Origin of the sequence: Streptomyces sp. STR69 (assembly GCF_024519455.1) — a bacterium.
Lineage (GTDB): Bacteria > Actinomycetota > Actinomycetes > Streptomycetales > Streptomycetaceae > Streptomyces.
The window spans coordinates 408,172-790,075 of sequence record NZ_JALJRY010000001.1 but is presented as its reverse complement, the minus strand read 5'-3'; the positions used below and the strand labels follow the sequence as shown (position 1 = coordinate 790,075).

The following is a 381,904-nucleotide window of genomic DNA, read 5'->3' as shown; positions in this document are numbered from 1 at the left end:
GACTGAAGCCGGGGACGCCGGGGCTGCGGATGCCACGGATGAGGCGGCTTCTGCGACGGAGTCTGAGGGGGCGGGAACCAACTCGCAGTCGAAGTCTGGAACTTGCCCGACCCACAGTTTCACCGGTTCGACGCGGGTGTTGATGGCCAGCGGCTCTACGAAGGCGATCGACCAGGTGCGGGTGGGCGACACGATCGCCAACTCGGTACCGGGCGAGGCGGGTACGGAGGCCCACAAGGTCACCGCGGTGATTGTGACGCACACGGACCACGACTTCGTTGACCTGACGATCAAGGCGACGGGCGAGGCTGCTGCGAAGCAGGGCGTGAAGGTAGGGGCGAAGTCCCTGGCGAAGAAGGTCGCCCGCAAGGCGGCGTTCGGCCTGGCGGCGTCGGCAGCGGTACTGGGAGCACTGGGCGCGAGCCACGGCCACGGCGCTGATCAGGTGTCGGCGGCCAAGACGGTCGCAGCGGTCTCCTCGGCAACGCCTGGGGAGAGCGCCAAGACTGCCGAGGACGCGTCTGACGCGCAGGGCGCGCACCTGACGACGACCTTCCACCACCCCTTCTACGACGAGACCCAGTCGGCATTCGTCGAGGGCAAGGACCTGAAGGCCGGCGACGTCCTCCAGACTCCGACCGGGACGGCCGAGGTAACCGGCGTTCGGCTTTACCACGCGAACACCACGACTTACGACCTGACCATCGGCAGCCTCCACACCTACTATGTGGAGGCTGGGACCACGCCGGTCCTGGTGCACAACTGCGGCACGGAAAGTGTGGCAGCGGACCTTGCTGAGACGTCGTATGACGGCAAGACCGTGGGACAGGCCGTGCGGATCAATTCTGACGGCAGCGCTACCAAGTTGGGGAAGCCGCTTATTAGTGGGCGGAGTGCTCTTGCTGAGAAGGCCAACCGCGCTCTTGAAGAGGCTGGCGTCAAGATGCCTTCCAATGGAAGATTTCCAGCTGCAGAGCACCCGGATACCCAATTTGCTTGCTTGATGAGGGAGAGTAAGAGCGGAATCACTTCAGCAGACATTGTAATAACCAAGGTGGGCGGGGCATGTGAGGGTGACTACTCGTGCTCGGTAGCAATACCGAAACTTTTGCCCAAGGGATCGACGCTGAGAGTGCATTCTCCGCTTGAGGGAGGCGGAATGTGCGTGCAGGAGTTCGTCGGCCAGTGATTGGCAGTCGAGAATGAAGGAAGATTTTCCGTGGTATTGAATGTTCTATTCTCCAAGGAATGGCGTCACGCCGAGAGTGAAGTAGATCGCTCCCGCCTGGTCGCTGAGGTGATGGAGAACCTGAGGTTCGAAGACTCGTCGAGCAAGTGGGTGTCACCTGGCGAGGATGCATGGTTCTGTTTTTCGGATCATCGTTTCGAAAGTGTGACGGTCCAAAATAATCCGAATACATACCTGCGGGTTGCTGTAAACAGGCCGACGGGCTACGGGGCCTTGATGTGGTTTGCCACAGATCGGCGCACCGGAAGGTCTGAAATATTTGACTACACCTGGCTTTCAGACAACCCGGAGCCGCCAGATTTTGATCCGCGGGTGGTTGCAGATCCGGGTTATCCGCTGTTCCATCACCCTAGGAGCACTATCCCGCTCGACAGCGTTCGGCTGGTGTTGGAGGAGTTTTGCCGAACAAGCAGTGGAGAAAGGCCGCAGTGCATTCAATGGGTCCAGGGCGAATTGAACGGTCAGCGACTGGGGGAAGAGCCTGTCGTGGACTTCGTCGACACCTCTGATGTAACGGATCCGTGGGCGTGAGGTAGAGCCACGAACTGCGAGGAGGCTGAGAGATGCCAAGCCCACGCCGATTTCATCCGAGGCATGATGCGCGGAATCAAAGCAGTATTCAGGGATGAGCATGTCGAGAATGCTGCCCTCCTCGATAGCCCGGAGAATATTGACGTGTTGATTGATGCGCGACCAGAATGTAGGGTGACGATATATGGTTCCTCAGGTCGGTGACGAAATCATCGTGTCTTGTGAGTCGGCGAGGGCTCAAGTAGTCTCCGTGGGTGCAGGTCAGATCACCCTTGAATGGCCATGGGGGGTGATCGATAACTCCTCGAATTTCCGATGGGACGGAAAATTCTCTTTGCCGATTGACGATTCGCGTTCTGAATGGATGCCGTATCTAGTTGAACCAGCAGTTAGCGAGCTCCACCCAGGGGATATCTGTACTGTTTCTATCCCACCGGCACGGCTTTATGTTGAGCATTACGAGGAATATAATCCCCCGCGCGATCTCGGCTGGTCTCCCGCACCCACTGCGGGAATGTATGTGGTTCCGCCAGAAAAGATTGATCAAGAGGATGCGGGATTCTTTCTTTATCTGGGAGGTGCTGAACCTATTCACGTTGAGGCAATTGAGTAGGCGAGGTACATACCCAATCGTTCTTACGTACCACTGATCTGGTGTTTATGATGCCGCGTTGGTTCCTGTCCGGGGTGAACGGCCTGATCCGGTGCAGATCATCGCCAGGTCGGGCACGGGCTAGGCTGTTGAAGATCCGGAGTGAGCAGTCCAAGCGCGGATGTCCCTCGCCGTCAAGGCAAGGTGGGAATTCGGTCGTATCGAGGGCGTATCCTCATCGATGACATTGGTGAACAGGTGACAAGCCGAATGATCTTCGGCTTCGCCGCATGGGCCGAGCCCAGCTCTCTCCGGACATTGTTATTTCGTGGTAGTGATCTCAGGCCTCGATTTCTTGACGATAGCGGATGCCTGGCGAGTGGAGTGGTGGGTCAGTTGGACTGGCATGAGGATAATGCGCTGTCGGCTCAGCTCAGTGTCATGTCGCGAAGGCAGCGCAATCAGGCTGCCTATCTTGCTCTGCACAGACTGCAGGCACCGCTTCTCAGGATCGCTATGCCGGGGGAATGGGGAGTGGACCCTGCGGCTGTCGATTCTCTGATCCAAAATGGCCAGGCGCAGATGGATGGGGAGACTAATAGAGGACTGCAGCAGGCCGTCATCGAACTCTGCTCTGCACCATTGTTCGAGTCTGAGATTGAGCCGGAATTCGCTGAGAGCTTCCAGTTGGAGGCCATCAATGGTTGGCTCATGCTTGCGGAAGCGTTGGGAGAGCTGAGCGAGGCACAGACCGGTAGAATCATCCACCTTGCTCGCGAGCTGGCCGACTACCTCGACAAGTACATGAAGAGCTCACTCACTCTGGTGAAGGGAGAAGGAGATCGTGAGCGCTACCTTGACAGTGTTGGCGGGTATCTCCGTTCGTATGATTTGGGATATTTCGGCACGAGAAATCTAGAAATTGAAGGTGCCTGCCATGAAGCAATCCTGGCCGCTCTAGGGCACGATGAGCTGATCACCTCGAGGGTGGGCCATCAGTTGTTGGATCGCTGCGACGAATACAGTAATCAGCTGGCCTCGGCTCTCATGGCATTCTTGATGGACTAGTTGTGGAGCGTGCGGGATATTTTCCTGAGGCTTGTCCGGTGAATTCAGATGAAATATTTGAGCATGGGTCATTGTGGTAATCGACTTGCCCGGAAGGCTTGGACCAGGTCGAGCCCGAATGTCGTGGCCGAAGGGGCAGTTCGAGATGACCTGCCATGTATGGTCGGCCGCACCGAGGCAGGATGGGTCCCGGTGCGGGCCGGATCGGGATCTGCGTCAGGTTCGGGAGAGGGCCTTGGTGCCGGAGAGGAGGGGGATGAGGGTGAAGTTGCCGTCGCCGGTGCCGCAGGTCGGGGTGGTGTCGGCGGTGTTGGAGACCTTGGTCCCGGTGGCGAAACGGCCGTCGCGGGTTGTCGGCACCACCGTGGTGAAGTGGTCGTTGAACGGGCTTTGGCCGTAGTAGTAGACGCACTGCTGGAGGTTGACGTACTGCCCGGCGGTGAGGTCGAGGGCCTTGACGTCGGAGAGCAGGGGGACGAGGTGGTGCTGGACTTGTCCCGGGCCGCAGTTGGGGGCTGTGTCGGGGGTGTTGGAGACGTTCGAGTGTGCGGCGAACTCGGGGGCCCCGACGTTCGCGACCGTTGTGATGTGGTCGTGCTGGGCGTCGGAGTAGTAGACGCACTGGTGGAGATTCAGATAGCGGGCGGCGCTGAGGTCGAGCGACTGGACGCCTGCCCATGGGGACGACGGTTTGAAGTTTCCGTCACCCGCGCCGCAGGAGCGGCTCGTCTCGGCGGTGTTGGAGGTGTTCGTGCCGGTCGTGAAGCGGCCGTCGCGGCTCGGCACCGCGGTGGTGAAGTAGTCGACGACCTGGGCGGGCATGTACACGCACTGGTGCAGGTTCAGGTAGCGGCCGGCCTGCGGAGCCCGGGCGTCGGCGCTGGCCGTCGAAGTCGGTGACATGAACAGTGCGGTGGCAGCGGCTGCGGCGGCGAGCCATGTCCTGACCCGTCCCTTGTGGCGCACAGGTGTCCCCTTTCTGGGGTTCGAGCTGGAGGCTGCGTGATCTTGCGCGGGCTCAGCTCAGCACGTGTGCACGGGTATCGACCGTGTGTCCTGGCTCCAATCCACCTGAAGGTGTGGAGTGCTCTTTAGCTTCCTTCACGGCTGGACCTGTGGTCTTGTCGGGTATGGGGCGAGTCTTCGCTGGCCGTTGGCAAAGCGGGCGCGAGGGGATGTTCTGTCTCAGAGGGGCGGGGCGGGAAAGTGCGACACTCTGCGGGGGAGCGTCACACTTCTTTTGGGAGGGTCCCCTCCGAGGGGGATCAGCCAAGGGGGGGCGCGCAGAGAGCATCCGGCCTACCAGCAGATCATGGCGGTCTTCGCTGCGGCCAATGCCGCGCTGCGGGCGCGGGCTGTGTGTGAGGCGATGGGCGTGGAGATCACGACCGACAGCATCAACACCGTCGGCCTGCAGCTCAAGCGGCTCGCCGAGCAGGGAATCCTGGCCGAGACCGAGCAGGGGCTGTTCCCCTGACACCGCCAGCGCGGGCGTGTAGTTGCCGGGGGGTTCGGTGACCAGGGATGTCAGGCTTCTAAGGTCGGGTCCATGCCGAGGACTACGCCCCCACGCCCCCTCGACGTCGAGGCGCTCTTCCCGGAACTGGCTGCCTTTCGAGGGACGACAACACGGCTCCATCCGCGGCCGGGCCGTCCAGACCATTCGGCCAGTTCCGTGGGCGGTCCCATGTTGTGGTTGACGCACGAACCGTGGCCGGTGTGCGGTGAGGCCCACGGCCGTGGGCGTGGCCGACGACCGGCCGACATCCACTGCTATAGACAGGTTCTGGCTTCCGTGTGGACCCGCGAGCAGGTTCCCGGCCCGACGGACGAGGAACGGGAGCTCCTGGGCGAGCTGCACAGGGAGCACCGGGTCCCCAGGGCATCCGAGACCGACCCGCTGCCGATGATCGGCCTCGCGCAGATATACCGACGGGATGTGCCCGACCTGCCGGCGGGGCCGGGCGACTGCGATCTGCTTCAAGTGTTCTGGTGTCCCTTCAACGCGCACGGCCCGGGCCGCTATGACCTGGAGCTTCACCTGCGCTGGCGGCGGTCGTGGCAGGTCGGCGAGGTGCTGACCGCGCCGCCGCAGCCGCTGGTCGTCGGGTCCGACGGCTTCGTGCCCGAGCCCTGCGTGCTGCATCCGGAGCAGGTGGTCACCTACCCGTTTGCCGGCCTTCTGCCCGAGGAACTGTGCGCCCGGATCGACGCGTGGGAGGAAGCCCTCGAAGAGGAAGCCGAGCAGACGGCGGACGAAAGCAGGGCAGAGCCGCTCGGCTACCAGTACGACCTGTCCATCCCGCCCGGCTGGCGTGTGGGCGGCTTCGCCTCCTGGCACGCGACAGACCCGTATCCCATGGACTGTCTGACCTGCACGACACCGATGCACCTACTGCTGACCATCGACAGCTCGGAATGGGACGGCGGCAGCGGCAGCTGGAAACCACTGGAGGACCAGAGCCACCCCACTCACCGTTGCGCCACTCCCACGGAGGTCACTGTGGGCCGTTGGGGTGAGCTCAACGTGTTCGCCTGTCCCAACAAGCCCGAGCACCCGCATCGCTGGAGCATCCAGTAATTTGTCGTGCCCCACCGAGGAGAAGGATCCGGCAGAGCGTTGCCCGTCGTCACCGGCCGTGATGAGTGCGTGGACGAAGGAAACTACGCACAACTGACCGAGTTCGGCCGCGATTTCCGAGCACTCGTCTCGGTGATTCGCCTGGCGCGTGTGTGGGAAGCTCGCTTACGTCGCGGCGCGCAGGCGCCCAGCGTCCGTCTTGAGGGTTTCGACGAAGGCCTGGAACGATCCACCGGGGAAGGTGAGGATGGCCCTGGCCGGCGCCTTCGAGTCGCGTATGGATACGTGTGTGTACGTGGGGGAAGTCGCGATCTCCACGCACTCGTTGCCGTCGCCCGGACCCGAGTAGGACGACTTCCTCCAGTTGTCCATGGGGGTACCTCACAGCTCCTGAGCCAGTGCGCGGATGAAGTCACGTGATTGTTCGGGTTCGAGTGATGCGCTCTCTACCTTACGGAAGGCTGTTCGATAGGTGTTGAGCTGCGCCTCGGAGTTGATGAGGACCGAGCCGTGGGGTGCGTCGCGCACGACTGTGTCCAGTCTGGGTACGGAACCGCCCACGTACGTCATCGTGCTCGCCGCGCTGGCGAAGCCGTCCAGGTCGAAGGGGATGACGCGCAGGGTGATGTGGTCCGCTTCCGAGAATTCGAGGAGCTGGGCGAATTGAGCCTTAGAGGTGGCTCGGTCGCCGACCCTGATCCGAAGCGCCGCCTCATGGATCACCGCCTCATAGGGGACGGTGATGTCCTGGCGCGCCTTTCGGTGTCGGATGCGCAACTCAAGTTCCTCGTGGGTGAGTTCGGGCAGCCTGGAGGAGAAGACGGCGCGTGCATAGTCCTCGGTCTGTAGGAGGCCGGGTACGTACAGGATGGCCACGTGGCGCTGGAACCGGGCGTGGTGCTCCAGCTCCGACAGGTCCAGGAATGACGTGGGCAGCAGACCCCGGTACTCCTCCCACCACCCGCGCGTCCGATCGGTTGCCATCGCGACCAGGGCGTCGATGAACTCCTCGTCCGTGCAGGCGTAGTGGGATGCGAGGCGGCGTACTCGTTCTTCACTCACGCCCACGATTCCGGCTTCGATGTGACTGATCTGGACGCGACCGGCTCCGAGCAGCGCCGCAGCGTCGACGGCGGTGAGTCCCGCCGCCTCGCGGAGTCTGCGCAACTCGATGCCCAGGCGCATCTGTCGTGCCGTTGGTTCGCGCCTCAGGACCATCGATTGCTCCTCCTCGTTCGAGGGCAGATTACGCGATCTGCTTGCCTGGGATGACAGGTTATCCCTACCGTTGGTGATGCAACGCACACGCTGCGGAAGTGCACCACACCGTCATGCCGTGACGGCTGTGGCAGAGCCACCGCGCGAACTTCCCTTCACCTGAACGGAGTTGACCCATGCCCGAAACCGAGCCCGAGATCGAACCCATCGCCCCCGCCCCCTGGGAGTACTCCCTCTCCATCCCCAACGACCCCCGAGCCGTCACCGTAAGCCGCCGCACCCTCCGCCTGATCCTCACCATCCACGGACTCATCGGCCTGGTCGACACCGCCGAACTCCTCGCCGCCGAGCTGGTCTCCAACGCCGTACGGCATACGAAAGGACCCGCCGACCTGCGCGTCCGCTGGGAGGCAGGGGTATTGCGGATCGGCGCCTGGGATGCGGATCCCGAACCCTCGCCCCCATCAAGGCCGTTGGAGCTGATCGCGGACGCCGAAGGCGGCCGGGGCCTCGCGCTGGTCCGAGCCTGTGCCGATCTCTGGGGCTGGCAGCCCTCGGCCCGGCACGGCACGCGCGGCAAATACGTCTGGTGCGAACTGCTCGCCGTGTAGGGACTGGCCTCACCGCGTGACCGGCAACGCCCCCACGAACCGCGGCCCGTCCCCCCGATGCTGCACGGGAAACGTCACCTTCAACCCCTGCTCCTGCCCCGCCACCGACAGCCTCGTGGTGAACTGCAACCCCAGGAACGCCTTCTTCGAACCGCCCGCCGAGACGTACGGACGCGGCAGGTTCAGCATCAACTTGCCTGGTTTTCCACCCCTGTTGCCGTCGAAGAACAGGACTCTCTGGTCGGTCAGGACTATGTACAACGGGCGTGGAGTGACCGTGGCCATCACCGTCCCCGCGCTCAACACCCCCACCACAGCCGCCGTCAGGGCCTGCCTGCGGACGGATACCGAGCCGATCGCGGCCAGGGAAGTGAACTCGACGCGTTCGCCCTGGAGGAGCAACGGGGCTGCCGCTTCGAGGAGTTGGCGGTTTCGGCGGGCGTTCAGGGACATGGCAGGACTCCTGGGAGACGTAAGTACAGATGTGAGTACAGAAAGGTGCGGACGCTATGAGCCCCCGATGAACGGAAGTTGTACGGAAGGTTCGCCAAAGGTCAAGTCAAACCCACGCTCACCCCATGTCTGACCTGCGGATTCCCCGCCACCCGCGATGTCACAGGCCTCGCTTAGTATCCGCCGCATGTCATCCGCCCCCGGAGCCGATCCCGGCCCCGACTTCGAACTCGCCTCCGCCTTTCCGGAGGTCACCTGGTTGCGCCAGGCCGCCGCCGCGGCCGACTGGGCCGCCATCCGGCAGTACCACGACAGCCTGGCGCCCGGTACCGACCGGGCCTTCGTCGTCGGGGTGTTGGCCGAGGACGACGGTTTCGAGCACGCGCTGCGGCGGCAACTGGCCGCTGCACCGCACGACGTTCTCGCACTCACCGTGCTCGCGACCCGGCTCACCGAGGCCGGGTGGGAGATACGGACCGGTGCGCGGGCCAAGGACGTCAGTCGCGAGCAGTTCAAGGCGTTCCACGAACACCTGCGGGAGGCGGAGCAACTCCTCATCCGGGCAACGGCTTTCGACCCGTCCTACGACGCGGCCTGGGCCGCGCGCCTCACCACCGCCCTCGGCTTGTCGCTAGGGATGAACGAGAGCCGGCGCCGCTACAACCGCCTCGCCCGTTACCACCCCCACCACTTCACCGGGCAGGCCCGCCTCCTCCAGAAGCTCTGCCCCAAGTGGGGCGGCACCTGGGAGGAGGCCCACGCCTTCGCGCGCGAGTGTCTACTGACCGCCCCCGAAGGCGCGTTGAACGGCGGGCTCGTCGCCGAGGCGCACATCGAGCACTGGCTCGACCTCGGCGCCGCCGACAAGCGCACCGAATACCTCGCACAACCGCACGTGCACGCCGAACTCGTCGAGGCCGCCCAACGGTCCGTGTTCCACCCGCAGTTCGCGCGGCCGTACGGCTGGGTCACCGTGCAGGGCTGCTTCGCCGCGCTGTTCTCGATGATCGGCGACACCGCGCAGGCCGCCGCGCACTTCCAGGCCCTCGGCAACCTCGCCGCCGAATATCCGTGGAACTACCTCGGGAAGCCCGCCGAGGCGTACGTCCAGCACCGCGACACCGCCAACTCCGCCCTGAGAGGCCGAAGATGAACCCCCAGAACCACCAGGCCCCTCAGGACAGTCGGTTCGCCGCCGCTGACACCACCATGAACGCCATCCACCTCACCGAAGTCGACGGCATACCCACCCTCTTCGCCTACGCCCCCGGCCCCCTCCGCGCCGGACTCGTCTTCCGCGTAGGCACCGCCGACGAGACCCTCGCCCGCGCCGGTGTCACGCACCTCGTCGAACACCTCGCCCTGTACCGCCACGGCCTCGCCGACTACCACTACAACGGCGCGACCAAGGCCGCCTTCACCCACTTCCACGTGGAGGGCGCCGAACACGAGATCGTCGACTACCTCCACGGCGTCTGCGCCTCCCTCGCCGACCTCCCCATGGAACGCCTGGAGACGGAGAAGGAGATCCTGCGGACGGAGGAGTCCCGCCGCGAACCCGGCCAACTCCCCTTGTGGCGCTACGGCGCCCAGGGCTACGGCCTGGTCAGCTACCCGGAGTGGGGGGTCAGGAACCTGCGCCCGGAGGACGTACGACACTGGACGGAGACCTGGTTCACCGGCGGCAACGCCGTGCTGTGGATCGCCGGCGAGCGTTTCCCCGCCGGACTCACGCTCAAGCTGCCCCAGGGCGCCCGCCACCCGCTCCCCGCCGTCACCTCCGCGCTCCCCACCACACCCGCTCACTTCTCCGACGGCCAGGGCGGTGTCCTGCTCGACGCCGTCGTCACCGACACCACGGCCGCCCGCCTCTACGCCGGTGTCCTGGAACGCGAACTCTCCCGCGCCCTGCGCCAGGAGGACGGCAACTCCTACACCGCCGCCACCGACTACACCTCCCGCCGCGACGGCCACGCCCTCCTCACCGCCTTCGCGGACTCCCTGCCCGCCAAACAGGACGCGGTGCTCGGCGGTTTCGTCGACGTCCTCGCCGCGCTCCAGGCCGGCCGCATCGCGCAGGCCGACCTGGAGGCCGTGCGCACGCGTGCCGACGCGGGACTGACGGCGGCCGACGCGGCCGTACGACGGCTGCCCGGGGCGGCGGAGGACCTGCTCGCCGGACGGCCGCCGCGCGGGCTCGACGAACTGCGCCACGAGCTGTGGTCGGTGACGCCCGGTCATCTGCACGCGGTGGCCCTGGAGGCCGCCGGGACCGCGCTGCTGCAGGTGCCCTCGGGGCACAGCGCGGGCTGGGCGGGGTACGCGGAGGCGCCGGTCCGTTCGACCTACGCCGTCACCGGGCGGCGCTTCGACGCGGTGGCCAAGGACGGGTCCGCGCTGGTGGTCGGGGACGACGGGGTCAGCGTGACCGTGCGCGGGCGCGACGGGAGCGACCTCGCGGTGACCGTGCCGTACCGTTCCTGCGCCGCCGTGCTCAGCTGGCCCGACGGCGGCCGACGGCTCATCGGCACCGACGGCCTCGCCGTCACCGTAGAACCAGGGCTCTACGGCGTCGACGCGCACACGATGGCGACCCTCGACGCGGCCGTACCGCCGCACGCGCGCGTGGAGTTGCCGCCGCGGCAGAGCGCCCCGCGCGCGGAGGCACCCGCACCGGCACCGGCCGCCGAGAGCGGCGGCGCCGCGCCCGCCCGGCGCACCGGCGGACAGACCGCCGCGCTGGTCGTCCTCTTCCTGCTGGGCGGGCTGTTCGCCTTCATCGCGCTCGCGACGACGGTCTTCGGCCACGACCCCGACAGCAGCACCGGCGAATGGCTCGGCCTCTCGGGCTTCCTCTGGGCCGTCACCGGACTGATCGTCTGGCCCGCGGTACGGATCCTGCGGCGCACCCGGCGGGCGTGACCTACCGGAGGTACGGGATCTACCGGAGGTAGGGGAGCTACCGGAGGTACGGGATCTACCGGAGATAGGGGAGCTACCGGAGGTACGGGTTCCCCTGTTGCGGGGGCACCGGCATGCCGACGTACAGCTGCTGCCTCGGGGGCGGGGTGTCGAACATCCCGAACAGCAGCAGTCCGGCGGCCATCAGCATGGTCAGTACGACCGCCAGCCCCAGGAACGGGTCGCCGCTGGAGCTGCCGCCGGACGCCGCCCACGGCAGGGTGACGCACTCGTAGAGCGCGAAGGACGCGAACGCGCCCCAGTCCGAACCCCGCCCGCGGCGGATCGCCGCGTACAGGAAGGGCACCCACATCAGGAGGCCGCACGAGCCCCAGGCGAGGAACACCCAGGCGATCCGTTGTCCCCAGCCGGCTTCCAGCCGTTTTGCCATGTCAACCCCCCAAGGTCTGGCCAAGGTTATGGCACGGGCCGTCGCCCGGGGGACGAACGGCCATGTGAACCGTCCCGCAACCCGGCGGACGCCCGCCACGTCCGCGCACTGGTACGGCGTTTGTCCGGTCCGCGTTCCCCGGGACGGGAGTTTTTGCCGTGTCGTGAGGGAATCTTGTGGCGATCGAGAGAATCCGTTTTCCAGGCCGAAGGACACCGTCGATTATCGTGCGATTCGCTGGGGTCCCAAGTCCCGCGCGCGCACGGACAGTTCCGTACCAGGGCCGTACGACCGTAGTCCTACGGCGTCGCCGCGCCGGACCCGCGCAGCTTCCGGGGCCCTCAGGGGGCCGACAGTTTTCCGGCGGACGTCGTACACGTCCGCTTGTCATGAACAGGGGTGGGGTTTTTCGTGTCCGAGCACCGGCAGTCGAAGAAGCGCAGATACATCGCGTGGGGCGTCGCGGGTGCCGCCGTCGTCGCCGGGGGCGGTATCGCCGCGCAGACCTCGATGGCCGCCACGACCTGGCCCGCGCAGAAGACCTACACGGGCCGCGCCTTCGACACCTGCGCCGCGCCCTCCCTGGCCGCGATGAAGGCCTGGCACACGGACGGCTTCTACGGCGGCGCCGCCGTCTACATCGGCGGCAAGAACCGCGGCTGCAGCCAGCCCAACCTCACCGCCTCCTGGGTCAAGTCCCTCAGCACGGTCGGCTGGAAGTTCATCCCGCTCTACGTCGGCTCCCAGCCGTCCTGCGGCTCCGGAGGCTCGGTCAAGATCAGCGCCTCCACCGCCGCTTCCGTCGGCAAGAGCGAGGCGGACGACGCGGTGGCCAAGGCCTCGGCGCTCGGCATGAAGGCCGGCAGCCCGATCTACCTGGACATGGAGTCGTACGACATCACGAACACGTCCTGCAACAACGCCGTGCTGACCTACGTGCGCGCCTTTGACAAGGAACTGCACGCCAAGATCTACCGCACCGGCCTCTACGGCTTCTCCAGCTCCAGCGCCAAGGCCATCGCGACCGCGACCGACAAGACGGACCTGCCGGGCAACCTCTGGTACGCGCTGTGGGACAAGGTCAACACGACGACCTCGGACTGGCCGTGGGGCTCCACCCAGTTCACCAACCACAGCCGCGCCCACCAGTACATGGTCAACAGCAAGGAGACCCACGGCGGTTACACGATCACCGTGGACCGCGACGCGTGGGACGCGCCGGTGGCCATCACCGGCTGAGTGGACGCACGGAGAACCTGCTGAGGGCCGGGTGCTGAAGGCCTGATGGCCGACGGGCGAGGGGTGAGGGCGATGAGGATGTTGAGGGTGCTCAGGGCGTCTGCCGCGCCGGCGCTGCGGACACCGGCGGTGCGCGCCGGGTTCGCCGCGCTGCCGGTCGTCAGTCTGGGCCTGCTGTGTCCCGTCCCGTCCCTCGTCCTCGCCCTGCGCCGCCGCACCCGCGCCGACTGGCTGGCCTTCGCCGGGTTCACCGCGGTCCTCGCGGCCTGGATCACCGAACTCGCGCTGACGCCGGTCGACACGCACGGCGCGCTGTTCGGCGTGGACCTGCTGCTGGTCACGCTCTCGATGGCGGGCGCCTCGGCGCACGCGTGGCGGGTGTGGCCCCGGCGGGCGGGGGACCTGGCGGCAGAACAGGCACGTGGCCCGGTGGTCGAACGGGCCGAGGAGTAGCGGTACATGGGCAAGCAGGTCCGGCAGGTCACGCAGGCGCGTCCGGTCCCGGCGGGGAAAGAGCGACGACTCACGCGCGTGGGGCGTGCCACGGTGGCCGGGCTGCGTGCGCTCGGCGGTCGCAGCATCGCCATGATCGCGACAGCGCTCGCCGTCGTCCTCGCGGTGATCGTGACCGGAATCGTCCTCTCCAGGCACGACACCCGCCCGCCGATCCCCGCCACCCGGGCCCGGCACTACACCGACACCGACGCCTGCCTGCTCACCGACCACCAGGGCATCAACGGGAGCATCGCCGCCACGGTCTGGCGGGGCATGCAGGACGCCTCACTCAGGACGCACACGCGCGTGAGCTACTCCTCGGTGACCGGCGAACAGAGCACCGCGAACGCGCGCCCCTTCCTCAACGCCATGCTCCAGAGCTCCTGCGAGGTCGTCATCGCGGTGGGCGGCGTCGAGGTGAAGGCGGCGCAGGAGACGACGGCGCGCTACGCGAAGGTCGGCTTCGTGCTCGTGGGCAACGGCAGCGGCGGTAGTGGTGACAGCGGCAGCGCGGACAAGACCGTCACGAACGTGTCCTGGGTACCCACCGGCGACGGACTCCGCGAGGAAGTCGCCGCCGCCGTGGAACGAGTGGTGGACGCCCAGCGATAGCGCACGTGTGCGTGCCGGTGCGTGCCGGTGCCCGAAGTCCTGGTGAATCGTTGGTCGAATGGGTTGGCCCCAGGCGACCCACTGCCTAACATCGATCACCGCAAGACTTTGTGCACCGTCGCACAATCTCCAACGGGAGGTTCCCTTGCACCGCCGCCGTCGCACCGCGCTCGTCCTCACCGCCGTGATCGCCGCCGCGGCCCCCGCCCTGACCGCCTGTGGAAGCGAAGCGCATCCCGGCGCGGCTGCCGTCGTCGGCGGGCAGCGCATCACCGTCGCGCAGTTGCAGAGCCGGGTCAACGAGGTGCGCGTGGCGCAGCGGGCGGCCGTCCAGGACCAGGCGCAGTACACCCGGGCCATCGCCACCACCGGCGGCCTCACCCGCGAGACGCTCTACGGCATGGTCTTCGACCAGGTCGTGCACCGCGCCGCACAGGACGCCGACGTCACGGTCACCCGCAAGGACATCCAGGACATGCGGGCCGCCCTCGCCCAGCAGGCTGGCGGCTCCAAGGCCCTGGAGGCGACCTGGCTGGCCCAGTACGCCGTCCCCCCGAAGCGCCTCGACGAGAGCCTCCGCCTCCAGGTGGAGGGCAGCAAACTCGCCGCGAAGCTCGGCACCGACACCAGCCAGCCCGCCTTCTGGAAGGCCCTGTCGACCGCCTCCAAGGAACTCCACGTCGACCTCAACCCGCGCTACGGCACCTGGGACGTGGAGAAGAGCAGCCGCGTCGACGCCAAGACACCGTGGGTCCGCGAGGTCACGGCGGCGCAGACACAGCAGTCGGCGTAACGGTACGGCGCCTCCACGGAGGGGCCGGTCCGGATACGGCGGGCACGGCAGCCGGAGGGCCGTCCACCGGCCTGTGGACATCTCGTGGGGCTGTCGGCGGCGTGGGTTACGTTCGGAGGGTGAACGCAACCAGCCCCGGCCCCGAGAGCACCCCCGCTCCCGCCTCCACCCCCGCTCCCGGCCGCATCGTCCTCCTCACCACCAGCCACCGTGTCGCCCCCGGCCTGTTGTCCTGGCCCGCCTGGGAGGCGTTGCGCACCGCCGACCGTGTGCTGTGCGCGGACGGTACGCATCCGCAGCTGCCGTATCTGAGCGAGGCCGGCATAACCGTCGTCGAGTCGTCCCCGACCGCGGAGGAACTGGTCGCCGCCTGCGAGGGCGGCCACACGGTGGTGATCGTGGCCACGGGCGAGGGCGAACCGGAGCTGACCGACGGCCTGGCCCGCCTCGCCGGCTCCGGCCGCGTCCGGATGCCCGAGCTGGAACTCCTCCCCGCCTCCTACGACCTGCCCGGCGCCCGCCTCCTCGACCTCGTCCAGGTCATGGACCGCATCCGAGTCGAGTGCCCGTGGTCCTCCCAGCAGACGCACAAGGGCCTGGCGAAGTACGGCATCGAGGAGGCGTACGAACTCGTCGAGGCGATCGAGGAGGGCGACCGCGACGAACTGCGCGAGGAACTCGGCGATGTCCTCCTCCAAGTCGTCTTCCACGCCCGCATCGCGGAGGAGGACCCCGACACCCCCTTCTCGATCGACGACGTGGCCGGCGGCATCGTCACCAAACTGATCCACCGCCACCCGCACGTCTTCGGCGACGAGACGGCGTCAACTCCCGAGGAGGTGAAGGCACATTGGCTCCGCACCAAGGCCGAGGAGAAGCGCCGCACCTCCGTCACCGAGGGCGTTCCCATGGGCCAGCCCGGCCTGGCCCTCGCGGCGAAACTCGCATCACGCGTACGCACGGCGGGACTTGAGGTACCGCTCCCGCTTCCGACGGGGGGCGACGGCATCGGGTACGAGCTGCTGGCGCTGGCGGTGCGCGCGGAGGCCGAGGGCGTGGATCCGGAGGCTGCGCTGCGGGCGGCCGGGCGGGCTTATCGGGATGCGATCAAGGGGGTTGAGATCAAGGAGGGTTGAGACCAAGGGGGTGAGGGGAGGGGCAGGGCCAGGGCGTGATGCGGCGGGTTGCCCGGAGTCCTTGGCGGACAACCCGCCGCCCCGAAGGCCCTCGCGGAGCGTGCCCCCGCCCGGAAGGCCCTCGCGGAGCGTGTCCCCGCCCCCGGATACCGTCAAGGAGTGACAGACCAGCCAGCCCAGCCGCACCCCCACCCCTCCGCCGCCCCCGAACTCTTCACCTGGGAGTTCGCCACCAACCCCTACCCCGCCTACGCCTGGCTCCGTGAGCACGCCCCCGTGCACAAGACACGGCTCCCCAGCGGAGTGGAGGCCTGGTTGGTCACCCGGTACGCCGATGCCAAGCAGGCGCTCGCCGACCCGCGGCTGTCCAAGAACCCCGCTCATCACGACGAACCGGCGCACGCCAAGGGCAAGACCGGTATCCCGGGTGAGCGCAAGGCCGAGTTGATGACGCATCTGCTCAACATCGACCCGCCGGACCACACCCGGCTCCGACGGCTGGTCAGCAAGGCGTTCACACCCCGCCGGGTGGCCGAATTCGCGCCCCGGGTGCAGGAGTTGACGGACCATCTCATCGACCGGTTCGCGAGGAGCGGTTCCGCCGACCTCATCCACGACTTCGCCTTCCCGCTCCCCATCTACGCCATCTGCGACCTGCTCGGCGTCCCCCGCGAGGACCAGGACGACTTCCGGGACTGGGCGGGCATGATGATCCGGCACGGCGGCGGGCCGAGAGGCGGAGTCGCGCGGTCCGTGAAGAAGATGCGTGGCTATCTCGCCGACCTCATCCACCGCAAGCGTGCGGCCCTTCCCGACAGCCCGGACCCGCTGCCCGGCGAAGACCTCATCTCCGCCCTCATCCGCGCCTCCGACCAGGGCGAGCACCTCACCGAGAACGAGGCCGCGGCAATGGCCTTCATCCTGCTGTTCGCCGGTTTCGAGACGACCGTCAACCTCATCGGCAACGGCACCTACGCCCTCCTCACCCACCCCGATCAGCGCGCCCGCCTCGAAAAGTCCCTCGCCGCCGGCGAACGCGGCCTCCTCGAAACCGGCGTCGAGGAACTCCTGCGCTACGACGGCCCGGTGGAGCTGGCGACCTGGCGCTTCGCCACCCGCCCCGTCACCCTGGGCGGGCAGGACATCGCGGCCGGCGATCCCGTACTGGTCGTACTGGCCGCGGCGGACCGCGATCCGGAACGGTTCGCCGATCCCGATGTCCTCGACCTCGGACGGCGTGACAATCAACACCTCGGCTACGGCCACGGCATCCACTACTGCCTCGGCGCCCCGCTCGCCCGCCTGGAGGGGCAGACCGCGCTCGCCACCCTCCTCACCCGCCTCCCCGACCTCCAACTCGCGGCGGATCCGGCCGACTTGCGCTGGCGCGGCGGGCTCATCATGCGCGGACTGCGCACCCTGCCAGTGGAGTTCACCCCCGGAGCGACCACACCAAACCCGTAAACCCGGACCGAACGGGCCATCTCGCCCCGTAAACCCGAAGATGACAGTTCCTCAACTCTGTGATCTTCACGTGATCTGCGTGGCATTAACTTGTGACAAGTGATCGACAGCGGCTACGTTCACGTACCAGCGCGGCGCCCCGCAGCACCCGCCGCGCGCTCCCCCCGCCGTCACGCGAAAGGCCTCCGCATGCTCTCCGGGAACGGTCGTCACCGTCGCCCCCGTCAGGCTCCGGCAATCCTCGTCGCGGCCGGGGTGACCGGCTCCGCCATCGCCATCCCCCTCCTCGGCGCCGCCGCCGCGAACGCCGCCGACGGCACCACCTGGGACAAGGTGGCCGAGTGCGAGACGGGCGGCTCCTGGAGCGAGAACAGCGGCAACGGCCACTACGGCGGGCTGCAGCTGACCCAGGACGACTGGAACAAGTACGGCGGCGAGGACTACGCCCCGACGGCCGACCTCGCCAGCCGTTCCCAGCAGATAGCCGTCGCCGAGAAGATCCTCGACGCCAAGGGCACCTCCGCGTGGACCACCTGCGCGCTGGTCTCGGGCCTCACCACCACCTCGGGTGCGGCGGACGTCGACACCGGCGTCACGAGCGACTCGCCGTCGACCGGCGCGACGGACTCCTCGGGTTCTTCGGACTCCTCCGATTCCTCCGACTCTTCCGGTGCCTCCGGATCGTTCGGGTTGTCCAACTCCGGAAACACGGAACCGACCCCCTCCGATTCGTCCGATTCCTCCGGCGGCGACTCGCAGAGCCCCACACCCTCCGCGACGGACAACCCCGCCAAGTCCGACAAGTCCACCATCCCTTCGGCGGACGACGGCTCGGCCACCGCCTCCCCGAAACTCGACGAATCGGACAACTCGGAGCAGGCGGTGGGCAAGTGGAGCCTCGTCGACACCGGTGCGCTCGGTGACTCCGGCGACCAGGGGAGTGACCAGGGGGTCCAGCAGCAGAGCACCGGCAAGCATCGCGGAGCGAGCGCCGAGGAGAGTGGCGAAGAGAGCGCGGTGCCGCAGACGTACACCGTCCGCGCCGGCGACTCCCTCGCGTCCATCGCCGACTCCCTTGGCCTCGACGGCGGATGGCGCGCGCTGTACGCCGAGAACAAAAAGGTGATAGGCGCCGATCCGTCCGCTGTCGTCGCCGGTCAGACCCTGGACGTCAGTGCTGAAACGGGCGGAAAGTAGCAGCAAAACAGCGGGAGTTCGCGTCACGCTTCGCGCTGAATGTCCGCTTTGGTGAAAGTGTGGGATGAGTCTCAGAAGCCCTGATCGTCTTTGAAATTCCGTGGTTTCCCTGTCTACGGTCAAGGCCGCTCGTCACCACGAGCCCCGGCTGCCGCACACGCCGAGTCCTGCCAGCGGCTTCCGGGAACAGTCGTCGCGTCAAGCGCCGTAGGCAGGAGCGGGGGACCCAAGGTAAGTGCCGGGCCCGGGAGTTGAGAGACGACCGGAACCGGCTTGGGGTGAAGCCGCGCACCGAGAGGTGTGCGGCCGGGCAACTCACACGGCCCGAACCCGACAGCTCACCTCGTAGGCGTCGGTGAGGGGATTGGGATCTTCCATGCTGTTTTCCAGCAAGGGCAAGCACCGCCGTCCGTCCAAGGCCACCCGCGTCGCCACGCTCGCCGGCGTGACCGGTGTCGCCATCGCCGCCCCGCTCATGGCGGCCGGCAACGCCTCCGCCGCCACCGCCTCCGAGTGGGACACGGTCGCCAGCTGCGAGTCCGGCGGCAACTGGTCCATCAACACCGGCAACGGCTACTACGGCGGCCTGCAGTTCTCCGCCTCGACGTGGGCCGCGTACGGCGGCACCGCCTACGCCTCCACCGCGAACCAGGCCTCCAAGTCGCAGCAGATAGCCGTGGCCGAGAAGGTCCTCGCCTCCCAGGGCAAGGGCGCATGGCCCGTCTGCGGCACCGGCCTGTCGGGCGCCACCTACTCCGGCGGCAGCTCCTCCAGCTCGTCGAACAGCAACAGCTCGTCGAGCAGCGGCAGCACCAGCACCCGCTCGACCGACACGACGGCCTCCCGCTCCGCCGAGCGCCCGGCCGCCAAGAAGACCGTCTCCACCCCGACCGGCAAGAAGGTCAAGAAGGGTGACGGCGAGTACAAGGTCGTCAAGGGCGACACCCTCAGCTCGATCGCCGAGAAGCACAAGGTCAAGGGCGGCTGGCAGCAGCTGTTCAAGCTGAACAAGAGCATCATCGACGACGCCGACTTCATCTACCCGGGTCAGCAGCTCCACCTCAAGTAGGTCTCAGCTGAACCACAGCGCCCTCACATCCGTGGACTCCATCATGGAGACCTCGTGAGGGTCACCCCCGTCCCCCACGGGCTCCCCGCTCCGGTGCGTGTTCCCCCGTACGCACCGGGGCGGGGCTTTTTGTGTCCCCTTGTTCTTCCGCGGGACTCTTTGTTCCGTTCGGAAACAATTTACTCTCGGTTCTGTCCATCAGGCGGCCGACCGGATGGCCAATCGCCCCGAGCCGGTTAGGCTCGTCTCGCAGAGCCGCTGCGGTGTTGCCGTAGCCGCGTCAGACCCCAAGAAGGAGATGCTCGTGCCGTCCATCGACGTCGTCGTAGCCCGGGAAATCCTGGACTCCCGAGGCAACCCCACGGTCGAGGTCGAGGTCGGCCTCGACGACGGCAGCACGGGTCGTGCCGCCGTTCCGTCCGGCGCCTCCACGGGTGCCTTCGAAGCCATCGAGCTGCGTGACGGCGACCCCAACCGCTACGGCGGCAAGGGTGTCGAGAAGGCCGTACTCGCCGTCATCGAGCAGATCGGCCCGGAGCTCGTCGGCTACGACGCCACCGAGCAGCGCCTGATCGACCAGGCGATGTTCGACCTGGACGCCACCGACAACAAGGGCTCGCTCGGCGCCAACGCCATCCTCGGCGTCTCCCTCGCCGTCGCCCACGCCGCCTCCGAGGCCAGCGACCTCCCCCTCTTCCGCTACCTGGGCGGCCCGAACGCGCACCTGCTGCCCGTTCCGATGATGAACATCCTGAACGGCGGCTCGCACGCCGACTCGAACGTGGACATCCAGGAGTTCATGATCGCCCCGATCGGCGCGGAGTCCTTCTCCGAGGCGCTGCGCTGGGGCGCCGAGGTCTACCACACCCTCAAGAAGGTGCTGAAGACCAAGGGCCTGTCCACCGGCCTCGGCGACGAGGGCGGCTTCGCCCCGAACCTGGAGTCCAACCGCGCCGCCCTCGACCTCATCCTCGAGGCCATCAAGCAGGCCGGTTACATCCCCGGCGAGCAGATCGGGCTCGCGCTCGACGTCGCCGCGTCCGAGTTCTACAAGGACGGCAAGTACGAGTTCGAGGGCAAGTCCCGCTCGGCCGCCGAGATGACCGAGTACTACGAGGAGCTCGTGGCGGCCTACCCGCTCGTCTCCATCGAGGACCCGCTGTACGAGGACGACTGGGCCGGCTGGAAGGTCATCACCGACCGCCTCGGCGACAAGGTCCAGATCGTCGGCGACGACCTCTTCGTCACCAACCCCGAGCGCCTCGCCCGCGGCATCGAGGAGGGCACCGCCAACGCCCTGCTGGTCAAGGTGAACCAGATCGGCTCGCTGACCGAGACCCTGGACGCCGTCGAGATGGCCCAGCGCAACGGCTTCAAGTGCATGATGTCCCACCGCTCCGGCGAGACCGAGGACGTCACCATCGCCGACCTCGCCGTCGCGGTGAACTGCGGCCAGATCAAGACCGGCGCCCCGGCCCGCTCGGACCGCGTCGCCAAGTACAACCAGCTCCTGCGCATCGAGGAGATCCTCGACGACGCGGCGGAGTACGCGGGCCGCTCCGCTTTCCCGCGCTTCAAGGGCTGAGCCTTCCCGCTCGTCCGCTCTGCGGACCATGGGCACAGCAAGGGCTGACCCATACCGGGCTAAGCCTTAGCCAGTCGTACGTACGTCCCCGCACCCGGTCCCGTACCGTGTGCGGGGACGTACGCACGTGTGAAGGGGAGGCGGGACATGGCCGTGAAGGACCGGGACCGGTTCTCCACCGCGACCAGGCTGAAGCTGCTCGGCGAGCAGACGGCGGCCCGTGTCTACCGCTCCCAGACCAAACGGCAGGCCCGCCGCTCCCGGCTCACCGGCCGGGCGGCCCTTCTCGCCCTCGTGCTGTGCTCGCTGATCGTGGCGCTGGCGTACCCGATAAGGCAGTACGTCTCCCAGCGCGCCGAGATCTCCGAACTGGAGCGGCAGCAGGCACAGGCCCGGCAGCGCGTCGAGCAGCTGCGCGACCTCAAGGCGCGCTGGCAGGACGACTCCTACGCGGAGCAGCAGATCCGGCAGCGGCTGCACTACGTGATGCCCGGGGAGACGGGCTACATCGTGATCGACCCGGACGCGGCCAAGCAGTCGCGCGCCGAGCTGGGGGCGGCCGACCGCCCCTGGTACTCGAACGTCTGGGACGGCGTCGACAAGTCCGACGCCTCCGACCAGTGAACCGACAGACACTCCAGAGAGACTCTCGTACAGGCATGGATACGCCCCCGCCGTCCACTCCGCGCACCGAGCCCACCGACGCCGACGTCGAGGCCTTCAAGCAGCAACTCGGGCGCCCGCCGCGCGGGTTGCGCGCGATCGCACACCGTTGCCCGTGCGGACAGCCGGACGTGGTGGAGACGGCCCCCCGCCTCCCCGACGGCACCCCCTTCCCGACGACGTACTACCTGACGTGCCCGAAGGCCGCCTCGGCGATCGGCACGCTCGAGGCGAACGGCGTCATGAAGGAGATGACGGCCCGGCTGCAGACGGACCCCGAACTGGCCGCCGCGTACCGTGCCGCGCACGAGGACTACATCGCGCGCCGCGACGCCATCGAGGTCCTGGAGGGCTTCCCGAGCGCGGGCGGCATGCCGGACCGCGTGAAGTGCCTGCACGTCCTCGTGGGCCACTCCCTGGCCGCGGGCCCGGGCGTCAACCCGCTCGGCGACGAGGCGCTCGCGATGCTGCCGGAGTGGTGGGCCAAGGGTGCGTGCGTACAGCCGCTCGCGGCCCCCGACCCGGCCGACGAACTGCCCGCCGAGGCCGCCGAGGCTTCCGACCCCACCGCGATCCGCAGCACGTACTTCTCCTACGTCCCGCTGCTCGAAGACGGTTTCAGCCGTGTCGCGGCGGTCGACTGCGGTACGAACTCCATCCGGCTGCTCGTCGCGGACGTGAACCCGGCCACGGGTGAACTCCGGGAACTGGACCGGCGGATGACGATCGTGCGGCTCGGCCAAGGTGTGGACAAGACCGGCAAGCTGGCCCCCGAGGCGCTGGAGCGGACGTTCGCGGCCTGCCGTGAGTACGCGGAGGTGATCCGCGAGAAGGGCGCCGACAAGGTCCGCTTCGTGGCCACGTCGGCCTCCCGCGACGCCTCGAACCGCGAGGACTTCGTCCGGGGCGTCCTGGACATCCTGGGCGTCGAGCCGGAGGTGATCACCGGCGACGAGGAGGCGGAGCTCTCCTTCACCGGCGCGACCAAGGAACTGACGGGCCGAGACGACCTGGCCAAGCCGTATCTCGTCGTCGACATCGGCGGCGGCTCGACGGAGTTCGTGGTGGGCGACGACCAGGTCCGTGCCGCCCGCTCCGTGGACATCGGCTGCGTCCGCATGACCGAGCGCCACCTCGTCCGCGACGGCAAGGTCACGGACCCGCCGACCCCGGACCAGGTGGCGGCGATGCGCGCGGACATCGAGGAGGCCCTCGACCTCGCCGCGAAGACGGTTCCGCTGCGCGAGGCCCGCACCCTGGTCGGCCTGGCCGGCTCGGTCACCACGGTCTCGGCGATCGCCCAGAACCTCCCCGAGTACGACACGGAGGCCATCCACCACTCCCGGGTCTCCTACGACCGCGTCCGCGAGATCACGGACTCCTTGCTGACTTCCACCCACGCCGAACGCGCCGCGATCCCCTCCATGCACCCGGGCCGCGTCGACGTCATCGGCGCGGGCGCCCTCGTACTCCTCTCGATCATGGAGCGGACGGGCGCTACGGAGGTCGTGGTGAGCGAGCACGACATCTTGGACGGCATCGCGTTCGGGATCGCCGTCAGGGCGGCGGAAGAGGCTGGAGAGGCCTGAGAGGCTGAAGTCGGCTGCCGACCCGCGTCACGGGAGCCGCCTCGCGCCCCGCCCGGGACGCCTCGCGGCGCCGGCGGACACCCCGAATTATTACTGGCCGGTAGTAAACTCCTGAGCAGCCCATATAACGTATGAGCGGATGCAGGGGCGCTCGCCACCCCCCTCCGGAACGTGTCCGTAAGAAAGTTCGTGAAGTTCTTCACAAGGAATTCTGTCCAGTTGGACGACCCGACTGCCCCGGTTGGCCCGTCCGGGGCTCCGGCGGGCTCGGGAGCGTGCTCGGCGGGTCGGTACGGGAGTGATTCGGGGGCGTTTCGGGAGGGTGTCGCGGAGGTGTGGTCCAGGGTGTCCGGTGAGACAGAGAAGCAGCTCACGCGGCCTTGACAACGGGGCGAACCGAACCGTGGTTCACCACCCATGACGTGACCTGGATCATGTGAGTCGCGGAGGATAACACAGCCCCTGTGGAAGCTTGTGAAGGGGCGCACGAGCGACCCCCCAGGGGCAGGTGGATACTCGATGGCATGAGCACCACGGAGCGTCCCAGGATCCTCGTAGTAGGCGGTGGGTACGTAGGCCTGTACGCAGCTCGGCGCATTCTCAAGAAGATGCGCTACGGCGAGGCGATCGTCACGGTCGTCGACCCCCGGTCGTACATGACCTACCAGCCCTTCCTCCCCGAAGCCGCCGCCGGCAGCATCTCCCCTCGGCACGTCGTCGTCCCGTTGCGACGCGTACTGCCGAAGGCGGAGGTCCTCACCGGCCGGGTCACCACCATCGACCAGGACCGCAAGGTCGCCACGATCGCCCCCCTCGTGGGTGAGGCGTACGAGCTGCCTTTCGACTACCTCGTCATCGCGATGGGCGCGGTCTCCCGCACCTTCCCGATCCCCGGCCTCGCCGAACAGGGCATCGGCATGAAGGGCATCGAGGAGTCCATCGGCCTGCGCAACCACGTCCTTGAGCAGCTCGACAAGGCCGACTCCACCACCGACGAGGAGATCCGCCGCAAGGCGCTCACCTTCGTCTTCGTCGGCGGCGGTTTCGCCGGTGCGGAGACCATCGGTGAGGTCGAGGACATGGCCCGGGACGCGGCCAAGTACTACACCAACGTCTCCCGCGAGGACATGCGCTTCGTCCTCGTCGACGCCGCCGACAAGATCCTCCCGGAGGTCGGCCCCAAGCTCGGCCTCTACGGCAAGGAGCACCTGGAGAGCCGCGGGATCGAGATCTACCTCTCGACCTCGATGGACTCCTGCGTCGGCGGCCACGTCGTGCTGAAGAACGGCCTCGAGGTCGACTCCAACACGATCGTGTGGACGGCCGGCGTCAAGCCGAACCCCGTTCTCTCCCGCTTCGGCCTCCCGCTCGGCCCGCGCGGTCACGTCGACGCCCAGCCGACCCTCCAGGTCACCGGCACCGACTATGTCTGGGCCGCGGGCGACAACGCCCAGGTGCCCGACATCGCCGCCCGCAAGGCCGGCGTCGAGAACGCCTGGTGCCCGCCGAACGCCCAGCACGCGCTGCGCCAGGCGAAGGTCCTCGGCGACAACGTGATCTCCGGTATGCGGGGCTTCCCGCAGAAGGAGTACTCGCACGCCAACAAGGGTGCGGTGGCGGGCCTCGGCCTCCACAAGGGCGTCGCGATGATCGTCATGGGCAAGGTGAAGATCAAGGTCAAGGGCCGTCTCGCCTGGTACATGCACCGTGGCTACCACGGTCTGGCGATGCCGACCTGGAACCGCAAGATCCGCGTCTTCGCCGACTGGACGCTCGCGATGTTCCTCAAGCGCGAGGTCGTGTCGCTCGGCGCCATGGAGAACCCCCGTGAGGAGTTCTACGAGGCCGCCAAGCCGGCGCCGGCTCCGGCCGCCGCCGCGAAGTCCGAGGAGAAGGCCAAGGCCTCCTGACCTCCGGTCACGCCTGACCCGTGGTACCCGCAGTCGACGTACCCGTCATACCCGTAGTACGCCCGAGGGGGCCGTCCGCCATCCGTGGTGCGGACGGCCCCTTCGGCGTTCCCGGCGCCCCGCGTCTACATGTCCTCTACATCTGTTTTGCCTACTCGTAATGCTCAAGCAGGACTGCGATCGGGCCTGGCCGGTGTTTACGTAGTGATGGACAATTCCGGGATCCGCGTCACGGAGGTGTGCGCCATGGCTGATGCCGCGCTGCGGCTCAAATCCCTCTTCGAACAGCTGCTGGGAACCCCCGTCCCGGTGCGCATCCGCGCCTGGGACGGTTCCGAGGCAGGGCCGCCGGATGCGCCGACCTTGGTCGTACGCAATCGCCGCGCCCTGCGCCGACTCCTGTGGAAACCCGGCGAACTGGGCATGGCGCGTGCCTGGGTCGCCGGAGACCTGACCATCGAGGGCGACCTGTACGCGGGCCTCGACGCGATGTCCTCGCTGGTGTGGGAGCGAGGCGACGACGCCCGCACCCTCGCCCAGGCCCTGCGCGACCCCGAGGTGCGGTCCGCCGTACGCGGACTGGTGAAGCTCGCCGGACTCCCGCTGCCGCCCGCCCCGCCCCCGGAGGAGGTCCGCCGCAGCCGCGCCCACCTCCACACCAAGCGCACCGACAAACGCGCCATCAGCCACCACTACGACGTCGGCAACGACTTCTACGAGATCGTCCTCGGCCCCTCGATGGTCTACTCGTGCGCCTACTGGGAATCCCCGGACGGCACTCTGGAGGACGCGCAGCGCGACAAGCTCGAACTCATCTGCCGCAAGCTGGAGTTGACGCCTGGTCAGCGCCTGCTGGACGTCGGCTGCGGCTGGGGTTCGATGGCGATCCACGCGGCCCGCGAGTACGGCGTGAACGTGGTCGGCGTGACCCTCTCGCAGGAACAGGCGGCCTTCGCCCGTAAGCGCGTCGCCGAGGAGGGGCTCACCGACAAGGTCGAGATCCGCGTCCAGGACTACCGCGACGTCACCGACGGGCCCTACGACGCCATCTCCTCCGTGGGCATGGCCGAACACGTGGGCTCCGCACGGTACCTGGAGTACGCGAGGGTCCTCTTCGCACTGCTCAGACCGGGCGGGCGGCTGCTCAACCACCAGATCGCCCGCCGCCCGTGGCAGGACGAATCGGCGTACGACATCGACGAGTTCATCGACGCGTACGTCTTCCCCGACGGCGAACTGGCGCCCGTCGGCGCCACCGTGACCCAGCTGGAGAGCGCCGGGTTCGAGGTGCGGGACGTCGAGGCGATCCGCGAGCACTACGCGCTCACCCTGCGCCGCTGGGTCGCCAACCTGGAGGCCGAGTGGCGGCGCGCGGTCGGCCTCGTCGGCGCCGGGCGGGCCCGGGTGTGGCGGCTCTACATGGCGGCCTCCGCGCTCGGCTTCGAGCGCAACCGCATAGGAGTGAACCAGGTGTTGGCCGTCAGGACCCCCGAACCGGGCGGCTCCGGAATGCCGTTGCGCGCCCGCACCTGGAACTGAGCCCGCCTCCGGGGCAACAGGAAGGGCCCCGTTCCGGTCCGGAACGGGGCCCCAACCCATCTACGGCTACTCGGACTTGATGGCCGACAGCATGTTCAGCTTGGCCGCGCGCCGGGCCGGCCACAGGGCGGCCAGGACGCCGACCGTGCCCGCCAGGAGCAGGAAGAGCGTCATTCGGGCCCAGGGGATGACCAGTTCGTACGTCGACATCTTCGAGCCGATCAACTCACCGGCCGCCCAGCCGAAGAAGACTCCCAGGCCGATGCCGAGCACCCCGCCGAAGAGCGAGATGACGAGGGACTCAAGACGGACCATCCGCTTGATGCCCTTGCGGTCCAGGCCGATCGCGCGCAGCATCCCGATCTCCTGCGAGCGCTCGAAGACCGACATCGCAAGGGTGTTGATGACCCCGAGGACCGCGACGATCACCGCCATGGCGAGCAGGCCGTAGACCATGTTGAGGATCAGGGTGAAGACCTGCGCGATGCTGTTGGAGAGGTCCTTCTTGTCCTGGACCTTGACGGCCGGGTTGGAGCCGAGGGCCTTCTCCAGCTTGTCCTTCGTCGAACTCGACGCGCCGTCCGCCGTCTTGACCAGGATCTGCATGTCGGCCGGGTCGGTCTGGTGCGGGGCGAGCGTCGCGTTGTCGAGCATGATGCCGCGGATCAGCGCGTTGCCCTCGTAGACCGCGGAGACGGTCAGCTGCTGCGCCTTGCCGTCCTCGTAGTGCGTGGTGAAGGTCGAACCGGCCTTCCAGCCGTGGGACTTGGCGGTGTCGTCGTCCACGACGACCTGCGTGCCGGCGACCTTGAAGGTGCCGCTGTCCACCTTGAGATCGGTGAGCTTGCCGATGGCCGAGCCGTTGACGCCCGTCAGGAACTCGGTCTCGCCGTCGATGCGCGACGGGGCGTTGCGCAGCGGGCTGCTGGCGGTGACGCCGGAGGTGGTGGTGAGCGTCTTGTCGACGTCGGCGGAGAGTTCGTTGCCGTTCGCCATCGAGACGATGTAGTCGGCGCTGATCGCGGACGAGGCCATCTTGTCGATCGCCTGCTGGAGGCTGCCCGCCATCACCGTCATGCCGGTGATGAGGGTGAGGCCGATCATCAGCGCGGAGGCGGTGGCGGCCGTACGGCGCGGGTTGCGCACCGAGTTCTGGCGGGCCAGCTTGCCGGAGATCCCGAAGATCCGCAGCACCGGGGCCGCCGCCGCGATCAGCGGGCGGGACAGCAGCGGGGTCAGGATGAACACCCCGATGATCAGCAGGACGGCGCCGATCCCCATGGGTGCCTGGCCGTCCGAACCGTTCATCGACGTGGCCGCGATGACGACCGCGACGCCCGCGCCGGAGAACAGCGCGCCGAGCGTGTTGCGCAGCACCAGCGACTTGGTGGTGGCCGTCGCGTGCACGCTGCTCATCGCGGCGACCGGCGGGATCTTCGCGGCCCGGCGGCCGGGCAGCCAGGCGGCGAGCATGGTGATGAGGATGCCGACCGCGAGGGCGCTGAGCACCGTGCCCGAGGTGATGATCAGCGGGCCGTCCGGGACGGTCGCGCCGATCGTGCCCATCAGCGCGCGCAGCCCGGCGCCGATGCCGATACCGGCGACCAGACCGGCGACGGCGGCGACCGCGCCGACCACGAACGCCTCAAGGAGCACCGACCGCGTGACCTGCCGGCGGGAGGCGCCGACCGCGCGCAGCAGCGCCAGTTCCTTGGTGCGCTGGGCGACCAGCATGGTGAAGGTGTTGGCGATGATGAACGTGCCGACGAACAGCGCGATGCCCGCGAAGACCAGCAGCCCCGACTTCAGGCCGCTCATCGAGGAGGCGATCGTCCTGGCCTGGTCGTCGGCGAGCTTCTGGGCGGTGGTGGTCTCCGTCTGCCCCTTGGGGAGGGCCTGGTCCAGCGCGGACTTCAGCGCCGCCTGACTCGTCCCGGCCGCGGCCTTCACATCGATCTCGTCGTACGTCCCCGCCTTGCCGAACAGCTTCTGCGCGGTGGCCGTGTCGAAGAGGGCGAGGCTGCCGCCGGCGGCGACATTGCCGTCGTCGGTGGTGAAGATGCCGGTGATCTTCGGCGTCAGCACCGGGCCGTCGACCGAGATGCGCACGGTGTCGCCGACCTTGTACCCGGCGCGCTTCGCGGTCTCCGAGTCGATCGCGACCTCACCCGAACCGTGCGGTGCCGTACCGGACTTGAGGGGATAGCGGGCGTCCTTGTCCCCCCAGTAGTTGCCGCCCTCGGACTGGAAGCCGCCGCCGATGAGCTTGCCCTTCTTGTCGGCTATGGCGGTGAAGCCGTTGACGACCCCGGTCGCGGACGCGGCGCCCGGCACCTTCGCGCTGGTGTCCAGCATGGCCTGGGTCAGCTCGGGCGTCTTGCCGACCGTGTCGCCCCTGTCGTCCTGGGACTTGGCCTGCACGGCGACGTCGACCTGGTCGAAGCCCTTGGCCGAGCTGTTCTGGAAGGCGTTCGAGATGGTGTTGGTGAAGACCAGGGTCCCCGACACGAACGCGACGCCGAGCATCACGGCGAGCACGGTCATGAGGAGCCGGGCCTTGTGCGCGAGTACGTTGCGCAAGGCGGTTCGGAACATGGGTCTACTCAGTCCAGGTGTACGAGAGGTGAGCCGGGGCGGCGAAGTCGGTTGCCCGTGCGGTGAGTTGAGGAGCCGTCAGAAGACTCAGCTGGTACGGCCCTTGGCGTCGAAGCGCTTCATGCGGTCGAGCACCGAGTCCGCCGTCGGCTCGAAGACCTCGTCGACGATGCGGCCGTCGGCGAGGAACACCACCCGGTCCGCGTAGGCCGCGGCCACCGGGTCGTGGGTCACCATGACCACCGTCTGCCCCAGCTCCCGTACGGAGTTGCGCAGGAAGCCCAGCACCTCGGCGCCGGAGCGGGAGTCGAGGTTTCCGGTCGGCTCGTCGCCGAAGATGATGTCGGGGCGGGAGGCCAACGCCCGTGCCACGGCGACGCGTTGCTGCTGGCCGCCGGAGAGCTGGGAGGGCCGGTGCTTGAGCCGGTCGGAGAGACCGATCATCCGGATCACCGAGTCCAGCCACTCCTTGTCGGGCTTGCGGCCCGCGATGTCCATGGGGAGCGTGATGTTCTCCAGGGCCGTCAGCGTCGGCAGCAGGTTGAACGCCTGGAAGATGAAACCGATCTTGTCCCGGCGCAACTTCGTCAGCTGCTTGTCCTTCAGGGAGCCCAGTTCGGTGTCACCGATCCGGACGGAACCGGACGAGAACGAGTCCAGGCCGGCCACGCAGTGCATGAGGGTGGACTTGCCGGACCCCGAGGGGCCCATGATCGCCGTGAACTCGGCCTGCCGGAAGGAGATCGAGACCTGGTCGAGGGCGACCACCTGGGTCTCGCCCTGTCCGTAGATCTTGGAAAGATCCGTGGCGCGCGCGGCCACTGAGGTGGTCCGGTCGGCGATGGGGGTGGTGGTCACGGAAGGCGCTCCTGTCGGGACGACGGTGTTGCTGGGGACGTGTTCCATCCTTCCGGCCGTATCCCGCCGTGGAGTCACCCGCTGTTCCGGTTCCGGGGGCAGCCTTCAGTCGGACTGCACCTCGCGCTGTCATACCTGGGGATGAGAGCCGCCCCCGAGACGTGCCCCGAGACAAGCACCGCCGCGGCCCCCGAGTCGGGCCCGGGTCAAGAACCGGTGGAGCACCCTCGTTCGGGCGGTGAAATTCCGTCATTCCGCATACAGGCCCCCACACCGCACGCAAGGCTATTGGCAAGTGCTGATGGCTCTTTCCACGGTCTGATGAACCCTCAGACATCAATAAAATAAGACAACATCGGTACGCCCGCCCGCTGTTGGGGAGACGCGCCCCGATAGGCTCGGAACCTCGATGTGGAGCCCACGGCCTGCCCGGATGGTGGAATGCAGACACGGCGAGCTTAAACCTCGCTGCCCCTTCGCGGGCGTGCCGGTTCAAGTCCGGCTCCGGGCACTATCGTGGTCACTGACTGTGACCTGTGGGAACGGTGTGTTGCCGACGTAGGTGCGGCAACCCCTCACCGGACGGACGTTGTCCGAAGCGCGGGAAAACCGGTGGAGCGGTCCGAAGGCGTGTCCGTACCGTGCGCGGGGTGACCTATCTGAGCCCCCTGGGATACCTGCTGGGCGTCGAGGGCGCCGCTCTGCTCCGCGGTTTCCGGGAGGGGAGTGCCGACCGGGCGTTCGTCGAGGCCCGGATCGCCGAGATCCGTACCCTGCTGGACACACCCGTCCTCGCGCACGCCGACGGGGTCACGGCGGAGCCGGGCACGATCGATGCGGCCGAGGTCTACCGGTACTGGGCGCCGCACTACGACGCCCCCGGCAACGGGATGATCGACATCGAGCAGCCCGTCGTCCGGCGCATCCTGGACGGCCTGCCCGTCGGCACGGCACTGGACGCGGCCTGCGGCACCGGCCGCCACACCGCCTACCTGCATGAACTCGGCCACCAGGTGACCGGCGTCGACGCCTCGCCGGAGATGCTCGCCCGGGCCCGTGAGCGCCTGCCGGACGTCGCCTTCCACGAGGCCGACCTGCACCGGCTCCCGCTTCCGGACGACGCGGTCGACACCGTCGTGTGCGCGCTCGCCCTCACCCATGTCCCCGAACTGGCCCCGGTACTAAGGGAGTTCGCGCGCGTCCTGCGCCCTGGCGGACACCTCGTCATCTCGGATGCCCACCTGCTGGTGTCCTATCTCCGGCCGACCCTGCCCCGCCGTCCCGGCCCGGACGGCCGCCCCTCCCTCCTCGCCGAGTACCACCGCCCGCTCAGCGCCTACCTCGCCGCGGCCATCCCGCTGGGCCTCCAGGTCCTGCACTGCGAGGAACCCCGCCGCCCCCGCGGCTCCCTCACCCCCGACGCCGCCCCGGACCCGCTCCCGGCCCACCCGTCCTGGGACCTGCTGCACTGGTGCCCGGAGGCGTCGGCCGCGGCCCTGGACGAGTCCCCGGTCGTGGTCGTCTGGCACTTCCGGCTCGACGCCACCCGAAAGGGCCCGCCGTCCAACCGTTGACAGTCCGGCCCGCCCGGTCGGAAACTGAAGCGGTCAGTCAGGTGAAGGAAATTTCACTCCACGAACACAGGCGTCAGTGAACGGCCCGCACTCGAAGGGACCCCCGATGCGTACCACCGTCGGCATCATCGGAGCCGGCCCCGCCGGCCTCCTCCTCGCCCGGCTGCTGCACAACGCCGGTATCGACTCGGTCGTCCTGGAGAGCCGGGACCGGGAGTACGTCGAGCACCGTCAGCGGGCCGGGATCCTGGAGCAGGGGACCGTCGACGTGCTGCGGGCCGCCGGCGCCGGGGAGCGGATGGACCGGGAGGGGCTGCGGCACGACGGGATCGAGCTGCGGTTCGACCGGCGGCGGCACCGGGTGGACTTCCCGGCCCTCACCGGCGGCCGTAGCGTGATGGTCTACGCGCAGACCGAGGTGTGCAAGGACCTGATCGCGCTTCAACTCGCGGGCGGCGGACCGCTGTTGTTCGAGGCCGAGGCGCTCGCCGTGGAGGGCGCGGACACCGACGGCCCGCGCGTCCGCTTCCGGCACCAGGGCCGCGAGGACGTCCTCGACTGCGACTACGTCGTCGGCTGCGACGGGTTCTGGGGCATCGCCCGCAATGCGATCCCCGCCGAACTGACCCGCGTCTTCGAACGGTCGTACCCCTACGCCTGGCTCGGCATCCTCGCCGACGTCGCGCCCTCCCACGACGAGCTCGTCTACGCCCGCCACGACCGCGGTTTCGCCCTCCTCTCCATGCGCTCCCCCTCCGTCTCCCGTCTCTACCTCCAGGTGGAGGAGGACGCGGACGCCGAGAGCTGGAGCGACGACGCCATCTGGGACGAGCTGGAGCGTCGCTTCGAGACGCGCGACGACTGGGTGCTCGACCGCGGGCCCATCACCCAGAAGTCCGTCACCCCCATGCGCTCCTACGTCCACGAGCCCATGCGGCACGGCCGGCTCTTCCTCGCCGGCGACGCCGCGCACATCGTGCCGCCCACCGGAGCCAAGGGCCTCAACCTCGCCGTCGGCGACGTCGTCACCTTCGCGCGGGCACTGACGTACAAGAAGAAGACGGGGAGCGAGGAGCGGCTCGACGCGTACTCCGCGACCTGTCTGCGGCGGGTGTGGCAGGCCGAGCGGTTCTCCTACGACATGACGAGCCTCCTGCACCGCGCGCCCGGCGCGACGCCCTTCGAGGGGCGGCTCCAGCTGGCCCGTCTGGAGCGGATCGCGTCCTCCCGGGCGGCCGAGACGGACCTCGCGGAGGCGTACACCGGGTTCCCCCTGGATGAACCGGATGAACAGGGATAAGGGGCTGCCAAGGCGGGCGTCACGGGTTGGTACCAGTGTTCACAGGGGGTGCGGTCCACCGCGTACCTTGGCAGGACGAGGGGAAGATCCTCCCCAAGAGGTAGGGTCAAACTTTTGCCTACCTATTACTCTTGAGCCCAAGGCCGCGCGAGGCGGCCATGGAGGAGTGAAATGAGGAGCAGAAACCCGGTCTTCTCGCGACGGGGGTTCAGCCGCGACAACGGCTACGCGGGCTTCAACACCGCGCCGCAGGCCGGGGGCCCCGCCGTGGGCACGCAGGGCAACCCGTACGCCCAGGGCAACCCCTACGCGCAGAACCCCTACGCCCAGCAGGACCTGCAGCAGGGCGCACCGCCCCAGGCCCCGGCCACCACCGGCCGGATGACCATGGACGACGTCGTCCAGCGCACCGGCACCACCCTCGGCACGCTGATCGTCACGGCCGCGCTCGCCTGGGTGCTGCTCCCGGTCGACGACGCCAACATCAGCCGTTCCTACGGCATCGGGATCGGCGCCGCGCTGATCGCGATGGTGCTGGCGTTCGTCCAGTCCTTCAAGCGGAAGCCCGTCCCCGCGCTGATCCTGTCGTACGCCGCGCTGGAAGGCGTCTTCCTCGGCGTCGTCTCCAGCGTCGTCGACAACCGCATCGCGAGCGGTGCGGCCATGCAGGCCGTGATCGGCACGATGGCAGTCTTCGCCGGCGTGCTCATCGCGTACCGCGCGGGCTGGATCCGCGTCAACCGCCGCTTCTACGGCTTCGTGATGGCCGCCGCGCTCGGCTTCGTGCTGCTGATGGCGGTCAACCTGCTGTTCGCGGTGTTCGGCGGCGGTGACGGCCTCGGCTTCCGCAGCGGCCCGCTCGGCATCTTCTTCGGTGTCATCGGCATCATCCTCGGTGCCTGCTTCCTCGCCCTGGACTTCAAGCAGGTCGAGGACGGCATCGCGTACGGCGCCCCGAAGGAAGAGGCGTGGCTCGCGGCCTTCGGGCTCACGCTGACACTGGTGTGGATCTACATGGAGTTCCTGCGGATCATCGCGATCCTCAACAGCAACGACTAGCCGACACCAGGCTGATCGCGCGAAAGGGCCCCGGGTTCGCCCGGGGCCCTTCGTCATGTCCGTATGTCCGTGATGGGTCGGTCTGTGGTGCGCGCCTAGAGCAGTTTGCGCGCGGCCCTCCTCAGGTCGTACTCGTGAATGATCGCCTTGGCGTGGCCGTATGCGAGGTCGTGCTCGGCGCGGAGCCAGCTGACCTTCTCCTCGAAGCGGAAGAGGGCGGGGCCTTCGTCGACGGTGCGCAGCCAGTCGGATACTTCACGACCGGTGCAATGGGGGATGCGGGCGAGCATGTTGCGATGGGTCTCCTGGGAGAACACTTGGGACATCGGCGCCTCCGGACGCATGGGGTGTAAGCCGGTCCTTCAAGTCACCGTGCCTGAGCGTTCGCCCGTTGGCAACAGTCCGGGTGCGGCGCGTAGTCTCGCGGCGTGGTGGATACGACGCGGTTGACTCAAGCGGTGGATCACTTCGCGGACCGGCTCAGGGCTGCGACGCAGAGCCGTTTGCAACGGGGTGCTGCGGCGGAGGCGCTGGGGCTGGCCAGGGAGTTCGCCCTGTGGGCGCAGCGGGTTGAGGATCCCTCGGGGGAGCCTCGGGAGATGCCGGATGCGGGGATGTTCGCTGCGGCGGATCAAATCACCGTGGCTGTGCATGACTTGGCGGTTGTACTTGAGAACGACGCCGAGGTCGAGCAGGCGCTGGGGTTGGTGGCGGAGGCGCAGAAGAGGGCGGGCGTCTGAGGTGCGTGGGCGGCTGCGGGTGCGTTGTGGCTGGTCGCGCAGTTCCCCGCGCCCCTAAGAACGCAGGGCGCCGTGTCTCTTCAGGGGCGCGGGGAACTGCGCGACCAGCCCCCACCGACCCGCACCCGAAAGCGAAACGGCGCATCTCCGAAAAATCAGAGTGACGCTATGACCCTGTCCGCCAGGATGTACACGTTCTCCTCGCCGCACGCGAACGTCAGCGTGTACGCGCCGGAGATACCCGAGCCGCCCAGCAGGAACGGGGTTTCGCCGGCGCGGAGGGCCGCTGCGAGGCGTTCGGCGGTTTCGCGGTGGCCCGGGGTCATGCAGAGGGTCGTGCCGTCGACGAAGACGTAGACGTCGAGCGTGCCGAGCGGGCCGGGGCGGACGTCGGCCAGTTCCACGGCGGACTCGGCCAGTTCCTCCAGCGTGGCCACCGTGCGTTCGTGGTCGTTCGCGACGGGTGACTGGGCCGGGACGAAGTCCGGGTGGGACGGGTGGCGGCGGCGGGCGGCGGCCAGTTCGGGGGAGTCACCGGCGAACTCGTCGGGCTCCGTGAACGGCTCGGTCACCGGCTCCAGCGGTTCGAGGCCCACGAAGTCGCTCTGGCGGGGCATGAACAGCTCGCTGTCGGGCAGACCCAGCAGGGTCGGCACCTCGGTGTCGCGGGCTTCCTGGGCGGCCCAGAAGGCACGCGCCTCGGCCAGTTCCCGCTCCCGCTCCTCGGCCAGTGCCTCGGCCACGGCGGCGCGTATCTCATCCGCGTCGGCATGACTGCGGGCGGCGGGGACAAGGGCGCGCACGGCGGCGGCCCTGCCCTCGGCGAGCTCGGTGTGCAGGGCTGCTACCTGGCGACGGAGCACCAAGAGGGTGCGCAGGACGGCGACGCCCACGGCGCCTGTGGCGGCCGTGGTGAGCAGCAAAGCGATCGGCATGGCGCTCACTGACGTACTCCCGGTTCAAAGTCGACCCCCGACTTCCTACATCAGCTTGAAGGGCGGACTATCCAGCTGTCAGTGCGTAACGTCACGAATCGGGCAGGACTTTGGGCCCGATGTTTGGTGGTGAAACGGTCCTGACCTGGGAAAATCCCTCTCCGAAGGGAGATAGGTCACATCCTGGGGGAGATTGGATCACAAATCGGCCCAGAACCCAGGTGGTTGCTGGGTTCCGGGCCTGAGGGTGACGCAAAGTTCCCGTACGGCTACGGGGAGTTGGTCAGCTGAGGCGCTCGATGACCATCGCCATGCCCTGGCCGCCGCCGACGCACATCGTCTCCAGACCGAACTGCTTGTCGTGGAACTGGAGGGAGTTGATCAGCGTGCCGGTGATGCGGGCGCCGGTCATGCCGAAGGGGTGGCCGACCGCGATCGCGCCGCCGTTCACGTTCAGCTTCTCCAGCGGGATGTTCAGGTCGCGGTAGGACGGGATCACCTGGGCGGCGAACGCCTCGTTGATCTCGAACAGGTCGATGTCGTCGACGGTCAGACCGGCGCGGCCCAGCGCCTGCTTCGACGCCTCGACCGGGCCGAGGCCCATGATCTCGGGGGAGAGGCCGGAGACACCGGTCGACACGATCCGCGCCAGCGGGGTCAGGCCCAGCTCGCGGGCCTTCGTGTCGCTCATGATGACGACCGCGGCGGCGCCGTCGTTCAGCGGGCAGCAGTTGCCGGCCGTGACGAGGCCGTCGGGGCGGAATACCGGCTTCAGGCCGGAGACGCCCTCCAGGGTGACGCCGGCGCGCGGGCCGTCGTCCTTGCTGACGACCGTGCCGTCGGGCAGCGTCACCGGGGTGATCTCGCGCTCCCAGAAGCCGTTCTTGATGGCTTCCTCGGCGAGGTTCTGCGAGCGGACACCGAACTCGTCCATGTCCTGGCGGGTGACGCCCTTGATCCGGGCCAGGTTCTCCGCGGTCTGGCCCATCGCGATGTACGGGTCGGGGAGCAGGCCGTCCTCGCGCGGGTCGTGCCAGCTGGAGCCCTCGGACGCGGCGGTGGCGGCGGTGCGGGCCTGCGCCTCGTCGAACAGCGGGTTCGTGGTGCCGGGGAGGCCGTCCGAGCTGCCCTTGGCGTAACGGGAGACCATCTCGACACCGGCCGAGATGAAGACGTCGCCCTCGCCGGCCTTGATGGCGTGCAGGGCCATGCGGCTGGTCTGCAGGGACGAGGAACAGTAACGGGTGATCGTGCAGCCCGGCAGGTGGTCCATGCCCATCTGCACGGCGACGATCCGGCCGAGGTTGTAACCCTGCTCGCCGCCGGGGAGGCCGCAGCCGAGCATCAGGTCCTCGATGAGCGCGGGGTCCAGCTCGGGGATCTTCGCGAGGGCGGCCTGGATGATCGTGGCGGTGAGGTCGTCCGGGCGCAGGTCCTTGAGGGAGCCCTTGACGGCGCGGCCGATGGGGGAGCGGGCGGTCGAGACGATGACGGCTTCGGGCATCACGGCTCCATTGGCGTACGTACGGTGTGATGTGCAGGGCTTCTTGGGAAGTTACCCGTACGTATGGCACAGGTCACGGGGATCGCTGTGTGACCCTGGCCGCAGTTTTCTAAGCGCTTGCTTGGCTCGGCTGATCGTCCCAGGCGGCTCCGCCCCCTGGACCCCCGGACCTATGCCCACCCACCACCCGTCTCGGTAGGCCGAGAAGTCGCCGAAATGGGCGAAGGCACCGGCGAGACCTCCTGCACCCGCCTCCTCTTCCGCCGCTTCAGCAACGCCCACGGACCCCTCGGCCCGGTCGGCATCGCCGCCGTGACCTCCGTGCCCGGCTCCGATGCCGCCTCCGCAGCCGCTCGTGCCACCGGCAGGAAACCCTCGCGGCGGGACGCGTCCGGGCGGTCCTCCTCGGCCGGCCAGAGGCCCAGCGCGGCGCAGACGGTCGGCAGGACCGCCATCGCCGCCGTCGCGTAGCCCTCCGCCGAGGGGTGGAAGTTGTCCGGGCCGAACAGCTCGCGCGGGTTGGCCGCGAACTCGGGGCCCAGCAGGTCGCCCAGCGACACCGTGCGCCCGCCCTGTTCGACCGTGCCGATCGTCTGGGCCGCCGCCAGCTGCCGGGAGGCCCGGCGGGCCAGCCAGCGCAACGGCTGCTGGACCTGCTCCACCGTCCCCAGGTCGGGACAGGTGCCGACGACCACCTCGGCACCGGCCGTGCGCAGCCGCCGTACCGTCGCCGAGAGGTGGCGGACCGATCTGGTCGGGTGCATGCGGTGGGTGACGTCGTTCGCGCCGATCATGATCACGCAGACGTCGGGCACCCGGGAGGTGTCCGCGAGGGCGAGGGCCACCTGGCGGTCCAGGTCGTCCGACTGGGCGCCCGGGAGGGCCACGTTGCGCAGCTCGACCGGGCGTTCCGAGACCGCGGCCAGGCCCGAGGCCAGCAGGGCTCCCGGGGTCTGTGCCGCCCGGTGCACGCCCTGCCCGGCGGCCGTGGAGTCGCCGAGCATGGTCAGCCGCAGCGGGGGTTCACCCGGGGTGTCGTAGACATGTCCGTACCGGCCGTCGGCGCTCGGCACATGGTTGCTGCCCGCGCCATGGCCGTTGCCCACATGGCGTTTCACGAAGCGGACCTCGGCCAGCACCAGGCCGACGGCCGCAGCGCCCACCAGTCCGACCCCGCCACCGCCGTACGCCGCACCGGCCGCGATCCGCCGGGCCACCCGCGCCCTCGACATCCTCGTCATACGTCGCCGCCACCTCCTCGTAGCCGTCATCCACTCCTTGCCCCGAACAGCACGTGGCCCAATCTCAACAGGCGGTGAACGGCATTTACGGGCCTTAGGCTGGCAGGACCAATCACCACCACTTCTTTGCAGCAACCGGAGACAACGGTGCAATTCCACGACTCGATGATCAGCCTCGTCGGCAACACCCCGCTGCTGAGGCTCAACAGCGTGACCGCGGGCATCCAGGCGACCGTTCTCGCCAAGGTGGAGTACTTCAACCCTGGCGGCAGCGTGAAGGACCGCATCGCGCTGCGCATGATCGAGGCGGCGGAGAAGAGCGGGGAACTCCAGCCCGGCGGCACCATCGTCGAGCCGACCAGCGGCAACACCGGCGTCGGCCTGGCCATCGTGGCCCAGCAGAAGGGGTACCACTGCATCTTCGTGTGCCCCGACAAGGTGTCCACCGACAAGATCAACGTGCTGCGCGCGTACGGCGCCGAAGTCGTCGTCTGCCCCACCGCCGTGGACCCCGAGCACCCGGACTCGTACTACAACGTCTCCGACCGCCTGGTCCGCGAGACGCCGGGCGCCTGGAAGCCCGACCAGTACTCCAACCCCAACAACCCGCTCTCCCACTACCACTCGACCGGCCCCGAGCTCTGGGAGCAGACCGAGGGGAGGATCACCCACTTCGTGGCGGGCGTGGGGACCGGCGGCACGATCTCCGGCACCGGGCGCTACCTCAAGGACGCCAGCGACAACAAGGTCCAGGTCATCGGCGCCGACCCCGAGGGGTCCGTCTACTCCGGCGGCTCCGGGCGGCCGTATCTCGTCGAGGGCGTCGGTGAGGACTTCTGGCCGACCGCCTACGACCGGACCGTCGCGGACGAGATCGTCGCCGTGTCCGACAAGGACTCCTTCCAGATGACCCGCCGCCTCGCGAAGGAGGAGGGGCTGCTCGTGGGTGGCTCCTGCGGGATGGCCGTCGTCGCCGCGCTGCGAGTCGCCGAGCGGCTCGGACCGGACGACGTGGTCGTGGTCCTGCTCCCCGACAGCGGGCGCGGGTACCTGAGCAAGATCTTCAACGACGAGTGGATGGCGGACTACGGCTTTCTGGAGGACGAGGGTCCCAGCGCCCGCGTCGCCGACGTCCTCAACGACAAGGTGCACGGCGCCATCCCGTCCCTCGTGCACATGCACCCGGACGAGACGGTCGGCGAGGCCATCGAGGTGCTGCGCGAGTACGGCGTCTCGCAGATGCCGATCGTGAAGCCGGGCGCCGGTCACCCGGACGTCATGGCCGCCGAGGTCGTCGGCTCGGTCGTCGAACGCGAGCTGCTGGACGCCCTGTTCACCCAGCGGGCCTCCCTCTCCGACCCGCTGGAGAAGCACATGTCGGCCCCGCTGCCGCAGGTCGGTTCCGGTGAGCCGGTGGGCGACCTGATGACCGTGCTCGGCGCGGCCGACGCGGCGATCGTCCTGGTCGAGGGCAAGCCGACCGGTGTCATCAGCCGGCAGGACCTGTTGTCCTTCCTCGCCAAGGGCGGGAAGCAGTAGCAAACGTCCGGTGAACGGGCCGTGCCGGCGGCGACTTTGCGGTTGCCCACCGAATCGGTGGACTTCGCGGAAGTGGTACGAGCGCGTCACGTCCACGCAGCACCCGCTTAACACGGGTACGGCAGATTAGTGGGTGTCGGCAGGGCGGGAGCGGCTCCCCGCCTCGCCGACACAAAAACGGCGTCACGGACCTCCGGAGCGGCTCCCGGACCTCCACCGACGCCCTGGACGCGCCAGCCTGGCCCTGACCCGGCCCGCGTCCCTCGCGGGGACCGCCGTCGTCCCGCCCTCCCGGCAACGGGGGGTGCGGCGGTCCCCGCGCATAGCTTTTTTCCCGTTTCGGGCACCCGCTACTGGTGCCGCCGCTTGGGGGCTGCGCCCCCAACCCCCCCCGACAGAGCTGCTCAGTCCTCCCAGTCACTGTCCTGCGAGGACTTGTGGCGTCGGCCGCCGAAGAGCCCGGGGTTGATGCGGGCGGCCTGGACGGCGTTGACGCCGACGATGCCGACCCAGGCCACCAGCAGGCCGGGGAGGTGGGCGATGCCGCCGCCGATAGCGGACAGCGGGATCGCCAGCACCATCGAGACGATGCCGAAGCCGAAGCGCTCGCCCCAGGAATCGGTGGGCTTCGGCCCCCGCGTGCCCCGGGCGACCACCATCTGCTGCTCGGCCATCTGCCGGCGCACCCGGCGCTCCACCGCGCCGTCGATGCGCTGGTCGACCTTCTCCAGGAACGAGTCGACCAGCGCCGACTCGTACTCGTCGCCCAGCTCCCTGCGCGCCTGCAGGGTGGCGTTGAGTTCCTTCTTGAGTTCGGCGTCGTGCGAGTCCATTCCCGTCATGCGACTCAGATTAGGGAGCGGTCGCGCCCGCTGCACTGGGGATAGCCCCCCTGTTGGAAGTCGGGTTCACCGGGAGCACCCCCAGCGACTCCAGCACCCTGCGGTGACCGCCCTCCACACCCGTGATCTGCACCTCGATACCCCGGTCGCGGAGCTCGCCCACCGCCTCCTTCAGCGCCAGCGCGCCCGTCGCGTCGACCGCCGTGAGGCCGGACAGCCGTAGGTCCACGGCCGTCACGTCCCGCACGTCGGCCAGGCTGCGGCGGAAGCGGTGGGCGGCGGCGAAGAGGAGGGGGCCGTCGAAGTGGTACGTCACCGTGCCTGCGGCGCCCGGGAGTTGGGCCGGAGTCAGGCGGGTGCCGCGCATCGCCGCGCGCAGGGCCAGCAGGATCGAGACGGCGAGGCCGATCAGGACCGCGCGCACCAGGTCGAGGGCGAGGGTGCCGGCCGCCGTGAGGACGAGGACCAGGGCGTCGCCGCGCGTCGAGCGGGCCATCGCGCGGACCGCGTCCGTCTCCACCATGCGGACCGCCGTCGCCAGCAGCACTCCGGCCAGTGCGGCCAAGGGGATACGGCCCACCAGCGGGGCCGCGACCGCGACGATCCCGGCGAGGATCACGGCGTGCGCGAGCGCGGCGAGGCGGGAGGCGGCGCCGGTGCGGACGTTGACCGCCGTCCGGGCGATCGCGCCCGTCGCCGGGACGCCGCCGAAGAGCGGGGCCGCGAGGTTGGCGATGCCCTGGCCGAAGAGTTCCTTGCCGGGGTCGTGGCGCTCGCCGGGGCGCATCGCGTCCGCGACGGAGGCGGAGAGCAGGGATTCCAGGGCGGCCAGTGCCGCTACCGCTGCGGCGGGGAGGAGCAGGGTCGGGACTCGGGACACGTCCAGGAAGGCGAGGGAGGGGGCGGGGAGCGAGGACGGGAGGCTGCCGAGGCGGGTCACGTGCAGGTGCAGGGCCTCGGCCACGACGGTCGCCACGCCAACTGCCGCCAGGGAGAAGGGAACCGTCGGTTTCCAGCGCGCCCCGGCCAGCATCAGCGCGGCCGAGCCGAGGGCGAGGAGGAGGGCCGCCCAGTGCGGGGTCGCGTCGAACTCCTCGGCCGCGCGGGCCGCGACCACCGCCACCTGGTCACCGGCCGGCGTGGGCACACCAAGCGCCGACGGCACCTGCTGGAGGCCGATCACACACGCGATGCCGATGGTGAAACCGGCGATCACCGGTGCGGGGACGTACGCCATCGCCGTTCCGGCGCGGGCGAAGGCGAGCACGAGGAGCATGAAGCCGGAGATCAGCCCGACCGTGAGGACGCCGTTCGCGCCGTACTCGTGGACGATCGGGACGAGGACGACCGTCATCGCGCCGGTCGGCCCGCTGACCTGGCGCGCGGAGCCGCCGAAGAGCGCGGCGAGCGAACCGGCGACGATCGCGGTGATCAGTCCGGAGGCCGCCCCGAGACCGGACGTGACGCCGAAACCGAGGGCGAGCGGGAGCGCCACGACGGCGACCGTGAGGCCGCAGAGCAGGTCGCGGCGCGGGGCGCGGGTCATCGTGCGGAAGTCGGCGGGGGAGGGCAGGACGGAGAGCACGCCGTTCATGGGCATGGGCACAGGTTTCTCTGCGGTGGGGGGAACGTGCTTACGGAGGTGGGGAGTTGGGGTTACGGCAGCAGGGTCACAAGGCCCGTGTCGAGGTCGAAGCGCCCCGCCACGACATGCGCCGGAGCGAAGGCGGGGTCGGCGCGGATGGCGTCCCTGACCCAGGCCGTGTGGGCGGTCATCGTGTGCTCGGCCCAGTCGCCGGGCAGTGCCCGGGTGCGGCGGGCGGCCGGGGCGATCTCGTCGACGAGGAGCGCGAGGTGTCCGGGGACGGGGGCGCCGGTCTCCAGGTGCGCGAGGGTCGCCGCCACCGCCCCGCAGCGCTCGTGGCCGAGCACCAGCACCAGGGGGATGCGCAGTTCCTCGACGCCGTACTGGATGGACGCGAGCACCGCCTCGTCCAGGACCTCGCCCGCTGTCCTTATGCACAGCAGGTCGCCGAGGCCCTGGTCGAAGACCAGCTCGGGCGGCACCCGGGAGTCGACGCAGCCGACGATCACCGCGAACGGGTGCTGTGCGGTGGCCAGTTGATGGCGCAGCGGGCGGCTCTCGTCGGGGTGGCGGGAGTGGCCGCCGGCGTAACGGCGGTTGCCGTCGAGGAGTTCGGCGAGGGCTGCGGGGGCGGTGGTCGGGTGGGGGCGGGTGCCGATGGCGGCGGTGGCGGTCGTGGGGACGGTGGCCAGCGCGCCGACGGCGGTGGCCGTCAGAAAGGCCCTGCGGTTCGAGGCCATGCGGTTCCTCAGGTGGTGAGCGTGAACTCACCCTACGCATGCGATCAGTTACCGAGAGTACTGATTTAACGACACTTGACTGATCCCTCGTCAGATCATCAACGGGTCATTACTTCGTGATGCCGTGCTGCTTCGCGTACGCGTTCGCCACGTCCTCCGGGTCCTTCTTGTCCTTGTCCACCTGGCGGTTCAGCTCGGTGAGTTGGGCCGTGGTGAGCAGGTTGCCGAGGCTCGCGAGGGCCTTGCGGACCGTGGGGTCGGCCACCCGGTCGGCGATGAGCGGGACGATGTGCTGACTGGGGATCAGGGTCTTGGGATCGGTCAGCACGACCCAGTCGTTGGCCTTGATGTCGGTGTCGGTGGTGAACAGATTCGCCACGTCCACATCGCCCTTCTTCAGCGCGCCCTTCACCAACGGCCCGTCGGAATCAAGGGACTTGAACTCCTTGAACTCCACGCCGTACACGTCCTTCAGTCCTACGACGCCCACCTGACGGGTCTTCACCTCGGCGGAGGCGCCCAGGGTCAGCTTGCCGTTGTGCTTCGCCAGGTCGGCCAGCGTGACGAGGCCGTACTTCCTGGCGGTCTCGCGGGTGACGACGAAGCAGTCCGCGTCCTCGGCGATGCCGTAGGGCAGGACCTGGAGGCCGGAGGGAAGGGCGAGGGTGAGGGCGTTCTGCATCTCGCCCGCCTCCGCGACCTTGGACTTGGGCTGGAGGTAGGTGAGCAGGGAGCCCTGGTACTCGGGGAGGAGGTCGATGTCGCCGCTCTTGAGGGCGGGGAAGACGATCTCGCGGGTGCCGAGGTTGGGGCGGACCTTGACCTTCACGCCGGCCGCTTCGAGGGCGGCGGCGTAGAGGTAGCCGAGGACCTGGTTCTCGGTGAAGTTGGCGGTGCCGATGGTCACGCCGTTCTTGCTGGAGGCGCTGCCGCCGCCGGCGGAGCCCCCGCCGTCGAGCGAGGTGACACCGCTGGAGCACGCGGACAGGACGGGGACGGCGACGGCCGTTCCGGCGAGGGCGCCGAGGAGGGTGCGACGGTTCATGGCGTGGGTATCCCTAGGCGGTGCGGTGGCGGAAGAGGAAGCGCTGGAGGGTGGACAGGCCCAGGTCCAGGACGATGGCTACGACGGCGACGAGCACCGCACCACCGAGCACCTGCACGAGGTCGCGCTGGGCGAGTCCGTCGAAGACGAAGCGGCCCAGGCCGCCGAAGGAGACGTACGCGGCGACGGTGGCCGTGGAGACCACCTGGATGAGCGCGAGCCGCAGGCCCGTCATGATCAGGGGGAGCGCCAGCGGCAACTCGACCTGGAAGAGGACCTGGTGGCCGCGCATGCCCTGCCCGCGTGCCGCGTCCTTCACGTCCGGGTCCACGGCGGTCATGCCGGCGTAGGTGTTCGTGACGATCGACGGGACCGCGAGGGCGACCAGCGCGATGTACACCGGCCACATGGACAGGCCGCTGGCCAGGAAGACCAGGACGACCAGGCCCACGGTCGGCAGCGCGCGGCCGAAGGAGGCCAGGTTGATCGCGAGGAACGCGCCCTTGCCGGTGTGCCCGATCAGCAGGCCCAGCGGGAGGCCGATCGCGGCCGCGATGAGGGTCGCCAGCAGCGAGTACTGGAGGTGCTCGGCGAGGCGGTGCGCGATGCCGTCCGTGCCGGCCCACTGGGAGCCGCTGGTCAGCCACTTGGCGAGGTTCTTGAAGAGTTCGTACATCAGGCTCGCCGCCTCTTCCACGGGGTGAGTACGTACTGGAGGCCGACCAGGGCCGCGTCCGCGACCACCGCGAGCAGCAGGGTGAGGACCACGCCCACGATCACCGGCGTCGGGAAGTCGCGCTGGAAGCCGTCGGTGAAGAGCTGGCCGAGGCCGCCGTCACCGATGTAGGTCGCCACGGAGACGAGGGAGATCGACATGACCGTGGCGATGCGGACGCCCGCCATGATCACCGGGAGCGCGAGGGGGAGTTCGACGGTGAGGAGCGTGCGCAGGGGGCGCGTGCCCATCGCCTTCGCGGCCTCTTTCGTCTTCGCGGGGACGGAGTCCAGACCCTCGACCGTGTTCCGCAGCAGCACGACCAGCGTGTAGACCGTCAGGCCGATCACGGTGGTGGTGCGGGTGAGGCCGCTGATCGGGAGCAGGAGCACGAAGATCGCGATCGACGGGATCGTGAAGAGCACGTTCGAGAGGCCGAGCAGGAAGCCCCGGAGCGGGCGGACCCGGTGGGCGACCACGGCCAGCGGGAGCGAGATCAGCAGGCCGAAAAAGACGGCGGTCATCGCGGCCTGGAGATGCGAGAACGTGAGGCTGGTCAGGTCGTCGGTGTGGTCGCCGATCCACGACCAGTCGACGCTCATGCCGCCACCCGCGCTTCGGCGTGCGCCTGGCCCGCGTGCGTGTGGATGTCGTCGCGGGACGAGACGCCGGTGAGGACACCGGCCGCGTCGACGCGGGCGATCAGGCCGTTGGGGGAGGCTACGGACTCGTTGAGGGCCGCGAGCAGGGAGTCGCCGTCCTGGAGCGGTCGTACGGGGATCTCGGCGCCGTCCGTGGCTTTGGTCGCCCAGTGGAGCGGCTTGCGCGCCTCGTCGAGTACGAGCGTCCAGGTGCCGCCCTCGGGGGCCGGGCCCTGCGGGACGTCCGCGAGGGTCTTCAGCGAGAGCAGCTTGAGACCGCGCTCGGCGCCGAGGAAGTCGGCGACGAAGTCGTCGGCCGGGCGGGCGAGGAGTTCGGCGGGGGCCGCGCACTGGACGAGGTGGCCGCCGGTGCGGAAGATCGCGATGCGGTCGCCGAGCCGTACGGCCTCGTCGATGTCGTGCGTGACGAAGACGATGGTCTTGTTCAACTCCTTCTGCAGACGCAGGAGTTCGTCCTGGAGCTGGGTGCGGACCACCGGGTCGACGGCGCCGAAGGGCTCGTCCATCAGCAGCACCGGCGGGTCGGCGGCGAGCGCGCGGGCCACGCCGACGCGCTGCTGCTGGCCGCCGGAGAGCTGGTGCGGGTACCGCTTCCCGGCGTCGGCGGCGAGGCCGACGGTCTCCAGGAGTTCGGCCGCGCGGGCCCTGGCCTTCTTCCGGCCGTGGCCCAGCAGGAGCGGCACGGTGGCGATGTTGTCGAGGACCGTGCGGTGCGGGAAGAGCCCCGACTGCTGGATGACGTACCCGATGGAGCGGCGCAGCTCGGCGGCGTCCTGCTGGGTGACGTCCTTGCCGCCGACCTTGATGACGCCCGAGGTCGGGTCGATCATCCGGTTGATCATCCGAAGGGTGGTCGTCTTGCCGCAACCGGAGGAACCGACCAGTACGGTGACCCCGCCTTCCGGCATCTCCAGAGAGAGGTCGTGAACTGCTGTCGTGCCGTTGGGGAAGCGCTTGTGGACCGCGTCGAACTGGATCATGAGTTGTCCCTTGCCCGGCTGTATAACGTCATGCAGAGTTCTCGGTGTCTGAATAGTTTGTCAATGTCTCCGCGTTAATCCGAGGTAACGGATGCCCGGCAGGCAAGATCGAGTGTCCTGATTGAGGGGAGTTTGGACCATATGTCGTCTCAGATCGCGGACGCGGCGGATGCGATGGTGTCCGGGAGCTCCGACCTCGTCGTCCTCGACGGGGTCGGCTTCGGGGTCGCCGATGTCGTCCGGCTCGCCGACGGGGACGCCCGGCCGGTCCCCGGCACCGACGCGATGAAGCGCGCGGCCGAGTCCTGGGACGCGGCCCGCCAGATCGCCGCGACCGGTCGCGTCTACGGCCGCTCGACCGGCGTCGGCGCCAACCGGAACGAGGACGTGCCCACCGAGGCCGCCGCCGAGCACGGGCTGAGGCTGCTCCGCAGCCACGCCGGCGCGATCGGCGACGAGCTTCCGGCCCGGGAGGTGCGGGCCATGCTCGCCGTCCGCGCCAACCAGCTGCTCGCAGGCGGCGCGGGACTGCGGCCGACGGTCGTCACCGCGCTCTGCGAGGCGCTGGAGAGCGGGGTGTATCCGGCCGTCAACGAGTTCGGGTCGGTGGGGACCGGGGACATCGCCGCGCTGGCCCAGGTGGGGCTGGCTCTGGTGGGGGAGAGGTCCTGGCGCGGGACGGGCCGGGATTCGGTCGGCGTTCCCGAACCCCAACCCCTCGACAACAACGACGCGTTGGCGCTCATCAGCAGCAACGCCCTCACCCTCGGGCAGTCCGCCCTCGCGCTGCACGAGCTGCGCGGGCTCATCGGTGCCACCCAGGTCGTCGGCGCGCTCTCACTGCTCGCCGTGGACGGGTCGCACGAGCCGTTCGCCGCGCCCGTGCACGCGGCCCGTCCGCACCGGGGATCGGTCGAAGTCGCCCGCCGGATGCGGGAGTTGATCGGTGCCGCCGACCGGCCCACCCCTCCCCTCGGGCGGATCCAGGACCCGTACGGCTTCCGGTGTCTGCCGCAGATCCACGGGCCCGCGCACGACGCGGCGGACGCGCTGGAGGAGGTCCTCGCGATCGAGATCAACGCGGCTGCCGAGAACCCCTTCATCTCCGCCGAGGACATGACCGCCTACCATCACGGCGGCTTCTACCAGGCCCAACTCGCCCTCGCCCTGGACCACTTCAGGCTCGCGCTCACCCAGGTGGCCCGGCTCTCGACGTCCCGGCTCTCCTCCCTCAACGAGCCCTCGTTCACCCGCCTCAAGCCCTTCCTCGCCGACAACGAGCCCGCCTCCTCCGGCGTGATGATCCTGGAGTACGCCGCCGCAGCCGCCCTCGGCGACCTGCGCGCGTTCTCGGCTCCCGCCTCGCTCGGGCACGCTGTACTCTCCCGGGGCGTCGAGGAACAGGCCAGCTTCGCCTCGCTCGCCGCCCGTCAGACACTGCGCGCCTGCCGCGCGTACCGTCTCGTCGTGGGCTGCGAACTCGTCGCCGCCGTACGGGCGTTGCGCCAGCGCGACCTGCGGCCCGAGCCGGAACTGCCGGTCGGCCGCGCGCTGGAGCTGGCCGAATCGGTGCTCGACGACGAGACGGCGGACCGGCCGCTCACGGACGATGTGACGGCGGCGGCCGGACTGCTGGACCGGTTCACCGAGATCTGGAGGGGGAGCACGTCATGACCGTGGATGGGAGCCTGGAAGAGACGGTGGACGGAAGCCTGGAGGGGACCTTGGACAGGAGTACGGGTGTGACCGACAGCCCGGCCGCACGACTGCAGACGCTCTTCGAGGGGCACCGGCTCACGCCGACCCAGCGGCGTATCGCGCACAGCATGGTGCGGCGCGCCGCCGAGGTGCCGTTCCTGTCCAGCGTGGAACTCGCCGAACTCGCCGGTGTCAGCCAGCCCTCCGTGACCCGCTTCGCGGTCGCCCTCGGCTTCGACGGCTACCCGGCGCTGCGCAAACACCTCCGCGAGGTCGCGCCCGCCGAGTCCGTCACCGACACGGCGTCGTACAACGAGTACCAGCAGGCCGTAGAGGCCGAGATCGAGAACCTCAGGCACCTCGCCGAGATACTGGCCGACCCCCGCCCGGTCGCCAAGGCGGGCCGGCTGCTCGCCGCCTCCCGCCCGCTGCCCGTCCTCGGGCTGCGCGCGGCGGCCTCCCAGGCGTACGGCTTCGCGTACTTCGCCGCCAAGGTCCATCCGGACGTACGGCTGCTCAACGAGGGCGGCACGATGATCCACGACCGGATCGACGCGGCCGTGAGGGCCGGTGCCACCGCCCTGTTGTGCTTCGCGCTGCCCCGGCATCCGCGCGAGGTCGTGGACACGCTGGCGTATGCGCGCGAGGCGGGTCTGACCGTCGTCACCGTCGCGGACTCGGCGTTCGCGCCGGTCGCCAAGGTGTCCGACCTGCTGATCCCGGCGGCCGTCGGCACCGGCCTCGCTTTCGACACGGCGTGCGCGCCGATGCTGCTGGGCCGGGTGCTCCTTGAGGCGATGTGCGACGACCTGCCGGACGCGCAGGCCCGGTTGGAGGAGTTCGACGTGCGGGCGGCGGCGCGGGGGCTGTTCGTGGAGTGACGGGGTGTCCGGTCCCGCGTGTGCGGGTGTGGTTCCGCGTCGGGGCCGCCCGGGTCGTGGTTGCCGGGCGGCCCCTTCCCGTCAGCTGACGCGGCGCAGGATCTTCTGTGTCACCGGCAGCAGCGCCCAGCACAGGGACGCCCAGTGCGTGACCAGGGCGACGGGGATCGAGACGGCGAAGGTCACGATCGTCGCGTCCACCCAGGCCAGGGTCTCGGCGATCACCGCGCGCGGGGCGTCCGGGCGCAGCAGCCCGGACCTGCGCAGATCCGCGACGGCCAGCCGGAACGACAGGCTGGTCAGGGCCTGGCCGGCCGCGTACACGATGAACTGGATCCGGAACGCGTCCGCCTCGCTGGTCAGCAGTTTCGTCGTGAACGGCGTGACGACGATCAGCAGCAGTCACAGCAGGTTCCAGCGGATGGCCCCGCCGGACAGCCCGGTCACGTACCGGAAGAGACGCTGGTGCAGCATCCACTGCAGGGCGATGGCCGCGAAGCTGACGAGGAACGCGAAGTACTCCGTCAGGTGCTCGCGCAGGAAGTGCTGCACGCCCGAGTCGGCGTGCGCTTCCGCGCCCGGGACCGGCAGTTCCAGGGCCAGCAGTGTGATGGCGATGGCCGCCACCGCGTCCGAGAAGTAGATCAGCCGCTCCGGACTTGCCGGTTCGATCCGCTCGGCCGGTTCGACCGGTTCGGTCATTCCGTCGTGCGCGCTCGTGCCATCGCCTGTCCGGCCGCGGCCGCGGCCTTGGCTCGGGCGGCGTAGCGGCCGGAGAGGACGAACGGGACGACGAACGCCAGAACCTGGACGGTGACCAGCGGCGCGGTCGCGGAGTGGTCGTAGTGGACCACGAAGGCGCAGGCGAGCGCGCCGAGGGTGAACGCGGCTGCCCATATCGCCGTCAGGACCATGTTGACCCGGATGAACCGGGGCGCGTGCCAGAACTCCTGCGGCACCTCGGCCCGGGCGAAGGCCAGGGTGAAGGGGCGGCGCACGGCGAGCGAGGCCAGGGCCGTGGTCGCCAGGGTGGCGTTCGCCAGCGCGCAGATCCAGTTCCGCAGACCCGACGCCGGGTCCGCCAGCGCGACGACGGCCATGACCACGAAGAAGGCGCAGGTGGCGGCGCCCTGCTCCGCGTCTTCTTCCTGTGGACCCTCAACAGCGGCGAAGGCGCCGCGTATCTGGAGAAGTTCGCCGACCACAACCACGCGCGGCTCACGGCGCTGCAGGCCATCCACGACAACGCGCAGTGGGTGGGCGACCCCGTCCAGGTCTGCGGCTGGCTCATGCTCGAATACGGCCTGCGGGGTTCCGAGACCGCCGAGCAGTGGGCCCGCTGGGCCGCCGGAGAGCTCACCGAGCGCCTGGACACCCCCTCCTGACCCGGGGAGAGGGCCTCTCATGACCCGGGGACAGGGCGGAAAAGCCCGTTCTCAGACTCGTCTCACGTTCGCTCACTAGTGTCGCGGCCCGACGGAACTGTGCCGGGACGACCAGGAGGCAGGACGTGGCACGCGGAGATCGCAGAGTCCAGGGGCTGGCCCGAGTGGCCGTCGTCGTACGGGCCGGAGCCGCCCCGCTGTGGTGGTTCGGGGTGCTGGCGGCGGGTGTCGGCGTGCTGCTGCCCGGCATCACCGGGCGCCGGATCGGGGTGCTGGCCGGGGCCGCCCTGTTCGTCATCGCGGCGGCCGTGGTGACGTACTCGCGCCGTAGGCGCTACACCGCCCTCGCCCGTGGCGCCGCCCGGGCCGGCAAGCACGATGTGCTCCAGGACCGTGCGGTGTCCGTACGCAACTGGCGCCGTGCGCACCGCTGGTGGCTCGTCCTCGCCTTCGCGCTCGCGCTGGGCAGCGGGTTCGCCGTGCCGGCGGCGGGCGGCATGCTGCTCGCCGGGGCCGGCACGGGCCTGCGGCTGAAGGCCGCCTGGCTGGGGCGCCGGGAACGGGCCGACGACGCACTGCTGTGGATCCGCGTGGACTGGCTGGACAAGCGGGGCGGTGCCCCCGCCGGCAAGCCGGTCAAGGGCTACCGCTCCACCGGCATCGCCGCGGGCGACGCCACCCCGGGCGGGGCGCGCCGCCGCGGCGACGTGTACGCGTAGCCAGGCGCTACACCTCCAGGTCCAGCTCGATCTTCTTCAACTGGTGCCGGGCCATCGCCAGGTTGCTGCGGCTGGCGTCCAGCACCAGGTACAGGAACAGGCCGTTGCCGCCGCGGCCCTTGATCAGCCGGATCAGGTGGTACTGGCTCGACAGGGTGATCAGGATGTCCTCGATGTCGCCCTTCAGGCCGAGGTGCTCCATGGTGCGCATCTTGGCGCGCACCACGTCGGTGTTGCCGGCGGCGGCGACGCCGAGGTCGAAGGTCTTGCTGCCGCCCATCGTGCCGAGCGCCATACCGCTGGTGTAGTCGACGAGCGCGACTCCGGTCGCGCCCTCGATGGAGGTCAGCGCCTCTTTGAGCGAGGTTTCGGTGTTGGCCATGACAGTGCTCCCTTGGGTCCGTTCAACTTTCCGTGGTGGTGCGCGCGTTGGTCGTTGCGGTGGTGCGTGGTGCGCGCGCCGTTCTCGTTCGTGCGGTGGTGGCTTTGGTGGGCGCCTTGACGGGCGCCGCGTCGGCCCGCTCCTCGGCCTCGGCCGTCGCCGCCGCCTCGGCGTCGACCAGTTCCCCGATCCGGGCCCCCGCGCGGCGGCCCTCCAGCAGCAGCCGGCCGACGTTCACGCGGTCCTGGGCGAGCACGGTCAGCACGGCGCCCCGGCCCGCCGCGTAGGTCGCGACATAGCCGTAGACCCCGCGCACGAGCAGCTCGCGGAAGTCGCCCTGCCCGGTCGCGTCCGCCATCCGTACGGCCACGCCCAGCGCCGTCACGGTGAGCGCCGCGACCCGCTCCGGCTCGACGCCCGGGGTGTCCTGCGCCAGCACGAGACCGTCGACGCCCGCCGCGAGCGCCCCCGTCAGCTGCGGCACCCGGGCTCTCAACCGGCGCAGCTCGTCCAGGATTTCGGCCTCGGAGGCCATCGGCTCTCTCCTCTCGGCGCGTGCTCGCTGCCACTCAAAGGGCCTCCAGCGCATCCCTGAGCCTCTTCAGCAATGTGATGTCGGGGTCGGTGACGTCGGGCGGTGGCATGACGGCGGGCGGCGCGGGCGGCCGGGGCGAGACGAGCCCCGCCGACACCAGCCGCCGGACGTCCAGCAGCGTGGGGTACGCCCGCCGGCCCAGCAGCCGCGCGATCTCCGGCGCCGTCCGTACCCCGTCCACCTGCGCCAGTACGGCGGCCTGCCGGGCTGTGATCGGCGGGGGCGCGGCGGGGTCGGCCCGCATCAGCGGCGCGCCGTCCGTCGCCGCGTCCGGCCAGACGCGGTGCAGCAGTTCGCGGCGGCGCTGCGTCTCGCGTTCCAGTGCGGCCACCGGAACCGGCCGCACGGAGCCCAGCGGATGCGTGACCCCGTACCGGAAACGCCCCGGGGTGCTGCTCGGCGCGAGCACGAAGTACGCCGCGTCGTACAACGCCCCGAGCTGGCACAACTCCAGCGCGCCCGCGCCGATCAGGCCGCCGTCGAGCAGCAGCCGGGTGGTGGCGTGCCGGTCGTCGGTCGCGTTGGCGGCGGCCTCCCAGGCCTCGGTGCGCAGGGTGCCGTGCGCGGTGAGGAGCAGGTCGAGACCGGGGGCGGACGGGCTCTCGGCGTGCACCACATGGCCCGCGACGAGATGCAGACTGCCGCGCTCGCGGACGAGGACACCGGTGGCCTCCTCCGCCGCGAGCCGGGTCAGCATCGGCGACACCCCGCCCCAGGCCCGGTCGACGGCGGCGGCCTTGTCCCGCACCGGCAGCCGCGGCGGCGGGGTGGTCGGCGTGGTCCTGAGAGCGGTCATCCCAGCACCAGCCGTCCCGCCATCTCGCCGAGCCGGATCCGGGCCAGCGCGAGATTGCCCTCCGTGCGGGCCAGCCACAGATGCAGGAACACACTGCTGTCGAACGACGTCCGCACGAACCGCAGCACGTGATAGCTGTCCCGGTTGCTGACGATCAGATCCTCCAGCGGAGGATCGTCGGCCTCCTCCCCGTCCTCCGCGTCGGACGCGAACGCCCGGTGCTCGGCCGCCAGCCGCGCCAGCTCCGCGGCCTCGGCCGCACTGGCCTCCTGGTCACCCCCGGGCGACTCTCCTACGACGCCCAGGGCCAGCCCGCTGGTCCAGTCGACCAGCGCGGCGCCCCGGGCACCGGGCAGTCGCATGGCCTCCAGTAAGCACTCGTCGATTCCGGGCACCGTGGCTCCCCTCCCGCCTGCGGTTCGGCTGAGTGACGACGAAGCTACGCACCGTGCGGCCGAGGGGTGAGGGATCTGGCATTTTCCAGTGGGACATGCCTGGAGTGACTAAGGTGGGTCAACTGACCCCGTTTTCACACCAGTTGCGTGAGCCAGTTGAACCGCGCGCCGACCGGCGTGCGTCAACGGCGCCCGGGTGCGCGCAGGGTGGTGAGCGCCGCGGCGTGCGCCCCGCCGGATTCGGCCACGATCTCCGCCACCGTCTGCGGCTTCCGCACGGTCGCGAACGCCACACCCCCGGCACCGTCCTGAACGAACCCGTAAATGCCGGGCCGGGCAAGGGAGTTGTAGGCGTAGTGGGCCGCGAAGTAGTACGCCCCGGTGTCCAGCGCCGCCGCGTGGTCACCCTGCTCGAGCAACGGCAACGCCTGCCCCTCGGCCAGCAGATCCCCCGCGAAGCACGCGGGCCCGGCGACGTCCTGCACCACGACCGCCCCCGACTTGGGCCGCCCCTTCCCGTCGTAGGCGGCGATCCGCAGCGGCCACGACTGCGGCGCGTACACCGTCCGCGTCGCCACCTGCACCCCCGCGTGCGTGATCGCGATCGGCCGCCCGCCGGCGCTCTTGGTGTACTCGACCCGGGCCACCACCGTCCCCTGCTTGGCCAGCAGCGACCGCCCGAACTCGGTCACCAGCCCGTACCGCCCGTCGAACAGCCCCGGCACCGTCTCCTTGAGCAGCCGCGCGTACTCCGCGTACGTCGGACTCGTCGCGTCCGAGCCGAAGTTGACCCCGAGCCCACCGCCGATGTCGAGCGTGTCGATCTGCCACCGCCCGAGCCGCGCGTTGATCTCCTCCGCCAGTGCGTACGTCTCCCCGACGCCCCGCGCCAGCAGTTCCAGCGGGATGCCCTGCGACCCGGTGTGCGCGTGCAGCCGGGTCAGCCACGGCCGCTCGGCGAACGCCCGCACCACCCACTCGCGCGCCCCCTCGTCCCGCAGTGCCACCCCGAACTTCGAGGTCGCCGTAGCCGTGGAGAGCGCCGCGATCGACCCGCCGCCGATCTGCGGATTGACCCGGATCCCGAGCGGCGAACGACTGCTCGCCGACCGCATCAGCCCGTCGATCCGTTCCAACTCCTGCGGATTGTCGACGTTCACCGCGATCCCCAGCGCGAGCGCCTCCCGCAGCTCCGCCGGCGTCTTCGCGGGCGCGTCGAGCACGGTCCGCTCCGGCCGTACGCCCGCCGCCCGCGCCAGGGCCAGCTCGCCCGGGCTCGCCACCTCCGCCCCGATGCCCTCCTCGCGCAGCAGCCGCAGCACCGGCACGAGGGGACTCGCCTTGACGGCGAACGCGTGCAGCACCGGTGTCCCGGGCGCCGTCACCTCGTCGAACGCCGCCCGCAGTGCCGCCGCCGACTCCCGGATGCCGGTGACGTCCAGCAGCGCGGCGATGGGGGACTCCGGCCCCAGCAGCCCCTGTTCGACGGCGGCCCGCACCGCCTGGTCCCGGCGCGCGGTCCGCTCGGCGCCGTCCGTGTGACCCTGGTGTACGTCGTTCACTGCGTCCCCCGTCGTGTCGTTGCCCGTGGTCGTTACATCCAGCCAAACATCCAGAGCCTGCCCACATCGGCGCCGCCATGTATTGACTAGTTCTATTCAGGACGCCAGGATGTGAATAACCGCAGTAAAGATGCGTGGTACAGAAACGCAGATCCGCTGAGAGCAGTCCGCTAGGAGGCAGACCATGTCAGGACCCCGCCCCGTACGAGCACCGCGCGGTACGGAACTGAGCGCCCTGGGATGGCAGCAGGAAGCCGCCCTGCGGATGCTGCAGAACAACCTGGACCCCGAGGTCGCCGAACACCCCGACAAGCTCGTCGTCTACGGCGGCACCGGCAAGGCCGCCCGCGACTGGCGCTCCTTCGACGCCATGGTCCGCACCCTGCGCACCCTCAAGCAGGACGAGACGATGCTCGTCCAGTCCGGCCGCCCCGTCGGCGTCATGCAGACCCACGAGTGGGCGCCGCGCGTCCTCATCGCCAACTCCAACCTGGTCGGCGACTGGGCCAACTGGGAGGAGTTCCGGCGCCTTGAGGCCCTCGGCCTCACCATGTACGGCCAGATGACCGCCGGTTCCTGGATCTACATCGGCACCCAGGGCATCCTCCAGGGCACCTACGAGACCTTCGCCGCCGTCGCCGCGAAGAAGTTCAACGGCACCCTCGCCGGGACCATCACCCTCACCGCCGGCCTCGGCGGCATGGGCGGCGCCCAGCCCCTCGCCGTCACGATGAACGACGGTGTCGCGATCTGTATCGACGTCGACCCGCGCGCCATCGAGCGCCGCATCGAGCACCGGTATCTGGATGTGCGTGCGGACTCGCTGCAGCACGCCCTGCAACTCGCCGTCGAGGCCCGCGACGCCCGTCGCCCGCTCTCCATCGGCCTCCTCGGCAACGCGGCGGAGCTGCTCCCGCAGATGCTCGCCGAGGGCGCCCCCATCGACATCGTGACCGACCAGACCTCGGCCCACGACCCGCTGGCCTACCTGCCGATCGGCGTCGCCTTCGAGGACATGGCCGACGCCGCCGCGAAGGACCCGGCGGGCTTCACCGTCCGCGCCCGCGAGTCCATGGCCAAGCACGTCGAGGCGATGGTCGGCTTCATGGATGCCGGCGCCGAGGTCTTCGACTACGGCAACTCGATCCGCGGTGAGGCCCAACTCGCCGGATACGAGCGGGCGTTCGCCTTCCCCGGCTTCGTCCCCGCCTACATCCGCCCCCTGTTCTCCGAGGGCAAGGGCCCCTTCCGCTGGGCCGCCCTGTCCGGCGAGGCCTCCGACATCCACAAGACGGACAAGGCGATCCTCGACCTCTTCCCGGAGAACGAGTCCCTGCACCGCTGGATCAAGATGGCGGGTGAAAGGGTCCATTTCCAGGGACTCCCGGCCCGCATCTGCTGGCTCGGCTACGGCGAGCGCGACAAGGCCGGCGAACGCTTCAACGACATGGTGGCGAGCGGTGAGCTGGCCGCCCCTCTGGTCATCGGCCGCGATCACCTCGACTCCGGCTCCGTCGCCTCGCCCTACCGGGAGACCGAGGCCATGCTCGACGGCTCCGACGCGATCGCCGACTGGCCCCTGCTGAACGCGATGGTCAACGTGGCATCGGGTGCCTCCTGGGTCTCCATCCACCACGGCGGCGGCGTCGGCATGGGCCGCTCCATCCACGCGGGCCAGGTCTCGGTCGCCGACGGCACGAAGCTCGCGGGCGAGAAGCTCCGCCGGGTCCTCACGAACGACCCCGGCATGGGCGTCATCAGGCACGTCGACGCCGGCTACGACATCGCGGAGCGGGTCGCGGACGAGCGGGGCGTGCGGGTGCCGATGCGCGAGGGTGGAGAGGCGTGACCTTCCACAGCATGTGGGCGGAGTTGCTGCCGATCGGCCGTAACTCCGCCTCCGGCGGCTACCGCCGCTACGCCTGGACCGGTGCCGACGCCGAATGCCGGAACTGGTTCAAGGCACAGGCCGAGACCCGCGGCCTGACCTATGAACTCGACCGCAACGGCAACCAGTGGGCCTGGCTCGGTGACCCCGCTGCCGGGGACGCCGTCGTCACCGGGTCGCATCTCGACTCGGTGCCGGACGGTGGGGCCTTCGACGGGCCCCTCGGTGTCGTGTCGTCCTTCGCCGCGCTCGATGAACTGCGCGGCAGGGGAGTGCAGTTCACCAAGCCACTCGCCATCGTCAACTTCGGTGACGAGGAAGGTGCCCGCTTCGGGCTCGCCTGTGTCGGGTCGCGGCTGGCCGCCGGGCAGCTCACCGTCGAGCAGGCGCACCGGCTGACCGACGGCGACGGGGTCACGCTGCCGCAGGCCATGGCGGCGGCGGGCTACGACGCCGACGCCATCGGCCCCGACCCCGAACGGCTCGCCCGTATCGGCGCGTTCGTCGAACTCCACGTCGAACAGGGCCGCGCGCTGGACCTGTCCGGCGACCGGGTCGGCATCGCCGGCGCCATCTGGCCGCACGGGCGCTGGCGGTTCGACTTCCGGGGCGAGGCCAACCACGCCGGTACGACGAGGCTGGTGGACCGGCGGGACCCCATGCTGTCGTACGCCGAGACCGTGCTCGCCGCCCGCCGCGAGGCCCAACTCGCCGGTGCCGTCGCGACGTTCGGGAAGATCGCCGTCGAGCCGAACGGCGTCAACGCCATCCCCTCCCTGGTGCGCGGCTGGCTCGACTCCCGCGCCGCCGACCAGGACACCCTGGACACGGTGGTCACCGGCGTCGAGAAGGCGGCCCGCGAGTACGCGGAGGCGCACGGCGTCGACCTCGACGTCGTCCGTGAGTCCTTCACCCCCGTCGTCGAGTTCGACCACGCGCTGCGCGACGAACTCGCCCGCGTCCTGGGCAAGGACACCGACCTCAGGGTCCCCGTCCTGGGTACCGGTGCCGGACACGACGCCGGAATCCTCTCCGGGAGCATCCCGACCGCCATGCTGTTCGTGCGCAACCCCACGGGCGTCTCGCACTCCCCGGCCGAGTTCGCGGCCGAGGACGACTGCGTGGCCGGGGTGACCGCACTCGCCGACGTACTGGAAGGGCTGGCCTGCAGGTGACGCACCCCACCATGCGGACGTACTGGCTGGAACACGCCTGGCTCGACACCCACGTCGAGCCGGGCGTCGCCCTGGAGGTGACGGACGGCCGTATCACCGCCGTCCGTAGCGGGGTCGACACCCCGCCCCCCGGCGCCGAGATCCTGCGCGGACTCACCCTTCCCGGGCTCGCCAACGCCCACAGCCACGCCTTCCACCGGGCGCTGCGCGGCACCGTCCAGGTCGGCTCCGGCACCTTCTGGACCTGGCGGGAGGTCATGTACTCCTTCGCCGACCAGCTGACCCCGGACACCTATCACGCACTGGCCCGCGCGGTGTACGCCGAGATGGCGCTGGCCGGGATCACGGCGGTCGGCGAGTTCCACTATGTGCACCACACCCACGGCGGCACCCCGTACGCCGACCCCAACGCCATGGGCGAGGCGCTCATCGCCGCCGCCTCCGAAGCCGGTATCCGCATCACCCTCCTCGACACCGCCTACCTCTCCTCCGGCTTCGGACAGCCCCCCAACCGCCACCAGCTCCGCTTCTCCGACAAAAGCGCGGACGCCTGGGCGGAACGCTGTTCACTTCTCAAGGAACGGGATCACGCGCGGATCGGTGCCGCCATCCACTCCGTACGGGCCGTGCCCGCGCGGGAGTTGGCGACCGTGGCCCGCTGGGCCGAGGAGCGGCGGGCCCCGCTCCATGTGCATCTGTCCGAGCAGACCGCCGAGAACGACGCCTGCCGCGCCGCCCACGACTGCACGCCGACCCAACTCCTCGCCGATCACGGCGTGTTGGGCCCGCGCACCACGGGCGTCCACAACACGCACCTCACGGACGAGGACATCGCGCTGCTGGGGCGCTCGGGCACCGGCACCTGCATGTGCCCGACGACCGAGCGCGACCTCGCCGACGGCATCGGCCCCGCCGTGGCCCTCCAGCGGGCCGGCTCACCGCTCTCCCTCGGCTCCGACAGCCACGCCGTCATCGACCTCCTCGAAGAGGCCCGCGCGATGGAGCTGAACGAGCGCCTGCGCACCCGCACCCGGGGTCACTGGACCGCGGCGGCCCTGCTCCGGGCGGCCTCCGCCGACGGCCACGCGGCCCTCGGCTGGGACGAGGCGGGCAGCCTCACGGCAGGCGCCCTCGCCGACTTCACGACGATCGCGCTCGACTCGGTCAGGACAGCGGGGCCGGTGCCCAGGCTCGGCGCCGAGACGGCCGTATTCGCGGCGACGGCAGCGGACGTACGGCACACCGTCGTGGGCGGGCGGCACGTCGTACGCGACGGGGCGCACGCGCTCGTACCGGATGTGCCGCAAGCGCTCGCGCAGGCAGTCGAAGCCCTGCGAGCCTGACAACCACCCACGAGGACACGATGAGCAGCAGCACTGTCATCACCAACATCGCCACACTCGTCACCAACGACCCCTCCCTCGGTGATGGCTCGCCTCTCGGTCTGATCCAGGACGCGGCCGTGGTCATCGACGGCGACCGCATCGCGTGGACCGGTGAATCAAGCAAAGCACCGGCCACTGACAATCGGGTCGACGCCGGTGGGAGGGCGGTCCTGCCCGGCTTCGTGGACTCCCACTCGCACCTCGTCTTCGCCGGCGACCGCACCCAGGAGTTCAACGCCCGGATGTCCGGGCGGGCTTACAGCGCGGGCGGCATCCGGACGACGGTCGCGGCGACGCGGGCGGCGAGCGACGCGGAACTGGAGGCGAACCTCACCCGTTACCTGGACGAGGCCCTCCGCCAAGGCACCACCACCTTCGAGACGAAGTCCGGCTACGGCCTGACGGTCGCCGACGAGTCCCGCGCCCTGCGCATCGCCGCCGCGCACACCGACGAGGTGACGTACCTCGGCGCGCACATCGTCTCCCCGGACCACGCCGACGACCCCGCCGCGTACGTGGCACTCGTCACCGGCGAGATGCTCGACGCCTGTGCCCCGTACGCCCGTTGGATCGACGTCTTCTGCGAGAAGGGCGCCTTCGACGGCGACCAGGCGCGCGCCATCCTGAGCGCGGGCAGGGCGAAGGGCCTGCACCCGCGCATCCACGCCAACCAGCTCTCCTACGGCCCCGGCGTCCAGCTCGCCGTCGAACTGGACGCGGCCAGCGCGGACCACTGCACGCATCTGACGGACGCGGACGTGGACGCGCTGGCGAGCGGCCGTACCGTCGCGACCCTGCTGCCCGGCGCCGAGTTCTCGACGCGGGCCCAGTGGCCGGACGCGCGCCGTCTCCTGGACGCAGGGGTCACCGTCGCGCTGTCCACCGACTGCAACCCGGGCTCGTCCTTCACGTCCTCCGTGCCCTTCTGCGTCGCGCTGGCGGTACGGGACATGGGGATGACCCCGGACGAGGCGGTGTGGTCGGCCACGGCGGGCGGGGCGGCGGCCCTGCGACGGGACGACGTGGGGCGGCTCGCGCCGGGCGCCCGCGCCGACCTGATCCTGCTGGACGCGCCCAGCCATGTGCACCTGGCCTACCGGCCGGGCGTGCCGCTGGTCAGCGGGGTGTGGCGGCGGGGTACGAGGACGGTGTGACGGCGGCGGCGGGACTCACCGCCCCGTCACGTCGGCCCGGTCGAGACGGCGGTGCAGGAACCCGGTGACGACGCCCATGGTGGTGGCCGAGGTCCAGGGCAGTCCGGTGCCCGGGTGTCCGAGGAACCCGACGTCTCCGTGGTTGGCGCCCTTCAGGACGTAGCGGGTGCTGTCGGCCCCGGCGGCGCGCAGCGCCTGGTGCACATGCTGCGTCTGGGACGGGGAGACGAGCATGTCCTCGCTGCCGTGCAGGAACAGGAACGGCGGCGCCGAGGCGGTCGCGTAGGTTGCCGGGTCCGCGGCGCGCACCGTCTCGGGGATCTCCGGGAACGGTGCGCCCGGCCTGCCGAGGTACGCCGAGAAGTGCGTGGCCTCCTGCCGGTAGCGCAGTCGGGCAGCCTCGTCGAAGTCGTCGGCGATGGCGGAGAGTTCGGAGCTGCCGTAGGCGTCGATCACGGCCCGCACCCGTCCCGGCGCGGCCGGGTCCGAGGCGTCGGAGAACTCGGGCCGACCGTCCGTGACACCTGTCAGCGCGGCCACATGACCGCCGGCCGACTCGCCCCACAGGGCGACCGCGCCGGGGTCGATGCCGAAGTCGTCTGCGTGCGACCGCAGATGTGCGAGGGCGGCACGGACATCGCGGACGGAGTCGTAGAAGGTGGCGCCGTCGGAGGTGACGCGGTACTCGACACTGGCGACGACGAAACCGGACTCGGCGACATGCCGGCGCGCTTCGAACGCCATGGCCTTGTTGCAGCGGAGAAACGCGCCACCGGGAAGGAAGACGACCAGCGGAAGCCGTTCGTCGCCGGTGGGCCGCAGGACGTCGACCTTCAGCTCGCGCCGCGCCCCGCCGGGCAGTTCGACGGTCGCGTAGACGACATCGCTACGGCTGTCCACCTCGACGGCGCCGAGGGACATCTGCGCGTCCGGGTCGACGTCCAGCAGCGTGCTGTCGGTGAGGTCGGGCGGCGCGACGGTGGTGGCGACGGGGACGGGCAGGGCAAACGAAGGCGTGGCGGGTGTGGCGGGCATGTTCTCTCCGATCGTCATGGAACGTGCGGTGGGAGAAAAGTTCCAGCCCGCGCCGACAAGCGGCCGACAACGGACCGACACCCCCGACAGGCACCCGACACATCGCGGTCCACGGTCAAACGCCCTAGTTGCTGTTGTCGATGCTCCAGGCCCGGAACGCGCCCTTGGTGATCCGCCCCAGAAGGGTGTTGAAGTCGGCCTTGACGGCCTCCGGGGTCTTCTCCGGGGGGAACAGGGGCTTGATGGGCTGCCGTTCCTCCGACAGGTCGTCCGCGAGGCGGGCCTTGTAGGCGTTGTACACGGCCGCGATGTCCTGGCGGATCGACGGGCCCTCGCTGTTGCGCAGGACCGGCATGCCGCGCATACGGTTGTCGTTCGTCGCGGCGATCGACGCCACGTCCATGAGGAAGCAGTCGATGAGGTCGGTGACGTCCTGTTCCCGGGCGCCTTCCTCGTGGTTGCGCGCGTCCCGCAGCAGCAGGTCCGCCATCTCCAGGGTGACGTTGCGGTAGACGGTGTACCGCGGGCTCCTGGGGATGACGCCGAGCACATGGTCGGCCTGCTTGGCGGCGTCGGTGTTCATCGACGCGAATCCGTCGGGATGCGGCTTGTCCTCCAACCCCGGCACCGGGAAGGGCACACCCCTGAAGGCCTCTTCCTCGTCGCGCATGTTGGGGGCGGCGGCGGCCATCGGATGGATGCCGAACTCATGGCAGAGCATGCCCATGATGTAGCCGATGTCGTAGTTCTCCAGGTAGTAGGCGGCCATCGTGACGAAGACGCCGTCGGCCCCCTTGTCGACCACGTCCGCGGGTGTCTGTGTCGTCCGCTTCTCCAGCGTGATCCGGCAGGTCCGGCCGTTGAGGAAGGACGTGATCGCGGTGTTGGCGGACAGGAGTTCCAGCACCCTGGTGGCCTTGCCCTGCGATTCAGGGAACTTGAGGGACACGTTGGTGAACGCGATGTTCCCGCTCGACAGCTTGCTCCGCTGGACGACCGGCGCCCGCTGCACGGCCGGTCCGGGGCGACCCTCCTGGCCGAGCATCCGCGCGACGTTGGCGTTGCCCGCCGTCGACTGGAGCGAGAGCAACTCGTGCGCGGGCTGGGCGGCCGGTTGCCTGGCGGTGTCGGCTGCGGGGCCGCTCAGCGGGGCACGCCGGGGTACGGCGTCCTGCGTGCGGGCTTCGTCTCTGGCGTGCACGTTCTCATTCCCTGGCCGGGGTCGGGATCTTCGTTGTCTACCTGTCGGCCGGGTGTCGCCACGAGGTACTCGGGGGCAGCGACTTCGTGCCGGAGAACTGTGTCATCTGCCCATGAGGGCAAGGGGTGTTCAGGACCGGTGCCGCTCGACGACGGCCCGAAACCCCGCCCCTACGACCGGCCTCGAGCTGATGGGACGGTGCCGGGCGGCGTACGAGAGGCCGCCGGGAACGGGGGAGCCGGGGTGCGGGACTGGGCGGGGCGCCGGCCGTTGGTGGGGCGTGGGTTGGAGCTGGAGCATTTCGCCGCGGCCCTGGCGGACCGGGGGTGTCGCGGGTTCGTGGTGGGCAGGGCCGCCGGGGTCGGCAAGTCGCGGTGGGCCGAGGAGTGCCTGGAACCGGCCGCGGACCTGCTCGCCGCCGAGGCGGCCAACGCCGCCGCAGCCGCCTCGCGGGCAGCGGGCCACCCCCGCGTGCCGCCGCGGCCGACCGGCGGGCCACCGCGGCCCGGGCCCGCTGCGAGGGCGCCCGAACGCCCCTGTTGAGCACCGTCCGGGCGACCGCTCGACTCACCGCCCGCGAACGCGAGATCGCCCTGCTCGCCGCAGCCGGCGACGCCGGCAAGGACATCGCCGACACCCTGGCCCTGTCGGTGCGCACCGTCGACAACCACCTCCAGCGCACCTGTGCCAAGCTCGGCGTCACCACCCGGCACGAACTCGCCCGGGTTCTCAAGGCGGTTGAGTAACGGTTACTCATCCCCCGAAGCCCCGTTGCGGGCAGCCTTTCCGACGGCGGCACCCGTCGCCCGTGCATCCGGCTTCTCGTCAACGGGGGACGACCCAATGGGCAGAGCCAATTCAACTGTGCGACTTTCCGGCCGAGTTGCTGCCACGGCCACGCTCGGCATGAGCCTGGTCGGGCTCTCCGCAGCCGGAGCCGGCGCCGTCGCCGCACAGCCGCAGGCGGTGACCTACTTCACGCTGACCAACTACCAGAGCGGCAAGTGCCTGGACGTACCGGAATCCAGCACCGACGACGGACAGGGCCTTGAGCAGTACTCCTGCAACGGCGGCAGGAACCAGCAGTGGGCGCTGCAGGCCACCAACAGCGGCTACTACCTGCTCGTCAACCTCAACAGCGGCAAGTGCGCGGACGTCCGCGAGAACAGCCTCGACAACAACGCCGTGGTGAACCAGTTCGGCTGCACCGGCCAGAACAACCAGCAGTGGCTGCTGCGGGCCGCACCGACCGGCATCAACGGGTACCAGCTGGTGGCCCGCCACAGCGCCAAGTGCATGGCCGTCGCCGGATCGAGTCAGTCCGACAAGGCCGGGGTCGTCCAGTTCACCTGCGGTTCGGTGGCCGCGTACAACCAGTACTGGCAGTTCAACTGACGAGGTCGGCACGCAGAACCAGCTGCACGCCGTCATATGGTGCTCGGCATGAGCATCATCGGGGTTGGTATCGACGTGGCCGAGATCGCCCGGTTCGCGGCGTCCCTGGAACGTACGCCCGGCATGGCCCAACGTCTGTTCCTGGACAGTGAGTTGCTGCTGCCGAGCGGTGAACGCCGTGGGCCCGCCTCCCTCGCCGCCCGCTTCGCCGCGAAGGAAGCGCTGGCGAAAGCGCTGGGTGCCCCGGCCGGCCTGCACTGGACGGACGCCGAGGTGTATGTCGAGGACAGCGGGCAGCCCCGGCTGAAGGTGACGGGGACGGTCGCGGCACGGGCGGCCGAGCTGGGGGTGCGGTCGTGGCATGTCTCGTTGAGTCATGACGCGGGAGTGGCCTCCGCCGTGGTCGTCGCCGAGGGCTGACGGCCCGGGTGCGGTCCCGGGCGCTTCCGGGGCAGACTCGACCGCATGCGTACTGCGTACAGCGTGGAGACGGTAAGGGCAGCCGAGCAGAGGCTGATGGAGCGGCTTCCCGAGGGCGCGCTCATGCAGCGTGCCGCGGCTGGACTGGCCGTCGCCTGCGCCCAGTTGCTGGGGCGGGTCTACGGCGGCCGGGTCGTGCTGCTGGTGGGGAGCGGGGACAACGGCGGCGACGCGCTCTACGCCGGGGCGAGGCTGGCCCGGCGCGGGGCGGCCGTCACGGCGGTGCTGCTCGCGCCGGACCGCACCCACGCGGGCGGACTCGCGGCGCTGCTCCGCGCGGGCGGACGTACGGTGGCGCCGGACGCCGCCGAGGAACCGGTCCTGCACGCCGATCTCGTCCTCGACGGCATCGTCGGGATCGGCGGCCGGGGCGGGCTGCGGCCGGACGCCGCGCGGCTCACGACCCTTGCCGGGGACTCCCGGGGTGTCGTCGTCGCCGTAGACCTCCCGAGCGGTGTCGAGGCGGACACGGGCGAGGTGCGGGGCGCCGCGGTCCGGGCCGACCTCACCGTCACCTTCGGCACCCACAAGCCGGGGCTGCTGATCGACCCCGCGCGCGAGTACGCCGGTTCCGTACGGCTCGTCGACATCGGACTCGGCGCCGAACTGCCCGTCGAACCCGAACTGGAGGCCCTGCAGCACGCGGACGTGGCGGCGCTGCTGCCCGTGCCGGGCGCCGAGAGCGACAAGTACCGGCGTGGAGTCGTGGGCATCGCCGCCGGATCCGGGCGCTACCCGGGCGCGGCCGTGCTCGCCGTCGCCGGGGCGCTGCGGGGCGGCGCGGGGGCCGTACGGTACGTCGGCCCGGCCGCGGACGCGGTGATCGCGCGGTTCCCGGAGGCCCTGGTGTCGGACCGGGGGCCGGCCAAGGCGGGGCGGGTGCAGGCGTGGGTCGTCGGACCGGGGGCGGGCGACGACGCGGCGACCGTGGCGGAGGTGGTGACGGCCGACGTGCCGGTGCTCATCGACGCGGACGGGCTGCGACTGGCGGATCCGGAGGCCGTACGGGCGCGTACGGCGCCGACGCTGATGACCCCGCACGCGGGGGAGGCCGCCGCGCTGCTCGGGGTACCGCGCGCGGAGGTCGAGGCGGCCCGGCTCACGTCGGTGCGGGAGTTGGCGCGGCGCTACGGGGCGACCGTGCTCCTCAAGGGGTCGACGACGTTGGTCGCCGACTCCGGGGGCGGGGCGGTGCGGGTCAATCCGACGGGCACCGGCTGGCTGGCCACGGCGGGCAGCGGGGACGTGCTGTCGGGGCTCGCGGGCTCGTTGCTGGCGGCGGGGCTGCCGGCGTTCGACGCGGGCAGCGTGGGGGCGTATCTGCACGGTCTCGCGGGGCGGCTGGCGGCGGACGGGGCGCCGGTGGGGGCCCATGACGTGGCGGACGCGGTGCGGACGGCCTGGCGGGACGTACGGGATGCGGGACGTGTGTGACTGAGAACGCCGGACGGGCTGATACACCGAACGCTCGTCAATAAGGGTGATCCGTCCGCAATAAGGGTGACCCCTCCGCGCGGCACCCGTCCGCTGTCGTACCGTCGCGTTTCTCTGATCGCATGATCAGTACACGAATCGCGCACAGAAGCATCGCGGTGCTGCTCACCGCGGTGATCGCCCTCCCTGTCGGGACCGGGACCGCCTGGGCCGACGACCCGGTGCCGGCGACCGCGCCCGGCGAGACCGAACTCGTGCCGGGGGTGCCCCCGGGGCCGTATCAGCCCTGGCAGATCGACACGCCCGACCAGGCCCTCGCACCCAAGGTGTACACGCCGACCGCAGAGGAGGACCGGGTCGAGCCGAGGGACGCGGCGGCGGGGACGTACGCGCTCGTCGAGTACGTGCCGATCGGGGACGCCGTGGCGAAGGTCTCCTGCAGCAAGCAGACCGGGCCCTACCAGCGGGGCGTGGAGCGGTGGTTGAAACTGAAGGCGGACGGTCGGCAGTCGGCCGCCGACTGCAAGGCCATCAAGGCCTTCCAGAAGAAGCAGGGCATCAAGCCCGCGATCGGCTTCGCCGGACCGGTGACCTGGGCGCGCATGCAGCTTCTCGCCGCCAAGAAGAACCCGAACGCGGCCCGGAAGTGCCCCGTCCGCTCGTACCGCGTCGCCTGTGTCGATCTCGACCGGCAGCTCACCTGGGTGCAGAAGGGCAAGAAGGTCGTCTTCGGGCCGGTGCCCATGCGCAGCGGGCGAGGCGGACATGTCACGCGGGGCGGCTGGCACAAGATCTACTGGAAGCACAAGAACCACTGGTCGACCCTGTACAACAGCCCTATGCCGTATGCCCAGTTCTTCGACGGCGGCATCGCCTTCCACGCCGTCTACGGCAGCATCTACACCACCACCGGCTCCTGGGGCTGCGTCAACCTCCGACTGGCCGACGCCCGCAAACTGTGGAGCGTCCTCAAGAAGGGCGACCGCGTCTACGTCTGGGGCCACCGGCCCGGGAACTAGGCGGGCCTGCGGGCTTGTCAGTCCCCTCTGAGAGACTGGGGACGTCATGAACGAGACAGCAACTGCGCCGACCGCGCCCCTGCGTGCCCGCGCCGAGATCGACCTCGGTGCCCTGCGGGCCAATGTGCGGACCCTGCGCGCCCTCGCGCCGGGCGCCGCCCTCATGGCCGTCGTGAAGTCCGACGCGTACGGCCACGGCGCCCTGCCGTGCGCCCGCGCGGCCGTCGAGGCGGGCGCGACCTGGCTCGGTACGGCCACCCCCGAGGAGGCCCTCGACCTGCGGGCCCGCGCCGGGCTGCCCGACGGGGTGCGGATCATGTGCTGGCTCTGGACACCCGGCGGGCCGTGGCGCGAGGCCATCGAGGCCGACCTCGACATGTCGCTCAGCGGCATGTGGGCGCTGCGGGAGGTCGTGGCAGCCGCCCGCGCGGCCGGTCTCCCCGCGCGCGTGCAGCTCAAGGCCGACACCGGGCTCGGACGCAATGGCTGCCAGCCCGGCGACGACTGGGCCGAACTCGTCGGCGAGGCCCTGCGCGCGGAGGCCGAGGGGCTGCTCCACGTCACCGGCATCTGGTCGCACTTCGCCTGCGCCGACGAACCAGGACATCCCTCCGTCGACGCCCAACTCGCCCTCTTCCGCGAGATGGTCGCGTACGCGGAGGGCCAGGGCGTACGGCCCGAGGTCCGCCACATCGCCAACTCGCCCGCCACCCTCACCCGTCCCGACTCCCACTTCGACCTCGTCCGCACCGGCATCGCCGTCTACGGCGTCTCACCCATCCCCGGGCAGGGCTCCTCGGCCGACTTCGGACTGCGGCCGGTGATGACCCTGAAGGCGTCCGTCGCCCTGGTCAAGCAGGTACCGGGCGGGCACGGCGTCAGCTACGGGCATCACTACGTCACTCCGGGCACGACGACCCTCGGCCTCATCCCCGTCGGCTACGCGGACGGCATCCCCCGGCACGCCTCCGGCACCGGCCCGGTGCTGGTCGGCGGCAAGTGGCGCACGGTCGCCGGGCGGGTCGCCATGGACCAGTTCGTCGTAGACCTCGGAGGGGACGAGCCGGAGCCCGGGGCGGAGGCGATCCTCTTCGGCCCCGGCGACCGCGGCGAACCCACCGCCGAGGACTGGGCACAGGCCGCCGACACCATCGCCTACGAGATCGTGACCCGCATCGGAACACGCGTTCCCCGCGTCTACGTCAATGAGGATGTCCTCGTGGATGAGGTCGTCCCCGGTTATGAGGCGGACGACGCGGCGCAGGGCCGGGACGGGAAGAGGAGCGGCACGTGAGCGAGAGCAGCGCGGAGGCGGTCGCCGAACTCGCCTCCGCCGCCACGGGGGTGGCCGGCAACTGGCGCAAGGTGACCGGAATCGCGGGCGCCGCGATAGGTGTGATCGCCGCCGGTGCAGCGGCCGGTGTCGCCATAGAGCGGATGACGGTCGGGCGCAGTATGCGCGAGCGGGCGCGGCTGGCGCTCGACTCCACGGGACCGTACGGCTCGCTGCGCGGCATCCCCGGCACGGCCCCCGCGGACGACGGCACCGAGCTGTACTACGAGGTCGACGACATCGAGCCCGAGGTCGCCGTCACCCCGAAACGCCGCCGGCTCTTCGGACGCAAGGCACCGGCCCCGGTCACCGTCGTCTTCAGCCACGGCTACTGCCTCAACCAGGACTCCTGGCACTTCCAGCGGGCGGCCCTGCGCGGGGTCGTACGGACCGTGCACTGGGACCAGCGCAGCCACGGCCGTTCCGCGCGCGGGGTCGCGCAGCTGGAAGACGACATGCCGCTCACCATCGACCAGTTGGGCCGTGACCTGAAGGCCGTGCTCGACGCGGCCGTGCCCGAGGGGCCGATCGTGCTCGTCGGCCACTCCATGGGCGGCATGACGGTGATGGCACTCGCCGACCAGTACCCGGAGCTGATCCGCGACCGGGTCGTGGCCACCGCCTTCGTCGGTACGTCCGCCGGGCGGCTCGGCGAGGTCAACTTCGGCCTGCCCGTCGCCGGGGTCAACGCGGTACGGCGGGTGCTGCCCGGTGTGCTGAAGGCGCTCGGTCAGCAGGCCGCGCTGGTGGAGCGGGGGCGGCGGGCCACCGCCGATCTGTTCGCCGGGATCATCAAGCGGTACTCGTTCGCGTCACGGGACGTGGACCCGGCCGTCGCGCGGTTCGCCGAGCGGATGATCGAGGGCACGCCCATCGACGTGGTCGCCGAGTTCTACCCGGCGTTCACCGACCACGACAAGACGGCGGCCCTCACCCACTTCAAGGACATGCCGGTGCTCGTGCTGGCAGGGATCGGCGATCTCGTCACGCCCAGTGAGCACAGCGAGGCCATCGCCGACCAGCTGCCGGACGCCGAGCTGGTGCTCGTGCCGGACGCCGGGCACCTGGTCATGCTGGAGCACCCGGAGGTCGTCACGGACCGCCTCGCCGACCTGCTGACCCGCGCGGGTGCCGTGCCCGCAGGGGCTACCGTAAGTGGCTATGGAAGCACCAGCAGCACCGCACAACGCGGCTGAGCCCCTGTCCGTCTCGTTCACCGTCAACTCCCCCGAGCAGATGGGGGAGTTGGGTCGCCGCCTGGCCAAGCTGCTGCGCGCTGGCGACCTCGTGATGCTCACCGGGGAGCTCGGCGCCGGCAAGACGACGCTGACCCGGGGCCTCGGCGAAGGGCTCGGCGTGCGCGGCGCGGTCACCTCGCCGACGTTCGTCATCGCGCGCGTGCATCCCTCGCTGGGGGAGGGGCCGCCGCTCGTCCACGTCGACGCGTACCGGCTGGCCGGCGGGCTCGACGACATGGAGGACCTCGACCTCGACGTCTCGCTGCCGGAGTCGGTGATCGTCGTGGAGTGGGGCGAGGGCAAGGTCGAGGAGTTGACGGACGACCGGCTGTCGGTCGTCATCCACCGGGCTGTCGGAGACACGACCGACGAGGTACGGCACGTCACCGTCACGGGGCTCGGCGAGCGCTGGGCCGCGGTCGAACTGGGCGTGCTCGGCGCCTGACCGGGCGGTGCGGGGCGTGCGGGCCGTGTGGGTTCCGACAAGGTGTCGGCAAGATGTTGCATTCGGGGTCTCGCGCGTGGTCACATGGTATCCAGAACGTAGTTAGGTCTACCTAACTACGTCTGCCCCAGGCCCCAGGAGGCGTCCATGTCGGCTTCGTCGGCTTCAGAGAACCAGGACCGCCAGCAGCCGTACGTGTTCGCCGGGGTGACCATGCGCCAGCTGCTGGCGGCCGGTGAGGCGGCGAAGGCGATCTCGACGCCGCCGCGCGCCCCGGAACCGGTGGAAACGCGGACCGAGCAGCGCAAAGCCGCGTAGCGCACAACCGACTAGTGGATCACCACGATCGACTGCCCGATCGTCGCGAAGTCCCACATCGCCGCGCCGTCCTCGACCGACTCGCGGATGCCGCCGGACTTCACCGTGGCGTCGGGTTGCTGTGTCGCGCCGCTGACCGCCGCGCTGAAGCCGATCGCGATCCCGCCGGTGTTGGTGAAGCGGACGACGTGCTGGATGGGGGTGCCGTCGGTGCCGGTGACCGCGTTCGAGCGGGACGTGACCCAGTAGGAACCCGTGGCCGGATCCACCGTGCCGGGGGTGACCTTGAACGTGCGGTTGACCTTGTCGTTCTTGGCGACCAGCCACACCCGGTCGTCGTCCACCGAGTACACGACCCGCTCACCCCGGCCGGAGCCCGCGGGCAGCGCGGCTGGGTTCTTCTTGTCGCGGGGCGCCTTCGAGGTCGCCACCGCCGGCGGGGCGCTCGCGTGGGCCGTACCGCCCATCCCGGCCGGGACGCTCGCCGACGCCTGATAGGCGAGGAAACCGACCGTGGCGACGGCCGCCACGGTGAGCCCGGCCACGATTCCCGAGCTGCTGCCGGCCATCGGCGCCCACCTCCGTGTCTTGTATGTCCAGTAAGTGCGGTGACTGTAGGTGACGGTAGCAGTCGGGCCGGGCCGACCGGGGCGGCCGTGCCCGGGGCGCCGGAGCCGTAGGCTGTTTGCGTGCTCTTGCTCGCTCTGGATACCGCCACCCCCGCAGTCACCGTCGCCCTGCACGACGGCGAGGCCGTCATCGCCTCGTCGAGTCAGGTGGACGCGCGCCGCCACGGTGAGCTGCTGCTCCCGGCCGTCGACCGTGTCCTCGCCGACGCGGGGCTCAAGCTCGACGCCGTCACGGGAATCGTCGTGGGCATCGGCCCCGGCCCCTACACCGGGCTGCGCGTCGGTCTGATGACCGCCGACACGTTCGGGCTCGCGCTCGGCGTGCCCGTGCACGGTGTGTGCACGCTGGACGGCCTCGCCTACGCCGCCGACCTCGACGGCCCCTTCGTCGTGGCCACCGACGCGCGCCGCAAGGAGGTCTACTGGGCCCGCTACGTCGACTCCCGCACCCGGGTCACCGACCCGGCCGTGGACCGGCCCGCCGACATCGCCGACGAGGTGGCGGGACTGCCCGCCGTCGGCGCCGGCGCCCTGCTCTACCCGGACACCTTCCCGTCCGCCCACGAGCCGCAGCACGTGTCCGCCGCCGCACTCGCCTCCCTGGCCGCCGAGAGACTGGCGGCGGGCGTTGAACTCCCCGAGCCCCGGCCGCTCTACCTGCGCCGCCCCGACGCGCAGGTCCCCAAGAACTACAAGGTGGTCACCCCCAAGTGACCGAATCCCTGAGCCCTCGACTGCGTGAGATGCGCTGGTGGGACATCGATCCCGTGCTGGAACTGGAGAAGGACCTCTTCCCCGAGGACGCCTGGTCCCGGGGCATGTTCTGGTCCGAACTGGCACACGCGCGGGGCGCCGAGGCGACGCGCCGGTACCTGGTGGCCGAGGTGACCGGTGAACAGTACGAGGGCGGTGTCCGGGTCATCGGCTACGCGGGCCTCGCCACCACCGGCGACCAGGCCGACATCCAGACCATCGCCGTCGCCCGCGACCACTGGGGCACCGGCCTCGGTGGCACTCTGCTCACCGAACTCCTCAGCGCGGCAAGCGAGTTCGAGTGCGCTGAGGTCATGCTCGAATGCCGTGTCGACAACGTCCGCGCGCAGAAACTCTACGAGCGCTTCGGCTTCGCGCCCATCGGCTTCCGGCGCGGCTACTACCAGCCGGGCAACGTCGACGCCCTGGTGATGCGCCTGACCACAGACCCCGACAGCGGCTCCGCCGCGGGGTCGACTTCCGTACAAGGAACCGAGTTCAATGACTGACGAACCCCTCGTCCTCGGCATCGAGACCTCCTGCGACGAGACCGGCGTCGGCATCGTCCGCGGCCACACCCTGCTCGCCGACGCGGTCGCGTCCAGCGTCGACGAACACGCCCGCTTCGGCGGGGTCGTACCGGAGGTGGCCTCCCGCGCCCACCTGGAGGCGATGGTCCCCACGATCCAGCGCGCCCTGAAGGACGCGGGCGTCAGCGCGAGCGACCTCGACGGCATCGCGGTCACGGCGGGCCCGGGGCTCGCGGGTGCGCTGCTGGTCGGCGTCTCGGCGGCGAAGGCGTACGCCTACGCGCTGGGCAAGCCGCTCTACGGCGTGAACCACCTGGCCTCCCACATCTGCGTGGACCAGCTCGAACACGGCGCGCTGCCGGAACCGACGATGGCGCTGCTGGTGTCCGGCGGCCACTCCTCCCTCCTCCTCTCCTCGGACATCACCTCGGACGTACGACCGCTGGGCGCGACGATCGACGACGCGGCGGGCGAGGCCTTCGACAAGATCGCCCGCGTCCTGAACCTCGGCTTCCCCGGCGGCCCGGTCATCGACCGGTACGCGAAGGAGGGCGACCCCACGGCGATCACGTTCCCGCGCGGACTGACCGGGCCGCGCGACCCGGCGTACGACTTCTCCTTCTCCGGGCTGAAGACGTCCGTGGCCCGCTGGATCGAGGCGAAGCGGGCGGCCGGGGAGGACGTGCCGGTGCGCGATGTGTCGGCGTCCTTCCAGGAGGCGGTCGTCGACGTGCTCACCCGCAAGGCCGTCCGTGCCTGCAAGGACGAGGGCGTCGACCACCTGATGATCGGCGGCGGGGTGGCCGCGAACTCGCGGCTGCGGGCGCTGGCGGCGGAGCGCTGCGAGGCGGCGGGCATCCGCCTCCGCGTCCCGCGCCCCAAGCTGTGCACGGACAACGGCGCGATGGTCGCCGCGCTGGGCGCGGAAATGGTGGCCCGCAACCGCACCCCGTCGGACTGGGACCTCTCGGCGGACTCGTCCCTCCCGGTGACGGACCCGCACGTCCCCGGCCACTCCCACGACCACGTGCACGAGGTCGGCAAGGAGAACCTGTACTCGTGACGGTCGCCCTGATGTGGGAGGCGCGGGCGGCCGAGGGCCGGGGCGACGACCTCTTGAGCTGGGCACGGGCCCAGCAACTCCCGGCCGAGCCCCTGCGCCGGGAGTTCCTCCGTGCCCCCCAGGACCGCGTCCTCGTCATCACGTGGTGGGACGCGGACTACGACACCGAGCTGCCCGAACTCCCCGAGCCAGAGGGGGAGTTGGTCATGCGAGCGGTGCATCGGTGGCGGTTCGAGTCGGTGGGCGAATAATAAGAGTTTTGTTAAAATGGGGTCATGGCTGATTCTCCCCTGCCCGGTGAGGGCCCCGTCCGCCCGGTGTCGGTGTCGCTCCACGAGGGCACCATCGCCGCTCTCAAGGCACGCACCGGCAAGCGGGGCATGTCCGCCTACGTGGAAGCACTCATCCAGCGCCAGCTGGAGCGGGACCGGCTGCGTGAACTGATCGAGGACGCGGAAGCCGCGCACGGTCCGGTCGATCCGGCCGGGGTCGAGGCCAAGCGGGCCCTCCTGCGCGGTGGCTCGGCGGGTTCGGCCGACGCCGCGTGAGCGGCACGCTCGTCCTCGACTGCGAGGGCCTGTCCAAGCTCGTCCGCCGCACGCCGGAACTCACCGAGTGGCTCGTCGCGGCCGAGGCCGAGGACATCCGCGTGGTCGTCAGCTCCGTGACCCTCGTCGAGGCCCGCGACCCCAGGACCCAACAGGCCCGGTTCGACCACGCCGTCTCGCGTGTCAATGTCGTTCCGTCCAGCGAGGCGATCGCTCGCCGGGCGAGCAAGCTCCTCGCCTCGGCCGGTCTGCACGGTCACAAGTACGCGCTGGACGCGATCGTCGCCGCGACAGCGCTGGCGTCGCCCGCACCCGTCACCGTGCTGACCTCCGACCCCGAGGACCTCCGGGACCTGTACGGTGCCGAAGTTCAGGTGATCAAGGTCTGAACCGCACCGGGTCTCATACCCGGGCCCGTACCTCCGTCTCGCACAACAGCCGCCGATCCGTGCCCAGTACGCGTTCCGGCCCCCTGAGTGTCAGCCGTGCCGTATGCCGTACGTCTGCGCTGGAGGCGGCCAACCTCAGCTCCAGCGCCCCCGGTTCGACCACCCGGCGCCCCGACCGGTCGGTGAACGCCGACAGATCGGCATGGAAGCGGAAGGTCACGCGGGACGCCTCGCCCGGGGCCAACTCCAGTCGCTGGTAGGCGATCAGGCGGACGTCCGGGCGGGTCACCGAGGCCACCGGGTCGTGCAGGTACAGCTGGACGATCTCCGCGCCCGCCCGGTCGCCGGTGTTGCGGACGGTGACCGTCAGGTCGTGGGAGCCGTCCGTCCCGATCTCCAACTCCCCTGATTCCGCGGGCTCCCACGCGAACGTCGTGTACGAGCGGCCGTGGCCGAAGGCGTACAGCGGGGTCGGGTCGAGGCTGCTGACCTCGTCGGCCAGGCCCAAGGGGGGTTGCAGGTACGTCCACGGCTGGCCGCCCGGCATGTGCGGGACGCTCACCGGGAGGCGGCCGGACGGGTTGACGCGGCCCGACAGCACTCCTGTCACCGCGGGACCGCCCTCCTCGCCCGGGAAGAACGCCTGGACCACCGCACCCAGCCGGCCGTGCCAACGGCCCAGCGCGTAGGGGCGGCCGGTGAGCAGGACCAGCACCACCGGGACGCCCGTCGACACGAGCGCGTCCAGCAAGTCGGCCTGCACGCCCGGCAGTTGGAGATCCGCGACATCGCAGCCCTCGCCCGACGTGCCGCGTCCGAACAGACCGGCCCGGTCGCCGAGCACCGCCACGCACACATCCGCCTCGGACGCCCGCGCGACCGCCTCCTCGAAACCGGTCGTGTCCGGCCCCGACACGTCACAGCCCTCCGCGAACGTCACCTTGGCGTCCGGGAGTTCGGCCCGCAGCGACTCCAGCACGGTGGGGATCTCGATGCCCATCGGCACCTCGGGGTGGTGGACGCCCACGTGGGACGGGAAGGAGTAGCAGCCGAGCATCGCCAGCGCGTCTGCCGCCCTGGGGCCCACCACCGCGATCCGGGCGTCCGGCGGGAGGGGCAGTACGCCGTCCGGGTTGTCCAGCAACACCACTGATTCCTCGGCCAGTTGACGGGCCAGCGCACGGTTCGCCGCCGAGTCGAGGTCGATCCGGCCAGTCGGCTCCGGCGCCCAGTCCCCGTCCAGCAGCCCCAACTCGCACTTCTGCAGCAGCACTCGGCGCGCGGCCCGCTCGACCAGCGACTCCGGTACGTCCCCCGCCCGCACCGCCTCCACCAGCGGCTTCCCGTAGCACTTCAGCGTCGGCAGCTCCACGTCGATCCCCGCCGCCAGCGCCGCACGAGCCGCCTCCGCCGGGCTGCCCGCCACCCGGTGCAGCGTCTCCAGGAAGCCGATGCCGAAGTAGTCGGCGACCACCGTCCCCGTGAACTGCCAGTCCTCCCGCAGGAGTTGGGTCAGCAGCGCCGGGTCCGCCGACGCCGGTACGCCGTCCGTCTCGTTGTACGCCGCCATCACCGACCGCGCGCCGCCCTCCCGCAGCGCCATCTCGAACGGCGGCAGCGTCACATCCGCGAACTCCCGCACCCCGGCCCGCACCGGCGCCAGATTCCGTGCCCCCACCGAGGACGCGTACCCCGCGAAGTGCTTCAGCGTCGCGACCACCCCGGCCGACTCAAGCCCCCGCACATAGGCGGCCCCGATGGTCCCCACCAGGTACGGGTCCTCCCCGATCGTCTCCTCCACCCGCCCCCACCGCGGATCCCGTACGACGTCCAGGACCGGGGCGAGCCCCTGGTGGACGCCGGTCGCGCGCAGGTCGGCGCCGATGTGCCGGGCCATCTCCTCGACCAGCGCCGGGTCGAAGCTGGCGCCCCAGGCCAGCGGCACCGGGTACGCCGTCGCACCCCAGGCGGTGAACCCGGCCAGACACTCCTCGTGGGCGACGGCCGGGATGCCGAAACGGCCGGCCGCGACGATCCGGCGCTGTGCACGGGCCAACGCCTGCGCGCCCAGCTCCGGGTCCACCGGGGCCGTACCGAAGGAACGGGTGAGCTGCCCCAACCCCTGGGTGATCAACTCGTCCCAGTCGTATTCGGAGGTCATCTCCCGCTGCAGCGGGGCGACTCCGTCGCCGTCCGTGTCGGCGCCCACCCAAACTCCGTACAGCTGGGCGGTCTTCTCCTCCAGGGTCATCCGGGCGAGCAGGTCGTCGACGCGGGCGGCGGCGGGCAGGGCGGGGTCGCGCCAGGGGGCGGTGGTCATGAAACTCCTGTCGGAAAAGGTGAGTTGGGGAGATTCACTTGCCGCCCACGCCCATCAGGCCGCCGACCAGGGCGCGCCGGGCCACCAGGTAGACGGCGAAGATCGGGATGCCGGAGAGGACGACCGAGGCGAGCAGGGCCGGGATGTTCACGCCGAACTGGCTGACGTAGTTGAAGAGTCCGAGGGTGAGGACCCGAGGTCCGTCGGACTGGGTGAAGATCAGCGGGAAGATGAAGCCGTTCCAGGCCTGGAGCGCGGTGTAGATGACGACGGTGCTGATGCCGCCCTTGGTCAGCGGGATGACCAGCTGGAACAGCATCCGGGTCGTCGAGGCGCCGTCGAGTGCCATCGCCTCGTACAGGTCCTCCGAGATGTCCCGCAGAGTGCCGGTCAGGATCAGCACGGAGACCGGCATCGCGAAGGCCGCCGTCGGCAGGATGACGGCCAACAGGCTGTCGTAGAGGTTGAGTTTGGCGATCATCAGGTAGAGGGGGACCACGACCGCCTGGGCAGGGATCGCAACTCCCAGCAGGAACAGGCGGAAGGCCGCGCCCGACCAGACCGTGCGGGTGCGTACGGCGACGTAGGCGAGCGGTACGCACAGCACGAGCACGATGCCTACGACCGCTGCCGCGACCAGTGCCGTATTGGCGAGGAAGTGGCCGAAGCCGTTGTGCAGGACGGTGTTGTAGTTGGCGAAGGTCGGATCGGTGGGCGGCTTCAGGGCGTTGTTGCCGAGGGCCTGGTCCTGGCGGGTGAGGGAGGCCGAGATCATCGCGTAGATGGGGACGATGACGACGGCGAGCCAGATGATCGAGCCGAGGCCGGCCAGGGGGTTGGGGCGGCGGGTCCAGTGGCGGCGCCTTCGGGTGCGCGGGGGTTCCACGGGCTCCTCCGCCGTCTTCGCCGGACGCGGCAACGTGTCGTGTGACACTCCGTCACATCCCTTCGCGGGTACTGCGCATGGCGCCGAAACCGGTGAGCCTGACCAGGACGAGAGACAGCGCGGTGGCGGTCACGACCAGGAAGGTCGCGATCGCGCTCGCGTAGCCGAAGTCGTAGCTCTTGAAGCCGGCCTCGTACATCAGGTAGGGCAGGATCGCCGTGTCCGTGCCGGGGCCGCCCTGGGTGAGGATCAGGACGGTCTCGAAGTAGGTGAGCGAGCCGACGATCATCAGCACGCTGGAGGTCGTGGCCGTGTTGCGGAGCTGGGGCAGCGTGATCGAGAAGAACTGGCGGTAGCGGCCGGCGCCGTCGATCGCCGCCGCCTGGTAGAGGACTTCGGGTATCTGGCGGGCCCCGCCCTGGTAGATCAGCGTGTGGAAGGGGATGAACTGCCAGCCCCCGACGAACACGATCGCGAGGAACGCGCCGCTCGTCGAGCCCAGGGTGTCCTGGTGGATGATGCCGAAGTTCGGGTCGAGCAGCGCGTAGAAGAGCAGCGCGATGGCCGTCGAGGAGAGCAGGAACGGCACGAAGAAGATCGCGGAGAGTACGGCTCGGTTGCGCTGGTGCCCCGCCGCCCAGACCCCGAGAAGCAGCGACACGACCGTCTGGAACGCCCAGCTCGTCACCGTCAACAGGACGGTGACGGTGAGGGATTGGGTGAGCCGGTCGTCGTGCAGCAGCTTCTGCCAGTTGGCGAGGCCGACGGGCTTCGGGTCACCGAGCCCGTTCCAGGTGGTGAAGGAGAGATAGACGGCGAGGGCCATGGGGGCCACGGCGAAGAAGACGAAGAACAGAACTCCGGGGAGCGCCCACACGGCATGTGGGCGGCCGGCTTTCGCCGCCGCACTCTGGATCACTTGAGCCCCTTGAGCGCCGACACGAACTCCGCCGGCGAACTCTTCCCCACGAACAGCTTGTTGATCTCCGTCAGCATCGGCGTGGACACATCCGGATCCACCGCCTGGTCCCAGCTCAGCGTGAACGCCGGTGCCTGCTGGACCAGTTGGTACTGGAACTTGGCGAACTCGGGGTTGGGGGAGGAGTCGAGGAGCTTCTCCGCGTTGGAGGTGGTCGGGATGTCGCCGTTGGCGACGAGTGCCTTAGCGTACGCCTCCGACGCGCAGTCCCGCAGAAACGCGATCGCCGCGTCCTTGTTGCCCGTACGGGCGTTCACGGACCAGTAGTTGGTGGGGTTGCCGACGACGTTGCGGATGTCGCCCGCCCCGCCCTCGTACTTCGGGAACGCGGACCAGCCCAGGTTCGACTTGGCGAAGTCGGGGAACTTGCCGAGCTGCGTCGAGTACTCCCACGAGCCCATCAGATGCATCGCCGCCTTGCCCTTGGCGAAGACCGCGGGCGCGCCGCCGTTGACGTACGACACGGAGCTGAAGCCCTTGCCGAAGGCGCCGTCGTCGATGAGCTCCTTGACCGTCTCGGCGGCCTTGAGGACGGCGGGGTCGCCCCAGCCGGACGCGTCGCCGTTCTTGATGCGGTCGAAGACTTCGGGTCCGCCGATCCGGTCGACCAGATACTCCAGCCACATCAGCTCGGGCCAGATGTCGGCGCCGCCGAGCGCGAACGGCGTGATGTCCGCGGCCTTCAGCTTCTTGTTGATGTCGAGCAACTCGGCCCAGGTGGTGGGCGGTTGGAGTTTCTGCGCGGCGAAGACCGACTTGTTGTAGAAGAGGATCACCGGCTGCATGCCGCGCATCGGTATGCCGTAGTTCCTGCCCTTGAGCGCGCCCGCCGCGAGCACCGAGGGCAGGAAGCCGCCGCTGAGGACCGGGTCGGACTTGATGGTGTCGGTGAGGTCGACCAGCTGGTTGGCCTCCTGGTACGCCTTGATCGAGCCGCCGCCCCAGTTGAAGAAGACGTCCGGGGCGTTCGGCGAGCCCATTGCGGTGCGCAGCTTGGCCGGGTAGTCGGCGCCGGGCACCTTCTCCAGCTTGATCTTGCCCTTGGCCTTCTTGGCCGCCGCCGACGCGTTGAACCGGGTGACGGCCTTGACCTGGACCTTGGTCGCGTCGTCGCCGTAGACGAAGGCGGTGACGGTGCTGCTGCTGCCGGTGCTGTCACTGGAGCCGCAGGCCGTGAGTCCGGTGGTGAGCAGGGTGGTGGCACCGGCGCCGAGGAACCAGCGCCTGCTGTAGGACTCCATGGGACGGCCCTCTCGCGAATGTTTCGGTAAGTGCTACGAATGTTCCGGGAACGTATGGCGGGACAGAAGCTTCGTCAAGAGGTCGCGCAGGGATACGATCGCGGGCATGAAACCTTCGAAAGCCGTAGAAACGCAGACCGCGACGCTCGCTGAGATCGCCCGCGAGGCCGGAGTGTCGGCTCCGACTGTTTCGAAGGTCCTCAACGGCCGTGCCGATGTCGCCCCCGCGACCCGCACCCGCGTCGAGGACCTGCTTCGCGTCTACGGCTACCGGCGCCGCCGCGCCGAGGCGACCCGTTCCCCACTGATCGACCTGGTCTTCCACGAGCTGGAGAGCGCCTGGGCGCTGGAGGTCATCCGGGGCGTGGAGAACGTGGCGCGGGACGCCGGGCTGAGCGTGGTGCTGAGCGAGAGCGCGGGGCGGCTGACGCCCGGCCGCACCTGGGCCGACCAGGTCGCCGCCCGCCGCCCGCACGGCGTGATCCTCGTCCTGTCCGGGCTCGACGAGTCCCAGCGGGCGCTGCTGACCAGCCGTTCCATCCCGTTCGTGGTGATGGACCCGGCCGGCGACCCGGGCGCGGACGTCCCGTCGATCGGCGCCACGAACTGGCAGGGCGGGCTCGCCGCGACCCGGCACCTCGTCGAACTCGGCCACACCCGGATCGGCGCGATCAGCGGCCCCTCCCGCATGATGTGCAGCCGCGCCCGCGTGGACGGCTACCGGGCCGCGCTGGAGACGGCCGGACTGCCGGTCGACACCTCGCTGATCGTCACCGGCGACTTCCACCACGAGGCCGGCTACCGCCTCGGCCTCGATCTGCTGCGCCGCCCGGACCGGCCCACCGCCGTCTTCGCCGGCAACGACCTCCAGGCGCTCGGCCTGTACGAGGCCGCGCGCGAACTGGGGCTGCGCATCCCCGAGGACCTGAGCGTCGTCGGCTTCGACGACCTGCCGGTCGCGCGCTGGGTGGGCCCGCCGCTGACGACCGTACGACAGCCCCTCACCGAGATGGCCGAGGCGGCGGCGAAGCTGGTGCTCGACCTCGGGCGCGAGCCGGAGTCCTCGGCGGCGCGGCGGGTGGAACTGGCGACGAGCCTGGTGGTGCGCAGCAGTACGGCGCCTCCCGCCCCCTCGGAGCAGTGACCCGCGTGGCCGGAAGATGACGTATTGACGAGTGGGGTGAGCCGCCCCACACTCCTCCGAAGCCAATCGGTTGCACAACCGAAACTTTCGGAGGCACCCGCATGAGATCTCTGAGAACCGGCTTGTCCCTGGCGGCCCTGGTCACCGGCGCCGTCATGCTCTTCACCACACCTGCCGCACACGCGGCCGACACCCCGCTGCGCGACCTCGCCGCCGCGAAGGGCAAAGTCGTCGGCACCGCGGTCACCGGCTCCAAACTCACCGGCAGCTACGGCGACATCGCGGGCGCGCAGTTCAGCTCGCTCACCCCCGGCAACGCCATGAAGTGGGAGACCGTAGAGCCGACGCAGGGCACCTTCAACTGGTCGGAGGCGGACCAGATCGTCGCCTTCGCGCGGGCCCACAACCAGCAGGTGCGCGGCCACACCCTGGTCTGGCACAGCCAGAACCCGAGCTGGCTGACCAACGGGACATGGACGTCCGCCCAGTTGAGCAGCCTGCTCCAGAACCACATCAGCACCGAAGTCGGCCGCTACAAGGGCGAGATCACCGCCTGGGACGTGGTGAACGAGGCCTTCAACGAGGACGGCACCTACCGTTCCACGCTCTGGTACAACGGCCTCGGCGCCAACTACATCGCCCAGGCGCTGACTTGGGCGCACGCCGCCGACCCGGCCGCCAAGCTGTACATCAACGACTACAACGTCGAGGGCGTCAACGCGAAGTCCACCGCCCTCTACAACCTGGTCAAGTCCCTGAAAGCGGCGGGCGTTCCGATCGACGGCGTCGGCCTCCAGGCCCACCTGATCCTCGGTCAGGTCCCGGCCACCCTCCAGCAGAACATCCAGCGCTTCGCCGACCTGGGCGTGGACGTGGCCATCACCGAGCTGGACGTACGCATGGCGCTTCCCGCCGACAGCGGCAAACTCGCCCAGCAGAAGGCCGACTTCAAGAGCGTCGTCGCCGCCTGCGCGGCGGTGACACGCTGCGTGAACATCACCGTCTGGGGCTTCACCGACTCCGACTCCTGGGTGCCGGGCACCTTCCCGGGCTACGGGGCGGCGACGCCGTACGACGAGAACTACGCGCCGAAACCGGCGTACTACGGCATCGCGGAGGCACTCGGCGGTACGACCACGACCCCGCCGACCGGGGCGTGCTCGGCGACGTACGGCGTGACCAGTCAGTGGAACACCGGATTCACCGGGCAGGTGACGATCTCCTGCTCCGGGGCCTCGCTGTCGTCCTGGAAGGCGAACTGGACGTACGGCGCAGGCCAACAGATCACGCAGGCCTGGAACGCGACCTGCACCCAGTCGGGCGCGGCCGTGAGCTGTACGAACGCGAGCTACAACGGGACGGTCCCGGACGGCGGTTCGGTGACGTTCGGGTTCAACGCGTCCTGGAGCGGAAGCAACCCGGTGCCGGTGGTGACCCTGGGATGAGGGAGGCGGGGGCGTGAAGCGGGACTGAGAACCGTGAGATTTTCCGTAGAAAACCGTCCCGGGACGCCTCCCCTAACGTTCTCCTAATAATTCGGACTTATGTTCCTCCCCGTGACGGACAACGAGAACGCCGACGGGGACAGACGAGTGGGCCGGCGGTCGAGGGTGCTGAAGATCGCCGGCCTCACTCTGGCGGGCGCCCTCGTCCTGGGTGTCGCCACGGCGGGCTGGGCCTACTGGCACCTCAACAACAACATCAAGAGCGTCGACATCGACAGCGCGCTCGGCGCCAACCGCCCCGCGAAGGCGGTGACCACACCTACGGCGTCCGCCTCCGCGTCCGCCGCCCCCGTGCCGACCGGCTCGGTGAACATCCTGGTCCTCGGCTCGGACTCGCGCAGCGGCAAGGAGAACGAGGCGCTCGGCGGCGGCGACAGTTCCGGCGCCCGCTCCGACACGGCGATGGTCGTGCACATCGACGCGGGCCGTAAGAAGGCCACGATCGTCAGCATCCCGCGCGACACCCTCGTCACCCGCCCGTCCTGCCCGCTGAAGTCGGGGGGCTCGACCTCCGTGGCGTACAACGCGATGTTCAACAGCGCCTATTCGGTGGGCGGTCCGGTCTGTGCGGTCAAGACGGTCGAGTCGATCACGGACGTCCGCATGGACCACTACATAGAGATCGACTTCGCCGGTTTCGCGAAGCTGGTCAACGCGCTCGGCGGAGTCACGGTCACCACGACCCAGGACATCGACGACGACGACAGCCACCTGCACCTGAAGAAGGGCACCCATCACCTCACCGGCAAGCAGGCCCTCGCCCTCGCCCGCACCCGGCACGGCATAGGCGACGGCAGCGACCTCGGCCGAATAGGCCTCCAACAGATGCTGGTGAAGGCGCTGTTGACCCAGATCTCCTCGCACGACCTGCTCACCGACCCCACCAAGCTCTACGAGGTCACCGACGCGATCACCGACAGCCTCACCACCGACACGGGCCTCGACTCCCTGAGCGAACTCATCAGCCTCGGCCAGAGCCTGAAGGGCCTGTCGGCGGACGCGGTCAAGACGATCACGATGCCGGTCGTGACGGCACCCTCCGATCCGAACCGGGTGGTGGCGAAGGAGCCGGCGGCGAGCGAGTTGTGGGAGTCACTGAAGTGACCGGCGTCTGACCTGCGGAAACAGTAAGCCGGAAAAAATCTTTGGGGAATTCCGGCGAGTGTGTCGATCCGTCGTCTCCTCGTTCGACGCATGGTTGAAAGGCCGGGAAGGACCCGGTGATCAATCAGTCCCGAGGAGTCACCATGCCCCGTTATCTCTCCCTCGTGCAGATCGACGAGAAGACCGCCCCGGCCGAGGGCCCGAGTGCCGAACTGATGCAGCGGATGGGTGAGTTGATCGAGGAGATCACCAAGGCCGGGGTGATGCTCGACACCGCCGGTCTCACCCCGAGCGCGCAAGGCGCGCGGGTCCACTGGGAGGGCGGGAAGATCTCCGTCACCGACGGGCCGTTCACCGAGTCCAAGGAGGTCGTCGGCGGTTACGCCCTCATGCAGTGCAAGGACATGGCCGAGGCGCTGGAGTGGACGAAGCGGTTCCTGAAGGTGCACGAGGACTTCTGGACCGTGACGTGCGAGGTGCGGGAGATCGCGGAGGGCTGAGGAGTCCTGGGTCTTCCTTCGCCTGAGGTAGCACATGGTGGGGGTGTCGCATGGTGGGTTTTGAAACCTCCACCGCCTCAGGCGGGGGATTCCTGGCTCAGGCCGCCTCCTGGAGCAGCGCTCCAGGAGGTCTTACACCTTCGGCACCAGCCGGGTCGAGACCAGCCCGGACCAGCATCACGCGGGCGGAGTTCTTGTCCCTGGAGGACACGGCTGCGCACGCGGTGCAGGTGTAGGTACGTTCGGACAGCGGTAGTGCGTGCTTGGTTCTCGCTCCGCACTGCGCGCAGTCCATGGTGGTGTGGGCGGGGTGCACAAGACGGATGTCTCGTTCGTGCTTGCGGCCCATCTCCAGCAAGGCCGCCTTGGTGGCACCGATCGCCGCATCGGCGGCTTTGCGGGCCATGCTGGTTCTGGCGAGGAACTTCGGCCGGAAATCCTCGACCGCGATCACGTCGTGGTCGCACACGACCTTCTTGGCCCACTTTCGTGCGGTGTCCTGCCGCTGCCGAGCCACTTTCCTGTGTGTCTTCGCCCGCAAATTCTTCGCTTCGCGGTAACCCTTCGAGCTGGGCCGTCCGTTCTTGGGCTTCCTGCGGGCCATCATCCGGTCGTACCGCGACAACTTCGAGCGGGCCTTTCGGCCGTGCTGTACGTGGGGAAGGTCGTACGCGTCGGAGGTGGTGGTCGCGGTCTCCTTGACGCCCCAGTCGATGCCGATCACCGAGCCTGTCTCGGGTAGCGGTTCGGCCTGGGCAGGGACCACGAAGGAGGCGTACCAGTGGCCGAGGCTGTCCTGGTAGATCCGCACCGAGGACGGGTCGGCAGGCAGGTCCCGCGACCACACCACGCCAAGTGCGATCCCGCCCGCCAGGTGCAGGCGCCCGTCCTTCAACCGGAAACCGCGTTGGGTGTAGTTCAGGCCCGGGAGGGCCTCGTGCTTCTTCTTGTACTTCGGCATTCCGGCCCGCCTGGTTTGCGGCAGGCGGGCCTTGATGTCCTTCTGCGCCTTCGCGCGGGACTTGCCGAAGTCCCGGATGATCTGCTGTTGCGGCACCGAGCTGCCTGCTCGAAGCCACGGCATTGTCTTCCGGGCTGCGGTCAGCAGCTTGTCGAGCTGGGCCGGACCGCAGGTCGCCTTTCCACCCGTGGCTTTGTTTTGCGCGTGCACGGCCTTGGACTTGGCCACGCACTCATTCCAGACCCACCGGCACCGATCCCATTCCGCATACAGCTGCGCGCGGGCGGTCGGCGACACGCGCAGCCGGAAGGTCCACCGGGCGTGCCCGGCGTCTTTGGCTCCACGTAGTGCTGTCATGGCTACACGGTAGCTATATAATGGCTGCATGGTCAACTTCAACGTCCGATTCCCCGAAGACCTCCATGCCCGTGTGCGCACTCAGGCGGCTGCGGACCGGCGGTCCATCAACTCCGAGATCCTTTATCTGATCGAGGTCGGCCTCATCACCATCGCGGCAGACGCCGGATCGCCCGGCAGTGATCCGGTCAACCCTGCTCCGCGAGGCGGGAATCCGGATTCGTCCCCGGCCTGAAGGCGCAGAGGCGTCCTACGGTCTTCAGGTGAACTCCGAATCACAGCCCGCCACCGACCCGCACACCGCCATCGAGACCGTCTTCCGCATCGAGTCCCCGCGGATCATCGCCGCCGTCGCCCGCACCGTCCGCGACGTCGGCATCGCCGAGGAACTCGCGCAGGACGCCCTGGTCGCCGCCCTTGAGCAGTGGCCGCGGGACGGCGTGCCCGACAACCCGGGCGCCTGGCTCATGGCCACCGCCCGGCACCGCGCCGTCGACCTGGTCCGGCGCCGGGAGAACTACGCCCGCAAGCTCCAGGAGATCGGCCGCACCCTGGAGACCACGGCCCCGCCCGAGGAACCCGCCGCCCCCGACGACATCGACGACGACCTCCTCCGCCTGGTCTTCACCACCTGCCACCCGGTGTTGTCCCCCGAGGCCCGCACCGCCCTCACCCTGCGCCTCCTCGGCGGCCTGACCACCCCCGAGATCGCCCGCGCGTTCCTCGCCCCCGAGCCGACGATCGCCCAGCGCATCGTCCGCGCCAAACGCACCCTGGCCACCAGGAACGTCGCCTTCGAGGTCCCCTACGGCCCCGACCGCGAGGCCCGCCTCGGCTCCGTCCTCGACGTCATCTACCTCATCTTCAACGAGGGCTACGCGGCGACGGCGGGCGACGACTGGCTGCGCCCGAGCCTCTGCGAGGACGCCCTCCGCCTGGCCCGACTCCTCGCCGGCCTGATGCCGAAGGAACCCGAAGTCCACGCCCTGGCCGCCCTGTTGGAGTTCCAGGCCTCCCGCTCGGCCGCCCGCACCGCCCCGAACGGCGACCCCGTCCTCCTCAGGGACCAGAACCGCCGCCGCTGGAACCGCCTGCTCATCGCCCGCGGCATCACCGCCCTCGGCCGCGCCGACGCCGTGTCCACCGGCGCCCCCGGCCCCTACGCCCTCCAGGCCGCCATCGCCGCCTGCCACGCCCACGCGTACACCTACGACGAGACCGACTGGCCGACGATCGCGACCCTGTACGGCTTCCTCGCCGCCCGATCCCCGTCCCCCGTCGTGGAGTTGAACCGCGCGGTCGCCGTCTCGATGGCGCAGGGCCCGGCCCCCGCACTGGAGATCGTCGACACCCTGGCCGCCGAACCCGCCCTGCGCGACTACCACTTGCTGCCCAGCGTCCGCGGCGACCTGCTGCTGCGCCTCGGTCGTACGGTGGAGGCGAAGGCGGAGTTCGTAAGAGCGGCTTCGTTGGCACGCAACGAACGCGAACACCAACTCCTGCTGCGCAGGGCCGAAGAGGCGGACTAGGACCTAGGGCGCGTCAAGTGGAACGTCAGGTCCGGGAGGACTCGCCGGAGCCGGCCGCGACGTCTTGCCCGCGGCTCCCGACCGGGCGACGTCGTCGACCGCCACACAGATGCCGAAGACGCGGTCGTGGCCGGTCCAGCCGTTGACGCGGCCACGGTTGTTGCTGATCTGCACCCGCTTCCTGGCCAGGTCCACGGACGACACCAAGTGCAGGTAGACCGTCCCGGCGACACGGGCGAGGACGATGTCTCCGACCTCCACCTTCGACGGGTCGACCGGAGCGACGACCACCCGCTGCCGACTGCGTATCAGCGGGACCATCGAGGAGCCGCTGGGCCGGAACGTCACGGTGGCCCCGCCGGCGACCCTGCCTGCCACTGCATCCAATGCACCCATCCGATGAGCGTGGCAGATTCCCGCTGCGTCGCCCCACCGATTTACTGCTCTGCGCTCTCTGCTCCATCAGCGAGGTGAACGGTGCCCGATGCGTGCTGGACCGGCCGCCCGATCAACATCGCCGGCGCCCCCGCCACCCGAGTCAGGAACACCGTCGCCGAGTTGGACCCCTGAGGCTTCACCTTCCGGCGCAGTTCCTCCGGTTCGACGGCCGACCCCCGCTTCTTCACGGTGAGTACGCCCACCTCCCGCTCCCGGAGCAGCGCCTTCAACTTCTTGACGCCGAAGGGGAGTTGATCGGTGATCTCGTAGGCGGAGGCGTACGGGGTCGGTCGTAGGTCATCCGCCGTCACATACGCGATGGTCTCGTCGATGAGTCCGCCGCCGACCTCCTCCGCGACCTCGGCGACGAGATGGGCGCGGATGACGGCGCCGTCGGGCTCGTACAAGTACCGCCCCACGGAACGGACTTCGGGGTCGGGCAGTCCGCGCCCGTGCACAACTCGCGGGCCGGGGAGGAGTGTTGCGCGGACCGCTCCCGGCCGCACCCCGGTGCCGAACCACAGCACCGCCTCCTTCACGTCCCCGCCGTCCGAGATCCACTCCGCCTCGGCCGTCTCCGGGATCGCCTCGTGCGGCACGCCGGGCGCGATCTTCAGCGCGGCGAGCGGGGCCGTCGTAGCGGCGCCGATGGCCCAGGACAACGGGGGCGAGTACGCCTCGGGGTCGAAGATGCGACCCCGGCCGCCGCGTCGCGCGGGGTCGACGAACACGGCGTCGTACGCCGCCGTGTCCACGTCCGTGACATCCGCCTCCCGCACCTCGATCAGGTCGGCCAGGCCCAGCGCCTCCGCGTTCGCGCGCGCCACGGCGGCCGTCAGCGGATCGCGGTCCACGGCCAGCACGCGCACCCCCGCCCGCGCCAGCGCGATCGCGTCGCCGCCGATTCCGCAGCACAGGTCGGCGACGGAGGTCACGCCCAGCTCGCGCAGCCTCCCGGCGCGGTAGGCGGCGACCGTGGCCCGGGTGGACTGTTCGAAGCCGTTCGGGGTGAAGAACATCCGGTCGGCGTCCTCGGGCGTGAACTTCGCCACCGCCGCCCGCTGCCGCAGCCGGGCCTGGCCGAGGGCCGCCGAGACGAGATCGGCGGGGTGCTCGCGGCGCAGCCGGGTCGCGACGGCGAGTTCTTTGGCCGGGTCGGTGCCGCGGACCTCGTCGAGGAGGGCACGGCCCTCGGGGGTGAGCAGGGCGGCGAAGGCGAGTACGGGGTTGTACACCGGGGCATGGGGGTCGTTCACCGGGACATTGTGGGCCAGTCGGTGGACGGTGTGCCTCCGGTGGCGGTGTGTTGGCGGTGTCGGCACGGGATCGGGACCGGGGCCTGAAAAGATCCGACCCCATGCGAGTAGTCGTACAAAATGACATCAATCGGACGCGTGAGCGCATGGAGGGCCAGGAGAGCAGGGGCGTTCGAGGGTGGAAGCCGGGCGTCCGTGGCGCGCTGGCCGCCCTCGCGCTCGCCGCCCTCGCCTCCGGCTGCGGCCAGTCCGGCTCCGGAACGACCGCGCACCCGACGCACCCCCCGCACCCGGCCCACGGCGCGCAGCCCCTGCACGCGCCCCCGGCCCGCGCGCTCGACTCCTACGCCACCAGGCTGCGCGCCGCCTATGCCGCCCGGGTCGCCGCCGCGAAGCGCTGGGGACTGGCGAAGGTGCCGCTCCAGGCCCCGCCGGCCCCCGCGCACAAGCCGGAGATCACCGCGCGCAAGGGGTTCGAGGTGGACGACCAGGAGGAGCTGAACCTCCCGCCGGTCTTCACGACGATCCCCACCAAGCAGAAGATCGTCTTCCTCACGATCGACGACGGCGAGAACAAGGACCCCGCGTTCCTGCGGATGATGAACGACCTGAAGATCCCGTACACGGCCTTCCTCAGCAACTACCTGGTCAAGGACGACTACGGCTACTTCAGGAAGATGCAGGCCGAGGGCCACACGATCAACAACCACACCCTCACGCACCCCTACCTGCCGGGCCTGTCCTACGCCGAGCAGAAGCGTGAGATCTGCGGCATGCAGGACATCGTCAAGAAGCAGTTCGGCAAGGCCCCGACGGTCTTCCGGCCGCCGTACGGGAACTACAACCACGACACCCTCGTCGCCGCCAAGTCCTGCGGCATCAAGTACGCCCCGATCTGGGACGAGGAGGTCTTCGTCGACCACTGGGAGTACCGCGAGGACGACCAGCAACTCCACCCCGGCGACATCGTCCTGACCCACTTCCGGGGCCGTGCGGACTGGAAGGGCACGATGGTCGACGACATGCGCCGCTTCCTCGGCAAGGTCACGGCCGAGGGCTACGCGGTGGCCCGCCTGGAGGACTACCTGTGAGGGTCCGGGTACCGGTGGCCGTCGCCCTGGCGGCCACCCTCCTCACCGGCTGCGCCCAGTCCGTCGACCCCATCGAACGGCTCGGCAAGAAGGCCGCCCAGCGCGTGCACCCGCACGGCCCGGCCCGCGAACAGCCGTACCGCCACTGGGGTTTGACGGCCCCCCTGGCCCCCGCCCCGAAGCCGTCCCCCGGACCCCCCGCCCGCTCGGCGGGCCCGGGCCTCCCACCCGTCGTGGACCACGTCCGCACCCACGACAAGGTCGTCTTCCTGACCTACGACCACGACGCGGACGCGCGGCCTGACCCGGGCTTCGCCGACATGGTCCGCGAACTACGCCTGCCCGTCACCGAGTTCGGCGCGGCCCAGGACGGCCGCCCCGTCGCGGGCCTGCCCTACGACGCCCAGCGCACCGAGATCTGCGGCCGCCGGACCCGCCTGCTCCGGCCCCCCTACGGCACGTACGACCTGACGACCCGCCGAGCCGCCGCCGACTGCGGCATCTCCGCACTGGTCCTCTGGCGGGCCTCCACGACCACCGGAACGCTCACCTACGCCCGGGGCGCCCATCGCCTCAGCCCCGGCGACATCGTCCGCATCGCCCCGACCGACACGACGGCCCGACTGCTCCAGGGGATTCAGGAGCGGGGCCTGACGGTGGGCCGTCTGGAGGACTACCTCTGAGGACCACCTCTGACGCGCCGGGCGGGAGTGTCAGAGGCCCCGGCTAGCCTGCCGCGCACGACGAACAGCGGTGAGCGGAAAGGGGCTTGCGATGGGTGGCGACCAGTGGACCTCGACGGGGCCGTACCAGAAGGATCTTGAGTCGGCCTTCCGGCAGGCGCAGGAACAGGAACTGGCCAGGGACGACCACGGGTTCCCGGGGCGGGACATCGTCGATCTGTGGGAGGACGACGGCTGGCGGGAGTACATCCTGACGGGCGGCACCTCCTCCGTGCTCGACTTCTACGACCTCATCGACGCCGCGTCCGGAGACGACTTCGCCATGATGCGGCCACTGACCGAGGACGAGGTGCGCGACTGGGCACCGGAGGGCAGACCCACCCGTGAGCAGTGGGTCGCCGCCCTCCGCACCTGGGCCCTGTCCTTCCCGGGCCGTGGAACAGGCCGGTGCACGATCCTCTACCGCGACGACGAGCCGGCGGAGATCGGCTACTGGGGATGCACGGCGGACTAGGGCGGGAACCGTTCGGCGCATCCAGCCCGTCCGGCGTTTGAGGACGAGGCCGTTCAGGCCGAAGCGGGGGTCCGGGGGCGCGGCCCCCAGGGACGGCAACCACAGCCAACGGTCACCAAAATTCCGCCCAAGCGCCGCCGGCATTGGCACTCCGCTTGACCGAGTGCTAATCGCAGTCATAGTCTCAGACCTGGCACTCCCCCCTGGAGAGTGCCAATAGCGACGGGCAGGTCCGGCACCCGCGACGACGGATCCACCTGGTCGCCACCTCAGACAGTTAACCCCGTGAGATCTCCGAAGGGGGAGGTCGGATCGTGACGACCACCAGCTCCAAGGTTGCCATCAAGCCGCTTGAGGACCGCATTGTGGTCCAGCCGCTCGACGCCGAGCAGACCACGGCCTCTGGCCTGGTCATCCCGGACACGGCCAAGGAGAAGCCCCAGGAGGGCGTCGTCCTGGCCGTGGGCCCGGGCCGCTTCGAGAACGGCGAGCGTCTTCCGCTCGACGTGAAGACCGGCGACATCGTGCTGTACAGCAAGTACGGCGGCACCGAAGTGAAGTACAGCGGCGAGGAATACCTCGTCCTCTCGGCCCGCGACGTGCTCGCGATCATCGAGAAGTAATTCACCCAGTTTTGCAGTGAGCTACGCCCCTGGCCCCCGCGACCTTATGAAGCCGGGCGTCAGGGGCGTAGTTCGTTTCACCCACGTTTTCCGAGAGGGCTGAACCGCTCCCATGGCGAAGATCCTGAAGTTCGACGAGGACGCCCGTCGCGCCCTCGAGCGCGGCGTCAACAAGCTTGCCGACACGGTCAAGGTGACGATCGGCCCCAAGGGCCGCAACGTCGTCATCGACAAGAAGTTCGGCGCCCCCACCATCACCAACGACGGTGTCACCATCGCCCGCGAGGTCGAGCTCGACGACCCGTACGAGAACCTCGGTGCCCAGCTGGTGAAGGAGGTGGCGACCAAGACCAACGACATCGCGGGTGACGGCACCACCACCGCCACCGTGCTCGCCCAGGCGCTCGTACGCGAGGGCCTGCGCAACGTCGCCGCCGGCGCCTCCCCGGCTTCCCTGAAGAAGGGCATCGACGCCGCCGTCAAGGCCATCTCCGACGAGCTGCTCGCCACCGCGCGGCCGATCGACGACAAGGCCGACATCGCGGCCGTCGCCGGTCTGTCCGCGCAGGACAGCCAGGTCGGCGAGCTCATCGCCGAGGCGATGGACAAGGTCGGCAAGGACGGTGTCATCACCGTCGAGGAGTCCAACACCTTCGGTCTGGAGCTGGACTTCACCGAGGGCATGGCCTTCGACAAGGGCTACCTGTCGCCGTACTTCGTGACGGACCAGGAGCGGATGGAAGCGGTCCTGGAGGACCCGTACATCCTCATCCACCAGGGCAAGATCAGCTCCATCCAGGACCTGCTGCCGCTGCTGGAGAAGGTCATCCAGGCCAACGCCTCCAAGCCGCTGCTGATCATCGCCGAGGACGTCGAGGGCGAGGCCCTGTCGACCCTGGTCGTGAACAAGATCCGCGGCACGTTCAACGCGGTCGCGGTCAAGGCCCCCGGCTTCGGCGACCGCCGCAAGGCGATGCTCGGCGACCTCGCCACCCTCACCGGCGGTCAGGTCATCGCCGAGGAGGTCGGCCTCAAGCTCGACCAGGTCGGCCTGGACGTGCTCGGCTCCGCCCGTCGCGTGACGGTCACCAAGGACGACACCACGGTCGTCGACGGTGCCGGTGACTCCTCCGAGGTCACGGGCCGCGTCAACCAGATCAAGGCCGAGATCGAGAACACCGACTCCGACTGGGACCGCGAGAAGCTCCAGGAGCGCCTCGCGAAGCTGGCCGGCGGCGTGTGCGTGATCAAGGTCGGCGCCGCCACCGAGGTGGAGCTGAAGGAGAAGAAGCACCGTCTGGAGGACGCCATCTCCGCGACCCGCGCCGCGGTCGAGGAGGGCATCGTCTCCGGTGGTGGCTCCGCTCTGGTCCACGCCGCCAAGGTCCTTGAGGGCAACCTCGGCAAGACCGGCGACGAGGCCACCGGTGTCGCGGTCGTGCGCCGCGCGGTCGTCGAGCCGCTGCGCTGGATCGCCGAGAACGCCGGTCTTGAGGGCTACGTCATCACCTCCAAGGTCGCCGACCTGGAGCCCGGCCAGGGCTTCAACGCCGCGACCGGCGAGTACGGCGACCTGGTCAAGGCCGGCGTCATCGACCCGGTCAAGGTCACCCGCTCCGCCCTGGAGAACGCCGCCTCCATCGCCTCCCTCCTTCTCACGACCGAGACCCTGGTCGTCGAGAAGAAGGAAGAGGAGGAGCCGGCCGCCGGTGGTCACGGCCACTCCCACTGACGCAGGTCGGTGAACCCGTAGTACACCGAAGGCCCGGCGCCCCTCTGGGGGAGCCGGGCCTTCGCGTTGCCGTCACCGCACCCGTCGCAGAGGCGGCTGCCGTCACTGCGGCCCGTACTTCCGCCCGGTCTTCGACGTGATCCCGCCGAGCACCGCCTGCGGAGTGATCTTCACCAGGCCCATCAGCGCCTTGTAGCGCGGGTCGGGGATCGACAGCGACTTGCCGCGCGCCAGATCCGCGAGCGCCGCCGCGACCAGCTTGTCCGCGTCCAGCCACATCCAGTTCGGGATGTTGTCCGTGCCGATCCCGGCCCGCTCGTGGAACTCGGTCCGCACGAAACCGGGCGCCAGCGCCATCAGCCGTACGCCGGTCCCGGCCAGGTCCTTGGCGGCCCCCTGCGTGAACTGCACCACCCACGCCTTCGACGCGCCGTACGTCCCGCGCGGCACGAAGGCCGCCACCGACGCCACGTTGACGACGCCGCCGCGCCCGCGCTCCCGCATCCCCTCGGTCGCCGCGCTGGTCAGCCGCAGCACCGCCTCGCAGTGCACCTTGAGCATCTTCAGCTCGTCCGCCATCGGTACGTCGAGATAGCGGCCCTTGTTGCCGAAGCCCGCGTTGTTGACCAGCAGGTCCACCGGGTTCTTGCGGTCCGCGAGCCGGGCGGCCACCGTCTCGATGCCCTCGTCCGTGGCGAGGTCGGCGGTCAGCACCTCCGCCTCGATTCCGTGCCGGTCGTGCAGTTCGGTCGCCTGCTCGCCGAGCCGTTCGGTGTTCCGCGCCACCAGCACGAGGTTGTGTCCGTCCGCCGCGAGCCGCCGCGCGAACGCGGCACCGATCCCCGCGGTCGATCCCGTAATCAATGCCGTTGTCATGGCGCAAGATTAGTGACTCGGAGCGACCGGGCCGGATCTCTGCACAGGCCCTCCCGATCCGTGACGAACACGTGTCGAACAAGGCGTCGAACCGGCCGTGACGGCAGGTCAGCCCGCGTGCTCCGCGACATATTTCAGGGCCTGCGCGAGGACCTCCGGATGCAGCGCCTCGCCCGCCGGAAGCAGCCGCGGCAGCAGCGCCCGCTCGGTCGTCACGGCCCGGAACTGCAGGGCCACCGTCACCTCGTGGCCGGGCCGGTGCACGACCTCGATCGCGTCCCCGGCCCGGATCTCACCGGGTTCGATCACCCGCAGATAGGCCCCCGGTGCACCCTTCACGGTGAACCGCTTCACCCACCCGCGCTCGCCCAGATGGTCCTGGAACGTACGGCACGGAATCCGCCCGGAGGTGACCTCCAGGACCACTTCGGAACCGATCCGCCACCGCTCCCCGATCCGCGCGCCGGACACGTCGAGCCCCAGGGTCGTCAGGTTCTCCCCGAAGGAGCCGTTGCCGAGCGGGTGCCCCAACTCCCGTTCCCAGTCGTCGAGATCCTCGCGGGCGACCGCGTACACCGCCTGGTCGTCCCCGCCGTGGTGGCGCAGATGACACACCGCGTCCCCGGCGAGACCGCTCCCGGCGATCCCCTTGGGGCCGGGCGCACTCACCCGGACGGGCCCGTCGGTCGGCCGCTTGTCGATGCCCGTCACCCCCTCCGGCTGGTCCGTGTACGGCACGGCCGTGGCCCGGCCCAGATTCAGCGAGAGAAGCTTCATGACGCCACGGTAGGCGAGAGCACCCCAAAGGCGTTGCGCATTATTCACCCGTACACCCAAGGTTGGCTTATGCTCGGGGCGTGATCGAGGCCCGACATCTCCGTGTGCTGCGCGCTGTCGCCGCCACCGGTTCCTTCTCGGCGGCCGGGCGTGCGCTCGGCTGCACCCAGCCCGCGGTCAGCCAGCAGATGAAGGCCCTGGAGACCTCGGTCGGCACCCCGCTGCTGATCCGCACCGGTCGCGAAATGCGCCTGACCCAGGCGGGCGAGGCCCTGGTCCGGCACGCGGCCGGCATCCTCGCCGGCCTGACCGCCGCCGAGGAGGAGGTCGCCGCGATCGCGGGCCTGCGCGCCGGCCGGGTCCGCCTGGTCTCCTTCCCGAGCGGCAGCTCGACGCTCGTCCCCACGGCCCTCGCCGCCCTGCGCGCCGCCCACCCCGGCACCCGCGTCTTCCTGGAGGAGGCCGAACCGCCGAACTCCGTCGACCTGCTCCGCGAGGGCGACTGCGACATCGCCCTCGCCTTCCGCTACGAGACCGCGACGGGCGCCGAGGACTGGTCCGACCTGGTGGTACGACCCCTGCTCCGCGACCGCCTGGTCGCCCTGGTCCCGGAAAAGCACCGCCTCGCGCGCGCGGAGTCGGTCGCCATCGGCGAACTCGCCCGCGAACCCTGGATCGCCGGTTGCCCGCGCTGCCGGGGCCAGCTGGTCGAGGTCTGCGAGACCGCGGGCTTCACGCCGCGCATCGACTTCGCGACCGACGACTATCCGGCGGTCGTCGGCCTGGTGAGCGCGGGCCTGGGCGTCGCCGTACTGCCCCAGCTCGCCATCGAGTCCGTACGGCCCCGGGGCGCACGGACGGTGACCCTGGAACCGGCGGTGCGGCGGGAGATCGTCGCGCTGACCCTGCCGGACCTGGCGCAGGTGCCCGCGGTGGCGGCGACGCTGGACCAGCTGGAGCGGGCGGCCCGCGAAAAGTAGGGGGCACGCGTGCGCGTGCCCCTGGGGGAGTGCTCTCGGAGGGTGTACTGGAGAAACGTTCCTTCAGTTGTTCGAAGCCATGTCCCCGGCGGTCGAGGCCGACACCAGGCGGTTGCGGGCGCGCCCCATGAGTTCTTCGCGCTCGTCCTCGGTGAGGCCGCCCCAGACGCCGTACGGCTCGCGCACCGCCAGCGCGTGCGCCGCGCACTGTGCGCGGACCGGGCACCTCATGCAGACCTCTTTGGCCGAGTTCTCACGAGCGCTTCGTGCCGCACCGCGCTCGCCCTCGGGATGAAAGAAGAGCGAGCTGTCGACCCCTCGGCAGGCAGCCAGGAGCTGCCAGTCCCACAGGTCCGCGTTCGGTCCGGGAAGGCGGGAGAAATCTGCCATTGCGTGACCCCTTGTAGCCGTTATGGGCGGATACGGTGTCCACGACCGTACAACTACGATCTAAGGAGATGAAAATATGACTCATTGCGAATCTAGCCTCAGACACCAGTAAAAGGGAAGAAATAGGGCTGAATGGGGCACCGGTTGTGATGAAAGCTTGAGGGTCGGCCGCGCACGCCTCCACCGTGTCCGCACCCTCACGTAGAGTGCCGAAGACGACACACGGCCCCGTAACTCTTTCGAGTGACCGTCGTTGAGAGTGCGAGGCGGTTGCAAACACAAGTGCTCGGGCAGGCGTCCGAGACGGTCGACCGCACAGGTGACGATTTCGTACCAGCCTGGAGGCTCAAGGTGACGCGCATCAGCTGCGGAGGGCGGCCATGACATCCGTCCTCGTCTGTGACGACTCCCCGCTTGCCCGAGAGGCGCTCCGCCGGGCGGTCGCGACCGTACCCGGTGTCGAGCGCGTGACGACCGCGGCCAACGGGGAGGAAGTCCTCCGCCGCTGGGGCGCCGACCGCTCGGACCTCATTCTGATGGACGTACGCATGCCCGGACTCGGCGGTGTCGAGACCGTGCGGCGACTGCTCTCCGCCGACCCGGGCGCACGCATCATCATGCTCACCGTCGCCGAAGACCTGGACGGCGTGGCCCTCGCGGTCGCGGCCGGCGCCCGCGGCTATCTGCACAAGGACGCCTCGCGCGCCGAACTGCGGGCCACGGTCACCCAGGCCCTCGCCGACCCGACCTGGCGACTGGCCCCGCGCCGGCTGCGGTCCGCCGAGATGGGCGCCGCGCCGACGCTCACCGCACGCGAGATCCAGGTCCTCGAAGGCATGAGCCACGGCCGCTCCAACGCGGAGATCGGCCGTGAACTCTTCCTCTCCGAGGACACCGTCAAGACCCACGCCCGACGGCTCTTCAAGAAACTCGGCGCCTCGGACCGGGCGCACGCCGTGGCGCTCGGTTTCCGCTGGGGTCTGGTCCGTTAGGGCCAGGTCAGTGGGTCGTAGCGGGGGTACGGAAATCCCCGCCTGCCTGAGGGCGGGCGGGGACGGTGACGGGGCCCGCCGGGTGCCCGCTGCTCGTTTCGCCGCGGATGCCGCATCCTTGAGGTGTGGAGTTCCTCGGGGACGAGTCGGTCGAGCGGGAGGGGAGGGCGCAGGAGATGAGTTCCGGCGCACCTGCTCATAACGCTTCGGTGCACAACAACGGACGCGGTGCCACGGACCACACGGCCGCAAGGCACCATGGACCGATGCGTGACGACGAGGGGGCCAGGGCCCAAGGGGCGATTGGTGGGCTCGTCCTTCGCGCGGTCGACGGAGACGAGCAGGCCACGCACGATCTGCTCGCCCACGTACACCCACTGGCCCTGCGCTACTGCCGCACCCGTCTGTCCCGACTCCCGGGCGACGCACGGCACTTCGTGGAGGACCTCGCCCAGGAGGTCTGCGTAGCCGTCCTCCTCGCGCTGCCGCGCTACAAGGACACCGGCCGCCCCTTCGAGGCCTTCGTCTTCGCCATCGCCGCGCACAAGGTCGCCGACCTCCAGCGGGCCGCGATGCGCCACCCGGGCTCCACGGCGGTCCCCTCCGACGAGATGCCCGAGCGGCCGGACGACTCCCTCGGTCCCGAGGAGCGTGCCCTGCTCAGCAGCGACGCCGAATGGGCCAAGAAACTCATGGCCAACCTCCCGGAGAACCAGCGCGAACTACTCCTGCTGCGCATCGCCGTAGGCCTTACGGCCGAGGAGACCGGCCAGATGTTGGGAATGTCACCCGGCGCCGTCCGGGTCGCACAACACCGCGCGCTGAGCCGGTTGCGGGCCCTGGCCGAGCAGTAACACCGGTACGGGCGGCGCCTTTTTTGAACAGCCGGGCGCTGGGTTCCGTACGAATATACGAAGCCCGGAGTCGGGCGTAGCCGTCGAATCATGGAATTCGCGGCCCCTGCTTCCCGTTAGCATGGACATCCGCACCGATCAAGGCCATTGGGGAAGGTGTCATGACTGCCAACGTCGACGGAGTGCCCGCCAAATTCGCGACACTGGGGCTGACCTACGACGACGTGCTGCTGCTGCCGGGTGCATCCGAGGTGCTCCCGAACGCGGTCGACACCTCGTCCCGCATCTCGCGCAACGTCCGGGTCAACATCCCGCTGCTCTCCGCGGCGATGGACAAGGTGACCGAGTCCAGGATGGCCATCGCGATGGCCCGCCAGGGCGGCGTCGGCGTCCTGCACCGCAACCTGTCCGTCGAGGACCAGGTCAACCAGGTCGACCTCGTGAAGCGCTCCGAGTCCGGCATGGTCACCGACCCGATCACCGTGCACCCGGATGCCACGCTTGCCGAGGCCGACGCCCTGTGCGCCAAGTTCCGCATCAGCGGCGTCCCGGTGACCGACGGCAACAAGAAGCTGCTCGGCATCGTCACCAACCGCGACATGGCCTTCGAGACCGACCGCTCCCGTCAGGTGCGTGAGGTCATGACCCCGATGCCCCTGGTCACCGGCAAGGTCGGCATCACCGGCGCCGACGCCATGCAGCTGCTGCGCCGCCACAAGATCGAGAAGCTTCCCCTGGTCGACGAGGCGGGCATCCTCAAGGGCCTCATCACGGTCAAGGACTTCGTCAAGGCCGAGCAGTACCCGCACGCCGCCAAGGACGCCGAGGGCCGCCTCATCGTCGGCGCCGCCGTGGGCGCCAGCCCCGAGGCGCTGGACCGCGCCCAGGCCCTCGCCGAGGCCGGCGTGGACTTCCTGGTCGTCGACACCTCGCACGGCCACAACAGCAACGCCCTCAGCTGGATGTCGAAGATCAAGTCGAGCGTCGGCGTCGATGTGATCGGCGGCAACGTGGCCACCCGCGACGGCGCCCAGGCCCTGGTCGACGCCGGTGTCGACGGCATCAAGGTCGGTGTCGGCCCCGGCTCGATCTGCACCACCCGCGTCGTCGCCGGCATCGGCGTCCCGCAGGTCACCGCCATCTACGAAGCCTCCCTCGCCGCCCGCGCGGCCGGCGTCCCGCTCATCGGGGACGGCGGCCTGCAGTACTCCGGCGACATCGGCAAGGCGCTCGCCGCCGGCGCCGACACGGTGATGCTCGGCAGCCTCCTCGCGGGCTGTGAGGAGTCCCCGGGTGAGCTGCAGTTCATCAACGGCAAGCAGTTCAAGTCGTACCGCGGCATGGGCTCGCTCGGCGCGATGCAGTCCCGCGGCCAGGGCCGGTCGTACTCCAAGGACCGCTACTTCCAGGCCGAGGTCGCCTCCGACGACAAGCTCGTCCCCGAGGGCATCGAGGGCCAGGTGCCCTACCGCGGCCCGCTGGCCAACGTGCTGCACCAGCTCGTCGGCGGTCTGCGCCAGACCATGGGCTATGTCGGCGCGGCCACCATCGGGGAGATGGAGACCAAGGGCCGCTTCGTCCGGATCACCTCGGCGGGCCTCAAGGAGAGCCACCCGCACGACATCCAGATGACCGTCGAGGCACCCAACTACAGCCGCAGCAAGTAGTCGCCACGCGCGCGTGCAGTGAGTCGAGGGCGGCTCCGGAGCATCCGGGGCCGCCCTTGTCGTACCCGTCGGCGATACTGGAAGACGCTGAAACGCAGAGGAAAGGCCACAGACGTGACTGAGATCGAGATCGGGCGCGGCAAGCGCGGCCGCCGGGCGTACGCCTTCGACGACATCGCCGTCGTCCCCAGCCGCCGTACGCGGGACCCGAAGGAGGTCTCGATCGCCTGGCAGATCGACGCCTACCGCTTCGAACTGCCCTTCCTGGCCGCCCCCATGGACTCGGTCGTCTCCCCGGCCACCGCGATCCGCATCGGCGAGCTCGGCGGCCTCGGCGTGCTGAACCTCGAAGGCCTCTGGACCCGCTACGAGGACCCGCAGTCGCTCCTCGACGAGATCACCGAGCTGGACGCGGACGCCGCGACCCGCCGCCTCCAGGAGATCTACGCGGCTCCCATCAAGGAGGAGCTGATCGGGCAGCGCATCAAGGAGGTGCGCGACTCGGGCGTGGTCACCGCCGCCGCGCTCTCCCCGCAGCGCACGGCCCAGTTCTCCAAGGCCGTCGTCGACGCGGGCGTGGACATCTTCGTCATCCGCGGTACGACGGTCTCGGCGGAGCACGTGTCGGGTTCGCACGAGCCGCTGAACCTGAAGCAGTTCATCTACGAGCTGGACGTCCCGGTGATCGTCGGCGGCTGCGCCACGTACACCGCGGCCCTGCACCTGATGCGCACGGGCGCGGCCGGCGTCCTCGTCGGCTTCGGCGGCGGCGCGGCGCACACCACGCGCAACGTGCTGGGCATCCAGGTCCCGATGGCCACGGCGGTCGCCGACGTCGCCGCCGCCCGCCGTGACTACATGGACGAGTCCGGCGGCCGGTACGTGCACGTCATCGCGGACGGCGGTGTCGGCTGGTCCGGCGACCTCCCCAAGGCGATCGCCTGCGGCGCGGACGCGGTCATGATGGGTTCCCCGCTGGCCCGCGCCACGGACGGCCCCGGCAAGGGCCACCACTGGGGCATGGAAGCGGTCAACGAGGAACTCCCGCGCGGCAAGAAGGTCGACCTCGGCACGGTCGGCACGATCGAGGAGATCCTCACCGGCCCGTCCCACGTCCCGGACGGCTCGATGAACATCTTCGGGGCGCTGCGGCGGGCGATGGCGACGACCGGGTACAGCGAGCTGAAGGAGTTCCAGCGGGTCGAGGTCACGGTGGCGGACTCGCAGCACAAGCGGTAGGCGGTAGGCGGTTCTACGACGCTTCGAAGGGCCCGGGCCTGGGTGGTCCGGGTCCTTTCGCGTGCCCAAGTGGGGCTGGTGGGGCGCGTGTTGGGACTGGGGGGCGCACGGTTGCGTTCGGGGCGAAAGTTCGCTGGTGGGGCGTGTCGGGGCGGTAACGTCCGTGATCGGCGCCCCAGTTGTGCGGGGTGCCCCCTTCCACGGAAATCGTTCCGGACCCGGGCTCTCGGGGCCCGGCCCGAATTCCAGACGAACCGCCTACCGGGCTAATGGGCGGCCTCGTGGAAGGGGGCGCCCATGGGACGCCACCGCAAGCCCACCCGCTGGGACCGGATCCGTCTTCGGATGGTGAAGCAACGGAGGAGGTGGATCTTGTGGATGTACGGCGGAAAGTGAGCGGCCACCCCCATAGCAACTAGGGGTGGACACTCCGTTCACTTTTCAGGAGCTCACCGCAGTACCCGCTGCGGTGGGCTCCACCTGTTTCTCACGGTACCTGCGCCGCGAGTCACACGCCACCAGCCCCCGACGCACACCCCGCCCCAAGCGCCCCCCTGCACAACCCGCGCGCCGGGGTCAGAGCGCAGCCTTCTTGGCCCCCGAGAACGCGGCGAACGCGGCGATGGCGAAGAAGATGAAGGTGATCGGGTCCGCGTCGGCCTTCCAGGCGTCCTGGACGACGTCGAAGTGGTCGAAGAACACCTTGCTGAAGTTCACGCCCAGCTCGTCCGCGCCGATCATCGCCTCGCCGACCAGCTGCCCGAGGTAGACCGCGCCCAGGGCCAGGACGGCACTGACCACGGGCAGCACGGGGTTGCGCCCACCGAGCTTGCCCGCAGCCAGGCCGATCACGAAGCCGACGCCGACCGCCGCCCAGCCGATCTCGTGCTTGGTGGTGCCGATGACGACGCCGTAGATACCGGCGGCGACCAGCGCGGCGACGACGGCGGTCACCAGGCCGAGCGCGATGTTGTTCTTCGGGGGAACGGGCGGGGCGTACGGAGCCTGGGGCGGCAGTACAGCGCCGGGCTGCTGGGCGTACGGGTTGCCGTCGACCGGCTGCGCGGGCGCCTGCGGCTGGGCCTCGGGCTGCGCCGGTGGCTGCGGTGGCGTTACTGACTCGCTCATGACAGAGATCCCCCCACGGGATGTGAAGACAGGAAAGGTGAAACAGAGAAACGCGCGCACGGATATGAGACAGCTGTGCGACGAGTGTGGGGAGATTAGCAGGTCGAGGGGGTCCCGCCACCAGCGGATTTCATGTTCAGAGCCGGTGCGCCGCCCCCGTGGGCGTGGCCCCCCGCGTGTCCAGCAGCAACTGGGCCTTCACGGACAGGCCTTGGAGGTCGTATGTCCGGTGCTGCTGGAGCAGGATCGTCAGGTCGGCGTCGGCCGCCGCCTCGTAGAGGGAGTCCGCGCGGGGGACCGGGCGGTCCAGGACGCTCCAGGAGGGGATGTGCGGGTCGTGGTAGCTGACGGAGGCGCCGAGTTCCATGAGGCGGATCGCGATCTCCTGGGCGGGGGTGGCCTGTTGGTCGGCGAGGTCGGCCTTGTAGGTGACACCGAGCAGCAACACCCGTGCTCCACGCGCGGACTTGCCGTGCTCGTTGAGGAGCGTGGCGGCGCGCTGGATGACGTAACGGGGCATCTGGTTGTTGACCTGCTGGGCGAGTTCGACCATGCGGAGCGGGCGGCCCCCGTGTGCCGTCAGGTCCTGGGGGACGGCGTGGCCGCCGACGCCGGGGCCGGGGCGGAAGGCCTGGAAGCCGAACGGCTTGGTCTCCGCGCAGCGGATGACGTCCCAGAGGTCGACGCCCAAGTCGTGGCACAGGACGGCCATTTCGTTGACGAGGGCGATGTTGACGTGCCGGAAATTGGTCTCCAGCAGCTGCACGGTTTCCGCTTCGCGCAGTCCACGCGCGCGTACCACCTTGTCGGTGAGCCGGCCGTAGAAGGCGGCGGCCGACTCGGTGCAGGCCGGAGTCAGACCGCCGATCACCTTGGGGGTGTTGGCGGGCGTGAAGTCGCGATTGCCGGGGTCGACGCGGCTGGGGGAGTAGGCGAGGTGGAAGTCGCGGCCCGCGCGGAGGCCGGATCCCTCTTCGAGGAGGGGACGGAGAAAGTCCTCGGTGGTGCCGGGGTGTACCGGTGACTCCAGGATCACCGTGGTGTGCGGGCGCAGGTGCGCGGCGAGGGCGCGGGCGGCCGTGTCCACCTGGCTGAGGTCGAGGCCGCCGTCCGCGTCCGGGGGTGTCGGCGCGCAGATCACGGCGGTGCGTACGCGGCCGAGCTCGGCGGGATTCGTGGCCGGCCGGAAGCCTCCCGAGAGCATCCGGCGCAGTTCGGCGGGGCTGAGGGAGCCGGCCTCGGGGCCGGTCTTGAAGCCGACCGTGGCGATACCGGCGGCGACAGCGGCCTGGGCCAGGGGCAGGCCGAGAGGACCGAGTCCGATGACGGCGAGATCTGCGGGCATGGCGTGGGCCGTCCTTCCCAATAACCGAAGCGGGACAGGTGCGCAAGCCCTGTGGACAGAACGAGCGAGCGCAATGTCAGACTAGGAGTAAATATGACCGTTATGCGGTATTGGACGGCTGTGTTTTTCGGCAGTCCTGTGATTGTTGTCCACAGGCTGGGGGCGAGTGGTGGCTGAAGTCGGGCAACCCGGTCAGAATTTGGGCAGGAGGGATACGAACCGGGCTTCGCCGAACGGGTGCGGCCGGCGCTACCGATAGCGGGAGGCAGCGGTGAGGACAGCGACACTGGGTCCGGCGCAGCGGGCCGAGGCACTGGCGGGAATGGCCGAGCGCGAACTGGACGTGCTCGTGGTGGGCGGGGGCGTGGTCGGCGCGGGCACCGCCCTGGACGCCGTGACACGCGGCCTGTCCACGGGACTGGTCGAGGCGCGTGACTGGGCGTCCGGCACATCGAGCAGGTCGAGCAAGCTCATCCACGGCGGCCTGCGCTACCTGGAGATGCTCGACTTCGCCCTCGTCCGCGAGGCCCTGAAGGAACGCGGACTGCTCCTTGAGCGGCTGGCCCCGCACCTGGTGAAGCCCGTGGCGTTCCTGTACCCGCTCCAGCACAAGGGCTGGGAACGGCTCTACGCCGGCTCGGGCGTCGCGCTCTACGACGCGATGTCCATGGCCCGCGCGCACGGCCGTGGCCTGCCCACCCACCGCCACCTGAGCCGCCGTCACGCCCTGCGCGTGGCGCCCGCGCTGAAGAAGGACGCCCTGGTCGGGGCCTTGCAGTACTACGACGCCCAGATGGACGACGCCCGCTATGTGGCCACCCTGGTGCGCACGGCGTCGTCGTACGGTGCGAAGGTCGCCAACCGCGCGCGGGTGACCGGGTTCCTGCGCGAGGGCGAGCGGGTGGTCGGCGCCAAGGTGGAGGACGTCGAGGCGGGCGGCGAGTACGAGATCCGCGCCAAGCAGATCGTGAACGCCACGGGCGTGTGGACCGACGACACCCAGGCCATGGTCGGCGAGCGCGGACAGTTCCACGTCCGCGCCTCCAAGGGCATCCACCTGGTCGTCCCCAAGGACCGCATCAACTCCAGCAGCGGACTGATCCTGCGCACCGAGAAGTCCGTGCTGTTCGTCATCCCCTGGGGCCGGCACTGGATCGTCGGCACCACCGACACCGACTGGGACCTCGACAAGGCCCACCCGGCCGCGTCCAGCGCCGACATCGACTACCTCCTTGAGCATGTGAACTCGGTCCTCGCGGTACCGCTGACCAGAGACGACGTCCAGGGCGTGTACGCGGGGCTGCGGCCCCTGCTGGCCGGCGAGTCGGACGCCACCAGCAAGCTGTCGCGCGAGCACACCGTGGCGCATCCGGTGCCGGGACTCGTCGTCGTGGCGGGCGGCAAGTACACGACGTACCGGGTGATGGCCAAGGACGCGGTGGACGAGGCGGTGCACGGGCTCGACATGCGGGTCGCCGAGTGCGTCACCGAGGACGTGCCGCTGATCGGCGCGGAGGGCTATCGCGCGCTGTGGAACGCGCGAGCGCGGATCGCCGCACAGACCGGCATCCACGTGGTGCGAGTGGAGCACCTGCTGAACCGTTTCGGCTCGATGGCCGAGGAGGTCCTCGACCTCATCGCCAAGGACCCCACCCTCGGCGAACCCCTCCAGGCCGCCGACGACTATCTGCGCGCCGAGGTCGTCTACGCCGCCTCGCACGAGGGCGCACGGCACCTGGACGACGTGCTGACCCGCCGCACCCGTATCTCCATCGAGACCTTCGACCGGGGCACCCGCAGCGCCCGCGAGGCCGCAGAGCTGATGGCGCCGGTGCTCGGCTGGGACAAGGACCAGATCGAGCGCGAGGTCGAGCACTACGAGAAGCGGGTGGAGGCCGAGCGGGAGTCCCAGCTCCAGCCCGACGACCTGACCGCGGACGCGGCGCGGTTGGGGGCGCCGGACATCGCGCCGTTGTAGCCGAGGGCGGGCGGGTGCGGCCGGTCGACGCCCGGTGCGGTCGGCTTCGCCGGGCGTACCCGTCGGCTTCACTCGAACGAGTGTCGTGAGCTGGGATCTTTGTCCGGAACCCGGCCGTTCTACGAGGTGCGGGGGCAGAACTCGGCGGCGAGCAGGGCCGGTTCGAGACCGGGGTCTGCGATCTCGCTCGTGTTCACACGGAAAGTGAGGACATGCCGGCCGTCGACGGTGGCTGCGGTGCGCACGTAGCTGCCCGAGATCCGGCCGTTGTGTCCCCACACCGTGGTGCCGCACGGGAGCTTCACCGGAAACAGCCCCATACCGTACAAGCCGTGTGCGGTACGGGTGTTGAGCATCTCGCGCAGCCGGCGCGAGGGCAGTAGTTCGCCGCCGAGCAGGGCCGAGTAGAAGCGGTTCAGATCGGCGAGCGTGGTCACCAGCTCGCCCGCGGCGCCGGCCACCCGCGGGTCGAGATCGGTGACGTCGGAGCCGTTGGTCGCATACGCGCGGCCGTGCGGCGCGGGAAGAGTGGTGCGGGAGCCCGGGAAGGAGGTGCCCGTCAGACGCAGCGGAGCGATGATGCGGCGCTCGGCCTCGGCGGCGTACGAGCGGCCGGTGACCTGCCGGATCACCAGGCCGAGCAGCACGTAGTTGGTGTTCGAGTAGGAGAAGCGGCCTCGATCGGCCGGAGGGTGGGTGAGCGCGATACGGACGGCCTCAAGAGGAGACACGGGGACCGTGCCCCCGGTGGCCGCGGTGAAGTCGTACAGGCCGCTGGTGTGGGTGAGCAGGGAACGCAGGGTCAGCGCGCGCCCGTCGTTGCCCGCTCCGCGCACCAGGCCCGGCAGGTGCTGCTCCACCGTGTCGGACAGGGACAGCCGGTGTTCGGCGGCCAGTTGCAGGACCAGCGTCGCGATGAAGGTCTTCGTGATACTGCCGGCGCGGAAGTGGTCGGCACGGCTGATGCCCGTTCCGGCCTGGGCGTAGTCGGTCCCGGCCTGTTCGTGCTTGGCTCCGGCCTGCTCATACTCCGTCCCGCCCGGCGCCGAGCGGGAGCCGGTCCGGTAGCTGGCCAGTAGGGCCGCGCCGGGGGCTCTGCCCCGTGCGACCAGTAGCGGGACCAGGGCGTTCGGGGTCGTTGTCGCGCCGGCCCGGGAGGCGGCCGGGGACAGGCAGAGCAGCGCCAAAGACACCGGAATGGCCAGCAGTGTCCGAGGGATGGGCATCGCGAACCTCCGTTCTCTGCGGTCATCCTGCCCGGCTTGGCTGTGTGACCTGCGCCGGATATCCGACGGGATGTGCGGGGGGTGCGCGGCGAGAGGCCCCCTGGGCGTTGGGCACTTGTTCGGTGGGGGACAATGGAGGCTCTGTCAGGGCGGGTTGCATGAGGGGACGCATGTCGGAGGCGGAGCGGGCGGGGACATCCCGTCAGGACACTCGTCAGGACAAGAACGAGCGTCTTCTCGCCGGGCGGTACCGGTTGGGAGAAGTGCTCGGCCGCGGAGGCATGGGCACGGTGTGGCGTGCCGAGGACGAAACCCTGGGTCGGACGGTCGCCGTCAAGGAGCTGCGGTTCCCGTCCAGCATCGACGAGGACGAGAAACGGCGGCTGATCACACGGACGTTGCGCGAGGCCAAGGCCATCGCGCGCATCCGCAACACCAGCGCGGTGACGGTCTTCGACGTGGTCGACGAGGACGACCGGCCGTGGATCGTCATGGAGTTGGTCGAGGGCAAGTCGCTCGCCGAGGCCATCCGGGAGGACGGTCTGCTCGAACCGCGGCGCGCTGCGGAGGTCGGGCTCGCGATACTCGACGTCCTGCGGTCCGCGCACCGCGAGGGCATCCTGCACCGCGACGTGAAGCCGTCGAACGTGCTGATCGCCGAGGACGGCCGGGTCGTGCTCACCGACTTCGGCATCGCGCAGGTCGAGGGCGACCCGTCGATCACCTCCACAGGCATGCTCGTCGGCGCGCCCTCGTACATCTCCCCGGAGCGGGCCCGCGGGCACAAGCCGGGCCCGGCGGCTGACATGTGGTCGCTCGGCGGCCTGCTGTATGCGGCGGTCGAAGGCGTACCGCCGTACGACAAGGGTTCCGCCATCGCCACGCTCACCGCGGTGATGACCGAGCCGCTGGAGGAGCCGAAGAACGCCGGGCCGTTGAAGGACGTCATCTACGGCCTGCTGAACAAGGACCCCGCCCAGCGTCTCGACGACGCCGGTGCCCGGGCGATGCTCAACGCGGTGATCCACGCGCCCGAGCCCAAGGCCGAGCCGGAGCCGGTGCCGCCGGTGGACGCGACGACGGTGGTGCAGTTGCCCGCGCAGCCGGGGCCCGCGGGGTCCGGCGGCAAGAAGAGCGGCGGCGGGAGTTCGGCGGGGGCCGAGCGGTTGCGTGGGGCGTTGCGGTCCATGCGGAAGGCCGCCGGGGGTTCGGCGGGAGCCGGGGCGGCGACTTCGGCGGCGGCGGGTTCGAGTGCGGCTGCGGGTCCGGCCACGAGTGTGGATTCCGCTGAGGGTCCGGCTTCAACTTCCGTTGCCGGCAAGCCGGGTGGCACGGGCGTGGGTGCCGGTGCGGCTGCTCCCGGGACCGGTGCGGCCGGCCCGGGCAGCGCTTCGGGCAGGAGTGGTTCCGGTACTTCGGAGGCCGGTGACTCCAGCGGTACGAAGAGCGCAACGGCGGCCGGCTCGGGGACTGCTGCTGCCGAGCCTCGGACGCCCGGGGTGCCTTCGGCTCGGTCGGGGGGTGCCTCCGGTTCGGTGACCCGTTCCGGGACGGCGACCGGTTCGGGTGCTGCGGCCGACGGCTCGGGTGCCGCAGCCGGCGGTGCGTCGGCGAAGGCCGGTGCGTCGGACTCGGGTACACGTGACCCGGGTACGCGCGACCTGGGTGTGCAGGCGTCGGGGCTGCGGGAGACGGGTCTGCGGGACGCCGGTGCCAAGGACCCCGGCGCCAAGGACCCCGGTGCGACGCACGAGGTGGGTGCGCGGGGGGCCAACTCGGGTTCGGGTGGGCGGAGTTCCGGGTGGCCCGTGATGACGCCGCCGGATCTGCCGCCGCGGTCCGTGCCGAGGGCGCCGCTCACGGACGTGGTGCCGAAGCGGACCCTGGTGATCATCGCGGTGGTCGTCGTGCTCGCGGTGATCGGTGTCGTACTGGCGTTCACGCTCGGCGGCGGTGACGACAGCGGCTCGAAGGGGTCGAAGAAGAACGACGGCGGCAAGACGGTCGCCAGCGCGAGCGCGAGTGCGAGCGGCGGAACCGATACCAAGAAGGACGACAACGACACGGCGAGCACGGGCGGTCCGCAGGCCGACTCCTCGTCGAAGGCGTCGGCTTCGGGCGGTACATCGACGTCCACCGGTACGAGCGCGTCCGGCGGCAGCGGTGACCAGACGGACGGCTCCTCGGACGGCGCCGCAGTCGTGAAGACGTACAACGCAAGCCAGGGGTTCTCCATAGGCCTGCCCGCCGGATGGTCGTACCAGTCGACGGACTCCGCCGGAGTCCGGCTGGTCGGCCCCGACGGGCAGAAGCTGCTGATCGCCTGGACCAGTACGCCCAAGAACAATCCGGTGGCGGACTGGGAGAACCAGGAGCAGTACATGACGCGCTCCGGGTACACGCGGATCCGAATAGAGGAGGTGGACTACCGGAGCTGGAAGACGGCCGACTGGGAGTTCACCTATACGGACGGCGGGACGAAGTACCGGACCATCGACCGCGGATTCGTCGTCAACAGTCATCTCGGTTATGCGCTCATGTACACCGCGAAAGCCGCCAATTGGGACAGTGAGTTGCGTAAGGACACCTGGACGACGCTGACGAAGACGTTCGAACCGAAGTCGTGAGGCGGGTGGGTCCGGGTTTGGCGTGCCAGATACGTCAACCCCTCTTTGCGGGTTGCCTCCGGCACGTATCGTGAGTGGTTGCGGACCGTACGCATCCAGGTGAGTAGGCGGAACGGGGCGCAAGGCGAACGGAATTGACCAACCGGGCGGCCGGGGGAGGCAACGTGGACGACTATGCGGGTCGGGTGCTCGCCGACCGCTACCGCCTGCCGCTGCCGCCCTCCGACGAGTACGAACTCACCGAGACCCGGGCCTTCGACACCTACAGCGGGCAGGAAGTCCTGGTGCGCCAGGTGCCGTTGCCGGAGGTCGTCGAGGCGGAGGTGCTCGGCGAGGACGGGCTGCCCGACGGGTTCACGGCGCGCGACCGCGGGGCACGGCGACCGTCCGCGGCGCGGACCGCCACGCGGCGGCCGACCGATCCGGCGGTACGGCGTGCGGTCGAGGCCGCGCAGGCCGCGGCGCGGATCCCCGACCATCCCCGGCTGGACCAGGTCTTCGACGTGTTCGCCGAGGGCGGTTCGCTGTGGATAGTGAGCGAACTGGTGTCCGCCCAGCCGTTGTCCGCGCTGCTCGTCGAGAAGCCGTTGTCGCCGTACCGGGCGGCCGAGGTCGCCGCCGATGTGCTGATGGCGCTCCGGGTGCTGCACGCGCACGGCTGGGTGCACCGGAACATCACCGCGCGCACGGTGCTGGTCTGCGACGACGGCCGTGTGATGCTGACCGGCCTCGCGGTCGGAGCGGCGGAGGAGGCACTCTGCGGCTACGACCCGGTGCCACCGCAGGACGGCGAGGCCGAGGGCGGCAGCGGACACCCCGGACACACCGCACACCACGGCGGCGCCACGGCCCCCGCAACTCCCCGAGTTCCTACGGGTTCTACGGCACCCGCTGCCTCTACGACCCCTGCGATACCCGGTGACTTCCGCGGAGCCGGAACGGGAGCCGGAGCCGCCGGTGGTGTCGCCGGTACCGGTGCTGCCGGCGGCGGCGCGATCGGATTCGGCGGCGCGGTCGGCGGACCCGGTGTCGCGGGCCACGGCGTAGGCCCCGGTGGTGCGGGCCGTGCCGTAGCCCCGGCTGCTGCGGGCCACGACGAAGGACCCGGAGCTTCAAACCGTGCCGTGAGTCCCGGTGGGGTGGACCCCGAGGCCGCTCGGCGGGCCGCCATCGAGGCCAGGGCTGCCGGAGGGCTGCCCGGAGTCGGGGTGGAGAGCGGTGGCGGGAGCGGGGCGTCCGCCGCGTTGGCCCGCAGGGAAGTGGACACCGGCGGTGACGTCCGGGCCGCGCGGGCCGGGGCCATCGCCGCGTACCGGGCGGGAGCGCGTGCCGCGGCCCGGGTGCAGGAGACCCAGCAGCCGGGACGGCCCGCGTTGCCCGGCGCCCGGCCCGCCGCCGAGGGCGAGAACAGCGGGGCACAGACGGGCGGTTCGGCTGCGCTGCCGTCGCCGCAGCCGCCGTACGCCGGTGGCAGGGGGGTGGAGCACACGGGCGGCAGTACTACGCCGCCGGGGCAGATCGCCGACCCCTACGGCGTCCGCAACACCCCCTCCTGGCACGGCGCCGCGCCGCGTCCCGCCGCGCCGTCCCCGACGGACACCTTCACCGGTGCTGACACCTCGGCCCACGGCGCCGCCCGCACGACCACCGGCCAGCCCAACACGGCTCCCACGGGCGCCCCTTACTTCCCCGGCCAGCCCCCTGCCGGCACCGGCAACCCGCACGCCCCCGGCCTCAGCAAGCCCGTCCCTCCCACCGCGGCCACCGTCCCCGCTCCCGACAACTCCCCCCAGCCCCACCCCTACTCGCAGCCCCACTCCCAAACCCCGGCCCGCTGGGACGAGTTGGCCGCCGCCGGTGCTCCCGTCCGGCGCGGGCCCGCGACCGCCTTGGCGGCCGAGCGGGCTCGGCAGGTGCGGATGACCGTCGTGGGGCCCGTCACCGAGCGGTGGGCGCCGGAGCAGGCCGTACCGGTGCATGAGAACTGGCAGTTGGCCGCGCCGATCGGTCCGGCCACCGACCTGTGGGCGCTCGGCGCGCTGCTGTTCCGGGCCGTGCAGGGGCACGCTCCCTATCCGGAGGAGGCGACCGCCGAGCTGGTGCAGCTCGTGTGCGCGGAGCCGCCCGCCTTCGCGGAGGAGTGCGGGCCGCTGCGGCCGGTCGTGGAGTCGCTGCTGCGGCAGGACCCGACCGAGCGGCTGGACTTCGAGGAACTGCGGGGCTGGCTGCGGTCGTTGGTGCGTTCGGCGCCGGAGCCCGAGGCCGGTGCCCATGTCGTCGCCACTCCGCCGACGGACCCGAGGCGGCTGCCGATCGTGCGGCGGCGCGGTGAGTTGGTGCGCAGGCGGCGGGCCGGGCTGCCCGCGACCAGTCCGCACGGGCGGCACAAGCGGGCCAAGCAGGAGGTCGAAGGGTCGCCCCGGCGGCTCGGCCGGACCCTGCTGGTGCTCATCTTCCTGCTGCTGGCCGGCGCCGTCGCCTACGCCATGCTCTTCCTGCCCAAGTCCGGGGAGGACACCGGGGCCGGGCAGGGGGACAGGACGGGGGCGGCGGGGGACGTCAGTCCGGCGCCGAGTCAGTCGTCGGCCGCGGCGAGCAGTCAGCCGCAGCCCGACCAGACCTCGCCCGAAGCCTCCGACTCCGCCTCCAACACCCCTTCCCAGCCTGCCGGTTCGACCGGGACACAGACCGGCTCGAACGTCGCCGACGGCTTCGTGCTGCGGAAGGACTCCGTGGGGTTCCAGGTCGCCGTCGCCAAGGGCTGGACCCGTACGCCGAAGAACGGCAGCGGCCAAGTGGTCTACTCCCACGGCGACTTCGAGCTGATCGTGGTGGCGGGACGGGACAGCGCGACGAAGTACGGCAGCGACCCGATGGTCTACCAGCGGGACACGGAGCGTGAGTTGCAGCCCTACCGCGACTCCAGCTGGGCCACCGCGACCGGCCTGCGGACCATCACGGTGGGCGCGAAGACCATGGCCGAAGGGCAGTTCACCTGGACGGACAGCCAGGGCGGTGACCTGTTCGTACGCAACATGGTGTTCCTCATCGACGGCCGCTACCACATCGTGCAGATACGCGGCCCGGAGGCCCAACGGGACGAGGTGACACGGCTGTACGAGCAGGCGTCGTCGACCTACCAGTACACCGGCTGACCCGCGGAGGCGGCGCGCCGAAGCCAATTGGTTCCCGTTCGGGCGCAGAAGCGACAACCGTCACAGTGCGGTCTCCTTGGTACCCCGCTGGTTCCCTGTCGGAGGGCCGGTCCTTACGCTGAGCCCGTCAAGAGCATTGCGGGGCAACGTGAATCAGATGCAGGGCCTGCTCCTCGCGGGGCGCTATCGGCTGGCCGAATCGATCGGCAGCGGCGGCATGGGCCGGGTTTGGCGTGCGCACGACGAGGTGCTGCATCGGGCCGTAGCCATCAAGGAGTTGACGGCCGCGCTCTACGTGTCCGAGAGCGACCAGCCGAGACTTCTGGCGCGCACCCGCGCCGAGGCGCGCGCCGCCGCGCGCATCAACCACGCCGCCGTCGTCACCGTGCACGACGTCCTCGAACACGACGGCCGCCCGTGGATCGTCATGGAGCTGGTCGAGGGCAACTCGCTGGCCGACGAGGTCAAGGAACAGGGCCGGATCGAGCCGGCCGAGGCCGCGCGCATCGGTCTGTGGGTGCTGCGCGCCCTGCGCGCCGCGCACACCGCCGGTGTCCTGCACCGTGACGTCAAGCCCGGCAACGTGCTGCTCGGGCAGGACGGGCGGGTGCTGCTCACCGACTTCGGCATCGCGCAGATCGAGGGCGACAGCACCATCACGCGTACCGGCGAGGTCGTAGGATCCGTCGACTACCTCGCCCCCGAGCGCGTCCGCGGCGCCGACCCGGGACCGTCCTCCGACCTGTGGGCGCTGGGCGCCACGCTGTACACGGCGGTCGAGGGCAGGTCGCCGTTCCGCCGTACCTCGCCGCTGTCCACCATGCAGGCCGTCGTCGAGGAGGAGGCCGGCGAACTGCGGTACGCCGGTCCGCTCGCGCCCGTCATCGCCGCGCTGCTGAACAAGGACCCCGAACTGCGGCCGGACGCGGACCAGACCGAGCAGATGCTCGCGGAGGCCGCCGAGGGACGACGGCCGCGGTCGGCGGAGGAGTGGCTGCCGACGCAGCGAGTGGGCTCGCGGGCGGAGAGCTTCACGGACACGCCCGGCACCGGCGCCACGCCGTATCCCGGTACCGGCGCGACGCCGTACGCGGGTACGGGCGCGCCGTCGTACGCGTCGGCGACGGGGGCCACGCACAACCAGGCGCCCCCCGTCTCCCTCGTGGGTCTCGGTACCACCGCGCCCGCTCCGCCGAAGCGCCGCCGGCTCCGTTCGGTCGTCCTGGTGGTCGTCCTCGCCGCGCTCGTCGGCGGCGGTACGGCGCTGGGGCTGCAGAAGTGGAACCAGGACCGGGACCAGGGCGGCACCCCGACCACGTCGGCCTCGCAGAGTCCCACGGGAGGCGCCTCGACCTCGCCGCAGAACTCGCTTCCCGCCAACTGGAAGACCTACTCCGACCCCTTGGGCTTCTCCATATCGCTCCCCAAGGGCTGGGTACGGAAGCTCTATGTCCCCGACAACAAGAGCGACGAGGTCACTGACATCCAGCAGGTCGACTACACGCCCGACAACGGCGAGCACTTCGTGCGTATCGCCATCGACCCCACGCCGGACTTCCCCACCGCGAACGCCCACCAGCTCGACCTGGAAGTACAACTGCAACGGCTGGTCGACTACCGGCGGGGGACGCTGGAGGCGAACATCTTCCGCGATCGTCCGGGCTCCGTGTGGGACTACACCTGGACCGCGCAGCCGAAGGACACGTCCTTCCCGGGGCCGCGCCGCGCCATCGAGGAGACGTACACGTCCCGTGACGGGATCGAGTACGCGATCTACATGTCCTCGCCGGCCGCGGACTGGGCGACGACCAGCGGGCAGTTCAAGTCGGTCCTGCAGAGCTGGAGTCCCAACTCGGGCTGACCGCTTCCGGTTGCGTCATGATGGTGCGCATGGGGACCGAGGGGGACAACGTCCGGGTGATCGCCGGGCGTTACCGACTGGAGAAGCGGCTCGGGCGCGGCGGCATGGGCGTCGTGTGGCGGGCGACCGACCAACTGCTGGGCCGGCAGGTCGCCGTCAAGGAGATCGCCCAGGACGACTCGCTCTCCGAGGACGAGGCCCGGCAGCACCGCGACCGGACGCTGCGCGAGGCGCGGGCGGTCGCGCAGTTGCGGCATCCGCACATCATCGTCGTGCACGACGTCGTCGAGCAGGACGAACGGCCGTACATCGTCATGGAGTTGATCGACGGCGGCTCGCTCGCCGACCGGATCAACACCCACGGTCCGGTCGACGCGGCCGAGGCCGCCCGGATCGGTGTCGCCCTGCTCGGCGCGCTGCGCACGGCGCACGCGGCGGGGGTCCTGCACCGGGACATCAAACCGGCGAACGTACTGCTGGACACCACCGCTGACGGGCCGGACACCGACCTGATGGGCGTCGAACGGACCGCCTCCGGCCGGGCGCACCCGGAGTCGGACCCGGCCCCGGACCCGGCCGCTTTCGCCCGGGTCGTCCTGACCGACTTCGGTATCGCGCAGGTCGCGGGCGCCACGACGCTCACCGAGAACGGCGCGTTCGTCGGCTCGCCCGAGTACACCGCGCCGGAGCGGATGTCCGGGGTGCGGACCGGTCCCGCGTCCGACCTGTGGTCCCTGGGCGCGCTGCTGTGCACGGTGCTGAGCGGTGAATCGCCGTTCCGGCGCGACTCGTTGGGCGGCATCCTGCACGCCGTCGTGTTCGACGAGATCCGGCCACCCGAAGAGGCCCGGCCGCTGCTGCCCGTCGTACGAGGGCTGCTCGAACGCGATCCGGAACGGCGGCTGGGAGCGGCGGAGGCGGAGCGGATGCTGCGCGGCTTCCTGAACACGGGGCGCACTCCGCAGGCGGGCGCAGGGCGCGCGTCGAAGGCGTCGGGCGGGCGCACGGCGCACCCGGCCCCCGGTTACACGCCGACCCAACAGGACGTTCCGCTACGGGAGTTGGCGCCACCCAAGCCGTCGATACCCACACCCACACCTCCCGTCACGGAGGTGCCGCCCCCTCGGCGTTCCACCCGCGGTGTCCTGGTGGCCGCGTTGCTGGTCGCGGCGATGGCGGGTGCGGGGGTGTCGGCGGCGGCGCTGTTGATGCGCGGGGACGACAAGGAGGCTTCCCCGTCGGTGAGTTCGGCGCCGTCGACCTCCACGAGTGCCGGTACGACGTCACCGTCGCCCACCCGCTCGCCCACCCCCACGCCTTCGAAGAGCGCCAACACCCCCACCGCACCCTCCGGTTACCGCGTCGCCCACGACCCCGACGGCTTCGCGCTCGCCGTACCGGAGGACTTCGTGCGCGTCCCGCAGGGCGAGCGGATCTTCTACATGTCGCCGGGGGAGACCTTCCGGCTCGGCATCAGGATGTCCGACCCCGCAGCGGGCGGCCCGCTCGCGGTGATGAAGAGCGCGGCGGCCAAGGGGGCGGACACGAACCCCGGTTACCACGACGGCAAGGTCACCGACACCACCCACTACGGACACCCCGCCGCGCTCTGGGAGTTCACCTGGAACGGCTTCAGTACGGCGGAGGGGCCCCGGCACACCTACGACCTGTGCTGGGAGGAGGGCGGCCGGCTGTACGACGTGTGGGTGTCGGCGCCGGTCGGGAAGGTGCGGGAGGCGAAGGAGTACTTCGACGTCGCGCTGGACACGTTCGTACCGGAGCAAAAGGGAGATAGGTGACCGTTCGAGTCACGGGTGTGTGACCGGAACGCGTTCCCTGTGGATACGGGAGCGGTCGCCGCGATTGGATGGACCCATGAGCGGTGATGGGGGACAGGGCGGTGGGTCGGACGAGACGACGAGTTTTGTTCTGCAACCACCGAGACCGAGGGTGCCACACCCCTCGCGGGACAGTGGCACCGAACATCTGATCGCCGGGCGCTACCGGCTGCTCGCCAAGCTCGGGCACGGCGGTATGGGCACGGTGTGGCGTGCCCGGGACGAGACGATGGACCGCGAGGTCGCCGTCAAGGAGCCTCGCGTCCCGGATCATCTTCCCGAACGCGAACGTGACAACGCGTTCGAACGGATGCGCCGCGAGGCGCGCGCGGCGGCCCGGCTCGACCACCCCGCCGTCGTGACCGTGCACGATGTGGCCGTGGTCGACGGCCGGCCGTGGATCGTGATGGAGCTGGTGACCGGCCGCTCGCTGGGCGAGGTGCTGCAGGAGGGCACCCTCGACGCGCGCGACGCGGCCCGGATCGGCCTCCAGGTGCTGGGCGCCCTCGAAGCCGCGCACGCGGCGGGTGTCCTGCACCGTGACGTCAAGCCGGACAACGTCCTGCTCGGCCGCCACGACCGGGTCGTCCTGACCGACTTCGGGATAGCCCAGATCGAGGGCGAGACCAACCTGACCGACACCGGGGGCTTCGTCGGCTCGCCCGAATACATCGCGCCGGAGCGGGTGTTGGGGCAGCGCCCGGGACCCGCCTCCGACCTGTGGTCGCTCGGCGTGGTCCTGTACGCGGCGACGGAGGGTGTCTCCCCGTTCCGCCGCAGCAACACCCCCGCCACCCTGCAGTCGGTCCTCAACGCCGTGCCCGCGCCGCCGGTTTCGGCGCCGGGCCCGCTCGCCGACCTCATCACCGGCCTGCTCGCCAAGGACCCGGCGAGCCGCCCGAACGCGGTCCAGGTGCGCGCCGTCCTGGAATCGGTGGCGAACCCGTCGGCTCCGGCGTCCACACAGGAGGTGCGGTACGTCCAACAGCCCGCGGGAAAACGCCGGTTGGGACGCAGGGTGTGGTTCGGGCTCGGTGCCGTGGTCGTCGCGGCTGCGGTGGCCGCCGCGTATGTGCTGATCGCCGATCCGTTCGCGGGGCCGCTGCCGGACGGCTGGAAGAAGCACCACGAGTCCGACGTGGCCGCCACGCTCGCGGTCCCGGCCGCCTACAAGCGGGCCACTCCCGACCGCACTTCGGACAAGAGCCACTGGGTCACGTACACCGACCCGAGCGGCAGCATCTGGGTCTTCCTGAGCCTCGACAAGAAGTCCGAGGACACCAACGGCTACATCAAGGACTCGGCGGCGGCCGAAATGTACTCGGACAACGGCGACTTCAAGACCAACGGCAGCGTCGACCTCGACATGGGGAAGGCCGCGGAGACCGTCCCGAAGCCGACCGGGACGTACCAGGGCGAACCGTCCGCCGAGAACACGGTCGTCTACGACTCCGACGACACCCAGAACCCCCTCCCTCGCGAACTGAGGATCCTCTACTACAAGACGTCCGCCGGGGACATGTACCGGCTCACGATCAGCTACCCGGGCAAGGGCGACTTCACGGCCCGTGGCCGCGAGGTGGCGAAGGCGGCGATTGCCAACCTGGACGTCGACAGCCTGTGAGCGGTGCCGCGGCGGCGATCAATTCCGTTGTCAGCGGCGGCAGTTAAGGTCATTCTCTCTTTACCGGATCTTGGGAGGGGATTGACCTTGAGGATGTCCGACTGGAGACGCGCCGGGGTGACCTGCGCGGCCGTGGCCCTGACCACCGCCGCCCTGACGGGAGTTGCGACGGCGGCCGATGACACCGTGGCGCCACAGGCACCGGTCGTCTCGTCGGCGGAGTACCCCGACGACGCGAACGAACATGACGGCGTGGGCAGTTACGGCACCTTCGTCATCGAATCGGCGTCCGACGACGTGGTGTCGTACCGCTACGAATGGATGGGCGGCCTTCCGGGGACCCTCACGGCGGCCGAGCCCGGCGCCCCGGTCTCCCTGCGCTGGCTGCCGCAGTCGAACAGGCCGATCTACCTCTACGCCCAGGCGATCGACGCCGCGGGGAACGTCAGCGCCAGGACGACCTACTTCGTCCGGGTCAAGTCGGGCCGGGCCGCGGTCACCCACTGGGACCCGCAGCACGACTCCGGCGCGGACACCGGCACCGGCGTCACCCCCGACGCGCAGGGCCCCACCGGGACGAGCATCGCCTCCGCCGCCCGGTTCGACGGCACGGACGAGGCGTACGCCACGCTCGACTCCGCGGTGGACCCGGCGAAGATCTTCTCGGTCGGCGCCTGGGTCCGTCCGGACGCCCTCGACAGCGACATGACCGCCGTGAGCCGGACCGGCTTCTCCCTCGGCCTGGCTGCCGACTCCACGGGCGGCACGCCCACTTGGTCCTTCGCGCTCCCCACGGTGAGCGGCGGCTCCGTCCACCTCACCGGCGGCTCACCCGAGCGGGGCGAGTGGGCCCATCTCGTCGGCGTGTACGACACCGAGCAGCACACGGCCCGCCTGTACGTCGACGGCGACCTCGTCGCCACGGACGGGAACACCGTCGCGGCCGGTGGCGCGGGCCCCCTGCGGCTCGGCTCCGAAGGGGACACCGGGGACACCGGCGGCGCCGCGCACTGGCACGGTCTGCTCACCGACGTGAACGTCTGGGACCGCGTCTACGTCCCCGGGGAGATCACGGCCGCCGCCACCCGCACCCCGCAGCGCCAGGGCTACTGGGACCTGGAGTCGGCGACCGGCGGTGCCAGCCCCGAGTACGCGGGCGGTGCGCCGCTCACCCTGGCGGGCGACGCGTCGATCTACACGGCCACCGACGACTGCGACGTGGACCCCTTCTGCACCCCGGCGCAGTACCCCTTGGTGGGCTCCGGCGACCTCCTCCTGGACGGCGACGGCGACTACGCCACTACACCGGACGCGGTACGCCCGTCCGACGCGGGCTTCTCGGTGACGACCCACGTCCGCATCGACGGGGACACGGCCACGCACGACATGACGCTGCTGTCCCAACCCGGGGAGCACACCGGCCTGTTCACCCTGCGCTATGTCGCGGCCTCCCGGTCCTGGCAGGCCGTGGTCGCCCACGAGGACAGCGCCGACGCGCCGACCACCACGGTCACCGCGCCCGCCTCGCCGTTCGGGGCGGCGGAGGACGAGTTCCTCGCGGTGGTCTACGACGAGAGGACCGACCAACTCCGCCTGTACGTCGACGACATCTACGTCTCCGACTCCGCGAGCGTCACGGGCAGGAACACCTGGACCCCCACCGGCGACCTCCAGATCGGCCGGAGCCTCACGGCGGGCACCGGGACGGACTACCTGACCGGTGAGCTCGACGAGGTCCACACCTACGCCGGAGTCCTGGACCAGACCCGGCTGGCGATGCTGCGGGTGGGCGGCGTGGACGTATGACCGGGCGCCGGTAGAAGGGGAGTTGGCGGTGGGCACACCGGATACGGCGAGTCACGAGGACCTGGCGGTCGCGAGCGTGCGCGCGCTCGCCGACCGCGGTCTGCCGCAGGACGTGATCGCCGTGCACGCGTCCTGCCGCCACTTCTCCGTCATCGAACTCGAACAGCTCGGACTGCGGGACGCCGCCCCGGAGTTCGAGTTGTTCGGCCTGCGGGACCGGCTGGAGAGCGTGGTCTGGATGAGCGACGAGGAGTTCGCGGCGCACGGACTCGACGCGCGGGAGACCGCGGAGCTACGGCAGTGGGCCCTGGAATGGGAGTCCGACCTGGGGCTGCGGCTGGCGGAGGAGTACGACGATCCCGACGGCGACTAGGGCACGCCTAGGCCCGTACCTCCCCCGATGCGCGGTACTTCCCCGGCGTCACCCCGAACTCCCTGCTGAACGCGTGCGACAGGGCGTACGGGCTCCCGTATCCCGCCTCGCGGGCCACGGTTGTCAGCGAGGCGTCCGTGTCCCGCAGGCGGGTAGCCGCCAACGTCAGCCGCCACCACGTCAGATACGCCATCGGCGCCCGCCCCACCAGTGCGGTGAACCGGCGGGCCAGCGTCGCCCGGGACACGCCCGCCGCCGCGGCCAGCCGGTCGTTGGTCCAGGGGGCGGCCGGGTCGGAGTGCAGCGCCCGTAGCGCGGCCGTGGTCACCGGATCGCTCAGCACGGACGGCCAACTGCCGCTCTCCGCCTGGGACATCCACGCCCGCACCATGTAGATCAGCAGCAGGTCGAGCAGGCTCGGCAGCGCCAGGCAGGCCCCCGGCCGCCGTTCGCCCAACTCCTGCGCCAACAGGTCTACGGCAGCCCGGAGTTCGGGATGGCGGCCGACCCGGTTCGGCAGATGGACCACCTCCGGCAGCTCCGCCATCAGCGGATGCGTACGGCTCCGGTCCAGCCGGTACTTCCCGCACAACAGCTCCACCTCGGGCCCGTCCCCGACCGGCCGGCGCATCTCCTCGAACGGCACCGCCCGCACCGTGTCGCCGGACGGGTCCGCCAGCACATGCCCGGCTCCGTGCGGCAGCAGTACGACGTCCCCGGCGCCCAGCGCCACCGGCTCGCCGCCCCCGTCGGCCACCAGCCGACAACTCCCCGCGAGCACGACATGGAACCCCGCACCCTCGTAGGGCGCCAGCCGAGTGCACCAACTCCCGCCCACCCGCAGCCGGTTGGAGGACGGCTGCCCGGTCCGCACGGCGGAGATCGCGTCGCTCACCACATCCATACGGGCAGACTACGCCGACGGGGCAACCATGAGCCGTGCGCGTATCAGGATGAGCAATTCACGCATTGAGGCACTCATCCTCCGCTCCCTAGGCTCGTTTCCATGACCGAGGACAACACACAGACCCTGATGATCGGCGACGTCGAAGTCGTCCGAGTCGTCGAGTGGCAGCAGCCCTACGCCCCCGCCCGCACCCTCGTCCCGGACCTGCCGTCCGAGGTGTGGCAGGACAACCGTGACGTGCTCGCCCCCGACCACTGGGACCCCGACAGCGACCGCGCGGTCGTGGCGCTCCAGACCTGGGTGCTGCGCAGCGCCGGGCGGACCGTGCTCGTGGACACCGGCGTCGGCAACGGCCGGGAGCGGCCCGGCAATCCGCTGTTCCACATGAGCCAGGGCGACCTGCCGGGACGGCTGGCGCGGGCCGGCGTACGGCCGGAGGAGGTCGACGTCGTCGTCAACACCCACATCCACGGCGACCACGTCGGCTGGAACACCCATGACGTGGACGGGAGTTGGCAACCGCTGTTCCCCAACGCGCGCTATCTCCTCCCCGCCGCCGACGACTTCCACTTCGGCCCGGAGAACCACTACGGCGGTGCGGTACGGCCCGACGACCGGCTGACCTACGAGGACAGCGTCGCGCCCGTGCACCGCGCCGGGCTGGCCACCCTGTGGGACGGGACGTACCGCATCGACGAGCACCTCGCGCTGGAGTCGGCGCCCGGGCACACCCCCGGTTCCTCCGTCCTGCGGGTCGCCTCCGGCGGTGAACGGGCCGTGTTCGTCGGGGACTTGCTGCACAGCCCCGTCCAGATCGCGCATCCCGAGTGCAGCAGCTGCTTCTGCCTCGATCCCCGGCAGGCCGCCGCGAGCCGCCGACGTGTGCTCGAACGGGCGGCCGACGAAGGGGAGTTGGTGATTCCGGCACACTTCGGCGGGACCGGGGTCGCGGAGGTGCGGCGGATGGGCGACACGCTGGTGCTCGGGAAGTAGGACGCGCGTCGACAAGGCCGTATCCGGCACGGTACTGATGGGGCATGAGCGAAGTCGGCGAACAGGTGCGCGACGGACGTCTGGTCGGCGGTCGCTACCGGTTGCTCGAACGGATCGGTTCCGGCGGCATGGGCACCGTGTGGCGGGCCTTCGACGAACTCGTGGACCGCGAAGTCGCCGTAAAACAGCCGCGGTTGCCCGGCGACCCGGCGGACGAGGAGTTCCAGCGCGCCGCCCACCGGCTCTACCGCGAGGCCCGCGCCGCCGCCCGGGTCGACCACCCCTCCGCCGTCGCCATCCACGACGTCGTCATCGAGGACGATCAACTCCCCTGGATCGTCATGGAGTTGGTGCGCGGTGAGTCCCTGCACGAACTGCTCAGGCGCGGACGCCTCACCCCCGCCGACTCCGCGCGCATCGGCCGCGCCGTCCTCGGCGCCCTGAGCGCCGCACACGCCGTGGGGATCGTGCACCGTGACGTGAAGCCCGCCAACGTCCTGCTCGGTCCCCACGACCGGGTCGTCCTCACCGACTTCGGCATCGCGCACATCCAGGGCGAGGAATCCCTCACCGCCAGCGGGGAGTTCGTCGGCTCGCTCGAATTCATCGCTCCCGAGCGCATGTCGGGCACCGGCGCCGGACCGGCCTCCGACCTGTGGTCCCTCGGCGTACTCCTGTACGCGGCCGTCGAAGGGGCATCCCCCTTCCGCCGTACGACCGTGGAGTCCACGCTCGGCGCGATCCTGGCCGGCGAACCGCCCGAGCCGACCCGGGCGGGCCCCCTCGGACCGCTGCTCGTAAGGATGTTGGCCCGGGACCCGGAGGAGCGGCCGGGGGCGGAGGAGGTCGGCGCGGTACTGGAGGCGGTGGCCGCGGGGAAGGACGTACCGGAGCCGGCGGTCACGGTCCAGGCCGCGGAGCCGGACGCGGAGCCCGAAGAGCCCGCCATCGCCTCCGACGCCGTAGCGGAGCCGGAACCGGATCCAGAACCCGTACCCGTACCCGTACCCGACCCCGGGCCCAAGTCCCGTTCCCGCCGCCCCCGTCGCGCACTTCTCATCGCCCTCGGGGTCCTCCTCCTGGCGGGTCTGGTCTTCGGCACTCTCCTGGAGAACACTCTCGGCAAGGACTCCTGGACCGCTCACCAGCGGGACGGCATGAACGCGGTCCTCTTCCTCCCGCCCCAGTACCGGCTTCTCCGGACGGACGCGGCGGCCGGCATCCGTACCGTCGTCTACGGCACCGGCGCCCTCCGCGTCCGCCTCACCGAATGGGACGGGGCCGCCGAGTCGTCCCTCGCCGAAGCGCACGCCCTGGGCCGGGGTACGACCGACCCGCAGTACACCCGCACCAGCTTCCACGGGAACAAGGACGCCGTCCTGGCCGACACCACCCACGAACAGTCCGGCGTCCGCACCCGCACGATGGCCCTGGTCATCCGGACCGCGGACGACCGCATGTACGAGCTGCGCGTGGACATGCCCAAGGGCACACCGGCGGAGAAGAAGGGCACCGCGCTCTTCAAGGGCGCCCGCGCCCGGCTCACCCTCCCGGAAAACTGATCCGGCGGCGACCGGCCGGTGATCATCCCCGCACAACCGCCTGATCAGCGCATTCGTTGCCAGTGATCGCTGGCGCGGTGTGAGCGCTCGGTGAATCCCGATTACCGACGGGTACCCAAACCCTCCGTGGCGGCATACCCTGCCGCACATGACGGACTCGCAGGCCCCGGAAAAGACCGGTACGGAAACGACGACCGGCACGAACCCCCTCGCGCCGGCCCCCACAGGCGCCCGTACCGCCGCCGATGTGGTCACCCCGGAGCTGGTCGCCCAGCTCACGAAGGGGGTGGTCGGCTCCGGCCGGACCGCCAACCACTCACCGTTCACCGGTGAGAAGCTCGCCGACCTGCCCGAGTCCACCCCCGAGGACGTGGCGAAGGCCTTCGACGCGGCCCGCGCCGCACAGGCCCTGTGGGTACAGACGCCGGTACGGCAGCGCGCGGCCGTCCTGCTGCGCTTCCACGATCTCGTCCTCGCCCGCCAGTCCGAGGTCCTCGACCTGATCCAGCTGGAGACCGGCAAGGCACGGCTGCACGCGCACGAAGAGGTGCAAGCCGTCGCCGTCGCGGCCCGCCACTACGGCCGCAAGGCCCCCGCCTACCTCCGCCCCAAGCGCCACACCGGCGCCGTCCCGACCCTCACCAAGGTCACCGAACTCCGGCACCCGCGCGGGGTAGTCGGTCAGATCGCCCCCTGGAACTACCCGCTCGAACTTTCCGTCGGCGACGCCCTCCCGGCCTTCGTCGCGGGCAACGCGGTCGTCATGAAGCCGGACACCGAGACCTGCCTGACCGCCCTCTGGGCCCGCGACCTTCTCATCGAGGCCGGCCTGCCCGCGGACGTCTTCCAGGTCGTCCTGGGCGAGGGCCCGGTCGTCGGCCCCGAGGTCGTCAAGCACGCCGACTACGTCTCCTTCACCGGCTCCACCCGCACGGGCCGCGAGGTCGCGCAGGGCGCCGCGGCCCGCCTGGTCGGCGTCTCCCTCGAACTCGGCGGAAAGAACGCCATGTTGGTCCTGGAGGACGCCGACCTCGACAAGGCGGCGGCGGGCGCGGTCCGCGCCTGCTTCTCCTCCGCCGGCCAACTCTGCATCTCCATCGAGCGGTTGTACGTCCACGAGTCGATCGCCGACGCCTTCCTGGAACGCTTCGCCGCCCGCACCAAGGCCATGCGCCTCGGCACCTCCCTCGCCTACGGCGCCGACATGGGATCGCTGGTGGGTGAGCGCCAGTTGGAGACGGTGACACGGCACGTGGAGGAGGCCGTCGCCAAGGGCGCCAAGCTCGTCGCGGGCGGAGTCGCCCGCCCGGACATCGGCCCGTACTTCTTCGAACCGACCATCCTCGACGGCGTGGAGGCCCCGATGGCGGTCTGCGGCGAGGAGACCTTCGGCCCGGTCGTCTCCATCTACCGCTTCAAGACGGAGGACGAGGCGGTGGAAGCGGCCAACTCCACGTCCTACGGCCTCAATTCCTCGGTCTGGACGAAGGACGGCCGCCGTGGCCGCGCCGTCGCCGCCCGCCTGCGCACCGGCACGGTCAACGTCAACGAGGGCTACGCCTCCGCCTACGGCAGCGTCCAGTCCCCCATGGGCGGCATGAAGGACTCCGGTCTCGGCCGCCGCCACGGCTCCGAGGGCATCCTCAAGTACACCGAGGCCCAAACGGTCGCCCAGCAGCGGCTGTTGCCGATGGCCCCGTCACTGGGGATGACCGACGAGGCGTACGCGCAGTTCATGAGCCGCAGCCTGCGGGTGATGAAGGCCCTGCGTCTCAAGTAGAAATCCCTGGTTCTCAACGGTTCTCAACGAGGAGAGCATGTGCCACAGGACACCTACGACTACGATGTCATCGTCGTCGGCTCGGGCTTCGGTGGTTCCGTAACCGCCCTGCGCCTGACGGAGAAGGGCTACCGCGTAGGTGTCCTGGAGGCCGGCCGCCGCTTCACCCGCGAGTCCCTCCCCAGGAACTCCTGGGACCTCAAGAACTACCTCTGGGCCCCCAAACTCAACCTCTACGGCATCCAACGCATCCACCTGCTCGGCAACGTCATGGTCCTCGCCGGCGCCGGCGTGGGCGGCGGCTCCCTGAACTACGCCAACACCCTGTACGTCCCGCCCAAGCCGTTCTTCGAAGATCCCCAGTGGCGCGACATCACGGACTGGCAGGAGGAGTTGGGCCCGTACTACGACCAGGCCCGCCGCATGCTCGGCGTACGGCTCAACCCGACGATGACGCCGTCCGACGTCCATCTGAAGGCCGCGGCGCAGCGGATGGGCGTCGGCGACACCTTCCACATGGCCCCGGTCGGCGTCTTCTTCGGCGACGGCGAGGACGCCGACGGCACCGCGAAGGCCAGGCCGGGCGAGCAGGTGGCGGACCCGTACTTCGGCGGCGCGGGCCCGGCCCGCAAGGCCTGTACCGAGTGCGGCGAGTGCATGACGGGCTGCCGGCACGGCGCCAAGAACACCCTCAACGAGAACTACCTCCACCTCGCCGAGAAGGCGGGCGCCGAGGTCCACCCGATGACGACCGTCGTGTCCGTCACGGACGACTCGCAGGGCGGCTACGCGGTCGCGACCCTGCCGACCGACGCGCGTCGGAAGTCCGAGGGCCGCACTTTCAAAGCCCGCAGGGTCGTCCTCGCCGCCGGCACCTACGGCACCCAGACCCTCCTGCACCGCATGAAGGCGGGTGGCCAACTGCCGTACCTCTCCGAGAAGTTGGGCGAGCTCACCCGCACCAACTCGGAGGCGCTGGTCGGCGCGCAGACGAGCGACCGCCGCTACCGCAGGGCGACCGGCACCGCGAAGGCCGACTTCACCCGCGGAGTCGCCATCACCTCCTCGATCCACCCCGACGAGAACACCCACATCGAACCGGTCCGCTACGGCAAGGGCTCCAACTCGATGGGCGGCCTCTCCATCCTCCAAGTCCCGTACGCGGAGGGCTCGTCGAGGGCGCTGGCCTGGCTGGCGAACGCGGCCCGCCACCCGCTCCTGGTCCTGCGTTCGCTCTCCAACCGCCACTGGTCGGAACGGACCATCATCGGCCTGGTGATGCAGTCGCTGGACAACTCCCTGACGACATACCTGAAACCGGACGGCGTGGGGAAAGGGCTTCTGACGGCCCGTCAGGGTCATGGCGCCCCCAACCCCAAGCAGATCAGGGCGGCTTCGGAGGCCGCGGCGGCCATCGCCGCCGAGATCAACGGCTTCGCGGGCTCCAACGTCGGCGAACTGATGGGCACCCCGCTCACCGCCCACTTCCTCGGCGGCTGCCCCATCGGCGCCTCCCGCGAGACCGGCGTGATCGACCCGTACCACCGCCTCTACGGCCACCCCGGCATCTCGGTCGTCGACGGCGCGGCCGTCTCGGCGAACCTCGGCGTCAATCCGTCGCTCACCATCACGGCGCAGGCCGAGCGCGCGATGTCGTACTGGCCCAACAAGGGCGAGCCGGACCCGCGTCCGCGCCAAGGGGCGTCGTACGAACGGCTGAAGCCGGTGGAGCCGCGTCAACCGGCCGTCCCCGAGGGCGCGTTCGGCGCGCTGAGGCTGCCGTTCCTGGGGATGCCGAGGGTGCCGCCGAAGTCGTAGGCGACCAGCGGTGGTTGCCGTAGAGGCAGAGACGTGCAGAAGGACCTGCGCCCCCCTCCGAGCGCAGGTCCTTCTTTGCCGAGCGAGCTACGTGCTAGGTGTTACGCGCTCTCTCCGGTCTTGCGGCGGCGCACCATGACCACGGCGGCGGCACCCGCGACGACGGCCGCGCCGCCCACCAGGCCGATCACCGGCAGGGCGGAGCTGGAGCCGGTCTCGGCGAGGTTGCCGGTGGCCTCGTTGACCCCGCCCTGCGGCTTCAGGTCCTCGTCGGTCCCGGTCGGCTTCTGGCCGGTCGGCTTGGCCTCGCCGTCGCCCGGGTCGCTGCTGCCGGCGGCGAGCACGGAGAACTCGTAGAAGTCCCCGTTGCCGTAGCAGGAGTCACCGTTGCCCGCGTACACCGCCTGGCTCAGCGCGAACGACGAGCCCGCGGGGGCCTTGGGCTTGATCATCACGCGCAGGTCGAGCGTGGTCGTGGACTGCTTCTCCAGAGTGGGAAGAACCGCGACGACGCTTCCGGACAGCGTGGTCTGGCTGCTGCCGGAGCCGACGGTCTGCTGGTAGGAGTCGGTCCACTTGCCGTCCTGCTTCAGCTGGATCTCGGCCAGGCCCAGGAGCAGCGACGCGTTGTCGTTCACCTCGTCGCTGTACTCGGTGAGCGCGTTGATCCAGACGTTCTGCAGGTCCTTGTCCGAGGCGTTGTTCACCACGAACTTGAAGTTGTGCCAGCCGGAACCGGCGACGATCTTGTTCGGCAGCCCGGTGATCGACGCGGTGAGCTTCTCGTCCACGTCGAACGTCTTGCAGTCCGCGTACGGGTCGAAGTCGCCGGACGGCTTGCTCGGCGACGCGGACGGGCTCGGCGACGCGCTCCCGCTCGGGGTGCCCGACGCGGCGGGGCTGCTGGTGTCCGCGGCCGGGGAGCTGGTGTCCGAGGCGGGGCTGCTGTCGTCGGCCGCCGGGCTGCTCGTGTCCGACGCGGGAGTGCTGTCGTCGGCGGCGGGGGTGCTCGCGTCCGCCGCCGGGCTGCTGTCCTCGGCCGCGGGGCTGGTGACCGACGTGTCCGGCGAGTCGCCGTCGGCGAACGCGGCCGGCGCCGACAGCAGGGCGAGGGGGGCTATGGCGGCCGTCGCGGCGACCGTGGCCATGACACGGCGAAGCTTCATGAAGTCCTCAAGAAGTCCGGAGTGCTGCGACAGCGCAGCACGCTGGGCGGAGGGCTCCGCGTGTGGGGCGCGGGTGTGGCCCTTGTTCTGCAGGTGTGACCCGGGAAACCTGTGAAGGGTTGTGTCAACCTCACCGGATTCTTATGTGGGCTGTGTCACACCCAAGTTCTTCTTGTGAACACGCTTTCGGGCGCCTACAACTACCTGGTGTCTGACAAACCGTCCGAGGAACCGTCCTCGACCCCGGAGATCCCCGACGACGTCTGGGACAAGTTCGCCCGTGACACGGAGCGTGACATCCGGGCTTCCGCACAGAAGGAACCCTCCGCGCGCGCCCGCGAGGTGACCGAACGACTGAAGAAGGCCGAGCAGCCCGAGGGCTGGCGGACCGGTCCGGCCTGGCAGGAGATGAACGGGAGGGCCCGGCGCAGGCGCCGCCTGTGGGCCGTCCTCGGTATCCCGCTCGCCGTGGCCGTCGCCGTGGTCGCGATGAAACCCTCGCTGCTGCCCGGCGACCCCTTCGGCAAGGGTCACTCCGACTCGGCCTCTCCGCTCGCGCCGGAGACCGCCGCCCCGACTGCCGCGCCCTCCACCGTGGACCCCCAAACCCCCACCCTGGACCGGCCGTTCGCCGGTTCACCCGCCCTGAACTGGGCCGACGGCGTGGCCGGCATCATCCTGCCGAAGGCGAAGGGCATAGGGACGATCTCGAAGGACCGGGTCGAACTGGCCCTCCAGCAGACGAAGATCCTGCTCGTCGCCGCCAACCTCGACCCGAAGACGATCCGCGGCGACCGCCCGTCGGCCGCGCTCGCGGTCCTCGACCCGAAACAGCCCAAAGTGCTCGACCAGTTGAAGGCGTCCCTGGCCGCCCCGACCAAGGCCGACGACCCCACACTGCTGTTCAGCCGTTTCGACCCCAAGGACGTACGACTGGTCGGCAAGGTGGTGAAGACGCGCGGACGCACCACCTTCGCGAAGGACTCCAGCGGGGGCGTCACCATCCACTCCGACTACACCTTCGTCTACCCGCTGGTCCGGACCGACGGCTCCACCGAGGTCGCCCGCAGCATCGTCCGCCGGGTGATCGACGTCGAGATCCTCGACCCCGCCCGCTACCAGGTCACCCCCGGCCTGCTGACCCTCACCCTCAACAACGCGGACTTCGGCAACTCGGCCTGCGACGTCTACGACGGTTATCTCCACCCGCAGTTCGACTCCGACACCACGTCGTCCCCCACGGGCGCGACGCCCTCGGGCCCGACGACGGACCCGTACGACCGCAGCAAGGACATCAGCAAGGACCAGGGCACCTGCGGGACGGTGAGCCGGACCTAGGAGCGCAAGAACGCAAGCGAAGGGCCCCGCGGGACGGAGCCGCGGGGCCCTTCTCCGTCAGCACCGACGTCAGGGCAGCGCCGGTGCCTGGGAGCGGCGCCGGGGGGTTGCGCCGCTGGTCTCAAGTTGTCTGAAGTGCCCCCGGTCGGCGCCCCGGCGCACCTGGGGCGCGCGCTTGGTCTCGACCTTTGGCAGTGGGACGGTGCACCGCAATGCGGTTGACTGCTTTGGGACTTGGGGCTCAGCGGGACGTTCGGGGGGCTTCTACGCATCGTGCTGGATGGAGACGGCCACCGCAACCGTTCGATCCGGCTTTGTGCATTTTTGCAGTTTCCGCCGGGCGGCCCCGGGCGTCCCCGGAGCCGACCGTTCTCTTGGGTGACCGGGCTGCTGTCCCCTGCCGTCCGGTCACGACCCTGGAGCGAGGTCCCACGACGTACGGCACGATCCGTACGTCTCATCGCCCCAGCGAGCCACGCGTGGTTCTTTCGGGCCCGCCCCTGGCTGGCACGGACACCACCACCAACGAAGTCGTTCGCGAAGCGGTCACGCGCCGTACGGGTGAGACGGGGCTCGAACTCAGATCCGCCCCCGGGACAGTTCGAGCAGCGTCATCGCGAGCGAGGTGCCGGGCTTGCCGAGCGCGTCCCGGTAGCGGCCGAGGATCTCGTTCTCCCGGGACAGATGCACGCGCCGGCCGCCGGAGGCGATCCGCGTCTCCTGGACGACGGCGGACACGGCGACCCGTTCCTGGATCAGCCCGATGATCCGGTCGTCGAGGGCGTCGATGCGCTCACGGGCGTCGGCGATGGTCTGCTCGGGGGTGGAGGTGGTCATTCCGGGCTCCTTGTGGTGGGAGCGCACAGGACCGGCCGGACCGGGAAACACCAGGCGCCCCGGACCTGTCGGTCCGGGGCGCCTGGGAAGTCGCTTGTCAGTGGCTCAAGCAGCACGACCATGGCAGCCGGCGGACCGGTTGCCATAGGTAAAGAGGAAGGTCGGGTGCGTGAGCATGGGGCGAGTATGCCACAGGACCTCTGCGGCGGACCGAGACGGGTGGTGGGCGGGCACAGGCCCTGGGGTCTGGGGGCGGAGCCCCCGGCATACGGCGAGGTGTCCCACGCGACCCCCGTTAGAATCGGTACCCAGACCCCCGCCCCACCGCCGGAAGGCCACGCTCCCGTGTCAGCGACCCCCGCCCCCGACACCGTCCTGGTCGTCGACTTCGGCGCGCAGTACGCCCAGCTCATCGCCCGCCGCGTCCGCGAGGCCCGGGTCTACAGCGAGATCGTGCCGAGCACCATGCCGGTCGCGGAGATGCTCGCCAAGAACCCGGCGGCGATCATCCTCTCCGGCGGCCCCTCGTCCGTGTACGCGGAGGGCGCCCCCCGCCTGGACCGCGAACTCTTCGAGGCCGGCGTCCCCGTCTTCGGCATGTGCTACGGCTTCCAGCTGATGGCGACCACCCTCGGCGGCACCGTCGACAACACCGGCGCCCGCGAGTACGGCCGTACGCCCCTGCACGTCTCCCGGTCGTCCTCCACCCTCTTCGAGGGCACCCCGGACGAGCAGTCGGTGTGGATGTCCCACGGCGACGCCTGCTCCGCCGCCCCCGAGGGCTTCACGGTCACCGCGTCCACGGACGTCGTCCCGGTCGCCGCCTTCGAGAACGACGAGAAGAAGCTCTACGGCGTCCAGTACCACCCCGAGGTCATGCACTCCACGCACGGCCAGCAGGTCCTGGAGCACTTCCTGTACCGGGGCGCGGGCCTCACCCCGGACTGGACGACCGGCAACGTCATCGACGAGCAGGTCGCCCTCATCCGCGAGCAGGTCGGCGACAAGCGCGCCATCTGCGGCCTGTCCGGCGGTGTCGACTCCGCCGTAGCGGCGGCGCTCGTCGCCCGCGCCATCGGCGACCAGCTGACCTGCGTCTACGTCGACCACGGTCTGATGCGCAAGGGCGAGACCGAACAGGTCGAGAAGGACTTCGTGGCCGCGACCGGCGTCAAGCTCGTCGTCGTCGACGCCGAGGAGCGCTTCCTCACCGCGCTCGCCGGGGTCTCCGACCCGGAGCAGAAGCGGAAGATCATCGGCCGCGAGTTCATCCGCGTCTTCGAGCAGGCACAGGCCGACATCATCGCGGACGAGGGCCCCGAGGTCGCCTTCCTGGTCCAGGGCACCCTGTACCCGGACGTCGTCGAGTCCGGCGGCGGCACCGGCACCGCGAACATCAAGTCCCACCACAACGTCGGCGGCCTCCCGGAAGACCTCGAATTCGAGCTGGTCGAACCGCTGCGCAAGCTGTTCAAGGACGAGGTCCGCATGGTCGGCCAGGAGCTCGGCCTGCCGGACGAGATCGTCCAGCGCCAGCCCTTCCCCGGCCCCGGCCTCGGCATCCGTATCGTCGGCGAGGTCACCAAGGACCGCCTCGACCTGCTCCGCGACGCCGACGCCATTGCCCGCGAGGAACTGACCGCGGCCGGCCTCGACCGCGACATCTGGCAGTGCCCGGTGGTCCTCCTCGCGGACGTCCGCAGCGTCGGCGTCCAGGGCGACGGCCGCACCTACGGCCACCCGATCGTCCTGCGCCCGGTCTCCTCCGAGGACGCCATGACGGCCGACTGGTCGCGCCTGCCGTACGACGTCCTCGCGAAGATCTCCACCCGCATCACCAACGAGGTCGCCGACGTCAACCGAGTCGTCCTCGACATCACCTCGAAGCCCCCGGGCACCATCGAGTGGGAGTAGTCCCGCTGTTGACGACGATCAGGTCCGCTTGAGGGTCCGCACCGGCTCTCCCGGCTTCCAGACCTGCACGACGAGGTACTTCTCGTCCTCGACGTAGGTCCGCACGACCTCCGTCACCTCGGTGCGGAAGAGGTGGAACGGCTCCGGCGGTTCCACCTCTTTGCTGTACGCCCCCTTCACCCCGGCATCCGTCACCTCCACCGCCCGCCCGCTCACCCGTACGTCCCCGCCGTGAGTGTCCGTACCCGGCCCCGGGTTCGCCTGGAGCGCGAAGCGCGCATCACGCCGCAGATCCAACGCCTTGAGCGAGTCGGGCATCATCCCGAGCCACAACTCGCCGTCCAGGAAACGCACTTCGAGCCCGGTCGTACGCGGCGACCCGTCCTTGCGCAGGGTCGCCAGGACGTGATGCGTGAAGGCGCCGAACCGCTCCTCGACGGTCGCGGCGAGATCCGGTTCGGCGGCGATGAAGGTGGCCCAGTTCGCTGTCATACGGCGAGTCTTCCGCCGATAACCGACAACCTCTGTCCTCTTTACTGACCTGCACTGCCCTTTTCGACCGACCGGCGGTAACTTCTCGCCCTTACAACAAACCCAGTGCTGGAGGACCGATGCACGGGCCGACGCCGCCCTCCCCCCTGCCCACCGACCGGCTGCGGTTCGCCATGCCGCCGATGCACGAGTCGGTCGAGGACGAACGCCGGCACCGCAAGGAACGGCTCGCGGGCGCCCTGCGTCTGTTCGGCCGGCTCGGCTTCGAGGACGGGGTCTCGGGGCACATCACCGCCCGCGACCCCGAGTTCACCGACTGCTTCTGGGTCAACCCCTTCGGGATGCCCTTCCGGCACGTCACCGTCAGCGACCTCGTGCTCTCCAACTCGGAGGGCCAGGTCCTCCAGGGCGGCCACCATGTGAACCAGGCCGCCTTCACCGTGCACTCCCAGGTCCACGCCGCCCGCCCGGACGTCGTCTCGGTCGCCCACTGCCACTCCGTGCACGGCCGCGCGCTCTCCGCCCTCGGTGACTTCCTCGACCCGATCAGCCAGGAGAGCTGCGCCTTCTACGAGGACCACGCGCTCTACGACGCCTACAGCGGGGTCTCCGTCGACGCCGAGGAGGGCAAGCGGATCGCCGCCGCGCTGGGCTCCCGCAAGGCGCTCGTGCTCCGCAACCACGGCCTGCTGACCGTCGGCGACTCGGTGGACGCGGCGGCCTGGTGGTTCCTGTCCATGGAACGCTCCTGCCAGGTGCAGCTCCTCGCCAAGGCGGCCGGCCGCCCTCTCCTCATCGACCACAAACTCGCCGTCGCCACCCGCGAACAGACCGGCGGTGACCTCGTCGCATGGATCAACTACCAGCCCCTGTGGCAGGACATCAGCCGCAGCGAACCCGACCTCCTCAGCTGACGCCTCCCTATCCGAAACCGCGCAGCACCGCCGCCTTGGTCATCCTGAACTCCTCGTCCGTGAGCACCCCTTCCCGGTGCAGTTCGCCCAACTCCCGCAGCCTGCGCAGGAGTACGTCGTGATGGTCGGCCGAAGACGGAACGGTGGCCGCTCGCGGCGGACGGTCCGTGAACTCGCCGTTCTCCCGCTCACGGACCGACGGATGCGGCAGCCGCGCGGTCACCGCCGTCGCCACCAGCGCGGTCAGCAGATCACGGCGGGTGCTGCCCCACAGGTCGAGGGCGTACGGGTCCTTCTCCGGCGGCAGTTTGGAGAACACCGTCTCCCGGGTCACGAACCGCATGAACCCGTCCTCGTAACCGGAGTTGGGCAACCACTCCACCTGCACCAGATCGCCCACGGCGACTATCCGCGGCCCGGTGGCACGCTTCACGCGCTCGGAGGTGTCGGCCCAGTCGATCCGCACCTGGGCGCCGTCGAACGACACCGTGCCGTCGGACGAACGCACCGAGACGGGCACCGGCGGGCCCGGCAACAGATAGGCCTTCGTCGGTTCCTTGGGGATCTGGTCCAGGAGCAGCGCGTGCCGGATCTCCTCCGCCACGTACTCGGCGACCCCGGACCGGTCGATGTCCACGATCAGCCGGTACGGATCCGCCGCGTCCGGCAGCCGCCCACCGGTCGCCTGCAACAGCGGATCGGCCCCCTCGCGCAGCCTCAGCCGCAGTCGGCCACGCCTGCGTTCGGGCTCGTAGACGACGCCCGCGACGGCTTCGAGGGGCACCGCGATCTCGCCGTACGTCTGCCGGAACAGGGGCACGGAGCGGTGAAGTCCCGGTGTGATCCTGACCGTTGTGCCGTCGAAGGCCCAGGTCCCGTCGCGCTGGATGATCTCGGCCATACGGAAATTCTCGCAGCCGGGTCAACACGGCGGCGATCGCTTCACCCGCGCTGACCAGACCTGCCGGACGCGAGCCGTGTCCCGTAGGGCACAATCCGCTGTTGTCGTGCGGGAGTTGCAAGGCGGTGGCCAAAGGCTTCGGAGCCGGTCGTCGAACGTGAGGGCCCGGGGTCGAGGGCCGAGGTCCATGAGGGTCGTGGGGAAGGCAGGCGTCGGGCGTGGCGGTGCAGGAGGCGAGACAGGGCGGCGAGCACATCGGTGCCCACGGAGGGGGCTGCACCTGCGGGGACTGCCCGCACGGAGCACGCGAGGGGCATCGGCGCGCGGTCGCCGCGTTCCTGGTCAAGCGGGACGGCTTCGCGGCCGGCGAGGGCCTGCCCGCGGCGGTGGCGCACTCGGCGTCCGCCTCCCGGCAGTGGGTCTCGGACGAACTGACCCAGTCCGCCGACGACGTCGCCGAACGCGGCCGTGCCGAGGGCGGGGCCTGGCTGGCGCGACTGTGGCACCGCACGGCCTTCGCCGTGTGGGGCGCCTTCGTCGTACTGCTTCTGGTGCAGGCGTTCACCGCGATCGGCGCTGGCTGGACGGCGGCCCGTACGGCCGGACTGCTGGCCGCGCTCGTGATCGCGGGTGCCCTGACCGCCGCCTCCTGGTTCCACCGGGCGCGCGGCGGGGCGCTGGCCCCGGTCATCGGTGAGGACAACCGGCTGTCGACCTCCCGCGCGGTGGCCGTGTCCTGGGTGCTGTTCGTGGCGTACGCGGTGCTTGTCCTGGCCGGCCGGCTCGCCGCCGCCTCCGACCACGCCGAGCGCGACGCCCTCATCTCCGGCCTCGAACTCGCCCGCGGCGCCGGTGTGGTGACCGTCCTCGCCGTGGTCTGCGCGATCGCCGTACTCGTCCGCCGGGTCGTCGGCCTGCGGGTCCTCGGCCAGCGCCTCCAGAAGATCCCCGCCGACCGCCCGCGCGCGGCCGACCTCCTCACCGACGACGCCGGCCGCGGCACCTTCGCCGACATCCAGTACGTCGCGATCAGCGCCGTCGCCCTTGTCTTCGCGGCCGTGAGACTCGCCCGGCGCCCCGACCAACTGCCCGACCTGCCCTGGGGCTTGGCGGTGGTGGTGTTGATCTCCGCCGCGACATACCTGGCCGGCAAGTACGCGGAGGGGGGCCGCCCGGTCATCCTCTCGGTGGTGCGTTCCCGCGAGGCGGGCGACCTCGACGCCCCCATCCGCACCGGCGACGACATCGAGATCCGCGGCGCCGGCTTCGTCCCCCCGGGCGCCCAGACCGCCGACCGCCTCTCCCGCATGGTCGTCCGAATCGGCCCGGTCAACGTCCACGTCCCCCTGGTCCCGGTCGCCGGCGGCTTCTCCAACCCGACGGACACCCTCCTGACCGTCCCGGTCCCCGTGGACGTCGAGCCCGGGCGGGTGGAAGTACAGGTCGTGACCGCGGCGGGCGTGGAGACGAACGCCTGCGTCGTCGACGTGGCGGACTGACCCGGTCCATGAGCGAGGACGTCCTGTCGGTCATCCCGACCGACCCCCACTGGCAGCCCGGGCGAGCGGCAGGCGAGCGCGCGGCGGCCCTGGTGACCCGGCTGTCCGCGCACCACGGGGCCGCTGCGGACGAGCCGGACGCCGACGTCGATCCGCGGATCGACGTCGATTGGTACGCCGCCCCGACCGTCGTGGACTGCGGAGGCAACCTGCAACGCATCGGCTGCTCCCACTGCGGTGCCCCGATCGACAGGGAGTGGTACGCCGACCTGGTCGAGCACCACCCGCACGGCTTCCCGACCCTCGCCGTGACGGTCCCCTGCTGCGCCGCCGCCACCTCCCTGGACGCCCTCGACTACGACTGGCCGTGCGGCTTCGCCCGTTTCGAGATCGCCGTCTGGAACCCGGGACGCCTCATCTGGTTCGGCGATGACGAACTGTCGGCCGTCGCCGAAGCCCTCGGGCACCCCGTGCGGCAGGTCCGCGCCCACATCTGAATATCCGTGGAACGTCGTCGATCGCCGCCCGAACGCGGCAGAAGTCCGAAAAACTGTCCGAAGCATGGTTGAGCGGGTCCCCCTTTTCGTACGTATGGTCTGTTGAGGGGTCAACGGCGGGCGAGAGGCGGCTAAGGGCGATGACTCACGGCACTCGAATGGATACGCAAACCCCCTACCTCGACGGCGACCGGAGCTGGCGGGACACCGCCACCCGATACGCCCTTCTCCCACTGCGCGTGTTCCTGGGCGTCACCTTCATCTACGCGGGCCTGGACAAACTCACCGACAGCGCCTTCATGAAGGCCTCCGGTGCGGGGTCGGTCGGCGAGACGATGCGCGCGGTCCGCGACTCGTCCGCCATCCCGGCCCTGGTCGACCTGTCCCTGAAGAGCCCCGTCGGCTTCGGCTACACCATCGCCTTCGGTGAACTCGCCGTCGGCATCGGCACCTTGATCGGCCTGCTGGCCCGCATCGCCGCACTCGGCGGTGCGCTGATCTCCCTCAGCCTGTGGCTGACCATCAGCTGGCAGTCCGACCCGTACTACTACGGCAACGACCTCGCCTATCTGATGGCCTGGCTGCCCCTCGTCCTCGCGGGCGCCTCCGTGTTCTCCGTCGACGCGGCACTACGCGCGAGGCGAAGGCAGCGGGCGGGCGGCTACCGCTAGTCAGCCGGATATCTCAGGACCGGGGTCGGCCGTGCTCGTACGGCCGGCCCTGCGTCGTCTGCGGACCGCCCCGTTGATGCCCGCCACCACACCGGCCAGCACCAGGCCGGTCACGACCAGGGGGATCGCCGCGAACCACTCGGTCACCCACAGCCCGCCCGCGTCCCCGGCGTAGGCCACGCCCGCGGCGACGAGGAAGAGGCCGATGACCAGCTTCCCGGGCTGGAACTCATGACGCAGCACGGCTGACCTCCGCCTGTCCGACGTCGACCCGGAGGTCCAGGTCCAGCGTGCCGGTGCTCTTCACGCCCGTCGCCGGGGTCAGAGTGACCTGCTGGTGCTTGCCCGGTTCCACGTCCACGTCCTTCTTGTCGTCACCGGGCAACTGGATGTCCCCGACGCCCACGTCCACACTCAGCTTCACCGTCACGTCCGACGGCACGATCACCTTCAACTGCCCGATGCCCACCTGGGCGTACGTCGTCACCGTCTGCCCCTTGGTCAGCCGCAGCCGGGTCAGGTCGAGTGTGCCCACGCCGTTCCCCAGGTCGTACTTGGGCTGCACCTGGGTCACCGCCGTGGGCTGCCACGTGAGGCGTTCCCAGTGGGTGGTGAGGTCCTTGGGCAGGGCCGCCGAGGCGGCGAGCAGGCCGGCCGTGACGATCGCGAGGAACACCGAGCCCGCCCCCGTACGCCCCGCGAACGCGCTCACCGCGATCCCCAGTCCGAAGACGACGAGCGCGCAGGCCAGGCCCGTCTGCAGACTGGTGCCGAGCGCCTGGTCGTCCCATTTCACGGCCGTGCCGAGGGCGCCCGCGAGCAGGGCGAGCAGGAAGACCCAGCCGCCGATCCAGCGCGGGCCGCGCGGCTTCGGGACGGCCGGACGCGGGGGCCGCAGATCCTGGGGCCAGTGCGGGTAGGAAGGGCCGAGGCTGATGTGGACCGCGTCCGTGATGTCGCGGGTGCGGGAATCCCCGGGACCCCACAGATACCCGGTGCCACCGACGTGGGTGCCGTCCTTGACGATCGGGTCGCGCCACCAGGAGGGGTAGGAGGCGGGCACCGGCGGTGCCTGGGCCTCCGGCGGGGCGTCGGCGACGGCCTGCGCGGCCAGCGGGTCGGGGTCGGGGGCGCCGCGCTGCTGCGACCAGTACCCCGCGCCCGCCAGCAGGAGGGAGAGGACGACGGCGAAGGTGAGCACGCTGGCGTTGCTCAGCATCGACAGGAACACACCGCAGCCGACCAGCGCGAACAGCACGGCAGCCAGGGCCTGGCCGTCGACGCGGCCGGTGAAGAGCTTGCGGACCTCGTTCTCCTCCTCGTCGTCGTACGGGACGAAGAGCCAGGCGAAGCCGTAGAAGATGAGGCCGATGCCGCCAGTCGCCGAGAGCACCGCGAGCGTGATCCGGAAGATCACCGGGTCCATGTCGCACTGCCGCCCGAGCCCCGCGCACACCCCCGCGAGCACCTTGAACCGCCGGTCCCGCCGGAACCGGTGCGGAGGCGCGACCGTGAGGGTGTCGCCGGGCGCGGCACCCGTGGACGCGGCACCCGGCGACGACGCGGCACCCGCGGCGGGCACGGCGTCCTGCGGCCCGCCGCCCGCTGCCGGGCCGGGGCCGGAGCCGGGTCCCGGACCCGTCGCGGCGTGCTCGTGATCTGTCATGCGTCCATGCTGCCCGCCGCGAGGCGCCGATGGCAGTCGGGACGACCCTGGCCGAACCCTGAAATCCGCCCTGACACGGACCGGGGGAGTGTTCGACACCGACCCCGACACCGCGAAAGGCCCCTGAGCCGCGCCGTTTTTGAAGATCAGGGGAGTCTCGGGGACCGACCCTGATGCCCTGGGCGGCGGGGCGTGTGAACATCGGTGGCATGCCGGAAGCCGCAGCAGTGCCAGTCGAGGACCCGCGGCCGCCGCGCAAGCTCTACCGCAGCAGTGACGGACGCTGGCTCGGCGGAGTGGCGCGGGGGCTCGCCGGGCATCTCGGCCTGCCGGTGATCTGGGTGCGGCTGGTGTTCGTGGGGCTGTTCCTCGCGGACGGACTCGGCGCGCTGCTGTACGCCTCGTTCTGGTTCTTCGTGCCGCTCGGCGTCGGCGGCGTCGCCGGTCAGCGGCCCCCGTCGCTCGTCTCCACCGAGACCTCACCGGACGGCCGCCGCAGACTCGTCGCCCGCAAGCCGGACAAGGGCCAGATCGTCGCCCTGCTCCTCATGGTCGTCGTGGCGCTGGTCTTCGTCGGCAACGTGAATCTGGGCGACGGCGCCAAGGCCTATCTCTTCCCGACCGTCCTCGTCGGCGCGGGCGTCGCCCTCGTCTGGCGCCAGGCGGACAACGCCCGCCGCGCCCGCTGGGCCGAGGTCGGCGGCCGTCGCCGTACGCTCAGCCTGCTGCGCGCGGGCGGCGGCGTCCTGCTGGTCACCGCGGGCGCCACCGCGATCTTCGTGCTGCAGGGCTCCGCCGCCCACCTCGGTTCGGTGCTCCAGGCCGCCCTCGCGGTCCTCGTCGGCATCACCCTGCTCGCCGGCCCGTACCTCGTGCGGATGACCCAGGACCTCTCTGAGGAGCGCCTGATGCGCATCCGCGCCCAGGAGCGCGCCGAGGTCGCCGCCCATGTCCACGACTCCGTGCTGCACACCCTGACCCTGATCCAGCGCAACGCGGAGAGTCCGAACGAGGTGCGCCGCCTGGCCCGCGCCCAGGAGCGCGATCTGCGCGCCTGGCTCTACAAACCGGAGGGCACCGGCAAGGACGAGGCCGACGAGCCCGACACCCTCGCCGAGGCGGTGCGGCGCAGCGCGGCCGAGGTCGAGGACAAGCACGGCGTCCCCATCGAGGTCGTCATCGTCGGGGACTGCCTGCTCGACGAGAGAATCGGTGCCCAGATGCAGGCCGCGCGCGAGGCGATGGTGAACGCGGCCAAGTACGGTGGCGAGGGCGGCGCCGTGCAGGTCTACGCCGAGGTGGAGGGGAAGAAGGTCTTCGTGTCCGTCCGTGACCGCGGACCGGGCTTCGACCTCGACTCGATACCCGCCGACCGCATGGGCGTCAGAGAATCGATCATCGGCCGTATGGAGCGACACGGCGGTACGGCACGGCTGCGTGCGGTGCCGGACGGCGGTACCGAGGTCGAGCTGGAGATGGAGAGGGCGGAGAAGACGTCATGAGCGACGCGACCGAGACGAACGAGCCTGTGGAGCCGACCGGCGGGAGCGCGGGCGGGCGTCACGTGCGGGTGGTCCTCGTAGACGACCACCGCATGTTCCGTACGGGGGTCCAGGCCGAGATCGGCCGGACCGAGGAGACCGGCGTCGAGGTGGTCGGCGAGGCGGCCGACGTCGACCAGGCGGTCACGGTCATCACCGCGACCCGCCCCGAGGTGGTCCTCCTCGACGTCCACCTCCCGGGCGGCGGCGGGGTCGAAGTCCTGCGTCGCTGCGCGCCGTTGATGAGCGACGCCGAGCAGCCCGTCCGCTTCCTGGCGCTGTCCGTGTCGGACGCGGCGGAGGACGTGATCGGGGTGATCCGCGGCGGTGCGCGCGGCTACGTCACCAAGACGATCACCGGCACGGATCTCGTCAACTCCGTATTCCGGGTCCAGGAGGGCGACGCGGTCTTCTCCCCGCGGCTGGCCGGCTTCGTCCTCGACGCCTTCGCGTCGACCGACGCCCCGCCGGTCGACGAGGACCTCGACCGTCTCACCCAGCGCGAGCGCGAGGTCCTGCGCCTGATCGCGCGCGGCTACGCCTACAAGGAGATCGCCAAGCAGTTGTTCATCTCGGTGAAGACGGTCGAGTCCCATGTCTCGGCGGTGCTGCGCAAGCTCCAGCTGTCGAACCGGCACGAGCTGACCCGCTGGGCGACGGCACGCCGACTGGTGTGACCCGTAGGGGAGTTGACCCGGGGAGCGTCGGGCGGGGCCGGGGTCGGCGGGGGTTTCACACCACCCGTGTCGCGCCGGCGAACGGCATCTGGTCGATCGGCGCCAGCCGCACCGGAGCCGTCGGGTTCGGGGCGTGGATCATCTGACCGTCACCGACGTAGATGCCGACGTGACTGATGCCCGAGTAGAAGAACACCAGGTCGCCGGGGCGCAGTTCGTCCCGGGAGACCCGCTGTCCTGCGTTGATCTGGGCGTAGGTCGTGCGGGGCAGGGAGACTCCGGCGGAGTTGTAGGCGGCCTGGACGAGGCCCGAGCAGTCGAAGGCGTTGGGGCCGGTCGCGCCCCAGACGTAGGGGCTGCCGAGCTTCTGGTAGGCGTAGGAAACGGCCGCCGCCGCACGGGAGTTGGGGGCGTCGGCCGTGGCGGTGGAGGAGCCGGGCGCATGCAGTCCGTCCCGTGCCGTGGTCGCCGACCGTGACGCACGACCCGTGGTGCCCGCGGTCTGCTCGACCTGGGCCCGCTGCTGAGCAGGCAGCGCGGACAGCAGCCGTCGCGCCTGGTCCAGCTTCCCGGTGATCGTCTTCTTCTGCCGGCCGAGCTCCGCCTGCCGCGACTTCAGCGAGGTCAACTCGATGTGTGCGGCGCCGCGCAACTGCTCGATCTCCCGCAGCTGTTGCCGTACGAGAGCGACGGCGGCCGTCTGCCGGTGGCCCGCCCGGTCGGCGAACTCGGCGCTGTACAGATACTGTTCGGGGTCGTCCGAGAGCATGAGCTGCACCGCGGGGTCGATGCCGCCGCTGCGGTACTGGGCCGCCGCGACGTAACCCAGCGCGTCCCGTGCCGAGTTGAGCTTCTCCGTCTTGCGCGCCGCCTCGTCCCGCAGGGTGTTGAGCTGCTTCTCGGCCGCGTCCGCCTTCTCCTTCGCGCCGTCGTACTTCTCGGTGGCGACCTCCGCCTCCTGGTACAGCTTGTCCACCTTGGCCTTGACCTGCGTCGGTGTCAGCTGTGGCTCGGCGTGCGAGGTCCCGTCGAAGCCGGTCGCTGTCGCCGCGCCCGCGAGGGCGATCGTGGCGGCGGTGCGGGCCGTATGGCCGCTGAGCGAGCGCTGTCGGGGCTTGCGGTGCGCTGCCACGTGGACTGCACGTCCTTTCGTACGACCGCCGGGGGAGCGGGCGGTTTGCGCGTCCGGCGGCGGCCCGCACAGGGGGAGCGGGCCGCCGCCGGACCTTCTCGGCGGTGGTGTCCGACGGCCGCCCCTGGTCCGGGCGGCGGTGGGGAGCCGGTCACCTGGTGGAGGACGCTAAACCTGACGGTGACGGCCCGGTAACGCATGTACGGAAATGGCATGAGGTGATCGACTTTTTACGACAGGTGACTGTGATTCCGGTCCGGGGCCACCGCCTTCGCGCGGCGCGCTGACCGATGCGGCGGTTCCGGCGCGGCGGGCGAGGGCACGGTGCTATGGCCGCATATATGCAAGGTCATATGAGTGACAGGGCAGCCCGGTGTCGGCCGGCCCCGAGCCCCTGAATAGGCTCCGGAACCATGGACGTACTCATCCATCTCTTCGTCGGCCTGCACATCATCGGCATTGCCGCGCTGCTCGGCGGTTTCCTCACCCAGATGAAGGCGATGGGCCAGGGCACGGCCCGCTTCGTCCCCGGCATGCTGCACGGCGCGCTGACCATGCTGGTCACCGGCGCGATCCTGGTCGGCCTCAACCAGGCCGACGATCAGCACGTCAACAACATCAAGATCGGCATCAAGCTCGCGCTGCTGGTCGTGATCCTGGGACTCGTCTACGTGAAGCGGGACGAGGAGACGGTCGACAAGAACCAGTTCGCACTGGTGGGCGGCCTCACCATGGTCAACATCTTCATCGCGGTCCTGTGGACGTGACCCCGGACGTGGCGGCGAGATAGAACCGGACCGTCCCCGCGGCCACCACCAGCCAGGCCGCCACCGCGATCCACAGCACCACCTGCCCCGGCGTCCTGAGCCACGGGACGTCCACGGCGCTGCCCACCGACAGCGTGGTCGCCGCCGTCATCCCGAGCGGGAACACCGTCGACCAGCGGCGCACGTCGTAGCGCAACCGGGGCCAGGCGATCTCGGCGGCCAGCAGAACCACGCACCAGGCCGCATCCAGCACCAGCAGCGCCACGGTCACGGCCCGCAGGACGCCCCGGTCGTCGGAGTTCCACAGATACAGGCGGGCGCTGTCGGCGGCGATCAGCTTCGACCCGGCCAGTGCCGACACGGCCAGCGCACCGCCGACGATCCAGTGGTCACCGGCCCCGATGACCACCTGCCGCCACTCGAAACGGGCCAGCGCGAACCCGTAGAGGACCAGCCCGAACCAGAACAGCACCAGCGCCGTGTGCGCGAGCCAGGCCACCGACTCGGCCGCGGCGAGCGTGGCCCCCAGCAGGGCCAGCGACTGCGTGGCCACACAGCCGAGGAACGCCGTCCCGGGCATACGCCCACGCCAGTTCCCCAGAACCCGCACGAGCAGCCACGGCCACAGCACCGCGGCCGACGCGAGCAGCACCTCCGCGACGGTCTGCCGGCCCGCGATGGAAAACCGCGTTCCGAGTACGGCGGTCGCGGCCACGGCGGTCAGCGCACCGGGCGTTCCCGCCTCCGTGAGCCACCTCCGCCGGTCCCACAGCAGCCGTACGGCGAAGTCCGCGGCCAGCCCCAGCCAGAAGGCGCAGGCCACCGCGAAGGCGATGCGGGACAGCACCTCGTACCCCGTGAGGTGCAGACCGACCGAGACGATGCCGGTCGCCATCACGACGGCCCCGGCCGCCGGCGGACGCTGCGCCCACCAGGCGCGGAAGCGGGAGGTACCGGTACCGGACATGGCTCCGATGCTAGGGAGCCGCCCCGGGGCCGACGGCGGGCCACGCGCGCGTGGACCTCAAAAACACCTGCACGCGTGCGTGGCCGTCAAAAACAGCCGCACGCGCGCGTGCCCACGGATTCCGGTCAGGCCGGCCGCACCACGCCGTGGATGATCGACGCGTCCCCGTAGTGGATCGGCTCCTCGCGGACGTAGGCGCCGGGCTTCGGGGCGTGGATCATCATGCCGTCGCCCACGTAGACGCCGACGTGGCTGACGTCGGCGTGGAAGAAGACCAGGTCGCCGGGTTGTGCGTCGTCCAGGGGGACCGTCGTGCCGGCGTTCGCCTGGGCGGTGGTCGCGCGCGGGAGGGTCACTCCGGCGGCCTTCCAGGCGGCCTGGGCGAGGCCCGAGCAGTCGTACGAGCCGGGGCCCGCGGCACCCCAGACATACGGCTTGCCGACCTGGGCGCGGGCGAAGGCGACGGCCTGCCTCGCTAGTGCCGCAGACTCCTGCAACTGCCTCCGCGCGGCCAGTTGCGACAGCAGCGCGCGTGCGGTGGAGAGCTTCTTCTGGACGGCGGCCTTGGCCGTCCCCAGGTCGCTCCACGTCTCGTCGGTGCTCTGGAGACCCTCCGTCGCCTCCCGGCGCTTCCCCGCCGTCGCGGACCGCTCCGTGACGTGCGCGTCGACCGCGGCCTTCCGGCGGGCGGTCAGCCGGCTCATCAACTGGGCCTGGTCGTAGTGGTCGTGCGGGGTGGCGGTGAACGAACTCGGCTCTTCCCGCACGGAGTTGATCTTCAGCGTGCGCTTGGCCGCGCTGCGCCTCCCGGGCGCCGAATCCGCCCGGCGGTAGAGGTCGTCGATCTTCCGCTCGACCTCTCCGGGACTACGGTTGCCGCCGTCGTCGGCGGGGACCCATATGCCTGCGATGCGCGAGCCCGCGGAACGCGGCTTGCGGTGCGACGAAGCCAAGGAGACGACTCCTTCCGGGGTCGGTGGGGCCGTGCAGCTTGATCGCACGCTAACCAACTTGTGTGGCTTGTGTGAAGGTCGATGGCCGATATGCCCGATACGTTTGAGTGACCTCTGTCATGCGTGAGTCTGGCCGTCGCTGATCGTTATCGACCGGTTCTGGACCGTGAATTTTCCCGAGTTCTCGGGGTGGCGGCCGGTTGTCAGTGGGGCGCCCTAAACTCGGAGGGCGATGAGCAGCCTCTTTGACGACAGCTTCCTGGCGGATCTCAAGGCCCCTCGGGCCCACGAGGAAGAGCCCCCGCCACCGCCCGAGGACGAGCACGGACCGGAGCCGGTTCCGGACGACCTGTTCGGCGGGAAGTTCGACGTGCCCGCGAGCAGGGACGCCTACTACCGGGACGGCGCCCCGCGCCCCGCGGTGGACCCGGCAGCCCTCCTGGACGGGCTGAACGAGAACCAGCGCGCGGCTGTCGTCCACTCCGGCACCCCGCTGCTCATCGTGGCCGGCGCGGGTTCCGGCAAGACCCGTGTGCTCACCCACCGCATCGCCCACCTCCTCGGCGAGCGCCATGTGCACCCGGGCCAGATCCTCGCGATCACCTTCACCAACAAGGCCGCGGGCGAGATGAAGGAGCGCGTCGAACAGCTCGTCGGCCCGCGCGCCAACGCGATGTGGGTGATGACCTTCCACAGCGCGTGCGTGCGCATCCTGCGCCGCGAGTCGAAGAAGCTCGGCTTCACCTCCTCGTTCTCGATCTACGACGCCGCCGACTCCAAGCGCCTCATGGCCCTGGTCTGCCGCGACCTGGACCTCGACCCGAAGCGCTACCCGCCCAAGTCGTTCAGCGCCCAGATCTCCAACCTGAAGAACGAACTGGTCGACGAGGAGGACTTCGCCGCCCGCGCCACCGACGGCTTCGAGAAGACCCTCGCCCAGGCCTACGCCATGTACCAGTCGCGGCTGCGCGAGGCCAACGCCCTCGACTTCGACGACCTGATCATGACGACGGTCAACCTGCTGCGCGCCTTCCCGGACGTAGCCGAGCACTACCGCCGCCGCTTCCGGCACGTCATGGTCGACGAGTACCAGGACACCAACCACGCGCAGTACGCGCTCGTACGGGAACTCGTCGGCAGCGCCGCCCGGCACGACGAGGACGTACCGCCGAGCGAACACGACCTGCCGCCCGCCGAGTTGTGCGTCGTGGGCGACGCCGACCAGTCGATCTACGCCTTCCGGGGTGCGACGATCCGCAACATCCTCCAGTTCGAGGAGGACTACCCGAACGCGACGACGATCCTCCTGGAGCAGAACTACCGCTCCACACAGACGATCCTCTCCGCCGCCAACGCGGTCATCGAGCGCAACGAGTCCCGCCGCCCCAAGAACCTGTGGACCAACGCGGGCGCGGGCGCGCAGATCACCGGCTATGTCGCCGACACGGAGCACGACGAGGCGCAGTTCGTCGCCGAGGAGATAGACCGTCTCACCGACGCGGGAGATGCCAAAGCCGGGGATGTCGCCGTCTTCTACCGGACGAACGCCCAGTCCCGTGTCTTCGAGGAGATCTTCATCCGCGTCGGCCTGCCCTACAAGGTCGTCGGCGGCGTCCGCTTCTACGAGCGCAAGGAGGTCCGGGACGTCCTGGCCTACCTCCGCGTCCTGGCCAACCCGGAGGACACGGTCCCGCTGCGCCGCATCCTCAACGTCCCCAAGCGCGGCATCGGCGAGCGCGCCGAGGCGATGATCGACGCCCTCTCGCAGCGCGAGAAGATCAGCTTCCCGCAGGCGTTGAAGCGCGTCGACGAGGCCTACGGCATGGCCGCGCGGTCGACGAACGCGGTCAAGAAGTTCAACACGCTGATGGAGGACCTCCGTACGATCGTCGAGTCCGGCGCCGGACCGGCGACGGTCCTGGAGGCGATCCTCGAACGCACCGGCTATCTCACCGAGTTGCAGGCCTCCACCGACCCGCAGGACGAGACCCGCATCGAGAACCTCCAGGAACTCGCCGCCGTGGCCCTGGAGTTCGAACAGGAGAACAGCGCGGAGGACGGCGAGAGCGAGACGCCTGTCGGCCTCGCCGCCTTCCTGGAGCGGGTGGCGCTGGTCGCCGACTCGGACCAGATCCCCGACGAGGACGAGGACGGCTCCGGAGTCATCACCCTGATGACTCTCCACACCGCCAAGGGACTTGAGTTCCCGGTCGTCTTCCTCACCGGCATGGAGGACGGCGTCTTCCCGCACATGCGCGCCCTCGGCCAGGCCAAGGAACTGGAGGAGGAGCGGCGCCTCGCCTACGTCGGCATCACACGCGCGCGTGAACGCCTGTACCTGACCCGCTCCTCGCTGCGCAGCGCGTGGGGACAGCCGTCGTACAACCCGCCCTCCCGCTTCCTGGAGGAGATCCCGGCGGCACACGTGGAGTGGAAGCGGACCGGCGCAATGGCGGCCCCGCCGTCCACGGGCCCGGCCTCGGGCATCGCGGCCTCGCTGTCCTCGACCCGTTCGCGTTCGTCGGCGTCGGGCGCGTCGGGCTTCGCCACGCGCAGGGCCTCGGAGAAGCCGGTCGTGTCCCTGGCCGTCGGCGACCGGGTCACCCACGACCAGTTCGGCCTCGGCACGGTGGTCGGCGTGAACGGCACGGGGGCGAACGCGGAGGCGACGGTCGACTTCGGAGAGGCCAAGCCGAAGCGCCTGCTGCTGCGGTACGCGCCGGTGGAAAAGCTTTAGGGAGAAGGGGAGTTACGTCGGGTCGAGCCCGTGGCTGCGAAGCCACGGGAGCGGGTCGATCGCCGCGCCGCCCGCGGGCCGCACCTCGAAGTGCAGGTGCGGGCCGGTCGAGTTGCCGGAGTTCCCGGAGTACGCGATCGGGTCGCCCGCCTTCACCGTCGTACCGGAGGGGACCCGGTAGCTGGAGAGGTGGCAGTACCAGGTCTGCGTGCCGTCCTTCTCGGTGAGGATCAGCATGTTGCCGTAGGCACTGTTCCACTTCGTGCTGACGACCCCGTCGGTCGCGGCCATCACCGTCGTGCCGTACGAGACGGGGAAGTCGATGCCCGTGTGCACGGACATCCAGTTGACGCCGGCCTGGCCGAAGTAGGCGCTGAGGCCCTTCTGCGTCACCGGCAGCACGTACTTGGGGCGCAGCCGCTCCTTGCGGGCCGCCTCCGCCGCCGCCTTCTTCTTCTCGGCCTCCTGCTGGGCCTTGAGGTCGATACGTTCCTGCGTACGGCTGGCCCGGTCGGCGAAGTCGTCGGCGCCGGCCGAGAGGCTCTTGATCTGGGCGTCCAGCTTGTTGTTCGCGACGGACGCCTTCACCGTGGTCGCGTCGGAGGCGGATGCCGTCGTGTCACCGCCGCCGCTGAACGTGCCGACGGACGCGGCGGCGATCCCCGCCACCCCCATCACACACGCGGACGGCACGGCGATCGTCATCAGTGCGGACCGCTTCGGAGGCGTACGGCGCCGGGAACGGCTCCCGTTGCGGCCCGCGGCCCGCGAGGCGGTCGCCGGAGCCGGGGTGAACTCCTCCTGGTCTTCGAGGAGTTCGGGCTGCGACTCGGATCCGTCCCGGTCCGGCTCGGCCTCGTCGAGTGCGGGCAGCTCACCGGTGGCGGTCAACTCGCCGTCTTCCGGGGCGGGTTCGTCGTAGGTGCCCTCGTGCGTCATGTCGTACGACGCCTGCTCGAAGGTGGTGGTCGCGTCGGCGGGGCTGCCGTCGGCGTTCCACTGCGTGGCGTCGTAGGCGCCCGTGTCGAAGGCCTGCGTGCCCCATTCCCACTGCTGGGTCTGGTCGGCGGGGGCGGCGGAATGGGCCGACTGGTCGGGCTGGAGCCAGGTGTTGGCGTCCCACTGACCGCTTATGTCATGGCCGGCGCTCTGCGGCGGGATGGCGGACAGCTGCTGGTAGTCGGCCGACCAGGCGGTGGTCTCGTAGACGCCCGTGTCGTACGAGGCGTGGTGCTGGGCCGCGTACGGGTCGTAGTTCAGGGTGTGTTGACCACCCATGGACCAGGCCGAGGAGTCGTAGCCGCCGGTGGTGTGCGAGCCGGTGTCGTGGCCCTGCATATCGCCGAACAGGGGGTCGGTGGCGAAGCTGGCGGTGGCCTGGGCGCTGTCCGCGCCCGGGTGAAAACCCGTGGCGGAGTGGTCGCCGTACGTGGTGAAGTCACCGTACTGAGCGTCCTGTCCGCCGTACGACGCGTACTGCGCCGAGGTGGCATCGGAAGCCGGAGCCGGGGTGGTCATGATCCCCGACGGGTGACGGTCGTTCACCAACTTCTCTTTCGCCTCGACAACAGGGGCTGGCAGAGCAGTGCGGCGACTGTACCCGGCAGTACGCGGGCCCGACAATCTTCCTCGGGTTTCGCGTCAGCCGGAAACGGGCATTCGGCCGTGTTTCGGGGGACGGCGGGCACGGGTTTGGCCTTGCGTTCGAATGGCGTTCGAGGCTGGAGGCTGTTCAGCCGCTGTCGGCGCCCTGTGCGAGGTGTCCCGGGCGCCGACGGTCGGGCCGCTGTCAGGCCACCGTCAGGCCGCCCACGCGGGTGGTTGTGGCCGGTGCTTCCGGCAGAGGCGTGTCGAGAGCCTGGCGGATGCCCGCCGCGATGGCCGGGTGTACAGGGAGCGCGAGATGACCGATGCCGCTGACCTGCACGTTCTGTGCGATCAGGTCGGGGTGGTCGATACGGGCGGTCTCCAATGGCTCCATCAGGTGGTCGAGGTCGCTCCAGAAACTGACGAAATGCGTACGGCAGCCGGGGGCGGGCAGGCCCAGTTCCTCGATCACCGCCGAGCCCGGCCGCATCTGGCGGACGATCGGATGGGCGTTGGCCAGCGGGACCACGGCGGTGCCGGAGTGCGGGGTCCCGAGCGTGACCAGCGTGCGGACCCGCAGGTCACCGCCGAGCCGCTGCACGTAGTAGCGCGCGATCAGCCCGCCCAGACTGTGCCCGACGATGTCCACGTGCTTACTGCCCGTGCGCTCGCAGATCTCCTCGATATGCCGGCCGAGCAGCTCGGCCGCGGTACGGATGTCGCAGGTCAGCGGCGAGTAGTTGAGCGATTCGACCGTCCGGCGGCCGTGCTGGGCCAGGGTCCGGCGCAGCAGCACGAACACCGAGCGGTTGTCGATGAACCCGTGCAACAGCACCACCGGGGGTTTCGCCTCGGTCGGCAGTGGTGCCGCGTCCTCCGGGGAGGGGGCCGGAGGAAGCGGCAGCCTGCGTTCCTGGGTGATGCCGGACGGATAGAGGAGCAGGTGGCCCGCGAGGATCGCGATCTCCAGGGCCGTCGCTTTCAGGAGGGTCATGGAGAGCCCCGCCAGCCTGCTGGGCAGAAGGCGCTGACAAAGGGGGAGAAAGGGCTGCACCGCCCTGGTGACCTTCATGGCCGACCTCCTGTCGGCACACGGATCGACAGCTCCGTCCCCCGTGTGCCCTCGTGGGAGGCCACCGCGAGGACCACCGACGGAGCGCGAGGGGTACGCGCGGGGCGGGCGTGGCGCACCTGCCCTGCGTGCCCTTCGTGCCTGCGCCGATGCGCCGTACCGCCACGGCGCGCGGCATGCGGCGCGGTGGTGCGGCGACCTCGTTGCGGCTCCCGTTGCGCTTGTTCCCGCTGGAACGCTGCGCGGTGAACGTGTCCCATCGTGTGATTTCCCCCTCGGTATCCACCGCGAAACTGCCGGTTGCGGGATGCTGGAGATAACGTTCGTTCACTCCCCGCGCCGGAGCGGGTGCCGCGGTACCCGTCGGTAGGGATGAACGCAGTCGCTTCATGGAGGCAGTGATGGGTGTGGCAGCCGGTCCGATCCGCGTAGTGGTGGCCAAGCCGGGGCTCGACGGCCACGACCGCGGGGCCAAGGTCATCGCGAGGGCGCTGCGCGACGCCGGTATGGAGGTCATCTACACCGGCCTCCACCAGACCCCCGAGCAGATCGTCGACACCGCGATCCAGGAGGACGCCGACGCGATCGGCCTCTCCATCCTCTCCGGCGCCCACAACACGCTCTTCGCCGCCGTGATCGACCTGCTGAAGCAGCGCGAGGCGGAGGACATCCTCGTGTTCGGCGGCGGGATCATCCCCGAGGCGGACATCGCCCCCCTCAAGGAGAAGGGCGTCGCAGAGATCTTCACCCCCGGGGCGACCACACAGTCCATCGTCGACTGGGTCCGGGAGAACGTGCGCCAGCCGGCCGGGGCGTAGCCCCCAAGCTTCTACGGCGCCTCCGGCTCCCGCAGCTCCTACGACCCCTCCAGCTCCCGCGCCATCGCCGCCCGCAACCGCAACGTCGTCACCAACCGCTGGAACGCCTCCGCCCAATAACCCCCCGCTCCCGGTGCCGCGTCCTCCGACTCGTCCGGCACCGCCAGCAACCCGTCGAGCCGGCTCGCCTCGGCCGGATCGAGACACCGCTCGGCCAGCCCCATCACCCCACTGAAACTCCATGGATAACTCCCCGCGTCCCGCGCGATGTTGAGCGCGTCCACCACAGCCCGCCCCAGCGGCGCGGCCCACGGCACCGCGCACACCCCGAGCAGCTGAAACGCCTCGGACAGCCCCTGCGCCGCGATGAACCCGGCCACCCACTCGGCCCGTTCGCCCCCGCCCAGCGTGCTCAGCAGCTTGGCGCGCTCGGCCAGCGACACCGCCCCCGGCCCGCCCGCCTCGGGCGCCGACGGCGATCCGAGCAACGCCCGGGACCACTCGGCGTTCCGCTGCCGCACCGCCGCCCGGCACCACGCCGCGTGCAACTCGCTCCGCCAGTCGTCCGCCACCGCGAGCGCCACTATCTCCCGGGGCGTACGGCCACCGAGCCGCCGTTCCCAGGTCCCGAGCGGTGTCGCCTCCACCAACTGGCCCAGCCACCACGACCGTTCACCTCGCCCTGCCGGAGCCTTGGCGACCACACCGTCCCGCTCCATGCTTGAGTCGCACTCGTGCGGCGCCTCCACGACGAGGCCGGGTTCCCCGCTCGTCCGGTCGACGGCCACGCAGGCCGTGGCCCGGACCGCCATCCGCGCGGCGAGCGCCGAGTCCGGGAGGGCGGACAGCAACTCCGCCGCCGTGGCCCGTACGTTGCGGCTCCGGTCGGCCAACGCCTGCTCCAGGAAGGGTTCGTCCTCGGCCGTGAGCCCCGTCCGCAGCGAGTCGAGGAACATCAGCCGGTCCTCCGCCCGCTCCGCCGCCCACGTGGACACGAGCAACTCCCTTGCGACCGTGGGCCGTTGTGCGCGTATCGCCGCGAGCAGGGCGACCCGCTCGGCGAACAGCCCCTCCTGCCACAGTTGTCGGACCTGGCCCGGGTCGTCGAGGTCCGGCAGGGCCGTGCCGCCGCCGGGGGTGGCGCGCAGGGCGAACCGCCAGTCCGGGTTCAGCCGGGCCAGCCACAACGCGCGCGGGCCCGCGAACTCCAGCGCCGCCGGCCGCAGATCCGTACGCCCCCGGGCCGCGTCCAGCAGCGCGGGCAGCACCTGGACGGGCGCGCCGAAACCGCGCGCGTTGGCCGCCGCGAGCCACTGGGGCAGCAACTCCATGAGATCGGGCGAGGTGCCCCGCCGTCCCCCGCCACCCGTACCCGGACGGTCGGTCAGCAGCATCACCAGCCTGCGGGCCGCCGCGACGGGCAGCGCCGGACGCGTGTCGGACACGGCCGGCTCCGGCCGTTGGGCCGCCCGCGCCGGACGGAGCCCCGCCCGCCGTCGTACGGTCTCCACGGCCGCCGCGTCCAGCAGGGCCACGGGCGCGTCCTGGCCCGGCGCACACCACGAAGGCGTACGGCGGTCCGTGCCGAGCAGCGCCGTGGTGACGAGTTCCTCCCAGTCGCCCGCGGCGGAGGTGCTGTTCATGCGGTGCCTTTCCGTCGAGTTGGTGAATGCGCTCAGCACAGGGACACCGGCTCTCCCGCCGCCTCCGGCCAGGCCGTCAGCGGGGTGAAACCCCGGTGGCCCAGTTCGCCGAAGACCTTGACCGGGGCGCCGCCGGAGAGCGCGACGAGTCTCCACAGGCCGGGCCGGGAACGGGCGGTGGGGGTGAGCGGGAGCGCCAACTCCGTGTCGGCGTCCGCGAGTTGCCAGGAGTCACCGTCCGGGGTCGGTACGACCCGGTCCAGGGTCACCGGGACCGCGTCCAGCCACGGGTCGTCCCGCAGCGCCTCCCCGTAGCGGACGGCGGCCTGTGCCGTCGTCACACCTCGCGGCCGTGCCGTCGTCGGCCCGGGCGGCGCGAACTGCTCACCCAGGGCCGCCCGGAGCTGCCCGGCACCGGGGAACGCGGACACCTCCGCCTCCAGGGCCAGCCCGACCGGCAGCGCGAGCTCCGGGGCACGGCCCGCCGCGCCGTACGAAAGGAGCAGGCTCGTGCGGTCCGACGCCGTGCCGTGCAGCCATATCCGGCGCGTCGTCAGCTTCGCGTCCGCCGTGTCGTACTGGGCCAGGACCAGCCAACTGTCGCGCAACGGCGGGCCGTCCGCCGAACCGGGCAGGCCGATACGGGAACGGACCGTCGCCGCCAGACCGTCGGGCAGCCGCTCGCGGCGCAGCCAGGCCCGGTCGAGAAGATGGAGCAGCGCGCACTCCTCCAGCAGCCGCACCGGCCAGCCGGGTCCCGAGGACGGGATCGCCCCCAACTCCCGTGCCCGCGCGGCCAGTCCGGGCGCCTGCGCGTCGACCATGCGGGCCGCGGTCTCCTCCCACAGCCCGTACCCCGCCTGCTCCGCCGAGGCCAGCCCGGTGCGCAGCAGGTCCGTCAGCCGCTGCTCCAACTCGCCCGCGCCCGCGGTGATCCGCTCGGCCCGGCGCTCCGCCCTGCGCCGCGCCGCCTCCGGATCAGCGGCGGCCGGGGAACCGGACGCGTCCGCCGCCCGTTTCTCCTCCGTCCGCTTCCGCCGCCCCGCCAGCCACTGCTCGGCCCAGTCCGGCGCCTGCCCCGCCGGCACCGCGCCGTCCTCGCCCGCCCACAACAGCAGCAGTCCCAGCGCATGTTTGCACGGGAACTTGCGGCTCGGACAACTGCACTTGTACGCCGGCCCCGCGGCGTCCGCGATGTCGACGACCGTCTGATACGGCTTGCTGCCGCTGCCCTTGCACAGCCCCCACACCGTCCCCTCGTCAGAACTCCCCGCCTCGGACCACGGCCCCGCCGCCCCGAGCTTGCTTCCCGCTTTGCGTGACGCTGCGTCAGGCGCCAGTGCCAGCACCTGATCAGCCGTCCAGCGCACCCCCTGCTGAGTCATGACATCGAAGGTAGATCCCGGCACTGACAATCGGCCCGCGAACGGTTCGGCAGATGGCTCCGCCGGCGCATTTCCGCAGGTCGGATCGCATTGTCAGTGGCGTGGTGCACGGTGGACACCAGATCCGAACCGGCCGAGCTGGAGGGGGCCTCAGCCATGACTGTGTCCGCAGAACCCATGAACGCGCAGGCGAGTGAGAAGCAGACGGCCGAGCGGCCGGAGGCACTGCGTCCGCACGCCGAGGACGCCTTCGCCGACGAACTCGCCGCGCTCGCCGCACAGGACGACCGGCCGCGCCCGGTCCGCTGGAAGATGTCGCCGTGGGCGGTCGCCACCTACCTTCTCGGCGGCATCCTGCCGGACGGCACGGTGATCACACCGAAGTACGTCGGCCCGCGCCGCATCGTCGAGGTCGCCGTCACCACACTCGCCACCGACCGCGCCCTGCTCCTGCTCGGCGTGCCCGGCACGGCCAAGACCTGGGTGTCCGAGCACCTGGCCGCCGCCGTCAGCGGTGACTCGACGCTGCTCGTGCAGGGCACGGCGGGCACCCCGGAGGAGGCGATCCGCTACGGCTGGAACTACGCGCAGCTGCTCGCCAACGGCCCGAGCCGCGACGCCCTGGTGCCCAGCCCCGTCATGCGGGCCATGGCGGAGGGGATGACGGCGCGGGTCGAGGAGCTGACGCGTATCCCCGCCGACGTACAGGACTCGCTGATCACGATCCTGTCGGAGAAGACGCTGCCCATACCGGAGTTGGGAGGGGAGGTGCAGGCCGTCCGCGGCTTCAACCTGATCGCCACGGCGAACGACCGCGACCGCGGCGTCAACGATCTCTCCAGCGCCCTGCGCCGCCGTTTCAACACGGTGGTGCTGCCGTTGCCGGAGAGCGCGGACGCCGAGGTCGACATCGTCGCCCGCCGTGTCGACCAGATCGGCCGCTCGCTCGACCTGCCGGCGGTGCCCGAGGGGGTCGACGAGATCCGCCGTGTGGTGACCGTCTTCCGTGAGCTGCGCGACGGGATCACGGCGGACGGGCGGACGAAGCTGAAGTCGCCCAGCGGCACGCTGTCGACGGCCGAGGCGATCTCCGTCGTCACCAACGGACTTGCCCTGGCAGCCCACTTCGGCGACGGGCTGCTGCGGCCGAGCGATGTCGCCGCGGGCATCCTCGGCGCCGTCGTCCGCGACCCGGCGGCCGACCGGGTCATCTGGCAGGAGTACCTGGAAGCGGTCGTCCGGGAGCGCGACGGCTGGAAGGACTTCTACCGGGCCTGCCGGGAGGTGAGCGCGTGAGCGAGTCCAGGAGGACCGTCGACGAGGACTCCACTTGGAGCTGGACCCGGAGGGGCGGGGGGACGAAGTGACGGGTACTGAGGCGGTCGGTGGTCCGGGTGCCGGACCGCTGTTGCTCGGGGTGCGGCATCACGGGCCCGGCTCGGCGCGGGCCGTGCGGGCGGCGCTGGCGGCGGCCCGGCCGCGGATCGTACTGATCGAGGGGCCGCCCGAGGCCGACGCGCTGATTCCGCTGGCCGCCGACGAGGACATGCGACCGCCGGTCGCGCTTCTCGCCCACGCCGTGGACGAGCCGGGCCGTTCGGCCTTCTGGCCGCTGGCCGAGTTCTCCCCGGAATGGGTCGCGATCCGCTGGGCCCTGGAGCACGAGGTACCGGCCCGCTTCATCGACCTTCCGGCCACGCACACGCTGGCGTGGGGGAGGGAGGGGAAGGACACCCCGGACACCGAGGACGAGCCCACGGGAGAGGAGCCGCAGCCGGACCCGCCCGCCCCCGACACACCCGCAGGCCCGGACATCCGCGTCGATCCCCTCGCCGTGCTCGCCGAGACCGCGGGGTACGACGACCCCGAGCGCTGGTGGGAGGACGTCGTCGAGCACCGGGGTGCGGGGGAGCGGGACCCGTTCGCGCCGTTCACCGCGCTGGAGGAGGCCATGGGGGCGCTGCGCGAGACGTACGGGGCCGGCGGGCACGACCGGGACCTGGTGCGCGAGGCGTACATGCGGCTCCAAGTGCGCGCGGCACAGCGGGAGTTCGAGGACGAAGTGGCCGTGGTCTGCGGGGCCTGGCATGTGCCCGCGCTGCGGCAGCGGACGTCTGTCGCAGCGGACCGCGCCCTGCTGAAGGGGCTGCCCAAGGTCAAGGCCGAGCTGACCTGGGTGCCGTGGACACACCGCCGGCTGTCCCGGGCCGGAGGGTACGGCGCGGGCATCGACTCGCCGGGCTGGTACGGCCATCTGTTCGCCGCGCCGGACCGACCGGTCGAGCGGTGGATGACCAAGGTCGCGGGGCTGCTGCGGGAGGAGGACCGGATCGTCTCCCCGGCCCATGTCATCGAGGCGGTACGGCTGGCGGAGACCCTCGCGGTGATGCGTGGCCGTCCGCTGGCGGGGCTCGGCGAGACCACCGACGCGGTGCGCGCGGTGATGTGCGAGGGTTCGGACGTCCCGCTGTCCCTGGTGCGTGACCGGCTCGTCGTCGGGGATGTGCTGGGAGAGGTGCCGCCGGGCGCCCCCGCCGTGCCGTTGCAGCGCGACCTCGACCGGCAGCAGCGCAGACTGCGGCTCAAACCGGAGGCGCTGGAGCGGGAGTTGGAGCTCGACCTGCGCAAGGAGACCGACGCCGCGCGCAGCAGACTGCTGCACCGGCTGCGGCTGCTGGGCGTCGAGTGGGGCGAGCCCGTCGCCTCGCGGGGCAGCACCGGTACGTTCAGGGAGACGTGGCGGCTGCGCTGGGAACCGGAGTTGGCGGTGCGGGTCGCCGAGGCGGGGGTCTGGGGCACCACGGTGCTCGCTGCGGCGACCGCAAAGGCGGAGGCCGACGCGATCGGGGCGCAGAGCCTCGCCGACGTCACCGCGCTCGCCGAGCACTGCCTGCTGGCCGAACTGCCGGACGCGCTCCCCGTGGTGATGCGGATCCTCGCCGACCGCGCCGCCCTCGACACGGATGTCGGCCACCTCGCCCAGGCGCTGCCCGCCCTGGTCCGTTCGCTGCGCTACGGCGACGTGCGCGGCACCGACACCGGAGCGCTGACTGAGGTCGCCGCTGGCCTGGCCGAGCGGGTCTTCGTCGGCCTGCCCCCGGCCTGCACGGCCCTCGACACGGACGCGGCCGAGGAGATGAGACGCCATGTGGACGCGGTGCACGGGGCGGTGGGACTGCTGGGGGATATCGGTGGGGTTGGGCGTGGTGCAGCCTCCGGGACCGAGCAGGCTGAAGCCGCAGAGGCCGAGCGGGCTGAAGCCGCAGAGACTGAGCGGGGTAGGGCATCGGGGGCTGGGCGTGGTGACGTCGCCGGGCTTGGGCATGGTGATGCCCCCGCGCGGGGGGACGGGGGGGCGGCCGGACCTGGGCATGGCGACGCCTCGGCGCCGGGTGACGGCGAAGTATCTGGGCCCGGGCACGGTGATGCCTCGGTGCCGGGCGACGGCGAAGTGCCTGGACCTGCGAACAGTGATGCCTCGGTGCCGGGCGACGGCGAAGGATCCGGTCCTGCGTACGGTGAGGCCCCCGGACCGGAGCAGCGCAAGGCCTCCGTGGCCGGGCACACCGACGCCCCCGCTCCCGCCCTCGGCCATGGCGACCTGCGCCGTCGCTGGCGTGCGGTGCTTCGGACGCTCTCCGCGCGGGACACCGTGCCGGGCGTCATCCGGGGGCGTGCCGTACGACTTCTGCTGGATGGTGGGGAGTTGGGGCCGGAAGAGGCGGCCCGGCTGATGGGGCTGGTGCTCTCGCCCGGGACGCCGCCGGCGGACGCGGCGGCGTGGATCGAGGGCTTCGTCGGTGGCGGGGGCGGGCTGCTCCTCGTACACGACGAGCGCCTGCTCGGTCTTGTGGACGCATGGCTGACCGGGGTGTCGGCGGAGGCGTTCACAGACGTACTGCCGCTGCTGCGGCGCACGTTCTCGGCGTACGAGCCGGGGGTGCGCAGAACGCTCGGCGAGCTGGTGCGGCGGGGGCCCGGAAAGCAGACGGGGGCGGTGGCGACGGCGGCCGGGATATCCGGGTTCGGCGCGGAGCTGGACGCCGGGCGGGCGGACGCGGTGGTACCGGTGCTGCGGCTGTTGTTGGGGCTGGACGACTTGGTGGGCAACAGCGACAACGAGCTTGTGGGGGTGGCGGGATGACGGCGAGCAACGGTAGGCAGGGCACGAGGAGGCCGAGGGAGAGGGCGCAGACGGCGGTTGCCGGGCGTCGGACTGAGGATCGTCCGGCGACTGTCGTACGGGTCGTGCCGTTGTGGGAAGGGTTGCGTGCGGGGGAGCGCGGATGACGGCGACCGGCGCGATGGGGACAACGGCGAGCGGATCGGCCGGGACGGGTGACGTGACGGGGGTGACGGCGGTGACAGCGAACGGGGTGGCGGGGACGGGCGACGCCGGCGGAGTCGGGGATCCGGACCCGGGGCAGGAGCGGTTGCGGCGGTGGCGGCTGGTGCTCGGGGGTGACGCGGCCGACGGCACCGGGTGCGCGTTGTCCGGGCGGGACGCCGCGATGGACGGGGCGCTGGCCGCGCTGTACGGCAGGGGGGACAAGGAGCGGGCGGCGAAGGACCGTTCGGCGGGGCTCGGGGCGTCGGCGCCGTCCGTCGCGCGCTGGCTCGGGGACATCCGGACGCACTTCCCCTCCTCGGTCGTCCAGGTCATGCAGCGCGACGCGATCGACCGGCTCGGGCTGTCCGCGCTGCTGCTCGAACCGGAGATGCTGGAAGCGGTGGAGGCCGACGTACACCTGGTCGGCACGTTGCTCTCCCTCAACAAGGCGATGCCGGAGACCACGAAGGAGACGGCACGGGCGGTGGTGCGCAAGGTCGTCGAGGACCTGGAGAAGCGGCTCGCCACCCGCACCCGGGCCACCCTCACCGGCGCCCTCGACCGCAGCGCCCGCATCAACCGGCCGCGCCATCACGACATCGACTGGAACCGCACGATCGCGGCCAACCTCAAGCACTACCTGCCGGAGTACCGGACCATCGTGCCGGAGCGGCTGATCGGATACGGGCGGGCGTCCCAGTCCGTGAAGAAGGAGGTCGTCCTCTGCATCGACCAGTCCGGTTCGATGGCCGCGTCCGTCGTCTACGCCTCCGTGTTCGGGGCGGTGCTCGCGTCCATGCGGTCGATCAACACCCGGCTCGTCGTCTTCGACACCGCGGTCGTCGACCTCACCGACCAGCTCGACGACCCGGTGGACGTGCTCTTCGGGACACAGCTCGGCGGCGGTACGGACATCAACAGGGCGCTCGCGTACTGCCAGTCGCAGATCACCCGGCCCGCGGAGACGGTGGTCGTGCTGATCAGCGACCTCTACGAAGGAGGGATACGGAACGAGATGCTCAAGCGGGTCGCGGCGATGAAGGCGTCGGGGGTGCAGTTCGTGACGCTTCTCGCGCTGTCCGACGAGGGGGCGCCGGCCTACGACCGCGAACACGCCGCCGCGCTGGCCGCGTTGGGGGCGCCTGCCTTCGCGTGCACACCCGATCTGTTCCCGGAGGTGATGGCGGCGGCGATCGAGAAGCGGCCGTTGCCGATACCGGACACCGCCTGACGAACGGGCTTGGGGGACAGGGGGGTTGCGCGTCCTCGGGCGGGCCGTGCGAGGATCGTCGCCTCATGATCCGGCCCGCCGCACTGTCCGGTGCCGCCCTGCGCGTGACGCGTACGGCGGCGGGGCGGCGCGTGCTCCAACTGGCGCTGCTGGTGGGCGGGTTGTTCGTGCTCGGGTTGCTGTGCGGGGGACAGGCACAGGCGGCGGACGGGGTTCTGGGCAAGCCGGTGAGGCTCGGCGAGCCGGGGATTCCGGTGATGGCTTCGGTGACCTCGGTGGTGAAGCCGGTTCCGGTTCAGATCTCTGTTCAGGTTCCTGTTCTCGCTCCGGTGTCGGACGCCGTGGAGCGGGTCGTGCGGCCCGTGAGTGACGTGGTGACGAAGACGGTGACCGAGGTGTTGGCCGAGGCACCTTCGTCGCCCTCGCTACCCACCTTGCCCTCGGTCCCCGCAGCGCCGAGTCAGCCGGTGCTTCCGGTGCAGGCGCCTCCAGCGCACAGGGCTCCGGCACCGGCGCGGCCTTCGAGTGGTGCGCATCGTACGGATGCGAGGCCTGCCGAGGTGACGGTGGGCGCAGGTGCGGGCGTCCCGTACGGACCGCGCTTCGTCGCCCCTGCTGATGAGGCCCGCGCCGTAGGACACGCAGCCGTACGTCATGCCCCGACCGTCGGCCACGCCCCCGTTCACCAGGCACCCAACGGGGACCCGAGCGGCACCCCACGCGATCAGCAGGCCGTGGACGGCGGCAGCTCGCGGCACTGTGACGCGCAGGCCGTGACCTTGGGCAACCGGGTGCTCGTGCGGTTTGAGCACGGTGCCGCCGCGCGGGCGGACGTGGCGGAGACCCGGGACAGGTACCGGGACGTTCCCGTTTTCCCAGGCTAGGCAGGCCGTTCTGGCAGTTGACCTGCCCGGAATGCCGTCATGCCCCCTTTTTTCGCGATGCCTGAGGAACCGACGCACGCATGAGCACACGTATGAACCAGAACACCGACATCGCCACGGCCGAAGTCCGGCGACGTCTCGTCGATGCCGTGGTCTCCGTCCCGAGAGAGTCCCGGGTCAGGGCCGCTGCGGCCATCCAGGGCGCACGGGCTGCACGCGCCGCACACAATGTCCACGCCCGGACCGTCCGGCACTGGGAGTGACCGACTCCGTGAGGCAGTGACCCCGGACGGCCGAATGCCGTCGGTCTCTCCGGGGTGCGTCTCGCGGTATGGGGTCCCGCCGGGCCGGCCCCAACCCGGCGGGACCCCGCCCGAGGGACCCGCTCGAAAGGGCCCACCCATAAGCCCCGTCCGCGGCACTCCGTGTCACGGATTCCGGCATCATGTGACAGGTATCACCGCTCAGGTGTGACCCTCGATTTAGGGGCCCCCTGCAAGCAGCGATAACCTGCGAGACGGACATGCCGCGCGCTCGGTCACCGTGTGCGCCTCCCTTGTGACAGCGGACGTCACGTTGCCCTTCGCGGCACGCCCACGCATCCAACGAACCGCGAGATCACTGAGGACGGAAGCGCGTGGACCTGTTCGAGTATCAGGCGAGGGACCTCTTCGCCAAGCACGATGTACCGGTGCTGGCCGGTGAAGTCATCGACACGCCTGAGGCGGCCCGCGCAGCCACAGAGCGTCTCGGTGGCAAGTCCGTCGTCAAGGCCCAGGTGAAGGTCGGCGGCCGTGGCAAGGCCGGTGGCGTGAAGCTCGCCGCCACCCCGGACGAGGCCGTCGCCCGCGCGACGGACATCCTCGGCATGGACATCAAGGGCCACACGGTCCACAAGGTGATGATCGCCGAGACCGCGCCCGAGATCGTCGAGGAGTACTACGTCTCGTACCTCCTCGACCGCACCAACCGCACCTTCCTCGCCATGGCGTCCGTCCAGGGCGGCGTGGAGATCGAGGTCGTCGCGGAGGAGAACCCCGAGGCCCTCGCGAAGGTCCCGGTCAACGCCAACGAGGGCGTGAGCATCGAGAAGGCCCGCGAGATCGTCGCGCAGGCGAAGTTCCCGGCCGACGTCGCCGAGCAGGTCGCCGAGATCCTGGTGACGCTGTGGGACACCTTCGTCAAGGAGGACGCCCTCCTCGTCGAGGTCAACCCCCTCGCGAAGGTCGCCGACGGCCGTGTCATCGCCCTCGACGGCAAGGTCTCGCTGGACGAGAACGCCGAGTTCCGCCAGCCGGAGCACGAGGCGCTGGTCGACCACGCCGCCGCCAACCCGCTTGAGGCCGCCGCCAAGGCGAAGAACCTCAACTACGTCAAGCTCGACGGCGAGGTCGGCATCATCGGCAACGGCGCGGGTCTCGTCATGAGCACCCTGGACGTCGTCGCGTACGCCGGTGAGGCGCACGGCGGCGTGAAGCCGGCCAACTTCCTCGACATCGGCGGCGGCGCGTCCGCGGCCGTGATGGCGAACGGCCTGGAGATCATCCTGGGCGACCCCGACGTCAAGTCGGTCTTCGTCAACGTCTTCGGCGGCATCACCGCGTGCGACGAGGTCGCCAACGGCATCGTGCAGGCGCTGCAGCTGCTCGCGGACAAGGGCGAGGAAGTCACCAAGCCCCTCGTCGTCCGCCTCGACGGCAACAACGCCGAGCTGGGTCGCAAGATCCTCTCCGACGCCAACCACCCGCTGGTCCAGCGCGTGGACACCATGGACGGCGCGGCCGACAGGGCCGCCGAGCTCGCGGCTGCGAAGTAAGGGACGAGGGACTAAACAGCCATGGCTATCTTCCTCAACAAGGACAGCAAGGTCATCGTCCAGGGCATGACCGGTGCCACGGGCATGAAGCACACCAAGCTCATGCTGGCCGACGGAACGAACATCGTCGGCGGCGTGAACCCGCGCAAGGCGGGCACGTCGGTCGACATCGACGGTACCGAGATCCCGGTCTTCGGCACGGTCGCCGAGGCGATGGAGAAGACGGGCGCGAACGTATCCGTCCTCTTCGTACCGCCGGCCTTCTCCAAGGCCGCCGTCGTCGAGGCGATCGACGCCGAGATCCCGCTCGCGGTCGTCATCACCGAGGGCATCGCCGTCCACGACTCGGCCGCGTTCTACGCGTACGCGGTCGCGAAGGGCAACAAGACCCGGATCGTCGGCCCGAACTGCCCCGGTCTCATCACCCCGGGCCAGTCGAACGCCGGCATCATCCCGGGCGACATCAGCAAGCCGGGGCGCATCGGCCTGGTCTCGAAGTCCGGCACGCTGACGTACCAGATGATGTACGAACTGCGTGACATCGGCTTCTCGTCCGCCGTCGGTATCGGTGGCGACCCGGTCATCGGCACCACCCACATCGACGCGCTCGCCGCGTTCGAGGCCGACCCCGACACCGACCTGATCGTCATGATCGGTGAGATCGGTGGCGACGCCGAGGAGCGGGCCGCGGACTTCATCGCGAAGAACGTGACCAAGCCGGTCGTCGGTTACGTCGCGGGCTTCACCGCGCCCGAGGGCAAGACCATGGGCCACGCCGGCGCCATCGTCTCCGGCTCCTCCGGCACGGCCGCCGCGAAGAAGGAGGCCCTTGAGGCCGCCGGCGTCAAGGTCGGCAAGACGCCGACCGAGACGGCGAAGCTGGCCCGCGAGATTCTGGCCGGCTGAGTTTCCTAGCTGAACGTCGATGGGCCCGCTCCGTGGATTGGAGCGGGCCCATCGGTGCGTTGCCCCTAAAAGAGACAGCGGGCTGGTGTCTTTAGGGGCGCGGGGAACTGCGCGACCAGCCCCCACCGGCCCGCACCTAACGACTCAACGGAAGCAGTCTTTCGGGCCCAGCGGTCATCCCGGTCCGCAGACGATCCCGGAGCCGCACCTCCTCCTCGGGCAAAGAACCCTGCACCACCCGCGCAGGCACCCCCTCCACCCGCTGCCCCAACGGCACCGGCGGCTCGTAATGCGTGGGCGCACTCCGCACCGTGAGCGTCGTCGCGCCGATGATGGTGACGGTGAACGCGATCGCCGCCCGGGTCCAGAACACGGTCCGGCGTTCGCCGACGAACCGCACCGTCGGCGGCTTCGCCGCGTGCAGCCGCCCCGTGGAGGCCAGTTCGGTCAGCCGCCGGTGCAACTCGGTCGGGTCCGACAACTCGGGGAGCCGCGCGGCAAGCGCCTCGCGTGCGTGCAGCAGCCGGTTCGCCGCGGCCGGCGTGCTCGCCTCCGTCTCCGCCGCCATCTCCGCGAGACCGAGCCCGACACCGTCGTAGAGGAGAAGTGTGCGGCGGTACGACGGCGGGAGTTTGAGGAGTGCGGTGAGCAGGGCGCGGTCGGCGGGGGCCGGGGGTGGGGGTTCCGGGTGGCGGTATCTGGGGCGGAAACGGTGCCAGGGGGAGAGCGCGTACTCGTACGCGACCGAGCGCACCCAGCCGGCCGGGTCGCGGTCGACCGCCACCTCGGGCCAGCGCTGCCACGCGGTCTGGAAGGCGCGCTCGACGGATTCCCGCGCCAACTCGCGCCGCCCGGTCAGCAGATAGGTCTGCCGTACAAGGGAGGGCGCGCAGAACGCGTAGAGCGCGTCGAAGGCCTGAGCGGGGGTCAGGGGGGCGGGCGCCGGATCGGTGTGCGGTACGGGGATCTCGACCACGACGATGTCGGCGTGCGATGGCTCCGGTTGAGCCTCCGGCGCCGTCGCCTCCACCTCAACTACATCCACCTCTGCCTCTTCCACTGCGGGGGTGCCCTCGGCCAGGTCGTTGAGCAATTTCGCGTACGCCTCCCGTTTCCGGCCGCGTGGTGTGGTGCGGCCGGTCTCCCACGCGCGCACCGTCTCGCGGCTGACGCCCACCCGCGTGGCGAGCTGAGCCTGCGTCAGGGACGCGGCCTCGCGCAGCCGTCGGCGTTCCTTGGGCGGCGGGAGCGGGGTTGCAGGGGTCTGCGTCACCGGGTGCCCCTTCGTGCGAAAAAGTACATAAATGTATATTGAGCGACACTTCGGAGGTTCGCCTGTTACGACGGAAAAGCGCGTGTCGTTGGGAGCATGGCGGTCGTGATGCCGATGACCCACCGCCGACCGTCGTTGTCGCCCCTCCTCACCCGGATGCGCGACCGATCCCCCGGACTGGCCGCCAGCCTCTTGGGTGGTGCCGTCGCGGCGGGGCTCGGACTCGGCTCGTTCGCCGTGCTCGTGATGGTGCTGTGGATCAGCTCGCCGTACCCCGACAGCGGACCCGGCGGCGCCCTGCACATGGCCGCCGCGCTCTGGCTCCTCGCGCACGGCGTCGAACTGGTCCGCACCGACACCCTCTCCGGAATCCCCGCCCCCGTGGGCGTGACCCCGCTGCTCCTCCTCGCCCTCCCGGTCTGGCTGCTGCACCGGGCAGCCAGGGACGCGGTGCTGGGCGGGGGAGACGACGAGACCGGCACCGACATCCCGCCGGTCCCGGCCCGCACCGCCTGGACCGGCGTCGCCCTCGGCTACCTCGCCGTCGGTACCGCAGCCGCGCTCTACGCGTCCGGCGGCGAACTCTCCCCCTCCTGGAGCTGGACGGCGGTGTGCCTGCCGCTGCTGGCCGCGGGCGCGGCCGGTTCGGGTGTGTGGACGGCGTACGGGCGCCCGCGTGAACCCGTGTTGAGCGTGCTGGTCCTGTTGCCGGCCGGGCTGCGGCGGCTCGTCCTCGGCCCGGAGGCCCGCGAGTCCCGGGACCGCATCGGCACCGCCGCGCGCGCCGCCGGTATCGGCACGGCGGTGTTCGTCGGGGGCGGTGCGCTGCTGCTCACGGCGTCCCTGGTCTGGCACGGCGGCGCGGCGCAGACGTCGTTCCTGCGGCTGACGGAGGCTCTGTCGGGGCGGTTCGCGGTCCTGTTGCTCTGCCTCGCGCTGATCCCGAACGCGGCGGTCTGGTCGGCGGCCTATGCCCTGGGCCCCGGCTTCGCGCTCGGCGCCCGCCACACGGTGGACCCGCTCTCCTCGGCCCCGGCCCCCCTGCTCCCGCCGTTCCCGCTCCTCGCGGCGGTCCCGGACGCGGGCACCGGAACCCCGCTGAACTGGCTGGCGGGGCTGGTGCCGCTGGCCGCCGGGGTGATGGTCGGGTGGTTCGTGGCACGGGTCGCGGTGGGCAAACGGGGCGACGGCGAGGGCGAGTTGGCGGGGGCGGGCGGCTCACGAGCCGTGACCACCCGGGCGTCGACGCCCTGGCCCCAGGGCCGCACCGCCGCCACCGCGCTGCTCGCCGCCGCCCTGTGCGCCGTAACGCTGGCGCTGTTCGCGGAGTTGTCCGGCGGTCCGCTCGGGGGTGCCGCGCTCGCCCGGTTCGGGCCGGTGTGGTGGCAGACCGGGGTCGCTGCGCTCGGGTGGCTCGCGGTGGTCGCTGTGCCCACGGCGATGGGGCTGCGGGCTTGGCGACTGCGCGAACCCAGAGCGCCGAAGCCGACGGTCGGGAAGTCGACGATCGGGAAGCCCCGGGACGGTGAGGCAGAGTCGGCGGCGGAGAAGGCGCCGGACCTTCCGACGGGACGGCGCTTCCTGAAGTCGTTCACCGCCGCCCGGAGTCGGTTCACCCGCGGACGGAAGAAGGCGGCGCCTACGCTCCCGCTCCCCGTCGAGCAGCCGTACATCGCCTACGACCACGACGCGACGTTCGACCCGTACGACTTCCTGCCCGCCGATGTCCCGCCGGAGCCCTCGCCCACCCCCTGGTACGACAACGCCTCCCGCGAGGCCCGCTGGGCGGTCTTGAGGGAGGCGTCGACTCCACTGGGGCACTCGGAGCACTCGGAGCACTCGGAGCACCCCGAACCCACGGACGAGCCCGAGCCGAACTGACCGGCTTCGTCCGTCAGTTGGCGGTTCCCAGCAGGCCCCGCAGATCCTTCGGAAGGAGCTGGTTGCAGGACTGCTTCGCCTCGTTCGTGAGGGCGTCGTTCGTGCAGGTGTAGAAGTCCTTGTAGGCCAGCTGCGCGACGAACATCGCGGCGACCAGGGCGATGGCGAGGGACGCGGTGACCAGGCCGCTCACCGCCGCCGTCGTCTGGGGGCGGCCCGGTGCCTCGGGGGCGGCCGGGGTGTCCGGGTCGGTGGTGCGGGGCTTGGCGCGCAGGGCGCTGCCGCCCCAGTAGATGGCCAGCGCGCCGAGCAGCAGGGCCACGTACGGCCAGCTGAAGAGGGCGAAGAAGAAGGCCCACATACCGCTCAGCAGGGCGTAGCGGGCGCGGCGCTGGGCCGGGTCCGTCGGGTCCCAGCGCATGCCGGGGCCGGAACCGGGGCCGCTCGGGCCCTCGGGGCCGCCGGTGGGGCCGCCCTGTCCGCCGGGCCGCTCGCCGAAGGCGCCCTGGGAACGCCCGGGCTGCCGGTCGCTCCACTGACTGCCCCACGGCGAACGACCGCCGTCGCTCTGCGGGGTGTCGCCGTCTTCGTCACCCTCCGGGCGCCGGGGCTGCCAGGGCCGGTCAGGGGTGCCCTCGGGCGGCGGGGCGAACGGATTGTCGTCCTGCCCCGCACCGCTCTGTCCCTCCGAGGGCGCGTCGGGCGGCGACGAGGGCCGCTCCCGGAGCAGCCTGGTGCCGCGCTCCCCTCCCTGCAACGACTGCGGGGGGAACGTGAGGAGTCGCAGACTGCGGTCCGGCATCAAGTGAGCGTCTTCCCCTTGTTGGATACGTCTCTCCGACATGAGCTGTTACTTCGTGAACGCCTCGCACGACAACCGCGTTCCCGAACCCGCTCTCCGCAGACGCTACCTTCCGGCCACGCCCCCGTCCCGTGGGGGCTGTCCGGTGTGCCGGTATCGTTGCTGACGGTCGGCCGCTTCGTAGACTTCCCCGTATCCCGGGGCGCGAAGCATTCGTATGAATGCACGAACCGGGCCGGTCGCACGCACCCCGCTCCCCCGAGAAAGGGCCCCGCCGTGGCCGCCAAGCCCGTGGCCAAGCGCCTTGTCGTGCTGGTCTCCGGTTCCGGTACGAATCTGCAGGCGCTGCTCGACGCCATCGCGACCGAGGGCGACGAGGCGTACGGAGCCGAGATCGTGGCCGTGGGCGCGGACCGCGAGGGCATCGAGGGGCTCGCCCGTGCCGAGCGCGCCGGGCTGCCCACCTTTGTCTGCAAGGTGAAGGATTTCGGGACCCGTGAGGAGTGGGACGCGGCCCTCACCGGGGCCACCGCCGCGTACCGGCCCGACCTGATCGTGTCGGCCGGGTTCATGAAGATCGTGGGCAAGGAGTTCCTCGCCCTCTTCGGCGGCCGGGTCGTGAACACGCACCCCGCCCTGCTGCCCAGTTTTCCGGGGGCCCACGGCGTACGGGACGCGCTCGCGTACGGCGCCCGGGTCACCGGCTGCACCGTCCACTTCGTCGACGACGGCGTCGACACCGGACCGATCATCGCTCAGGGCGTGGTCGAGATCCGGGACGAGGACGACGAGAGCGCTCTGCACGAGCGCATCAAGGAAGTCGAGCGAAGGCTGCTCGTCGATGTCGTGGGGCGGCTGGCCCGCAACGGCTATCGCATCGAGGGACGAAAGGTAGTTATCCAGTGACCGCCGAGAGCAACAAGCGAGCCATCCGTCGCGCGCTGGTCAGCGTCTACGACAAGACCGGCCTGGAAGAGCTGGCGCGCGGCCTGCACGAGGCCGGCGTGGAGCTGGTCTCCACCGGGTCCACGGCCGGCCGTATCGCCGCCGCCGGCGTCCCGGTCACCAAGGTCGAGGAGCTGACCGGCTTCCCCGAGTGTCTGGACGGCCGGGTCAAGACCCTGCACCCCAAGGTGCACGCCGGCATCCTCGCCGACCTGCGTCTGGAGAGCCACCGTCAGCAGCTCGACGAGCTGGGCGTGGCCCCCTTCGACCTGGTGGTCGTCAACCTGTACCCGTTCCGGGAGACCGTCGCCTCGGGCGCCTCTCCCGACGAGTGCGTCGAGCAGATCGACATCGGCGGCCCGTCGATGGTCCGCGCCGCCGCCAAGAACCACCCGTCGGTCGCGGTCGTCACCAGCCCGGCCCGCTACGCCGACGTGCTGAGCGCCGTACAGACCGGCGGCTTCGACCTCAACACCCGCAAGCGGCTCGCCGCCGAGGCCTTCCAGCACACGGCGTCGTACGACATCGCGGTGGCCGGCTGGTTCGCGAGCGCCTACGCGCCCGTGGACGACTCCGGGTTCCCGGACTTCCTGGGTGCCACCCTGGAGCGCAAGAGCACGCTGCGGTACGGCGAGAACCCGCACCAGCCCGCCGCGCTCTACGTCGACGGCCTGGGCATCGGTCTCGCCGAGGCCGAGCAGCTGCACGGCAAGGAGATGTCGTACAACAACTACACGGACACGGACGCCGCCCGCCGTGCCGCGTACGACCACGACGAGCCCTGTGTCGCGATCATCAAGCACGCCAACCCGTGCGGTATCGCGATCGGTTCGGACGTCGCCGAGGCGCACCGCAAGGCGCACGCGTGCGACCCGCTGTCGGCGTTCGGCGGCGTGATCGCCGTCAACCGGCCGGTCAGCAAGGAGATGGCGGAGCAGGTCGCCGAGATCTTCACCGAGGTCATCGTCGCGCCGGACTACGAGGACGGTGCCCTCGAAGCCCTCGCCAAGAAGAAGAACATCCGGGTCCTGAAGACCCCGGGCGCGCCCTCGCACCCGGCCGAGGTCAAGCCCATCGACGGTGGCGCCCTGCTCCAGGTCACCGACCGGCTCCAGGCCGACGGCGACGACCCGGCCAACTGGACGCTGGCGACGGGCGAGGCGCTGTCCGCGTCCGACCTCGCTGACCTCGCCTTCGCCTGGAAGGCCTGCCGGGCCGTGAAGTCCAACGCGATCCTGCTCGCCAAGGACGGCGCCTCGGTCGGCGTCGGCATGGGACAGGTCAACCGCGTGGACTCGGCGAAGCTGGCGGTCGAGCGGGCGGGGGAGGAGCGGGCGCGGGGTTCGTTCGCGGCGTCGGACGCGTTCTTCCCGTTCCCGGACGGGCTGGAGATCCTCACCGGGGCCGGCGTCAAGGCCGTTGTCCAGCCCGGCGGTTCGGTCCGTGACGAGCTGGTGGTCGAGGCCGCGAAGAAGGCGGGCGTCACGATGTACTTCACGGGGACGCGGCACTTCTTCCACTGAGGTTCACTGAGGTTCACCGAGGTTCACCGAGGTCCGCCGAGTTCCACCGAGGTCCGCAGATACGGCTCAGGGCCGTGCCCCCCATTCGTCGGGTGGCACGGCCCTGAGCCGTATGGGGACCGTCAGTTCTGGATGACCATCGTGCCCGCGGCCTTGTCGTGCCAGCCCTGCTGGCGGCCGGACTTGTCCCAGAACGGGGACAGGAAGACGACGAGCTCGCCGATGCCGCAGGCGATGCTGCCGACCACCGGGATGACCCAGCGGATGATCGACGAGCCCAGGCCCGGCTTCTGGCCCGTGTCGGCCTTCACCACACGGAGGCCGACGGCCATCTTGCCCAGGGTCGCGCCCACCAGACCGATCATCAGCCACTCGTAGAGCAGGCTGCAGATCGTCAGGGCGCCGATGACCGCGCCGACCGCGGCCACCACGTGGCCGGCCGCGTCGTTCACGCAGGACTGGTAGTCGGCGGCGTTCGGGTCGCAGTCGCTGATGGCGCTGATCGAGCCGGCGACACCCGCGAAGGAGAGCACGAAGTAGACGAAGCCGATGATCAGTCCGTCGATCACGCGGGCACCGAAACGCCGGCCCATCGAGGCTATGCGCGGGGCACCGGGCATACCGGGACCGCCCGGGTAGCCGGGCTGCTGGGGGAAGCCGTAGCCGGGCTGGCCGCCCTGCGGATAGCCGTAGCCCTGCTGCGGGGGCTGCTGGGGATAGCCGTAACCGGGCTGGCCCTGCGGCGCGTTCTGGGGCTGCCCGTAGGGGTTGTTCGGATCGCCGAAGCTCATGGCGAGGTTCCTCCGTCTGCACTGTCTCAGGTGGGGACGATGCGGGTTGCGCGGAGGAACGTCGTTGCTTGAGCGGTTTTCCCCCCGAACATGAACCGCGGTACTGCGCCGCTCATGTTCGTGGGGGTGATCACTTTTTGTCCAGTTGGAATCCTCATGTGTTGTGTAAGCGAAACATCAATTTCGCGTGTCGACCGAATGTGTTCGTTTGCTCTTTTCGGTCTCTTCTCAGTGGCGCGGACGCGCGAACCAGGCCGTGCCGCTGGCGACCATCGGGGCCGCCGTGATGACCGCGCCGAAACCGACCCACAGCAGCGCGTAGAGGACCGCCGCGGCCGGTCCGCTGTCGAGGGCGATGATCAGGAAGAGGAAGCCGACGAGCGTGCCGAGCGCGCCGTAGACCACCGTGGTCACGCGGATGCCCTGGCCGCCGCGGCCGAACTTGACGCCCAGGGTGATGGACAGGGCGGCGAAGCCGAGGCTGACGAGCCCGATGAACACCAGTATTCCGGCCACCGCGTGACCGGCGTCGCCGACCGACTTCAGCGGGACCACGGAGGTGGCGTCGTCCGTCACATCGCTGACGAAGGCGCCGACGTAGATCCAGGCCAGACCGGCCAGGATCTGTGTCGCGGAGATGATGAACAGGAAGACGCGGGCCGTCATGAGCAGCCCGGGCATCGACGGCGCGGGCATCATCGCGCCGCCCGGATAGCCGTAGCCATAGCCATAGCCGGCGTACGGCTGCTGCTGGGGGTAGCCGTAGGTGTAGCCGGGAGCGGTGGGGGGCTGCTGGGGTGGCGGGGGCGGCTGTGATGGCTGGGCGGGCTGCCCGTACGGGTTGTTCGGGTCGCCGAAACTCATGGCGTCTCTCCTCCGTCTGCCTCGGACGAGTGCGGGGACGGCGTGCGGCACCGACTGGAGGAAAGCCCTGTTCATCAAGCGGATGGTGTGGATGGTCCGGACGCGCTGCGTTCCCCCGGTACTGCACGCGGCACTGTGTCCCCATGGTTCTGGAGGCGACTGCCCTCGCGCAGCGGAATTCCGTATATTGCGTATATTCCGCATCTTCCGTACGGGTTGTGGAGACGCCTGATTGGAATCGGGGCCCGGTCATCCGCGAGGATGGGGTCATGACCGCCCAGATTCTCGATGGCAAGGCCACCGCAGCCGCGATCAAGTCCGATCTGACCGCCCGCGTGGCGGCGCTGAAGGAGAAGGGCGTCACGCCCGGCCTCGGCACGATCCTGGTCGGGGACGACCCCGGCAGCCAGAAGTACGTCGCCGGCAAGCACCGCGACTGCGCCCAGGTGGGCATCGCCTCCATCCAGCGCGAACTGCCCGCCACCGCAACGCAGGAGGAGATCGAGGCGGTCGTCCGGGAACTCAACGAGGACCCGGCCTGCACCGGCTACATCGTCCAACTGCCGCTCCCCAAGGGCATCGACGAGAACCGCATCCTCGAACTCATGGACCCCGACAAGGACGCCGACGGCCTCCACCCGATGAACCTCGGCCGCCTCGTCCTCAACGAGCCCGCCCCGCTGCCCTGCACCCCGAACGGCGTGCTGACCCTCCTGCGCCGCTACGGCGTGGAGATCAAGGGCGCCGAGGTCGTGGTCGTCGGACGAGGGGTCACCATCGGCCGCCCGATGCCCCTCCTCCTCACCCGCCGCAGTGAGAACGCCACGGTGACCCAGTGCCACACCGGCACCCGTGACCTCTCCTCCCACCTCAAGCGCGCCGACATCATCGTCGCCGCCGCCGGTTCCGCCCATCTGATCCGGCCCGAGGACGTGAAGCCGGGCGCCGCCGTCCTCGACGTCGGGGTCTCGCGGAACGCCGACGGCAAGATCGTGGGCGACGTCCACCCGGGCGTCGCCGAGGTGGCCGGCTTCATCTCCCCGAACCCCGGCGGAGTCGGCCCGATGACCCGCGCCCAGCTGCTCGTCAACGTGGTCGAGGCGGCGGAGCGCAGTGTCGCCTGACAGCAAGGACCAGGGGAAGGGTGCGGAAGCCGTGGACGACATCGAGGTGACGGACCCCGTCAGCGCCCCCGACGCCGACGGCACCCCGCGCCGCACCACCCGCCGCTTCCCCCTCTTCACCCGGGACACCGCCCGCCCCGAGGGCGGCGGCCGGGCCGCGTCCGGTGCCGCCCCGGCCCCGGCCCGCCAGTGGCCGATCCTCGCGGTGCTCTGCACGGTCGGCCTCGGCCTCCTGCTGACCGCCTTCGACGTCTTCCGCTACGGCACCCTGCTCATCGGCGCCGCCCTGCTGGCCGGCGCCGTCCTGCGCTGGGTCCTGCCGGACGTGGGCATGCTCGCCGTCCGCTCCCGCTTCACCGACGTCCTCACCTACTGCGTGCTCGGCCTCGCGATCGTCCTGCTGGCGATGATGGCGCAGCCCAAGCCGTGGCTGGTGATCCCGTTCCTCAAGGACACGCTGCACTACACGGTCAACACCAGCTGACAGCCGGTCGGTTCACGACTCACGACGGCGGCCCGTCCCCTCCCCCGAGCAGGGACGCGCCGCCGTCTGTGTTTCAGCGTGCCGCGCCGTGAGCGGGCTGTTCAACGGCTGTCAGCGCGCTGTGGCACGGAGGTGACCGTTTCGCTACGCGCTCCGCACCCCGCCGCGACGAGGGAACCGTTCCCCTTCCGGTGTCGTCATTTCGCTCGGAACGGGCAAGTGGGGCGGGCGAGCGGGCGGGCGGTGGGGGAGCGATGAGCGGCTGGCAGCCGCTGCCGGACGATCTGCCGGCGGAGGTACGGCACTTCGTGGAGCAGTTGCGCCTCCTCAAGGACCGCACCGGACTGAGCCTGGTGGCGCTCGGTGCGCGCACCGCGTACAGCAAGTCCTCCTGGCACCGCTATCTCAACGCCGGCCAGCCCCCGCCCCGGCAGGCCGTGGTCGCCCTGTGCCGGATCGCGGGCGCCGATCCCGAACGCATCAGTGTGCGCTGGGAGTTGGCGGTCCAGGCCTGGCCCCGCCCGGTCACCGTCCCGGAGCAGGCGGCGGGCGGGGACGAATACCGGGACGATCCGACCCTGCCCTGGTGGGACACGCCACCCGGTGAGCCTGCGGGCGGGCCCGGTGGACGACTGCTCCGGTATGCGTTGGTGCTGCTGTTTCTGATGCTTCTCATGGCTGTCGCGGGAGCCGTTGTGCTCGGGTGAACGCCGGTATGTGTCCGGTGTGTCGATGTATTGACAAGTTTGCGGATTTGCAACGAACTCGACCAACAACCGCGTTAGCGTGGGCAATTCAGGGCAGAGGGGGGAAAGCAATGCCTCGTTGGAGGGCCTTGCCGGATGAACTCGATCCGCAGGTCAAGGAGTTCGCGAGCCAGCTGCGGCGGCTCGTGGACCGCAGCGGCCTGAGCGTGGCGGCGGTGGCCGACCGCACGGGCTACAGCAAGACGTCCTGGGACCGCTATCTCAACGGCCGGCTCCTCGCGCCGAAGGGCGCGATCGTCGCCCTCGCGGAGGTCACCGGCACCCATCCCGTCCATCTGACCACGATGTGGGAGCTGGCCGAGCGGGCCTGGAGCCGTTCGGAGATGCGGCACGACATGACCATGGAGGCGATACGGATCTCCCAGGCGCGTGCCGCGCTCGGCGAGTTCGGGGCGCCTCCGGCCAACGCACAGAGCGGCAAGGCCCAGAGCGGTAAGACCGAGAGTGGGAAAGCGGAGGGCGGCAAGACGGCCCGCAAGGGCGGCAGTGTCACCGCGACCCCGGGGATCGCGGGTCCGGCGGGGGTGTCCCCGACGGTGCCGCCGCAGCCGGCGGCGCCCGAGCCCGACGTACGGGAAGGTGCCTCGCAGGTCGGCAACTCGTGGGGGCTGGCCGGGTATGCGGGGCCGGGGTCCGGGCCCGGGCAGTCGTCCGGAGGCGCGGCTGTGCGGCCGGGGGCCGGGCGGGTGCCGGAGGCTCCGGTGCCGCACGGCGAACTGCCGCGGGCGCCCCGGCCGGGGCCGCCGGACGGACTGGCCGGTGCCAGGCGGCGGTTGCTGATGTTCGGTGCCGGGGTCGTCGGGGTGCTGGTCGTGATCGCGGCCGTGTTCCTGTTCACCCGCCACGGGGGCGGGGACAAGAAGACGACGAGCGCCACGCACACCTCGGCCTCGCCGTCCGTCAGCACGAACCCCGACCTGCCGGCCGGAGTGAAGTGCGCGGGCGCCGGCTGCACCGGCAAGGACGCCGAGGCCATGGGCTGCACCACGGACGCGGGCGCGGCGACGACCGCCAAGACCGCGACCGTCGGCACGACCGTCGTCGAGGTCCGCTACAGCAAGACCTGCGGCGCCGCCTGGGGCCGGATCACCGCCGGAGTACCGGGGGACTCCGTCCAGGTGAGCGCGGGGACCACGAAGGAGAGCGACAGCATCACGGCGGCCGGCGACAACATCGCGTACACCCCGATGGTGGCGGTGAAGGACGCCGGCGAGGCGAAGGCCTGTGTGACCCTCGCGTCGGGCCGGAAGGGGTGCACGACCTAGGGCGCGTAGGGCGCGTATGTGGGGATTCGGTGAACGTGGGGAATGCCCGCTCCGGATCCGGGCAGGCGGTCCTCACCCCCACGGGAGTCCGGATCCCCGGTACCCCCACGGCGGTCGTCCGGTGTTCCTCTCCCGAGCCGGACGGCCGCCTTTTCCGTGCCCCGGGCCCGACGCTGTGGGGCGGGCCACACGGACCCGGCAGTACGCGATACCGGATGCGCGATAGCCTGACCGGTGGATCTCTTGACGCCAAGAGATCGATCATTTGTACGTCCCGCACCCCGGGGCAGTGCCGCCCCACCGCCAGCTGTCATACGGAGAACGCCATGACCCGCACTCCCGTGAACGTCACCGTCACCGGCGCGGCCGGCCAGATCGGTTACGCCCTGCTCTTCCGCATCGCCTCCGGCCAGCTGCTCGGCGCGGACGTGCCGGTCCGGCTGCGTCTCCTGGAGATCACCCCGGCGCTCAAGGCCGCCGAGGGCACGGCGATGGAGCTCGACGACTCCGCCTTCCCGCTGCTCCAGGGCATCGACATCACGGACGACCCGAACGTCGCCTTCGCCGGCACCAACGTCGCCCTCCTCGTCGGCGCCCGCCCCCGTACCAAGGGCATGGAGCGCGGCGACCTGCTCTCCGCCAACGGCGGCATCTTCAAGCCGCAGGGCAAGGCCATCAACGACAACGCCGCGGACGACATCAAGGTCCTCGTCGTCGGCAACCCGGCCAACACCAACGCGCTCATCGCGCAGGCCGCCGCCCCGGACGTACCGGCCGACCGCTTCACCGCGATGACCCGCCTCGACCACAACCGCGCGCTGACCCAGCTCGCGAAGAAGACCGGCACCACGGTCGCCGACATCAAGCGGCTGACCATCTGGGGCAACCACTCCGCCACCCAGTACCCCGACATCTTCCACGCCACGGTCGCCGGCAAGAACGCCGCCGAGACCGTGAACGACGAGAAGTGGCTGGCCGAGGAGTTCATCCCGACCGTCGCCAAGCGCGGCGCCGCGATCATCGAGGCCCGCGGCGCGTCCTCCGCGGCCTCCGCCGCCAACGCCGCCATCGACCACGTACACACCTGGGTCAACGGCACGGCGGACGGCGACTGGACCTCCATGGGCATCCCCTCGGACGGCTCCTACGGCGTCCCCGAGGGCCTCATCTCCTCCTTCCCGGTCACCACGAAGGACGGCGTCTACGAGATCGTCCAGGGCCTGGACATCAACGAGTTCTCCCGCGCCCGCATCGACGCGTCGGTGAAGGAGCTGGAGGAGGAGCGCGACGCGGTCCGCTCCCTCGGCCTCATCTGAGCCACCCCGAGGGGCCGTTCGCCACGGCTCTGTCACGGGCTTGCACGGGCCCTGTTCCGGTTCTCCACCGGAGCGGGGTCCGTGCCCTTTTCCGCCGCTAACTTCTGAAGCAGTACGTGGTGCGGTGATTCGGGGGGTTCGTGATGAGCGGTTGGGACGACTTCGGGGCGCGACGCGGGCCGAGCGAGGAGAGCGGACAGGCGGTCTGGTCGGCGTGGTCGACGGCGGAGACACAGACCTCGCTGACCCCGCCGCCGTGGGTGTCACCACCCGCTCCCGCTCCGGCTCCCGCTCCCGTACCGGTTTCCGGCCGCAGCGCCTGGCGGTTCGTGCTCGTGGTCACCGCCACGGTCGTGCTGGGCGCGGGAGCCGGCGCCGGGTTCTGGTACGTCACCCAGGACCGCACCACCACTCATGACCAGGTGGCCGTGGCCCGATCCGCCTACCGCACCACCCAGGACCCCACCGGCTACACCGTCGAGATCCCCCGGGACTGGACCCGCGTACAACGGCAGGGTGCCAAGGCCCCGGTGATCTCCTACGACTCCCCGGACGGCACCCGCCGCCTGCAGATCTTCCGCGTCACCGAGCCCTCCCCGGCCGAGTCCCTGGACCTCGCCGAGCACGCCCCCGGCTACGGCTTCGCCCGACAGCCCGGCTACCAGGTCCTCGGCCGCACCTCGGGCCCCACCTGGGCCGAACTCACCTACCGCTACGACGACTTGGACCACGGTGCCCGCCGGGTGATCGACCATCGCTTCGCGGCGGCGGACGGCTCGCTGTACGCGATCCACGTCAGCGGCCCCGAGTCCGTGTCTTCGGCCCTGGTCAGGGACCCGCTCACGGAGGCGGTGGCCTCCTTCTGTCCGGCGGGCGCGAAGTGCTGACCGGCGGGGGCGACCTGCCGACCTGCTGCCCCTACTCCAGACCCCGCTTCCCCGGCGCCCAGAACGGCTTCGTGAGGACGGACCTCCGGTCCCAGCCCAACTCCCTTACGAGCACCTGCCGTACGGCTTGCACGGTCCGGGCCTCCCCGGCGACGTAGGCGATCCCGCCCGGCTCGGGGGCAAGGCGCTGCACCGCGTCCGGGAGTGAAGTCCCGCCCCTGGTAAGCCAGTCGAGGCGGTCGGAGTGCGCCAGCGGCAGCCGGTCCGCGGCCGACTCCGTCTCCACGGCGCCGGAGACCCGCGCCCCCTCGGGCAGCGCCGCCAGCATCGCGCCGAAGGCGACGGAGGCCGTCTCCTCGCCGACGAAGACGTGGTGGGCGGCGTCGGGCCGGAGGGTGAAGGTGCCCTCGGGCTTGCGCAGGCGCACCTGCTCACCGACGCCGACGCTCTTGCCCCAACGAGCCCCGGGTCCCCCCTCGGAGTGGTCCAGCACGCACAACTCGACGGCGCCGGACGGGTCGTAGCGCCACACCGAGTACGTACGAAGGGTCAGGCCGCCGACCAGGACGCGGACCTGTTGGCCGGGGCGGACGTCGAGTCCGGTGAGGGTGTCGCCCTCGACGCGCAGTCGGCGCATCCGGGCGGTGACGGGTTCGGCCGCGGTGACGGTGGCTCGGAGGGTCAGCAGGTCGAGGACCGGGTTCAGGAGGGCGGTGGGCACGGGTGCTCCTCAACTGGGCGGTGCGTGAGGGGAGTTGATGTTCAGACGCGACGCGATATTACGTGTTCCTCGCCGGACGCGATAGTGCGTGTGGCGGTCCGCTCGCGGTGTCCGGGAACCACAACCGCCGTCGCGGCGAGGACGATCAGAGCCACCGTGCGCAGCGCCGGGCGCATGCCGTCGGCGAGGTCGGGGTGGGCGGCCAGGATCGTACCGGTGACGGCGACGCCGAGGGCCGCGCCGGGTTCGCGGGCCGAGGTGCCCGGGCCGGAGCCGAGGCCTGTCCGGTGCGGCGGCAGCGAGGTGACGACGCCGACCGTGATCGCGGGCATCGACAGCCCGGTGCCCGACGAGCAGGCCGGGCCGATGAGGGCGAGACCGGTGCCGATGACGGGACGTGGGCGGTGCGACCGGCGGACGGCGGGCTTCGGGACGAGGGCCCCTCGCCGACGCCCTGGGCCTGGTCACCTTCGACGTACCGCTTCAACTGCCCACGCTGAAGGCGGGGTTGGCCTGGCATCCACGCCATGACGCCGACCCGGCTAGCCGCTCTTCGAGCCCCCCGGTCCGGACAGCCGCTTCTCGAACCAGTGGTCCGCGTAGACATGGTCCACATAGGCCGGGATCTCCGCGTACCCGCAGGCCCGGTACATCGCCTGCGCCTCCGTGAGCACCGCGTGCGTGTCGAGCCGTACGACGGTCAAGTCGTGTGCCACGGCGGCCTGTTCGAGCTCCGTCAGGATGCGGCGGGCCAGGCCCAGGCGGCGGGCGGCGGGGTGCACCCAGACGTGCCGGATCTCGCCCGTGCCCCGCTCCAGTGTCCGCAGTGCCCCGCAGCCGATCGGCCGCCCCTCCTCGTACGCGACGAAGAACGCGCCCGTCTCCCCGGTGACCTCCTCCGGCCGGACGAGGTCGGTCTTGTCGAAGCCCTCCGGGAAGCGGGCGTCGATGTCGGCGGCGTAGGCGTCGAGGCAGCCGCGGGCGTCCTCGGCGGCGCCGTCGACCAGGGCGACCGTGATGCCGGCCAGCCGGAGGAGGCGTTGTGTGGTCGCCAACGCCCTGGTCAGCTCGGTGCGTTGGGGTGCGGTGAGGGTGCCGAGGAGGCCGGCGGTGAGCGCGTCGGCGCGGCGGTTCTGTTCCTCGACCTCGACACGGCCGGCCGGGGTCAGCTCGATCAGGCGCAGTCGGGTGTCGTGCGGGGGCACGGTCAGCCGGACCAGGCCCTGGGCCTCAAGGGACTTCGCCATCCGGCTCAAGTAGCCCGCGTCCAGGGCGAGCCGTCCGCGCAGCTCCCGCAGGGAGACGCCGTCGCCGATCTCGAAGAGCAGCCGTGCCTCGCCGAGCGGGCGGTCCTGGCCGAGGTAGTGGTCGTCGAGGGCGCCGATACGGCGGGTGAAGTAGCGGTTGAAACGGCGGACGGCGGCGATGTCGTCGGGCGACGCCGGTTCTGCCGTGGCATCCGTGATGGGGTCCATATTTCTTTGGCTTTAGTCAAAGGAGCCTGGGGAGTCCAGGGGATGCCGATGTCCAGTGTTCCTATTGGTCACTTTTTGTCCCCCTGTTCAGTGACCCGGCCCACTTCCGGCCATGGATCGCGCATGCATACGGACGTCCCGGGCAGGCGCTCGCAGTCCCCGAGAGCGACAGTGGGGTGACGCCGGGGCGCTGAACAGGAACGGAAGGCAATACCGATCATGGCCGACAAGACGGAACAGCAGGCGGGGAAGACCATTCACGCGGGTGGCGAGTGGCTGGAAGCGGTCTCCGGGGCCACCCGCGAGATCATCGACCCCGCGGACGCGCTGCCGTTCGCCGTGGTCGCGGAGGGCGACGCGAAGGACACGGACATAGCCGTCGCCGCCGCCCGTGCCGCCTTCGACGGCGGTGAGGGTGCCTGGCCGCGCACACCCGTCGCCGAGCGCGCCGCCCTGCTGCGCCGCGTCGCCGATCTGCTGGTGCGCGACCGTGAGCGGCTCGGTCTGCTGGAGAGCCGGGACGCGGGCAAGACCGTCGAGGAGGGCCGGATCGACATCGACTGTGTCGCCGACGCCTTCCGCTACTTCGCCGACCTCGTCGCAGCCGAAGCCGCCGGCCGGGTCGTCGACGCGGGCACGCCCGACGTCCACAGCGTCGTCGTGTACGAGCCCGTCGGTGTCTGCGCGCTGATCACCCCTTGGAACTACCCGCTGCTCCAGGCGAGTTGGAAGATCGCGCCCGCCCTCGCGGCCGGCAACACCTTCGTCGTCAAGCCCAGCGAGATCACCCCGCTGACGACGATCGCCCTGATCGACCTGCTCGTCGAGGCGGGACTGCCGAGCGGTGTGGCCAACCTCGTCACGGGCCCCGGCCACACGGTCGGCGCCCGGCTCGCCGAGCACCCCGACGTCGACCTCGTCTCCTTCACCGGCGGTCTCGTCAGCGGCACGAAGGTCGCACAGGCCGCCGCCGTGACCGTGAAGAAGGTCGCCCTCGAACTCGGCGGCAAGAACCCCAACGTCGTCTTCGCCGACGCCTGCGCCACCGAGGAGGGCTTCGACACCGCCGTCGACCAGGCCCTCAACGCCGCCTTCATCCACAGCGGCCAGGTCTGCTCGGCGGGCGCCCGGCTCATCGTCGAGGAGACGGTCCGGGAACGCTTCGTCGCCGAACTCGCCCGCCGGGCCGCCAGGATCCGCCTCGGCCGGGGCACCGAGGACGGCGTCGAGTGCGGCCCGCTCGTCTCCGAGCAGCAGCGCGCCAGGACCGAGTCGTACGTCGCCGGTGCCCTCGCCGAGGGCGCGGTGCTCCGCTCCGGCGGCAGGCGCCCCGAGCCCTCCGCGACCCTCCCCGCCACCGGCTACTTCTACGAGCCGACCGTCCTCGACCAGTGCCACCGCGAGATGACCGTCGTACGCGAAGAGGTCTTCGGACCGGTCCTCACCGTAGAGACCTTCCGCACCGAGGACGAGGCCGTCGCGCTCGCCAACGACACCGAGTACGGCCTCGCGGGCGCCGTCTGGACCGCCGACGCGGGCCGCGCCCGACGCGTCGCCGGACGGCTGCGGCACGGCACCGTCTGGATCAACGACTTCCACCCCTACCTCCCGCAGGCGGAGTGGGGCGGCTTCGGAAAGAGTGGTGTGGGCCGGGAGCTGGGCCCCTCCGGACTCGCCGAGTACCGCGAGGCCAAGCACGTCTACCAGAACCTGGCGCCGGAGCCGGTGCGCTGGTTCGCGAGCTGAGCCCCACCCGCTTCGCGGAACGCCCCACGTCCCCTTCGACCCCCAGCCCCCACTGGAGTGAGTACCCCCATGCCCGAGAACGAGAGCTCGTACTCGTACGACTACGTCGTCATCGGCGGCGGCACCGCAGGATCCGTCATCGCCTCCCGCCTCACCGAGAACCCCGACGTCACCGTCGCCGTCATCGAGGGCGGCCCCAGCGACGTCGGCCGCGAGGACGTACTGACCCTGCGCCGCTGGATGGGCCTCCTCGGCGGCGAACTGGACTACGACTACCCCACCACCGAGCAGCCGCGCGGCAACTCGCACATCCGTCACAGCCGCGCCCGCGTCCTCGGCGGCTGCTCCTCGCACAACACCCTCATCGCCTTCAAGCCGCTGCCCTCCGACTGGGACGAGTGGGAGGCGGCCGGCGCCAAGGGCTGGGGCGCGACAGCGATGGAGGCGTACTACGCCCGCCTCCTCAACAACATCGTCCCCGTCGACGAGAAGGACCGGAACGCCATCGCCCGCGACTTCGTCGACGCGGCGCAGCAGGCGCTGGGCGTCCCGCGCGTCGAGGGCTTCAACAAGGCCCCCTTCACGGACGGCGTCGGCTTCTTCGACCTCGCCTACCACCCCGAGAACAACAAGCGGTCCAGCGCGTCCGTGGCGTATCTGCACCCGGTGATGGACGAGCGCCCCAACCTGACCATTTTCCTTGAGACCTGGGCCCACCGGCTGGAGCTGAACGGCACCCGCGCCGAGGGTGTGCACGTCCGCACCAAGGACGGTGAGGAGCTTCTCGTCCGGGCCCGCCGCGAGGTCGTCCTCTGCGCGGGCGCCGTCGACTCCCCGCGCCTGCTCCTCCACTCGGGCATCGGCCCCCGCGCGGACCTCGAAGCACTCGGCATCCCCGTCGCGCTCGACCTGCCCGGCGTCGGCGAGAACCTCCTCGACCACCCCGAGTCGGTGATCGTCTGGGAGACCGACGGGCCGATCCCGGAGAACTCCGCGATGGACTCCGACGCGGGTCTCTTCGTACGCCGCGATCCCCAACACCCGGGCCCCGACCTGATGTTCCACTTCTACCAGGTCCCCTTCACCGACAACCCCGAGCGGCTCGGCTACGAACGCCCCGAGTTCGGCGTCTCCATGACCCCGAACATCCCGAAGCCGAAGAGCCGGGGACGCCTGTACCTGGAGAGCGCCGACCCTGCCGTCAAACCGGCCCTGGACTTCCGCTACTTCACCGACGAGGACGACTACGACGCCCGCACCCTCGTCGACGGCATCCGCATCGCCCGCGAGATCGCCCGCACCGAACCCCTCGCGGGCTGGCTCAAGCGGGAAGTGGCCCCCGGCCCGGAGATCCTCGGCGACGCCGAACTGAGCGAGTACGCCCGCAAGGTCGCCCACACCGTCTACCACCCGGCGGGCACCTGCCGGATGGGCGACGGGGCCGACGAACTGGCCGTGGTGGACCCGGAGTTGCGTATCCGCGGTCTGGACGGCATTCGCATCGCCGATGCCTCCGTCTTCCCGGCCATGCCCGCCGTGAACCCGATGATCGGGGTGCTCATGGTCGGCGAACGGGCCGTCGATCTGATCGGGGGCGGTGCGTGATGAGTACCTCCACCGCCGCGAACAGCCCCGTGTTCTCCGTGGACGGCCTCTGGAAGGTCTTCGGCCCCAAGTCCGAGCAGATCCCGGCCGATCCGGAACTCGCCGCCCTCGACGCCGCCGACCTGCGCACCCGCACCGGCTGCACCACCGCCGTCCGTGACGTCTCCTTCGACGTGCGCAAGGGCGAGGTCTTCGTGGTGATGGGCCTGTCCGGCTCCGGCAAGTCCACCCTGGTCCGCTGCCTCACCCGCCTCATCGAACCGACCGCGGGCTCGATCGCCATCGACGGCGAGGACGTCCGCGCCATGGACAGGTCCCGGCTGCGCGAACTGCGCCGCCACCGCGCCGCGATGGTCTTCCAGCACTTCGGCCTCCTCCCGCACCGCACGGTCCTCGACAACGTCGCCTACGGCCTCGAAATCCAGGGCATCGGCAAGGCCGAGCGCCGCCGCCGGGCCGCCGAGGTCGTCACCAAGGTCGGCCTGGAGGGGATGGAACAGCGCCGACCCGGCCAGCTCTCCGGTGGCCAGCGCCAACGCGTGGGCCTGGCCCGGGCGTTGGCGGTCGATCCCCAAGTCCTGCTCTTCGACGAGCCGTTCAGCGCACTCGACCCGCTGATCCGGCGCGACATGCAGGAGGAGGTCGTCCGGCTGCACCACGAGGAGGGCCGCACGATGGTCTTCATCACCCACGACCTGAACGAGGCGCTGAAACTCGGCGACCGCATCGCCCTCATGCGCGACGGCCGGATCGTCCAGCTCGGCACCCCCGAGGAGATCGTGGGCTCCCCGGCCGACGACTACGTCCGCGAGTTCGTACGGGACGTGCCGCGCGCGGACGTCATGACGGTCCGTACGGCGATGCGGGCCGGGGACTGCGGGGGAGCGGAGCACCCCGGTGCGGTCGCGGCCGACGCGGTCGTCGCCGAGGCCATCAAGGTGGTGTCCCGCAGCGGCCGGCCCGCCTGTGTGGTGGAGGACGGCCGCTGTCTGGGCGTGGTCGACCAGGCACGGCTGCTGGACGTCGTGGCAGGGGCGGAGCTCGCCGATACCGGCAAGGAGGCGGTCTGATGGCCACGGTCACCGCACCCGCCCCGCGCCCCGCCCTCCCCGGAATCCTCCGGCACCGGGCCGCGCACAAGCTCCTGCTGCTCGCGCTCGCCGCCGCGGTCCTCGTGCCGCTCGCCAACGCCCACTGGTCCAGCGGCAGTTGGCCGGGCGCCCTCACCGTCGACCTGTCCGGACCGCTGGGCCGGGCCAACGACTGGATCATCGACAACCGCGACAGCCACCCACTGTTCCTCTACTTCTTCGGCTACATCAGCAACGCCGTCGTCCTCTCCGTACGCGCCGTCTACCTGGTCCTGCTCGCCGCGGGCTGGGCGGGCGTCACCGCGTTCGGCGCCCTCGTCGCTTGGCGGGCGGCCGGTGTTCGGCTCGCGGTCGGGACCGGTGTCGCCTTCCTCGTCTGCGGGCTGCTCGGTATGTGGGTGCCGACCATGCAGACCCTCGCGCTCATGGTGGTCGCGGTGCTCACCTCGGTCGTCGTGGGCGCGCTGCTCGGCCTGGCCGGCGGCCTCTCCGAGCGGACGGACCGCGCGCTGCGCCCGGTCCTGGACACCATGCAGGTGCTCCCGGCCTTCGCCTACCTCCTCCCCGTCGTCCTCGTCTTCGGCATCGGCGTCCCCGCCGCCGTCCTCGCCACCGTCGTCTACGCCGCCCCGCCGATGGCCCGCCTCACCGCGCTCGGCCTGCGCGAGGCCGACCCGGAGGTCCTGGAGGCCGTCGAGTCCCTGGGCGCCACCGGACCCCAACGCCTGTTGACCGCCCGTATCCCGCTGGCCCGCAAGCAGCTCCTCCTCGGCCTCAACCAGACGATCATGATGGCCCTGTCCATGGCCGTCATCGCCTCCGTGATCGGCGCCGGAGGCCTCGGCGACCGCGTCTACCAGGCCCTCGCCTCCGTGGACGTGGGCGCGGCCCTGGCCGCAGGCATCCCGATCGTGCTGCTGGCCGTCGTACTCGACCGGGTCACGGCGGCGGCGGGCGAGCAGACCGACGAGCCCACGGGGGAGCAGGGCACGGGTCTCCGCCTCTGGCTGTACGCGCTCGCAGCCGCCGTGGCCGTAGCGCTGGCCGCCCGCTTGGCCGGCGCCCTCGACTGGCCCTCCGGCTGGAGTCTGGACATCGCCGAACCGGTGAACCGCGTCGTCGACTGGATGACCGCCCACCTCTACTCCGGCGTCCCCTACCTCGGCGGCACCGCCGACTGGGCGGGCCACTTCACCACCTGGGTGCTGGACCCCGTACGCGACGGACTGCAGTGGCTGCCCTGGTGGGCAGTCCTCCTGATCGTCGCCGCCCTGGCCTGGGTGATCGGCACCTGGCGCACCGCGCTCACCGCCGTCCTCGCCATGGCCGCGACCGGTGTGCTCGGTGTGTGGAAGCCGTCGCTGGACACGCTGTCGCAGGTGCTCGCCGCCGTGGCCGTCACCCTCGTCCTCGGCTTCGCGACCGGTATCGCCGCCGCCCGCAGCGACCGCTTCGAACGCGCCCTGCGGCCCGTCCTCGACGTCTGCCAGACGATGCCGCAGTTCGTGTACCTGATCCCGGTCGTCGCCCTGTTCGGCGTGGGCCGCGCCCCCGCCGTCGCGGCGGCCGTCGTCTATGCCCTCCCCGCCGTCGTCCGCATCACCACCCAGGGCCTGCGCCAGGTCGACCCGGCCGCCCTGGAGTCGGCCCGCTCGCTCGGCGCGACCAGCGCCCAGCAGTTGCGGCAGATCCAACTCCCGCTCGCCCGCCCGGCGTTGCTCCTCGCCGTCAACCAGGGCGTCGTCCTCGTCCTCGCCGTCGTCATCATCGGCGGCCTGGTCGGCGGTGGCGCGCTCGGCTACGACGCCGTATTCGGCCTGGCCCAGGGCGACTTGGCGACCGGCCTGGTGGCGGGCGCCGCGATCGTCTGCCTCGGCCTGATGCTCGACCGCGTGACCCAGCCGACGGAACGCCGCACCAGGAAGGGAGCCTGACATGCGAGTCCGTACGACCGCTGCCGTGGCGTCGCTGGTGCTGCTCACCGGTTGCGGCGCCGCCGACATGACCAAGCAGGCCTCGCCCTTCGCCAACGCGCGGGGCGCCAGGACCGTGACCCTCTCCGTCCAGTCCTGGGTGGGCGCACAGGCCAACGTGGCCGTCGCGCAGTACCTGTTGGAGCACAAGCTCGGCTACCGCGTCGACACCGTCCAGGTCGACGAGGTCCCCGCGTGGGACGCGCTCAGCCAGGGCCGGGTCGACGCGATCCTGGAGGACTGGGGCCACCCCGACCAGGAGAAGCGCTACGTCGACGACAAGAAGACGATCACGCGCGCGGGCGGCCTCGGGGTGACCGGGCACATCGGCTGGTACGTCCCGACCTACCTGGTCAAGCAGCACCCCGACATCACGAACTGGAAGAACCTCGACAAGTACTCCTCGCTGTTCCGCACGGCCGAGAGCGGCAACAAGGGCCAGCTGATGGACGGTTCACCCTCCTACGTCACCAACGACAAGGCGCTGGTGACCAACCTGAAGCTGAACTACCAGGTGGTGTTCGCCGGTTCGGAGGCCGCGCAGATCACCCAGATGAAGCAGTTCGCCAAGGAGAGGAAGCCCTTCCTCACCTACTGGTACGCACCCCAGTGGCTGTTCAAGAAGGTGCCGATGACCGAGGTGAAACTCCCCGCCTACAAGGAGGGTTGCGACGCCGACGCGGCCAAGGTCGCCTGCGCCTACCCGTACACCCCGCTGCAGAAGTACCTCAACACGGACTTCGCCGGGAGCGGCGGCAAGGCGGCGGCCTTCCTGAAGAGGTTCAGGTGGACGACCGAGGACCAGAACGAGGTCTCCCTGATGATCGCCGACCAGAAGCTGTCACCGGCGGACGCGGCGAAGAAGTGGGTGGACAGCCACCCCGCCACCTGGAAGGCATGGCTGTCCTGACCCCGCTCACGGCCTCTGCAACTGCCCGGCCATCCCTTCCAGAGCGAGTGCCGCCCAGCGCTGGAGCCCCGGCCCGAACGTGACGCGAGTGGCCCCGAGTTCACCGAGTTCGGTGGGCGAGGGGCCCTTGCCGTCCAGCCGGCCGAACACGTTGACCGGCCCCTGGACACCGGACCGCAGCAACGGCAGTACGTCCGCCGGAGCGTCGATCGGATAGACACAGTCGGCACCCGCGGCGACGTACAACGCGGCCCGCTCGATGGCCCGTTCGGGGTCGCCGTCGCCATACGCGAAGGTGTCGACGCGCGCGTTGACGAACAGCCGGTCGGCCGCTGCGGACCGCACCTCGGCGAGCCAGTCGGCGTGCTGCCGTGGGTCCTTGAGGACACCCCCGGCGGAGTCCTCAAGGTTGCACCCCACGGCCCCGGCCTCCAGAAGCCGTTCCACCAGTTCCTTCGGCGTGAGTCCGTATCCGTCCTCGACGTCCGCCGACACCGGCACGTCCACGGCCCCCGCGATCCGCGCGACCGCCGCGAACATCTCGTCCACCGGCGTCGCCCCGTCCTCGTACCCCAGCGAGGCGGCGATCCCGGCACTCGGCGTGGCGAGCGCCGGGAACCCGGCGTCCACGAACACCCGCGCACTGACCACGTCCCAGGGCCCGGGCAGCACGAGCGGGTCACCGGGGAGCCGGCGCTGATGCAGGGCCCGGAAGATCTCCGCCTTGCTCATGCCTGGTAGCCCCCGGGCTCGATACGGCGGCTGACCATCACCCGGTTCCAGTTGTTGATGGCGGTGATCAGCCCGATGAGATGGGCGAGTCGGCCTTCGGTGAAGTGCTCGGCGGCTCTCGCGTACACCTCGTCCGGCACGAAGCCTTCGGTGATGACCGTCACCGCCTCGGTCAGCGCCAGCGCGGCCCGCTCCCGCTCGTCGAAGACGCCCTCGGCCTCCTCCCACGCGGCCAGCAGGTCCAACTGCCTCTCGCTCACCCCGTGTTCGCGGGCTATGGCGAGGTGCATGTCCAGACAGAACGCGCAGTGGTTGAGCTGCGAGGCCCGGATCACGACGAGTTCGGCGAGCGCGGGGTCGCCCAGGCCCTTCTTCGCGGCGGCGCTGAGTGCGGACAGCGCCTGCCCCACCTCACGGTCCAACAGCCTTGTCCGCACGGTCACTTGTGCTGCCCCGCCTGGTAGTGCCCCGGCACCGTCCGCGTGCTCACACCGAACCGGTTCCACGCGTTGATCACCGTAATGGCGGCGATCAGCTGCGCCAGCTCGGCCTCCTCGAACTGCTTGGCGGCCCGCTCGTAGACCTCGTCCGGGACGAAGCCGTCCGTCAGCACGGTGACCGCCTCGGTCAGTTCGATCGCCGCCAGCTCCTTCTCGGTGTAGAAGTGCCGGGACTCCTCCCACGCCCCGAGCTGGACGATCCGCTCGACGCGCTCGCCCGCCGCCAGCGCGTCCTTGGTGTGCATGTCGAGGCAGAACGCGCAGTGGTTGAGCTGCGAGGCACGGATCTTCACGAGTTCCAGCAGCGTCGGGTCGAGGCCCCGGCGAGCGGCCGCGTCGAGGCGGACCATCGCCTTGTAGACCTCGGGCGCGAGCTGGGCCCAGTCCAGGCGGGGGCTGTGTTCGGGGGCGTATCGGGCGGTTTCCTCGGTGGTCATGTCTCCACCCTAGGCTTCGGGCGACCTCGCGGCATGGGCCACTTCCGTGCCGAAAACGTGGGTCAATCTCGACACCGGCCCGCTCGAACAATGTGACCGTATTCGGTCCGTTTCCCATTCCTGAATACAACGGAGCGGATAGAGTCGGCTCATGAGTAACAGTGATGCGATAACCCGTGTGGCATTGAAGAAAATCACGCCCGACGTGTCCGCCGCGATGGGCGCCCTGCACGCCGCCGCCGTGTCCGCGGCCCAGGACGCCAAGGTCGAACCGGAAATCCTGGAACTGCTCAGGATCCGCGCCTCGCAGCTCAACGGCTGCGCCTTCTGTCTCGACATGCACACCAAGGACGCGCGCGCCGCGGGCGAGACCGAGCAGCGTCTGTACGCCCTCAGCGCCTGGCGGGAGACCCCCTTCTTCACCGAACGCGAGCGCGCCGCGCTGGCGTTGACCGAGGCCGTGACCCTGGTGCACGACGGACACGTGCCGGACGCCGTGTACGCCGAGGCCGCGGAGGTCTTCGCCGAGGAGCAGATCGCGGCGCTGATCTGGGCGGCCACCGTCATCAACGCGTACAACCGGACCGCCATCGCGACCCGGATGGTGCCGGGGGGTTATCAGCCGGCGAAGAAATAGCGCCGAGGGAAAACGTCCAGGAAAAACGTCCAGGAATAGCCGGGAAACAGGGCCGGGAAACAGGGCCGCGAAACAGCATGCAGAATACGGGCATCGGCAATGTTCGCCGATGCCCGTCTCCTTTCGTTCCGCTATTTCTCCGGCAGCGGCTCCCCGATGTTCTCCAGCCACGTCCGCCATTCCGGGGCACGCTCGGCCGGTGCGGTCCGGAGCAGCCCGCCCATCCAGGCCGTGACCGGGCGGATGCCGTGCAGCGCGTTCACCAGCCACACCTCGCGGCCGTCCAGGTCGGCCACCGTCCGCTCGCGGTGGGCGACGCGGAGACCCGTCCGCCGGGCCCGTTCCTGGACGAGGGCGGCGGTCACTCCGGGCAGGACCGGCAGCTGCGGCGCGGGCAGGCACAGGGTGTCGTGTTCCCACCACAGCACGCTCGCGGTGGCCGCCTCCAGTACGACGCCGGAGGACGTGACGAGCAGCGCCTCCTCGGCGCCCTCCTCCGACGCCCGCTTGCGGACCTGGGCGAGGGTGTCCAGGTCGGGACCCTTGCGGCGGGGGACGATCCGGGGATCGCGCTGGCCCGCCGCCCAGACCCGCACGCCGGTCCCGAGCGGTGGCGCGGGCCGGAGCAGGAGCCGCAACTCCATTGATTCGGCGGCGAGTTCGACCCGCGGAAACCACTCGCCGGTGCGTGGCAGCGCATCGGTCACGTCCCGCCAGAACTGCAGCAGCCGGCTCAGCGGCGGCCCGCCGGCCTCGCCGCAGGAGTGCAGGAACCGCTCCTGATGCCGTTCCAGGTCACGCACCCTGCCGTCCCGCACCAGCCAGGAGTCCGCCACCAGCAGCCGTCCCCCGGACGCGCCGGCAGGAGTCAGACCCCGGCCCGGCGACCATGCCGAGAGCCCTTCCACGACGACCGGTTGAACTGATTGAGTCACAACTGCCCCTTTCCGCTCAGTACTTGCGGCCCGCTACAGCCGGCGCCCCGTGCCGTGGCCCGTACGGCGCGTGCTCCAGCCACGATCCGCACCACGGCAGCACGGGCGCGAGTGCTGCCGCCGTGCGCTGCTTGACCCGGACGATCCGGCGCCGGGGCCGCAGCTGGTCCAGTGCGGCACCGGCCGCGGCGCTGTTGAACAGCGCCGCGGACCGCCGTACTTCGGCGAACGGCTCGACCGCCCCGTTGGCGATGGCCTCCGCTGCCGCCGCCGCGTCCGCGATCCCGCTGTTCATCCCCCGCGCCCCGAACGGCGGGAAGAGATGGGCCGCCTCGCCGACGAGCAGCACCCTCCCGTGCCGGTCGGTGAAGGCGGCGGCCACCTTGCGCAGGAAGCGGTACGTCGACACCCACAGGATGTACTCGGCGTACCCGTCGCCGACGACCGCCGGCAGCCACTCCCGTACGGCCTCCTCGGTCCCGAACTCCTCCTGCGCGTCGTCGTCCCGGCACTGCAGGTCGACCTGGAACCCCCCGGTGAACGGCACCCGCATCACACTGCGGCCACCGACGCCCGGATGCTCGTAGTGGAAGACCCGCTCCAACGGCAGTTCGGCGCCCGGGACATCGGCCACGTCGACGACCACATGGAAGCCCTCGCCCCTGCTGCCCTCCATGAGGATGCCGAGCGAGCCGCGGACGACGGAGCGGGCGCCGTCCGCGGCGACCGCGTACCCGCAGTTCCACTCCCGTCCGTCCGCGCAGCTCAGTGTGACGCCCGTCGGTGTCGTGCGGACGTCCGTCACGCGTGCGTCCCACGCGAACTCCACCCCGGCCCGTTCGCACGCGGCCCGCAGGAAGCGCTCGGTGTCCACCTGGCGCAGGCTGGTGAAGGGCGGCGGGCCGGACGGAGGGGGGAAGGTGCGGGAGTAGACCTCGCGGCCCCGGTACAGGGTCCGCCTCGTGTGCCAGGTCCGCCCGTAGGAGGTGATCTCCGTGGCGAGCCCGGGCAGCATGCCGTCGAGCAGTCCGAGGGTCTCCCGGTGCACGAACAGGGCGCGGCTGCCCGGGCGTTCACGGTCCTTCGGGTCGGCCTCCAGCAGCACGACCGGCAGTCCGCGCGCCCGCAGCGCGAGCGCCGCCGACAGGCCCACCGGACCCGCGCCGACCACCGCCACCGGAATCACGCGTGCACGCCCGCCGCCAGCATCCTGGTGATCTCCACCCGTTTCACCTTCCAGGTCGCGGTCATCGGCAGCTCCTCGAACCGCCATTGCCGGGGCTCGGCCATCGCGGGCAGGTCGGCCGTGGCCTCCCGCCAGCGCTCCGGATCCAGCGTCCGTTCGCCGCGGACGCACACCACGGGCACGGGCTCCCGGTCCGCGCCGGGCACGATGACCACCTCGCGCAGCTCCTCCAGCCGGTCCATCAGGACGTCCTCGACCTCCAGATTGCTGTGCACGGAGTCGATCTGGTCGATCTCGCGGTCGATCAGGTACAGGGCGCCCAGCCTGCTGCGGTAGCCCATGTCGCCCATCTCCCACCAGCCGTCGTGGAGTTGACGGTCGTAGCGGTCCTGCATGCCGAGGTAGGTGAGGATCCGGCCCCGGGTGCGGGCCTCGATCCGGCCGGGTGTCCCGGGGGGCGTGGGCCGGCCGTCGGTGCCGGTGACCCGGACGCGGGTGAAGCCCGGTATCCCGATGCCCACCCGTCGCCCGTCGGCCCGGGCCGCACTGCGCCGGGTGAACCACTGGAAGGCGACCGGGCCGGTCTCGCTCTGCCCGTAGAGCTGGAGCAGCCAGGGCGCACGTCGCGTGGAGGCGTCCAGCAACCGCCGTACCGTGCGCGGGTGGATCGCGTCGAACGTCGAGCCGTAGGACCGCACCCGCGACAGGGGTGCGCCGGGCGCGTCGGCCAACTCCTCCCACAGGACGAAGGTGTTGGGATGGGTCTCGACGATGCCGGGCCGGTGCCGGGCCAACAGCGGTGCCACGGCTGCCGGTTCGGGGTCGGTGATCAGCACCAGCGGGCTGCCGAACCGCAGCAGGACACCGAGCAGATGGTAGAAGCGCGAGTGCACGAACGACATGTGCAGTGCCGCCGTCTCGCCGCGTGTGGGCCAGCCCATCGCCTGCTGCGGGATCAGCCGGTTCCACATGGTGTTCGGGCAGTGCACGGCGAGCTTGGGGATGCCGGTGGTGCCCGAACTGTGCGTGATCAGGGCGGGCTCGCGCGGGTGCAGGCGCACCGCCGCGGGACGCTCGGCACCGGCGTACTTCGTGAGGGGTTCGGCCCCGGGCGCCTCGTCCACCGACAGGACGCCCCGCACCGGGAGCTCCAACTCCTTAAGCGGGCCGTCCAGTTTGGCCCGGTCGGTGATCAGCCACGGCCGGCGCAGCCGGCCGACCAGTTCCGCGACGACGGGTCCGGCCAGCGCGGGGGAGAGCAGCGCCGGTACCGCGCCGATGCGGGAGATCGCACAGGTCAGCAGCACGATGTCGACGTTGTCCGTCTTGTGTACGACCACCCGCTCCGAGGGCCGTACCCCCGCCTCCCACAGCCGGCCCGACAAGTCCTCGACGATGTCCGCGACAGCCGCGTAGGTCAGGTCGACGCCCAGTGCGGGATGGGTGTCCAGCGGCCGGTCCAGGGTGACGTGGACGGCTCCGTGGCGCTCTGCCGCCCGCCGGAAGAGCGGGCCCAGGTAGTACCCCCGGTCAGTGAGGGGGAGGTGCTGCTCTCGCATCTGGCCGTTCCTTTCTGTGGTGGTCACCAGGCGCCCAGGCGGACCAGGTGGCGGCGGAGTTTGCCGGTGGGGGTGCGGGGGAGGGACGGGACGAGGCTCACGCTCCGGGGCACCTTGAAGGCGGCCAGGTGCGCGCGGGCCAGCCGGATCAGGTCGTCCTGGAGGCCCTCCGGGACCCGGGTGACGGGGACGACGAAGGCGCGCAGCCGGCTCGCCCCGGTCCCGTCGGTGACGGCCGCGACCGCGACCTCCTTCACCGCCGGGTGGGTCCGCAGTACGGCCTCCACCTCCAGCGGGGAGACGGTGATGCCGCCGACCATCTCCATGTCGTCGGCGCGGCCCAGATGCCGGAAGGTGCCGTCCGGCTCGCGGACCGCCCGGTCGTGGGTGGCCAACCAGCCGCCGACCAGGGTGCGTTCGCTCTCCTCGGGCCGGTTCAGATAACCGGGGGTCACCGTCGGGCCGCGTACCCACAGCTCGCCCTCGGTGCCGTCCGGCACCGGGCGGCCCGCGCGGTCGCGCACCTCCACCTCGAAGCCGGGCACGGGGCGGCCGACGGTGCCGGGGTGGTTGTGCCCGACGCTGTTGGCGCAGAAGGCGTGACCGGCCTCGGTGGAGCCGATCTGTTCCAGCACCGGCGCGCCGAGCAACTCGGTGACGCGCCCGCCGAGTTGCTCCGGGAGGCCCTCGCCCGCCGACACCGCGGCACGCACCGAGGCGAAACATGCCTCGTGCCCGCTGCCCCGGTCGGCCACCAGCGCGGCGTACGCGGACGGCACGGAGTAGAGCAGGGTCACCCGGTGCCGGGCCACCAACTCGTCGACGGCGGCCGGGGTCGGGCGCCGGTCCACCAGGACGGCGGAGGAGCCGGAGAAGAGCGGGAAGACGAAGGCGTTGCCGAAGCCGTAGGCGAAGTAGAGCTTGGACACGGACAGGGTGACGTCGTCCTCGGTGATCCGCAGCAGCCGCCGTCCGATGAGGTCGTGGTAGGCCTTGGGGTCGCCATGCGTGTGTACGGCGCCCTTGGGACGGCCGGTGGTGCCGGAGGTGTACTGGACATACAGCGGCGCGTGCGCGTCGACCGGGTGGGAGAGGGTCGGTCCGGCCGCGGCGGTGAGCGCGAGCAGCTGGTCGGCGCCGAGACGGGACCGGTTGGTGAAACGGTCCTCCAGGCCCGGTCCCGTGACACAGAGCACGGCCTCGGTGTCCGCGGCCATGAACGCCTGGTCCGCTGCGGGGAGTTCGGGATTGACCAGTACCGCGACGGCGCCGAGCCGGGCGGTCGCGAGGAAGGCCGTCACCCAGGCGATGCCGTCGGGCAGCGCCAGGACCACCCGGTCACCGGGCCGAACTCCGTGACCGGCGAGGACGGTGGCGGCGCAGGCGGCGAGCGCGTGCACCTCGCCGTGGGTCCAGGTCCGGTGCCCCTGGTGGAAGGCGGCCCGCCCGGCCCATCCGCGTCGCTCGGCCAGCCCGGCGAGCTGGGCGGCGAGGTTGCCGGGGGCCTCGGCGTCGGCCGGCGTGAGCACGGTCTGCGGAGTCGTCATCGCACGGGCTCCTCGGTGGCGGTGTGCTCGCCGCGGACGCGCTCCGCGCGAAGGGCGGCGTGGGCCGCCGTGTGCTCCCGCTGCTCGTGTATCCGGTCCCCGGTGTACTGGTGCAGGGCCCGCATCTGGGCCGCCGTCTTCAGCAGCATCTCGTCGTACTCGCCGACCGGATCGGAGTCGAGCACGATCGCGCCCCCGGCGCCCAGCTGCATCAGCCCGTCCGCGATGACGGCCGTACGGATGACGATGTTGAGATCCGCGCCCCCGCTGCATCCCAGATAGCCGAGGGCACCGGAGTACACACCGCGGGCCTCGGTCTCCAGCCGGTCGATGATCTCCAGCGTGCGCAGCTTCGGTGCCCCGGTCATCGAGCCGCCGGGAAAACAGGCCCGCACACACTCCACCGCGTCCGTGCCCTCCCGCAGCCGGCCCTCGACGGTGGAGACCAGCTGGTGCACGGTCGCGTACGTCTCGGTGGCCATGAGCCGGGTCACGCGCACCGACCCGGTCCGGCAGACCTGGCCCAGGTCGTTGCGGAGGAGATCGACGATCATCAGGTTCTCGGCACGTGTCTTGGCGTCCGCGGCGAGTGCGTCCCGCAGCCGGGCGTCCTCTTCCGGATCAGTTCCGCGTGGCGCCGTGCCCTTGATGGGACGCGCCTCGGCGATCCCGTCCCGGGTGATCCGCAGGAACCGCTCGGGGGACGAGCCGACCACGTCGACATCGCCCATCCGCAGAAAGGCCGCATACGGGGCCGGGTTGATCCGGCGCAGCACCCGGTAGAAGTCGTAGGGGTCCGGCGGAGCTGGTAAACGGGCCGCGTTCGTCAGACAGATCTCGTAGCTGGTGCCCGCCCGCAACTCCCGCTGACAGGCCTCGATGTCCGCGAGATACGTCTCCCGGTCCCGCACCAGCCATGGCTCGGCGGCACCGAGGTCGGGCTCGACCAGGGTGGGCGGTGGCGGGCGTTCGGCCTCGGTGGCGACGAAGCTCAGCTGGGCCAGCGCGCTCTCCAGCCAGTCGTCGGCCTCACGCGCGGCCCGCGGGGTGTCCTCGGCGAGGCAGACCGCGTAGGTGAACCCCTTCAGATGGTCCACCGCGATCAGCCGGTCCGCGAACAGCCAACAGGCGTCCGGGACGTCGGACGAGTGCCGGTTCGCCGAACCGCAGTCGGCCTTCGTCTCGTACCCGAAGTAGCCGACGTACCCCCCGGTGAAGTCGAAGGGCAGGTTTCCCGCGTCGACATGACGCGTCGCCAACTGCCGTCGCAGGTAGTCGAAGACGCTTGCCGTGACCTTGCGCGTCGGGCGTCCCGACCGCTCGATCTCGCAGGCGCCGGCCTCGACGTCGTAGCGCACGAACTCCGCGAGCGGACCGCTGTCGTCGCCGAAGAACGAGAACCGCGACAGGCCCTCCTCGACCAGGGCGCTGTCCAGCCAGAACGCCCGTTGTGACGCCCCGTACATCCGGCTGAAGGCGCCCTCCGTGTCGACCGCGCCCGCGATGCGCCGCGTGTGCAGCCGGTAGGAGGGACGGACCGCTTGCCGGGGACGCGGTATCGCCGCGACGGCCGGAGTGACGGCGGTGTTCTTCGTACGGGGTCTGCCGAATCGTTCCGCCGTGAGATTGCGGAAGTTGACGAGCATGCGGTGGCCGTACTCGGTCAGCACGGACTCCGGGTGGAACTGCACGCCCCACAGCGGACGGTTGCGGTGCCGCAGCGCCATCAGGACACCGTCCTCGGCCCAGGCGGCGGCCTCCAGGGTGTCCGGCAGCGGCTCGGGTACGGCCAGTGAGTGGTAGCGGACGGCGGTGAAGTCCTGAGGCAGCCCGTGGAACAGGTCGCGTCCGTCGTGCCGGACCGTGGACAGATGCCCGTGCCGGGGTTCTGGCGCGGTCGTCACCCGGGCGCCCTCGCCGAGCGCGATGCCCTGGTGGCCCAGGCAGACGCCGAGCACGGGGATCGGGGACTCGGCGAGCACGGCGGCCGCGATGCCGAAGTCGCGCGGCTCGCCCGGATGCCCGGGCCCCGGTGACACCACGGCATTGTCGAATTCCGCGAGATCCGGAATTCCACCCGGGTCGTCATTGCGGATCACAACCGGTTCCTCGCCGTTGACCTCGGCGATCAGCTGGAACAGGTTGTAGGTGTACGAGTCGTAATTGTCGATGAGCAGGGTCTTCACCCGCCCACCTCCCTTGGTTCGCGCCGGACCTACGCGGTCCGTCTTTTATGTCGTCCGCGGAATGCCTGGAGCGGCGGATACAGCCATTTCTTGAGGAAACGCTGGAGCCGCGGCATGAGAATCCAGGTGACGAGAGCCGTCACACACAGGCATAAAAGAAACGTGCGGACGAGCGGATTGAGGCCGCCCAGATAAGGAAGAATGATCAGATTGAACAGGAGCACCGGCGGAAACACCGCGCTCATGTTCACGAACCACAGTTTCCATTTCGCCGGCGGAGTGGGGGTCTTCGGTGCGGCGGTCTGTGAGTCGAACCACACCTTGGAGCCCCGCACGCTCCTGCGCCCGGTCTGCCGGGCGAAGTCCGCGGCCTGTACGTCCCATTGGGCCCGTGCGGTGGAGTCCTCCCAGGCCCGGACGGTTCCCTCGCTGGCGAAGCGATAGACGACATGCCACTCCGCCTCTCCGTCGACGAGTACACCGCCTCCCAGGAAGCCAGGTTGCTGGGCACTCGCGTTCAACATCGCCCACGCCCACGGTTGGAAGTCGGGCCCGCGGCCCGGCACCACTTGAAAGGCCATGGTGACGGTGACGTGATTACTGGTCACACGGACAGGTACGCAGAACCTTCACGTCACGTTCAAATATCAACAACGTTTTTTCGATTGCCCGTATCGTGACCCTTTATCAGCCTTTTGGTCGCCTTCGCGCACTCTGTCGAACCGTACCCGGGGTAACTTTCCCCAAATTCCGGGAAGCGCTTGCAGGTCGGTCTTCAATGGCTGCACGATCGCTCTCCCGACCGAAGGAGAATCATGTCCAGGTACGACTGGGATATGCGGCACGAGGGAATCGACAGGGCTCGTTCGGTGATCGAATCCGCGCGGAAAGAAGTGACCGCGCACCCGATTTACCAGCGCATCGACAGCCGCGAGAACATGGCGACGTTCATGGCCCACCACGTCTTCGCGGTATGGGACTTCATGTCCCTGCTGAAGTCCCTGCAGCGCGAACTGACCTGTGTCGACGTCCCCTGGGTACCGCGTGGCTCGGAAGTCAGCCGGCGGCTCATCAACGACATCGTGCTGGTCGAGGAGAGCGACGAACTGAACGGCGGTTTCACGAGTCACTTCGAGCTGTACCGCGCCGGAATGACCGAGGCCGGCGCCGATACGACCCGGATCGACGCGTTCCTCGCGCTGCTGATCGAGGGGCACGGTGTGCCGGCGGCGCTGCGCGGGGCCCAAGTCCCAAGCCCGGCCTCCGAGTTCGTCCGCACCACCTTCGGCATCATCGAGGAACGACCGCTGCACTGCCGAGCCGCCGCCTTCGCCTTCTCCCGCGAGGACCTGATCCCGGACATGTTCGACCAGGTGATCAAGAAGGAGGGCACAGAACGCTTCCCCCTGTTCTGCGACTACCTTGCCCGCCACATCGAGGTCGACGGCGAGGAACACACCCCCATGGCCATGCAGATGGTCGCCGACCTCTGCGGCACGGACGACCGGCGATGGGAGGAGGCGGTGGAGACGGCGACGCTGGCACTGGAGGCACGGTCACGTCTGTGGGACGGAATCGTGGCTGCTATGGAGTGAGGTGGGGTGCCGGGGCGGGTGGACGGGGCGAGACTGCCGGCCCGGTCCGTGTCGTCGGCGGCCATGGGCCACGGCGTCGGCCGTGGAGCCAGCCCGTTGCGGATGTGCTCGGTTGTGAGGCTCGGCGGGTTGCGGAAGCTCGGCTGTCAGGTCTGCTCCGCCCCCTGCACCGGGTCTTCGACCGTGCCCTCCGCAGGCGCTTCCCCGAACCGGGCCAACGCCAACGCCCCCACCACCGCGACCAGGAACCCCAGCACGGCGAGCCACTCCAGCCCTTCCCGTGTACGGTCCCCGAGCCACACCACGCCCACCGCCGCCGGCCCGATCGTCTCCCCGATCACCAACCCGGCGGTGGCCGTCGTCACCGACCCTCGCTGCAGGGCCGTGGTCAGCAGCAGGAACGCGGCGCCTCCACCGACCAGCAGGGCATACGTCGCCGGGTTGCCGACCAGCGTCGACGGTGAGAGCGAGTCGATCAGCCGGACCGCCACCTCGACGACCCCGAACCCGAACCCGGCGCCAAGCCCGAGCGTCAACGCCCGCCCCCGCTCCGGCAGTCGCCCACCGACCAGCCCGAGCAGCAGCACCGCACCGGCCGTCCCCAGCATCGCCCACTTCAAGGCCGTAGAACCGGCCCGGTCCCCCTCCGCCCCGGACGCCAGCCCCAGCATCGCGAGGCCCGCGCACACCACACCGACGGCCGCCCACTCCACCCCGCTGAGCCGCACCTTCAGCAGCCGCGCGGCCACCACCGCCGTCACCGCGAGGCTCGACGCCAGGGCCGCCCCGACCGCGTAGATGGGCAGCGACCGCAGCGCCGCGATCTGGAACACGAACCCCAGCCCGTCCAGCCCGAGCCCCGCCATGTACCGCCACTGCCGCAGCGCCCGCAGCAGCAGCGCCGCGTCCCCGCCCCCACCCGTCGTCGCCGCCCGCGTGGCGACCGCCTGCAGGACCGTCGCGGTACCGAAGCAGATCGCCGCGCCGAGCGCGCACACCATTCCAAAGAGCACATAGGGACTCTAGGGGAGGGGAGATCACCGCGGCCTCCCGCGCGGGGACTCTCACCGAACTCCAGATGCTGGACGCACGAGCCGCCCCGTCCGGCCCGCCCGGTAGGCTGACCGGCGGGCCGTGACTGGCGCGCTGGGATGGGACCGACCATCGGGGAGCGGCCCGAGCTGCAATGTGTGCCGTGCGCCTGGGCCGTACCGTGAACGCCGAACGCCACGTCCGGAGGTCCCCATGCCCGACAATTCCGCGCCCCTTTCCCGTGAGTCCACCGCCTTCCGCGCCGCCCTCGATGTGATCCGCGCCGTCGAGCCGCGCGTCGCCGACGCCATCGGCCAGGAAGTCGCCGACCAGCGCGAGATGCTCAAGCTGATCGCCTCCGAGAACTACGCCTCCCCGGCCACACTGCTCGCGATGGGCAACTGGTTCAGCGACAAGTACGCCGAGGGCACCATCGGCCGCCGCTTCTACGCCGGCTGCCGCAACGTCGACACCGTCGAGTCCCTCGCCGCCGAGCACGCGCGCGAACTCTTCGGCGCCCGTCACGCCTACGTCCAGCCGCACTCCGGCATCGACGCCAACCTTGTCGCCTTCTGGTCGATCCTCGCCGACCGTGTCGAGGTCCCGGCCCTCGCGAAGGCGGGCGTCCGCCAGGTCAACGACCTCTCCGACGCCGAGTGGGCCGAGCTCCGCCAGGCCTTCGGCAACCAGCGCATGCTCGGCATGTCCCTGGACGCCGGCGGCCACCTCACCCACGGCTTCCGCCCCAACATCTCCGGCAAGATGTTCGACCAGCGCTCCTACGGCACCGACCCGGCGACCGGCCTCATCGACTACGACGCCCTGCGCGCGTCGGCCCGCGACTTCAAGCCGCTGATCATCGTCGCCGGCTACTCCGCCTACCCCCGCCTGGTGAACTTCCGCATCATGCGCGAGATCGCCGACGAGGTCGGCGCGACCCTCATGGTCGACATGGCGCACTTCGCCGGCCTGGTCGCGGGCAAGGTCCTGACCGGCGACTTCGACCCGGTCCCGCACGCCCAGATCGTCACCACGACCACGCACAAGTCGCTGCGCGGCCCGCGCGGCGGCATGGTCCTGTGCGACGACTCCCTCAAGGACCAGGTCGACCGCGGCTGCCCGATGGTGCTGGGCGGCCCGCTCCCGCACGTCATGGCAGCCAAGGCCGTCGCCCTCGCCGAGGCCAGGCAGCCCTCCTTCCAGGACTACGCCCAGCGCATCGTCGACAACTCCCGCGCGCTGGCGGACGGCCTGATGCGCCGCGGCGCCACCCTCGTCACCGGCGGCACGGACAATCACCTGAACCTGATCGACGTGGAGACGTCGTACGGCCTCACCGGCCGCCAGGCCGAGACGGCCCTCCTGGACTCCGGCATCGTCACCAACCGCAACGCGATCCCGGCCGACCCCAACGGCGCCTGGTACACCTCCGGCATCCGCATCGGCACCCCCGCCCTGACCACCCGCGGCCTGGGCACCGCCGAGATGGACGAGGTCGCCGCTCTCATCGACCGCGTCCTCACCACCACCGAGCCCGGCACGACGAAGTCGGGCGCGCCGAGCAAGGCGTCCCACGTCCTGGACGAAAAGGTCTCCGACGAGATCTCCCGCAGGGCGACGGACCTGGTGGCCGGCTTCCCCCTGTACCCGGAGATCGACCTCGGCTGACAGCCGGCCTACGTCCTCTGTCGAGTTGTCAAAGATCGGCGACTCTCACAGATCGATGAGTTCCTGTCGTGGTTCCTCGCGCGGCGGCCCGGCCTCACGCCGGGCCGCCGCGCGGCGTATCAGCAGCGTGCCGCCGACGCCGACGGCGAGACCCGCGGTAGCCCACCCGACCCGCTCGGCAGTCCCGGGCGCATCCTTCGCGGCACCGGCTCCCGTATCGCCCCTGACCTCACCGAGCAGCCCCGCCCGCTCCATCCGTGTGAAGACCGGGCGCGGCACCCGATGCCAGCGGATGTCGTCGTCCGCCACCTCCGGCGCCGGATCCGTCCGCACCCACGGTGTGCCGTCCCCGGCGACGAACAGCTGGTCCTCCCGCTCCACCGCCACATCACCACCAGGAGCCCGGCTCGTCCGAGGCCAGCCCCCGACTCCGGTGAGCCCCCACACCACGGTGATCCGCACCGCCGGATACCGGCCCGTCTCCCACTCCGGCGGCACCCGCTCCGTCCCCGTGAACGTCGGCTGCAACAACGTCCACAGGCGCGCGAACGACGGCTCCCCGGAGCGCCACGCCTCCGTCCGGCCGGTGTCACCCGCCACCACCAGCGCCAGATCCGGGATGTCCCGGCGCGGATCCTGAACCCGCACCTGAGTCATCCCGACAGCCTGGACCCGAGCCGCAACGGCCAGAGCCATCACCACCAACACCCCCACGAGACACGCGCCCCGCAAGCTCCCGCGTTTCATCCCGCACCCCTCCACCCCTCACACGTCCCGCAACTCCTGCCTGGGCCCCGGCTCCCGCCCCTTCCGCCACCGGTTCAGCGGCAGCCGTACGGCGAACGGCCGCAGTGCGACGGCCAGTACCGCTCCGGCCGCCGCGCCCGGTATCGCCCACCACCAGTCGGTGCCGTCGTCGTCCTTGTCCTTCACAGTGACCCGCACCGTGCTGGTCTCCGCGTCGGTGTCAGGTGCGGCGATGGCCGGAGCGGACTCGGTCGGCTGCCACGGTGCCGGGAAGACGCCCGTATAGCCGTCGGACCCGGTGTCCGTGCCCGTCACTCCCAACTTCCTCAAGAGGGCGCGCAGTTGGTCCGGATGCTCGGCGCGATGCCAATAGCCGTTCAGATTCGTGTTCTCCGGCACATCGGCCGCCGTGTGGATCCACACCGCCTGCGGACGGGACTCGACGGGAAAGACCCGGTCGATCCGCCACGGCGATATGTCGTGCGCCAGCCAGGTGACGTTGATCTGGCGGGCGTGGGTCAGATCGGCCTCGGGCGGCTTGTCGCGGGTGCCCTTGCCCTCGGGGCCGAGCAACTGCTGGAGTTTTCCGTACTGTTCGTCCGAGTAGTACAGCGCCGTGGCCTGTCCGCTCGTCGGCGAGGTGACGAGCACACTGGTCGGCCCGCCCGCCGCCGCCTCCGACGCACCCCACACCATCAGCGACAGCGTCATCGCCAACGCCCCGCTCAGAGCCGTCAGTTCGCGCATCCTGCCCGCGCTCCCGCTTGTCCTGACCGCACTTCCGACTCCGGACATCCGAACCCCCGACCAGTCGATCCCCGCACGGCCCGCCCGCGAGCCGCCTGTCACTTCTGGTACACCGCCCGACCCGCCGGGGTTCCCACTCCGCCCGCCTCTATTCGCGCGATCCGTGCCGGTCGACCGACTTGGCGATCTCCACGGCCCGCTGCTTCGACACCACCCCTTCCAGCCGGAACGTCAGATCACCACCAGGAGCTCCGCCGACCGGATGCGTCCACAGCAGCGTCGGACCGGCCGTCCGCTCCGCCCGCGTATAGCGGTCCCCGTCCGCGTCCACCAGCCAGAAGCTCAGCAGATGCGGCCGCGCGAACCACAGCGCCGGGTCCTGTATGCCGTCCGGCGAGACGGACGCATCCAGCGACAGCCACTCGGGCGGTTGGCTCACCGTCTTGACGAAGCCGATGTCCAGCCGCGCCGGATATTCGTCGACCCGGACCGTGTGCCCGCCCTCCCGCCAGCACAGGCTGACCAGAAAGCGCCCCTGCGGCTCGCCGGTCACCGTCACCGCGTCCGGAACACCCAGCGCCTCCGGCACCAGCGGCTCGAACCCCGCCTGCCGACGGGCCTGCGCCAAGGTCACCGACCGTCCGCACCCGGGCACCACGGCACCGGCAGAGGGCACCGCGGACGGGTCGTACCGCACCTCGACCCCGCCGAAGCCGAACCAGTCGAAGACCGCCGCCCGCACCGGAGGTGTGAGCACGAGCACCGTCAGCAGACCGCACAGGGCCGCCGTCAGCGCGCGCCGACGCAGCCACACCCAGTGCCGCACAGCGCGCAGCCGCGCCCGGAACCCGCCCGAACCGGCCTCCTGGACGGGGACCGGGAGCTGCTCCGCCAGTATCTGCGCCAGCACCCGCTCGACCATCGACTCGGCCCCGGCGGCCCCGCCCTCACCACCGCCCCGCGCGTCCAGGGAACGCCCCAGCGCCCGCAGCTCCTCGGGCAACCGAGAGCCGGTGCCGGTGCCCTCGCCCTCGTAGGACTCCCGTCCGTCACTCATCCTCATCACCCCCTTCCCGAGGCCGGAAATCCGGCAGCAGTCGCCCGAGTTTCCTCAGCGCGCGACTCAGCCGGGACTTCACCGTCCCGCGCGGCCAGCCCAGGGCCTGGGCCGTCTCCGGCTCGTCCATCTCCAGGAGGTAGCGGTAGGTCACGACCAGGCGGTGCTCCTCGCTCAGCTGCTCCAGGGCGGACAACAGGGCCGCGCGGCGCTCCGTCTCCAGCGTGGCGACCGCCGGATCCGCCGATTCCGGTATCAGCGGCTCGGCCTCCGCGAACGCGGCCTCCCGGCCGGCGAGCGTGCGCTGGCGTGCCGCCGTACGCACGGTGTTCCTCGTCTCGTTGGCGACGATCGACAACAGCCACGGCTTGAACGCCGAGCCTTCCCGGAACCTGCCCAGCGCGCAGTACGCCTTGACGAAGGCCTGCTGCACCACGTCCTCCGCGTCCGCACCCGCCCCGAGTGCCGCGGCCGCCCTGAGCGCGATGCCCGTGTGGGCCCGCACCAGCTCCGCGTACGCCTCCGGCTCTCCGGCGCGTACGCGTGCGATCACCGCGACCTCATCGACGATGCGGCCCCCCTCCCGCGTCTTCACATAACTGGTACACCGCCCGAGGCGGATCGGTTCCCACCCGTGGCGCAGCTCTTCCGACCCGGTTCCGACCGGTTCCGGACCGGGTCCCGGGACCTGAGAGAATGGTGAACATGGCCTCTGACAGTCCTCGCGTGCTCTCCGGAATCCAGCCCACCGCAGGCTCGTTCCACCTCGGCAACTACCTCGGCGCCGTCCGCCAGTGGGTGGCCCTCCAGGAGTCCCACGACGCGTTCTACATGGTCGTGGACCTGCACGCGATCACGGTCCCGCAGGACCCGGCGGACCTGCGCGCCAACACCCGGCTGGCCACAGCCCAGCTGCTGGCCGCCGGTCTGGACCCGGACCGGTGCACGCTCTTCGTCCAGAGCCATGTCCCCGAGCACGCCCAGCTCGCCTGGGTCATGAACTGCCTGACCGGCTTCGGCGAGGCCGCCCGCATGACCCAGTTCAAGGACAAGTCCGCCAAGCAGGGCTCGGACCGCGCGTCCGTCGGCCTGTTCACGTACCCGATCCTCCAGGTCGCCGACATCCTGCTCTACCAGGCGAACGAGGTCCCGGTCGGCGAGGACCAGCGCCAGCACGTCGAGCTGACCCGCGACCTCGCCGAGCGCTTCAACGGCCGCTTCGGCGAGACCTTCACGATCCCGAAGCCGTACATCCTCAAGGAGACGGCGAAGATCTACGACCTTCAGGACCCGTCGATCAAGATGAGCAAGTCGGCGTCCACCCCGAAGGGCCTGATCAACCTCCTCGACGACCCGAAGGCGACCGCCAAGAAGGTCAAGAGCGCGGTCACCGACACGGAGACCGTGATCCGCTACGACGCCGAGAACAAGCCGGGCGTCTCCAACCTCCTCACCATCCACTCCACCCTCACCGGCAAGTCGGTCGCCGAGCTGGAGAAGGAGTACGAGGGCAAGATGTACGGCGCGCTCAAGACGGACCTCGCCGAGGTCATGGTCGAGTTCGTGACGCCGTTCCGGGAGCGCACCCAGCAGTATCTGGACGACCCGGAGACGCTCGACGCGATCCTGGCCAAGGGCGCGGAGAAGGCGCGGGCCGTCGCGGCCGAGACCCTCGCCCAGGCGTACGACCGGGTGGGCTTCCTGCCCGCGAAGCACTGAGGCGTACGACCGCACTGAAGTACCACTGGACAGAGCGCTGCACATCACTACGGTTGCGCCTGCCCACAACTCAGTCGTGGCCGTACAGTCGATAGCCGAGCCGCCGCACGCGTGGCTGCTCCCGCTCACCAACAGGACACCGATCAGGACGACAGGAGACGACGTGGGGACCGTAACGATCGGTGTGTCGATCGCGGTCCCGGAGCCTCACGGCAGCCTGCTCCAGGAGCGGCGCGCGGGCTTCGGCGACGCCGCTGCACACGGCATCCCCACGCACGTCACGCTGTTGCCGCCCACCGAGGTGGACGCCGCCCAACTGCCCGCGATCGAGGACTACTTGGTGGACGTCGCCGCCGCCGGGCGCCCCTTTCCGATGCGGCTGTCCGGCACCGGCACGTTCCGGCCGCTGTCCCCGGTCGTCTACGTCCAGGTGGTCGAGGGCGGCGCCGCCTGCACCTGGCTGCAGAAGCAGATCCGCGCCGCCTCCGGGCCGATGGCGCGCGAGCTGCACTTCCCGTACCACCCGCACGTCACCGTGGCGCACGGCATCGACGACGAGTCGATGGACCGCGCCTTCGCGGCCCTCGCCGACTACTGCGCGGAGTGGCCCTGCACCGGCTTCGCGCTCTACGAGCAGGGCGCCGACGACGTCTGGCGCAAACTCCGCGAGTTCACCTTCGGCGGCGCCGTCGTACCACCCCAGGCGGCCCACACGGACCGCGGCACGATCCCCAGTCACTGAGCACGGTCGTCAGACGGCCAGCCGCCGGAACAGCCCCCGCGGCAGGTGCCGTAGCGCCGATGTCACCACGCGCAGCGCCCCTGGCACCCACACCGTCTCCGAGCCGCGGCGCAGGCCCAGTTCGATGGCCGTGGCGACCGCTTCGGGGGTGGTCGTGAGGGAGGCCGCCCTCGGGTCGGCCATGGTCCTCGACCGTACGAGACCGGGTCGTACGACCATGACGTGCACGCCCGTGCCGTGCAGCGCGTCGCCCAGGCCCTGCGCGAAGGTGTCGAGGCCGGCCTTGCTGGAGCCGTAGATGAAGTTCGTGCGGCGGGCCCGTTCGCCGGCCACCGAGGAGAGCACCACCAGGGAGCCGTGGCCCTGGGCCTGCAGGGCCCGGGCGCTGATCAGGCCGGACGAGACGGCGCCGGTGTAGTTGGTGTGCGCGACCCGTACCGCGGCGGCCGGATCGCGCTCGTCGCGGGCCTGGTCGCCGAGGGTGCCGAAGGCGAGCAGCACCAGGTCGATGTCGCCCTCCGCGAAGACCTTGCCGAGCACGGTCTCGTGGGAGTCGGGGTCGAGCGCGTCGAAGGCGACGGTGCGGACCTCGGCCCCCAGGGCGCGCAGTTCCGAAGCGGCACTCTCCAGGGCGGGCGAGGGGCGGCCCGCGAGCCACACCGTGCGGGTACGGCGGGCGATCAGCCGGCGGGCGGTGGCCAGTGCGATCCGGGACGTACCGCCGAGGACGAGGAGGGACTGTGGAGGACGCATGCCCGTGACCGTATCGCCCGCTTATGGGCGGTTGGTCGTGCGGCGTCGGCGCCCTCCCTGGAATGGGCGATTAATCGGATGCAGGGCAACATGGCGCCACGCACTCCCGTTTGTGGGGTGGCCGCACATCGGTGTCAGTGGTCGGGGGCAGAATCGGATCATGGACTGGCTGAAGAAGCTCCCCCTCATCGGGCCGCTGTTGGCGCGACTGACCGCCACGCACGCGTGGCGGTCGTACGAGCGTCTCGACCGGGTGAAGTGGTCGCAGCTCTCCGCCGCCATGACGTTCATCAGCTTCATCGCGCTGTTCCCGCTGCTGACCGTGGCCGCCGCGATCGCCGCCGCCACCCTCAGCACCGACCAGCAGCACGAACTCCAGAACAAGATCGCCGAGCAGGTCCCCGGTATCTCCGACCAGCTCAACATCGGTTCCCTGGTCGACAACGCGGGCACCGTCGGTCTCATCGCCGGTGCCGTCCTGCTGTTCACCGGCATCGGCTGGGTCGGCTCGATGCGGGAGTGCCTGCGCGCGGTGTGGGAGCTGCCGGACCGCGACGAGAACCCCCTGCTGCGCAAACTCATCGACAGCGGGGTGCTGATCGGCCTGGGCGGCGCCGTCCTCGCGACGATCGCCGTCTCCACCGTCGCCTCCGCGCTGGTCGACTGGATCAACGACCAACTGGGCATCGCCCAGGGCGGCTGGGGCGGGATCCTGCTGCGGATCGCCGCGTTCGCCGTCGCCGTACTCGCCGACTTCCTGCTCCTGCTGTACGTCCTGACCCTGCTGCCCGGTGTCGAGCCCCCGCGCCGCCGGCTCTTCGTGGCCGCGCTGATCGGCGCGGTCGGCTTCGAACTGCTGAAGCTGCTGCTCAGCGGCTACATCCAGGGCGTGGCCGCGAAGAGCATGTACGGCGCGTTCGGCGTCCCCGTGGCGCTGCTGCTGTGGATGAACTTCACCTCGAAACTCGTCCTGTTCTGCGCCGCCTGGACGGCGACCCCGAGCAGACCGGACGAGGACGACGACTACGTCCCGGCCGACGACGCCGAGGATCCCAAGGTCAGGGACGCGGGCGACGACGGACCAGATCCGGCAGCGGCCAGCGCCGGTTGACCAGGAAGACCCCGCCGGCCAGCAGCACCAGCAGCCCGCCGACGATCGCGAGCGCGATCCCCACCCCGCTCGAACCGTCCTCCTCGGCGGTCGGCACGGAGGCTGTGGAGGACGTGGCCGACTTCGTGCCCGCCGTGTCGCCGCCCGCCTCACCGCTGGCCGTCGCACCCGGCTGGGCGCTCGCCTGTGCCGCGTTCTTCGGCGCGACCAGTTCACCCACCGGCTGCACCTTGCCGTCGGCCTGGAAGCCCCAGTCGAGGATCTTCGCGGCCTCCTTGTAGACCTCGTTGTGCTCGTCCTTCTCCGGGTTCATGACCGTCACCAGCAGCACCTTGCCGCCGCGCTCGGCGACCCCGGTGAAGGTGGCGCCCGCGTTGGTGGTGTTGCCGTTCTTGACCCCGGCGATGCCCGGATACACCGAGACGTCCGAGTCGCCGCTCAGCAGCCGGTTGGTGTTACGGATCTCGAAGGTCCCGCGGACCGACTTGCCCTTCTCCTTCGTGGTCTCGCCCGGGAACTTCACGCTCACCGTCGAGCAGTACTCGCGGAAGTCCTTCTTCTGCAGCCCGGACCGCGCGAACAGCGTCAGGTCGTACGCCGACGAGACCTGCCCCGGCTCGTCGTAGCCGTCCGGTGTCACCACATGCGTGTCCAGCGCCTGGAGGTCCTGGGCGTGCGCGTTCATGTCGGCGACGGTCTGGTCCACGCCGCCGTTCATGTGGGACAGGACGTGCACGGCGTCGTTGCCGGAGCGCAGGAAGACCCCGAGCCACAGGTCGCGGACCGTGTAGCTCTCGCCCTCCTTTATCGGGACCACGCTGGAACCGGCGCCCATGCCGGCCAGGTCGGACGCGACCACCTTGTGCTCGGTCGTCTTCGGGAACTTCGGCAGCACGGTGTCCGCGAACAGCATCTTCAGGGTGCTCGCCGGCGGCAGCCGCCAGTGCGGGTTGTGCGCCGCCAGCACATCACCGGACTCGGCGTCGGTCACGATCCACGACCGCGCGGTCAGGTCCTTCGGCAGCACCGGGACCCCGGCCGCCTGATTGACCTGCGTCCCCGCCTGCGCGAGCCGGGCGCCGCCCACCGACGACATGTTCGCCGGGGGAGTGGCCGTAGGAGTGGCACCCGGACTCGCCGACGGACTCGCCGACGAACTCGGCGTCGGGGTCGGACTCGGAGCCGCGAGGGCGAGCGGCGCGGTGAGCGCGAGGGACGACAGGGCGGCGGAAAGGACCAGCAGGGATCGCCTGACGGTCTTCAGTGGAGCGGGCACGCACGAGAACGTACATGCCCAGGGACCCGAAGTCCCGTCACCGGCCCCACCCCGGCCACCGGCCCCGGAGGACGACGGCGATACTGGACTCATGAAGCTCAGCCGCCCCGTCTCCTGGTTCCTGCTCGCCTTCGGGGTGTGGAGCTGGATCATCTGGATCACTTTCGTCAAGAATCTCGTCGCGGACGGCAGCGGACTGGCCTTCGACGACGGCCGCCCGACGGCGTACTTCTGGGTGCATCTGACCCTGGCCGTCGTGTCCTTCGTATTGGGGACGGTCATCGGGGGCCTCGGGTTGCGTGGACTGCGCGCACTGCGCGAGACGTCATAGAGAAGTGGCCATCGTCGTCATCGCTCTCGCCGCCCTGGTCGCGGTCGCCGTCCTGGGCGGGGCGCACTGGTACGTCTGGCGCCGCCTGGTCCGCGACACCACGCGCGCGTGGGGCCCGGCCCGCGTCACCGGCACGGCCGTACTGATCGCCGGCCCGGTCCTGATGATCGCGGCCCTCGCCGCCGAACGCGGCGGCGCCCCCTTCTGGCTCCAGGGCGTCCTGGGCTGGCCCGGCTTCCTGTGGATGGCCCTGGTGATCTACCTGCTGCTGGCCGTCCTCGCGGGGGAGGTCCTACGGCCGCTGCTGCGCCGGTTCCTCGCACGGCGCGGGCGGGCCGAGACGGTCGTCGTGGAAGAGACCGGATCCGCAGCCCCGGAAGAGCCGCGGAGTGCCCCCTCCCGCCGTCTCTTCGTCTCCCGGGTCGTCGGAGGTGCGGCTGCTGCCGCCGCCGTGGGGACCGTCGGATACGGCACCTACGGTGTCCTGCGCGGGCCGAGCGTGAAGCGGGTGACCGTGCCGTTGGCCAGACTGCCGCGGTCCGCGCACGGGTTCCGGATCGCGGTCGTCAGTGACATCCACCTGGGGCCGGTCCTGGGGCGGGGGTTCGCGCAGAAGGTCGTCGACACGATCAACTCGACGCAGCCCGATCTGATCGCGGTCGTGGGCGACCTGGTGGACGGCAGCGTCAAGAACCTGGGGCCCGCCGCTGCTCCGCTGGCTCAACTGCGGGCGCGGCACGGGTCGTTCTTCGTCACGGGCAACCACGAGTACTTCTCCGGCGCCGAACAGTGGCTGGAAGAGGTCCGCAGGCTCGACATCCACACTCTGGAGAACGCCCGCACCGAACTCCCCGGCTTCGACCTCGCCGGGGTCAACGACCTCCAGGGCGAGAGCGAGGGCCAGGGCCCCGACTTCGGCAAGGCGCTCGGGGACCGGGACACCACGCGCGCGTGCGTGCTGCTCGCGCACCAGCCCGTGCAGATCCACGAGGCGGTGAAGCACGGCGTCGACCTCCAGCTCTCCGGGCACACCCACGGCGGCCAGCTGTGGCCCGGCAACTTCATCGCCGCGGCGGCCAATCCGACGGTCGCGGGCCTGGAGCGCTACGGGGACACCGAGTTGTACGTCAGCAGGGGTGCGGGTGCCTGGGGACCGCCGACCCGGGTGGGGGCGCCTTCGGACATCACGGTCGTCGAACTGGCGTCGAAACAGGCCTAGTTGGCGTGCCTCCCGGACGGGCGCTCAGTGCCTCGTCTCGTACCTGGTCAGGATCACGCCACAGGCAAGTGTCCGCGTCTCCACCAGGTTCAGGTTCACCCAGTTGTCCAGCGCGCTGAAGAACGGCGTGCCGCCGCCCGCCAGGACCGGCGCGGTGGCCAGCACGTACTCATCGATCAGCCCGGCCCGCATGGCCGCCCCGGCGAGCGTCGCGCCGCCGATGTCCATCGGGCCGCCGTCCTCGGCCTTGAGCCGGGTGATCTCGGCGACCGCGTCGCCGGTGACCAGGCGGGTGTTCCAGTCGACCTTGTCGATCGTCGAGGAGAACACCACCTTCGACATGTCCCGCCAGTTCCGCGCGAACTCGATCTCCGCCGGGGTGGCGCCCGGCTGCTGGTCGCCGGTCGGCCAGTAGGAGCTCATCGTCTGCCACAGCTTGCGCCCGTACAGCGACACGTCGGTCGCCTGCAACTGGTCGGACCAGAACTGGAACAGCTCGTCGCTCGGCACGCCCCAGCCGATGTCGTCGCCGGGCGCGGCGATATAGCCGTCCAGGGTCAGGTTCATTCCGTAGATCAGTTTCCGCATGGCGCAGGCCTTCCGTGAATCGGTCTCACGCGTACAGACCGGGGCGGCGCGGGAAACTCATCGGTGTGCCGTGAGGCAACCTCTGAGCCTTGATGGGGGCGGCCGACCCGGCGGCCTGCTCGATCTCGGCGCGGTGGGCCGCACGGGCTTCCTCGTCGATCGGCTGCTCGTGTTCGGCGCGCACCCCGGTCCGGCCGTCGAGGCCCTCGCGCAGGATGTCGGCGTGCCCGGTATGCCGGATGGACTCGCCGAGGACATGGACCATGACGGCGAACAGGTTCGTGTTCGGATACGGCTCCGGCCACCACGGCACATGGCCGGGGGCGTCGAGGGGAAGCTCGTCGACCGTCGCGTCCGAGTGTTCCCACGTGCGCCGGTAGAACCCGATGATCCGGTCGCGGGTCTCGTCCTCGGTCGCCCACAGGTCGTTGCCGTCGTGGTCCTGCCACCGGGGCAGCGGTTCCGGGGAAGGGCGGTCGAAGACCTCGCCGAAGTACCTGGCCTCGACGGTGGCCACGTGTTTGACCAGGCCGAGGAGGTTGGTCCCGGTCGCTGTCAAAGGTCGGCGGGCGTCGTATTCGGACAAGCCGTCGAGCTTCCAGAGCAGCGCCTCGCGGTCCCGCCGCAGTCTCCCGTGCAGGTTGTCCTTCGCGAATTCGTCGATCATGCGGCACGAGCCTGCCATCTTCGGGAAGGAGTCGTCGAACTGGCCTCGAAACAGGCCTGGTTGCCGGTGAGGGGCGTCCCCGCGGCATGGCTGGGAGTCGCCTGTGAAACCGGCGATTAACACTCGCCGGTAAGTTCTTTCTCATCTGGGCAGAACCCTCTTCCCCCGGATGAAACTCCTGTGGTTAGGTGATCCGCGCCACTAGGGGAGTGGCATATGCGCACGGACCCGGGAGGGTCCTGGGGAGGGCACACCGATGCGGTCGGTTCGCATACGGATTCTCGCGACACTGCTTGTTCTGGCGGCCGTGGGAGTCGGCGGCTGGCAGTTGCTGCCGTCGGACGGGAACAAGAACAGGACGATCACGGTGGGGACGACGGACACCGTCACCTCGCTCGACCCGGCCGCCGCGTACGACGCGGGTTCCTGGGCGTTGTACAGCAATGTCTTCCAGTCGCTGATGACGTTCGACTCGGGCGGCACGACACCCGTCCCGGACGCGGCCAAGAGCTGCGGCTTCGTGGGCAGCGGGCTGACGACGTACCGCTGTGTGGTGCGCGACGGGCTCACCTTCCCGAGCGGGCGCACGATGACCGCCGCGGACGTGAAGTACTCCTTCGACCGGGTCAAGAAGATCAACTCGGATGTGGGTCCCGCGCCCCTGCTCTCCACGCTCGGTTCGGTCGACGCCTCCGGGATGACCGTCACCTTCCATCTGTCGTCGCCGGACGCCACGTTCCCGTTCAAGGTGGCCACCGGCGCCGGTGCGATCGTCGACAGCACCAAGTACCCGAAGGACGCCCCGCGCAACGGGTTCCAGGCCGACGGCACCGGGCCGTACACCCTGTCGTCGTATACGAAGGACAAGAAGGCCGTCCTGAAGCCCAACAGCCACTACAAGGGCGCGGTCAAGAGCACCGGGAGCCCGATCGAGCTGCGGTACTACGCGGGCTCGGACGCGCTGGAGAAGGCGTACAAGGCGAAGCAGGTCCAGGTCGCCACCCGGCAGCTGCCGCCGAAGATGCTCTCCGGGCTCTCCGCCAGCGACCCGAACCAGCGGGTGTCGGAGGCCGACAGCTCCGAGACCCGCAACCTGTACCTCAACACCCGTAAGGGCACGCCCCTGCACGACGTCCTCGTCCGGCGGGCCATGGCCTGGCTGATCAACCGCGACGAGCTGGCCGCCACGGTGTACGACGGCACGGTCGACCCGCTGTACTCGCTGATCCCGGCGGGCCTCGTCGGCCATACGACGTCCTTCTTCGACGCGTACCCCTCCGAGAGCGTCAGCAAGGCGAAGGCACTCCTCGAAGAGGCGGGTGTCTCCGTCCCGGTGCGCTTCACCTACGGCTACGGCATCGGGCACGGTTCCGGCGCCGAGGAGGCCGCCGAGCTGAAGAAGCAGCTGGAGGCGAGCGGCCTGTTCAAGGTGGACGTCAAGGGCTACGAGTGGACCGACTTCCAGAAGCGCTGGGCCACCGGAAAGCTGGACGCGTGGGCGGTCGGCTGGGCCGCGGACTACCCCGACCCGGACACCTTCGGCTCCCCGCTCGTCGGCACCGGCTCCACCATGAACACCGGCTACAGCAACAAGCTCGTCGACCAACTCATCCTCGACAGCCAGAAGTTCGCCGACCGCAGCCGCGTCGACGACGACTTCCGCGACGTCCAGACGGACGTCGCCGAGGACGTGCCGCTGATCCCGCTGTGGCAGCGCAAGGAGTACGCCGTGAGCAGCGAGGACGTCGGCGGCATCTCCTACCTCACGGACGGCACCGGCGTGTTCCGCCTGTGGGCGCTGGACTGGATCTGAGCCCACCCGCCCGGCCGGACCTCGCCCGAGTGACACCGGGCGGCCCTCGCACGCAGCACCATGTGACGGAGGTGTGCGCGGGGTGAGGAGCCGACGTGGTCAGACGCAACTCCTTCCGGCTGCCCCGGCACCCGGCCTCGGTGGGGCTCGCCCGGCGCCGGGTCCGGGACCATCTGGCCGACTGGGGGCACGCCGGTGACGATCCGGCGCTCCTGGACGCGGTGCTGCTGGTGTCCGAGCTGGCCACCAACGTCGTACGTCACGGGCCGCTCCTCGAGCGGGAGTTCGAGGTAGCGGTGACGGCCCTCGCGGACGGTTCCTGCCTCATCGAGGTCTCGGACGAGGGCCGTGTCGAACCCCGGCTGCGGGTCGTGACGGACGCGGCGGAGACCGGCCGCGGTCTGCACCTCGTCGAGAGCATCGCGGCGGCCTGGGGCGTGTGGAGCCGCGGCGCACACGGCAAGACGGTGTGGGCCCTCGTCCAGGCCGACACCCCGTGACACCCCTGGTGTCCTACGACGGCACCGGCGCCCGTGTCGGCAGGGTCACCGTCACCGCGAGCCCCTTGCCCGGCGCCGTCCGCACCGCCACGTCCCCGCCGTGCGCCTGGACGACGCCCTGCACGATCGCCAGCCCCAGTCCGCTGCCCGCACCGCCGCCCGCCCGGAAGAAGCGGTCGAAGATGCGCGCCGCGTCGTCCTGGCAGAGCCCCGGACCCTGGTCGGCGACACACAGCCGTACGACCCCGTCCTCGCGCTCCAGACCGAGCCGCACGGGCACGTCGGCGGGCGTGTGGGCGCGGACGTTGGTCACCAGGTTGCCGAGTATCTGGCGCAGGCCCGACTCGTCGGCGCGCACCAGCAGGGAGCCGTCGGCGCCGACCGTGACCGGCCGTTCCGGCTGCTGCACCCGCAGGTCCTCGGCGGCGTCGCGCACCAGGCGGCTCAGGTCGACGTTCTTGAAGCGCAGTTCGGGCCGCTGGTCCAGGCGGGCCAGGGTGAGGAGTTCGTCGACGAGGCGGCCCATGCGGTCGGCCTCGGCGTTCATCCGGTCCCAGGCGCGTCTGCGTTCGTCGGGCTCGGTCAGCATGCCCTTGTCGTAGAGCTGGAGGTAGCCGCGTATCGCCGACAGCGGGGTGCGCAGTTCGTGCGAGGCGTCGGCGACGAAGCGGCGGAGCTGGGCCGCCGTGCGCTCGCGCGTGCGGTACGCCGACTCCACCTGGTGGAGCATGGAGTTGAGGGCGAGGCGCAGTTGCTCGACCTCCTGGGTCGGGTGGTGGCTGGAGGGCACGCGGCGGGTCAGGTCGCCCTCGGCGATCGCCGTCGAGGTCTCCACCATGTCCTCCAGGGGCCGCAGCCGCCGCCGCACGCTGATCATCGTGAGCGTGGCGAGCAGCACGAGCAGCAGGCTGCCGAAGGCGAGGTCCAGCTTGAGGGCCTTGGCCATGCCGTGGTGGAGGCCGCCGGTGGAGGCGGCGATCAGGATGTACGTGCCGTCGGTGAGCCGGGTCCCGGTGGCCCGGTAGGAGTCGCCGCGCAGCGAGATGTCGCGCGGTGTGCGGTCCTTGGTGAGCTTGGCAGGGTCGTGAAAGGCGTCGGCGAGGGCCCGCTGTGCGGTGGTCGGGGCGTACCCGGCGATGGTGAGCACCTTGCCCTGGCGGTCGACCGCCGCGAACACCGTGTCCGGCTTCGGGGAGCCGGGCTGCTGTTGGGGCACCAGCCGGTCGCCGATGCCGGCCAGTGAGCTCAGTACGTTGATCTGCTGCATGGTGAGCTGCGAACTGCTCAGCGAGTCACGGGACTTGGTGAGTTCCGCGTCGACCTGGGCGACCAGGTAGTGCCGCATGCCCATCAGGCTGACGGCGGTGGCCATGACGATGCCCAGGGAGAGCAGCGCGAGGTTGGCCAGGGTGAGCTTGGCGCGCAGCGAGTGGGCGCCGCGCTCGCAGTTCGGCAGCCGGATGTTCACGCGAGCCCGTATCCGACGCCCCGCCGGGTGGTGATCACCGGCGCTCCCAGAGTGTCCAGCTTGCGCCGCAGATAGCTGATGTAGGTCTCGACGACGGTCGACTCCGGCGGGGTGTGCTCGTACTGCCAGACATGGCGCAGCAGTTGCTCCTTGGGCACGATCCGGCCGCCGTTGCGCACCAGGAAGCGCAGCAGGGCGTACTCGGTGGGGGTCAGCTCGACCGAGCGGTCCGCGCGGTGCACCGAGTACGTCGTCTCGTCCAGCTCCAGGTCGCCGTAGCGCAGCGGCGGGCGCTGGGGGAGGACGTCGGCGGGGCGGGGGCGGCGCAGGACGGCGGTGATGCGGGCGACGACCACGTCGATGTCGAAGGGCTTGGTGATGTAGTCGTCGCCGAAGCCGAGGGCGCCGACGATCTCGGCCGGCGCGTCCCGCGCGGTGAGGAAGACGAGGGCCAGGTCGGGCCTGCGGGCGCGCAGTTCCTGCCCCAGGGCGCGGCCGTCGCCGTCCGGGAGCATCACGTCGAGCAGCGCGCAGTCCGGGCGGGTGCGCTCGGCCAGCGCGAGCGCCTCGCGGACGGTGCCCGCGGTCATGACCTCGAAGCGGTGGTAGCGCAGCGCGATGGCGAGGACGTCGGCGATGCTCGGTTCGTCCTCCACCACCAGCACGGTTCCTGGAGCCGTCATGCCCCCAGTATCGGCCGCACCACCGACATCGGGGCCGTCCGGTCTTTGGAGTTCCTTGAGAGTCATGGCCAGGACGTGTCCACGCGCGCGTGCCACCGCCAATTGTGTAGCCCAGGACCTGGGGGACCATCCGACCGATCGACCGAGTCAACTCGGTTTTACATAAGGAGTGTTGAGCGTGGCGGCATTGGCACGGTGGTGCTATCGGCACCGGCTGGTGGTCCTGTTGCTGTGGGTGGGGGCACTGTTCGGCCTGGGCTTCTCGGCGACGACGGCGGGGACGGACTACGCGAACGTCTTCTCCCTCCCGGACACGGACTCCAAGAGCGCGTACGACCTGATGCAGAAGGCGTTCCCGAACAGTTCGGGCGACACCGACACGGTGGTGTGGAAGGTCGACTCGGGCTCGGTCAAGGACCAGTCCGTACAGACCCGCATCCAGCCCGTCCTCGACAGGATCGCGGGAATGAAGGGCGTCGGCGAGGTCACCGGCCCCTACTCCGGTGCCCGGGGCGCCGCGCAGATCAGCTCGGACGGGACGATCGCCTACGCGCAGATCACCTTCGCCGAGCAGGCGAACGCCGTCCCCAAGGAGCTCGTCCAGAAGGTCGTCGACACCGCGCAGGGCGCGAAGCGCGACGGCCTGCACGTCGAACTGGGCGGCCAGGCCGTCCAGCGGGTCGAGGAACCGCCGGGCGGCATAGCGGAGGGCGTCGGCATCCTCGCGGCGGCCGTCGTCCTGTTCCTGGCCTTCGGTTCGTTCTACGCCGCCCTGCTGCCGATCGGCATCGCGATCTTCGGCGTCGGCACCGGCCTGTTCTCCACCCAGCTCCTCAGCCACGCCACCGACATCCCCGACCTGGCGCCCCTGCTGGCCACCCTGATCGGCCTCGGTGTCGGCATCGACTACGCCCTGTTCATCGTCACCCGGCACCGGCGCGGCCTCCAACGGGGAATGGATCCCGAGGAGTCGGCGGTCGTCGCCCTCAACACCTCGGGCCGCGCGGTGCTGTTCGCGGGCGGCACGGTGTGCATCGCGCTCGCCGGCATGCTGGTGACGCAGCTGCGCTTCCTGGACGGCGTGGTCATCGGCACCTCGCTCACGGTCGTCCTGAGCGTCCTCGCGGCGACGACCCTGCTGCCCGCGCTGCTCGGCTTCCTCGGCCCGCGCGTGCTCAGCCGCAAGCAGCGCCGCAAGCTGGAGAACGGGCCCGAGCCGGAGCGCACCGACAATCTCGCGGTCCGCTGGTCGGCCGCCGTGCAGAAGCGCCCGCGCCGGATCGCCGCCTTCGCCCTCGTCGTCATGGCCGTACTCGCCTTCCCCGTGCTGTCGTTGCGCCTCGGCGCCACCGACCAGGGCAACGACAACGCCTCGACGACCACCAGGAAGGCGTACGACCTCCTGGCCGACGGTTTCGGCCCCGGCTTCAACGGCCCGCTCCAGGTGGTCACTTCGAGCGGTGACACGACCACCCTGGTCAAGGGCATCGAGGCGACGAAGGACGTGGCCCGGGTCGCCGCGCTGCCGCCCACGGGCGGGGTGACGGTGATCCAGGTCGTCCCGAAGACCTCACCGCAGTCCGTGGAGACCGACGACCTGATCGACACCCTGCGGGACAAGGTGATACCCGAGGCCGGCGCGACCGGTCACGTCGGCGGGGTGACGGCGATCTCCAAGGACTTCGCGTCCGTCACCGGCGACCGCCTCCCGCTCTTCGTCGCGACGATCATCGGCCTGAGCTTCCTGCTGCTCCTGCTCGCGTTCCGCTCGCTCGTGGTCCCGTTGACGGCCGCCCTGATGAACCTCATCGCGGCGGCGGCCTCCTTCGGTGTCCTGGTGGCGATCTTCCAGTGGGGCTGGGGCCTGGACATGCTGGGCCTCGGCAAGGAGGGCCCGATCAACGCCTTCCTGCCGGTCATCATGCTGTCCCTGCTCTTCGGCCTCTCCATGGACTACCAGGTGTTCCTGGTCAGCCGTATGCACGAGGAGTGGGTCCACACCAAGGACAACGCCCGCGCGGTCCGCGTCGGCCTCGCGGAGACCAGCCGCGTCATCAACTCCGCCGCCCTGATCATGGTCTGCGTCTTCCTGGCCTTCGTCCTGAGCGGCAACACGGGCGCGGCGACGGCGGGCGTCGGCCTGGCCGCCGCGGTCGCCCTGGACGCCTTCATCCTGCGTACGGCCCTGGTGCCGGCCGCGATGCACCTCCTGGGCAACTCCAACTGGTGGCTCCCGGCCTGGCTCGACAAGAGCCTGCCGCACCTCGCGGTGGAACCCGCGGAGGAGCCCGTACAGGCCGTCGTGGAGGGTCCGGCGTCGGCCGTCCACGGTTTCGTCCGTACGGCCGACGGCGAGCCCGTGGAGGGCGCGTCCGTCACGCTGCGGACGACCGGCGGACGCGAACTGGACCGCGTCGAGTCCCTGGCAGACGGCTCGTACATCGTCTCGGTGCCGGCACCGGGGACCTACCTCCTGGCGACGACCGCGCCGTCGTACGGCTCCACCGCCCGGCAGGTGAGCGTGACGGACGGCCCGCTGATCTACGACGTCGAGCTCGCCGAGGGCGGAGTGGACGCGGTCAACTGACCTGATCGCTCAGGGGCGTTCGTCGTCGGCGGTTCCGGCGGCGGGCGCCCCGCGCTTGTCCTTGTCCTTCTTCTTCGCCGGGTCGGGCAGCGCGTGGGTCATGCCCGGCAGGAAGTCCGTGAACAGCTCGTGCACCTCGAGGACGAGCGGGCGCAGCACCCGGAAGCGTGCGAGGGAGACACCGCGCGCGGTGAGCCGGGCACCGCGCTCGGCGAGCCGGTAGCTCCGCTCCCGCCCCTCGGTCCGGTCGAACACCCAGTACAGCACCAGGCCCATCTGCGAGAGCCACATCAACTCCGGGAGTACGTCCCGCAGTTCCGGAGCCACCTTGGTCTTCGCGCCGAACAGCACCTCCTTGTGGACGTCGATGGCCTGCACGCGCGCGTGCTCGCTCTCCGGGGAGAACGGGCTGAGCGGGCTGTCCGGGTCGGCGGCGTTCTTGAAGAACTGCACCGCGAACTCGTGGTAGGGCGTCGCGATATCGAGCCACACCCGGAGCACGCCCGCGAGCCGCGCCTCCAGATCGGTCTCCCGGTCCAGCACCTCGCGGACCGCGAGCCGGTGCTCCTCGGCGATACGGTCGTAGAAGCCCTGGATCAGGTGCTCCTTGCCGGCGAAGTAGTAGTACGCGTTGCCGACCGAGACGCCCGCCTCCTTGGCGATCGCCCGCATCGTCGTCTTGTCGTAGCCGTGCTCCTGGAACAGCCGCATGGCCGTCTCCAGGATGAGCGCGCGGGTCTGCTCGGACTTCACGGACCTGGCGGGCGTACCGCCGTCCTCTTCGGGGCTGTCGTTCTTCGCGGGCACGGAAAGAGAGCCTATCCAGTGGGGCAGGAACCGCCGACGCAGCCCGGTCCCGTGTACGACCATCCGCGACTCGGGTCGTACGTCCACCCGTCGCTCTGACGGTACACACCGCCGCCCCAGCGCCCGGCGCCCCACTGCGCCCCGCGCCACTTCGCCGCGGCGAGCACGGCGCCCTTGGCGAGCCGGGCGCCGGCCGGGGTGCTCAACCGGTGCGCCAGGGGCCGCTGTTCGCGCAGCGCCCACAGGGTGACGATCCAGGCGGCGGCGCCCCGGTAGACCTGCCCGGAGTCGCCGACGACGGTGATCTCGTCGAGGGTGGCGCGATGGTCGAGCCCGGGAAAGCGCCGCCGTGCCTCTTCGGAGGACGCCGGTACCAGCTCCAGGGGCACCAGTTGCGACTGCCGTACGAGCCAGTCGCGTACGAAGGCGCACAGGGCGCAGTCGGCGTCGTACAGGACGGTGAGCCCGTGGACCGGGACGCGCGAGGCGTCCCGGTCCTGGGTCCCGCCGACGTCCGGGGCCACCCCCGTCACGCCCCGGCCGTCGGCGGAACCCACCCCTGCGGCGCGATGGGCGGCACCTGCTCCCGCTCCATGACCCCGCGCCGCCGGATCTTGTTCAGCACGAACACGTTCCCCAGGTGCATCACCCCGAGCACCAGCAGCACCACACCCACCTTGGTCGACAGGGCCTCGAAGATGCCCCGGGTGTCCTCGATGGTGCCGTCCCCGCTGAGGTACAGGGCGACGAACCCGAGGTTCACCAGGTAGAAGCCCACTACCAGGAGGTGGTTCACGGCCTCGGCGAGTTTTTCGTTCCCCCGTAGGACGTCGGCGAGGAAGATCCGCCCGTTGCGGCTGAGCGTGCGGGCCACCCAGACGGTGAGTCCGATGCTGACGATCAGATAGATGACGTAGGCGACGACCGTGCGGTCCATGCGCCTCCCCCTTCTTGAACGCGTTCGAAAACGCTGACAAGGAGAATGTAGGCGTATTTTTGAACGTGTTCAACTCGCTTGCGCTGGGGTCTGCGTCACACCCGCCGCGCCAGCTCCGGCCGCTTCGAGTAGTCGGTGAACCCGATGACATTGCCCCAGGGGTCGGCGATCTCGACGGTCCACCCGGTCGCCACGGAGAAGGGTGCGTCGAGGAGGGTGATTCCGGCGGCGGTGAGGCGCTGCGCGGCCTTCCGCGCGTCCGGGACCTCCAGCCACACGCGCGGCGAGGGCCAGGGGGGTGGCCTGTGTCCGAGCCCGTCTTCCTGGCGCAGGAGAACTCCGGGCGTCTCGCCGCCGACCTTCAGGATCGCGATCCCGGCCTCGTCGAGGCGGAACCCGACGGTGAATCCGGCGCGTTCGTAGAAGGGGACCGCCTCGGCGAGGTCCCCTACGGGGAGAAGGACGTTGTCGAAGCCGAGCAGTTCGTAGGACTCTTCATCTGACATTCCGTCAGATTAGGTGGGTGGAGGTGGGTGTCATCGGGAGGCGACCGCAGGCTGACCATGTGATCACTCGTTGAGGTGAAGCACTCCTGATCCCGCCTGGGTAGGCTGAGTGGACAGGCGAGACTCCGCCCTTTGGGAGCACTGATGAGCGCCGCATCTGAGAACGGACTGGACGACGAGCCGGCGTACCGCTGGCCGATCCCGCCCGCCGAGGGCTGGACCGCGGACGACCTCGACCGGATTCCGGGCCTCCCGCCGCACACGGAGTTGATCGACGGGAGTCTCGTCTTCATGAGCCCGCAGACGCGTTTTCACATGCGATGCCTGCGCCTGCTTGAGCACAGCTTGTTGGAACAGGTGCCGGACGACCTCGATGTCGACCGGGAATTCACCGTCAAACTGGATCGCAGGAATCGACCCGAGCCTGACATTCTCGTGTTCCGCGCGATAGCGGATCTCGGCCCCGGCCAGACCTGGCACAAGCCCGAGGACGTGCTCCTGACCGTCGAGGTCGTGTCCGCCGATTCCGTGGAGCGAGACCGGGAGACCAAGCCCCGCAAGTACGCGGCGGCAGGCGTACGCCACTACTGGCGGGTCGAGCAGGACGAGAACAAGGGCCTCCCCGTCGTCTACGTCTACGAACTCGACCCCGCCACCAAGTCCTACGGCCTCGTCGGCATCTTCCACGACCGGCTGAAGCTCTCCGTGCCCTTCGACATCGAGATCGATCTGACGGCGATCGACCGACGGCGCCGCTGACCGGGTCAGGAACTGTCCGGCAGCTTGTCCAGGAGCCCCATGCGGGACGTGATGCCCAGCTTGGTGTAGGTGTGGCTGAGGTGGAATTCGACTGTTTTGACGCTGAGTACCAGTTCGCGGGCGATCTGGCGGTTGGTGAGGCCGGACGTGGCCAGGCGGGCGATCACCAGTTCCTGTGGGGTGAGGGGGGAGTCGGACGCGGTCGTGCCGCCGCTGACGGCCAGTTCGCGTTCGCAGAGGGCCGCGCTCGGGGCGGCGCCCAGTTCGGTGAAGGTGCGCAGTGCCCGGCGCAGCTGCCCGGTGGCGTCGGTCCGTCGGCCCGTCCGGCGCAGGAACGCGCCGTAGGCGAGCTGGACGCGGGCCCGGTCGAAAGGGTTCGGTACCTGTTCCGCGTGGCCCAGTGCCTTGCGGAACGACAGCTCCGCCGCACTCGGTGACCGGCGCGCCGCCAGCAGGGTGCCGCGCGCCCGGGCCGCCGCCGCCAGCCGGGAGTGCCGGCCCCGGTGGGCGGAGGGCGCGTCGAGACCGTCCAGGATCCGCTCGGCCTGCCGGTGCTCCCCGAGCGCGGTGAGCGCGTCCACCAGCAGATCACGCCAGGGCGCTACGTCCGTCCGCGCCACCGACTCCCGCTCCAGCAGGGGCAGCAGCGCGCCCGCCACCTCGTCCTGCGCTCCCCGGGCCGCCGCCAACTGGGCCCGCGCCCTTGCCACATGGGCGACGCCGGAGGCGCCGTGGCCGTATCCGCCGCTGCCCAGGGCCTTCGCGAGGTACTCGGCGGCCCGCTCGGTCCGCCCCCGCAGCGCGAGCGCCGCCGCGGCGTCCGCGCAGGCGACCGGCTCCAGCCAGGCGAGGCCGCGGGTGACGGCGGCCTGTGCCGCCGATTCGAGTTCGCGCAGGGCCACGTCCCAGTTCCCGAGGCGCAGTTCGGTCTCGCCCAGGAGAAGCTGGGCCGTCGCCCGCAGCGGCGCGGGACCGCTCCGGCACAGCGGCGCGGCCGAGCGCAGATCGGCCCTGCTGCCCTCCAGGTCGTCGAAGCCGAGCCTGAGCGCGCTGCGGCCGAGCAGCAGGTCCACGTCGCCGGACTGGACGAGCACGGACTCCGGCAGCCCGGCCGCCCGTTCGACACCCTCCTCGACGGCGTCCGTCAGGCCCAGGGCGGCCAGTTGGGCGTAGCGCAGCATTCCGCCGGTGAACGGCACGGGCGGCAGAGCCCCGGCCCGTCGCGCCCACCGCACGGCCGCTGCCGCCTCGCCCTGGACGAGACAGACGAGGGAGAGCCGTTCCGCGATGCGCCGGGCCAGCGCCGGGTCCAGGGCGGGGTCGCAGTGCCGCCACGCGTCGTCCAGGAGCAGCCGGGCACTGGGCGTCTCGCCCCGGACGAACGCGAGATGGCCGTGCACATAGCGATGGGCCGCCCGTGCGGTGTCGCCCGGCAGCGCCCGCACCAGGTCGGCGGCCTCCTCCAGCCGCCCCTCGCAGAGCAGCGCGTCCGCCGCCTCCACGGTCAGCCGCTCACGTTCGGGCCGTGTCGTCGCCAGCCGGGAGGCGTGCGCGGCCATCGACGCGGCCCTCGACCAGTGACCGGCGGCGGCCTGCCGGCGGGCGCCCGTGGCGAGGTCGGCGACGAGTGCCGGGTCCGGGCTGCGGCCCGCGAGCAGTTGGTGCCAGGTACGGCTGGCTGCGTCCTTGCTGGCCTGCACCGCCCCGGTGTGCAGCGCGGCCCGCCGGGCCGGCCCCAGCTGGTGGTAGACGGCGGCCTGGACCAGCGGGTGCGGGAAGGCCAGCTCGGGCGGGCCGCCCGCCGGACACTCCGCCAACAGCCCTTGTCCCACGGCCTGTTCGACGGCGGGCAGCGGGTTCTCCAGACCGGCCAGCTGCGCCACCCGGTGCAGCGGCGCGCGCGGCCCGAGCACACTGGCCGCGGCCACCAGGTCCCGGGCCGGAGCGTCGCAGTGCGCGAGGCGGTCCCGGACCAGGAACTGGTACGAACGGGGTGCGGGCAGGGGGGAGTCGGAAGTGGCCAGGACCTCCGGCTCCACCTCACGGAGCAGCGCGCGCAGATGCAGCGGATTGCCCAGGGTGTGGGCGTGCAGTCTGCCGACGGCGTGCGGCGGCAGGCCCGTGGGCAGCAGCCGGTCGCACAGCGCTCCGGTCTGCTCGGCGGTCAGGCCGTCGAGCGCGAGGCGGAGGGTCTCGTCGTCCGCCAGCAACCTCCCCAGCCCCTTGGGGAGTTGGGCATCGGCCGGTGCGTGGACGGCCAGCACGGTGAGGACCGGCTCGGACAGCAGCCGGCGCAGCACGAAGGTGAGGGCGTCCAGCGACGGCGCGTCCGCCCAGTGGGCGTCGTCGATGACGAGCACGACGACGGTGTCCGCCGGAATCCGCCGGGCGAGGGCGAGCAGCCGCGCGCCGACCGCTCCGGGCTCGTCCTGCGACCCGGGTGCGTCCTCGTCCACCGAGGTCTGACTGAGGAGTTGATCGAGGACGCCGTAGGCCAGTGCCGTCTCGTTCTCGGCGCCGCTGGCCTCCAGCACGCATACCCGGTCCGCCGTGCGCAGAAAGCGGCGGACCAGGGCGGTCTTCCCGATACCGGGCGGTCCCTCGACCACCATCAGACGCGATGCCCCGGCGCGGGCCTCGCGCAACCTGTTCTCCATTTCCCCGAGTTGCGGCTCCCGGCCGTAGAACGACGGTTCCCCGGCCTCGGCCGGTCGGTGCGCATGGTGCAGCAGTGTGTTCACCGGCATGTCGACGTCTACCCCCGTAGTTGCGTCGGTGTTCCGCGGGCCATGATGCTCGCCCTGTCATGACGGTTCAACGCGTGTGCCGTTGAGCGGTCCGCCCGGCCGGAGTCCGCGGCTCACCCCGCCAGCACGCGTACGGCGGGGACGGGCAGGGCGGCGAGCCTGCGCTGGACGAAGAAGGTGTTCTTGTTCTGGTCCAGGCCCGGCACGGGGCCGATCCACCGCCAGCCCGTCTTCGCGGCGTACTGCTCGGTGAAGCGCCGCCACTCGTCGGGGTTCGGATACCTCCGGTTCGCGTCGTGGAAGTAGACGTATGTGGAACCGAACTCCGTGGCGTTGCCGATCGGGTTCGCGATCGCCCCGCCGAGCGCCCGTACGGCCACCGACCTTGCCGCGGACGGCAGTTGGGCCCAGGGCCGCTGCTGGAGGTCCAGATAGGCGCGGCGCTGACCGCGCGGGATGCCGGGCGGGGCGGGCGGTCCGAAGGTGCCGCCGGTGCGGACGAAGTCGGCGCGGTCCATGTTCCGCCTGCTCGCCCCCCAGCTCTTGAGGACCGGTTGCAGCGGGGTCGAGTAGGCCCGCAGAAAGGCGTTGAACGTGCGGTAGTAGGGGCGGGTGAGCAGCGCGTACCGGTTGAACATCGCCCAGATGACGGCATGGCTGTCGGCGTCGTCCCGGCCGCCGGACTCTCCGATGATGAAGCGGGCGGTCCACTCGGCGTCCTCGGTGGTGAACTGGTAGGGCGGCCTGCCTTGGGCGGTCAGGACCCCGAGGCGCGCTGGAGGCACCGTGATGACCCCGCGGGCCGGTGGGGGCTGGTCGCGGAGTTCCCCGCGCCCCTTACGGGGCGCTGTGCTGCCCGGGACTTCCAAGGCCGGGCCGGAGCTCCTGCGGGCGGCGGGCGACGCCGGTGTTGGCGACGGCGGCGCGAAGCGCACATGCAGATGGTTGTCGTGGTTCTCCAAGGGCTGCACGCCGCGTATCTCCGGGTCGTTGAAGAAGATCGCGTGGACCGGCAGCACGCCGTTGTTCCGCAGCAGGTCGACGAGCTCCTGTGTGAGCGCGCGCGAGTAGGAGGGGTGACGCCAGGTCGTCGGCCCCTGGCGGCGATCGGACTTCACCGGGTAGAGGTCTGCTTCGAGGCCGAGCCGGTGCGAGGCGCGCCCGGTCAGCGGGCCGCCGCCGCTGCGGCCGAGATCCCGGATGTCGAGCACCGGCCCCTGGGGATGGGCCCGGTGCCAGGCGGCGGCGACGGCCAGCAGGGCACGGGCGGTCTCCGGCCGCCCGAACCGGTGCGTGGGCCGGCCCGTCGCCCGGAAACCGGTTCCGTACTCGGGGAGTTGACAGCTGATCGCGGGGTCCCCGGCCACTCCCGCGGCGGTGCGCAGCAGCGCCCAGGTGCCGGGCCCGATGAGACCGTCCGCCGGTGAAATCCCGTGCGCCGTCTGCCACTTCAGCGTCGCGGAGCCGAGTGCCGTCCAGTCCCAGTCCGTGCGGTGCCGGTCCAACACCCGCCGGACAGCCGGGAGATGGGCCTCCCAGCCGAGCGAACGGGCGTAGGCGCGGTTGCGGGCGATGGTGCCGGACAGCTGCCCGGCCCGGGCGGCGGGCGGGCGCTCCGTCCCGTTCCGTACGGCCGTCGAGGTCGTCGGCATGACCTCACTCCCCTTCCGGGCGGCCACGCCGAACCGCGCCGGAACGCCCCGGCGGGAGCCCGGCGGGCCGCCGCTCGGGCTGCCTGCCACGAGGCAGTTCACGCGGCGCCCCGGCGGCCCGCGGCAGCTGCGCCCTGGGCTCGGCCCGGCCCAACTGCCGCGCGCCGCGCTGCTCGGAGCCCGCGCCGACGGCTTGCCGGCCCTGCTGCTCCAGCAGCCTGCGGCGCAGATGTACGGCGGGCATGGTGGCGTCGACGCGCCCGTCCGTACGCTCCAGACCGAGGTCGACCCCGGTCACCGAGCGGTAGGAGTGCAGGTACCCCTGGATCTCCGAGCGCCAGTAGCGGGCCCAGTTCGCCGCCTGGGTACGGTCGTTGACCGCGTTCCAGTTGCCGTAGCGGATCGACAGGAGCAGTTGCTCGCCGAACCGGCCGAGGTCGCGGAAGTGGATGACGGTGTCCGGGGTCCAGCCCTGGAGCCGCTTCATGGTGTCGACGCGGTCCATCCACTGCTCGGGGTAGGCGACCATCGTGCGGCCGGGCAGGAACTCGCGCATCTCCGGGCGGGCCAGCAGCCATTCCTCCATCAGCATCTCCTGGCGGGCCGTCCAGGGCAGGTCGCCGTACTGGTTGTGCTGGCCCTCGGTCAGCAGCAGATGGACGTCCTTGAGCGCGTTGAGGACCGGGAAGCCGTCCGCGATGATCGTGGTGTCGTCGTCCTCGCGGAAGAACACGGACGTCAGGCTCAGCAGGGTGTGGAAGGCCTCAAGGAACCGCGGCCGGCTGTCCACCGGCCTGATCGGCGGTGCGCCCGGCGCCAGTTGGGTGACCCCGTACTGGTGGTCGTACTCGTAGGCCCGGCGCAGCGGCGACAGCCGGTGCCGCTCGTCCTGCACATAGCCCCACATCAACTGACTGAGGGCACGCAGCGGATCGATGTCGACATGGGCCAGCGGGTCGTAGTCGCCAGGACCGTGCACGTTCTGGAAGCGCGCGGCGACCGCCTCGACCGACTGGACCAGCATGCCCTCCTCGTGCCAGTACGACCAGATCAGTTCGAGGAAGCAGGGGAAGGTCAGCTTGTCGCGCAGGATGCCGAAGGCCTCCACACCGAACCTGTCCGCCTCCGTGATCGCCAGCTCGCCCAGCTTCAGCCGGATCACCCCGAGGTAGGGCAGCAGCGCCAGGTCCTGCTCGTCCGGGCGGCGTTCACCCGGTGAGTGGGCCGAGATGTAGCGCAGCCAGCGCTGCTGGATGGCCCGCGCGAAGGCGTCGCCGTCCACGTCGCCCGGCTCGCCGTAGCGGCGCCGCTCCTCCTCCAGGTCGACCCCGTCGAACGGAGACGTCAGGTCGTCGCCGTCGACGCGGACCCCGCAGCGAACGAGGAGGAACACCTCGGTGGCGACCTTCAGCAGCCGGTACGCGTCCACGCCCGCGAACGGCAAGGCCCGCGGCCCGATCTTCTTGCGCGGCTCGCTGGGGTCCGGCAGCACGGTGCCGGACATGAGCGGGTCGATGAAGGCGCTGTACTCGTTGAACGAGATCCGGTCGGTGGAGCGGCGGATCGCCGTCCACAGGGCCTGGTCGTCCGTCGGGTCCGAACCCGCCCTGCGCAGCTGGACGTTGATGCTGTCGCCGGCGGCGATCGGCCGCACCTGCACGGTGAGGTCGGCCGAGGCCACGTCGTTCGCCGCGTTCGGGAGGTGGAACGTCACCCGGGCGGTGTACCCGCCGGGCCGCTGGTCGTCCGGAACGTCCCAGACGGCGCGGGCGGGGTCCTGCGGGTCGGCCGGCAACGGTCCGAAGCCGGGGACTTCCCAGGTGACGGTGGTCCCGGCCGGGGCCGGCTGGTCGGGCTTGGCGAACAGCGAGACGCGTCCGCCCTGTTGGATCTGCTGGGGCCGTACTTCGATCGTGGCCATGACGGCCTCCTCAACGTGTGCGCTTCGCTGGGTGGGCGGGTATGGGTTGTCGGTTTTCTGCTGCGCCGTCGTGGCTGGTCGCGCCCCGTGGCGGAGCCACATATCGATGCAGTCCCGCGCCCCTTTGGGGCGCGACTGCGGCCGCGCTCAAGGCCTCAAGCGTGTTGGAGAGTGCCCAGTGGGTGATCAACTCGCCCAGCAGGCGGCTCTCCTCCTCCGGTGCGATCAGGGACGCGGCCCTGGCCTGGCCGAGGACCGCGAGGACGAGCGTGGGCGGTGCGGTGCGCAGCAGCTCGGGCCGGCGCACCCAGTGCCGGTAGTGGGCCAGCAGCAGCGCGGGGGTACGGCTGGAACGGGGCATCAGGTCGGCCAGCCGGGCCCCGCTCAGCGAGGGCGGACGGTGGCCCACCAGCAGCCGGACGAAGCGGGGCATGGACCGTTCGAGGATCCCGGTCAGCCCGCGCAGTTCACGCGGGGCGCGGTGCGGCGGATAGAGCGCGGCCCACAGCGCGCTCAGCTGCCGCCACTGCGGATGCGGATACAGGGCGTCGCCCATGGCGCAGCTGAGCCGGACCCTGATGTAGGGGAACGGATGGGGGTCGTCGAGAGCCGGCGCGAGCACCAGCCGGCGCGGCAGACTCACCACGGCCATCAGACCCAGGGTGCCGCCGATGCCGAGCTTCCCCACGGCGAAGAGATCCGCGAGCACCTCGGAGAGGGTCAGCCCCCAGTAGCGGAAGGCCGACCGCTCGGCCGCCGTACCCGCGTGCCGCTCGATGTCGTACAGCACGGGCCGCAGTGAGCCGAGGAGCCCGAGCTGGGCGACCGCCTGATGTCCGACCTCGTGGACCAGGGACGAGCCGATCCCGTACCCCACCATGCGTTCGCGGGGGATGCGGATCAGCGAGACCGGGCTGCGCCCGCCGCCGGGGATACGGGTGTGCACCCGGCGGATCGCGCCGCCCGGACCACGGGCGAGGTAGCAGATGATGGGCGGCGGGTCGGCGAGCGGAGTGCCCGGCGTGACGAGCGCGTCGACCGCCGCGACGTCCAGCCCGGCGAGCTGCACCCCGACGTCGTGCTCGCTGCGCTGGGTGACGGCTTCCGAGAAGACGTCGAAGTGGCTCAGTACGGAGTTGAACTCCCAGCGCAGCAAAGAGAACTGGTGCTGTTGCCACTCGGGGTCCCGGTCGCCGCCCGGCCCGTCCAGCCACTCCAGATACGCGCCGACCCGATGCCGGAGCCTGCTCCGCTCCTCCATGAGGAAACGCTCGATCGCGCTTTGGGCGGCGGCGGACGGTGCGGCGGCAGGCACCATGGTCTCGTGCAGTGCGAACGGCCTGACCCGGTTCAGGCGGGTCAGCAGAGCGCGGGCCTCGCCTTCGAGCAGCGCGGTGGCTGCCGGCCGCAGGTCCATGGCGGTCAGGCCCCCATGATGACGATCTTGCGGCCCTGTCGGACCCAACGACCCGACCGGGCACGGCCGTTGTGGTGGCCCTCGTGGTGGCCCTCGTGGTGCGTCCGCTCCTCGTGCCCCCAGCCCTCTTCCCGGGCGCGCCTCTCCTCCTCGGCGCGGCCCCATTCCTCCTCTTCCTCCTCGGCGTGCTCCCAGCCACGCTCCTCACCGAACTCGCGCCTGGCCTCGCGCCGCTCCTGACCGAACTCGCGCCGCTCCTCGTGCCGCTCCTCGCGGTTGCCCCACTCCCCGCGCTGTTCCTCGCGGCGCCCCTCCTCACGCCGCTCCTCGCCGTGCTGCCATTCCTCCAGCGCCGGGGACGCGCCCCACTCCTCCTTGGCGGCGGGGGCGGCCGGTGCCCCGGCCGGCTCCTCGACGGGCACCGATACGGGCGGCCCCGGCCAGAACCAGGCCGCCGGCACGGAGAAGGTCCTGAAGCGCCGGGCCACACCCGGTGCGTAGCGGCGGGCCGCGGAGTGGACGGCCTGCTGCGCCAGCGCCCGCGGAGCTATCCGGCGCGAGCCGAACGCCGCGTTCCGCGCGGCGGCACCGCTCAGGGCGACGAAGCGCCGGGCGGTCTCGAACTCGTACTCCTCGTGGTCGATGCCCTCGCCCTCGACCTCGAACAGATTGCTCACGAAGTCGCCCGCCTTGGCACCGAACGCGGTGCCGATGCCGGGTCCGCCGATCGCCGTCCCCAAAGCGCCTCCGATGGCGGGCAGCGCCTGCCTGGCGACGTTCTTGAGGATGCCGCCGACCGCCTTGCCGGTCGTGGACCCCAGCACGCCCCCGACCTTCCGCGCGGCTGCCCTCAGCCATTTGCCCAGGAACTCCTCCAGCTCCTCCTCGGAGGTGACCCCCAACAGCTCCGTGGCCAGCTGGACTTCCTCCTCCTCGTCGAAGGGGCTCTCCAGCGACTCGGCCACCCGCTCCTCGCGGTGTCCCTCGGCACCGAACTCCTCTTCCTCCTCCCGGTAACGCCTTCCGTATTCCTCTTCGTACGGCTGCATGAGACCAGCCCCTCCCGGCAGTGAGCCGACGCGACCTGTCCAGACCCCCGAACCAGGGCCTGGGACCGCAACGTTGGCAGCGCGCCGGGTACGGCGTCGCCAGGGAGAGGCCTGGGGAAGACCCTGGACCGGGCCGCCCCAGGGTTGCTGGGGACGGGTACGACCGAGGGCCCCGCTCCCAACCCGGGAACGGGGCCCTCATGGACGTGGCGGACGGAACCTCAGAAGCGCCGCGTGATCAGCGCCCGCTTCACTTCCTGGATCGCCTTCGTGACCTCGATGCCTCGCGGGCAGGCGTCCGTGCAGTTGAAGGTCGTGCGGCAACGCCACACGCCGTCACGGTCGTTGAGGATCTCCAGGCGCTGCTCGCCCGCCTCGTCACGACTGTCGAAGATGAAGCGGTGGGCGTTGACGATGGCGGCCGGGCCGAAGTACTGGCCGTCGTTCCAGAAGACCGGGCACGAGGACGTGCACGCGGCGCACAGGATGCACTTCGTGGTGTCGTCGAAGCGCTCGCGGTCCTCCGCCGACTGGAGGCGTTCGCGGGTGGGCTCGTTCGTGTCCTTCGTGATGAGGAAGGGCATGACGTCGCGGTACGCCTGGAAGAACGGGTCCATGTCGACGACCAGGTCCTTCAGGACCGTCAGACCCTTGATCGGCTCGACCGTGATCGGCTTCTCGGGGTTGAGGTCCTTGATCAGGGTCTTGCAGGCGAGACGGTTCTTGCCGTTGATCCGCATCGCGTCCGAACCGCAGATGCCGTGCGCGCACGAGCGGCGGAAGGTCAGCGTGCCGTCGATGTCCCACTTGATCTTGTGGAGACCGTCGAGGACGCGCTCCTTGGGGTCGATCTCCAGCTGGAAGTCTTCCCAGACCGCTTCCGCCGAGACCTCGGAGTTGAAGCGGCGGACCCGGAAGGTGACCGTGATGTAGGGGGAGTCGGCGAAGCCGGGCTCGGGCTGGCCGGCCGCTTCTTCCTTGTCCAGAACAGGGGTTGCCATCAGTACTTACGCTCCATCGGCTGGTAGCGGGTCTGGACGACCGGCTTGTAGTCGAGACGGATGGACTCGGTGCCGTCGTCGCCGACCTCGCGGTACGCCATGGTGTGGCGCATGAAGTTGACGTCGTCGCGGTTGGGGTAGTCCTCGCGGTAGTGACCGCCGCGGGACTCCTTGCGGGCGAGCGCGGAGACCGCCATGACCTCGGCGAGGTCGAGCAGGTTGCCCAGCTCGATGGCCTCGAGGAGGTCCGTGTTGAAGCGGCGGCCCTTGTCCTGGATCGAGACGTTGCGGTAGCGCTCGCGCAGCTCCGCGATCTTCTCGACCGCCGTCTTGATGGTCTGCTCGGTGCGGAACACCATGACGTTCGCGTCCATGGTCTCCTGCAGCTCGCGCCGCAGGACCGCCACGCGCTCGGTGCCCGTGGAAGCACGGAGGTGCTCGACCTGGTCGATCACCTGCTGCGCCGGGTTCTCCGGCAGCTCGACGTAGGACGCCTTCTGGCTGTACTCCGCCGCCGCGATGCCCGCCCGGCGCCCGAACACGTTGATGTCCAGGAGGGAGTTGGTGCCGAGGCGGTTGGCGCCGTGGACGGAGACGCACGCGACCTCGCCGGCCGCGTACAGGCCCGGGACGACCGTGGTGTTGTCGGTGAGGACCTCACCCTGGACGTTGGTCGGGATGCCGCCCATCGCGTAGTGCGCGGTGGGCTGGATCGGGATCGGGTCCGTGTACGGCTCGATACCGAGGTAGGTGCGCGCGAACTCGGTGATGTCCGGGAGCTTGGCGTCCAGCTGCTCCGGCGGGAGGTGCGTGAGGTCGAGGTAGACGTGGTCGCCCTCGGGACCGCAGCCGCGGCCCTCACGGATCTCCGTGTAGATGGAGCGGGACACGACGTCACGGGACGCGAGGTCCTTCATGACCGGCGCGTACTTCTCCATGAAGCGCTCGCCGTCCTTGTTGCGGAGGATGCCGCCCTCACCGCGGGCGCCCTCCGTCAGCAGGATGCCCATGCGCCAGATGCCGGTCGGGTGGAACTGGAAGAACTCCATGTCCTCCAGCGGCAGCCCGCGCCGGTACACGGCCGCCTGGCCGTCACCGGTCAGGGTGTGCGCGTTCGACGTCACCTTGAAGAACTTGCCGCAGCCGCCGGACGCGTAGATCACGGCCTTCGCCTGGAAGACGTGGATCTCGCCGGTCGCCAGCTCGTACGCGACCACGCCGACCGACGTCTTCACGCCGTCGACATCGGCGATCAGCTGGTCGAGGACGTAGAACTCGTTGAAGAACTCCACGCCCTCCTTCACGCAGTTCTGGTACAGCGTCTGGAGGATCATGTGGCCGGTGCGGTCGGCCGCGTAGCAGGAGCGGCGGACCGGGGCCTCGCCGTGGTTACGCGAGTGACCGCCGAAGCGGCGCTGGTCGATCGTGCCGTTCGGCGTGCGGTTGAACGGCAGGCCCATCTTCTCCAGGTCGAGGACCGAGTCGATGGCCTCCTTCGCCAGGATCTCGGCGGCGTCCTGGTCGACCAGGTAGTCACCGCCCTTGATCGTGTCGAAGGTGTGCCACTCCCAGTTGTCCTCCTCCACGTTGGCGAGCGCGGCGGCCATACCGCCCTGCGCGGCGCCCGTGTGGGAGCGGGTGGGGTAGAGCTTCGTCAGGACCGCGGTGCGGCTGCGCTTCGTCGACTCGATCGCGGCGCGCATACCGGCGCCGCCGGCGCCGACGATGACGGTGTCGTATTTGTGGATCTTCATCAGAATTCCTCAGTCCCTCAGCCCGATGGCCTAGCGGATGTTCGGGTCGAAGGTGAAGATCACCAGCGTGCCCAGCAGGATGGTGAACACCGTGGCGGTGTAGAGCAGGCCCTTGAGCCACAGCCGGGTGTTCGCGCGCTCCGCGTAGTCGTTGATGACCGTGCGCAGGCCGTTGGCGCCGTGCAGCATCGCCAGCCAGAGCATCAGCAGGTCCCAGACCTGCCAGAACGGCGAGGCCCAGCGGCCGGCCACGAAGGCGAAGCCGATCTTCGAGACGCCGCCGTCGAGGACGAGCTGGATCAGCAGGTGGCCGAGGACCAGGACGACCAGCACGACGCCCGACAGGCGCATGAAGAGCCAGCCGTACATCTCGAAGTTGCCCCGGGTCGACTTCGGGGTCTTCTTGGTGCGCTTGCGGGGGGCCTCGATGAGGGGCGCGGGGTTGTCTACGGTGTAGACGGACGCGCTCTCGACGGGGCCGATGCCCGACGCCGCGGTTTCAGTCGTGGACATCTGCGTCAGCTCCCGAAGAGTTCACGAGCGGCGTGGCCGAGCACGGGGTAGATCGCCCCGATCATCAGCACGACCCACAGGCCGACGACGGACCAGAGCATCTGCTTCTGGTAGCGCGGGCCCTTCGACCAGAAGTCGACCGCGATGACGCGCAGGCCGTTGAGGGCGTGGAAGAGGATCGCGGCGACGAGGCCGTACTCCAGCAGTCCCACGATCGGCGTCTTGTAGGTGGCTACGACCTTGTCGTAGTCCTCGGGGGAGACACGCACAAGAGCGGTGTCCAGCACGTGTACGAACAGGAAGAAGAAGATGAGGACGCCGGTGACTCGATGAGCCACCCAGGACCACATTCCTTCCCGGCCGCGGTACAGCGTTCCAGCCGGCACGGAAGAACCCTCCGGGAGCGGGGATTTAGGGCCGCGCCGGCTTCTCTGTCGGTCGGGCCCGGCCGGGTACGGTCCTCCGGCCCTCAGCATCGTAACCAGGTGCTGACGCGGGTCTTACGGCGGGCCTGCTTGTGTGATCGAACTGGCACCCAAAGGTGCGCGTATGGGCTAGTTTCGGGCGGCTGACGGGTGGGGGGTTCGTGTTGTTCGCCGGGTGCGGCGCCGTTGTGGCTGGTCGCGCCCCGCGGCGGAGCCGCAAATGTCACAGCCCCGCGCCCCTGAAGGCATCACCCAAACGCCCCCTTGCCAGGCGCCGCAACTCTTCCGCCACCACCACCCGTTCCTCCTCCGGATCGTTCGTCAAGCGTGACCGGATGCCTGCCAGTACGTGGTCCAGGACCTCGTCCGGGGCAATTCCGTCCGGGCAGATGACGAACACGTGGCCGAAGCGGGCCTCGTACGCCGCGTGGGCCGCGTCCAGGGCCATGTGGGCGGCCTCGTAGGTGTCGGGCGGCAGGACCGGGAGCGACTCGCCCGCCAGGGCCTCCGCCAGGTCGCCCGCCGTGAGGTCGTACGCCGCCTCGTCGGACGCGGCGAGCAGGGCGTCCAGGTCGGGGTAGGGGCGGTGGTCGGTGAGGCGGCGGGACCAGTGGAGGCTGTGGAGGCACTGCAACAGAGCGTGGCGGGCGTCGTCGGGGGACGCGGCGTTGAACCCCGCCAGTGAATCCGGGTGCCTCGACGCCCGGGACTGCTCGGGCAGCGCCGGTATGGCCAGTCGGCCGGGGAGGTGGGGGAGGCGGTGCGAAGGCAGTGTGGATCCTCGCGTCACGGATGGTGCGGCAGGGGATGCAGTGAGAGGTGCGTCACCACGTTATCGGGAGTGGTCATGACGTGTCCGATGGATGCCCGAATTTCACCCGGAAGGGAGAGTTTCGGAACGCGTGGTGGACACTCGCGGTTCGCCCGGGGCCGTAGGTTGGCGCCGTGAGCCAGCACAGGCGCCGCTCGTCGGCGAAGCCGTTGAAGCCGTCGAAGCCGTTGAAGCAGCGACGGGGGCTGATCGCCGTCGCCGCGGCCACGGCGGTGGTCGCGGGTGGGGTGGGCCTCGGGGTGTGGGCGTCGGCCGGGGACGACGGGAGCCCCGTGGGCGCGGCGCTGAGCCCCTCCGACGGCACCTCCGTCTCCTCGCGGGCCGCGAACTCGCGCACCCCCGCTCCCACCCCGAGCCCGACCCGCGTCTATCCGCTGTCGCGGACGCCCCGCACCATTCCCGCCGTGCGCTCGCACACCCCCGCGCGTGGACCTGGTTGGCGCCCCGCCAAGGGGGAGCGGGTCGTCGTCGACGACGCCGACCTCGTGGACGAAGGGCGGCTGATCGCCGGTGAGTTGGGGCTGACGTACGCGGGCGGGTCGAGCGAGGTGCGCGCCGGGGACGTACGGCTGGCGTTGAACGACGACGAGGGCGCGAACCCGGAGTCGTACGCGATGACCGTACGCGGGGGGAGGGTCAGTATCAGCGGGCCCTCGGACGCGGGTGTCTTCTACGGCACCCGGACGCTCAAGCAGGAGGTGCACGGCGGCGGTTCGGCGCCGGAGGGTGTCGTGCACGACCAACCGGCCAAGCCGCGGCGCGGGTTCATGCTGGACATCGCGCGCAAGCCGTTCACCGCGTCCTGGATCGAGGACCGGGTACGGGAGTTGGGCGACCTCAAGTTCAACGAACTCGGGCTGCACTTCTCCGACGACCAGGGATTCCGGATCGAGTCCACCAGCCATCCCGAGGTCGTCTCCAAGGACCATCTGACCAAGGTCCAGGTGAAGGCGATCGTCGATCTCGCCGCCGCTCGCCACATCACGGTCGTGCCCGAGATCGACTCGCCGGGGCATCTGGGCGCGGTCATCGCCGCGCACCCCGATCTCCAACTGCGCAACGCGTCCGGTGTCGCCAGGCGCGGTGCCGCCGACATCTCCAAGGACGCGTCCGCCGCGATCGTCGACGAACTCCTCGACGAATACGCCGGGTTGTTCACCGGCGACCAGTGGCACCTCGGCGGCGACGAGTACCAGGCGCTCACCGTCGCCAACCCCCAGGCGTCCTTCCCGCAGTTGGCCGCCGCCGCGACGAAGGCCTACGGCTCCGGCGGCACCGTCGCCGACCTCACCACCGGCTGGCTCAACGACCGCGCCGACACGGTCCGCAACCACGACCGGACCATGCGGGTGTGGAACGACGGCTTCTTCGCGGGTACGTCCGTGCGGGCCGCCAAGGATCTCCAAGTGGCGTACTGGACGGGCAAGGAGATCGGCGCCCGGCAGCCCGTCGCCTATCTGAGCGCGGGACGCAAGGTACTGAACTACAACGACGAGTACCTGTACTACGTCCTCGGCGAGCCGCAGACCTTCGTCTATCCGACCGGGCGGCGGATCTACGAACAGTGGAACCCGCGCGTGCTGCGCGGCACGCAGGCGGTCCCGGCGAAGTACGACGGCCAGATCCTCGGCGGCTCCTTCGCGGTCTGGTGCGACCTGGCCGACTCGCAGACGCAGGCGCAGGTCGCGGCCGGCATCCGGATGCCGTTGCGGGCCACCGTCCAGAAACTGTGGGACCCGGGGACACCGGCGCTGACCTGGACCCAGTTCAAGTCCCTTGCCGACAAGGTGGGTTGAGCGGGGCGGTCGGTACTGCTGGACGTACGGGGCCGGTGGATCGTATGTTCCCCCTCCTGTTCGCGCTCGGGGGGTTGCTTCATCGTGTCCGTTCCCATACCCACGCCCGTACCCGTGTCCCGGCTCCGCTCGCCGGTCGGTCTCGGCCGGGCCGCCGCCGCCCTGCTCGGGCTCGTCATCGCCGCCGATCTGTTCGCCGTCTACGCCGGATTCAAGCTGTACGACGTGACGGGCGACCTCATGAACGGCGCGACCGGCGGTTCGGTCCTCCGGCGGGCCGACACCGCGGAGTCGCTCGACTCGCTGGCCTGGAAAGTCCATTCGGGCGCGATGCTCGTGTGCGTCATCGTGTACGTGTCCTGGTTCGTGCTGGTGCGGGGGAACGCCGAGGTGTTCGATCCGGCCGAGCAGAGCATGAAGTCCTGGTGGGCGGTCGTCGGCTGGTTCGTCCCGGGGCTGAACCTCTGGTACCCGCGCCGGATCACCCTGGAGATCTGGGACGCCAGCAACCCCGCGGGCACCCGCAGGTCGCATCTGCTGGTCAACGTGTGGTGGACGCTGTGTCTCCTGACGTTCCTCGCCGACCGGGTGGGCAACCTGCGCTACAAGGAGAGCTTCGAGCCCGACGAGAACCACGCCGTCCTCCAGTTGTCGCTGCTCGCCGACACCGTCGAGATCGTGGCCGCCGTCCTCGCGATCCTCGTCGTGCTGCGACTGACCCGCATGCAGCACGCGAAGGTCCTGGCGGGGCCGGGCGTTCCGCTCGTGGTCTGACCACCGGTTGGCCGAAAATCTCTTCTTCCGCTTTCTCGACCTGCGCGGGGCGCTCCCGTGTGACACTCCCGGAGTGGAGCACGCAGTCTGGGGAGACGTGGGCTCCAAAGGGGAGGGGCCCCGCAGAGGGAGGTTCGGATGAGTCTGGTGGAACTGATCGCTCAGGCCGACGAACGCGCACTGGCTGTCAGTGGGCTGGCTTGTTTGGATCGGTGTGTGCCGCTGCTGGGCGGTGGCGACGAGGTGCTGCGGCCCTTGTGGGCCGGCCTCGCGGACGGCGCGGTGGGGGAGGAGTGGGGCGAGCGGCTGGAGAAGGCACGCGGCGAACTGCCCGCCCTCTTCGAGGAACCCGGTGAGGACCTGGCCGCGCCGCTCGCCCGGCGGATGCTCGACACCGCCCCGGACGTACCGGCCGACCCCTCGGTACGGGAGTGGGCCGACGTCTGTTCCGTCGCCTCGCTGCGGATCCACCAGCTCCTCGACCCCGCCGACGACGGCTCCCCGGTCGACGCCCGCAGGGCCGGCCGTACGGACGGTGTCTCGCCGCTCGTCGCCGCCGAGCTGCGCCGCCAGATCACCGTTCTCGAACTCCTCTCCGGCCCGGCCCCCGGCGGCATCCGCCAGGCACTGGCCGTGTCGACGGAGGGCCGCCGGGTACTGCGCGCTGTGGTGTCCCGCCGGGCCCGCGGACGGGGATGAGGGGAATCCCGTTTCCGCGCTGTCTGTGAGCGTCGTGCGGTGAGGATGGGGCGGTCCTGCGCCGGTCCGGGGGAATGTCCGGATCGTGGTGCCGGAAGACCGCCCGGCCGTGCTTCTCCTGGTGTGGTGACAGAGCGGATGAGAGAGCGGTCGCGGCCCAGGGCCGCCGCGCAGCCCGTGCGGTGGGCCGCGGACTCGGTGGCGATGATGCGCGAGGGCGCACGGGTGCGCCTCGACTACTCGGCGCGGAGCCTGTGGCGCGTCGACCGGATGATCGAGGAGATACGGCGGGAGGGCGCGCCGTATGCCGCCGTGGAGAGCGAGTTGCGCGGATTCGGGGCGTACGCCGGCGAGGTGATCGCGCGGCAGACCGGTGCCGAGTGGTGGGCGACCGGCGGTGAGCACTGGCTGCGTACTCCGGACGGGCGCCTGTGGGACCCCGTCGACGAGGCTCGGCGGTGTTTCGGCGGGCACGGGTCGCTGCGGCTGCTGTGCCGGGACGCGGTGAACGGCGTACACCGGTAAGGGCGTTGGCCGGCCGCGGAGTCCGGCGGTTCGCGGGGGCTCGGCAAAATCGGCGTAATTAGAGACGCCTGCGTTCCCAAGGGGGAGGTCCGGGAGGACGATGAGGGCAACTGCCGGAACGGGGAGGGTATATGGCCGACAACCGTCGTTGGTGGGCGCTGGTCGTCATCGCGCTCGCGCAGTTGATGGTCGTCCTCGACATGACCATCGTCAACATCGCACTGCCGTCCGCCCAGACCGACCTGGGGATGTCGGACGGGAACCGGCAGTGGGTCATCACCGCCTACACCCTCGCCTTCGGCGGACTGCTGCTGCTCGGCGGCCGGATCGCCGACCTCGCCGGCCGCAAGAACACCTTCATGATCGGGCTGATCGGCTTCGCCGCCGCGTCCGCGCTCGGCGGTGCCGCCGCCAACCAGGGGATGCTGTTCGGCGCCCGGGCGCTGCAGGGAGTCTTCGCCGCGCTGCTGGCACCCTCCGCGCTGTCGCTGCTCACGACGACGTTCACCGACCCGAAGGACCGCGGCAAGGCCTTCGGAGTGTTCGGCGCAATTGTCGGCGCGGGCGCGGCAGTTGGGCTGCTCGCGGGCGGCTTCCTCACCCAGTACCTGGACTGGCGCTGGTGCCTCTACGTCAACGTGCCCATCGCGCTGGTCGCGTTCGCCGGCGCCTGGGTGCTGCTCAGCGACAGCTCCCGGCACCCGGAGGCCCACCTCGACATCCCCGGCGCGCTGCTCGGCTCCCTCGGCATGCTCACGCTGGTGTACGGCTTCTCCGAGGCGGAGTCGAGGAGTTGGGGCGACGGACTCGTCCTGAGCCTGCTGGCCGCCGGTGTCGTCCTGCTCGGCGCCTTCGGGTTCTGGCAGACCCGGGCACGGGTTCCGCTGCTGCCGATGTCGGTGGTGAAGGACCGTCAGCGGGTCGGGGCGTTCCTCACCATCCTGTTCGTCACCATCGGCATGTTCGGCGTGTTCCTCTTCCTCACCTACTACATGCAGCGCGTCCTCGGCTATTCGCCGGTCAGGACGGGCGTCGCCTATCTCCCCATCACCGTCGGCATGATCACCGGTTCCACGCAGGTCGCGGCCCGGCTGCTGTACAAGGTTCCGCCGCGCACCCTGATGGTCCCGGGCCTGCTGATCGCGGCGGGCGCGCTCGCACTGATCGCCCAGGTCGGGGTGGAGCCCGCGTACGCCACGTACATCCTGCCCGGCATGCTGATGCTCGGCCTCGGCATGGGTACGGCGATGATGACCTCGGTGTCCCTGGCCACCGGAGGCGTCGCCCCGCGCGACTCCGGCGCCGCCTCCGCCACCTTCAACACCGCCCAGCAGGTGGGCGGTTCGATCGGCACCGCCCTCCTCAACACGATCGCCGCCACGGTCACCGCGCGCTACGCCACCGCCCACGCGGGCCCCGGTGTGAACAAGCAGCTGCTGGAGGCGAAGGCCGCGGTGCACGGCTTCAACGTCGCCACCTGGTGGGCGATGGGCTCGATCCTGCTCGCCGCGCTCATCGCCGGCGTCCTGGTGAACGCGGACCGGGTGCCCGCCCCGGGCGCGGTGGCGGCGGAGACGCCCCAACAGCCGGTGGACACAACGCTTTAGGGCGACGGGTTCGGGATCGAGGGGCGGCCGGACGCGGGCTCCTCCGTGCGGCGCGGACGCTGTGACACTTCTGTGAGGCCCGGCGCTGATGGCGATGGGGGGTGCGGGGGACCGCCGCGCCCGGTACGGATTCTTCGCGAACTCGGTACGTCACGTGGGACGTACGGACGAGGACAGTCCTTGGGCCAGACAGGCGAGCCCCGCCGCGGGCACGCGCACGACGGGGAACTGGGTGCCGCTGTCGCGCGCGCCCAGGAGGGCGACGACGGTGCTTTCGCGGTCGCGTACCGGATCGTGCAGCCCGGGCTGCTCGGGTATCTGCGCGGGCTGGTCGGCGACGAGGCCGAGGACGTGGCGTCCGACGCCTGGCTGGAGATCGCTCGCGACCTCGGCCGCTTCCGGGGCGACGGGGCGGGCTTCCGCGGCTGGACGGCGACCATCGCCCGGCACCGGGCACTCGACCACCTCCGCAGACAGCGGGTACGGCCCCGGTCGGCCACCCTCGAACAGGACGTGTTCGAACTCCCCGGTCCGCACAGCACCCATGACCAGGCACTGGAGTCCCTCTCCACCGAACACGCCCTCGACCTGGTCCGTGGCCTGCCCCGCGACCAGGCGGAAGCGGTCCTGCTCCGCGTCGTCGTGGGCCTCGACGGTCCCGCCGCCGCCCGGGTCCTGGGCAAACGCCCGGGCGCGGTACGCACGGCGGCCTACCGGGGACTGAAGCGGCTGGCCCGCGAACTCGCCGGGGAGGGTGTGACGGATGCCGGCACCAGGACGCTGGGGGAGTCGGACGACGGTTCGCCGACGGATGGACACGGACATGACTGAGCAGCGGAACGGCGACGGCTTCCCGGCCCTGCTGGGCGCCGCGTTGCGCGATGTCGTCGTGGACGACGAGGCGGAGCGGCGGGCGGTGGCCGCGTTCCGGGTGGCCAGGGATTCCGGCACCCACGCGAACGGCCACGCGACCAACCCCCGGCGCGAGGACGACTGGCGTCCCGGGTCCGCGTGAGCCCCCCCGGCCCACGCGGACCCGGACACCGTGCCTACGCCGCTGCCCCAACTGGCGCGCCGCGCTTGACGATCCGGCCCTCCTGCATGACCAGCACCACGTTCGCCGGATCCCCGAGCAGGCCGATGTCGGCGACGGGATCGCCCTCGCACACCACCACATCGGCGATCTTCCCGACCTCGACCGTGCCCAACGACTCGTCCAGGCCGAGCAGTTGGGCGGAGGTCAGGGTCCCCGCGCGGATGGCGTCCAGCGGTGACAGGCCCAACCGCACCAGGTGGCCGAGCTCCTGGAGGTTCCGTCCGTGGGGAACGGCGCCCGCGTCCGTGCCGAGCGCGACCTTCACCCCGCGCCGCACGGCCTCGCCCAGCCGGTTCGTCGCCGCCTCCGCCAGCCGGGCCTTCTTCTCGTAGGCGGCGGCCGTGAAGCGGTCCCGCCCGACATGGAAGGTCGACAGCGTCGGGACCAGGAACGCGCCCTTCTCCAGCATCAGGTCGATGCCTTCGTCGTCGATGAGGTAGCCGTGCTCGACGCTGGTCACCCCGCCGCGCAGGGCGTTCTTGATGCCCACCGTCCCCTGTGCGTGCGCGGCGACGGGCCGGCCGCGGTGCCGGCGGGTCTCGTCGACGACCGTCGCGATCTCCTCCACGGTCAGGCCCTCGTCCTCGGGCTGGTCGCTGGGGCTGTTGACGCCGCCGGTCGCGCAGATCTTGATGACGTCCGCGCCGTCGCGGAGCAACCGCCGTGTCGCCAGCCGGACTTGGCCGGGATCGTCGGCCAGCTCGCTGAACGTGTCGAGGAGGGCCGAGGGGTCGTAGCCGCTGGGCATGCTGAAGTCGGCGTGTCCGCCGGTGTGGCTCATCAGCCGCAGCGCGACATGGAGTCGGGGGCCCTCGATCAGGCCGAGCGCCACGGCGTCCCGGTAGCCGGCGTCGATGCCGCCGAGGTCGCGGGCTGTCGTGATGCCGGCGTGCAGGGTTTCGCGCATGCGGCGGGCCCGTTCGAAGACGGTGACCGTGGGCCGGTTGGTGAGCAGTCTGCCGGTGAAGTCGGCGTTGCTGTCCATCAGGAAGTGCAGATGGCAGTCGAAGAACCCGGGCAGCAGGGTGCGTCCGCCGCAGTCGACGACTGTCGCCCCGTCCGGCTCGGGTCTCGCGTGCTCCGGCCCGGCGTAGGTGAACCTGCCGTCCGCCACGACCACGGCCGCCGACTCGACGGGCGGGCCTCCGGTCCCGTCGACCAGACGGACACCGGTGAACACGACAGGGGCCGACGAGCGACGTTCACTGTTGTCAGGCATGACCCACGTGTATCGCGCACCGACCGCACCCGGCACGCGCATTGGTCCGTTGGCCGGGACACCGGGCCGAATGCGCGGAGGCCCGTGCCGTCCGGGGTGGGCCCTCCCCGGACGGCACGGGCCGGCCGCTCAGCGGGGCTGGGCGAGTTGAGCGGCGAGGAGGTGGGCGTCGAGCAGGGCGGTGTCGCTGGTGCGGGCGGCCTTCGCGTAGCCGGCGAGCATGCGTTTGGTCAGGACGAGTGCCTGTGGGGAGCGCCGGGCGAGGGGCTTGGTCCAGGCTGTGACGGCGTCGTCAAGCCGGTCGAGGGCGGCGACCTTGTGGAGGAGCCCGAGGTGGTGGGCGGTGGGGGCGTCGAACTCGTCGCAGGTGAGCATGAGTTCGCGGATCCGGGCGGCACCGGCCTCCGTGATCAGACGTCCCATGGCGCCGCCCCAGGCGGGCGCGAGCCCGAGGCCGATCTCCGGCATACGGAAGCGGCAGGTGTCCGCCCCCGCGCGCAGATCGCAGTGGACGGCGAGCGCGAGGCCGGCTCCGACGACCCTGCCGTGGAGCCGGGCGATGGTGACGGCGTGGGTGTTCTCCAGCGCCTGGCACAGCCGGTGGGCCTTGTCCGCGATGAGCCGCAGCGTGGTCCCGGTCGGATCGCCGGCCAGAGCCTCCTGGAACTCCCGGCGGTCCGCTCCCAGACAGAAGTTCTCGCCCAGGGAGGAGAGCACCAGGATCTGGATGTCGGGCTGTTCGTGGAGGCCGTCGAGGACGGCGATGAGCGCGTCCAGGACTGCGGAACTCAGGACGTCGTCGTCCTGAGCGGACGGATTGAGCCGTACGTGGAGGACGGACCCGGTCCGGGCCAGGCTCAGGGCGCCGGAAGGCGCGGTCTCCGTGTCGGCCGCGGGTCCAGGAACGGGGGTGGGCGCGGCCGGGCTGGAAATGATTGGCGGGTTCATGTCAGAGAAACGTCCAGGTTCAGAAGTCGCCTGAACGCCACCCGGGGTGCCTGCGCGGGGCGGCGGACCAGGGTGAGTCTCGGCAGACGGGCGATCATGCGGCTGAGCAGGGTCTGTGCCTCCAGCCGGGCCAGGGGTGCGCCCAGGCAGTAGTGGATGCCGCCACTGAAGGCCAGATGGGTCGCCTTGCGCCGGGGGGTGAAGGAGTCGGGGTCGGTGAACCGGGTGGGGTCGCGCTGGGCGGCGCCCACCATGAGGTGGGCCATCTCCCCGGCCTTGACCTCGGTGCCCTCCAGGAGGCAGTCCTCGGCGGCGACCCGGCTGATGACGTGGGTGGGAGGGTCGTAGCGAAGGGTCTCCTCCACGAACGCGGGGACGAGGTCCGGGTGTTCGGCGAGCAGACTCCAGCGGCCGGGGTCCTCGACCAGCAGGAGCGTCATGGTCGACAGCAGTGTCGAGGTCGTCTCCAGGGCGGCCAGCAGGACGAACAGGGCGAGGAAGTAGACGGCTTCGTCGGCCTTGTCCCGGTCCGGTTCGAGCTCGTCCCAGGTGCGGATCCACCGGGAGACGGGATCGTCCCCGGGGTGTCCGCGCCGGTCCCGGATCAGCTCCAGGAAGTAGGCGCGCAGCTCCACCATGGCGGCGTCGGAACGGGCCAACTGGCTGGCGTTCGGGAGCAGTTCCTGGGTGAAGACCTGGTCGTGGGTCAGTTCACGCAGCCGGGGCCAGTCCGCGCTGGGGAGCCCGAGCCAGTCGCCGATGGTGGCGACCGGGAGTTCCTCGCTCACCAGTGCCGAGAAGTCGGCCTCTCCCGCGTGCAGGCGCTCGTGCAGAGTGTCGAGCAGCCGGTCGACGACCTGGCTCACCCGGCGGCCGATCTGTTCGATGGTGGTGCGGTCGAAGGAGCCGGCCGACCGGCGCACCCGGGTGTGCTCCGGAGGGTTGAGCGCGGGCATGGTCCGGCTGATCTCCCGTGCGGAGGGGGCGCTCCATCGGGTACGCGCCCCCTGTTGTTCCCGCCAGGCGGTGTCCGGTTCGATCCACACGCCGTTGCGCAGTACCTGGTCGCAGGTGCCGTAGCTGGTCACGAGGTGACCGCCCCAGGGCGCGGGGCTGACTGCGCCGCGCGCCCTGAGTTCTGCGTAGATGGGGAAGGGATCGGCCTGCCCGTCAGCCGTCCGAAGACGGGAGAACAGGGAGATGGTGGCCCGACGGTCCGTGGACGGAGTCGTGACGCTTCCCACGATGGTGGCTCCTCTCTGCCAGCCGCCATCCGTACCCGTGGGATGTTTGAATCATCCAATAACACAGTGCTTTCATAGGGTTACTTACATCACTCGCCATTCACCCAGGCCCGGAAGCGGCTGAACATCCCGCCCTTGGGCTTCGGAGCGGCGTGCGACGGCCGGCTGAACCCGGCCGGCTGCGGCATGGCGGCGGCCGACGGCGCGACCTGAGAGGGAGTCGGCCGCGCCGGGCGGGCCTTGGCCGCGGACGGCACCGTACGGGGGGTGTAGCGGATGGGCACGGTCACCAGCTGACGGCTCCACGGCGCCGGGACCCAGGCGAGTTCCTTGAAGGGGACGCGCATCTCGACGTCGGGCAGCCGGTTGAGCAGGGACTCGACGGCCGTGGCCGCGATCATGAACGCCGGGTCCTTGGCCGGGCAGGCGTGCGGGCCCGCACCGAAGGCCAGATGGGCCTTGGAGCTGAGCTGTTCGCGGTGCGCGGTCAGCTTGGGGTCGTTGTTGGCGGCGGCGAAGGAGATCAGGACCGGATCGCCCGTGTGGAGCGTCCGCTCGCCCAACTCGACGTCCTGGGTGGGGTAGTGGGCCGCGTAGTTGGCGATCGGCGCGTAGTTCCACAAGGTCTTCACGACCGCGTCCTCGACCGGCAGACCGCTCGGCCAGTCGTCGCTGAGGTACAGCGCGGCACTGGTGCCGATCGAGGCCGTCAGGGGCGCGGTCCCGCCGGAGAGCAGGGTCACCAGCTGGTGCAGCACCTCCTCGTCGGTCAGCCGGGAGGAGTGCACCATCAGACGGGTGGTGAGGTCCTCGCCGGGCTGCCGGCGCTTCAGCGCGATCAGTTCGGCGAGCGCGCCGCCCAGGGTCTCGTCGGCACCCGGGGTGCCCTGGAAGATGCCGGTGATTCCGGCGATCACCCGGTCGCCGAGTTCGGGCGGGCAGCCGAACAGCTCACCGAAGACCAGCAGCGGCAGCGGCTGGGCGTAGGCGGACATCAGCTCCGCCTGCCCCATGGCCTCGGAACTGAACTGGCTGATCAGGTAGTCGGCCGACTGCTGGGTCAGCCGGACGATCCGGCTCTGATCGACGGTCGCGAGACTGTCCGTGACCGCCTGCCGCAGCCGGGCGTGTGCCGCGCCGTCGCTGAACAGGGCGTTGGGCCGGTAGCCCATCATGGGCAGCGCCGGACTGTCCGCCGGTATCTCCCCGTCGTTCAGGGCGTTCCAGCGGCGCGAGTCCCGCACGAACAGCGTCGGGTTCTGCAGGATGTAGAGACTGGCGTCGTAACTGGTCACCAGCTCGACCTCGACGCCCGGCGCGATGTCGACCGGGGCGCTGGGCCCCAGCGTCCGCAGCTGGGCGTACATGTTCTCGGGGTCGGAGCCGAAGTCGGACCCGTACAGCGGCACGTTGCCGTGCGCGGGGCACCCGGCCGGGGCCCCGGCCGGGTCGAAGGGCTGTTGCATGCTGGCTCCTAGCCGAGTGAGGACAAGAGGTGCTTCACGAGCGTGATGAGTGCCTGCATCGAGGAGTCCTGGTCCCGGACGTCGCAGTGGATGACCGGGGTGTTCTCGGAGATGTTGAGTGCCTCGCACACTTCGTCGAGCGGGAACTGGTGCTTCCCCTCGAACGTGTTGACGCCGATGACATAGGGCAGACCGAACGCCTCGACCAGGTCGAGGACGGGGAACGTCTCCTCCAGCCGCTCGGGGTCCGCCAGGACCAGCGCCCCCAGCGCTCCCCGGGACAGCCCCTCCCACATCTGCTTGAACCGCTCCTGCCCGGGGGTTCCGAAGATGTAGAGGACCAGGTCCTCGCCGAGGGTCAGCCGCCCGAAGTCCATCGCCACGGTCGTGGTCGTCTTGTCCGGGGTGTCGGAGAGGTCGTCGAGCCCCTCGCTGGCTTCGGTGATCTCCTCCTCGGTCTGGAGCGGTTCTATCTCGGAGACACTTCCGATGTACGTGGTCTTCCCGACCGCGAAGTGGCCCACGACCAGGATCTTCACGGAGCGGGAGACGTCGGGATCCAGATACACGGGACTACGCTCCGGTTCGAATTCGCATCAGGCCGTCGAGCACGGCGGTCAGCAGGACGGGATCATGGCGTTCGGCATGGGGCACCGGATTGCGCACATGGATCAGGCCGTCCTCGGCCATCTGCGCCAACAGGATGCGGACGATGCCCAGGGGCAGCCGGGTGTGGGCGGCGACCTCGGCGACCGAGAGGAACCCGTCCGCGATCAGATCCAGGACCGTACGGGCTTCCGGGGCGAGCGTCCGGGCCGCCGTCACCGCACCGTCCTGGGCCGTGATGATCGTGGTGTGCTCGTACTCGCTCTCCCGCGGCAGCGCGCGACCCTGCGCGATGACGAAGAGTGGGACTAATGGAGCCGTCAGCTCCAGCTCGCTGTCCAGTTCGTCACTCATCGCCCGTCCTTCCTTCCCGGGCGGCCGACCCGGCGGTGAGCGCCGGCATCGTGTCGCCCAGCCGTACGGTGAACTCCTCGATGTCACAGCCGTGTTCGGCGGCTGCCGCGAGGAAGGCGCCCTCGCCGGCCGCGATCAGGAACACCCAGCCGTGCTCGAACTCGATGACCGTCTGTATCCATTCGTCGTCCTGCTGACCGCCCGCGAACGGCGCGGTCGCCCGGCTGTAGGCGTGGATGCCCGTCATGGCCGCCGAGATCGTGTCCGCGAGGTTCCTGCCGATCCCCGAACTCGCCCCGCGCGGCAGACCGTCCGCGCCCAGCAGCAGCGCGTGCAGGGCGCCCGGCACCGACGCCACCGCCTTGTCCAGCTCCGCGAGCAGGAAGACCCCGCCGCCCCCGCCGTCCAGCGGTGCCCCGGCGCCGTCCCCGGGGTGGGCCGGCTCACTTCCGGTCACCCGCGCCGGAACCGTGAGGTTGTTGCCCAGCCGGGAGACCAGCCGGTTCATCCGGAACGAGAGCTGCTCCATGTCGACGTCGGGCTCCGCGGCGGCGGCCAGATAGGCACCCTGCCCGGCCCCGATCAGGAACACCCAGCCGTGCTGGAACTCGATGACCGTCTGGATCCAGTTCCGGTTCTGGGCCAGTCCGGCGAAGTGGGCGGTGGCCCGGCTGAGCGACTGCATCCCCGCCATGGCCGCGGAGATGGTCCGCACGTCCTGGCCGGTCAGATCGTCCGTGGACCCGCGCGGTACACCGTCCGCGGACAGCACCACGGCGTGCCGTGCTCTCGGCACGTTGTCCACGATGTCCTGGACCATCCAGGACAGGTCTGCTGTACTCATGCGTTTTCGGACCCTCCGGGCGTCGGAATGTCGAAGGAGGCCGTGTCGCGCGCGGACTGCGTACCGCGCTGCAGGGCCGCCAGGCTGCCGGTGCCGCGCCGGGCACTGCGCCGGGGCGCCTGCTCCGCACCCGTGCCGACACCAGTGGGCGACATCCGGGAGCCACGCTTCGGCAGGCCGCCCGCCGTACGCGCGGACCGTCCCGTCTCCATCGGCCGGATGCTGCTCACGGGCGCCTCGGTGGCCGGCGGCAGGGCCTCCTCCATGGTCCACAGCTCCTCGGGCAGGAGTACGACGGCCCGCACGCCGCCGTACCGGGAGACACCGGTGACATCCACCGTGAAGCCGTGCTGACGGGCGATCAGGCCGATGACGGGGAAGCCGAACTTCGGCTGGGTGCCCAGCTGGGACAGCCGGGGCAGGCCCTCTCCGGACAGCAGCGCGCTCGCCCGCTGCCGGTCCTCGTCGCCCATGCCGACGCCGGCGTCGTCGATGACGATGCACAGGTTCTTCTGGGCCTGCCGGAAGGTGACCTCGATCGGGGCGTCCGCCTGCGAGAAACTGGCCGCGTTGTCGAGGAGTTCGGCCACCGCCAGGGCGACCGGCGCGACGGCGGAGGCCTTCAGCGCGATGCCGCTGGGCTGCATGATCTCGACCCGCTGGAAGTTACGGATCTGGCTCTGGGCGCTGCGGACGACGTCGTAGACGCTGGCGGGCTGGTTGCGGCGGCCCAGCGGTGCGCCGCACATGACGGCGATGCCCTGCGCCTTGCGGGCCATCTGGGCGTTGGCGTGGGTGATGTCCATCAGGTCGGAGAGGACCGCGTGGCCGCCGTACTCGCGCTGGACCCCGTCCAGCAGTGTGGTCTGCTCGGCCGCGAGGCTCTGCAGGAAGCGGGCGGCGCCCTTGAGGACCGACTTGGTGTTCTCCTCGGCGGCCTGCTCGGCCTCGCGGATGACACCGTCCTGTTCGTCCCGCAGTGCGGTCAAGGTGGCCTGGGCGCGGTCGAGTTCACCCTGTGCGTAGCGCAGCCGCGCCTCCAGCGCGGCCTCGGATTCCCTCTTCCTCCGCCCCAGGGCTCTGCTGCGGAGCATGAGCGCCACGACTGCGGCTACGGCTGTCACCGCTATCGCAACCAGGCACCAAAGAAGCACGTCTTGAGTCATGGAAACCTTTCCCGGCGCGTGGCACGCAGGCGTCATCGGGTACGCCTTGCAAGGATCCGCAACCCGTCCAGGGGACTGCATGACTGATCGACGCGGAGGGATGACCGCGTTCAGACTCTAGGCCTGACCAAATGTGGATCAAGGTCGCAGACGGCGGAATGCTATCACCGTCAACCGTGGGTATCGGAGGCCACTCCATCGGGTTTTACGGAGTTAACACGCCTGCTGCGTAAGGGGTGTTGGCCCTACCGAGACACCGGGCTCCCCGCCGCCGCCGGATCGGTCAGCGACGGACGGGCTCCGCCGGGTGGCGTGGTCACGTAGAGGGCCACCGTAAGGGGCCGGATGCCGCCGAGGCGCTGCTCTCCCGGGTCCTCGTCGGTCGGCGGCCAGATCGTTATCAGGTCCCGCTCCAAGAGCGCCTCCGCCGCCTGGACGCGCCAGCGGATCGTGCGGTCGCTGAGCCGGAGTCGATCTCCGGCCGCCGCGGAATCGAACTCGGCGAGCACCCAGGTGTGTACGGTCCGCAGAAGGTCGCGGCTGTCCGTCGCCAGCGGGCGCAGCAGCTTCTCCGCCCAGGCCCGGACGGGGGCCACGCCGAGGACGTCGTCGAGCGATGTCTCGCGGTACGGCGACGGGTCGGCGCCGTGGGTGGCGACGATCTGGATCGCCAGCGAGACCACGACGCGATCCAGGGTGCGGTCGGGAACGAAGCCGAGCGCGGCGAAGACCTTCGCGACGCGACGCTGGAGCGTGTTGCGGTGGATGTGGATGATGCGCGACGCCTCGGTGGTCTTGAACTCCAGCGCCATGGCCACGGAGCTGAGGATCTGCATACCGCCGTTCGCCGTCAGGACGGGGTGCAGCACCCTGCTCGCCCAGGCCCGGGCGAGATCGGCGGGGAGGATGTCGGCGAGACCGAGGGCCTTCGCCTTGTTCACGATCATCTTCTCGGTCCGGTACTCGGTGCGGCCGAGCGCTTCGAGAGCCTCCGTGTAGGCGGCTCCCACGTTCGCCATCGGGTAGGGGCTGCTGCCGCCGACGCTGACCCGGGCCCCGTCGAAGGTGGTGAGAAGCCGGCCGATCTCCTGCTCGGGGTCGTGCTCGGTGTGCACGGGAACGACGTTGATGATGTGCTCGGGGTAGGCGGGACAGCGGACCGGGAGCGTGGAGTCGCCCAACTCCTTCTCCATCTCCGCGAGGACCAGATCGCGGTGGGCGGAGCCGCAGTTGATGATGAAGATCCGCGCCTCCTCGCTGTCGAGCAGACCGGGCGACACCGCGGCCATGACCCGCTGGGCGTCGGTGACATGACCGGTCATCAGCAACTGGAACACCGACAGGCGGATTTCACCGAGCGCCTGCCGGAAGTCCGGCTCGTCCAGCCGCCCCGACGGCGACAACGCCAGGGTGAGCGCGTCCGCCGCATGCGCGACGAGCGCTCGTTCGCCGCTCCCGAAAGGGTCCTTGAGGGCGACCGCGAGGAACTGGTGCCTGTTGCCGAGGAGTTCGACCCGGGCGAACAGGCCCGCGGGAGTGGTGAGTTGGCGGCGGTCCGGGCTCGTCAGCACCGAGGCCAGGGCGATGGGCGCCGTGGCCGGGACCGCCGCGAGTATTTCCCCGCGTGAACTGACGACGACCTCCGCCGTGAGTTCCCGCGACAGCAGACCGGCGATGCCCTGGACCATGTCGGCGGTGGGCGCCCGGAGTTGGTCGAACAGTGAGCCGAGCCGGGCGGCGTGCTGCTGCAGGGCGACGACGCTCATCTCGGTGACCCGGCCGGCCAGGTCGGTCTTCCACTGGTGCAGCGTCCGGTTGGAGGCCAGCAGCGGCACCCCGTAGTGCGAGGCGCCGGCCCGCACGGTGCTCAGGGCGTCGTCGGAGTGCGCGCCGGTGACGACCACACCTGCCGCGCGACCGCCCGCGAGAGTGGAGAACAGGCGGTCACTGTCTCTCAGAAAGCTGATGTCGGAGACTATCAATACCCTCTCGATATTCTCCCCTATCCAGTCCGTATCGGATAAAAGGCGTACGGACCGGACCTCTCGGTCGGCGATGCCGCCGGAACTCGCACTGAGCCCCAGCTCCGGTATGTTCACAAGCTGCCGAAGGCCGATCATGCGGTAGACACCATCCTTCATCTATACCAGCCTGCCGGACGTATTCCGCTCGCGGTCCTGCCGCGGTGAGAAGAGCACGCCGACATGGGCGGGACAATGCAGGAATGGACCTGACTTGGCGGCGACGGTGGAAATCGGTGCGCTGAGGTCCCACAGGGCGTCGACCGCGTTCTCGATCGCGGCCTCCGCGATCGACCGAAATCGCGCCGGTACAGCTGGTTTTCCCGACTCCGAATGCCCCGAGAACGACGATCTTCACGGACCGCGTTCCGGGCGGAAGACAGGGATGGCCATAGGTGTGACCAGAGGCGTTCGAGACCATGCAGCACTCTTTCGAGGAATTGGGCCTCGTGACGACCCGGCGCGCAACCCGCGGCACGTCACCAGGGGTTCGACCGACAGAAGGGTGACCGGATCAAGGTGCACGGTGCGATCCCTGGACGCCAGGAACGGCTCCAGCGCCTTCGTCGGCTTCCATGCCTTCGACAGCGCGAGCTGGATGTTCGGGTGGATCACACCGCCCTCGACCGCGAGAAGAGCACCGCGGTGACCACGTCTTCCCCCAGCAGGGCGTTGAGTTGGGGGCTCAGGTCGGCCGTGCCGGCCGTCGCGTGCTCGTACCCAGTCATTCCGGGAGTCACCCTTCCACGGTGTTCTCAGTGCCGAATCCCTGGCTGAGTGCCGCCGCCTCGGGGTCGCTGAGCGCGTGCTGTCGAGGCGTCGTGTCGCGGGGCCGGGCACGACGCGGCTGCCGCTTGGGCAGCGAATGGGCGTGCGCGGGACCCGGGCCGGCCGTGTCCTGCGAGGGCGGCCCGGCCGGAGCGCTGTGCGAGGGCGGCTCGGCCGGAGCGGTGAACGCCGACACCGGAATCGGCTGCTCGTGCCAGCCGAACCACGGCGGAACCGGGATCGTCTCCGTGTCCGCCGCCGAAGCCACCGGACGGGGTGCGGGCCGCAACCGGGCAGCCGGCGGCGCCGACCCGACGCGGAGGGCGGGACGGTCCGCGTCCGCCTCGGTGGCCAGGCGTTCCGCCGGGATCAGCAGATCCGCGCGGACGCCGCCCGCGGCGGACGGCGACAACGACACGCGCAGGTCGTAGCGGTGCATCAGCCGGCCGACGATCAGGAACCCGAGCGAGAACGGCTCGGCGAGCGCGGTCACATCCGCACCGCCCGAGGCCAGGGCCCGCTCCGCCCGCTCCAGTTGCAGCGGACTCATGCCCAGGCCGCTGTCCTCCACGGTGATACGGATACCGGCCCGCACCCGCTGCGCATAGGTGGAGGCCTTCTCCCCCGAGTAGGCGGTGGCGTTGTCGAGCAGCTCTGTCAGCGCCATGATCACCGGCTCGACGATCGGGCCTTCGACCAGTACGTCGGCGGTCTCGGCCTGGAAGGCGTACTCGACCGCGTCGAAGTGGTGGATATGCCCGCGGGCGCTCTCGATGATCTCCAGGACCGAGTAGTTCGCACGCTGCACGTCGGGCCAGGAATCGGCGAGGATCCTCAGACGCTGCACGGTGTGGCCGGCCAGCGTGACCGCGTGGTCGATCTTCGCCAGCGCCAGGGAGGCGGGACCGCCCGCGCTCGCGCCCTGGTCCTCGGCGGCGTCGAGGGCCGCGTCGATGTCCCGCTGCGCCCGCGTCAGGCCGGCCTGGATCTCCTCCGCGGCCACCCGCACACCGGCGCCGGCCGACTCCGCGGCCTGCCGCCGCACGTCCGCCGCGGTCTTCCGCAGCAGTGTGTCGAGTGCGGTGAGATGTCCGGCGATCTCCGAGCCCTCAAGGGAGTCGTGACGCAGCCCCGGCAGGTGCAACACCGGGACCCCGCGGATCTCCTGGACCACGGCGGGCAGCCGCCGCTCCACGAAGTGCTCGACTTCCCCGATCACCAGCTGCGCGTACTGCCGGCTGCCGAAGGCCTCGTCACGGGCCTGTCCGAGCTGCCGCTCCCACTGGGCGCAGATCTCGTCCAGCTCCGCCGTCTCGGCGCTGTGGCGCGACTCCGCGTCCCGCCGCGCGGCTTCCGCCTCCCGCAGCTTGGCCCGGGCGGCCGTCAGACGCCGCGCATTTCGCCTCCGGCTCGGCAGCAGCGCCGCCCATGTCGTCACCGCCGCCACCGTCGCACTGGACGCACCCGCCGCCGCTTCGATCAAACCGGTCACAGGAATTGGCCATCCTCAGGTGCTGTGGTGTGCGGGTCAGGCGGCCACTCCCAAGCCGTGCCCGTCGTGGAACTCGCCGTCCAGGACGACCGGATGCTCCCAGCGGTGATGCAGATCCATACCGGCGTTGGCGCCCGGGGCCATGACGTACTCCTCGTGCGCCGAGGTGACGCTGAAACCGGGAAGCATGCTGTTCCTTCACGCTGGTGTGCGGCCGGGGTGGGATCCCACCGACGGGCGGCCAACCCCTGTATGGCCGCCCGGCCTTGGGAACATATGAGCCGTCCCCCGGGCCCCGCCAGCCCACGAGTGCACCATTTCGACGGCTCCTCGTTGCCGTGGTGCACCAGGCCGACCCCTTCGTTGCCACCGTGCACCATTGGGCCCCTCGACATTGCCGCGGTGCACCGCGGAAGGCACCGTTCGATCCAGGAACAGGGGGAAACGTGGGACTGAGCTACGGCTACGACGTCCATGTGAGTGCTCGGAACGCGGCCAGGGTGCTGGCCGAACTGGCCGAGCGAGCGCCAACGGACCGTGCCGTACCGCCACTTGAGACAACTCGACACGTCCCTCCCGCTCGCCGCCGATGACGCGCTGCGTGAGTACGCGCGGACGAACGGCCCCGGACCCGAGTCGGACGGGCGCGTCAGGGTCGGGTACGTCTACGCGACGATCCGGTTCGAGTCTCTGCTGCATCCCGGCTATATGCCGGTGGAGTGCTGGGCGGCGACGTCGGGGATGAGCCGCTTGTTCGCGCGGTCGGCCAACGTCAGAAAGGGCGTTCACCGACCTGACCGCCGACAGCGGCGGAGTCTGCTGCCTGTTCGACACCGGCGACGGCGACCCGAGAAGTGAGCACGGCCGACCGTCGCGGCAACGGCCGGGGCCGCCACCCCCCACAGGAGAGGCCCCGGCCGTCGCGCGGCACGGGCCGCGCGGCGGCCCGTACTCTCTACAGCGTCAGGAGTGCGTTTTCTGTCACACCGCACGCCCGAAGCAAGTAGTTGCGCGTTGTACGGACATGGACGAGGAGCAGTTTCAGGTCGTAACGTGCCTTTCGCGCCGGAGGGCGGCCGCGACCAACAAAATTCGAGGGACCACGTGCTGGGGGACGACGCGGAGCTGACCGCCGCGGTGCTTGCGGCACAGGACGGGGACGAGACCGCGTTCCGGACTGTGTACCGCACGGTGCACCCACGGTTGCTCGGATACGTACGGACGCTGGTCGGCGAACCGGACGCCGAGGACGTCGCGTCCGAGGCCTGGCTGCAGATCGCCCGTGACCTGGCCCGCTTCAGCGGCGACGCGGACCGGTTCCGCGGGTGGGCGGCCCGGATCGCCCGCAACCGCGCCCTGGACCACATACGGATGCGTGGCCGCCGCCCCGCGACAGGCGGCGACGAGACCGAGCTGACCGACCGTGCCGCCGAGTCCGACACGGCCGTGGAGGCCATCGAGGCGCTGGCCACCGGCCGCACCCTCTCCCTCATCGCCCAGCTGCCGCAGGACCAGGCCGAGGCCGTCGTCCTGCGGGTGGTGATGGGCCTCGACGCCAAGACCGCCGCGGAGACCCTCGGCAAGCGGCCCGGCGCCGTCCGCACGGCCGCGCACCGCGGTCTGAAACGGCTCGCGGAGCTGCTCGGCGGCGACCCGGAATCGGCCGCGGCCCTCGACGCCCTGCCACCCCAGCGAGAGCCGCGCGACCACGCGGTGACGTCCGCCACTGTGACGCATACGCGTGCGCGGACGCAGAAGGACATGTGATGGCCGACGAGCGCTCTGCTTTGCCGGGGGACGCCCCCCGGCCCCCCGGCCGATGGCTGGACCGCGAAACCGCTGAGCTCCTGCTGCGCGGCGAGTCCCTCGAAGCCGTCGACCCGGCCGCCCGCGACCAGGCCGAACGGCTCGCCAGGACCCTGGGCGCGCTGTCCGTGGAACCCACCTCGGGCAAGACCGAACTCCCGGGCGAGGAAGCCGCGTTGGCCGCTTTCCGGGCCGCGCGCACCAGCAACGGTGTCGAACGGTCCGCCCTCGGCAGGACCGGCCGCGCGCACTCCTCCGACGCCGGGCTCGTCCGGCTCGGGCGGCCCGTGGAGACCGTACGGGGACCGCGTCTGGGCAGACCCGCGCAGTTCGCGCTGACCGCCGCGCTCGCCGTCGGGCTGATCGGCGGGGTCGCGGTCGCGGCCGGTACGGGAGTCCTGCCGTCGCCGTTCGACGATCCGGCGCCCGCCGCCTCGATCTCCGCCGCCGCGACCCCGGACCGCCCGCTGATCTCGCCCTCGCCCAGCGGCACCTTCGGCTCGGGCACCCCCTCGGCGGGCGACGGTACGGCCGGCTCCGACGACTCCTCCGGCACGGCGGTCGGCGGCAGCACGGACCGCACCCCCGCCGCCGGCTCCGGAGACGACGAGGCCGCCCACTCGCGCGGCTGGTGGAGCGCCGTCGCCTCGTCCTGCCGTGCCGTGCGCGACGGCAAGTCCCTGGAACCCGGCCGCAAGCACACCCTGGAGGGCGCGGCGGGCGGTACCTCCCACGTGTGGACGTACTGCAAGGGCCTGCTCAAGAGGACCGGCGACGGCACGGACGGCCAGGGCGACGACGGCAAGACCGGTGGCTCCCAGGGCGGCGACCAGAGCGGTCCGGGCGGCAGCCAGGGTGACCAGAGCGGTCCGGGCGGTGCCGACGAGGGCAACGGGAACTTGGCCCCGCTCGCCCCGGGCGGCGGAAGCGGAAGCGGCAGCGGCGGGAGTGCCGGCGGGCACAAGGGCAACGGCGTGGTCGCCACCCCGCTCCCCTCCGCCTTCACCCCGCTCGCCCGGCGGACACCGTCCGCTCCGGCCCCGGCGCACACCACCGACGCCACACGGGCACCGGCGCCGGGCCCGACGTACAGCACCCTCTGACCTGCGGCTTTGTGAGGCGCGGAATTTTTTTCGCGCGGGGTGTGACGTTTTCAGGCCCCGTGGCGCAGTACTGAGTGAGCCGACTGGTCATCGGCCGTCGCACAGAGCCGGGGGTTCCCCCCGTACCTACGGCTCGTGCACTCGGCGCGGGCGGGACACGTTCCCCCGGTCCCGCCCGCGCCCCGCACGACTTCCCTCGCGTCTCACCGGTGGACGACGACCTTGTCACCGGTCCGCACCTGCGCGAACAGACTCGCGATCGCCGCCTCGTCCCGTACGTTGACGCAGCCGTGCGAGCCGCCCGCGTAACCCCGGGCCGAGAAGTCGTAGGAGTAGTGCACCGCCTGGCCGCCGCTGAAGAACATCGCGTACGGCATGGGGGAGTGGTACAGCGTGGACACCCAGTCCCTGGCCTTCCAGTAGACGTGGAACACACCGTCCCGGGTCGGGGTGTACTGCGCGCCGAACCGGACCGACATCGTCGACACCGTCCGTCCGTCGATCATCCAGCGCAGGGTGCGGGTCGTCTTGTCGATGCACAGCACCCGGCCGGTCAGACAGCGCGGGTCGGGTGCGCCGGCGGGCTGGCCGCCCATCAGATACAGGTCCCACTTCCCCGGCTCGTGCGTCATCTTCACCAGCCGCTGCCAGGTGACCTTGTCGGTCTCGCCGGTCTTCGGCAGCCCGCGCTTGCCCTGGAAACCGGCGACGGCCTGCTCGGTGAGGTCGTCGTAGGTCCCGGTCGGCCCGTCGAAGAGCCAGTCGGCCTGCCGTAGCCGCGCCTGCAGCTCGCGCACTCCGGAGCCGCTGTCGCCGCGCGACCACAGGACGTTCGCGGCGGGCGCGGCGCTGGGCGTGCTCGGGGCGCTCGCCGTGGCCGAGGGGCCGGTCCTGGCTCCCGGCAGTTCGATGCGCACCGGCAGGTGGTGCTTGCCGTCCGCGTCCGTGCCCTGGACCGTGCAGCCGCACACCGCCAGCAGCGCCGACAACGCCGCCGTGGCGACGATCGCTCTCCCCATACCCGTAGTACGCATCGCGGACCCCCGCCGTCTCACCGGTGTCACCCGGACACGTACCCCCGGATGACGGGCCGCGAACGGCGCGGCATCGTGGTGTCCGGAGGTGCACACCATGGTGCGCGAGTCGGAGTCAGGACTGCCCGTCGAACCCGTCTACGGCCCCGGGGCACTCGCCGGCTGGGACCCGGCCGAGCGGCTGGGCGAGCCGGGGGAGTACCCCTTCACACGGGGCGTGTACCCGTCCATGTACACCGGCCGGCCGTGGACGATGCGGCAGTACGCCGGTTTCGGTACGGCGGCGGAGTCCAACGCCCGTTACCGGCAACTGATCGCCCACGGCACCACGGGCCTGTCCGTCGCCTTCGACCTGCCCACCCAGATGGGCCACGACTCCGACGCCCCGCTCGCACACGGCGAGGTCGGCAAGGTCGGCGTCGCGATCGACTCGGTGGACGACATGCGGGTGCTGTTCGACGGCATCCCGCTGGACAAGGTGTCGACGTCGATGACGATCAACGCCCCCGCGGCCCTCCTGCTGCTGATGTACCAGCTGGTCGGCGAGGAACAGGGCGTGGCAGCAGGGCAGTTGACGGGCACGATCCAGAACGACGTACTGAAGGAGTACATCGCGAGGGGGACGTACATCTTCCCGCCGAAGCCGTCCCTCCGCCTGACCGCGGACATCTTCCGGTACTGCGGCGCCGAGATCCCGAAGTGGAACACGATCTCGATCTCCGGCTACCACATGGCCGAGGCGGGTGCCTCGCCCGCGCAGGAGATCGCCTTCACGCTCGCCGACGGCATCGCGTACGTGCGTACCGCGCTCGCCGCCGGCATGGACGTCGACGACTTCGCACCCCGGCTGTCGTTCTTCTTCGTGGCCCGTACGACGATCCTTGAGGAAGTCGCCAAGTTCCGCGCGGCCAGGCGTATTTGGGCCCGGGTGATGCGGGAGGAGTTCGGCGCGCGGAACCCCAAGTCGCTCATGCTGCGCTTCCACACCCAGACCGCCGGTGTCCAACTCACCGCCCAGCAGCCGGAGGTGAACCTCGTGCGGGTCGCAGTCCAAGGACTGGCCGCTGTGCTCGGCGGCACCCAGTCCCTGCACACCAACTCCTTCGACGAGGCGATCGCGCTCCCGACGGACAAGAGCGCCCGCCTCGCCCTGCGCACCCAACAGGTACTGGCGTACGAGACGGACGTGACCGCGACCGTGGACCCCTTCGCGGGCTCGTACGCCGTCGAGTCGATGACGGACGACGTGGAAGGGGCCGCCGTCGAACTGATGCGGCGGGTCGAGGAGTTGGGCGGCGCGGTCGGCGCCATCGAACTCGGCTTCCAGAAGGGCGAGATCGAGCGCAGCGCCTACCGCATCGCCCAGGAGACCGACTCCGGCGAACGGGTCGTCGTCGGCGTCAACCGCTTCTCCCTGGACACCGAGGAGCCGTACGAACCCCTCCGCGTCGACCCGGCCATCGAGGCGCAGCAGGCGGAGCGGCTCGCGAGGCTCCGCGCCGACCGGGACCAGAAGGCCGTGGACTCGGCGCTGGGCGCGCTGCGGGAGGCGGCGGGGGGTGCGGACAACGTGCTGTATCCGATGAAGGAGGCGCTGCGGGCGCGGGGGACGGTGGGGGAGGTGTGCGGGATCCTTCGGGAGGTGTGGGGGGTGTACGTGCCGGTGGATGCGTTCTGAGCTGGGTGATTACTCGTCCCGGTCCCGGAGTCCGTCGGTGTCGCCCTCGACCTCTCCGTGGACGTCCTCCTCGACGGCGACGGCTGACTGTCATACCCCCGTGCGACACTCGGTTCCATGCTCGGTGTCATAGACCTCCCCACCTACCTCGCCGGCCTGGTCCTGATCGTCCTGCTGCCCGGCCCCAACTCGCTGTACGTCCTCTCGGTCGCCGCCCGGCGCGGTACCCGGGCCGGGTACACGGCCGCCGCCGGTGTCTGGTGCGGGGACACCGTGCTGATGACGCTCTCCGCGGCCGGGGTCGCCTCGCTGCTGCAGGCCAACGCCGTGCTGTTCGGGATCGTGAAGTACGCGGGGGCCGGGTATCTGACCTGGCTCGCGTTCGGGATGCTGCGGACCGCGTGGGCGATGTGGCGGACCCGGAAGGAGCGGGCGGCCATGGAGTCGGCTCCCGCCGCGGAGGCCGCCGACGAGCGGCCGTACCGGCGTGCCTTCGTCGTCAGTCTCTTCAACCCGAAGGCGATCCTGTTCTTCGTCGCCTTCTTCGTGCAGTTCGTCGACCCGGGGTACGCCTATCCCGCCCTGTCGTTCGTCGTGCTCGGTGCCTTCGCGCAGCTGGCGAGCTTCCTCTACCTCAGTGCGCTGATCTTCGGCGGGACCCGGTTGGCGACGGCCTTCCGCCGGCGCAGGCGGCTCGCGGCGGGGGCGACCTCGGCGGCGGGCGCGCTGTTCCTGGGCTTCGCGGTCAAGCTGTCGCTGGCGAGTTCCGTCTAACCGACGCGGAGGCCGAGACGGTCCGCGTATTCCGCGAGGCCGTCCTCCGTGGCGCCCGCCCAGCCGACGTAGCCGTCGGGGCGGACCAGGAACAGACCGGTGCCGTACGTCTCGACGGCGGGGCCCTCCATGACGCGCACCGCATCACCGACGGCCGCCGGGGGCTTGGTGTCCAGGGCCAGCAGGGTCCAGTGCGGGCCGCGGAACGCGTCGAAGAGGCGGACGCCGTCGAGTGTGCGGTCCGGGGCGCGGTCGCCCGCCCGCAGCGCGTCCTCGTCCTCGGGCAGGTCCGTGCGGGTGTCCACCGCGAGTGAGCGGTTCCGGTAGCCCAGGCCGAGCTGCTGGGTGGCCCTGCCGCGTTGCACCTCGCCGCGGTGGACCCGGGTGGAGATGCCGAGCATGTCGGCGGCGTTGGGCAGCCGTTCCTCCTCGTAGGTGTCGAGCAGGGACTCGGGGGCGCCGTCGCGCAGCACCGCGCCGAGCTTCCAGCCGAGGTTGTAGGCGTCCTGGACGCTGGTGTTGAGGCCCTGTCCGCCGGCCGGCGAGTGGATGTGCGCCGCGTCCCCGGCGAGGAAGACCCGCCCGGCGCGGAAGCGGTCGGCGAGTGCGGCGCGCGGCCGGAAGTCGGAGGCCCAGCGCAGTTCCGTCACGTCCTCGGGGGCGAGGTGGGTGCGGGCGGCCACGGTCGCGCGGATGCCGTCGAGCGAGAGGTCGATGCCGGTGCCCTCCGGGAACTGGGCGACGACCTGGAAGTCCTCGGTGCCGGCCAGCGGGAAGACCGCGAGGAAGCCGACGTCGCCGTGCGGCGGGAAGACGTGCACGTTGTCGCGGTCCAGGCCGGTGATCCTGACGTCCGCGACCAGCATCGGGTTCGGGTCGACCGTCTCGCCGGTCATGCCGATCCCCAGGGTCCGGCGGACGACCGAGCGACCGCCGTCGGCGGCCACGACGTACCCGGCGCGGACCGCCGTACCGGAGGCGAACTCGACGGTCGCACCGTCCTGGTCCTGGGTGAAGCCGGTGACCTCCCGTCCGAAGGCCACCGTCCCGCCCAGCTCGGTCAGCCGCGCGGACAGGATCTCCTGGGTGCGCCACTGCGGCACCATCCACGGGGTGTCGTACGGGCTGTCGGGGTCCGACTCCGACGGCTCGAACATCTGGTGCTCGCCGACCTTCAGGCCGTCCTTCCAGACCGCGCCGACCGGGTAGGCACCGCCCTTCGCGAGGATCGTGTCGATCACGCCGAGGTCGTCGAAGACCTCCATCGTGCGCGGCTGGATCCCCTTGCCGCGCGAGCCGGGGAACAGTGCGTCCGCCTTCTCCACGACCAGTGCGGCCACCCCGCGCCGGGCCAGGTCGATGCCGAGGGCGAGGCCGGTCGGGCCGGCGCCGACGATCAGTACATCCACGTGTTCCGTCATGATCCCCATCTCCTTAACGCTGTTAAGTGACTGTGGACATCAGGGTGCCCTTAACGCCGTTAAGCTGTCAAGCTGTCGAGCGTGAGTACGGAACGACGCATCCCCCTCGACCGCAAACGGGTCGCCGACACCGCCCTGAAGGTGCTGAACGAGGTCGGCCTCGACGGACTGTCCCTGCGCGCCATCGCCAAGGAACTGGACGTCAAGGCGCCCGCCCTGTACTGGCACTTCAAGGACAAACAGGCGCTGCTCGACGAGATGGCGACCGAGATGTACCGGCGGATGGTCGCCGATGTCGTCCTCGCGCGCGAGGACACCTGGCAGGAGCGGCTGCTGAAATCCAACCGGGGCCTGCGTTCCGCACTGCTCGGCTACCGCGACGGCGCCAAGGTCTTCAGCGGTTCACGCTTCACCGGCACCCTGCACGCGGTGCAGATGGAAGACACCCTGCGCGTGTTCACGGAGGCCGGCTTCACCCTCGCCCGGGCGGTCCGCGCGACCTCGACGTCGTACCTCTACACGATCGGTTTCGTCAGCGAGGAACAGGGCGTCCAGCCACTGCCGGACGAGCGCCGCGAGGGCTACGACATGGACGAACGCGCCCGCCTGATGGCCGACTTCCCCCTGTCGGCCGCGGCGGGCGCGGAGATGTTCCAGGACTACGGCCGGCACTTCGAGGAGGGGCTCGACCTGGTGATCGCGGGAATTGCGGCGCGGTACGGATCGGGTGACGAAGCAGGTTCCCGGACGGTGCGCTGACCGTCCGAGGACCTGTTCAATTCGAGGTCAATTCGACGTGAATTCTCTGTCGGTGCGACTCAGCAGTGGTCGGTGGAGGTCGCGTACCAGCCGCCCCATGTGTTGGTCGCGTAGTCGTCGTAGTTGCAGTAGAAGTTCCCGGACGATGTGATGACCTTGACGGCCTTGCCCGCGGAGTTTTCGAAGAAGGCGGTGAAAGCGAGGGCTCTGCCGTCGCCCGGCATTTCCTTCCAGCTGCCCGCTCCGGCCCAGGTGTGCCAGATGGTCCCCGAGGGGGCGACCCCGAAACACTCGTCCGGCCCGTACGTCCAGTCGACGACGCTCGTACCGTATTGGTTCAGGTCGCCCGTGTAGCCGAAACAGGTGGCGGGGGTTGCCGCTGCGGGGGAGGCGGATATGGCGATCGCGCCGCAGGCTGCCAGGGAAATGGCTGCCGCGGCGGCTGACACGCGCAAGCGGTACTTCACAGGTGCTCTCCAGTCCGGTTCGATTGTGCCGGCCAGTTGCGGATCACATGCTATGAAGTGAAAGGGGAAATATGTAAGCGCGATTTCCGGCCGATGGATGGGAATTGGCCGAACCGGCCCGGCTTTATATTGCCGGGTGAAATTCATCTGCCTGTTGGGTTCCGGTTATTCACCCCGCGGGCCGTCAGCGCCCTGGACGCGACAACGCCGAGCGCAGTAGCGGCGTCAGTCTGTTCTCGACGACACGGTTCAGCACATAGGCCAGCAGCAGCATGGTGAAGACGGTGAGCACGATGGTCGCGTACGACGGAATGCCCAGGTCTCGGTGGTAGGCCTTGATGACGACCCAGCCCAGATGTTCGTGGACGAGGTAGAAGGGGTACGTCAGCGCGCCGGCGACCGTCAGCCAGCGCCAGTTCGCCCAGCGGAGCCAGCCGAGGGCGATCGCGGCGACCGCGACATAGCCGAAGGTGACGACCAGGATGATTCCCCAGGCGGAGCGGTTGGAGAACGCCGTGTCGTTGGGCGCGTGCCACAGCCGGGCCACCGCGTAGTGCTGGCCGATCAGCCAGCTGACGGCGACGATGCCCCAGGCGTAGACGTCCTTGCGGTCGCGGTGCACGAGGTAGAGGCCGACGCCGCCGATGAAGTACGGCGCGTACTCGGGCATCAGGATGATGTCGAGCAGCGGCGACTTCGCGCCCTGGGTGATCGCCGCGGCGAGCGTCCAGCCCGCGCAGAACATGATCACGCGCCGCCGGTTCGCGCCGGGCAGCACGACGCACAGGGCGAACAGGGCGTAGAAGCGGATCTCCGCCCACAGCGTCCAGCACACGCCGAGCACCCGGTCGACGCCCAACGGCATCTGCAGCATGGTCAGGTTGACCAGGACGTCGCTCGGCGCGGCGGCCTTGTACGCCACCATCGGCAACGCGAAGACGCCGGTGATGATGAGGATCGCCGCCCAGTACGCGGGCAGCAGCCGGGAGGCGCGGGAGGCGAAGAAGGAGCGCAGCGGGCGGCCCCAGCCGCTCATGCAGATGACGAAGCCGCTGATCACGAAGAACACCTGCACGCCGAGGCAGCCGTACGAGAACAGCGAGTGCAGGGTGGGGAACTGGTGTCTGGGCGAGGTGCCCCACGCCTGGACGACCTCGCCGTCACGGCCGCCGTAGTGGTAGGCCGCCACCATCAGCGCGGCGACCAGGCGCAGCCCGTCGAGGGCACGGAGGCGGGTCTCCCGGCGCTTGGGCGGCTGCGGCGGCTCGGCCGGCGGCAGCTCCTCGGCGGCCGGCGGCAGTTCGGCGCTGACCATGGTGCCCGTCGGGTTTTCCCGCGTGTCCGCGGGCGTGTCGATCACAAGGTTCCCCTAGGAATGGCTGTGCTGGATCACAGCACACTAGTCCGACATCCGGGCGGGTTTGCGCTCCGGCCGCGACCCTTCGTCACCCCGTCCGCGGCCGTTCACCCAGGCTTCGCCTCCGCGTACCCAACCTTGTCGTGTCACCGCCACGACAGGCATGTAAGGCCCCGGACAACGCGGCGGACCGGCCCCTGGGGAGCCGGCCCGCCGGTGTGTCGTACGCCCCGCGTCAGCGGCTCACGCCCCGCTTCAGCAGCCGGGCCCGCCGGGCGACCCGGCGCACGGTCGCGTTGCGCGGGATGAACGCGAGCTGGGCCGGTACCGCGCCGGGCAGCGCCAGCGAGGTGAGGCGCTTGCGCTTGAAGTAGCGCCAGCTGTGCGCGTTGAGCCGCCGGGTCAGATAGGCCTCGGCGGCCGGGCGCAGGTTCGGGTAGATCTTCGGCTGCATCGCGTAACCGACGGCCCGTACGAGCTCGTTGAGCACCGCCACGGCCATGCCCTCGCGCTGCTCGGTGACCGCCGCCCGGTCGGTCAGCTCGGGCACCAGCGCGTCGACGATCGTCACCGGCACCCGGTTGCTGTTCTCGTACGGCGTCAGCCGGTCCAGCAGCGTCGACGTGCCGATGCGGGCGACCGGCAGGCCGTACAGCGCGCTCGCGGTGAGCAGTGCCGTGGAGAAGCAGCCGACGACCAGAACGGGTCTCAGCCGCTGGTAGAGGACCTCGGCGAGGACCGGGGTGTCGAGGACCGTGAGGTCGGCGCCGAGCTTCTCCGCCTCCTGCTCCAGTGCGCGCGACCAGCGGGCCGGTGCCGAGGGGTGCGGCTTGAACACCACCCGCTGGTGGCCGAGTTGGACCACGCCCTTGAGCATCCGGACGTGCAGGTCCTCTTCCTCCTCGGCGGTGAGGATGTCGAGCGCGGAGAGGTACTGGCCGAGGAGCAGGGCGGGTTCGTCGGGCAGCGGGGGCAACTCGTCGGCGGTGTCGCCGAGTTCGGCCAGCACCTTGACGAAGGCGTCGGTCGGGACGATCTCCGGTTCGACGCCGAACTCGGTGAGCAGCAGCGGGGTGAGGCCCGGGACCAGGTCCAGGTGGAGCAGCCGGTCCACCCGGGTGCCGACCAGCGGGTCGATCTTGTTGCGGGTCGGGCCGTAGCTCATCAGGCCGTCGGCGTAGACGGTGACGGGGGCGCCGGTGAAGATCTGGCAGACGCCGAGCGCCGGGTTGACCTGGATCGACTCGACGACCAGTTCCACCTCGTCGTCACCGAGGTTCCACAGGAGCCGCAGATGCCGCTCCCACAGCGGGACGTCGTCGAGACGGGGGGCCCAACCACCGGGGTGGAAGGGGGAGATGGTCTCGTTCCACGACAGCACGTCGTCGAAGCGCTCCCGCAGCCGCTCGAAACCGGGGGCCTCGTCGAAGCCGGGCGTGGTCTCGGGGGTCGCCGCGTTGTTGCAGACCAGGAGGATGCGCCGGTCGGCGGGGCGGAAGCAGTCGGAGTCGAGGGCGGCGGCCAGCGTGGCGTTGCCGTACAGCGTCGACGCCAGGAAGATCTGGGTCCTCACGCGGCGGCCCCCGCGGCGGCGGGACGGCGGCGCAGTCGGCGCAGCCTCGTCGCGCGCTGGATGTCCATGGAGTCGAGCGCCTCGTCCACCACGTCCTGTGGCATGCGTCGCAGGGCGACGGCGCTCATCGACTTCAGTTTTCTCGCCACCGCCGGCTCGAACCTTTCGATGGATCCCAGATGATGGGAAATGATTGCGCAATATGTACGGACGGCCTTGGGGAGCAGTTTGTCCGCGTCCCGGTCCTGCGCGGTCTCCTCGATGACCTGGTTGAACGCGCGAATGAAATCGAGCTGGCGGACATCCCCGATCTGGGTCAGGGAAGAGGCGACCCCGCGCCGGTAGAAGACACCGAGCAGGCTCACCGCGGCGAACGACTCCGCCTCCCGGTGCAGCTTCCAGATCCACGGCCGGTCCTCGGCCGTACGCAGCCCGTCGGTGAAGTGGAGCAGGCCGCGGTCGACCAGCCGGCGGTGGTAGACCCCTGCCCAGGCGTACGCGTAGTCGACGGAGGTGGACCGGTCGGCGGGCAGGATCGCCTCGCGCGGATTCATCACGACGCCGCGCCTGCCGTGCGGCAGCCGCTGGATGGTGCGGGCCCGCGCGGTGCACTGGACATGGTCCGTGCGCACGAAGTCGCAGCCCAACTCCTCGATGGCGTCCACCAGTTGGGGGTAGTAGCCGGGAGCGAGCCAGTCGTCCCCGTCGAGGAACGTCAGATACTCCCCGCGGGCCTTGTCGATCCCGGTGTTGCGCGCGGTCGCCAGTCCTCCGTTCTTCTCGTGTCTGACATACACCGCGCCTGGCAACTCGCGCTCCGCGCGCGCGAGAATGTCGGGTGTCCCGTCGCGCGAGCAGTCGTCGACGAGAATGAATTCGAAGTCCGAGCGCGCGTTCGCCCGCAGGCTCCTGAGCGTGTCGGGCGCGTATTGCTGCACGTTGTAGAACGGCACGATGACGGAGAGCTTGACCACGCAGATGACGTTAGGCGGCGGCCCGTCATCCGTCTTTACCTTCACCTTGATATTGGATGAACGGCGCGTGGCGAACCTATGAAGCGGCCAGGTTTTCGCGCCGCGGGCGCCCTGATTCGCCATTCAGCGGTGTGCTGTTAACCGTCTGTTGCCTTCTGGTTGGGCCGAACAACGGAATCGCTTCCTAGCGTCTTCGGTGTGCCAGCAAGTGCAACGCAGACCCTGCGAGTAGCCGTCCTCGCGGATTCCGACACCCGGTGGAAATGGGGCTCGCTCACCGCGAACCGCATCGCTCCGCCGAATTCGGACATCTCTTTGGACGGATACCTCCTGCGGGGTCGTGCCACCCCAACAGCCCGCCAGCTGAAGGAAGTCGGCGTCACCGCGGACTCCCTCCGCGAGGTGACCGCCGTCGAGTTCCTGCGCGCCATGGAACAGGAGTCGTACGACATCCTCGTTCTCTCCCTCGTGGGCGGCGGGGTCCAGGCGATGCTGCACGGCCTGGCACGGACCTGGCACGGACGCGCCGAGCGGCCCGTCGTCGTCACCGGCTACGTCGGAGTCGTATACGAGAAGCTCGCCGACGGCCTGCTACTGCGGCACGGCGCGGACCTCGTCCTCGCCAACTCCCGTCAGGACGCGGACCGTTTCCGCGAGGTCTACGACGGGGTCGGCGCCGACTCCTCGGCGGTCACCGAGGTCGCCCTGCCGTTCCTCGGCGGGGACGCCTACACCGGTGAGCACGACCCGTACACGGTCGTCTTCGCGGTGCAGCCCTCGGTGCCGGACAACCGCAGGGACCGCAACTACCTGCTCGACCGGGCCATCCAGCACGCACGGTTCCACCCGAACCGCGAGGTGCTGCTCAAGCTGCGCTCCAAGCCCGGCGAACACACCACGCACATCGAGGAGTTGCCCTACCAGAAGCTGGTCCAGGGCAAGGACCTGCCCGCCAACTTCAGCCTGGTGTACGGGCACATGGGCGAGGTGCTCGACCGCACCGACCTCCTGGTGACCATCAGCTCGACGGCCGCCCTGGAGTCCCTGCACCGCCGTATCCCCACCGTCGTGCTGACCGACCTCGGCATTCGCGAGGGGCTCGGCAACCACCACTTCGTGGGCTCCGGGTGCCTCGCCTCCTGGGAGCAGCTCGACGCCGGGTACAAGCCGGTGCCGGACGCGGAGTGGGTGGCCCGGCAGGGGGTGCTGGCCGACGGCTCCTACGAGACGGCCTTCGACGCGGCCCGGGAGCGCATCGCCAAGCTCCTGGCCGGCGGCGACATGCCCGCCCTCACCCCCTACTACACGCCCGAGACCGCCCCCGGCTATCTGCCCGGCATCCTCGCCCGCCACCACCTCGGCCCGGACGGCACCCCGCTGCCCGGCGCCCCGGCCGCCGACAAGGCGCCGGGACCCGTCCGGCAGATCGTGCGCCGGGCCGCGCGCGGCGCCTACCGCCACGGCGTGCAGCGCGTGGCGCCCGTCATCCGCCGGATGGGGGAGCTGTGAACGCCAGAGCCGCGAACGCCACAGCCGCGCACACCAAGACTTCCGCTCAAGGAGCACATCCCATGGGAGTAGAGCCCATGTCCAACTCGCAAGCAGGTCAAGGCGCTTCGGTGCGCCGGGTGCTCGCGGTGATCCCCGCGCGCGGCGGCTCCAAGGGCGTCCCCGCCAAGAACCTCGCCCCCGTCGGCGGAGTGCCGCTGGTGGCCCGCGCCGTGCGCGAGTGCCGCGCCAGCCGACTGGTCACCGACGTGGTGGTCTCCACCGACGACCAGGCCATCGCCGCCGCGGCCCGCCAGGCCGGCGCCGAGGTCGTGCTGCGCCCCGCCGCCATCGCCGGCGACACGGCGACCTCCGAGGCTGCCGTCCTGCACGCGATGGACGCCCATGAGGCGCTGCACGGCGCGGCCGTCGACGTGGTCCTGCTCGTGCAGTGCACCAGCCCCTTCATCGTCCGCGAGGACGTCGACGGCATCGTCAACGCGATCGTCGCGAACGGCGCCGACACCGCGCACACCGTCGCCCCCTTCCACGGCTTCGTGTGGCGCGACGCGGACGACGAGGCCACCACGGTCGTCGAGCCGACGCGGACCGGTGAGCTGGGGGGCGCCACGAAGGTCGCCAACCCGCCCGTCACCAGCGGCGGTTACGGCGTCAACCACGACAAGTCCTTCCGCCCGCGCCGCCAGGACCGCCCCCAGGACTTCCTGGAGACCGGCGCCGTCTACGGCATGGACGCGGCCGGCTTCCGCAAGGTCGGCCACCGCTTCTTCGGCCGTACGGAACTCGTACGGACCGACCCCGCCCGGGTGTTGGAGATCGACGATCCCCACGAGCTGGCGCGGGCACGGGCGTTGGCCCCGCTGTTCGACGCGGACCGCCCCGGTTCGCTCCCGACCGCAGACGACATCGACGCGGTCGTACTCGACTTCGACGGCACCCAGACCGACGACAGGGTGCTGATCGATTCCGACGGACGGGAGTTCGTCTCCGTGCACCGCGGAGACGGCCTCGGCATCGCGGCGCTGCGCAAGACCGGCCTGAAGATGCTGATCCTGTCCTCGGAGCAGAACCCGGTCGTCGCCGCCCGGGCCCGGAAGCTCCAACTCCCGGTCCTGCACGGCATCGACCGGAAGGACCTCGCACTCAAGCAGTGGTGCGAGGAGCAGGGCATCGCGCCGGAGCGCGTGCTCTACGTCGGCAACGACGTCAACGACCTCCCGTGCTTCGCCCTCGTGGGCTGGCCCGTGGCGGTCGCGAGCGCCCACGACGTCGTACGCGGCGCCGCACGCGCGGTCACCACCGTGCCCGGTGGCGACGGCGCTGTCCGAGAGATCGCCAGCTGGATCCTCGGCCCCTCTCTCGATTCCCTCACCAAGTAAGGAAACCCGCTGTCATGAGCAACAACTCCCGTCTGCGCCAGTTCGGTTCGAAGACCGCAGGCCCCGGCCACCCCGTCTACGTCGTCGGCGAGATCGGCATCAACCACAACGGTGAGCTGGAGAACGCCTTCAAGCTGATCGACGCCGCCGCCGAGGCCGGCTGCGACGCCGTCAAGTTCCAGAAGCGCACCCCGGAGATCTGCACCCCGCGCGACCAGTGGGACATCGAGCGGGACACCCCCTGGGGCCGCATGACCTACATCGACTACCGCCACCGTGTGGAGTTCGGCGAGGACGAGTACCGCCAGATCGACGACTACGCCAAGAGCAAGAACATCGACTGGTTCGCCTCCCCGTGGGACACCGAGGCCGTCGCCTTCCTGGAGAAGTTCGACGTCCCGGCCCACAAGGTCGCCTCCGCGTCCCTCACGGACGACGAGCTCCTGCGCTCGCTCCGCGCGACCGGCCGCACGGTCATCCTCTCCACCGGCATGTCGACGCCGAAGCAGATCCGCCACGCGGTCGAGGTCCTCGGCTCGGACAACATCCTGATGTGCCACGCCACTTCGACCTACCCGGCGCAGGCCGAGGAGCTCAACCTCCGCGTCATCAACACCCTCCAGGCCGAGTACCCCAACGTCCCGATCGGCTACTCCGGCCACGAGACGGGCCTGCAGACCACCCTCGCCGCGGTCGCCCTGGGCGCCACGTTCGTCGAGCGTCACATCACCCTCGACCGCGCCATGTGGGGCTCGGACCAGGCCGCCTCCGTCGAGCCGCAGGGCCTGACCCGCCTCGTCCGCGACATCCGCACCATCGAGGCCTCCCTCGGCGACGGCGTCAAGAAGGTCTACGACTCGGAGCTCGGCCCGATGAAGAAGCTGCGCCGCGTCAACGGCGTGGTCGCCGAGGCGGAGATCGCCGCGGCGGCGGGCGAGCCGGTCTCGGTCTGAGGCTGAGCCATTAAGCGCCAGCGCCAGCGTCACTTACGGTCACGGGACGGTCGTACGACAATGAGCCCCCACGCCGGCAAAGCCGGCCTCACCCCCCACACTCTCGCGTTCGTGGAGAGTCCGGTACAGCTGCTGAACGTGCTGGAGTGGGCGCACCTCCGTGCGCCCCGGGCCGAGGAGGCACCCGGCGGGGGGCTCACCCTCGTGGTCCTGTCGCCGACCGACCCGATGACCCGCGGCCAGCTGCGCCGCATGGCCGACCTCGCCCGCGACGAGGGCCACACCGTGCGCTGGGAGGAGGCGCGGGGCGGACCCGCGGCCCCCTTCCAGACCATCGGCGGCCTGACCCGACTCCTCCGCAAGGCGGACCGGATCGTCATGGGCGACCCGTTCTCGCGGTACGTGCAGTTGCTGCTGACGATCACCAGGGCACGCGACCTGGTGGTGGTCGACGACGGCACGGCGACAATGGAGTTCGTAGCCCAACTGGCCAGCGGCGAACGCCTGGTGCGCTGGCACCGCAAGGGCGGCCGACCGGGCCCTCGCGACCTGATCTTCGCCCCGGTGTCGTCCTCGGCCCGCCGCCGCCTGACCCCCAGCCCCCGCCGCAAGGTGGAGATCTTCTCCTCCATGCCGATCGAGGAGACTCCCGAGGGCGTCACGATCACGGCGAACGAGTTCGCCTGGACCCGCGCCACCTTCGGCCCGCCCCGCATCACGAAGGGCGCCGACATGGTCGGCACGTCCCTCGTCGAGACGGGCGTGGTGGACGCCGACCGCTACGTGGAGGCCGTCACCGCCCTCGCCAAGACCCACGGCGCGACGCGGTACTTCGCCCATCGGAGGGAAAGCACCGAGAAGCTGCACCGGTTGGCGGTCGAGACGGGCCTGGAGATCGTCCGCCCGGACCTTCCACTGGAGTTGATCGCCCGCCGGGGGCCGATCGGCCGTACGGTCCTGAGCTTTCCCTCGACGGTCGTGCACACCTTGCCGCTGGCCCTGGTCGGTACGGAGGTCCGGGTCGCGGTCTGCGACATCGACCCCGCCTGGCTGACGGAGAACGCCTCGCCTCGGGCACAGGGGTTCCTGTCGGGGGTCACGGGGACGGCGAAGGACGTGCATCGGTTGTCGGCGGTCACGGCGGCGTAGGGCGGGGGCGGGGGGTGGGGATCAGGCCGCCTCGGGGTCCGTTTCCTGAGGCGCCCCCTACCCAGCCGCCTCCCCAGGCTTGTGAGCCAGCGCGAAAGCCCGCCCCCACTTCTGCGTCCCCCGTGGCTCCATCCGGACCTGTGCGTCCAGGGTCAGGTCCGCCCCGGTGAGGAAACCGGCCACCTCCGCCGGAGTGCGGAAGTAGTAGTCGAGCGAGATGTCCAGGCCGTAGCGCTCCGTCATGTGGATGTGTTCGCCTTCCGAGGCCTGGAAGGCGAGGAGGATCTGGCCGCCCGGTCGTAGGGCCCTGCGGAACTCCTCGAAGACGCCGGGTAGTTCGGTGTCCGGGATGTGGATCGTGGAGTAGAGGGCGATGATGCCGCCCAGTGTCGCGTCCGGTACGTCCAGGGACGTCATCGAGCCGACCTCGAACCGGAGTTGGGGATGTGCCTCGCGGGCCAGCGCCACCATGTGCGGGGAGATGTCGATGCCGAAGGCCGGGAGGCCGAGGGCGTTCAGGCGTGCCGTCACATAGCCGGGGCCGCTGCCCACGTCGGCCACCGGGGCCTCGGGCGCCGCCGCGCGGACGAGGTCGGCGAAGGCGGTCAGCACGGCTGTTTCGAGGGGGCCGTCGCCGAGGCCGTCGGGGTGTTCCGCGCTGTACGCGGGGGCGATCGCGTCGTAGGAGGAACGGGTGGCCTCTATGAAATCCGCGGGTGCGTCCGCGTTCGAGTCGGTCACGTCGGCGGACCCTACCAAGGTCACACCGTGTAGCCGTAGCGTCGCGTGGTGGTGAGGATTCCGCGATACGGACGGTTCAAGCTGTGCTGTGGTGAGGCGTGGTATCCCAGAAGAAGCGGGAAGCGTACCCATCTCCGCGAGCAGCTATGCGGCCGACGGTCAGATTTTCTTCGACTAACGGGTTGAACTTTTGTTGATCGAGGGTCAGTTGACCACCCGGGCGCCCTACCCTTCAGAGGGTGAAGCAATTGATGTCACCAGAGTCCGAGGCGGAGTCCGAGGCAGAATCCGTCGGGAATGTGCTTCCGGGCACCCTGCCGGAGGCCCTGCGGGCCGAACTCGTCGCGTTCCGCCGGGACTTGCACATGCATCCCGAGCTGGGCAATCAGGAGTTCCGGACCACCGCCGCGATCAAGGCCCGGCTGGAACAGGCCGGTCTCGAACCGCGTGTTCTCGCCATCGGGACCGGCCTCGTCTGTGACATCGGGCCGCGCGACAGCGGCGTACCCGTGCTCGCGCTGCGCGCCGACATCGACGCCCTGCCCATCCCGGACACGAAGAGTGACTGCGCGTACCGCTCCACCGTGCCCGACCGCGCCCACGCCTGCGGCCACGACGTGCACACCACCGTGGTGCTGGGCGCCGGTCTCGTGCTGGCCCGGCTGCACGAGCAGGGGCTGCTGCCCCGGCCGGTGCGGCTGCTCTTCCAGCCCGCCGAGGAGATCCTGCCCGGCGGTGCCGCCGACGCCATCGAGTGCGGGGTGCTGGAGGGAGTGGGGCGGATCATCGCCGTGCACTGCGATCCCAAGGTGGACAGCGGGAAGATCGGGTTGCGGGTGGGGCCCATCACCTCCGCCTGCGATCGGCTCGAAGTCTCCCTCGACGGGCCGGGCGGGCACACGGCCCGGCCGCATCTCACCACCGACCTGGTGACCGCCGCCGCCCGGGTCGCCACCGACGTGCCCGCGCTCGTCGCCCGCCGGATGGACGCGCGGAGCGGGGTCTCCGTGACCTGGGGGCGGATCGAGTCCGGCCACGCGCCCAACGTCATCCCGCAGCACGCCGAGCTGTCGGGCACCGTACGGTGTCTCGATCTCGACGCGTGGCGGCGGGCGCCCGACATCGTGCACGCGGCGATCGACGAGGTCGCCGGGCTGCACCGGGCCAAGACCGTGATCAACTACGTGCGCGGGGTGCCGCCCGTCGTCAACGACGCGCTCGTCACCGAGCTGCTGCGGGATGCCATGGTCGCGCGCCGGGGCCCGCTCTCCGTCGAGGACACCGAGCAGAGCCTGGGCGGCGAGGACTTCTCCTGGTATCTGGAGCACGTGCCGGGCGCCATGGCCCGGCTGGGCGTGCGCACACCGGGGGAGCGGACCGTACGGGATCTCCACCAGGGCGACTTCGACGCCGACGAGTCCGCGATCACGGCCGGCGTGGAGCTGTTCACCGCCGCCGCCCTGATCAACGCGGCACTCTGACCGGGAGGGGGCGGTAGGGGTGCCCGTTCGGTACCCCTACGTCCCCTTGTGTCACCCGGGTGTAACCACCGGCGCGTGAACGTAACGCGGCGGCGGCACGATCCGGTAACGGCACGGAGAAACCCCGTTCCCCTCCTCGTCTACGCGCGTTACTGTGCGCGGAAATCGCCACAGTGGCGGCGGCTTGGGGAAGCGGTCCGATAACGGTGCCGTGGGGACGAAGGAGTGCTTGCTGTGCGTCAGACATCTCGGAGGACGAAGTTCTCCCAAGCAGCGGTGGCCGTCACGGTCATCGCCCTCGCGGCCACCGCCTGCGGTAGCTCCAGCAAGGATGCCGACAAGGCCACCGACAGTTCGTCGTCCTCGTCCGGCAAGTACACCGGCAAGGGCATCGGCCTCGCCTACGACGTCGGCGGCAAGGGCGACCAGTCCTTCAACGACGCGGCCTACGCCGGTTTCCAGAAGGCCGAGAAGGAGTTCAACATCTCCGGCCGCGACATCGAGCCGCAGGACAACGAGTCCGACGCGGACAAGGTGCAGCGCCTGGAGAGCCTCGCCACGGCCGGCTACAACCCGGTCATCGGCGTCGGCTTCGCCTACGCCCCCGCCGTCAAGGAGGCCGCCGCGAAGTTCCCGAACATCACGTTCGGCATCATCGACGACGAGCAGGACAAGGCCGCCAACGTGGCCGACCTCGTCTTCCACGAGGAGCAGTCCTCCTACCTCGCGGGCGTCGCCGCGGCCAAGGCGACCAAGAAGAACCACATCGGCTTCATCGGCGGCGTGGACGTCCCCCTCATCCACAAGTTTGAAGCGGGCTTCGACCAGGGCGCCAAGTCCGTCAACCCGAGCATCAAGATCGAGTCGCAGTACCTGACGCAGACCGCGGCCCAGGGTGGCTTCTCCAGCCCCGACAAGGGCAAGGACGCGGCGAGCGGCCAGATCGACGCGGGCGCGGACGTCATCTACGCCGCCGCCGGTCTCTCCGGCCAGGGCGTCATCTCCGAGGCCTCCGCCAAGGGCATCTGGGCCATCGGCGTGGACTCCGACCAGTACGAGCAGGCGGCGCTGGCCAAGTACAAGGACGCCATCCTCGGCTCGGCGCTCAAGAACGTCGGCGGCGCCGTCTACGACCTGGTGAAGTCCGTGTACGAGGGCAAGCCCAAGACCGGTGTCGTCCGCTACGGCCTCGACAACGACGGCGTCGGCTTCTCCGACACCAACCCGAAGTACAAGGCCATGACGGCCGCCGTCGCCGCGGTGGACAAGGCGAAGGCGGACATCATCGCCGGCAAGATCACCGTCAACACGAAGTAGTACGAAGCTCCGCGACGAGGGCGTTTGACTACGCCCTCCGGGCATCGTTGCAGCCTGGCGCCCCTAGGCCCGGGGCGTCGATCTCCCGTCTGCCGCGCGACGCCTGGCACGCACGCTCGCCGCGTTGCCGGACCGCCCACGTGGCTCCGCCACGAGGACGCTCCGGCGCCTTGCGATCGCACGCACCAGACGCCGCGCGGCCCGCCCTCCGGGCGGACGACGGGAGATCGACGCCCCGGGCCTGCCTCCCGCAAGGGGCGCCAGGCTGTCCGTACGCTGGCCACCATCTGTGGCCACAGCTCTATAACGGACCGGACAGATGGGGTTTTCCGTCTGGTCTACGCGCGTTACGCTGCGGCGGAACCAGCGCCTGGTTTGGGCGCTTGCACGAAGGAGTCTCGTTCCATGCGCCGGGTGTCCCGAATCGCGGTTGCAGGCGTTGCAACCGCAGCTCTTGCAGTAACCGTCTCCGCCTGCGGCAGCTCGTCCAGCGAGTCCAGCTCCAGCAGCTCCAGCAGTGCCGGCACGTCCAAGGGCATTGGTCTTGCCTACGACGTCGGCGGCAAGGGCGACCAGTCCTTCAACGACGCCGCCTACGCGGGTCTGGTGAAGGCCGAGAAGGACTTCGGCGTCAGCGGCCGTGACGTCGAGCCGCAGGACAACGAGTCCGACGCGGACAAGGTGCAGCGCCTGGAGACCCTCGCCAGGTCCGGCTACAACCCGGTGATCGGTGTCGGCTTCGCCTACGCCCCCGCCGTCAAGGAAGCCGCCGCGAAGTTCCCGAAGATCACCTTCGGCATCATCGACGACAACACCATCACGGCCGCCAACGTCGCCGACATGGTCTTCCACGAGGAGCAGTCCTCCTACCTGGCCGGCGTCACCGCCGCGCTGACCACGAAGTCCAACACCGTCGGCTTCATCGGCGGCGTGGACGTGCCGCTGATCCACAAGTTCGCGGCGGGCTTCGAGCAGGGCGTCAAGGACACCAAGAAGGGCGTCACGGTCAAGACGCAGTACCTGACCCAGACCGCCGCCCAGGGTGGCTTCTCCAGCCCCGACAAGGGCGAGGCCGCGGCCGAAGGCCAGATCGAGGCCGGCGCGGACGTCGTCTACGCGGCCGCCGGTCTCTCCGGCCAGGGCGTCATCAAGGCCGCCGCCGCGCACAAGGTGTGGGCGATCGGTGTCGACTCCGACCAGTACAACCAGGCCGCGCTGGCCAAGTACAAGCCGTACATCCTCACCTCGGCCCTGAAGAACGTCGCGGGCGCGGTGTACGACCTCTCCAAGTCCGTCATCAAGGACAAGAAGCCGCTGAGCGGCGAGATCCGCGGCTCGCTGAGCAACGGCGGCGTCGGCCTGGCCGACTCCAACCCGACCTTCAAGGACAACGCCACCCTGCAGGCCGCCCTCACGAAGGCCGAGGCGGGCATCAAGGACGGCACGATCAAGGTCAAGACCTCTTGAACCGTAGGTTCTAGGCCAGTCACGACCATGGCCAAAAGAGCGCTGTAATGACAGCGTTACGGCCACGGAACGGGGTGTGGGGAGGATGTCTCCCCGCGCCCCGTTCGCGCGGCAGAATGCTCGGAACGGATCGGATGCCAGACAAAAACCGATCAGGTCCGGGCACTATTTAAAGCAGGGGCGCTACGCGCGTAGAGAGGCCCCTTTCCACAAGGAGAGTTCGCCATCGACGCGTCCAGCAACCCTCCACTCGGCGATCGGTCGACGATCGCGGTCGAGCTGGTGGGGATCACCAAGCGCTTCCCGGGTGTCGTCGCCAACAGCGACATCCGCTTCAGTGTCCGCAAAGGCACCGTGCACGCCCTCGTCGGCGAGAACGGCGCAGGCAAGTCGACCCTGATGAAGATCCTCTACGGCATGCAGAAGCCGGACGAGGGCACCATCTCCGTCGACGGCGAGCAGGTCACCTTCTCCTCGCCGGCCGATGCCATCGCCCGCGGCATCGGCATGGTCCACCAGCACTTCATGCTCGCCGACAACCTCACCGTCCTGGAGAACGTCGTCCTGGGCAGCGAGAAGCTGCACGGCATCGGCGGCGGCGCCCGCAAGAAGATCAAGGAGATCTCCGACCGCTACGGCCTGAACGTCCGCCCGGACCTTCTCGTCGAGAGCCTCGGAGTCGCCGAGCGCCAGCGCGTGGAGATCCTCAAGGTCCTCTACCGCGGCGCCCGCACCCTGATCCTGGACGAGCCCACCGCCGTCCTGGTCCCGCAGGAGGTCGACGCCCTCTTCAGCAACCTGCGCGAGCTGAAGTCCGAGGGCCTCGCCGTCATCTTCATCTCGCACAAGCTGGGCGAGGTCCTGTCCGTCGCCGACGAGATCACCGTCATCCGGCGCGGCACCACCGTCGGCACCGCCGTCCCCTCCGCGACGACCCCCCGCCAGCTCGCCGAGATGATGGTCGGCAGCGAACTCCCCACCCCGGAGACCGCCGAGTCCACGGTCACCGACCAGCCCGTCATCGAGGTCAAGGGCCTCACCGTCTACGCGAGCGGTGGCGCCTCCCTCGGCCCCGCGGCCGAGCCCGCGGCCGGCGGACTGCTCGGCGACGCGGCCGTCGGCGGTGACGCCAAGCGCGTCCTGGACGACGTCACCTTCACCATCCACGCCGGTGAGGTCATGGGCATCGCAGGCGTCGAGGGCAACGGCCAGACCGAGCTCATCGACGCGCTGATCGGCCTGAAGAACGCCGACTCCGGCACCATCTCCTTCCTCGGCGAGGACATCACGCCCTGGGCCACCCGCAGGCGCCGCGAGCACGGCATCGGCTACATCCCCGAGGACCGCCACCGCCACGGCCTCCTCCTGGAAGCCCCGCTCTGGGAGAACCGCATCCTCGGCCACGTCACCGAGAAGCCCAACGCGAAGGGCGTCTGGCTCGACATCAAGGGCGCCCAGGCCGACACCCGCCGGATCGTCGAGGAGTACGACGTCCGGACCCCCGGCATCGACGTCACCGCCGCCTCCCTGTCCGGCGGCAACCAGCAGAAGCTGATCGTCGGCCGCGAGATGAGCCACACGCCGAAGTTCCTGATCGCCGCCCACCCCACCCGCGGTGTGGACGTCGGCGCGCAGGCCGCGATCTGGGACCACGTCCGCGCGGCCCGCCGCGAGGGCCTGGCCGTGCTGCTGATCTCCGCCGACCTGGACGAGCTGATCGGCCTGTCGGACACCCTGCGCGTGATCTACGACGGCAGGCTGGTCGCCGACGCCGACCCGGCCACCGTCACACCCGAGGAACTCGGCTCGGCCATGACCGGCGCCGTGTCCGGTCACCTCGAACACGTCGAGGAAGAAGCAGACGGCGCGGTGAGCACCGTAGAAAACGGCGCGGACAGCACCGTAGAAAACACGGACGACACCGCCGCCCCGGAGGACGAGGCCCGATGAAGAAGTTCGACAAGGAGCGCGTGCTCCTCGCCGTGGCCGGCCCGGTCATGGCGCTGGTCGCCGCGATCCTGCTGACCTCGGTCGTGCTGCTCGCCTCGGGGAAGAACCCGATCGAGCCGTACAACCTGATGCTCCAGCAGATCGGGTACTCCGACGTCCAGGTGCTGATCATCAACCAGGCGTCGATGTACTACATCGCCGCCCTGGCGGTCGCCCTCGGCTTCCGGATGAACCTGTTCAACATCGGTGTCGACGGCCAGTACCGCCTCGGCGCCGTGATGACCGCGGTCGTCGGCGCGCACGTCGGCCTGCCGGCCGTCCTCCAGGTGCCGCTGCTGCTCCTGGTCGCCATCCTCACCGGCGCCTTCTGGGCCGGGATCGCGGGTGTCCTCAAGGTCACCCGAGGGGTCAGCGAGGTCGTCGCCACGATCATGCTCAACGCGATCGCCACCAGCCTGATCCTCTACCTCACGCAGACGAACACGTGGGGCGTGCAGGTCGGCAACAACATGACGACCGGCATCATGAAGAAGTCCGGCTGGATCCCGGGCATCGACATGGGCTCGGACGTCGGCGAGATCTACGGCCTGGTCTTCCTCGCCGCGATCATGGGCGTCCTGTACTGGCTCGTCCTCAACCGCACCCGCTTCGGCTTCGACCTGCGCGCCACCGGCGAGTCCGAGTCCGCCGCCGCGGCCTCCGGCGTCGACGCCAAGCGCATGACGCTCACCGCGATGCTGATCTCCGGCGGTGTCGCGGGCCTGGCCGGTCTGCCGCTGCTGCTCGGCGACAGCCACACCTACAGCCTCACGTTCCCCGAGGGCCTGGGCTTCACCGCGATCGGCATCGCCCTCCTCGGCCGCAACAACCCCGGCGGCATCGCTCTCGCCGCCCTCCTCTGGGCCTTCCTCGACAAGGCGTCTCCCGCCCTGGACTACGCGACCCCGGTCGCGTACCAGAAGGAGATCGCGACGATCATGCAGGGCCTGATCGTCTTCGCGGTCGTCATCTCGTACGAGGTCGTCCGCACCTGGGGCCTGCGCCGCCAGCAGAGCCGCGTCGGTGCCGAACTCGCCGCCGCCGCCCGGAACAACTCCGAGAAGAAGGAGGTGGCGGCCCGATGAGTACCGCGACCATCGCCAAGCCGCAGGCGCAGCAGCCCGGCAAGGGCGGCCGCCGTTTCTCGCTCCCCGTGCTCCTGCTCGTCATCGCGGGCGCGCTGATCCTCACCTCGATCGTCCGCCTGATCACCGGCGCGGACGGCATCACGTCAACTGGCCAGATGTCCACGGCCCTGCGCGCCGCCGTGCCGATCGGTCTCGCCGGTCTCGGCGGCCTCTGGGCCGAGCGCGCGGGTGTCGTCAACATCGGCCTCGAAGGCATGATGATCCTCGGCACCTGGTTCGGCGCCTGGGCCGGCTACCAGTGGGGCCCGTGGGTCGGCATCGTCTTCGGCATCATCGGCGGCTGCCTCGGCGCGCTGCTGCACGCCATCGCGACGGTGACGTTCAACGTCAACCACATCGTCTCCGGTGTCGCCATCAACATCCTGGCGCTCGGCACCACCCGTTATCTGTCGAAGTTCACCTTCGCCGACACCGAGCAGGGCTCCGCGAAGCAGTCCCCGCCGATCGACTCCCTGGGCACCTTCGACATCCCGGGCCTGTCCACCTGGCTGGACAAGCTCAACGAGAAGCACTGGTTCCTGCTCTCGGACATCGCGGGCCTGATCGGCGGTCTGATCACCGACCTCTCCCCGCTCACCGTCATCGCGGTGGCCCTCGTCCCGGTCACCTGGTGGGTCCTGTGGCGCACCGCCTTCGGCCTGCGCCTGCGCTCCTGCGGTGAGAACCCGGTGGCCGCCGAGTCCCTCGGCGTCAACGTCTACAAGTACAAGTACCTCGCCGTGATCATCTCCGGCGGCTTCGCCGGCCTCGGCGGCGCCTTCCTGTCGATCGTCGCGTCCAACGTCTACCTCGACGGCCAGACCGGCGGCCGGGGCTACATCGGCCTCGCCTCGATGATCTTCGGCAACTGGATGCCGGGCGGACTCGCCCTCGGCGCGGGCCTGTTCGGCTACACCGACAGCCTCAACCTGCGCGGCGGCTCCACCAACGTGCACGCGCTGATCCTGCTGCTCGGCTTCCTGCTGGTCGCGGGCTGCGCCTACATGGTCTGGAAGAAGCGGTACGTCCCCGCCGTCGTCACCGCCGTCCTCGGCGCCCTGATGTTCGTCTGGTACGCCACCACCGACTCCGTCCCGACCCAACTGGTCGGCGCCAGCCCGTACATCGTCACCCTGCTGGTGCTCTCGCTGTCCGCACAGCATCTGCGGATGCCGAAGGCGGACGGCCTGCCGTACCGGAAGGGACAGGGCAAGTGACCTCTCCCGCCGCCGAGTTCGCCGTCGACTGGGACGGGCTGCGCGCGGAGGCGCGGGAGGCCATGTCCCACGCCTACGCGCCGTACTCGGGCTACCCCGTCGGGGTCGCCGCCCGGGTCGACGACGGCCGCACGGTCTCCGGCTGCAACGTGGAGAACGCGTCGTACGGCCTCGGCCTGTGCGCGGAGTGCGGGCTCGTGTCCGACCTCCAGCGCACCGGCGGCGGCCGGCTGACGCACTTCACCTGCGTCGACGGCAAGGGCGACATCCTCGTCCCGTGCGGTCGCTGCCGCCAGTTGCTGTACGAGTTCGGCGGTCCCGGTCTGCTGGTGGAGACACCGGCGGGCATCCTGCCGCTCTCGGAGATGCTCCCGCAGGCCTTCGGGCCGGACCATCTCACCAGGTAACTCCCGTACGGCCCCGCCGAGTTGTTCCATGTCCTTCGGCGGGGCCGCACATTTTCTGAACGTTCGGAAGGAAAGCCAAGCCATGGCGCAAGTCTCGATGGACGCCATCTCCGTCATCCGCACCAAGCGGGACCGCGGTGAACTGAGCGACGAGCAGATCGACTGGGTCATCGACGCGTACACCCGCGGAGAGGTGGCCGACTACCAGATGGCCGCCCTCAACATGGCGATCCTCCTCAACGGCATGAACCGTTCCGAGATCGCCCGCTGGACCGCCGCGATGATCGCCTCCGGCGAGCGCATGGACTTCTCGTCCCTCTCCCGCCCGACCGCCGACAAGCACTCCACGGGCGGCGTCGGCGACAAGATCACCCTCCCGCTGGCCCCGCTGGTCGCCGCCTGCGGCGCGGCCGTCCCGCAGCTCTCCGGCCGCGGCCTCGGCCACACCGGCGGCACCCTCGACAAGCTGGAGTCGATCCCCGGCTGGCGCGCGCTGCTCTCCAACGAGGAGATGCTCTCCGTACTGGAGGGCACCGGCGCGGTCATCTGCGCGGCGGGCGACGGCCTGGCCCCCGCCGACAAGAAGCTGTACGCCCTCCGTGACGTCACCGGCACGGTGGAGGCGATCCCGCTGATCGCCTCGTCCATCATGTCGAAGAAGATCGCCGAGGGCACGGGCTCCCTGGTCCTGGACGTGAAGGTCGGCACCGGCGCGTTCATGAAGACGATCGAGGACGCGCGTGAACTGGCGTCCACGATGGTGGGGTTGGGCACCGACCACGGCGTGAAGACGGTCGCGCTGCTGACGGACATGTCGACCCCCCTCGGCCTGACGGCCGGCAACGCCCTCGAAGTCCGGGAATCCGTCGAGGTGTTGGCGGGCGGCGGCCCCTCCGACGTCGTCGAACTGACCATCGCCCTGGCCCGCGAGATGCTCGACGCGGCCGGCATCAAGGACGCCGATCCGGCGAAGGCGCTGGCGGACGGTTCGGCGATGGACGTCTGGCGCCGGATGATCGCGGCCCAGGGCGGCGACCCGGACGCGGAGTTGCCGGTGGCACGCGAGCAGCACGTGGTGAAGGCCTCGGCCTCCGGCGTCCTCACCCGCCTCGACGCCTACGACATCGGCATCGCCGCCTGGCGCCTCGGCGCGGGGCGTGCCCGCAAGGAGGACCCGGTGCAGGCGGGCGCGGGAGTGGAGATGCACGCCAAGCCGGGCGACGTGGTGACAGCGGGCCAGCCCCTGCTGACCCTGCACACCGACACCCCGGAGCGCTTCGGGTACGCCCTGGAGGCGGTCGAGGGCTCGTACGACATCGGCGCCGAGGGCACCACGTTCACGGCTTCGCCGGTGGTGCTGGAGCGCATTGCCTGATCGAGGGCGGGGGAGGGGAGGGGCCGGACTTTCAAGTCCCGGCCCCTCCTGCCTACTTGGGGCCCGGCCCTACATCAGATGCCGGCCGTAGAACCGGAACGCGTCCTCCGACTCGAACCACGGAGTGCCCGTGTGGCCGCCCATGTTGGCGTGCAGGGTCTTCTCCCGGGTGCCGAAGGCGTCGAACAGGTCCAGGGCCCGCTGCCGGGGGTTTCCTTCGTCGTCCCACTGGAGCAGGAGCAGCAGCGGGACGGTGACCTGCTTGGCCTCTTCGCGCTGGGCGCGGGGAACATAGCCCCCGGCGAAGAAACCGGCCGCCGTGATGCGCGGCTCGGTCACCGCGAGGCGGATGCCGAGGGCGGTCCACCCCGAGTAGCCGACCGGGCCGCCGACCTCCGGCAGCGCGAGGACGGCGTCCAGGGTGGTCAGCCATTCCGGGGCGGCGTTCTCGACCAGCGGGCCGACCAGGGACTCGAAGATCTCGTCGGTCGGCTCACCGGCCCGCATCGCCCGGCCGAGGTCGGCGCGGAGCTGTACGTCGGCGGCGGAACGGGGACGGTCGCCGCAGCCTGCGGCGTCGATGGTGACCGCCGCGTAGCCGGCCGCCGCGGTGGCCCGGGCCCGGGCCACCAGCCGGGGCTGTGCCTTGGGCAGGCCGTTGTTGTGGGCGATGAGGATCAGCGGGGCAGGTGCGGTGGAGTCGGGTGTCCACAGGGTGCCGGGGATCTCGCCGAGGGTGAATTCGCGTTCGAGGACGCCGTCGTCGAGGCGCTGCTCGGAGGTGAACTGCATGGTCGTGCCTTTCGGGAGAGCTCAGAACGGCGCTCCCGGACGACCTATCGCCCGACCGTGACCCCGGAGGAGAGCACCCATGTCGTTGATGTGTTCACGGGTACCACCTCCTCGTTCTCTCGCACGGCCTCGGGAAAGGTAGCAGCGGCCGTCCACGGCCCGCCAACGGGTTTTTCGCGGCGGTTCTCCGGCGGTTTCGCGGCGGCTCTCCGGTCGGCCGGGACCGGCCCGGCTACCCCAGCAGCGCCGCGATCACCACCAGCACAGGCACCGACAGAATCGTCGACAGCAGGATCGAGTCCCGGGCCAGCCCCTCGCCCACGCGATAGCGGCTCGCGTACGTGTACAGGTTCTGCGCACCGGGCAGCGCCGACGTCACCACCACGTCGAGCAGCGCCGCCCCGTGCAGGCCGAACACCCCCACCGCCAGCACCCAGGCGATCGCCGGCTGCCCCACCGACTTCAGGGCGACCGACAGCAGCACGGGCCACCGCTCGACACCGCGCGCCGGCACCGCACTTCCGCGCAGCGAGATGCCGAAGCCGAGCAGTACGGCCGGTACCGCCATGTTGCCGATCAGGGTGAGCGGATCCATCACCGGGCCCGGGAGGTGCACGCCGGACGCGGCCACCGCGACCCCGGCGAGGGAGCCGACCGCGATCGGATTGCGCACGGGGGTGAGCAGCCGCAGCCACCGGGGGTCCTTCTCGCCCCGGTCCGACAGGTCGAGGATCGTGAGGGCGAGGGGGCTGACCACGACGAGCTGGAACAGCATCACCGGTGCCACCAGCGAGGCGTTGCCCAGGACGTACACCGAGATCGGGATGCCGAGGTTGCCGGAGTTGACGTAGCTGGAACAGAGCGCGCCGATCGTCGTACGGCCCACACCCCAGCCGCGGGCCACCCCCACCGCCACGAACACGCCCGCCACCGCCGCCGTGCTCAGCACCGTCACGAGCAGCCAGCTGGAGAACACCACCGAGAGGTCGGCCCGCGCGAGGGTGGTGAACAGCAGGGCCGGGGAGGCCACGTTGAAGGCCAGCCTGGTCAGTACGTCACGGCCGTTCTCGCCGAGGGAACCGCGCAGGCCGAGCAGATAGCCGACGGCGATGACGACACCGATGACCGCGAACCCGGTCAACACCCCCTGCACGGCGCCTCCTCGGCGGTTTCGGCGCGCGGGAGGGCGTCGGGTATCCAGGGCGGGGCTGATCCGTGGGGCATACAGCAAACCTAGGCGGTGGCTCCCGATGAGTTACGACCGCCCACCCGGTCTACCGATCGTGGACGCCATGACACCCGCTGTACTCGTGCCGAACCGCCCCGTCACCCGTGACGAGGTGGCGCGGCTCTGCGACGAGGTGTGGCGGCTGCTGGAGACGACCGGTGCCGGGGTGGTGCTCGTCGTGGTCGAGACCGTGGGGCCCGGGCCGCCGGGGCTCGGTACCGTCGATCTCCTGGCCCGCCTCGAACTGACCGCCCGGCGGGCCGGTGGCCGGATCAGGCTCCGCGGGCCCAGCCCCGGACTACGCGCCCTCCTCGATCTGGTCGGGCTCCGCTTCGAGATGGAGGGGCAGGTCGAACAGCGGGAACCAGCGCTCGGTGTCCAGGAAGAAGTGGAACCCGGTGAGCCTGCCGTCTGAGATCTCCAGGACCTGCACCGACCAGGGGCTGAAGCCGCCCGCCTCCGGGTCCGGCTTGTACTGGGCGAAGCCCGGCAGGCCGTTCACCTCCACCGGGATCAGGCGCGAACCCTCGCAGGCGGCGCCGATCGTCGTCATGAAGCCCGTGATGTCGTCGTGGCCGGTCAGCCACAGGTCGAACGGCGGCATCGTCATGATGGCGTCCTCGTGCAGCAGCGCCGTCAGGGCCGCCATGTCGTAGCCCTCGAAGGCCGCGACATACCGCTCCAGAAGCTTCTTCTGCTCGTCGTCGAGCGGGTCGGAGACGGCCGCGTCGGCGGCCTTCTCGTCCCGCTCGGCGAGGGTGGCGCGGGCCCGCTGCAGCGCGCTGTTGACCGACGCGACCGAGGTACCGAGCAACTCGGCGACCTCGTTGGCCCGCCAGGCCAGCACCTCGCGCAGGATCAGCACCGCCCTTTGTTTGGGCGGCAGTTGCTGCAGGGCGGCCATGAACGCGAGCCGGACCGACTCCTTGGCGACCGCGGCCTCCGCCGGGTCGAGGACCGACGGCAGCACGCGCGCGTCCGGCATCGGCTCCAGCCAGGTGTTGTCCGGGCGGGGCGACAGCGCGGCCTGGGCGAGCGGGGTGGAGTCGCTGAGGTCGACGGGACGCGCCCGCTTGTTGCCCGCGGACAGCATGTCCAGGCAGACGTTGGTCGCGATCCGGTACAGCCAGGACCGCAGACTGGACCGCCCCTCGAACTTCTCGTAACTCCGCCAGGCGCGGACCATCGTGTCCTGCACCGCGTCCTCTGCCTCGAAGGAGGAGCCGAGCATGCGGTAGCAGTACCCGGTCAGCTCGACGCGGTGTTTCTCCAGCCTGATGTCGAGGTCCGTCGTAGTCACAGTGCTGTCCGTCATGGTCTCGCCCACCCACCCCTGTGGCCGTTCTTCCCTTACCCCGCAACGTAGCGCAGCCCACTGACAATGGCGCGAGGAGTGGATGAACGTGCAGCTCAGAAGGGGTTTCTTTACAGGGGAGAGTGGATGGGGCCCGCTCAGGCCGGGGCGAGGGCCCGCTCGACCCGCGCCGCCCGCGACCCGAGCACCGTGATCGTCACGACACCCAGCACCGCCAGGACGCCCACGCCGACCGTGCCCGCCCAGCCGCCCGCGTGGAACGCGAGGGCGCCGACCGTACTGCCGGTGCTGGACCCGATGTAGTAGGCGGACTGGTAGAGGGCGGAGGCCTGGGCGCGGCCGGTGGTGGCCGTCTTGCTGACCGCCGAGGACGCGACCGCGTGCCCCGCGAAGAAGCCCGCCGTGATCAGCACCAGGCCGAGCAGGACCAGGGGGAGCGAGTCGGCGAGGGAGACCAGGAGGCCGGTGGCCGTCGTACCGCCCGCCAGATACAAGGCGCCCCGCCGCCCGAGCCGGCCCACCAACCGACCCGCAGTGGACGCCGACACGGTCCCCACCAGGTACACCAGGAAGATCGAGCCGACGATGCCCTGGGGGAGGGAGAAGGGGGCCTCGGTGAGGCGGTAGCCGATCACCGTGTAGACGCCGCCGAAGACCGTCATGAACAGGGCACCGATCGCGTACAGCCGGCACAGCAGCGGGTTCGCGAGGTGGGCGCGGACCGTGCGGGCCAGGACGCGCGGGCGCAGTGAGCCCGGCGTGAAGTGCTTCGGGGCGGGGAGGAGGAGGCGGAAGGCGACCGCGCAGCCGACCGCGATCAGACCGATCACCCCTACGGCGACCCGCCAGCCCCACTCCTGCGCGACCCAGCCGGTGATGACCCGGCCGCTCATCCCGCCGACGCTGTTGCCCGCCACGAACAGGCCGATCGCCGTGACCAGCGCCTTCGGCCGGACCTCCTCCGCCAGATACGCCGTCGCCGACGCGGGCAGCCCGGCCAGCGCGGCCCCCTGGAGGAACCGCAGCACCACCAGCGCGCCCAGCGACGGCGCGAACGGCACCAGGACCCCGATGCCCACCGCGACCACCAGCGACGCGGTCATGACCGTACGGCGACCGAAGCGCTCCGACAGCGCGCTCATCGGCAGGACGAACAGCGCGAGTCCGCCGGTCGCCGCCGCCACCGTCCAGCTCGCCGCGCTCGCGCTCACGCCGAAACCGGAGGAGATCAGCGGCAGCAGGGCCTGCGTGGAGTACAGCAGCGCGAAGGTCGCCACCCCCGCGAGGAAGAGCGCGAAGCTCATCCGGCGATAACCGGGACCGCCGGGCGTCAGCCGTGAGTCGGAGGAAGCGGAAGGGGTGGAGGCGGCGGGGACGGGGGTCGTGGCGGCCACGATGGTGGACGCCCCGGTATCGGCGGGAGACATGCTTCGAAGCTACGTACGGTCCCGCTCATCCGTCCAATGCACGGAAACGCCATAATCGTTCCCATGGTGCATCAGTACAGCTCACAGGCTCACCTGTCACCGTCCGGTGACACAGAAGACATCGTCGCGCTGCTCGCGCCCCGGCTCGCGTACTTCGCCGGTGTCGCCCGCACCGAGCACGTCACCCGGGCCGCGCAGGAGATGCAGGTCCCGCAGTCCACCCTGTCGCGGGCCATGGTCCGCCTCGAACAGGACCTGGGCGTCGACCTGTTCGCCCGCCGGGGCCGCACGGTGTCCTTGACCCCCGCCGGGCGCACCTTCCTCACCTCCGTCGAACGCGCCCTCGCCGAGATCGGGAAGGCCGCCGACGAGGTCCGTGCCGACGCCGACCCCACCACCGGCAAGGTCGCCTTCGGCTTCCTCCACACCCTCGGCTCCGAGACCGTCCCCGAACTCATCCGCGCCTTCCGCGCCGACCACCCCCGCGTCCGCTTCAGCCTTGTCCAGAACTACGGCGAGGCGATGCTGGAGCGGCTGCGCGCGGGCGAACTCGACCTGTGCCTGCTGACCGCCCCGACCCTCGACGCCCCCGACGTCGTGGCCCACCGCCTCGACGTGCAGAAACTCCGCCTCGTCGTCCCGGCCGACCACCGCCTGGCGTCCCGCAGGCGGATCCGCCTCGCGGAGGCGGCCGAGGAGACCTTCGTGACCCTGGAACCGGGCTACGGCCTCCGCCGGATCACCGACGACGTCTGCGCGGAGGCCGGCTTCCGACCGAAGATCGCCTTCGAGGGCGAAGAGGCGGAGACGCTACGGGGCCTGGTGGCGGCGGGGCTGGGAGTGGCCCTCCTGCCTCCACCGGCCGTACCCCGCCCGGGAGTTGCGGAACTGACGGTCACGGCCCCGAAGGCGGTACGGGAGATCGGCGTGGCCTGGCTGGACGGGCACCCGGACACACCCCCGGTGGCCGCCTTCAAGAAGTTCCTGCTGTCGAAGAGAGGCAACCTGCTGCCCGAGTAGGTCAGTTCAGGTGCCGCACCCGCACGACCAGCTTCCCGGTGGCCCGGTTGTGCTCCATGTCGTCGTGGGCCTGCGGTACTTGCTCAAGCCCGTCGTACACGCGGTCCACAGGGAAGGCCAGTTGACCGTCGGAGATCGCGTCCAGGATCTCCTGGAAGGTCTCTCGGGGGAGGTCGGAGGCGTCGCCGAAGTAGCCCGCGAGACGTACGCCCCTGGGCAGGTACTCGTTGGGGGAGAAGTCGCGGACGGTCCACTGGTTGGAGAGGCTGCCGCCGAAGCAGGCCGTGCCGTGGACGCGAACCGCGCGCAGGGTGTCGGGGAGGGTCGGGGTGCCGACCAGGTCGAGGGCGGCGTCGACGCCGTCCGGGTACAACTCGCGTACGGCGGGGGCGACTTCACCGGTGTCGAGCAGCGGGTGGTCGACACCGTGCTCCTTGAGAGAGGCGAGCCGGTCGGGACGCCGGGTGGTGGAGAGCACGGTGGCTCCGCGCCAGCGCGCGAGTGCGGCGGCGGCCAGGCCCACCGAGGAGGTGCCGCCGCGGATCAGTACGGTCTGGCCTGGCTGCAGGTCGAGGCCGACGGTGAGGGAGCCGTAGGCGGTCTGCACCATCTCGGGCAGGGCGCCCAGCACCTCCCAGGGCAACTCGGTGTCGACGGGGATCACTTGAGCCGGCGGCACCGACGTGTACTCGGCATAGCCGCCGTCGTAGGTACGCCCCATGTCCCCCATCATCGCGACGACCTTCTGCCCGCGCACCAGCCCGCTGCCGGCCGGAGCCGCGTCGACGATGCCGGCCGCCTCGATGCCCGGCACCCGGGGAAAGCTGACGCCCTCGCTCACCCCCAGCCGCAGCTTCAACTCCGACCGGTTGAGCCCGAACGCCTCGACCCGAATACGCACCCAGCCGTCCCGCTCGGGCGGGAGGGGAAGGGTGGTCAGCCGCAGATTGTGCACGGGGCCGGGGGCGGAGAGCCGTACGGCACGCATGGTGCTCGGAGAGGACGTCGTCATGGGCCTGCCTTCTTCCCGGGCGAGGAGGAGAGTCGGTCGGCCGTCGTCAACGTCGGTCCGCTGGACCTTCATTCCCGACTCGCCCCGGGCACCGGCCGGTCGGCCGCTGCGCCCCCAGTAGCGGCGCGCCTGCATTGCCCACCCGCCACCCCTCGTTTTCGCCAGTCGGCCGCCGTGCCCCGCTCACTTCCGCAACGAACGTCCGAACCCCGCCGCCAGTGGCATCCGCAGGCCCAGGGGCGGCGGGGCCTGCAGCGCGTCCTCCACCGGGCGGGCGAACGCCCGGCCGAAGAGTGCGCCCAGGACGAAGTCCTCGGTCAGGGCGTGTACTTCCTGGCGGTGCTGGTGCAACGCGTGGCCGTCGGAGTGCACTTCGAAGCGGCACACGTCCCGGTTCGCCTTCTTCGCCCGTGTCGCCAGCCGGAACGACAGTTCGGGATCGGTCCGTTCGTCGTTCGTGCCGTGCACGATCAGCACCCGCCGCCCCACCAGCTGCTTCACCGGTTCGGGTGGCGCTGCCACATCCTGTTCGGGGAGCCAAGGAGCCAGCGCCACCACGGAGTTGACGGCCTCGTGCCCGGCGGAGCGCAGCGCGGCCCGCCCGCCCATGTCGATCCCGGCGAGACACACGGGCACGTCCCCGTACCGCCGTACCACCTCGTCCACCGCCCAGGTGGCGTCGTGCGCGAGATACGCCTCGCTGCCGTTCCAGCCGCGGCAGCGGTAGTGGACGACATGCGCGGCCAGACCCTCGACCGCGCCCGCCCGGGACAGGCGGCGCCCCAAGGTTCGTACCGAGGCTGCCGCCATGAGGGGGGACGGCCTGCGGGCGGAGATCTCCTCGCCGCCGGGGAGCAGCAGCACCACGCCGCTCACCGAGGTCGGTTCGGGACCGAGCGCTCTCCCCAGCCGGGCCGTCCTGACCGGCGTCGCTTGCTGTGCCATGACAGAACAGTGTCAGAAGTGAGCGTGTACGCCATCCTTCCGCGCGGTCACCGTTACGTATCGACGGATTCGTACAACAGGTGATCTACGCGCGTAGGAGTTAGAGTGCGGAAATGACGAGCCAGAGCACCCCGAACACCCCGACGCCGGACCAGATCCGCCGGGCGCCGAAGGTTCTGCTGCACGACCATCTCGACGGCGGCCTCCGCCCGGGGACGATCGTCGAACTCGCGCGGGACGCCGGATACACCGGGCTCCCCGAGACCGACCCGGACAAACTCGGCGTGTGGTTCGCCGAAGCCGCCGACTCCGGTTCCCTGGAACGGTACTTGGAGACCTTCTCGCACACCGTCGCCGTGATGCAGACCCGGGACGCGCTGATCCGGGTCGCCCGCGAATGCGCCGAGGACCTCGCCGAGGACGGTGTCGTATACGCCGAGGTGCGGTACGCGCCCGAGCAGCACCTCGACGGCGGGCTCAGCCTCGAAGAGGTCGTCGAGGCCGTCAACGAGGGCTTCCGGCAAGGGGAGTCGCTGGCCCGGGAGAACGGCCGCCGGATCCGCGTCGGGGCGCTCCTCACCGCCATGCGGCACGCCGCCCGCGCCCTCGAGATCGCCGAACTCGCCAACCGCTACCGCGACCTGGGCGTCGTCGGCTTCGACATCGCGGGCGCGGAGGCCGGGTTCCCGCCCACCCGCCACCTCGACGCCTTCGAGTACCTCAAGCGCGAGAACAACCACTTCACCATCCACGCCGGCGAGGCCTTCGGGCTGCCGTCCATCTGGCAGGCGTTGCAGTGGTGCGGCGCCGACCGGCTCGGGCACGGCGTGCGCATCATCGACGACATCCAGGTCAAGGAGGACGGTTCGGTCGAGCTCGGCCGACTCGCCTCCTACGTCCGGGACAAGCGCATCCCGCTGGAACTCTGCCCCAGCTCCAACCTCCAGACCGGCGCCGCCGACTCCTACGCCGAGCACCCCATCGGGCTGCTGCGCCGGCTCCACTTCCGGGCCACGGTCAACACCGACAACCGACTGATGTCCCACACCAGCATGAGCAGTGAATTCGAGCACCTTGTCGAGGCGTTCGGTTATTCGCTCGACGACATGCAATGGTTCTCCGTCAATGCTATGAAGTCAGCATTCATTCCTTTCGATGAACGACTTGCGATGATCAATGACGTGATCAAGCCGGGATATGCCGAGCTGAAATCCGAATGGCTGTTCCGGCAGACCGCCTCGACCAGCGGTTCTGTGCCCGAAGAGGGCTGACAGGGGTCGAACGGGACACATGAGATGCGGGCGGGCGTTCACAATCCGTCCGCATTTCGATGTTTGCGGCGGATGCCTTCGCGTGTTTACGGTCTTGGACCGCTCACATCCCCGTCATCCCATTCAAGGACGCATTCACCATGAAGCAGTCTGCTGCCAAGACCCTCGGTGTCGCCGCCCTCGGTGCCGCCTTCGCCGCCGTAGGCGCGGGTGCCGCGAGCGCGGCTCCGGCGGTCCCGGACACCACCCAGGTACTGGGCACCGTGACCCACACGCTGCCCGCGGAGAACGTCACCAAGGCGCTGCCGGGTGCCGGCGAGGCGCTGAGCCAGGCGCAGCCCGCGCTCGCCGGTGGTCTGTCCGCCGTGCAGCCGGCCGCCGAGAAGGTCCTCTCCGACGGCCCGACCGCGCCCGTCGCCGGCCTGCTGGGCGGCCTCCCGCTGTCGCAGACGGGCCTGCCCACGCACGGCCTGCCGCTGAACGGCGTCCCGCTGGGCTGAGGCCACCCCTGAACGCGCCGATGGGGCGCCCCCTGGACGAGGGGTGCGCCCCATCGGCGTACGCGCGCCGGGTCGTTGTGGGTTGTTCACCAGGCCTCGGTGCGCACCTTGTCCTCGGACGGGAACAGGATCCACAGCGCGATGTAGAGCACGAACTGCGGCCCGGGCAGCAGGCACGAGAGCAGGAAGATCACCCGCATCGTGGTCGCGGAGGTTCCGAAGCGCCGCGCCAGCGCTGCGCACACTCCGCCGATCATGCGGCCTTGGGTGGGGCGGGCAATGGCGGTCATCATGGGCTCCTTCGCGAGCGTCTCTCCGAGGCCTCCCCTGCGGCTGCCTCATCTGACATCAACGCTACGAGCCGGGTACCCGCCCGGCGTCGCTCTACGGTGCGATGCCGACCCTGGGAATCGTCGGGGTCCGTCCCTGAGTCGCTTCCTCCTGGAGGAGGGGCGCGGGAAGGGGGCTCTCGGTCCTGCGGCGGAGCCAGGCGCGGGCGGCGGGGACGATCGCGACGTGGGCGAGGGCCACGCCCACCGTGTTCATGAGGAGCGAGTCGACGTCCACGACCTGGCCCGGCACGCCGGTCTGGAGCAGTTCGATGCCCAGGGAGATCAGGGCACCGGCGGCGACCGTACGGATCAGGGACGCGAGCGGGGAGACATGGAGCCGGCCACTCACCATGGGGAGCAGGACGCCCAGCGGGGCCAGCAGGGCGAGGCCCTCACCGATCCGCTTCGTCGCCTCCGGCCAGCCCAGCGTCAGATCGGCCCGGATGCTGGCCAGCGGGTGCAGGTTCGGTGGCATCACCCAGGGGACGTCCCGCGGGCGCAGCGTGACCCAGGCGACGAGCACGAGATGTGCGACGAGGAGGACACCTCCTGTCACACGGACGCGAATCGCGGCACTGCCGCCGATGGAGCCTTGACGCTGCACGCCCCACTAGACGCCCCCTCCGGCACGATCGGTTCCGGGTAGGGCCCAAGCACCAAGGTGAGGCTTCCGCCACACCCCTTCTTTCTGGCTCGTTCACCTCGGGGGCGCTTTCAGCCGCCCGTGACCTCACTGGAGGGCGGAGCCTTCGTGCCGGGGGCGGAGCGGACGTCGTCCGTGCATTCGTAGCGGCGCAGCGGGGCGTCGTCCGGGCCGCCGAGGATGACGGAGCCGTCGCCCTCGGCCGCGGCCGAGTCGGAGAACGTACAGACGATCTGGGCGAGCGCGTACGACGTCAGGTCGGCCGGTGAATTGCTCAGCCGCAGCGCGTCCTTGGGGTCCTTGGCGCGCGGCCCGCTGACCGTCATGCCGCCCCGCACGTCGGTCGTGTACCGGGCGTCCTTCTCGCCCGGCGACGGCGACTGCGCGAGCTGGTCCAGCAGCCCCTGCGCCACGATCACGCGCCGCTGCACGTCCGCGGTGCCGTCCGGCACCTGTACGGTCCGGTCGACGGTCACCAGCGACGACCCGCACAGCAGGAACACCTGCACGGGCACCCCGCGCGTGGCCTGCGCCGACACGTCCGGCTCGGTGAGCGTGCAGGGCACCATCGAGGGCGCGGGCCCGAAGTCGGTCGGCACCTCCGTGGCCCGGATCCCGCACCCGGCGAGCAACAGCCCGAGCAGCGGGAGTGCCATCAACCGGCGTGCCTTCATGAGGGGTTCCCCTTCGAGCTGTCCCCTTCGACCTCGCCCTTGTCGGTCTCCTCCATGAGCGCGGAGGCGTCTCGTGGCAGCCGCAGGGTGAACACCGCGCCGCTGTCGGGGGAGTTGGCGGCGGTGATGTCGCCGCCGTGGATGTGGGCGTTCTCCAGGGCGATGGAGAGGCCGAGGCCGCTGCCCTCGGAGCGGGGGCGGGAGGCGCTCGCCTTGTAGAAGCGGTCGAAGACATGCGGCAGGACGTCCTCGGGGATGCCGGGACCGTGGTCGCGGACCGCGATGACGAGGTCGTCGTCCTCAAGGCGGACGGAAACCCGGACCGGTGAGCCACCGTGCTTGAGGGCGTTGCCGATGAGGTTGGCGAGGATGACGTCGAGGCGGCGCGGGTCGAGCCGGGAGTGGATGCCACGCTCGGCGTCCAGGTCCACGGCGTCCAGCCAGGCGCGGGCGTCGATGCAGGCGGTGATCTGGTCGGCGAGGTCGACGTCGTCGAGGACGAGCCGGGCGGTGCCCGCGTCGAAGCGGGTGACCTCCATCAGGTTCTCGACGAGGTCGCCGAGCCGCTTGGTCTCGCTGACGACGAGCCGTACGGCGGGCTCGATCATCGGGTCCACGCTGCCGGTCTCGGCGTCGAGTTCCTCCTCCAGGACCTCCACCACGGCGGTGATGGCGGTCAGCGGGGTGCGCAGCTCGTGGGACATGTCGGCGACGAAACGGCGCGAGGCGTCGTCGCGGGCGGCCATGTCCGCGACCCGCTTCTCCAGCGCCTCGGCGGTCTGGTTGAACGTCCTTGACAGCTCGGCGAGTTCATCCGTCCCGGACACCCGCAGTCGGGTGTCGAGCTTGCCCTCGCCGAGCCGGCGGGCGGCGATGCCGAGCCGGTGCACGGGCTTGAGGACGGTCGTCGCGGCGGCCTGCGCGAGCAGCGCGGAACCGATCAGCGCGAGCCCGGTGGCGATCCCCAACGACCAGGCCAGGGAGTTCAGATCCTTCGCTTCCGGCTCAAGCGACTTGAGCATGTAGCCGGTCGGCCCGCCGCCGATCATCCGGGTACCGGCCACCAGGAACGGTGTGCCGTGCTCGGTGACCCGCTGCCAGTACAGGTGGTACGGCTCCTTGTTGCCGTCGGTCACCGACTGCTGCTTGTTCACCGCCGTGCGCAGCGACTTGGGCACGTCCTCCAGCGAAAACCCGTTCAGGCCGCCGGAGTTGCCGTAGACCGTCTTGGCGTCGGAGTCCTCGGCGACGAGCAGGACGCTGAAGCGCTGGCTGCTGTTGGCCATCTGGCCCGCGGTGCGCATCAGTTCGTCCTGCGTGGGGTGCACGGGCAGGGTGCCGGCGTGGTTCTGCATCTCCTGCCGGAAGTCGCGCAGCACCGCGTCCTGGGCGCGGGTGAGGACGGCCTCGCGGTTGAGCCAGTAGGCGATGCCGGACGCGGACACGGCGGCGGTCAGCGCGACCAGACCGAACACGACCACCAGCCGCAGGCGCAGACTGGTGAACCGCAGCCGCCACAGGACTCCCTTACGACCCGGGCGCCAGCCGCGGATCCCCCCTGGTGCGTCGGTCACTGAGGCGAGTCCAGGCGGTAACCGACGCCGCGCACGGTACGGATGAGCGTCGGGGACGAGGGCACGTCCTCGACCTTGGCGCGCAGCCGCTGGACACACGCGTCCACCAGCCGCGAGTCGCCGAGGTAGTCGTGCTCCCACACCAGGCGCAGCAACTGCTGCCGGGACAGGGCCTGTCCGGGCCGTCGGCTCAGTTCGAGGAGCAACCGCAGCTCGGTGGGCGTGAGTTGGAGGTCCTCGCCGTTCTTCGTGACGGTCATCGCGGCCCGGTCGATGACCAGCGAACCGAACGAGGCCGCGTCATTGGCCTCCCGCTCGCCGCGCCGCAGCACGGCCCGGATGCGGGCGTCCAGCACCCGACCCTGCACGGGTTTGACCACGTAGTCGTCGGCACCGGACTCCAGGCCGACGACGATGTCGATGTCGTCGCTGCGCGCGGTGAGCAGAATGATCGGCAGCTGGTCCGTGCGCCGGATGCGCCGGCACACCTCGAAACCGTCGATGCCGGGCAGCATCACATCCAGCACGATCAGGTCCGGCCGCTGCTCGCGCAACAGCTTCAGACCGTCCTCGCCGCTGGCAGCGGTGGCTACCCGGTGTCCCTGGCGCGTCAGCGAGAGCTCCAGGGCCGTCCGGATGGCGTCGTCGTCCTCGATCAGCAACAGGGAAGGCACGGGCCTCATTCTGGCCCATGTGGGGGCGGTGTTTCGACACCTGCACGGGTACGCGCCCGTAGCGCTCCTCTCTGTGACCGGACTGTCCGTTTTCTGAGGACGGCCGCAGAGACCCACCCCTGTGACAGGTCTGTGACAGTCGGCGGACACGTCCATGAAGTGACCCCGGCAGGATTTTCGTCACAGGCAAGGAACCACGAGGAACCGAGCCGGAAGATCCGAACACCGGGCAAGTCCACTACGGGGGGCGCGAGATGAGCACGCTGCACAGCACCAGCAACAACGCAGTCATCACGCGTCTGCACGACGTCACCCGGGGTTCCGAGAAGTCCGGTGCCGTGAGCGGGCGGGGGTGCGTTCGCGGTGCCGGGCGTCAGCACACCGGTTACATGACGGTGGTTGACGCGCACACGGGGGAAGCGCACGGGGGAAGCGGGTACAGGGAGGACACGGGGGAGCGTCGTTCGCTGTCGGAGGCGGAGTTCACCGCCTACGTCCAGGAGCGCCGCGCCTCCCTGTACGCGACCGCCTACCACCTGACCGGCGACCGCTTCGAGGCCGAGGACCTGCTGCAGAGCGCGCTGTTCTCGACGTACAAGGCGTGGGACCGGATCAGTGACAAGGCCGCGGTCGGGGGCTACCTCCGCCGCACCATGACGAACCTGCACATCAGCGCGTGGCGCCGCCGCAAGCTGAACGAGTACCCGACCGAGGAACTGCCGGAGACGCCCGGCGACACGGACGCGATGCGCGGCACCGAACTGCGCGCGGTCCTGTGGCAGGCGCTGGCCCGGCTGCCCGAACTCCAGCGCACCATGCTGGTCCTCCGCTACTACGAGGGCCGCACGGACCCGGAGATCGCGGAGATCCTCGACATCAGTGTCGGCACGGTGAAGTCCAGCATCTGGCGGTCGCTCCGCCGCATGCGCGAGGACGAGGTCCTCAGCTTCGGCCGTGACGAGGAGGACGCCTTCGGGGAGCTCGTCGCCTGAGGGTCGGGGGGAAGTAGGTAACGGGGGAGCACCAAGGGGACCACGGGGGATCGGCGCTGGGGGGTGCCGACGGGGTCCTGGGGGGATCACGGGGGAAGTACCACGGGGGAAACAGGGAGAGCGGGACTGGAGGGCCGGGGGGTCCGTCCAGTCCCGCTCTTTCGTGTGCGCCGTCAGCTGGTGGGCGTGGGGGCCGCGGCCGGGCGCCGGCCCACCGCCGCCGAGGCCAGCCTGCCCAGCGCCTCGTCCTTGTCGCAGGCGTACGCGCCGAGCGTCGTCTGCCGGGCCACGATCGACCGCTCAAGGCGCATCAGCCGCCAGCCGCGCCGCAACAGGAACGGCACGGACTTGCGGCCCTCCCTGAGATCCCGCAGAAAACGCCGCCGGAACGTCCGCACCGGACCCCGGCTCAGGCACAGCGCGTCCGCGAGGACACCCAGCTCCCGGCACCGGGTGATCACCTCGGCGGCGAAGATGCCCTCCGCTATGAACAACGGGGTCCGGCCCACATCGACCGCCTCCGTGCCCGTACGGGCGCTCAGCGAGATGTCGTAGACCGGCACATCCGTACGACCCGTGCGGCACAGCTCGACGATCGCGGCGACCGCGACCTCCGCGTCCCAGGAGTCGGGGTGGTCCCAGTCGATGTCCGAACTCCCCGCCACGAGTGGCAGCGTCGGGTCGTCGCCCTCCTTGTAGAAGTCGTCGAGCCGCAGCACGGGAAGACCGGAGCGGGCCGAGACGAGGGACTTGCCGGAACCCGAGGGGCCGCACAGCAGCACGACACGGGCCGGTGACGGGGAAAGGATGCTCACGGGACACCAGTTTGACGTATTCCGTACGTCCTGCCGACCCCGCGGGTCGCCATTGGAACGCGCATCACACGTCAACTACCCTTCGTGCTGACCTGATTACCCTGCGCACCAGAAGGTGGCACCAGCAATGGCACGACACACGTCCCCCCAGCATCCGACCGCCCAGCGCGCCCTGGTCGCCCTCGCGACCGCCGGAGTGGCCCTGGGCGCGGGCGCGGCGACGGCCTCCGCGGACACCGCGCCGGTCGTCGACGTGATGCGGACGCGGCCCACGTCTCTGGGCAAGATCGACCCCGCGGCGGGTCTTGGCGCGCTCACCGGCACCGTCGGGTATGTCACCGGGCCGGTTGCGGGTCTCAAGCCGAATCCGCTCGCGGGGACGGGTGTTGATCCGCTCGACAACGGGGTTGCGACCCAGCTCGCCGACTTTCAGCCGTTGGCCTCACAGGCGTTGACGGGGCCGGTGGCTGAGGCTCAGTCGATCGGGAGCATGCCGGTGGTGGGGCAGGTCACGGGGCTGCTCGGGGGTTGAGTTGCGGGGGCGGTCGGGGAACTGCGGTCTCGTTGCCGGGTGCGCGTCCGTCGTGGCTGGTCGCGCAGTTCCCCGCGCCTCTGAAGAGCGGGCCTTCGGCCGCTCAGTAGGAGGAGCCGCCTGCTCCCAGTGAACCCGTGGGGTGCCAGACCGTCTTCGTCTCCAGGAAGGCTGTCAGGCGGTCGATGCCCGGAGTCTCGTTGTAATCCACAGGCTGTGGACGGAGAACCCGCTTCAGGTTGTCGGCCGCAGCGATCTCCAACTCCTTCGCCAGTACGGCGTCCGCGCCCGCGAGGTCGATCGCGTTGACGTCCTGGTGGGCGGCGAGGGGGGCCGCGATCTCCGCCGTCCTGCCGGAGAGGACGTTGACGACACCGCCGGGCAGGTCGGAGGTGGCCAGGACCTCGCCCAACGACAGTGCGGGGAGCGGGGACTTCTCGCTCGCGATGACGATGACCGTGTTGCCGGTCGCGATCACGGGGGCGACCACCGAGATCAGGCCCAGGAACGACGACTCCTGGGGTGCCAGGACGGTGACCACTCCCGTCGGCTCGGGCGAGGAGAGGTTGAAGTACGGGCCCGCCACCGGGTTCGCACCGCCGACCACCTGGGCGATCTTGTCGGTCCAGCCCGCGTACCAGACCCAGCGGTCGATCGCCGCGTCGACGACAGCGGCGGCCTTGGACTTCGACAGGCCCTCCGCGTCCGCCACTTCGCGCACGAACTGGTCCTTGCGGCCCTCCAGCATCTCGGCGATGCGGTAAAGGATCTGGCCCCGGTTGTACGCCGGAGCACCGGACCAGCCGCCGAACGCCTTGCGCGCCGCCACGACCGCGTCCCGGGCGTCCTTACGGCTCCCCTGGGGGGCGTTGGCCAGCCACTTGCCCTTGGAGTCGGTCACCTCGTACACCCGGCCGCTCTCGGAACGCGGGAACTTCCCGCCGACGTACAGCTTGTAGGTCTTGAAGACAGACAGGCGATCAGACATCGAGGTATGCCTCCAGGCCGTGGCGACCGCCCTCGCGGCCGAAGCCCGACTCCTTGTAGCCGCCGAACGGCGAGGCCGGGTCGAACTTGTTGAACGTGTTGGACCAGATGACGCCCGCGCGCAGCTTGCTCGCGACCGCGAGGATGCGGGAGCCCTTCTCCGTCCAGATGCCTGCCGACAGGCCGTACTGGCTGTTGTTGGCCTTCGCGACCGCCTCCTCGGGGGTGCGGAAGGTCAGTACGGACAGCACCGGGCCGAAGATCTCGTCGCGGGCGATGGTGTGCGCCTGGGTGACGTTCGTGAAGAGCGTCGGGGCGAACCAGTAGCCGGAGGACGGGAGTTCGCAGGACGGGGACCAGCGCTCGGCGCCCTCCGCCTCGCCCTGTTCCACGAGGGTGGTGATCCGCGCGAGCTGCTCGGCGGAGTTGATCGCGCCGATGTCGGTGTTCTTGTCGAGCGGGTCGCCGAGGCGGAGGGTGGAGAGGCGCCGCTTCAGGGAGTCCAACAGCTCGTCCTGGATGGACTCCTGGACGAGCAGGCGGCTGCCCGCGCAGCAGACCTGGCCCTGGTTGAAGAAGATCCCCGTGACGATCCCCTCCACGGCCTGGTCGATGGGGGCGTCGTCGAAGACGATGTTCGCGCCCTTGCCGCCGAGTTCGAGGGTGACCTTCTTGGTCGTGCCGGCCACCTGGCGGGCGATGGCCTTGCCGACCGCCGTGGAACCGGTGAACGCGACCTTGTCGACGTCCGGGTGCGCGACCAGCGCGGCGCCCGAATCGCCGTATCCCGGAAGGATGTTGACGACACCCTTGGGGAGGCCCGCCTGGCGGCAGATGTCCGCGAAGAAGAGGGCGGACAGAGGGGTCGTCTCCGCCGGTTTCAACACCACCGTGTTGCCGGTCGCGAGGGCCGGGGCGATCTTCCATGCCAGCATCAGGAGGGGGAAGTTCCAGGGGATGACCTGGCCCGCGACACCGAGGGGCCGCGGGTTCGCACCGAAGCCCGCGTGGTCCAGCTTGTCGGCCCAGCCCGCGTAGTAGAAGAAGTGCGCGGCGACCAGGGGGAGGTCGGCGTCCCTCGTCTCCTTGATGGGCTTGCCGTTGTCCAGGGTTTCCAGGACGGCCAGTTCGCGGCTGCGCTCCTGGATGATCCGGGCGATACGGAACAGGTACTTGGCGCGCTCGGAGCCGGGCAGTGCCGACCACTTCTCGAAGGCCTTGCGGGCGGCCCGCACCGCGCGGTCGACGTCCGCCTCGCCCGCCTGGGCGATCTCGGAGAGGACCTCTTCGGTGGACGGGGACACGGTCTTGAAGACCTTGCCGTCGGCCGCCTCGGTGAACTCGCCGTCGATGAACAGGCCGTAGGAGGGCGCGATGTCGACAACGGAGCGGGATTCGGGCGCCGGTGCGTATTCGAAAACGGTCATGGGTCAGTCCACCGTCACGTAGTCGGGGCCGGAGTAGCGGCCGGTGGCCAGCTTCTGACGCTGCATCAGCAGGTCGTTCAGGAGCGAGGACGCGCCGAAGCGGAACCAGTGGTTGTCGAGCCAGTCCTCGCCCGCCGTCTCGTTGACGATGACCAGGAACTTGACCGCGTCCTTGGAGGTACGGATACCGCCCGCGGGCTTCACCCCGACCTGGATGCCGGTCTGGGCACGGAAGTCGCGCACCGCCTCCAGCATCAACAGGGTGTTCGCGGGCGTCGCGTTGACGGCGACCTTGCCCGTCGACGTCTTGATGAAGTCCGCGCCGGCCAGCATGCCGAGCCAGCTCGCGCGGCGGATGTTGTCGTACGTCGACAGCTCGCCGGTCTCGAAGATGACCTTCAGACGGGCGGCGCCCGAGGCCTCCTTCACGGCGACGATCTCGTCGTACACCTTCATGTAGTGGCCCGCGAGGAACGCCCCGCGGTCGATGACCATGTCGATCTCGTCGGCGCCCGCGGCGACCGCGTCGCGCACGTCGGCCAGCTTCACGGCGAGCGCGGCACGGCCGGCCGGGAACGCGGTGGCGACGGAGGCGACCTTCACGGAGGAACCGGCGACGGCCTCCTTGGCGACGGCCACCATGTCGGGATAGACACAGACGGCCGCGGTCGAGGGGCTCGTCCGGTCGGTCGGGTCGGGGCGGACCGCCTTGGCGCCGAGCGCCCGGACCTTGCCGGGGGTGTCCGCGCCTTCCAGCGTCGTCAGGTCGACCATCGAGATGGCGAGGTCGATGGCGTACGCCTTCGCGGTGGTCTTGATGGAACGGGTCCCGAGCGAGGCGGCGCGCGCCTCCAGGCCGACCGCGTCGACGCCGGGCAGCCCGTGGAGGAAACGGCGCAGCGTGCTGTCGGAAGCCGTTACCTCGCCGAGTGCGTGTGTGGGGGTCCCTCCCACGCTTTTGGCAGTGGGGGAAGGTGCAGTGGTGGGCATGGTCACCAGACGAGCATATCTACGCGCGTAGCGGCTGTACACCCCGGACAGATAAGCGCCCCAAAGGGGCGCGGGGCTGTATTCATGTGCGGCTCCGCCGCGTGGGCGCGACCAGCCACCACGCACCCGCAGTCGCGAACGCAACGGGTCCCCAACGGCGACTGGGCGAACCCCTGAGGCACAATCGGCACCATGACGACCCCGCACCACGAGCCCTCCGCGCCGCAGCCCCCGGTACCCGTGTCCAGGGACCGTATCTACCGGTCGCCCATGGGCATCATCGGCGGTGTACTGCTGCTCGGCATCGGACTGTGGCTCGGCATCGACGCCCTTGTGCGCGGGCACGGCCGCACCCCGTGGCTGGCGCTCGCGGGGCTGATTCTCGTGGTGCCGCTGGTGGTGGCCTTCACCTTCCGCCCGGCGGTGTACGCCAACGAGGACCGGCTGCGCGTGCGCAACCCCTTCCGGCTGATCGTGGTGCCGTGGGGCGAGGTGGCCGCGCTGCGGTCCGGGCTCTCGAACGAGGTCGTCGCCAAGTCCGGCACCAAGTTCCAGCTGTGGGCGATCCCGGTCTCGCTGCGCGGCCGCAAGCGGGCGGCGCGGCGCGAGGCACGGTCCGCGGCGGAGGCGGCCGGCGGCGGGCGGGCCGGCCGGGGCGGCAGGGCCGGGGGCCTCGGCGGCGGGTTCGGCGGCGGGTTCGGGGGACTCGGCGGGGGCCTGGGCGGGGGCCTGGGGGGAGGCTCCGGGGCCGGCGAGCCCACGCGGGCGGAGTCCGACCAGATCATGAGCGACCTGAGAGAACTGCTGGAGAACCGGGAGCAGGCGGAGTCGTCGCAGGGCGAGGTCACGGTGCGCTGGGCGTACGAGGTGATCGCCCCGGCGCTAGCCGGTGCCGTGGTCCTGGCGATCCTGCTGGCGACGGGCTGACCGGAGCCGTGCTGCTGCCGGTGACCGGTTGACCGGACCGGCACCCGCCCGCGTTCACAGTTTTCCGGGTCATCATTCGACCCGAACTCGGCCGCGACGGCGGTCCCCCACCCGGAGGCGAAGCCGAGCCACGCCGACCACGCCCGTGGTCCGAGTCTCTGGGACGCCATGAACACGTACCTTCGGGAACCACTGCCGCTGCCCCCGTCCGTGATACCCGACGGCTGCGTCGCCTGGGACGAGGAGCGGACGCGGGCGTGGGCCCGGGCGGAGGTGCCGTGGTGGGTGCCGGTCCGGCCGCGGATGTGGCTGGTCGAGCAGGCGGCGATGTTCGCCCTGATCGTCGCCTTCTGCCTGCTGACTCTGACGGACCTGCCCCCGTATCTGATCGCGCTGCTGCCGCTGCAGGTCGTCTGGGGGCTGTGGCGGCCCGAGGTCGTACGGTTTTCCGTCCCGGTCGTGGTCGTGGTACTGGCGGTCGGGGTGAGCGGGGTGCCGTGGCCGGCGCCGGTGTGCGCCGCACTGCTGCTCGTCGCCTCTGTGACGGCCGTCGAGTTGCGGGCACGCGCGCGTGCCCGGCAGCGGAAGAGCGCCTTGGCGGCGGCCGACGGGGTCACGGCGGTGCTGCCGGGCGCGGACGCACCGGTGCGGCGGGGTCGGCTCCTCGTCGGATTCGGTGCCGTCGTGGCCGTACCCGGGATCGTGCTGCTCTCCACCTCCGGTCTGTGGCGCGGGGCGGAGAACCGCCAAGGAGCGGCTGGGGCAGGCCTGTTCCTGACCGGACTGGCGCTCACCGTGCTGCTCTCCGGAGTCCTCGGCCGACGGCGGGCCGTCACGCTGCGCAGGGCACCCGCGCCGGTGCTGCGCGTCCTGGTCCGCAAGGACGATCACGAGGACGCCGTGGTTTTCGCGGCGGACGACACGGCGGCGCTCCGGCCGTTGTTCACGGTCGCCGTGACGGAACTGCGCGACGACAACGCGGAGGACGCGGACGACGAGGACGACGAGGACGAGGAACTCCTCGACGGGGCCGCGAGCGACGATCGCGGCCCCCTGTGCGAGGCCGTCCTCTACGGCACGCCCTACGACGGTGCCGAGATCCTGCTCGTCAGCGCCGCCCCGAAGCCGGGCGAGCCGCCGGTGACCGAGTGGTCGACGGGGCCCGTACGGCCGCTGTCGGAGCACGGTGTGCGGTGGCGGCTCGCCCGGGAGAAGCGCGCGGCGGTCCGGGCGGCGCGGGCCGACGCGGAGCACGAGCAACTGGTCGAGGCCGCGCGGACGGCGACGCCCGCGCCGGTACGGCGCTGGCGGGCCGGGCCGGTGGACTGGCTGGCGACCTTCCTGTTGGTGCAGTGGTCCGTGTGGTTCTTCCTGGTCGGGATCGACAACAGCCTCTGGCACCGGAGCCTGTTGCTCCTCGTCGGTCTGATGGGCGCACTCCGGGTCCCCGTGAAACTGCGCTGGCGCATCACCGCCGACCGCACCGGCATCTGGCTCAACGGTCTGCGCCGGCCGCGTCACATCCCCTGGGACGATCTCCGCTCGGCCCGCAGGGAGTCCTTCGAGCTGAAGCTCCGGTGGCGTGGCGGCGATTCCTGGGATGTCGCCGCCCCCCGCTGGCCCCGGCTGCAACGCGCACGCGGCCTGACCCACCCCTACGACGCCCTCGCCGCCGAACTCTCCGCGATGATCGCCGACCCCGCCCTGCGCCCCACGGGCGAGAGCGGCGAGAAGGAGCGCGGGCGCCCGCTGTGGCCGTTCGCCGCAGCCCTCGGTATCGCCTGGATCGCGTTGCTCGTCACCCGGTGGCTGTCCTGACCGCTGTGCGTGGAGTGAGCGCTTTCCCCGTGCGGGACTGAACCCCGTGAAGGGGCGATGGACCGCTCAGATACCGGCCGCCGCCGACAGGTCCCGCTTGATCGTGGCGAGGGTCTCGGCCGCCCGCGCGCGGGCCGCCGGGAGGTCGGCGTGCGCGGCCACGGGAACCACGACCTCCAGGTAGCACTTCAGTTTGGGCTCGGTGCCGCTGGGCCGGACGATGACGCGGGCCCCGCCGAGCGTGTAGCGCAGCCCGTCCGTGGGCGGGAGCAGGTCCGTGCCCTCGGTCAGGTCCTCGGCCCTGGTGACGGCCAGCCCGGCCAGCTCGGTCGGCGGCTGCTCGCGCAGTCGCCGCATGGCATCCGCGATGACGGTCAAGTCCTCGACGCGCACGGAGAGTTGGTCGGTGGCGTGCAGACCGTGCGTCACGGCGAGATCGTCGAGGAGGTCGAGCAGATCGCGGCCCTCCTCCTTCAGCTCGGACGCCAGCTCGGTGATGAGCAGGGCGGCGGTGATGCCGTCCTTGTCGCGCACACCGTCCGGGTCCACGCAGTAGCCGAGGGCTTCCTCATAGCCGTAGCGAAGCCCCTCCACCCGGGCGATCCACTTGAAGCCGGTGAGGGTCTCCTCGTAGGGCAGGCCCGCCTTCTCGGCGATACGGCCGAGGAGGGACGAGGAGACGATCGACTCGGCGAAGGTGCCCTGGACGCCGCGCCGCACGAGGTGCGCGGCGAGCAGGGAGCCGACCTCGTCGCCGCGGAGCATGCGCCAATCGCCGTTCTGCGTACGGTCTTTCACGGCCGCGGCGCAGCGGTCGGCGTCCGGGTCGTTGGCGATGATCAGGTCGGGGTCCGTGGCCCGGGCCCGGGCGAAGGCGAGGTCCATCGCGCCCGGCTCCTCCGGGTTGGGGAACGCGACGGTCGGGAAGTCCGGGTCGGGCTCGGCCTGTTCGGCGACGAGCACGGGTTCGGGGAACCCGGCCCGGGCGAACGCGGCCAGCAGGACGTCCTTGCCGACGCCGTGCATCGCCGTGTAGACGGTCCGGGCGGTGCGCGGGGAGCCGGGGGAGAGGACGGCGTCGGTGCGGGCGAGGTAGGCGTCCAGGACGCCGTCGTCGAGCGTTTCCCAGCCGTCGCCGGGCCGGGGTACGTCGTGCAGCGAGTGGATCGCGTCGATCTCGGCGGCGATCTCCGCGTCGGCCGGGGGCACGATCTGGGAGCCGTCGCCGAGGTAGACCTTGTAGCCGTTGTCCCGGGGCGGGTTGTGGCTGGCGGTGACCTCCACGCCCGCGATCGCGCCCAAGTGCCTTATGGCGAAGGCGAGTACGGGGGTGGGGAGCGGGCGGGGCAGTACGGCCGCCCGGAGTCCCGCGCCGGTCATCACGGCGGCGGTGTCGCGGGCGAAGTCCGCGGACTTGTGCCGGGCGTCGTAGCCGATGACGACGACTCCGTCGGTGTGGCCGTTGTGCTTGAGGTACGCGGCGAGTCCGGCGGCGGCACGGATGACGACGGCGCGGTTCATCCGCATGGGCCCGGCACCGAGTTCGCCGCGGAGGCCGGCGGTGCCGAACTGGAGGGTGCCGCTGAAGCGCTCCGCGAGTTCCGTGACGTCCCCGGCGTCGATGAGCTTCCCCAGCTCCTCGCGGGTGTCCGCGTCGGGGTCCTCGGCGAGCCAGGTCTTGGCCCGCGCGATGAGATCGTCGTCGTGCACGTCAGGTCAACCTCTCGTGGTGTGGTGTACGTCAGCTTCTCGGCCGATCAGGGACGGCGCCTACAGCCGACCGAGCACCTGGGCCAACAGCGACCCCATCTGCGTGGCGCTGTCCCGCCCAGCCTGCAGCACCTCTTCATGGTTCAGGGGTTCTCCCGTCATCCCCGCGGCGAGGTTCGTCACCAGGGAGATACCCAGTACCTCCGCTCCCGCCTCACGCGCCGCGATGGCTTCGAGCACCGTCGACATGCCCACCAGGTCCGCGCCGATCACCCGGGCCATGCGGATCTCGGCGGGAGTCTCGTAGTGCGGGCCGGGGAACTGGGCGTAGACACCCTCCTCCAGACCGGGGTCGATCTCCTTGCAGAGCGCCCGCAGCCGGGGCGAGTACAGGTCCGTCAGGTCGACGAAGTTCGCGCCGATGATCGGGGAGGCGGCCGTGAGGTTGATGTGGTCACTGATCAGAACGGGCTGCCCCGGGCGCATGCCCTCCCGCAACCCCCCGCAGCCGTTGGTCAGCACGATGGTCTTGCAGCCGGCGGCGACGGCGGTACGGACCCCGTGCGCGACGGCGGCGACACCGCGCCCCTCGTAGTAGTGGGTGCGGCCGAGGAAGACCAGCGCGCGCTTGTCACCGATCGCGTACGAGCGGACCCGGCCGCCGTGCCCCTCGACGGCCGGCGGCGGGAAACCGGGCAGCTCGGTGACGGGGAAGTCGGCCTCGGGTACGCCGAGGGCGTCGACGGCCGGCCCCCAGCCGGAGCCCATCACAAGTGCGACGTCGTGGGTCTCGGCGCCCGTCAGTTCGCGCAGGAGCGTGGCGGCGGCGTCAGCGGCGGCGTGGGGGTCGCCCTGGATGTCGTCCGGAAGAAGAGATGCGTTCACGCGGTTGAGGGTAGCTGGTCTGGGCCTACGCGCGTAGATGACAGAGCTCACGGGATTGCGATCGTTGTCTTGTCGTTTCCAACGAGACCTGTGACGGGCGTTATGTGTGGGAAACCCTCAGCAGGGCCGCTTCCGCAGCTCCATCACATAGTCGTGCGGCGCGCCCGCCGACTCCGCGGCATCGGCCAGCTCGCCAAGATAACGAGCCGACGGCAGTCCCCCCTCGTACCCGTTCAGGACATACACCCAGGCGGGTTCTTCCCCGTCGAGAGTGTGCACCCGAACCCGCATACGCCGATAGACGTCGAGGCCGACGCCCTCCCACCGGTCCATGGAGTCCTCGTCGGGCGGCGCGATCTCGTACAGCGCGACGAAGACCTGGGAGCGCGGCGCCTCCACGATCGTCGCGAGCGCGCCCTCCCAGCCCATGTGCTCACCACCGAAGGTCAGCCGCCATCCGTTCAGCCAGCCCGTGGCGCGCAACGGTGAGTGCGGGGCGCGGCGGGTCATCAGCCGCGCGTCGAGATTGCCGGCGTACGCGGCGTAGAGCGACATGTTCCGAGAGTACGGCAGCGGACACACCCGCCACTCCCGTAACCGGGGGTACTCGGGGCCACCCAGGTACCGGTTCGCCCCCGCCGCGGACCCGGGACCCGGGATCCGGAACCGCGGCGCACCACATGGCCGGCCCGCCACCCGCGTACGGCGAGAAGGTGACGTGTCGGGGGGTGTCCGCCCGCAGTGGTTGGCGCGTCAACACCGCCACATTCTTGAGACACCGATTCCGCGCCGTTCCGAGGACGGACCCCCCCCGACGCGGCACCGACCCACCATGACGAACCGGCGAACCACCCACCGCGCCCGCACCCGGGCGGAAGCACCTTGAAGCGTGCGGGACAATGGGATACGTGACTCGGATCGTGATCATCGGTGGCGGACCCGGCGGCTATGAAGCGGCGCTGGTGGCAGCGCAGCTCGGCGCGGAGGTGACCGTCGTCGACTGCGACGGTCTGGGCGGGGCGTCGGTGCTGACCGACTGCGTCCCGTCGAAGACCCTTATCGCGACGGCCGAGGTGATGACCACCTTCGACTCGTCGTACGAGGAACTCGGCATCATCGTCGCCGACGACACTCCACCGCTGGAGCAGGCCGCCAGGGTCGTCGGCGTGGACCTCGGCAAGGTCAACCGCCGTGTGAAGCGCCTGGCGCTCGCCCAGTCGCACGACATCACCGCGTCCGTGACCCGGGCCGGCGCCCGTGTCATGCGCGGCCGGGGCCGGCTCGACGGCATGCAGGCGATCGACGGTTCCCGCAAGGTGATCGTGAAGGCGGCCGACGGCACCGAGGAGACCCTCGTCGCGGACGCGGTCCTCATCGCGACCGGCGGCCACCCCCGAGAGCTGGACGACGCCCGCCCCGACGGCGAGCGCATCCTCAACTGGACCCAGGTCTACGACCTCACCGAACTCCCCGAAGAGCTGATCGTGGTCGGCTCCGGTGTCACCGGTGCCGAGTTCGCCGGCGCCTACCAGGCCCTCGGCTCCAAGGTCACCCTCGTCTCCTCCCGCGACCGCGTCCTCCCCGGCGAGGACCCGGACGCCGCCGCCGTACTCGAAGACGTCTTCCGGCGCCGCGGCATGAACGTCATGGCCCGCTCCCGCGCCCAGTCCGCCAAGCGCGTCGGCGACAAGGTCGAGGTCGTCCTGGCCGACGGCCGCGTCATCACCGGCTCCCACTGCCTCATGGCCGTCGGCGCCATCCCGAACTCCGCGGGCATGGGCCTGGAGGAGGCGGGCGTCAGGCTGCGCGACTCGGGCCACATCTGGACCGACAAGGTCTCCCGTACGACCGCTCCGGGCGTCTACGCGGCCGGTGACGTGACCGGTATCTTCGCGCTCGCCTCGGTGGCCGCGATGCAGGGCCGTATCGCCATGTACCACTTCCTCGGCGACGCGGTGGCCCCGCTCAACCTGAAGACGGTCTCCTCGAACGTCTTCACCGACCCCGAGATCGCCACGGTCGGCTACAGCCAGGCCGACGTCGACGGCGGCAAGATCGACGCCCGCGTGGTGAAGCTCCCCCTCCTCCGCAACCCGCGCGCGAAGATGCAGGGCATCCGGGACGGCTTCGTCAAGATCTTCTGCCGCCCGGGCACCGGGATCATCGTCGGCGGTGTGGTCGTGGCGCCCCGTGCCTCGGAACTGATCCACCCCATCTCGATCGCCGTCGACAACAATCTGACGGTCGAACAGATCGCGAACGCCTTCACCGTCTACCCGTCCCTTTCGGGCTCGATCGCCGAGGTGGCCCGACAGCTGCACACCCGCAAGGCGACGGGCGAAGTCTGAGGCCGCACCGACTCCCCGCTGGTCACGGGGAGTTGCCGCCCATTCGTACGGCATAGGCACCGGGACTAACCCCTATACCACTTCTCGCCCCCCTGTGCGAACAACTTCTGCTATTCACCGCAAACAGCTGAAAGCAGACGGTCGTTGGGGTTACTGTCAGTTTCGTGTTCGCTGCAGAACGTCGCCAATTGATCCTCGAAATGGTGCGAGCGAATGGGGCTGTATCGCTCCGTGAGCTCGCCCGCGTCGTCCAGACCTCCGAAGTGACCGTACGGCGGGACGTGCGCGCACTGGAGGCAGAAGGACTCCTCGACCGCCGGCACGGCGGTGCGGTATTGCCGGGCGGGTTTACGCGGGAGTCCGGCTTTCCGCAGAAATCGCATCTCGCGACCGCCGAGAAGACGGCTATCGCCGATCTCGCCGCGAGCTTCGTCGAAGAGGGCGAGGCCATCGTGGTGGGGGCGGGTACCACCACCCAGGAGCTGGCCCGCCGGCTCGCCCGGGTGCCCGGACTGACCGTAGTCACCAACTCCCTGTTGGTGGCCCAGGCGTTGGCCCATGCCAACCGCGTGGAGGTCGTGATGACCGGGGGCACGCTGCGCGGTTCCAACTACGCGCTGGTGGGCAGCGGGGCCGAGCAGTCCCTCCAGGGGCTGCGCGTCTCCCGGGCCTTCCTCTCCGGAAGCGGGCTCACCGCCGAGCGCGGCCTCTCCACGTCCAACATGCTCTCGGCGTCCGTCGACCGGGCCCTGGTGCAGGCGGCGGCCGAGGTCGTCGTCCTCGCCGACCACACCAAGCTCGGTACGGACACCATGTTCCAGACCGTGCCCACGGACGTGATCACCCGCCTCGTCACCGACGAGCCCCCGGGCCACGACGACCGCGCCGCCACGGAGTTGCAGGCCCTTGCCGATCAGGGGGTGCAGATCGCCGTGGCCGGCGCGGCGGGAGGCCAGGGGGGTGATCAGGCCCCGACGCGGGAACAACGCCGCCGGGACGTGCCCCTTCCGGCGCCGCGACGGGGTCAAGTACCGGGGCTGCGCTCGGCGGGCGTACTGGGTGGGGAGTCACCGGAGCGGGAACGCGCCGCCAGGGTGGCGGATTTGCGCAGGCGTTGATCGGGCGCGGTTTTCGGCTGCGGGGGCTGGTCGCGCAGTTCCCCGCGCCCCTTAAATGCACCTGAGCCGGTCCGGCATTTCACGACGGTGCCGCACCCGAAAACCGAACCGGAGCTACGGCTTCAACCCCCGCAGCGTCAACGTCAGCAACCTGTCCGCCAGTTCAGGATCCCCAGGATTCCCCTCCGCCGCCAACGCAATCGCATGCGTCAGCTGAAGCAGGTCACCGATCTCGACGTCACCGCGCACGTCACCGGCGTCCTGCGCTCGCGAGAGCAGCGCGCCCCCCGCATCCCGGATAGGCGCGCTGCACCGGCCCAGCGCCGACGTGTCGTCCTGGGCCACCGCCATCAGGGCCCGCGCCAGCCCCCGGTACTCGCTCGCGTGGGTCACCATCTCCCGCAGCCAGGTCACCAGCGCCGCACACGGCTGCGGGGCGTCCTGCAACTCCCTTGAGCGCGCGAGGAGTTCACCCACCGCGTCCTCGAAGACCGCGCTCATCAGGGACTGCCGGTTGGGGAAGTGGCGGTACAGCGTGCCGATGCCGACGCCCGCGCGCCGGGCCACGTCCTCCAGTGACGCGTCCGTGCCGTGCGCGGCGAAGGACACCCGGGCCTCGGCGAGCAGCCGCTCGTAGTTGCGGCGGGCGTCGGCACGCAGGCCCGCCGGCGGTCTCGCTGTCTCGGCCATGGGTCCCACCTGCCCTCCTCTGCGCGATACGGCGCTGTCCCGTCACATTACAGAGGTGCCCGGCGGACAGGCTGTTCCTGTCGGCCGGGCACCCTGGACGTACTGCCGGATCAGTCCTTGATCTCGCAGATCGCGGCGCCGGACGTGATGGACGCACCGACCTCCGCGCCGAGGCCCTTGACCGTGCCGGACTTGTGCGCGTTCAGCGGCTGTTCCATCTTCATCGCTTCGAGTACGACGATGAGGTCGCCCTCCTTGACCTCCTGGCCCTCCTCGACCGCGACCTTGACGATCGTGCCCTGCATCGGCGAGGCGAGGGTGTCACCGGAGGCGACGGGCCCGGACTTCTTGGCCGCCCGGCGCTTGGGCTTGGCCCCGGCGGCGAGACCGGTGCGGGCCAGCGACATGCCGAGCGAGACCGGCAGGGAGACCTCAAGGCGCTTGCCGCCGACCTCGACGACGATCGTCTCGCGGTCGCTGTCCTCGTCGGTCTCGGCGTCCGTGGGAGCCGCGAAGGGCTTGATGTCGTTGACGAACTCGGTCTCGATCCAGCGGGTGTGGACCGTGAACGGGTCGGCGGAGCCGGTGAGTTCGGGGGCGAACGCCGGGTCCTTGACGACCGCGCGGTGGAAGGGGATCGCGGTGGCCATGCCCTCGACCCGGAACTCCTCCAGCGCCCGCGCGGCGCGCTGCAGCGCCTGCTCGCGGGTCGCGCCGGTGACGATCAGCTTGGCCAGCAGCGAGTCCCACGCCGGGCCGATGACGCTGCCCGACTCGACACCGGCGTCCAGGCGGACACCCGGGCCGGACGGCGCCGCGAACGTGGTGACGGTGCCGGGCGCGGGCAGGAAGCCGCGGCCCGGGTCCTCGCCGTTGATGCGGAACTCGAAGGAATGGCCGCGCAGTTCGGGGTCGCCGTAGCCGAGTTCCTCGCCGTCGGCGATGCGGAACATCTCGCGGACGAGGTCGATGCCAGCGACCTCCTCGGTGACCGGGTGCTCCACCTGGAGGCGGGTGTTGACCTCGAGGAAGGAGATCGTGCCGTCCTGGCCGACGAGGAACTCGACGGTCCCGGCGCCGACATAGCCGGCCTCCTTCAGGATCGCCTTGGACGACGAGTACAGCTCGGCGACCTGCTCGTCCGACAGGAAGGGCGCGGGCGCCTCCTCGACCAGCTTCTGGTGCCGGCGCTGGAGGGAGCAGTCACGCGTCGATACGACGACCACGTTGCCGTGGCTGTCGGCCAGGCACTGGGTCTCCACGTGCCGGGGCTTGTCGAGGTAGCGCTCGACGAAGCACTCGCCGCGGCCGAAGGCGGCGACCGCCTCGCGCACCGCGGAGTCGTACAGCTCGGGAACCTCTTCGAGCGTGCGGGCCACCTTCAGACCGCGACCGCCGCCACCGAAGGCGGCCTTGATCGCGATGGGCAGCCCGTGCTGCTCGGCGAACGCGACGACCTCGTCCGAGCCCGACACCGGGTCCGGCGTGCCGGCCACCAGCGGGGCACCGGCACGCTGGGCGATGTGCCGGGCGGCGACCTTGTCACCGAGGTCCCGGATCGCCTGCGGCGGCGGGCCGATCCAGATCAGGTCGGCGTCGAGCACCGCCTGCGCGAACTCGGCGTTCTCGGACAGGAAGCCGTAGCCGGGGTGGACGGCGTCGGCACCGGACTCACGGGCCGCGTTCAGGACCTTGCCGATGTCCAGGTAGCTGCTCGCCGGTGTGTCACCGCCCAGGGCGAACGCCTCATCCGCGGCGCGGACATGCAGAGCGTCCCGGTCCGGGTCGGCGTATACGGCCACGCTCGCGATCCCGGCATCCCGGCAGGCCCGGGCAACGCGGACAGCGATTTCGCCACGATTGGCGATGAGCACCTTGCGCACGATTGAGGCTCCCTCCTTGAAACAAGCCGAGTTTAGGGACTGCCGACACGGCGCATCGACCCGTCCCCTGTGGTGAGCTTGCCCACACGGAGCGTGATACGAGGCCCGCTCGACCCGCGAAATCCCTTGTCGCACCTCGGTACGCAGGACTCCTCCGGGAAACCCTAGCCCTCCGGTGTGGTCAAGGTCTCTGTGAGAGCGTGCCGCGCGCCACGCCGTTTCTTTGTGGAGTCCCTACGAATGGCCCAATGATTCTTTGCCCCTGCCACAACCCTTGTCCCGTGGTTTACCCGTTAGTAGCGTTCGGGATGTCTCGAACGGAAGTGGGTGGGGGCCGGTGGTGCGCAGACCGGTGGCATGGATCTTGGCGGTCGTCCTCTTCGTGGAGGCCTTCGGAGTGGCCGCGCTGAACTGGTTCCTGGGGATCGTCGCCGACCGCCAGAACATGTCCCTGGCGGGTATCGACCCCGACGCGATGTCCGTGTCCTCGAAGATCGGCGGAGTCGTCTTCGGCCTCTACTTCCTCCTGTGCGCCGTGGTCGCCCTGCTGGTGGCGGTGCGCGACCGGGCCCCGGCCGGCCTCGGCCGCATCCTGCTGATCAGCGTGGCCGTGGTGCACGGACTGCTGGGCGCGTTCGCGTGGGCCATGGTGCTGAACAAGGCCGCGTTCGTGTTCATGGTGGTGGTGCTCGGCCTCGTCATCCTGCTTCTGATGACCTACGACCGCCTGGAGGGCCCCTCGGGTGCGGCCCCGGCATCGGACGGCCCGGACGGTCCCAAGGACCCGGAGCAGCCCGAGAAGGACCCGGCGCCGATCGTCCCGCCGCCGGCCCCCAGCCCCTCCTGATCGCTACTTCTCTCGCGGGGTCCACAACTCCGTGATGCCGACGCCCAGTTGACCCAGCAGTCGGCGAACGAGCGGCAGGCTGATGCCGATCACGTTGCCGTGGTCGCCGTCGATGCCCTCGATGAACGGCGCCGAACGACCGTCGAGAGTGAACGCCCCCGCGACGTAAAGGGGTTCACCCGAGGCGACGTACGCGGCGACCTCGGTGTCGGTCGGCTCGCCGAAGCGGACCACGGTGGACGCGGTCGCCGACACGTACCGGCCGCTCGTCGTGTCGTAGACGCAGTGGCCGGTCTGGAGTGTGCCGGCCCGGCCGCGCATCGCCTTCCAGCGGGCGGTGGCCTCCTCGGCGTCGGCGGGCTTGCCCAGGGCCTCGCCGTCCAGGTCGAGCACCGAGTCGCAGCCGATCACCAACGCGCCCTTGACCTCGGGCTTCGCGGCGACGACGGAAGCCTTCGCCTCGGCGAGGGCAAGGGCGAGGTCGGCCGGGGTGGGGGCGCTCACGGCGTCCTCGTCGACCCCGCTCACGATCACCTCGGGGTCGAGTCCCGCCTGCCGCAGGAGTCCCAGCCGGGCGGGGGACTGGGAGGCGAGCACGAGTCGGCGGCGCGGCTGATCTGTCATGCGACCAGGGTATCGGCGGCGCCCCGGCCGCTCGCCTCAGCCCGACAGTCCGATCACGATCATCGCCAGCACCATCGCCAGTGCCATGAGTATGCCGAGCCGCCGCAACATGACCTGCATCTCCCGCAGTTCCTCGGGAGGCTCCTCATCGGGGTCGGACCACAACATGCCACCAGCGTGCGGCTCGGCAGGGGCGCGGCGCCTGAGTACGGGTACTTAAATTCTTGCCCGGAATTGTTCCTCTGTGCGCCCACGCGGCGGAGCCGCAAATCGACACAGCCCCGCGCCCCTGGAAAGACGACCGCTCAGCCCGGCCAGAATGTGCGGGTCCATGCGCTCGGGCCCGGGATGGGCAGCCTCGCGCCCGCGATCCTCGACGGGTCCGACCACGCGTCCCGTTGCCTTGGCGCGCCCGGCGGAGTTGTCGCCGCCGCGGCGCGGGCCCTGACCACCGCCAGGGCGGCGGCCAGCTCCTCCGGGGTCGGGTTGCCCCTTACGACCTTGATTGTCACAGCGGCTCCTCTACAGGGGGATGTTGCCGTGCTTCTTCGGGGGCAACGACTCGCGCTTGGTGCGGAGTTGGCGCAGCCCCCGGACCACGTGGCGGCGGGTGTCGGAGGGGAGGACGACCGCGTCGATGTAGCCGCGCTCGGCCGCGATGTAGGGGTTGAGGAGGGTGTCCTCGTACTCCTGGATGAGGCGGGCGCGTACCGCGTCCAGGTCCTCGCCGGCCGCCTCGGCCTCGGCGAGCGTGCGGCGGTGCAGGATGTTGACCGCGCCCTGCGCGCCCATGACGGCGATCTGGGCGGTCGGCCAGGCGAGGTTGAGGTCGGCACCCAGGTGCTTGGAGCCCATGACGTCGTAGGCGCCGCCGAAGGCCTTGCGGGTGATCACCGTGATCAGCGGGACCGTTGCCTCCGCGTACGCGTAGATCAGCTTCGCGCCTCTGCGGATGATGCCGTAGTGCTCCTGGTCGACGCCCGGGAGGAAGCCGGGGACGTCGACGAAGGTGAGGACCGGGACGTTGAACGCGTCGCAGGTGCGGACGAAGCGCGCCGCCTTCTCGGACGCGTCGATGTCCAGGCAACCCGCGAACTGCATGGGCTGGTTGGCGACGATGCCTACCGGGCGGCCCTCGACCCGGCCGAAACCGGTGAGGATGTTCGGCGCGAACAGCGCCTGCGTCTCGAAGAACTCGGCGTCGTCCAGGACGTGTTCGATCACCGTGTGCATGTCGTACGGCTGGTTCGCGCTGTCCGGGACCAGGGTGTCCAGCTCGCGGTCCTCGTCCGTGACGGCGAGGTCCGCCTCCTCGGGGAACGCGGGGGGTTCGCTGAGGTTGTTGGACGGGAGGTACGACAGCAGCTGCTTGACGTACTCGATCGCGTCCTTCTCGTCGCCCGCCATGTGATGGGCCACGCCGGAGACCGAGTTGTGGGTGCGCGCGCCGCCCAGCTCCTCGAAGCCCACGTCCTCGCCGGTGACCGTCTTGATGACGTCGGGTCCGGTGATGAACATGTGCGAGGTCTGGTCGACCATCACCGTGAAGTCGGTGATCGCGGGGGAGTAGACGGCGCCGCCCGCGCACGGGCCCACGACGAGGGAGATCTGCGGGATCACACCGCTCGCGTGGGTGTTGCGGCGGAAGATCTCGCCGTACGCGCCGAGCGAGGCCACGCCCTCCTGGATGCGGGCGCCGCCGGAGTCGTTGATGCCGATGACCGGGCAGCCGGTCTTCAGCGCGAAGTCCATCACCTTGACGATCTTCTGGCCGTAGACCTCGCCCAGGGCGCCGCCGAAGACCGTGAAGTCCTGGGAGAACACGGCGATGGGGCGGCCGTCGACCGTGCCGTAGCCGGAGACGACACCGTCGCCGTAGGGGCGGTTCTTCTCCAGGCCGAAGTCCGTGGACCGGTGCCGGGTGAACTCGTCGAACTCGACGAAGGAGTCCTCGTCGAGGAGCAGCTCGATCCGCTCACGGGCCGTCAACTTGCCCTTGGCGTGCTGCTTTTCGACCGCTCGTTCCGAGCCCGCGTGCGTCGCCTCCTGGGTGCGGCGCCGAAGATCCGCGATCTTCCCGGCGGTGGTGTGGATGTCGATCTCTTGAGGCGCTTCCGGCTCGGACATCGGGATTACGGCTCCCTGCCTGCTCAAAAGGGGGGACGGTTACTCATTCGTAGAGTAGTGGCGGGCCTACCGATCGGCAGTGCGGCGTACAACACACCTAGGGTGGCTTGCATGACGCCGCGAGATGCCTCAGACGAGAACAGCAGCCGTTGGTCCGATCTGGACCGTCCACCGCTCAACGGCGCAGCACTGCGCAAGGGCCTGGTGCGGGACGGCGGCCATGGGGGCCTCTACTGCGACATCGAGGTCGTGCAGCGCACCGGGTCCACCAACGCGGACCTCATCGCCCGGGCACTCGCGGGCGACGCCGACGAGGGCGCCGTGCTCGTCGCCGAGGAACAGACCGCCGGGCGCGGGCGCCTCGACCGGCAATGGACGGCACCGGCCCGTTCCGGGCTCTTCTTCTCCGTCCTCCTCAAGCCGGGCGACGTCCCCGTGTCCCGCTGGGGCTGGCTCCCGCTGCTCACCGGTGTCGCCGTCGCCACGGGCCTGTCCCGGGCGGCCGGCATCGACACGGCACTCAAGTGGCCCAACGACCTGCTGGTGACTGTCGGTGGCGAGGAACGCAAGGCCGGCGGCATCCTCGCCGAGCGCGCCGGGGACGACGCAGTGATCGTCGGCGTCGGCATCAACGTCACCCTGCGCGAGGACGAGCTGCCCGTGCCCCAGGCGGCCTCCCTGGCCCTGGCCGGGGCCGTCACCACGGACCGTGACCCCCTGCTGCGGGCGGTCCTGCGGTCCCTGGAGCACTGGTACGACAAGTGGCGCGCGGCGGGCGGGGACCCGGCCGCGAGCGGCCTCCAGGAGACCTACGCGGCCGGCTGCGCCACGCTCGGCCGGACCGTACGGGCCGAGCTCCCCGGGGACCGGTCGATCACCGGGGAGGCCGTCGCGATCGACGGGGACGGGCGGCTGGTGCTCGCGACGGAGGACGGCGTGCAGGAGCCCGTGGGGGCGGGCGACATCGTGCATCTGCGCCCCGCGTGACCCCGACCGCTCTTGTGGCAGCTTTGTCCATGTGACTCACGGAGTGAGCTGGCCCACACCTGCCGTAGCATTGGGCCCGGTCGATACCTGACCGTGGCAGATCGGAAGGGCAGCAGGCGTGACCGTCGACGACACGGGCTCCGGCGCGGACGCGGACGGCCGGGTGGACCCCGATGCCGCCGGTGGCCGGGCCGACCCCTATGCCGCCGATCCCGGCGAAGACCCCCTCGCGCTGCGCCTCGAAGGGCTCATCCTGGGCGCGGAGCGCCGCTACACCCCGTTCCAGGCGGCCCGTACCGCCGGTGTCTCCATGGAGCTGGCCACCCGTTTCTGGCGCGCGATGGGCTTCGCCGACGTAGGCCAGGCCAAGGCGTTCACGGAGGCGGACGTCCTCGCGCTGCGCCGCCTCGCCGGTCTGGTCGAGGCGGGGCTGCTGAGCGAGGCGATGGCCGTGCAGGTGGCCCGCTCCACCGGGCAGACCACCGCGAGGCTGGCCGGCTGGCAGATGGACTCGTTCCTGGAGGGCCTGACCGAGCCGCCCGAGCCGGGCATGTCGCGCACCGAGGTCACGTACCCGATCATCGAGCTGCTGCTGCCCGAGCTGGAGGAGTTCCTCGTCTATGTGTGGCGGCGCCAGCTCGCCGCCTCGGCCGGCCGGGTCGTCCAGGCCAGTGACGACGAGGAGATGGTCGACCGCCGCCTCGCGGTGGGCTTCGCCGACCTGGTGGGCTTCACGCGGCTGACCCGTCGTATGGAGGAGGAGGAACTCGGCGAACTCGTCGAGGCCTTCGAGACCACGGCCGCCGACCTGGTGGCCGCGCGCGGCGGCCGGCTCATCAAGACCCTGGGCGACGAGGTGCTGTTCTCCGCGGACGACGCCGGGGTCGCCGCCGAGATCTCGCTGCGCCTGATCGAGACCATGGCGCACGACGAGACGATGCCCGAACTCCGGGTCGGCATCGCCTTCGGCACGGTCACGACCCGCATGGGCGACGTCTTCGGTACGACCGTCAACCTCGCCTCGCGGCTCACCTCGATAGCTCCCCGTGACGCCGTCCTCGTCGACAGCGCCTTCGCCGAGGAGCTCATCCGCAGCGGCGAGGCGCCCGCCTCGGAGGCGGAGGCGGCCGAGGCCGCGGCCACCGCCGAGAAGGAGGGCGAGGAGCCCCCGACGTACCGCTTCGCGCTCCAGCCGATGTGGCAGCGCCCGGTGCGCGGCCTGGGCGTGGTCGAACCCTGGCTGCTCACCCGCCGGGACTCGGCACCCGCGTAGGTCTCCTAGGGCGCGATCCCGAGCTGGCGCAGGATGCCGAGTTCGTCGGGGCGGTTCCAGCGCTCGACGATGTGGCCGTCCCGGATCCTGAAGATGTTGGTTCCGTGCAGGGTCAGGGGGCGGCCCTCGGCCGGGGCCGGCACCCCGAGCAGTTCACCGCGCTGCGTCCCGCCGGCGGTGAAGTGCTCGACGACCAGGTCGTCCTCGGCGATCATCAGGTCCGGCTCGCTGTGCCAGTCGGGACACGCCTGCCGGAACAGCGCGCCGGCGGTGCGGAAGCCTTCGCGGTCGCCGGGCCCGTTGAACGGGGGGTCGTGGTCGACGAAGTCCTCGGCGAGGTACTCATCGACCGCGCCGAGGTCGCCCTTGGTGAACAGCGCGTCGATGAACGCGTGCACCAGGTCCTTGTTCTGCGTGAGGGTGGTCGCTGAGGTGCTCATGTCTTCAGTCTCACGCCGTCCATAAACCGGCACAAACGGTGCGCTCGCCGCTCAGTCGCGATGGACCAGCGGGTCCACGCAGAGCCCGATGATCGGCACGCACAGACTCGGCCGACTCGGCGCGGGAGCAGGGGAGTTGGCGGCCCGGCTCGGGGTCGGCGCGGATGTCGGCTCCGGCGCCGCGCTCGTCGCGGGCGCCTGGGGGCCCGGCGCAGTGGCCGCCGGTGCCTGCGGCTGCGGGGCGGTGTCGGGCGCCCTCGTCGTCCCCGCCTCCGGGACGGTCGTGGGTGCCGCCGTCGCGTACGGAGTCGGTACGACGCCGGAGGCGGTGGTCGGGGTCGCGCTCGCGCCGCCCATCACCGAGGTCGCGGAGGGGATCGCGGAGGGGATCGCCGTCGGGTCGGCGCTGATCGTGGCGGCGGCGTTGGCCGGGTGCCCGGCGCTCTGGTCCGCGTCGGCGTCCGGGCTCGGTTCGGCCTCCGCCGTGCCCACCCCGCCGACCCCCGACTCGGGCGTCAGCCGTACGAGGCTCAGCACCCCGGCGGCCACGGCGAGCCCGCCGAAGGCCAGCAGGACCTTGCGGGGCCGGGGGCGCCGGTGCCGGCCCCGGGGAAGGACGGGTGGCTCCGTGTCCGCGGTGGCCTCGGCCGGCTCCGCCTTCGTGGTCGTCGTCACGAACCCTCCCCTGTGATGTGGCGGACGCACGTTATGCGCTTCTCCGGGCGGTGCGGCGGGAGTTGGGCGGCATGTCACCCGAACGGGGAAGGCCCGTGCGATGATCGGGGCGAGTTCTGTTAACCCGCGTTAACCAGGAGGGTGTCATGAGCGAGGAACGGTTCGGGGAGTTCGTGCTGGTGCGGCGGCAGGAGTACGTCGCCGAACTCGTCCTGGACCGGCCCAAGGCCATGAACGCCGTGTCCACCGCGATGGCCGGCTCCATCGCCGCGGCCTGTGCGGCACTGGCGGCGGACCGGGACGTCCGCGTGACGGTGCTGACCTCCTCGCACGAGCGGGCGTTCTGTGTCGGCGCCGACCTGAAGGAGCGCAACTCGCTCACCGACGCGGAACTGGTACGGCAGCGGCCGGTCGCCCGGGGCGCGTACACCGGCGTCCTGGACCTCCCGATGCCGACGATCGCCGCCGTGCACGGCTTCGCCCTCGGCGGCGGCTTCGAACTCGCCCTGTCCTGCGACCTGATCGTGGCCGACGCCACGGCCGTGGTGGGGCTGCCGGAGGTCTCGGTGGGCGTGATCCCGGGCGGCGGCGGTACGCAGCTGCTGCCCCGCCGGGTGGGCGCGGCCCGGGCGGCCGAACTCATCTTCACCGCACGGCGGTTGGAGGCGCCCGAGGCGGCGGAACTGGGGCTCGTGGATGTCCTGGTGGAGACCGGCCGGGACCGCGAGGAGGCGCTCGCCCTGGGCGCCCGCATCGCCGCGAACTCGCCGGTCGGCCTGCGCGCGGCCAAGCGCGCGCTGCGGCTCGGGCACGGCCTGGATCTGCGGACCGGCCTTGAGGTCGAGGACGCGGCGTGGCGGTCGGTGGCGTTCTCGGGGGACCGGGCGGAGGGTGTGGCGGCGTTCAACGAGAAGCGGAAGCCGCAGTGGCCCGGTGAGTAGGGTCGGCTACCGCGCATAGACACCTGTTCGCCGCATCAATGTCCCGATATGTTCCAAACCTCCCTAGCCTGGAGTGATGGGTGAGGACAGGCGGCTGGCTGCCGTGGTGGAGCTGGCGCAGGGGATGGCGGCGGCGCACACCCCGCGCGAGTCCTGGCGGGCGGCGGCGACCGGGGCGTGCCGGGCGCTGGACGGGAGTTTCGCCGCGCTGTCGGTGTGGGAGCGGGAGCTGGGGCGGCTGCGGGTCCTCGTCAACGTGGGGGAGCGGGCGGCGGGCGAGGAGGAGTTCCCGGACGCCGAGACCTATCCGGTGCACCAGTTCCCCGAGATCACCGAGTTCCTGCACGAGCGCTGGGCCGGCGGCGGCGAACCCAACGCCTGGGTCGAGACCGCCGAGGGCCCGGCCGCGGGCAGCCCCGGCTACTGCCACCAGCGGGTGGCGGCGCTACGGCGTCGTAGGCGCGGCTGTTGTGTGGTCGCCCCGATCGTGCTGCACGGGCGGGCCTGGGGCGAGCTGTATGTGGCGCGGCCGGTCGGTGCGCCGGTGTTCGACCGTGCCGACGCAGACTTCGCGACCGTGCTGGCCTCCGTGGTCGCGGCCGGGCTCGCGCAGACCGAGCGGCTGGAGGAGGCGCGGCGGCTGGCGTTCACGGACGCGCTCACCGGGCTCGCCAATCGCCGGGCCGTGGACGTACGGCTCGACGAGGCGGTCGAGCGGCATCGGCGGGACGGGGTCGTGGTCAGCCTGGTCGTGTGCGATCTCAACGGGCTCAAGCGCGTCAACGACACTCGCGGGCACGCGGTCGGCGATCGGCTCCTGGAACGCTTCGGCTCGGTGCTGTCGCTGTGCGGGGCGATGCTGCCGGGCGCGCTGGCCGCGCGGCTCGGCGGGGACGAGTTCTGTCTGCTCGCGGTCGGGCCGCCCGCCGACGAGGTGGTCGACGCGGCGGGTGAACTATGCCGCCGCGCCGCCGAGTTGGAGCTCGGCGAGGGGGTCGCCTGCGGGGTCGCGTCGACCGAGGACCCGATCGGGGCGGTACGGTCCGGCCGTCGGCTGTTCCGGCTGGCGGACGCGGCCCAGTACCGTGCGAAGGCGCTGCGCGCGGACCGGCCGGTGGTCGCCGGCCGCGACGGCCCGGACGATCCGGTGGTGAAGCTCGCCGATGAACCGACACCGGAGATGCCGGCGGAGCGGAGGCGGTTCCGGGGGCGGCGGGCGTGACCTACCTGTAAGGGTCCAACCGGCACCCCGGTAGTGACACTGTCGCATTCAATGCGTACGCTCCTGAATATGGATATGCACACTGTGGTGGTGGGGACGTCCGGGGTCACCGCGTCCGACGTCCTCGCCGTGGCGCGTGGGGGCGCCCGGATCGAGCTTTCGGCCGAGGCCGTCGCGGCGCTCGCCGCGGCGCGCGAGATCGTGGACGCGCTCGCGGCCAAACCGGAACCCGTGTACGGCGTGAGCACCGGCTTCGGGGCCCTGGCGTCCCGGCACATCAGCCCGGAACTCCGCGCCCAGCTGCAGCGCAACATCGTCCGCTCGCACGCCGCCGGGATGGGGCCGCGGGTGGAGCGGGAGGTCGTCCGCGCGCTCATGTTCCTGCGGCTGAAGACCGTCTGCTCCGGTCACACCGGTGTCCGGCCCGAGGTCGCGCAGACCATGGCCGACGTGCTCAACGCCGGGATCACCCCCGTCGTCCACGAGTACGGCTCCCTCGGCTGCTCCGGCGACCTCGCGCCGCTCTCCCACTGCGCGCTCACGCTCATGGGCGAGGGCGACGCGGAAGGCCCCGACGGGGTCGTACGGCCCGCCGGTGAGCTGCTGGCGGAAGCCGGGATCGCGCCTGTCGAGCTGAGGGAGAAGGAGGGCCTCGCCCTTCTCAACGGCACCGACGGCATGCTCGGCATGCTGGTCATGGCCCTCGCCGACCTCGACATGCTCTACAAGTCCGCGGACGTCACCGCCGCCCTCTCCCTGGAGGCGCTGCTCGGCACCGACAAGGTGCTCGCGCCCGAGCTGCACGCCATCCGCCCGCACCCCGGGCAGGGCGCCAGCGCCGCCAACATGCTTGCCGTGCTTGCCGGTTCGGAACTCACCGGGCACCACCAGGACGGCGCGCCCCGCGTCCAGGACGCCTACTCGGTGCGCTGCGCCCCGCAGGTCGCCGGTGCCGGGCGGGACACGATCGCGCACGCCCGCCTGGTCGCGGAGCGGGAGTTGGCGTCGGCCGTCGACAACCCCGTTGTGCTGCCGGACGGCCGGGTGGAGTCCAACGGCAACTTCCATGGGGCGCCGGTGGCTTACGTCCTCGACTTCCTCGCCATCGCCGCCGCCGACCTCGGCTCGATCGCGGAGCGCCGTACCGACCGGCTGCTCGACAAGAACCGCTCGCACGGACTGCCGCCGTTCCTCGCGGACGACGCCGGTGTCGACTCCGGGCTGATGATCGCCCAGTACACGCAGGCCGCGCTGGTCAGCGAGATGAAGCGGCTGGCCGTACCGGCGTCCGCCGACTCGATCCCGTCCTCCGCGATGCAGGAGGACCACGTCTCCATGGGCTGGTCGGCCGCGCGCAAGCTGCGTACCGCCGTGGGCAACCTCACCCGGATCATCGCGGTGGAGCTGTACGCGGCCACGCGCGCCGTCGAGTTGCGCGAGGGTCTGGCCCCGGCGCCCGCCTCCCGCGCGGTCATCGACGCCGTACGCGCGGCGGGAGTTGAAGGCCCCGGGCCGGACCGGTTCCTGTCTCCCGACCTGGCCGCGGCGGAGGCGTTCGTGCGTGACGGGTATGTGGTGGAGGCCGTGGAGAAGGTCACCGGGCCGTTGCAGTAGGGGAGTTGGGGCCCGGCGTGGTAACGGCCGGGCCCCGTACGTCACTTCAGCTTGGCGGACTGGGCGGTGACCACCGCAGCGGGCACCGTGTAGGCCTTGTTGGCGATCATCGCGCCGATGTTCATCGTGTAGTACGTCGCGACGACGTTCCCGTGGCGGACGACCTCGGCGTGCGCGACGGAGGTCGTGCCGTCCGTTTCGTCCGGCTCGCCGTACACCGCGTAGGCCACCGACTCGTCGCCGGTCCCCGAGCCCTTCTCGGTGCTGATCTTGGTGAACTTCTGCTCTTCGCCACCGGCCGTCCCCGTGAAGCCACCGGCGCAGCCCGTGACCGCGTCGGACACGGCCTTGAAGGCCTTCTCGGCGCCGTCACCGTCGTACGACGAGAGCCCGACCATCGTCAGGTCGACGCTCATGGAGCCGGTGAGGGCCTTCTCGACGTCGTCGCCGCTCAGGTCCTCCAGGTCGGTGGAGGCGGCGGCCGACGGCTTCTTCTCCGCGGTGGCCATGCGGTTGGTCTCCACGGGCGCGTCGGCCGGGGCGACGCCGCTCAGGACGTAGAGCAGGGGCTTGCACTTCTCGTCGCCCTTGATGCCGCTCTTGCCGCCGGGGATCGACTCGCCCGCCTCGATCTTGTAGCCGTCGACATCGCCCTGGGCGAGTGCCAGCTTCTTCAACTCCGCGGCGGTGAGCGCCTTGGCGGTGTTCTTCCCGGAACCCTGCGCGGCGTTCTCGGTGTTGCTCTTGGCGTCGTCCGAACCGCCGTCGGAGCAGCCGGTGATGAGGGCCAGCGACAGTGCGCCCACCGCGACGGTGACGCACAGCCGTATGCCCGATGATCTCTTCATAAGCGGACTATGAAGCTTAAGTCAAGGAATCGTCAACCAAGTTAAAACCCGAGCCGCTCCCGTCGCACCGAATACGCCACGAAACCGGCGCCGAGGCCGAGGAACACGGTGCCGCCGACGATGTACGGCGTGGTGTCCGGGCTTCCGGTGTCGGCGAGGTGGGTGTCGTCCGAGAAGGTGGTGACGGCTGTCGAGGTCACCCTTGCCTGCTGGGTGACCTGGGAGGTTGGCGTCGCCGGAGTCTCCACTCTCACCTGGTCGGTCACCGTCGCGTTGGCGGAGGGGACGAACCACAGGGCGCCCAGCAGGGTGCCCGCGGCGGTGGCGGTCAGCATCGTTCGGCGAGCGGTTGACACGGAATATCGATCCCCTTGTGGCGCTGGCGAATTGGCCGTGTGGAGCGATGCTAATGAACTCTGCGGGTCGTGGGAAAGTCACGGGAGCCGTGGGCCGTACGCTCCCGGCATGAGCACTCCAGAGACATCACGTTTTGTACGCCTTCGTGTCGAACTCGTTCTTGAAGTGGAGAACGAGGACGCCGTGACCAAGGCCGCGCTGGCCAAGATCGCCGACGATCCGGAACTGCCCGGTGACGAACGGGTGCACGCCGAGAGCGCTGTGACGGAAGACACCGCCGAGGCCCTCGCCTATCTCGTGGACCCGTTCGACCTGGTCGGCGAGATGCCCGGGGTCGAACTGGCCCAGGCCTCATGGAGCAGTGAGGAGATCGACTACGACCCGGATTCGCCGGATTGGGACCTCGACGAGGATGATGTCGACGGCGATGAGGAAGCAGACGGGACGGCAGTGGTCGGCTGAGCCGTGCACGGGACCAGGTGACCCCGGGCGGCAACCGCTGTCCGGGGTTTCGTCGTCCCAACAGTTTGCGGGCGTCACAGTGGACGTGGTGTGCCCCACAGATAGTGGGTAAGCGGAACGGGATGCACCAGTCGTAGCGTTGAATTCTTAGGAACTGTTTAACGGGGCGCTCGGGTTTTCGGTGATTCGGCAACGATGGAGAAGCGTGTGATGACGGACAGTAAGCGGCGCAGGGGTCTTGTGGCCGCGTCCGCACTGCTCGGCGGTGTGCTTGTGCTCACGGCGTGTTCCGGCAGCGACGACAAGTCGTCCGGCAGCGATTCGAGCCAGAGCTCACAGTCGAAGGCCGACGAGGCGGCGGCGAAGAAGTCGTCCGAGGCCCAGATCAAGATCACACCGGCGGACGGTTCGGACAACGCCTCCATCAACAACTCGGCCGCCGTCACCGTCAGCAAGGGCACGCTCACGGCCGTGACAATGACGACCGCGGACGGTACGGCCGTCGCGGGCGCCATCTCCGCCGACAAGCTGAGCTGGAAGCCCAGCGCCCAGCTGGAGCGCTCCACGACGTACAAGGTCGCCGCGACCGCCAAGGACTCCGCGGGTCTGGCGGCCCACGAGAACGCCTCCTTCACCACGGTCTCCCCGGCCAACAGCTTCATAGGGAACTTCACTCCCGAGGACGGCTCCACGGTCGGCGTCGGCATGCCGGTCTCGATCAACTTCAACAAGGCGATCACCAACAAGGCCGCCGTCCAGAAGGGCGTCACCGTCACCTCCAGCAGCGGCCAGGAGGTCGTCTGCCACTGGTTCAACACCCAGCGCATGGACTGCCGCCCCGAGGACTACTGGAAGGAGAACTCCACCGTCACGCTGAAGCTCGCGCTCGACGGCGTCGAGGGCGCCTCCGGGGTCTACGGCGTGCAGCAGAAGACGGTCACCTTCCACATCGGCCGCAACCAGGTCTCGTACGTGGACGCGAAGTCGAAGCAGATGAAGGTGGAGCAGGACGGCAAGGTGATCAAGACGATCCCGATCTCGGCCGGTTCCCCCGAACACACCACGTACAACGGCCAGATGGTGATGTCCGAGAAGTTCGTCCAGACCCGGATGAACGGTGCGACGGTCGGTTTCACGGACGACGACGGCAAGGGCGAGTACGACATCAAGGACGTCCCGCACGCCATCCGCCTCACCAGCTCCGGCACGTTCATCCACGGCAACTACTGGGGCTCGCCTTCGGTGTTCGGCAGCGTCAACACCAGCCACGGCTGCGTGGGCCTGCAGGACGTGAAGGGCGCGGGCGACAAGAACATGCCGGCGGCCTGGTTCTACAACAACTCGATCGTGGGTGACGTGGTCGTCATCTCCAACACCGGCGACAAGACGGTGGCCCCGGACAACGGCCTCAACGGCTGGAACATGGACTGGGCGCAGTGGAAGGCGGGTTCGGCGGTCTGACCCGCCAACTCCGTTCTGCTTGAAGGCGGTTGCCCCCTCGGCTGGGGGTGACCGCCTTTTCTGCTGCCCTGCTCAAGTGGTTGGCGGCATATGTGAGTTGACGGTAATAGCCGTCATATGGCACGGGTCAAGCGCGTGAGGAGGTGGTGGCTCTGGTGGATCACCAGGTAGCCGGAGGCCCCCAGCAGTAATAGGGGCCTCCGAAGGCTCCTGAGTGAGCCTGAGCCCCTGTCACGGATACCCGCCGTGGCGGGGGTTCGTTCCTCTTCTACGGCGATACCGGCTACGGCGCCCGCAGCAAGCCCGACTTGGCCCTCCGGCTGTCACCCGGTGGGATCCACGTTCCAGGCTGCGGGCAGGTCGCTGTCGCAGAAGACGCAGACGAAGTCGTCCTCACGCACGATGTTGTGTTCCTGGCACTCGGGGCACCGTCGGAAGACCACCTCGTGGGTGAAGCTGGAGGGCCGCCCGAGCTCCACGTCGTCCAGAGCGCGGGCGACTGCCGGCCAGGAACTGGTGTCCGGGCAGTACCCGGTGGACTGGTTGCTGACCTCGCTCACGGCCCACCGGCCCGCCGCGCGTGCGAAGCTGATCTCACCGGCGCTCAGAACCATGTCTCCGCCGGCACAGGCCACATGCTCGCTTCGGCGCGGCGCCAGTCGAAGCACACCGTCCGTGCCGATCACGAAGGTGAACGGTTCGGCCAGCTCCGACGCCGATCGCTCACCGATCCATCTGCTGAAGTCGGCCTTCGATCTGATCAGGCACCCGCTGCGACCGGCCCGGACCGCAGCCTTCAGCTCGACCGGTCCGACATACCTGTAACCCCGCCCGCGCGCACTCACATCAGCCAACCTAGGGGCCTCCCACGGAGCTGGAGCGCGGGACCTGCTTTGCAAAAGTGTGACGGTTTTGGGGGTGGTGTCACACTTTTTGGAGGGTGGTGATGAAGGGGGCCCAGGCGGAGGCGGTGAGGATGAGGGCGGGGCGGTTCGGGGCCTTTGAGTCGCGTACGGGGACGAGGCCGGGGAGGTTGCGGGCGACCTCTACGCAGTTGCCGCCGTCCCCGTTGCTGTAGCTGCTCTTGAGCCAGAGCGCGTCACTCAAGTCGGTCCCGTTGCTTGCCATTTCGGTATTCCTCTGCCGCTGCCTTGATCATCTCCAGGGACGCCTTCGGTGACAGTGCGACGGCCCTGAGCCGATCGTATGCCTTGCGGTACTGCTTCACGAGGGCCGGATCGTCCACGGTGTCACCGCTGTACGACGCCTCGGTGTAGATCAACGGCGGGGCGTCCGGAAAGACCATGACCATGATGGAGGCGGCCATCAGAGGATGCGCGCCGCACGTTCGCGGAACGATCTGCGGAGTAACCCGACGCCGCTCGGCCAACTCCACGATCCGGTCGAGCTGTTCGGCCATCTCCCGTGGTGCCAGGACCGGGTCGGCAAGCAGCGTCTCGTGCAGGATCACCCAGTACTCCGGGGTGGAGTGGTCGTCCTCGAAGAGACGGGCGCGGGCGAGGCGGCCCACCACCTTCTCCTCGACCCACTCGTCGGAGGCCGCCGGGTGAGCCGACCGCACCATCGTCCGCGCGTACGCGGCGGTTTGGAGCAGCCCCGGGATGTTGATGGGGCACCACTCCTCGATGGACTCCGCGTGCTTCTCCGCCTCCAGGACCTTCTCGAAGTACGCGGCGTGCGGCCCCCTCCGCGCCTTCCGCACAACCTCACAGTTCCGCTCGAAGAACCCGTCCGTCCCAAGCTTCTGATCCGCGTGCTGGGCCAGATCGAGCGGCATCCTTCGCTCACCGTGCTCAATATCGCTCAGGTACGTCTTGCTGTAGAAGCTGCCCTTCAGAAACGCATCCAACGACAACCCCGCCTCCTCCCGCTTCCACCTCAACTCCTTGCCGTAGAACGTCGGAACGCTCATCGAGCCGTCGATGTCCTTGCCCCGTGCCACCACTCGATCTCCTCCGCTGACCCGGTCGCGAACGCGAAACCTCTTTTACGGTAGCCAGCGGGACGCCAGTCTGTGAGCTGTTCGTCACAGAGCGCACAGGAGGCACCCGTTCATGCCCGACCCCTACGACACGACCCTCTGCGTGGAGGAACTCCGCGAGGCCCTCGCCCTGCACGGCGTCACGCTCCCCTCCCTCGGCGTGGACATCCTGGCCGCCGGCCTCGTCGCGCTCGGGAACTGCAACACCGCCACCGCCCGCGAACTCGCCGCCGCCCTCCGCAAGGCGGCGGAACAATGACGTTCGAACTCCGCCTGCTCGCAACTCCCAAGGCCGCACCGGAACTTCGCCACCACCTTCGCCACCACGACTACGACGTCCGCCTCTGTGCAACGGAGTTGGTGACAAACGTGATCGACCACGTTGGCGAGGGAACCCCGGTGACCGTCCGAGTCCTCGCCACTGACGACGGCCGTACGCGCGTCGAGGTCACCGATCCGGACCCACGCGCGTTGCCTGTGCTACTCCGGGCGACCGCGACGGACGAACACGGCAGAGGCATGGCGCTTCTCGACGCGCTGGCTCTGCGATGGGGCGTCGAACAGGCGGCGGATCGCAAGACGGTGTGGTGCGAGCTGAACGGCCCTACCGGAAGGGGCCGTTGAGCAGGCCAAGGGCGAGGAGCTCTGGACGTCAGTTCATGCCACCGGCTAGGTTTTGCTTCCGCCGTATTCAAATACCTAGGAGCATATAGGCCTTGGGCAATGCGTCTCAGCACGACGGATCACAGGGGATTACCCGACGTCAGGTTTTGAGAACCGGCGCAGGGCTGACTGCCGCGGCCACGACAGTCGGCCTACCGCTGCTCGCAGCGACACCGGCAAGCGCAACGGTAGCCAGCTCCAGCTACTTCTTCTTCGGTGGCAAGGGCGACGACCCGGTCTTGAGACAGACCCTTCACCAGCCTTACTGGGCGATGCAGTCCTTCGCCTACGATTACATCAACAAGAATATCTACATCGCACAGGTCAAGCCCCACAGCACAACGGGCGACAACTGGATCAACAAGACTGATGTGTCCGGCAACGTCCTGGGCACGATGGCGATCCACGGCTTCGGCCACGCATCGTCGATGGGTGTTGAGCCGACGAGCGCGGGCGCCGAGCCGTATCTGTGGCTGGAGGGCGCCGTCAACACCGCCACCGGCGGCGGCCAGAGAATTTCCCGCTTTCGATACGTGGAGGGAGGGGACCTCACCTGGGGCGCCTCCTCCATCAATGACCGTACGCCCACAATATCCAGATTCGTGAATTATCCGCGACCGGCTATCGACCCCTACACGAACCGGCTGCTGATTCGCTACCGGGCGAATCTGACCGACACTCGGCCGTGGCGCATTGCGCTCTTCAATCTCGACGACGCAGTCGCCGGCAGGCTCACCGACGATGATCTCCTCCTTGACCGGGCGATCCCGAACAACACCGAACTCGGCCCCATCACCGACGACGACGACTTCCAGGGCATCACCGCGTACGGTCAGTACGCATACCTCTCCTACGGCGCCCCGCCCACGGACGACGTCCCCGAACCGAAGTCGTATCTCGTCCGCCTCAATATGAACGAGACCGGCGCATCGTACGACGAGGTGTTCCCGACGACCGCGGGCGCATCCCTGCCGGGCCGTGAACCGCAGGGAATTGCCATCTGGCGCACCTCCAGCGGCCCCAGGCTCTCTTTCGGGTTCTCGTCGAAGATCAGCACTGGTCCCGATGAGTTCCAGGCGACTATTTTCGATAAGTACGAAGTCATTAACTAGCCTCAAAATCAGTGGCTTGAGACCATATTCCAATGGCTGCGAACCCTGCCGGCCCCAACGTCTCAAGCCACTGGTACAGGGGTGCGCGGCGGCCACTCCCGCCCGCCTCACCCCTCGCGATCGCGAACCGGGGCGACGGTGCTCATGGGCCGCCTGTCCAAAAGGCGCGAAACGGTCCACACCGCACCCCCGTTGACAGCCCCGCGCATGCTCATTCTTTGCCCACGGACAGCCTTCTCATCGTTCTCTTATGTCGGCCTTATGGCATCATCACGCGCCGTACCTAGCTTGCGGGCCATGTTCTTCACCTACCTGAGGCGCGAGTTGCGCCGCCGCAGAAAAGCGGCCCTCGTCGTCGCCTCCGGCCTCGCACTGGGCATTGCGCTGGTCATCGTGGTCAACTCCGTGTCCTCCGGCATGGGGAAGGCGCAGGACAAGGTCCTCCAGTCGCTGTACGGACTCGGTACGGACATGACCGTCACCAAGGCGGCCACGGCCAGCGCGAGCAGCTCGCAGCAGCCGCGGTTCCAGTTCGACGCCAACAACAACGACGACAGCAAGACGCAGAGCAGTGACCGCGTCATGGTCCAGGGCTTCACGACGCTGGCCTCCACCACCGTCACCAAGGTCGCGGGCCAGAAGGGGGTGTCCGACGCCGTCGGCGGGCTCAGCCTCAACGTCGTCAAGGTCGACGGCCAGTTCACCCGCGGCCAGTTCCAGCAGAACCAGGGGAGCGGCACCGAAGGCGGCGGGAACCGCGGCGGTGGCACCGGCGCGCCGCAGGGCTCGGTCACCGGTGGTGGCGCCAACTTCAACATCAACGCGTACACCGTCTACGGCACGGACGTCACCAAGCCCGCGCTCGGCCCGCTGACCTCCTCGAAGATCACCAGCGGCCGTACCTTCACCACCGCCGAGGCCAACTCCAAGGTCGTCGTCGCCGACTCGGCCTACGCCAAGGAGAAGAAGCTCAAGGTCGGGTCCACGGTCACGATCAAGAGCGTCAAGTACAAGGTCATCGGGATCGCCACCGCCACCAGCGGTGACGCCGCGGCCAACCTGTACATCCCGCTGACACAGGCGCAGACCCTGAGCGGTGACAAGAACAAGGTCACCACGATCTACGTCAAGGCGACCGACTCCAAGCAGATCTCGGCCGTCAAGAAGACCATCACGAGCAATGTCTCGGGTACGACGGTCACCACCTCCGCCGACCTGGCCGACACCGTCTCCGGGTCGCTGTCCACCGCCTCCTCGCTCGCCACCAGCGTCGGCAAGTGGCTGTCGATCGCGGTCCTGATCGCCGCGTTCCTGGTCGCCGGTCTGCTCACCTCCTCGGCGGTCTCGCGCCGGGTGCGTGAGTTCGGCACGCTGAAGGCGCTCGGCTGGAAGTCGGGCCGGGTGACCCGGCAGGTGGTCGGCGAGGCCGTCGTCAACGGTCTGGTCGGTGGCGTCCTCGGTATCGCGCTCGGCCTGGCGGGCGCGTACGTCGTGACCGCGATCAGTCCCACCCTGTCCGCCTCCCTCGGCAACTCGGCCGGTGGCGGCGCCCGGGCGGGCGGCCCCGGTGGTGGCGGCTTCGGCGGTCCCGGCCGGCAGGCCGCTGCCAAGACGCTCGACGTCGCGCTCACCGCGCCCGTCAACGCCACCACCATCGGCCTCGCGGTCGGCCTCGCCGTCGCCGGCGGCCTGATCGCCGGCGCCTTCGGCGGCTGGCGTGCCTCCCGCCTGCGCCCGGCGGACGCCCTGCGGCGCGTCGAGTAGCCGGAAGCGGTTCCTGCCGGGCCCCGAAGGGGCGCGGGGAACTGCGCGACCAGCCACGACGGCGCCGCAGACGAAATCGGCGCAACGGGGCCCGTCCCACGACGGGCCCCAACCCCCTTTACTTCTCCAGGAGTTGTTCCATGTATGAACTCAGAGGCGTCACCAAGCTCTACTCGCGCGGCAAGGAAACCGTCCACGCCCTGGACGGCATCGACCTCACCATCGGCGACGGCGACCGCCTGGTCATCCAAGGGCCGACCGGCGGCGGCAAGTCCACCCTGCTCCAGATGATCGGCGCCCTCGACCGCCCCACCGCGGGCGAAATCGTCCTGGACGGCGTCGACTTGGCGAAACTGTCCGAGGCCAAGCTCACCAAGGTCCGCAGCGAGAACATCGGCTTCGTGTTCCAGTCCTTCAACCTGATCCCGACGCTCACCGCGCAGGAGAACGTCGAGACCGCCCTCGTACCGCTGGGCGTGAAGACGAAGGAGCGGCGCCAGCGGGCCGCCGACGCGCTGGTGTCGGTCGGGCTCGGGGAACGCCTCGGCCACCTCCCCGGCGAGATGTCCGGAGGACAGCAGCAGCGTGTCGCCATCGCCCGCGCGCTCGTCAAGCAGCCCAAGGTGCTGCTCGCCGACGAGCCGACCGGCAACCTCGACGAGTCGATGCGCGACGAGATCATGGACGTACTGGAGCGCATGTGGAAGGAGCACGGGCTGACCTTCATCATGGTCACCCACGACTCCGCCATCGCGAAGAAGGCGCCGCGTCTCGCCACCATCCGCAAGGGGAAGATCACAGTGAAGGAGAACGCGGCGTCCAAGTAACTCCTGTGCTGTGCAAGGGAGTTCGGAGCGGGAGACTCCTTAGCGGAGTTCTCGCGGGCTGAACCCGGCGACTGGGTAACGGAGTTCACGCGGGCTCGTAACATTCCGCGGCTGTGCTTTCTCACCCTCCTCTCATCTCTTGAGCGGTTGATCACCCCTCGGCATACTGCGTGTTCCGGGGGGTGTACGCGCAGGTGTGCGAACTTTCCCCCGGCCGGGCGAATGGGGAAATTCGCCCGCTACCTGAGCTCCAGGGGGAGTTTTGCGCAGACAAGTGAAGAGAGCGTGCGCGGCCGGGATCGCCACGGCCGCAGCCGTCGCCCTCGCTGCCGGCATGACCAGCCCGGCGTCGGCGAAGCCCGAGCAGAGCGCGCGGAGCGCGACCGGCTCCGCGCTGCGTACTGCCGGTGCCGCGCAGGCCCGGCTGGCCGGCGAGCACCACCTCACCCTGATCACCGGCGACCGCGTCACCGTCGACGCCAAGGGCCGGGTCGTGGGCCTCCAGCCGGCAAAGGGCCGTCAGCACATACCCGTTCAGGTCCGGAAGATCGCCGGGCACACGCTCGTCGTACCCGCCGACGCGGCCCGCCTGGTCGCGACCGGCAAGCTCGACCAGCGGCTCTTCGACATCACCGAACTCGACAAGTCCGCCGAGCGCGCCTCCCAGAAGGCCGGCCTGAAGGTCATCGTCGGCTACCAGGGCGCCGCGACCGCCACCAGGGCCGACGTCCGCGACGCGGGCACGCTGCGCCGGTCCCTGAAGACCCTGAACGCCGACGCCGTCCAGACCCCGCAGCAGGACGCCCACGAGCTGTGGGACGCCGTCACCAACGGCGACAGGACGGCCTCCGGCATCGCGCACATCTGGCTCGACAGCGTCCGCAGGGCCGCCCTCGACAAGTCGGTGCCGCAGATCGGCGCCCCCAAGGCGTGGGCGGCCGGCTACACCGGCAAGGGCGTCAAGATCGCCGTACTGGACACCGGAGTCGACGCCGACCACCCGGACCTGAAGAACCAGGTCATCGAGGCCAAGAACTTCTCCACCGCCGCCGACACGAAGGACCGCGTCGGGCACGGCACGCATGTCGCGTCCATCGCGGCGGGCACCGGCGCGCGGTCGCACGGCAAGTACAAGGGCGTCGCACCCGGCGCGAAGATCCTCAGCGGCAAGGTCCTCGACGACAGCGGCTCCGGTGACGACTCGGGCATCCTCGCCGGCATGGAGTGGGCGGCCCAACAGGGCGCCGACATCGTCAACTTGAGCCTCGGCGGCCAGGACACCCCGGGCATCGACCCGTTGGAGGCGGAGGTCGACAAGCTCTCCGCCGAGAAGGGCATCCTCTTCGCCATCGCGGCGGGCAACGAGGGCCCGGAGTCGATCGGTTCGCCCGGCAGCGCGGACGCGGCCATCACCGTCGGCGCCGTCGACGGCAACGACAAGCTCGCCGACTTCTCCTCCACCGGCCCGCGCCTCGGCGACGGCGCCATCAAGCCGGACGTCACCGCGCCCGGCGTCGACATCACGGCAGCCGCGGCCCCCGGCAGCCTCATCGACCAGGAGGTCGGCGAGAACCCGCCCGGCTACCTGACCCTTTCGGGCACGTCGATGGCGACCCCGCATGTCGCGGGCGCCGCCGCCCTCCTCAAGCAGGAGCACCCCACGTGGGGCTACGCCGAGCTGAAGGGCGCGCTGACCGGGTCCGCGAAGGGCGGCAAGTACACGCCGTTCGAGCAGGGTTCGGGCCGTATCGCCGTCGACAGGGCCATCAAGCAGACCGTGATCGCCGACCCGGTCTCGGAGAGCTTCGGCATCCAGCAGTGGCCGCACACCGACGACACCCCGGTCACCAAGCAGCTCACCTACCGCAACCTCGGCACCAAGGACGTCACCCTCAGCCTCACGGCGGCGGCCACCGACCCCAAGGGCCACACGGCCCCTGCCGGCTTCTTCAAGCTGGGCGCCACGAAGGTGACCGTCCCGGCCGGCGGCAGGGCCTCGGTCGCCCTGACCGTCAACACCAAGCTCGGCGGCACGCTCGACGGCGCCTACTCCGCGTATGTGACGGCGACGGGCGGCGGACAGAGCGTCCGTACGGCCGCGGCCGTCGTGCGCGAAGTGCAGTCGTACGACCTCACGTTGAAGTTCATCGGCCGTGACGGCGCCCCGGCCGCGTACTACGACGCCTCGGTGGCGGGCCTCTCCGGCCTCGGCAACGGCGAGTTCTTCAGCCCGTACGACGCCTCGGGCACCGTCAAGGTCCGTGTCCCCAAGGGTGGTTACGTACTGGACACCGGGATCTTCGTCGACCCGGAGGACCCGGCCAAGGGAGCCGACTGGCTCGCCCGGCCCAAGCTGAACATCGCCAAGGACACCACCGTCACGATCGACGCCCGTACGGCCAGGCCGGTCGACATCACGGTGCCGGACGCCGGTGCCAAGTCGGCCTTCGCGTCGCCCGCCTACTCGATCACGACGCCGGACGGGAGCGGCACCTCCTTCGGCTGGCTCCTGGCGACGTACGACAACTTCCGTACCGCGCACCTCGGTCCGCAGGTCACCGACGGTTCGCTGTCCGAGCAGTGGGACGCCCACTTCGTCAAGGGCACCGACGAGCAGTACGACACCACGACCGCGGCCAGGGTCAAGCAGCTCGCGACCGGCTACACCAAGCACTACAAGGCGAGTGAACTCGCCACGGTGAAGGCCCACATGGGTGCCGGAGCGAGCGGCAAGACCGGTGTGCTCAGCGCCTTCGGCTACCTGCCCGACAGCTTCGGCGGCTCCGCCATCGGCGTTCAGCAGAAGCTGCCCGGCACCCGCACCCTGCACGTCTCCACCGTCAACGGGGTGCAGTGGGGGCTGGAGTTCGAGCAGGACGGCGGGCTCGACGCGGAGGGCTTCCCGATCCCGGAGGCCTACTACACACTGAACGACCTGCAGACCTTCAGGGCCGGCCGGACCTACTCCAAGACCTTCAACACGGCGGTCTTCGGCCCCCATCTCACCGCCGACTACGGCGTGTTCCGCAGCGGCAACGACATCGCCGGGCTGCTGCCGCTGTTCGCCGACTCCCAGGGCAACCCGGGTTCGTCGACGTTCACCTCGGTCAACACGACCCTGTACCGCAACGGCACCAAGGTCGGCTCCAACAAGGACCCGCTGATGGGCGGGGCCACGTTCAAGGTCCCGGCCGCCAACGCGGCCTACAGGCTGACCACTTCGGTCATCCGCAGCGTCAAGGTCGCCGCCGCCTCCACCCGGATCGACGCGAGCTGGACGTTCTCCTCGAAGAAGCCGTCCGGTTCCGCCGTCGCCCAACTCCCGGTCTCCACGGCCCGGTTCCACGCGGTCACAGGCCCGGACAACCGCGTCGAGGCAGGCAAGAAGGTGACCTTCCCGGTCACCGTCGAGGGCGCGGCGGCCGGCCGCAACCTCAAGTCGCTCGGCGTGTGGGTGTCGTACGACTACGGCCAGACCTGGAAGAAGCTGACGGTGGTCAACGGCAAGATCACCGTCACCAACCCGGCCAAGGGCAAGGCCATCTCCTTCCACGCCAAGATCGCCGACAAGAAGGGCAACAAGTCGACGATCTCGATCTACAACGCGTACTACGCCAAGTGAGCCGCTAGTACCTGAGTAGGCCGACAGCGAACGGTCCGCCGGAAGTGCAGCTTCCGGCGGGCCATTCGTGTTTCTGTGGCCCCATGACAGCCCAGACCGTCGAGTACATCCGGTACCGCATCCCCGAGCAGCGGTCGGCGGAGTTCCTGGCCGCCTACACCCGTGCCGCACGTCAGCTGGCCGCGTCCCCACAGTGCGTGGCGTACGAACTGACCCGCTGCGAGGAGGACCCGGAGCACTTCGTGCTCCGCATCACGTGGACGTCGACCGAGGCGCATCTGGAGGGTTTCCGCAGGTCGGAGCTGTTCCCGCCGTTCCTCGCCGAGATCGGTCCGTACGTGCAGGACATCGAGGAGATGCGCCACTACCGGCCGACCGACGTGCGGGGCGACGGGTCCGCCGTCCCCACCCTGTACGACTGGGCGGGCGGCACCGAGGCCTTCTCCCGGCTGACCGAGGTCTTCTACGACAAGGTGCTCAAGGACGACCTCCTCGCCCCTCTCTTCGCCGACCTGGCGCCCGCGCACGCCGCACACGTCGCCCTCTGGCTGGCCGAGGTCTTCGGCGGCCCGGCGGCCTACTCCGAGACCCAGGGCGGCCACGGCCACATGGTCGCCAAACACTTCGGCAAGCACATCACCGAGCCCCAGCGCCGCCGTTGGGTCAATCTCGTCCAGGACGCGGCGGACGACGCGGGCCTGCCGACGGACGCGGAGTTCCGCTCGGCGTTCGTCGCGTACGTGGAGTGGGGCACGCGGCTGGCCGTGTACTTCTCCGGTCCGGACGCCCAGCCACCGGCTGAACAGCCGGTGCCGCAGTGGAGTTGGGGATCGATGCCGCCGTACCAGGGGTGACATCGCCGTACCGGGGGTGCCGCAGGGGCACACCCCGGTGTCACGGAGTGAGACCGGGACGGTCGGCCGATGCGGCGCCCGCGCGGGTCGCGTCCGTGCCCCAACTCGCCAGCAGGCGGAGGGCGTCGGCGGACGGGGAGCCCGGTTCCGCGTGATAGGTGACCAGGATCTGGTCGGAGCCGTCCGCCAGGCGGAAACCCTCGAAGTGCAGGGTGAGGTCACCGACCAGCGGATGGTGGAGGCGCTTGGCGCCGTAGGTCTTCTCCTTGACGTCGTGGGTCGCCCACAGGCGCCTGAACTCCTCGCTCTTCACGGAGAGTTCGCCCACCAGCGCGGACAGCCGCGGGTCGTCCGGATGGCAGCCCGCGTCCATCCGCAGCATGCTGACGATGTCCACCGCCTTCTGCTCCCACTCCACGAACAGGTCCCGGTACTCGGGCCGCAGGAACACCAGCCGCGCCCAGTTCCGCTCCTGCGGCGGCAGCTCCGACCAGTCGCCGAAGACGGCCGCGGCCATCCGGTTCCACACCAGGATGTCCGTGCGGCGGCCCGTGATGTACGCCGGGACCGTGTCGATCGTGTCGAGCAGCTGCCGTAGCGGCCCGCGCACGTGCTGGGCCGGGGCCGACGACTTCTTCTTGTGCTGCTTCGGCTTCGCCAGGTGGGTGAGGTGCGAGGACTCGGCGTCCGAGAGGCGCAGCGCGCGGGCGATCGCTTCGAGGACCTCCGCCGACACGTTCCGCCCGTTGCCCTGTTCGAGGCGCGTGTAGTACGCCACCGACACCCCGGCCAGCTGAGCCAGCTCCTCGCGCCGCAGCCCGGGCACCCTGCGGTGCCGCCCGAAGTCCGGCAGGCCGACGTCCTCCGGCTTCAGCCGGGCTCGCCGGGTGCGCAGGAACTCGCTGAGCTCGGCACGCCGGTCCAGCGGCCGACCGGGGTCCGGGGGCTCGGTGGCGGATTCGGGCTGTTCGTCCATGCCCTCCAGTATTCCCGGTCGTACGTCCATGAGCCTGACCTCGCTGGTGGTAGGCACAGCGGACGTACGCTGAACCGTGACCTGGGTAGCCCTCTGCCTTTCGGGCAGGCTGTTCAGCGTGCCCGGCCGGAAGGCAGCCGGGCGCACATCCCCCTAGGAGTGTTCCGGCATGACCACCACAGTCGCCGCATACGCAGCCCCCGCCGCCAAGGCTCCCCTGGAGCGCACCACGATCGAGCGCCGGGCGGTCCGCGAGTTCGACGTCCTGATCGACATCAAGTTCGCCGGTATCTGCCACTCGGACATCCACCAGGCCCGCGAGGGCTGGGGCGAGGCCATCTTCCCGATGGTGCCCGGCCACGAGATCGCCGGCATCGTCTCCGAGGTCGGCCCCGGGGTCACCAAGTTCCGGGTCGGCGACCGGGTGGGCGTCGGCTGCATGGTCGACTCCTGCCGCGAGTGCGACAACTGCAAGGCCGGCCTGGAGCAGTACTGCACCGGCGGCAACGTCGGCACGTACAACGCCGTCGGCAAGGACGGCGAGCCCACCTACGGCGGTTACGCCGAGAAGATCGTCGTCGACGAGAGCTTCGTCCTCGGCATCCCCGAGGGCATCTCCCTCGACGTGGCCGCCCCACTGCTCTGCGCCGGCATCACCCTGTACTCCCCGCTGAAGCACTGGAACGCCGGCCCCGGCAAGAAGGTCGCGATCGTCGGTATGGGCGGCCTCGGTCACATGGGCGTCAAGATCGCGCACGCGCTCGGCGCGGAGGTCACCGTGCTCTCGCAGTCCCTGCGCAAGCAGGAGGACGGCCTGAAGCTCGGCGCCGACCACTACTACGCGACCAGCGACCCGAAGACCTTCGAGGAGCTGCGCGGCACCCTCGACCTGATCATCTCCACCGTGTCGGCCCCGCTCGACCTCGGCGCGTACCTCTCGCTGCTGAAGACGGACGGCGCGCTGGTCAACGTGGGCGCCCCCGAGGAGCCCGTCTCCCTCAACCTGTTCTCCGTGATCGGCGGTCGCAAGACCCTCGCCGGCTCCGGTATCGGCGGCATCCAGGAGACCCAGGAGATGCTGGACTTCTGCGCCGAGCACGGCTTCGGCGCCGAGATCGAGCTGATCTCCGCGGACCAGATCAACGAGGCGTACGAGCGGGTGCTGTCGAGTGACGTCCGGTACCGCTTCGTGATCGACACCGCCACGATCTGACGGCGTCGCTTCAGCCGGGTCCCGGAGCCGCACTGTTCCGGAACCCGGTGCGCTGTCGAGTGCGGGCGCGTGGGGGCTGGTCGCGCAGTCCCCGCGCCCCTTCTTGACTCGGGCCCAGATTTTAGGGGCGCGGGGAACTGCGCGAGCAACCACGACGCACCCGCACCCGCCGACGACCCTCAGCCCCCCACCTTGTTCCGCCCCAACAGCCACAACAGATACGGCCCCCCGACCAACGAGGTGAGCGCCCCCACCGGAACCTCCAGCGGAGGCAGCACCGTGCGAGCGGCGAGGTCGGCGGTCACCAGGATCACCGCACCAGTCAACGCGGAGCAGACCAGCGGCAGTTGAGGCGTACGCGTGAGCCGACGGGCCAACTGTGGCGCGGTGAGCGCGACAAACCCGATCGGCCCGGCCGCACCCGTCGCCGTCGCCGCCAGCACCACCCCGAGCACGGTCAGCGCGAGCCGCGTCCGGTCCACCCGCACCCCGAGCGAGGCCGCCGTATCGGCGTCGAGCCCGAGCGGCCGTACGGCCCGGCTCGCCCACACCAGCGCGGGCAGACACAGCAGCAGTACGACGGCCAGCGGCCCCGCCTGCTCCCAGCCGCGCCCGTTCAGCGAGCCGGTCAGCCACAGCTTGACCTGCTCGGCGGCCTCCAGCTCGCTGTCCGCGAGATACAGCTGTACGACGGCCGACAGCGCGACCCCGATACCAACACCGGTCAGCACGAACCGACTTGGCTGCATCCCGTGCCGCCACGCCAGCACATACACGAGCGCGGCGGCGGCGAGTCCGCCCACCACGGAGACGACGGGCATCGCACCGGGCGAGGCGACCAGCCCGGTGGACAGCGCGAGCACCGTCGCGGCGGCGGCGCCGTGCCCGACCCCGATCACGTCCGGGCTGGCGAGTGGATTGCGGGTGACGGTCTGCACGAGCGCTCCGGCGAGGCCCAGGGCGGCTCCGACCAGCGCGCCGAGCACGATCCGGGGGACCCGCAACTCGTTGACGACGAGGTCGTATTGACCCGAACCGGCGCGGAGCGTGTGCCACACCTCGGCGGGCGGGACGTAGGTCTGCCCGCAGCAGGCGGCAGCGGTCATCGCAACGGCCAGCAGAAGCAGGAGAGTTACGGCGACCACGGCCGAACGGCGGTGCAGGACAAGGGAGATGGAAGGGCGGGGGCGCAGGACGGTGACGCCGGTGGTGCTCACAGGGCGGTTCCCCGGCGCCGCACCAGCACCACCAGTACCGGTACCCCCACCAACGCTGTCATCACTCCGGCCGGCACCTCCGCCGGTGCCCGCACCACCCGGCCCGCCGCGTCCGCCGCGACCAGCAGTGCCGCACCGAGCAGCGCGGACAGCGGAAGCAGACTGCGATGACCGCCCGAGGTGAGCCGGCGGGCCAGATGCGGGACGGCGAGCCCGACGAACGCGATCGGACCGGCCGCGGCCACCGCCGACGCCACCAGCAGAGTCGCCCCGAGCGCCGTACCCACCCGTACCACCCCCACCCGATGCCCCAGTGCCCGCGCCGTCTCGTCCCCGAGCGCCAGCGCGTCCAGCCCCCGCGCACAAGCCAGCACCAGCACCACGCCCGCCACCAGGAACGGCAGCATCCGTACGACGGTGTCGGCGTCCCGCCCGCTCAGCGAGCCGACCTGCCAGAACCGGAACTGGTCCAGGGTCGCCGAGCTGGAGGTCAGGACGACGGTCGTACCACCGGCGGTCATCGCGGACAACGCCGTACCGGCGAGGGCGAGTTTGACCGGGGACGCGCCACCGCGTCCGCGTGCGGCGATGCCGTAGACCAGACAGGCGGCGAGGACGGCACCGGCGAAGGCGTACCAGACGTACCCCTCGAAACCGCTCGCGAGGCCGGTCGCGATGGCGAGGACGACACCGGCCGCCGCGCCCTGGCTCAGACCGAGGATGCCCGGGTCGGCGAGCGGGTTGCGGGTGACGGCCTGGAGTGCCGCGCCCGCCGCACCGAGCGCCGCGCCCGCCGTCAGTCCGATCTCGGTGCGGGGCAGCCGCAGCGACCGTACGACCAGGGCGTCCGGTGAACTCCCGCCGTGGAGAAGGGCGTTGAGCACGGCGGACGGCGGGACCGGGCGGGTGCCGACGGCGAGGCTGAGCAGCACGGCGGCGGCCACCGCGAGGGTGGCCGCCGGCCAGGCGAGGCGTTTGAGGCTCACTTCTCTTCCGCTGCCCGTCTCTCTGCTTGTCTCTGCTCGTCTCTACTTGCTGATGTCCTCGGCGAGTTGGAGGACGACGAGGCGGGCGGCGGTGGGGCCCGCGTTGAGGTACCAGGGGTCGTCGTCGACCTTCACCGCGTGCCCGGCCCCGACCGCCTTCATCGACTTCCACAGCGGCCCGGCAAGGACGCTCGCCGCGTCGGTCCTGCCCGCGTCGCCCTGCACCGAGTAGAAGATCCAGTCACCGTCGGCCGAGTCGATGCTCTCCGAGCCGATGTCCTGCGAAATCGCCTTGAACTGCTGCGACTTGGGCCGGTCCAGCCCCATGTCGACGGCGATGGAACCGGTGAAGGACGAGACACCGAACATCCGGGTCCGGCCGGGCGTGAACCGCAGCATCGACACGGAGGTCTTCGACAGCGCCTCCCCCTTCTCGTGCGCGTCCTCGACGATCCCGTCCAGCAGCTGCTGCGCCTGCTGCCCCTTGCCGATCGCGTCGCCGACGAGCAGCAGGTCGCGCTTCCAGTTGATGCCGTTGCCGGCCGTGATGACGGTCGGCGCGATCTTCGACAGCTTGGGGTAGAGGTCGCCGAGCGAGTCGTTGGCGAGGATCAGGTCGGGCTTGGCGGCGGCCAGCGTCTCCAGGTTGGGCGCCTGGCGCGTGCCCGCGTCCGTCATCGCGGCGAGCTTCGACTTGTCGGCCGGGAAGGCGTCCGCGAGGTAGTCGGGGACGAGCCCGGCGTTGTCGGCGCGGGTGGTGACCGCCGGGACGGTTCCCAGGGAGAGCAGGTCGTCGAGCTGCCCGGTGCTCAGCACGGCGATCTTCGTGGGCTTCGCCTTGATCGTCGTCCTGCCCTCGAAGTGCGTGACGGTCCGGGGGAAGGTCCCGTCGGTGTCGGTGTCCGCGCCCATACCGGTCGCGAGGGTGCTCGGTGCGGCGGACGGGCCCTCCGAGGCGCCGATCACCTTGTTCTGCGAGCCCTCGCCGGTCTTCTCGGCATCGTTGTCGGCGGCGGAGGACGAGCACCCGGCCAGCAACCCTCCGACGACGGTCACTGCGGCCACCGCCGTGACAGCCTTCCTCTTGAACGCACGCACTGTCACTGTCTCTCCGATCAAAACTGGCCAGGTAAGGCTTACCTTAACTTGCCGTCGGAGCGGGTCGGCCAGGGGGCTCAGCGCGTGAGAAACGACTCGCCGGCTCCATAGGACCGTACGAGCGCACCGCCGTCGTCCGGGGCGGGCCGCACCGAGTGCGCGCGCCCCAGCCCGGAGACATGCGCACGACCGTCCGCCGCCACCTCGACCAGCGTGCTCTCGTCGACGGCGACGCCGTGCGGGAGCCGATGACGGGTGACGGCGGCGATCAGCCGCGGCAACGTCCCCCACTGCGCCGCGTGCACGTCCACGGCGAAGGGCACAAGCCCCAACCCCGGCCGTACGGCGATCTCTTCGAGGTCCTCGGCCGTGTCCTCCGGGCACACCGGAACGCCGTCGAGCAACCAGCCCCCGACGACGGCCGACCGCGCCGCGAGGGCGGCTCCGGCGGAGAACCCGGCGTACGGGACACGTCGTTCGGCGAGCAGGCCGGGCAACAGGTCGAGACAGCCGGCGAAGGCGTCCTGGTAGGCGGGGGTCAGCCCGCCGCACACCAGCAGCCCGTCGACGTCCGAGGCCGCGCCGAGGTCGAAGCGCCCGCCGATCGGCACGAGCGACGGTACGGGTGTGCAGTCGGCGGCGGCCCTCAACACGGCGTCGTAGCGCGCGAATTGACGGTCCCCGTCGCCCTCGCCCTCGTCGACGATCACGCAGCCGATACGGGGTGCCGAGCGGGTGGAGCCGCCTGCGGCGCGCAGGAAGGGTTCGTAGACGACAGGGGTGCCCCATCCCCCGCCGATCAGAAAGGTGCTGGGCCCGGTGGGCTCGCTCGGCTCGTTCACCAGCGCATCAAATCCCGTTCGGCGCGGCCCTGTCACACTCTTTTGAAATGATGGCGCGCATGGAGACGGACTGGTCACGACTGACCCACGCCTATGGCTCCGCGGCCGGCCTTCCGGAGCTCTTCGAGGCGGTGGGCGACCCGGAGTCGGCCGACTGGGCATGGGAGGAGCTGTGGTCCAGCCTCTACCACCAGGGCACGGTGTACCCGGCCAGCTTCGCCGCCCTGCCCGCTCTGACGGACCTTGCCACGGGGCGCAGGCCAGGTGATCACCGGCACGCGATCTCGCTGGCCGGCGCCATCGTCGCCAAGGAGGAACAGCTGCACGAGCGGGGGTACGTCCGGGCGCACTACGCCGCCGAGTTGGACGAGCTGCGCCGGTCGACCCTCCACCGCTTGACGGCCGACGCCCTCGAGGCCGACGACCACACCTACCTCTATCCGCTGGAGTGCCTGCTCGCCTTCGAGGGGGAGCGCGTGTGGAGCGAGCGCCTGCTGCCCGCTTCTCACGACGTGGAGTGCCCGTCCTGCTCGCAGAGCCTGGAGATCGACGTGTACGGCAGCGACTCGGGCACGCGCCGCCGCGACCCACAGCGACGAATAATCCGCGTCAACCGCAGGGGCCCGACCCTGACCGGGGTAACTCCGGCGGTACCGGCCGAGTTGCCCCCGCCCGCGTCCCGCCTCCACGGCATGGCCGTCGCGGCGGGCCAGTCCATGGCCGCCGACCATCTGACCCGCCTCTTCGGCCGCACGACCTGTCCGGACTGTGCCGAGGACTTCTCGGTCTCCGACCAGATCGAGAGGTACTTCCTGCGGTAGCCCCGATCGCCGGGATGCGGCTCGTCCTCAACGTATTCGGCCGCCGCTTCGCAGAAGCGCGGTCGATGCTCAGGCCCGCAGCCCCTTGAGTCCGTCGTAGGCCGCCGCCACCAGCTCCATCCCCCGGGTGTCGTCCGCCGGGTCGCACATCTGATCGGTCACGTACGCCACCGCCATCCGGCCCTCGGGATCGATCACGACGAGCGAGCCGCCCCAGCCGCCCCACCCGAAGGCACCGCCGAACAAGCCGTAGCCCAGGCCCCACCGGACCGGCATGCCCAGCCTGCGGTCCTCGCCCGCGAACTGCTCCTCCCGCGCACGGTCACAACCCGCCCGCGACAGCAGCCGCACCCCGCCCACCGCCCCGCCACAGGCCAGCACCGACTGCACGAGCGCGACCGAGCGGGCGTTGCCGAACCCACTCGCCGCGGGGATCTGCGCACGCCGCCAGGCCACACTGTTGCCGTCCCGCAGCCGTATCGGGGTGGCCGAGGTGGCGGACGAGGAGTCGCCGGGCGCGCTCGCCGCGTAGTCCTCGTCCCGGGACGGCGGCGGGACCGCGAGCGCCACCCGGTGGTCGTGCTCGGCGGGCAGCCCGATGCGGAAGTCCGCGCCCAGCGGTCCGGCCACCTCCGCCGCGATGAACTCGCCCACGCTGCGGCCGGTGATCCGGCGCACGACCTCGCCCACCAGGAACCCCTGCGTGAGGGAGTGGTATCCGGCCGCAGTGCCCGGTTCCCACTGCGGAGCCAGCGCGGCCGGCCGTGCCGTGGCGGACGTCCAGTCGTACAGCTCCTCGACCGGCCCGTCCCAGTCGGGCAGCCCCGCCGTGTGCGAGAGCAGGTGCCGTACCAGCGCCTTCTCCTTGCCCGCCGCGGCGAACTCCGGCCAGTAACGGCCGACCGGCGCGTCCGGGTCGAGTTCGCCGCGGTCGGCCAGGATCAGCGCGCACAGCGCCGTCATGGTCTTGGTGACGGACCAGACATTGGTGATCGTGTCCCGCTGCCACGGGCCGGTGCGGTCCGCGTCGGCGAACCCGCCCCACACGTCCACCACCGGCTCACCGTCCACGAACACCGCGACCGAGGCCCCCGCGTCCCCGGCGTCCAGCATTCCGGCCAGCGCACGGGGTACCGCGTCGAACAGGTCGTCGTACGATCCCTGAATATCGGCCATACCCGGCATCCAGCTCCCTCGGAGCCGTCGGAAGCAACCGATTTCCCAGGCCGCCAGGTCGCACGGGTACGGAATCGCCGGGCGTCCTCGCGCGTTGAGGACTCTGGGTGACCGAGCCGACAGAAAGTGGAGGGATCGCGATGGCTGCGCAGACGCAGAGGGCCGTACTGGCGGGCGGATGTTTCTGGGGGATGGAGGAGCTGATCCGCCGGCTCCCGGGCGTGACGGCGACCCGCGTCGGATACACCGGCGGTGACGTGGAGAACGCGACCTACCGCAACCACGGCACGCACGCGGAGGCCATAGAGATCCTCTACGACCCCGAGAAGACCGACTACCGCGCGCTCCTGGAGTTCTTCTTCCAGATCCACGACCCGAGCACCAAGAACCGCCAGGGCAACGACATCGGGCTCAGCTACCGCTCGGCGATCTACTACGTGGACGACGAGCAGAAGCGGATCGCCGAGGACACGATCGCCGACGTGGACGCCTCCGGCCTGTGGCCGGGCAAGGTCGTCACCGAGGTTGAGCCGGTCGGCCCCTTCTGGGAGGCCGAGCCCGAGCACCAGGACTACCTGCAGCGTTACCCGGACGGTTACACCTGCCACTTCCCCCGCCCGGGCTGGCGCCTGCCGGCACGCGCGGAGGGCTGAGCCTCTTCGATGGCCATGGGGTAGGCCCGCTCCGGGGGCAGCAGCCGCGCCGCCGAGTCGAGCCGGCCGCTGCCCACCAGCCCGCGTATCTCATGCGCGAGCGGCGTCACGTCCCGGATGGCGACCGTCCATCCGTCGGCGTAACGCCGTACGGCCTCTCCGGAGAGGCCGAGCTGCAAGGAGCGGAGCGGTACGGCAAGGAGCGGAGCGGTACGGCAGGGGCCACTCGAACCCGTCGCGGCTGATTCCGACGGCCAGGACGGTCTGCTGCCCGGCATGCGGAGGTTCTCCGCCCCCTGATGGCTCTGGGACCGACCCTGCACGTCTCGGACGGGGGAGCGCCCCTGGGTTGCTTCAGAGACTGCATCCTGCGCATCGATGGGGACATGGCCCGCCTCCGGCCTCCGCTACTGACCGGCGCTGTTCGCGCCCGTGCGGGCGAGCGCTGTTAGGGTGCGGCGCCGTGAGTACGGATATCCATGGCGGCATCGAGTTTCGCCATCCCGGCGTCGGTACCGACTACTACGACGGCGAGCCCTGGGTGGCCGCCATGGACCTCTGGCCGCTGTACGACGAAACCGACTACGCGGCCTTCGGCTGTCTCTTCGGAGTGCGCAACTACGCGGGCTTCCAACCGCTCGCACCGGAGCGTGGCCTTCCCGCCGATCTGTCGAGCGGGATGCGCTCGCAGTTGGGTCCTTGGGTCGCATCGGACGACCTGTACAGCGCGAGTTGGGTCAGCTGGGCGGAGCTGGCTTCGATCGATCTCGCGGCAACCCCGCACGAATTCACCGGCCGGCTGACGTGGCGCACGAAGGCGCTGCCGTCGATCCTGCATCAGCACCTGGTTTCCGACTCGCGACTGCTTGAGGCCCTGTCCGTGGTGGGTGAACCACCGTCCGACCTGCGCGACGCGACGGAACGCGTGGAGTGGACCACCGATGAACTGACCTGCACGTACGAGCCGTTGACGGTCGGCGCGGTCCTGGGGCCCGAGACTCACTGGCCGCATGTCTTCGCGGTGATGAAGGCCCTGGCAGGCCGCTTCGGCGACGAAGGCGTTCGCCTGGTCGTGGCCTTCGACTGACGGCCTGGAGCCCGTCCCTCACAACGCAGGGGAACGCTGTCGGACCCCGCTCGCAAGCCACCTCAGCGGTCATGAACGCCGCTGCTCCCGGATGGCTGGGAGCGCGTACTCCGTCACCGCGGTGATGACACCACGGGCAACGGGCCCGGGGTCGGTCGTGGCCGAGATGGTCCACCAGGTGTCGCGCTTCGCGGGGAGGAGTTGGCCTATGCGGGAGTGCCAGGCCGCGGGACCGTACACCGTGTTCGGGCTGGGGCGGGCGGGCAGGTGCGGCTGATGCCTACGGGCCCGGGCCCAGCCGAGCTTGTCGGCCACGGTCACGTTGAGCGTGAACTCGACCCGCCCCGCGGTGCTGTGCGCGGACTTCTGGAAGCCGATGAGAGCCCAGCTCTCGAGATGGGGCAGCTCGTACGTCTGCCCCGACCCCTTGAAGCCCAGCGCGCGCAGACCGGGAGCGATCCGTGCGCGCATCAGCGTGGTGAACGCCTCCTGCGCCGTGGGCGCGGACCGGTCAGCCATCGGCCGACGCCACACCTGTCGGGCAGGACACCCCGGTCCCGGCGAGCCTGTGCTGCGGTGTGACCCATCGGCCGCGGTCGACTGCCGGGTGAGCCGGCCCGTCATCCCAGGAGGTGGGCAAGAGATTCCTTTCCAGCGGGATAGGGGAGTTCCTGGGGCAACAGTCGCATGGCGGAGGCCAACTCACCACAGTTGACGAGGGCGTGGACATCGTGGGCGAGCGGGGCCACGTCGCGGATGGCGACGGTCCACTCGTCCGCGTAGCGTCGTACGGCCACACCGGAGAGACCCAGTTGCAAGGACCGGTGGGGCAGCGGCTGGAGGTGCAGGTCCCGCTCGGGGTCCCACTGGACGCGGGTGGGCGCGCGCTTCAACTGGCGTTGCCAGGTGGCTCGGTCGGGGTGCAGCCCGCGGACGTAGCTCGACAGACAGGCGTGGCTCAGCGCCCAGTCGAAGCCGTCACGGCTGATCTCGACAGCGAGGACGGTCTCCTGTCCTGCCTTGGTGCCCCAGCCGCAGCGATACATCATCCACAGGAACGACGGCTTGATCCATGTCATCCTGTCCCGCTTCCACGCGGCGGGGAAGCGGCCGTCACGGACAGCGGGAAGGCCGATCTCGGGGGAGTACGCCTGGTAGACGGTGACCGTGGACTCCGAGTAGGCCGCACGGATCCTGTGTTGCGGTTCTTCCATGGCGTACAGCGTGGGGTTGGCCGGTTCAGTGGGCCACCGATTTTCGACCGCCGTTCGCTGAGACGAGAACTGCTGCCGCCGCACCGCGCTGGTTGCCAGTGCCACGGACGCCCTCTTCGGACCGGGGTCAACACCGCTTACCTGTCTGTGACTTCCGATGCCGGAGCTGCGCCGGCCCGGCAGGCCGGCCCCAGTTCGTGTCGAACGGTTCACGCAGCTTGACTCTGGTCTCACCGAGCCCGTGCTGCCGTGTCTGCCGTTGCTGCGTGCCGAATGGCAGTGCGGTGTTGCTGCTGCTTGAGAATTCAGCCGAGGAGCCACTTGGATGGTGCTGTGGTCATGGCATCGATGGACGGCAGTCGGACTGTCGCCGGGCGCGTCTCACTCGGCGCCGTCATTGCGCAACTGGGCAGGCACAGACCGGTCTTCCACTCCGAAGCCGATCTCCAACACAGCTTCGCGCGGGCCCTTTGGGAACTGTCGCAGGATGTGCACTCCAGGCTTGAGGTACCGCAGTCGGCAGGGGACAGCAACGAACACCTGGACCTCCTGTGCATCGGCCCGTCGGCCCGAACCGCGATCGAGTTCAAGTACTTCACCCGCAGATGGACGGGCACGGTGGGCGCTCCCGCCGAGGACTACGCCTTGAAGGGGCACGGCGCCGCGGACCTCGCTCGCCTGCACTTCGTGCGGGACATAGCCAGGCTGGAGCGTTTCTGTCGCCGGTCCGACCAGAACGGTCTTGCCATCATGCTGACCAATGACGCATCTCTATGGACTCCGCCGGGCGTCGGCCGCGGACAGACTCGGGATCGGGAGTTCAGGATCCACCAGGGGCGTGAGCTTGGCGGCACGCTGCTTTGGGCCGAGGGCGCCTACAAGCCGAACACGTGCACGTTGCGCGGCACATATCCGCTCGACTGGCAGCCGTACTCCGAACTGGGCGGAGCAGGCGGAGAGTTCCGGTACCTCGCCGTATCCGTCGAGCCGTCACCGGAAAGAACCGACGGCGGGCCCTCGCAGGTATAGCGGGGTCGCCCTCGAACTGTTGCGCTGAGCGACCTGCGAAGGTCGTGCGCACCCGAGACGGAGCGCGGTGCGCGGCGTGCCCACGGGCCGTGCGTGCGATCGCTGCAGAACGTGGTGCTCAGCCCGACGGGTGAGCCGCCTGGGTCCCGCGCCGCACGGATCACTCACGGAAATGGAGCGCGTAGTCGCGGAAGATATTTCTCAAGCCGTCTCGCTCTGCGTCACGGTCATGGAGGAACTGTCCAAGAAGCTGGAACAGGGCATCGACAACCACGCTGTTCTGCTTCTCGTCCAGGTCCCTGTAGCCCCGGCCAGGAGATGCCTCCGGCAGTACCAGTTCCGTCACGAGGCGGGACCACACGAAGCTGCTGTGGTGGCCCAGCTTGAGAAGCAGCCACTCCCTGAAGCCGAGCAGCGCGCTGTCGCGAGTGCCCGCGTCGTAGCCATGCAGGTATGTGACGTAGCCGCCGTACGAACCGTCCAGGCCGTACATGCCGGGTCGCTTTCGGATCAGCTCCAGGTGCTCCCTGAAGCTGAACTCGCCGATACGGCGGTCACCGGACACGGATGCCGGCGTGCGCTCAGCCATCCGTCGGAGCGGGTGTGAGACCTGTCGGGCAGGACACCCCCCAGTTCGTCCCCAACGGGGTACTTAGCTTGACCCCGGTCCCGCCGATCCCGCAGTACCCCGCCGGATTCTTCGCCAGGTACTGCTGGTGATGTCCCTCGGCCGGGTAGAACACCCGCCCCTCCGCCGGCAGTATCTCCGTGGTGATCGTCCCGAAGCCCGAGCCTGTGAGGACCCGTTGGTAGGCGGTGCGGGAGGCTTCCGCCGCGGCTGTCTGTGCGGGGGTGTGGGGGTAGATCGTGGAGCGGTACTGGGTGCCCACGTCGTTGCCCTGGCGGAAACCCTGCGTCGGGTTGTGGGACTCCCAGAACGTCTTCAGCAGTTTCTCGTACGAGATCAGTGCCGGGTCGTAGACCACGCGGACCGCTTCCGTGTGGCCGGTCAGGCCCGAGCAGACCTCTTCGTAGTGCGGGTTCTGCGTGTAGCCGCCCTGATAGCCGACCAGGGTTGTCCACACACCCACCGGGAGCTGCCAGAACTTGCGCTCGGCACCCCAGAAGCAACCCAGCCCGAAGTCGGCGATCTCCAGATGCTCGGGGTAGGGGCCGAGCAGCGGGGTGCCGAGGACGGTGTGGCGGTCGGGGATCGTGAACATAGGTTCCGGCCGGCCCTGGAGAGCCTGCTCGCGGGTCGGCAGCTGGGGCGTACGACTGTGCAGGAACATGCGGTCTCCCATCGGGCCTCAGCGTGATTCCGAGTCCGGAATGTCAACGGGCGAGGGTCTTCGAGAATTCCGGTCCCGTCAGTGCGGCAGGCTCGCCGGGCTCCCGCCGTTCGCCTCGTAACCCGCCACCGCCAGCGCCCGGTACACCGCGAACTCCGCCGCCGGGTCGGGCGACATCGTCCAGGGGAGGGCCCCGACGTGGCCGTCGATGTGTATGAGCTGGTTCATCGCCTCGGACCAGCGCTCCGCGCGGACCAGGAAGAAGACCAGCAGATGGCGGACGTGCGCCAGCATCGGGTCGTCGGGGCGGGCCGCGTGCACGGCGAACAGGGCGCCGTGGATCGCCTTCTCCACGACCTCGCTCTGGTAGAAGCTGCTGACCAGGTTCACCTCGGGGAGGTGCTCGAACACCGCGAACAGCGGCATCGCGGCGAGCAGCGATCCCTGCGGCGCCCGCGCGGCAGCCGACTCCGCGAACGAGTTCGCCAGCTCACGCGAGCCGTGCCACTTCTCGCACCAGTACTGCAGGGCCGCCAGATGCGCCCCCATGTGGGCAGGCGCACGGTCCAGGATCTTCAGCCACAGCTGCTCGAACTCCGGCTGTGGATACGCCAGTCCACGAGCCACCGACAACTCGACGATGTACGGGACCGGGTCACCGGGGGAGAGCAGCGCCGCCTGCCCGCAGGCGTCCCTCGCCTCCTCCATGATGATCCGGAACTCGTCCGTCCCCCGCGTCGACGTACGCCACGCCTGCTGCACCAGGAACTCCGCGTGCACGGCCGCGCCGCCCGCGTCCTTCAGATGCTCGGCCCGCCACACCCGCAGCCACTGCCCGCCCGGCGTCTCGCTCACCCCGCCGGGCCGCTGCTGCAGCTCCAGCGAAGCGGCGCCCGCGAAGGCCTGCACCCGCTGCCAGCGCAACTCGCCCGCGATCTCGGTGCCGGCCAGCAACTGCATCGCCGCGCGGTAGTCCTGCGTGCGCTGCACCAGGTCGAGGACGTCCAGCAGGTCCTGGTCGGGGCCGGGCATACGGATGTCCAGCTCCTCCTCGCGCACGAAGCCGTAGGTCGCCGGGTCCGCGGCGTCCGGATGGCCCGGCGAGACCTGCTCGATCATCCCGCGCCTGCGCCGCAGGAACGGGATCAGCACGAAGCCCATCATGAGCAGCGCCATCAGGACCCAGAGAATCTCCATGCCTCAAGCGAACCAGACGGGTCCGACAATTGGCCAACCCGGCCCACCGCCCTGTGGAAAACCACCGCCGCTCCGCCCCGCCACCCTGTGGAAAACCTCCGGATCGTCGTACACCCCGCGAGCGCATTACGCTCGCCCCCATGAGCGACAGGCACATCAGTCAGCACTTCGAGACCCTCGCGATCCACGCGGGCAACACCGCCGATCCCCTCACCGGCGCGGTCGTCCCGCCGATCTACCAGGTCTCGACCTACAAGCAGGACGGCGTCGGCGGTCTGCGGGGCGGCTACGAGTACAGCCGTAGCGCCAACCCCACCAGGACCGCCCTGGAAGAGAACCTCGCCGCCCTTGAGGGCGGTCGCCGAGGTCTCGCGTTCGCGTCCGGACTGGCGGCCGAGGACTGCCTGTTGCGTACGCTGCTCAGCCCCGGCGACCACGTCGTCATCCCGAACGACGCGTACGGCGGCACGTTCCGCCTCTTCGCGAAGGTCGTCTCCCGGTGGGGCGTCGAGTGGTCGGTCGCCGACACCAGCGACCCGGCATCGGTACGGGCCGCCATCACCCCGAAGACCAAGGTCGTCTGGGTGGAGACCCCCTCCAACCCGCTGCTCGGCATCACCGACATCGCGGTCGTCGCACAGATCGCCCGGGACGCGGGCGCGCGGCTCGTCGTCGACAACACCTTCGCCACGCCCTACCTCCAGCAGCCGCTGGCCCTCGGCGCGGACGTCGTCGTGCACTCCCTGACCAAGTACATGGGCGGCCACTCGGACGTGGTCGGCGGTGCGCTGATCGCGGCCGACGAGGCGCTCGGCGAGGAACTGGCGTACCACCAGAACGCGATGGGCGCGGTCGCCGGGCCCTTCGACTCCTGGCTGGTACTGCGCGGCGCCAAGACGCTGTCGGTACGCATGGACCGGCACGGCGAGAACGCCACCAAGGTCGCCGACATGCTCACCCGGCACGCACGCGTGACGCGCGTTCTGTACCCGGGCCTCCCGGAGCACCCCGGTCACGAGGTCGCCGCCAAGCAGATGCGGTCCTTCGGCGGCATGGTCTCCTTCCAGGTCGAGGGCGGCGAGGAGGCGGCCGTCGAGGTCTGCAACCGCGCCAAGGTGTTCACGCTCGGCGAGTCCCTGGGCGGCGTCGAGTCGCTGATCGAGCACCCGGGACGCATGACGCACGCGTCCGTCGCCGGTTCGGCCCTGGAGGTCCCCGGCGACCTCGTGCGCCTCTCCGTGGGCATCGAGAACGTGCAGGACCTCCTGGAGGACCTGCAGCAGGCGCTCGGCTAGAAACCTGCTCTCACCAGCCCGTCAGCGGTGGAGTCGTCTCCGACGGCGGCTCCACCCAGGGATGGACCATCGCCGCCCACACGGTGAACGCCACGACCGCCGCGCACAGCAGCAGCCACATCATCCGCCGGGCGGCCATCCGGCGGCGCAGCATCCGGCCGCCGCGGCGCACCACGTCCGCGTACAGCTCCGGCGGCACCTGCGGCGGAGTCCGCTCCATGATCCGCCGCACGGCCGCCTCCCGCTCGGGCCTGTTCACGCGCGCGTACCCCCGTTCGGCGACCTCATGACGGCGCCACCTTGGCCTTCGCCACCTTCGGCACCGGGGAGCGCGGCGGATGCAGCAGCCTCGCCGTCGCCCGCTCGCAGATCGTCCGGACCCGTTCCGTGGGCAGCCCGAGCAGTGCGGCGGCCTGTTCCTCGGCGACCCCCTCGTACAACCTGAGGACCACGATCAGCCGCTCCTGGGGAGCCAGAGCACCCAACGGACTGTCGGCGTGCGGGCGGGCCCGGCCGAGGCCGCCGTACTGGTGCCAGGCCGCGCGGGCGAAGCGGCTGGCCAGATACTGCCGCGCACGGTCGTACGGGTCCTCCCCGCGCAGCCGGTCCCAGCACGCGTACGTGTGCGCCAGCGACAGCGCCAGCAGGCGTTGCGCGCGAGGGTTGTCGTCCGCGGCCTCCGCGGTGAGCAGCGTGGCGGCGTGCAGGAGCCGCCCTGCCGCGCCCGCGACGAACGCCTCGAACTCGCGGGCCCGGCGGGCGCCTTGGGACACCTGCCGTTCACGCACCATGCCCTCCCACCTGATGGACCCGGTTTCATATGAGGCCAGGGCTGTCGTGAGGTCAAGAGTTCGGTACGAAGGGGCGGGAGTGGGGCACCACGCGTGTGTGCCCCACTCGCCGAGGGATCAGGAAGCGGACGACGGCTCGTTGCCCGGCATCGCCATCCGCGCGGAGAGGGCGCTGTTGAAGCGTGTGAGGAGCGTGCAGAACGCCTCGCGCTCCTCCGGCGCCCAGTCGTGTGTCAACTCGTCCATCAACTGACGCCTGGACGAACGGACTTCCTCCAGTCGCGACTGCCCGCGCGGGGACAGCTGCAGCACCACCGCGCGGCCGTCCTCGGGGTGCGAGGTGCGCTTGACGAGCCCGGTGTCGACGAGCGGGGCCACCTGCCGGGTGACCGTCGAGGAGTCGATCCCCATGCTCGCCGCGAGCGCCTTGACGCCCATCGGGCCTTCCTTGTCGAGGCGGTTGAGCAGCAGATACGCGGCGCGGTCCATGGAGTTGCGCACCTGTCCGACTCCACCGAGCCGGGTCTGTTCGGCACGGCGCGCGAAGACCGCCACCTCGTGCTGCAGCGTGTCGAGGAGACCGGGTTCACCGACGGTCGTCATGTCCATCGACATTTCAGGTGTTGTGGGCATGGCCGGGGGCTCGCTTCATGAAGGGGGTGCTGGGTTGGGGGACAGGGTACGCGGATGGAAGGCGGCCCGTACCGGCGCTGCGCAAACCAGTCTCGGAGCTTGGTCACAACCGTGGCGAGCGCCTGTGAACTGCGATGCTTGAGTCATGAGCTACAGCACGGCTGACTCCTTGCGACCCGTCACCCTCGACGATGTGCGCGGCGCCCAGAAGATGCTCACGGGCGTGGCGCGGGTGACCGCGATGGAAGGCAGCAGGCACCTCACCCAGCTCGTCGGCTCGCCGGTGCACTTCAAGTGCGAGAACCTCCAGCGCACGGGCTCCTTCAAACTGCGCGGCGCCTACGTCCGTATCGCCGGACTGCTTCCCGAGGAGCGCGCCGCCGGTGTCGTGGCCGCGAGCGCCGGCAACCACGCCCAGGGCGTCGCCCTCGCCTCCGCACTCCTCGGCGTGCGCTCCACGGTGTTCATGCCCAAGGGTGCGCCCCTGCCGAAGATCAGCGCCACCAAGGAGTACGGCGCCGAGGTGCGCCTGCACGGCCACGTGGTCGACGAGACGCTGGCCGCCGCGCAGGAGTACGCCCACGAGACGGGCGCGGTGTTCATCCACCCCTTCGACCACCCGGACGTCATCGCGGGCCAGGGCACGGTGGGCCTGGAGATCCTGGACCAGTGCCCCGAGGTGCGCACGATCGTCGTCGGGATCGGCGGCGGCGGACTCGCGGCCGGTGTCGCGGTCGCCGTGAAGGCGCTGCGGCCCGACGTGCGGATCGTGGGCGTGCAGGCGGCGGGCGCCGCCGCGTTTCCGCCCTCGCTGGCGGCCGGACGCCCGGTGTCGATCCAGCACCCGGCGACGATGGCCGACGGCATCAAGGTCGGCAGGCCCGGCGACGTGCCGTTCGCGATTGTCGCCGATCTGGTGGACGAGGTCCGCACGGTCACCGAGAACGAACTGTCCACCGCGCTGCTGCTGTGCCTGGAGCGGGCCAAGCTGGTCGTCGAGCCGGCCGGTGCCAGTCCGGTCGCCGCGCTGCTGAGCGATCCGCGGAGCTTCGAGGGACCGGTCGTCGCGCTGCTGTCCGGCGGGAACGTCGACCCGCTGCTGCTTCAGCGCATCCTGCGCCACGGCATGTCCGCGCAGGGCCGCTACCTGGCCGTGACGCTGCGGCTGACGGACCGGCCGGGGGCGCTCGCGACGCTTCTCGGGGTGTTGTCAGTGGTCGACGCTAACGTCCTCGATGTGAGCCACGTCCGGACCGACCCACGGCTCGGGCTCACGGAGGTGGAGGTCGAGCTGCACCTGGAGACGAAGGGGCCGGTGCACTGCGCTGAGGTCGGCCAGGCCCTGCGCGACGCGGGGTACACGGTCATCGACTGAGGTCAGGGCCCGTTCGTCACCTGTTCCGTCACTCGTTCGAGAAAATCCGTTGAGAGACGCGATACATCGCGTTATGGTGTGTCTCGTGTCGCCGGTCCTGTGAAAAACGGGAGGCGGAGCATCATGCGCAAACCTAGGCTTTTCGAAGAATCCCCGACGACGTGGAGACTGATATGCCAGGCGCCATCTATGCCGAAGGCCTGGTGAAAACCTTCGGCGATGTGAAAGCTCTGGACGGCGTCGACCTCGATGTCCCCGAGGGCACCGTGCTGGGCCTGCTCGGGCCCAACGGCGCGGGCAAGACGACCGCCGTCCGCTGTCTGACCACCCTGCTGCGACCCGACAGCGGCAAGTTGACCGTGGCCGGCCTCGACGTGCTCAAGCAGCCCAACGAGGTGCGGCGTTCCATCGGTCTCTCCGGCCAGTTCGCCGCGGTCGACGAGTACCTGACCGGCAGGGAGAACCTGCAGATGGTCGGCCAGCTCTACCAGATGAAGGCCAAGGCCGCGAAGGTTCGGGCCGACGAACTGCTCGACCAGTTCAACCTCGCGGACGCCGCCGACCGCACCGCGAAGACCTACTCCGGAGGCATGCGCCGCCGGCTCGACCTCGCGGCGGCCCTGGTCGTCTCCCCGCCGGTGATGTTCATGGACGAGCCGACCACCGGACTCGACCCGCGCAACCGCCAGATGCTGTGGGAGGTCATCAAACAGCTCGTCTCCGGCGGTACGACACTGCTGCTGACCACGCAGTACCTGGAAGAGGCCGACCATCTCGCGCACGACATCGCGGTCGTCGACCACGGCAAGGTCATCGCCCGCGGCACCTCCGACCAGCTCAAGGCCCGCACCGGCGGCGAGCGCGTGGAGGTCGTCGTGCACGAGCGCGACCACATCGAGATCGCCTCGGCCCTCTTGGACAAATACAGTCTGCGCGGCTTCGGCAAGGGCGACACCACCGTCGAGGAGCACACCCGCAGGATCACCACGCCCGTCTCCGGCGGAGCCAAGCTCCTCGCTGAAATCATCCGCGAACTCGACACCGAGGGCATCGAGATCGACGACATCGGCCTGCGCCGCCCCACCCTCGACGACGTGTTCCTCTCCCTGACGGGCCACCTGGCCGAGGAGAAGACCGAGGACAACGGCGCGGACACCAACCCCGACACCAAGGACCGCAAGCACAAGAAGGAGGCCGCGAAGTGAGTGCCGTCACCGAGGCCGTGCCGGTCGCGGCACCGAGCAGCGCGCTGGGCCAGTCCGTCCACGACTCCCTGGTCGTCGCAAAACGGAATCTGATCCGCATGAGCCGGATTCCCGAGATGGTCATTTTCGGGCTGATCCAGCCCATCATGTTCGTGGTGCTGTTCACCTACGTCTTCGGCGGTTCCATGCAGATCGGCGGCAGCACCAGCGCCACCGACTACAAGAACTTCCTGATGGCGGGCATCTTCGCACAGACCGTCACGTTCGCCACCGCCAGCTCCGGCGCGGGCATCGCCGACGACATGCACAAGGGCCTCATCGACCGCTTCCGCTCGCTGCCCATGGCGCGCGGCGCGGTACTGACCGGGCGGACGCTCGCCGACCTCGTGCAGACCGCGCTGACCCTCCTGGTCCTCGCGATAGTCGCCCTGCTGGTCGGCTGGCGGGTCGGCTCGGACGGGGGCACCAACGCCGGCAAGGTCCTCGGCGCCTTCGGCCTGCTGCTCCTGCTCGGGTACGCGTTCACCTGGATCGGCGCCCTGATCGGGCTCACCGTCCGCACGCCCGAGGCGGCCACCTCCGGCGGACTGATCTGGCTCTTCCCGGTGACGTTCATCTCGAACGCGTTCGTGGACACCGGCCACATGACCCCGTGGCTGCGCCACATCGCCGAGTGGAACCCGTTCAGCGCCACCGTGCAGGCCTGCCGGGTGCTCTTCGCCAACCCGGGACAGTCGCCCTCGGACGCCTGGCCCATGGTGCACCCGGTGTGGGCCTCACTGATCTACTCGCTCCTGATCATCCTCATATTCCGGACACTGGCGGTGCGGAAGTACCGCTCGGCGACGGCCTGAGGAGACGCGGGACGCCGGAATCCCAGGGGGCATGGCGAAACCCCCGGCGCCGCAAGGCAGCCGGGGGCTCGTCGAAGGCGAAGCCTCGGAATCCCGCAGGTCAGGTCCCGTGGGTCAGGTCCCGCAGGTCAGCCGTTGTACGGCTCGGCCTTGAGGATCGTCACCGAGGCCTTCTTGCCGTTGGGCAGCTCGTACCGCGCTTCCTGGCCGACCTTGTGGCCGAGCACGCCGGAGCCCAGCGGGGACTGCGGCGAGTAGGTCTCGATGTCGGCGCTCGCGTACTCGCGCGAGGCGAGCAGGAAGGTCATCGTGTCGTCCTCGTCGCCGTCGAACGCGATCGTGACGACCATGCCGGGCGCGACCGCGCCGTCCGCAGACGCCGGAGCCTCGCCGACCTTGGCCTTCTCCAGGAGCTGGACCAGCTGGCGGATGCGGAGCTCCTGCTTGCCCTGCTCCTCCTTGGCCGCGTGGTCCCCGCCGTTCTCGCGCAGGTCGCCCTCCTCGCGAGCAGCCGCGATCTTCGCGGTGACTTCCTCGCGCGCGGGACCAGACAGGTACGCCAGCTCTTCCTTGAGCTTGGTGTACGCCTCCTGCGTAAGCCAGGTGACGTCTTCGCTGGTCTGGGTCACAGGTGCTCCTCGTAGGTACTGGGAATACAAAGCATCGCCCTACCCAGAAGAATGTTCCTTCATGGAAGGGCGAAACCACGAGCCTAACAATTCAACGGCGCCAAGGGGAGGACATAAGCCGTCAGAAATACGTCAACGCAGGTCAATGCCTACACAACGAGGGTGACGTCAGTCGGAGTGGCAGCCGAGCAGCTCGGCCGTGGTGCCCCGGGCCGTCGTACGCAGGGTGACGACCTTGTCGATGCGGGTCGCCGAGCCGCCGAAGTGGAAGTCGGCCCGGCCCACCTCGGACTGGTCGGCGGCCTGCGAGCGCAGGGTGCAGTAGCCGCTGGTGCCCGAGTCCTTGTGGACCTCCAGATGCACCTTGACCTCGTTGCCCGAGGCCTGGAAAGTGATCACTTCGGCGCTGATCTTGGTCTCGACGACATAGTGGTAGGCGAAGTACCCGACGAGGACGAGCAGGGCCGCCGCGAGGACGGCACCAGCGACCTTGAGCTTGTGGTCGGCACGCTCGTCCGACGAGTTGCCGTAGCGGCCCTCGGGCAGTCGCGTACTCGCCGTACTCATGATCGTCCTCCCGGCAAGGGGCTCCCGAAATCAGCCCCCGGAATTATTCGCCCCTCGATTCGGTCACTATAGAAGCGCCGATTGCACCCCAGGACACCGGGGCGCCGACTTACTGAGGATTGAGTCTTGACTGACCAGCTGCGACTGATGGCCGTTCACGCGCACCCCGACGACGAGTCGAGCAAGGGCGCGGCCACCATGGCGAAGTACGTGTCCGAGGGGGTGGACGTGCTGGTCGTGACCTGCACGGGCGGGGAGCGCGGCTCCATCCTCAACCCGAAGCTCCAGGGCGACAAGTACGTCGAGGAGCACATCCACGAGGTACGCAAGAAGGAGATGGACGAGGCCCGCGACATCCTCGGCATCAAGCAGGAGTGGCTCGGCTTCGTCGACTCGGGCCTGCCCGAGGGCGACCCGCTGCCCCCGCTGCCCGAGGGCTGCTTCGCGCTGGAGGACGTCGACAAGGCGGCCGGCGAGCTGGTGAAGCAGATCCGCACCTTCCGTCCGCAGGTGATCACCACCTACGACGAGAACGGCGGCTACCCGCACCCCGACCACATCATGACCCACACGATCTCGATGGTGGCGTTCGAGGGCGCGACGGACACCGAGAAGTACCCGGAGTCGGAGTACGGCCCGGCGTACCAGCCACAGAAGCTCTACTACAACCAGGGCTTCAACCGGCAGCGCACCGAGGCCCTGCACAAGGCGCTGCTGGAGCGGGGCCTGGAGTCGCCGTACGGGGACTGGCTAAAGCGCTGGGACGAGTCCGGGACGATGCGGGACCGCACGCTCACCACGCACATCCCGTGCGCCGAGTTCTTCGAGATCCGTGACAAGGCGCTGCTCGCGCACGCCACGCAGATCGACCCCGACGGCGGCTGGTTCCGGGTCCCGATGGAGATCCAGAAAGAGGTCTGGCCGACCGAGGAGTACGAGCTCGCGAAGTCTCTGGTCGATACCTCCCTCCCCGAGGACGACCTCTTTGCGGGCATCCGCGACAATGCCTGACATGAGCTCAAGCGCAGCCCTGGCAATGACGCACCTGGTCCCCCTCGCCGAGGTCGACGAGAACAAGGTCACCCCCGGCGTCCTCGGTTTCATCGTCTTCGCGGTGATGGCCCTGGCCGTATGGGGACTGATGAAGTCCATGAGCAAGCAGATGAACAAGGTCGACTTCAAGGAGGCCCCGGACCCGAAGGCGGAGTCCGAGGCCGTCCCGGCCGAACCCAAGGCCAAGCAGGGCTGACCGGGCGGGCCCGCGCGGGGGTGCTCAGGGCCGCTCCGGCACCGCCACCCCCATCACCTCACGGGCGTGGCGGCTCGGCACCATGCCCAGCCGCCACGCCTGCCAGCCCGCCTCCAGGTTCACGCCCCGCTCCAGCAGCAGCTGGTACGCCTCCACGTAGTCGTCGAGCTTTTCGTCGCGGTGGGGGTGGCGGGTGCGGGAGAGCTGCGTCAGTTCCTCCTGGGCGACCGCCGTGCCGACCTCGACGCCGCCGGGGGCCGCGTACGGCAGGAGAGTGGAACGCAGGAAGCGGGCCCAGTCCTCGCCGCGCTTGTCGCCGTACGAGGTGAACAGGCCGAGCGCCTCGTCGCACAGGGTCAGTGCCTGTGGGGTACGGGCGTTGCCCGCGTCGACCACCGCGAGTTCCAGGCAGGTCCACGCCTCGCCGTGGGCGACGCCGATGCGCTGGAAGTCGGCGCGGGCGTCGACGAGGAGCTGGCGGGCGAAGCCGGAGTTGCGCAGCGAACCCGTCTGGGCCGCGCGCTGGTCGCGGGTGACGCGCGCCGAGTGGTGCCGGGCGCAGGCCAGGCCGTAGACGTCCCGCATACGGGAGAACATGGTGCGGGAGCGTTCCAGTTCGCGTACCGCCAGGTCCAGGTTGCCGGTCTCCTCCAGGGCCTGGCCGAGGTAGTAGACGGTCCAGGCCTCGCCGCGGGCGTCCTCGTTGTCGCGGTGCCGGGAGGCCGCCGTGCGCAGGCCGTCCACCGCCGGGGACGGGTCGCCGGCGACCAGCCGGGCGCGGGCCAGTTGGGTCAGCGCCCAGGCCTCGCCGCGGGCGTCGCGGGTACGGCCGTAGAGGCCGAGGGCGGTGGTCAGTTCGTGCTCGGCGCGGGGGATGTCGCCCATGCGCAGGCCGAGTTGGCCGAGCTGGAAGTGGGCCCAGGCCTCGCCGTGCACGGACTCGCCCGCGTGGTGCAGGACCAGGGACTCGGTCAACAGCCGCATGGCTTCGGGGAGTCGGCCGCGGTCGCGTTCCACGGCGGCCAGGGCGTGCATGGTCCAGGCGCGGTCCGTGGCCAGTTGGGGCGGGGCCTGGAGGTCGAGGGCCTCGCGGAGTTTCGCCGCCGCCTCGGTGAGGTTGCCCTGGTGGTGGAGGGTGATGCCGAGGGAGCAGAGGGCGCGGGCGGCGCCGGCGTCGTGGTGGGCCTCCATGTAGAGGTCGACGACGGAGGTGAGGGTGGTGCGTGCCTTGTCGAGTTCGCCGAGCTGCCGGGCCGCGATGCCCGTGCGCCACTGCACCGAGCGGACAAGGAGGCCCTGGTCGACCGCCTGCGCCAACTCGCTGATCTCGCCCAGGCGGTAGAGGTCGCCGCGCAGCAGGCAGTAGTCGCACAGCGCGCCCAGCAGGTTCAGTACGGCGCCCTGGTCGACGCCCTCCGCGTGCCGCAGTGTCGAGGTGATGAAGCTGGACTCGTCGTCCAGCCAGCGCAGCGCCTCGTCCAGCGAGGTGAAGCCGTGCGGGCCGAAGCGGTCCGAGCGCGTCGACATGTTGCCGTCGACCAACCGCAGTACGGAGTCGGCGAGTTCGGCGTAGTTCACGATCAGCCGTTCCTGCGCCGCCGTACGTTCCGAGGACTCCTCCTCGTCGAGGAGGCGGGCCTGCGCGAAGGCGCGGACCAGGTCGTGCAACCGGTAACGGGTGCCGCGGACATGGTCGATGAGGCCCGCGCGGGACAGGGCCACCAGGTGGCGGGTGGCCTCCGTCTCGTCCGTGGCCAGCAGGGAAGCGGCTGCCGCGGCACCGAGCGAGGCCCGCCCGGCCAGCGCCAGCCGGCGCAGCAGGGTGCGGGCCGGGTCGGACTGGTCGGTGTAGCGCAGCCACAGCACCCGCTCGACCGGCTCGACCGGGCCGTACGCGCCCAGATCGGTGGCCAGTTGACGCGGTGATCGCGGGCCGAGGGACGAGCCCGCGATCCGCAGCGCCAGTGGCAGTCCGCCGCACAACTCCCTGATCCGCTCGTCGGATTCGGCGTCGTAGGGCCCCGAACCGTCCTGCGCCACGGCGCCGAGCAGTTCCTCCGCGCCCGCCGCGTCCAGCGCGTCGACCGGCAACTGGTGCACCCAGGCGGCCAGTTCGGCGGGCAGGTCGAGTGGCTTGCGGGCGGTCACCACGACCAGGCTGTCGGAGCGCTCCGGAACCAGCGTGGCCACCTGCCCGGGATCGGAGGCGTCGTCCAGGACGATCGTCACCGGGAGCCCGGTCAGATGCTGGTGATACAACTCGCCCAGCCGCTTGACCTGTTGGTCGGGGGAGGAGCGTTCACGGAAGAGCAGCTGTTCGCGGGGCGCGCCCAGCCGGTTCAGCAGATGCAGCAGTGCGTCACGGGTCGGCAGCGGGGACTCGCCCGGGCTGTCGCCGCGCAGATCCACCACGCACGCACCGCGGAACTGGTCGCGCAGATCGTGTGCGGCACGCACCGCGAGGGTGGTGCGGCCCGAGCCGGGCGCGCCGTGCAGAACGACCACCGTCGGCCGGGTCTCCGTGCTCGCGCGGGCCGCCTGCACCAGCTGCCGGATCCGGGCCAGCTCCGCCCGCCGACCGGCGAACACCCCGACCGGCTCCGGGAGTTGACCGAAGGACTGCTCCAGCACACTCCGTCTGCGGGCCGCCGCGCTCTTGTCCGTACCGCGCAGCTGCGGCCCCGGCTTCTTCGTCGGCCCGGTGGAGGCGGCGAGCACCCGCTGCTGGTCCAGGAACGGCCGGATGCCCCGCACCTCCAACGCCGTCAGCCACTGCAACCGCAACTGCTCAGGCCCGCCGGGCTGACTCGTGGCACCAGCGCGGTGATGCGCGGCCGGCAGATGGGAGGCGGTCACCTTCGCGACGGTCGCCGCCGCACCGACGACCCCGACCGTCACACCCGTGCCGAGCGCGGTACCGGCGCCGGTACCGAGGGCCAGATCGGCCACGACAGCCGCGACGGCGGCAACACCCGCCACCAGCAAGGGAGTTCCACTCCCCTCCTTGGCATACCGCTGCCCGAAGGTGAGCTGCCCGGCCGCCGCCTCGTCCAGCGCCCCCGTGTAGGCCGCGTACTCCTCCGCCGCCGTCTGGGCCATGGCGTCCAGCGCGGCCCGGGACCGCGCCAGCAGCACCTGCCCCTCGACGCGCCCGCCGGAACGCCGCACCTCCTCCTCCACGGCCCGAGCCAACAGCCGCTCGGCATCACTCCGATGCCCGTCCCGCATGTGTGGTCCCCCTCCGGCGGCAACTCCTTGGCCTATGAGTGTCCTTCGGGGGAGGCAAGAGCGCGAGAGGGCGACGATCACCCGTTCGCTGCGCGGAGGCTGCGGGCCGGCCACAGCCCCGGACACCCGTACCGTGCGACCGTGTCCCGCACGGCCTGTTGAGGCGAAACGCTCCTCATTCGGGGGAAGGCTCGTCCTCCAGCTCTTCCTGGCCGATTCGTGTGCCCGACTTGTAGATCGTCACGACGCCGTCGTGGATGACATAGCGATACGGGGAGTTGGTGGCTTCGAAACCGCCACTGGTCTGCTTGGCGGACATGGCGATGCCGGCCTCGCGGTGATCGCTGAACTCGCCGAAGTAGTACAGCTTGCCTGCTGTGGTGCGGCACAGCGTGATCTGCTTGTTGCTCGTGCGGAAGGCTTTGACCAGCTCGGCGCCGTCGCCGGACGGCAACTCGTCCGCGATGCGCGTGGGGCAGGAAGCCGTGCTCGGGCTCTTGCCGGAGTCGTCGGACGTGCCGGAGTGCGACTGGATCGCGCCGATGCAGCTCTTTGCGGCGAAGAGCAGCACGACGCCCAGGACGAGGGCGCCGATGCAGCTCGCACAGCTGTTGTTCTTCTTCGCCGGTGCCGTTGGCGCTACCCAGCGCGGAGTGGGAGCGGAGGGCACCGGTGGGGGAGGGCGGAAGCCGGTCGGGGTGTAACCCGTCGTGGCGGCGGGCGGCGGGTGGAAGAGGCTCTCAGGTCGTGGGCTCGATGCCGTGCGCGTGGAACCGGGGGAAGCGGGACGCTTCGGAGCGGTCTTCCTGGCCGTTGAGCCCGTTGAGCCCGTTGAGCTCGCCGAGGACGTCGACTTCTTCGGGGTCGGCTTCTTGGGCGTCGGTCTCGCCGGGCCGCCCGAAGCGGGTTTGGCCGACTTCGGCGGTGACTTCTTCGCCGCCGGCCTGGCCGCCGGCTTCGTCGCCGCTTTCCAACCGGTGCCGCAGACACAACAGACCGTGTCCGACGTGCCGTTGTTCGTGTCGCACTGGGTGCAGCGCCAGTTCGCGGTCGGCCTGGCGGGTGACGGTCGTTTGGCGGACGGCCGCGGAGCGCTCTTGCGGGGCGGGGCCGCGGCAGGAGCGGGTGCAGACGCACGCCGGGTGCCCTCGCAGACCGTGCAGGACGTCTTCGCGGGCTCATTGAACGTGTCACAGTCCGCGCAGCGCCAGTTGTCCGTTGCCGCCACCCCTGTACTGCCTTTCCTCGTCGCGTCGTTGCGTGGGCCGGGTTCCCGACTCAGTCGGTGTCGTTCGCGATCCGGTCCATGACCTCGTTGAAGAGTCCCTCCGACGCGGCGCCCGCGGGCGCCAGGACCCAGCCGGGCGCCCTCGCGGGGAGTCGGCTGAGGTCGGCGCTCTCGTCCTCGTCGGTGCGCCGGTCCGGCACGCCGTGCTCGCGCCGCAGCCGCTGGATCAGATGCTCGGCGTCCTGAACGTGGGCGGCGGGGACGCCGACCCGCACCAGGATCAGGTCGGTCGCGTCGGACGAGGCACTCCTGAACCTGAACATCAACTGGGCAGAGCCGTCGCCCGACATGGGGCCCAGGGACGCCTCGGCACAGCGTTCGGCCTTGGCTTCCAGGACCGCCGCGTTGGGCCAACGCAGCTCCAGGAGCCCTTCGTTGTACTCGAGTTGGAATCCGGCCCATTCCAGGCGCAGGATCACAGACTGTTCGCGATCGTCTCGATGATCTCGTCCATCTCGAACTCTTCGAGGCCCTCGCCCGCCTTGGACTCGAAGTGCAGGGTGAGGTCCCACTCCTCGGAGATCGGGTCCTTCCAGGGCTCCTGGTCCGGCGCGAACAGCACGAGTCGCTTGGCCGACTGCTCCATCACGGCGGTCTGACTGCGGGCGTACCCCCACTGTTCGAAGAGGTCGTCGATGTTGCGCGGGATGTTCGTCGGGTAGGTCTGCGCGCCGGCACCCACGGTGCCGAGGGGGTGAGCGGGGGCGTCCGTGAACATCACGATGACGTGGCGCCTGCGGTCCAGGCCCGTCTCCCAGGGCGAGTTGATGGCGAGGGCGAGTGCTTCGAGGCCCGACTCCGGGATGTCACCGCCGCCGCCCGCGTCGATCCCGCGCACGAATTGTTCGAAGTCCTTGGCCTGGTCGGGCAGGCGCAGGAAGTCGGTCTGCTCGATGGCCGACGCCGGGTCGTCACCGAAGTCCCGGAACGCGATGGTCTTCAGGCGCAGCTGGCTGATCGACTTGCCCTTCTTCGCCATCACGTCGTTGAGCCGGTCGTGGAACTGCAGCGCGCTCGATTTCACGGTGTCGAGGACGGGGAACATGCTGCCGGTCGCGTCGATGCAGAGGACGATGTCGACGGCGTACTGCAGATTGCCCTGGTACTGGTTGTTGCTGGCGTTCATGTACGGCTCCTGGGTCACGGTGCGTTGCGGTCCCGGCCTCGGTCGCCCAGGTTGATGCGGACGCGCGAGGGCCGGGGAACGGAGGAGGTGGTCGAGGCGGGGGCGGGAGCGGTGTCCGGCTCCGGGGGAGAGGGCGCGGGCTCGGCCGGCGCGGTGCGCGGTGCGGGAGTGGGGCCCGTAGTGCGCGGTTTGAGGTTGGTGCGGACCCGGCTCGTGCGCGGGGCCGCTGCCGGAGCCTCCTCCGTGGGCGCCTTCTTCGGTGCCGCGGAGCCTGGTCTGCGGTGCTGGAGGGCGCACACCTTGGGGTCCGACAGAGCCTTCAGATACGTCGCCATGCGCGGGCGCTGCTTGGGGTCCTCCTGGGTCATCGCACGCAACAGCCCCTGGATCTCGTCCGACAGGCGCGCATCGAGCCCCAGCCGCTCACCCGCGTTGACCGCGTCCGCCGGAGAGCCGAACCGTTCGTCGTGGCGCGGGAGTTCACCCGTCAGGTACAGATGGGTCATCAGACCGAGCGCGAACACGTCCACGGCGCACGTCAGCCGATCGGGCCCGGCGGAGCCGTCCTGTTGCAGATAGCGGCGCCACTCCGGCGCCCCGTACAAGGAGTCCCCGGAGATGTCCTCGGGGGCGGGCGGCTTCCCGGCGATGTACGAATCGTCGAAGTCGATCAACTTGGCGGTGTGGAAGGCCGCGTCGTTCCGCTTCTGTACGAGCACGTTGAGCGGCTTGAGATCGCCGTGCACCACGTCGATGTCGTGCAACTGCTTGAGACTGGTGCCGAGAGTCTTGAGCAGGACCATCTTCTGGCGCGGCTCCAGCGTCTGCGGCTTCTCCAGGCTGGACGTGTCGATGCGCTCGGTGACCTTGTAGTACGTGCTGGCGTCGTGGAAGAAGTCCGTGGCGAGTACGAGGTTGCCGCCGCCGAGGGCATCGGGCCGCAGTCGCTTCATGATGGTGCGATGCCGCTCCTCGAACTCCTGCGCCAGCTGCCGCCTGATCCGCAGGCTCGGCGAGTCGCGGGCGTCGTCCTTGGGGCGTTTGGGCTCGAGGAACTGCTTGATGAAGTAGGCGGTGCCGGACTTCTCGGCGAAGGCCCAGATGCACTTTCCGCCGTTGGCGTTGGTGGGTGCGGTGGTGATGCGGTAGCCCGCGATCACGTCTCCTTGCTTCATACGGGCTCCTCGGGCGGGGGCGGCAGGTACGACTCGTAGCCGTGGCGGTATGCCTGCCACGACTGGTCCTGCCATGCCTTGATGCGGGCAGCGGTCTCGCGCGGATCCGCGGTGGGGTCCGGCGCGATCGTGAGCGCGCTCGGTCTGCCCCACGACACCTGGTCGGTCAACCGTTTCAGCCGGGGTGCGAACCGGGACCGCAGATCGCCGAAGTCGGGGTAGCCGAGCGTCAGCAGCGCGAGTGAGGCGTCGTCGGCCGTGTAGGACTCCACCTCGCGGCGGAGCAGGTGGGCCCATTCGGCAGCGGTGCCGGCCTGCTGCATCGTGCGCAGCAGGAGGTGCTCGAAGTCGGCGGGCGTGTGGACGTAGCCGAAGAACCCGTCCGTGGCTGCCACGAGCACGCATGGCAGCGGCATGATCAGGTGCTGGGTGTCGATGCCGAAATCCCGGTCGGCGCAGGCCAGATTGGTCATCGGCGGGTCGCTGCGCAGGAGTTCCAGCGCGTCGCTCTCCCGGGTGTGGTCGCGGGTGAGGACATGCAGACCGCTCTCCGGCAGCAGCGCGTACGCCCGTGAGTCACCCGCCCACAGCGGGCGCAGCTCGATCTCCGCGTCCCCCGGGGCGATCTGGTAGTGCAGGCCCGCGAGAGTGGTGGGCAGTTGCCGGCGCATGGTGCCACCGATCTTGCTCTGTCGCTGCGGTGCCGTGTCCAGGAAGTACTTCAGATACGCGTGCAACGACTGTGGTTCGACGTCCTGGCGGCCTCTCGTGACGTCGTGGAGCCAGCACTCGGTGGCGAGCCGGGCCGTGCGCGCGCCCACCCAGGCACCGGTCCGGGAAGTGCCGTCGGGTGCCTGCCACGCGGGGGCCGCGCCGGCGCCGCCCGAACCGTCGAAGACGGCGAGCATGCCCTGCCTCGACTCCCAGTGGTGGGCGAGGAACGGCTCCGCGTCCTCCCCGTGGCCGGGAACCCGCTCGGTCCACACGGACGCCAGTTGGAGCAGCCCCGCAGGTGCGCCCCAGGCCAGCCGGGGCGGCGTGGGCGGAGCCCCCGACGGTCCGGCGGACGGGACGGGCCCGGGTGTGAGCGTCGTCGGCCCGGCCACTGCCGACGAGGGCAGGGGCTGACGGGCCTGGCCGGCGCTGTCCTGGCCGGGATGGTTCATCGAGGCTCCCTGCCGGAATCGGTAGGCCTGTTCTTGGCGGTTCCACGCACCCGGCTCACCCTCGGCTTCGATGCCTCGGGGGGAGCGGCGGGGCCCTCGGGGGTGCTGCCCGTGGACGGCAGCGGTTCGTCCTCGGGCGGTGCGTCGGAGGACGCCGGACGCCGACGGGGTGCGTCACGGTCGGTGTCCCGCGCGCCTCCTGGGGCGCGGTCCGTACCGGGCTCGCGTCGGCCGCCGTCCGTACGGATTCCGGAGACCCGGCCGGTGCCGGGCGCCTCGGGCCCCTTGCGCAGCGTTTCGCCCCGGAGAGGCGCGGGTTCGGGCTCCTCCCCGGCGTCCTCGGGCGCACCCGGTCCGAGAGCCCGGGACAGCGAACCGCTCAGCCGTCCCCGCCGGGTCGCCGTGTCGAACAGGCCGTCCCCGTCCCGCAGCACCTCCGCCAGGACCGCGCGCTCCAACTCGGTCTGTTCGAACGGCTCCCGGTCGCTGTCGCCGCGTTCCAGGATCATCCGCATGACCTCGCGCTTGACCTCGCGCTTCTCCGCCTCGCCCTTCTCGATCCAGGCGAGTGCGGCGCGCGGCCCCTCCTTCTCCATGATCTCGGCGATGAGGCCGTCGATGCCTTCCTCGCGGATCATCTCGACATGTCGGGTGCGACGCATGCGGGAGAGCCTGGTCTCCCGCACCACGTCCCTGAACTCGCGTCCGCTGGCGGCGATTTCGTCCTCGTCGACCAGCAGCTCGACGTGGATGTTGCGCAGTCGTATCGCGTCGTCGCCGGCGAACGAGGCGAGCGCGGTGTTGAGCGCCCGCTCCGCCTCGTGGAACTCTGCGATGTCGTAGTCCCGGGCCACCTCACGCAGCGTCCTGCGCAAGTACCCGTGCAGAGCGCCGCTCATGTCACGGATGCCGCGGGCGACGACCTTCGCGGGGTCGGCGACCTTGCAGACCAGGTCGACGCGGCTGCGGAAGGAGAACGTGGGGTCGCGACTGAGCAGCGGTATGTCCAGGACGAGCCGGTGCTCTGCGAGGTCCACCGTGAACACCGAGCTGTAACTGCCGTACCGGGCGGACGGGATCTCCTCGCCGCTGCGGATCGTCAGCGAAGGGCCGCTGTCGCGGACGAGGACCAGGGCGCGGCCGGGGTCCGGCGGCCGCAGCGGACTCGTCAGCCGCCACTTGGGCAGCTCAGCGACCTCAAGGACCGGATCGTACGTCTGTTCCTGCATGTTGTCCGCCACCTCGCTCTCGTACGTCCACAGATCAGATGCGGCGGCGCAGCCACGCCGCGTTCGCCGACGGGCGGTCGCGGTCGGCCGCCCACTTGTCGAGCCACCACAGAAGCCGTTCGCGGTGCTTGCCGGGTCTGTGCGCCACATCGGCGAGGAGGCCCGCGATACGGTCGAGGCTCCCCGGGCACAGTGGTGCGTAGGTGTCGATCCACTCCCGCAGGGCCGGCAGCGCGGAGTCCTGCACCGGTTGCCTGGCAAGTGCGCGCGCCCACAACTCCGTTACCTGTTCACCGTGTTCGGGGAGCGAGCTGAGCAGCAGGGGCACGCCCGCGACACCCGACGTCTCTGTGCCGGCCGACGGACGCTCGTACGGCTGGGAGACCGCGAAGACGAAGGCGGACAGTGTCTTGACGACCATGGGGGACAGGTCCTGGGGCGTGGACCAGTCCAGGTAGGCGTCAAGGAGCACCGCTGCCTGTCCCTGATGTACGAAGTGGACGCCGCCCCAGGCCACCGCCGGCAGGGTGCCCCAGTCGTCGCCGCGGTCGAGCGCACCGCGCAGCACACCGATGGCGCGGTCGGGGGCACTGCGTCCGAGGATTCCGCCGACCGCGTTCGCCGCGGTGCCCGCGAGGCGCCGCTGGTAGGCGGAACTGCCGCCCCTGGCCCATTCGTCCAGCAGTTCCCAGATGGCCTCGGCCGATTCGGGGCGGCTGCCGGCCACGCCGAGCGCGGTCGCCGCGGCCTGCCGCTGCGGCCAGGATGTGCTGCCCGCCCAGCCGGTGAGGAACCGGTGGACCGCGTAGTGGTGGTCCGCCCAGGCGAGCACTCCGGCGGCGACAGAGGCGCGGGCCCGCACCTCCAGGTCGCGGTGGCCGAGCAGCCGTCGCAGCCACTCCAGGACGGCCTCGCGGCGTCCGTCCAGCGTGCTCCACGCATAGACCAGGACGGCCTGGCCGAGCAGCGCGCCCCGGAACCGGACCCGGGGCGGACCGCCTGCCCCGAGTGGTCCCGATCCGGTGGAGTCCAGCCGGATCCACTGCTGCTCATGGCTGAGCCGGTCGGCGAACCGCAGGTCCGGCGGGGCCGGTTCGGGCGGGGTCAGGGCGGAGTGCAGCTTTACGGCGGCCTCGGCGACGGTGAGGTAACTGCTCTCCTCGAGTACGGCTGCGGCCAGGGCGAAAGCGACCGCCTCGGGCGCCCGGTGCTGCTGGAACCAGGAACGGACCTGGTCGCTCGGATCGCGCAGGGCCGCGACCGCGGCGGCCAGGTCGCCCTCGGCGGTGATCACCGACGCGAGGCTCGCGGCATGTCGGGCGGCGGGCTGTTCCCGCAGCGCGCTGAGGGCGTTGCCGGCTTTGAGGAGAGCGTGCAGCCGGACCAGCGCATCGGGCTCCGGCGCGTGACCGAGCACGCGGCGCTCCAGGATCACCAGCGGGTCGGGCGGCGCGAGTTCGTGACGGGCGAACGTCTCGCTTCCGCTCATGCTGGTCGCGGCGAGCGCGAGGTCATGACCGCCGGTGAGGACGAGCCGGCAGCCGGCCGCACGCAGTGCGGCGGCGACGGATGCCAGCTGACGCACCCCGAACTCCCGTGCCTCCGACGGGCCTTCGCCGACTTCCGCGAGATACCCGCAGTTCTTCGTGGGCGGCTCCCATCCGGATTCGGCCAGGGCGGACGGATCGAGCAGGCGGTGACAGCCACTGTCCTCGGTGCCACTGAGGGCGGCGGCCTCGGACAGCAGATTGACGGCGGTGGCCGCGCGCCCGCTGCCGGGCGGCCCCGTCAGCACGAGCAGGGCCTGCTCGCACAGATCGTCGAGAGCCGTGTCGTAGTTTTCGGGCTGCACGAACAGCTCGGTGTACTCGACCAGTTCGGTGCTGGTGAGGGCGACCACCGCACCTGAGTGCCGGGCTGCCCCCGTGCCGTGCGCGCCCTTGGTGTTGAATCCACCGCCGAAGCTGACCGTCTCGTTGAAGAGGGCGAGCGTGCCGATGCTGGTTCCCGACGCGTCGGCGTTCAGGCGTGCGGCGATGAGGTCGGCGATGGCGGAAGCCTGCCGTGCCTCCGACCGTTCGGCGGCGTCGTGCCCGACGCCCGAGGTGAGTGAACGCAGCGCGTCCGACTCACTGACGGGCCCGTCCTGTTCCTCGTCGAACGGGCGGGATTCCTCTTTGGGCGGCTTTTCGGTGGACGCCGCGGTATCCGTCGGCTCGCCTTCGGCCGCAGACGTACCGCCGGGCGCCCGTGGCGCCGGCGTTGCTTCCTCGCTCAATGACCTGAGTCTTCCGGGCTTGGCGGTGGCGCGGAATGAACCACGCGGGGTGGTGTTCGGGCGCCTACGAGATGTTCCAGTCGCCCTTGATCTCGACCTTCTCGTTGAACACCTGGGAGTTCTTGATCAGCGCCGCGCTGACCTGGGCGCCCCTGCCCTGGGCCGCGACGGCCTCGTCCACCAGGCGGCGCATGTCGTCCTCGAAGCCGTGATCGAGCAACATGTGGGCGGCGATCAGCCGCTCCAGGGCCTGCTGTGCGCTCTCGTCGTCGGGGGACTGGGTGACCGCCGCGAGCGCGGATTCGGCCGCGGAGTCGCCACGGAACCGCGCGCGAACCCGCGCGACCAGTCGGGCACCACCGTTCCACCCCGAGCGCCCGGCCTCCTCGGCAGCACTCTCCAGTGCCGCCTTGACCACGAGCGCGGCACCTGCGGCTGCGACAGCCGTCACCGGATCCATCTCGTTCCCCCGTTTTTCACCTGCGGGCCGCTGACACACGAAAGCCCGGCCAATCAGGCTAGGTCACCGATGTGGAGGTGGCGCAGGCTTTCTGTGTGCCTTCCACAGGTTGGCTGGAAGTAGCCGGGTGTGCAGATGGGCACACGGAGTGTTCCGGGCCGGCCGCGTCGTTCGGGATCTCGGCTGCCGATCCGGTCACCCCGGTTGTGCGACGATGCCGGTATGAACCGACTGGCCGACTCGCAGTCGCCCTACCTGCTCCAGCACGCCTCCAATCCGGTGGACTGGTGGCCATGGGGAGAGGAGGCGATGGCGGAAGCCAAGCGGCGGGGCGTGCCCGTTCTGCTGTCCGTCGGATATTCGGCGTGCCACTGGTGCCACGTCATGGCCCACGAATCCTTCGAGGACCGCCCCACCGCCGACTACCTCAACGCCCACTTCGTCAGCATCAAGGTCGACCGCGAAGAGCGGCCCGACGTCGACGCCGTCTACATGGAGACCGTACAGGCGGCCACAGGTCAGGGCGGCTGGCCGATGACCGTGTTTCTCACGCCGGATGCCGAACCCTTCTACTTCGGCACCTACTTCCCGCCCGCGCCCCGCCACGGCATGCCCTCCTTCCGGCAGGTGCTCGAAGGTGTGCGCAGCGCATGGGCCGACCGGCGGGACGAGGTCGCCGAGGTCGCCGGGAAGATCACGCGGGATCTGTCCGAGCGGCAGATCGACTACGGCGGCACCGAGGCCCCCGGCAAGGAGGAGCTGTCCCAGGCCTTGTTGGGGCTCACTCGTGAGTACGACCCGCAGCGCGGCGGATTCGGCGGCGCGCCCAAGTTCCCGCCGTCGATGGTGATCGAGTTCCTGCTGCGGCACCACGCCCGCACGGGTTCCGAAGGTGCGCTGGAGATGGCGCAGGACACCTGTGAGCGGATGGCTCGCGGCGGTATCTACGACCAGCTCGGGGGCGGGTTCGCGCGGTACTCCGTCGACCGTGAGTGGGTGGTTCCGCACTTCGAGAAGATGCTCTACGACAACGCCCTGCTGTGTCGTGTGTACGCGCACCTGTGGCGCAGTACCGGTTCCGGGCTGGCCCGCCGGGTCGCCGTGGAGACCGCCGACTTCCTGGTGCGTGAACTCCGCACGAACGAGGGCGGGTTCGCCTCCGCCCTGGACGCCGACAGTGACGACGGGACCGGGACCGGCAAGCACGTCGAGGGTGCCTACTACGTCTGGACGCCCGAGCAGCTCACCGAGGTGCTCGGCGAGGAGGACGCGGAGCTCGCCGCCCAGTACTTCGGGGTGACGGACGAAGGAACCTTCGAGGAGGGGCAGTCCGTCCTCCAACTCCCGCAGAGCGAAGGGGTCTTCGACGCCGAGAAGATCGCGTCGGTCAGGAGTCGGCTGCTCGCCGCCCGGGCGGAGCGTCCCGCGCCCGGCCGTGACGACAAGGTCGTGGCCGCCTGGAACGGGCTGGCCATCGCCGCGCTCGCCGAGACCGGCGCCTACTTCGACCGCCCCGACCTCGTCGAGGCCGCCGTCTCCGCCGCCGATCTCCTCGTACGGCTGCATCTGGACGAGCACGCCAAGCTGGCCCGCACCAGCAAGGACGGCCAAGTCGGGGCGAACGCGGGGGTGTTGGAGGACTACGCGGATGTCGCGGAGGGCTTCCTCGCGCTGGCGTCGGTCACGGGGGAGGGGGTGTGGCTGGAGTTCGCCGGGTTCCTGCTGGACCATGTGCTCGCCGGGTTCGTGGACGAGTCGGGGGCGCTCTACGACACCGCCTCCGACGCCGAGCGGCTTATTCGCCGCCCGCAGGATCCGACCGACAACGCCACCCCGTCCGGCTGGACCGCAGCCGCCGGTGCGCTGCTCAGCTATGCCGCCCAGACCGGTGCCGAGCCCCATCGCAGCGCCGCCGAGCGGGCGTTGGGGGTCGTGAAGGCGCTCGGGCCGCGCGTTCCCCGCTTCATCGGGTGGGGGCTCGCGGTCGCCGAGGCGTATCTCGACGGGCCGCGCGAGGTGGCCGTCGTAGGACCTTCGCTCTCCGACGAAGCGGCAAAAGCCTTGCACCGTACGGCACTTCTGGGCACCGCACCCGGTGCGGTGGTCGCCTTCGGGGTCGCGGAGAGTGATGAGCTTCCGTTGCTCGCGGACCGGCCACTGGTGGGTGGTGAACCGGCCGCGTATGTCTGCCGTAACTTCACCTGTGATGCGCCGACGACCGATCTCGAACAGTTGCGCACCGCGCTGAGCAGGTGAAACGCCAAAGTCGTAACCGTGCGAAACGTGACCAGTACGGGAAATGCTCACGTGTGAGGCCCATGGTGAGGAAACACGCTCTTCACTGAAATCACCTGTCCGCTTCACAGACCGCCCATAGTCTCGGCCCCGTGACGCGACGGATGTAACTCACCGTCGCGCCGGGGGGATTGAGATCTGGGGGGATCTGCTGTGCTGACGTCCGTATTCGTCGCTGCCGTTTCGCTTGCCCTGTTCTGGATGGCGGCCTTCACCCTGTGGTGGCAGATGCACGCGTGGCGCACGCCCGAAGTGCTGGCCTCCACCCGATTCAGCAGACCGGACGGGGACGAGCACGTCTCGTTCTCGTTGCTGCTGCCGGCCCGGCACGAACAGGCCGTGCTGGACCACACCATCCAGCGGCTGCTGGAGTCCACGCACACCGACTTCGAGATCATCGTGATCGTGGGGCACGACGACCCCGAGACCGCGGCGGTGGCCCACAGTGCCGCCGAGCGTGACCCGCGCGTGCGGGTCGTCGTCGACACGCACGAGAAGAAGAACAAACCGAAGGCCATGAACACGGCGCTGCCGCACTGCCGCGGCGATGTCGTCGGGGTCTTCGACGCCGAGGACCAGGTCCATCCGGAGCTGCTCGCCCACGTCGACCACGCGTTCCGGACGACGGGAGCGGACGTCGTCCAAGGGGGCGTCCAGCTCATCAACTTCCACTCCAGCTGGTACAGCCTGCGCAACTGCCTGGAGTACTTCTTCTGGTTCCGGTCCCGGCTGCATCTGCACGCGCAGAAGGGGTTCATCCCGCTGGGCGGCAACACCGTCTTCGTACGGACCGACACCCTGCGGGAAGCCGACGGCTGGGACCCCGACTGCCTTGCCGAGGACTGCGACTTGGGCGTGCGGCTCTCCAGTGTCGGCAAGAAGGTCGTCGTCGCCTACGACTCCGACATGGTGACCCGGGAGGAGACCCCGGGCTCCCTGATGTCGTTGCTGAAGCAGCGAACCCGCTGGAACCAGGGCTTCCTTCAGGTCTACCGGAAGAAGGACTGGAAGCAACTCCCGGGATTCGGGCAGCGGTTGCTCGCCCGCTACACGCTGATGACACCGTTCCTGCAGGCCTTCTCCGGGGTGATCATCCCGCTGAACGCGGCGGTCGCGCTGTTCCTGGACGTGCCGGTCGGCATCGCCTTCCTCACCTTCCTGCCGCTGGTCACCGCCGCCGTCACCTTCGTCTTCGAGGTCGTCGGACTGCACGACTTCGGCAAGCAGTACGGACTCCGAGTCCGCGCCGTCCACTATCTGAAGCTCGTCGTGGGCGGCCCCTTCTACCAGGTCCTCCTGGCCGGAGCCGCGATCCGCGCAGTGTGGCGTGAGCAACGTGGCCGAAACGACTGGGAGTTGACCTCCCATGTCGGCGCGCACCTCACCGAACCCGCAGTGATCCGAGAGGACGTTCCTGCGTGACCTCCACCCTTCCCGCGGTGACCACCACGGTCCCCGCGCAGCGGCAGCCTGCGCCTGAAACCGGTTCGGCCCCTCGGACAACGCCACCTTCGAGGCTGAGTTCCTCCCGCCCCGACCTTCTCCTCTGCGGTCTGCTCCTCACCGCGATCCTCGTCGTGCAGGGCTGGAACATCGCCGACTACCCGACGCTCAGCGACGACGAGGGCACCTACCTCGCCCAGGCCTGGGCCGTCCAGCAGGGCACCGGCCTGGCCCACTACACCTACTGGTACGACCATCCGCCGCTCGGCTGGATCCAGATCGCGCTGCTCACCTGGATCCCGGCGCACTTCAGCCCCGACTCGATGACCGTCGGCACCATGCGTCTCGCGATGCTGGTGATCAGCGCGATCAGCGCGGTCCTCGTCTACGTCCTCGCCCGCCGCCTGTCCCTGCCCCGCTGGGCGGGCGGGCTCGCCATGCTGCTCTTCGGGCTCTCCCCGCTGTCCGTGATCCTCCAGCGGGAGATCTTCCTCGACAACATCGCCGTGATGTGGATGCTGCTCGCGTTCTGCCTGGCCGCGTCCCCGAGTCGCCATCTCTGGCACCACTTCGGAGCCGGACTCGCGGCAGCCGCCTCGGTCCTCACCAAGGAGACGATGGTCGTCATCCTGCCCGCGCTGGTGGTCACCATGTGGCGGCACGGACACCGCGACACCAGGAAGTTCGCGCTCACCGGCGCCATCACCGCCTGCGTCCTGATCGGCTGCGCGTACCCCCTCTTCGCCCTGCTCAAGGGCGAGTTGCTGCCCGGCAGCGGCCATGTCTCCCTCTGGGACGGCCTCAAGTACCAGATGACCAGGCCGGGTTCGGGCTTCATCCTCGACCAGGGCACGGGCTCCTACAGCGTCCTCCACGCATGGCTGTACTACGACCGTGTCCTGCCCCTGGGCGGCCTGGCCGGGGCGCTCCTGCTCCTGGTCACCTGGCGCTGGTCGGTCACCGCCCGCTCCCTCGCCGGACCGGCGCTGACCGTGGCGATCCTCGCCGCCGTCGCCCTGCGCCCGGGCGGCTATCTGCCCGCCATGTACGTCATCGGCGCGCTGCCCTTCCTCGCCCTGGTCCTCGCCGGAGGCACCGCCTCGGTCGCCCACGCGGTGCTGCGCAGATGGCGCAGCGAGGGGGAGAAACGATACGTCACCGGAGGCCGGTACGCCCTCGCGGCCGTGCTGGCGCTCGCCGCCGGCGCCTATGTCGTACCGCACTGGTACGACGGGAACCGCACCGCCGTGACCGCGGATGCCAACGCCCCCTACCGGGCAGCCTCCAAGTGGCTGTCCACCGAGGTGAAGGACCCGAAGGACACCCGGGTCCTCGTCGACGACGCGCTCTGGCTCGACCTGGTGCACGCCGGGTACCGGCCCGGGCTCGGGGTCATCTGGTTCTACAAGGCCGACCTCGACCCTGCCGTCACCAAGACGCTGCCCCACGGCTGGCGGGACATCGACTACGTGGTGGCCTCCCCGACGGTACGGCGCGACGCGGTCGACCTGCCCAACGTCAAGGCGGCGATCGAACACTCCGCACCGGTCGCCACCTTCGGCACCGGCGACGACCGTATCGAGATCCGGCAGGTCCGGTCCGAGACCGTGGGAGCCCAGCGATGAGCCAAGAGTCCACAGTCCCCGGGGAGTTGGGCGAGCCCGCGGTACGTGCCGCCGAGATCGCCGAGCCGGGCGCCGTCACCATCGTCGTACCGACCTTCAACGAGTCCGCGAACGTACGGGAGTTGCTGCACCGGATCACCGAGTCCGTGCCCACCCGGCTGCCCTGCGAGGTCGTCTTCGTCGACGACTCCACCGACGACACCCCCGAGGTGATCTCCGAGGCCGCGCGGGACTGCCCGTTCCCGGTGACCGTGCTGCACCGGGAGGAGCCGACCGGCGGGCTCGGCGGCGCGGTCGTCGAGGGGATCAAGGCGGCGACGTCCGACTGGATCGTCGTCATGGACGGAGATCTGCAGCATCCGCCGTCCCTGGTACCGGAGTTGGTGGGTACGGGCGAGCGGGCGCACGCCGGGCTCGTCGTCGCCTCCCGGTACATCAAGGGCGGCAGCCGCGAGGGACTGGCCGGCGGGTACCGCATCGCCGTTTCCCGTGGGGCGACCTGGCTGACCAAGGGGCTCTTCCCGCGCAGACTGCGGGGCATCAGCGACCCGATGAGCGGCTTCTTCGCGATCCGCCGCAGCGCCGTGACGGCGGAGGCGCTCAAGCCGCTCGGTTACAAGATCCTGCTCGAACTCGCCGTCCGCAGCCGTCCGCACACGGTCACCGAGGTGCCGTTCGTCTTCCAGGACCGGTTCGCCGGCGAGTCCAAGTCGACGGCGCAGGAAGGCTTTCGCTTCCTGCGCCATCTGCTCGGCCTGCGCACCGCCTCGCCGTTCGCCCGCATGGTGATCTTCGGTCTGATAGGAGCCACCGGCTTCTTCCCGAACCTGGTCGGCCTGTGGGCGCTCACCAGGACGGGCATGCACTACGTCCCCGCCGAGATCCTCGCCAACCAGCTCGGCGTGGCCTGGAACTTCCTGCTCATCGAGCACCTCCTGTTCCGCGACCGTCGGATGCACCGCAACTGGTGGGACCGGGCGGGCCGGTTCGCGCTGCTCGCCAACGCCGATCTGGTGCTGCGCATCCCGCTGATCGCCCTGTTCGTGGACCGGTTCGGCATGAGCGCTGTGTCGGCGACCGCGCTCGCGCTGGTCACCACGTTCGTCCTGCGCTTCGTCGGCACCGAAGCACTGGTCTATCTCCCTCGCCGCAAAGGGAGTTGCACGGAGTCGAGGAGAGGCGCGTGAACAAGTACCGCAGAAGAACCGCGTTCCTGGGGGTGGGAACGCTGACGATCGGACTGCTGCTGACCTCGCCGCAGTCCGCCGAGGCCGCGAACCTCGTCCTCAACCCGGGCTTCGAGACGGCGGGCAGTGACGGGATGCCGTACTGCTGGGAGAAGTCCGGCTGGGGCGACAACGACTTTGATTTCAGCACGACTTCGGACGCGCACTCCGGTTCCAAGGCCATGAAGGTCACCGTGACGCGGCGGGTCGACGGTGACCGGAAGGCGCTGATCACCGAGTCGACGGGGTGTGCGCCGGTCGTGACGGCGGGCAAGCAGTACGACCTCGGGCTCTGGTACAAGACGACCACGCCCGACGCGAACATCACCCTCTTCCGGCACGACACCACGGCCGGCTGGCAGTACTGGACGGACCTCAAGACCCTGGATATGCAGGGCAGTTGGACCCAGGCGAGCGTCCGTACGCCGGAAGTCCCGGCCGGTACCGACCGGATCACCTGGGGTGTCTCGGTCTACGGCACCGGGTCCGCGACCACCGACGACTACACGATGGACCAGGTCCCCGACACGCTCCCGCCCGCGACCTGCACGGCGACGGCCGAGCAGTGTGCGAACGGCCGTTGGGACGTGCTTCCGACGCAGAACCCCGTCCGCTCGATGCACTCCGTCGTGCTCAACAACGGCAAGGTGCTGCTGATCGCGGGCTCCGGGAACAGCCAGGAGCAGTTCGACGCGGGGACGTTCACGAGTGCGGTGTACGACCCCGTAGCCGGGACGTACAAGGTGATTCCGACGCCGAAGGACATGTTCTGCTCGGGGCACATCCAGTTGCAGGACGGCCGGGTGCTGGTGCTGAGCGGCAACAAGGCGTTCCCGGCGGCGGACGGCTCGCACGGGTACGAGGGGTACAAGGACTCGTACATCTTCGACCCGGTGACCGAGACGTACAGCAGGACCAACGACCTCAACGACGGCCACTGGTACCCGTCCGCGACCGAGCTGGGCAACGGCGACGTCGTCTCCTTCGGCGGGCTGCGGGAGGACTCGACGGGGTCGGTGACGGCCGAGTACTGGTCGGACGCGCAGCAGAAGTGGCTGCCGTTGTCGCAGGTCAACCAGACCTGGTCGTACTGGGGGCTGTACCCGTCGATGGTCCTGATGCAGGACGGCCGGCTCTTCTACACGGGCAGCCATGTCTTCGGGAACAACATCCCGGGCACGGGCAGCGCGATCTACGACTACGACGCGAACACGATCACGTCGGTCTCGGGTCTCCAGAACAAGGACCAACGCGACCAGTCCGCAAGCGTGTTGCTGCCTCCGGCGCAGGACCAGAAGGTGCTCACCATCGGCGGCGGCAACATCGACTCCAACCCGGACGCGAACCGGCTGACCGACATCATCGACCTCAAGGCGGCCAACCCGACCTACACGGTCGGCCCCCAGATCCCGCAGGGGACGGTCGACTTGGGGAACGGTCCGGTGGCCGAGACCGGCGCGCAGGGCAAGATGTACGTGTCCGCCGTACTGCTGCCGGACGGCACGGTGCTGGAGACGGGCGGCGCGCTGCACAACCGGGCCAACCCGGTGTACGAGGCGTCGA

The 381,904-nt window shown here is 70.3% G+C and carries 358 protein-coding genes, 1 tRNA gene, 4 pseudogenes and 2 riboswitches (1 of these 365 cut by a window edge); of the genes and pseudogenes, 190 read left to right on the top strand and 173 right to left on the bottom strand.

Annotation, left to right across the window (positions count from 1 at the left end; all coding sequences use genetic code 11):
• The 4 genes from OC490_RS03710 to OC490_RS03695 all read left to right on the top strand — a co-directional run.
• Positions 1-1,189 (top strand): DddA-like double-stranded DNA deaminase toxin (locus tag OC490_RS03710; protein ID WP_262056268.1); only part of this gene is annotated, 1,189 nt, incomplete at its 5' end.
• Between the two features lie 30 nt (positions 1,190-1,219).
• Positions 1,220-1,780 carry an Imm1 family immunity protein gene (locus OC490_RS03705; RefSeq protein WP_262056267.1) on the top strand — a complete coding sequence of 187 codons (561 nt, stop codon included), beginning with the start codon at positions 1,220-1,222 and terminating at the stop codon, positions 1,778-1,780.
• Positions 1,781-2,030: 250 nt separating this feature from the next.
• On the top strand, positions 2,031-2,393 hold the full coding sequence (locus OC490_RS03700; RefSeq protein ID WP_262056266.1) for a hypothetical protein: 363 nt from the start codon (positions 2,031-2,033) through the stop codon (positions 2,391-2,393).
• A gap of 249 nt (positions 2,394-2,642) precedes the next feature.
• Complete coding sequence (locus OC490_RS03695) at positions 2,643-3,440, top strand: hypothetical protein (RefSeq protein ID WP_262056265.1); 798 nt, start codon at positions 2,643-2,645, stop codon at positions 3,438-3,440.
• Between the two features lie 216 nt (positions 3,441-3,656).
• Here OC490_RS03695 and OC490_RS03690 read toward each other — a convergent pair whose 3' ends face one another.
• Positions 3,657-4,406 carry a hypothetical protein gene (locus OC490_RS03690; protein WP_262056264.1) on the bottom strand — a complete coding sequence of 250 codons (750 nt, stop codon included), beginning with the start codon at positions 4,404-4,406 and terminating at the stop codon, positions 3,657-3,659.
• Between the two features lie 346 nt (positions 4,407-4,752).
• Between OC490_RS03690 and OC490_RS03685 the strand changes: the two genes are divergently transcribed.
• Positions 4,753-4,917: a hypothetical protein gene (locus tag OC490_RS03685; RefSeq protein ID WP_262056263.1), complete on the top strand. Its 165-nt coding sequence runs from the start codon at positions 4,753-4,755 to the stop codon at positions 4,915-4,917.
• 72 nt (positions 4,918-4,989) lie between these two features.
• Positions 4,990-6,021 carry a hypothetical protein gene (locus OC490_RS03680; RefSeq protein ID WP_262056262.1) on the top strand — a complete coding sequence of 344 codons (1,032 nt, stop codon included), beginning with the start codon at positions 4,990-4,992 and terminating at the stop codon, positions 6,019-6,021.
• Between the two features lie 165 nt (positions 6,022-6,186).
• Here OC490_RS03680 and OC490_RS03675 read toward each other — a convergent pair whose 3' ends face one another.
• Together OC490_RS03675 and OC490_RS03670 are read right to left on the bottom strand one after the other, a co-directional pair.
• Entirely contained in the window at positions 6,187-6,393 is a 207-nt protein-coding gene (locus tag OC490_RS03675; RefSeq protein ID WP_262056261.1) for a DUF397 domain-containing protein, read from the bottom strand.
• A gap of 9 nt (positions 6,394-6,402) precedes the next feature.
• The gene (locus OC490_RS03670; protein WP_262056260.1) at positions 6,403-7,239 is read right to left on the bottom strand and encodes a helix-turn-helix domain-containing protein; all 837 of its coding nucleotides are present in this window, start codon (positions 7,237-7,239) and stop codon (positions 6,403-6,405) included.
• Positions 7,240-7,415: 176 nt separating this feature from the next.
• Between OC490_RS03670 and OC490_RS03665 the strand changes: the two genes are divergently transcribed.
• Positions 7,416-7,850: an ATP-binding protein gene (locus OC490_RS03665; protein ID WP_262056259.1), complete on the top strand. Its 435-nt coding sequence runs from the start codon at positions 7,416-7,418 to the stop codon at positions 7,848-7,850.
• Between the two features lie 9 nt (positions 7,851-7,859).
• Here the strand turns inward: OC490_RS03665 and OC490_RS03660 are convergent, their stop codons facing one another.
• Positions 7,860-8,303, bottom strand: a complete 444-nt coding sequence (locus tag OC490_RS03660; RefSeq protein WP_019066668.1) for a hypothetical protein — start codon at positions 8,301-8,303, stop codon at positions 7,860-7,862.
• A gap of 187 nt (positions 8,304-8,490) precedes the next feature.
• Between OC490_RS03660 and OC490_RS03655 the strand changes: the two genes are divergently transcribed.
• Positions 8,491-9,456 carry a hypothetical protein gene (locus OC490_RS03655; RefSeq protein ID WP_262056258.1) on the top strand — a complete coding sequence of 322 codons (966 nt, stop codon included), beginning with the start codon at positions 8,491-8,493 and terminating at the stop codon, positions 9,454-9,456.
• On the top strand, positions 9,453-11,225 hold the full coding sequence (locus OC490_RS03650; RefSeq protein ID WP_262056257.1) for an insulinase family protein: 1,773 nt from the start codon (positions 9,453-9,455) through the stop codon (positions 11,223-11,225). Before OC490_RS03655 ends, OC490_RS03650 begins: the two co-directional genes overlap by 4 nt.
• A gap of 73 nt (positions 11,226-11,298) precedes the next feature.
• Here the strand turns inward: OC490_RS03650 and OC490_RS03645 are convergent, their stop codons facing one another.
• Positions 11,299-11,655 (bottom strand): hypothetical protein, encoded by a 357-nt coding sequence (locus tag OC490_RS03645; protein ID WP_262056256.1) that lies wholly within the window; start codon positions 11,653-11,655, stop codon positions 11,299-11,301.
• A gap of 411 nt (positions 11,656-12,066) precedes the next feature.
• Between OC490_RS03645 and OC490_RS03640 the strand changes: the two genes are divergently transcribed.
• From OC490_RS03640 to OC490_RS03575, 14 genes and pseudogenes are all read left to right on the top strand, one after another.
• Positions 12,067-12,894, top strand: a complete 828-nt coding sequence (locus OC490_RS03640; protein ID WP_262056255.1) for a glycoside hydrolase domain-containing protein — start codon at positions 12,067-12,069, stop codon at positions 12,892-12,894.
• Between the two features lie 78 nt (positions 12,895-12,972).
• Positions 12,973-13,347 (top strand): hypothetical protein, encoded by a 375-nt coding sequence (locus OC490_RS03635; RefSeq protein ID WP_262056324.1) that lies wholly within the window; start codon positions 12,973-12,975, stop codon positions 13,345-13,347.
• 6 nt (positions 13,348-13,353) lie between these two features.
• Positions 13,354-14,001, top strand: coding sequence for a hypothetical protein (locus OC490_RS03630; RefSeq protein ID WP_262056254.1), 648 nt, complete (start codon positions 13,354-13,356; stop codon positions 13,999-14,001).
• 145 nt (positions 14,002-14,146) lie between these two features.
• Positions 14,147-14,794 carry a SurA N-terminal domain-containing protein gene (locus OC490_RS03625; protein WP_262056253.1) on the top strand — a complete coding sequence of 216 codons (648 nt, stop codon included), beginning with the start codon at positions 14,147-14,149 and terminating at the stop codon, positions 14,792-14,794.
• Between the two features lie 119 nt (positions 14,795-14,913).
• Positions 14,914-15,930: a nucleoside triphosphate pyrophosphohydrolase gene (locus OC490_RS03620; RefSeq protein WP_262056252.1), complete on the top strand. Its 1,017-nt coding sequence runs from the start codon at positions 14,914-14,916 to the stop codon at positions 15,928-15,930.
• 159 nt (positions 15,931-16,089) lie between these two features.
• Positions 16,090-17,394: a cytochrome P450 family protein gene (locus OC490_RS03615; RefSeq protein ID WP_262056251.1), complete on the top strand. Its 1,305-nt coding sequence runs from the start codon at positions 16,090-16,092 to the stop codon at positions 17,392-17,394.
• Between the two features lie 189 nt (positions 17,395-17,583).
• On the top strand, positions 17,584-18,591 hold the full coding sequence (locus tag OC490_RS03610; protein WP_262056250.1) for a LysM peptidoglycan-binding domain-containing protein: 1,008 nt from the start codon (positions 17,584-17,586) through the stop codon (positions 18,589-18,591).
• 193 nt (positions 18,592-18,784) lie between these two features.
• Positions 18,785-18,958: riboswitch (cyclic di-AMP (ydaO/yuaA leader) on the top strand.
• Positions 18,959-18,967: 9 nt separating this feature from the next.
• A complete protein-coding gene (locus tag OC490_RS03605; RefSeq protein WP_262056249.1) occupies positions 18,968-19,660 on the top strand; it encodes a LysM peptidoglycan-binding domain-containing protein in 693 nt (230 codons plus the stop codon).
• A gap of 298 nt (positions 19,661-19,958) precedes the next feature.
• A complete protein-coding gene (eno, locus tag OC490_RS03600; protein WP_262056248.1) occupies positions 19,959-21,245 on the top strand; it encodes a phosphopyruvate hydratase in 1,287 nt (428 codons plus the stop codon).
• A gap of 147 nt (positions 21,246-21,392) precedes the next feature.
• On the top strand, positions 21,393-21,869 hold the full coding sequence (locus tag OC490_RS03595) for an FtsB family cell division protein (protein WP_262056247.1): 477 nt from the start codon (positions 21,393-21,395) through the stop codon (positions 21,867-21,869).
• A gap of 35 nt (positions 21,870-21,904) precedes the next feature.
• Positions 21,905-22,309: pseudogene (locus tag OC490_RS03590) on the top strand (DUF501 domain-containing protein); the annotation flags it as partial.
• Positions 22,310-22,510: 201 nt separating this feature from the next.
• Entirely contained in the window at positions 22,511-23,497 is a 987-nt protein-coding gene (locus tag OC490_RS03585; RefSeq protein ID WP_262056323.1) for a Ppx/GppA phosphatase family protein, read from the top strand.
• A gap of 524 nt (positions 23,498-24,021) precedes the next feature.
• Positions 24,022-25,407 carry an NAD(P)/FAD-dependent oxidoreductase gene (locus tag OC490_RS03580; RefSeq protein ID WP_262056246.1) on the top strand — a complete coding sequence of 462 codons (1,386 nt, stop codon included), beginning with the start codon at positions 24,022-24,024 and terminating at the stop codon, positions 25,405-25,407.
• Positions 25,408-25,653: 246 nt separating this feature from the next.
• Positions 25,654-26,946, top strand: a complete 1,293-nt coding sequence (locus tag OC490_RS03575; protein ID WP_262056245.1) for an SAM-dependent methyltransferase — start codon at positions 25,654-25,656, stop codon at positions 26,944-26,946.
• A 66-nt stretch (positions 26,947-27,012) separates the two neighbouring features.
• Here the strand turns inward: OC490_RS03575 and OC490_RS03570 are convergent, their stop codons facing one another.
• Positions 27,013-29,541: an ABC transporter permease gene (locus OC490_RS03570; RefSeq protein ID WP_262056244.1), complete on the bottom strand. Its 2,529-nt coding sequence runs from the start codon at positions 29,539-29,541 to the stop codon at positions 27,013-27,015.
• 87 nt (positions 29,542-29,628) lie between these two features.
• A complete protein-coding gene (locus OC490_RS03565) occupies positions 29,629-30,399 on the bottom strand; it encodes an ABC transporter ATP-binding protein (protein WP_262056243.1) in 771 nt (256 codons plus the stop codon).
• A gap of 427 nt (positions 30,400-30,826) precedes the next feature.
• Between OC490_RS03565 and OC490_RS03560 the strand changes: the two genes are divergently transcribed.
• The 4 genes from OC490_RS03560 to OC490_RS03545 all read left to right on the top strand — a co-directional run bounded on the left by OC490_RS03560 (position 30,827) and on the right by OC490_RS03545 (position 34,332).
• A tRNA-Leu gene (locus OC490_RS03560) sits at positions 30,827-30,910 on the top strand.
• 139 nt (positions 30,911-31,049) lie between these two features.
• On the top strand, positions 31,050-31,973 hold the full coding sequence (locus OC490_RS03555; RefSeq protein ID WP_262056242.1) for a class I SAM-dependent methyltransferase: 924 nt from the start codon (positions 31,050-31,052) through the stop codon (positions 31,971-31,973).
• Positions 31,974-32,079: 106 nt separating this feature from the next.
• Positions 32,080-33,273, top strand: a complete 1,194-nt coding sequence (locus tag OC490_RS03550; RefSeq protein WP_262056241.1) for a 4-hydroxybenzoate 3-monooxygenase — start codon at positions 32,080-32,082, stop codon at positions 33,271-33,273.
• A 171-nt stretch (positions 33,274-33,444) separates the two neighbouring features.
• Positions 33,445-34,332 (top strand): Bax inhibitor-1/YccA family protein, encoded by an 888-nt coding sequence (locus OC490_RS03545; RefSeq protein ID WP_262056240.1) that lies wholly within the window; start codon positions 33,445-33,447, stop codon positions 34,330-34,332.
• A gap of 95 nt (positions 34,333-34,427) precedes the next feature.
• On the opposite strand, the gene OC490_RS03540 is transcribed toward OC490_RS03545, so the two are convergent.
• Positions 34,428-34,658 carry a DUF4287 domain-containing protein gene (locus OC490_RS03540; protein ID WP_026151524.1) on the bottom strand — a complete coding sequence of 77 codons (231 nt, stop codon included), beginning with the start codon at positions 34,656-34,658 and terminating at the stop codon, positions 34,428-34,430.
• A 102-nt stretch (positions 34,659-34,760) separates the two neighbouring features.
• Here OC490_RS03540 and OC490_RS03535 point away from each other — a divergent pair, with 102 nt between their 5' ends.
• Positions 34,761-35,072: a hypothetical protein gene (locus OC490_RS03535; RefSeq protein ID WP_262056239.1), complete on the top strand. Its 312-nt coding sequence runs from the start codon at positions 34,761-34,763 to the stop codon at positions 35,070-35,072.
• 155 nt (positions 35,073-35,227) lie between these two features.
• Here the strand turns inward: OC490_RS03535 and OC490_RS03530 are convergent, their stop codons facing one another.
• The 3 genes from OC490_RS03530 to OC490_RS03520 all read right to left on the bottom strand — a co-directional run bounded on the left by OC490_RS03530 (position 35,228) and on the right by OC490_RS03520 (position 38,752).
• The gene (locus tag OC490_RS03530) at positions 35,228-36,016 is read right to left on the bottom strand and encodes a hypothetical protein (RefSeq protein WP_262056238.1); all 789 of its coding nucleotides are present in this window, start codon (positions 36,014-36,016) and stop codon (positions 35,228-35,230) included.
• A gap of 274 nt (positions 36,017-36,290) precedes the next feature.
• Complete coding sequence (locus OC490_RS03525; protein WP_262056237.1) at positions 36,291-37,511, bottom strand: acetyl-CoA C-acetyltransferase; 1,221 nt, start codon at positions 37,509-37,511, stop codon at positions 36,291-36,293.
• Between the two features lie 170 nt (positions 37,512-37,681).
• On the bottom strand, positions 37,682-38,752 hold the full coding sequence (locus OC490_RS03520; protein WP_262056236.1) for an SGNH/GDSL hydrolase family protein: 1,071 nt from the start codon (positions 38,750-38,752) through the stop codon (positions 37,682-37,684).
• 147 nt (positions 38,753-38,899) lie between these two features.
• Here OC490_RS03520 and OC490_RS03515 point away from each other — a divergent pair, with 147 nt between their 5' ends.
• A complete protein-coding gene (locus tag OC490_RS03515) occupies positions 38,900-40,291 on the top strand; it encodes a cystathionine beta-synthase (RefSeq protein ID WP_262056235.1) in 1,392 nt (463 codons plus the stop codon).
• A gap of 404 nt (positions 40,292-40,695) precedes the next feature.
• Here the strand turns inward: OC490_RS03515 and OC490_RS03510 are convergent, their stop codons facing one another.
• The 7 genes from OC490_RS03510 to OC490_RS03480 all read right to left on the bottom strand — a co-directional run bounded on the left by OC490_RS03510 (position 40,696) and on the right by OC490_RS03480 (position 46,860).
• On the bottom strand, positions 40,696-41,124 hold the full coding sequence (locus OC490_RS03510; RefSeq protein ID WP_262056322.1) for a hypothetical protein: 429 nt from the start codon (positions 41,122-41,124) through the stop codon (positions 40,696-40,698).
• Positions 41,125-41,143: 19 nt separating this feature from the next.
• Positions 41,144-42,733, bottom strand: coding sequence for a SulP family inorganic anion transporter (locus OC490_RS03505; protein ID WP_262056234.1), 1,590 nt, complete (start codon positions 42,731-42,733; stop codon positions 41,144-41,146).
• Between the two features lie 56 nt (positions 42,734-42,789).
• On the bottom strand, positions 42,790-43,458 hold the full coding sequence (locus OC490_RS03500) for a carbonic anhydrase (RefSeq protein ID WP_262056233.1): 669 nt from the start codon (positions 43,456-43,458) through the stop codon (positions 42,790-42,792).
• A gap of 109 nt (positions 43,459-43,567) precedes the next feature.
• Positions 43,568-44,503, bottom strand: coding sequence for an ABC transporter substrate-binding protein (locus OC490_RS03495; protein WP_201054441.1), 936 nt, complete (start codon positions 44,501-44,503; stop codon positions 43,568-43,570).
• A 13-nt stretch (positions 44,504-44,516) separates the two neighbouring features.
• Positions 44,517-45,179 (bottom strand): ABC transporter permease, encoded by a 663-nt coding sequence (locus OC490_RS03490; RefSeq protein WP_262056321.1) that lies wholly within the window; start codon positions 45,177-45,179, stop codon positions 44,517-44,519.
• Positions 45,179-45,820 (bottom strand): ABC transporter permease, encoded by a 642-nt coding sequence (locus OC490_RS03485; RefSeq protein WP_019066704.1) that lies wholly within the window; start codon positions 45,818-45,820, stop codon positions 45,179-45,181. Before OC490_RS03485 ends, OC490_RS03490 begins: the two co-directional genes overlap by 1 nt.
• Complete coding sequence (locus tag OC490_RS03480) at positions 45,817-46,860, bottom strand: ABC transporter ATP-binding protein (protein WP_262056232.1); 1,044 nt, start codon at positions 46,858-46,860, stop codon at positions 45,817-45,819. The genes OC490_RS03485 and OC490_RS03480 overlap by 4 nt, the downstream gene beginning before the upstream one ends.
• A 141-nt stretch (positions 46,861-47,001) precedes the next feature.
• Between OC490_RS03480 and OC490_RS03475 the strand changes: the two genes are divergently transcribed.
• Complete coding sequence (locus OC490_RS03475) at positions 47,002-48,534, top strand: aromatic amino acid ammonia-lyase (protein ID WP_262056231.1); 1,533 nt, start codon at positions 47,002-47,004, stop codon at positions 48,532-48,534.
• The gene (locus tag OC490_RS03470; RefSeq protein WP_262056230.1) at positions 48,531-49,439 is read left to right on the top strand and encodes a MurR/RpiR family transcriptional regulator; all 909 of its coding nucleotides are present in this window, start codon (positions 48,531-48,533) and stop codon (positions 49,437-49,439) included. The genes OC490_RS03475 and OC490_RS03470 overlap by 4 nt, the downstream gene beginning before the upstream one ends.
• A gap of 81 nt (positions 49,440-49,520) precedes the next feature.
• Here the strand turns inward: OC490_RS03470 and OC490_RS03465 are convergent, their stop codons facing one another.
• The 3 genes from OC490_RS03465 to OC490_RS03455 all read right to left on the bottom strand — a co-directional run bounded on the left by OC490_RS03465 (position 49,521) and on the right by OC490_RS03455 (position 50,680).
• A complete protein-coding gene (locus OC490_RS03465) occupies positions 49,521-49,763 on the bottom strand; it encodes a hypothetical protein (protein ID WP_262056229.1) in 243 nt (80 codons plus the stop codon).
• Positions 49,764-49,841: 78 nt separating this feature from the next.
• The gene (locus OC490_RS03460) at positions 49,842-50,141 is read right to left on the bottom strand and encodes a TMEM175 family protein (protein ID WP_262056228.1); all 300 of its coding nucleotides are present in this window, start codon (positions 50,139-50,141) and stop codon (positions 49,842-49,844) included.
• Positions 50,138-50,680: a hypothetical protein gene (locus tag OC490_RS03455; protein WP_262056227.1), complete on the bottom strand. Its 543-nt coding sequence runs from the start codon at positions 50,678-50,680 to the stop codon at positions 50,138-50,140. Before OC490_RS03455 ends, OC490_RS03460 begins: the two co-directional genes overlap by 4 nt.
• On the opposite strand from OC490_RS03455, the gene OC490_RS03450 reads away from it, so the two are divergent.
• Positions 50,570-50,824 carry a hypothetical protein gene (locus OC490_RS03450; RefSeq protein WP_262056320.1) on the top strand — a complete coding sequence of 85 codons (255 nt, stop codon included), beginning with the start codon at positions 50,570-50,572 and terminating at the stop codon, positions 50,822-50,824. The two genes, OC490_RS03455 and OC490_RS03450, sit on opposite strands and share 111 nt — an antisense overlap.
• A 125-nt stretch (positions 50,825-50,949) precedes the next feature.
• Positions 50,950-51,543, top strand: a complete 594-nt coding sequence (locus OC490_RS03445; protein ID WP_262056226.1) for a hypothetical protein — start codon at positions 50,950-50,952, stop codon at positions 51,541-51,543.
• 7 nt (positions 51,544-51,550) lie between these two features.
• On the opposite strand, the gene OC490_RS03440 is transcribed toward OC490_RS03445, so the two are convergent.
• From OC490_RS03440 to OC490_RS03420, 5 genes are all read right to left on the bottom strand, one after another.
• Positions 51,551-51,925: a hypothetical protein gene (locus OC490_RS03440; RefSeq protein ID WP_262056225.1), complete on the bottom strand. Its 375-nt coding sequence runs from the start codon at positions 51,923-51,925 to the stop codon at positions 51,551-51,553.
• A gap of 22 nt (positions 51,926-51,947) precedes the next feature.
• On the bottom strand, positions 51,948-52,460 hold the full coding sequence (locus tag OC490_RS03435; RefSeq protein WP_262056224.1) for a roadblock/LC7 domain-containing protein: 513 nt from the start codon (positions 52,458-52,460) through the stop codon (positions 51,948-51,950).
• 34 nt (positions 52,461-52,494) lie between these two features.
• Complete coding sequence (locus tag OC490_RS03430; protein WP_262056223.1) at positions 52,495-53,316, bottom strand: transcriptional regulator; 822 nt, start codon at positions 53,314-53,316, stop codon at positions 52,495-52,497.
• Entirely contained in the window at positions 53,313-53,711 is a 399-nt protein-coding gene (locus OC490_RS03425; RefSeq protein WP_262056222.1) for a hypothetical protein, read from the bottom strand. The genes OC490_RS03430 and OC490_RS03425 overlap by 4 nt, the downstream gene beginning before the upstream one ends.
• A gap of 182 nt (positions 53,712-53,893) precedes the next feature.
• Positions 53,894-55,273: a diaminopimelate decarboxylase gene (locus tag OC490_RS03420; RefSeq protein WP_262056221.1), complete on the bottom strand. Its 1,380-nt coding sequence runs from the start codon at positions 55,271-55,273 to the stop codon at positions 53,894-53,896.
• Positions 55,274-55,457: 184 nt separating this feature from the next.
• Between OC490_RS03420 and hutU the strand changes: the two genes are divergently transcribed.
• The 4 genes from hutU to hutI are packed head-to-tail and all read left to right on the top strand — an operon-like array spanning position 55,458 to position 60,875.
• Positions 55,458-57,122, top strand: coding sequence for a urocanate hydratase (gene hutU / locus OC490_RS03415; protein WP_262056220.1), 1,665 nt, complete (start codon positions 55,458-55,460; stop codon positions 57,120-57,122).
• Entirely contained in the window at positions 57,119-58,336 is a 1,218-nt protein-coding gene (locus OC490_RS03410) for an allantoate amidohydrolase (protein ID WP_262056219.1), read from the top strand. The genes hutU and OC490_RS03410 overlap by 4 nt, the downstream gene beginning before the upstream one ends.
• An 11-nt stretch (positions 58,337-58,347) precedes the next feature.
• Positions 58,348-59,679: a formimidoylglutamate deiminase gene (locus OC490_RS03405; protein ID WP_262056319.1), complete on the top strand. Its 1,332-nt coding sequence runs from the start codon at positions 58,348-58,350 to the stop codon at positions 59,677-59,679.
• Positions 59,680-59,699: 20 nt separating this feature from the next.
• Positions 59,700-60,875, top strand: a complete 1,176-nt coding sequence (hutI, locus tag OC490_RS03400; RefSeq protein WP_262056218.1) for an imidazolonepropionase — start codon at positions 59,700-59,702, stop codon at positions 60,873-60,875.
• Between the two features lie 15 nt (positions 60,876-60,890).
• Here the strand turns inward: hutI and OC490_RS03395 are convergent, their stop codons facing one another.
• On the bottom strand, positions 60,891-61,928 hold the full coding sequence (locus tag OC490_RS03395; protein WP_262056217.1) for an alpha/beta hydrolase: 1,038 nt from the start codon (positions 61,926-61,928) through the stop codon (positions 60,891-60,893).
• Positions 61,929-62,034: 106 nt separating this feature from the next.
• Positions 62,035-63,111 (bottom strand): hypothetical protein, encoded by a 1,077-nt coding sequence (locus OC490_RS03390; protein ID WP_262056216.1) that lies wholly within the window; start codon positions 63,109-63,111, stop codon positions 62,035-62,037.
• A 386-nt stretch (positions 63,112-63,497) separates the two neighbouring features.
• Between OC490_RS03390 and OC490_RS03385 the strand changes: the two genes are divergently transcribed.
• The 9 genes from OC490_RS03385 (at position 63,498) to OC490_RS03345 (ending at position 70,773) form a co-directional block, all read left to right on the top strand.
• Complete coding sequence (locus tag OC490_RS03385; RefSeq protein WP_262056215.1) at positions 63,498-63,857, top strand: response regulator transcription factor; 360 nt, start codon at positions 63,498-63,500, stop codon at positions 63,855-63,857.
• Between the two features lie 160 nt (positions 63,858-64,017).
• On the top strand, positions 64,018-64,506 hold the full coding sequence (locus OC490_RS03380) for an RICIN domain-containing protein (protein WP_262056214.1): 489 nt from the start codon (positions 64,018-64,020) through the stop codon (positions 64,504-64,506).
• A gap of 48 nt (positions 64,507-64,554) precedes the next feature.
• On the top strand, positions 64,555-64,926 hold the full coding sequence (locus OC490_RS03375; RefSeq protein WP_019055555.1) for a holo-ACP synthase: 372 nt from the start codon (positions 64,555-64,557) through the stop codon (positions 64,924-64,926).
• A 45-nt stretch (positions 64,927-64,971) separates the two neighbouring features.
• Positions 64,972-66,420: an NAD(P)H-hydrate dehydratase gene (locus OC490_RS03370; protein ID WP_262056213.1), complete on the top strand. Its 1,449-nt coding sequence runs from the start codon at positions 64,972-64,974 to the stop codon at positions 66,418-66,420.
• A 122-nt stretch (positions 66,421-66,542) separates the two neighbouring features.
• On the top strand, positions 66,543-67,439 hold the full coding sequence (locus tag OC490_RS03365; RefSeq protein WP_262056212.1) for a L,D-transpeptidase family protein: 897 nt from the start codon (positions 66,543-66,545) through the stop codon (positions 67,437-67,439).
• A gap of 46 nt (positions 67,440-67,485) precedes the next feature.
• Positions 67,486-68,733 (top strand): alanine racemase, encoded by a 1,248-nt coding sequence (gene alr / locus OC490_RS03360; RefSeq protein WP_262056211.1) that lies wholly within the window; start codon positions 67,486-67,488, stop codon positions 68,731-68,733.
• Complete coding sequence (locus OC490_RS03355; RefSeq protein ID WP_262056210.1) at positions 68,730-69,968, top strand: alpha/beta fold hydrolase; 1,239 nt, start codon at positions 68,730-68,732, stop codon at positions 69,966-69,968. Before alr ends, OC490_RS03355 begins: the two co-directional genes overlap by 4 nt.
• Entirely contained in the window at positions 69,934-70,455 is a 522-nt protein-coding gene (tsaE, locus tag OC490_RS03350) for a tRNA (adenosine(37)-N6)-threonylcarbamoyltransferase complex ATPase subunit type 1 TsaE (RefSeq protein ID WP_262056209.1), read from the top strand. Before OC490_RS03355 ends, tsaE begins: the two co-directional genes overlap by 35 nt.
• Positions 70,456-70,602: 147 nt before the next feature.
• Positions 70,603-70,773 (top strand): hypothetical protein, encoded by a 171-nt coding sequence (locus OC490_RS03345; protein WP_262056208.1) that lies wholly within the window; start codon positions 70,603-70,605, stop codon positions 70,771-70,773.
• Between the two features lie 11 nt (positions 70,774-70,784).
• Here the strand turns inward: OC490_RS03345 and OC490_RS03340 are convergent, their stop codons facing one another.
• Positions 70,785-71,342, bottom strand: coding sequence for a hypothetical protein (locus tag OC490_RS03340; RefSeq protein WP_262056207.1), 558 nt, complete (start codon positions 71,340-71,342; stop codon positions 70,785-70,787).
• 120 nt (positions 71,343-71,462) lie between these two features.
• On the opposite strand from OC490_RS03340, the gene tsaB reads away from it, so the two are divergent.
• The 6 genes from tsaB to OC490_RS03310 are packed head-to-tail and all read left to right on the top strand — an operon-like array spanning position 71,463 to position 74,685.
• Positions 71,463-72,116 (top strand): tRNA (adenosine(37)-N6)-threonylcarbamoyltransferase complex dimerization subunit type 1 TsaB, encoded by a 654-nt coding sequence (gene tsaB / locus OC490_RS03335; RefSeq protein ID WP_262056206.1) that lies wholly within the window; start codon positions 71,463-71,465, stop codon positions 72,114-72,116.
• A gap of 29 nt (positions 72,117-72,145) precedes the next feature.
• A complete protein-coding gene (gene rimI / locus OC490_RS03330) occupies positions 72,146-72,664 on the top strand; it encodes a ribosomal protein S18-alanine N-acetyltransferase (RefSeq protein ID WP_410098522.1) in 519 nt (172 codons plus the stop codon).
• Entirely contained in the window at positions 72,657-73,748 is a 1,092-nt protein-coding gene (gene tsaD / locus OC490_RS03325; protein ID WP_262056204.1) for a tRNA (adenosine(37)-N6)-threonylcarbamoyltransferase complex transferase subunit TsaD, read from the top strand. Before rimI ends, tsaD begins: the two co-directional genes overlap by 8 nt.
• Positions 73,745-73,999, top strand: a complete 255-nt coding sequence (locus OC490_RS03320; protein WP_262056203.1) for a hypothetical protein — start codon at positions 73,745-73,747, stop codon at positions 73,997-73,999. Before tsaD ends, OC490_RS03320 begins: the two co-directional genes overlap by 4 nt.
• Positions 74,000-74,023: 24 nt before the next feature.
• A complete protein-coding gene (locus OC490_RS03315; RefSeq protein WP_200716432.1) occupies positions 74,024-74,296 on the top strand; it encodes a hypothetical protein in 273 nt (90 codons plus the stop codon).
• Positions 74,293-74,685 carry a type II toxin-antitoxin system VapC family toxin gene (locus OC490_RS03310; RefSeq protein WP_262056202.1) on the top strand — a complete coding sequence of 131 codons (393 nt, stop codon included), beginning with the start codon at positions 74,293-74,295 and terminating at the stop codon, positions 74,683-74,685. Before OC490_RS03315 ends, OC490_RS03310 begins: the two co-directional genes overlap by 4 nt.
• Before the next feature lie 13 nt (positions 74,686-74,698).
• Here the strand turns inward: OC490_RS03310 and OC490_RS03305 are convergent, their stop codons facing one another.
• Genes OC490_RS03305 through OC490_RS03290 form a run of 4 tightly spaced genes read right to left on the bottom strand, consistent with a single transcriptional unit; the run spans position 74,699 to position 80,111 of the window.
• Positions 74,699-77,005 (bottom strand): glycoside hydrolase family 3 N-terminal domain-containing protein, encoded by a 2,307-nt coding sequence (locus tag OC490_RS03305; protein WP_262056201.1) that lies wholly within the window; start codon positions 77,003-77,005, stop codon positions 74,699-74,701.
• Positions 77,006-77,039: 34 nt separating this feature from the next.
• The gene (locus tag OC490_RS03300) at positions 77,040-77,939 is read right to left on the bottom strand and encodes a carbohydrate ABC transporter permease (RefSeq protein WP_410098509.1); all 900 of its coding nucleotides are present in this window, start codon (positions 77,937-77,939) and stop codon (positions 77,040-77,042) included.
• A 4-nt stretch (positions 77,940-77,943) separates the two neighbouring features.
• Positions 77,944-78,810, bottom strand: a complete 867-nt coding sequence (locus tag OC490_RS03295; RefSeq protein WP_262056200.1) for a carbohydrate ABC transporter permease — start codon at positions 78,808-78,810, stop codon at positions 77,944-77,946.
• On the bottom strand, positions 78,807-80,111 hold the full coding sequence (locus tag OC490_RS03290; protein ID WP_262056199.1) for an ABC transporter substrate-binding protein: 1,305 nt from the start codon (positions 80,109-80,111) through the stop codon (positions 78,807-78,809). Before OC490_RS03290 ends, OC490_RS03295 begins: the two co-directional genes overlap by 4 nt.
• 106 nt (positions 80,112-80,217) lie before the next feature.
• Here OC490_RS03290 and OC490_RS03285 point away from each other — a divergent pair, with 106 nt between their 5' ends.
• The 4 genes from OC490_RS03285 (at position 80,218) to OC490_RS03270 (ending at position 84,364) form a co-directional block, all read left to right on the top strand.
• Positions 80,218-81,255 (top strand): LacI family DNA-binding transcriptional regulator, encoded by a 1,038-nt coding sequence (locus tag OC490_RS03285; protein ID WP_262056198.1) that lies wholly within the window; start codon positions 80,218-80,220, stop codon positions 81,253-81,255.
• A 101-nt stretch (positions 81,256-81,356) separates the two neighbouring features.
• Positions 81,357-82,700, top strand: coding sequence for an endo-1,4-beta-xylanase (locus OC490_RS03280; RefSeq protein WP_262056197.1), 1,344 nt, complete (start codon positions 81,357-81,359; stop codon positions 82,698-82,700).
• A 99-nt stretch (positions 82,701-82,799) separates the two neighbouring features.
• Entirely contained in the window at positions 82,800-83,864 is a 1,065-nt protein-coding gene (locus tag OC490_RS03275) for an LCP family protein (RefSeq protein WP_262056196.1), read from the top strand.
• A gap of 143 nt (positions 83,865-84,007) precedes the next feature.
• Entirely contained in the window at positions 84,008-84,364 is a 357-nt protein-coding gene (locus OC490_RS03270; protein ID WP_262056195.1) for a YciI family protein, read from the top strand.
• A 97-nt stretch (positions 84,365-84,461) separates the two neighbouring features.
• Here OC490_RS03270 and OC490_RS03265 read toward each other — a convergent pair whose 3' ends face one another.
• The gene (locus OC490_RS03265) at positions 84,462-85,682 is read right to left on the bottom strand and encodes an RNA-guided endonuclease InsQ/TnpB family protein (protein WP_262056317.1); all 1,221 of its coding nucleotides are present in this window, start codon (positions 85,680-85,682) and stop codon (positions 84,462-84,464) included.
• A gap of 28 nt (positions 85,683-85,710) precedes the next feature.
• Between OC490_RS03265 and OC490_RS49300 the strand changes: the two genes are divergently transcribed.
• Together OC490_RS49300 and OC490_RS03255 are read left to right on the top strand one after the other, a co-directional pair.
• Positions 85,711-85,917: an Arc family DNA-binding protein gene (locus tag OC490_RS49300; RefSeq protein WP_315986648.1), complete on the top strand. Its 207-nt coding sequence runs from the start codon at positions 85,711-85,713 to the stop codon at positions 85,915-85,917.
• 28 nt (positions 85,918-85,945) lie between these two features.
• The gene (locus tag OC490_RS03255) at positions 85,946-87,211 is read left to right on the top strand and encodes an RNA polymerase sigma factor (protein ID WP_262056194.1); all 1,266 of its coding nucleotides are present in this window, start codon (positions 85,946-85,948) and stop codon (positions 87,209-87,211) included.
• Between the two features lie 3 nt (positions 87,212-87,214).
• Here the strand turns inward: OC490_RS03255 and OC490_RS03250 are convergent, their stop codons facing one another.
• A complete protein-coding gene (locus tag OC490_RS03250) occupies positions 87,215-87,607 on the bottom strand; it encodes a S26 family signal peptidase (RefSeq protein ID WP_262056193.1) in 393 nt (130 codons plus the stop codon).
• A 41-nt stretch (positions 87,608-87,648) separates the two neighbouring features.
• Positions 87,649-88,905 (bottom strand): class I SAM-dependent methyltransferase, encoded by a 1,257-nt coding sequence (locus OC490_RS03245; protein WP_262056192.1) that lies wholly within the window; start codon positions 88,903-88,905, stop codon positions 87,649-87,651.
• A gap of 101 nt (positions 88,906-89,006) precedes the next feature.
• On the opposite strand from OC490_RS03245, the gene OC490_RS03240 reads away from it, so the two are divergent.
• The 5 genes from OC490_RS03240 (at position 89,007) to groL (ending at position 93,548) form a co-directional block, all read left to right on the top strand.
• Positions 89,007-89,996, top strand: coding sequence for a polysaccharide deacetylase family protein (locus OC490_RS03240; protein WP_262056191.1), 990 nt, complete (start codon positions 89,007-89,009; stop codon positions 89,994-89,996).
• Positions 89,993-90,679 (top strand): hypothetical protein, encoded by a 687-nt coding sequence (locus OC490_RS03235; RefSeq protein ID WP_262056190.1) that lies wholly within the window; start codon positions 89,993-89,995, stop codon positions 90,677-90,679. The genes OC490_RS03240 and OC490_RS03235 overlap by 4 nt, the downstream gene beginning before the upstream one ends.
• A 91-nt stretch (positions 90,680-90,770) precedes the next feature.
• Positions 90,771-91,193 carry a hypothetical protein gene (locus OC490_RS03230; protein WP_262056189.1) on the top strand — a complete coding sequence of 141 codons (423 nt, stop codon included), beginning with the start codon at positions 90,771-90,773 and terminating at the stop codon, positions 91,191-91,193.
• Between the two features lie 314 nt (positions 91,194-91,507).
• The gene (gene groES / locus OC490_RS03225; RefSeq protein ID WP_019066754.1) at positions 91,508-91,816 is read left to right on the top strand and encodes a co-chaperone GroES; all 309 of its coding nucleotides are present in this window, start codon (positions 91,508-91,510) and stop codon (positions 91,814-91,816) included.
• A 112-nt stretch (positions 91,817-91,928) separates the two neighbouring features.
• Positions 91,929-93,548, top strand: coding sequence for a chaperonin GroEL (groL, locus tag OC490_RS03220; RefSeq protein ID WP_262056188.1), 1,620 nt, complete (start codon positions 91,929-91,931; stop codon positions 93,546-93,548).
• Between the two features lie 102 nt (positions 93,549-93,650).
• Here the strand turns inward: groL and OC490_RS03215 are convergent, their stop codons facing one another.
• Complete coding sequence (locus OC490_RS03215) at positions 93,651-94,424, bottom strand: SDR family NAD(P)-dependent oxidoreductase (RefSeq protein ID WP_262056187.1); 774 nt, start codon at positions 94,422-94,424, stop codon at positions 93,651-93,653.
• A 108-nt stretch (positions 94,425-94,532) separates the two neighbouring features.
• Entirely contained in the window at positions 94,533-95,201 is a 669-nt protein-coding gene (locus tag OC490_RS03210) for an MOSC domain-containing protein (RefSeq protein ID WP_262056186.1), read from the bottom strand.
• Positions 95,202-95,281: 80 nt separating this feature from the next.
• Here OC490_RS03210 and OC490_RS03205 point away from each other — a divergent pair, with 80 nt between their 5' ends.
• Positions 95,282-96,181 (top strand): LysR family transcriptional regulator, encoded by a 900-nt coding sequence (locus tag OC490_RS03205; protein WP_262056185.1) that lies wholly within the window; start codon positions 95,282-95,284, stop codon positions 96,179-96,181.
• 63 nt (positions 96,182-96,244) lie between these two features.
• On the opposite strand, the gene OC490_RS03200 is transcribed toward OC490_RS03205, so the two are convergent.
• Complete coding sequence (locus OC490_RS03200; protein WP_019066760.1) at positions 96,245-96,571, bottom strand: WhiB family transcriptional regulator; 327 nt, start codon at positions 96,569-96,571, stop codon at positions 96,245-96,247.
• 380 nt (positions 96,572-96,951) lie between these two features.
• On the opposite strand from OC490_RS03200, the gene OC490_RS03195 reads away from it, so the two are divergent.
• From OC490_RS03195 to OC490_RS03180, 4 genes are all read left to right on the top strand, one after another.
• Entirely contained in the window at positions 96,952-97,563 is a 612-nt protein-coding gene (locus tag OC490_RS03195) for a response regulator transcription factor (RefSeq protein ID WP_003948568.1), read from the top strand.
• Positions 97,564-97,829: 266 nt separating this feature from the next.
• Positions 97,830-98,417, top strand: coding sequence for a sigma-70 family RNA polymerase sigma factor (locus OC490_RS03190; RefSeq protein ID WP_262056184.1), 588 nt, complete (start codon positions 97,830-97,832; stop codon positions 98,415-98,417).
• Positions 98,418-98,578: 161 nt separating this feature from the next.
• Positions 98,579-100,084 carry an IMP dehydrogenase gene (gene guaB / locus OC490_RS03185; RefSeq protein ID WP_262056183.1) on the top strand — a complete coding sequence of 502 codons (1,506 nt, stop codon included), beginning with the start codon at positions 98,579-98,581 and terminating at the stop codon, positions 100,082-100,084.
• Between the two features lie 114 nt (positions 100,085-100,198).
• Positions 100,199-101,323, top strand: a complete 1,125-nt coding sequence (locus OC490_RS03180) for a GuaB3 family IMP dehydrogenase-related protein (protein ID WP_200715867.1) — start codon at positions 100,199-100,201, stop codon at positions 101,321-101,323.
• Positions 101,324-101,899: 576 nt separating this feature from the next.
• Here the strand turns inward: OC490_RS03180 and OC490_RS03175 are convergent.
• The gene (locus OC490_RS03175; protein ID WP_262056182.1) at positions 101,900-102,451 is read right to left on the bottom strand and encodes a hypothetical protein; all 552 of its coding nucleotides are present in this window, start codon (positions 102,449-102,451) and stop codon (positions 101,900-101,902) included.
• Between the two features lie 136 nt (positions 102,452-102,587).
• Positions 102,588-103,796: a nucleotide sugar dehydrogenase gene (locus OC490_RS03170; protein ID WP_262056181.1), complete on the bottom strand. Its 1,209-nt coding sequence runs from the start codon at positions 103,794-103,796 to the stop codon at positions 102,588-102,590.
• A 271-nt stretch (positions 103,797-104,067) separates the two neighbouring features.
• On the opposite strand from OC490_RS03170, the gene OC490_RS03165 reads away from it, so the two are divergent.
• The gene (locus tag OC490_RS03165) at positions 104,068-105,774 is read left to right on the top strand and encodes a glycerol-3-phosphate dehydrogenase/oxidase (RefSeq protein WP_262056180.1); all 1,707 of its coding nucleotides are present in this window, start codon (positions 104,068-104,070) and stop codon (positions 105,772-105,774) included.
• Positions 105,775-105,893: 119 nt separating this feature from the next.
• On the opposite strand, the gene OC490_RS03160 is transcribed toward OC490_RS03165, so the two are convergent.
• Positions 105,894-107,000, bottom strand: a complete 1,107-nt coding sequence (locus OC490_RS03160; RefSeq protein ID WP_262056179.1) for a serine hydrolase domain-containing protein — start codon at positions 106,998-107,000, stop codon at positions 105,894-105,896.
• 170 nt (positions 107,001-107,170) lie between these two features.
• On the opposite strand from OC490_RS03160, the gene OC490_RS03155 reads away from it, so the two are divergent.
• The 7 genes from OC490_RS03155 to OC490_RS03125 all read left to right on the top strand — a co-directional run bounded on the left by OC490_RS03155 (position 107,171) and on the right by OC490_RS03125 (position 120,284).
• Positions 107,171-109,627 (top strand): serine/threonine-protein kinase, encoded by a 2,457-nt coding sequence (locus OC490_RS03155; protein WP_262056316.1) that lies wholly within the window; start codon positions 107,171-107,173, stop codon positions 109,625-109,627.
• Between the two features lie 164 nt (positions 109,628-109,791).
• Positions 109,792-112,782 carry a protein kinase gene (locus tag OC490_RS03150; RefSeq protein WP_262056178.1) on the top strand — a complete coding sequence of 997 codons (2,991 nt, stop codon included), beginning with the start codon at positions 109,792-109,794 and terminating at the stop codon, positions 112,780-112,782.
• A 157-nt stretch (positions 112,783-112,939) separates the two neighbouring features.
• Positions 112,940-114,643 carry a serine/threonine-protein kinase gene (locus tag OC490_RS03145; RefSeq protein WP_262056177.1) on the top strand — a complete coding sequence of 568 codons (1,704 nt, stop codon included), beginning with the start codon at positions 112,940-112,942 and terminating at the stop codon, positions 114,641-114,643.
• A gap of 29 nt (positions 114,644-114,672) precedes the next feature.
• Complete coding sequence (locus OC490_RS03140; protein WP_262056176.1) at positions 114,673-116,442, top strand: serine/threonine-protein kinase; 1,770 nt, start codon at positions 114,673-114,675, stop codon at positions 116,440-116,442.
• A gap of 76 nt (positions 116,443-116,518) precedes the next feature.
• On the top strand, positions 116,519-118,105 hold the full coding sequence (locus OC490_RS03135) for a serine/threonine-protein kinase (RefSeq protein WP_262056175.1): 1,587 nt from the start codon (positions 116,519-116,521) through the stop codon (positions 118,103-118,105).
• Positions 118,106-118,198: 93 nt separating this feature from the next.
• A complete protein-coding gene (locus OC490_RS03130) occupies positions 118,199-119,911 on the top strand; it encodes a LamG domain-containing protein (RefSeq protein ID WP_262056174.1) in 1,713 nt (570 codons plus the stop codon).
• A 28-nt stretch (positions 119,912-119,939) separates the two neighbouring features.
• A complete protein-coding gene (locus OC490_RS03125) occupies positions 119,940-120,284 on the top strand; it encodes a hypothetical protein (RefSeq protein WP_262056173.1) in 345 nt (114 codons plus the stop codon).
• A 7-nt stretch (positions 120,285-120,291) separates the two neighbouring features.
• Here the strand turns inward: OC490_RS03125 and OC490_RS03120 are convergent, their stop codons facing one another.
• Entirely contained in the window at positions 120,292-121,188 is an 897-nt protein-coding gene (locus OC490_RS03120) for an AraC family transcriptional regulator (RefSeq protein WP_262056172.1), read from the bottom strand.
• A 102-nt stretch (positions 121,189-121,290) separates the two neighbouring features.
• On the opposite strand from OC490_RS03120, the gene OC490_RS03115 reads away from it, so the two are divergent.
• From OC490_RS03115 to OC490_RS03100, 4 genes are all read left to right on the top strand, one after another.
• Positions 121,291-122,184, top strand: coding sequence for an MBL fold metallo-hydrolase (locus OC490_RS03115; RefSeq protein ID WP_262056171.1), 894 nt, complete (start codon positions 121,291-121,293; stop codon positions 122,182-122,184).
• Positions 122,185-122,228: 44 nt separating this feature from the next.
• On the top strand, positions 122,229-123,746 hold the full coding sequence (locus OC490_RS03110) for a serine/threonine-protein kinase (protein ID WP_262056170.1): 1,518 nt from the start codon (positions 122,229-122,231) through the stop codon (positions 123,744-123,746).
• 148 nt (positions 123,747-123,894) lie between these two features.
• Positions 123,895-125,526, top strand: a complete 1,632-nt coding sequence (locus OC490_RS03105; RefSeq protein WP_262056169.1) for a succinic semialdehyde dehydrogenase — start codon at positions 123,895-123,897, stop codon at positions 125,524-125,526.
• A gap of 39 nt (positions 125,527-125,565) precedes the next feature.
• Positions 125,566-127,344, top strand: a complete 1,779-nt coding sequence (locus OC490_RS03100) for a GMC oxidoreductase (RefSeq protein WP_262056168.1) — start codon at positions 125,566-125,568, stop codon at positions 127,342-127,344.
• Between the two features lie 101 nt (positions 127,345-127,445).
• Here the strand turns inward: OC490_RS03100 and OC490_RS03095 are convergent, their stop codons facing one another.
• Positions 127,446-128,510 carry an LAETG motif-containing sortase-dependent surface protein gene (locus tag OC490_RS03095; protein WP_262056167.1) on the bottom strand — a complete coding sequence of 355 codons (1,065 nt, stop codon included), beginning with the start codon at positions 128,508-128,510 and terminating at the stop codon, positions 127,446-127,448.
• Positions 128,511-128,717: 207 nt separating this feature from the next.
• On the opposite strand from OC490_RS03095, the gene OC490_RS03090 reads away from it, so the two are divergent.
• Positions 128,718-129,848, top strand: coding sequence for a hypothetical protein (locus tag OC490_RS03090; RefSeq protein ID WP_262056166.1), 1,131 nt, complete (start codon positions 128,718-128,720; stop codon positions 129,846-129,848).
• A 579-nt stretch (positions 129,849-130,427) separates the two neighbouring features.
• Here OC490_RS03090 and OC490_RS03085 read toward each other — a convergent pair.
• Complete coding sequence (locus OC490_RS03085; protein WP_019066782.1) at positions 130,428-130,685, bottom strand: chorismate mutase; 258 nt, start codon at positions 130,683-130,685, stop codon at positions 130,428-130,430.
• Between the two features lie 345 nt (positions 130,686-131,030).
• On the opposite strand from OC490_RS03085, the gene guaA reads away from it, so the two are divergent.
• Positions 131,031-132,599, top strand: coding sequence for a glutamine-hydrolyzing GMP synthase (gene guaA, locus OC490_RS03080; protein WP_200714177.1), 1,569 nt, complete (start codon positions 131,031-131,033; stop codon positions 132,597-132,599).
• Positions 132,600-132,617: 18 nt separating this feature from the next.
• Here guaA and OC490_RS03075 read toward each other — a convergent pair whose 3' ends face one another.
• Entirely contained in the window at positions 132,618-133,091 is a 474-nt protein-coding gene (locus tag OC490_RS03075) for a pyridoxamine 5'-phosphate oxidase family protein (RefSeq protein WP_262056165.1), read from the bottom strand.
• A 119-nt stretch (positions 133,092-133,210) separates the two neighbouring features.
• On the opposite strand from OC490_RS03075, the gene OC490_RS03070 reads away from it, so the two are divergent.
• Positions 133,211-134,005 carry a class II aldolase/adducin family protein gene (locus OC490_RS03070; protein ID WP_262056164.1) on the top strand — a complete coding sequence of 265 codons (795 nt, stop codon included), beginning with the start codon at positions 133,211-133,213 and terminating at the stop codon, positions 134,003-134,005.
• A 7-nt stretch (positions 134,006-134,012) separates the two neighbouring features.
• Here the strand turns inward: OC490_RS03070 and OC490_RS03065 are convergent, their stop codons facing one another.
• Positions 134,013-134,906, bottom strand: coding sequence for a DUF4429 domain-containing protein (locus tag OC490_RS03065; protein ID WP_262056163.1), 894 nt, complete (start codon positions 134,904-134,906; stop codon positions 134,013-134,015).
• A 218-nt stretch (positions 134,907-135,124) separates the two neighbouring features.
• On the opposite strand from OC490_RS03065, the gene OC490_RS03060 reads away from it, so the two are divergent.
• From OC490_RS03060 to OC490_RS03050, 3 genes are all read left to right on the top strand, one after another.
• Positions 135,125-136,405 carry a hypothetical protein gene (locus OC490_RS03060; RefSeq protein ID WP_262056162.1) on the top strand — a complete coding sequence of 427 codons (1,281 nt, stop codon included), beginning with the start codon at positions 135,125-135,127 and terminating at the stop codon, positions 136,403-136,405.
• A gap of 8 nt (positions 136,406-136,413) precedes the next feature.
• Positions 136,414-136,902, top strand: a complete 489-nt coding sequence (locus OC490_RS03055; protein WP_262056161.1) for a hypothetical protein — start codon at positions 136,414-136,416, stop codon at positions 136,900-136,902.
• A 140-nt stretch (positions 136,903-137,042) separates the two neighbouring features.
• Positions 137,043-137,573 carry a DoxX family protein gene (locus OC490_RS03050; protein ID WP_262056160.1) on the top strand — a complete coding sequence of 177 codons (531 nt, stop codon included), beginning with the start codon at positions 137,043-137,045 and terminating at the stop codon, positions 137,571-137,573.
• Here OC490_RS03050 and OC490_RS03045 read toward each other — a convergent pair whose 3' ends face one another.
• Together OC490_RS03045 and OC490_RS03040 are read right to left on the bottom strand one after the other, a co-directional pair.
• The gene (locus OC490_RS03045) at positions 137,574-137,816 is read right to left on the bottom strand and encodes a hypothetical protein (protein WP_262056159.1); all 243 of its coding nucleotides are present in this window, start codon (positions 137,814-137,816) and stop codon (positions 137,574-137,576) included. It lies immediately after the preceding gene.
• A complete protein-coding gene (locus tag OC490_RS03040; RefSeq protein ID WP_262056158.1) occupies positions 137,803-139,239 on the bottom strand; it encodes a PspC domain-containing protein in 1,437 nt (478 codons plus the stop codon). Before OC490_RS03040 ends, OC490_RS03045 begins: the two co-directional genes overlap by 14 nt.
• 173 nt (positions 139,240-139,412) lie before the next feature.
• Here OC490_RS03040 and OC490_RS03035 point away from each other — a divergent pair, with 173 nt between their 5' ends.
• Positions 139,413-140,741 (top strand): ATP-binding protein, encoded by a 1,329-nt coding sequence (locus OC490_RS03035; protein WP_262056157.1) that lies wholly within the window; start codon positions 139,413-139,415, stop codon positions 140,739-140,741.
• Entirely contained in the window at positions 140,738-141,457 is a 720-nt protein-coding gene (locus OC490_RS03030) for a LuxR C-terminal-related transcriptional regulator (protein ID WP_201052794.1), read from the top strand. The genes OC490_RS03035 and OC490_RS03030 overlap by 4 nt, the downstream gene beginning before the upstream one ends.
• Before the next feature lie 55 nt (positions 141,458-141,512).
• Here OC490_RS03030 and OC490_RS03025 read toward each other — a convergent pair whose 3' ends face one another.
• A complete protein-coding gene (locus OC490_RS03025) occupies positions 141,513-142,589 on the bottom strand; it encodes a C40 family peptidase (protein WP_262056156.1) in 1,077 nt (358 codons plus the stop codon).
• Positions 142,590-143,002: 413 nt separating this feature from the next.
• Between OC490_RS03025 and OC490_RS03020 the strand changes: the two genes are divergently transcribed.
• Complete coding sequence (locus tag OC490_RS03020; RefSeq protein WP_019066795.1) at positions 143,003-143,356, top strand: hypothetical protein; 354 nt, start codon at positions 143,003-143,005, stop codon at positions 143,354-143,356.
• On the opposite strand, the gene OC490_RS03015 is transcribed toward OC490_RS03020, so the two are convergent.
• On the bottom strand, positions 143,334-144,323 hold the full coding sequence (locus tag OC490_RS03015; RefSeq protein WP_262056155.1) for a tellurite resistance/C4-dicarboxylate transporter family protein: 990 nt from the start codon (positions 144,321-144,323) through the stop codon (positions 143,334-143,336). The genes OC490_RS03020 and OC490_RS03015 overlap by 23 nt on opposite strands.
• 125 nt (positions 144,324-144,448) lie before the next feature.
• Positions 144,449-145,276: a C40 family peptidase gene (locus OC490_RS03010; protein WP_262056154.1), complete on the bottom strand. Its 828-nt coding sequence runs from the start codon at positions 145,274-145,276 to the stop codon at positions 144,449-144,451.
• 232 nt (positions 145,277-145,508) lie between these two features.
• Here OC490_RS03010 and pcrA point away from each other — a divergent pair, with 232 nt between their 5' ends.
• Positions 145,509-148,013 (top strand): DNA helicase PcrA, encoded by a 2,505-nt coding sequence (pcrA, locus tag OC490_RS03005; RefSeq protein WP_262056153.1) that lies wholly within the window; start codon positions 145,509-145,511, stop codon positions 148,011-148,013.
• 12 nt (positions 148,014-148,025) lie between these two features.
• Here pcrA and OC490_RS03000 read toward each other — a convergent pair whose 3' ends face one another.
• Together OC490_RS03000 and OC490_RS02995 are read right to left on the bottom strand one after the other, a co-directional pair.
• Positions 148,026-149,558, bottom strand: coding sequence for a M23 family metallopeptidase (locus OC490_RS03000; RefSeq protein WP_262056152.1), 1,533 nt, complete (start codon positions 149,556-149,558; stop codon positions 148,026-148,028).
• Positions 149,559-149,802: 244 nt separating this feature from the next.
• Positions 149,803-150,672 carry an esterase/lipase family protein gene (locus OC490_RS02995; protein WP_262056151.1) on the bottom strand — a complete coding sequence of 290 codons (870 nt, stop codon included), beginning with the start codon at positions 150,670-150,672 and terminating at the stop codon, positions 149,803-149,805.
• Between the two features lie 401 nt (positions 150,673-151,073).
• On the opposite strand from OC490_RS02995, the gene OC490_RS02990 reads away from it, so the two are divergent.
• Entirely contained in the window at positions 151,074-151,490 is a 417-nt protein-coding gene (locus OC490_RS02990; protein ID WP_019066802.1) for a cobalamin B12-binding domain-containing protein, read from the top strand.
• Positions 151,491-151,528: 38 nt separating this feature from the next.
• Here the strand turns inward: OC490_RS02990 and OC490_RS02985 are convergent, their stop codons facing one another.
• Together OC490_RS02985 and OC490_RS02980 are read right to left on the bottom strand one after the other, a co-directional pair.
• Complete coding sequence (locus OC490_RS02985; protein WP_262056150.1) at positions 151,529-153,133, bottom strand: DUF5691 domain-containing protein; 1,605 nt, start codon at positions 153,131-153,133, stop codon at positions 151,529-151,531.
• A 32-nt stretch (positions 153,134-153,165) separates the two neighbouring features.
• Complete coding sequence (locus tag OC490_RS02980; protein WP_262056149.1) at positions 153,166-154,518, bottom strand: SWIM zinc finger family protein; 1,353 nt, start codon at positions 154,516-154,518, stop codon at positions 153,166-153,168.
• 156 nt (positions 154,519-154,674) lie between these two features.
• Here OC490_RS02980 and OC490_RS02975 point away from each other — a divergent pair, with 156 nt between their 5' ends.
• The 7 genes from OC490_RS02975 (at position 154,675) to sucD (ending at position 163,685) form a co-directional block, all read left to right on the top strand.
• The gene (locus tag OC490_RS02975; RefSeq protein ID WP_200714157.1) at positions 154,675-155,814 is read left to right on the top strand and encodes an ATP-binding protein; all 1,140 of its coding nucleotides are present in this window, start codon (positions 154,675-154,677) and stop codon (positions 155,812-155,814) included.
• A 67-nt stretch (positions 155,815-155,881) separates the two neighbouring features.
• Positions 155,882-158,662: a DUF5682 family protein gene (locus OC490_RS02970; protein ID WP_262056148.1), complete on the top strand. Its 2,781-nt coding sequence runs from the start codon at positions 155,882-155,884 to the stop codon at positions 158,660-158,662.
• A 142-nt stretch (positions 158,663-158,804) separates the two neighbouring features.
• Entirely contained in the window at positions 158,805-160,079 is a 1,275-nt protein-coding gene (locus OC490_RS02965) for a VWA domain-containing protein (RefSeq protein WP_262056147.1), read from the top strand.
• Between the two features lie 65 nt (positions 160,080-160,144).
• Positions 160,145-160,963, top strand: a complete 819-nt coding sequence (locus tag OC490_RS02960) for a hypothetical protein (RefSeq protein ID WP_262056146.1) — start codon at positions 160,145-160,147, stop codon at positions 160,961-160,963.
• Positions 160,964-161,043: 80 nt separating this feature from the next.
• Entirely contained in the window at positions 161,044-161,226 is a 183-nt protein-coding gene (locus OC490_RS02955) for a hypothetical protein (RefSeq protein ID WP_262056145.1), read from the top strand.
• A gap of 374 nt (positions 161,227-161,600) precedes the next feature.
• Positions 161,601-162,779 (top strand): ADP-forming succinate--CoA ligase subunit beta, encoded by a 1,179-nt coding sequence (sucC, locus tag OC490_RS02950; protein WP_262056144.1) that lies wholly within the window; start codon positions 161,601-161,603, stop codon positions 162,777-162,779.
• A gap of 21 nt (positions 162,780-162,800) precedes the next feature.
• Entirely contained in the window at positions 162,801-163,685 is an 885-nt protein-coding gene (gene sucD / locus OC490_RS02945) for a succinate--CoA ligase subunit alpha (RefSeq protein WP_262056143.1), read from the top strand.
• 136 nt (positions 163,686-163,821) lie between these two features.
• Here the strand turns inward: sucD and OC490_RS02940 are convergent, their stop codons facing one another.
• On the bottom strand, positions 163,822-164,958 hold the full coding sequence (locus tag OC490_RS02940; protein ID WP_262056142.1) for a helix-turn-helix domain-containing protein: 1,137 nt from the start codon (positions 164,956-164,958) through the stop codon (positions 163,822-163,824).
• Between the two features lie 96 nt (positions 164,959-165,054).
• On the opposite strand from OC490_RS02940, the gene OC490_RS02935 reads away from it, so the two are divergent.
• Positions 165,055-166,839: a DUF6350 family protein gene (locus OC490_RS02935; protein WP_262056141.1), complete on the top strand. Its 1,785-nt coding sequence runs from the start codon at positions 165,055-165,057 to the stop codon at positions 166,837-166,839.
• A gap of 13 nt (positions 166,840-166,852) precedes the next feature.
• Here OC490_RS02935 and OC490_RS02930 read toward each other — a convergent pair whose 3' ends face one another.
• Positions 166,853-167,641 carry a hypothetical protein gene (locus tag OC490_RS02930; RefSeq protein WP_262056140.1) on the bottom strand — a complete coding sequence of 263 codons (789 nt, stop codon included), beginning with the start codon at positions 167,639-167,641 and terminating at the stop codon, positions 166,853-166,855.
• 276 nt (positions 167,642-167,917) lie between these two features.
• Between OC490_RS02930 and purN the strand changes: the two genes are divergently transcribed.
• Positions 167,918-168,547 (top strand): phosphoribosylglycinamide formyltransferase, encoded by a 630-nt coding sequence (gene purN / locus OC490_RS02925; protein WP_262056139.1) that lies wholly within the window; start codon positions 167,918-167,920, stop codon positions 168,545-168,547.
• Complete coding sequence (gene purH, locus OC490_RS02920) at positions 168,544-170,109, top strand: bifunctional phosphoribosylaminoimidazolecarboxamide formyltransferase/IMP cyclohydrolase (RefSeq protein ID WP_262056138.1); 1,566 nt, start codon at positions 168,544-168,546, stop codon at positions 170,107-170,109. The genes purN and purH overlap by 4 nt, the downstream gene beginning before the upstream one ends.
• A 122-nt stretch (positions 170,110-170,231) precedes the next feature.
• On the opposite strand, the gene OC490_RS02915 is transcribed toward purH, so the two are convergent.
• Both OC490_RS02915 and OC490_RS02910 read right to left on the bottom strand, forming a co-directional pair.
• Positions 170,232-170,900: an RDD family protein gene (locus OC490_RS02915; RefSeq protein ID WP_262056137.1), complete on the bottom strand. Its 669-nt coding sequence runs from the start codon at positions 170,898-170,900 to the stop codon at positions 170,232-170,234.
• 228 nt (positions 170,901-171,128) lie between these two features.
• Positions 171,129-171,764 carry a hypothetical protein gene (locus tag OC490_RS02910; protein ID WP_262056136.1) on the bottom strand — a complete coding sequence of 212 codons (636 nt, stop codon included), beginning with the start codon at positions 171,762-171,764 and terminating at the stop codon, positions 171,129-171,131.
• A gap of 269 nt (positions 171,765-172,033) precedes the next feature.
• Here OC490_RS02910 and OC490_RS02905 point away from each other — a divergent pair, with 269 nt between their 5' ends.
• From OC490_RS02905 to OC490_RS02880, 6 genes are all read left to right on the top strand, one after another.
• Complete coding sequence (locus tag OC490_RS02905) at positions 172,034-172,888, top strand: bifunctional methylenetetrahydrofolate dehydrogenase/methenyltetrahydrofolate cyclohydrolase (RefSeq protein ID WP_262056135.1); 855 nt, start codon at positions 172,034-172,036, stop codon at positions 172,886-172,888.
• A 31-nt stretch (positions 172,889-172,919) separates the two neighbouring features.
• On the top strand, positions 172,920-173,372 hold the full coding sequence (locus OC490_RS02900; protein WP_262056134.1) for a DUF3017 domain-containing protein: 453 nt from the start codon (positions 172,920-172,922) through the stop codon (positions 173,370-173,372).
• 254 nt (positions 173,373-173,626) lie between these two features.
• On the top strand, positions 173,627-174,079 hold the full coding sequence (locus OC490_RS02895) for a helix-turn-helix domain-containing protein (RefSeq protein WP_262056133.1): 453 nt from the start codon (positions 173,627-173,629) through the stop codon (positions 174,077-174,079).
• A 128-nt stretch (positions 174,080-174,207) separates the two neighbouring features.
• On the top strand, positions 174,208-175,404 hold the full coding sequence (locus OC490_RS02890; protein ID WP_262056132.1) for an XRE family transcriptional regulator: 1,197 nt from the start codon (positions 174,208-174,210) through the stop codon (positions 175,402-175,404).
• Between the two features lie 326 nt (positions 175,405-175,730).
• Positions 175,731-176,720 carry a malate dehydrogenase gene (locus tag OC490_RS02885; RefSeq protein WP_262056131.1) on the top strand — a complete coding sequence of 330 codons (990 nt, stop codon included), beginning with the start codon at positions 175,731-175,733 and terminating at the stop codon, positions 176,718-176,720.
• A gap of 143 nt (positions 176,721-176,863) precedes the next feature.
• Positions 176,864-177,607 (top strand): hypothetical protein, encoded by a 744-nt coding sequence (locus tag OC490_RS02880; protein WP_262056130.1) that lies wholly within the window; start codon positions 176,864-176,866, stop codon positions 177,605-177,607.
• Between the two features lie 31 nt (positions 177,608-177,638).
• On the opposite strand, the gene OC490_RS02875 is transcribed toward OC490_RS02880, so the two are convergent.
• On the bottom strand, positions 177,639-178,328 hold the full coding sequence (locus OC490_RS02875; protein ID WP_262056129.1) for a siderophore-interacting protein: 690 nt from the start codon (positions 178,326-178,328) through the stop codon (positions 177,639-177,641).
• A 41-nt stretch (positions 178,329-178,369) separates the two neighbouring features.
• A pseudogene (locus tag OC490_RS02870) lies at positions 178,370-178,768 on the bottom strand (MFS transporter); the annotation flags it as partial.
• Between OC490_RS02870 and OC490_RS02865 the strand changes: the two are divergent.
• Positions 178,768-178,872: pseudogene (locus OC490_RS02865) on the top strand (LysR family transcriptional regulator); the annotation flags it as partial. The pseudogenes OC490_RS02870 and OC490_RS02865 sit on opposite strands and share 1 nt — an antisense overlap.
• Here OC490_RS02865 and OC490_RS02860 read toward each other — a convergent pair.
• A complete protein-coding gene (locus OC490_RS02860) occupies positions 178,871-179,803 on the bottom strand; it encodes a helix-turn-helix domain-containing GNAT family N-acetyltransferase (protein WP_262056128.1) in 933 nt (310 codons plus the stop codon). The pseudogene OC490_RS02865 and the gene OC490_RS02860 sit on opposite strands and share 2 nt — an antisense overlap.
• A 219-nt stretch (positions 179,804-180,022) precedes the next feature.
• Between OC490_RS02860 and OC490_RS02855 the strand changes: the two genes are divergently transcribed.
• From OC490_RS02855 to OC490_RS02835, 5 genes are all read left to right on the top strand, one after another.
• Positions 180,023-181,549 (top strand): aldehyde dehydrogenase family protein, encoded by a 1,527-nt coding sequence (locus tag OC490_RS02855; RefSeq protein WP_262056127.1) that lies wholly within the window; start codon positions 180,023-180,025, stop codon positions 181,547-181,549.
• Positions 181,550-181,618: 69 nt separating this feature from the next.
• Positions 181,619-183,154, top strand: a complete 1,536-nt coding sequence (locus OC490_RS02850; RefSeq protein ID WP_262056126.1) for a GMC family oxidoreductase — start codon at positions 181,619-181,621, stop codon at positions 183,152-183,154.
• The gene (locus tag OC490_RS02845; protein ID WP_262056125.1) at positions 183,154-184,224 is read left to right on the top strand and encodes a glycine betaine/L-proline ABC transporter ATP-binding protein; all 1,071 of its coding nucleotides are present in this window, start codon (positions 183,154-183,156) and stop codon (positions 184,222-184,224) included. Before OC490_RS02850 ends, OC490_RS02845 begins: the two co-directional genes overlap by 1 nt.
• A complete protein-coding gene (locus OC490_RS02840) occupies positions 184,224-186,179 on the top strand; it encodes an ABC transporter permease (RefSeq protein WP_262056124.1) in 1,956 nt (651 codons plus the stop codon). The genes OC490_RS02845 and OC490_RS02840 overlap by 1 nt, the downstream gene beginning before the upstream one ends.
• Position 186,180: 1 nt before the next feature.
• Positions 186,181-187,128, top strand: coding sequence for an ABC transporter substrate-binding protein (locus OC490_RS02835; RefSeq protein ID WP_262056123.1), 948 nt, complete (start codon positions 186,181-186,183; stop codon positions 187,126-187,128).
• Positions 187,129-187,134: 6 nt separating this feature from the next.
• On the opposite strand, the gene OC490_RS02830 is transcribed toward OC490_RS02835, so the two are convergent.
• Genes OC490_RS02830 through OC490_RS02820 form a run of 3 tightly spaced genes read right to left on the bottom strand, consistent with a single transcriptional unit; the run spans position 187,135 to position 188,797 of the window.
• Complete coding sequence (locus tag OC490_RS02830; RefSeq protein WP_262056122.1) at positions 187,135-187,860, bottom strand: isocitrate lyase/phosphoenolpyruvate mutase family protein; 726 nt, start codon at positions 187,858-187,860, stop codon at positions 187,135-187,137.
• Entirely contained in the window at positions 187,857-188,303 is a 447-nt protein-coding gene (locus tag OC490_RS02825) for a carboxymuconolactone decarboxylase family protein (RefSeq protein WP_262056121.1), read from the bottom strand. The genes OC490_RS02830 and OC490_RS02825 overlap by 4 nt, the downstream gene beginning before the upstream one ends.
• A complete protein-coding gene (locus OC490_RS02820) occupies positions 188,300-188,797 on the bottom strand; it encodes a carboxymuconolactone decarboxylase family protein (protein ID WP_262056120.1) in 498 nt (165 codons plus the stop codon). The genes OC490_RS02825 and OC490_RS02820 overlap by 4 nt, the downstream gene beginning before the upstream one ends.
• Positions 188,798-188,948: 151 nt before the next feature.
• Between OC490_RS02820 and OC490_RS02815 the strand changes: the two genes are divergently transcribed.
• Positions 188,949-189,434 (top strand): carboxymuconolactone decarboxylase family protein, encoded by a 486-nt coding sequence (locus OC490_RS02815; RefSeq protein WP_262056119.1) that lies wholly within the window; start codon positions 188,949-188,951, stop codon positions 189,432-189,434.
• 131 nt (positions 189,435-189,565) lie between these two features.
• Here the strand turns inward: OC490_RS02815 and OC490_RS02810 are convergent, their stop codons facing one another.
• From OC490_RS02810 to OC490_RS02785, 6 genes are read right to left on the bottom strand one after another with little or no spacing between them, the layout of a single operon-like run.
• Positions 189,566-190,369: an aminotransferase class IV gene (locus tag OC490_RS02810; protein WP_262056118.1), complete on the bottom strand. Its 804-nt coding sequence runs from the start codon at positions 190,367-190,369 to the stop codon at positions 189,566-189,568.
• Between the two features lie 16 nt (positions 190,370-190,385).
• Positions 190,386-191,555 (bottom strand): FAD-dependent monooxygenase, encoded by a 1,170-nt coding sequence (locus tag OC490_RS02805; protein WP_262056117.1) that lies wholly within the window; start codon positions 191,553-191,555, stop codon positions 190,386-190,388.
• A complete protein-coding gene (locus OC490_RS02800; RefSeq protein WP_262056116.1) occupies positions 191,552-193,114 on the bottom strand; it encodes a class I adenylate-forming enzyme family protein in 1,563 nt (520 codons plus the stop codon). The genes OC490_RS02805 and OC490_RS02800 overlap by 4 nt, the downstream gene beginning before the upstream one ends.
• Before the next feature lie 23 nt (positions 193,115-193,137).
• Entirely contained in the window at positions 193,138-194,661 is a 1,524-nt protein-coding gene (locus tag OC490_RS02795) for an AMP-binding protein (protein ID WP_262056115.1), read from the bottom strand.
• Entirely contained in the window at positions 194,658-196,847 is a 2,190-nt protein-coding gene (gene pabB, locus OC490_RS02790) for an aminodeoxychorismate synthase component I (RefSeq protein ID WP_262056114.1), read from the bottom strand. Before pabB ends, OC490_RS02795 begins: the two co-directional genes overlap by 4 nt.
• Positions 196,848-196,876: 29 nt before the next feature.
• Positions 196,877-197,455, bottom strand: coding sequence for an antibiotic biosynthesis monooxygenase (locus tag OC490_RS02785; RefSeq protein ID WP_262056113.1), 579 nt, complete (start codon positions 197,453-197,455; stop codon positions 196,877-196,879).
• Positions 197,456-197,662: 207 nt separating this feature from the next.
• On the opposite strand from OC490_RS02785, the gene OC490_RS02780 reads away from it, so the two are divergent.
• Positions 197,663-198,442 (top strand): DUF3050 domain-containing protein, encoded by a 780-nt coding sequence (locus OC490_RS02780; protein ID WP_262056112.1) that lies wholly within the window; start codon positions 197,663-197,665, stop codon positions 198,440-198,442.
• A gap of 146 nt (positions 198,443-198,588) precedes the next feature.
• Here OC490_RS02780 and OC490_RS02775 read toward each other — a convergent pair whose 3' ends face one another.
• Entirely contained in the window at positions 198,589-199,443 is an 855-nt protein-coding gene (locus OC490_RS02775) for a hypothetical protein (RefSeq protein ID WP_262056315.1), read from the bottom strand.
• A 123-nt stretch (positions 199,444-199,566) separates the two neighbouring features.
• Positions 199,567-199,656: riboswitch (ZMP/ZTP riboswitch) on the top strand.
• A 31-nt stretch (positions 199,657-199,687) separates the two neighbouring features.
• Here OC490_RS02775 and OC490_RS02770 point away from each other — a divergent pair.
• A complete protein-coding gene (locus OC490_RS02770) occupies positions 199,688-201,142 on the top strand; it encodes a glycine hydroxymethyltransferase (protein ID WP_262056111.1) in 1,455 nt (484 codons plus the stop codon).
• A 45-nt stretch (positions 201,143-201,187) separates the two neighbouring features.
• Here the strand turns inward: OC490_RS02770 and OC490_RS02765 are convergent, their stop codons facing one another.
• The 4 genes from OC490_RS02765 to OC490_RS02750 form a co-directional block, all read right to left on the bottom strand.
• A complete protein-coding gene (locus OC490_RS02765; RefSeq protein WP_262056110.1) occupies positions 201,188-201,799 on the bottom strand; it encodes a hypothetical protein in 612 nt (203 codons plus the stop codon).
• Between the two features lie 108 nt (positions 201,800-201,907).
• Positions 201,908-202,636 carry a hypothetical protein gene (locus OC490_RS02760; protein ID WP_262056109.1) on the bottom strand — a complete coding sequence of 243 codons (729 nt, stop codon included), beginning with the start codon at positions 202,634-202,636 and terminating at the stop codon, positions 201,908-201,910.
• Positions 202,637-202,784: 148 nt separating this feature from the next.
• A complete protein-coding gene (locus OC490_RS02755) occupies positions 202,785-203,699 on the bottom strand; it encodes a hypothetical protein (RefSeq protein WP_410098499.1) in 915 nt (304 codons plus the stop codon).
• A complete protein-coding gene (locus OC490_RS02750; protein ID WP_262056107.1) occupies positions 203,686-204,288 on the bottom strand; it encodes an RNA polymerase sigma factor in 603 nt (200 codons plus the stop codon). Before OC490_RS02750 ends, OC490_RS02755 begins: the two co-directional genes overlap by 14 nt.
• A 110-nt stretch (positions 204,289-204,398) precedes the next feature.
• Between OC490_RS02750 and trpS the strand changes: the two genes are divergently transcribed.
• Both trpS and OC490_RS02740 read left to right on the top strand, forming a co-directional pair.
• Positions 204,399-205,412, top strand: coding sequence for a tryptophan--tRNA ligase (trpS, locus tag OC490_RS02745; RefSeq protein WP_262056106.1), 1,014 nt, complete (start codon positions 204,399-204,401; stop codon positions 205,410-205,412).
• Positions 205,413-205,575: 163 nt separating this feature from the next.
• Positions 205,576-206,154 carry a 2'-5' RNA ligase family protein gene (locus OC490_RS02740; protein ID WP_262056314.1) on the top strand — a complete coding sequence of 193 codons (579 nt, stop codon included), beginning with the start codon at positions 205,576-205,578 and terminating at the stop codon, positions 206,152-206,154.
• Positions 206,155-206,163: 9 nt separating this feature from the next.
• Here the strand turns inward: OC490_RS02740 and OC490_RS02735 are convergent, their stop codons facing one another.
• A complete protein-coding gene (locus tag OC490_RS02735) occupies positions 206,164-206,907 on the bottom strand; it encodes a decaprenylphospho-beta-D-erythro-pentofuranosid-2-ulose 2-reductase (protein WP_262056105.1) in 744 nt (247 codons plus the stop codon).
• Between the two features lie 160 nt (positions 206,908-207,067).
• Here OC490_RS02735 and OC490_RS02730 point away from each other — a divergent pair, with 160 nt between their 5' ends.
• Complete coding sequence (locus OC490_RS02730; RefSeq protein ID WP_262056104.1) at positions 207,068-208,018, top strand: YihY/virulence factor BrkB family protein; 951 nt, start codon at positions 207,068-207,070, stop codon at positions 208,016-208,018.
• On the opposite strand, the gene OC490_RS02725 is transcribed toward OC490_RS02730, so the two are convergent.
• The gene (locus OC490_RS02725) at positions 207,966-209,294 is read right to left on the bottom strand and encodes a D-alanyl-D-alanine carboxypeptidase family protein (protein ID WP_410098497.1); all 1,329 of its coding nucleotides are present in this window, start codon (positions 209,292-209,294) and stop codon (positions 207,966-207,968) included. The two genes, OC490_RS02730 and OC490_RS02725, sit on opposite strands and share 53 nt — an antisense overlap.
• Before the next feature lie 91 nt (positions 209,295-209,385).
• Between OC490_RS02725 and OC490_RS02720 the strand changes: the two genes are divergently transcribed.
• A complete protein-coding gene (locus OC490_RS02720; RefSeq protein ID WP_262056102.1) occupies positions 209,386-209,625 on the top strand; it encodes an SCO4848 family membrane protein in 240 nt (79 codons plus the stop codon).
• A gap of 4 nt (positions 209,626-209,629) precedes the next feature.
• Positions 209,630-210,844: a metallophosphoesterase gene (locus tag OC490_RS02715; RefSeq protein WP_262056101.1), complete on the top strand. Its 1,215-nt coding sequence runs from the start codon at positions 209,630-209,632 to the stop codon at positions 210,842-210,844.
• Between the two features lie 24 nt (positions 210,845-210,868).
• Here OC490_RS02715 and OC490_RS02710 read toward each other — a convergent pair whose 3' ends face one another.
• Positions 210,869-211,432 (bottom strand): dihydrofolate reductase family protein, encoded by a 564-nt coding sequence (locus OC490_RS02710; protein ID WP_262056100.1) that lies wholly within the window; start codon positions 211,430-211,432, stop codon positions 210,869-210,871.
• 25 nt (positions 211,433-211,457) lie between these two features.
• Positions 211,458-212,099 carry a DinB family protein gene (locus OC490_RS02705; RefSeq protein ID WP_262056099.1) on the bottom strand — a complete coding sequence of 214 codons (642 nt, stop codon included), beginning with the start codon at positions 212,097-212,099 and terminating at the stop codon, positions 211,458-211,460.
• Positions 212,100-212,355: 256 nt separating this feature from the next.
• Here OC490_RS02705 and OC490_RS02700 point away from each other — a divergent pair, with 256 nt between their 5' ends.
• Together OC490_RS02700 and OC490_RS02695 are read left to right on the top strand one after the other, a co-directional pair.
• Positions 212,356-213,912 carry an ABC transporter substrate-binding protein gene (locus tag OC490_RS02700; RefSeq protein WP_262056098.1) on the top strand — a complete coding sequence of 519 codons (1,557 nt, stop codon included), beginning with the start codon at positions 212,356-212,358 and terminating at the stop codon, positions 213,910-213,912.
• A gap of 95 nt (positions 213,913-214,007) precedes the next feature.
• A complete protein-coding gene (locus tag OC490_RS02695) occupies positions 214,008-214,412 on the top strand; it encodes an ATP-binding protein (protein WP_262056097.1) in 405 nt (134 codons plus the stop codon).
• A gap of 13 nt (positions 214,413-214,425) precedes the next feature.
• On the opposite strand, the gene OC490_RS02690 is transcribed toward OC490_RS02695, so the two are convergent.
• Positions 214,426-215,880: a sensor histidine kinase gene (locus OC490_RS02690; RefSeq protein ID WP_262056096.1), complete on the bottom strand. Its 1,455-nt coding sequence runs from the start codon at positions 215,878-215,880 to the stop codon at positions 214,426-214,428.
• The gene (locus tag OC490_RS02685; protein ID WP_262056095.1) at positions 215,877-216,563 is read right to left on the bottom strand and encodes a response regulator transcription factor; all 687 of its coding nucleotides are present in this window, start codon (positions 216,561-216,563) and stop codon (positions 215,877-215,879) included. Before OC490_RS02685 ends, OC490_RS02690 begins: the two co-directional genes overlap by 4 nt.
• Positions 216,564-216,750: 187 nt before the next feature.
• On the opposite strand from OC490_RS02685, the gene OC490_RS02680 reads away from it, so the two are divergent.
• Positions 216,751-219,150: an MMPL family transporter gene (locus tag OC490_RS02680; RefSeq protein ID WP_262056313.1), complete on the top strand. Its 2,400-nt coding sequence runs from the start codon at positions 216,751-216,753 to the stop codon at positions 219,148-219,150.
• A 9-nt stretch (positions 219,151-219,159) separates the two neighbouring features.
• On the opposite strand, the gene OC490_RS02675 is transcribed toward OC490_RS02680, so the two are convergent.
• The 4 genes from OC490_RS02675 to OC490_RS02660 form a co-directional block, all read right to left on the bottom strand.
• Positions 219,160-219,957, bottom strand: coding sequence for a TetR family transcriptional regulator (locus OC490_RS02675; protein ID WP_262056094.1), 798 nt, complete (start codon positions 219,955-219,957; stop codon positions 219,160-219,162).
• A gap of 11 nt (positions 219,958-219,968) precedes the next feature.
• Positions 219,969-220,490, bottom strand: a complete 522-nt coding sequence (locus OC490_RS02670) for a thiol-disulfide oxidoreductase DCC family protein (protein ID WP_410098495.1) — start codon at positions 220,488-220,490, stop codon at positions 219,969-219,971.
• Positions 220,487-220,894 (bottom strand): hypothetical protein, encoded by a 408-nt coding sequence (locus OC490_RS02665; RefSeq protein ID WP_262056093.1) that lies wholly within the window; start codon positions 220,892-220,894, stop codon positions 220,487-220,489. Before OC490_RS02665 ends, OC490_RS02670 begins: the two co-directional genes overlap by 4 nt.
• Positions 220,895-220,989: 95 nt before the next feature.
• The gene (locus tag OC490_RS02660; RefSeq protein ID WP_262056092.1) at positions 220,990-221,400 is read right to left on the bottom strand and encodes a VOC family protein; all 411 of its coding nucleotides are present in this window, start codon (positions 221,398-221,400) and stop codon (positions 220,990-220,992) included.
• Between the two features lie 144 nt (positions 221,401-221,544).
• Here OC490_RS02660 and OC490_RS02655 point away from each other — a divergent pair, with 144 nt between their 5' ends.
• The gene (locus tag OC490_RS02655) at positions 221,545-222,159 is read left to right on the top strand and encodes a Uma2 family endonuclease (protein ID WP_262056091.1); all 615 of its coding nucleotides are present in this window, start codon (positions 221,545-221,547) and stop codon (positions 222,157-222,159) included.
• Positions 222,160-222,164: 5 nt separating this feature from the next.
• Here OC490_RS02655 and OC490_RS02650 read toward each other — a convergent pair whose 3' ends face one another.
• The 10 genes from OC490_RS02650 to OC490_RS02605 form a co-directional block, all read right to left on the bottom strand.
• Complete coding sequence (locus tag OC490_RS02650; protein WP_262056090.1) at positions 222,165-224,906, bottom strand: ATP-binding protein; 2,742 nt, start codon at positions 224,904-224,906, stop codon at positions 222,165-222,167.
• A 113-nt stretch (positions 224,907-225,019) separates the two neighbouring features.
• Positions 225,020-226,558, bottom strand: coding sequence for a penicillin-insensitive murein endopeptidase (locus OC490_RS02645; protein ID WP_262056089.1), 1,539 nt, complete (start codon positions 226,556-226,558; stop codon positions 225,020-225,022).
• A 4-nt stretch (positions 226,559-226,562) separates the two neighbouring features.
• On the bottom strand, positions 226,563-228,479 hold the full coding sequence (locus OC490_RS02640; protein ID WP_262056088.1) for a hypothetical protein: 1,917 nt from the start codon (positions 228,477-228,479) through the stop codon (positions 226,563-226,565).
• 10 nt (positions 228,480-228,489) lie between these two features.
• On the bottom strand, positions 228,490-229,896 hold the full coding sequence (locus tag OC490_RS02635; protein WP_262056087.1) for a hypothetical protein: 1,407 nt from the start codon (positions 229,894-229,896) through the stop codon (positions 228,490-228,492).
• Between the two features lie 5 nt (positions 229,897-229,901).
• Positions 229,902-230,945: a hypothetical protein gene (locus OC490_RS02630; protein ID WP_262056086.1), complete on the bottom strand. Its 1,044-nt coding sequence runs from the start codon at positions 230,943-230,945 to the stop codon at positions 229,902-229,904.
• Positions 230,946-231,166: 221 nt separating this feature from the next.
• Complete coding sequence (locus OC490_RS02625) at positions 231,167-231,946, bottom strand: succinate dehydrogenase iron-sulfur subunit (RefSeq protein ID WP_262056085.1); 780 nt, start codon at positions 231,944-231,946, stop codon at positions 231,167-231,169.
• Complete coding sequence (gene sdhA / locus OC490_RS02620) at positions 231,946-233,700, bottom strand: succinate dehydrogenase flavoprotein subunit (protein ID WP_262056084.1); 1,755 nt, start codon at positions 233,698-233,700, stop codon at positions 231,946-231,948. The genes OC490_RS02625 and sdhA overlap by 1 nt, the downstream gene beginning before the upstream one ends.
• A gap of 30 nt (positions 233,701-233,730) precedes the next feature.
• Positions 233,731-234,213 carry a succinate dehydrogenase hydrophobic membrane anchor subunit gene (locus tag OC490_RS02615; RefSeq protein WP_026150201.1) on the bottom strand — a complete coding sequence of 161 codons (483 nt, stop codon included), beginning with the start codon at positions 234,211-234,213 and terminating at the stop codon, positions 233,731-233,733.
• Between the two features lie 5 nt (positions 234,214-234,218).
• Positions 234,219-234,599, bottom strand: coding sequence for a succinate dehydrogenase, cytochrome b556 subunit (gene sdhC, locus OC490_RS02610; RefSeq protein ID WP_262056083.1), 381 nt, complete (start codon positions 234,597-234,599; stop codon positions 234,219-234,221).
• A gap of 262 nt (positions 234,600-234,861) precedes the next feature.
• Positions 234,862-235,428 (bottom strand): 2-oxo-4-hydroxy-4-carboxy-5-ureidoimidazoline decarboxylase, encoded by a 567-nt coding sequence (locus OC490_RS02605; protein ID WP_262056082.1) that lies wholly within the window; start codon positions 235,426-235,428, stop codon positions 234,862-234,864.
• A gap of 155 nt (positions 235,429-235,583) precedes the next feature.
• Between OC490_RS02605 and OC490_RS02600 the strand changes: the two genes are divergently transcribed.
• From OC490_RS02600 to OC490_RS02570, 7 genes are all read left to right on the top strand, one after another.
• Complete coding sequence (locus OC490_RS02600; RefSeq protein WP_410098493.1) at positions 235,584-237,266, top strand: beta-N-acetylhexosaminidase; 1,683 nt, start codon at positions 235,584-235,586, stop codon at positions 237,264-237,266.
• Positions 237,267-237,350: 84 nt separating this feature from the next.
• Positions 237,351-238,040, top strand: a complete 690-nt coding sequence (locus OC490_RS02595) for a DUF4328 domain-containing protein (protein ID WP_262056081.1) — start codon at positions 237,351-237,353, stop codon at positions 238,038-238,040.
• A 138-nt stretch (positions 238,041-238,178) separates the two neighbouring features.
• Positions 238,179-238,739, top strand: a complete 561-nt coding sequence (locus OC490_RS02590; RefSeq protein WP_262056080.1) for a hypothetical protein — start codon at positions 238,179-238,181, stop codon at positions 238,737-238,739.
• A gap of 138 nt (positions 238,740-238,877) precedes the next feature.
• A complete protein-coding gene (locus OC490_RS02585) occupies positions 238,878-239,264 on the top strand; it encodes a hypothetical protein (RefSeq protein WP_262056079.1) in 387 nt (128 codons plus the stop codon).
• Positions 239,265-239,395: 131 nt separating this feature from the next.
• Positions 239,396-240,871, top strand: coding sequence for a DHA2 family efflux MFS transporter permease subunit (locus OC490_RS02580; protein WP_262056078.1), 1,476 nt, complete (start codon positions 239,396-239,398; stop codon positions 240,869-240,871).
• A gap of 180 nt (positions 240,872-241,051) precedes the next feature.
• Complete coding sequence (locus OC490_RS02575) at positions 241,052-241,702, top strand: RNA polymerase sigma factor (protein ID WP_262056077.1); 651 nt, start codon at positions 241,052-241,054, stop codon at positions 241,700-241,702.
• Positions 241,695-241,886 (top strand): hypothetical protein, encoded by a 192-nt coding sequence (locus tag OC490_RS02570; protein ID WP_262056076.1) that lies wholly within the window; start codon positions 241,695-241,697, stop codon positions 241,884-241,886. Before OC490_RS02575 ends, OC490_RS02570 begins: the two co-directional genes overlap by 8 nt.
• Positions 241,887-241,920: 34 nt before the next feature.
• Here OC490_RS02570 and OC490_RS02565 read toward each other — a convergent pair whose 3' ends face one another.
• The 11 genes from OC490_RS02565 to OC490_RS02515 all read right to left on the bottom strand — a co-directional run bounded on the left by OC490_RS02565 (position 241,921) and on the right by OC490_RS02515 (position 254,284).
• The gene (locus tag OC490_RS02565; RefSeq protein ID WP_262056075.1) at positions 241,921-243,186 is read right to left on the bottom strand and encodes an amidohydrolase family protein; all 1,266 of its coding nucleotides are present in this window, start codon (positions 243,184-243,186) and stop codon (positions 241,921-241,923) included.
• A gap of 129 nt (positions 243,187-243,315) precedes the next feature.
• Complete coding sequence (locus OC490_RS02560; RefSeq protein WP_262056074.1) at positions 243,316-244,134, bottom strand: enoyl-CoA hydratase/isomerase family protein; 819 nt, start codon at positions 244,132-244,134, stop codon at positions 243,316-243,318.
• Positions 244,131-245,378: a cytochrome P450 gene (locus tag OC490_RS02555; protein ID WP_262056073.1), complete on the bottom strand. Its 1,248-nt coding sequence runs from the start codon at positions 245,376-245,378 to the stop codon at positions 244,131-244,133. The genes OC490_RS02560 and OC490_RS02555 overlap by 4 nt, the downstream gene beginning before the upstream one ends.
• 89 nt (positions 245,379-245,467) lie before the next feature.
• Positions 245,468-246,844, bottom strand: coding sequence for a cytochrome P450 (locus tag OC490_RS02550; RefSeq protein WP_262056072.1), 1,377 nt, complete (start codon positions 246,842-246,844; stop codon positions 245,468-245,470).
• Positions 246,845-246,852: 8 nt separating this feature from the next.
• Entirely contained in the window at positions 246,853-247,413 is a 561-nt protein-coding gene (locus OC490_RS02545) for a GTP-binding protein (protein ID WP_262056071.1), read from the bottom strand.
• A gap of 4 nt (positions 247,414-247,417) precedes the next feature.
• Positions 247,418-247,804: a DUF742 domain-containing protein gene (locus OC490_RS02540; protein ID WP_262056070.1), complete on the bottom strand. Its 387-nt coding sequence runs from the start codon at positions 247,802-247,804 to the stop codon at positions 247,418-247,420.
• A complete protein-coding gene (locus OC490_RS02535) occupies positions 247,797-248,624 on the bottom strand; it encodes a roadblock/LC7 domain-containing protein (RefSeq protein WP_262056310.1) in 828 nt (275 codons plus the stop codon). Before OC490_RS02535 ends, OC490_RS02540 begins: the two co-directional genes overlap by 8 nt.
• Before the next feature lie 20 nt (positions 248,625-248,644).
• Positions 248,645-249,742: an ATP-binding protein gene (locus tag OC490_RS02530; RefSeq protein WP_262056069.1), complete on the bottom strand. Its 1,098-nt coding sequence runs from the start codon at positions 249,740-249,742 to the stop codon at positions 248,645-248,647.
• A gap of 317 nt (positions 249,743-250,059) precedes the next feature.
• Complete coding sequence (locus tag OC490_RS02525; RefSeq protein ID WP_262056068.1) at positions 250,060-251,796, bottom strand: helix-turn-helix domain-containing protein; 1,737 nt, start codon at positions 251,794-251,796, stop codon at positions 250,060-250,062.
• Positions 251,797-252,571: 775 nt separating this feature from the next.
• Positions 252,572-254,095, bottom strand: a complete 1,524-nt coding sequence (locus OC490_RS02520; protein ID WP_262056067.1) for a hypothetical protein — start codon at positions 254,093-254,095, stop codon at positions 252,572-252,574.
• Positions 254,096-254,131: 36 nt separating this feature from the next.
• Positions 254,132-254,284 carry a hypothetical protein gene (locus OC490_RS02515; RefSeq protein WP_262056066.1) on the bottom strand — a complete coding sequence of 51 codons (153 nt, stop codon included), beginning with the start codon at positions 254,282-254,284 and terminating at the stop codon, positions 254,132-254,134.
• A gap of 915 nt (positions 254,285-255,199) precedes the next feature.
• On the opposite strand from OC490_RS02515, the gene OC490_RS02510 reads away from it, so the two are divergent.
• Both OC490_RS02510 and OC490_RS02505 read left to right on the top strand, forming a co-directional pair.
• Entirely contained in the window at positions 255,200-255,862 is a 663-nt protein-coding gene (locus OC490_RS02510) for an RNA polymerase sigma factor (protein WP_262056065.1), read from the top strand.
• A complete protein-coding gene (locus tag OC490_RS02505; RefSeq protein WP_262056064.1) occupies positions 255,862-257,004 on the top strand; it encodes a hypothetical protein in 1,143 nt (380 codons plus the stop codon). The genes OC490_RS02510 and OC490_RS02505 overlap by 1 nt, the downstream gene beginning before the upstream one ends.
• A 203-nt stretch (positions 257,005-257,207) precedes the next feature.
• Here OC490_RS02505 and OC490_RS02500 read toward each other — a convergent pair whose 3' ends face one another.
• Positions 257,208-258,023 carry a L,D-transpeptidase family protein gene (locus tag OC490_RS02500; RefSeq protein WP_262056063.1) on the bottom strand — a complete coding sequence of 272 codons (816 nt, stop codon included), beginning with the start codon at positions 258,021-258,023 and terminating at the stop codon, positions 257,208-257,210.
• Between the two features lie 112 nt (positions 258,024-258,135).
• Between OC490_RS02500 and OC490_RS02495 the strand changes: the two genes are divergently transcribed.
• Positions 258,136-259,716, top strand: coding sequence for a methylmalonyl-CoA mutase (locus OC490_RS02495; RefSeq protein ID WP_262056062.1), 1,581 nt, complete (start codon positions 258,136-258,138; stop codon positions 259,714-259,716).
• Between the two features lie 117 nt (positions 259,717-259,833).
• On the top strand, positions 259,834-260,490 hold the full coding sequence (gene leuE / locus OC490_RS02490) for a leucine efflux protein LeuE (RefSeq protein ID WP_262056061.1): 657 nt from the start codon (positions 259,834-259,836) through the stop codon (positions 260,488-260,490).
• Here the strand turns inward: leuE and OC490_RS02485 are convergent.
• Complete coding sequence (locus tag OC490_RS02485) at positions 260,487-261,911, bottom strand: FAD-dependent oxidoreductase (protein ID WP_262056060.1); 1,425 nt, start codon at positions 261,909-261,911, stop codon at positions 260,487-260,489. The two genes, leuE and OC490_RS02485, sit on opposite strands and share 4 nt — an antisense overlap.
• 81 nt (positions 261,912-261,992) lie before the next feature.
• Between OC490_RS02485 and OC490_RS02480 the strand changes: the two genes are divergently transcribed.
• The gene (locus tag OC490_RS02480; RefSeq protein WP_262056059.1) at positions 261,993-262,670 is read left to right on the top strand and encodes a TetR/AcrR family transcriptional regulator C-terminal domain-containing protein; all 678 of its coding nucleotides are present in this window, start codon (positions 261,993-261,995) and stop codon (positions 262,668-262,670) included.
• Between the two features lie 59 nt (positions 262,671-262,729).
• On the opposite strand, the gene OC490_RS02475 is transcribed toward OC490_RS02480, so the two are convergent.
• The 4 genes from OC490_RS02475 to OC490_RS02460 all read right to left on the bottom strand — a co-directional run bounded on the left by OC490_RS02475 (position 262,730) and on the right by OC490_RS02460 (position 267,041).
• Positions 262,730-263,119, bottom strand: coding sequence for a hypothetical protein (locus tag OC490_RS02475; protein ID WP_262056058.1), 390 nt, complete (start codon positions 263,117-263,119; stop codon positions 262,730-262,732).
• A 202-nt stretch (positions 263,120-263,321) separates the two neighbouring features.
• Positions 263,322-264,497, bottom strand: a complete 1,176-nt coding sequence (locus tag OC490_RS02470; protein ID WP_262056057.1) for an acyltransferase family protein — start codon at positions 264,495-264,497, stop codon at positions 263,322-263,324.
• 232 nt (positions 264,498-264,729) lie between these two features.
• Positions 264,730-266,067 carry an alpha-2,8-polysialyltransferase family protein gene (locus tag OC490_RS02465; RefSeq protein ID WP_262056056.1) on the bottom strand — a complete coding sequence of 446 codons (1,338 nt, stop codon included), beginning with the start codon at positions 266,065-266,067 and terminating at the stop codon, positions 264,730-264,732.
• Entirely contained in the window at positions 266,064-267,041 is a 978-nt protein-coding gene (locus OC490_RS02460; protein WP_262056309.1) for a glycosyltransferase family 2 protein, read from the bottom strand. Before OC490_RS02460 ends, OC490_RS02465 begins: the two co-directional genes overlap by 4 nt.
• Before the next feature lie 198 nt (positions 267,042-267,239).
• On the opposite strand from OC490_RS02460, the gene OC490_RS02455 reads away from it, so the two are divergent.
• The 4 genes from OC490_RS02455 to OC490_RS02440 all read left to right on the top strand — a co-directional run bounded on the left by OC490_RS02455 (position 267,240) and on the right by OC490_RS02440 (position 272,031).
• Positions 267,240-268,550 (top strand): DUF6716 putative glycosyltransferase, encoded by a 1,311-nt coding sequence (locus OC490_RS02455; protein WP_262056055.1) that lies wholly within the window; start codon positions 267,240-267,242, stop codon positions 268,548-268,550.
• Positions 268,551-268,627: 77 nt separating this feature from the next.
• Positions 268,628-269,929, top strand: coding sequence for an N-acylneuraminate cytidylyltransferase (locus OC490_RS02450; RefSeq protein ID WP_262056308.1), 1,302 nt, complete (start codon positions 268,628-268,630; stop codon positions 269,927-269,929).
• Between the two features lie 14 nt (positions 269,930-269,943).
• Positions 269,944-270,882: an N-acetylneuraminate synthase family protein gene (locus OC490_RS02445; protein WP_262056054.1), complete on the top strand. Its 939-nt coding sequence runs from the start codon at positions 269,944-269,946 to the stop codon at positions 270,880-270,882.
• Positions 270,883-270,942: 60 nt separating this feature from the next.
• The gene (locus tag OC490_RS02440) at positions 270,943-272,031 is read left to right on the top strand and encodes a hypothetical protein (RefSeq protein WP_262056053.1); all 1,089 of its coding nucleotides are present in this window, start codon (positions 270,943-270,945) and stop codon (positions 272,029-272,031) included.
• Between the two features lie 57 nt (positions 272,032-272,088).
• On the opposite strand, the gene OC490_RS02435 is transcribed toward OC490_RS02440, so the two are convergent.
• A complete protein-coding gene (locus OC490_RS02435) occupies positions 272,089-272,772 on the bottom strand; it encodes a class I SAM-dependent methyltransferase (protein ID WP_262056052.1) in 684 nt (227 codons plus the stop codon).
• Positions 272,773-273,023: 251 nt separating this feature from the next.
• Between OC490_RS02435 and OC490_RS02430 the strand changes: the two genes are divergently transcribed.
• From OC490_RS02430 to OC490_RS02395, 8 genes are all read left to right on the top strand, one after another.
• Complete coding sequence (locus OC490_RS02430; protein ID WP_262056051.1) at positions 273,024-274,253, top strand: amidohydrolase; 1,230 nt, start codon at positions 273,024-273,026, stop codon at positions 274,251-274,253.
• Positions 274,254-274,529: 276 nt separating this feature from the next.
• On the top strand, positions 274,530-275,570 hold the full coding sequence (locus OC490_RS02425) for a BMP family protein (protein WP_262056307.1): 1,041 nt from the start codon (positions 274,530-274,532) through the stop codon (positions 275,568-275,570).
• Positions 275,571-275,975: 405 nt separating this feature from the next.
• Entirely contained in the window at positions 275,976-277,037 is a 1,062-nt protein-coding gene (locus OC490_RS02420) for a BMP family protein (RefSeq protein WP_262056050.1), read from the top strand.
• Between the two features lie 225 nt (positions 277,038-277,262).
• Positions 277,263-278,987, top strand: coding sequence for an ABC transporter ATP-binding protein (locus OC490_RS02415; protein ID WP_410098519.1), 1,725 nt, complete (start codon positions 277,263-277,265; stop codon positions 278,985-278,987).
• Positions 278,984-280,111, top strand: a complete 1,128-nt coding sequence (locus tag OC490_RS02410; protein ID WP_262056049.1) for an ABC transporter permease — start codon at positions 278,984-278,986, stop codon at positions 280,109-280,111. Before OC490_RS02415 ends, OC490_RS02410 begins: the two co-directional genes overlap by 4 nt.
• The gene (locus OC490_RS02405; RefSeq protein WP_262056048.1) at positions 280,108-281,370 is read left to right on the top strand and encodes an ABC transporter permease; all 1,263 of its coding nucleotides are present in this window, start codon (positions 280,108-280,110) and stop codon (positions 281,368-281,370) included. The genes OC490_RS02410 and OC490_RS02405 overlap by 4 nt, the downstream gene beginning before the upstream one ends.
• On the top strand, positions 281,367-281,777 hold the full coding sequence (locus OC490_RS02400) for a cytidine deaminase (RefSeq protein ID WP_262056047.1): 411 nt from the start codon (positions 281,367-281,369) through the stop codon (positions 281,775-281,777). The genes OC490_RS02405 and OC490_RS02400 overlap by 4 nt, the downstream gene beginning before the upstream one ends.
• Positions 281,778-281,874: 97 nt before the next feature.
• Entirely contained in the window at positions 281,875-283,152 is a 1,278-nt protein-coding gene (locus tag OC490_RS02395) for a thymidine phosphorylase (protein ID WP_262056305.1), read from the top strand.
• Between the two features lie 69 nt (positions 283,153-283,221).
• Here OC490_RS02395 and OC490_RS02390 read toward each other — a convergent pair whose 3' ends face one another.
• Together OC490_RS02390 and OC490_RS02385 are read right to left on the bottom strand one after the other, a co-directional pair.
• Positions 283,222-283,944 (bottom strand): alpha/beta hydrolase, encoded by a 723-nt coding sequence (locus OC490_RS02390; RefSeq protein ID WP_262056046.1) that lies wholly within the window; start codon positions 283,942-283,944, stop codon positions 283,222-283,224.
• 232 nt (positions 283,945-284,176) lie between these two features.
• Positions 284,177-285,097 carry an AEC family transporter gene (locus OC490_RS02385; protein WP_262056045.1) on the bottom strand — a complete coding sequence of 307 codons (921 nt, stop codon included), beginning with the start codon at positions 285,095-285,097 and terminating at the stop codon, positions 284,177-284,179.
• Positions 285,098-285,236: 139 nt separating this feature from the next.
• On the opposite strand from OC490_RS02385, the gene OC490_RS02380 reads away from it, so the two are divergent.
• Positions 285,237-285,587 (top strand): STAS domain-containing protein, encoded by a 351-nt coding sequence (locus OC490_RS02380; RefSeq protein ID WP_262056044.1) that lies wholly within the window; start codon positions 285,237-285,239, stop codon positions 285,585-285,587.
• On the opposite strand, the gene OC490_RS02375 is transcribed toward OC490_RS02380, so the two are convergent.
• Positions 285,471-286,487: a sigma-70 family RNA polymerase sigma factor gene (locus tag OC490_RS02375; protein WP_262056043.1), complete on the bottom strand. Its 1,017-nt coding sequence runs from the start codon at positions 286,485-286,487 to the stop codon at positions 285,471-285,473. The two genes, OC490_RS02380 and OC490_RS02375, sit on opposite strands and share 117 nt — an antisense overlap.
• A 137-nt stretch (positions 286,488-286,624) precedes the next feature.
• The gene (locus tag OC490_RS02370) at positions 286,625-287,914 is read right to left on the bottom strand and encodes an MFS transporter (protein ID WP_262056042.1); all 1,290 of its coding nucleotides are present in this window, start codon (positions 287,912-287,914) and stop codon (positions 286,625-286,627) included.
• Between the two features lie 63 nt (positions 287,915-287,977).
• On the opposite strand from OC490_RS02370, the gene OC490_RS02365 reads away from it, so the two are divergent.
• Positions 287,978-288,934: a LysR family transcriptional regulator gene (locus tag OC490_RS02365; RefSeq protein WP_262056041.1), complete on the top strand. Its 957-nt coding sequence runs from the start codon at positions 287,978-287,980 to the stop codon at positions 288,932-288,934.
• 1 nt (position 288,935) lies between these two features.
• On the opposite strand, the gene OC490_RS02360 is transcribed toward OC490_RS02365, so the two are convergent.
• Positions 288,936-289,946 (bottom strand): zinc-binding dehydrogenase, encoded by a 1,011-nt coding sequence (locus OC490_RS02360; RefSeq protein WP_262056040.1) that lies wholly within the window; start codon positions 289,944-289,946, stop codon positions 288,936-288,938.
• Positions 289,947-290,129: 183 nt separating this feature from the next.
• Complete coding sequence (locus OC490_RS02355) at positions 290,130-290,891, bottom strand: alpha/beta fold hydrolase (RefSeq protein ID WP_262056039.1); 762 nt, start codon at positions 290,889-290,891, stop codon at positions 290,130-290,132.
• A gap of 113 nt (positions 290,892-291,004) precedes the next feature.
• On the opposite strand from OC490_RS02355, the gene OC490_RS02350 reads away from it, so the two are divergent.
• Together OC490_RS02350 and OC490_RS02345 are read left to right on the top strand one after the other, a co-directional pair.
• Positions 291,005-292,162, top strand: coding sequence for an adenosine deaminase (locus tag OC490_RS02350; protein ID WP_262056038.1), 1,158 nt, complete (start codon positions 291,005-291,007; stop codon positions 292,160-292,162).
• Between the two features lie 140 nt (positions 292,163-292,302).
• Positions 292,303-292,662, top strand: coding sequence for an ATP-binding protein (locus OC490_RS02345; RefSeq protein WP_262056037.1), 360 nt, complete (start codon positions 292,303-292,305; stop codon positions 292,660-292,662).
• Between the two features lie 86 nt (positions 292,663-292,748).
• Here the strand turns inward: OC490_RS02345 and OC490_RS02340 are convergent, their stop codons facing one another.
• From OC490_RS02340 to afsQ1, 5 genes are all read right to left on the bottom strand, one after another.
• On the bottom strand, positions 292,749-292,952 hold the full coding sequence (locus tag OC490_RS02340) for a PspC domain-containing protein (RefSeq protein ID WP_262056304.1): 204 nt from the start codon (positions 292,950-292,952) through the stop codon (positions 292,749-292,751).
• 94 nt (positions 292,953-293,046) lie between these two features.
• Positions 293,047-293,598, bottom strand: coding sequence for a VanZ family protein (locus OC490_RS02335; RefSeq protein ID WP_262056036.1), 552 nt, complete (start codon positions 293,596-293,598; stop codon positions 293,047-293,049).
• Between the two features lie 110 nt (positions 293,599-293,708).
• Positions 293,709-294,311: a hypothetical protein gene (locus OC490_RS02330; protein ID WP_262056035.1), complete on the bottom strand. Its 603-nt coding sequence runs from the start codon at positions 294,309-294,311 to the stop codon at positions 293,709-293,711.
• The gene (locus tag OC490_RS02325; RefSeq protein ID WP_410098489.1) at positions 294,308-295,885 is read right to left on the bottom strand and encodes an ATP-binding protein; all 1,578 of its coding nucleotides are present in this window, start codon (positions 295,883-295,885) and stop codon (positions 294,308-294,310) included. Before OC490_RS02325 ends, OC490_RS02330 begins: the two co-directional genes overlap by 4 nt.
• Positions 295,882-296,559 carry a two-component system response regulator AfsQ1 gene (gene afsQ1, locus OC490_RS02320; protein WP_019066936.1) on the bottom strand — a complete coding sequence of 226 codons (678 nt, stop codon included), beginning with the start codon at positions 296,557-296,559 and terminating at the stop codon, positions 295,882-295,884. Before afsQ1 ends, OC490_RS02325 begins: the two co-directional genes overlap by 4 nt.
• Positions 296,560-296,813: 254 nt before the next feature.
• Between afsQ1 and OC490_RS02315 the strand changes: the two genes are divergently transcribed.
• The gene (locus OC490_RS02315) at positions 296,814-297,551 is read left to right on the top strand and encodes a SigE family RNA polymerase sigma factor (RefSeq protein WP_019066937.1); all 738 of its coding nucleotides are present in this window, start codon (positions 296,814-296,816) and stop codon (positions 297,549-297,551) included.
• A 173-nt stretch (positions 297,552-297,724) separates the two neighbouring features.
• Here the strand turns inward: OC490_RS02315 and OC490_RS02310 are convergent, their stop codons facing one another.
• Positions 297,725-298,366, bottom strand: a complete 642-nt coding sequence (locus OC490_RS02310) for a uridine kinase (RefSeq protein ID WP_262056034.1) — start codon at positions 298,364-298,366, stop codon at positions 297,725-297,727.
• Between the two features lie 127 nt (positions 298,367-298,493).
• Here OC490_RS02310 and OC490_RS02305 point away from each other — a divergent pair, with 127 nt between their 5' ends.
• The gene (locus tag OC490_RS02305; RefSeq protein WP_262056033.1) at positions 298,494-298,898 is read left to right on the top strand and encodes a hypothetical protein; all 405 of its coding nucleotides are present in this window, start codon (positions 298,494-298,496) and stop codon (positions 298,896-298,898) included.
• 103 nt (positions 298,899-299,001) lie between these two features.
• Here OC490_RS02305 and OC490_RS02300 read toward each other — a convergent pair whose 3' ends face one another.
• The 3 genes from OC490_RS02300 to deoC are packed head-to-tail and all read right to left on the bottom strand — an operon-like array spanning position 299,002 to position 302,302.
• On the bottom strand, positions 299,002-299,886 hold the full coding sequence (locus OC490_RS02300; protein ID WP_262056032.1) for an aldehyde dehydrogenase family protein: 885 nt from the start codon (positions 299,884-299,886) through the stop codon (positions 299,002-299,004).
• Positions 299,879-301,312: an aldehyde dehydrogenase family protein gene (locus OC490_RS02295; protein WP_262056031.1), complete on the bottom strand. Its 1,434-nt coding sequence runs from the start codon at positions 301,310-301,312 to the stop codon at positions 299,879-299,881. The genes OC490_RS02300 and OC490_RS02295 overlap by 8 nt, the downstream gene beginning before the upstream one ends.
• A 3-nt stretch (positions 301,313-301,315) precedes the next feature.
• Positions 301,316-302,302, bottom strand: a complete 987-nt coding sequence (gene deoC / locus OC490_RS02290; RefSeq protein ID WP_262056302.1) for a deoxyribose-phosphate aldolase — start codon at positions 302,300-302,302, stop codon at positions 301,316-301,318.
• A gap of 192 nt (positions 302,303-302,494) precedes the next feature.
• Here deoC and OC490_RS02285 point away from each other — a divergent pair, with 192 nt between their 5' ends.
• Together OC490_RS02285 and OC490_RS02280 are read left to right on the top strand one after the other, a co-directional pair.
• A complete protein-coding gene (locus tag OC490_RS02285; protein ID WP_262056030.1) occupies positions 302,495-303,229 on the top strand; it encodes a PH domain-containing protein in 735 nt (244 codons plus the stop codon).
• 168 nt (positions 303,230-303,397) lie between these two features.
• Positions 303,398-305,047 (top strand): hypothetical protein, encoded by a 1,650-nt coding sequence (locus tag OC490_RS02280; RefSeq protein WP_262056029.1) that lies wholly within the window; start codon positions 303,398-303,400, stop codon positions 305,045-305,047.
• Positions 305,048-305,113: 66 nt separating this feature from the next.
• On the opposite strand, the gene OC490_RS02275 is transcribed toward OC490_RS02280, so the two are convergent.
• The 3 genes from OC490_RS02275 to OC490_RS02265 form a co-directional block, all read right to left on the bottom strand.
• Complete coding sequence (locus tag OC490_RS02275) at positions 305,114-306,757, bottom strand: phospho-sugar mutase (RefSeq protein ID WP_262056028.1); 1,644 nt, start codon at positions 306,755-306,757, stop codon at positions 305,114-305,116.
• Between the two features lie 60 nt (positions 306,758-306,817).
• Positions 306,818-307,642 (bottom strand): purine-nucleoside phosphorylase, encoded by an 825-nt coding sequence (locus OC490_RS02270; RefSeq protein ID WP_262056027.1) that lies wholly within the window; start codon positions 307,640-307,642, stop codon positions 306,818-306,820.
• A gap of 117 nt (positions 307,643-307,759) precedes the next feature.
• Entirely contained in the window at positions 307,760-308,197 is a 438-nt protein-coding gene (locus OC490_RS02265) for a gamma-glutamylcyclotransferase (RefSeq protein ID WP_019066947.1), read from the bottom strand.
• A 344-nt stretch (positions 308,198-308,541) separates the two neighbouring features.
• On the opposite strand from OC490_RS02265, the gene OC490_RS02260 reads away from it, so the two are divergent.
• Entirely contained in the window at positions 308,542-309,990 is a 1,449-nt protein-coding gene (locus tag OC490_RS02260) for an NAD(P)H-quinone dehydrogenase (protein ID WP_262056026.1), read from the top strand.
• Positions 309,991-310,154: 164 nt separating this feature from the next.
• Entirely contained in the window at positions 310,155-311,108 is a 954-nt protein-coding gene (locus OC490_RS02255) for a DeoR/GlpR family DNA-binding transcription regulator (protein ID WP_262056025.1), read from the top strand.
• A 114-nt stretch (positions 311,109-311,222) separates the two neighbouring features.
• Here OC490_RS02255 and OC490_RS02250 read toward each other — a convergent pair whose 3' ends face one another.
• Both OC490_RS02250 and OC490_RS02245 read right to left on the bottom strand, forming a co-directional pair.
• Positions 311,223-311,798, bottom strand: a complete 576-nt coding sequence (locus tag OC490_RS02250) for a TetR/AcrR family transcriptional regulator (protein WP_262056024.1) — start codon at positions 311,796-311,798, stop codon at positions 311,223-311,225.
• Positions 311,799-311,908: 110 nt separating this feature from the next.
• Entirely contained in the window at positions 311,909-313,681 is a 1,773-nt protein-coding gene (locus OC490_RS02245; protein WP_262056023.1) for an acetyl/propionyl/methylcrotonyl-CoA carboxylase subunit alpha, read from the bottom strand.
• Positions 313,682-314,033: 352 nt separating this feature from the next.
• Between OC490_RS02245 and OC490_RS02240 the strand changes: the two genes are divergently transcribed.
• The gene (locus tag OC490_RS02240) at positions 314,034-314,528 is read left to right on the top strand and encodes a hypothetical protein (RefSeq protein WP_262056022.1); all 495 of its coding nucleotides are present in this window, start codon (positions 314,034-314,036) and stop codon (positions 314,526-314,528) included.
• A gap of 3 nt (positions 314,529-314,531) precedes the next feature.
• On the opposite strand, the gene OC490_RS02235 is transcribed toward OC490_RS02240, so the two are convergent.
• The 4 genes from OC490_RS02235 to OC490_RS02220 all read right to left on the bottom strand — a co-directional run bounded on the left by OC490_RS02235 (position 314,532) and on the right by OC490_RS02220 (position 317,279).
• The gene (locus OC490_RS02235; protein ID WP_262056021.1) at positions 314,532-315,152 is read right to left on the bottom strand and encodes a Maf family protein; all 621 of its coding nucleotides are present in this window, start codon (positions 315,150-315,152) and stop codon (positions 314,532-314,534) included.
• Between the two features lie 36 nt (positions 315,153-315,188).
• Positions 315,189-315,320 carry a morphogenic membrane protein MmpB gene (gene mmpB, locus OC490_RS02230; protein ID WP_262056020.1) on the bottom strand — a complete coding sequence of 44 codons (132 nt, stop codon included), beginning with the start codon at positions 315,318-315,320 and terminating at the stop codon, positions 315,189-315,191.
• 137 nt (positions 315,321-315,457) lie between these two features.
• Positions 315,458-315,664, bottom strand: a complete 207-nt coding sequence (locus OC490_RS02225) for an acyl-CoA carboxylase subunit epsilon (RefSeq protein ID WP_262056019.1) — start codon at positions 315,662-315,664, stop codon at positions 315,458-315,460.
• Positions 315,665-315,674: 10 nt separating this feature from the next.
• Positions 315,675-317,279, bottom strand: a complete 1,605-nt coding sequence (locus OC490_RS02220) for an acyl-CoA carboxylase subunit beta (protein ID WP_262056018.1) — start codon at positions 317,277-317,279, stop codon at positions 315,675-315,677.
• 111 nt (positions 317,280-317,390) lie between these two features.
• Here OC490_RS02220 and OC490_RS02215 point away from each other — a divergent pair, with 111 nt between their 5' ends.
• Both OC490_RS02215 and OC490_RS02210 read left to right on the top strand, forming a co-directional pair.
• Complete coding sequence (locus tag OC490_RS02215; protein WP_262056017.1) at positions 317,391-318,266, top strand: biotin--[acetyl-CoA-carboxylase] ligase; 876 nt, start codon at positions 317,391-317,393, stop codon at positions 318,264-318,266.
• Positions 318,267-318,384: 118 nt separating this feature from the next.
• Positions 318,385-319,539 (top strand): adenylate/guanylate cyclase domain-containing protein, encoded by a 1,155-nt coding sequence (locus OC490_RS02210; RefSeq protein ID WP_200711667.1) that lies wholly within the window; start codon positions 318,385-318,387, stop codon positions 319,537-319,539.
• Positions 319,540-319,544: 5 nt separating this feature from the next.
• On the opposite strand, the gene OC490_RS02205 is transcribed toward OC490_RS02210, so the two are convergent.
• Positions 319,545-319,979 carry an ester cyclase gene (locus OC490_RS02205; protein WP_262056016.1) on the bottom strand — a complete coding sequence of 145 codons (435 nt, stop codon included), beginning with the start codon at positions 319,977-319,979 and terminating at the stop codon, positions 319,545-319,547.
• Between the two features lie 51 nt (positions 319,980-320,030).
• Positions 320,031-320,654 carry a hypothetical protein gene (locus tag OC490_RS02200; protein ID WP_262056015.1) on the bottom strand — a complete coding sequence of 208 codons (624 nt, stop codon included), beginning with the start codon at positions 320,652-320,654 and terminating at the stop codon, positions 320,031-320,033.
• A 146-nt stretch (positions 320,655-320,800) separates the two neighbouring features.
• Between OC490_RS02200 and OC490_RS02195 the strand changes: the two genes are divergently transcribed.
• The 3 genes from OC490_RS02195 (at position 320,801) to hutH (ending at position 324,431) form a co-directional block, all read left to right on the top strand.
• A complete protein-coding gene (locus tag OC490_RS02195) occupies positions 320,801-321,595 on the top strand; it encodes an enoyl-CoA hydratase/isomerase family protein (protein WP_262056014.1) in 795 nt (264 codons plus the stop codon).
• A gap of 76 nt (positions 321,596-321,671) precedes the next feature.
• A complete protein-coding gene (locus OC490_RS02190) occupies positions 321,672-322,817 on the top strand; it encodes a sensor domain-containing diguanylate cyclase (protein ID WP_262056013.1) in 1,146 nt (381 codons plus the stop codon).
• Between the two features lie 75 nt (positions 322,818-322,892).
• Positions 322,893-324,431 carry a histidine ammonia-lyase gene (hutH, locus tag OC490_RS02185; protein WP_262056301.1) on the top strand — a complete coding sequence of 513 codons (1,539 nt, stop codon included), beginning with the start codon at positions 322,893-322,895 and terminating at the stop codon, positions 324,429-324,431.
• Between the two features lie 41 nt (positions 324,432-324,472).
• Here hutH and OC490_RS02180 read toward each other — a convergent pair whose 3' ends face one another.
• Both OC490_RS02180 and OC490_RS02175 read right to left on the bottom strand, forming a co-directional pair.
• On the bottom strand, positions 324,473-325,279 hold the full coding sequence (locus OC490_RS02180; protein WP_262056012.1) for a hypothetical protein: 807 nt from the start codon (positions 325,277-325,279) through the stop codon (positions 324,473-324,475).
• Positions 325,280-325,320: 41 nt separating this feature from the next.
• The gene (locus OC490_RS02175; protein ID WP_262056300.1) at positions 325,321-325,614 is read right to left on the bottom strand and encodes an LAETG motif-containing sortase-dependent surface protein; all 294 of its coding nucleotides are present in this window, start codon (positions 325,612-325,614) and stop codon (positions 325,321-325,323) included.
• Between the two features lie 130 nt (positions 325,615-325,744).
• Between OC490_RS02175 and OC490_RS02170 the strand changes: the two genes are divergently transcribed.
• The gene (locus tag OC490_RS02170) at positions 325,745-326,098 is read left to right on the top strand and encodes a hypothetical protein (RefSeq protein ID WP_200712146.1); all 354 of its coding nucleotides are present in this window, start codon (positions 325,745-325,747) and stop codon (positions 326,096-326,098) included.
• Between the two features lie 210 nt (positions 326,099-326,308).
• Complete coding sequence (locus OC490_RS02165; protein WP_262056011.1) at positions 326,309-327,559, top strand: Ig-like domain-containing protein; 1,251 nt, start codon at positions 326,309-326,311, stop codon at positions 327,557-327,559.
• 323 nt (positions 327,560-327,882) lie between these two features.
• On the opposite strand, the gene OC490_RS02160 is transcribed toward OC490_RS02165, so the two are convergent.
• From OC490_RS02160 to OC490_RS02150, 3 genes are all read right to left on the bottom strand, one after another.
• Positions 327,883-328,359, bottom strand: coding sequence for a hypothetical protein (locus OC490_RS02160; RefSeq protein ID WP_262056299.1), 477 nt, complete (start codon positions 328,357-328,359; stop codon positions 327,883-327,885).
• 124 nt (positions 328,360-328,483) lie between these two features.
• A complete protein-coding gene (locus OC490_RS02155; RefSeq protein WP_262056010.1) occupies positions 328,484-328,687 on the bottom strand; it encodes a DUF397 domain-containing protein in 204 nt (67 codons plus the stop codon).
• Positions 328,659-329,522 carry a helix-turn-helix domain-containing protein gene (locus OC490_RS02150; RefSeq protein WP_262056009.1) on the bottom strand — a complete coding sequence of 288 codons (864 nt, stop codon included), beginning with the start codon at positions 329,520-329,522 and terminating at the stop codon, positions 328,659-328,661. The genes OC490_RS02155 and OC490_RS02150 overlap by 29 nt, the downstream gene beginning before the upstream one ends.
• A 112-nt stretch (positions 329,523-329,634) precedes the next feature.
• Here OC490_RS02150 and OC490_RS02145 point away from each other — a divergent pair, with 112 nt between their 5' ends.
• The 7 genes from OC490_RS02145 (at position 329,635) to OC490_RS02115 (ending at position 338,403) form a co-directional block, all read left to right on the top strand.
• On the top strand, positions 329,635-329,820 hold the full coding sequence (locus OC490_RS02145) for a hypothetical protein (RefSeq protein ID WP_262056008.1): 186 nt from the start codon (positions 329,635-329,637) through the stop codon (positions 329,818-329,820).
• Positions 329,817-330,185 carry an ATP-binding protein gene (locus tag OC490_RS02140; protein WP_262056007.1) on the top strand — a complete coding sequence of 123 codons (369 nt, stop codon included), beginning with the start codon at positions 329,817-329,819 and terminating at the stop codon, positions 330,183-330,185. Before OC490_RS02145 ends, OC490_RS02140 begins: the two co-directional genes overlap by 4 nt.
• Positions 330,186-330,277: 92 nt before the next feature.
• Positions 330,278-331,336, top strand: coding sequence for a hypothetical protein (locus OC490_RS02135; protein ID WP_262056006.1), 1,059 nt, complete (start codon positions 330,278-330,280; stop codon positions 331,334-331,336).
• A 297-nt stretch (positions 331,337-331,633) separates the two neighbouring features.
• Entirely contained in the window at positions 331,634-333,100 is a 1,467-nt protein-coding gene (locus OC490_RS02130; RefSeq protein ID WP_262056005.1) for an ABC transporter permease, read from the top strand.
• A 140-nt stretch (positions 333,101-333,240) separates the two neighbouring features.
• Positions 333,241-333,927 (top strand): ABC transporter ATP-binding protein, encoded by a 687-nt coding sequence (locus OC490_RS02125; RefSeq protein ID WP_262056004.1) that lies wholly within the window; start codon positions 333,241-333,243, stop codon positions 333,925-333,927.
• Positions 333,928-334,201: 274 nt separating this feature from the next.
• On the top strand, positions 334,202-337,549 hold the full coding sequence (locus tag OC490_RS02120) for a S8 family peptidase (RefSeq protein ID WP_262056003.1): 3,348 nt from the start codon (positions 334,202-334,204) through the stop codon (positions 337,547-337,549).
• 83 nt (positions 337,550-337,632) lie between these two features.
• Positions 337,633-338,403: a group II truncated hemoglobin gene (locus OC490_RS02115; protein WP_262056002.1), complete on the top strand. Its 771-nt coding sequence runs from the start codon at positions 337,633-337,635 to the stop codon at positions 338,401-338,403.
• Positions 338,404-338,443: 40 nt separating this feature from the next.
• Here the strand turns inward: OC490_RS02115 and OC490_RS02110 are convergent, their stop codons facing one another.
• Positions 338,444-339,379 carry a helix-turn-helix domain-containing protein gene (locus OC490_RS02110; RefSeq protein WP_262056298.1) on the bottom strand — a complete coding sequence of 312 codons (936 nt, stop codon included), beginning with the start codon at positions 339,377-339,379 and terminating at the stop codon, positions 338,444-338,446.
• Positions 339,380-339,548: 169 nt separating this feature from the next.
• Between OC490_RS02110 and OC490_RS02105 the strand changes: the two genes are divergently transcribed.
• Positions 339,549-340,592, top strand: a complete 1,044-nt coding sequence (locus OC490_RS02105) for an NAD(P)-dependent alcohol dehydrogenase (protein WP_262056001.1) — start codon at positions 339,549-339,551, stop codon at positions 340,590-340,592.
• Positions 340,593-340,771: 179 nt separating this feature from the next.
• Here OC490_RS02105 and OC490_RS02100 read toward each other — a convergent pair whose 3' ends face one another.
• The 4 genes from OC490_RS02100 to OC490_RS02085 form a co-directional block, all read right to left on the bottom strand.
• A complete protein-coding gene (locus tag OC490_RS02100; RefSeq protein ID WP_262056000.1) occupies positions 340,772-341,809 on the bottom strand; it encodes a FecCD family ABC transporter permease in 1,038 nt (345 codons plus the stop codon).
• A complete protein-coding gene (locus OC490_RS02095) occupies positions 341,806-342,795 on the bottom strand; it encodes a FecCD family ABC transporter permease (RefSeq protein ID WP_262055999.1) in 990 nt (329 codons plus the stop codon). The genes OC490_RS02100 and OC490_RS02095 overlap by 4 nt, the downstream gene beginning before the upstream one ends.
• Before the next feature lie 42 nt (positions 342,796-342,837).
• Positions 342,838-343,860, bottom strand: a complete 1,023-nt coding sequence (locus OC490_RS02090; RefSeq protein ID WP_262055998.1) for an iron-siderophore ABC transporter substrate-binding protein — start codon at positions 343,858-343,860, stop codon at positions 342,838-342,840.
• A gap of 110 nt (positions 343,861-343,970) precedes the next feature.
• Positions 343,971-344,735: a hypothetical protein gene (locus OC490_RS02085; RefSeq protein ID WP_262055997.1), complete on the bottom strand. Its 765-nt coding sequence runs from the start codon at positions 344,733-344,735 to the stop codon at positions 343,971-343,973.
• A 59-nt stretch (positions 344,736-344,794) separates the two neighbouring features.
• Here OC490_RS02085 and OC490_RS02080 point away from each other — a divergent pair, with 59 nt between their 5' ends.
• The gene (locus OC490_RS02080) at positions 344,795-345,556 is read left to right on the top strand and encodes a hypothetical protein (RefSeq protein ID WP_262055996.1); all 762 of its coding nucleotides are present in this window, start codon (positions 344,795-344,797) and stop codon (positions 345,554-345,556) included.
• A 69-nt stretch (positions 345,557-345,625) separates the two neighbouring features.
• Here the strand turns inward: OC490_RS02080 and OC490_RS02075 are convergent, their stop codons facing one another.
• Positions 345,626-346,732, bottom strand: a complete 1,107-nt coding sequence (locus OC490_RS02075) for a serine hydrolase domain-containing protein (RefSeq protein WP_262055995.1) — start codon at positions 346,730-346,732, stop codon at positions 345,626-345,628.
• A gap of 140 nt (positions 346,733-346,872) precedes the next feature.
• Here OC490_RS02075 and msrA (OC490_RS02070) point away from each other — a divergent pair, with 140 nt between their 5' ends.
• Positions 346,873-347,385, top strand: coding sequence for a peptide-methionine (S)-S-oxide reductase MsrA (gene msrA / locus OC490_RS02070; RefSeq protein ID WP_026179176.1), 513 nt, complete (start codon positions 346,873-346,875; stop codon positions 347,383-347,385).
• Here msrA (OC490_RS02070) and OC490_RS02065 read toward each other — a convergent pair.
• Positions 347,328-347,661 (bottom strand): annotated as a pseudogene (locus OC490_RS02065) (DUF4291 family protein); the annotation flags it as partial. The gene msrA (OC490_RS02070) and the pseudogene OC490_RS02065 overlap by 58 nt on opposite strands.
• 187 nt (positions 347,662-347,848) lie before the next feature.
• On the opposite strand from OC490_RS02065, the gene OC490_RS02060 reads away from it, so the two are divergent.
• Positions 347,849-348,472 (top strand): hypothetical protein, encoded by a 624-nt coding sequence (locus tag OC490_RS02060; protein WP_262055994.1) that lies wholly within the window; start codon positions 347,849-347,851, stop codon positions 348,470-348,472.
• 69 nt (positions 348,473-348,541) lie between these two features.
• Here OC490_RS02060 and OC490_RS02055 read toward each other — a convergent pair whose 3' ends face one another.
• Together OC490_RS02055 and OC490_RS02050 are read right to left on the bottom strand one after the other, a co-directional pair.
• Positions 348,542-348,991: a DUF4304 domain-containing protein gene (locus tag OC490_RS02055; RefSeq protein ID WP_262055993.1), complete on the bottom strand. Its 450-nt coding sequence runs from the start codon at positions 348,989-348,991 to the stop codon at positions 348,542-348,544.
• A gap of 101 nt (positions 348,992-349,092) precedes the next feature.
• Positions 349,093-349,686, bottom strand: a complete 594-nt coding sequence (locus OC490_RS02050) for a DUF4291 domain-containing protein (protein ID WP_262055992.1) — start codon at positions 349,684-349,686, stop codon at positions 349,093-349,095.
• Between the two features lie 339 nt (positions 349,687-350,025).
• On the opposite strand from OC490_RS02050, the gene OC490_RS02045 reads away from it, so the two are divergent.
• Positions 350,026-350,715, top strand: coding sequence for a hypothetical protein (locus OC490_RS02045; RefSeq protein ID WP_262055991.1), 690 nt, complete (start codon positions 350,026-350,028; stop codon positions 350,713-350,715).
• Positions 350,716-350,875: 160 nt separating this feature from the next.
• On the opposite strand, the gene OC490_RS02040 is transcribed toward OC490_RS02045, so the two are convergent.
• The 3 genes from OC490_RS02040 to OC490_RS02030 all read right to left on the bottom strand — a co-directional run bounded on the left by OC490_RS02040 (position 350,876) and on the right by OC490_RS02030 (position 353,204).
• Positions 350,876-351,304 carry a hypothetical protein gene (locus OC490_RS02040; protein WP_262055990.1) on the bottom strand — a complete coding sequence of 143 codons (429 nt, stop codon included), beginning with the start codon at positions 351,302-351,304 and terminating at the stop codon, positions 350,876-350,878.
• Positions 351,297-352,007: a peptide-methionine (S)-S-oxide reductase MsrA gene (gene msrA, locus OC490_RS02035; RefSeq protein WP_262056297.1), complete on the bottom strand. Its 711-nt coding sequence runs from the start codon at positions 352,005-352,007 to the stop codon at positions 351,297-351,299. The genes OC490_RS02040 and msrA (OC490_RS02035) overlap by 8 nt, the downstream gene beginning before the upstream one ends.
• A 78-nt stretch (positions 352,008-352,085) precedes the next feature.
• On the bottom strand, positions 352,086-353,204 hold the full coding sequence (locus OC490_RS02030) for a hypothetical protein (RefSeq protein WP_262055989.1): 1,119 nt from the start codon (positions 353,202-353,204) through the stop codon (positions 352,086-352,088).
• A 140-nt stretch (positions 353,205-353,344) separates the two neighbouring features.
• Between OC490_RS02030 and OC490_RS02025 the strand changes: the two genes are divergently transcribed.
• Positions 353,345-354,499 (top strand): cystathionine gamma-synthase, encoded by a 1,155-nt coding sequence (locus tag OC490_RS02025; protein ID WP_262055988.1) that lies wholly within the window; start codon positions 353,345-353,347, stop codon positions 354,497-354,499.
• A 10-nt stretch (positions 354,500-354,509) separates the two neighbouring features.
• Here OC490_RS02025 and OC490_RS02020 read toward each other — a convergent pair whose 3' ends face one another.
• From OC490_RS02020 to OC490_RS02010, 3 genes are all read right to left on the bottom strand, one after another.
• On the bottom strand, positions 354,510-354,758 hold the full coding sequence (locus OC490_RS02020) for a hypothetical protein (RefSeq protein WP_262055987.1): 249 nt from the start codon (positions 354,756-354,758) through the stop codon (positions 354,510-354,512).
• Between the two features lie 25 nt (positions 354,759-354,783).
• Positions 354,784-355,287: a sigma factor-like helix-turn-helix DNA-binding protein gene (locus OC490_RS02015; RefSeq protein WP_262056296.1), complete on the bottom strand. Its 504-nt coding sequence runs from the start codon at positions 355,285-355,287 to the stop codon at positions 354,784-354,786.
• A 120-nt stretch (positions 355,288-355,407) separates the two neighbouring features.
• On the bottom strand, positions 355,408-355,905 hold the full coding sequence (locus OC490_RS02010; RefSeq protein ID WP_201049884.1) for a MarR family winged helix-turn-helix transcriptional regulator: 498 nt from the start codon (positions 355,903-355,905) through the stop codon (positions 355,408-355,410).
• 163 nt (positions 355,906-356,068) lie between these two features.
• On the opposite strand from OC490_RS02010, the gene ilvA reads away from it, so the two are divergent.
• The 3 genes from ilvA to OC490_RS01995 all read left to right on the top strand — a co-directional run bounded on the left by ilvA (position 356,069) and on the right by OC490_RS01995 (position 359,357).
• Entirely contained in the window at positions 356,069-357,298 is a 1,230-nt protein-coding gene (gene ilvA, locus OC490_RS02005) for a threonine ammonia-lyase (RefSeq protein WP_262055986.1), read from the top strand.
• A 173-nt stretch (positions 357,299-357,471) separates the two neighbouring features.
• Positions 357,472-358,503 (top strand): ATP-binding cassette domain-containing protein, encoded by a 1,032-nt coding sequence (locus tag OC490_RS02000; protein ID WP_262055985.1) that lies wholly within the window; start codon positions 357,472-357,474, stop codon positions 358,501-358,503.
• Positions 358,500-359,357 carry an ABC transporter permease gene (locus OC490_RS01995; RefSeq protein WP_262055984.1) on the top strand — a complete coding sequence of 286 codons (858 nt, stop codon included), beginning with the start codon at positions 358,500-358,502 and terminating at the stop codon, positions 359,355-359,357. Before OC490_RS02000 ends, OC490_RS01995 begins: the two co-directional genes overlap by 4 nt.
• Positions 359,358-359,485: 128 nt before the next feature.
• On the opposite strand, the gene greA is transcribed toward OC490_RS01995, so the two are convergent.
• A complete protein-coding gene (gene greA, locus OC490_RS01990) occupies positions 359,486-359,986 on the bottom strand; it encodes a transcription elongation factor GreA (protein ID WP_262055983.1) in 501 nt (166 codons plus the stop codon).
• 168 nt (positions 359,987-360,154) lie between these two features.
• Positions 360,155-360,553: a DUF4307 domain-containing protein gene (locus OC490_RS01985; RefSeq protein ID WP_262055982.1), complete on the bottom strand. Its 399-nt coding sequence runs from the start codon at positions 360,551-360,553 to the stop codon at positions 360,155-360,157.
• Positions 360,554-360,700: 147 nt separating this feature from the next.
• Between OC490_RS01985 and mca the strand changes: the two genes are divergently transcribed.
• Complete coding sequence (gene mca, locus OC490_RS01980; RefSeq protein WP_262056295.1) at positions 360,701-361,564, top strand: mycothiol conjugate amidase Mca; 864 nt, start codon at positions 360,701-360,703, stop codon at positions 361,562-361,564.
• Positions 361,557-361,802 carry a hypothetical protein gene (locus OC490_RS01975; RefSeq protein WP_200712183.1) on the top strand — a complete coding sequence of 82 codons (246 nt, stop codon included), beginning with the start codon at positions 361,557-361,559 and terminating at the stop codon, positions 361,800-361,802. The genes mca and OC490_RS01975 overlap by 8 nt, the downstream gene beginning before the upstream one ends.
• A gap of 24 nt (positions 361,803-361,826) precedes the next feature.
• On the opposite strand, the gene OC490_RS01970 is transcribed toward OC490_RS01975, so the two are convergent.
• From OC490_RS01970 to OC490_RS01925, 10 genes are all read right to left on the bottom strand, one after another.
• Positions 361,827-365,030, bottom strand: coding sequence for a tetratricopeptide repeat protein (locus tag OC490_RS01970; RefSeq protein ID WP_262055981.1), 3,204 nt, complete (start codon positions 365,028-365,030; stop codon positions 361,827-361,829).
• Positions 365,031-365,205: 175 nt separating this feature from the next.
• A complete protein-coding gene (locus OC490_RS01965) occupies positions 365,206-365,700 on the bottom strand; it encodes a hypothetical protein (RefSeq protein WP_262055980.1) in 495 nt (164 codons plus the stop codon).
• Between the two features lie 70 nt (positions 365,701-365,770).
• Entirely contained in the window at positions 365,771-366,004 is a 234-nt protein-coding gene (locus OC490_RS01960; protein ID WP_262055979.1) for a hypothetical protein, read from the bottom strand.
• Between the two features lie 304 nt (positions 366,005-366,308).
• Positions 366,309-366,737, bottom strand: coding sequence for a hypothetical protein (locus tag OC490_RS01955; protein ID WP_262055978.1), 429 nt, complete (start codon positions 366,735-366,737; stop codon positions 366,309-366,311).
• A complete protein-coding gene (locus OC490_RS01950) occupies positions 366,734-367,444 on the bottom strand; it encodes a vWA domain-containing protein (protein ID WP_262055977.1) in 711 nt (236 codons plus the stop codon). Before OC490_RS01950 ends, OC490_RS01955 begins: the two co-directional genes overlap by 4 nt.
• A gap of 14 nt (positions 367,445-367,458) precedes the next feature.
• Positions 367,459-368,619, bottom strand: coding sequence for a protein kinase domain-containing protein (locus OC490_RS01945; protein ID WP_262055976.1), 1,161 nt, complete (start codon positions 368,617-368,619; stop codon positions 367,459-367,461).
• Positions 368,616-369,785 carry a serine/threonine protein phosphatase gene (locus OC490_RS01940; protein WP_262055975.1) on the bottom strand — a complete coding sequence of 390 codons (1,170 nt, stop codon included), beginning with the start codon at positions 369,783-369,785 and terminating at the stop codon, positions 368,616-368,618. Before OC490_RS01940 ends, OC490_RS01945 begins: the two co-directional genes overlap by 4 nt.
• A complete protein-coding gene (locus OC490_RS01935; protein WP_262055974.1) occupies positions 369,782-371,014 on the bottom strand; it encodes a hypothetical protein in 1,233 nt (410 codons plus the stop codon). Before OC490_RS01935 ends, OC490_RS01940 begins: the two co-directional genes overlap by 4 nt.
• A 34-nt stretch (positions 371,015-371,048) precedes the next feature.
• The gene (locus tag OC490_RS01930; RefSeq protein ID WP_262055973.1) at positions 371,049-373,292 is read right to left on the bottom strand and encodes a hypothetical protein; all 2,244 of its coding nucleotides are present in this window, start codon (positions 373,290-373,292) and stop codon (positions 371,049-371,051) included.
• Positions 373,293-373,356: 64 nt separating this feature from the next.
• The gene (locus tag OC490_RS01925) at positions 373,357-373,752 is read right to left on the bottom strand and encodes a hypothetical protein (protein WP_262055972.1); all 396 of its coding nucleotides are present in this window, start codon (positions 373,750-373,752) and stop codon (positions 373,357-373,359) included.
• Positions 373,753-373,974: 222 nt separating this feature from the next.
• On the opposite strand from OC490_RS01925, the gene OC490_RS01920 reads away from it, so the two are divergent.
• From OC490_RS01920 to OC490_RS01900, 5 genes are all read left to right on the top strand, one after another.
• Entirely contained in the window at positions 373,975-376,008 is a 2,034-nt protein-coding gene (locus OC490_RS01920) for a thioredoxin domain-containing protein (RefSeq protein ID WP_262055971.1), read from the top strand.
• A gap of 192 nt (positions 376,009-376,200) precedes the next feature.
• On the top strand, positions 376,201-377,469 hold the full coding sequence (locus OC490_RS01915; protein ID WP_262055970.1) for a glycosyltransferase: 1,269 nt from the start codon (positions 376,201-376,203) through the stop codon (positions 377,467-377,469).
• Entirely contained in the window at positions 377,466-379,115 is a 1,650-nt protein-coding gene (locus OC490_RS01910; RefSeq protein WP_262055969.1) for an ArnT family glycosyltransferase, read from the top strand. The genes OC490_RS01915 and OC490_RS01910 overlap by 4 nt, the downstream gene beginning before the upstream one ends.
• A complete protein-coding gene (locus tag OC490_RS01905) occupies positions 379,112-380,302 on the top strand; it encodes a glycosyltransferase (protein WP_262055968.1) in 1,191 nt (396 codons plus the stop codon). The genes OC490_RS01910 and OC490_RS01905 overlap by 4 nt, the downstream gene beginning before the upstream one ends.
• A protein-coding gene (locus tag OC490_RS01900) for a galactose oxidase early set domain-containing protein (protein WP_262055967.1) crosses the window boundary here: on the top strand, positions 380,299-381,904 show its 5' portion. It continues 812 nt past the right edge of the window; the window shows 1,606 of its 2,418 coding nt (coding positions 1-1,606); it begins with the start codon at positions 380,299-380,301; its stop codon lies beyond the right edge, outside the window. Before OC490_RS01905 ends, OC490_RS01900 begins: the two co-directional genes overlap by 4 nt.

What these genes read in the sequence shown, in the direction of transcription:
- OC490_RS03695 (WP_262056265.1), top strand. Translation starts at nt 2,643, where the DNA reads ATGATCTTCGGCTTCGCCGCATGGGCCGAGCCCAGCTCTCTCCGGACA.
- OC490_RS03685 (WP_262056263.1), top strand. Translation starts at nt 4,753, where the DNA reads ATGGCGGTCTTCGCTGCGGCCAATGCCGCGCTGCGGGCGCGGGCTGTG.
- OC490_RS03680 (WP_262056262.1), top strand. Translation starts at nt 4,990, where the DNA reads ATGCCGAGGACTACGCCCCCACGCCCCCTCGACGTCGAGGCGCTCTTC.
- OC490_RS03675 (WP_262056261.1), bottom strand. Translation starts at nt 6,393, where the DNA reads ATGGACAACTGGAGGAAGTCGTCCTACTCGGGTCCGGGCGACGGCAAC.
- OC490_RS03670 (WP_262056260.1), bottom strand. Translation starts at nt 7,239, where the DNA reads ATGGTCCTGAGGCGCGAACCAACGGCACGACAGATGCGCCTGGGCATC.
- OC490_RS03665 (WP_262056259.1), top strand. Translation starts at nt 7,416, where the DNA reads ATGCCCGAAACCGAGCCCGAGATCGAACCCATCGCCCCCGCCCCCTGG.
- OC490_RS03660 (WP_019066668.1), bottom strand. Translation starts at nt 8,303, where the DNA reads ATGTCCCTGAACGCCCGCCGAAACCGCCAACTCCTCGAAGCGGCAGCC.
- OC490_RS03655 (WP_262056258.1), top strand. Translation starts at nt 8,491, where the DNA reads ATGTCATCCGCCCCCGGAGCCGATCCCGGCCCCGACTTCGAACTCGCC.
- OC490_RS03650 (WP_262056257.1), top strand. Translation starts at nt 9,453, where the DNA reads ATGAACCCCCAGAACCACCAGGCCCCTCAGGACAGTCGGTTCGCCGCC.
- OC490_RS03645 (WP_262056256.1), bottom strand. Translation starts at nt 11,655, where the DNA reads ATGGCAAAACGGCTGGAAGCCGGCTGGGGACAACGGATCGCCTGGGTG.
- OC490_RS03635 (WP_262056324.1), top strand. Translation starts at nt 12,973, where the DNA reads ATGTTGAGGGTGCTCAGGGCGTCTGCCGCGCCGGCGCTGCGGACACCG.
- OC490_RS03630 (WP_262056254.1), top strand. Translation starts at nt 13,354, where the DNA reads ATGGGCAAGCAGGTCCGGCAGGTCACGCAGGCGCGTCCGGTCCCGGCG.
- OC490_RS03610 (WP_262056250.1), top strand. Translation starts at nt 17,584, where the DNA reads ATGCTCTCCGGGAACGGTCGTCACCGTCGCCCCCGTCAGGCTCCGGCA.
- OC490_RS03605 (WP_262056249.1), top strand. Translation starts at nt 18,968, where the DNA reads ATGCTGTTTTCCAGCAAGGGCAAGCACCGCCGTCCGTCCAAGGCCACC.
- eno (WP_262056248.1), top strand. Translation starts at nt 19,959, where the DNA reads ATGCTCGTGCCGTCCATCGACGTCGTCGTAGCCCGGGAAATCCTGGAC.
- OC490_RS03595 (WP_262056247.1), top strand. Translation starts at nt 21,393, where the DNA reads ATGGCCGTGAAGGACCGGGACCGGTTCTCCACCGCGACCAGGCTGAAG.
- OC490_RS03580 (WP_262056246.1), top strand. Translation starts at nt 24,022, where the DNA reads ATGAGCACCACGGAGCGTCCCAGGATCCTCGTAGTAGGCGGTGGGTAC.
- OC490_RS03575 (WP_262056245.1), top strand. Translation starts at nt 25,654, where the DNA reads ATGGCTGATGCCGCGCTGCGGCTCAAATCCCTCTTCGAACAGCTGCTG.
- OC490_RS03570 (WP_262056244.1), bottom strand. Translation starts at nt 29,541, where the DNA reads ATGTTCCGAACCGCCTTGCGCAACGTACTCGCGCACAAGGCCCGGCTC.
- OC490_RS03550 (WP_262056241.1), top strand. Translation starts at nt 32,080, where the DNA reads ATGCGTACCACCGTCGGCATCATCGGAGCCGGCCCCGCCGGCCTCCTC.
- OC490_RS03545 (WP_262056240.1), top strand. Translation starts at nt 33,445, where the DNA reads ATGAGGAGCAGAAACCCGGTCTTCTCGCGACGGGGGTTCAGCCGCGAC.
- OC490_RS03540 (WP_026151524.1), bottom strand. Translation starts at nt 34,658, where the DNA reads ATGTCCCAAGTGTTCTCCCAGGAGACCCATCGCAACATGCTCGCCCGC.
- OC490_RS03525 (WP_262056237.1), bottom strand. Translation starts at nt 37,511, where the DNA reads ATGCCCGAAGCCGTCATCGTCTCGACCGCCCGCTCCCCCATCGGCCGC.
- OC490_RS03520 (WP_262056236.1), bottom strand. Translation starts at nt 38,752, where the DNA reads ATGACGAGGATGTCGAGGGCGCGGGTGGCCCGGCGGATCGCGGCCGGT.
- OC490_RS03510 (WP_262056322.1), bottom strand. Translation starts at nt 41,124, where the DNA reads ATGGACTCGCACGACGCCGAACTCAAGAAGGAACTCAACGCCACCCTG.
- OC490_RS03505 (WP_262056234.1), bottom strand. Translation starts at nt 42,733, where the DNA reads ATGCCCATGAACGGCGTGCTCTCCGTCCTGCCCTCCCCCGCCGACTTC.
- OC490_RS03500 (WP_262056233.1), bottom strand. Translation starts at nt 43,458, where the DNA reads ATGGCCTCGAACCGCAGGGCCTTTCTGACGGCCACCGCCGTCGGCGCG.
- OC490_RS03495 (WP_201054441.1), bottom strand. Translation starts at nt 44,503, where the DNA reads ATGAACCGTCGCACCCTCCTCGGCGCCCTCGCCGGAACGGCCGTCGCC.
- OC490_RS03490 (WP_262056321.1), bottom strand. Translation starts at nt 45,179, where the DNA reads ATGTACGAACTCTTCAAGAACCTCGCCAAGTGGCTGACCAGCGGCTCC.
- OC490_RS03485 (WP_019066704.1), bottom strand. Translation starts at nt 45,820, where the DNA reads ATGAGCGTCGACTGGTCGTGGATCGGCGACCACACCGACGACCTGACC.
- OC490_RS03480 (WP_262056232.1), bottom strand. Translation starts at nt 46,860, where the DNA reads ATGATCCAGTTCGACGCGGTCCACAAGCGCTTCCCCAACGGCACGACA.
- OC490_RS03475 (WP_262056231.1), top strand. Translation starts at nt 47,002, where the DNA reads ATGTCGTCTCAGATCGCGGACGCGGCGGATGCGATGGTGTCCGGGAGC.
- OC490_RS03470 (WP_262056230.1), top strand. Translation starts at nt 48,531, where the DNA reads ATGACCGTGGATGGGAGCCTGGAAGAGACGGTGGACGGAAGCCTGGAG.
- OC490_RS03460 (WP_262056228.1), bottom strand. Translation starts at nt 50,141, where the DNA reads ATGACCGAACCGGTCGAACCGGCCGAGCGGATCGAACCGGCAAGTCCG.
- OC490_RS03440 (WP_262056225.1), bottom strand. Translation starts at nt 51,925, where the DNA reads ATGGCCAACACCGAAACCTCGCTCAAAGAGGCGCTGACCTCCATCGAG.
- OC490_RS03435 (WP_262056224.1), bottom strand. Translation starts at nt 52,460, where the DNA reads ATGGCCTCCGAGGCCGAAATCCTGGACGAGCTGCGCCGGTTGAGAGCC.
- OC490_RS03430 (WP_262056223.1), bottom strand. Translation starts at nt 53,316, where the DNA reads ATGACCGCTCTCAGGACCACGCCGACCACCCCGCCGCCGCGGCTGCCG.
- hutU (WP_262056220.1), top strand. Translation starts at nt 55,458, where the DNA reads ATGTCAGGACCCCGCCCCGTACGAGCACCGCGCGGTACGGAACTGAGC.
- OC490_RS03405 (WP_262056319.1), top strand. Translation starts at nt 58,348, where the DNA reads ATGCGGACGTACTGGCTGGAACACGCCTGGCTCGACACCCACGTCGAG.
- hutI (WP_262056218.1), top strand. Translation starts at nt 59,700, where the DNA reads ATGAGCAGCAGCACTGTCATCACCAACATCGCCACACTCGTCACCAAC.
- OC490_RS03395 (WP_262056217.1), bottom strand. Translation starts at nt 61,928, where the DNA reads ATGACGATCGGAGAGAACATGCCCGCCACACCCGCCACGCCTTCGTTT.
- OC490_RS03380 (WP_262056214.1), top strand. Translation starts at nt 64,018, where the DNA reads ATGAGCCTGGTCGGGCTCTCCGCAGCCGGAGCCGGCGCCGTCGCCGCA.
- OC490_RS03375 (WP_019055555.1), top strand. Translation starts at nt 64,555, where the DNA reads ATGAGCATCATCGGGGTTGGTATCGACGTGGCCGAGATCGCCCGGTTC.
- OC490_RS03370 (WP_262056213.1), top strand. Translation starts at nt 64,972, where the DNA reads ATGCGTACTGCGTACAGCGTGGAGACGGTAAGGGCAGCCGAGCAGAGG.
- OC490_RS03365 (WP_262056212.1), top strand. Translation starts at nt 66,543, where the DNA reads ATGATCAGTACACGAATCGCGCACAGAAGCATCGCGGTGCTGCTCACC.
- alr (WP_262056211.1), top strand. Translation starts at nt 67,486, where the DNA reads ATGAACGAGACAGCAACTGCGCCGACCGCGCCCCTGCGTGCCCGCGCC.
- tsaE (WP_262056209.1), top strand. Translation starts at nt 69,934, where the DNA reads ATGGAAGCACCAGCAGCACCGCACAACGCGGCTGAGCCCCTGTCCGTC.
- OC490_RS03345 (WP_262056208.1), top strand. Translation starts at nt 70,603, where the DNA reads ATGTCGGCTTCGTCGGCTTCAGAGAACCAGGACCGCCAGCAGCCGTAC.
- OC490_RS03340 (WP_262056207.1), bottom strand. Translation starts at nt 71,342, where the DNA reads ATGGCCGGCAGCAGCTCGGGAATCGTGGCCGGGCTCACCGTGGCGGCC.
- rimI (WP_410098522.1), top strand. Translation starts at nt 72,146, where the DNA reads ATGCGCTGGTGGGACATCGATCCCGTGCTGGAACTGGAGAAGGACCTC.
- tsaD (WP_262056204.1), top strand. Translation starts at nt 72,657, where the DNA reads ATGACTGACGAACCCCTCGTCCTCGGCATCGAGACCTCCTGCGACGAG.
- OC490_RS03315 (WP_200716432.1), top strand. Translation starts at nt 74,024, where the DNA reads ATGGCTGATTCTCCCCTGCCCGGTGAGGGCCCCGTCCGCCCGGTGTCG.
- OC490_RS03305 (WP_262056201.1), bottom strand. Translation starts at nt 77,005, where the DNA reads ATGACCACCGCCCCCTGGCGCGACCCCGCCCTGCCCGCCGCCGCCCGC.
- OC490_RS03290 (WP_262056199.1), bottom strand. Translation starts at nt 80,111, where the DNA reads ATGGAGTCCTACAGCAGGCGCTGGTTCCTCGGCGCCGGTGCCACCACC.
- OC490_RS03285 (WP_262056198.1), top strand. Translation starts at nt 80,218, where the DNA reads ATGAAACCTTCGAAAGCCGTAGAAACGCAGACCGCGACGCTCGCTGAG.
- OC490_RS03280 (WP_262056197.1), top strand. Translation starts at nt 81,357, where the DNA reads ATGAGATCTCTGAGAACCGGCTTGTCCCTGGCGGCCCTGGTCACCGGC.
- OC490_RS03275 (WP_262056196.1), top strand. Translation starts at nt 82,800, where the DNA reads ATGTTCCTCCCCGTGACGGACAACGAGAACGCCGACGGGGACAGACGA.
- OC490_RS03270 (WP_262056195.1), top strand. Translation starts at nt 84,008, where the DNA reads ATGCCCCGTTATCTCTCCCTCGTGCAGATCGACGAGAAGACCGCCCCG.
- OC490_RS03265 (WP_262056317.1), bottom strand. Translation starts at nt 85,682, where the DNA reads ATGACAGCACTACGTGGAGCCAAAGACGCCGGGCACGCCCGGTGGACC.
- OC490_RS49300 (WP_315986648.1), top strand. Translation starts at nt 85,711, where the DNA reads ATGGTCAACTTCAACGTCCGATTCCCCGAAGACCTCCATGCCCGTGTG.
- OC490_RS03250 (WP_262056193.1), bottom strand. Translation starts at nt 87,607, where the DNA reads ATGGGTGCATTGGATGCAGTGGCAGGCAGGGTCGCCGGCGGGGCCACC.
- OC490_RS03240 (WP_262056191.1), top strand. Translation starts at nt 89,007, where the DNA reads ATGCGAGTAGTCGTACAAAATGACATCAATCGGACGCGTGAGCGCATG.
- OC490_RS03230 (WP_262056189.1), top strand. Translation starts at nt 90,771, where the DNA reads ATGGGTGGCGACCAGTGGACCTCGACGGGGCCGTACCAGAAGGATCTT.
- groL (WP_262056188.1), top strand. Translation starts at nt 91,929, where the DNA reads ATGGCGAAGATCCTGAAGTTCGACGAGGACGCCCGTCGCGCCCTCGAG.
- OC490_RS03215 (WP_262056187.1), bottom strand. Translation starts at nt 94,424, where the DNA reads ATGACAACGGCATTGATTACGGGATCGACCGCGGGGATCGGTGCCGCG.
- OC490_RS03210 (WP_262056186.1), bottom strand. Translation starts at nt 95,201, where the DNA reads ATGAAGCTTCTCTCGCTGAATCTGGGCCGGGCCACGGCCGTGCCGTAC.
- OC490_RS03200 (WP_019066760.1), bottom strand. Translation starts at nt 96,571, where the DNA reads ATGGCAGATTTCTCCCGCCTTCCCGGACCGAACGCGGACCTGTGGGAC.
- OC490_RS03195 (WP_003948568.1), top strand. Translation starts at nt 96,952, where the DNA reads ATGACATCCGTCCTCGTCTGTGACGACTCCCCGCTTGCCCGAGAGGCG.
- OC490_RS03190 (WP_262056184.1), top strand. Translation starts at nt 97,830, where the DNA reads ATGCGTGACGACGAGGGGGCCAGGGCCCAAGGGGCGATTGGTGGGCTC.
- guaB (WP_262056183.1), top strand. Translation starts at nt 98,579, where the DNA reads ATGACTGCCAACGTCGACGGAGTGCCCGCCAAATTCGCGACACTGGGG.
- OC490_RS03175 (WP_262056182.1), bottom strand. Translation starts at nt 102,451, where the DNA reads ATGAGCGAGTCAGTAACGCCACCGCAGCCACCGGCGCAGCCCGAGGCC.
- OC490_RS03170 (WP_262056181.1), bottom strand. Translation starts at nt 103,796, where the DNA reads ATGCCCGCAGATCTCGCCGTCATCGGACTCGGTCCTCTCGGCCTGCCC.
- OC490_RS03160 (WP_262056179.1), bottom strand. Translation starts at nt 107,000, where the DNA reads ATGCCCATCCCTCGGACACTGCTGGCCATTCCGGTGTCTTTGGCGCTG.
- OC490_RS03155 (WP_262056316.1), top strand. Translation starts at nt 107,171, where the DNA reads ATGTCGGAGGCGGAGCGGGCGGGGACATCCCGTCAGGACACTCGTCAG.
- OC490_RS03145 (WP_262056177.1), top strand. Translation starts at nt 112,940, where the DNA reads ATGCAGGGCCTGCTCCTCGCGGGGCGCTATCGGCTGGCCGAATCGATC.
- OC490_RS03140 (WP_262056176.1), top strand. Translation starts at nt 114,673, where the DNA reads ATGGGGACCGAGGGGGACAACGTCCGGGTGATCGCCGGGCGTTACCGA.
- OC490_RS03135 (WP_262056175.1), top strand. Translation starts at nt 116,519, where the DNA reads ATGAGCGGTGATGGGGGACAGGGCGGTGGGTCGGACGAGACGACGAGT.
- OC490_RS03130 (WP_262056174.1), top strand. Translation starts at nt 118,199, where the DNA reads ATGTCCGACTGGAGACGCGCCGGGGTGACCTGCGCGGCCGTGGCCCTG.
- OC490_RS03120 (WP_262056172.1), bottom strand. Translation starts at nt 121,188, where the DNA reads ATGGATGTGGTGAGCGACGCGATCTCCGCCGTGCGGACCGGGCAGCCG.
- OC490_RS03115 (WP_262056171.1), top strand. Translation starts at nt 121,291, where the DNA reads ATGACCGAGGACAACACACAGACCCTGATGATCGGCGACGTCGAAGTC.
- OC490_RS03110 (WP_262056170.1), top strand. Translation starts at nt 122,229, where the DNA reads ATGAGCGAAGTCGGCGAACAGGTGCGCGACGGACGTCTGGTCGGCGGT.
- OC490_RS03105 (WP_262056169.1), top strand. Translation starts at nt 123,895, where the DNA reads ATGACGGACTCGCAGGCCCCGGAAAAGACCGGTACGGAAACGACGACC.
- OC490_RS03095 (WP_262056167.1), bottom strand. Translation starts at nt 128,510, where the DNA reads ATGAAGCTTCGCCGTGTCATGGCCACGGTCGCCGCGACGGCCGCCATA.
- OC490_RS03085 (WP_019066782.1), bottom strand. Translation starts at nt 130,685, where the DNA reads ATGACCACCTCCACCCCCGAGCAGACCATCGCCGACGCCCGTGAGCGC.
- OC490_RS03075 (WP_262056165.1), bottom strand. Translation starts at nt 133,091, where the DNA reads ATGACAGCGAACTGGGCCACCTTCATCGCCGCCGAACCGGATCTCGCC.
- OC490_RS03070 (WP_262056164.1), top strand. Translation starts at nt 133,211, where the DNA reads ATGCACGGGCCGACGCCGCCCTCCCCCCTGCCCACCGACCGGCTGCGG.
- OC490_RS03065 (WP_262056163.1), bottom strand. Translation starts at nt 134,906, where the DNA reads ATGGCCGAGATCATCCAGCGCGACGGGACCTGGGCCTTCGACGGCACA.
- OC490_RS03055 (WP_262056161.1), top strand. Translation starts at nt 136,414, where the DNA reads ATGAGCGAGGACGTCCTGTCGGTCATCCCGACCGACCCCCACTGGCAG.
- OC490_RS03050 (WP_262056160.1), top strand. Translation starts at nt 137,043, where the DNA reads ATGACTCACGGCACTCGAATGGATACGCAAACCCCCTACCTCGACGGC.
- OC490_RS03040 (WP_262056158.1), bottom strand. Translation starts at nt 139,239, where the DNA reads ATGACAGATCACGAGCACGCCGCGACGGGTCCGGGACCCGGCTCCGGC.
- OC490_RS03035 (WP_262056157.1), top strand. Translation starts at nt 139,413, where the DNA reads ATGCCCTGGGCGGCGGGGCGTGTGAACATCGGTGGCATGCCGGAAGCC.
- OC490_RS03030 (WP_201052794.1), top strand. Translation starts at nt 140,738, where the DNA reads ATGAGCGACGCGACCGAGACGAACGAGCCTGTGGAGCCGACCGGCGGG.
- OC490_RS03020 (WP_019066795.1), top strand. Translation starts at nt 143,003, where the DNA reads ATGGACGTACTCATCCATCTCTTCGTCGGCCTGCACATCATCGGCATT.
- OC490_RS03015 (WP_262056155.1), bottom strand. Translation starts at nt 144,323, where the DNA reads ATGTCCGGTACCGGTACCTCCCGCTTCCGCGCCTGGTGGGCGCAGCGT.
- pcrA (WP_262056153.1), top strand. Translation starts at nt 145,509, where the DNA reads ATGAGCAGCCTCTTTGACGACAGCTTCCTGGCGGATCTCAAGGCCCCT.
- OC490_RS02995 (WP_262056151.1), bottom strand. Translation starts at nt 150,672, where the DNA reads ATGAAGGTCACCAGGGCGGTGCAGCCCTTTCTCCCCCTTTGTCAGCGC.
- OC490_RS02990 (WP_019066802.1), top strand. Translation starts at nt 151,074, where the DNA reads ATGGGTGTGGCAGCCGGTCCGATCCGCGTAGTGGTGGCCAAGCCGGGG.
- OC490_RS02985 (WP_262056150.1), bottom strand. Translation starts at nt 153,133, where the DNA reads ATGAACAGCACCTCCGCCGCGGGCGACTGGGAGGAACTCGTCACCACG.
- OC490_RS02980 (WP_262056149.1), bottom strand. Translation starts at nt 154,518, where the DNA reads ATGACTCAGCAGGGGGTGCGCTGGACGGCTGATCAGGTGCTGGCACTG.
- OC490_RS02975 (WP_200714157.1), top strand. Translation starts at nt 154,675, where the DNA reads ATGACTGTGTCCGCAGAACCCATGAACGCGCAGGCGAGTGAGAAGCAG.
- OC490_RS02965 (WP_262056147.1), top strand. Translation starts at nt 158,805, where the DNA reads ATGACGGCGACCGGCGCGATGGGGACAACGGCGAGCGGATCGGCCGGG.
- OC490_RS02960 (WP_262056146.1), top strand. Translation starts at nt 160,145, where the DNA reads ATGATCCGGCCCGCCGCACTGTCCGGTGCCGCCCTGCGCGTGACGCGT.
- OC490_RS02955 (WP_262056145.1), top strand. Translation starts at nt 161,044, where the DNA reads ATGAGCACACGTATGAACCAGAACACCGACATCGCCACGGCCGAAGTC.
- sucD (WP_262056143.1), top strand. Translation starts at nt 162,801, where the DNA reads ATGGCTATCTTCCTCAACAAGGACAGCAAGGTCATCGTCCAGGGCATG.
- OC490_RS02935 (WP_262056141.1), top strand. Translation starts at nt 165,055, where the DNA reads ATGGCGGTCGTGATGCCGATGACCCACCGCCGACCGTCGTTGTCGCCC.
- OC490_RS02930 (WP_262056140.1), bottom strand. Translation starts at nt 167,641, where the DNA reads ATGCCGGACCGCAGTCTGCGACTCCTCACGTTCCCCCCGCAGTCGTTG.
- OC490_RS02915 (WP_262056137.1), bottom strand. Translation starts at nt 170,900, where the DNA reads ATGAGCTTCGGCGATCCGAACAACCCCTACGGGCAGCCCCAGAACGCG.
- OC490_RS02910 (WP_262056136.1), bottom strand. Translation starts at nt 171,764, where the DNA reads ATGAGTTTCGGCGACCCGAACAACCCGTACGGGCAGCCCGCCCAGCCA.
- OC490_RS02905 (WP_262056135.1), top strand. Translation starts at nt 172,034, where the DNA reads ATGACCGCCCAGATTCTCGATGGCAAGGCCACCGCAGCCGCGATCAAG.
- OC490_RS02895 (WP_262056133.1), top strand. Translation starts at nt 173,627, where the DNA reads ATGAGCGGCTGGCAGCCGCTGCCGGACGATCTGCCGGCGGAGGTACGG.
- OC490_RS02885 (WP_262056131.1), top strand. Translation starts at nt 175,731, where the DNA reads ATGACCCGCACTCCCGTGAACGTCACCGTCACCGGCGCGGCCGGCCAG.
- OC490_RS02880 (WP_262056130.1), top strand. Translation starts at nt 176,864, where the DNA reads ATGAGCGGTTGGGACGACTTCGGGGCGCGACGCGGGCCGAGCGAGGAG.
- OC490_RS02860 (WP_262056128.1), bottom strand. Translation starts at nt 179,803, where the DNA reads ATGGACCCCATCACGGATGCCACGGCAGAACCGGCGTCGCCCGACGAC.
- OC490_RS02855 (WP_262056127.1), top strand. Translation starts at nt 180,023, where the DNA reads ATGGCCGACAAGACGGAACAGCAGGCGGGGAAGACCATTCACGCGGGT.
- OC490_RS02850 (WP_262056126.1), top strand. Translation starts at nt 181,619, where the DNA reads ATGCCCGAGAACGAGAGCTCGTACTCGTACGACTACGTCGTCATCGGC.
- OC490_RS02845 (WP_262056125.1), top strand. Translation starts at nt 183,154, where the DNA reads ATGAGTACCTCCACCGCCGCGAACAGCCCCGTGTTCTCCGTGGACGGC.
- OC490_RS02840 (WP_262056124.1), top strand. Translation starts at nt 184,224, where the DNA reads ATGGCCACGGTCACCGCACCCGCCCCGCGCCCCGCCCTCCCCGGAATC.
- OC490_RS02835 (WP_262056123.1), top strand. Translation starts at nt 186,181, where the DNA reads ATGCGAGTCCGTACGACCGCTGCCGTGGCGTCGCTGGTGCTGCTCACC.
- OC490_RS02830 (WP_262056122.1), bottom strand. Translation starts at nt 187,860, where the DNA reads ATGAGCAAGGCGGAGATCTTCCGGGCCCTGCATCAGCGCCGGCTCCCC.
- OC490_RS02820 (WP_262056120.1), bottom strand. Translation starts at nt 188,797, where the DNA reads ATGACCACCGAGGAAACCGCCCGATACGCCCCCGAACACAGCCCCCGC.
- OC490_RS02815 (WP_262056119.1), top strand. Translation starts at nt 188,949, where the DNA reads ATGAGTAACAGTGATGCGATAACCCGTGTGGCATTGAAGAAAATCACG.
- OC490_RS02800 (WP_262056116.1), bottom strand. Translation starts at nt 193,114, where the DNA reads ATGCGAGAGCAGCACCTCCCCCTCACTGACCGGGGGTACTACCTGGGC.
- OC490_RS02795 (WP_262056115.1), bottom strand. Translation starts at nt 194,661, where the DNA reads ATGACGACTCCGCAGACCGTGCTCACGCCGGCCGACGCCGAGGCCCCC.
- OC490_RS02780 (WP_262056112.1), top strand. Translation starts at nt 197,663, where the DNA reads ATGTCCAGGTACGACTGGGATATGCGGCACGAGGGAATCGACAGGGCT.
- OC490_RS02775 (WP_262056315.1), bottom strand. Translation starts at nt 199,443, where the DNA reads ATGGTGTGCGCGCTCGGCGCGGCGATCTGCTTCGGTACCGCGACGGTC.
- OC490_RS02770 (WP_262056111.1), top strand. Translation starts at nt 199,688, where the DNA reads ATGCCCGACAATTCCGCGCCCCTTTCCCGTGAGTCCACCGCCTTCCGC.
- OC490_RS02765 (WP_262056110.1), bottom strand. Translation starts at nt 201,799, where the DNA reads ATGACTCAGGTGCGGGTTCAGGATCCGCGCCGGGACATCCCGGATCTG.
- OC490_RS02760 (WP_262056109.1), bottom strand. Translation starts at nt 202,636, where the DNA reads ATGCGCGAACTGACGGCTCTGAGCGGGGCGTTGGCGATGACGCTGTCG.
- OC490_RS02755 (WP_410098499.1), bottom strand. Translation starts at nt 203,699, where the DNA reads ATGAGGATGAGTGACGGACGGGAGTCCTACGAGGGCGAGGGCACCGGC.
- trpS (WP_262056106.1), top strand. Translation starts at nt 204,399, where the DNA reads ATGGCCTCTGACAGTCCTCGCGTGCTCTCCGGAATCCAGCCCACCGCA.
- OC490_RS02735 (WP_262056105.1), bottom strand. Translation starts at nt 206,907, where the DNA reads ATGCGTCCTCCACAGTCCCTCCTCGTCCTCGGCGGTACGTCCCGGATC.
- OC490_RS02730 (WP_262056104.1), top strand. Translation starts at nt 207,068, where the DNA reads ATGGACTGGCTGAAGAAGCTCCCCCTCATCGGGCCGCTGTTGGCGCGA.
- OC490_RS02720 (WP_262056102.1), top strand. Translation starts at nt 209,386, where the DNA reads ATGAAGCTCAGCCGCCCCGTCTCCTGGTTCCTGCTCGCCTTCGGGGTG.
- OC490_RS02710 (WP_262056100.1), bottom strand. Translation starts at nt 211,432, where the DNA reads ATGCGGAAACTGATCTACGGAATGAACCTGACCCTGGACGGCTATATC.
- OC490_RS02705 (WP_262056099.1), bottom strand. Translation starts at nt 212,099, where the DNA reads ATGATCGACGAATTCGCGAAGGACAACCTGCACGGGAGACTGCGGCGG.
- OC490_RS02700 (WP_262056098.1), top strand. Translation starts at nt 212,356, where the DNA reads ATGCGGTCGGTTCGCATACGGATTCTCGCGACACTGCTTGTTCTGGCG.
- OC490_RS02685 (WP_262056095.1), bottom strand. Translation starts at nt 216,563, where the DNA reads ATGACGGCTCCAGGAACCGTGCTGGTGGTGGAGGACGAACCGAGCATC.
- OC490_RS02665 (WP_262056093.1), bottom strand. Translation starts at nt 220,894, where the DNA reads ATGGACCGCACGGTCGTCGCCTACGTCATCTATCTGATCGTCAGCATC.
- OC490_RS02660 (WP_262056092.1), bottom strand. Translation starts at nt 221,400, where the DNA reads ATGTCAGATGAAGAGTCCTACGAACTGCTCGGCTTCGACAACGTCCTT.
- OC490_RS02655 (WP_262056091.1), top strand. Translation starts at nt 221,545, where the DNA reads ATGAGCGCCGCATCTGAGAACGGACTGGACGACGAGCCGGCGTACCGC.
- OC490_RS02650 (WP_262056090.1), bottom strand. Translation starts at nt 224,906, where the DNA reads ATGCCGGTGAACACACTGCTGCACCATGCGCACCGACCGGCCGAGGCC.
- OC490_RS02645 (WP_262056089.1), bottom strand. Translation starts at nt 226,558, where the DNA reads ATGCCGACGACCTCGACGGCCGTACGGAACGGGACGGAGCGCCCGCCC.
- OC490_RS02640 (WP_262056088.1), bottom strand. Translation starts at nt 228,479, where the DNA reads ATGGCCACGATCGAAGTACGGCCCCAGCAGATCCAACAGGGCGGACGC.
- OC490_RS02635 (WP_262056087.1), bottom strand. Translation starts at nt 229,896, where the DNA reads ATGGACCTGCGGCCGGCAGCCACCGCGCTGCTCGAAGGCGAGGCCCGC.
- OC490_RS02630 (WP_262056086.1), bottom strand. Translation starts at nt 230,945, where the DNA reads ATGCAGCCGTACGAAGAGGAATACGGAAGGCGTTACCGGGAGGAGGAA.
- OC490_RS02625 (WP_262056085.1), bottom strand. Translation starts at nt 231,946, where the DNA reads ATGGCAACCCCTGTTCTGGACAAGGAAGAAGCGGCCGGCCAGCCCGAG.
- sdhA (WP_262056084.1), bottom strand. Translation starts at nt 233,700, where the DNA reads ATGAAGATCCACAAATACGACACCGTCATCGTCGGCGCCGGCGGCGCC.
- OC490_RS02615 (WP_026150201.1), bottom strand. Translation starts at nt 234,213, where the DNA reads ATGTCCACGACTGAAACCGCGGCGTCGGGCATCGGCCCCGTCGAGAGC.
- OC490_RS02590 (WP_262056080.1), top strand. Translation starts at nt 238,179, where the DNA reads ATGAGTCTGGTGGAACTGATCGCTCAGGCCGACGAACGCGCACTGGCT.
- OC490_RS02585 (WP_262056079.1), top strand. Translation starts at nt 238,878, where the DNA reads ATGAGAGAGCGGTCGCGGCCCAGGGCCGCCGCGCAGCCCGTGCGGTGG.
- OC490_RS02580 (WP_262056078.1), top strand. Translation starts at nt 239,396, where the DNA reads ATGGCCGACAACCGTCGTTGGTGGGCGCTGGTCGTCATCGCGCTCGCG.
- OC490_RS02570 (WP_262056076.1), top strand. Translation starts at nt 241,695, where the DNA reads ATGACTGAGCAGCGGAACGGCGACGGCTTCCCGGCCCTGCTGGGCGCC.
- OC490_RS02565 (WP_262056075.1), bottom strand. Translation starts at nt 243,186, where the DNA reads ATGCCTGACAACAGTGAACGTCGCTCGTCGGCCCCTGTCGTGTTCACC.
- OC490_RS02560 (WP_262056074.1), bottom strand. Translation starts at nt 244,134, where the DNA reads ATGAACCCGCCAATCATTTCCAGCCCGGCCGCGCCCACCCCCGTTCCT.
- OC490_RS02550 (WP_262056072.1), bottom strand. Translation starts at nt 246,844, where the DNA reads ATGCAACAGCCCTTCGACCCGGCCGGGGCCCCGGCCGGGTGCCCCGCG.
- OC490_RS02540 (WP_262056070.1), bottom strand. Translation starts at nt 247,804, where the DNA reads ATGAGTGACGAACTGGACAGCGAGCTGGAGCTGACGGCTCCATTAGTC.
- OC490_RS02535 (WP_262056310.1), bottom strand. Translation starts at nt 248,624, where the DNA reads ATGGTCCAGGACATCGTGGACAACGTGCCGAGAGCACGGCACGCCGTG.
- OC490_RS02530 (WP_262056069.1), bottom strand. Translation starts at nt 249,742, where the DNA reads ATGCTCCGCAGCAGAGCCCTGGGGCGGAGGAAGAGGGAATCCGAGGCC.
- OC490_RS02515 (WP_262056066.1), bottom strand. Translation starts at nt 254,284, where the DNA reads ATGCTTCCCGGTTTCAGCGTCACCTCGGCGCACGAGGAGTACGTCATG.
- OC490_RS02505 (WP_262056064.1), top strand. Translation starts at nt 255,862, where the DNA reads ATGGCCGACGAGCGCTCTGCTTTGCCGGGGGACGCCCCCCGGCCCCCC.
- OC490_RS02500 (WP_262056063.1), bottom strand. Translation starts at nt 258,023, where the DNA reads ATGGGGAGAGCGATCGTCGCCACGGCGGCGTTGTCGGCGCTGCTGGCG.
- OC490_RS02495 (WP_262056062.1), top strand. Translation starts at nt 258,136, where the DNA reads ATGGTGCGCGAGTCGGAGTCAGGACTGCCCGTCGAACCCGTCTACGGC.
- leuE (WP_262056061.1), top strand. Translation starts at nt 259,834, where the DNA reads ATGCTCGGTGTCATAGACCTCCCCACCTACCTCGCCGGCCTGGTCCTG.
- OC490_RS02485 (WP_262056060.1), bottom strand. Translation starts at nt 261,911, where the DNA reads ATGACGGAACACGTGGATGTACTGATCGTCGGCGCCGGCCCGACCGGC.
- OC490_RS02450 (WP_262056308.1), top strand. Translation starts at nt 268,628, where the DNA reads ATGTCCAACTCGCAAGCAGGTCAAGGCGCTTCGGTGCGCCGGGTGCTC.
- OC490_RS02445 (WP_262056054.1), top strand. Translation starts at nt 269,944, where the DNA reads ATGAGCAACAACTCCCGTCTGCGCCAGTTCGGTTCGAAGACCGCAGGC.
- OC490_RS02440 (WP_262056053.1), top strand. Translation starts at nt 270,943, where the DNA reads ATGAGCCCCCACGCCGGCAAAGCCGGCCTCACCCCCCACACTCTCGCG.
- OC490_RS02430 (WP_262056051.1), top strand. Translation starts at nt 273,024, where the DNA reads ATGTCACCAGAGTCCGAGGCGGAGTCCGAGGCAGAATCCGTCGGGAAT.
- OC490_RS02420 (WP_262056050.1), top strand. Translation starts at nt 275,976, where the DNA reads ATGCGCCGGGTGTCCCGAATCGCGGTTGCAGGCGTTGCAACCGCAGCT.
- OC490_RS02410 (WP_262056049.1), top strand. Translation starts at nt 278,984, where the DNA reads ATGAAGAAGTTCGACAAGGAGCGCGTGCTCCTCGCCGTGGCCGGCCCG.
- OC490_RS02405 (WP_262056048.1), top strand. Translation starts at nt 280,108, where the DNA reads ATGAGTACCGCGACCATCGCCAAGCCGCAGGCGCAGCAGCCCGGCAAG.
- OC490_RS02395 (WP_262056305.1), top strand. Translation starts at nt 281,875, where the DNA reads ATGGACGCCATCTCCGTCATCCGCACCAAGCGGGACCGCGGTGAACTG.
- OC490_RS02390 (WP_262056046.1), bottom strand. Translation starts at nt 283,944, where the DNA reads ATGCAGTTCACCTCCGAGCAGCGCCTCGACGACGGCGTCCTCGAACGC.
- OC490_RS02380 (WP_262056044.1), top strand. Translation starts at nt 285,237, where the DNA reads ATGACACCCGCTGTACTCGTGCCGAACCGCCCCGTCACCCGTGACGAG.
- OC490_RS02375 (WP_262056043.1), bottom strand. Translation starts at nt 286,487, where the DNA reads ATGACGGACAGCACTGTGACTACGACGGACCTCGACATCAGGCTGGAG.
- OC490_RS02370 (WP_262056042.1), bottom strand. Translation starts at nt 287,914, where the DNA reads ATGTCTCCCGCCGATACCGGGGCGTCCACCATCGTGGCCGCCACGACC.
- OC490_RS02365 (WP_262056041.1), top strand. Translation starts at nt 287,978, where the DNA reads ATGGTGCATCAGTACAGCTCACAGGCTCACCTGTCACCGTCCGGTGAC.
- OC490_RS02360 (WP_262056040.1), bottom strand. Translation starts at nt 289,946, where the DNA reads ATGACGACGTCCTCTCCGAGCACCATGCGTGCCGTACGGCTCTCCGCC.
- OC490_RS02355 (WP_262056039.1), bottom strand. Translation starts at nt 290,891, where the DNA reads ATGGCACAGCAAGCGACGCCGGTCAGGACGGCCCGGCTGGGGAGAGCG.
- OC490_RS02350 (WP_262056038.1), top strand. Translation starts at nt 291,005, where the DNA reads ATGACGAGCCAGAGCACCCCGAACACCCCGACGCCGGACCAGATCCGC.
- OC490_RS02345 (WP_262056037.1), top strand. Translation starts at nt 292,303, where the DNA reads ATGAAGCAGTCTGCTGCCAAGACCCTCGGTGTCGCCGCCCTCGGTGCC.
- OC490_RS02340 (WP_262056304.1), bottom strand. Translation starts at nt 292,952, where the DNA reads ATGACCGCCATTGCCCGCCCCACCCAAGGCCGCATGATCGGCGGAGTG.
- OC490_RS02330 (WP_262056035.1), bottom strand. Translation starts at nt 294,311, where the DNA reads ATGAAGGCACGCCGGTTGATGGCACTCCCGCTGCTCGGGCTGTTGCTC.
- OC490_RS02315 (WP_019066937.1), top strand. Translation starts at nt 296,814, where the DNA reads ATGAGCACGCTGCACAGCACCAGCAACAACGCAGTCATCACGCGTCTG.
- OC490_RS02305 (WP_262056033.1), top strand. Translation starts at nt 298,494, where the DNA reads ATGGCACGACACACGTCCCCCCAGCATCCGACCGCCCAGCGCGCCCTG.
- OC490_RS02300 (WP_262056032.1), bottom strand. Translation starts at nt 299,886, where the DNA reads ATGTCTGATCGCCTGTCTGTCTTCAAGACCTACAAGCTGTACGTCGGC.
- OC490_RS02295 (WP_262056031.1), bottom strand. Translation starts at nt 301,312, where the DNA reads ATGACCGTTTTCGAATACGCACCGGCGCCCGAATCCCGCTCCGTTGTC.
- deoC (WP_262056302.1), bottom strand. Translation starts at nt 302,302, where the DNA reads ATGCCCACCACTGCACCTTCCCCCACTGCCAAAAGCGTGGGAGGGACC.
- OC490_RS02285 (WP_262056030.1), top strand. Translation starts at nt 302,495, where the DNA reads ATGACGACCCCGCACCACGAGCCCTCCGCGCCGCAGCCCCCGGTACCC.
- OC490_RS02280 (WP_262056029.1), top strand. Translation starts at nt 303,398, where the DNA reads ATGAACACGTACCTTCGGGAACCACTGCCGCTGCCCCCGTCCGTGATA.
- OC490_RS02265 (WP_019066947.1), bottom strand. Translation starts at nt 308,197, where the DNA reads ATGTCGCTCTACGCCGCGTACGCCGGCAATCTCGACGCGCGGCTGATG.
- OC490_RS02260 (WP_262056026.1), top strand. Translation starts at nt 308,542, where the DNA reads ATGGGATACGTGACTCGGATCGTGATCATCGGTGGCGGACCCGGCGGC.
- OC490_RS02250 (WP_262056024.1), bottom strand. Translation starts at nt 311,798, where the DNA reads ATGGCCGAGACAGCGAGACCGCCGGCGGGCCTGCGTGCCGACGCCCGC.
- OC490_RS02235 (WP_262056021.1), bottom strand. Translation starts at nt 315,152, where the DNA reads ATGACAGATCAGCCGCGCCGCCGACTCGTGCTCGCCTCCCAGTCCCCC.
- mmpB (WP_262056020.1), bottom strand. Translation starts at nt 315,320, where the DNA reads ATGTTGTGGTCCGACCCCGATGAGGAGCCTCCCGAGGAACTGCGGGAG.
- OC490_RS02220 (WP_262056018.1), bottom strand. Translation starts at nt 317,279, where the DNA reads ATGTCCGAGCCGGAAGCGCCTCAAGAGATCGACATCCACACCACCGCC.
- OC490_RS02215 (WP_262056017.1), top strand. Translation starts at nt 317,391, where the DNA reads ATGACGCCGCGAGATGCCTCAGACGAGAACAGCAGCCGTTGGTCCGAT.
- OC490_RS02205 (WP_262056016.1), bottom strand. Translation starts at nt 319,979, where the DNA reads ATGAGCACCTCAGCGACCACCCTCACGCAGAACAAGGACCTGGTGCAC.
- OC490_RS02195 (WP_262056014.1), top strand. Translation starts at nt 320,801, where the DNA reads ATGAGCGAGGAACGGTTCGGGGAGTTCGTGCTGGTGCGGCGGCAGGAG.
- OC490_RS02190 (WP_262056013.1), top strand. Translation starts at nt 321,672, where the DNA reads ATGGGTGAGGACAGGCGGCTGGCTGCCGTGGTGGAGCTGGCGCAGGGG.
- hutH (WP_262056301.1), top strand. Translation starts at nt 322,893, where the DNA reads ATGCACACTGTGGTGGTGGGGACGTCCGGGGTCACCGCGTCCGACGTC.
- OC490_RS02180 (WP_262056012.1), bottom strand. Translation starts at nt 325,279, where the DNA reads ATGAAGAGATCATCGGGCATACGGCTGTGCGTCACCGTCGCGGTGGGC.
- OC490_RS02175 (WP_262056300.1), bottom strand. Translation starts at nt 325,614, where the DNA reads ATGCTGACCGCCACCGCCGCGGGCACCCTGCTGGGCGCCCTGTGGTTC.
- OC490_RS02170 (WP_200712146.1), top strand. Translation starts at nt 325,745, where the DNA reads ATGAGCACTCCAGAGACATCACGTTTTGTACGCCTTCGTGTCGAACTC.
- OC490_RS02165 (WP_262056011.1), top strand. Translation starts at nt 326,309, where the DNA reads ATGACGGACAGTAAGCGGCGCAGGGGTCTTGTGGCCGCGTCCGCACTG.
- OC490_RS02155 (WP_262056010.1), bottom strand. Translation starts at nt 328,687, where the DNA reads ATGGCAAGCAACGGGACCGACTTGAGTGACGCGCTCTGGCTCAAGAGC.
- OC490_RS02145 (WP_262056008.1), top strand. Translation starts at nt 329,635, where the DNA reads ATGCCCGACCCCTACGACACGACCCTCTGCGTGGAGGAACTCCGCGAG.
- OC490_RS02140 (WP_262056007.1), top strand. Translation starts at nt 329,817, where the DNA reads ATGACGTTCGAACTCCGCCTGCTCGCAACTCCCAAGGCCGCACCGGAA.
- OC490_RS02130 (WP_262056005.1), top strand. Translation starts at nt 331,634, where the DNA reads ATGTTCTTCACCTACCTGAGGCGCGAGTTGCGCCGCCGCAGAAAAGCG.
- OC490_RS02125 (WP_262056004.1), top strand. Translation starts at nt 333,241, where the DNA reads ATGTATGAACTCAGAGGCGTCACCAAGCTCTACTCGCGCGGCAAGGAA.
- OC490_RS02115 (WP_262056002.1), top strand. Translation starts at nt 337,633, where the DNA reads ATGACAGCCCAGACCGTCGAGTACATCCGGTACCGCATCCCCGAGCAG.
- OC490_RS02110 (WP_262056298.1), bottom strand. Translation starts at nt 339,379, where the DNA reads ATGGACGAACAGCCCGAATCCGCCACCGAGCCCCCGGACCCCGGTCGG.
- OC490_RS02105 (WP_262056001.1), top strand. Translation starts at nt 339,549, where the DNA reads ATGACCACCACAGTCGCCGCATACGCAGCCCCCGCCGCCAAGGCTCCC.
- OC490_RS02080 (WP_262055996.1), top strand. Translation starts at nt 344,795, where the DNA reads ATGGAGACGGACTGGTCACGACTGACCCACGCCTATGGCTCCGCGGCC.
- OC490_RS02075 (WP_262055995.1), bottom strand. Translation starts at nt 346,732, where the DNA reads ATGGCCGATATTCAGGGATCGTACGACGACCTGTTCGACGCGGTACCC.
- msrA (WP_026179176.1), top strand. Translation starts at nt 346,873, where the DNA reads ATGGCTGCGCAGACGCAGAGGGCCGTACTGGCGGGCGGATGTTTCTGG.
- OC490_RS02055 (WP_262055993.1), bottom strand. Translation starts at nt 348,991, where the DNA reads ATGGCTGACCGGTCCGCGCCCACGGCGCAGGAGGCGTTCACCACGCTG.
- OC490_RS02050 (WP_262055992.1), bottom strand. Translation starts at nt 349,686, where the DNA reads ATGGAAGAACCGCAACACAGGATCCGTGCGGCCTACTCGGAGTCCACG.
- OC490_RS02045 (WP_262055991.1), top strand. Translation starts at nt 350,026, where the DNA reads ATGGCATCGATGGACGGCAGTCGGACTGTCGCCGGGCGCGTCTCACTC.
- OC490_RS02040 (WP_262055990.1), bottom strand. Translation starts at nt 351,304, where the DNA reads ATGGCTGAGCGCACGCCGGCATCCGTGTCCGGTGACCGCCGTATCGGC.
- msrA (WP_262056297.1), bottom strand. Translation starts at nt 352,007, where the DNA reads ATGTTCCTGCACAGTCGTACGCCCCAGCTGCCGACCCGCGAGCAGGCT.
- OC490_RS02030 (WP_262055989.1), bottom strand. Translation starts at nt 353,204, where the DNA reads ATGGAGATTCTCTGGGTCCTGATGGCGCTGCTCATGATGGGCTTCGTG.
- OC490_RS02025 (WP_262055988.1), top strand. Translation starts at nt 353,345, where the DNA reads ATGAGCGACAGGCACATCAGTCAGCACTTCGAGACCCTCGCGATCCAC.
- OC490_RS02010 (WP_201049884.1), bottom strand. Translation starts at nt 355,905, where the DNA reads ATGTCGATGGACATGACGACCGTCGGTGAACCCGGTCTCCTCGACACG.
- ilvA (WP_262055986.1), top strand. Translation starts at nt 356,069, where the DNA reads ATGAGCTACAGCACGGCTGACTCCTTGCGACCCGTCACCCTCGACGAT.
- OC490_RS02000 (WP_262055985.1), top strand. Translation starts at nt 357,472, where the DNA reads ATGCCAGGCGCCATCTATGCCGAAGGCCTGGTGAAAACCTTCGGCGAT.
- OC490_RS01985 (WP_262055982.1), bottom strand. Translation starts at nt 360,553, where the DNA reads ATGAGTACGGCGAGTACGCGACTGCCCGAGGGCCGCTACGGCAACTCG.
- mca (WP_262056295.1), top strand. Translation starts at nt 360,701, where the DNA reads ATGGCCGTTCACGCGCACCCCGACGACGAGTCGAGCAAGGGCGCGGCC.
- OC490_RS01975 (WP_200712183.1), top strand. Translation starts at nt 361,557, where the DNA reads ATGCCTGACATGAGCTCAAGCGCAGCCCTGGCAATGACGCACCTGGTC.
- OC490_RS01970 (WP_262055981.1), bottom strand. Translation starts at nt 365,030, where the DNA reads ATGCGGGACGGGCATCGGAGTGATGCCGAGCGGCTGTTGGCTCGGGCC.
- OC490_RS01950 (WP_262055977.1), bottom strand. Translation starts at nt 367,444, where the DNA reads ATGAACGCCAGCAACAACCAGTACCAGGGCAATCTGCAGTACGCCGTC.
- OC490_RS01945 (WP_262055976.1), bottom strand. Translation starts at nt 368,619, where the DNA reads ATGAAGCAAGGAGACGTGATCGCGGGCTACCGCATCACCACCGCACCC.
- OC490_RS01940 (WP_262055975.1), bottom strand. Translation starts at nt 369,785, where the DNA reads ATGAACCATCCCGGCCAGGACAGCGCCGGCCAGGCCCGTCAGCCCCTG.
- OC490_RS01935 (WP_262055974.1), bottom strand. Translation starts at nt 371,014, where the DNA reads ATGCAGGAACAGACGTACGATCCGGTCCTTGAGGTCGCTGAGCTGCCC.
- OC490_RS01925 (WP_262055972.1), bottom strand. Translation starts at nt 373,752, where the DNA reads ATGGATCCGGTGACGGCTGTCGCAGCCGCAGGTGCCGCGCTCGTGGTC.
- OC490_RS01920 (WP_262055971.1), top strand. Translation starts at nt 373,975, where the DNA reads ATGAACCGACTGGCCGACTCGCAGTCGCCCTACCTGCTCCAGCACGCC.
- OC490_RS01905 (WP_262055968.1), top strand. Translation starts at nt 379,112, where the DNA reads ATGAGCCAAGAGTCCACAGTCCCCGGGGAGTTGGGCGAGCCCGCGGTA.